Source organism: Sulfitobacter sp. SK011, from assembly GCF_003352065.1.
GTDB lineage: Bacteria > Pseudomonadota > Alphaproteobacteria > Rhodobacterales > Rhodobacteraceae > Sulfitobacter.
This window is the reverse complement of record NZ_CP025803.1, coordinates 3191930-3645000: the sequence shown is the minus strand read 5'-3', so window position 1 is coordinate 3645000 and position 453071 is coordinate 3191930. Positions and strand designations below refer to the sequence as shown.

Sequence of the window (453071 nt, the reverse complement as noted above, 5' to 3'; positions counted from 1 at the left end):
AGAATAAGCTTTGATCCATGAATTTCTGAATGGGGCAACCCACCTGATACTTTGTTATTATTACCCTTCGGGGTAGCTAATAATGAGGTAAAACAGGTATTTTTAGGCTGAATATATAGGCTTAAAAAGGCAAACCCGGGGAACTGAAACATCTAAGTACCCGGAGGAAAGGAAATCAATTGATACTCCCCTAGTAGCGGCGAGCGAACGGGGACCAGCCGAGCCTCAATTGTGGTTAGAATGCGTTGGAATGCGCAACCAAAGTGGGTGATAGTCCCGTATAAGAAGCATGAGAGGACGTATTAAGTAGGGCGGAACACGTGAAATTCTGTCTGAAGATCGGAGGACCACCTTCGAAGGCTAAGTACTCCTTACTGACCGATAGTGAACCAGTACCGTGAGGGAAAGGTGAAAAGCACCCCGACGAGGGGAGTGAAACAGTACCTGAAACCGAACGCCTACAATCAGTTGGAGGGGCTTTACGCCCTGACAGCGTACCTTTTGTATAATGGGTCATCGACTTGGTCTCACGAGCAAGCTTAAGCCGTTAGGTGTAGGCGCAGCGAAAGCGAGTCTTAATAGGGCGTTGAGTTCGTGGGATCAGACCCGAAACCGAGTGATCTAGGCATGGCCAGGTTGAAGGTAAGGTAACACTTACTGGAGGACCGAACCCACATCCGTTGAAAAGGATCGGGATGAGCTGTGCCTAGGGGTGAAAGGCCAATCAAACTCGGAGATAGCTGGTTCTCTGCGAAATCTATTTAGGTAGAGCGTCATCCGAATACCCTCGGGGGTAGAGCACTGGATGGGTAATGGGGTCCCACAGACTTACTGATCCTAACCAAACTCCGAATACCGAGGAGTACTAGATGGCAGACACACGGCGAATGCTAACGTCCGTCGTGAAGAGGGAAACAACCCTAACCTCCAGCTAAGGCCCCTAATTCATGGCTAAGTGGGAAAGCAGGTGAGACGACCAAAACAACCAGGAGGTTGGCTTAGAAGCAGCCATCCTTTAAAGATAGCGTAACAGCTCACTGGTCTAAATAAGTTGTCTTGCGGCGAAGATGTAACGGGGCTCAAGCCATGAGCCGAAGCTGAGGATGCATTTATTGCATGGTAGCAGAGCGTAGTGTGACATAATTCCATGTCTCTTTTGCGGGTTTCGACCCGTATTGGAGACGCGGAGTTTTCTGTGAAGCTGGCGCGTGAGCGATCCGGTGGAGAGATCACTAGTGAGAATGATGACATGAGTAGCGACAAAGAGTGTGAGAGACACTCTCGCCGAAAGTCCAAGGGTTCCTGCTTAAAGCTAATCTGAGCAGGGTAAGCCGACCCCTAAGGCGAGGCCGAAAGGCGTAGTCGATGGGAACCAGGTTAATATTCCTGGGCCAGATGGAAGTGACGGATCTCGAGGGTAGTTCATCCTTATCGGATTGAATGGGCTGCTTAGAGGTTCCTGGAAATAGCTCCATCGCTAGATCGTACCCTAAACCGACACAGGTGGACTGGTAGAGAATACCAAGGCGCTTGAGAGAACTATGTTGAAGGAACTCGGCAAAATACCTCCGTAAGTTCGCGAGAAGGAGGCCCGGTTTCTAGGCAACTAGAGGCTGGGGGCACAAACCAGGGGGTGGCGACTGTTTATTAAAAACACAGGGCTCTGCGAAGTCGCAAGACGACGTATAGGGTCTGACGCCTGCCCGGTGCCTGAAGGTTAAAAGGAGGGGTGAGAGCTCTGAATTGAAGCCCAGGTAAACGGCGGCCGTAACTATAACGGTCCTAAGGTAGCGAAATTCCTTGTCGGGTAAGTTCCGACCTGCACGAATGGCGTAACGACTTCCCCGCTGTCTCCAACATAGACTCAGCGAAATTGAATTACCTGTCAAGATGCAGGTTTCCCGCGGTTAGACGGAAAGACCCCGTGCACCTTTACTACAACTTCACACTGGCATTAGGCCGAACATGTGCAGGATAGGTGGTGGGCTTTGAAGCGTGAACGCCAGTTTGCGTGGAGCCTCCCTTGAGATACCACCCTTGTTCTGCTTGATGTCTAACCGCGGTCCGTTATCCGGATCCGGGACCCTGTGTGGTGGGTAGTTTGACTGGGGCGGTCGCCTCCTAAATCGTAACGGAGGCGCGCGAAGGTTGGCTCAGAGCGGTCGGAAATCGCTCGTTGAGTGCAATGGCAGAAGCCAGCCTGACTGCGAGACTGACAAGTCGAGCAGAGTCGAAAGACGGCCATAGTGATCCGGTGGTCCCAAGTGGGAGGGCCATCGCTCAACGGATAAAAGGTACGCCGGGGATAACAGGCTGATACTGCCCAAGAGTCCATATCGACGGCAGTGTTTGGCACCTCGATGTCGGCTCATCTCATCCTGGGGCTGGAGCAGGTCCCAAGGGTACGGCTGTTCGCCGTTTAAAGAGGTACGTGAGCTGGGTTTAGAACGTCGTGAGACAGTTCGGTCCCTATCTTCCGTGGGTGTAGGATACTTGAGAGGAGTTGCCCCTAGTACGAGAGGACCGGGGTGAACGATCCACTGGTGGACCAGTTGTTATGCCAATAGCAGTGCTGGGTAGCTATGATCGGACAGGATAACCGCTGAAGGCATCTAAGCGGGAAGCCCCCCTCAAAACAAGGTATCCCTGAGAGCCGAGGTAGACCACCTCGTCGATAGGCCAGAGATGTAAGTGCAGTAATGCATTCAGTTGACTGGTACTAATTGCTCGATAGGCTTGATTTGATCCAGTAGAAGCAAGATTAACTCTTATTCTTCGGATAAATCAGAAGCATACACATACATTAGTCGTACTGACTTGGACATTCAGAGGTTTTTCATGGTTTGGTGGTCATAGCGCGAGCAAAACACCCGATCCCATCCCGAACTCGGCAGTTAAGTGCCGTCGCGCCGATGGTACTGCGTCTTAAGACGTGGGAGAGTAGGTCACCGCCAAACCTAGTAAAACCTCTGATCTTGTATCTCTCTTCGATGCTTTATATCTATCTTGTCGCGGGATGGAGCAGCCCGGTAGCTCGTCAGGCTCATAACCTGAAGGTCGTAGGTTCAAATCCTACTCCCGCAACCAAAGAAAACCACATACTATCAATATGTTACCAGCCACCTTCGGGTGGCTTTTTGCCTTGGGAAAACTGCCGTGGAAGCACGCGGGGGAGATTCGCAAGTGTGGCAAGTGGGCAACTATGGCAAATCTCTGGAACATGTCGCTCACGGCCCTAAGGAGACATTGGCCGGCCACCAAGCATGCTGCGGTGCGGCCCGTCGGACCAGACGTCCGCTTTGAATGCGTGACGAGCACACCGCATGCTAATTCAAACAAGATCTTCGACTAGCGAGACCTTTCTTAACGGCCAACTTCGCAATTTCCAAATAACGCTGTGAATAGCCCCTAGATATGTAGGCGCTTTCTTCCCTAACTTTGAGGCAAGGAGGCCGTTATGGGGAAGCCAGATTTCAGTGAAGATTTCAAGCGCGATGCAGTCCATCAGATAACAGCGCGGGGGTATGCCGTTCGCGAGGTTTCGGAGCGGTTGGGCGTCAGTACATATTCGCTCTACAAATGGATGAAGCTCTACGCAAAAGCTGCGTCACAGGCATCATCTGTTGACCATGAAGCTGAGAACCGCAGGCTCAAGCGTGAGCTGGCGCGGATGACGGAGGAGCGCGATATCCTAAAAAAGGCAGCCGCGTACTTCGCCAAGGATGCAAGATGAAGTACGCGTTCGTGGCCGAGCATCGCCCTCAGTATTCGGTGCGCAGGATGTGTCGCTGCCTCAACATCCATCCCAGCGGGTTCTATGCATGGATTAAGAATCCATTAAGCCACCGTGCGCATGAGGATGCCCGCCAAACCAAGCTGCTCAAAGATGCGTGGAAGGACAGTGGCAAGGTTTATGGGTATCGCAAGCTTCATGATGATCTCGTTGAACAAGGCGAGACCAGTTGCCCAAATCGTATTGCCAGACTGGCCCGTTTGGCAGGTGTCCAAGCTCAGATCGGCTACAAGCGCAGGCCTGGGACGTATGGCGGCAAACCATCTGTCGTCGTCGATAATACGCTAGACCGGCAGTTTGATGTGGCAGCACCAGATACCGCATGGGTGTCAGATATTACCTACATTAAGACCTGCGAAGGGTTCTTGTATCTAGCCGTCGTCATCGACTTATACTCACGACGTGTCATCGGTTGGGCGACACAATCACGGCAGCCCACAGACCTCGTGTTGCAAGCCCTGCTCATGGCCGTTTGGCGACGCAAGCCCAAGCAACCGATCCTGATCCACACAGACCAAGGTTCGCAATACACCAGCCGAGATTGGGCGGCGTTTCTAAGGGCCCACAACATTGAGCATTCCATGAGCAGGCGCGGCAATTGCCATGACAACGCTGTCGCCGAAAGCTTCTTCAACCTACTCAAACGTGAGCGCGTTCGCCGTCGGACCTACAAAACTCGTGAGGATGCTAGACGCGACATCTTCGACTACATCGAAATGTTCTATAACCCGAAACGCAAACATACCAGAAACGGGATGCTGTCGCCCGTCGACTTCGAAAACAGACAGCAAAATGTGAACCAAGAAGGTGTCTAGGGAACTAGGGGCTATTCATGTTGAAGATCAGCAGACAATAAATTGCAGCTTACGTCAGTGTCCGAATTTCGGGGGGTAGCTCACTGAGACTTGGGGTTTTCGTCATCCTCAATTGTCGCAACTTTTTCGGCGGCGAACAAAGCACGCCGCCGTACTTCTTCACCATCGATTTTCCCGCTTTGAAACGAGGCAAGGTAAAAGTTCACCATGGGAAGATAAGGCGCGGATCGAAACGGAAGCAACATCACCCAGAGTTTAAGGCCAAGGTGGCGTGGGAAGCGCTGAAAGGCGAAGAGACGGTCAGCGAGTTGGCCAGTCGGTTCGGGGTGCACCCGACGATGATCCATCAGTGGAAGCGGGCTCTGCTTGAGGGCGCGTCTGGTGTATTTGAGCGCGGCGGCCGGAAAGCACCGGAAGTTGATGAAGAGCAGGTCAAAGACCTGCACTCGAAGATCGGGGAGCTGGCCGTTGCCAACGATTTTTTTGCCAGAAAGCTCAAACACTGGACCGGCAAGTGAGGCGCGAGATGATTGAACCGAACCTGCCTGGCCTGTCGGTTGGCAAGCAATGTGCGTTGCTGTCGATCTCGCGGTCGTCGTTTTATTATGAAGCGAAGGGCGAGAGCGAAATGAACCTCGATCCGATGCGCCTGATCGATAAGCAGTTTCTGGAGGCCCCGTTTTACGGTGTGCGTCAGATGACATGGCATCTGCGTAATGATGATCACGTGGTCAATGAGAAGCGGATCAGACGTCTGATGCGGTTGATGGGCCTTATGCCGGTTTACCAGAAGCCCAACACCAGCAAAGCCGCAAAGGGGCACAAGATTTACCCCTACCTGTTACGCGGCCTTCGCGTTGATCGGCCCAATCAGGTTTGGTGCGCCGACATCACATATCTGCCAATGCGGCGCGGGTTCTTGTATCTTGTGGCAATCATGGACTGGCACACCCGCAAGGTACTGGCTTGGCGCATCTCAAACACGCTGGAGGCAGGGTTTTGCGTCGATACGTTGAACGAAGCGATCCACAAGTTCGGCCCGCCTGAGATCATGAACACGGACCAAGGCAGCCAGTTCACGTCGTTTGCCTGGACGGACAGATTGCGGCGCTCAAACGTGCGTATCTCAATGGATGGCAAAGGCCGGTTCCTCGACAACATCTTTGTCGAACGCCTGTGTCGATCATTGAAATACGAATGCGTGTACCTGCATGCCTGGGAAACAGGATCAGAGGCGAAGGCAGGCGTCAGAAAGTGGATCGACTTCTACAACCACAAGCATCTACATTCCGCCCTTGGCGGCAAGCCACCAGCCGTGGTCTATTGGCAGAGAAATGAAACAACCAACCCCCCTTACGGTGATGTAAACATCAGCTGCCGGGCAACGGATCAGCAGGTGCAAAGAGTAGCTTAACTTACGCCAGAACCTGTCCAATAAATGGGGAGTAGCTCAGTCAGAGATTTTGCACTAGAACCGCGTCAGTTGTTCTCTTGTGTGGCACATGACATCTGTCGTTCATCAACCTGGACTACAAAACGTTTTGGCAGTTGGAAGCAGGCCGATTTCGAAGATGATGATCTGGCCGACCAAGCTATCTTGGACAGTAGGTTTGTCTTGATGGGCCGTGCAATTGCAGCCTAAGATTTAGATCATGTATGATCGTGCCCATTTGACGTGGATTTTTTTGCCAATTTTGCCATTTGCACTGGGCTTTACTGTGCTCGAATTGCTCAGTGACGGGACGACTGATTTGCTGACCCGCATGTTAGAAACTGATAGCTTTTTTCCGGGCAATCTGGACTTACGGTTTTATAACGGGTTAATCATCTACTCTGCTGTGGGGTTGTTTCATATATCGAGTTGTTTCGCTGTAATTTGTCTTATGATATCAAAGATTTGGGAGCTGTCTCCTAAGGCCAGAAGCCAAAGCCTTCTTGTGTTGGGCGTATCAGTGCTCATGCTTGTCTTGGTCAATGCTTTGGCCCGCCACGAGGATTTCTTGGGCGCGTTGAATCTGACTTACCGATCAACCTGCGCGGTTTTGGTTAAGGCGGGTGTGGCCCCTCACGTCTTGCCAGAAGGGTGCAGTGATCCAGGTTTGAGCATTTTGGCCTGGTTCGCTGTTTTGCCGTATCTCTTTGGACTATTGGCAGCGGCTTCGGCATCTGCAGTTGTAAGCACGGGCCAGAGCATCAAGAATTTGGAAGCACATCTGGGGTTGGTCGATCTGACTTTTCAGACGACAGCCTTCGTTTTGGTAACGAGCACAATTACGCTGATGCTATTCTATCACCTGCCTCTGGCGGTTGTGGCAGACGGCACAGCACGGGAATTGATCCGCGGTTTTGCACAAGGGATGGCGCTGTTCTGGGGGATCGTGTTCACCCTGACCCTTTTGTTCATTTTTGGACCCAGCAATTTTATGCTCCGCAGAGCACTGGAAGACGAGCCAGTCATAAAAGAAGATCTGCGTGGAAGGATCGAAAGGCGCAGTACGAGATATCAAGTCACTAGGATTCTTACTATCTTGGCACCACTTCTTGTCGGCTCCTCGGCATCAATTTTGGAAATGATTACGCAGGCCTTGTGAATCGAGGTTGGGATTTGGTCTGGCGGGCGAGGCCGTCTCGCATCCGAGATCAGTTCTGTTGATGTTTAAAAAGACTTCATCTGCCGCAAAGGTATGTTCAGGCCAAATGAAGTATTGATACCGCCTAGGACGCCAAGCTGTTATCAAAACATTCAAGTCGCTATCCAGCAATTCAGCCACTAACATTTCGGCCGGCGCTGACGTTTTCAATAATTCTGCCAGATATTACAGTTTGTTGGGACAAGTTCCATCAGGTCTCCGTGCGACCGGTGGGATTTTTCCTGCCATCCAGTCGGCGTGCCAACGATAATGATATCGTCCGCTTATCGCGTAATCAGGCCAATGACACGGGGTCTCTATTCCCGGTGGAAGAACCGTTGTGGCGTCCCCAAAGGTCTTGTCAAAATCCTCTTGGTTCATGTTGGTTGAACTCAAATTACTGAGGTCTGTCGACACAAGAAAATTCATTTCGATGGTGTGCACATCTAGGCGAGTAGAAGTCATAATTGCGCTTGAAAGATCGACCCCGATCAATCGCGACTTCCAAAAATGGGCGTTTTGCAGTTCCGAATAGCTGAGATCTGTTTCTAATAACTGTGCAAAGGAAAAGTCAGCGCCCTGCAAGTCAGAACCGGCAAGAGACGTTCCCTCTAACCCCGCTCCGGTAAAGTTCGCATCCCGCAGATTGGCTCCTCCGAATTTAACGCCTTCAAGTTCAGTTGAAGAAAAATCAGCTTCAGGTAGCTGCAGAAATTGACGTACGGGTACCCCATCGTCTGACAGAGCTGCATCGTTTTCATCCTCTTCTTCCACATCGTACGTAAGATCGGCCCATTGCATTTGTGCACCAACAAATCGAACGCCTTTCAGGAATGCACGCGATAGGTTTGCACCTTGCAATGAGGCACCACTTAGGTTCACATTTTGCATATGTGCGGACTTGAAAACCGCGCCAGACGCATCAGCACCTTTTAGGTTCGCCCCCGTCAAGTCCGCTTTTTCAAGATCAATGCCGGCCATAAAGGCAAAAGACAGATCGGCACCGCGCAGGTCCCTATTCTCAAGGTTCTGATGGTCAAGAGAATGCGTAAGCGACTGCCACAGACGGCGGGCTTCTTTGTCAAAGTTGATTTTCTGTTCAGCCGTCCAGGCGGCATAGGGTACGTCAATGCCTTCTCTGCGCGCAAATTCGGACGTGATCTCTTTTCGCCAATCCTCCCAAACAAGCCAATCTCTGGGCCTTACACTCAGGTGTGCTTCACGAAGATTGGCGCGCGAAAGAGGAATGAGCTTTGTCAGACGCTCGGAGGCAATAGGGTAGGCTGCCAGCAACGTGTCAAAGCCTTTGGTACGCCCATAGGACGTTAAGATTAGGGCAGCGCATACCGCAATGCTGCTTACGATCCGAATTGGCCGCATTGCCGTTGGCGAAGGTGCCTTTTTTCCCAATTGGGCGCGTGCGGCACTGATCGCATACAGTCCGACGTCCAGCGTGACCCAGAGGCAAACCGCTGCAACAATCGTTATAAGCGGTTCATGGGCAGGCATGGAGCGCCACCAGACAAATGCAAGAACAACCCAGCAGAAAGCCCAACCTAAAAGTACTGCGATGATCACGGTCCAAATCCCAAGGATGCGGGCAGGCATTGATCCATCGTGCCTGACATGATTGCGATACCAAAGCGCAGCAATTGTAAAAATTGTTGGGACGATCAATTCAGCAAGTGGGGTCATCTCGTCTGTTTCGGGATCGGGTGGTATCTGATCAATCTTTCCGAGTGCATCCCACAGTCCGAAAAGGAAAATATTCATGTAGCAATAAAATGCCGTCACCAGGAGAGGAGCTGCGAGAAAGAACGCATCTGTCGGCACTTCCACACCAATTATGGGCAGAGTTGTCGAAGCGCCATGTGCGAAAAAGTCACTGTCTTTGTGAGCCATGATGGTAATGCCGACGAAAATCAGCAAACCAAGAAGGCCCAGCCACGTAGTGCGCGCGGTTTGAGCAAGGTTGGAGATATGGCTAAGTCGGATTTCGGTATTCATCGCGATAGCGCTCCAGACCGGTAGACATCGAAGTGAACAACAGTTCCAAAAAATTGGCAACGATCAATGATTGCGCCAGATTTTGAAATCGAGCTAAGGTCTTAGCGCGCGGAGGGCAGATCTGTCCGCTGAGTGTGAATTGCCCGGCTATAAGACTTCGCATTTGCAGCGAAAGTCGGCAATGACGGGCCGCGTCGCAGCATCTCGTCGGACGGATCAACGGCAGCAATGGGCCGTCTTAGGCAATACGAGAAGGGTAGATTCGGTCTGACGCCGCGAAGCGGGAATGGCAGATGTGGGCCCATGGTGTTGGTTTCTGCACGTTGCATGAATGGGTGCAAAGCTGCCATTACTCTTCTAATTCACGGTCCTAAGCCTCATATGCATGAGGATTGAAGGGGAGCGGGTTTCAGGACGCCAATGCCACCGGTGCATCGATTTATGGTATGCGTAAAGCCTTCGCCTTGCGTCACGCTCAGTCGATCGAACAGCGCCAGAATGGCCAGCGTCGACATACCTTGGGTCGGCAACCCCGTATTGTAGAGAGTCACAAGCGATATTGTGACTGTAAGAGGGGTTTGCGGTTCGGCACTGTAGCTTTCGAAATCCACTTGCGGCAGCGGGCTTCTCTGCGCTTCGAGAAAGCGGGCATGGGTGTTGGCGATAACGCCGCGATAGTAGCTGTCAGTGCCGATTTTCGTGGCAACGCAGTGCGGTCGGAAAAGACACCTGGCAGGCCAAGAGCAGTTTCACTCATCTCACTTTTTATTCATTTCGCGCGCCGAGACGCGCCTGACCTTGGCGCAGCAGTTTCGTGCAAGAGTGGCCTTATCACAGTGATTTGCATACGAACGTCCGTCGCAGGGCAGCGCGCAAACTATATTGAACAAGACCTGCGCCAGCTAGAGGCGTGCCGGGCGTCCGGTTCAATTCAGGGTTTGCCGGCCAGCATTGCCTCGACCAGCTTTTGCACACGCAGCGCCTCTTTGGCAGTGGCCAGTCGGTTCGTTTTGCCGTCGAGACATAGCCTCAGATCGTCAAGCTGTGCTTTCAGGCTGGTTGCTCTGGGGTCCTCCGGCCGTTCCCGGATCTCGGTGAACGCGCCGCCATCCGAAACGGCATCGACATAGAAATCGGTGATGCGTCGGCTGGCTCTGCTTCCCTTGATTGTCAACTCCTGACGGTCCGGTTGTGCACCGCCGACACTGGCCATGATTGTTACAGGTCGACCATCCGAGGTTTCAAGACGGGCCAGCATATGGGTTTCGCACAGCGCAGGATCGTCCGGAAAGGACGGGCGTGCCCAGACAACCGTCAGTGGCCCAAGGATACGTTCCGAAAAAAACAGGAAATGCGAGATTACTTCCCGCGTCATGCCGCCTTCGTCGCGAAACCTAAGCCAATCGGCCGCCTTCTGCCAAGCGCGCGGCCAAGCCCCATAGGTTACGACGATATCGGCCCCGAGGACATCGCCCAGCACGCCACTGCGCGCAGCTTTGCTCACGTCCGTGAGGGCCGACCCTGCCGCCTGGGTAAAGTTGACAGCGACGGGAACACCGAAAGATGCCAGCCGGTCCACGAGGTCTTCGCTCTCGGCGACATCCACGCCCAGCGGTTTTTCAAGAAACAGTGCCTTGCCTGCAGCGGCGGCAGTTAACGCATAGGCCTTGCGCGGTGCCGGTGGGCAGGACAGATAGATCAGGTCAGCGGCATCCATTGCGGCCTCCGCGCTGGTCGCGATGGCCGCATCCGGGGCCAATCGCACCGCTTGCGCGCAGGCCTCTGGATCCGGGTCCCAAAGTGCGATCGGTTCATATCCATTGTGCCGGACCATGTGTTCGAGCATTCGCCGCCCCATGATCCCCAGACCGATGAGTGCTGTCTTAACGGCCATGTTGCCTTCCTTCATTGGGTTTTCCCGTCCAGCAATGCAGTCTGCATCATCATGTGAATGCCTTTGTTGCCATTCACGGTTTGCGTCACCCGCAAATCGCCTGCAAGCGAACACAGCATGTAGGCGTCTTCGCGGCTGAGCCCGGTGCGATCGGTGATCCAGACAATCATGTCCCTCAGCGCCATTTCAACACAGCGGTCCAAATCCTCGTGCATGCCCATGGTAATTAGGTGCGTCGGGGTCTTGGCGCGCGGAAAGTAGATCGGCATATCGTCGCGAACGGTGAGCCGGAACGTGCCTTCCAGAGCCGTTTCAATCGCCGTTACGCAGACCTCGCCATCGCCCTGTACGCCATGACCGTCTCCGCACGAGAACATCGCGCCTTCGGTGAAAATCGGCAGGTAAAGTGTTGTGCCGGCCACCAGCTCCTTGTTGTCTATATTTCCGCCGTGCGCCCGCGGCTGGATTGTCGAAACCCGACCCCAGTTCGTCGGTGGTGCCACTCCCATCACGCCGAAGAACGGCTTCAGCGGCAGCGCGAGCCCCCATTGCAGCTCTGCCGTCATTGTGTCCTGGTCCAGCGGGATCGTGACTATGCGACCGGTTTGAAAGTCATCGGGCAATGTTCCTGCCAATGGCCGTATCATGTTCCAACCCCAGTCCTGGCGCAGTTGGATATCGAGGATCTGAACCTCCAGAACATGCCCGGGTTTCGCCCCGGCCACGGCCACCGGCCCGGTCAGGATGTGCCCCGGCACCTGACGATGCGAACGCGCATGGATGTCCAAAAGCTCAGGTGGGATGTGAAACCCGGCATCCGTTGGCGGAATTTGATCGGGCCCGCCCGATACCGTCTCTATGACAATCGTTTCACCGCTTTGAATTTCCAGAGCAGGGGCAACAGTGGCGTCGAAATATCCCCATGCACAGGTTTCGGGACTGGCTTTAAGTCGGTGGATCATGATGTCGACCTTGCGCTATTATCTGAACAGATCAAAACCCGACCGCTGCGCCGTCTTTGCGCGGGTCAGAGCCTCCTGCATACCCGCCGCCCGCAAGACGATGGATCAACTGGGCACCGCCAAAGCCAAATGCTGTATCCGGCTCTTCCATTGCCAGCGAATGTCCGAGCCCTGCGAGCGTTTCAAGAGTGCGTGAAGGCAGCGTCGTCTCGCAGGCTACACCAAGTCCTTCGGTCACCCGCCAGCGTGGGGCATCAGCGGCCATTTGCGGATCCTGCCCCCAAAGCTGGGTGCGCAGCACCATTTGCAGGTGCCCCTGCGCCTGCATCGGGCCACCCATAACGCCAAAACTCATGATAGGTTGCGTTTTTCCCATCAGGAAACCGGGGATGATCGTGTGAAACGGCCGCTTCCCAGGGCCCACAACATTTGGGCTATTGGGATCAAGGGAGAAGCCCCAACCGCGGTTTTGTAGGTGGATACCCGTTTTGGGCACTGCCACGCCTGATCCAAACCCGGCATAGTTCGACTGAATGAAAGACACCATCATGCCCGACGCGTCGGCGGTTGTCAGATAGACAGTGCCCCCGCTTTTGGGCGCACCCGCGCCAAAATCCTGGGCCCGCAACGGATCAATCAGCTTTGCCCGCTCGGCCAGATAGCCATCGTCCAGCATGTCTGCGGCGGAAACCTGTGCCATGTGGGCAATGTCGCCTACAAATTTCTCAGTGTCGGCAAGAGCGAGCTTCATTGCTTCAATCTGAAGATGCATGGCGCGCGGGTCATCAGCGTCAAGATCGCGAATGTCGGTGTGTTCCAGAATGCCCAGCCCCATCAGCGCCGCGATACCCTGTCCATTCGGGGGGATTTCGTGCAACGCCGCGTCTCCAAATCCTTTCGAGATCGTGCCGCACCAATCAGCGCGATGCGCGGCAAGGTCATCAAGGGTCATCACGCCGGCATTGGCCTCCGAGAAGGCGATCATGGCTTCGGCAAGTTCGCCCTGGTAGAAGGCCGCGCCTTTTGTTTCGGCAATCAGGCGCAGGCTGCGGGCAAGGGCACGATTGGCATACCGCTCTCCAGCGCGGGGGGCCTTCCCGTCCGGCAGAAAGTTTTCGGCAAACCCCGGCTGGTCGTGCAGTTTCTCACCGCCGCGTTCCCATAACTGCGCGATTTTTGGCGAGACAGGAAATCCGCGCTCGGCATAGCCGATGGCAGGCTCAAACAGGGTTTCAAATGGGAGTGAGCCGAATTTCTGTGATAATTCGACCCAGGCGGACACCGCACCGGGCACTGTCACGCTATCCCAGCCATGCATGGGCATTTCATCGCGTCCGGAAAATTTGTCGAGCGACCAGGCAGCCGGGGCACGACCCGATGCGTTTAGCCCATGCAGCTGCTTGCCATCCCAAAGAATAGCGAACGCGTCTGATCCCACGCCGTTGCCCGTCGGCTCCACTACAGTGAGCGTGATCGCAGTGGCCACTGCCGCATCTGCGGCATTGCCGCCGTGCGCCAGCATTGAAAGACCAGCCTGCGCTGCCAGCGGTTGAGAGGTCGAAACGATGTTGTCTGCCAAGACGGCCGAGCGGCGTGACGGATAAATGTGCGAAGAACGCAATTGCATCAAATTGACCTTTCCAAATGTTGTCCTGCGGCTGCATTCGACGGCCTCAGGGCGAGTGTCTCACCGGGAATCCATTGCGGATTTTAGGGGTGGCGACCAGAGGCTGATCGTTAGGTTGATGTGGTCGCGCAACGCTGCAGCGGCATCATCTGCGTTCCGGCCTTGTAGGGCGTCAAGGATTGGCTGATGTGCCTCAGTTGGCGTGACAGCCCGTTTCGCGGGTTTTGAGTGACCAAAAGTTCGCAAATGCATGTGCAACATGCAGCGTGTCAGGATCGGTTCGAGTGCGTTCATGCTAGAGTGTCGAAACAATGTTAGATGGAATTTGCGATCAAGCTCGCTGAGCGCATAGGAATCGCCTTGTTTGGCGGCGGCGTCCATACGCGACAAGCAGTCCTGAAGCTCTGCGAAATCATCTTCGGTTAACCCATCGGTGGCATGGCGGACGCCCTCCATCTCTAGTTTGATGCGGATCTCTGCCATTTGCACGCCTTCGATCAGCGAGCTGCGTGTCACGGTCGTGCCATGATAGCCGCGCCTCTGCACAAGGCCTTCTTCCTGCAAACGCATCAACGCCTCGCGCACTGTACCCTGCGAAAAGTTAAATTTGCTTCCGATTTGTGGCTCAGAAAGCGTCTCGCCTGCCTGAATTTCGCGCAAGAGGATCGCGCGGCGGATTTCGTGAAACAAAGCGTCACCCTTGGTTTTCCAGGGTACTAAGCTTTGTCCAAGCGAAGAATTTTTCGTCAGGTCCACGTGAACTCGCCCATTGTTGTATCAAACTGAATCTATAGATATCGATATCGATAATTAGTTTACAGGATAGGAAAACGTGGCTACGGTCAACCGTATTGAAGACAAAAAAACGGTGATTTGCCAAAATACTACGGACGGCGCTCACCGATACCCGGCGTTTCCAATAGCGAGGCCTAAACTTGAAAGACTTGCTTGTAATCAAGGATCTGGTAGTTGAATTTCGCACGCCTGAAGGCGTGGTTCAGGCCGTCAACGGCATTTCCTATTCGGTTGCACCCGGTGAAATCGTTGCGATCGTAGGCGAGTCGGGAAGTGGTAAGTCGGTGGGTGCCCGCGCGATCCTTGGGTTGATTCCAAGTCCGCCGGGTAAGATCGTTTCCGGGTCGATTGCCTTTGACGACATTGACCTGCTGGGCTTGGACGACAAATCGATCCGGGACGTGCGCGGCAAAGAAATTGCGATGGTGTTTCAGGAACCAATGACCTCGTTGAATCCGGTCATCTCGATTGGGCGTCAGCTGACCGAGGCGATGAAGCTGCACCTGAATATGTCACAAAAAGAGGCGAATGCGCGCGGCGTTGAACTATTAGAGAAAGTCGGCATATCAGACCCTGAAGGACGTCTGAGCCAATACCCGCATCAACTGAGCGGAGGCATGCGCCAACGTGTGATGATCGCGATGGCCCTGTCTTGTTATCCAAAACTGATACTGGCGGACGAGCCGACAACGGCTTTGGACGTGACGGTTCAGGCGCAGGTGCTGTCTCTGATGAAGGACCTCTGTCGGGAGATGGGTGTTGCGCTGGTTATCATCACGCATAATCTTGGGATCGTTGCGCGCTATGCGCACCGCGTAAATGTCATGTACGCCGGAAAAATCGTCGAAACCGGGATCGCCGCTGCGCTTTATGCGAACCCCAGCCATCCCTATACACTCGGACTTCTCAATTCCGTTCCCCGGTTGGATCAGGTGCGCGGCACGCAGATCGAGCCGATCCCGGGCAGCCCGCCGGACCTCGCAGATCTGGGTCCCGGCTGTGCCTTCGAGCCGCGGTGCCGTTTTGCGACGGCCCGATGTCGCGCCGAAACACCACCGATGATCGATATCAGCGATGCCCACAGCTCGGCTTGCTGGGAAGTCGATGCCCTCCATCAGGAGACTGCGGCATGACCAATAGCGCCGTAGCCATCGCCCCGTCCCAAGGGGCCCAGGACAAGTTGATTGAGGTCGAAAACCTCAAGGTGCATTTTCCGGTGCGCAAGGGCACGATCTTCGAAAAAACCGTGGGGCATGTGAAGGCCGTTGATGGTGCCAGTTTTGACATCCACCGTGGCGAAACCCTTGGGCTGGTTGGTGAATCCGGGTGCGGCAAGACCACCATTGGACGGTGTTTGTTGCGCCTGGAAACGCCGACCGAAGGCCAGATCAAGTTCGACGGACACCAGATTGCCGGTATGGCCGGCAGTGCGGCATTGCATTACCGGCGTCAGGTGCAGGCAGTGTTTCAGGACCCGTTCAGTTCACTCAACCCGCGCATGTCTGTGGGCGATATCATCGCGGAACCGATACGCATCCACGACCGGGGCATGAACTTTGTGGGTCGGGCGCGGCGCGTCAAGGAATTGCTCGCGCTTTGCGGTCTGCCCGCCAACCTTGCAGATCGCTATCCGCACGAAATGTCCGGTGGACAACGTCAGCGCGTCGGGATCGCCCGGGCGCTTGCCCTGCGCCCAGAATTTATCGTCTGTGATGAGGCGGTTTCCGCGCTCGATGTGTCAATCCAGGCGCAGATCATCCGCCTGCTGGAAGACCTGCGCGAAGAGTTTGGGCTGACCTATCTTTTCATCGGACACGATCTGAGCGTGGTGCGCCATATCTGTCACCGGGTCGCCGTCATGTATCTGGGCAAGATTGTTGAAATCGGCGATTGTGACGCGATCTTTTCCGATCCCCGGCATCCCTATACGCGGGCCCTGCTGGACGCGGTGCCGGTACCGGACCCCGAGATCGAGCAAAAACGCCCGCACAGCTTTGTCTCTGGCGAGGTGCCCAGCCCGATGAATCCGCCGTCTGGCTGTGTGTTCCACCCGCGCTGCCCAAAAGCCCGTGACAGCTGTCGGGTGGATGTTCCCAAGACCATTTTCACTGACGACGGTCGCAAGGTGGCCTGCCCCTTTGCATGAGCGTTCAAAACCAAAATACCATAACCAAAAGGGAGATCTAAAATGGATGACAATACATATAAAAACCTGACCCAGACGCAGAGGGCAAAATTCGACACAGAGCTATCTGACGCCTATGATTTTGACCGTCGTGATCCGATGTTCGGGCTGTCCCGGGACGACATGTCGGGTCCCAAATTGAAACGTCGTGCGGTGCTGCGCCTGATGGCGGCGGCGGGCACGCTGACCGCTGCAAACATGCTGCCGGCCGGTGGCCTGATCCGCGGTGCCCAAGCCGCGGGTACCCCGGGCGGCACTCTGACCTGCGGGTGGTCCGGTGTGGGCCAGATTGTCACGCTTGACCCCGCCCAGATCAATCAGGTGGTACAATTCCAGATCATGTCAAATGTGCTGAGCGGTCTGATGCACATCAATCGGGATCTGGTTGCCGAAGGCGATCTTGCCGAGGGCTGGGAGGTCTCCGCCGACGGCACGCAGTACGTCTTCAAACTGCGCGAGGGCGTGACTTTCCACAACGGAGATGCCTTTACGGCTGACGACGTTCTTTACACCTACAACCGGTCGAAAGATCCCGAAAAATCGATCCATTCTCGGGTCTTGAGTAATGTGACCGGGCTTGAGAAGCTCAACGATCTTGAGGTCAAGTTCACGCTGGCCAAGCCTCAGGCCTCGTTCCTGACCAAGACGTTGGAACGCTCCAGCGGTCGGGCCATGACCATCGTCAGCGGCCGTGCGCTCGAGGAGATGGGCAATTCGGACTACGGGATGGCACCGGTAGGCACAGGTCCGTTCAAGGTGGTCGAGCACCAGCTCGGTCAGGGCGTCGTGCTTGAGAAATTCGAGAACTACTATGACCCTGAGCGCCCGAAGCTGGACAAGGTCATCATCAAACCGATCAGCGATGCCGAACCGCTGGCCGCAGCATTGGAATCCGGCGACATCCAGCTGATCGGCGGCAATCCGGTTCCCAGCGAACTGGTGGACCGGTTTGTGGCCAATCCCGATCTGGTGGTGGACGAAACACCCGGTCCGGGCTTCCAGTCAATCTGGATCAACCCATGGCACGAGAATATGACGGTGTCGGATTTCAACAAGCCCCTGTCCGAACTGATGAAGGAAAAAGGCTTCATGGTGCGTCTGGCAATCGCCAAGGCGTTTGATCGGGATCGCTTTCTCAAGATCGCCCATTTCGGACGCGGAACGCCGGCCTTTGGCACGATCAATCCGGCCATGGGCTTTTACTACGACGAGGCGATTTCCGAAACCAGTAACCAGCGGTTTGACCCCGAAGGCGCACGGCAGTTGATGGCGGATGCGGGCTATCCCGGCGGGGAGGGGTTTCCGACCCTGAGGTTGACCTGCACGCCGACGGGACGCCGCGAGGCGCAGGTCGCCGCCTCCATCCTGAAGGAGAACTTGGGCATCACGGTTGAGCTGGATACCAAGGAATGGACCGTCAATGTTGAAGAGTTCGATGCGATGACATGGGACCTGCGGACATCGGGCAGTGGTGGTGACTTTGACCCCGATGATGGTCTGGTGGACTGGATGCAGACCGCATCCAAATTCAACGGGCGTAAACGCGACAAGGACAAAATGCCCTTCGGTTACTTCTCGGACAGTGAAGTCGACAGTCTCGTCGACCAGCAAAGTGTGGAGGCCGATCCGGAGAAGCGCAAGGCACTGGTCCAGCAGGCCAACAAGATCACCTCTGACAAGGTGGCCTCGGTGTTCAGCTATCACCCTTCGGACATCCTGGTTCACAGCGCCAACCTGGACTTCCCTGAGCAGAGCCGGATCCCCGGACTGGTCGACCTTGACCGGGTGTCGTTCAAGTCGTGATCCGCTGACACGCGGCGCTATCCCGCATCCGGTTCGGGCGAGACGATCTTGCCCGGACCAAACACTCAACAACGGAGGCGGCCTTGACCGGATACCTACTGAAACGCACGCTTGGGGCCCTCCTGGTGATGTTCGTGGTCGCGACGCTTGTGTTCTTCATGCTGCGGCTTGTGCCGGGTGATCCGATTGCGGCCATGCTGGCCGATGTCGGCGACCCTGATGCAGTGGACGAGATCCGCCGCAAGCTCGGTCTCGACCAGCCGATGTATGTTCAATACGGAAAATGGCTCTGGAATGCGGTGCAGGGGGATCTGGGCAATTCGATCTACGGCAGTCGCGTACCAGTCGGGCAGTTGATCGCGGAATCCCTGCCGCGCACTCTTTCACTGGCCCTTTTATCGTTCTTCGTGGCGATCGTCATCGCCGTACCCGCCGGTCTGATTGCTGCGACCCGCAAGAATACGGGGCTGGATTATGCGGTGACTTTCGTGGCGTTTCTGGGGTTGAGCATGCCGGATTTCTGGCTGGCGATCCTTCTGATCATCGTCTTTGCCGCTAACCTGCACTGGCTGCCAGCCATCGGCTATGTGCCGCTGTCAGAGGGCTTCTGGCCATGGTTTTCCCATCTGATCCTGCCATCGATCGCTGTCGGCACTGCGTTTTCGGCCATCGTTGCGCGGATGATCCGCTCGTCGATGCTGGAAGTGCTCAATGCCGAATACATGCAGGTCGCGCGCGCAAAGGGGCTGAGTGAGTACACTTTGATCATGCGACACGCTTTCCCCAACGCCCTGATCCCGGTGATCACGGTGATCGGCATCGCCTTTGCCTTGCTGATGTCGGGCGCTGTCGTGGTCGAGAATGTCTTCGCGATCAAAGGTCTGGGGCGACTTTTGATCCAAAGCATCCTGAACCGCGATTACCCGGTCGTTCAGGGTGCTATCCTGATCGTTTCCGCCATCTTCGTTTTTTCCAACCTGCTGGTTGACGTTCTCTACACGCTCGTTGATCCGCGCATCAGGTATCAATCGTGAGCAAATACGCAAAAGCCTTCGGTGCCGATACGGTCAGTACCCAAGAACCTGTCCTCCGTCGCGGTCCCGGTTTCCTGCGCGAGATCGCGTACGACAAGAAGGCCGTCTTCGGCCTGATCGTGCTGGGCATCTTTGCCGTCTTTGCGTTCCTAGGGCCGTGGCTGGCACCACATGATCCGAATGCGATGCTGTTCGACATGCTGATGCCGCCATCGCTGGAATTCCCATTGGGTACGGATGATTTGGGCCGCGACCTGTTGAGCAGAGTGATCTACGGTACGCAGATATCCCTGTTTGTCGGGGTGTCGACAGTCGCCATCGCGCTGGTATTCGGCGTGGCACTGGGCCTGATCGCCGGGTATTTCGGTGGATGGCTCGACTACGTGATCATGCGCTATATCGACCTGCAGTGGGCGTTTCCGAATTTCATCATCGCGGTCTATCTGGTGGCCGTTTTCGGGGCCGGGCTGTTGAATGTCATCATCGCCATATCCTTGGCCTTCCTCGATGATTTTGCCCGCGTCGCGCGGAGCATGGTTCTGACCCTGAAAGAGGAACAATACGTCGATGCCGCGCGTGTGTCGGGGGCCTCGAACTTTCGCATTCTGACCCAGCACATCCTGCCCAACGCGGCGGCACCGATCATCGTACAGGCAACAGTCAGCGTCTCTTATGCCATTCTGGGCGAGGCCAGCCTGTCGTTTCTGGGTCTCGGTGTCGAGGCCGACACGCCGACCTGGGGACTGATCCTGGCCGATGGTCGCAGCTTTATCTCGCGGGCCTGGTGGCTGGGCCTGTTCCCGGGTGCCGCGATCATGCTGACGGTCCTCAGCATCAATTTCCTCGGCGACGGGCTGCGCGATTATCTGGATGTGCGCGAAGTGAAGGATGTCTGAGCATGGCCATGATTGATCTTGAGCAGGAATTGATCGGGGGCCTCGGCGCGAAAATGGCATTGGGCGACACTGACGCTTTGTCGCTGAAACAGTGGTGCCTGAACCAGATCGGCAAAACAGGAGAGCATCAATGACAGATACTGCCATCACCGTAGAAGACATCGAAGCCGCCGAGCGGCTGTTGGGTCTTTCCTACACTGTGCGGGAACGCCAACAGATGGTTGGCAATCTGGCCGGGCAGATTGAATCTGCCGTGGCGCGCCGCAAGGTGCCATTGTCCAACAACGTGCCGATGGCGTCGCGATTTGATCCGCGGCTGCCGGGATTTGAAATGCCCCAAGTGGCGGACAGCCAATTGTTGGCGATCCACTCCGCCCCGCTTCCCGACAGCGACGAGGATATCGCCTTTGCCCCCCTGACGCATCTGGCCACCTGGATCGCCAGCGGGCAGATCACCAGCCGCAGGCTGACCGAAATCTATCTCGCGCGAATTGCGGCGCTGAACCCAAAGCTGGAGTGTTATGCGAAGGTGATGTCGGAAACCGCATTGTCTGAGGCGGATGCGGCAGACAAATTGCTGGCGCAAGGCACCAATCTGGGTCCGCTGCACGGCATTCCCTATGGGATGAAAGACTTGTTTGACACGGCCGGTGTCACCACCGGTTGGGGTGCCGAGCCCTATCAGGAACGTGTGCCTGACTGCGATGCGCATATCGTCACATTGCTGCGTGATGCTGGCGCGGTGCTGTTGGGCAAAACCACGCTGGGGGCGCTGGCATATGGTGATATCTGGTCTGGTGGTTGGACACGCAATCCATGGAACCTGAATGAAGGCTCTAGCGGGTCAAGCGCTGGATCAGCGTCGGCCACCGCCGCCGGACTGTGCGGGTTTTCCATCGGGACCGAAACCTTGGGATCGATTACATCGCCCAGCCAGCGCTGCGGCACCACTGGGCTGCGGCCCACTTTCGGACGGGTGTCTCGCGCAGGCGGAATGGCACTTTGCTGGTCGCTCGACAAGGTCGGGCCGATCTGCCGCGGCGTCGAGGATACCGCGATGGTGCTGGCCGCAATCAATGGCGTGGACATTGGCGACCGCTGCACAATCGCGGCACCGTTCAACTTTGATGCAAACCAAGGTATAGAGGGCATGCGTTTGGGTTATTTACCAGAAGCCTTCGGCGAGGGTGCAACCGAGGTTGACCATGCCGCTCTGGCCGCTGCGAAGGATCTTGGAATTGAGGTCGTCGAGGTCGAGCTGCAGGATTTACCCTATGGGGCCTTGATGAATGTGGTCTACGCCGAAGCCGCCGCGGCGTTCGAGCATCTGACCTTAGAAGATACTGACGATACGCTAAAATGGCAGGACGATGGGGCCTGGCCCAATACCTTCCGCAAGGCGCGGTTCCTGTCGGCCGTCGATCACGTACAGCTGGACCGTTTGCGTTATCTGGTCATGCAGTCATTGGACACGCTGTTCAGTAACGTCGATGCGCTGATTGGCCCATTCATGACCGGCCCGATGCTGGTAGCCAGCAATTTCACCGGCCATCCCTGCCTGCACTTACGTGCCGGGTTCCTTGAAGCTGGGACCCGCAGTGCCGCATCACTGGGGGCTGGCAAACTGACCACTGGAAACGCCACCGGTGCGGGCCCAACTTTCACTGTGCCACAGGGAATATCCCTGTGGGGTCGGCTGTTTCAGGAAGGCCCGCTGCTGAACCTTGGTATGGCGCTGGAACGTAAACTGGCCGTGGCGGACAGACGCCCCGGCTTTGCGATTTGAGCAGACCTGACACTGACGCGACCGGCATCCAGTCGTAGCGCAGCATCTGAAAAACCAGAAGCCCATCGCAGTTGGGCCGGAATCCTACTTTTCAACCGGGCTTTCCCGTCCTTCGGGACATTGAGGCCCATCCACGAGGAGAGACAAATGAAACGCAGAGATTTTCTTAAATCCACATCCGCGGTTGTTGGCGGCACAATCCTTTACAGTGCCGTGCCAGCGCTTGCGCAATCGACACCGGTCAGCGGCGGAACCCTGATCTGGGGCCATTCCGAGACGACACAGAACCTTGATATGCACCAGACCGGCACTGCCTCAACCGGGCGGGTGCTGCAGAACGTGCACAGCTCGATCGTGACGGTGGACAAGGATCTGAACGTCATTCCGAACCTTGCTGAAAGCTTCGATCTGTCCGAGGACGGCCTTGTCTACACCTTCAAGCTGCGCTCTGGCGTCAAATTCCACGACGGGTCTGACATGACCTCTGCCGACGTGAAATATTCGTTCGAGCGGTGCAAGGACCCGGCGACGGGGGCGGTCAACTTTGAGGTTTTCAACGCGGTTGAGTCCATCGAAACACCTGATGACCTGACCGTCATCGTTACGTTGAACAGCATCAATGCGCCTTTCCTCAGCCGTCTGGCGGAAAACGGTGCCGGTGTGATCATGCCCGAAGGCTCGGGCGAGGTGCAGGGCACCACGCCGATTGGCGCCGGTCCATTCAAGTTCGTGCGCCGGGAATTTGGCAACGAGGTCGAACTGGCGCGGTTTGACGAGTACTGGGAAGGCCCCGCCTATCTGGAAAAGATCATGATCCGCGAGATCACAGAGCCTACGGTGCGTCTGACTGGCCTGCGGACAGGCGAACTGCACATGATCAACGATATCCCTGCCGACCGGATGGCCGAGATCAAAGAAGACCCGGCGTATCAGGTTGTCACGTGGTTCCCGCTGAACTGGGACTTTTTGAACATGAACCACGACTTCGAGCCATTCAAGGATGCCCGCGTGCGCAAGGCCTTTGATCTGATGATCGACAAAGAGGCGCTGCTGGAAGGTGCCTTATGGGGCGAAGGCGCGGTCACGGCGTCGCCCAGCTATCCGACCTCGGCATCCTACAACCACGATCTGGTGCAGCGGCCACAGGATTTCGAACAGGCTCGCGCGTTGCTTTCCGAGGCGGGCTATGGCCCGGGAGAGTTGAAGGTGGTGTTCAAGGTCACGACCAATTACCCCTACCACGTCGAGGCCGCCCAGATCATGCTGGAGTGGTTCCGCGAGGGCGGGGTGGATATGAGCATCGAGCAGCTGACCTGGTCTGATTGGCTAAGCCAGGTCTGGGTCGACAAGGATTTCCAGATCTCGATGATGAACTTCTTCACGCTGTGGGAACCGGACTTCCTGTACTACAGTCTGTGGAACACGACCGGTGCGTTCAACTACCGCAAGATCAGCGATCCGGTGATTGATGAACTGACGGAAAAGGCGCGCATCACTGTCGACCCTGACGCGCGGGCCGATATTTACAAGGCCGTGCAGCAGCGGGTCTTTGACGAAACCCACGATGTCTATTTGTGGTTCCGTAACGGATCAATCGGGGCACAACTCTCGGTCGGTGGGCTGGATACGGTCGTGCATCCGAATGGATCGAACCTGAATTTCCACAAGGTTTGGCTGAACGCATGATACTACGGCGCGGGCCTTTTCGTGGCCCGCGCCGCGCTTTTATTGGAACGAATTGAATGACCTATGTCTTGAACCGCCTCCTGTCACTGGCGATCACCTTGCTGCTGATCTCGGTGATCACATTCGTCGTGACCAACATCCTGCCGGGCGACGTGGCGATGATGATCATGGGCACGCAAAGCAACCCCGAAGCGCTGGCGGGCCTGCGTGAATCGCTTGGGCTGAACGATCCGTTGATTGTGCAATATGGCCGCTGGATCGGTGGTATGCTGACCGGGGACTGGGGCACCTCGCTGGTGTTCAAGGAACCCATCGGTCCGTTGTTGCTGCAAAAGATGACCGCCAGTTCCCTGATCGTGGTGATGTCGATGACCATTGCGCTGACCGCCGCCGTGCCGCTTGGCATCTGGGCGGCAGTTCACCGAGACCGCTGGCAGGACACCGCCAGTAGCACTACTGCGCTATTGGGCGTCAGCCTGCCGGACTTCTTCTGGGGGATCATGCTGATACTTTTGTTCGCCAGGACCCTAGGGTGGCTGCCCTCAAGCGGGTTTGTTGATCCGTCTGAGAACTTCGTGCTGGCACTGAAACATGCCTTTCTGCCATCCCTTGCGCTGGGCCTGGGGTTGATGGCGCATCTGACCCGCATGACCCGAGCGACCATGACAGGCATTCTGGGCCAGGAATTTATCCGCGTCGCCCGCGCCAAAGGCCTGTCGGAACGCACCGTCGTCTGGCGCTATGGGTTGTCCAACGCGGTTGGTCCGGTGATGACCGTAGCGGGCCTGCAGATCGGGTATCTGTTTGGTTCGATCATCGTGATCGAGAGTCTGTTCAACTACACTGGCATGGGGTGGCTGACCTATCAGGCGCTGTTGAACCGCGACATTCCACTGATCCAATCCAGCGTCTTTGTGATCGCCGCAGTGGTCATGCTGGCCAATCTAATCGTCGATCTGTTGTACGTGCTGGTCGATCCGCGAATTCGGCTGGGATGACGAGATGAAATCCTTTTTTACATCAAAAGGCATCATTGGAATCGTTCTGGTCACTGGCGTTGTGTTGGTCGCAATCTTCGCTCCGCTTGTCATTCCCGCCGAGTTTGCCACCAAGATGAACATGCGCGCGCGGCTTGATCCGCCAAGCATGGATTATCTGTTTGGCACCGATCAACTGGGCCGGGATCTTTTCTATCGGGTCATGTTGGGTGCGCGTACTTCAGTCATGATCGCGGTATCCGCCGTGGTCATGAGCGTCGTGATCGGCCTGCCGCTGGGCATTATCTCTGGTTATTATGGGGGTGTCACCGACAACTTGCTGATGCGACTGGTGGATACTCTGCTGAGTTTTCCGGTGCTGTTGCTGGCGCTGACGATCAGCGCCGTGTTGGGGCCAAACCTGCAAAATACGATCATTGCCATCGGCATCGCGTTTACGCCCTTTCTGGCCCGCATTATCCGGGGTGAGGCATTGCGGATCGCGCAGATGCCTTATGTCGAGGCGGCACGAGCAGCAGGCACCACCGACCTGATGATGATCCTGCGCCACATTCTACCCAACATCATGCCGCCCGTCATAGTTCAGGCGACGATCAGCTTGGCCTTCGCAATCCTGGCCGAGGCAGGGCTATCGTTTCTGGGCCTCGGAACCCAGCCGCCGCGCGCTTCGTGGGGGCTGATGATTCAGGCTTCGCGCGATTATCTGGACGTGGCACCCTGGACCGCGCTGGTGCCGGGGGCCGCTGTCGCGTTGACGGTACTCGGCCTGAATATGTTCGGGGATGTGCTGCGCGACGCGCTGGATCCACGCTCGCGGTCGGGAGGCTGAACATGCTTGAAGAACCCAGACAAACCCCGATCGTCGAAATCGACGGTTTGAGGGTGGAATTTGACACCGACGATGGCATCGTTGTCGGGGTCGAAGATGTCAGCTTTTCCATCAATCCCGGCGAAACCGTCTGTGTTGTCGGCGAATCCGGTTCGGGCAAATCCGTCACCTCGCTGTCGCTGATGCGGCTGGTCGAATTCGGCGGTGGGCGGATCACCGGCGGACAGCTTCACTTTACCCGCCCCGGCGGTGAGGTGCTGGATGTTGCAGGTGCCGACACTGATACGATGCGCGATATCCGTGGCAACGAGATCGGGATGATCTTTCAGGAACCGATGACCTCGCTCAACCCGGTGTTTACAATCGAACGGCAGCTGACTGACGGGCTGCGCGTGCATCGGAACCTCAGCCAGGAGGCCGCCCGCGCCCGGGCGCTGGAATTGCTGCGCGAAGTCCGCATCCCGGAACCGGAACAACGCCTGCGACAATACCCGCACGAATTGTCGGGCGGCATGCGCCAGCGGGTGGTGATCGCGATGGCAATGGTATGCGAGCCGCGCCTGCTGATCGCTGATGAACCCACGACGGCGCTGGATGTGACCATTCAGGCCGAAATACTGGCGCTGATCGACCGGTTGAAGCGTGAAAACAACATGGCGGTGCTTTTCATCACTCACGACATGGCGGTGGTCGCCCAGATGGCTGATCGCGTGGTGGTAATGTATCGTGGCAATCTGGTTGAGAGCGGACCGGTCAGGCAGATTTTTGAGGCACCGACCCAAGACTACACCCGCGCACTTTTGGCCGCCGTGCCGCGACTGGGCGAGATGACGGGTACGCCCGCGCCCGAACCCATGCGCGTCGTCGGGGCAGAGGCCACGGCGGTGTCGCAGACACTGGAACCAGCCGAATATCCTGAACCACTGCTCGAGGTGCGAAACCTGACCACCCGATTTGCGGTCAAGGGGGGGGTGTTGCGTAGAACCACGGCCTATGTCCACGCGGTCGAGGATGTCAGCTTTACCGTCAACAAAGGCGAGACCCTGGCACTGGTGGGTGAATCCGGCTGTGGCAAGTCCAGTTGCGGTCGCTCAATTCTGCGGCTGGTCGAACCAACTTCGGGCGAGGTTGTGATCGACGGCACCGACATTATTGCGCTAAATGCCGCCAACCTGCGCCGGGCACGACGCAACATGCAGATGGTGTTTCAGGACCCCTTTGCCTCGCTCAACCCATATCGGCGGCTACGCGATCAGGTGGCAGAGCCGTTGCTGAACTTCGGCATCGCCTCTGGATCCGAGTTGGAGGATCGGGTGTCGACGCTGTTTGACCGCGTTGAGTTGCCGCGCAGCTTTTTGCGCAGATTTCCACACGAACTGTCGGGTGGTCAGCGCCAGCGCGTTGCCATCGCCCGCGCCCTTGCCACCAATCCCAAGCTGATCATTGCGGACGAGGCTGTCTCGGCACTGGATGTATCGGTGCAGGCGCAGGTATTGAACCTGATGATGGAACTTCAGGCCGACCTTGGCGTGTCGTTTCTGTTCATCAGCCACGACATGGCCGTGGTTGAACGGGTCGCCCACCGGGTCGGCGTGATGTATCTGGGCCGGATCGTCGAGATCGGTTCACGCGCGCAAGTATTTGAAAATCCGCAACACAGCTATACCAAATCGCTGATAGCGGCCGTGCCAATTGCCGACCCAACCCGCCGGACGGTCCATGATAACTTGAAATTTAAACCGATCCCATCGCCAGTGTTCCCTGTCGGTCACCAGCCCCAACCCTCTGTCTATTACGAAGCGGCCCCTGGCCACTTCGCGCTGAACGACTGATCCAAGAAAAGGCGAGAGGAATCCATCGTCATCAAGAACTGCCTTGCCGAAATGCACCCCGAAAACAGCGCATAGCGCCGCGACCTGTACGAAAATCCGGAACCGATGTATGACACCCGCCGAACATCTGAGCTTGTTGCTGACATGTTGCGCGAGGTTGGCTCTGTCGCCGTGATTTTCCAGCCCGCTGAAGAGAGCGGCACCGTTGGAGAGGCGATGATCAAAGACCGCATGATTGAGCGTTTTGGGATCAAGGAAGTCTAGTGCATGCACAATCCGCCGGGTCCACCTGTCGGCGAGTTCGCCTTCCGACCAGGGCTACTTTATGCAGCAGCTGACCAATTCGAAATCGACGTCATCGACAAGGGCCACACCGTCGAGGTGCATCATCCGGAATACGACTTCTACGACAAGGCAATCCTAGTGGGCTGTCCCTTTTTGGGCTGAACTCGTAGAAACCCGGACGCCCACCTAAGCGGGCCCAAGGACTAAACTTTAGAACATTTGAGGCGTACTTTGTGTTCGCAGGTATTCAGACTTCAAATATTCCCCGCGACAAGATGGCCTTGCCCGATGTCTATTAGGTTCATCATTTTGGGGCGTTGCCCGATTTTGTAGACCGGGCTTGGAACGTCTCCTGTCAGACGCGTGTCGCTGGTCCGGATGTGGGCCGGATCGGGCACTGGCACGGCTTCGATCAAGCGTTGAGTATAGGGGTGCTGTGGGTTTCCGAAAACCTGCCGGCAACTGCCCATTTCCACGATTTGGCCCAAGTACATGACAGCAACACGGTCAGCGATATTTTCGACCACGGCCATGTCATGGGAGATAAACAAATACGCGAGCCCCATTTCCTGTTTCAATTCACCCAATAATTCGAGCACCTGCGCCTGAACAGATACGTCCAATGCCGAAACAGATTCGTCAGCAATAATCAGATCAGGATGCAACGCCAACGCGCGGGCGATGCAAATGCGTTGCCGCTGACCACCGGAAAACTGGTGCGGATGCCGGTCAGCCGCGTCGGCAGGAAGCCCAACCCGTTTGAGCAGGTCCAGCACAGTTGCTTTCCGATCCGCGGTGGTTCCGATGCCGTGGATGGTCAGGGGTTCGGCAATCAGATGTCCGACCTTCATGCGCGGATCAAGGGCCGCCATCGGATCTTGAAACACCATCTGAACATTGCGGCACAGCGCCTTGCGCCCGGCCGAGTCCAAGCCTTCAAGATGGCGACCTTTGACCTCAATCCGGCCGGTATGAGATGCCAGACCGACAACCGCCCTGGCGATGGTGGATTTGCCACAGCCGCTTTCCCCAACCAGTGCGAATGTTTCGGCCCGGGCAATGTCAAAGCTGACATTTTCAACCGCGTGCACCCGGTGCGTGACCCGGCCCATAATGCCGCCACGAACATCAAAATGGACCGCCAGATTGTCCAACCTCAGAACCGGCTGATCCTTTGCAGGCAGCTTTGGCGGTTTGCTGGTGCCATCGCCCATGCGCGGCACGGCCTCCAAAAGCTGTTGGGTATAGAGTCTGCTGGGGGCCGCGAACAGGGTCTTGACGTCGTTGACCTCTTCGATAGCGCCGTCTTTCATCACGATAACCCGGTCGGCCATTTCGGCAACGACGCCCATGTCATGGGTAATCAGCAAGATCGCGGTGTCATGTTCGGCTTGAAGATCGCGCAAGAGGTCGAGAACTTCGCGTTGCACGGTGACATCCAACGCGGTGGTGGGTTCATCCGCGATCAGCACTTCGGGCTCCAACGCCAGCGCCATTGCGATCATCACGCGCTGGCGCATGCCGCCCGAAAACTCATGAGGGTATTGGTCAAGCCGCTGCTCAGGCTGGCTGATCCGGACCGACCGAAGGGCGTCCAGCGCGCGGACGCGGGCCTCGCGGCGGCTGATCAGTGTGTGCGCACGGATTGCTTCGGAAATCTGTGTGCCAATGGTCAGAACCGGGTTGAGCGACGTCATCGGTTCTTGAAAAATCATCGCTATACGATTGCCGCGGATGTCGCGCATCTGGGCTTCGCCAAACTGGGTTAGATCGCTTCCGTTCAACCGGATGGCACCGCCTGTAACCTGCACTGCGGGGGGCGGCAAAAGCCCCATGATGGCCAAGGAGGTGATCGATTTCCCGGAACCGCTTTCCCCTGCGATGGCCAGAATCTCCCCTTTTTCGAGAGTGAAGCTGATGTCACGGATCAGCGGCTTTTGGCCTTGTTCACTGCGCACCGATACCGTCAGTCCGTCAACTTTGAGGACAGGCTGTTCCAAGACGGCCTCAAGGGCCGCCTCAGTTTTCTTGTATGCTTCTGGCATCATTCAAAAACACATCGCGGGAAGTAAAAGCTGACGACCCAATTGGGCATATCAACAATCTCCGAGATCCTAAGATCACCACAGGTCGACACCAGCATATAGGCATCTACCGCTGACATGCCGCGCTGTTTGCACAACAAGTCAACCATTGCCGACACCGCATCACGCGCCGCCTGCATCAGGTCAGGGCCCATGCCGGTTGTGGCTTCGTAGCCTTTGGCATCAAGATGATTGGTGACGGGACCCGGCGTGGTAAAGCGTGGGGTTTTCAGATTCTCACCCTTGACCAGATCCAGCGTCAAAACCACGTCCATTGGACTTTCAATTGCCGTGCCACATACCTCTCCATCACCCTGTGCCGCATGGGTGTCGCCAACACTGAACAGCGCGCCGGCCACTTCAACAGGAAGATAAAGCGTCGTGCCCGCCGCCAGATCACGGATATCCAAATTGCCCCCGACCCGCCGGGGCGGGACAATTGAATGCAAACCCGCTTCTGCCAAGGCGTTCCCGATGGTGCCGCAAAACGGCTTTAGCGGTACCTTGCCCTGATCGCCCCAAAGCGCGGGCGCAAGCGAGCTGGGATCGTACTTCCATAAGGTCAACGCAGCATCCGTGAACTGATCCGCCAACAGGCCGAAGCCGGGAATATTGGCGGTCCAGCCCCAGCCAGAGGGCGCGAAGCTTTCGATGGAGACTTTTACGCTGTCGCCGGGTTCGGCCCCTTCGATGTAGATCGGACCCGAAACCGGGTTGATCTTGCCGAAATCCAGATCGACCACATCCTGCACCGTGGACGACGGGCCAAGCTGGCCCGCCGAACTGTCGTGGCAGTGAAACAGGATTGTCGAACCGGGCGTGACCCGTTCGGCCGGGGCAATGGAATTGTCCCAGCCGAAATGGTGCTGCGCGTGGTGGATCGTGTAATTACAAGCCTGACACATGCGCTTACTCGGTCACGTAGACGTAGTCATAGTTGACCGGGATCGATACCGGATCAACGTAAAGCGCGTCGGCCCCGCCCATGCGCGGCGATTTCATCGTGTAGCGCTGTTCGTTGAACACCGGCACCCAGGGCGCATCTTTCATCACACCCATATAGACGTCCGACCACATGTTCATGCGATCATCCACCATGCCTGGATCGGTGATGCTGTCCGCCTTGGTCGCCATCGTGTCCAGCTCTTCGTTGCAATACCACGACCAGTTCCAGCCGCCTTCGACTGCCCCGTCGCACCCAAGAATCGGGCCGTAAAAGTTGGATGGATCGGGGAAATCTGCGATCCATGCCATACCGCCAGACCAAATCATCGGAGCAGTGCCATTGCCGCCGGCCTCAATCACGTTGGCTTGGGCCAGTGATTTGATCGCTGCCTTGACGCCGATGGCATCGAGATCACGCTGGATTGCCTGGGCGATGCGCGGGTTGGGGTCGGTGTTCATCACGTAAAGCTCGGTTTCGAACCCTTCGGGATGTCCTGCCTCGGCCAGCAGTGCCTTGGCACCGTCGACGTCAAAGGCATAGCCCGGATAATCCGGGGTATATCCGGGCATCGAAGGTGGCAGGGGTTGCGTGGCCGGAACCGCGCGCCCGTTGATGATCTGCACGATCCGGGCTTTGTTGATGGCCATGTTGATCGCCTGTCGCACCCGCACATCGTCCATTGGCGGCGTGTTGACGTTGAGGGTGATGTAGCCGGTGTGAAGCTGTCCGCCCTCAACTACACGTTCAGCTTGAGCCGGGTCTGACATCACCTCCTGAAACTTTGCCGGGGGGATGCCATCGCCGGGAACGTCCACCTCTCCATTCTGAAGCCGCAGCAGGGCAACGACCGGTTCCTGCCCCACTTCGAAGGTCACCGAATCCAGATAGGGGATGCCCGCGCGCCAGTAATCGGGGTTCTTGTTAAAAACCAGCCGCTGCCCAAGCGTCCATTCGCCAAGGCTGAAGGCACCGGTGCCGACGGGTTGTTTGCCAAAGTCATCTCCTGCCGCATCGACCGCTTCTTTTGGGACGATCGACGCAAAGTTCAGCGCCATGACATGCAGAAAGGTTGCGTCGGGTCGTGACAGAGTGATTTCGACGGTGCTGGCGTCCAGAACCTTTACCCCGTCAAGATGGTCGGCGGCACCGGATGAGACCTCGTCAAAGCCTTTGATTGAGCCAAAGAAGCCCGCGCCGGGAGATTGCGTCGTTGGGTTGGTCACCCGGTCGAGCGAATATTTGACGTCGTCGGCGGTCATCACCCGCCCGTTGTGAAACTTGACGCCAGCGCGCAATTTGAAGGTAAAGACCATGCCATCATCGGACACGGCATAGCTTTCGGCCAGGCCGGGGCGTAGGTCGGTGGTGCCGGGGTCGTAATCCATCAGACCGTCAAAGATTGATTTGATCATCGACCAGTTTTGCCAGTCATAGCCGATGGCAGGGTCCAGCGTCGCCACGTCATCCTTGTAGGTGATCACGATATTTCCGCCCGGTTTGGCATTCGGGTCGGGTTGATAGCCTTCGGCGAGCGCGGGCAGCGCAAACCCAAGAACCAGTGCGGATGTACAGAGTAGCTTTTTCATTTGGTATTCCTCCTTGTTGAATTTGAATGACCCTCAACGCAGTTTGATGCGCGGGTCGATCAGCGGTGTGATGATGTCCGCCAACAGATTTCCCAGAACGATTGCAAAGGCAGTGACCAGCGTGACGCCCATAATGATCGGGATGTCGACGCGCTGAATTGCCTGCCAGGCAAGCTGGCCGATACCGGGCCAGCCAAAGACACTTTCAACGACGACAAGCCCGCCCATGAAAATGCCAATATCAATCCCGATCATGGCAATCACTGGTAGGATGGCATTTGGGATCGCATGGCGCAGGATAATGCGCCTTCGGGTCAGGCCCTTGGCGCGGGCGGTGCGGATGAAATCCTGCTGAAGGACCTCGATCATCGACGACCGCATCATGCGACTGTACCAACCCGATCCCATGATCCCCAACGCCACAGCGGGCAAGACAAGATGTGCCGCTGTGCCATAACCACCGATCGGGAACCATCCCAGTTGCACGGCAAAGACATAAAGCAACAGCAGCGAGACCACGAATTGCGGGGCCGATACGGCAATGAATGATGTGATCATCAGCGTCTGATCCAAGGGCTGTTCGCGCCGGATCGCGGCGATAACCCCCATAGACAAACCGATAATCAACTCGCAAATGATACCCGCGCCCATCAGCAAAAGCGTCGGGGGGAGGCGCGCAGCAATCAGCTCACTAACTTGGGTTTTCTGCAGATAACTGCGCCCCATGTCACCTTGGAGCAGGCCGGAAAGATATCGGTAATATTGAACGACAAAGGGTTGATCCAGTCCCAGTTGCTCTCGGATATTCTGGACTGTTTGCGCGGTGGCGGAACGTCCGGCGATCTGGCGAACCGGGTCGGCGGGCAGCACGTACAAAAGCAAAAAAGTGATGAACGAGATGCCCAGCATGATCAAAGCCGATTGCACCAGCCGGCGGACAAGGTAGGCAAGCATCAGCTGCGCCCCCGCTGTGTGGGATCCAAAACGTCACGCAGGGCGTCGCCGACCAGATTGAAGGCCAACGCCAGGATCAGAATGGCGAAACCGGGAAGAAAAACCAGCCACGGAGCCGACTGAAAATAGGTTTGGTTTTCGAAAATGATGTTGCCCCAGGATGGCGTTGGAGGCTGCACGCCGACACCCAGAAAGCTGAGCGTCGCCTCAAGCAGAACTGTGGTGGAAATTCCCAAAGTTCCCCAAACAATCAGGATCGGAACCAGATGCGGCAGGATATGGTGGAACAGGATGCGGCCGGTGCCAGCCCCCAGTGTCTTTTCGGCTGCGATGAAATCACGTTCCGCCAAAGATGTGGTTTCGGTATAGATCACCCGCGCGGTCTGAACCCAGTTCACCAGCGCAATCACCATTGCAACGATCCACAACGAGGGCTGAAAGATCGCGGCAAGGCAGATCGCCAGCAAAAGCGCGGGGAAAGCCATCATCAGGTCGGTGAATCGCATCAGGATCGTTCCGATCCAGCCACGCAAATAGCCAGCCGTGACACCAATCAGGGTGCCAATGATCAATGCCAATCCGTTTGCAACCACACCGATGATCAGTGACGTTCTTGCGCCATATAATATGCGCGAAAACAGATCGCGCCCAAGCAGGTCAGTGCCCAACGGGAAATCGCCGCCCGGCGGCAGCGGCGCGCCCTGCAGGGTCAGCCCCTCGAAATGCTGCTCATTTGGCGAGTATGGCGCGATCAGCGGCGCGAAGAGAGCCCCGATCACGATCACGGCAATCAACACCAGACCAAACACAGCCAGTTTTCGGCGGACAAGGCGACGCCAAGGCCCAGCTTCGGCGACCTCGGCCTCAACCCCGATGACCATGTCGGTCATGCAAATCCCCCTTTTCAAGATGTTGGGCAACAACCCTTCGCGCCGCGTCCTCGAAGTTGATCCGCCAATCCATGGCCATGCGGCGCAGCCGATCATATGCGGCGTCTTCATCGACACCGGACACCATCAAAAAGTTGACGGCCCGCACGACGGTCTGACGCTCGTTCAGACGCCGGCGAAGGCTGTCCACATCATCCAAAAGTGCTTTTCGGGCATTGTGGGCCGCGCGCGCAATCAAAAGCGCGCTATAGACCCCGCCATCCCCAATTGGCTTAAGGAGTTGGGCATCGGCACCGGCAGACAACGCCCAGTCAATCCGTCCTGGTGCCTCGCTGCCAATCAGAGCGATCAATGGCATCGGCGACTGGCCAGGGGGCCACGGGAATTGCTCATCATGCCCCATGTCTGCATCAAAAAACACGAAATCCGCCCCCAAGGCACCAGCATCAAGCACGGGCCAACTGGTCGAAATCTGCAACCCAATTGCAGTGAGTTGGCGCGACAAATTCCGGACCGTTACGTGTTCACGGTGCAATATGATGGCATGGGCCCCGCCGAGCTCTTGAATGGAAACACGCCGTGTCATGACACCACCCGCAACTTTGGCGCAATGCCTTCAAGCCCACTCCGCCCCCGCGACAGGTATGGGTCGCCCATGATCGGTGCAAATTGCCTTCTCACGGCGAATTCGCCGCCTTCGACCTGACCGATCAGCACCGGCAGCCGGGTGTGATGGGTCTGGGGGTCAACAATGCCTTCTGCCGCGCCATCCATACGAAGCAGTTCAGACAAGCTGAGGGTTTCGGCATCTGGACACAAGTTTAAAAGCCGCGCCAGCTCGCGGACCGCCGTAAAGGTCGCGGCCTCGTGCGACGAATTGAAATTATGCCCCTCCGGCCAGGCGGTCGAGCCGCGGAAATATGGCCCTACGGCCACCAGACCTTCTGCGGCATCGCCAAGTGCTGGCAGCTCACATTCGGTCAGGTTACACGACATTATTGGACAGTTTTCGGGCAAAAAATGGGGGTTGGTTTTGGCCAGCTCGCGATAGGCCGCAATGAATTGATACTGGGATCGACCGATCATTGAATTGAGAATGAAATCAGGACGCGCCGAGGCAATTTCGCGGATCATCAGATCAACGTCCGGCGACCCAACCGGCAAATACCGTTCACCCAAAATTTCACCACCTTGCGCAGTGATCTCTTGGCGCGCGATGCGGTTCATCTCCCAACCCCAGATATAGTTGGATCCGGTCAGATAGGCCCGTTTTCCATAGGTTGGCATCGCCCAGTCGAGCAGCGGCAACAGGTGCTGGTTGGGGCAGGCATGGGTATAGACCACATGGTCAGATGCCTCAAACCCCTCGTAGGGCACCGTATACCACAAGGTTGCCCCAGCACGTTCCAGCGTCGGGATCACCTCTTTGCGGCTCGAAGAGGTTACACATCCGACCACATGGCGTGCATTGGTGTTGTCCAGAATGTCGCGACACAATGGTTCATATCGATCGATATTACCCTCGGGATCACGCTCGACTGCATGCAAGGTAAAAGCCAGGTTCGGGTCCGCATTGATTTGGGCAATGGCGGACATAGCCCCTACACGGCAGGCTTCAGAGATCAGCGAATAGGTGCCTGACCGCGACAGAAGCAGGCCAATTTGGATTTGACGTTTTCCCAAACTTCCCCCCAAACAAAAAAAACCCGCGCCGACCTCTTGCTAGAGATCAAACTGCGGGGCGCGAATGCCAAATAGGTGTTTTTCCGAGTGTTGCCTCAAGGGTGACGCCAGAGCTGCATTCTGTCAATAACTTAATCGGCCCATGATTTACGTGTTGAAATACTTGCCTTCAGTGCATGTGCCCATGACACTGACGTCCGGATCAAATTCACAGAATGAATCTGCTCGACCTATTTCACCAACCCGCAGATCATCTTCTCTTGTTTTCAAGTCACCTTTGATGAGTGTCATGCACGCGCAAAGCACTAACGTCTCTTCTTTCTTTGTAATGCTCTTTTTGTTTGATGGTGTGACGACGGACTCAATTTCCGCGCTGAAGGCACGTAAACCACTGGGAAGAGTCCTTTAGGCATTCGAGTTTCATCCTGGGTGAAGATTTTACCTTTTACGATGGGCCGACATACGCATTGGGCGCTATGTGTCGATTGCCGCCACTTGCGCGCGCACAGCGAGCGGCGATTTGGTCCTGAACTCTGTGAGTCGGCCATCCCCCGAATTTGCACCCGCGGCGAATGGCGGGTCTGACGGGCCTCACTGCAGGATGACAAGCACCGGGCGAACGACGGCTATGGGCCTTCCTTGTGTGTGATGGTTTGCCCGTGATGGAAACATGCTGCGCCCGATCTAATGGCTGCTTTGAGGCCAAAGTGACGGATTCAGCAACGCGTATTAACGTGTGCTTTCAAGAGAGGTGCATCTTCGAAGTTCGCTTTGAAGGTTCAGATTTTGTATTTGTCCCTGCAAGGCAACATAGCCCCGCTAGAGAAGTTAGTGCTAGTCAATCTGTCAATGTGTCTGCCCGCTGTCCGGCCCGATTGTGGTGAATTGGAAGCGTTTTTCCATAGAGTTGCTGAGTGCGCTCAACGCTGCCCACCATGTCCGGCTCTTCCACATATGAAAAAATGGCAACATAGCGGGGAGTTTGGCCTTCGAGAGGTGCTACCCGATGCAGCGAGTAGCGACCTTTGAACAATTGCAAATCGCCGGGTTCAATCTCCAGCGCATTCACTTTCTCGGACGTGCCGTCAAGAACCCTGGAAACCTCTGCAAAGTTCTCGTCCGCGCTGCTGCGTATCATCGGGGCGTATTCGAAAGCACCGCCGCGTTCTGCATTCTGCAGCGCCAGCGTTACTGTGAAATTGTTGGTGTCAAAGTGCCACGGAAACCCATTCCCTTCCACAGCGGCATTCACGATGACGTCTGCCAATGGGTCAGCGTAGCGAAAGAACCGGTCTTCCGGCTGCTCAAGGCACTCGCGAATGAATGTGTCGAAACCATCACTGTCAAAAATGGTGCGTAGCGCACCGTCAGAATGGAAGTTGTCGGCCGGAACGAACGCGTTCGACCTATCAAAAAATCTCCGCCTCGGATCAGACTGTGGCAAACTTAAGTCTTCCGACGTGAAATAGGCGTTGGTGCGCGAATAGCTGCGGTGGCCTTCGCCTGCTACACCTTCTGCTTCTGCAACTGAGGCGGCGATCCCCTCTGGTTTCAGAAAGCCCTTGAGAACAGCACAGCCTTGCATTTTCAACGCACTGCGTACCCGATCCAAGATAGCATCACGCGAGGTTCCAGGGGTCGAAATCGGGTAGCGTTCGAAATCGATAAGATCTTTTGCCTTAAGTCGCATTGGCTTGCCTAAGAATGAGTTGCACCGATCGAAGTGTGGAGTTGCAACTGACCTCGCGCTAACGGCAACACGACGATCCGAGGTCGTTTTTTGCGCATGATGAGGTCACGGTCATTCGCAAAGAGCACCAACAACGGCGACTTCGTCCGCGTAGAGGTTACTTGGGTGTGACGGGAATTTAGTCAAAAGACCGCTGGGTTTGCGCGGGCATGATGTTGGGTCCGCAAGAATGGTCGCCGGCTGATTTCACCAGCTAGAGGCCATCAGCAAACTATTCCTTGATATGGCCCATGTCACCCAACCATGCCGACGATTTCGTAGGTTTTCTTCAAGATCGGTGCCGTAATCTCGCGTGCTTGCCCGGCCCCTTTGGCAAGGATGCGGTCAATCTCTGCCGGGTCGGCCATCAGGCGGGCCATTTCGTCTGAAATGGGGGCGAGTTTTGCGACTGCCAATTCGGCCAGCAGCGGTTTAAAGGTGCCAAATTGCTGGCCTCCCACATCTGCGAGTACCTGATCGACGGTTTGGTCATTGAGGGCCGCATAGATGTTGACCAGATTGCGCGCTTCGGGGCGGTTCTCCAGCCCTTTGGCTTCGGAGGGCAGGGCGTCGGGGTCGGTTTTGGCTTTGCGGATCTTTTTGGCGATTGCATCGGCATCATCCGTCATATTGATGCGGCTGGCATCCGACGGGTCGGACTTCGACATCTTTTTGGACCCGTCGCGCAGGGACATGACGCGGGTTGCGGCCCCTTCGATGACGGGTTCAGTGATGGGGAAGAAGTCAACGCCGTAGTCGTGGTTAAATTTGGCAGCGATATCGCGGGTGAGCTCAAGGTGCTGTTTCTGGTCTTCACCCACAGGCACATGGGTCGCGTGGTAAATCAGGATGTCGGCCGCCATGAGGGCCGGATAGCCAAAGAGACCCAGACTTGCGGCCTCGGCGTTCTTGCCCGCCTTGTCCTTGAATTGGGTCATGCGGCCCATCCAGCCCATGCGGGCGACGCAGTTGAATATCCAGCCCAGTTGCGCGTGCTCAGGCACCTGGCTTTGATTGATCAGGATGGATTTGTCGGGGCTGATGCCGGACGCGATGAACCCTGCCGCCAGTTCGCGGGTGTTGTGTTTGAGTTTCTCGGGCTCCTGCCAGACAGTGATCGCGTGGAGATCGACCATGCAATAGATGGTCTCGAACGCCTCGTCCTGCATCGACACAAACCGTTTGATCGCACCCAGATAGTTGCCCAAAGTCAGCCCGCCGGACGGCTGAATGCCTGAAAACACACGGGGGGTGAATTTGGTTTCCGTCATGGGTCGCTCCTTAAGGGCTGGAAATGCGCTTGTGTCCCGCTTACTCATGGGGCCAGCCAGCGTCAAGGAGGCCCCATGCACGACCCTGAAATCCAGCCCCCCGTGAACCCGTTGCCGCCTGTGGTGGTCCTGTTGTTTCTGGCGATTGCCGGGATTGAGGCGGGGCTATCGCTGGGAGAAGCAGGGGTGATCGGCGGGCCCGGTGCGATTGGCTGGCGGCTGGGGCTGGTCCGTGTTTATGGCTTTTCCGGCGACATCTTTGACTGGATGTTGGCCAATGGTCAGTGGCCGCTGAGCGAAGTGATGCGGGTTATTACCTATCCGTTTATCCACCTTGGTTTTACCCACGCGCTCTTTGCGATGGTGCTGTTATTGGCGTTGGGCAAGATGGTGGCGGAGGTGATGGGGCAGGTGGCGTTGCTGATGATTTTTGTCATGTCCGGGATCGGTGGTGCTGTGTTTTATGCGCTGGTGCTGAATGATCCGGTCTGGCTGGCGGGTGCCTATCCGAATGTGTACGGGCTGATTGGCGGCTATTCATTTGTGATGTGGCGCAAGCTGGCGGGGCAGGGCGCGCAGCAATTGCGAGCCTTTGCGCTGATTGCGGTGTTGATGGGGTTACAGCTGATCTGGGGTATTCTGTTTGAGACAGGGACGCTGTGGGTGGCGGAATTGGCCGGGTTTTTCTGTGGTTTTGGGCTGAGCTTTTTGTTTGCGCCGGGGGAATGGGCGCGGCTGCGCGCGAAATTGCAACGCCGGTGAACTGGCAAGAGCGCGGGATTGAGTATTTTTGGCGAAAAGAAGCGGGGGACGAGGCTATCCCCGGCGCATCGCGCCCCTGAATTCTGACAGGCGGAAGGCACCGATCATCTGGCCGATGCCAAAATAGCTGATGATGCCGACACCGATCAGGATCAGCAGAGCGATGCCGCGCCACCACGGCTGGCCCAACATTGGTTGCAGGGCGGCATTGGCGGTCCAGAGTGTGAACCCCATGGCAACGGATGCAGCAAGGATGCGCCAGATGCGTTTGTGAAACCGGGCGTCGAATTTTGCCGCAAGGCCGTAACCCCGCGCGCCCACGGCCAGCAGGGCGAACATCGCCCAACCGGCAAGGGAAGCGGCAATGGCGGGGGCTATCCAGCCAACAAAGGGCATCAACCCCACGGCCAGACCGACATTCACGACCATGGCAACGACGGCAAAATGAAAGGGGCGGCGGGTGTCTTCACGCGCAAAATAGAGCGGTTGCAGGATTTTTTGCAGGACAAAGGCGGGCAGGCCAAGTCCGTAGATTGATGCGGCAATGGCGATGGCCGCGGCATCGTCGATGCCCGTTGCCCCGCGTTGGAACAACACGGAGACAAGCGTGAAGGGGATCACCATCAGCGCCACAGCTGATGGGATCGTCAGCGCCAGCGCGACCTCAGCCGCGCGGCTGATGGTGCTGTGTGATCCGTCCTCGTCGCCGGCCTTGAGGCGGCGCGACAGGTCCGGCAACAGCACCACACCGATGGCAATGCCGACGACGCCCAAGGGCAATTGATACAGGCGATCCGCGTAGTTGAGCCATGCCACCGCACCATCATAAAAGCTGGCCACCTGGCGGCCGACCAGCAAGTTGATCTGGACCACGCCCCCCGCCAATGCAGCGGGTGCTGCAATAATCGCAAGGCGTTTGAGGTCCGGCGTCAGGCGCGGGCGGCGGTTTATGCGCAAGGTAAAGCCCGCGCGCCGGGCCGCCCACCACACCAGCGCCAACTGCGCCAGGCCTGCAAGCGGTACCGACAGTGCCAGCGTGTCCCCGACCCGCATGCCCAGAGCCTGATCAATGCCATCCCCAAGGGCGTCAGAACTGGGCCGCGCCAGTGCGGCACCGATCAAAACGGCAGAGATAAACACGACGTTCAGGACCACAGGTGCTGCGGCAGCGGCCATGAAGCGGCCATTGGCGTTCAGGACACCGGAAACCAAGGCGGCGAGCGAGATGAACAGGATATAGGGGAACGCCAGCCGCCCATATTCAACCGCCAGGTCAAAGCGTTCGTCACCTGCAAATCCCGACGCCATCAAAAGCACCAGTCCCGGCATCGCGATCACCCCGATGATCGTGAATAGGGTCAGCACAAACGCCATGCCGACAAAGGCGTCCTGGGCAAAACCTTCGGGGTCGTCGCCAGCCTCCAGCCTTTTGGAGAACATCGGCACAAAGGCCATGTTGAACGCCCCTTCGGCAAAGAAGCGGCGGAACATGTTGGGCAGGGAAAACGCAACGAGGAAGGCTTCGGCCACCGGACCTGCACCCAGATATCCTGCGATCATCACGTCGCGGGCAAAGCCCATGACGCGGCTGAGCAGGGTCCAGATACCCACGGTGAAAAAGCCGGACATGAGACGGATGGGTTTCATCGCGGTGCGTGCCTTAGGGTTGCGTCGGAATGTGCCTAGCGTGGTGGGGGGGGCAGTGCAATGGGGTGGCGATAGGGCCGTCGCATCGGGCGGGTGGTGCGGGTGCAGCGGATGGGGGGCGGGAGCCCTTACTTGACGATTTGTCGCGCAATGGCGAATGTCTCGTTAGGGCAAGCTAAACCATCACCTCAAGGGAAGGACCATGACGGTAAAACAGTTGCTATCCACAAAGAAGACCGTCGTGTCCAATTGGAACGGTAGTAAAAATTATATGATGGCCGAGGATGAATTCACTGGAATTGTCGTCGGCAAGGAATCGACAGCTTCCGAGTACGTCATCAGTAATGGCGTGATTGCTCCTGGCGCATTTATTTCCAGATCATTATCACAAGTGGGAAGGCCAGACTTTCCACATCATTGAAGGGCAGTTGGAGGCGAAAATTGCCGATACCGTCCATTTGCTTGGCCCTGGTGATACAGCTCAATGTCCACGCGGTGTTTCACATTTCATGAGGAACGTAGGTCAGACTCCAGCCAAACTCATTAGCTATATATTTCCCGGTGATTGGGCCGAGGAATTCATGGCCGAAACCTCTCGTCAAAACCAAACCAATCAACGCGACTTTGACTTGACTGAAAAACGTTTCGGAGTGGTTTACTTGTGAGCGGAGTAACCAGAAATTCGCTTCCTTAAGGCGAATGACGGCTTCGTCCGCACCGCGGACACTGCCTGTCACACCTCTCGCCCTTACCGCTGATACCGCGCCGCCGTCAGTCCCTCCATCGAAATTTCGGGTGTTTTACCCAGCACAACATCTGCAACTGCACGGCCTGAGCCGCAGGCCATTGTCCAGCCGAGCGTGCCGTGCCCGGTGTTTACAAAGAGGTTTTCAAACTGTGTGGGGCCCAGAACCGGCGTGCCGTCGGGGGTCATGGGTCGCAGGCCGGTCCAGCCTTCGGCGCGGGAAATGTCGCCGCCTTTGGGGAACAGATCGCTGATCACGTGTTTGACGGTGTCGGTGGCATGCGGGCCAAGGCGGTTGGAATATCCGGCAATTTCTGCGGTGCCTGCGACGCGGATGCGGTCGCCAAGGCGGGTAATGGCGACTTTGTGCGTTTCGTCCATGATGGTGGATTGCGGGGCAAAGGCATCGTCGGTGACGGGCAGGGTCACGGAATAGCCTTTGACCGGGTAGACGGGCAGTTTCACCCCGATGGGATTCAGCACGTTCACCGCATAGCTGCCCATGGCGCAGACATAGGCGTCACCGGTGATGCGTCCGGCAATTTCAGTGTTGATGCCGGCGATTTTGCCATCCTCAATGGCGAGGGATTTGATCGACTGGCCGTATTGAAATTCAACGCCCATTTCCCCGCATTTTTCGGCCAATGCCATGGTGAACAACCGGCAATCGCCAGTGCGATCTGCGGTCAGGCGCAGGCCGCCAACGAATTTGTTGCGCACCTCGGCGAGTGCCGGTTCAACGCCGATGCAGGCGTCGCGGCCCAGCACCTCGTAAGGGCTGTCGTATTCCGCCAATATCTCCTGATCGGCTTTTGAGCCTTTCATCTGTTTGGCGGTGCGGAAGAGTTGCAGCGTGCCCTGTTCGCGGCCGTCATATTCAATGCCGGTTTCCGCAATCAGATCCGGCATCACGTCACGTGAGTAGTTCGACACCCGCACCATACGACCCTTGTTGATGCGATAGCTTTCGTCGTTGCAGTTCTGGATCATCTGCACGCACCATTTCCACATGGTCGGGCTGATCAGCGGCCAGATGAACAGCGGGCGGCGTTTCATGAACAACCATTTGACCGCTTTGACGGGAATGCCGGGGGCCGCCCAGGGCGAGGTCATGCCATAGCTCAGTTCGCCGGCATTGGCATAGCTGGTTTCCAGCCCCGGACCGGCCTGCCGGTCAATGACGGTGACATCGGCCCCACCTTTTGCAAGGTAATATGCGGTTGTGACGCCAATGACGCCCGCGCCCATAACGACTACTTTCATGATGGTCTGCCTTTCGGGGTATTTTATGCACGATGCGATGGTCGTTGGGTTGTTGCAAGAGGTGTGATGGATTGGGGGCCACGACGATACCGGACTTCACCGCCTTTCGCCGCTTCAGCGACAATAGCATGAAATCGTTTTTTGCACGCCCTGATCCGCCTTGCAGCATTTGGAATTAGGGGCGTAACGCGCCGTGCACATGAAAAAACGGGGCCGCATCAGCGACCCCGTTTCAGCAAATCCCACATGTGCGGTTTGCTTAGCTTTCTTCACCGTCTGGAGGGCCCATCTCGGTTGTGGGCACTTCATCCACGGCTGTCTCGTCTTCGTCTTCATCAGCGCTTTTCAGGGCAGATGGGGCAGAGATCTGTGCGATCACAAAATCGCGGTCGATGACGGGCTTAGACCCGGCAGGCAGTTTGACATCCGAGATTGTCGCGCTGTCGCCGATTTCCAACTCGGAAACATCAATGGTGATGCTTTCAGGAATATCAGCCGCGGTCACGACAAGTTCGACTTCTGGACGGACCAGCGTCATGGTACCACCCTTTTTCAGACCGGGTGATACGTCTTCGCCGATGACGTCAACGTGGATGAACAGGTTGACTTTCGTAGTCCGCTTGAGACGCATGAAATCCACGTGTGTGGGCAGGTCTTTGACAACATGGCGCTGGACGTCGCGGCAGATGACACGCACGTCATCGTGGCCTTCGACTTTCATGTTGAACAAGGTCGCCTTAAAGCGGCCTGCGCGCAGCATGGTCAGCAGTTTGTTGAACGGGATGTTAATCGGCAGTGGGTCTGCGTCGCCACCAAAAACAATCCCCGGTACCATGCCATCACGGCGTGCCTGACGAGCGGCGCCCTTGCCTGTCCCCGTCCGTACCTGGGCTTCAAGATCTGGAATCTCTCCGGCCATTTTAATCTCCAATATATATAGGGCGGGGCCCCTCCAAGGCTGTAGTCCCCGCGTGAAGTCGCGCGTATAGAACGGTTTGGCAGGGTTGAAAAGAACAAATCCACCCTGTCCGTTCAATGCTGTGTTGGCATTTGACCAAACCCGTGGCAATGGCGGTGGCATGAGCATCAAACATGATCTTTACCTGACCCGTAAACCATTGGCGGGATTCATCGCCATTGGGGGTGCCTGGGCGGCGTATTTTGCGCATATGCCAGTGATCAAGGCCAATGTTGGCGCGTCTGACGGGGCTTACGGCATCGCGGTCCTTTTCGCAGCCCTTGGCGCTGTTGGGGCCATGTGGCTTGCACCGCTTGCGCAACGGTTGGCGGGCGGCAAGGCCTTGCCTGTGGCGATTCTGGTGGTTGCCGCGGGAATGTTCGCCGCCAGTTTTTCGTCGTTGCTGGTGATCCTGGCGCTGGCGATGTTGGTCGCGTCCATCGGGTCGGGGGTGACGGATGTGTTGATCAACGCGCGCGTGTCCGAGATTGAGGCCCGATCTGGCCGCACCTTGATGAACCTGAACCATGCGCTTTATTCGTTCGCCTATGCGGGGGCGGCATTGCTGGCGGGTGTGCTGCGCGAGGCGCAGGTTGATCTGCGGGTGATCTTTGCGCTTTTGGTGGTCGTTCTGACGGGGCTTGCCTATGCCGCACGCGATGTCAGCCCGAATATTGAAGACGACACAGATGGGACACCCGCCGACATGCCACACCGTCTGGTGATCATGGCAGGGCTGGTCGTTCTGGTGGCATTCTTGGCCGAGGCCTCCTCTGAGGGGTGGTCAGCTTTGCATCTGGAGCGGACCCTTGGCGGGACACCGGGTGAAGGGGCGATGGGCCCCGCACTGTTGGGTCTGACCATGGGGATTGGCCGGTTGTCCGGGCATGGATTGGCGCGGTTCATGCGCGATACAACGTTGATGTTGGCGGCCACGCTGGTGTCCACCAGTGGTTTGTTGCTTGCGGGATTGGCCACGAATGTTCCGATGGCGCTGGCGGGGTTTGCGCTGGGTGGTTTGGGGATTTCGGTCGTAGCCCCTTTGGCGCTGGCTTTTGTGGGGCGCAGCGTTCCGGATGCGTCGCGACTGGCCGCGATCAGCCGTGCGTCGGTACTGGGCTATGGGGCGTTCTTTTTTGGGCCGCCGATGATGGGGGTGATCGCCCAAGGATTTGGTCTGCGCACGGCATTTGTTGTGATCGCTCTACTGCTGGCGGTGACCGCAATCGTGTTGATCCCGGCGCTCGCACGCCGGGCAAAGGTCGCGCTCTAGTCCTGCCAGTCGCCGCCAAAGTTCTTTGGCACCAGCAGGTTGTGCCGGCCCAGGTTTTCGACGGATGTTTCCCCGCAGAGCGCCATTGTGATGTCCAGTTCGCGGTGGATCACCTCAAGCGCCTTTGTCACCCCAGCCTGACCCATCGCGCCCAATCCATAGACAAACGCGCGTCCGATGTAGGTGCCCTTAGCCCCCATCGCCATCGCCTTGAGAACGTCCTGGCCAGAGCGGATACCGCTGTCCAAATGCACCTCTATCTTGTCTCCCACAGCATCCAGAATTGAAGGTAGGGCGCTGATCGAACTTACCGCACCGTCCAATTGCCGCCCGCCGTGATTTGAAACGATGATCGCGTCAGCGCCAACCTTCAACGCCATTTTTGCGTCCTCAGCGTCCAGAATACCTTTGATGATCACCTTGCCGCCCCACATCTTGCGGAATTCGGCAATGCGGTCCCAATTCAACGATGGATCAAAAGCTTCGGCGGTCCAGGAGGAAAGCGACGAAGGGTCTTTCACGCCTTTGGCATGGCCGACGATATTTCCAAAAAATCGCCGTTTGGTGCCAAGCATTTCCAGCCCCCAAGGCACTTTGGTCGCCAGATTGGCCATTGATTTGACTGTAAATTTTGGTGGCGCGGAGAGGCCGTTTTTCAAATCCTTGTGGCGTTGGCCCATGATCTGCAGATCAACCGTGATCACGATAGCAGAACAATTTGCGGCCTTGGCCCGGTCAAACAAGCGTTGCATGAAATCACTGTCGCGCAGGGTATAGACCTGAAACCAGAACGGCTTGGTGGTCACACTTGCAACGTCTTCGATCGAACAGATCGACATTGTGGACAGGGTGAACGGCACGCCAAAGGCTTCGGCCGCTTTGGCCGCTTTCATTTCACCATCGGCGTTTTGCATGCCGGTGAAGCCAACAGGGGCGAGGGCGACAGGCATAGATACGTCTTCACCTATCATCTTGGTTGCGGTGCTGCGCCCGGTCATGTCCACGGCCACCCGCTGGCGCAGCCTGATCTGGTCAAAATCCGAGGTATTTTCGCGGAATGTCTGCTCCGTCCAACTGCCCGATTCCGCATAGTCGAAGAACATGCGTGGCACCCGGCGTTCATAGATGCGTTTCAGATCGGCAATGTTGGTGATGACGGGCATATTCAGACTCACTTTTAGATTGGTAATTTTTCCTTACCAATTCCACCAATAAAGAGCAATTGAAGAAATGGCTTGATTGGTTCGATATCGCACTATATAGGTTAGTACCATATCGCACCAAAACAAGGACTCTCTGGCATGAAACTTTCCCGCCGCAAAACTCTTGCTTTGATCGGGGGTGGCATGGTTGTGGCCGCCGCAACTTCAGCTACCGGCTTTCTGGTCACACGGACGCCCGAAAACGCACTTCGGCCATGGTCGTTGGCAGGCAGTTATAATGACGCGCGCCTTAACGCGCTCAGCTTTGCCCTGCTCGCGCCAAACCCCCACAACTTGCAGCCCTGGCAGATTGAAATGATTGGCGATGATCGTCTGCGTGTCTTTCATGATGAAACCCGCCGCTTGCCGGAAACAGACCCATTTGATCGCCAGATCACCATTGGGCTGGGGTGTTTTTTGGAACAGATGGTTTTGGCGGCCGGGGCAGATGGATATTCAGTTGACCTTGCTCTTTTTCCGGATGGACCAAAGGGGCCCATCGCCGAGGCCAAATTCAATAAAGGTGGCAAACCAGACGCTTTGGCCGTCCACATCCTTGATCGCCGCTCGTGCAAGGAGCCGTACGAAGCACGTGCAGTACCCCCTGAGCTTGCTGATGAACTGAGGTTGATCGCAGATATTTATACCGACCCAACGAAGGTTTCGTCCCTTCGAAAACTGACATGGGACGCGTGGATGGTCGAGGCGATGACACCGCGCACGATGCAGGAAAGCGTTGATCTGATGCGCTTTGGCAAGGCCGAGATCAACGCCACGCCGGATGGTATTGATCTGGGTGGCCCGTTCTTGGAAAGCCTGATGTTGGCTGGGGTCCTGACCCGCGAGGATCAGGCGGACCCCGGCAGCACCGGATTCAAGGAGGGCATCAAGATATATAGTGAGATGTTGCAAGCGACCCCGGCCTATGCGGTGATCACCACGCCCACAAATACCCGGCAGGATCATATTGACGCTGGACGGCGCTGGTTGCGGTTGAATCTTGCGACCACAGGTAGTGGGCTGGCGTTGCATCCGGTCAGTCAGGCGTTGCAGGAATATCCCGAGATGGCACCCCACTATGACGCTGCACATGCGATGTTGGCACCGGGCGGCGGCACGGTTCAAATGTTAGGGCGGCTGGGCTATGGTCCAACAGTACCGCGCACACCGCGTTGGCCATTGAAGGCGAAATTGATTGACGGATAAACATGATCCGGTCCTGATGTTCGAGATTTTCAAGGAAATCGGGATCATAGAACAACTCAGTCGCACGATTTTAGAGACGCGGCTGCCGAAAGGATTGATCGCGCCGCACTTTGCGGTGCTCAATCACTTGATCAATCGGGGTGATGGTGCGGTGCCCATCGACATGGCCCGCGTATTCCAGGTGCCCAAGACATCAATGACCCATACCTTGAAAGGGTTGGTGTCGCATGGGCTGATCGATCTGCGCGCCAATCCCGATGATGGCCGGTCCAAACGGGTGTGGCTGACCCCTGCGGGGCGCAAGATGCGCGATGACACCATTCAGGCGCTGGCACCGGAGTTTAGCGCACTGGTGGCGGGTTTTGATGTGGCCAAGTTAACCCAGATCAAACCAGCACTGACGTCGCTCAGAGAATACCTTGATGACGCGCGAAACGGCTAGGCAGGGCAGGGCGCTTGCATGCCAGATGTCAGGCGGAATGCGCCCCATCTGACAGCGATTTCACGAAGGCCAGCACATCCGCGACGCTGTCGCCTTTGGCGATGCGCGACACAATGGCGGAACCAACCACAACGCCATCTGCGACTTCGGCAATTGCGCGGGATTTCTCGGGCGTGTTCACCCCAAATCCGACAATCACCGGCAGATTACTGGCCTTTTGAATGCGCGCGACTTCGGGGGCAACATCGCCTGCATCCGCTTCGGCGGACCCGGTGATCCCTGTGATAGAGACATAATATACAAAACCCGACGTGTTCTGAGCCACCCGAGGCAGGCGTTTATCGTCCGTGGTCGGCGTGGCCAGTCGGATGAAATTAAGCCCCGCCTCTTGGGCTGGCAGGCACAGTTCACTGTCTTCTTCGGGGGGCAGATCGACCACAATCAATCCGTCGATCCCAGCCGCAATTGCTTCTTTCAGGAACGTTTCAACGCCCATGGAATAGATCGGGTTATAATAGCCCATCAGCACAATCGGGGTCGTGTCGTCACCCTTGCGAAAGGCAATTGCCAGATCCAGCGTGCGGCGCAGGGTCATGCCCGCCGCCAAGGCACGTTGCCCGGCCAGTTGGATCGTCGGGCCATCGGCCATCGGATCGGTAAAAGGCAAACCCAGCTCAATAACGTCAACACCCGCATCGGGCAGGCCCCGCACAATTTCCAGCGAGGTGTCAAAATCGGGGTCCCCGGCCATGACATAGGACACAAACGCCTTTTTCCCTTTGGCCTTGAGGTCTGCGAATTTGGCGTCAATACGAGTCATGATGGCGGCTTTCCTTTGGTGTTGAAGCTGCAATGCCGAAAAGCGTGGGAAAAATCAATGTGCCTTCGCTTTGAGGTGACCGACAAATATTGGGCCGTATCCCGCAAAGAAATTGAAAATAGAAATTCAGGTCCTATTTCATTGGAATGAATTACATTCTCGCCATCTTGCTTCCGCCGCTCTCGATCCTGCTCACGGGCCGACCGATCCTGAGTGTGATCGTCTTTATCATCTGGATTCCAGCGCTGATCTTTTCCGGCGGCCTGACCCATCCGATGTTTATTCTGCTGGCGTGGCTCTTGATTTTTCAGGCCCGCGAGGACCGACGCGCGCGCTGAGACTTGCGCCCCGCCGCCTGACACCCTAGGACAACGCGAGCTTTGATAAAGGACGCGGCACATGGGTTTCAAAATGGGTATTGTGGGTTTGCCAAATGTCGGCAAATCGACTCTTTTCAACGCACTGACCCGCACCGCCGCGGCACAGGCCGCGAACTTTCCGTTTTGCACGATTGAACCGAACGTCGGCGAGGTTGCCGTGCCTGACGCGCGGCTGGAAAAACTCGCCGCCATTGCAGGATCGAAACAGATCATTCCAACGCGCATGACATTCGTGGACATCGCGGGTCTGGTCAAAGGGGCCTCCAAAGGCGAGGGGCTGGGCAATCAGTTTCTGGCCAACATCCGTGAGGTCGACGCCATTGCCCATGTGCTGCGCTGTTTTGAGGACGGCGATGTGACCCATGTTGAAGGCCGTGTGGACCCGGTGGCGGACGCCGAAACCATCGACACCGAATTAATGCTGGCCGATCTGGAAAGCATCGAAAAACGCCGCGCGGGCCTTGTGCGCAAGATCAAGGGCAACGACAAAGACGCGGTGCAGCAGGACCGCCTGCTGGCCATGGCCCAAGACGCTATCGAAGCAGGCAACCCCGCCCGCGTGGTTTCCGTCGACGACGACGACCGCAAGGCATGGCGCATGTTGCAACTGTTGACCACCAAACCGGTGCTCTATGTCTGCAACGTGGGCGAGGGCGACGCGGCGACAGGCAATGCATTCTCCGCTAAAGTGGCCGATATGGCCGCGGCCCAAGGCAACGCCCATGTGATCATCTCTGCCCAAATCGAAGAAGAAATTAGCCAGCTTGAGATCGAAGAGGCGCAGATGTTCCTCGACGAAATGGGTCTGGCCGAAGCGGGCCTCGACCGCCTGATCCGCGCCGGGTACGAATTGCTGCACTTGGAAACCTATTTCACCGTCGGCCCGAAAGAGGCCCGCGCCTGGACCATCAAACACGGCACGTCCGCCCCCAAAGCCGCGGGCGTGATCCACGGCGATTTCGAAAAAGGCTTCATCCGCGCCGAAACCATTGCCTATGATGATTTTGTATCTCTAGGCGGCGAGGGACCTGCGAAAGAAGCGGGCAAGATGCGGGCCGAGGGCAAGGCCTATACCGTCAAGGACGGAGATGTGCTGCATTTCTTATTTAATACCTAAAGGGTGTCGCGGCGGGCAGTAATACTGTCCAATTGCCTTTGTGCCATGGCTTGATACTGTGTGGCCCCGGCGGCGATAAACACCGCCTGCGCAACCTCACCATAGGCCTGCGCCCGGTCCAGATGTGCCGGATCATTTATCTTGTCATAGAACGCCAGTTCCAAACTGCATAAATTGCCTTGCGTCGTGGCCCAGTCCAGCGGCACGAGCTCCTGCGTGCGTTCTTGCAACGCGGCCTCATAGGCGGTGACCGCCTGTTCCAACCGCGCCGTGCCGTTTTCGCGCGCCCCGAGGGTTCGCAGCGACACCCCCAGGTCGTTGTGGACTGTCCCACGCTGATCGGCGGTTGTGGCGCGGGTCAGGATGATCTGCGCCAGATCAATGGAAACCTCCAGATCCAGTGCAATGCCTTTGTCCCGTCCCTTTTCATAGGACTGGTCTTGCATCTGGCGCAGGTCCTCAAACGACGCCTGACCGCCGCCTGCGTCCAGATCTGTTTTTGCCACCAACTGCTTTGCCGCAAGGGCGCTGTCGCCTGCCAGCAGCGCGATGTCGATGCCTTTGGCCAACAGCCGCAATTTACGCGCGGCACTGGCGGCGTCTTCCTCCGCCAGTGCCTCGGTAATTGCAGCGCTGGCGCTGGCATAGTCGCCCTGCGCGGATAACTCTGCCACATGCCGCATCACCTCATCGACAAAATCGCCGTGGTTTGACGGCGCGTGCCCGTCCTTCTGCACCCGCTCCGCGATTTCCATAGCGTTTTCCAGTTCCGCCCATGCGCTTTCCAAATCCTGGGTATCCGTCCCGATGCGCTGGGCCAAGGTGATCAGGGCGTTTTCAGTGATGCCCATATCGCGCAGCCGCTGTGCCTCGCCCGATATTTCACTGCGCCGCAGCAACTCCTGCTGCATCGCCTGTTCAGGTGTTGTGGGGGTCAGCAGTGGGGTCAGAATGGCGATCAGCAGCGCTTTGTAATCGGCCCGCGCTTGGTCAGATCGCTGTTCGCTGTCTTGTGCTGTCGCTTTGATCTGGTCACAGATGGTTGCGGCAACAATGGCCGCGTCCATATTGCCCTGCGCCATGTCTACATAGGTGATCTCGTGCAGCGCCATCATCTGGATCACGATCTTGCGCCGATCGCCCCTCAGATGTGATTTCTGCAGATGCGCCTGCGCGGCGTCGGCCATCACCTTGGCCAGTGCCTTGTCGTCCGGCCCTGCTTTCTTGAAAATCTCGATGCCTGCCAGCGCCGAGGTGATCACGGCACCTGCGCCGCCTGTCAGCGTCACGTCCGCCGCCTGCGCAACCGTGGCAAAGGCAATCGCGATGTTGCCGGCGTGTAAATACTTTGTAACCAAACGCGTTCCCCTCGGCGCTGGTTTACGGTGTGCACGTAGCGGCGCAAGCTGTGGCGGGCATGGTTTTGCGGATGCACCAAGGGACCGACGCAATAAAGACGTAATACCGACGTTGCATTTTGCCCTGATTTGCCCTTGCCCCTCGCAGATGCCGCCGCTAAACGGGTCGACGGAGACGTGGCCGAGTGGTCGAAGGCGCTCCCCTGCTAAGGGAGTAACGTGCAAGCGTTCGAGGGTTCGAATCCCTTCGTCTCCGCCAGACCGCCATTTTGTAGAGTTTGATTGGGTCGCCTTGGGCGGCCTTTTTCTTTTGTTTTTATGGTTGAAGTGGGGTTTCACGATTGCCTTGAGTTTCTTTCGATGATGCCTATATTCGTTCCTTGAGTGGTATTGAATGTGGTATTTCTGAAATGGCCCTATCTGGAAAACTGACTAAGAAGCTGGTCGAGAACTTAGGCGCTGGACGTCATGGCGATGGCGGGGGGCTGTATCTTGTCGTTGATCCATCTGGCGCGCGCCGTTGGATCGTGCGGGTGGTGGTCAAAGGCCAAAAGAACAAGAAAGGTGGGCCGCTGCGCACCGACTATGGCTTGGGTGGCGCTGATGTTGTGACGCTGAACCAAGCGCGGGACAGGGCGCTGGAATATCGCCGCATGGCCAAGCAAGGGTTGAACCCGCGTTTCAACGTCCGCCAAGAAATCCCGACGTTTGAAGAGGTGGCACAACAGGTCCACATTGACCGGATGCCGACGTGGAAAAACGCCAAGCATGGCCAGCAATGGATCAACACTTTGCGCGACTATGCCTTTCCCAAGATTGGCCGGATGCCGATTGATAGCATTGATCAACCTGAGGTGATGATGTGCCTTGCGCCCATTTGGACGGAAAAGCACGAAACGGCGAGGCGTTTGGCGCAACGTATCAAAACGGTGCTGGATGTGGCGCGTTCAAAAGGGTTCCGGTCTGGCGAAAACCCGGTCACGGCGATCAAAGACGCGAACGCATTGCCCAAGGTCAAAGCCAAGCCCAAGCACCACAAAGCAATGCACTGGAAAGATGTGCCAGCCTTTTATGCTGATCTTAAGACCCGCAATGCGATGGCGGCAAAGGCACTGATGTTCACCTGTTTGACGGGTTCAAGGACGGGTGAGGTGCTGGGGCTGCGCTGGGAAGAGGTCGACCTTGAGGCACGACTCTGGACCTGTCCGGCCATTCGGATGAAAACGGGCAATGATCACCGCGTCCCGCTGACGGATGAAATGCTGGAGATCATTGAACCTTTGAAAGCGTTGAAGTCGGATTATGTCTTTGAAGGCCAGAAACGCCACAAGCCGTTGTCAAACATGGCGATGCTGATGCTCTTACGCCGGATGAATGTTGAGGGCGTCACGGTACATGGGTTCCGGTCTACCTTCCGCGATTGGGCATCCGAGGTTGCCAATGCGCCGCGCGAGGTTGCCGAATTGAGCATATCGCATCGAATCGGGTCTGATGTTGAACGGGCTTATGCGCGGTCTGATTTGTTGGATAAGCGGCGGGTGTTGATGGAGAAGTGGTCGAATTTCGTATCTGGATCAAGTGCCGACGTCATTAAACTGCGAACATCGACAAAAAGTTGAATACACTAAGGTCGATGTCCCCTGATCTTTTTTCGCGGCGAACAAAATCAGAACAGATCCAGAAAAAACTTGCAGAGCATTAAGGTCTGGGTGAAGCTGCCTTAATGCAGCAGAAAAGTTCCCAAGACTCTGTCCCAGATGTTTCCGAGCGACTACATGTTGCCGTGGACAAGATGCTTGCACCCTTCGGTAAAGAGGGAATGCGCGGTAGAACAACCCTACTATCGCCTGATCCTTTCGACATAAGCAAACCCAATCAGCACGATACCAAGTCGGAATTTCAGCGGGAGTTGGATGCGATATCTGGAAGTCTCGCGCATATTGATGCCGTCTTGGACCATCTCGGTTCCAAGGAAGGTGATCCAGAACATCTTGCGATGTTGATGCGGTTAATTCCGATCATGAATCAAAAATTGTACAAAGGCGCTCCACGTGAAAATCTCGAGGAAAGCACCGAGATGATCCGGAAATATGTGGCGGAGGTTGGTGGCTACACCGCTTCATTTCTTGTGATGTTGGATTTTTCTATTGCATTAACAGAGCGTTACCAAGAGTTGAAAGATCAAGAAGAGAAGTTCTGGAATATCAGCCACAGAGCCCCCGACTATTATGCGCGCGCGATTGCACTGCGTCTGGCAAAACTATTTGCGCGGGAAACCGGACAACGTCCGACATATGGCACCGCCGCAAGCGGGGATCACCCTTCGACCTCCTATGGGCGGGCGCTTGACGAAGTTTTTGAGATACTTGAGATAAATCAGAATGTTCGTACGCATGCCAAGTGGTCGGTCAAGCAGATTACCGACGAAGACTTGATACCACCGCCAGTCAATTCGCTTTCCGCAATGTTGAGTGGGCAACATCGACCGGTTCCGACGGATAACATCAAGAAAATTACGGAAGCGCTAATGGGCAAAAGGTCTCAGCCTTAACCCCTTTTTGTAGCGCTATTAGTGCCTTTTTTCAAAGTTAGGCCAATCGGTTCCACTGCAATCTCACGTAACCAACGGAGATTGACAGCATGGCAAACCTGTTCGAGCAAAACCGAAACTACGTTCTTGGCGATGATGAACTGAACATCATTGGCGACCGGGACAAGCTGGCGCAATGGCGTCACAAAGGCATGGGGCCAGCGTTTTACAAGCTGGGCCGTAAAATCATTTATCGTGGGGCTGATCTGAACGCGTGGGCTGAAGCCAGCAGGGTCGATCCGCCAAACGGCGGATCAGGGGTCTTGCGATGAGCAATCTCATTGACCCCGCACGCCTGAGCGCAGAACTTGGAGGCAAGTGGTATCGCAGTTATGGTGTGGCCCCTTGTCCGGTTTGCCAGACAGCCCGCCGCAAGGATCAAAACGCCCTGACGATCAACGCCGAAAGCGGCAAGCTGCTGCTGCATTGCAAAAAGAATGGCTGCGATTTTCGGGACATTCTCACAGGCGCGGGGATCACACCCGGCACAATCGAGATTGACCGCATGGCTGTTGAAAACGCAGAGCGTGAACGCGCTGCACAGGCCGCAAAGATCAAAGCCCGCGCCCGGTCCCTTTGGGAATTCGGCGAAGCCATTGGCGGCACCAAGGGCGAGGCATATCTGCGGGGCCGTGGGATCACATACCCGTTGCCTGACACGCTGCGCTGGTTGCCAGATACCTATCACGGACCAAGCCGCCAATACTGTGCCGCGATGATTGCCGACATTGCCTCAACGGGCGGCGTTCACCGCACATTCTTTACAAAGACAGGGCAGCGCCTGGATAAGTCTGCAAAAATGATGTTGGGGCCGTGTCAGGGCGGCGCGGTGCGCCTGTCTGATGCATTGGGGCCTCTTGTGGTGTGCGAGGGCATAGAAACGGGCCTGAGCCTGCTTAGTGGCCTTCTCAACGGCCCTCATACCGTCTGGGCCACACTCTCCACATCTGGAATGCGCGGGCTGTCCCTGCCGACAAAAACGGGTGCGCTAATCATTGCGACTGACGGTGACGACGTGGGCCGCGAAGCTGGCAATGCGCTGGCGCACCGCGCGAACGGTTTGGGTTGGGATGTATCCCTGATGCCCGCGCCAGATGGGCAAGATTGGAATGACGTTTTGCAAAGCGGGGTGGCGGCATGACAGTGCTTCAACCGAAACCTTTTGTAGATGAAGGCCCGCAGCCGCTTGTGCGTGAAATCCCTCGTGGTGCGGATTACCCAGTAGAAGCCTTGGGGCCACTCAAGGACACTGTGAAGGCGGTTCAGTTGGCAACGCAGGCACCTGTGGCAATCGCTGCACAATCTGCTCTGTCCGTCGCCTCTTTGGCGGTGCAGTCCCATGCAGACGTCGAGACTTTGGCGGGATATGCGCCTGTGTCCTTGTTCTGTCTGACTGTTGCCCAGTCTGGCGAGCGCAAGAGTGGCTGTGACAAACTGGTCATGGCGGGCTTGCGCGCGTTTGAACGCGACCGTGCCGTCGAATACCGCGAAGAGATGGCCGATTGGTCCGTTGCGCATAAACTCTGGACCGCAAAGCGCGACCGGATGCTCAAAGAGGCGGCTGGCAGCAATGCGCAAAAGGCCAATGCGGCGCAGGCCGACTTGGAAGCGCATGGCGCGGAACCAAAGCAGCCTCTTTCCCCAAAGCTGACAACATCGGAACCAACGCTTGAGGGATTGGTGAAGCTTTATCTGACCGGACAACCCAGCCTTGGCTTGTTCTCAGATGAAGGTGGTGGCTTTCTTGGTGGTCATGCCATGAACTCTGACAACCGCCTTAAAACCGTGGCCGGGTTGTCGGGTCTTTGGGGTGGCGATGCGCTGGACCGTGTTCGCGCCGGTGACGGAGCCACAACACTCTATGGAAGACGCTTGGCTGCGCACCTCATGGTGCAACCTGTTGCGGCGCGTCCTTTGCTGGCAGACCCGGTGGCAAGTGGTCAGGGCTTCTTGGCGCGGTTCTTAATCACCGAGCCACCAAGTGCTATTGGCACCAGATTGCGTCAGTCATGCGCAAAAGAAGCGGAAGTAGCAAAAGAAGCAGCCTCTGCGCGCATATCTGAGATTTTGGCGCACCCCAAGCCGCTGTCTGAGGACAATCCGCAAGAACTGCTGCCGCGTGCATTACCCTTGTCCAGTGCGGCAATGGAGTTGCTCTACCAATATTACAAGGCCACGGAGATAGCGCAGGTATCAGGCGGGGAACTGGAGCATGTAAAATCGTTTGCTTCAAAGTCGCCAGAACAGGCCGCACGTATCGCAGGTACATTGACCCTTTGGCGTAATCTGAATGAACCGGATGTTACTGCCGCCACCATGGCAGACGCGATAACACTCGCCCAATTCTATCTCTTTGAAGCAAAGAGGCTGGCAGAGGCGGCGACGATATCCGAAGAAATCAGCCGCGCTGAAAACCTTCGCGATTGGATCGTTGGAAGCTGGCCCGCCATAGCTGCGTCTAACGGTCGGGACGCTGCAACGATTGTTCCCAAAGACATTGTTCAATTTGGCCCCAATTCCATCCGGGAAACAGCAGCCGTCAAAAAGCTACTGACCGTTTTGTCTGCACACGGCTGGTTGATACAGCTTGAAAGCGGGACCGTGATCGGTGGTCAGGCCCGTCAGGTTGCGTATCGTATTGTGGGGGGTGTCTGATGTTATTCGACCCACGTTTAGCCCTTGCGGAAATTGAAAAACAGGCCGTCACCCCTGCTACTTCCGCTACTTCTGCTACTCAGGAGCGGGAAACTGCACTCAAAGTAGCGAAAGTAGCGGAAGTAGCAGCCCTGCCGCGTCAAATCCGAAAAACGAACGACAAAGCCCCCGACGATCATAGGCACGGCTTTGCCCTTGGCGGTCGTCCCAAAATTTGGACCGGCAAAGTCGTCTCACTTGATGAATGGCGGCGGCTTTCCGAGTGGGAAAAACATGGGCCAAACGGGCGGCATTGGAATGGGATAACTCGGCAGTGGGAATTGCCAGAATGAACTCCTTAGTCTCAGGATTCATTAAATCCAAACATTTGCTCCGCAGGACTTTGCGTCCCATCGTTGGACTCGCTTCAATCGTCGTGAACGGCCCAAACCGGACTTTCATTCAAGCCTGCGCGAAGGTCCGATCAGAGCCCACAACGACCAATGCTGCGGGCGGCATGAAGGCCCGCTTTCGGAAAATAGAGATTTGATATTCATCGAATTTTATCCGTGTGCCAGCAACATCAACAATAAGCCAACATCCAGCGGTTCTCCTTTTGGCTTAGAGGCCCAAATCAGATAGACTTGGGTGGCCGTCTGGTCGGCGACCAAGCGGCCAATGGAACAGGCGATCTTGTTCACGGATGGGCAGATCATTGATGCTCGCATGGCGGTTCTGCATCAGACCATCTGCGGAAAACTCCCAGTTTTCGTTGCCATAAGAGCGGAACCAATTGCGGCTGTTGTCACGCCATTCATATGCGTAGCGCACGGCGATACGGTTCTCATTAAACGCCCATAGCTCTTTGATCAGGCGGTATTCGATTTCGCGAACCCATTTGCCGGACAAGAAAGCTTCGACCTCGTCACGCGTGCTGACAAAACGTGCGCGGTTGCGCCATTTGGTATCAAGCGTGTAGGCCGTTGCGACCTTTGAAGAATCGCGGCTGTTCCAGGCATCTTCGGCAAGGCGCACCTTTTGAATAGCTGTTTCACGGTTAAACGGTGGCAATGGTGGTCGAGACATGATCGTGGCCCTTCTTTGGTTGATTATAGGTCTAGGACGAGTTCTTCGGTATCTTTGGCGGGGACGGCACTGCAAATCAGCACGTCGTCCTCGCCATGTTCGGCGGTCACCGGCGTGCGATAGACAACATTGCCAGACAGTTTTTTGGTGATGCAGCTCCCGCAAGATCCGCTACGACAAGAAAATGGCGGTGTGACCCCATGTGCTTCGGCTGTTTCGAGCAACGTGGCGTCATCTTTTTTCCAGTGCTGCTCGTGTCCGGATTGCGCAAATTTTACGACTGCAGTTTCGGCTTCTGGTTCGGGTTCAAATGCTGTGGCACCCACATCAGCGTGGCGCTTGAGCGCTGCGGGGCCAAATGCCTCCGCGAAAATGCGCACATCGCGTGCACCGAGATCACGCAATGCGTCGTACACGGCCTGCATAAACGAAGGCGGGCCGCAGAGAAAAAAGTCAAAGTCATTAAAGGACAACTCAGATCGGATCAGATCGGGGGTGATGTAACCCGTCGCGTCATAATCCGTGCCTTGCACCTCGCCGTCTTCGGGGTGGCCAACGATCGACACGTATTTGATTCTGCCGTCACTCTGGGTTTCTGCTGCGCGGAACTCTTCCAAAAATGCGCGCTGATCGGTTGTTTGGGCGGCATGAAAAACCGTCAACGGCCTCGTGTAGCGTTTGCGCACGCTCTCGTTCAGTACGTGACGCGTCATCGACATCATGGGCGTGACACCAACACCACCGGCGAACAAAACAGCAGGGCGTTTTTCCAAGGCGTCTATGAAAAACCCGCCTTTTGGGGCTTTCGCGTCGATAACGTCGCCAACTTTCAGAGTATCGTGAAGGTGGTTGGACACTGCACCACCCGGTTCCCGCTTGACCGAAATACGGTAACCCTGATCACCCGGTGCAGAGGAGACGGTGTAAGTCCGCGTTTGTGGCTCGGCACCTTCGGGCGTCACACGGATTGTCAGGAATTGCCCAGCTTCGAAAGACAGTAAAGGTTGGTCGTCCACCGCATCGAACGTGAATGAGCGGATAACACTGCTTTCGTCTTTGATGGCAGTCACCTTCAGGGGACGCCAAGCAGCGCGTTCGGCCTCCAGCTTTTGACGGGCTTCGGCTTGGGTCCAGTTGTCAGCCATCAGGCTGTTCGGCGACCATTCGGTGAACTCAGCCCGGAACGGCAAGGCGTCATGGATGCGGATGCCGTGATCCAAAGTGAACCTCCAACCTCGCTCTGCTCCTTTGAAGCAAGCGATCTCTGGTGCGTCTGCTTCAAACACTTCTGTTGTGCCTGTGAGCATCAAGATATCACCCGTTGTGTAATCGGGAAAAAGCAATCCTGCTTTGGGGCTCACCAAGAAGTTTCCAAGTGTGTTAAAGAAGTTGTTGCCGGAGAAATCGGGAACGATGATAGAGTTGCCTTCAACTTTGACAAAGCCTGCCTGTCCGCCGCGGTGAGACACGTCCGCGCCCCGCGTTGTCGGGTTCTCGCCTGTGCCCGAGGAGCTGGCAACATAGAAAGAATTGGCCTGTGCAATGAAGCTTTGCGCTGCCGCGTCAAACTGCGTGAACCGCTGCGTCGGTGTCCGGTCAATCTGCGCTTTTGGACTGCGTAGGAAACTAACGTCGTGCGTTTGAATATATTGGGGGCAGTTGCCAAAGGACTGCACAACTTCAAGCGATATACCCCCATCTCTGACCGCACGCACAGTCGCGTTCATCCGGTTGCGACGACGGGTCGAGAGTTCGATCCCGACAAGTCCGACGGGCGCACCTTGTTTGAGGTTCGCGGCCAACGGGTCATCGGCCAACGGCGTCGCATCAAGATCGAGACGCTTGTTATCGGGCGACTTGATAAAATTTGCGCCCCCTACGAGCATCGACGCCCAAGGCCAACCATAGCGATCAAGGCTTCCCACAAGAATGAACGGGATTTGCTCGTAAAACGCACGGTGCTGGTCAGGCATGAAAGGACGAATGGCAATCTTGCCAATGGCCTCTATTGCTTCGCTTTTACCGGCCCGCTTCTGCATTTCGCGCTCACCTGCATGGAATTGCGTTGTGGCTATTGTTGGCTGAACATTCATGACGAGCCTCAAAATTTGAACGATGGATAGGAGGCCCAACCAGGGGGAGTAGCCGGTTGGGCCAGCGTTGGGTTAGGCCGCTTTCGTAGCTTTCAGGCCCACAGGTGTTGACACCATGGGGACAAAGCCATCGAGGGCTTCGATGTTGGACAGCAAACGACGCACGTTTGGATATGGATCGAGCGAAACGTCGCCTTCTGGGGCGTGTGCCGTGTAGCTGTAGATGGCCACATCCGCGATTGTTGGTGCATCACCAACCAACCACTCGCGCCCTTCAAGGTGCGCCTCCAGCTTGCCAAGAACTTTGGCGGCTGTTGCATGTGTAAAGTCTTTGTCGAGAGGGGCTTTGAAGACATTAATCAAGCGCGCCGCTGCTGGACCAAAAGCAAGCTCGCCTGCTGCCAAGGTCAGGAACTTTTGCACTTCTGCTTCGCCAACTGGGTCATTGGGGATGTAGGAGGGGGCGTATTTGCGAGAGAGGTAAACCAGAATGGCGTTACTATCGCTGACAACTGTGTCGCCGTCTTCGATCATTGGAACTTGACCCGCAGGGTTTTTGGCAAGGTAGTTTTTGGACTTGTGAGCACCACCACCAAGATCGACATTGATGACCGTATGATTGATGCCAGCAAGACCGGCAAAGAGCACCACGCGATGGGCGTGGCCAGAGAGAGGGAAGCTGTGAATACGAACTGCGTTGGACATTTGATTTCCTTTGTCATGAGCCAGAGGACGTCTCCGGCGATGAAAAAGAGATATCTTGAAGCGCATCCAGCGATAATATACCCAGCCAGGGAATGTTTATGAACGAGATGTAGATAATGGATACTATCGTTGGGATGAAGACGTTTGCGGCTGTTGCTGTCCATAAATCCTTTACGGAGGGTGCACGGCAGGTTGGAATCAGCACTAAGCTCGCCAGCAAATACATCGGTCAGCTCGAAGAACGGCTGCATGCGCAACTGTTCAACCGCACAACGCGCAGCGTTACACTGACCGATACAGGGCGCTCTTACTATGATCGATGCCTGCCGCTGATTGAACAGTTTGATGAGTTGGAAGGGCTTGTGCAACAGCGTCAGACTGAGCTTGCGGGGCGCATCCGTATCACTGCACCTACAGGATATGGATCTTCGCAACTGGTTCACCTGCTGCAACCGTTTCAAGACGCGCATCCGAAGGTGTCTATCGAATTGCATCTCTCCGATCACCATGTGTCGCTGGTGGAAGAAGGTCATGACCTCGCGCTCCGGTTCGGGGCTTTGAAAGATTCCAGCCTTGTGGCGCGCAAACTAATGGACATGAGGATCATTTGCTGTGCATCGCCTGACTATCTTAAGAAGAATGGCCTGCCGAAAGAGCCCTCAGCGCTTTCAACTCATAATTGCCTTTTGCAATCATCGACATCTCCGGCCGACAATTGGGAGTTCAACGGGGCGAAAGGTGTCTACACTGTCCCTGTATCGGGCAACTTTCGCGCCAACTCCCCACTCGCGGTTGCAAATATGGCGGCGGAAGGCTTGGGCGTTGGGCGGGTGCCACTTTATACCGCACTGCCATTTCTTAAAGAGGGGCGTCTTCAGATTATCTTCGAAGCCGAAGAAGCTAAAGTGGTAGGGCTTTATGCAGTATACCCACCAAGTCGTCACTTAACAGGCCTCATACGCACTGTGATTGACCACCTTGCCGCGCAATTTTGACCCCCAAGAAGAACTGACGTCACATCGCCGGAACCCAAAGAGAACGGTTCGCCAAGCCGGACATCGACATACATGGCACCAAAGTTCGCGTCGTCCCGCGATGCCGTCCTTCGCGATCTCAATATGCTGCGTCATGCATGAAGGTCCGCTTCAGGGAAATTGGATCGTCGGAATTTTCAACGGTCGAATGTCTGGTATGGGCCGTGAGTGACGCCGCGTGGAATGCAATGCTCGACTCATTCCAAAGCTAAGTATGAACCGTTGAATCATGGCTTGGCCGCATTGGTAAAAAGGGCTTCGAACAGTTCTTCTGAAAGGCGCAGGCCGTCGTTTGTAAGCACCACTGACTTCGCCTTGCCGACCGGATCCAGGATGAGCCCTTTCTTGTGCAGCCGATCGAGCACATCCCAGTCGTGACTTTTCCAGGCCCGGTCCCCGTCATGCAGCGTCAGCCAGAGCAGCGCCAAAACCGCGTCGTCAACGTTGTCCTCATTGATCTCCATAGTAGCAGGAAACGCCAGCAATAAGGGTTTCGTCAAGCTGCAATCCAAGTGCATAGCTAAGTCACTAAGGGTTGCTTTGGGCCGTTTGTACTAGGGCAGGGCGGTCCGCTACTCAAATGCTTTGATATCTTAAGCGGTCGTTCGTGCCGTGCGCGGCTAAGGTCGGTAGAGAGCCCACATTGGCTGATGCTGCGTGACGCACGAATGTCAGCTACCGGCTTCTAAAGCCAATCGTTTGACCAACACTAAGGTCATTACCACTGCAATGAAAAGAAACAACGCCCCGACAATCCATGCGGTTGGTGTGGAATAAATTTCAGCGACGGCTCCGGCAAACACCAGACCCAATGCGGCCCCCAACTGTTGTATCAACGATCTCAGAGACAGCATGGTCGACCGCTGATGGTCGCCCACGCAGCGATGCAGAATGCTGCTGGCTGGCGTTTCGCTGACACCAAGAATTACAGAATACAGAATGAAAACTGCCACAAAGCCGATGATACTACCTTGCAATGCCAATGCGATCTGAACGCCCGCCAAGCAAGCAAACGTCGCCGCCAACGTCAGGGCGTGCCGCCGCCTGAAGATTCGGCTGATGTGCGGGGACAGAGATGCGCCGAAAGCGATCGAGAAGAAATAAGTCGCTGTCACGATACCAATGACGGTGTTTGCGTAATCGGCATCCAACATGGGCTTTGCATGGGTCGGCCAGAGCACTTCGACCGGGTTGGTCGCCATCAGAAAGAATGCCAGCGATGCCAGTAGGATTGAAAGTGTAGGATGTTTCAGAGCGAGAAGGCCCGCGTCTTTGATCACCTTTGGAACGTTTGCGAACCCCTGTCTGAGTGCGACGAAATTCATCGGACGCGGATTTTCTACAATGGCCAAAATTGTGAAGACAAATACGCCCAGCATTACACCAAAACTTGCCAGATAGGACACATCATAGATGCTGAACCCGAGGCGTTTCGCGACTGAGCCTAATATGTCGGGTAACAGACCTCCCAGAACCGCGCCGACGGCCAACCCCACGGCATTGGCCGATTGCGCTTTGGCCAGTGCGGGCTGGACATCCACATTTGGCGCGGCGGCCTTGAAAGTTTCGACAAACCACGCATCAAGCGTGCCCGATCGCAGCGCCCGTCCAAAACCGATGAATGCAAATGAGAGTGCAAGAACGTAGAAATCGCTGGTTGAAAGAAAGAGCGCGAGCGAAATCAAGCTGGCGACGACTGCCGTCAGAAAGACCGGCTTGCGTCCGATACTGTCGGCCAAGCCACCGAAAGGCAGTTCCATCGCCATGGTTGTGAGCGAGTAGATCCCGAAAAGCAGCGAGATTTGAAAAAGGTCCATACCTCGGTCGGTTAACGCCAGAGCAACAACAGCAACTGTGAGGCCCATCGCGAACCGATCAAGAAACTGGTGCATCTGGAAGACACGAATGTGCCGTCGAACTGACCCATTCAGCGCTGCAAAAGAGAACTCTATTTCGGTTGCCATGTGAGCAACATCGACGTTGCTGCCGCCGTGCACAATACCTTAGGTGAGCCAGAACCTATTCCGCGCAATAAAGCAGCCGTTCGAACAAGCGCGGCGAATGCTTGCTAAGTCCCGCACAGCGAAAGTCAGCGCCCCCTTTGTCACACCACATGCCGGGCGCGTGCGCCGCGTTCAATCGCTGCTGCATGAAGCCGATCGATGTTCAGTTCATAGCGGATTTCTTCAAGCAGGCGCAGTTCGGCTTCTTCCAATGTGCCGTCTGCGGCGGCCACGTCGCAGGCCAGTGCATAGGCTGTTTCATTCAACCGTTCCGGCAGCGCCTCGCGGATCAGGCCAAAGAGGGCATCAAGGCCGTCTTCCTGTTCAAAGAGATCAAAAACTGTTTTGCTAATCGTGGCGAGGCGGTCGTTATCGTAGCCCGCGAAGACCGGTAGTATGTTCACAGAGGACTGTATCTTGATCAATTCAGCGGTTCGAATGTCCTCGTCTGAGGCGGACACGGCGATCATCAGGGCGACAAGGCAATCTTGCGCGCTGAGTGAGAGAGAAGTGCTGTCGTTCATTGCAGGTGTCCTTTGAGGTCATGTTGCGGTGCAGAATATTGACCCTGCGCTGGTGACGCAATAGGAACAGGGCCAGCCGTGCGCATTGGGCGCAATTGGCCCTTTCGGGAAGTTTGATATGTCTGAGATGCGGGATGCAGGACTGCAGAGCAAAGCGTGGCCCTTTGAGGAAGCGCGCAAGGTGCTGAAACGCTATGCATCCAAGGCACCTGAAAAGGGTCATGTGCTGTTTGAAACCGGGTATGGACCCAGCGGTTTGCCGCACATCGGGACGTTCGGAGAGGTGGCGCGCACGACGATGGTGCGCCGTGCGTTTGAGGCGATCAGCGATATTCCCACGCGTTTGATCTGTTTTTCCGACGATCTGGACGGCATGCGCAAGGTGCCGGGCAATGTGCCGGACCCCGAAAAGCTGGCCGAGCATTTGCAGCGTCCGCTGACCAGCGTCCCTGACCCGTTTGGTACGCACGAGAGCTTTGGCCACCATAACAATGCGATGTTGCGGCGGTTTTTGGACACCTTTGGTTTTGAGTATGAATTTATCTCAGCCACCGAGTTCTATGCGTCGGGGCAGTTTGATGAGATTTTGTTGCGGGCGGCTGAGAAGTACGATGAAATTATGGCGGTGATGTTGAAGTCACTGCGTGAAGAGCGGCGTCAGACCTATTCGATATTCCTGCCGATCCACCCGACGACGGGCCGGGTAATGTATGTGCCGATCAAGCAGGTGAATGCGCGGGACGGAACGATCACTTTTGATGATGAGGATGGCACCGAGATGACGCTGCCGTTGACCGGGGGCAATGTGAAGTTGCAGTGGAAGCCGGATTTTGGTGCGCGTTGGGCGGCGCTGGGTGTTGATTTTGAGATGTACGGCAAGGATCATTCCACGAACACGCCGATTTACGACAGCATTTGCCGAATTTTGGGGGCCAAGGCACCTGAGCATTTCACCTATGAGCTGTTTCTGGACCAGGACGGCCACAAGATATCCAAATCATCGGGCAACGGTCTGACGATTGACGAATGGCTGACCTATGCCAGTGCCGAAAGCCTGTCGTATTTCATGTATCTCAAGCCCAAGACCGCCAAACGGATGTATTTCGATGTGATCCCCAAGGCGGTCGATGAGTATCACCAACAGCTGCGCGCCTATGAGGGGCAGGATCTGAAGGCGCAGTTGAACAATCCGGTGTGGCATATTCACGGGGGCGATGTGCCCAAATCGGATATGGTGGTGCCCTATTCGATGTTGCTGAATCTGGCGTCCGTGTCCTCGGCTGAGGAAAAGTCGCAATTGTGGGGATTTATCCAGCGCTATGCGCCGGATGCAACGCCGGAGGCCAATCCGGGGATGGACGCGGCGGCAGAGCATGCGGTGCGGTATTACAATGATTTTGTGAAGCCTGAAAAAGTGTTCCGTGCGCCCAGCGATCTGGAGCGGGAGGCGTTGGAAGACCTGTTGGCGCAGTTGAAGGTGTGGGATGGCGGTCTGGATGCGGAAGCCTTGCAAACTATGGTGTTTGCAGTAGGCAAAGAACGGTTTGATCCGCTGCGTGATTGGTTCACGGCACTTTATGAAGTGTTGCTGGGCGCGTCACAGGGGCCACGGTTTGGCGGATTTATCGCGCTTTATGGTGTCGATGAAACGGTAGCATTGATCGAGGATGCGCTGGCCGGGAAATTGATCACATCGTGAACCTCTTGCCCTTCGGTGCGCGTGACTTACCATAAGTCATGCAACCATGGGGGAGATGTGCGATGCGGACGGGATTGATTTCGGGGGTTTTGGGGGCGGTCTTGACCGTCTTTCTGGCCTTTAGTGCGACGGCACAGCAAGCGCAGATTGAAGGCACAATCAACAGCCAGATTGAGGCATTCAAGGCGGATGATTTCGCGGGCGCGTTTACCTATGCGACGCCGACGTTGCAGATGTTGTTTCAATCACCGGAAAATTTCAAACGCATGGTGACGACGGGCTATCCGATGGTCTGGCGGCCCGCCGAGGTGCGGTATCTGGAACTTCGGGACCGCGGCGGGGCGCTGTGGCAGAAGGTGCAGATTACCGACGGCAAGGGGGCGGTGCACCTGTTGGATTACAAGATGGAAGAGACCGACAAAGGCTGGCGGATTGCAGGGGTGGTGATTTTGGAGGCACCGGGGGTGGCGGCGTGAGGGGGATGAATGTCTGCTTTGAGCCCTTATTACCGGATGCTGCGGTTTACACCGATGACCAAAATACTAGACAAAGCCGCCATTCGAAAAGCCGACGGACGATGTCGAGTGATGGATGGAGACGATTTGGTTACGATTTCAGAAGCCTGTGTGATGTCCTATGCGGCGCATGTTCATGTTACGATCGCGTGATTTCGCACTGCGTCGCTGGAATTTCCGTGCGATAGCAGAGTTTGGTTTCTTCGGGGCCTCATGGTGTTCGCCGGGGATGAATAATCGATGATGGCTAGTTCGCAGTAGCTACATGACCGGATGAAATCAGCCCTTCGAAGTGGGCGCTATGCGTCTCCGTTTTTTGGACAAACCAAACACTCGATACTGCGGTGCAAGGCGCGCAAGCGAACCATGATCGGCGGAACGGGAAAACTCATCTCAAAGGCTGGATAAGTCGCTGTCGTTACACTACACTCCGAGGGATGAGGAGATTTACAAACATTGCTTGAACCAAATTTAGTTGATCTGAGACCTAGCGACGACCCGCAAGCGGGAAAGCTGGCGGAAAGCCTGCATTGGGTCAACTTCTCAAACAAGCGGTCTGGCAGGCTTCGGGTCACTAGCATGCCGGTTGGCTGTGTTACGATCGGCGATGTCGTGACCGATGGGTACGATGCCGAGACAACCAGCGAGCGGGTCACTGTATCGTTCCCACATACCGGAAAGATCCATTTCCGATATGGAAACACGGAAGAAGAAGCTGCGGGATCAGGAGCATTGCTCTTGCAACCGGGCGCGCCGAGAAAGAGTTCCATCCGCGCCGGAAAGGGCGCGAAGGCACGCACCGTGCATGTTCGCGTTCCGAGAACGCAACGACTTAAAAAACTGGGACTTATGGTGCCACCCGTGATGGCGGTGGGTGGTGCGCGCGAGGCGCATAGTTTGCGCGGTCTGCTTCTTTATATCCTTCCGGAGCTGCAGCGCGCAGACAGCCCGCTGCGCCGCCCCAGCGCGCTTGGCGCAATGGAAGCGTTGATCATCGACCTGGTTGATGCGTTGTGCCATGCGCACACGGCAATCTCTGCTGCTGAAACAGGCGCGGTCAGCCGGGTAAAAGCAGCGCTTGATTTCATGCATGCAAATGCTGACGAGGCGCTAACCGTTGAGAGTATCGCACGTGCCGTAGGGGTTGGACCAAGACAGTTGCAAGCTACGTTCCGGTCGGAACTCTGTAAGAGCCCGCGCGAAATGCTCTCGGAGATACGGCTCGAAAATGCACATGCCTTGCTGCTGGTACCGGACGCTGGAACAACTGTCACGGACGTGGCTTTCGACAGCGGTTTTGCCCATCTTGGGCGTTTTGCCGCAGCTTATCGACAGCGCTACGGAGAAACCCCATTCCAAACACTGCTGCGTGCGCGTCGATAGCTTTGAATCATGTCACATGATGAAGCCAAGAGCCATCATGTTTGTTGAAGTAGGAATAGGGCTAGCTATGACACATGCGAAGTTATGGCATAGCGAAGCGCCCTCTAAAATCGAATACCGTTCCGCGCAGATGGACTGAAATTGGACATCCCCCGGGCAGTTGTCTGAGACTGACACCCCTTTTATGCAGTTCGAACTGCGGTTTTCGGACAGTGCTTCGTTAAGCGGATTGCAGGGCATTGTCCCGTTGCTATCATAGTTCCGACTACAGCCCCGGACTTTCGATTTCGTTTTACCTTGGAAACGGGCGCATGCTGAAACTAAAATAATGGAGAAAAAAGTGCGCGCCATAAATCTCATAACGCTTCTTGCTGTTCTTGCGCCAGGTGCCGGATCTGCCGAAATGGCCTTCACAGACATGTACGTTGGCGGTTTCGGCGGTGCGGTTATTGGTGTTGACGCTAAAGGCGCAAACGCTTCGCTACTTTCAAGTATACCCGCCATTGCAAAACAGGATTTCGATCCGAACGGAGAATTTGCGCTAGGTCTGGTGCTTGGTGCGCGTGTCGCTCCGAACGTCCGTGCAGAGGTTGAACTTTCCTATTCGAACTCAGACGTGGATGGAACAGAACTAACACTTCTCGCTCCGTTTTCTACAGATGCAAGCGGCGATTTGTCAGCCACCTCCCTGTTGGTCAACGCTTGGTACGATTTTGAAACGAACAGCTCGTGGCGACCTTATGTGGGGGGCGGGATCGGGTACACCAGTGTCGACGCATATGTAGTTTCCAGCCAAGGTCCAGCCAATTTTAATGACTCAGATGGTGGTTTTTCATATCAAATTGGCTTTGGCGTGACTTTTCCTGTCGGTCAATCCGGGACGATTGATATCGGCTATCGCTATCGCGAAACGCCAAACCTGAAACTGACGTCTGGCGCGATGGGCGGAACTGCCGTCTTTGACGACATTGATTTCAAAGCGCAGACAATCCAGATCGGCTATAATTATCGTTTTTGAAGCGATGGAGAATTGAAAATAAACGTTTTTTGGGAGGAACGGAATGAAATTTATCTTCAAAACAGCGGTTCTGGTTGTGTCTGTCTGCGTTGGTCAAAGCGCCTTTGCTGCCAGCGAAGCTGAGATGATGAGCACCTGCAACTCATACGCCGCGCATCACTTGCATGTGTCGACCAGTGACATTGCCGCGCTGAAATACGAGGGCCAGAGGGTCGACGGTACGCATGCGGTCAATGGCAGCACCACATATGGCGAGACTTTCCAGTGCTCGTTTAACAGATCCGGAAGCCACGTTGTAAACTGGTACCATTCCGGCGGAAGCCGCGGCAATGCTCAGGCGAGCGAAGCGGAAATGATGTCCGCCTGCAATACATACGCAGCGCACCATCTTCACGTTTCTGCGAGTGCCATAGCCTCTTTGTCCTATGAGGGACAAAGAATGGACGGCACACATGCAGTCAACGGAAACACGACATCTGGCCAGACATTCCAGTGCTCTTTCGACAGGGCGGGCGCACGGGTGGTAAACTGGTATCACTCGGCACCGACCAACTGTCCTGCAGATGTGTCTGAGGCCAATCGCTATCTCTATCCAGCGTGCAACTGATCCAAACACAGAGCCTGGCAAGGAATTAATGACGATGAAAAAGACGCAACTCATTCCTTTTCTGATGTTGGCTGCCACTCCCACAGTCGCTCAGGACAACGCAGCGAGGGCCGTGGGGGCTGGCGTCGGTCTTCTGATCGGCTTGGCGATTATGATCCTGGTAGGAGCTGTCGTCGGTTGGCTTGCTGGTCTGATCGTCAAGGGAAGCGGATACGGCTTTTGGGGCGATGTCCTGATTGGAATTGGAGGGTCGATTTTGGCGGGTTTTATCTTTCCGTTGGTCGGCTTCGAAGTTGGGACAAGTATCCTTGCTTCGATCATTCCCGCAGTGATCGGCGCTGCCATTCTACTTCTGATAATCCGCACGATCCGACGCAAATCCGGCTGAAGGGTTGATGATCCGTGCAGTCGCCAACATCCCTCGATCCCAGATCGAGGGGAAAAACGTCAACCGCCACATGAAAGGAAAAGTCATGGTCTGGAAACTGAAAACTACACTTGCAGCAATTGCAATTCTGCCGCTCGCGGCCTGCGTCGAGGACACGGGCTCCTCGGGAACTCCGGCCGTCGGAAGCTCTTCGGATCTTTCGTCTTTCCAAGGCGCGCGCGCCGGGCAAGCCGAGATGGGTATCCAGAACCTTGGCTACGAATTGATCCGCACGCAGGGCCTAACACAGTACTGGTTTAACCGGTCCACAGGGGCGTGCGCAGAAATGACTGTTGGTGACGGTCGCTACCAGTCTGTGCGGATGCTTCCCGCGGAAGACTGCTAAGCTTCCGGCCCCCTTCGTTGAAGGGGGCCACACTGCTTTTTTCCTGACACTCATCTCAACACTTAGGATGTCACATATCGTGAAGTGTTTCCCCATAAATGGCTCGCATCTGACGCGCGCTGCCTCCGTGCCTCTGATGCTGTTCGCAACATCGGCCTATGCTGTCGACATCACGACCTGTCCGACAGATGCGGCGGTTCCCATGAGCGTTGCCGAGGCTTTGGATGGCGTTCTGACCGCCGCCGTTGATACAGAAGGCCCGCTCAGCGCGGCTTTTGGCGCGGCACCCGGTGCTGTTTTGTCCCTGCAAGCGCCCGATTGGACCTATGCGCGGGCCGCTGGCGTGGCCGATCCGGAGGCCGGTCAACCGATTTCTTGCGACATGGCGTTTCAGATCGGCAGCAACACCAAGATGATGACGGCGGCCGTTATTCTGCAATTGCAGGAAGAAGGCGCGCTTTCACTTGACGATCTCCTTTCTGTTCACCTGCCGGAGGTAGCCAATGCCTTGCCGAACGGGGACGTCATCACGCTGCGGCAATTGGCAAACCACACGTCTGGTGTCTTCAGCTATACGGACAATGCACCAGATGGGTCGCCCGGCATCATGGAAGGCGACATTGCCGATCCCGCCGCGTTGAAGCGTGGCTACACGATGACAGAGCTGGTAGAGTTCGCGATCGACCACGGCGCACCATCATTCTCACCCGGCGCGGACGGTCAGTGGTCCTACAGCAACACGGGGTTCATCCTGCTTGGGTTGATTATCAAACGCATCGAAGGCCAGAACCTGGCCGATGTGTTCAAGACGCGGATTTTCGATCCGCTTGAGATGGATGACACCTTCTTCGGCAGTGACGTGCCGACCCCGGAAATGGGTCTGCCGCGGGCTTTCCTGGCCATGCCGTTTGATGTTGAAACGACCGACTGGAACATGTCGCAGGGGGCTGCAGCGGGTGCCGTTGTTTCTACCGCCGCAGACATGCATGTGTTCATCCAAGCGCTGATGAGCGATGCGCTGTTCAGGGTGCCCGACACGTTTGATGTCATGCAGGATACGGTTCCTACAGGAAGCCCCGGCATCCCGGCATATGGCATTGGACTGGCAGAAAAGGCTCCGGGCGTTTGGGGACACGGTGGGCAAACGCTTGGGTTTCAGTCCGAAGTTGTCGAGTTCAGCGAACAAGGGATCTCTTTGGTTGGCTGGGCGACAAGCTCTCAGAACATCATGGGCTTGGGCGCTCAGGTCGTTTCGCAAGCCCTTGTTGATGGGGGTGTCCTGCCAGATCCCCTAATAGCCGCCGCCGCTGCGCTTCGGGAAAGTCTTGTTGATACGGAATGGAGATTGATCTCTGTGGCGGATCCTGAAACGGGCGAGCAGGCGATGCAGCCGGATCGCTACTCGATCACGTTTGTCGAACCGGGGGATTTCGCCGCGCAAGCGGATTGCAACCGACTGCTTGGCGGTTGGAACCTTGATAAAATGACACTCACGATCACGCCGGGCCCGATGACAAAAGCGGCCTGCCCACCGGATTCTAGGTCGGACGCGTATGTCGGTTGGTTGGGTACGACAACCTCGGCACAAATTGATGATGCGGGGCACTTGATCCTGACGTCCAATGACGACGGGACGTTCACGCTTCTTCAATTCGAGTCCGCTCAATGACGCAAACTGCCAAGCATCGTCTTGATTTCTTCCTCTTCACCCGATGCTGTCGGCCTGACGAAATCGCGATGCCCTTCATGCATTCCTCTATTCGTATCCGCAGCTAACCCCTCTTCACCAAAAGGACCCCTGCACATGAAAAAATCACTTGTTGCACTCACCTTCGCCATGACGCTGGCGTTGCCTGCCGTCGCCACCGCACAAAGCGATATGCGGACAGAGCAAGTCCGTTTCGCCGCCGGAACATCCGGCACCGCTATAAACGACTCGATCACCGGCGAAGAAAGCGTGCTGTATACCATCGGTGCCGAAGCAGGTCAGCGGCTGAAAATTCGAATGGACCCATCGAACTTGGCCACATACTTTAACGTCTACGCCCCAGGCACCGGCCCCGGAGACGAGGCCCTGGCCAATAGCCAATTCACTGGTGCGATGGTGCCTGATATCAACTATTTCGACGGGGAACTGCCGGTTTCAGGGGAATACTCCGTCTCTGTCTACATGATGCGCAGTGCTGCGCGCCGCGACGAGGTGTCGAACTACGAGATCGTCATCAGTGTTGAGGGGTCCGCCAGTGATACTGGTGGTTCGGACTTCGCTGACGGATTGGCAGGAGGACCTGACTTCTACCGGGTCTCGACATCAGGCGGTGGCGGGCTGAACCTGCGCGCCTCACCGTCATCGAGTGCGGGGGTGGTCACACGCCTCAACAATGGCCAAAATGTCCGCAACCTTGGTTGTCGGATGGCAGAAGGTCGCCGTTGGTGTCGCGTTGCCACGTTGGCTGATCCCGGTTCCGAAGGGTGGGCGGCAGGTGACTTCCTTGTTGAGGGGAGCAACGATCCCTCGGCCGGAATGAACAATTCGTCCTCCTCCTCTGCCGGAAGTTCCGGTGACAGCACGTCCACCGTGACCGTTCGCTTCCCGTCTGGGAGCACAGGCACGGAAATGACCGGATCGCTCGCAGCGGGTGAATCGCGCCGCTATGTGCTTGGTGCTGCCAACGGTCAAAACCTCTACGTGCGGGTCGCCGCACAAGGCCCGGATATATCCTACCAGATCTTAAACCCCGACAATAGTTTCCTGCTCGACCAAACGCCATCGGCGGACGAATACCGCGGGCAGCTTTGGCAAACAGGCGATCACGTGATCGAAGTGATCAACCGGGGTGGATCAACCACGTCATACAACGTGATTTTCGGGATCGAATAATCGCAACGCCTAAAGAAAACTCAGAAAGAGGAAGCCACTACAATGGACAGCAAATTCAAGATCATGATCGGTGGCGCGGTGCTTGCTGCGCTGGCTGGCTGCGTCGAAACCACCGGCGGAGGACCATCTGTGAATGATGGGCTGAGCGGAAGCGATGCGCAATTCGACGCCATGACAGCGCCATGCATCAATCAAGCTGCGCGCATGACGGGCTTTCCCGCAAAGGACATCAATATCGCAGAGCGCATTCGTACCGGTGGCGGGGCGCTTCTTGTACTGGATGTCGGCGGCCAGAATCTGAGCTGCCGGAGCGAAAGCGATGGAAGCGTCACGGTGTTCAGCGAATTCGCCAACTGAACTTAAGGCATGGCATTTCTTTGCAAATGGACCATTCGGACCGTTGGAGCTTGTTACCTCGTGGCTCTCGCGTTGCTCCTGATCGGGACCTTCGGGCTTTTCGGTCAGGAGCGTGATCCGCTGTCCGGGGTCTTCTTGATCCCGCTGGGTCTGCCATGGGTTTCCTTGCTGGACGGTGTATCGGACGGCCTCAAGCCATGGTTGGCGGCCCTTGCACCGGCAATCAACCTTTTTATTCTCATGGCACTGTGCCGCGCTTTTTCACGCAAAAAGGCCTGATCGAAGGAAGAAGCCATGCAATTCGATATCCCACACATCATCGTGACGGCTATCATCCTTTATTCCGTAATTTGGGGCATGCAGCATATCGCGCCCTTTTCCGAGATGTCTAAAGGCAAACGGAACGGCATCCAGTTTATCATCCTGTTTGTGCTGCTTTTTATTCTCAACATCATCTGGCCATACGGCTCGGGTGCTTAAGTAAGTAAAAATAATGGGAAAGTTATTGATCGGCATTGGTGGCCTCGTCGTCGGAGCCATCGCCGGTGCCCTGATCGGCAGTGCGGTGATCGGTGGAACGGCCGCCGGTGTGGGCATCGCCACTGGCTTGTCAGCGGGCATCTGCTCAACAGTGACGGCCGCACAAGAGGAAGGTCTGTTGACGGCAGAGCAAGTCGACCAAGTGCTCAACCGCGCTGCGGCGGACGTCGCAGCTGCGGCGGGATCGGTTAGCCCCGAAGCTATGGTTGGAAGCGCTGACGAATGCGTCACGTTCATGGATAGTTTGGCGGCTGCGGAGTGATGGCGAAGTGGTAGCAAAGCGATTGATTTTGGCCCAGAAAGCTTAGGAGCGGTCTTTCTGTGACATGTCTTCCGGATCACAACACACATGTTTCGTCCGAGGGGGCCGACAGGTTGCTGTGGCTCGATGCCAGCCGCACAGTGGCCTTGTTGGCAATGGTCGTGTTCCATTTTGCCCGCGATCTCGAGATCTTTGGTATCTTGCCAAGTGGGTTCACAATGACAGGCGGGTGGGCTGTGTTTGCGCGCGTCATCGCCGGCTCTTTCCTGTTTTTGTCGGGCGTCAGTCTGATTGTCGCGCATGGGCCCGGCTTGCGGTTCCATGCGTGGGCCAAACGGCTGGGGATGCTTGTGCTCGCGGCACTTTTGGTCAGCATGGGAAGCTATATCGCCTTCCCAGAGAGCTACATCTATTTCGGCATTTTGCACGTCATTGCCGCCTGTAGCATAATTGGCGTCCTCGTGATCGCAGCGCCTGGATGGGCGTTGATCGGATCAACCTGTCTTGTCTTGGTCGCGGACGCGTATCTGGGCCGACAGGTCTTCGCGTCCCCTTGGCTGGCTTGGACAGGACTTGGCACCACAGTGCGCCCCTCTCTGGATTTCCTGCCTTTAGTGCCTTGGCTCGCGCCGTTTCTGATGGGAATGGCATTTGCCAAGCTAGTGCCGATGCGCGGCATCTTCGGGCACGTGCAGACCACGTGGCTCGCAAACGCGATGACCTGGCCGGGGCGGAACAGCTTGGCGGTTTACCTGTGTCACCAACCAGTTTTGCTTGCGACCATTTGGATCGGCACGAGGATTATTTAACTTTGGAAAGTAGTGTTGGCTAACAAAGGGAACACATCACAATGTCAAAACTGGTTTTGAGCCTCGCACTCACCCTCGCGCCCAAAGTTCGCAAACCATCAGAGAGCAGCCATTCGTATTAAGTTGGCAAACGGCCGTTTTGTCCGCGCAGCCGACCTTGGAGCCTACCGCAGTGAAAGTCTGCATCCTGTGTCTTCGTGACATCAGACATACCTTGCCCTAGCCTGGCGCAATGTCGAGCCAAGCGTGGACAGATGCAGAGAATGACCTGATCGTCGCGGACTATTTCGCGATGTTGGCTGACGATGTGACAGGCCGTCCCTACAACAAAGCGGAGCATCGGCGGCAGCTTCTGCCGCTCCTCAACAACCGTTCGGAAGGGTCGGTTGAGTTCAAACATCAGAACATCAGCGCTGTGCTCAAGGGGCTCGGTGAAGTATGGATCACCGGGTACAAACCGGCGTTCAACTTCCAGGGCAGTTTGATCGACGCCGTCGCACGCTGGTTGGCGATGAACCCAGACTGGGCGCATCGTTCCCTTTCTTCCCGGCCGATGGAAGGCTTGGCCGAGGCGGCGCAACTCTGGGTCGGGCCTGCACCGACCTTGACCAACCAACCGCCGCCGGACGAGCTTGAGCAGATGCTCCACATCGCCCGAAAGTTCGACGTGGCCGCGCGGGATGAACGCAACCGCGCCCTTGGCAAGGCCGGGGAAGAGCGCGTCTTGAAGTACGAGCGTGACGCTCTGACGGCAGTGGGGCGAGAGGATCTTGCGCAGCAAATCCGCTGGGTTTCGGAAGAAGACGGGGATGGCGCAGGCTACGATATTGCCAGTTTCGATGCAGACGGGCGGCAGCGCCTGATCGAGGTCAAAACCACAAATGGGTGGGAACGCACGCCGTTCCATATCTCGCGCAATGAGCTTGCAGTGGCAGATGAACGGCGCGAGGAATGGTGCCTGTTTCGCCTCTGGAACTTCGCACGAACGCCCAAGGCCTTCGAGTTGCGCCCGCCGCTTGATGCGCATGTATCGCTCACGGCGACCAGCTTTCAAGCAAGCTTTCACTGAATTGTGTCGACAAGACCCGGCCACGGAGACAGCGCATCAATGGAGCGCGAGATAAAAGGGTTGCTGCATTTGGCAGGCAACTGGTTGTTGTGACTGGCTTTATTCAGCCGCACCCCGTTACGTAATGCGGCAACAATACGGTTAACACCCTGACTTCGAGGGAATAATTCAGCGGCACATTCCCAATGGGTGTTTTTTGGCGGCGTCAAATTCAACGCCAAATCAGATATTTAGGTGCCTTTGAGCGGCAAGGGTTGGAGGGTTGCCATGCAATTTCTTCATCAACATCAGACACCTAGGCACGTGTTGCCGCACCTCTTTTATCTTGCGCTCCCATTGTTGGGCGTAAGATACCAACTCTCGATGCTCGGACTTGTCGCCTCGTCTAAGGAGTAGCTGCCAAGAGTGGGTTTCCGCAGTGTGCATACCAGAGGTCTGAAAACACTGCGCAATTGCAGGAAACCTGCACACGACCGATTTGCATGCACGCGAAAACGCTTGTCATGTCAGTGACTTGCGGCATTCGTGGCAGGCGCTTTTATCTTGCCCTTCTTCCTGTTGTCTTCCGCAGCCCTCCGAAACCAGCTCATGGCGCGCGTTCAAGGTCCCAAACACGCAGTCTCAGGCAACGCTCCCAGACGCATGAGTCGGGGGCCGGGCGCGACCGCCAAGATGCCCACTTCGGTGCTTCGATTTGAGCCACGCGTTCGGGAGGCTCCCCATCCGATTTGCACGCTGTGACAGGCCGCTTTGCGCAGCGCGTTTGCTTGCCCTGCACAAGACGCACGCGCCGCCTCATGCTGCTCGACATGGCACCGTCACGCCCATCAGCAACTCGCACCGAACCGGCCCAGCCGGTCGATGCCGCGCGGATTGAAGCGGCCCTGATGAAGGTCGCGTTGCTGGTCGCGGAAGACCCAGCCTTCGCGCCGGTCTTCGAGCGGTTGGAGGCAGAGCTGTCCGCGGCCGTGAAGAAAGAGAAGCGGCTATCGGAGGCGCAACGCCGGGCGCGGGCGCTGCTGGCTCAGAAGGCGATGCGCTTGACGAGTTCGGCGACGTGTTCCAGCGACGCGCCCTTGCCATACCGTTCCCGGTCGAGCCGATGACCGAAGAGGTCACGCCTGATCCGGTCGTCGATCCCGGCGGCAAGCATGCGGTCTTCGAAGGAATGGCGCAGCGAGTAGAACGAGTGGTGCGGGGTCTCGAGCAGCCCGTTGGCGCGGAGGAACTTGTTCACGACCGCGCTGAGAGTCGCCCGATTGCGGTAGCGGGGGAAGCCTTCGGGGTACTGCTTGAAGGCTTCCAGAGAGACACCGGTCAGCGGGATCACGCGGCGCGCGTAGTGCGACTTGAGCTGCCGCCCCTCGGGCTCGATGGAAATATGCGGCACGTCGCAATCGAGCCGGATCGTGTCCGCCGTCAGCGCCGCACCCTCGGACAGCCGGTAGCCCGTGTTGATCATCCCGAGCAGCAGCGCGCGGGCCTGGCCGTTCAATCCGTCCAGCGCTCCCGTCGCGAGGAGCCGTGTCCTGATCCAATCATCGCTGAATGGCGGGCGCGTCTGCTTCTCGCCCTCCTTGAAGGACAACTCGCCCAGCGGCAGCGAAAGGCCAAGGCGCTTCATTGTGTTCACAGTCTTCAACACGTCGCCAAGGTGGATCAGATCCTTGTTGGCCGAGTTCGCCGTGACCTCTCCCGCCTCGATCCGGTCGAGCCAGTGCTGGCGGAAGTCCAGCATGTCGTCGCGGGTGATGTTGGCGATCTCCTTGTCGCCAACCACCGCGACGAAGTTCTTCACCGCCTTCTTGCGTGGTGCTTCCCAGCGGCGAAGTTGGTCCTCGCTCTTGCCAAGGGTCTTCTCCTTGGCAAGCGTCCAATAAAGCTCCAGCGCCTTGGTAGCCGTGATCCGGGGTTCGGAGACGGTGCCGAGAAGGGCGGCGGCCTCGATGGCATCGGGCTGGTTCGCCGGGGCCGGGATGGCCTCGACGCGTGCGACAACGTCCTCGACCGGCAGCTTGACCACGGCCCCCGCATCCAGATACCGAAAGCCCCGCGCCCGGGCCAGGTCGCGGGCGGCCTCGTAGCGCGCTTCCGCGTCCGCGCTGTTCCCGGCCAGCCGTGCCTCCCAGGCTTCGATCATCTGGGACCACGCGCGATCCGCCTTGCTCTGCGCGATGGTCTCCGAGTCGGTATGCAGGCTGATCCAGACGGTTTCACGCGGCTCGATGCCCCGATACCGGCGCGGGACGCGGCGGCGGAGGTGGTAGAGACGGCCTCGTTTCGCGATGCTCATGGCGGAAATCCTCCGCGTTTGTGCAGCAAATTGTGTAGCAAAATGTGCAGCAAATCAAGCGGACCGAGAACCGCCATCAGCGCGAAAACGCCGAATTCCACCCTACTATCATGAGGTTATGAGATAGTGATCTTGAAGAAAATGGCGGATACGAAGTCCGCCATGTTAATTGGATAGACAATTGAATATGATCAATTAAAATATCGATGGAATTTTTTGTACCACATAAAATACCTCACTGCACCCTAGGCTCTGGACTCATAACCAAAACAATACCGTTGCCGCGAGGGCGATGGCAGACATGAAGATTACAGGGCATCTGTCGTAACGGGTCGCGACCCTGCGCCAGTCTTTCAACCGTCCAAACATGTTCTCAATCTTGTGACGGCTTCGATAAATCCTGGTGTCGTGTGGGATGATGTCTTTGCGGTTCCGGCGCGATGGAATGCAGGGTTCGATGCTTCTTTCTTTCAAGCCTTCACGGAACCAATCGGCGTCATAGCCGCGATCCGCCAGCATCCAATCCGCAGCAGGTAGTGAGGGTAAAAGTGCTCGTGCGCCGATGTAGTCGCTGACGTTCCCCGCTGTCAGGAATAATTGGATTGGTCGCCCCACCGCATCGATTACGGCATGGAGTTTCGAGTTCAGGCCACCCTTGGTGCGGCCAATCAGGCGGCCACGCCCCTTTTTTTGAGCCCCATGCTGGAGGCTGTTCGATGGGCCTTCAGATGAGTCGCATCAATCATCAGTGTGTCTGTTGCATCGCCTTGAGCGGCCAGTTCGGTCAGGATGCGTGCAAAGACGCCCATGTGAGACCAACGGGCCCACCGGTTGTATAGCGTCTTATGCGGCCCATAATCGGACGGAGCGTCTCGCCAGCGCAAGCCATTACGAATGACATGGATGATGCCGCTGAGAACGCGGCGGTCACCAACGACCGCTCCAAGAGATGCAGCCCTCATGCTACACAAATCCCCAGCTTACTTCTAGCAGCCCGTATGGGCGAATTCCAAGATCAGATCCGCCGAAATAACCACAGAAAATAGCAACGCTTGGCACCAAAGAAGCGTGGTCACCGTGCTGCTGTATCAACCCAACTGACGCAAGGCTCATTGGATACACCTATGATCCGGTCCCAATAAGGGTCGCTCCCTTCTTCACAGCCAATTACACTAAATAAAGGCTACCATGAGGACCGGTAAACCCAGCATTCCAATACAGATAATAGCAATTGAAATTCCTAATCCTTTGAACATCTTACTTCCCCGGCTCTAAACATTAACATTAAGGAGCATTTGGGAGCGGCGTGCCTGTTATCAATGCGGCGTCCTGCCGCACTCTCCTGAGCGCAGAACAGCTCTCGGACATCGATATGACCAACGCTGATCTCATCGCGTCGCATGGGCATCCAACCAAACTAAGGATTTCTCACGTGCGTCGTCAGGTAGGCGGCTTTTCGTCCGTCACCCAAGGATTGAAAACGGCCACGCATCGGGACTAATCCATTACCCGCAACGCCCCATTTAGTCTCTGTCACTTTGAATTCAAATAATGCAGGCCAATATGGCGGGCACATCATCTGAGTCTAATTCTCAACAGCCAGTTTGCCAGCCTATTCCATACAGAGTTCGAGGTGAATGGTGCTGGCGAGAAATACGGTCTGCCGCCTGCTGTGACGTCGTGTTTTAGGAACGGAGCACTGTTCTGAATATCAGACCCGTTTTGCCAATGACGGCGTAAGGAGACAGTGATTGAACGTTTTTGGCTTCGAAATCGCATAGAAAGCTGCTTTCACTCGTAACATTATATCTGCAAGCGAATATGCCAAACGAATATGGCGCGAGTTTGACTCCGTTCAGCGGTTGATGGGTTGGACCGTTTTTCTGCTCACCGACTGAAATTCGGCTAGACCTAGCAGAATGTCGCCTTTTGGCCATCTACACAAATTCGTAAGTCGAAATGCGCCTCAGAAGGCAAGCCAGTATATCGCAATTGACCCCATAATGACCAACGACCAGAGCAAACGAAAAAAGCCCCGCTTTGCGTTCATTTGCGCCATATGATGAGGATCAAGTTCTGTGCCATCCAAAAGGTCGTTTTTGTTAATATTAGTATACACTTAAGATATCCACTTGTGCTGCCCAGCGACTGTATAATTAGCGATCTGATAGGGCAGTAACTTGCGTTAAGTCTGGCGAAAATATGACTCGAGAAAAACAGACTGTTTCCGCCAGCGCCGCCGGGCTCCTGGGATGGTCGACTTAGGTCCCTTAGCGGACCTAGGCGTAGTTGCAGCGAAATGGCGCTTTGTCCGCATTGCAGACCCTGAAACCTACCCTAGCCAATGGCTGCTTTAAATCCGTTTATAGGTTCAGACCCTAAAAGATACTACGATTGCGCCGATCCCGTGCCGACCTTTTGCGACAACCCTCGCTGCAAAACCGTGTATCAGCACGCTTGTCCAGAGACAGATCATCACCGCAACGAATGCAGGACCACGTGCCCTGCATCATACGGCCGCCAATAGCTTTCACGCGGGCTAGGCGGTTAGCCGTGTTGCCCGTCCATAAGTACGCCTCAAACTGCGCGAAATAACCGCCTGTTTCGTTCGGTTCTATCCAAATTGTGCCTGAGTCTGGTCCCGGCATATCCTGCCCTTTCTTGATCTAAATCGCCACCCATAGGCGGGTTATATATTTGATATGGTTGGCGATAAGCATTTAACTCCCCTGAGCGGCTCTGTAAGCCGCCCAGCGCGCCTTTTGGGCATCTGCAATACGTGCCTTGCCCTCTGGCGTCTTTGGCCCCGTAGAGCGGCCCCCGTGAAATTTGCACCGCCTGCGTCCCGGCTCTGACATATTGCGGCACGGGTTACCCTTGCGAGTATTTGAACCGCAAAGCTGTCGATATCGGGCTGCGGCAATGGCTGCCTTTTCATTTAATCGGGCCACTTCCCGATCAAGCGCGGACTGCTCTGCGTCCGTCCATTCTAATACCCCATCCCCCCGCGTGCGCGTACTGGTCAACCTGTTCGGCAATAATACCCCATCCCCCCGCGCGTGTGGTGCGTGGAAATACGGCAAAACCGTAAACCCAAGCACTTCGCCCATGCGCTTAGGCACCCCATAGCGTAGGCGGCGGGTGCTGATTGTTCCCTGGCATTCCCAATAGGACACGGCATGGCGGCTGCACTCGATCATCTGGCCCATTTGGGTCTGACTGTATCCCGACTTGCGCCGTATGGCCTTCAATTCGGCCCCGGCCATGCTCTGCACGATGACAGGTTTAGACAGGTCTTCTAGCATGCTATTTGCACCTCTACCTTATTAGCACCGTATTTACGGATGGTGTCTGCTTCAGAAGTCATCGGTTCTTGCTCCGTCGGGGCGCGCTGTTTTTTCTGATATTATGGTATCATAATACCCCATAAACGGCAAATAAGTTTGGGGTGAGAGAAGGCCGCTTTCCTCCACGCTGTGACCATTGATCGAAGGCGCTCGCCCACACCGCCGTTAGTGACCAATGCTGCAACAAGCACATTTCGGCATGAAGGGCGGAAACCGGACTTTCGCTACAAACGCGACTAACTTCCGCTAAGCGGGACGAAGCAGACTTTGACCTCCAAATGTAGTATAGCTTAAATCAAACATGCTACGACGGCCTTGTATTTTGCGATCTGTCGCCGCCTACACAAAGGTCTGCCCGAAGTCATTATCTGTAGAAACTGGTGATACGAGTAGCGCGATGTCCAGGCACAAGAATACTTGTAGGGTATTTGTGTCAAAGCTAGTGGGCGCGAAGGTTCCGAAATGCCCAACGAATAGAAAGGATATAAAGATGGGATTTTTAGCGGTTGGTAAGATTTCTTTATCTTTAATTCTTGTCCTGTTCCTAACGGTTGCATCGGGGGTCATGCGACCTGCATTAGCGCAGGACCTCAACGGTGAAGCGCTCAAGAAACTGGCGCTCGCAGGGACATGGCAGGCTGAACACGCTGAATATGGCTTCTGGAATTGGGACAACAGCGGATCAGTTTGCTTGAGATTGGGCAGCGCAGAGGGCGATTGCTTTGATAGAGGGACCTGGGAAATTACCCAAAACGTGCTTTGCTATGAAATGACTACATGGGGCGAATCGGTGGGAGAACGCGTCAATTGTTTCACGGTGAGCGCTCTGGACGGCAATCGCTACGAGACACTTTTCCATGGCGGCGCGATGGTCTCAAGGATGTTTGCTTTCAGTGTGTTAGAGTAACTGACCCCAAGAACTGCCGGGTTACGCCCAGCTATCAGACCTGCATCAACCAACGGGACAAGTCTCTGCGCAGAACAAGAACCTAACCCTGCATAGCAACATGAATTGTCCGTCTTCATATAAAATGGAACATCAGAGCGGCTTGAGCATTGGAGGCTCTGGCTCGTTTGTGTGATTGATTATGCTGCTTGTTTTTGATGTTGCAAGCGACGTTGTTGGATTGTCTGTTTCTTGATCTTCTTCCTTTCCCTGAGAATGGCTTTGTCGCGACCGAAGTAGACGTCTGCGGGTGTGACGTTGTTCAGGCTCTCGTGGTAACGCTGGTTGTTGTAGTATTCGACGAAGGCCCCGATTTGGCGTTCGAGATCACCGGGTAGGTAGTAGTTCTCCAGCAGAACCCTGTTCTTCATGGTCTGGTGCCAGCGTTCGATCTTGCCTTGGGTCTGCGGGTGGAATGGCGCGCCGCGGACATGCGTCATTTTTTGATCCTCCAACCACTTGGTCAGATCGCCTGAGATGTAGCATGAGCCGTTGTCGCTAAGCAGACGTGGCTTGTGCCGCACAACAGCCTGGTCGCAGCCTGATGCTGTCAGAGCCAGTTCAATCGTGTCTGTCACATCTTCGGCCCGCATATTTGTGCAGAGCTTCCAGGCGATGATGTAGCGGCTGTAATCGTCCAGGATCGTGCTGAGATAATACCAACCCCAGCCAATGATCTTGAAGTAGGTGAAGTCGGTCTGCCACATCTCGTTGATGGCCGTTGTCTTATCTTTGAACTCATCGGCCGCTTTGATCACCACGTAATCCGGTGCGGTGATGAGATCAGCAGCTTTGAGAATGCGATAAGCTGACGATTCAGATATAAAATACCGCTTCTCATCCGTGTATTTGACGGCCAGTTCCCGGGTGGTCAGCTCTTCATGTTCCAGCGCAAACTCAATCAGGTCGCCACGGCGGGCATCCGGGATGCGGTTCCAGACCGATCTTGGGCGTGGAGATCTGTCAGCCAGTCCATCCAGGCCGCCGTCGACATAGAGATCGTACCATCGATAGAATGTCGTGCGTGGGATGCCCAGCATGTCGAGGGTCTGCTTGACTGGCAGATGCGATCCCTCAACGGTGCGGATGATCTCCAGTTTCTCAGACGCAGGGTATCTCATTCCTCGAACTCCCCAGCCCCTGTCATGCTTTTTTTGAGCAGACGGTTCTCAAGGGTCAGATCGGCAACGCATTCTTTCAGGGCCAAGGACTCAGAACGCAAATCCTTTACCTCAGGCGATGTGGCCTGCCGTGCCGTGTCGCCAGATAACCGGCGCTTGCCAGCTTCGAGAAATTCCTTCGACCAGCTGTAATAAAGGCTCTCAGCGATACCTTCGCGGCGACACAGCACCGAGATGCTTTCCTCGCCGCGCAAGCCTGCCAATACAATGCGGATCTTCTCTTCAGCTGAATATGTCTGCCGGGTCTTACGGCGGATGTTCTTAACTACCTTGTCGGCAGCGTCTTTGGACGTCTGGGCTTTCTTCGTCATCTCGATCTCCTAATCGATAAGATGAACCAGAAATCCTCCCTTATTCAAACCCTCAAATCTGTCCCGCGGGTGCTGACGTCAGACAGTCGCGCTACTCATTGCATCGCCCGTTATCGTGACGCAAATGATGGCCCGCCGTTCCAAGCTGAAACCCGCGTAAAACGGATGAAAGAAACTGTCACCATTCTGGGCGCGGGCATTGTTGGCATCTGCTGCGCACTATCGTTGCAAGAACGCGGCGTAAACGTTCGCTTGATTGACCGTGGAGAGCCGGGGCAAGAGACATCCTTTGGCAACGCGGGTATTATTTCGCCCTGGTCCGTTGTGCCGCAGGCCTTACCGGGCATTTGGAAGTCCATTCCCGGCATGTTGCTAAACGCAGCCGGTCCCTTGACGATCCGTCCGTCATTTTGGCCAAAAATGATTCCATGGGGTTTGAGGTTTCTCTCCAACTCAAACGAAGCAACAGTTCACGATATATCCGACGCAATGGAAGTATTGTGTCAGCCCTCTGTCACGTTGTTTCGCCGCCACCTCGAAGGCACCGGTCACGAAAACCTTGTCGTTGACAGCTGGTATGTTCACGCCTTTCGCAATGCGCGGCGGGCCAGCTTGGGAGATCTTGGGAATACCATTCGCAAGGAAAAGGGTGCGGAACTGGAGCTCATTGGTCAACAAGAACTGCAACGGCTGGAACCGGCTCTCTCTCGGAATTTCAAAGCGGCTGTGTTGATCAAAGGCCAAGCACGTGCAAGTGCGCCGGGACGCTTAGGTCAGGTTTTGGCCGAAAAAGCGGCGGCACAGGGCGCGGAAATCATTCGAGCCGAGGTCACCAGTTTGACCAAAGATGCGGACGGCTGGACGCTTGCGACGCACGGTAGCACACTTAAGGCGCAAAAGATCATTCTCGCGGCAGGAGTTTGGAGTGCCGCGATCTTAAAGCCTTTGGGACTTAATATCCCGTTGGTCGCGGAACGTGGTTACCATGTGGAATTCCCGAATTCCCAGTTACAACTGAACAACTCCATTATGGATGTGGACGCTAAAATCGTTGCAAGTTCAATGGAAATTGGTCTGCGGGTTGCCGGTAGTTCGGAGTTTGCAGCCATCGACGACGCTGCGGATCCGCGTAAGAAAACCCTGCTTGCCAAACAAGCGCTCGCCATGTTTCCGGATTTGAATGACAGTGACATGAAATTCTGGCTGGGCCGACGTCCTTCATTTCCCGACAGCCTGCCGGCGCTTGGCCCTATCGCAGGGCAACCGGGGCTTTTTGCTGCGTTCGGTCATTCTCATTATGGGTTAATGATGGCACCCAAGACCGGTGAGCTGTTGGCCGATCTTGTTGCAGGTGTGCCGCCAAATATTGATCTTGCGCCATATAGTATTCAGCGTTTTTAAACATTAGTGGAGAGTTTCAAAATGGTAACCCATGCGGGCGGTCAGAATATATGTGGTGCCTCCATAGGCGTACTTTGCCTTGAAAGTTATTTTCCAAAGCCACCCGGCCATATCAAAAACCCCTCAAGCCTTTCGTTTCCCGTCCTCTATGAGATGATCGAGGGTGTCACTGTTCCTGACTTACTGAACAACCCTTCGCGAGAGCTGTTGGAGCCCTTCTTGGTCGGTGCCAGAAAGCTCGAACGTGAAGGCGTGCGCGCCATTACCGGAAGCTGTGGATTCCTTGCGCTGTTTCAACGCGAGTTGGCCGCTGCCGTAAATATTCCTGTTTTTTCCTCTAGCCTCATTCAGGTGCCACTGGCATTTCACATGACTGGTGGTAGCGCACCAGTTGGAATCCTGACCGCAGATAAAGCAGCATTGAGCAATGCTCATCTCAAAGCGGTCGGTGCTGGGGATGTTCCGGTTGTCATTCAAGGCTTGGAGAACACCTCAGAATTTGCACAGGTAATTCTGAGAAACGAACGAACGTCTATGGACTTGGATTTGATAGAATCCGAAGTATTTGACGCAGCACTGACGCTAAAACGGAACTCTCCTGAAATCCGGTCAATGGTACTGGAATGCACCGATCTCCCGCCCTATGCGGCGCGGCTGCAAAGGGAACTACGGCTCCCGATATTCGATCTCACAACCTTAGCAACCATGGCGCACGATGTTGTCGCACGAAAAGAGTTTCATGGGATTATGCCTTGGTAGGATTGCTGGCTCTTGGCCAAGAGTGGCTATCGCTGAAATTGAGCCCCAAGTTAAGTGCCGATGCGGGCAGTATATCGGTTTCGCGAAACGCACCAACGTCGGTTTTCCGTGGTGTGCTGCCGTTTGTTTATTCCGCAGCACTGGTCACTCTGGGCTCAAACCAGACCTGCGGCGGTGCGTCACGCCGGTTTGCATCGAGCGGCGGGTGTGCGGACGAAACGGCCATGCGACTTGGTCATACCAATGGCTGGTTCCGGGTTGGTGAGGCAAATTGGCCGTCTGTGAATATTGAGACCCAGGGACTTCGCGGATGCAAGTTTGCCTAATTTGAGCGGACGACATTTTCTAGGGCGGCGGCCCAGTCCTCGAGATGGCTATCGTAGTATGGCCCCTGTTCCGATTTGAACGTCACGATGCCGTCACCGTCCAGCACATAAAGCCGTTCTGGTTCTCCAGCATAATCCGCGTTTATTCGATTGTCTGGCCAATCAAGCACAACCGGATTCTCGAATTCGTATGCGCTTCGCCAGTCATTGGCTACTTTGGCACGGTCCTCCAAATTGATGGTCTGGGCATACATTACTCCGGTCGCTCTGTTTGAATCAGTGTTCCATCCATCTGTTGGATGCGCCTCCAACACATAGACAAAAACGAACTGAACCCGTCCACCGTAGTGCTCAATCAGTTGCTTCATCCTATCTGATTGGCGACGGAAAACCGGGCATGTGTAGCACCCAAATATCAGCGAGACAGGAGCGCCACGAAGATCGGAAAGGTCCAGAAGTCCGGAAGAGATACTTCCTTCGGCGTTCAGAGTGTGAGCGGCAAAATTGGGTGCAGGTTCGCCCTCTTGCGCAAGGCACTTATCCTCTTGGTCTGCAGCCGATCTTAGGTAGTCGCGGAATTCAGATTTACTCAAGCCCATGGTGTCTTCGAAATCGGCTTCCGACATGTCATCCATCTGGTCCCGCATTTCGAATGCAATTCTACTCATAGAAACATCCCTCCTGACCCACACAATAGCAGGAACAGACGCATACCTGAAAGGTATGTCACCAAAGGCGACATCTGAGTATGACGCAGCATTCAGTAGGTTGGGCTCTTCGATAACATTCGCTGCGTGTTTCACGAGTGACGGGTTCCAGGGTTTGCCGGCTTTCGCTACAATCCGCCTGAACTGGTCAGATGCGGACGATGCGGACTTACAGGCCTCTCCTATCAGTGCGCAATTTTGCCGGAAGCCCAAAACGCAATCAGATCAGTTGAAAACGCGCAATTCCCGCCGCAGCGAGTTCATCGTCGAGATCGTGATCGGTTAGGATGTCAATCACTGTTGCCGCGGCTGTTGGTGATGCGGCGGTCCGAAATACCGACATGTCTATATGTGTCCCAAGGTGTTCCGGGAACACGGCTGCGGGAACGACTCCGGGCGTGGCAATCACTGTTGTGAGAGGGGCAATTGCAAGCTCGTATTCGCCAGTCGCGACCGTCACCGCGGGCACGCCCCCAGCCACCGCATAACTTTGCGGCAAGACGGAGTCAGTCAGTCCCATGCGCTCCATCACATCCAGATAGGTGCGTCCGCTCGTCCCAGCGCCTGTATAGGCTATGCTTTTTGCGCTGCGGAGAAGCGCTTCGATACCATGTGAGTCCGCTATTATTTGGCCATTCGCCACGCCCTTGCGCGCAACCGCAAGTGAGACACGCCCGAATGCACGGTGGCTGTCGCCGTCTGCAAATCCGTCAACGATCAAGGCCTTCGCATAAGGTGGATTGGTCAGGCCAATGTCATAAGGCTCACCAGCTCTGATCCGTTTCGGTATCAGTGGGTTAAGCTCAACCTCTTGTATGAGCCGCACGCCTGTCTCGGCTTCTAAGCGCGGCGTGAGGCGGTCCATGACAGCCCGGATCGCCGCAGGAACGAACATGCGCAATGTAGTCGGCATAATGAAGATCTCCCTTGGACCCCGCCCGCGCTGTGGCCCCACTATTAAACGTAATCGTTTAATGCCCGGCAAGCCCGTTTGCTGTGATGTCTATTTGGGCTCTGCGGGAACCTTCGCTTCGTTTAGCACGATTAACTGGTTCCGGGGGTTTGCCGACTTCCGCTGCCCGGCACATGAACTCGTCAGATGCGGACTCTAGAGACATTCGCTGCAACTGCGCCAACGTCCGCTTCGCGAAGACCTCAACGTTATCCCACGGCAATTGGCTTGGCGATCTGCGAAATGCGTTGAAACTTCTTTCGGTAGGCTGCCGGTGACAGACCGACGCTTCGTTTGAAGGTCCGACGAAACGAGGCAGGGTCTACGTAACCAACTGAACCGCCAACTTCATCCACAGAATGCACATCAGTTTCAAGCATCTGCTTGGCTTCTTCTATTCTAAGTGCCTGCACGTATTCGATGGGCGCAAAGCCAGTTGCAGAGCGAAACCGGCGTGAAAAGGTACGAGGGTTCAGGCCGGATCGCGCGACCATTTGTTTGACCGGCTTAGTGAGGGCGTAGTTGTCGGCAATCCAGACTTGGCAGTCAGAGATTTGCGCATCCGAGGTTTCCATTGGGCGGGTCATGACGGAGTATGGTGACTGGCCTTCAGAGTGGCCGCTGATAAGAAAAACTTTCGCGGTTTCAATCGCATGTTTGTATCCGCAGAACCTGGCGATCAGGTAGACAGCCAAATCATGCCACGCGCTGACCCCGCCTGCCGTAACAATGCGATCTGCTTGGGCTGCCAAACACAAGATCGATTCATTGCGAAAGGCGACTTTTGGATAATGACGTTGAAACATATCTCGGTACGCCCAATGCGCTGTCGCCTCTTGCCCGTCCAGAAACCCGGCTTCTGCAAGAAGGAGCGATCCTGAACAGACCGACGTAAGCATAGCCCCATCCGTGTGCATCTTTCGCAACCAGGAAATTTCCCGCGGGTATCGGCCTTTCGGGACATCGTAGATCGACGTGTACATGTCGCAAATGACAACGGCATCAGGCGTCGCTTGATTGTCAGCCGACATGTGCGGTTCAACCGGAATATTGCCAATACAATGAAACGGTTTTCCGTCGGCCGACGCAATCTTGATGTCCAACAGTTCGTCACCTGGCGATCCTGAGACCATGTCAGAATAGACAGCGCCCACGGAGAGCAAGACATCGTATAATCCATAGAGAACGGATGCCGATGTTTCTGGTGCGGCGAGTAACACGATCAGGGGCTTTTTGGTTTCGGTCATGATTGATCCTTGTCCAATTAGGCACGATCCTGGCGGATTTGCCATGCTCACATGTCCAGTATGCCTTGTGCTTGGCCATAATGCCACTCTGCCAAGCCGATGTGTTCGCATAGCATGAGAGCAAGTTTTGAAAGGGAAGCACAGGATGGATGACTTTAGAAACACTTTAGAAACGCTGTCACTCGATTTTGGTGGCGAGATGATTGACCCCGAAGACCCGCGATTTGATGGTACGCGGGGTGTTTGGAACGCCATGATAGATCGCCGCCCGGCGCTGATCGCTCAATGCATGTCTGCTGGCGACGTGCAGACCGCCGTCAAGCTCGCGGTTGCCCGTGACCTGCCCATTGCTATTCGTGGCGGCGGACACAATGTTGCGGGGCATGCGGTCTGTGACGGCGGCGTGATGATCGACCTGTCGCTTATGCGCGGAGTGACGGTCGATGTCTCTGCGCGGGCTGCAAAGGTGGAAGGCGGCGCGTTGTGGCGTGATGTCGATGCCGCGACGCAGGCTCATGGTCTGGCCACGCCCGGTGGTCTGATTTCCGACACTGGCGTCGCGGGCCTGACGCTTTCGGGTGGCATTGGTTGGTTGCGCGCGCTGCATGGATTGTCGATCGACAATCTGGTTGCCGCGGACGTGGTCACCGCCGACGGTTCGTTGATCCACACAAGTGCTGACGAAAACCCCGAATTGCTTTGGGCCTTGCAAGGTGGGGGCGGCAACTTCGGTGTCGTGGTCCAGTTCGAATTCGCGCTGCATCCCATTGGTCCGGAAGTTATGTTCGCAGCCCCAATCTACCTCGTCGAAGACGGCCCCGAACCCATTCGCGCATGGCGCGACTTTCTCGCCAAACATGGCGATAGAGTTGGATCGCTTTGCGAATTTTCCACTGCAGGGGGCGAGGATTTCCCCGAGGAACATTGGGGCAAGCGGGTCTTTACGCTGGCTTGCGTGTACAACGGTGACGCCGCGATAGGTGAAACGCTTCTTCAGCCCCTTCGCGAGCTTGGCGACATGTCGACCGATTTTTCCGGGCGATTGAATTATTGCGATGTGCAACAACTCTTCGACACTCTCATGCCTGCCGGAGATTTTCGCTGCTACTGGAAAGCGCGCTATCTGACAGAACTGACAGATGAGATGATTGACATTGCCATGGCCAACGCAATGGCCGCGCCTTCGGACAACTCACTCTCATCGCTTTGGAACTTTGGTGGAGCGACTGCGAAAGTAGCAGCAGACGCCACCGCGTTTGGCGACCGATCGATGGGATGGATGTATTCACTGGATGGCGTCTGGGCCGACCCCAACGACGACGAGGCAAACATTGCCTGGTCTCGCGAAGGCTGGTCCAATTCCGAACGCTTCGGTCATCATGGGCGCGCTTATCTTAATTTCACGGGACATGGTGAGGATAACGCGGCCCTGACACGGACAAGCTTTGGCCCCAATTATGATCGGCTTGTTGAAGTGAAGACCAAATACGATCCGCAAAACCGGTTTTGCTTCAATCAGAATATCGCCCCGGCGACATAGGACCGGCGCATCACTTCCTAGAGACCCACGCAAATAATCCGACAGGAGCACGATATGTCACGACCACGCCCCCAACTGCCGCACCAGACCGACAAGATTTTCCTGACCGACGGCGGAACCGAAACCTGGCTTATGTACAAGCGCGGTTTCGAGCTTCCGGAATTCAGCGCCTTTCACCTGCTAAATGACGAACGCGCGGTCGGGGCATTGCGGGAGTATTACACCGCCTTCGCCAATATAGCCGCGCAGCTTGGAACGCCCTTCATTTTTGACAGCCTGACATACCGTGCCAGCCGGGACTGGGGGGCGTTGCTTGGGTATTCCACGCAGGGTCTTTCGGACATGAACCACAAATGCTTTGATCTCTACCGTGAATGCGCCGCTGAAGCCGGGCTGATGGCCGAGGATACCGTGCTTAGCGGGTGCATCGGGCCCAAGGGCGACGCCTACAAGACGAACCACGACCTGACCGCCGAGGGTGCCGAGACCTACCACACGGAGCAGATCGCGACGTTCAAGGACGCAGGCGTCGATATCGTGACCGCGCTGACCCTGAACACAACGAACGAGGCCATCGGCATCGCAAGGGCATCGGCCAAGGCCGGGTTGCCGTCGGTGATCGCCTTCACGATCGAGAAAGGCCGCAAACTTCGCAGTGGTGAGACGTTGAAACAAGCGATTGAAACGGTCGACGCCGCAACCTCGAACGCACCGGCCTATTACATGATCAACTGCTCGCACCCGGTCGATTTTGGCCCCGCACTTACCAGCGAGCCCTGGACAGACCGCATCCGCGGGCTGCGGGCCAACGCGTCATCGCTGGATCACGGCACCCTGTGCCAGTTGGGCCACCTCGAAGAGGGCAACCCGGATGAACTGGCGTCCCAGTACGCCGGTATCCGGGCAGCCCATCCAAAAATGAATGTCTTTGGCGGGTGTTGCGGCACGGACTGTGTGCATGTCGAGAAAATCGGACGGGCCCTGTTGGCTGCTGCGTGAGCGGCTGACAAAACGTTTTGAGACCGCTAGCGGCCATTCGTGCATCGCGCAGCATTTGGCAAAGTGGGCTCAGAGCCGACGTTTGCTGCGATACGGTTAAATGGCTGGTTTGGCCCACATTGAAGGTGATCGGTCCATTACCAGACAATGTTTCTCTGGCTTGAATGTTACAAGATCACGATCTTTACTACTTTTTGCTGCACATTTTGCTGCACTAAATGCAACACTTCAGAAATATATTTCTCGCAATATCAAGGTCTTAAATTATTGAAATAAAACAACTTTCGGACTTCGTCTCCGCCACTATTCTTAGATAAATTATGAAAATTTTTAGTATTCTGACGTTTATTCAACAATGTTCCCGAAAACGTTGTGAATGCTGGGCTTGCTTGAAAACGGTTCACCTTCACAAGCATTACGATCTGAATCGCCTGTAACTGGAGCGCGCTGGCGTTTACGGTTTAACTGTCCAAAGCCTTGAAACGCCGTCAGAACATCGCTATGGCCAAGCAATATCGCGATCAAAGTTATCCCTCGGCCCGTTCAACGCCTTCCACTATCGCCTGTCGCAATCGTTTCTCAAGCGTGTTTTGCTTGCTCTGAGAATAATACTTCAACCCAAACATGTCCTTCACATAAAACGTATCTACCACCTGTTCGCCGTAGGTCGCGATCACGGCGTTGGCGATATAGACGTTCGAGGCAGCCATGGCGCGGGTCAAATCATAAAGCAGGCCAGGGCGGTCGCGGGTGTCGACCTCGATGATGGTGTAGATCTCGGATCCTTCATTGTCGAAGGTGATATGGGTCGGTACCTTGAACGCCTTTTCTCGCTTCTTGACCTTGTCGCGGGATTTGAGCGCGTCGCGCGCGACAACTTCACCGCGCAGGGTCTTGGCGATCATCTGGCGCAGGCGGGGCAGGCGGGCGGATTCGTAGGCGTTGCCGTCGGCATCCTGTATCCAGAAGGCGTCCGTCACAAAGCCGTCCTTGGTGGTATAACTGCGCGCGTCCACCACATTGGCCCCCACCAGTGCCAAGGCACCCGCAAGTCGTGAGAAGATGCCGGGGTGATCGGCCATCACAAAACAGGCGCGGGTGGCATCGCGGTCTTCGTCCGGGTGCAGGTCGATGCGCACATCGTCATGTCCGATGTCACGCAGCAGTTCGGCAAAGGCGACATGGGCCGTGACATGCAGGCCCTGCCAATAGGGATTGTAATGCCGCGCCGTTTCGATTTGCAGCGCCTTGCGGGGCCAATCCTTTAATGCAGTACGCAGTGCCTTCTTGGCCTCATTGCCCCGGTTTTCGCGATTAAGATCCTCAAGGCCCTTCTCAAGGGCGCGTTCGGTTTGACGATAGAGTGCGCGGATCAGAACGGCCTTCCAGTTGTTCCACGTGTTCGGACCCACACCGCGAATGTCACAGACCGTCAGCACACAAAGCAGGTCCAGCCGTTTCACCGTCTGTACGGCTTTTGCAAAATCACGCACGGTGCGCGGGTCGGCAATGTCGCGTTTCTGGGCCATGTCGGACATCAACAAATGATAGCGCACCAACCATTCTGCGGTATCCACTTCATCCTGTTTCAATCCCAATCGCGGGGCAATTTTGCGAACCATTTTGGCCCCCAGAATCGAATGGTCCTCTGGCCGGCCCTTGCCGATGTCATGCAAAAGCAAAGCGATATAAAGAACCTTGCGGTTTACGCCTTTTTTCAAGATCGAAGAGGCAACGGGCAGCTCTTCCTCAAGTTCGCTTTTCTCAATCCGGGCAAGGTTGGCAATGCACTGGATGGTGTGCTCGTCGACCGTATAGCTATGGTACATATTGAACTGCATCATCGCCACGATGGGCTCAAATTCAGGGATGAACGCGGAAAGCACACCCAATTCGTTCATCCGGCGCAAGGCGCGTTCCGGGTTGCCATGTTTTAGAAGCAAATCCTGAAAAATGCGCTGGGCCTCAGGTTCCGTGCGCATGGTGTCGTCGATCAGATGCAGGTTGCCTTTGATGAGGCGCATCGCGTCCGGGTGGATCAACATGCCGGTCCGCAATGCTTCTTCAAAGATGCGGAGCAGGTTCAGCTTATCAGATAGAAAGGCCGTTTTGTCCGAAATGGCAATCCGGTTGTGAACGACTTCAAACCCCGCACGGATTTTGGGACGGCGCCGAAATATGCGCTCCAGCAGCGGCTCAGCCTTGACATGCATGGCCTCAAGGCTGGTCAGAAATATGCGGGTCAGATCGCCGACAGCTGTGGCATGGCGAAAATAGCTTTGCATGAAAACCTCGACGCCGCGCCGCCCTTGCGTGTCTTCGAACCCCATGGCCGCCGCAACCTGAACCTGCATATCAAAGGTCAGCTGTTCGGTGGCGCGACCCGTCAGCAGGTGTAGATGCCCGCGCACAGCCCAAAGGAAGTCTTCTGCCGCCTTAAAGGTTTCAAACTCATCGGCCCGGAAAACCCCCTTGGCCACAAGATCGGCAATCTTATCCACTTTATGAATGAACTTGGAAATCCAGAAAAGCGAATGCAAATCACGCAGGCCGCCTTTGCCTTCTTTCACATTCGGTTCAACCACATACCGTTCGCCTTGTTTTATGTGCCGGCGATCACGTTCTTCCAGTTTGGCCTCGATAAAGTCACTTCCCGATCCGGAAAAAAGGTCCTTCTTCAGTGCTTTTTTCAGGTTCGTGGCCAGAGCTTTGTCACCGGTGATGAACCGATGTTCCAAAAGGGCGGTCTGGATGGTGAAATCTTCGGATCCAAGGCGGATGCAATCGCGACTGGTTCGGGTGGCGTGGCCCACCTTTAGCTTTAGATCCCATAAGATATAAAGCATGCTTTCGATGACGCTTTCGGACCATGCTGTTGCTTTGTAGGGGATCAGAAACAGCAGATCGACATCCGAAAACGGTGCCATTTCGCCGCGTCCATATCCACCTACTGCGATCACCGACAAACGCTCGCTTTCTGTCGGGTTCGGCTTGGGATGCAGCAGTTCAGCAGCTACAAAAAGCGCCGACTTTACCAGGTTATCTGTCAGGTAGGTGTAGGCACGGGTCATGGGGCGTGCGTCAAACGGGGATGCGGCAAAGCCCTCTGCGATCCTGGCCCGGCCTTCCTTTTGCGCGGCGCTCAAAATGCTTACGGCGCAGGCGCGCAGCGCTGTGGGATCGCGATCGGTGCAGGCTTCCTTTAATGCGGTCGTAATCGCGCTTGTGTCAAAAATCATCTCTGGCGCGCAAATCAGGCGCGGCTGATCAACCGCGCCTGAGGATGTTTCTAACGTTTTATGAGTGCTCAATTCAGAACCCAGCGCCGCCAAAGCCCTGCGGTGCACCTTCAAGAACGACAACGCCATTGTTGCGGATCGTTGCAACTGCAAGCCCCCGTTCATTGGTGCCGTTGTTGCGCAGGCGGAAAATACCGCTGGCCCCGCGGAAACCTGCACCCTGGGTCAGCGATGCGCCGGTAAGTGCAGAGGATTTGCCAGATTTCACCAGCGCCCCCACTGCAGCAATGCCGTCAAATGCAAGCCCGGCCAGCGGATGTGGAGCGCCGCCATAGGCAGCCGAGTATTTTTGTGCAAACGCTCCTGTCGCACCGGGGTCAGGCAGGGCAAACCATCCGCCCTGCACACCGGGCAGGGCGAGGGTTTGTGGCGGGATATCCCACCGCGTCAGGCCGATGTATTGCGTCGTGGCGACCGGCAAACCCGCTTCTGGCAGAAGCTGTGCAAAAAGCGGCAGCGCGCTGGCAGATGAGGTTGTCAGGAAAACCGCGTTTGCACCTGAACTGCTCACGGCAGCCTTGACGCGCGGGACCGCGGCAATCACCGATTCCTGACTGAGCGAATAGTCAACGCTTCCTGCCAAAGTCGCACCATTGGCCGAGATTGCCTGTTGGATGGCATTGCGACCCAATTGTCCGGCGACGTCCTGCGCATGCAAAATCACGATGCGGTCTTTGCCATTGCGTTTGGCGAAACCTACCAAACGATTGGCAGTGTTTTCAAAAGTTGGCCCAAGGACATAGACATTTCCGCCAGCGATTGTCGGGTTGTTCGAGAACGACAAAACGTTAACGCCTTGCGATGCGACGGCAAGACCAGCGGCATTGGCAGCCTCACCATAGACTGGCCCGATGATAATCTTTGCACCTTCGTTCACGGCTTGTGCCGCAGCACTTGCGGCGGTGCTTGCCTGGCCTGCAGTTGCATAAACCCGCAGATCAATCTGGACGCCGTCAAGGTCGCGCATCGCCAGACGTGCTGCATTTTCAAGGTTTTGCGCAAGCAGGTTATCGCTACCCGATCCGCCGCGCGGGACAAGAAGGGCCACAGGCACCGGTGCCGCGGTGTCAATCTTTGGGCCGCCAATATTGGTCACCCCGTCAAGGGCAATCGGATCACAGGCAGCAAGGATCATGGCAAACAGCGGTAACATCAAAAGCCGCAGCTTCTTGCGGCGGGCTTGGAAAAAGGCAATCATCGTGAACTCACTCCCCTAGTGATAGGATGGCAATTGCTTGCCACTTAACATTGGCGTGATCATAGAGAGTGCGAAAGGGGGGTCCAGCGTGAATTATCAAAAGAGCGTACTCGCGCCGGGTTTGTATTTTGTTGGCGTTCCGATTGGCTCTGCACGCGATATCACGCTGCGCGCGCTTGATGTGCTCGCGTCGGCCGAGGTGTTGGCGGCTGAGGACACACGCAGCCTGCGTCGGTTGATGGACATTCACGGTGTGCCTTTGGCGGATCGGCGCATCATTGCGCTGCATGATCACAGCAGCACCGCAACCCAGGACCGTTTGCTCAGCGCCATTCGGAGCGGTAAATCGGTCGCCTATGCGTCAGAGGCGGGGATGCCCTTGATCGCGGACCCGGGGTTTGAACTGGCCCGTGCGGTGGCGCAGGCCGGGTTGATGATGACCTGCGCGCCGGGACCTTCGGCTGTTCTGACGGCGCTGGCCTTGGGCGGGTTGCCCACGGACGCGTTTTTCTTTGCCGGGTTTTTACCTAATGCCAAGGCGGCGCGCTGTGCCGAACTTGAAAAGTTGCGCGACATTCCCGGCACGCTGGTCTTTTACGAATCGCCAAAGCGCCTGGGGGCGATGTTGCGGGATGCAGCGGCGGTGCTGGGTCCGGAGCGGAAAGCCGCAATGTGCCGCGAATTGACCAAGAAATTCGAAGAAGTGCAACGCGACACACTTGAGAATTTGGCCGAGAACTTTGCGAAACACGCACCCAAAGGCGAAGTGGTTGTCTTGATTGATCGGGGCCATTCGGAAAGTGTTAAGGAAGATGACCTATTGTCTGATCTAACGCGCGCATTGAATGATATGTCGATGCGGGATGCGGTTGACCTTGTGGCGCAAGCCCATGGTCTGCCGCGCAGACAGGTCTATCAGGCGGCTTTGGCCTTAAGTAAGGATTAGGAAACATGGCCACCGGCGAAAAGCATCACCGGGGCAAGGCGGCTTTTCACGCAGGTTTGGCGGCAGAAAACCGAATTGCGCAGGATTATGAACGCCGGGGATTTGCCGTGGCCCGGCGCCGTTGGCGCGGTAAATCGGGGGAAATCGATCTGGTCATTCGCGATGGGTCCGGCCTGATTTTTGTCGAGGTGAAACAAAGCCGCAACTTCAGTCACGCCGCTGAAAGCCTTGGGGCGCGACAGATGCAGCGGATCTATCGCTCTGCCGAAGAATATCTGGCACAGGAACCAAACGGGAGCCTGACAAACGTGCGTTTTGATGTGGCCCTGGTTGACGGAACCGGCGCGACGCATATCATCGAAAACGCGTTTGGCCACGGCTGACCCATTGCGTCCTTGCCTTTGCTGGGCCATCTAAAGGGGCAAGCAGCACGGAGCACCCCATGAAAATCGCCTTTCAGATGGACCCCATTGGGGACGTTAATATCAACGCCGACAGCAGTTTTCGCCTCGCAGAAGAAGCACAGGCGCGCGGTCATGAACTGTTCTTTTACACGCCGGATCATCTGGCCTATCAAGAGGGGCGGATCACCGCACGCGGGCATGATTTCACCGTGCAGCGGGTGCAGGGCAATCACGCGCAACTTGGGCCAGAACGCGAAGTGGATCTGGGGACTTTTGATGTGGTGTGGCTGCGTCAGGACCCGCCCTTTGACATGCACTACATTACTTCAACGCACCTGTTGGATCGGCTCAAAAAGACAACGCTGGTCGTCAACGACCCGTTCTGGGTGCGCAATTATCCTGAAAAACTCATGGTGCTGGACTTTCCCGACCTGACGCCGCCGACAACCATCGCCCGCGATCTGATCACCATCAAGGCGTTCAAGGCCAAACATGGCGATGTTATCCTGAAGCCGCTTTATGGCAACGGGGGTGCAGGGGTTTTCCGGTTGGATGCCAATGATCGCAATCTGTCATCGCTGCATGAGCTTTTTACGGGGTTTTCGCGCGAGCCGTTGATCGTGCAGAAGTTTTTGCCTGCTGTCTCAAAAGGCGATAAACGCGTCATCCTTGTCGACGGTGTCGCGGTGGGCGCGATCAACCGCGTCCCTGCGGAGGGCGAGACGCGTTCGAATATGCATGTCGGTGGGCGGCCAGAAAAAGTCGGCCTGACGGATCGCGATCTGGAGATTTGCACAGCAATCGGACCGTTGCTCAAGGAAAAGGGGCAGGTGTTTGTCGGGATTGATGTGATTGGCGACTACCTTACCGAGATCAACGTGACATCACCGACCGGCATTCAGGAACTTGAAAGGTTCAACGGTGAAAATATTGCCGGCAAGATTTGGGAGGCGATCGAGAGCAAACTTGCATGAGCCTCCAGCGGTACCTTCTGAATGGGTGGCTGCGCCGGGTTGAAAAACCCCGCATGGTACGCGCGCAAACACCTGAACCGTTGCGCAGGGCCTTGGAATTTCAGGCCAAGCTTTTGTTTCATGCGCCACGCGGAACCACGCAGCGGTGGACGAAATTGGCTCATCTGCCAGCGCTTGAGATTGTGCCAAAGTACGTTGCCGCCGAACCCCTGACAATTTTGTATTTCCATGGCGGTGGATTTACTTTTGGCAGCCCGCGCACCCATGCGGCAATGGTGGCGCAACTGGCGTATCGTTTGGGTGCCCGTGCGATTTTGCCCCAATACCGTCTTGCCCCAGAAGCCCCGTTTCCCGCCGCCCCCGACGACGCATTGACCGCCTGGAACGCTTTGGTCGCAGCTGGCACAGCGCCGCGGGACATCGTGATAGGCGGGGACAGTGCAGGTGGGGCGCTGGCGTTTGGATTGCTGGCTGATTTATGTGCAAAAGGTGCGGCACTGCCCGGGGTGGTCTTTGGGTTTTCGCCGCTCACAGACATGACACACAGCGGCGAAAGTTTCCAAAAAAATGCGGATTGTGACGTGGTGCTGCCCGCGAAGAGAGCGGACCGCATGGGACAGATGTTCTTGATGCAGCACCCGCCAGAAGATCCAAGGGTCAGCCCTGTTTTTGGGAAGTTTGAGGGCGCGCCGCCGATCTGGATCACTGTTGGTGACACTGAAATACTGCATGACGACGCCCTTAGCCTGGCTCAGGTTTGCCAGCGGGACGGCGTCGAGGTGACCTTGGTCGAACAGCATGATCTGCCGCATGTCTGGCCGATCTTTCACAATATTCTGCCGGAAGCGAAAGAGAGTTTGGACAGTCTGGCGGCGTGGATCAGGCAACAACGGGACCGGCCAGGCGAAAGCTGACCGCCTCGGCGATATGAGGTCGGCGCACCGTTTCTGCGCCTTCAAGATCGGCGATGGTCCGGGCCACACGGATCACCCGGTGATAGCCACGTGCGGAGAGATGAAAGCGGTCGGCCACTTTGGTCAGCAACGCGCGCGCCTCGCTGTCGGGGGATGCGATTTCTTCCAACATATCGCCTTCGGCGTCCGCATTTACCGTCATGCCAGTGTGCCCCTCAAATCGGGCTTGCTGAACGTCACGGGCTTGCGCAACGCGCGCCGCAACCTGCGCTGATGTGTCGCCGTTTGGCGGTAGATCCAGATCGGTAAACGCCACAGGTGGCACATCGACCCGCAGGTCAAATCGGTCCATCAGCGGCCCGGAAATGCGGCCCATGTAATCCTCGCCGCATTGGGGAACGCGGGCGCAGGCGCGGGCCGGGTCAGAAAGATATCCGCATTTGCACGGGTTGGCCGCAGCCACCAGCATGAATTTGCAGGGGTATTTCACATGCGCATTGGCGCGGGCGATCATCACTTCGCCGGTTTCGATGGGCTGGCGCAGAGTCTCCAGAACGGCGCGGGGGAATTCAGGAAATTCATCCATGAACAGGACGCCGTTATGGGCCAGCGACACCTCGCCCGGTTTGGCTTGCCGGCCGCCTCCGATGATTGCGGCCATTGACGCGGTGTGGTGGGGTTCCCGGAACGGGCGGGCGCGCGAAATGCCCCCCTCGTCCAAAAGCCCAGCCAGCGAATGGATCATGGAGGTGCTTAACGCCTCAGATGCGGTAAGGGGGGGCAGGATGGAAGGCAGGCGCGCGGCCAACATGCTTTTTCCTGACCCTGGCGTGCCGACAAACATCAGATGGTGCCGCCCGGCGGCGGCTATTTCCAGCGCGCGCTTGGCGCGTTCCTGACCTTTGACATCGCGCAAATCACGGGCGTGCGGCGGGTTGGACACTTCGCCCGGCTCAGCGGGGCTTAGAGGGACCTGGCCTGTATAATGACGCACCACATCGCCAAGGCTGGCAGCGGCGATCACCTGCGCGCTGCCAACCCATGCGGCCTCAGCACCCGAAGCGGCAGGACAAAGCAGGCTGCGGTTATGTTCGGCAGCAGCCATCGCGGCGGGCAGGGCACCGACCACCGGAATCAGCGAGCCATCAAGAGAAAGCTCGCCCAGGGCCACAACATTTTGAGTGACATCGTCTGGCAAGATGTCGAGAGCCGCCAACAGCGCGAGCGCGATTGGCAGGTCAAAGTGGCTGCCTTCTTTGGGCAGGTCGGCAGGGCTTAGGTTGATTGTGATGCGTTTGGAGGGCAGCGCAATCGCCATCGAGGTTAACGCGGTGCGCACGCGGTCGCGCGCTTCTGACACTGCTTTGTCGGGTAAACCGACAATCGAAAATGCGGGCAAGCCTGCGGTCACGGCGCATTGCACCTCGACCATGCGCGCCTCAACCCCCTGAAACGCGACTGTATAGGCGCGTGAAACCATGTCTGACCCTTCACCGTTTATGGTTAATGGGTAGGCAGGGGGTGTTTAGGAATGATTAACGTGGGCGGTAACAGTTAGATTTTTATCTGCCAGATCGTTGCGGCAGGGATCATGCCACCGGCCAAGGGCGTGTTTCGGTTCCGATGTTGTAAGGGAAAGGATCATATTTCACCTTCAGCCCCTCAGCGCGCCACGCTTTGAACGCAGCATCATTGATCGTGGTCTCACAATAGCGCCGCGCTTTTTCCGGCACAGGCAGGTCATAGCCGACGATCCGTGCGGCAACAGGGGCATAAAACACATCGGCAAGAGAGTAGCGGCCAAAGAGCCATGGGCCATCGGTTCGGGCCTCAGCCCTGGCGTGTGTCCAAAGGGTTTCAATGCGAGCGAGATCAGCCAATACAGCCCCATCGGCAGCAAAACCAACGTTCACATGTTGCAATTGCATCGGGCATGCACCCCGCAATGCGCCAAACCCGGATGCCATGGCGGCACAAAGCCAACGGGCGGTAGCACGCGCGCTGGCGTCTTGTGGCCAGAGGCCCGCGTCGGGGTGACGTTCGGCAAGCGTTTCAGCCATTGCGAGCGTTTCGCCAACAACCGTGCCTTCCGGCGTGCGCAGCACCGGCACGAGGGAGGCAGGTGCGAGCGGTGCCAAATCATCTGCCATGGTGCCACTGTAAAGGCCAACCAGATGGGTTCGGTGGGGCAGATTGAATTTCTCCAACATCAGCCAGCCACGTAAGGACCAGCTTGAGAAGGTGCGATCGCCGATAAAGAGGTCATATGTCATGGATGCAGATTAGCGGCAGCACGACCGGGACTTCAAATTCGCAAATGTGCTGCGGACCATCACGGACAGTGATTGATGTGCACTGCTGACCATTGCCCGGCGTCATGAAGCAGTTGGGTGACGGACAAGTTGTCGATTGTGTGCGATAACGTCTGATGGGCTGTCACCCCAAGCGCGCGCTGCACTTGGGTGAGGATGACACCAATATGCGCCACGGCGATGATGTGGGCCTCTGGCTGTGTGTTGTTCAGACGATCGACCACCGCATTGACCCGCGCGGCAGCCTGGTTCCAGCTTTCACCATCAGGCGGGGCAACATCACCGGGAGTTTCCCAATAGGCGCGGGACAGGTCGGGATCACGGGCCGCCACATCGGAAAAACGCATGCCGTCCCAGACACCAAAGTGCAATTCGCGCAGGTCAGGCTCAGAGGGCAAACGCCGGCGATCAGGATGGGCGATGGCATCAGCCGTCGCATGTGCGCGGATCAGATCCGATGAAATGAGCAGCGCGGTTTTTGGCAGATGGTCATGCAGGCGCGCTATCTGGGCTGTGTCAGACAGATCTGCAGGCACATCGCGCCATCCGACAAAGGTTTTCTCGTGGGTGGGGCCGTGGCGGACCCAGTGCCATACCGTCACGTTAGCTGCCCTTTCAAGACCTGAGGCAATCCGGCGATCACCTGCACGGCCAAATCAGCCTCGGCAGCGAGTAGGATGTTCAGACGCCCCTGCGCCTCGCGAAAATGGCGGGCCAGTGCGTTTTCGGGCACGATGCCATGCCCGACCTCATTTGACACCATAACCCAAGGCGCGGAGCATGTGCGCAGGGCGTCGATCAAAGCGGTTTGCGCAGTGCCCAAGTCAGACCCATCCAGCACATGATTGCTCAACCACATCGTTGCGCAATCAATCAACACCGCAGAACTCGCATCAATTCCTGCCAATACAGGTCCAAGATCAAGCGGTGCCTCGATGGTGGTCCAGCGATTGTCGCGCCGGGCACGGTGGATGTCGACACGGGCGCGAACCTCTTCATCAAACACGCGGCCTGTTGCGATGTAAGTCATTGGCAAGGCTGATGTTTCCAAAAGTGCTTCGGCCCAGGCTGATTTGCCCGAGGCCGCCCCGCCTAGAACGAAAGTGCGCCGTGGCAACATTTTTTCACCCATTAATTGAACCATTTGCCTGTCTGATGCGTATCTATCTCAACAGAACATCGCAAGATGTGCTACTGGATCAGGGGAAAATTTCGATGACTTTGCAAACAGCACAGGACTTTTCACTGACACGTACGGCGATGAAAGCAGAGATGCTTGATGCGGATACGGAGCTGGAGCTGGCTTATGCGTGGCGTGATCAACGCGACGAGGCATCGTTACACCGCCTGATCAACGCCTACATGCGTTTGGCCGTTTCGATGGCGTCGAAATTCAAGCGGTATGGTGCGCCGATGAATGACCTGATCCAGGAGGCCGGATTGGGATTGATGAAAGCGGCGGACAAATTTGACCCGGACCGTGGCGTGCGGTTTTCGACCTATGCCGTGTGGTGGATCAAGGCGAGCATTCAGGATCATGTCATGCGCAACTGGTCGATGGTACGGACGGGATCCACATCATCACAGAAATCGCTGTTTTTCAACATGCGCCGGGTTCAGGCAAGGTTGGAACGAGAGGCCGCATCAACCGGCGAGACGCTTGACCGCCATCAGCTTCGTCAGATGATCTCAACCGAAATTGGCGTGCCCCTGCACGATGTTGAGATGATGGAAGGCCGGCTGTCAGGGTCTGATTATTCACTGAACGCCACGCAATCGGCCGAGGACGAGGGCCGCGAATGGATTGACGCGTTGGTTGACGAGAGCGATCAGGCCGCTGAGAAGGTTGAAGCGAGCCACGACACTGCACAATTGCGCGCCTGGCTGCTGACAGCAATGAAGGCGCTGAATGAACGTGAGCAATTCATCGTGCGCGAGCGAAAATTGCTCGACAAGCCCCGCACATTGGAAAGCCTTGGAGAAGAGTTGAGCCTTTCCAAGGAACGCGTGCGTCAGTTGGAGGCGGCAGCATTTGCCAAAATGCGCAAGTCGCTTGAAGGGCAATCGCAAGAGGTATTCCATTTCCTGATGTGACCAGGGCAGGAGGCGCGCGGGGGCTGGCAGAATTGTACCGCCCGCATTATGGTCTCGCAATACGCGGACCATGAAAGGGCCTATCATGCTGGCGGGAAAACATATTCTGCTGATCATCGGTGGCGGGATTGCGGCTTTCAAATCCCTAGATTTGATCCGACGGTTGCGTGAACGCGGTGCTGTTGTAACCCCGGTCCTGACGCGGGCGGGAGAAGAATTTGTAACACCCCTTTCGGTCTCCGCTTTGGCCGGGTGTAAGGTCTTCCGTGATCTGTTTGATCTGGGTGACGAGGCCGAGATGGGCCATATCCAGCTGAGCCGGGTTGCAGATCTGGTTGTTGTGGCCCCGGCTACAGCGGATCTGATGGCCAAAATGGCGCAGGGGCTGGCCAATGATCTGGCGTCTACCTTGCTGCTGGCGACCGACACGCCGGTCCTGATGGCGCCGGCGATGAATGTTCGGATGTGGGAACACGCCGCAACCCAGCGCAATTTGGAAACCCTGAGGTCGGATGGAATTTCTGTTGTAGGTCCCAACAATGGCGATATGGCTTGCGGTGAATACGGCCCCGGACGGATGTCTGAACCGCTTGAGATTGTTGCGGCGATTGAGGGGCGTCTTGCCGACGGACCGCTTAAAGGAAGAAAGGTTCTGGTGACCTCTGGCCCCACGCATGAACCCATTGATCCGGTGCGCTATATCGCGAACCGTTCCTCTGGTGCGCAAGGTACAGCAATTGGTCGTGCCCTGTCCGCTTTAGGGGCTGATGTTGTTTTTGTGACTGGTCCGGCTGACGTGGCACCTCCTGATGGGGTTCAGGTGATCAAAGTGAAAACAGCGCACGAGATGCTTGAGGCCGTGAAGGGTGCATTGCCAGTGGATGCAGCCGTCTTTGCCGCTGCAGTTGCGGATTGGCGGATCAGCAGCGCCAGTGACCGCAAGCTGAAGAAATCCAAAGATGGGCTGCCCGTTCTTACGTTTGCCGAAAATCCCGACATCCTGAAAACGGTTAGTCAGATGAAAAAAGGCAGACCCGGTCTGGTTGTTGGATTTGCTGCGGAAACCAATGACGTGATCGACAATGCGACCGCCAAGCGTGAACGCAAGGGATGTGATTGGATCGTTGCCAATGATGTGTCGCCCGGAACGGGCATCATGGGCGGAAGCGAGAACGCGGTGACCCTGATCTCGGCGGATGGATCTGAGGATTGGCCACGCATGGGCAAAGACTCGGTCGCAGCAAGGTTGGCGGCGCGTATTGCTGAGGCATTGGGATAGGTGATCTCAAGGCTCTGCCGGAGATTACGAAGCATTTGGAAGGGATAGAGTGACCACCATCAAGCTGACTTGGGCACAGAACGCTGACCGTTCTCTGGGCCTTCCCCGGTACGAGACACCCGGTGCTGCCGGTGCTGATCTTTGCGCGAACCTGCCACATGGATCTGTGGTTATCGCGTCGGGTGCGCGGGCTCTGATCTCAACCGGTCTGCATATGGCGATCCCGGATGGGTTCGAAGTGCAGATCCGGCCGCGTTCCGGTCTTGCGCTCAAACATGGCGTCAGTTTGCTGAATAGTCCCGGCACCATCGACAGTGATTATCGTGGGGTGGTTGGCGTGATTGTCCAGAATGCCGGGTCCGACCCGTTTGAAGTGACCCATGGAATGCGGATTGCTCAGATGGTGATGGCTCCGGTTCTTCAGGCTGCGTTTGCCTTGGTGGAACAACTCGACGATACGGCGCGGGGCGTGGGCGGTTTTGGGTCAACCGGCGCATGATGCTCGTCATTATTCTTGCTGCGTTGATCTGGTTTGGCGGCCGGTTTCTGGGTGCACCGCGCGGTGTACGCGCCGGGATGCTGGCACTTTTGTTTTTGGCCGTGCTTGGCGTGCAGTTTACCTTTCCTGCGGCGCATCCCTTGCGGGTCGCAACCGGCGGCAGTGCGGCACTTTGGTTATTGCTCGCAGGGTTTGCCGGGCTTTTTCTGGGCTATCGACAGATATTAAGCGCGCTGAGACGCAAGGCCGAGGCACCAGATCCAGAGCCCGCTCAGAAAGCCACGTTTTCTGACACAGAGCTGAACAGATACGCCCGACACATCGTGCTGCGCGAGGTCGGAGGTGCCGGTCAAAAAGCGCTGAAAGAGGCACGTGTTCTGGTGATTGGTGCCGGCGGCTTGGGCGCGCCCGCCCTGCAATATCTCGCGGCAGCGGGGGTGGGGACGATTGGCATCATCGACGATGATGTGGTCGAAAATGCGAACTTGCAACGGCAGGTCATTCACAAGGACCGCGCCATCGGCACGCCCAAGGTATTTTCAGCGCAGGCCGAGATGCAGGCGCAGAACCCCTTTATCACCGTGCATCCCTATCATCGGCGGTTGACGCCCGAGATCGCAGATGACTTGATCGCTGATTTTGATCTCGTACTTGATGGCACCGATAATTTTGACACGCGCTATCTGGTCAACCGGACTTGCGTTGCGATGGGCAAACCATTGATATCCGGCGCACTGAGCCAGTGGGAGGGGCAGTTGAGTGTGTTTGATCCGCGCCATGATGCCCCCTGTTACGCATGTATTTTTCCCACGGCCCCTGCGCCCCATCTGGCCCCGTCCTGTGCTGAAGCGGGTGTGATTGGCCCGCTGCCGGGTGTCATCGGTGCCATGATGGCGATGGAGGCGGTGAAACTGATCATCGGTGCTGGCACGCCCCTGCGCGGGCAGATGGTCATTTATGATGCGCTTTATGGTGAGAGCCGGACGATTGCAGTTGCACCGCGCAAGGATTGCCCGGTTTGCGCCGAAGTCCACATGTGAGCGAATTTGATATTGAGCAATTGCGGTTGATCTTGGCCAAGGCTGCAAATTGGTCCGGCCTGAATGCGAGCACAGATGCGGACACGATTAGGCAGTCTGGACTGGTGGATGCCTGCAAGCAAACTGGATTAGGTTTGCCGTGGATTTGTGTGTTATATTCGGAGCTTTAAATGAGCGAGGTATTTCAGATGGCTTATGTGAATGGCATGGTGGCGGCGGTGCCCACGGCGAACAAGGACGCCTATTTCAAGATGTGCAAGATGATGGCCCCCATTTTCAAACGACACGGCGCGATCGAAGCGGTGGATTGCTGGGGTGCGGATGTCCCGGACGGCGAAGTCACGTCCTTTCCGATGGCGGTCAAGTGCAAGGCAGATGAAACCGTGGCTTTTGCTTGGATTACATGGCCTGACAAGGCCACAGCGGACGCAGGCATGCAAGCGGCGATGAGCGACCCTGAAATGGCGCAGGCTGGCGAAATGCCATTCGATGGCAAGCGCTTGATATTCGGCGGATTTGAAAAAATTACCTGAGGCATTTTCGCTGCTTCCAATTGCAACCCTTTGGTCTGGCCCTTAGCTTGAGGCCAAAGGAGATCTGCATGACAAACCCGTTGCTGCAAGATTGGGAAACGCCGTTTGGTGTGGCCCCTTTCAACGCCATTTCTGACGAAGATTTCGCGCCCGCGCTTGACGCTGCATTGGGTGCCCACACTGGTGAGATCGCCGCGATCTCTGACAACCCTGACGCGCCAACCTTTGCTAATACCATCGAAGCGTTAGAGGCCGCGGGGACGGATCTTGACAAGGTCTTGGGCGTGTTTTTCACGGTGGCTGGGGCCGATAGCAATCCGGTGCGCGAGGATTTGCAGCGCGCGTTTTCACCAAAGCTGGCTGCGCATTTTTCTGATATTTCTAGCAACAAGGCCCTTTTTGCGCGGGTGTCGGCCGTCTGGGAGGCGCGTGAAACGCTTGATCTGACAGAAGAACAGGCGCGGGTTCTTATGCTGACGCATCGCGGCTTTGTTCGGGCGGGCGCGGCCCTGACGGGTGCCGATGAGGCGCGGATGAAAGAGATCAAAGGGCGGCTCGCGGTTCTGGGTACACAATTTACGCAGAACCTATTGGCGGATGAGAGGGCCTGGTCCATGTCACTGGCCGAGGATGATTTGATCGGGTTGCCGGATTTTGTTGTGGATGCGGCCCGTGCGGCGGGCGCTGAATTGGAATTGGGCGGTCCGGTGGTGACCTTGTCGCGGTCCTTGATTGTCCCGTTCCTGCAATTCTCGCCGCGCCGCGACCTGCGCGAAAAAGCATTCCGCGCATGGGAGGCGCGGGGTGCCAATGGGGGCGAAACCGACAATCGCGCTATCGCCAAAGAGACGCTAAAACTGCGTCAAGAGCGTGCCAGGCTTCTGGGTTATGCAAGTTTTGCGGACTACAAGCTGGAAACGGAAATGGCCAAGACGCCTGATGCGGTTCGTAATTTGCTGATGTCGGTATGGGAGCCTGCCAAAACGCAGGCCAATGCGGACGCCGCAGTGCTGACAAAGATGATGCAGGACGATGGGGTTAACGTCGATCTGGCCCCGTGGGACTGGCGCTATTACGCCCAAAAACGGCGGACGATTGAACATGATCTCGATGAGGCCGCGTTGAAACCTTATTTTCAGCTCGACCGGATGATTGATGCCGCATTCACCTGTGCCACGCGCCTTTTTGGCTTGCAATTTGCGCCCCTCGATGTGCCGCTTTACCACAAGGATTGCCGCGCATGGGATGTCACGCGGGATGGCAAACATGTGGCTGTTTTTATCGGTGACTTCTTTGCACGCGGGTCAAAGCGGTCTGGCGCTTGGTGCTCGGCGATGCGGGCGCAGGCGAAATTTCCCAATGTTCAGACACCGGTGGTGATCAATGTCTGCAACTTTGCCAAATCGGATCCGGCATTGTTGTCCTATGACGATGCTCGCACGCTGTTTCATGAATTCGGTCATGCCCTGCATCAGATGCTGTCGAACGTGACCTACGAAAGTGTCAGTGGCACGTCAGTCGCGCGTGATTTTGTCGAACTGCCCAGCCAGCTTTTTGAACACTGGCTTGAGGTGCCCGAGGTATTGAGCGAATTCGCCACCCACGCGGGGACCGGCGAGGCAATGCCGCGCGCCATGCTGGACAAGGTGTTGGGGGCCGCGAATTTCGATATGGGATTTCAGACCGTTGAATATGTTGCTTCTGCCCTTGTTGATCTGGCCTTCCATGACGGGGCCGCGCCTGACGATCCAATGGCAAGGCAGACGGCGGTTCTGGATGGATTGGGGATGCCGGATGCGATCCGTATGCGACACGCCACCCCACAGTTCGCGCATGTATTTGCGGGGGACGGATATTCCAGCGGATATTACAGCTATATGTGGTCAGAGGTCATGGACGCAGATGCATTCGAGGCCTTCGAAGAGGCGGGTGGCGCGTTCGATCCCGAACGCGCGGATGCGTTGGAAAAGCACATTCTGTCAACGGGCGGCAGCCGCGATGCAGCAGAACTTTATGTCGCGTTCAGGGGCCGCTTGCCGGGGGTTGAGGCGCTGTTGAAGGGGCGTGGACTGGCCGCATAGCTGTGGATCAGCGCATGCTTCAATACCCGAGTGTGCGATCTACCAGATGCAGGAACTTTTGCCCAATTTCGCCACGGCGTATGTTTTCGGCAATGACCTGAGATGCGGTGCTGGCACGGGTTTCCGCGGCAATATGCGGCGTGACAGTGACATTAGGGTGCGCCCAGTAAGGATGGTCTGATGGCAGCGGTTCAACCCGAAAAACGTCCAGCGTTGCATGGCCAATGTGCCCCTTGTCCAACGCGGCCAGCAGGGCGTCATCGTCGATCAGGGGCCCGCGACCGGGGTTGATGATGCGCGCGCCTTTGGGCATCAGGGCCAGTGTTTCGGCGTTCAGCGTGTTTTCGGTGGCAGGTGTGTCGGGCAGCAACAACACTGCGATTTCGGCCCGGCCAAGGGCCGCGCGCAGCCCGTCGGTACCATGCAGGCATCTGACACCCTGAATGTCCTTTGTACTGCGCGACCATCCCGTGACATCAAAGCCCAAATTCACAAGAGATTGCGTTACCGCATGACCCAACGCCCCAAGACCCAGCACGACAACAGACCGTTCTTGCGCCAGTGGCGGCGTGCGCGGTTCCCATAGGGTGTCTTTGCGCAAGATATCGATGTCTATCCCAAGATGGTAGCGCAGCACATGCCCCGTCACCCATTCGACCATGCCTTTGGTCAGGCCCGGGTCCACCATCCGGGCAAGCGGGATGTTCAGCGTTTGATTGCCGACCACGTTTTCCACACCGGCCCAAAGATTGAGCACTGCCTTTGCGCGGGTGAATGGCGCGAAATCCTGCACGTCACTGTTAGGCGCATAGACGATATAATCGACCTTGTCGGCGGGGATATCCATTGACAGATGTGCATCCAATCCGGCCTGACCAATTGCCGATTTCAAAGGGTGTTCGTAAGTATCCCAGCGGTCGGGTCTTGCCGCGAAAAGCACATTGATGGGCATCTGCTACCTCGGTCTATGGACATGGGCGGATTGCACCAGCCCAAAGGCCAGCAGCAATACCAGCATCGCAGATCCTCCATAGCTCACCAGCGGCAGTGGCACACCAACGACGGGTGCCAGACCCATGACCATCGACATGTTGACGGCGAAAAACAAGAAGAAGTTCAAGGCAATCCCCAAGGTCAGCAGGGATGAGAACCGGTCTTTGTTCATCACCGCCGTTGCGACGCAGAACATGATGATCAGCGCATAAATCCCAAGCAAGGAAAACCCGCCAATGAAGCCGAACTCTTCGGCCAATGTGGTGAAAATAAAATCGGTGTGTTTTTCGGGTAAGAAATTGAGCCGTGATTGGGTGCCCTGCATGAACCCGCGCCCGGTCCAGCCGCCTGATCCCAGTGCAATCTTGGATTGGGTAATATGATATCCCGCCCCCAACGGGTCAGCGGCGGGATCCAGAAACGTATCAATCCGCTTGTACTGATAGTTATTCAGCAACTGCCAGGCTGTATCACGGGATTGGAAAACGGCGGTCAGCAGCCCGATTGCAGCGGTCGCAACGACAGCAAAATAGGCCCAATGAACCCCAGCCAGGAACATCAGCCCGCCACCTGCACACAAAAGCAAGATGGATGTACCCAAGTCTGGTTGTTTCAAGACCAAAGCGGTCGGCACCAGCACAAATAAGACCGGCAGCAAAACCCAAAAGGGGCGAGACACCTTTTTGGCGGGCAGCCAGTCGTAATAAGCGGCAAGAAACATCACCAGCGTGATTTTCATCAGTTCAGACGGCTGCAAATCTATGAACCCCAGATCAATCCAGCGCTGCGATCCTTTGCGTTCCTCACCGATGAAAGCGACCGCGATAAGCAAGACAAGCGATGTGCCATAGGCAAGGCCAGACAGGTTGCGCCACATCCAAATCGGGATCAGCGCAACGATGATCATCAGGACCATACCCAGGGCAAACCGCTTTATCTGCGGTTCGGCCCATGGCGTGAACGATCCACCTGCGACCGAATAGAGCATCAGAAAGCCGATGCCGCACACCGATGCCAACAGCAGAGCCAAAGGCCAGTTTATGAACAGAAATTTGCGAAACCCTGCGGGAACGGATTTGACGGTATATTCAAGATAACTCATGCCTGATCATTCCCATCAATCGCTGCCTGCGGCTGTATCTCGCGCAGCTTTTCTTGTTGGATCTTGATCCGGTCACGGTCGCCCGTTGGATAAGCCTCAAGCGGCGGGTCGCCGCCGGACATTGCCTGCAGCAGGACATCGCGTGCAATTGGTGCTGCGGCAGTTGAGCCACCGCCGCCATGTTCGACCAGCACCGAAACGGCATATCGGGGATTTTCGTAAGGCGCAAAACTGACAAACAGCGCGTGATCGCGGCGTTCCCACGGCAGGTCCGAGTTTTTTGATACCCCGCGCGCCCGTTCGGCGGCAGTGATGTTGCGCACCTGGCTGGTGCCGGTCTTGCCAGCCATCCGCATGTCGTCGGCAATAATCCGGGACCGGTACGCAGTGCCGCGGCGATTGTTGACCACTTCGTACATCGCGCGGCGCATCTTGCGCAGGTTGTTTTCATTCATCGCAAGCTGTTCGCCATCGCCGCTGGGCTGTTCGACCCCATCAATCGACTTCACCAGCCGAGGCGTGGTCTGACGCCCCGTTGCGATCCGCGCGCACATCACCGCGAGTTGCAGGGGCGACGCCAGCATGAACCCCTGACCGATTGACGCATTCACCGTGTCGCCAATCACCCAGTCAGCATTGCGGGCTTTTTTCTTCCAGTCTTTGGTGGGGGTCAGCCCGGCCGCAACCGAGGAAAGAGCAAGTTCGTGTTTGATGCCAAGGCCAAACCGGTTGGCCATCTCGGTTATTTTTTCAATGCCAACCTTTAGCGCGAGATCATAATAATACACATCGCAGGATTGCTTGAGCGAGTTTTCCAGATCAACCCATCCATGCCCTGCGCGTTTCCAACAGTGAAATCTGCGGCCCGCGACCTCCAGATGGCCGGGACAATAGGCGGTATCATCCGGTCCGATCAGGCCCTCTTCCAGCGCGGCCATTGCGGTCATCATCTTAAACGTTGATCCGGGCGGATAGGTGCCCTGGACGGTTTTGTTGACAAGGGGGCGATACTTGGAATTCAAGAGCGGGTTATAATCCGCCGACGAAATCCCACCAATAAACAGGTTCGGGTCATAGCTGGGCGCAGAGGCGATTGCAGTGAGATCGCCATTTTCGCAATCAATGAGCACCACCGCAGCACTTTCGCCGCTGAGCCGCGCCTGAACGTAGCCCTGCAACTTGGCATCGACAGTCAATTGCAGGTCGGCGCCGGATTGCCCTTCGCGCCGGGCAAGTTCACGCATCACCCGGCCTGTTGCGTTGACCTCGACCTGTTTGGTGCCTGCGGTGCCGCGCAATAGCGATTCTTCACGCGCCTCAACGTTGATTTTACCAATCTGAAATCGCGGGATGCGCAGCACCTGATCAGGGTCCTCCAGCGCGTCCAGATCCTTTTGGCTGACGCGTCCCACACGACCGACCACATGGGCAAAATCCGATCCGCGCGGATACACGCGGGTCAGGCCAACCTCGGGTGTGATGCCGGGCAGGGCAGGGGCATTGACGCTGACCTTGCTGACTGCATCCCAACTGACATCATCAATGATTGTCACCGGTAGAAAGGGCGCGGATCTTTTGATCTCGGCCATCGCACTTGCGCGGGTTTCGGGATCAATATCAATGACGCTTGCAAGGCGGTCCATGACCAGATCAACATCGCCTGCATCCTCGCGCACCAAAACGATGCGATACGAGGGGACGTTTTGGGCCAGCCGCAGTCCATTGCGGTCAAAAATTTCACCGCGCGCTGGCGGGATCAGGCGGATGTTGATGCGGTTCTCTTCGGCCAAAAGGCGAAACTGATCGGCCTGATCGACCTGCAGGTATCGCATACGTGCCGCCAATCCGCCCATGAACAGCAATTGCGCGCCGCCCAGCAGGGCCGCACGCCGGGTTAGCTTGGCGTGACTTGCGTCATTTTCGGCGCGATTGCGTCTCATCTCAGTGGCCCCCAATCAGACCCGTTGACCCAAGGCATCCAAATCCCCGGGTGCGGCTTTGCGCACGCGCATAAGGCTATGCGTGATCAAAACGGTCAGCGGATAGAATAGCAGAGTCATGCCCAGTTCCGAAAGGCTTAGCGCCAGTTTGGGTGTTTCGACCAGCGCCAGCGCCATCACAATATGGTTTAACAGTGTAATCGCGATCATAATCGCCCCCACTGTCAGCCATTCAGCGACAAAGTTTGCATCCCGCAATGACCGGGCCCGCGATTTCAGATTTTCACACCCAATCAAAACCAACATCGCCCAAAGCCCCGGCGGGCGTTGCAACAAGAGATCAGCAAACAGGAATACAAAGGCCAACGCCAATGCTGGCACATATTCAGGTCGGCGAAACGACCATGCGCAGGCAAAACAAAAGATCAGGTCAGGCGCAATCCAGCGCCTTGGGCCTTCGTTGCGCAGCAACTCTTCCAATCGGGCCTCAGCGGGGGCGGTGTTTTCCAACGGCAGCAGGCGTGGCGTGAAAAGATCTATGGGCTGGGTATCAAGCGGCAACAGGTGAAAAAACAGGATCACAAAGGCGAGCAGCACAAAGGCCAGCCGCATGGCCCAGAGCAGCGCGGCTGACTGATCGTTCATGGCAGCGTTCCTTCAGCCACAGGGGGCGCGGGCGTGATGACCTGAGCCGTATCTGACACTGTCTCGTGGCCATGATGGCGCAGCACCCGCAGGAATTTGAGCCGTTCATAATCTGCCGCCAATCGCACCCGCAAACGACCGCCGGGGTCCGCGGCGACCTGGCCAATCAACAATCCAGCCGGAAAGACACCGCCATCACCTGAACTGATCACACGGTCGCCGGGCCGCACCAGATCGGGGTTTTCTAGAAAATCAACAGGAGGGGCCGCCGAGTTATCGCCGGCCACAATCGCGCGTTGGCCAGAGGGTTGGATGGTGGCCGGAATGCGGCTGTTGGCATCGGTCAGCAGGATCACCCGAGCGGTGTTTTGTGCAACGCCAGAGATCCGGCCAACCAAACCGATCCCATCCATTGTGGCCCAGCCATCCACCAGACCATCACGCGCGCCGACGTTCAGCAAAACGGATTGGCGAAATGGCGATCCGGAATCAGCGAGCACGACGCCTGTGATGAAAGTCAGGCGCGGATCAAGCCGCACATTGTTCAGATCAAGCAGGCGGGCGTTTTCCTGTTCCAGTTGCAGGGCCGCCTCTTTCCACGCCTGCATTTGCCGCAGCTCGCTGCGCAGTTCCTGATTTTGCTCGGCAAGCCTTTGATAACTCTGAAAATCGCGCATCAGGTTCACCGTGCCGGTGACAGGGGCCATTGCCCAATCAAGGTTGGGCACCAGACGGTCAGTGATCTGTGCGCGAAAGCGTTCCACACGGGGGCTGTCGATGCGCCACAAAAGGAATATGGCACCCAGCGCCAGCATCAAAACAACCAACAGCAACCGGCGCAGGGGGCCGGTGTAGTCGCTGCTGCTGTTTGAACGGTCTTTGGCCATGGTTTCATGCGCTCCTGCCCCGGATCGGACAAGGGGTCAGCCCGACCTGAGGATTGGCTATTCTAGCCGCGATTAACTGTCATAGTCGATGGCATGGCGCAGTTGTTTTTCAAATTCCAACGCCTTGCCGGTGCCAAGGGCCACACAGTTCAGCGGCTCATCTGCGACCGAAATGGCGAGGCCCGTCTGTTCGCGCAATGCCAGATCAAGATCACCCAACAACGCACCACCACCGGTCAGCATCACACCACGGTCGACAATATCTGCGGCCAAATCCGGCGGCGTGGTTTCCAGCGCGGTCATCACCGCCTCGCAAATCTGCTGCACCGGTTCGGCCAAAGCTTCAGCAATCTGTGCCTGTGTCACTTCGATTTCCTTGGGCACACCATTGAGCAGGTCACGCCCGCGGATTTGCATCGATGTGCCGCGACCATCATCCGGCATGCGCGCCGTCCCGATGGAGGTTTTGATGCGTTCTGCCGTGGTTTCACCAACCAACAGGTTTTGCTGGCGGCGCAGATAGCTGATGATCGCCTCGTCCATGCGGTCACCACCGACGCGCACCGAACGGGCATAGACGATGTCACCAAGGCTCAGCACAGCAACTTCGGTTGTCCCCCCACCGATATCGACGACCATATTGCCGGTGGGATCGGTTATTGGCATGCCTGCACCAATGGCCGCCGCAATCGGTTCGGCAATCAGTCCGGCACGGCGCGCACCGGCAGAAAGCACAGACTGACGGATCGCACGTTTTTCAACAGGAGTGGCACCATGGGGCACGCAGACGATAATCTTCGGCTTGGAAAAGGTAGAGCGTTTGTGGACCTTGCGGATGAAATGCTTGATCATCTCTTCGGCGGTGTCAAAATCCGCAATCACCCCTTCGCGCATCGGTCGGATGGCTTCAATGCTGCCCGGCGTACGGCCCAGCATCAGCTTGGCGTCTTCGCCCACTGCCAGCACGCGCTTGACGCCATCCTTTACATGGTAGGCCACGACCGATGGTTCCGACAGCACGATGCCCTTGCCTTTGACGTAAACCAACGTGTTGGCAGTTCCGAGGTCAATCGCCATGTCCGATGAGAACAGACCGCGTAGGTTTCCAAAAATCGACATGACGAACAGCACCTTGCAAAAATTCTTATTGGCCCGACGACTCTGATCGAGGCGGGCTGCAGCGTCTTATAGGCCGGGTGTGGGCGGGGTGAAAGGGGGGATTGCCACGAGGGTGGCGCGATCTTGCCATTATAGTAGAATAGGGCATCACGGAGGGTATCATGAAGAAAATTCAGGTTTTGGGGGTTCATCACATCACCCTGACGGGGGCTGACAGACAGACCAGCATTGATTTCTGGGAAGGGGTGTTGGGCATGCCGTTTATCTTCGACCAACCCAATCTGGACAACCCGGACGAAGGGCATCTGTATTTTGACCCCGGCGACGGGCGTTTGATCACGATTTTCACGAATGAGGACCGTAAACCGGTACATAACCGCACGCCAACTGACCCCGGTTGTGTCCACCACATCGCCTTTGAGGTGGATCGCGCCATGTTTGATCAGGTCGAGGCGCGGTTGACAGCGCGCGGGATCGGGCATTCGGGTGTCAAGGATCGTGGGTTCATGCATTCGATCTATTTCAAAGACCCGCTGGGTTTGTTGATCGAATTGGCGTGTTACACCTTCATCCCCCCACGCGACAGCAGCCACGCCGAGGTGATGCTTGAGGCGCACAAACTTCGGGTTGCCGCGGGGGCCAAGGCAATTGGGCGCGAACATCTTGCTGATGCCGTGATTTTAATCGTGGAACGCCGGCAAGGGACGTTAAGCAGGGATCAGGCTGAAAAGGACGGATAGATGGGCCTATCGAATGTCAGGCGCATGCAACTGCTTGATTGCAAGTAGCCCCGAAATAGACAGACTCAAGCGATAACCAGGGAGGATTCGATATGAAAAGATTGGTACTTGCGATGGCACTGACCATCGTGCCGGTGTTGGGCTGGGCAGAGGGCCTGACCCATAAGGTCGCGATCCATGTGGACCAGAATGATCCGCAGGTGATGAACATGGCGCTCAATAACGTTGCGAATGTGATCAGCTATTACGAATCCGTCGGGGATACGGTCGAAGTGGAGGTTGTCGCATATGGGCCCGGTCTGAATATGTTTGTGGAAGGCAAAAGCCCGGTTGAGGACCGCATCAGCACCATGTCACTTGAATTGGACAACCTGTCCTTTGCGGCATGCGGAAACACACACCGTGCCATGAGTGCAAAAGCTGGTAAGGACGTGCCGCTTATGTCAGAGGCGACAGTTGTCCCATCCGGCGTGGTGCGCCTGATTGAGTTGCAGGAAAACGGATACGCATACGTGCGTCCCTGAACGCGTGAACGGGGCAGTTTTTTGAACTGCCCCGGTATTTTTAACCCACGTCCTTATAGCTGACTTCGCGTTGGTCCGTTCCGCCTTTTTCCCGGCGGACCAGCAGGCGATTAAGCGCGTGGATATAGGCGCGCACCGATGCGACAACGGTGTCGGTATCGGCTGATTGCCCCGTCACAATGCGCCCGTCTTCTTCCATCCGGACCGACACGGTTGCTTGTGCGTCGGTGCCTTCGGTCACTGCGTGCACCTGATAAAGCTGCAGGCGTGCGTTGTGCGGCACCAGTTCCTTGATACAGTTGAACGACGCATCCACGGGGCCATCGCCGGTCTGGCTGGTCTGGTGTTCCGTCCCGTCCACATCCAGCACCATGTCGGCCTGCTGCGGACCTTCGGTGCCACAGACAACGCGCATGGATTTCAGTTTGATCCGGTCCTCCTGGGGGTCGGTGCTGGTCCGCATCAGGGCGATCAGGTCGTCCTCGTAGATTTCCTTTTTGCGGTCGGCCAGTTCTTTGAACCGCACGAACACGTCCTTAAGCTGGTTGTCCCCCAGCTCGTAGCCGAGTTCTTCCAACTTGGAACGCAACGCGGCACGGCCCGAGTGTTTACCCATGACGATATTGGTCTCGGAGAGGCCCACATCCTCGGGGCGCATGATCTCAAAGGTTTCGGCATTTTTCAGCATGCCGTCCTGATGAATGCCGCTTTCGTGCGCAAAGGCGTTCTTGCCGACGATGGCCTTGTTAAATTGCACCGCAAATCCCGACACGGTCGCGACCCGTCGCGAGATGTTCATGATCTTTGTCGAATCCACACCGGTCTGGAACGGCATGATGTCATTGCGGACTTTCAGCGCCATCACAACCTCTTCCAACGCTGTGTTGCCCGCGCGTTCCCCAAGGCCGTTGATTGTGCATTCGATTTGACGGGCACCTGCCTCTACGGCGGCCAAACTGTTTGCAGTCGCCATGCCAAGGTCGTTGTGGCAATGGGTGGCAAAGATGATCTCATCCGCGCCGGGTACTTTTTCCAGCAGCATCTGGATCAGCGCCGCAGATTCGCGTGGTGCGGTATAGCCGACGGTATCGGGAATGTTGATCGTGGTGGCACCGGCCTTGATTGCAATCTCAACAGTGCGGCAGAGATAGTCTTCTTCTGTCCGGGTCGCATCCATAGGCGACCATTGCACGTTGTCACACAAGTTGCGGGCGTGGGTCACGGTTTCATGAATGCGCTCGGCCATTTGATCCTGGGTGAGGTTGGGAATGGCGCGGTGCAGGGGCGAGGTGCCGATAAATGTGTGAATGCGCGGTTGGCGCGCGTGTTTCACTGCCTCCCAACAACGATCAATGTCGCCCATTTGCGCGCGGGCAAGGCCACAGATCACGGCGTTTTGGCTTTGACGCGCAATCTCGCTTACGGCGGCAAAGTCGCCCTCTGAGGCGATGGGAAACCCGGCCTCAATGATATCGACACCCATTTCGTCCAGCAGGTTCGCAATCTCAAGCTTTTCTGCGTGGGTCATCGTGGCACCGGGCGATTGTTCGCCGTCACGCAGTGTGGTGTCAAAAATCAAGACGCGGTCTTGTTTGGTCGTCGTGTTCATTTGAAATCTCTCTTGTCTGCTTTGAAAATCCGTGGCGCGCTATTTTTCCGAAGAATGAGCCCTCTGAGCGGGCGCACCGGATGGCACGCTCAGAGGCGGATTAGAAGCAGTAGGTTTGCACACAGCGCGGCCACGCAAGGGCGCGGCAGGGTCGGCATATGGGCGGCGTGTGTCATGCCGACGTTTATAGCCGTGGTTTTGCAAATGGGAAGAGGGCGCGCAGACTTTATTGCCGACGCGGATTATATGGTCCTCAAATGTTGATGTGGGGGGAATGACCGCTAAGTTTGGCGGATGAAACGTATATTGATCATAGGCGCATCTGGTGGCATTGGCACCGCTCTGACGCGGGCGGCAAGAGGCCAAAATGTTGAGATAGTCACGTTGGCGCGGTCGCGGGACGGTTTTGACATCACCGATGAAGCATCGGTTCAATCACATCTGGGGGCCTTGGACGGCACGTTTGATACGATCATCGTGGCGTCGGGTGCCTTGGAGATTGACGGTGCGCAGCCCGAAAAATCAATTCGTTCGCTCACTCAAAAGGCAATGATGGATCAATTTGCGTTAAACGCGGTTGGCCCGGCGCTGGTGCTGGCCCATGCCGCTGATTTGTTGCCCAAGGACAGGCGTGCGGTCTTTGCGGTATTGTCTGCGCGGGTGGGCTCAATCGGGGACAACCGTTTAGGGGGCTGGATCAGCTATCGCAGTGCGAAAGCAGCGGTAAACCAGATCGTGCATACGGCGGCGATTGAATTGGCCCGTAGCCATCCCGACAGCATCTGTGTGGCTTTGCATCCCGGGACCGTAGCAACCCCTTTTACGGAAAAGTATCTGGGCCGACATCCGGCGGTGGCCCCCGGTGAGGCGGCGGAAAACCTGTTGCGCGTGATTGACGGTCTGGACGCAAAAGATACGGGCGGGTTCTTTGACTGGGCTGGAAAAGCCGTGCCGTGGTAGCAGCTTATGAGTGCACTTTCTGGCTGTCGTCTGGTGCCTCATCACGATCAAACATGCCGTAATCCCGGATCACATGGGCAATGCGCAGGTGGTAATCGTTGAATATGCCAGCACGGCCCTTGGCCTGCGCGCCGCGATGTGCGGTCAGGTTTCGCCAGGCGATGACCGCCGCTTCGTCCCTGAAGAACGAAAGCGACAGCACCTTGTCCGGGTTGCTCAGGCTTTGAAATCGCTCGACAGAAATGAATCCGTCGACCTGATCCAGCAAAGGCCGCATCCGGGCTGCGATATCCAGATAGTCTTGTTTACGCGCAGGGTCTGGCAGGACTTCGAAAATCACGGCAATCATATGGTGTCTCCATGCGGTGCTGAGGCCAGCTTGAGGAACGTTCTGTCCTCGCGCAGGATGAATCGCTCTGATTGGGCCAAGTCATAGTTGTCGCGCCCCAATGGATCGTCGCGCAACCGCGCGCGATAGGCCTCATAAGCCGCAAGGTTGGGGATGTTGTAGATCCCATAGGCAAGCGTCGATGACCCTTCGTGCGGGGCATAATATCCGATCAGATCGGCACCGCAGCGTGGGATCGCCTGACCCCAGTTGCGGGAATATTGGGCAAACTGCGCGTGTTTGGTCGGGTCAATGTGATAGCGGATGATACAAGTCAGCATGGGATGTCCTTTCGTTGCTCTGCTTGTCTTAGCGGATTGATTTCAGCGAATGCTTCGGCTATGGTCGAAGTATGAAAGAAGGCCCTGACATTTCCCGCATTGCGGCGCTGATCGGCGACCCGGCGCGCGCCAATATCCTGACCGCGCTGATGAGCGGCAAGGCATTGACTGCGACCGAACTGGCCGGTGAGGCGGGCGTGACGCTGCAAACCGCAAGCGCGCATTTGAGTAAATTGGAAAGTGCGGGCATGATTGTCTGTCGCAAATCAGGGCGGCACAAGTATTTCACCCTTGGCGGGGATGATGTGGGCCATGCGCTTGAGGCGCTGATGGGATTGGCGGCAGGTGCGGGTCATCTGCGCACGCGAACCGGACCCAAGGATGCGGCCCTGCGTGAGGCGCGGGTGTGCTACAATCACTTGGCAGGGGAGAAGGGCATTGCCCTTTTTCAGGGGCTGCTGACGCGTGGGTTTGTGAAAGAAGAAGAAGACGCGCATGTGACCCTGACACCCAAAGGCATTGGATTCCTGACTGATTTCGGGGTGGATATCGACGCGCTCATGCGCAGTAAAACACCGCTTTGTCGCCCCTGTCTGGATTGGAGCGCGCGGCGCACGCATTTGGCAGGCAGCGTCGGGCGCGCCTTGTTGGCACAGATGCAGGCGCGGGGTTGGGCCGCACGCGCCGAAGGGACCCGGGTGGTGAAATTCACGCCCAGCGGTGCCGCGGCATTTGAGCAAACATTCGGGACCTAAATCTGGCCCGCTGCGCGCAAGCGTTTGATGCCATAACGCAAATATTCTGTGCGAAACGAATGTCCGCCAGAAAACAGGCAGAATTCAAGGATTTTGCCGTTGGCATTGCGGCGGTTCTGACAGGTAAGGCCGCCGGGTTTTGACGGCTTTGAAGGGTTGAAACCGCCAAATTCGGTATATTTAGCCAGTGCATCAATCACTTTGCCCTGTTTCGTCTCTCCGATGGCGCGGCCGGTCAACGGCACCGTGGGGTCCGCATCGCCATGGATGTGCACTATGCTTGAAATTGGCCCCGTACAGCTTTGTGGTGGTTTCAGCCAGAAGGTCCCAGACATTGGGATAAACCCCGCGAATTTTGCAGGGTGCGAACAGGCCAGATTCCAGACCATCATGCCGCCCGCACTGAAACCTGATGCGACGATGCGGTTGCGGTCGATGGGAAAACGTTTCTCGGCATCCTCCAAAACCGAATCAAAATAGGCAAACTCTGCTGCGCCGGTGCTGTCGAAGGTGCGTGGCCCATAAGGCAGGTTCCACGATCCATTCACCCCTTGTGCCGCAATCAGTGCAAGCCCGGCGTCCGATACCATCCGCCGCAAGTTGCCATTGCGCATCACGGCCGTGGCTGTTCCGCGATATCCATGGGCCCAGACCAAAGCGCCCACGGGGGTGGTGCCGTCATGACCTTCCGGCATTGCGATGCGGTAGAAGCGGTCGCCAATGGGGCAGTTTTTTTCTGGACCGCAGGCCAGAGCAACAGATGAAGACAGCTGCAAGAATAAAGCGATCGCAAACAGACGGAGCAGGGGCATTTGGCAACTTTCGGATGCTTGGTGTCAGTTCACAAATTGGCGAGTTTGCTGCCGAATGCAAATCAAGTCGTTGTTAGATCACAATTGCGTCGCAGATTTCAGACGGCGCGCCTCATCAACCAGTTTTTCCGCCTGACCGGGTTCAAAAATGAGATGCGGGACGATGACATGATGGCCATGGTCCCGTCCGTTCGACCAATATGTGAAGCGTCGCCAAGGGGTTTGTTTGTCCCGAAACCCAACTGGATCCATCAGAGAAAAACCGACTGAAGTTTTACCCTTGCTGTCGGTCACAGCATTTATTTCATCAATTTCGTGCCAAGTTGCAGGGTCCGCATAATATCCCGAGATGCCATTCTTATCCACGCGCAGAGCGATAGGTTGTTTGATCGCGATGCCCAAAAGGAAAAAGCCGGGCAAACCAAAAAAAGCCAAACCCGTGAAGGCGGTCCAGAACGCTGTGCCAAAATCACTGCTGACCGATAAGATTATGGCCGCAAAGGTGAGGCAGAAGATTGCACAAAAAGCCAGAATACCGCCAGCAACAAAGAACCTCGCAGAACGAACCCTGATTTTGATCTCGCCTGAACCAGTCAATTTTGTGTCGATCAAGACGGATCGCGCCAACGGTTCACAATCGGATACCGCCGGTCCAGCCAGAACGCGCCTTTGGTCAGGCGGGGACCCGGGGCAGATTGAAAGCGCTTGTATTCGGAGATGTAGATCAGATGTTCGACCTTTTTGGCGGTGTCGCGGTCAAACCCTGCTTCCACGCAATCGGCAATTGATCCGTCCTGATCAACCAGAATGTCCAAAATGGCGTCCAGCTCGGGATAGTCCGGCAAGCTGTCGCTGTCTTTTTGGTCCTCGCGCAGCTCAGCAGTCGGTGGTTTGGTGATGATGGTCTCTGGGATCATTTCGCCCGCAGGTCCCAACATCCAATCGCGGTGATGCGCGTTGCGCCAACGGCATGTCTCAAAGACGCGGGTTTTATACATGTCTTTGATCGGGTTATAGCCCCCCGCCATATCGCCGTAGATCGTGGCATATCCCACTGCGACTTCGGATTTATTACCGGTGGTCAGCAGCATTTCACCAAATTTGTTGGAAAGGGCCATCAGCAGCAGACCGCGCAGGCGCGATTGAATGTTCTCTTCGGTCAGTCCCGGTTCGGTGCCCTCAAACAGATCCGCAAGTGTATTTGTGATCGCGCCCCGGGCCTCTTTGATCGGCACATAATCGTATCTGCAGCCCAGCGCTTTTGCCACCGCCTCTGCGTCATCCAGTGAGGATTGGGAGGTGTATTCAGAGGGCAGCATCACGCAGCGCACATTTTCAGCCCCCAGTGCATCGACAGCAATCGTCGCGACAATTGCCGAATCGATGCCACCCGACAGTCCCAGAAGCACCTTCTTGAAACCGGTCTTACGCATGTAATCGCGCAGGCCGATCACCATGACGCGGTAATCTTGTTCCCAAGCATCAGGCAACGGGGTCAATTCCTGTGGCAGCACGCGCCAGCCATCGGCACCGCGTTCCAGATCAACATGTGTGACGCAGGCCTCAAACGCGGGCAGTTGCACCGCCAATGCACCGCCGGGGTTCAGCGCAAACGATGCGCCGTCAAAGACCTGATCATCCTGCCCCCCAATCATGTTGAGATAAATCAGCGGCAAACCGGTTTCCACCACCCGTGCGACCATGATGTTCTGCCGGACTTCCATCTTGTCGCGGTAATAGGGCGACCCGTTCGGAACGAGCAGGAATTCCGCCCCGGTTTCGGCGAGCGTTTCGGCCACATCAGGGTGCCATGCGTCCTCGCAGATGGGGGAGCCGACGCGGGTATTGCCAACCGAGTAGGGGCCTCCCAAAGGGCCAGCATCAAATATTCGTACCTCATCAAACACGGTTTCATTGGGCAGGTTATGTTTAAGGGAGCGGCTGGCGATCTTGCCATTCTTAAGGATCAGATAGGCATTATAAAGTTCGGTCCCTTCGACCCACGGTGCGCCGATGGCCAGCGCCGGGCCGTCGGCACATTTAACCGCCAATGCGTCAACATGTGTCATTACATCCAATTGAAACGCGCGTTTCATTACCAGATCCTGGGCGTTATATCCGGTGATAAACATTTCAGGCAAAGCTACCAGATCTGCGCCTGCTGCCTTGCCTTTTTCCCATGCGTCCTGGGCAAGGGCGGCATTGCCAGCCAAATCGCCTACGGTTGGGTTCAGCTGGCCCAAAGTGATGCGGAAACGCTCTGCCATGATGCGACCTCGTGAATGTGTTGCGCCCCGATGTAGCAGATCACGCGGCAAGGGAAAGCCCATGTGCGGGTCGGTCACACCAAAAACGATTGCCCCCATTGCCTCCTTTGCTTAGGTTAATAACGAAATGCTGCGGGGGCGTGGCAGTTCTTGAGCACCGCGATTCTCGCACAACCAGAGCAGGGCCGTTCATGTCACTTCGTCTGTTGATCCTTTGCATTTCACTTCTACCACTGCCCGTCCTGGCCCAGGACGGAGCGGTATTGTCCAAGGAATACGACGATGGCGGGATCTATGAGGGGACGTTCCGGGGAGGTCTGCAACATGGGCAGGGAACCTACAAGCTGCCCAACGGATATGAGTATTCCGGCAATTGGGAAGAGGGCGAGATCAAGGGCGAAGGCATAGCAAGGTTCCCCAATGGATCCGTCTATGAAGGTAACTTTGCCAAAGGGAAACCAGATGGTTTTGGCAAGATCACCTTTGCCGATGGTGGCACTTATGAAGGCGACTGGCAGAGCGGTGCGATCCTGGGCAATGGTGTCGCGCTTTATGCCAATGGCGTGCGCTATGAGGGTGCGTTTCGCAATGCCAAACACCATGGCAAAGGCGTGATGCAAAGCCCCGGAGGCTATGAATACAAAGGCGACTGGGTTGATGGCGTCAAACAGGGGATCGGCACGATCACCTATCCTGACGGTGCCGTTTATGAAGGTGAGATTGTCGCGGGCAAACGCAGCGGCACCGGCACGCTGACCATGCCCGATGGGTTGGTTTATGTTGGTTTGTGGAAAGATGGCCAGATTGATGGTTCTGGTACGCTGACCCAACCAAATGGTGATGTCTATCAAGGTGATCTGGTCGGGGGACGGCGGTCAGGCACGGGCAAGGTGACCTATGCCAACGGTGACATTTACCAAGGCGAATTCAAGGATGACCGCCGCGATGGGCAGGGCACTTTCACCGGGGTCGATGGGTATGTCTATGTCGGGTCATGGGTGGCGGGCCAGATCGAGGGCGCAGGCACCGTGACCTATCCTGACGGGTCCGTTTATGTCGGTTCGTTCCGTGATGATCTGGCGGATGGTATGGGCAAAATCACCTATGTCGATGGCTCCACCTATGAAGGCGAATGGGCCTCTGGTGTCATTGATGGCAAGGGGATTGCGACCTATGCCAATGGTGTCATCTATGACGGCGAGTTTAAGAATGCCCGCAACGACGGCACCGGTGTGATGACCTATGCGGACGGGTATCGCTATGAAGGTGGCTGGAAAGACGGTCAGCGTCATGGGGCGGGCAAAGTGACCTATCCTGATGGCACGGTGTATGAAGGCGCGTTCGAGAACGGTCAGCGGCAGGGTCAGGGCAAGCTGAACATGGCCAGCGGGTTCGTCTACGAAGGCGAATGGACGCGCGGCGAGATCGAGGGCCAGGGCAAAGCGACCTATGCCAATGGCGATGTCTATGAGGGCACATTCAAGGCTGGCAAACGTCAAGGGGCGGGGACAATGCGCTATGCCACGGGCGAAGAAGCCACAGGTACGTGGGAAAACGGCGCGTTGAACGAAGGCGGATGAGGGCCTGAGGTTCGGCCCTGAACTGCGAAAACATGATCAAAACAGACTACGACGAAATTGTTGCGATGCTTGCGCTGGGTCAACTTGACGCTCTGGAAACAGCCGCTGTTATCGTTGATGACTTTCCTCAGGGCAAAGATGCGTTCGTGCAACGACATTGGATCACCAATGCGATTGACCTTGGGTGTTTCGCTGCCGTGGAATGGATGATTGGCAAGGGCGTCACATTGATTTTTAGGGATGCCGAAGGCTACACCCCATTGCATTCTTGCATCGAGCGCGAAAAGAGCGATCGCTATGATATGATGGCGGTCCTGATCAAAGCGGGCGCAGATTGCAATGCACATGGGATAAATGACTGGACGCCGCTGCATATGGCCGCGGTGCGGGATGATCGTCCCGCGATGAAGATGTTGATTGATGCGGGTGCAGATGTTTCGCGCCGGACCCGGATCGACGACTATGCGACACCGGCGGAAGAAGCCCGTGCGCTTGGCCATCACGCGTCGGCCGATTTTATCGACAAATACGCGGCTGGCCGCTATCCTTTCAACGACTGATCTTGCGGCGCTAAGACGATGATGCCGCATCGTTGTTGATTGGGCGAAAACCGTGCCGGGGGTATTAACATGTCGGATGTAAAAGATTTTCTGGCCAATGTTGAACCGATCCGCAGACACCGCGAGGCTGCGCAGCTTGATGCGATGTTTCGCGAAATTACAGGCTGGGCTCCGGTTCTCTACAAGGGCGGTATGCTGGGCTATGGCCGCTATGATTACACCTACACGTCCGGCCGCACGGGGTCCTGGCTTGCCACCGGGTTTGCGCCGCGCAAAGCGAAACTGTCGATCTACATCATGCCGGGATATGCAGATTTTGACGCAATATTGGCGCGGCTTGGCAAGCATACCAAGGGCAAGTCATGCCTCTATCTGAACAAACTGGAATATGCGGATATGGACGTGCTCGCCGAACTGATCCGCGCAGGGCTGAGGGATCTGGCCAGCCGTTGGCCTGTTCACGCGACCTAGACAATTGTGCGCCCCTGTGACAAGCCATCGGCCAACAGGAGAACCGCAAATGTCTAACCCTACGATCACCCGTTTTGCCCCGTCCCCCACCGGGTATATCCACGTTGGCAACCTGCGCACGGCGCTGATGAATTACATGATCGCGCGCAAGGCCGGCGGTACATTCATTCTGCGCATTGACGACACCGACCCCGAGCGATCCAAAGAAGAATACGTTGATGGGATCAAGGAAGACCTGTCATGGCTGGGCCTGCATTGGGACCGGGTTGAGCGCCAGTCAGAGCGGTTGGATCAATACCATGCCGCGGCAGAAGAGCTGCGTGAAAAGGGGCGCTTTTATGAGGCGTTCGAAACACCGGTCGAGCTTGATCTGAAGCGCAAGAAACAGCTCAATATGGGTAAGCCGCCGGTGTATGATCGCGCGGCCCTTGCGCTGTCTGATGCGGAAAAGGACAAGCTACGCGCTGAGCGGGGTGCGGGTGTCTGGCGGTTCAAGCTCGACCAGCAGCGCATTGAATGGGAAGATGGTATCCTTGGCGACATTTCTATTGACGCGTCATCGGTATCCGACCCTGTGTTGATCCGGGGCGACGGTCAGATTCTGTACACGCTGGCCTCCGTTGTCGACGATACCGAAATGGGTGTGACCCATGTCGTGCGCGGGTCGGATCACGTGACCAATACTGCCACACAAATTCAGATCATGCAGGCGCTGGGCGCAGGCGCTGTGCCAAAATTCGCGCATCATTCGCTGCTGACCGGGCCGAAGGGCGAGGCGCTGTCAAAGCGTCTGGGCACATTGGCGCTGCGCGATCTGCGGGCGCAGGGAATACAGCCATTTGCCCTGCTCAGCCTGATGGCGCGACTGGGGTCCAGTGACCCGGTTGAGCTGCGCACAGATATGGCAGAATTGATAGAAGGGTTTGATATCAACCACTTCGGCTCTGCGCCGACCAAATTTGATGTGCAGGACCTCTTTCCATTGACCGGTCGGTATTTGCAGGCGTTGCCATTGGATGCAGTTGCAGACACGATTGCCGATCTGGGCGTACCTGCTGACAAAGCGGCGCAATTCTGGGCGGTCACGCACGAAAATATCGAAACCTTGAATGATCTGAAGGTCTGGTGGGCAATGTTCCGGGACGGTGCCGATCCAGTGATCGAGGACGGCGATGAAGAGTTCATTTCTGACGCAATGAAGATGCTGCCTGACATGCCATTTGACGGGGGCACCTGGGGGGCGTGGACGACAGCCGTCAAAGAAGCAACAGGGCGCAAGGGCCGCGGCTTGTTCCGGCCCTTGCGTCTGGCGCTGACAGGTCAGGAGCATGGCCCGGAAATGGCTGCGGTGATGCCCTTGCTGCAAACCATAAGAGCGCGCAGGTAAACGCGGTGCTGGGGCACCTGCGACCGATCCTGAGGTATACGCCGGAGCGTCATGGCTGAGGGGAGCGCCAAGTTTCTGACGGGCAACCTGTTCAGGCACGTGGCCGTGATGTCGCTGACCGCGTCCATCGGATTGATGGCAGTTTTCATCGTCGATTTTGTCGACCTGATTTTCATCTCGATGCTGGGCAAAGCGGAATTGGCGGCGGCGGTTGGATATGCGGGCGCAATCCTGTTTTTTACCACCTCATTTGGAATTGGCCTGAGCATCGCGGCGGGGGCGCTGGTTGCGCGCGCTTTGGGTGCCGGAGACGAGGCCCTTGCCCGCGAACGGACCACCCATGCGCTGACCTATGGCCTCGTTTTTGGCAGTGCATTTTCATTGGCGGTCTGGATCTTTATCGTGCCACTGGTCGCTCTTTTAGGGGCGGTTGGCGAGACGGCCATGCTCAGTGTGCATTTTCTGCGCATTGTTGTCCCGTCTGTGCCTTTCCTGATCCTTGGTATGATGGGGGCTGCTGTCCTTCGGGCATATGGCGACGCGCGGCGTGCGATGATGGCAACGATTGTGGGCGGTATCGTGAACGCGGTGCTGGATCCGATCCTGATCTTTGGTCTTGATCTGGAACTCACCGGGGCCGCGATGGCGTCTTTTGCCGCGCGTGTGGCGATTGCCATTATGGCCATGCTGCCAATCATCCGCATCTATGGCGGTATTGCGCGCCCAAGGTTGGCCGGCATGGTGCGGGATCTGTCGCCGATCATGGCAATCGCGTTTCCAGCAATTCTGGCCCAGATCGCCACGCCTGTCGGTCAGGCCTATGTCACTCGTGTGATGGCCGATTACGGTGAGGAAGCGGTGGCTGGCATGGCAATTGTCGGGCGCATGACGCCGGTGGCTTTTGGTGTCGTATTTGCGCTTTCGGGGGCCGTCGGGCCCATCATCGGCCAGAATTATGGGGCGGGAAACATGGACCGCGTGCGGCGCGGCTTCAACGCATCGGTTCTGTTTGTGGCCTTGGTCATCGGCACCGTTTCAGCGTTGCTCTTTGTTTTTCGTGGGCCCCTGGCGGACCTGTTTGAGGCCAGCGGAGTGACCCGGGATTTGATATATCTGTTCTGCGGACCGTTGTCTTTGATGTTCTTTTTTCCGGGTGTTTTGTTCGTTGCCAATGCGGCGTTCAACAATATGGGCCAGCCGTTCCTGTCGACCCTCACCAATTGGGGTCGCAATGCATTGGCGCTCATCCCATTGGTTTGGCTGGGCTCGGTGTTGTTTGACGCTCAGGGTGTGCTGATCGGCCAATCTTTGGCAGGGGTTCTATTTGGTATAATCGCCTGGATACTGGCAGTGCGCTGTATCACACGGGGCGGTGCGGCAGAGCGTAAAGGTTCAGATATTTTTGGCCGCGAGGGTCGTTTGATGGCGCTCTTCCACGCGCGCCGATAGCCGGTTGAGATGATGATCGACCAAGTTTGTTTCGCCCTTGGTCAAGCTGCGATGCCGGCTGTAGACGGGTGCCGCCCTGTCATCCAGCACTGGCGTATTCCAGCCATCGGTGGTGTCAAAAAACCGCTCGACGCCGGAAGTTCCGTACAGGTGCAAAAAGCCCTGAACAACCACATCAAGATAACTGAGCAGGATGATGTGATTGCCCGCCGCACCCATCGCACTGGGGGGAATGGCGTAATGTGCGATGTCGGGGGCCGGGTTCAGATCGTGCGCGACTGCGCCGCTGGAACTGTGTCGCGCATACCCATATTCGCGGGCATCCAATGCCACCCAATCGCCGTCCGGCACGGCGGCGATCACCCCATCAATGGTTGATGAAGGGTCTGGAACAGCGGTCAGGAACACCACGTCGCGCGCCGCAGTGCGCACCCATGCGCGTCGCCAGCCGCCGAGCGTCGCAGGTTGCGCATCTGGATAATCATGCGTCTGGATGTTCACCAGACTGCCATAGCCAAAAAAGTAAGGGGTCATTGCGCGTGCCAATTCGATTGTCGTCACTCAAAGGAAATCATTGTTGCGGCCTGTGCACAAGCACGCTTGACGCAGATGTATGCCGCGGCATACGTATGGTCATCTACCACGGGAGAATCAGCGACGCTGATGCCGAAGGAGCAACCGCCCCGGAAACTCTCAGGCTGCAAGGACCGTGATGGACAAGGACACTCTGGAGAGTGGTGCCGAGAGGCATCCGCCGAAGGGATAACGATCTCAGGCGAAAGGACAGAGGGGGCATCGGGTGCTGCATTTCGCGGCGCTGTGATGCCGGTTTGGTCATTTGAGGCTTCCGGTTCAGATAAGGACGAGGACGCGAGATGACTCAGATGAAACGCACGCCGCTTTATGATCTTCATGTCGAATTGGGTGCCAAGATGGTCCCGTTTGCGGGCTATGATATGCCCGTTCAATATCCCATGGGCGTGATGAAAGAACACCAGCAGACCCGCGAGGCGGCGGGATTGTTTGATGTCAGCCATATGGGGCAGGTGATCTTGTCCGGCGAAAGCTGGGAACATGTCGCACGCAGATTTGAAAGTCTTGTGCCGATGGATGTGCTGGGACTTGAGGATGGTCGCCAGCGCTATGGGTTGTTCACCAACGATGCGGGCGGGATCGAGGATGATCTGATGTTCGCGCGGCGCGGTGATGATCTGTTTGTGGTGGTGAATGCCGCGTGCAAAGACGCTGATATCGCCCGTATGAAAGCGGCGCTGGAGCCTGAGATACTGGTGACACCCCTTACTGAACGCGCCTTGATTGCGGTGCAGGGGCCGGGGGCAGAGGCGGCGGTGGCCAGTATGGATGCGGCGGCGGCGGATATGACCTTTATGGATGTGCGGGATTTAACGCTGAACGGCAGTGATGTCTGGGCCTCGCGGTCCGGATACACAGGCGAGGATGGTTATGAGATTTCTGTGCCTGGGGACGAGGCAGTGGCATTGACGCGGGCGTTGCTTGCCCTTGATGGGGTTGAAGCGATTGGCCTTGGTGCGCGTGATTCCCTGCGGCTTGAGGCGGGGCTATGTCTTTATGGGCATGATATTGATGCGGGGACAAATCCCGTTGAAGGGGGTCTGAGTTGGGCCATTCAAAAAGTACGCCGGGCGGGCGGCGATCGTGCCGGCGGATTTCCTGGCGCGGATGCAGTGCTGGCCGCATTTGAGAATGGCGTGAGCCGCAAGCGCGTGGGTCTGCAACCCGAAGGCCGTGCACCGATGCGTGAAGGCGTCGAGATTTTTGATGCCGCCGAAGGTGGGCAGGCCGTGGGCACTGTAACCTCTGGCGGCTTTGGCCCCACCACGGGCGGGCCGGTCGCCATGGGCTATGTCGCGACGGAGCAAAGCAAGATTGGCACCGCCCTTTGGGGCGAGGTTCGGGGCAAACGCATGCCATTGACCGTTGCCAAGCTGCCGTTTGTTGCTGCAAACTTTAAAAGATAATCAACCACAGGGAAGACCGAGATGAAATTTACCGAAGAACATGAATGGCTGCGCGTTGAAGGTGACGAAGTCGTTGTGGGCATTACGATCCATGCGGCCGAACAACTGGGCGATGTCGTATTTGTGGAACTGCCCGATGTTGGCACCACCATCAGCAAGGATGATGAAGTTGTGGTGATTGAATCCGTAAAGGCGGCGTCAGATATTCTCGCACCCATTGATGGTGAAATCACGGAAGTGAACGGCGCTCTGACCGACACGCCGAGCATGGTGAATGACGACGCGCAGGGCGAGGCCTGGTTCTTTAAGATGAAGCCAAGCGATGCGTCACAGATGGACGAATTCATGGATGAAGCGGGTTACCAGAAATTCATCGGGTGACGTGTGCGGCCTAGGCCGGAATTGTGTATTTTTGGAACAATGAAGCAGGGGTGTCGCTATGACCTTCAAGCCTACAGACTATTTGCCGTATGATTTTGCCAATCGCCGTCATATCGGGCCGTCCCCTGCGGAAATGTCCGACATGCTCAAGACGGTCGGGGCGAAATCGCTGGCGGCATTGATTGATGACACCTTGCCAGCGGCGATCCGGACGAAAGAGCCGCTTGATTTTGGCAAGGCGATGTCAGAGCGCGAAGTGCTTGAGCATATGCGCATCACGGCGGGTAAGAATAAGGTGCTGACCAGCCTGATCGGGCAGGGCTATCATGGCACTGTGACACCGCCGGCGATCCAGCGGAATATTCTTGAGAACCCGGCGTGGTATACGGCCTATACCCCTTATCAGCCGGAGATTTCGCAGGGCAGGCTTGAGGCATTGCTAAACTTTCAAACCATGGTCAGCGATCTGACCGGGCTTGAGATTGCCAATGCGTCCCTGCTTGATGAGGCCACGGCCTGTGCTGAGGCGATGACGATGGCGCAGCGTGTGGCAAAGTCAAAAGCGACAGCTTTCTTTATCGACCGGGATTGCCATCCACAAAACATTGCGGTCATGAAAACACGGGCCGCCCCTTTGGGGATAGACGTGATTGTGGGTGATCCGGACAAGATGGATGCGAGTGCCGTATTTGGCGCAGTCTTTCAGTATCCCGGCACCTATGGTCATGTGCGCGACTTTACCAAGCACATCGCGGCGCTGCATGAGGCCAATGCAATTGGTATCATTTCTGCCGACCCCCTTTCGCTGACCTTGTTGAAAGAACCGGGCGAGATGGGAGCGGATATTGCGGTTGGCTCTACGCAGCGGTTTGGCGTACCCGAAGGGTATGGTGGGCCACATGCGGCCTATATGGCCTGCAAGGATACCATGAAACGCGCCATGCCAGGGCGGATTGTCGGTGTGTCAATCGATGCCCACGGAAACCGCGCCTACAGGCTGTCGCTGCAAACCCGCGAGCAGCATATTCGGCGTGAAAAGGCCACATCGAACGTTTGTACTGCACAGGCATTGCTGGCGGTGATGGCGTCGATGTATGCGGTGTTTCACGGGCCCGAGGGCCTGAAAGCTATTGCGCAGCGTATTCATCGCAAGACTGTGCGTCTGGCCAAGGGATTGGAGGCGGCTGGCTTCAAAGTGGACCCGCAGGCGTTCTTTGACACCATCACTGTGGACGTTGGTCCGTTACAGGCCGCGGTCATGAAATCAGCGGTCGACGAGGGCATCAACTTGCGCCGCGTGGGCGAAACCCGTGTGGGCATCACCATGGATGAACGGTCGCGTCCTGCGACCATCGAAGCGGTCTGGCGCGCCTTCGGGATCAGACAGGCTGACGATGATTTTACCCCCGATTACCGGGTGCCGGACGACATGTTGCGGACGTCCGAGTATCTGACCCATCCAATCTTTCACATGAACCGGGCCGAGACGGAAATGATGCGTTACATGCGCCGTCTGGCGGACCGCGATCTTGCGTTGGACCGTGCGATGATTCCGCTTGGATCTTGCACGATGAAGCTGAATTCGGCCGCAGAAATGATGCCAGTCAGTTGGCGTGAGTTTTCGCAGATGCACCCGTTTGTTCCGGCGGATCAGGCGCTTGGTTATAAGGAACTGATCGACGATCTGTCCTCAAAGCTGTGTGATATAACCGGTTATGATGCGATATCCATGCAACCGAATTCGGGTGCGCAGGGCGAATATGCCGGGCTGCTCACAATAGCAGGCTATCACCGGGCAGAGGGACAGGGGCATCGCGATGTTTGCCTGATCCCGGTGTCTGCGCATGGGACCAACCCGGCCAGCGCACAGATGGTCGGATGGAAGGTCGTTGTGATCAAATCCGCCGCAAACGGTGATATTGATCTCGATGATTTCCGGGCAAAGGCCGAACAGCACTCCGATAATCTTGCGGGGTGCATGATCACCTATCCATCGACCCATGGTGTGTTTGAGGAAACCGTGACCGAAGTCACCAAGATAACCCATCAGCACGGGGGCCAGGTCTATATCGACGGGGCGAACATGAACGCGATGGTGGGGCTGAGCCGGCCTGGCGATCTGGGTGGTGATGTCAGTCACCTGAACCTGCACAAGACGTTTTGCATCCCGCATGGCGGCGGTGGACCAGGTATGGGACCCATCGGTGTCAAATCGCATCTGATCGCGCATCTGCCCGGCCACCCGAATGAAGGTGGTGCGGCGGTGTCGGCAGCACCGTTTGGCTCACCTTCCTTGCTGCCTATTTCCTGGGCCTATTGTCTGATGATGGGTGGCGAGGGCCTGACGCAGGCCACGCGCGTTGCCATTCTGAATGCCAACTATATCGCCAAGCGGTTAGAGGGTGCCTTTGATGTTCTTTACAAGGGGCCAACGGGCCGGGTTGCGCATGAATGTATTCTGGATGTGCGCCCGTTTGAAGACAGTGCGGGCGTGACAGTAGACGACATTGCAAAGCGTCTGATTGATGCCGGTTTTCATGCGCCAACAATGTCCTGGCCGGTGGCAGGGACGTTGATGGTAGAGCCCACGGAATCGGAGAACAAAGCCGAGCTGGATCGTTTCTGTGATGCAATGCTGGCGATCCGGGACGAAATCACAGCAATTGAGAAAGGCGATATGCCGCGCGAAAACAACCCACTGAAAAACGCGCCTCATACCGTTGAGGATCTGGTGCTGGAATGGGGGGATCGGCCCTATACGCGCGAACAAGGGTGTTTCCCTCCCGGTGCATTCCGCGTCGACAAATATTGGCCTCCGGTCAACCGTGTCGACAACGTGCACGGGGATCGGAACCTGATCTGCACCTGTCCTCCGCTAGAGGATTATGCAGAAGCGGCAGAGTAACGCGGGAAAAATCGGGCGCGCGGGGCTTATTCCCGCGCGCGCAACACTTGCGCGGGCCTTGCATTCAGGGATCGGATGGCAAAGCCAAGGCCTGCCAATACGGTCGCCAGTATGCCGCCCGCAATGATCAGCAGTGCGCTTGGCCAAATGACGGTGAAGTCCGTCTCCATGATGAATCGGCTGACGGCCCAGCCCCCCAAAATACCTGAGCCCAAGGCGACAACCCCGGCAAAAAGTCCAAGTAATGCGGCGCGCAACACAAAGCTGCCTGCGATCTTGCGCCGCGTGGCCCCCAAGGTCTTGAGCAACGCTGCCTCATAGGTGCGCGCCTCTGCCCCGGCGGCAGCGGCACCGATCAACACCAGAAACCCGGTGAGCAGTGTCGCAAGCGCGCCGTATGAGACTGCCGCTGCCAAACCTGCCAGCACCGACGACACCCGGTCAATCGCATCACGCACCCGGATCGCGGTGATGTTGGGATAAGCCGCTGCCAGATCGCGCAGGATTGCGGTTTCGGCCTCAGATTCCGCGTAGACGGTTGAGATAAAGGTATGCGGTGCGCCGCTCAGCGCGCTGGGGTTCATGGTCAGAACAAATCCAATCCCGGCGGTGGAAAAATCAACTTCCTGAAAGCTGGCGATGGTGCCGGTGATGTCGCGGCCCAGTATGTTGATGGTCAGTGTGTCGCCCAGTTTCAGGCCAATCTCTTCGGCCTCTTCGGTGGCAAAGCTGATGAGTGGCGGGCCGTCGTAGTCTGCATCCCACCATTCGCCTGCTGTCAATGTCGCATCTGGATCAGGTGCTGCGGCATAGGTCACGCCGCGGTCGCCGCGCACAACCCAATGGTTGCCGGCGACCTCACGCGCGGGTGTGTCGTTGATCTGGGTTATCACACCGCGCAGCATTGGGGCGCTGTCAATACGGCTGACGGCAGGATCGTTTTCGAGGCGTTCAGTATATCCCGGCATCTGGTCTTTTTGAATGTCGACAAAGAAATACGATGGCGCGACATCTGGCAGATTTCCAGAGATGGCATTGCGCAGGTTGCCGTCGATCTGCCCCACTGCGGCCAGCACGGACAGGCCCAGACCCAGTGACAGAACAACGGCACCCGCCCCTTCGCCCGGACCACTGATTGCGGCCAAGGCCCACCGCAGGCGGGGCCGTCCACGCGCAAGTTTGCTGGCATGACGCGCGATCCACCGGATCAGCCCAGCCGCCAGGGCCAGCAGCAACAGGGCCGCTGCAATCCCGCCCAAAGTCCAGAGTGTCAGCCACCAAGAACCGTTAAACCAACCCGCCAGCCCGACCAGCAGCGCCACAAGGGCGGCGATCACGATCAGGTACTTTGGGGCAGGCAAGGTTCGCGCGCCTTGCCAGGCATCCCGAAACAATGTCGCGGCGCGCACGTCTTCGCTGCGCGCGAGTGGCCACAGGGTGAAGGCGAGTGCCGTGAGCAGACCATAAATCGCTGCTTCAGCGAGCGGGGCGGGATACAGGGCAAAGGCCGCAGGAATAGGCAGACGTGCCTCAATCAGCGGTGCCAAAACCAAGGGCGCTGCCGCTCCAAGGGTCACACCTATGGCAACGCCGAGCAAAGAAAGCAGTCCAATCTGCAAAAAATAGGTTTGAAAAATTGTCGCCCGATCAGCCCCCAAAGCACGCAAAGTCGCGATCACTTCGGTCTTGCCGGTCAGATAGGCGCGTACCGCCGCAGATACGCCCACGCCACCGACCGCAAGCCCGGACAGTCCAACCAGCACCAAGAAAGCGCTTAAACGTTCAACAAACCGTGCGACGCCCGGCGCACCGTTGCGCGCATCGGTCCAGCGCATCCCGCTGTTCTGAAACTGGTCCTGTGCGGCTTTCTTAACTGTTTCGAGATCGGTATCCGGCGGCAGATCAAGCCGGTATTTGCTGTTGTAGAGGGTGCCGGGCCCCAATAGCCCGGACCCTTCAAGTGCATCGCGGCGCAGCAGGGTGCGCGGGCCCAGGGCAAAGCCGCTGGCGGCACTGTCGGGTTCACGCACAATCAGCGCGCTGAGGCGATAGGCTTTGGTGCCAAGTCGGAATTCATCACCGACACTTAAACCCAACCGGTCCACCAGCGCTCGTTCCATGACCGCACCCGAAACACCAGCCTTTTCAGAAAGCGCTTGATCCAAAGGCATATCCGGGTCCAGAACCATCTCACCAACAAGCGGATAGGCCGCGTCGACACCCTTGATCTGGGTCAGCGCGCGCTCGTCTTCGCCATTTTGAGTGACCACCGCCATGGATCGAAACTCAACGATTTCGGACACAGCCGTGGCCCGGTCGGCCATCCATGCCTGTTCATTTTCGGTCGCGAACCGATAAGTGAAATCCAGTTCTGCAGCGCCGCCAAGCAGTGCTGATCCTTCGCGTTGCAACCCGCCCTCAATCGCCGCTCTGACGGAGCCCACAGCGGCAATCGCCGCCACACCCAATGCGAGGCAGGCCAGAAACAAACGAAAGCCCCGCAATCCTCCGCGCATCTCGCGGCGGGCAAAACGGGCGGCCAGTTGTAGGCTCATACAATGCGCCCGTCGGCCAGAGACACCGCGCGGTCACAACGTTTTGCCAAGGCCGGGTCATGGGTGACCAGCACAAGTGTTGCCCCGTATCTGTCACGCAGATCAAAGAGCAGATTTATGATCGCCTCGCCGTTCACACTGTCGAGGTTGCCCGTTGGTTCGTCGGCCAGCAGAATTGCAGGGCGCGGTGCACAGGCACGGGCCAGCGCCACGCGCTGTTGTTCGCCACCCGACATCTGGGCGGGGTAATGATTGATGCGGTGTCCCAATCCGACGGCCTTTAGCGCCTCTTCGGCCTGCTCAAACGCATCTGAAATGCCCGCCAGTTCGAGCGGTGTTGCGACATTTTCAAGGGCGGTCATGGTCGGGATCAAATGAAAAGACTGAAACACGATGCCCATGCGACCCTGACGAAAACGGGCCAACGCGTCTTCGTTCATAGTACTCAGATCATGATCCAGCGCGCGGATGCTGCCGCTGGTTGCCTGTTCCAATCCACCCATCACCATCAAGAGTGATGACTTGCCAGATCCCGATGGGCCGGTCAGCGCCACGGTTTCGCCATGGGCAATATTCAGCGTGATCCCGCGCAGGATTTCAACAAGGCCAGCATTGCCGTTTAGCGAAAGCATCACATCTTGTAACTGGAACACAGGGTCTGTCATGCTGTCTAACACTGGGGGGCGGCCTTTCATGAGGGTCCTGTTGGATATGGAGTAATAAGACCGATGCGCAAGGCACTGATTGGGATTGTTCTGAGTTTTGCGGGTGCCGCACATGCCGAAGAAGTGGTGATTGCTGCCTTGGGTGACAGCCTGACCCAAGGCTACGGGTTGCCGGTCGAGGATGGTTTTGTGCCGCAATTGCAGCGCTGGCTGACGGCGGCGGGGGCCGATGTGCGGCTGATCAATGCGGGCGTGTCTGGGGACACAACGGCCGGTGGTTTGGCGCGGGTCGATTGGACGCTAACGCCGGATGTGGACGGGATGATCGTGGCGCTTGGCGGCAATGACCTGCTGCGCGGTCTGGATCCGGGTCAGGCGCGTGGCAACATTGAAGGGATATTGCAGGCTGCAAATTCCGCGAATGTCGAGGTGCTGTTGGTCGGGATGGAAGCACCCGGCAATTTTGGCCCTGATTACAAATCCCAGTTTGATCGGCTTTATCCTGAGCTTGCCAAGGAATATGACAGCCTTCTGCTTGAAAGCTTTTTTGATGGACTGGTCGAAGGGGACGCGCCGCTTGATCCGGTTGCCTTGCGCGCCTTTTTTCAGCCTGATGGCATTCATCCCAACGCGGATGGTGTTGCCAAGATTGTCGCGCGGGTGGGGCCAGAAGTTCTGACGTTGCTTGAGCAGATCAAAGGTTAGGAGTTATGCCCGGCAGATTGTTTTTGACCTCTGATATGGCAGCGCTTGCTGTGGATCTGGGGACAAAGGCGTTGGACGATGAGCCACCAAGAAACAACATCGCGCCGGGACAGCCGATTGTCACATTCACGACGACGGGCCTGGCCCGCATGCGGTGGGGGATCATCCCCGTGGGCCGGGTGAACGCGCGTGGGCGGCCGGTGATGGAAACGCTGATCAATGCCCGATCTGAAACTGTGTTCCAAAAATCCGCATATGACGGGACCGGACGGGCGGTGGTTCCGGTCAATGGATGGTATGAGTGGACGGGCGAGAAGAGGCGCAAAACGGCTTGGCGGATCCGCCCCAATGACGCTGAATTTCTGTATTTTGCAGCCATCACAGGTGTTTGGAACGGGCCGGGGGGTGTCAACGTCGGTCAGGTCGCGACGGTCACCTGCCCACCAAATGCCGATGTTTCCCCGATCCACCACCGCATGGCGGTTGTCCTAGAGAAGGCTGATATTGCTGCCTGGCTGGAAGCGGACCCACCCAATGTGATCCCCCTGATGCGCCCATGGCCGGAGGGACGATTGTCAATTGAGAAGGCAGATGATGTCGATTGGAATGGCCCCTGAGGCAGGCGTTTGGCAAGCAATGGCATGGCTTGTCCAAGTTCAGCCTTAAGGGATCCTGAGACCTTGGGATCAAAAACCAAGCGGTTTTGCGGAATTTCGAGCAACTGCCGTTTGTCTTAGTAATATTTCATGCCTCTGAATAATTTTACCAGTTGATAAAATTTTAAATCCGTGTGAGCCTTTCGAATGTCCAGCGAAGGTGAGGATAAGCCAGATGACATCAGACGTATTTGAGCCGGGGATCAAGGCGGGGCGTCTCGCGCCCGAAACCTATGAGGCACAGTTTTCCGACCTGCATCCGCCCTTGGCCGATCATGAGGCATTGGTCGCGGCGGACCGTTGCTATTTCTGTCATGACGCGCCGTGCATTACGGCCTGTCCCACCGATATCGACATACCGCTTTTCATTCGCCAGATCGCAACAGGAACGCCGGACGCGGCGGCCAAAACCATACTCAGCCAGAACATTCTGGGCGGGATGTGCGCGCGGGTCTGCCCGACAGAGACATTGTGCGAAGAAGCCTGCGTGCGCGAGTTGGCCGAAGGCAAACCAGTTCTGATCGGGCAATTGCAGCGCTATGCGACGGACACCTTGCAGGGCAAAGGCGTCCATCCGTTCACGCGGGCCGCTTCCACTGGCAAAAAGGTAGCAGTGGTGGGCGCGGGCCCTGCTGGGCTGTCTTGTGCGCACCGATTGGCAATGCTGGGGCATGATGTTGTGATCTATGATGCGCGGCCCAAACCGGGTGGCCTGAACGAATACGGGATTGCGGCCTATAAGACGCCAAATGAATTTGCCCAGGGTGAGGTCGATTGGCTGATGCAGATCGGTGGAATAATCTTTGAAAATGAGATCGCTTTGGGTCAGGGCGTGACGCTGGACAGCTTGCAGGAAGGCTTTGATGCGGTATTCCTTGGGGTTGGCCTTGGCGGGGTGAACGCATTGGGTGTGGACGGCGAGGATAAGAATGGTGTCACCGATGCTGTTGATTTCATCGCTGATCTGCGACAGGCAGGCGACATGGGCAGCGTGCCGATTGGACGTGATGTGGTGGTGATCGGTGGCGGCATGACGGCTGTGGACGCGGCCGTTCAGGCCAAGCTGTTGGGCGCGCTTAATGTTACGCTGGTCTATCGCAGGGGCCGCGACCGGATGAATGCCAGTGCGTTTGAACAGGATTTGGCCGCCTCCAAGGGGGTGCGGATCGTCACCCACGCGGTGCCTGTGGCTGTGCATGGCAACGGATCAGTGCGCGAGATTGAATTTGAATATGTTGATGAGGCGATGAAAGGCACAGGGCAAATGCTGCGTCTCACTGCCGATCAGGTTTTTAAGGCGATCGGTCAGACGCTTGAGGGTGACGGGTTGCCCGCGCTTGAGGGCCGCAAGATCAAAGTCGACGCGGTTGGTCGCACTTCTGTCAAAGGCATTTGGGCCGGGGGCGATTGTGCGTCTGGCGGTGATGACCTGACCGTCACAGCGGTCGCCGAAGGGCGCGATGCAGCACTGGATATTCACAAGACTTTGGTGGGTTAATCCCACCCTACGGGGAGACGGCACATGGCTGATCTGACAAGCACTTTCATCGGGATCAAATCCCCCAATCCTTTCTGGCTGGCTTCGGCACCGCCGACGGACAAAGAATATAATGTCCGCCGTGCGTTTGACGCAGGCTGGGGTGGCGTGGTGTGGAAAACACTGGGGCTCGACCCACATGTTGTGAACGTGAATGGCCCGCGATATGGGGCGATTTATGGGGCTGATCGTCGGTTGTTGGGGCTTAACAACATCGAACTCATCACCGACCGCCCGCTGCAAACAAACTTGGATGAGATTAAGCTGGTCAAACGCGATTATCCGGCGCAGGCGATGATCGTATCCCTGATGGTGCCTTGTGAAGAAGAACCGTGGAAGATGATCCTGCCGCTGGTCGAAGAGACCGGTGCAGATGGGGTTGAACTGAACTTTGGTTGTCCGCATGGGATGAGCGAGCGCGGCATGGGGTCTGCCGTGGGGCAGGTGCCGGAATACATCGAAATGGTGACCCGTTGGGTCAAGGCAAACACGCGCATGCCCGTGATTGTAAAACTGACGCCCAACATCACGGATATTCGCAAACCGGCAGAGGCGGCGAAGAATGGCGGTGCGGATGCGGTCAGCCTGATCAATACAATCAATTCGATCACCTCCGTTGATCTGGATCTTTTTGCACCGGAACCGACAATTGACGGCAAAGGCGCGCATGGTGGCTATTGCGGACCAGCGGTCAAACCCATTGCGCTGAACATGGTGGCGGAAATTGCGCGTGATCCTGATCTGGCCGGGCTGCCAATCAGCGGCATTGGTGGCGTGACCACGTGGCGCGATGCGGCCGAGTTTCTGGCGCTGGGCGCGGGCAATGTGCAGGTCTGTACGGCGGCGATGACCTATGGCTTCAAGATCGTTCAGGAAATGATCAGTGGGCTGTCGGACTATATGGACAGCAAAGGGTATGCATCGGTGGATGACATTGTGGGGCGTGCGGTGCCCAATGTGACCAACTGGAACCAGTTGAACCTCAATTACATCGCCAAGGCCAAGATCAATCAGGATCTGTGTATTTCCTGTGGTCGCTGTTTTGCGGCCTGCGAGGATACCTCGCACCAGGCGATTGCCATGTCAGAGGACCGCACGTTCACAGTCATCGACGAGGAATGCGTGGCCTGCAATCTTTGCGTCAATGTCTGCCCGGTTGAGGCGTGCATCACGATGGAAGCGATGGCCGCGGGTGAAACCGATCCGCGCACCGGAAAGGTTGTCCAGAAGGACTATGCAAACTGGACTACACATCCAAACAATCCGGGCGCAAAAGCAGCGGAATAGCTGCGATCAATCTTTTTCAGATAGTCGCAAAAGAAAAGGCGAGGTTGGCAGGGGATCGGGCATTTCAACTTTTGGCAGGTTAGCGCCAAATGGCATGATGTCGTTCTCATCCTGGGTCTGCGCGTTTACCACTGAGGTGCTTGTTGCGTTCGAGGGGGGCGTCATTGCGACCCTCGCACGGGCGCGGATCACTGCCGCCGCCGTCTGTTGATCATCGCTGCTGCCCGTTCCTGATCCTGAGAACGAGGTAGGATTGCCGTTGTTATTGCCAGCCGAGGCATTTTGCGGGGGTGCGACGCCGAGTGCCGGTGCCGCTGGCTGCGCGCCGCTTGGCGGCGGTGCAAGATTCAAGAACGGATTGCTTAGTAAGATAGAACTCATGAGATGCTCCAAGCATGATAGAAAGGAGCCCGCCACCCAGAGAAAGATTGAGGTGCAGACCTCAACAAAGTCTTAACGCGTCCATGTAATTTAAGGGATGGTTAACGGTTTACGATCGCGTAAGCATGCTGCGGAACATTACCGCCAGATGCTTGGATGCGCCGTCATAACCATCTGTTTCGGGTGCAAGTAGAATCCGCACCTGAGACTCGAAATCAGCATAATGCTGGGTTGTGGCCCAGATCGAAAAGATCAGATGTTGCGGATCAAGCGGTGGCAAAACCCCGTTACTGATCCAGCGCGAAATCAACGCGCATTTCTCATCAAAAAGCGGCTTAAGGCTGGCATGAAGCTCTGGTTCGATGCGCGGTGCTCCTTGCAGGATTTCACCAGCAAACAGACGGCTTTCGCGCGGCAAATCACGCGCCATATCAAGCTTGCGCTGTACATAGGCCAGAATTTCTTCGACGGGGTCACCGTCGGGGTTCATCTCAACCAAAGGGTCCAGCCAGGTTTCCATCAGCTGGCTCAGAAGCGTGACATGAATGTCTTCTTTGCCGCCGAAATAATAAAGGATGTTGGGTTTGCTCAACCCGGCCTCTGCGGCAATAAGGTCCAGCGTTGCGCCGCGATAACCATGCCGCGAAAACACTTCCAATGCTGCATCCAGAATAACGCGGCGGTTGCGCTTCTGGATACGGCTTGGTTTCTTGGGGGTGCCATCGGGCAAATGCATTCTCCGTTTAATGTGCTTTGATTTCAGGCATCCTCGCCAAAGCAGTTCTTGACAGTGCGCAGCCTAACCGCAATCGTGGATTTACCAAATGGTAAAATTTCTGCAAGATACCCGCCAAAGGAGCCAGCCATGTCCGCGCCCGGAGAGAACCTGAAAATCAATCCAGATCGGTTGTGGGATAGCCTGATGGAAATGGCCAAGATCGGACCGGGTGTTGCAGGCGGCAACAACCGCCAGACATTGACAGATGAAGACGGTGAGGGGCGCGCCCTGTTCCGGAAATGGTGCGAGGATGCCGGGTGTTCGATGGGTCTGGACCAGATGGGCAATATGTTTGCGCGGCGCGAGGGCACGGACCCGGATGCGCTGCCGGTTTATGTCGGATCGCATTTGGATACGCAGCCTACAGGGGGCAAATATGACGGAGTCTTGGGTGTCTTGGGCGGGCTGGAAATTATCCGTACCCTGAATGATCTGGGGATCAAGACGAAGCACCCGATTGTTGTCACAAACTTCACCAACGAAGAAGGCACGCGCTACGCGCCCGCGATGCTGTCATCCGGGGTGTTCGCGGGCATTCATACACAGGATTGGGCGTATGATCGGACAGACGCTGAGGGCAAGAAATTTGGCGATGAATTGAGCCGCATTGGCTGGCGCGGTGAAGAAGAAGTCGGTGCCCGCAAGATGCATGCGTTCTTTGAATTGCACATTGAACAAGGCCCAATACTGGAAGCCGAAGGCAAGGACATTGGTGTGGTCACGCACGGGCAGGGGCTGTCCTGGACCCAAGTGACAGTAACCGGCAAAGACAGCCACACCGGGTCAACGCCGATGCCGATGCGCCATGACGCGGGCCTCGGGATGGCGCGGATATTGGACAAGGTGAACGAGATCGCGCTGAGCCACGCGCCACACGCTGTGGGGGCGGCAGGGCACATCGATGTCTATCCCAATTCGCGCAATGTGATCCCCGGCAAGGTGGTTTTTACCGTTGATTTTAGGTCGCCTGAGTTGAGCGTGATCGAAGACATGGAGGCGCGGTTACGTGTCGACGCGCAAAGGATCGCGGATGACATGGGGCTGGGCATCGAATTTGAAAAGGTCGGTGGCTTTGATCCGGTGGCTTTTGATGAAGGCTGTGTGAGTGCGGTGCGCGCGGCGGCGGAGCGGTTGGGATATTCTCATATGAACCTGATCTCCGGTGCCGGGCATGATGCCTGCTGGATCAACCGTGTGGCTCCCACGGCGATGGTGATGTGTCCTTGTGTCGATGGGTTATCGCACAATGAGGCCGAAGAGATTTCCAAAGATTGGGCCATGGCGGGGACAGATGTGTTGATGCACGCAGTGGTCGAGACGGCGGAGGTTGTAGGGTGACGGCAGATGCTAAGAAGGACCTCAGATGAGTAGGTTATCCGAGAAATTTTCGGTCAATTTCACCGCTGGGGTGTTTGCATTGAGCGCCTATACGTTTTGGGCGGCCTCCGAGAATATGCTTAATGCCTTTGTGTTCAGAACCTTTGATACGATGACCGAGCATTGGTTCTTAGCATTTGCTGTTTTGGGTGCCCTGCTGTTGCATCTGCTCAAATCATTTACCGTTTTTCTGATCATCTCCGTCGCTTACATACTATTTTTAGCATGGCCGGACATTGCAGTTGAGCAGATGCTGGGGCGTATATCGAACGATTTGGGCGAAATTACCGTGGGAAGTACCCTGCAATCGCCTGACGCTTTTCGCGTTTACGCAATGCTTGTCGCCATCACCTTTTGTGATGTTCTAAACGTGGCCCATGCATGGACCAAAGAAGGAGAAACCACATGACCAAAGTCATCAAAGGCGGGATGGTCTGCACTGCGGATCGCACTTGGAAAGCGGACGTTCTGATCGAGGGTGAGACGATCAAACAGATCGGCGAAGACCTGAAAGGCGACGAATATATCGACGCGGAAGGGGCCTATGTGATCCCCGGCGGGATCGATCCGCATACCCATCTGGAAATGCCCTTTATGGGGACGACGGCGGCAGAGACATTCGAAAGTGGCACTTGGGCAGCGGCGGCCGGGGGCACCACAATGGTGGTGGATTTCTGTCTGCCGGGGGCTGATGGATCCATCAAAAACGCGATCAACGAATGGCACCGCAAATCGGCACCGCAGATCTGTTCGGATGTCGGTTACCACATGGCAATCACCGGTTGGAACGAAAACGTTTTTGACGAGATGAAAGATGCCGTTGAAATGGGCGTCAATTCGTTCAAGCATTTCATGGCTTACAAGGGTGCTTTGATGATTGAGGACGACGAAATGTTCGCGTCTTTCAAACGCTGCGCCGAACTGGGTGCGCTGCCGATGGTGCATGCTGAAAACGGCGACCTGGTTGCGGAGCTGCAGCAGAAATATTTTGATCAGGGGATCACCGGGCCAGAGGGGCATGCCTATTCCCGGCCGCCTGAGTTAGAAGGCGAGGCAGCAAACCGGGCGATCACCATTGCAGACACGGCGGGGGTGCCGCTTTATATCGTGCATGTGTCCTGCGAACAGACGCACGAGGCGATCCGGCGGGCGCGGCAAAAGGGGATGCGGGTTTACGGCGAGCCGTTGATCCAGTTTCTGACGCTGGATGAGTCCGAGTACTTTAACAAGGATTGGGACCATGCCGCGCGTCGCGTGATGTCGCCGCCGTTCCGGTCAAAAGACCACCAGGACAGCCTGTGGGCGGGCTTGCAGGCGGGATCATTGCAAGTTGTGGCAACCGACCACGCCGCGTTCAATACCGAGCAGAAACGCGCGGGCCGGGATGATTTTCGGATCATTCCCAATGGGTCCAACGGGTTGGAAGAACGACTTGCCGTGCTTTGGACAGAAGGGGTCGAAACGGGCCGTCTGACGCCAAATGAGTTCGTCGCGGCAACCTCTACCAATGTCGCCAAGATCCTCAATATCTATCCGCGCAAAGGCGCGATCGTTGAAGGTGCAGATGCGGACATCGTGGTGTGGGACCCAAAGATCAGCAAAACGATCAGCCCCACAAACCACCATTCTGTGTTAGATTACAATGTGTTTGAGGGCTTCAAGGTCAACGCCCAAAGCCGCTATACCCTGAGCCGGGGGGAAGTGATCTGGGCCTGGGGCCAGAATTCGCAACCCAATCCTGGGCGAGGTAAGTTCATCCCACGCCCGGCGTTCCCGTCCGCAAATGTTGCGTTGAGCAAATGGAAGACACTCACCAGCCCGAAGATGATTCAGCGTGACCCGCTCAATATTCCGGCGGGGATTTAACGCTGTATGACGTCGGTACCACGTCGGTGCATGGCCCGGCCAAGGAGAATTTTGTGAACGACGACAAGAGCGTGATCAGCGCCAAAAACCTGGACCTTACCTTTGAGACAAACGATGGCCCGATCCATGCGCTCAAAGATGTGAATCTGGACATTGCATCGGGCGATTTTGTCAGCTTTATCGGTCCGTCGGGGTGCGGCAAGACGACTTTTCTTCGGGTGATGGCGGACCTTGAACAACCCACGGGAGGCAGCGTGCGTGTGAACGGCGTCAGCCCGGAAGAGGCGCGCATGGCCCGCGCCTATGGCTATGTATTCCAGGCCGCAGGTCTTTACCCATGGCGGACGATTGCTGGCAACATTCGGCTGCCGCTTGAGATCATGGGCATCCCCCGCGCGGAACAGGCAGAGCGTGTTGCCCGGGTCTTGGAATTGGTTGAGCTGGGAGGATTTGAAAAGAAATTTCCATGGCAATTGTCAGGCGGCATGCAACAGCGCGCCAGCATCGCGCGGGCGCTGAGTTTTGACGCTGATATTCTGTTGATGGATGAACCGTTCGGCGCACTTGATGAAATTGTCCGCGACCATCTGAATGAGCAACTGCTGAAACTCTGGGACCGGACCGGCAAGACGATTGCGTTTGTGACCCATTCAATTCCCGAAGCAGTTTATCTGAGCACCAAGATTGTGGTGATGAGCCCGCGACCGGGAAGGATCACGGACATTATTGACAGCCCCTTACCCCGTGAGCGCCCCTTGGACATTCGCGAAACACCAGAGTTCCTGGACGTGGCGCACCGGGTACGTGAAGGATTGCGCGCGGGACATGGCGATGTGTAGGAAAGCTAAAGCGGCCCAGATGGTCATGGATGCCCACTCTCACCCGGGTCCGCTCCGCCGTTTGTGTCGGGAGGCGAGGTCCCGCTTCATCGTTCACGGCCATCGGCTCACCAGCCTGTACCGCAGAGGCATTAGACCACTCAATTCTTTCATTTTTCTTAAAATACACAAAGAACATCACCTGAGGCGGGTGCAGGTATTTGTGTATTTGTGGAACAATGAAGCAGAGGCCATCGCATGATCCGCATTGTTTTGCCTGTCTTGACTGTTGTCGGATTTTTGCTGGCCTTTTGGTATGCTGCGGCGATTTGGCTCAATGCGCCCTGGGCCTATGACAAGACGACGCGGTCTGGCGAGGTCCTGACGACGCGGACGCTGATTGCCGATACATGGTCGCAGGAAAAACCCAAGCTGCCGGCCCCGCATCAGGTGGCGGGGGAAATTTGGGACACCACGGTTGAGAAAAAGATCACGTCGAAACGGTCGTTGATCTATCATTCCTGGGTCACGCTCAGCGCGACGTTGCTTGGCTTCGCCCTTGGCACCGGCTTGGGCATATTGCTGGCTGTGGGTATTGTCTTTAACCGCACCATGGACATGAGTGTGATGCCTTGGGTCATTGCCAGCCAGACAATTCCGATCCTTGCGATTGCACCGATGATCATTGTGGTTCTCAATGCTGTGGGCATCTCCGGTTTGCTTCCCAAGGCGATGATCAGCATGTATCTGTCGTTCTTCCCGGTGGTGGTTGGCATGGTCAAAGGGCTGCGATCACCGGATGCGATGCAGTTGGATCAGATGCGCACCTGGCACGCCAGCAAGGCGCAAACCTTTTGGAAATTGCGCCTGCCTGCCTCGATGCCATATTTCTTTACATCGCTCAAAATTGGCATGGCGGCATCATTGGTCGGTGCAATCGTAGGTGAGTTGCCAACGGGTGCGGTCGCGGGGCTCGGGGCACGCCTGCTGGCAGGCAGCTATTATGGTCAGACCATCCAGATCTGGAGTGCGCTGATCATGGCGGCGGCATTGGCGGCGGCACTGGTGGGGATCATCGGGATTGTGCAACGGATCACGCTCAAGCGGATGGGGATGGCATGATGGGTTGGCTGCTGTTTGCCATTCTGGCGTGGCTTGGCGGAATGGCCGTCAACATCTGGCTTGCGCGCAGAAAACCGACCCGCTGGTCGGGTCTGGCTGCGCCTTTTGTGTTTGGCCTGACCCTGTTGGCGGTTTGGGAGGGCGTGGTGCGCGGTTTTGCGATCAACCAGGTTTTGCTGCCCGCGCCATCCATCATCGCGGTGCGCTTTGCCAACTCAGTGGATATCCTCTGGGTCGATTTTGTGCAGACGGTTCTCAAGGGGGCAATGTCGGGCTATGCCATCGGCTGTGGTGCTGCGTTTCTCATCGCAGTGATGATCGACCGGTTTCCGTTTTTGCAGCGTGGGCTGTTGCCTGTAGGCAATTTCGTGGCTGCCTTGCCGGTGATCGGCATGGCCCCGATCCTTGTCATGTGGTTCGGGTTTGATTGGCAGTCAAAGGCGGCAGTAGTTGTGGTCATGGTGTTCTTTCCCATGTTGGTGAACACTGTGCAGGGGTTGCAGGCGTCGGATGCGATGCAGCGTGATCTGATGCGGACCTATGCGGCGGGCTATTGGCGCACGTTGTTAAAGCTGCGTTTGCCAGCAGCAATGCCCTTCATCTTTAACGGGCTCAAGATTGGCACAACGCTTGCCTTGATCGGGGCGATTGTTGCGGAATTTTTCGGCTCTCCGATCAAAGGTATGGGGTTTCGCATCTCAACCTCTGTGGGACAGCTTGCGCTTGATCTCGTCTGGGCCGAGATTGTGGTTGCAGCAATTGCGGGGTCTGCATTTTACGGTGCGATGACGCTGATCGAAAAGACTGTCACATTCTGGCACCCAAGCCAGAGAAGTTAGCTATACTGAAACGACCAACCTGAGGGAGATAAAAAATGAAGAACATCACCAAAATCGCGGCTGGGGCCGCACTGGGTCTGTGGGGGACGTTGGCGCATGCTGCGGATGACGTCACGCTGCAGCTCAAATGGGTTACGCAAGCACAGTTTGGCGGATATTACGTCGCACTCGACAAGGGGTTTTACGAAGAAGAAGGCCTGAACGTCACGATCAAACCTGGCGGGCCGGACATCGCGCCGACCCAGGTTCTGGCGGGCGGCGGTGCTGATGTGACTGTTGAATGGATGCCTGCCGCCTTGGCTGCGCGGGAAAAAGGTCTGCCGATGGTGAACATTGCGCAGCCGTTCAAATCGTCGGGGATGATGCTGACCTGCCGCAAGGATGCAGGTGTTGCCACGACGGATGATTTCAAAGGTAAAACACTTGGCGTCTGGTTCTTTGGCAACGAATTCCCTTTCCTGAGCTGGATGAGCAAGCTGGGCATTCCGACCGATGGCAGTGATGGCGGCGTGACCGTTCTCAAGCAAGGTTTCAATGTGGATCCGCTGTTGCAAAAGCAGGCCGCTTGCGTGTCAACGATGACCTATAACGAATATTGGCAGGTGATTGATGCGGGCCTTTCGCCTGATGATCTGCAGGTCTTTAAGTATGAGGATCAAGGTGTCGCAACACTGGAAGATGGGCTTTATGTCCTGGAGGACAAGCTGGCTGATCCGGCGTTCGAAGACAAAATGGTCCGCTTTGTGCGTGCGTCCATGAAGGGCTGGAAATACGCCGAGGAAAACCCGGACGAAGCGGCGGATATCGTTCTGGAAAACGATGCGTCCGGGGCGCAGACCGAAAAACACCAGCGCCGCATGATGGGCGAAGTGGCCAAACTCACAGCGGGCAGCAATGGCGCGCTGGTTGAGGCGGATTATGAACGCACGGTGGAGTCACTTCTGTCTGGCGGATCTGATCCGGTAATCTCAAAGGCACCCACGGGCGCGTGGACACATGCGATCACGGACAAAGCGCTGAACTAAAGCCGCGTTTGCGCAATTAAAAAGGGCCGGTGAAAACACCGGCCCTTTTTGTTTGTCTGACGATCATATCAGAGAACGGTGACAACCGTCCCAACCGGCACGCGGTTATAAAGATCAATTACATGTTCATTCAGCATGCGGATACAGCCATTGGAGACTGAACGGCCAATTGTGTTTGGTTGGGTGGTTCCATGGATGCGGAAAAATGTATCCCTGCCATTTTGGAACAAATAAAGAGCGCGCGCACCCAGAGGGTTACCGGGCCCGCCGGGTTGCGCATCGGTATTGCCGATGAAGCGCTTGTAGGCGGCCGGATCACGTTCGATCATCTCGTCCGTTGGGCGCCAGGTGGGCCATTCTTTCTTGACCTGAATGTTGGCGGTACCAGTGAATTCCAGACCGGCTTTGCCGACGCCGACGCCATAACGAATGGCTTTGCCGGGGGCGGTGACGTAATAAAGGTAATGGCTGCGGGGCAGGATCAGCAATTGGCCCGGCTGGTACTGACGTTTGATCGAAACCTCACGCGGGGTCGGATCATAAGCGGCAGATTGAGCGGAGACGAGTTGGGGAAGGGCAGCGGCGGCCAGGGTGGAGGCCAAAAATGTACGGCGGCGCATATAATGCTCCATAATGATTGATTGCAGATGCCGTTATTTTCACTTGTGTTATTTACAGATCAACCCGTCGGCGAAAAAAAACCGACCACTGTTGCACAGTGGTCGGTAAACTTCTCGTGTAGACCGGACGCAAGGCCCGGTCAGAAGGCGCTTAGGCCAGTGCGATGTTTGTCGCAGATTCGCGACCATCACGGCCAGCTTCGATGTCAAACGTCACTTTCTGGTTGTCGGCCAGACCTGTCAGGCCAGCGCGCTCAACAGCTGAGATGTGTACAAACACGTCTTTGCTGCCGCCATCGGGTGCGATAAAGCCGAAGCCTTTTGTTGTGTTAAACCATTTTACGGTGCCAGTAGCCATATCCGTAGTCTCCATTCTAATGCCATCCGCGTAGGTGCGATGGCTCGGCGTTTTCGGTCGTAGTTCGAAGTCGTGACGCCGTATTAGGGAGACAGTGGGTCGAAATAGTGTACCGTTGCAGGGTTTGATATGGCACTTCAGTGGGATTCGTTCAAGTGCTGCGGGCAGTTGGGCGATTTTCGGCTGATTTTTGCGGATCAGGCGACGTGGCCCTTCGGCTCTTGTGCGCGGTCTGGGATCATCGCGATGATGATGACCAGTGCTGCTGTGGCGCAGCCTGACACCATGTAGACCGCGCAGGCAGAGGCGAAGCTGGCGTCGAAGGCCAACAGGGAAATCAGGAAGCTTGTGAAGCCAATGATTCCGCCAAGAAGTACGCCGATGATTGCCATGTTTCAGATCCTCTCCCCAAGGTTCATCCATTAAGAGTGGAGGAATAGGGCGGATTTATGGCGTCGGTGCGGCTTTAGACTGTCAGGGGTGATTTGTTCAATTGCACAAGGATACTGCGGTTCTGACCCGTGGCTGTAGATCCCGCAGGACATGCTGTCTTTTTGAGCGAAAAAGGGTTAAGATAGAGCATGTTGACAAGGACTGGAGGATACCATGCGCTATGTCACAATCACCACCTGGGAAATCGCGGATGGCACGGATTATAATGTGTCATTGCACGCGATTGAGAAAAAGCGTTTGCCCGCGCTCAAGGCGATGGGGGCGAGCCGCGTAACCGTGGTGCGCACCAGCGACCGGACATCAGCGGCGATCACCGAATGGCCGGACAAGGCAACGCGGGATGCGGCCGAATTGAAGATCGACGAGGTGCGCAAATCGGTTCACCGCGAGGATTTGACCCGGATGACCGGCGAGATGAAAGGCGAGATTGTCGCCGACGTTTGAGGGGCTGTGTTGCGTCGATACCCGCCATGCGCAGGGGTCGACCTTTGTTTTTGCCGGATCAGCGAGGATCACAGGACACCTTTGACGGAGTCCCTGATGACCAAAGCCGTGACCAAAACTTAACGCATCGCCAAAGTGCGGCTGACCGGGCATTGCGGGCGCGGTCAAAAGAGATGAACGCACGGGATGCGGAGCGGGGGCACAGGTGAGAGTGGCGGGGGAAGGCGTGGCATTGAATGCGCCTATGCATCCCAGAGTGGCGTGATGATGACGCAAAAGAAATTGATATGAGTGTGATCGGCGCAATCGGTGTTGCGGCGGGTGTTGCGCTGATTGCGGCGTTTGCCTGTCGCAGCCAGATCAAGATGCGCCTGCTGGCGCTGACCTCTAACGTATTGTTCATTGGCTATGCTGCGATGCTCGACCTCGCGCCGTTTCTGATTTTGAACATTGTGTTGTTGCCGGTCAATCTGTGGCGGCTGAAAGACCTGTTCAACACCCGCCGCCCGACGCAGAAGTCATGGAAGATGGATGCGGATGTGCACGAAAAGGTCCGCGATATTCAGGCGTATTCGCGGTATGATTCTGCGGGGATTGAGTTTTGACGGGGGCGTTTGCGTTAGCGGTATGTTGTATCGCACGTGCGAGAAGCCCCGAACTAGTACCGGACCTTTATTGCGAAGCACCCTGCTGAAAGGCCCCGCGTTTCACGCCCTGGGGCTTGCAGCCCTCTACGGCCTGAAAAGGTCCAGTGGAGCTTTGCAAAATGGCCTTCGAGTTGTGTTCTTAGTTTTGGTGTTAATGAGCACCTGCCTCTAGAAGTTTTAGTTGTAGAAATTCGTTATGGATAAAAATCATCCCTCTGCGATGCTGAGACGTTAATAACATCAAACTGTCCGACAAGGTTTGCTTTTCGTGAGTTCGGTTCTCCTGGAATTCCAGATGCAAATCGAGAGAGCAACTCCTCTCTAATTTCTGGAAGAAGTTTACTTACCCAACTTGGCCGAAAAAAAGTATTTTCGGCGTGCTCAATAGCGAGATGAAGAGACAAACCTCCAACCCGATTCATTGGAACGGACACTAAGCTTTTGAAGAATTTAGAGATATCGTGTTCATCGTTGTCGTGTAGTCCGACGAACCCCATGATGTTCCTTTCCTTAATTGCTCCACAAAATACACCTACGCTGTTCCAATTTCCATATTGTTCTGGCAATAATAGCTCCCCATCAATCGTGTATTCTGGAGCGAAGGAAGAACTAAAAGCGAGCGGTATTTCCGCAGCTAGAGTGAAAACGGTACCGTACAGACGCGAAAGGTCCTTTGTGTGAATCGCGTTTTCGAAAGCTTGTTTCTGTCTAGTGAGATCTCTGATGGCGAGCCTAGTGCCTTCCAGATGCGCTTCCGCACTTCTTTTTGCGGCTAGATCGACCGAGGCAATTGCGGAAAGAAACTGTCTATTTGAGTATACTCTCTCAGCTCGTTCTTTCTTGAAGGTCTCATGGCAGATGCTTCTGTAACCTAGAAGGGCCATTTCGTATGAGGACAGTGTTCCTTGTCCCGTTTCGGACGAACTGAAGAGTATTGTATCGTGGTAATTGCAGAATCCGGGAAACACAGATGCACGATTTACTCCGACTTTTTGGAATGTCCTTTCCTTCGAAGGAGACTGCTTTTTGGGGATGCCGATTTCGAAGACATGCCCATCTTCAGCTATAGATGCCAAAACGCGTCCTCTTTGAACAGTATGAGATTTTATTGCTGATGTTTTGCAACGCTCTCCATCAGCATCAACATACTGACACTGATTATTTAATTTCTTGTTCCAAAGGGTTTGAAACAGCGCGTGCACGCGAGTTTGCGATTTCATCTTAGCAATTCACCTCACAAACCCCTTATACTTCAACCTCTTTAGCTTTCATCGTCAGTTCCCTAACACTACTGAGTGCGAACGCGCCCGCAAGAGCGGACGCTGCCTCGCACCCGTTCGAAAATCGCTTTGCGATTTATCGAACGAACTTCTTATGCTTCAACCGCTTTGGTTCAAGTGCATCCGCCCCCAGCCTACGCTTCTTATCTTCCTCATAATCCTCAAAGTTGCCCTCGAACCATTCCACATGGGCTTCGCCTTCGAACGCAAGGATATGCGTACAAATCCGGTCGAGGAAGAAGCGGTCGTGGGAGATGACAACGGCGCAGCCGGCGAAATCTACCAGCGCGTCTTCCAATGCGCGCAGGGTTTCGACGTCGAGGTCGTTGGTCGGTTCATCGAGGAGCAGGACGTTGCCGCCGTCTTTCAAAAGCCGCGCCATGTGGACACGGTTGCGTTCGCCGCCTGAAAGCTGGCCTACCTTTTTCTGCTGGTCGCCGCCTTTGAAGTTGAAGGACGAGCAATAGGCGCGGGAGTTTACTTCGGCGTCGCCCAGTTGGATGATTTCCGCACCACCGGTGATCGCCTGCCAGACGGTGTCGTCGGGTTTGAGGTCATCGCGGGATTGGTCGACGTACGACAAATCTACGGTTTCGCCATATTCGATGGTGCCTGCGTCGGGCTTTTCCTGACCTGTCAGCATTTTGAACAGGGTTGATTTACCCGCACCGTTGGGGCCGATGACCCCGACGATGGCGCCGGGGGGCAGATCAAAGCTGAGGTCTTCGATCAGTTGTTTGTCGCCCATGTGTTTCTTGAGGCCCGCAACCTCAATCACCTTGTTGCCAAGGCGCGGACCGTTGGGGATGACGATCTGGGCGCGGCTGAGTTTTTCGCGCTCGGAGACTTCGGCCATCTCGTTATAGGATTTGATCCTTGCTTTTGATTTGGCCTGACGGGCTTTGGCCCCCTGACGCATCCATTCGAGTTCGCGTTCCAGCGTCTTCTGTTTGGATTTGTCCTCGCGGGCTTCCTGGCTGAGGCGTTTGGCCTTTTGTTCCAGCCAGTCGGAATAATTGCCTTCGTAGGGGACGCCCTTGCCGCGGTCCAGTTCGAGGATCCAGCTGGTGATGTCATCGAGGAAATAGCGGTCGTGGGTGACGATCAGGATGGTGCCTTTGTAGTCCATCAGGTGCTGTTGCAGCCAGGCGATGGTTTCGGCGTCAAGGTGGTTGGTCGGTTCATCGAGCAGCAGCATATCAGGCGCTTCGAGCAGGAGTTTGCACAGCGCGACGCGGCGCGCCTCACCCCCTGACAGATCGGCAATTTTGGCGTCATCGGGGGGGCAGCGCAGCGCCTCCATGCTGACGTCGATCTGGCTGTCGAGGTCCCAAAGGTCGTCGGCGTCGATCTGGTCTTGCAGTTTGGCCATCTCATCGGCGGTTTCGTCGGAGTAGTTCATCGCCAGTTCGTTGTAGCGGTCAAGGATCGCCTTTTTGGGGGCCACACCGAGCATGACGTTTTCACGCACTGTCAGGCTTTCATCAAGCTTGGGTTCCTGGGGCAGATAGCCGACCTTGGCCCCTTCGGCGGCCCAAGCCTCGCCCTGAAAATCCTTGTCCATTCCTGCCATGATTTTCAGCAGTGTGGATTTACCGGCACCGTTGACGCCGACCACACCGATTTTCACGCCGGGCAGAAAGTTCAGGTGGATGTTTTCAAACAGCTTCTTGCCGCCGGGGTAGGTCTTGGACACACCGGACATGTGGTAAACGTATTGATAAGCGGCCATGGGTTCGTTCCGATCTGGTCAAATGGGGTTTTGCCCTGCAATATCGCGCCAATGGGACAAGATCAACGCAGAGCTTTGGGGCGAATTTTCATTGGCGCGTTAATAACGCTGTGGGTTGCGGCGTGCAGCTTGGCGGTGCAGTTGGCCAAGCCGCCAAATTTGTATCTGGATGGCAAGAATTATCCCGACACTCTGGTGCGGCTTGAGTTGCAGGTGGTGTCACCCCCGATCTTTTATATCACAGATCGTGAACCTGAACGCGAGGATGGCCGGATCACCGGATATGGCACGGACCGTAATTCTTGCCGCACCTGATCTGGATGTCGGGGTCGTGCGTCAGCGGTTGTTGTCTGAGCGGTTCTCGGAGGCCTTTGAACAGGTGAATATCTATGTAAACCCGGATGACATAGCTTTGCGGTTGTCATCCTATTTGACCAAATATCCGCGCATTGGCGCGGCAGAAGACGAAGATTTCAAGCCCGGCGAAGTTCAGAGCCTGCGCAAACAGGGGTTGATTCATATCATTCGGGTTGAAGAAACAGCGAGTGGTGACAGCCATTCCTATTTCAGGGGCAATCCTGCGGTATTGTCAGATATCGTATTGGCTTTGCGGACCCGCGCGTTTCCGGGTGGGACGCTGCGACCGCTGGAGGAAGACCCTGATTTCATCTGGCGGCTGCATCCGAATTATCCATTGGAACGCCTGCCGGAGATTGAGATTGAATCGCTGCGATGAGTGAACTTCATGCCCTCATCGAAAGGTATGCGCAGCCCGGTCGTGTCGAAGCGATATTACTGCGGCCTGAACGGTTGGCGGTCCCTGTTTCAGTCACCCGCGCGGACATTACTGCGGATGGGATAGTCGGAGATCATGGGCGTCCGGGCAAGCACGCGGTGACGTTGATCCAGGCTGAACATCTGCCTGTCATCGGAGCCATGTTGGATCAGCCGGCAATTGATGCATCGGTTCAGCGGCGCGAGCTGGTGATCAGCAGGCTAAATCTGAATGCCCTAAAGGGACGCCAGTTACAGATTGGGCAGGCAGTTTTGGAGATAACCACCATCTGCGCACCGTGCAGTCGTATGGAAGCGGCACTGGGGCCGGGTGGGTATTCAGCGATGCGGGGACATGGAGGTTGGTGCGCCAATGTGGTCAAGCCCGGAGAGATAAAGCAGTGCGACACTGTGACGCCTTTGGCAGTTAAGCCGAATCTCAATAGCGATGCGTGAATTATCGAAATCACTAGGTATTTGCCCAAAAAAGGTCGAATAACCTTTCAGGAGGTCAAAAAACAGTCGATTTCTTGTTCACCTTCTTGTTACGCTCATCACAACCTGTGATGAGTCTGATCACATCAGTTCATTGTAGGGAGGGACGCTGAATTGCGTTTGCACAATTTCAGGTGCGCGCGGTATCGGTGAAAAAACAGGAAAAAAATATGTCAAAAACCACAATTGTTGTGGGTCTGGACGGGTCAGATGCAGGCGCGCGCGCGCTGGATTTTGCCAAAGCTCAGGCCAAACAAATCGGCGATTGCACAATTGCCATTTGTTATGTGATCGAATGGTCGCCGTTTTCATTTCAGACACCGGAAGAAAACGAAATGCGGCATAAACGGCGCGAAGAAGAGCTGACCATGGCCCGTGAACGCGTGCTGGACCCCGCTGTAAAAGAAACGACAGCGGCAGGGTACAAAGTCGAAGGGATCATCAAACACGGTGATGTGGCAGACATCCTTGATGATGTCGCCAAAACACATGGTGCGTCGCAGATCGTTGTGGGCCGGGTGGGCGCACGGGGTTTGAAGGAGCGCTTGTTTGGTGGCGTTACCGGACGGTTGGTGGCTGCATCAAGCGTTCCCGTCACGATCATCCCTTGAAATTGAGGTAAGCAAACATGAAACGATTTATTCAAACGGGGATGGCCGCCGCTGCGCTGTCTGTCCCCACATTCGCTGCTGCCCAAGAAGCCGTCAGCATGGACCAAAAGATCAATGATCTTTTTGCGGGATCGACTGGATGGTTCGTGAACCTGATCTTTGCACCGCTACCGGGTACTGCGTTCCCTTGGATCGTGCTGTGGCTTGTTGTGGCCGCATCAATCTTTACCATCTATTTTGGCTTTATTCAGCTCAGAGCCTTTGGGCATGCGATCAGCCTTGTCAAAGGTGACTATTCTGATCCCGATGATGCGGGCGAGGTTAGCCATTTCCAAGCGCTGACAACGGCGCTTTCGGGTACTGTTGGTTTGGGTAATATCGCCGGTGTGGCGGTTGCCGTTGGTATTGGTGGTCCGGGTGCCACGTTCTGGATGATCCTTGCGGGTCTTTTGGGGATGGCGTCCAAATTCACTGAATGTACGCTGGGTGTGAAATACCGAAATGAATACCCGGACGGGGCGGTTTCCGGTGGCCCGATGTATTATATGTCAAAGGGTTTTGCGGAGCGCGGATTGCCGGGTGGCAAGTTTCTGGCGATCATGTTCTCAATCTTTTGTATCCTGGGTGCATTGGGCGGGGGCAACATGTTCCAAGCCAACCAAGCACATGCGCAAATCTCGGGTATTTTTGGCGATTTCCCAGGCTGGATCACAGGCATCATCTTTGCCGGTGTCGTATTCGCAGTGATCGTCGGCGGGATCAAATCCATCGCACAAGTGACTGAAAAGGTCGTGCCATTCATGGGCATTCTTTATGTCGCGGCGGCGTTGGTGATCCTGATCGTCAACTACCAGCACATTGGCGATGCGTTTGGCCAGATCTTTGCCGGGGCCTTTACCGGGCTTGGTGTTGCAGGTGGTTTTGTCGGTGCATTGATCCAAGGCTTTAAGCGGGCGGCGTTTTCGAACGAAGCGGGCGTTGGTTCTGCGGCAATTGCGCACTCTGCGGTGAGAACCAAAGAGCCTGTGACCGAAGGCGTCGTATCCTTGTTGGAGCCGTTCATCGACACGGTTGTGATCTGTACGATGACTGCCCTCGTGATCACCATTTCAGGTACGTTGATCGTTGATCCGGCAACTGGTCTGTTCCAGTTGAATGAAGCCGGAACGGCCATCGCAACTGTTGATGGTGTATCGGGCGTGGCACTGACATCGGCGGCCTTTGCCACCGGGTTCAGCTGGTTCCCCTATGTGCTGGCCGTTGCAGTCGTTCTGTTCGCGTTCTCGACCATGATCAGCTGGTCCTACTATGGCCTGAAGGCATGGACTTATATCTTTGGCGAAGGCAAAACGACCGAGCTTGTGTTCAAGATCATCTTCTGCATCTTTATCGTGATTGGTGCGGCGGCCAGCCTTGGTCCGGTCATCGACTTCTCTGATGCGGCGATCTTTGCCATGTCGGTTGTAAACATCACGGCATTGTATTTCTTGATGCCAATCGTAAAGCGCGAAATGAACAGCTATTTTGGCCGCCTGAAATCAGGCGAGATCAAGAAGCACGTTTGATCGGTAGCACTTTCGAAAAACCTGCATCACTTAACGCTGCCTGAAATCGAAGATTTCAACGCGTTAAGTGATATTCTATTCGCCAGGTATTTCGAGAAGTACTTTGATCAAGATTGACAAAGGGCCGAGATGCCCGTTTGAACGGCCCCTAAGGTAACTTGGGGGCCGTTTCTTTTGCGCCATCACTTTCCATATGCAGCACCGGGGCAGGTTATCGGCCTGTTGGGAGGGTCGTTTGACCCTGCGCATGCCGGGCATGCGCATATCACCCGCGAGGCCCTCAAACGGTTCGGGCTGGATCGGGTGTGGTGGCTGGTGACGCCGGGCAATCCTTTGAAAAGACACGGGCCAGCGCCATTGGCCAAACGGCTGGCCCATGCGCGTGACGTGATGCAGCACCCCCGCGTTGAGGTCACGGACATAGAAAACCGGATCGGGACGCGGTACACGGCGCAAACCCTGGCAAAGTTGCGCGGGCTTTACCCGCAGGTGCGGTTTGTCTGGTTGATGGGGGCGGACAATCTGGCGCAATTTCATCACTGGCAGGACTGGCGGCAGATTATGGAAACGGTGCCGGTGGGCGTGCTTGCCCGGCCGGGACAGCGAATTTCGGCGCGGATGAGCCGGGCGGCAGCACTTTATGCGCCTTACCGCATTGCGGGTCGGCATGCGCAATTGCTGGCACATTCAAAGGCACCTGCGTGGTGTTTTGTGAATGTGCCGATGGTGGATGTGTCGTCCAGTGCCATTCGTGCGGCGGGCGCGTGGTCCGCGTAGCCGGGCAGGGGCGCGGGTGTGACCACGCCGCAAAAGCATAGTGCCGGAACCATGGTGGTCCGGCGCTAAAATGTGATTTGCGGGAGCTTGTGGACGGGGCCGAGGTGCGGTTTAAGTTGTCCTCATGAGCAATGGTTTGTCACGTCGCATATCGCGGCGATATTTCCTGGGGTCGGTGGGTGCCAGCACCGTGATGGGATCGCAGGTTTTTGCGGGACCACCAACGGCGTCCTTGCGCCCGGTGTTGCGCGGTGAAGACTTTTATAAGCGCGCGGTGCGCAGCGCCGAAGAGATCATTCGATCAGAAAAGCTGTCCGGGCAGGTGGCCTTTGCGGTGGCGGATGTGCGCACCGGGCGGTGGCTGGAGTGTGAAAACGAACGCGAAGGCACGCCCCCGGCGAGTGTGACCAAGGCGATCACAGCGCTTTATGCATTGGATGCATTGGGTGCGGATCATCGGTTTACGACCCGGCTTTGTGCGACAGGGGGCATCGTGAATGGGGAGGTTCAGGGGGATCTCATCTTGATCGGCGGTGGTGATCCAACGCTTGATACAGACGGTCTGGCGGATATGGCGGCCGAGTTGAAGGTCAAGGGCGTGCGCAGTGTGAAGGGCGATTTCAAAGTATATGAGGCGTCCTTGCCGGTGCTGCGCCAAATTGACCCTGAACAGCCCGATCATGTGGGCTATAACCCCGGCGTGTCTGGCATCGCGCTTAACTACAACCGGGTGCATTTTGAATGGAAACGGGCGGGTGGTGATTACACCGTCACCATGCAGGGCCGCACAGAGAAATACCGCCCATCTGTCATGATGGCTGCTATGCAGGTCAAGGACCGCAAGGTACCGATCTATACCTACGAGGATCTTGCGGGCCGGGACAACTGGACCGTTGCCAAGGGCGCGCTGGGCAATGGGGGCGCGCGGTGGCTGCCGGTGCGCAAGCCGGGTCTTTATGTTGGCGACGTTTTTGCCACGCTGGCGGGGTCACAAGGCATCAGGTTGGGGCGGCCCCAGATGATCACAGAGCTGCCAACCGGGACGCTTGTTGTGACACGCAAAAGCGGCGACCTGCGCGGCATTCTGCGAGATATGCTGAAATTTTCGACCAACCTGACGGCAGAGATGGTGGGGCTTGCTGCGACCCAAAAACGCATCGGTGCGGTTGGGAGCTTGCGGGCATCGGCCGCCGAGATGAACCGATGGGCGATCGCATCGCTGGACATGGTCGCGCCGAAGCTGGTGGACCATTCGGGACTGGGCGATGACAGCATGGTCTCGGCCTTGGATATGGCGAGGGCGCTGCTGAAAATGCGCGACACCGGGTTGCGGCCGATCCTCAAGCAATTCGTGATGCGGGATGAAAAGGGGCGTCCGAATGACAATCACCCGATCATCGTGAATGCCAAGACCGGAACGCTGAATTTCGTCTCTGGTCTTGCCGGGTATGTGACGGCCAAGGACGGAACAGAGTTGGTTTTTGCCATCTTTGCCGCGGATGAGGCAAAGCGCATCAAGATCAGCCGTGCAGACCGGGAACGCCCGCCCGGTGCCCGGTCGTGGAATGGGCGGGCCAAACGCGTTCAACAGGCGCTGATTGAGCGCTGGGGTGTGATGTACGGGGGGTGATGGGGTTGGGGCAATGTCGGCTTTGAGCCCAAAGCAGACGCATTGTAAGCGGAATTCAGTGATCCAGTGTTGGGGGTATGATCCATGTCAATTACCGTGTGTTGATCGTTGCTATAGTCGGTTGGGATTTCAACAGAGGGGTTTCATAACTATGAATCTTGGCCGACGCGCGGCAGCAATTTTCGTTATGGCGTTTTTTTTCGGTGCCCCTGCAGCCAGCGGAACCGAGGAAGAGTTTGGCGATTTACTCGAAGTAGGTCGGACACACGATGCTCTGGCGCTCGCCGAGACATGGGTTCGAGTTGAAGATTCTCAAAAAGCCAAGTTTGCGCTTGGAACTGCTCAATTCCTATACGCAATCGAGCGATTGGGAAACGGGCTCCACGCGTTTGGTCTCGGTAATGCCGTGTCAACCGGGATGTGGATGGACCTTGCGGATCTTCCATTCTTGAGGGTCCCAGTGCCTCCAAACCCAGACCCACAGCCAGTCACATATGAAGGGCTACGCGATGTCCTACAAAGATTTGGTGACGATCTTTCCTTGGCTGACATGACTCTCGCGGGCATTGGCACTGAAGAGTTCGACTATGCATTGGACATTGGCGCTTTGTCGCTTGACTTGGATGGTGATGGTCAGGTTGGGCCGGAAGAAAACCTCGTCAATCTGTTCTCGGCGGTTTCTCAAATGAGACCCCCAGCCAGGGGTCTAAAGTTTGATTTTGACCAAAGCGATGCCCCCTGGCTTCGTGGTTATACTCATCTCTTGCGAGCAATGACCGAGTTTCTGCTGGCGCACGATTGGCGCCAAACCTTTGACGAAACTTTCCATTTCCTGTTTCCCGACTCAAAACTGAAATCCTCTGAAATTCGCAGCTCCGCCGCAGACGCCATGATTTTCTTGGAACAGCATGCGCCCCCAATCGGCTATTGGGAAGCCACCAGATCCTACGACTGGAATGACCCAAACAAGCCCAGTCGCGAGTCGTGGGCAAGCACACCCAAAGGTCGCGAATGGGCGAAATGGAACCGAGAATACGGATCGGAATATCGCCGGGCGGAGAATTTCCTGGAGTATGGAGGCATTGCCGACATCATTGCATTCATTCACCGTTTCGATTGGCCAATTGTCGACGAAGGTCGGATGGCAAATTCTAGAATTCACCTGTTGACGATGATTGATCTGAGCAGGGAGAACTGGCGTCGCATACTCCAAGAAAGCGACGACAAGTACGAGTGGCTGCCTTCCCCCAAGCAAACCCCAAGGTTCCCGAGAATGCGAGTCAATCAGCAGGTTGTTGAAGGTTGGCACGGGTTTCTTGATACAGCCGAAGATGTACTTGAGGGTCGCAAGTTGATTGCCCATTGGCGTTTCTTAGATAAAGGCGTCAACGTTCGACGTATGTTCGAAGACCCGGGAACGTTCGATCCGGTGATGATCGCACAAGGGGCGACGGTAATTCCATATCTTGAGGAGGGCGAGATGGTCTCAGCTCAAACCGCTGAGACTATGATCGACATCTTCGAGAGGGGATTTTTCGCCTACTTCGTTTGGTTCAATTAAGGGTTAAATTGTTTGTCCAATCGAGAAGTCCCGACGGCGGCTAAGTCCCGCAAAACAGACCTTACCAAATTACCACCCGTTGCGCCCCCCACCGCACGCACCTCGCATCCTCCATTAACCCGACATTGATACTTCCCTGACCTCGCACCGGCAGTCGTCGGGCTTTGACAGCAATCAACGGGTTGCCGCGTTTTTGCAGGCACCGGGGAAAGGGATTTTTCGATGAACAAGGCGATTACCGACGGCGTATTGTTGATGCCACCTGCGTTTGCGGATGGGTTGGATGTGTATTCAAGCGGCGACGGCACGCCGGGGTCGGATACCTATGCCAATGCCACGAATGCGGCCTTTGTGCCGGCGGATCAGGATTTTGGCGGCACGTTGGAGATGCTCAAGACACAGTCCACCCAGACCCTGCGCTATATGGGGCAGACACCGTTGTTACCGGGGTGCTACCTGCGGGTGAGTGCAAAAGTGAAGGCGATCAGTGGCAATCTGCCATCGGTGCGCATCGCAGGCTATCCGGCATTGGGTGACGGGAGCAAAGTCACAGGTGTTCCCGAATTTGGCCCGGCCAAACCGCTCACGGCCTACGGTGAGGTGGTCGAGGTCAGTGCAATTATTGGCGCGGGGTCACGCGGCGGTGTTGATATGGTTTGGGGACCGGATGCGGTTTACGGCCATCTGGGGCTGGACCTTATTGGTCAAATTGGCGGCGTCGAGCGCATTGACGACATTCAGATTGAAGATGTCACATCTGTTTTCCTGCGCGACCTCGTATCGTTGATTGACGTGACGGATTATGGCGCAGTCGGTGACGGGGTGACCGATTGCACGACCGCGTTTGAGGCGGCAAATGCCGCGGCCAATGGGCGCACTGTCTTTGTCCCTACAGGTACTTTCTTGCTGAATGGCGACGTGACGTTTGACACGCCGGTCAAGTTTGAGGGCAAAGTGACAATGCCGGCCACAGCGCAATTGCTGCTGCGCCGGAACTTTGACTTGCCCAATTACATTGAGGCATTCGAGGATGAAGAGGTTGCATTCCTGAAGGCGTTTCAGGCTCTGCTAAACAGCTCTGATCATGAATCTTTGGATTTGGGGGGGCGAAAGGTCTATGTCCTGAAACCCCTGGACATGCAGGCGGCAGTCCCGGATCGGTCCAGTTTTGCCACACGGCGGGTGATCCGAAACGGGCAGCTGGAAGCGGGGCCAAGCACCGCATGGGACACGGTCGAAGTCACGTCGCAGGCGAGCTATTCACCGTCTAACGCTAACCTTTTGACAGGCGTGACGAACGTCGCAAACGTGCCTGTTGGCGCATTGGTCGAAGGGACGGGCGTCGGTCGTGAGGTATATGTTCTGTCCAAAAATGAGGTGACACAAGAGGTTACACTAAACGCGCCGCTCTATGATGCGGCGGGCACGCAGAATTTCACCTTTCGCAAATTCCAGTATCTGATTGATTTCAGCGGCTTTAGCCAGCTCAGCAAGTTCGTGATGGCTGATATTGAGTTTCAGTGTAACAACCGATGCAGCGGTGTGATGCTAGCCCCGTCAGGGTCCACTTTTCACATGCGCGATTGCTTTATCAGCCGCCCGATGGACCGAGGTCTGACGTCAACTGGCACGGGCTGCCAGGGGATGTTTGTGGACCGCTGTCAGTTCCTGTCGTCGGAAGAGGGCGAGCTGGTGTCAAATCGCAAGACGATCGCGTTGAATACCAATGCCAATGACGTCAAGCTGCGCGACAACCGTGCCACTCAGGTTAGGCATTTCGCGTTGGTTGCCGGGCAAAATTCGATCATCAGCGGCAACCACTTTTTTCAAGGGGATTCCGTTTCAAACGGCATCCGCTCGGCTGGGCTTGTCCTGACATCTCCACATTCTAGTTCGATTGTTACCGGCAATTATGTGGACAATTGTTTCATCGAATGGAGCAACGAACAGGACTCCGCACCAGAGTTCAATACGGAGTATTCGTTCAGTTCACTCAGCATCACGGATAATATTTTCCTGTCCGGCGATGTGGCCCCCTGGTTCAGCTATATTGTGATCAAGCCGCACGGCGCGGGCCATTTTCTGAGCGGGGTCAGCATCACCGGTAACAGGTTCCGCAGCATCATCGGGGCGATTGACCAGGTGGAGCGGGTGGACACAACCTTTGCCGATCTGAACATTTCGCGATGCAGAAACGTGGTGATGAAAGGCAATTCGTTTCATGCCGTCACCGCGCAGGTCCAGAACGCGGCAGAGATTGAGTTTACGCAAAACACCCTTTCTGACAGTTGGGACATTGATACATCCGGATATCTGCCCTTTGGGGGGCAGGCGCTGAATGTGGATTCCGTTGTGGCCCAAGGTGCCATCAAGGATGCATCGGACGTGACGCAGTACGCCATGCCTTATGTTCAACAGATTCAGGGACCGAACCGGGATCGCATTCGCGTCGTCTGGCCGACACCGGTCAAGGGTAAGGTGCTGGTTGTCGTGCGAATGGACAACCGCTGAACCAAATCAATGCCTGTATCTGGCCCTGCTTGATTGATCAGGCGGGGCCAATTTTTTGCGCCTCAGAATTCGCGCCAGAGACCAATTTTGATGGCGGTGTATTCCGGGTTTCCAAGCTGGCTGTCTGCGCCGATCTGCAATCGGTATTTGGCGTTGCGCGGCTTGATCACAATTGAAGGGGCGATGCTGGCATAAGTCTCTCTGTCCAGATGGGCCAGATAGAGTTGCAGCATGCCAGCGGTGACGTCGGTGAAATTAAGCCCAACTGTCGTATCAATCTTTGTGAGGTGATGGCTTGTGGTTAATTCCCATGACACTGATGCGTCAACGGAGGCCCATCCATGCGTATCCCTAAGGGTGAACCCACGCCCCCAGGATACGCCGGTCTTGAGATAGGGAAGGACGATGAAATCCACCCAAGCTGCCCCCACGCCAAGCTCATAGGCCCATTTGTTGGGGCCGTTGTTCTTGCCAAGCGGGCGGCGGATAAAGATCGTACCGTAGCCTGATTGGGTGCCTTGACGGCTGGTTGCATAGCCGATGTCGGCCCCGATGGTCAGATCATCACGCCAGCCGTATTCCAGATAAGAGGTGTTGGTCGTGTCGCGAAACCAAGTTGAGGTGAACGATACCGATGTGAAACTGGTGCCTTTCTCGCGCATCCACGCACCGGCATCGGCGCTGGTTGCCCAAACGATCCAGATTAGAAAAACAATTAATGAACCAGACCGCATCGGAAACTCCCGTTAACGATCATAGTTAATTATAGTTAACAAAGAGTTATCAGGTGTGGGGCGGCGACAGAACGGGAAAAGGCCCAAAGCGAACGCTTTGGGCCTGACAGTTGTGTGGTAGAAACTTAGCTCCGTGCGGACTTAGGCCCGAACAGACGCGCCCCGTGGACCCGCGATGAGCCACACGATAAAGCCGACCACCGGGAAGACCAGAACACCAACAATCCAAAGCAGTTTCGCCAGAGTTGAAGCGCTGGATGTGAAGATCTGGTAGATCGCGTAGATGTCAGCGATCAATACCAATAGGCCGAGTATTCCATATTCCATTTTGTCTCTCCTGAGTGTGTGAGTGCATGTCCTTAACTGCTCACCCAACACTCAGAATTATTCAAAGGTTCCATAAAAAATTTTTGGAACTTTCTGCGCGACAGGGATGTTGCTTCAGAGGAAGGCCCGATGGGTCAAGGAATTGAATAAGGAATATAATGTGAAAACCTCTGTTGTTGTTATTGGCGCTGTTGCCGCCGCTGTTGTGATCGCCGCGGGTGTGTACATGATTGATATCGATCAGACCCAGGAAGCGCGTTTGCCGGATGTAGATGTTTCAATTGAGCCCGGCGCGTTGCCTGAATTCGAGGCCGAGGTTGGATCAATTGCGCTGACCAGTGAAGAGGTGACAGTCGATGTGCCAGAGGTCGAAGTGACCATGGAAGAGAAGACGATCACGGTGCCGGGCCTTGAAATCACTGCGCCCGAAGATGCCGAGGCGACTGCTTCAGACTAAAAAGTTTGGCCAACGAGTGGCTATCACAGAGCGCCTTCCAAGAGATTGGAGGGCGTTTTTCTATGCAGATCGCTCTTTCAATGACCAAGGCACGATGCCCCAACACCAAGCGTTATCGCTTGCCGCCATACCGCGATTTTCCGCCGCGCATGCCGCCGCGTCCACCGGTGCTGCGCCCTGATGCTTTTTGGGCGTCGCCCACGGCTTTTTCCACCGCGTATTGCCGCGCCATCGGATCGTCGGCAATCACCAGATCAACCGCCTCAAGGCGTTTGACCTCATCGCGCAACCGGGCCGCTTCTTCAAACTCAAGGTTCTCGGCAGCCTTACGCATATCGGTTCGCAGTCCGTCGAGCACGGTTTGCAGATTGCCACCTGCCAGCGGATTGTCGATCTTGGCGGTAACGCGGTTCATGTCCACGTCGCCTTTGTAGAGGCCCGCCAGAATATCATCGACGTTCTTTTTTACCGTCTGCGGCGTGATCCCGTGTTCTTCGTTATAGGCCAGTTGTTTGGCGCGGCGGCGGTCTGTTTCGCCAATCGCGCGTTCCATCGACCCGGTGATGCGGTCGGCGTACATGATCACACGACCATCGGCGTTGCGCGCGGCGCGGCCCACGGTTTGGATGAGCGAGGTTTCAGAGCGCAGAAACCCTTCCTTGTCGGCATCGAGAATTGCAACCAATCCGCATTCCGGGATGTCCAGGCCTTCGCGCAGCAGGTTGATGCCGATCAGCACATCGAACGCCCCCAGCCGCAGATCGCGCAGAATTTCGATCCGTTCGATGGTGTCGATATCGCTGTGCATATAACGCACGCGTATGCCCTGTTCGTGCATGTATTCGGTCAGATCTTCGGCCATGCGTTTGGTCAGCGTGGTGCATAGGGTGCGATAGCCGTCGGCAGCGACCTTGCGGACTTCATCAAGCAGGTCATCCACCTGCATTTCAACGGGGCGGATTTCAATCTGAGGATCGATCAGCCCGGTGGGTCGGATCACCTGTTCGGTGAAAACACCGCCAGTTTGCTCAATCTCCCATTTGGCAGGGGTGGCCGACACAAACACCGACTGCGGGCGCATCGCGTCCCATTCTTCAAACTTTAGCGGGCGGTTGTCCATGCACGAGGGCAGGCGGAAGCCATGTTCGGCCAGTGTGAATTTGCGCCGATAGTCGCCTTTGTACATGCCGCCAATCTGCGGCACCGACACGTGGGATTCATCTGCAAAAACAATCGCATGATCTGGAATGAATTCGAACAGCGTCGGGGGCGGTTCGCCCGGTGCGCGGCCCGTCAGATAACGGGAATAGTTCTCGATGCCGTTGCAGACGCCTGTCGCCTCCAGCATCTCAAGATCGAAATTGGTGCGCTGTTCCAGCCGCTGTGCCTCAAGCAGTTTGCCGTCTGCGACAAGCTGATCCAGCCGGGTGCGCAGTTCTTTCTTGATGCCGATGATCGCCTGCGACATCGTTGGTTTCGGCGTCACGTAGTGGCTGTTGGCATAGACACGGATCTGGTCAAATGTATCGGTCTTTTCACCTGTCAGCGGGTCAAATTCCGTGATGCTTTCCAGTTCCTCGCCAAAAAATGACAGCCGCCATGCCCGATCATCCAGGTGAGCGGGGAAGATTTCGAGTGAATCGCCGCGCACCCGGAACGATCCGCGCTGAAACGCGGCATCGTTGCGTTTGTACTGCTGGGCAACCAGATCGGCGATGACCTGACGCTGGTCGTAATTCGACCCGGTTTTCAAATCCTGCGTCATCGCGCCATAGGTTTCGACCGACCCGATGCCGTAAATGCACGACACAGAGGCCACGATGATCACATCGTCCCGTTCCAGCAGCGCGCGGGTGGCCGAGTGGCGCATGCGGTCGATCTGTTCGTTGATCTGGCTTTCTTTTTCGATGTAGGTATCGGACCGCGCCACATAGGCTTCGGGCTGGTAATAGTCATAATAGCTGACGAAATATTCCACGGCGTTGTCGGGAAAGAACCCTTTGAATTCGCCATAAAGCTGGGCGGCCAGCGTCTTGTTCGGGGCCAGAATAATCGCCGGGCGCTGCGTTTCCTCAATCACCTTGGCCATGGTGAAGGTTTTGCCGGTGCCGGTGGCACCCAGCAGCACCTGATCGCGTTCGCCGCCCAAGACACCGTCGGCCAATTCGCGGATTGCGGTGGGCTGATCGCCTGCCGGTTCAAATTCGGTGTGCAGCTTGAACGTCCTGCCGCCTTCCAGCTTGGGCCGGCTGCGCACATCCGGGGCGGGATTTGCCAAAATCGGCATCCCGGCAGAAGAATCGGTTTGGGCATAGGGCATGGCGGCGTCCTTGGGTGGCGAACTCCATAGGTGTCATGTTTGGCATCAGGTTCAAGGGGGCGGACCCTCCTTGTTGTCAAAAACTGTCAGCAGCCGGGATTGCGGCGCAACAGCGGTCGCAATGACCTGTCAGGTCACTTCATCAACCGTTTCCGGTTGGCGCGGACTTTTCTGCTTAAAGGGGCCATCGCGGCGCTGATGATCTTGTCGGGTGTATTGCCCGCCATCGCGGCCTTTGAAGCGGCAGCATAAGCCTTGGCCATTGCAGGTGCCTTTTCAGCAACCATGCGGTTGTTTTCGCCGCGCCGAGCCGGGATCGCGCCGCTCATTCCCATCAGACGCAGCGTCATCACGGCATGGGTATCCATCACCAGCGATGTCATCTGTGCCTGTAGGTTCAAAAGAGCGAAAGGATTCATCAACGGCTCCAATATCATATCCATCTACATATATGCTGCATCGCAGCATTGATAGTGCAAATGTGCAATCTGGCGCATTCTCTTGCCCATGGTGTCGGAATATCGGATAAGTCTCTACCGACTTGATCAATGAGGCAGACATGCGCGCACGTATCTATCAACCCGCCCGGACCGCGATGTCATCGGGCACGGCAAAAACCAAATCCTGGGTGTTGGAGTTTGCCCCCTCCGAATCCCGTGAGGTTGACCCATTGATGGGCTGGACGTCTTCTTCTGATACCCAGTCACAGATCCGCCTACAATTTGCCACGCGCGAAGAAGCGGTTGATTATGCACGCGAAAACAAGATCGATGCACAGGTGCAGGACCCCCAGAAACGCAAACCCAACATCCGCGCTGGCGGGTACGGCGAAAATTTTGCCACGGGCCGTCGCGGTGCCTGGACCCATTGATCTGCGCTGGGGGCGCTGGCGTTGATGGGTCGCATACGCCACCGACATGACGATTTAACTGCCCCTTGCTGTGCGGCACCAAAGACCGGACTTTGGCGTGCCGGATGGCTCTGATCCCTTCATCCCTTCACGATTTTTGAAAGAACTGCCATGAATATGCTCAAGATCGTTGCGGTGCCCATGCACAAGGAAGGCCGCAAATTCGTGGCGATCTTTGCTGTCATCGCCATCATTCTGGGCTTTATCTGGGATCCTTTGTTCTGGATCGGATGTGGCGCGACGGTCTGGTGTTATTACTTTTTTCGCGACCCTGTGCGCATCGTCCCGCAGCGCGAGGGGCTGGTCATCTCACCTGCGGATGGGGTTGTATCGCTCATTTCCGATGTGGTCCCGCCCGTTGAACTGGAACTCGGCGATGCCCCGCTAACCCGGATATCGGTCTTTATGAATGTCTTTAACTGCCATGTGAACCGCGCGCCGATCGCGGGCAAAGTGACCCAGATCGCCTATCACAAGGGCAAATTTGTGAACGCGTCGCTTGATAAAGCCAGCGAACACAACGAACGCAATGGTCTGACCATCGAGAGTGCGTCAGGTGCGCGCATCGGCGTTGTTCAGATTGCCGGACTGGTCGCGCGGCGCATTGTCTGTTTTGTGCAACCGGGAGAGGCTGTCGGGCTTGGCCACCGGTTCGGCCTGATCCGCTTTGGCAGCCGCCTTGATGTGTATCTTCCAAAAGGGGTCAAACCATCGGTCTGCCTTGGTCAGACGTCGGTGGCCGGGGAAACCATACTTGCGGACCTGACAGAACCCGATACGGCCTGCCACGGTATCGCAGTATGAACGGCTCCCATCGCATAAAGCTGCGCCATATTGTCCCAAGTGTGGTCACCGTTTTTGCGATTTGCGCGGGGCTGACCTCGGTCCGGATGAGCCTTGAGGGCCGCATTGAGACGGCGTTGTACTTTATCCTGCTGGCTGTATTTCTGGATGCCGCTGATGGCAAGCTGGCCCGGTTTCTGGATACCGCAAGCCCGTTTGGCGCGGAACTGGATACGTTGGCGGATTTCTTCAACTTTGGCATCGCACCGGGCCTGTTGCTGTATCAAACGCTTTATTTTGGGACCGAACATGCGAATATGGGCTGGCTTGCGACCCTGGTGCTTGCGGTCTGCTGTGCCTTGCGGCTTGCGCGGTTCAACCTGTCAATCGGGGCCTCCACCGTCAAACTGAAAAAGGATGACTTTTTTGTCGGGGTGCCGGCCCCTGCGCTTGCCTGCCTCGCGCTGATGCCCGTTTTCATGCAGCTTTATGGCTGGCCTGTCGCGGATTATCCTTTCATGCGCACCATCTACATCATCGGCGTTGGCCTGCTCGCGATCAGCACCATTCCGACGTTTTCGATCAAACATGCGTCGATCAAGCAAAGGCACCTCGCCGTCGCCATCGTTGTTGCGGTTGTATTGGTGGTCTGCCTGATGGTCTATCCCTGGCCCACATTGATCACGGCCAACCTGATGTACATGGCATCATTGCCGTTCTCATATTTGTCGTACAAAAAACATGTCACGTTGGCGACGCCCTGACCGGTCAGAACAATGCCGCCCGCGCGCGATCAAGGCTTGCCAAATTCAGACCGATGATGGACAACCGCGCGCAGCGGTCCCGTAGCTCAACTGGATAGAGCACCTGACTTCTAATCAGGATGTTGGGGGTTCGAGTCCTCCCGGGATCGCCAGAACCAAAACGTAGAACGTCAGATAAATCTGACCTTCACGTCATCAACTGACCCAATACGGTTAATCGGACCTTCGTGGGCTTAGCGGCCAATGCCGGGTCAGAGCCCATTTTGCCAGGTTTCTGTCGTGCAGCTAAAGTCCGCTTTCGGGATGCCAAAAGATCACTCGCAGAAAACACTGCTCGAACCGGACATTACCTATAACTCTCAAATGCAACGGCGCTGCTCGCCGAAGCGGCCATTCGTGGTTGGGGCAGCATTTCGGAGCCACAAACGTCGGTCAGCAGACAACGCTGCAGGTCAGCCTAGCGTTTTTCGAATCTGCTTTCGACCAATTTCTGAAATTCCTCAACATTGCACCCGCTCGTGAATATCAGGTTTAATGCTGTTGGAACGACTAATACCGTCATATGCACCAACGCCTTTGACGCCCGCCACGAATGCTATCCCTTCGAAATAGGCGAGCCGATATCTTGGCGAAATTCACGATTCACCAAACGAGTTGTCGCATCTAACGAAACGACAACTCGAGTAGGTTAATCCGCTAAAGACCTTCAATCAGCGTGATCCCCGGGAAAGCAAGTAGCAACGCTAGGGCAAGGATTTGCAACCCGATGAACGGCAAGAGCGATTGGAAGATCTCTCCCAGTGAAATATCAGGCGGCGCTACGCTTTTGAGGTAGAACGCAGCCGGACCGAAGGGAGGCGACAAGAAGCTGACCTGCATGTTCATCGCAAAGACAACACCGAACCACACCGGATCATATCCCAGTGACACGACGATAGGTACGAAGATCGGCATCGTCAAAAGCGCGATACCGACCCAGTCTAAAAACATGCCCAATACAAACAAGATCAACATCATAAACAGGATGATTACGATCGGCTCTTCGGAAATTCCGGTGATCAGTTCGGACACGAAATTAATTCCGCCCATCAGGTTGAAAACGCCCACAAGGGCCGTCGCGCCGATCCCGATCCAGACGATCATACCGACGGTTGCCAGCGTCTGACGGGCTGCCCCGAACAGCAAAGCCATCGAGAATTCACCGCGCACAACGGTGGACAAGGTCACACCAAGTACGCCCACGGCAGAAGCCTCGGTGACACTGGCGATGCCACCATAAATCGACCCCAGCACGAAGAACACGACCAAACCGGGCAAAAACAAACCTTTGAGCAGCCGGAGCTTTTCTGCGGGTGGGATTTCACCTTCTTCAGGGATCGGAGCCATCGCAGGGTTAAAATGGACGCGTACCAGAATATAGACCACGTAAAGCCCAGCCAGCATAAGGCCCGGTACAAAAGATGCGGTAAACAGATCACCGATCGAGACGTTGGCGGTCAGCCCGTAGACGATGAGAACGATAGAAGGCGGGATCATGGTGCCCAACGCGCCGCCCGCGCAGCAAACCCCGATGGCCAACTTGCGGTCATATCCAAGGCGCAGCATTTGCGGCAGAGCAAGCAGGCCCAGCAAGACGACTTCGCCGCCGATGATACCTGACATCGCGGCCAAGACGACAGCAACCAGCAAGGTTTGGATGGCCACACCACCGCGCAACCGTCCGCCAACAAGACGCATGGCGTCGAACAGATCGCGGGCGATGCCTGACCTGTCCAGGATTGCGGCCATCAACACGAACATCGGGACCGACACAAAGACGAAGGAATTCACAAAACTGAAAATGCGGCTGGTGATCAGCGGAACGGCCATCGGGCCAAACCAGCCCAAAGCAAAGATCAACGCGACCAGTAGGGTCACAAACGCGAGCGGCATCCCGGTCAGAAGCAGCAGCAGCAATGAAGCGAACATTGCAAATGTCGCCCATTCGATGCCCATCGACTTGAAGTCGATCAGTAATGAAAGCCACTCCATATTAGTGGTCCTTTTTCTTGAAATAGGCAGCCGTCAAAATAAGAAACTGCACCGCCATGACGATGAGGATCAAAAACAAAAAGACCTTCAAAAAACCGGGTGTGGGCGGGTTCCATGCAGAACCTGATGTCTCAAGCCGGAAATCTCCGGCAGGGGTCCAGATGGCGCGTTCAACGCCTTTCCAAGCCGCCCAAGCGAAAATGACAGAGGCCAGAAAACAGGTGATCGATATTGCGATATCAAAGTATCGGCGCACCGGTTTGGGAAGGTAGTCGTAGATCAGTACGACCCGGATATGCGTGTTCCGCGCAACCACATATAGTCCGCCATAGACGAAAGCGATTGCCGTCAGGAATATGACCGTTTCATGGGCCCAGATCGTTGGGGCGTTCAGAACGTAGCGCAGGAAAATCTCGATCACGAGGATCCCTGCTGAAATGAGAATGCCAATCGCAAAGACAATGCCAATTGCATTGATAATGCGGCCAAGCGGGCCAGAATCTGGATCAGCGCCAGGGTCTTCATGCAAGCGTTCAATAATTTCTTCGGTCATGGAAGCCCCCTTAAAATTGTTGCCCCGCCCGCGCATTGCGGGCAGGGCATTTGTTTTCGCGATCTACTGAGAGATCATGCCTTGCGAGACAAGATAGCCTGTCAAAACGTCGTAGACGCGCTGTGCATTCGGGGACTGGCTTGCGACCTTGCTCCATTCGCCTTGGGCAATTGTGCGGAACTTAGCGCGTTCTGCTGCTGACCAGTTATGAACAGTGATGTTTGGGTCTGCGTTGGCTTCAGCCACTGCAAGCGTGTCGTTGGCAGCCAGCTTTGCGACCATGTTGTGCGCGAAATCACGCACTGACATTTCCAGGATCGCTTGAATGTCTGCTGGCATGCTGTCCCAAGTCCCTTCGTTGATGGACACTTCGACAAGCGGCATAGAGTGGAAGCCGGGATAGACCGGATGGGTTGCGACGTCATGCATACCTTGGGCATGGTTGGTCGAGAACACGGTGTAGTCAGCCGCGTCGATCACGCCTTTATCAAGCGAGGTGAAAACCTCTGAACCGGGCAGGTTCACAGGCGCTGCACCGGCGGCCGCGAACACTTGCTGCACCAGACCTTCTGGCGCGCGCATCTTCAGACCAGCCAGATCAGCAACGCCGTCCAGAGGCACCTTGGAAATGAACGCTTCGAGACCCGGTGTGGTAGCACCAATAAAGTGCAGGCCATAAGGTTCAAGGATTTCGCGCATCAGTTCATTGCCGCCGCCATATTCAAGAAAGGCGAACATCTCATACGGGGATGACCATGCGCCAACGGGGTTGGCGATCAGGCCAAAGGCCGCGTCTTTGCCGGTGAAATAAGACGTGTCAGTGATGTGGCCGTCGATGATACCGGCAGCAACTGCGTCTTGCGTCTCGGTGTGCTGGACGATGGAATTCACCGGCAGCATTTCGATCTCGACCCGACCATTGGTCAAGGCTTTGACGCTGTTGGCCCATTCGACCTTGAGTTCATAGTTCGGGTTGCCTGCAGGGTCCGATGACTGGAAGCGCAATGAATAGTCTTGCGCGACTGCAGCGGTTGCGAGGCCAAGTGCCATGGCGACGCTTGCCGTGAGTGTTTTGAAGTTTAGCGACATTGAGATACTCCTCATTTTCAATGTTTCGGGTTCAAGTAGTCTGGTGAAAAAACGAATGGCTGCGGACTGTCTGTTCGACGGTGTCGTCCACAACAGATTTTGAAGGCGCGATATCGACAGACAGCACATGCTCGTCCGGTGTCGGCAGTTCTAGAATGGCGATCTGACTATCCAAAAGAGACAGGGGCATGAAGTGATCCGACCTTTTGGAAATACGCTCCGCGATGAGATCGCGGTTGCCGTTCAGAAAGACGAACTGCGGATTCTTGATTCCATCACGCAATAAATCGCGATAACTGCGCTTGAGCGCAGAGCAAGCCATGACGACGGTTTCTGTCTGACGGGCCGTCTCGGCCGCGACTGACAAACGCTCAAGCCATGGCAACCGCATTTCATCCGACAGGGGAATGCCTTGCGCCATCGCATTTCGGTTCTCGTCTGAATGGTAATCATCAGCCTCGATAAACCGCGCACCCAGGCGCGCAGCAAGCGTGCGCCCGACAGAGGTTTTACCAACGCCACAGACGCCCATAATGATGATCGCGTAATGCTGGCTTTCAGTGGCCATGTCTAATCCCCCCGTTAATTAATTTCTAAATGTTTGCGCAATCATTTGTCAATTATCTTTTGTATGGTGCTATTTTTAGGTTATAAACATAGCGATGACAGGAAAAACACAGTGAAAAAGCCGACACTTATTGACGTCGGAAAAGAATCAGGAGTTAGCGCAATCACGGTATCACGTGCCTTGCGTGATCCAGATCGCGTGTCCAAAGCCTTGCGCGACCGTGTTTTTGCCGCCGTTGAAAAACTAGGCTATGTGCCAGACGCCGCCGCATCAACGCTCGCGTCAAAACGGTCTTCAGTGATTGGCGTGCTGGTACCTTCGTTTTCGAACTACGTCTTTTCAGATGTCCTTGCGGGCGCAAGCAGCGTGATCGAAGGCACGAAGTATTCGGTCCAAATCGGCAATACCGGCTATAGCGCACTCACCGAAGAAGCGATGATCCCAAGATTCTTGACCCTCAAGCCCGCAGGAATCATCATCGCGGGCGTGGACCAGACCGAGAAATCCCGCCAGATGCTGACGGCCGCCGATTGCCCGATTGTGCAGGTTATGGATACCTCCGAGAACCCGATTGATGTCATTGTCGGCTTCTCCAATTTTCGCGCAGCCTCCGAGGCCGTCGCACATATGATCGCACAAGGCTTTCGGCGGATCGCATTTGTCGGCACCCGCATGGACCCGCGGACGCAGCAACGGATGGCGGGGTATCGCCATATTATGGAACAGCATGGGCTGTTTGATGAGGCTTTGCTAATTACAACACCCCAAAAATCGAGTGTCGAGATTGGCCGCCACCTCTTGGGATCACTGCTTGAAGTTGTCCCAGATTGTGATGGTGTCTTTTGTAACAACGATGACGTTGCTGTCGGCATCGCGCTTGAATGTCATCGGCGCAATATCCGCATCCCGCAGGATATGGGGATTTGCGGCTTTAACGATTTAGGCACGACCTCGCAGATGCAGCCAGCGATCACTTCGGTGAATACACCGCGGGCCGAGATCGGCGCGCGCGCTGCGCAATATATTCTGGACCGGAATGCAGGCGCACCAACGCCCGAGAACCGCAATATCGACCTTGGATTTGACCTCAAAATTCGCGCATCGACTCTAAGGAAGGGCTAGGCGATTGTGATCCGGCGTGTCGTTTCAAAAACGCGGTCCAAATCAGGGTTTAACTCCAGTCCAAGACCGGGACCGGGCGGAACGGTGATCAGCCCGTCTTTGACCTCTGGCAAAGCTGTGACGATATCGCGGTACCAAGTCTTGTAGAACGCCCGCACGCTTTCCTGCACCAGCGCGTTGGTCGCGTTCAGCGAAAGATGGGTCGAGGCCGCAAGAACCACAGGCCCCGTGCAGTCATGTGGGGCAACGGGCAGATGCCAAGCTTCGGCCATCGACGCGATTTTGCGGGCCTCAGAAAGGCCGCCGCACCAACTGATGTCGAGCATGATAATTCCGCCTGCCCCAGTTTCCAAAAGGTCGCGGAACCCCCAGCGCGTGGCCAGAGTCTCAGAGGCCGAAATCGGCGATTTGGACGCGTCGGCATAGCGTTTCAGGCTTGAAAGACTGTCCATGCGGATTGGGTCCTCGTGCCAGAATGTGTCGTAGGGTTCGAGCGCGCGCGCGATTTGGATGGCGGGCAAAAGTTGCCACATGCCATGAAATTCCATCATGATATCCATCTTGTCCCCGACCGCTTTGCGTATCTTTTCGACAGGCGCAATGGCAGCTTTCATATCTTCGCTTGAAATATACTGCCCTCGGCTTTTCTCTGCCGCCTGATCGAAGGGCCAAATCTTCATGGCCGTGATACCTTCATCCAGCAGCGACAAGGCAAGCTCATCGGCGCGGTGCAAAAATCCGTTCAGGTCGTCATAACCGCCATTGTCCTGCCCGAGGGCATAGTTTGCGGTAATCTGCCCCGAGGTTTTCTTGACATAATCTGTGCCAGCACAAGTGTTGTAGGTCCGGATAGAGGACCGCGTGAAACCACCTAATAGCTGCGCAATGGGTTGGCCGGTCGCTTTGCCGAAAATATCCCAAAGGGCGATATCAAAAGCAGAGTTTCCGCGCATCTCTGCTCCGGCCGAGCGAAAACCGACATAGGTCACAAGGTCGGCGGCCAACCGGTCTATTTGTAGCGGATCCTGCCCGATGACCTTTGGCGCAATCCAGTCATGGATATGGGCCTCTACAGAGCCAGCCCCGAAAAACGTCTCTCCCAACCCGGTGATGCCCGCATCTGTCTGGACGAGAACCCAGATTAGATTTGGTCGCTCTGCGATGCGCACAGTTTCAAGGGCAGTGATTTTCATCTGATTACACTCCGGGTAAGAGGGGCGGAAACTGCCAGCATTTGGTATCATATGTTGGCAAACCACAAGTCTGCCTGACTGACTTCGGTTGGAGCAAAGCTGGCTCCGCGGGGAGCTATGCTGTCGGTCATATTCTTCGCAGTAATCGATACATTAGGTTCAGAACAGACCTGTGGCACTACAGAAAAACCTTGCATTTGGTTTTCTCAATGTCTGAATTTAATGTCCCGACGCGACTGGTTTGAACCCGCAGCGAATATCCAGTTCCCGCCGATTTCGTTGAAAAAGTCGTTAATTTCGGTGCGTCTGTTTGCGGTATCGGTTTGATTTCGTTCAGATGTCTGAAGTGTAGCCGCAGGTTCAACCAGCGGCTGGTTCCATCGGCTTGAGCTTTGCGAGTTTTCGGAGGTTTTGGGCGGTGGCTGCGAGGGTAAATTCGTCTTGAACGCCGCATGGCCCTCGCAAGCGGAGCCGTCCCAGGCCGAGGATGCGTTTGAGGTGGGCAAAGAGCATCTCGACCTTTTTGCGTCGCGCCTGGGCCTTGGGGTTGAAGTCTGATGCAGTGCATTGGCGAGCGAAGTCTCTGACGATCTCATATTTATCGCGATGGACCGAACGCGTTTCGGCGTTGGGGCAGCACTTTGCTTTTAACTCGCACCCTGAGCAGTCTGATTTCAGCGCCCGATAGTTTCGGGACCTCCAAACTGGCGCATTCCGTTTCGGATCAGAATAGATCCTCCATGTATGCCGCATCTCTTTGCCGCCCGGGCAAATGTACCGGTCGTTCTCGTCGTCCCATGTGAAGTCGGATCGTGAGAAGGTTCCGTCGGTCCGTTCGCCTTTGTTCCCTCTCGGCAGATTGCTATGCAATCGCCTGCCGGGCAATGGAAGACCGGGATGAAGGGGAGGATTTGGTGCTTTAATGCCAGCCAGACCAGAGTGTCGGAAGACCCGTAGGCCGTATCTGCCGCGATCCAATCGGGCTTCACGCCAAAGCGCTCTTCGGTCCGGTCCAGCATCTTCCTCATCGCGCCGACCTCAGCGGTCTTGTTCGACCGGCTGGCATCCACATCAACGATGATCCCATGGTCCGTGTCGATGAGGTAATTGTCGGAATACGCAAAGAACGCAGGGCCTTTGCGCGCTGCTGTCCATTGGTTGGCAGGGTGAGCATGGGCTGTGAACTTGGGCTTTGCGGAGGTCGCCGCACCGAAAGCTTCGTCGTCCAGCGTATCGAGGTACTCGCAGACGGCACACGGTGCATCATCGGGATCAATCTCGCGTGCTGCCCAATCCTCTGGGTTGCTCGAGTTCTGCTTCTGCACATCCGCGCTGATCAGGCTGGCATCGACTGCAAAGCCCTGGCCACCAACCAAGCCTTCTTGCATGCAGCGTGCCACGGTTGTCTCGAAGACATGACGCAGCAGATCGCTCTCACGGAAGCGACCATGACGATTCTTGGAAAAGCTCGAATGGTCCGGGATACGATCCGTCAGATCGAGGCGGCAAAACCAGCGATAGGCCAAGTTCAGATGCACCTCCTCGCAAAGCCGTCGCTCGGACCGGTTGCCAAAACAATAGCCAACCAACAGCATCCGGATCAGCAGCTCTGGGTCGATGGAGGGCCGACCAGTGTGGCTATAGAAATCCGCCAGATGCGCGCGGAGGCTGGTCAGATCAACAAACAGATCAATCAACCGTACAAGGTGGTCTTGCGGAACATGATCCTCCACCGAAAACTCGTAGAACAAGGCCGCTTGAGCCTCTTGCCTCGGTCCCATCATCCCCAATCCTCCCGTTCTTTGGGAGAATTGAATCAGCCGCTTCACCGCTCATCAAGCAGGAGTTTTTCAACAAAATCAGCCCAAAATGAACATTACAGTGTCGCCGGGAAAAATGGGTGATAGCGCAAAAAAAGCTTTCTTGCTGAGAGTCGTTGGCTTAACCTTAGGGCTGCAGAAACGACAGATGTCGCGATTTTCTCGGTAGGAGAGGATACGGTTTTGCTGACAAGATTTTACCAATGCGCCCTTTTCGTGATTGTATTATTTGCATTTGTGTATCCCGCGACGACAGTCGCGCAGAACAATTCGTTTTGGGAGCCACCAAGTAGTGTTCGAACATGTGGTGGAAGCTTTTCTGGTGTGAACCCTTTTAAGTTATCGCAGTCCATCGTGCGCAGGCCATTCCCAAATGATGATGGCGTTAACTTCACGCATTACTACGGCATTGGAATATCGCGCACGATGGCAGGGAAAGATGTACAAGCATTCAAAAACTACATACTGAAAGTGGCTGCGGCCAAGACATACACACAGGCCAGCTATAAGTCTGGAAACTCGCCGTTCTACATTCAAGCTACAATTCTTAAACTCACTGCGATTTATGTCACTTACATGGACTCGAAAGGATTACTGACATCTGACGAGCGGGATACTCTCATTGCTTGGGGCAAGCCAATGGTTAAAAATCAAATGCAGCGTAAGGGCAATAGTGCGCCTGACAGCCGCGCCGCATCAGGGGTTGCCCTCATAAGTTGGGGCTCGGTTACAAATGACAAACGGCTGAAAAAGGCTGGGCAGAAGAACTGGCAGCAAGCGCTGCCATTTGTCATTGGCAACATCGGCCAACTTAAGAGGCATAGTGACCACAAAAATGTTGCCTTGAGTGCATTGAGCTTGGAGGACGAATACAACGAAACCCTCGCTCCGGTCATTGAAGGAGCTGCTATGTTGGAAAATCTCGGCGTCGATGCCTTCAATGCCAAGTACAAGGGCCGCACCGTTCATGATGCAGTCAACTGGTGGACAGATGTGATTGCGAGCAAGCCATCGGGATTTAATGGATACAGGCGCAAAAACCACACATGGTCTTTGGGTTGGATACCAGTTTACCTCAGCAAAAATCCCAACCGCCCATCAGCATCAAAATTGCGCAAAATGGCAACGGAAGTTTCACGGGGGAGGAAGCCAATGTTCGAAGCAATTAGTTTGGGCACTGCTACGGATTGTATTTGGGGCTACCGCTGAAAGTACCGCCACGGTGTTAACACGACTAAGTTTGTTTAAGTTGCCGCTATGACAGCGGACTGACGGTTTGGACAAGTTCTGGTTTGTCCCGCAGAGCAGACCTCTTCGCACGCCGTAGCGAAGAACAGCTTTGCCCTGCTGCAAATGAAGCAAGTCTTGTTTAACGACCGGCGAAGTAGGGCGGTTCCAGATACCATGCAGAACTCCCGTTAAAGGTATCCTGCCGCGCGCCGGCAGATGGATTGTGGTTCCCCAAAATGTCGGCGCATGACGTCGCGTGTCGTTTTATTGTCATGATTACAATGGCTTGCTGCATCAGATAGAATGCCTCTGAAGAGACATCTTTTCAGGAGCGGGGGGTCATGGCGGCCAGAACAGCGACCAGAACATCGACGGAGTCTGCAGTGACCGGGGCCACGGATATCCGCCAATGCCCCGTTTCGGACCTGATCCCCTACGCCCGCAATGCCCGCACCCACAGCGAGGCGCAGGTCGTGCTCATCGCAGGGTCGATCCGGGAGTTTGGCTTCAACAACCCGGTGCCGGTGGACGGGGCGAACGGCATCATCGCCGGGCACGGTCGGGTCATGGCGGCGCGCAAACTCGGTATTGCATCGGTACCGGTGATCGAGCTTGACCACCTGAGCGAAGCCCAGAAGCGGGCCTTCGTTCTGGCCGATAACAAGCTTGCAGAACAGGCAGGCTGGGACAGGGAACTGCTGCGACTGGAACTGGGTGATCTCGGGGAGTTGGGGGTCGATCTTGGCGACCTGGGCTTTGGCAGTCTCGAGCTGGACGAGTTGCTGGGCCTTGGCCAGTCTGACCCCAAGGAGGAGGCGACGCCCGATCCCCCTGAGGTGCCTGTCTCGCGTCTCGGCGATCTGTGGTGTCTGGGCGCGCACCGGCTTCTCTGCGGCGATGCCACCGACAGGACCTGCGTGGAGCGCCTGCTGAACGGGGTCAAACCGCATCTGATGGCAACAGACCCGCCATTCGGCGTGAATTACGATCCTGACTGGCGCAACCGGGCAGGGGCCTCTGAGACAAAGCGGACCGGCAAGGTGCTGAATGACGACCGGGCCGACTGGCGCGAGGCCTGGGCGCTATTCCCAAGGGACGTGGCCTATGTCTGGCATGGGGCGTTGCACGCAACCACAGTCGCCGAGAGCCTTATCGCTACCGGGTTCGATATTCGCTCCCAGATCATCTGGGCCAAGGAACGCCACGTGCTCTCCCGGGGTCACTACCACTGGCAACACGAGCCTGCCTGGTATGCAGTGCGCGGAAAAGGGCACTGGTCCGGCGACCGCAAGTAATCGACACTCTGGTCGATCCCCAGCCGCGACCAGGACGCGACCACGATCCACGGCACCCAAAAGCCGGTGGAGTGCATGCGTCGCCCGATGCTGAACAACTCCAACCGGGGGCAGGCGATCTACGAGCCGTTCTCGGGATCAGGCACCTCGATCATCGCTGCCGAGACCTCTGGCCGGGTCTGTTACGCAATGGAGCTGGACCCGGCCTATGTCGATGTGGCGGTGCTGCGGTGGCAGGCGCTCACTGGCAAGGATGCGGTGCTGGAGGGGGATGGCCGCAACTTCTCGCAGATTGCAGTGGAGCGTGGCACGGAGGTCCCGGCATGAGGCAATCGCGGATCATGTCAGGGGTGGAGGCGGCGACGAACGTGGTTCTGGGCTATGTTCTGGCGATCCTGGGCCAGTTGCTGGTGTTTCCCGCTGTTGGCCTCAATGCAAGTTTGAGACAGTCGCTGCAGATCGGCCTGGCCTTCACCGCGCTGTCGCAGGGTCGCAGCTATCTGCTGCGGCGCTTGTTCAACCGGTTGCGAGGTTAAGACATGGCGCGCCCGGAAATTACGCTCAGCGATCTTCAGGTTCAAGAAGTTGAGACCTTGGCGGCCTTGCTGAATCAGGATCAGATTGCGGATTTTTTGGGTATTTCCCGTACCACCTTCCGCGCCATCTGTGCCCGGGATGACGAGGTTTCTGTGCGCTATAAAAGGGGCAAGGCGAAAGCCATCGCACATGTGGCCAGCGGCCTTTTGCAAAAGGCACGAACGGGGGATACCACATCGATGATCTTCTACCTCAAGACACAAGCTTACTGGCGCGAGACTGATTGGTCGCAGGACATTGAGCCAGATGTGGCAAAGGGCGATGGTCGCGACACGCTTACGCAATTTCTTGACCAGATTGCCGAGAAGAACAGGCGGATCGGGGTGGATTATCAGAAACTGCCGGTCAGTCCAGTCGAGAGGACATCGGATCATGCGCGGTAGAAAACCGGCAGCCAAGCGGAAGAGTGAAATTCCAGTCACGAGTGATGCCTTGCCACGCTGCCCGTCACATCTCACGTCGGTCGCACGTAAAGAGTGGCGGCGCTTGGCAAAGCCCCTTCATGACATGGGCATCTTGTTCACAACGGACCGAGCAGCGCTGGCGGCGTATTGTCAGGCCTGGGCGCGGTGGGTGGAAGCCGAGGGGCATCTTCAGAAAGGACCATCCTTGATCAAGATGCCATCCGGCTATGTTCAGCAATCGCCTTGGATGTCGATCGCAAACAAGCAGTTGGACGTGATGGGCCGGTTTATGGCGGAGCTGGGTCTTTCTCCTTCTGCACGCTCAAGGCTGTCTCTGCCGGGGGCTGCAGGCGGCGACAACGTGACGACGATTGAGTTTGTGACGGTCTATACCGATAAGGACGGCGAAACGGTGCGCGAACCGATGCGCAAACCCAACGAGACAAACCTCACCAAGGATCAGCCCAAAACGATCACCTATGAGCTCAATGGGAACGTATGAGCAGAAAGAGCTACGACATTCCAGCTGGCTGAGCGATGTACACACCTGTGCAACCAACGTTAGGCAGGTGTGTACATGGTCAGCGAGACTGCCCCATCAATCCGCTTCATCTCCTACGAGCGGGTCTCCACGGCGCGACAGGGGCGCTCGGGGCTTGGTCTGGAGGCGCAGCGCAAGGCCATCGATGACTTCGCCGCGGGCAGGGATGCCGAGGTTCTGGCCCGCTTTACCGAAGTAGAGAGCGGCGGCCGCAACGACCGCCCCGAACTGGACAAGGCCGTCCAACTGGCGCGGCTCACAGGTGCGACCCTCGTCATTGCCAAGCTCGACCGTCTTTCCCGCAATGCCGCCTTCCTGCTCACGCTGCAGGCCAGCAGCGTCCGTTTCCTGGCCTGCGATATGCCAGAGGCGAATGATCTGACGGTGGGCATCATGGCCCTCGTCGCCCAGCAGGAGCGTGAAGCGATCTCGCGGCGCACGAAGAAGGCGCTGATGTCCGCAAAAGCCCGAGGCGTGAAGTTGGGCAATCCGAACGGGGCGGCGGCACTCAGACGGGCAGGGCAGGGCGGTGCATCGCTCAGGCAAGCCATAACGACGAACGCTGATGCCTTCGCCAGAAGTTTGGCCCCCTTGCTCGAAACCATCCGCAAGGACGGACACGGCACGCTGCGGTCGGTCGCGGCAGAACTCAATGCACGCGGCATTCAGACCCGACGGGGAGGGGCCTGGCATGTCTCCAACGTCCGGAACCTTGTAAGACGGGTTAAGCAGTGGGAATAACGGCTCCGATGTGAAGGATTGAACATTACGATACGGCTGTTTGTATAAGCGACACCCCGAAATGCAGCACCGTGCCTATACAACTTTGGCAAGCTTCATTAGTGCCAGTGTGCCAACACCTTGAACTTCAGTTGCGCAAGGGTCAGGCCAACATAGCTCATTCAATCTGTAAATGTCGCTATAGGGGCGAAATGATTTGGCTAGTATGACTGGCTTGCTATAAGCGTTAACAAATAGGGTGAACCGGTATTGCGTGTAAATTTCTTGCTCCAATATGACGGCCGGACGCTTTTTCAGATGTCATTGAATTCCATGAGGTGAACATAATGCGCACCCTAACAGAACCCGCGGCAAACTGTGGCATGAGGCCCTTCCTTGCAGGAAATTCGCTTGCGACACTAACGTTCGCCTTGTTGTTGGTGACCAGCCAACCAGCCGCGTCTCAGGAAGACTGTACAACGTCTGGCCTTTCGAACCCGGACCGGCAGCTCATTGTGTGCGGCACAGCGTTGTCGCTGGAGCGTGAAGTCGGCACGGATATTAAGATATTTGAGCGTCAGGGTAGTGCTCCACCAGAAGTAATAATGCTGGAAAATGGGGCGATCTATATCGAAGTTCTGCCCGGTAGCCAGCCCACGCAAATCAGAACACCCCATGCCATCGCAGCAGTGCGTGGGACCATCTATGTGGTCGATGCGGGGGCGACCAGCACTTCCGTTTTTGTCGTCAAAGGGGCTGTCGCCGTCACCAAACCAAATAATGCGTCCACCGTTACCCTTGGTCCGGGAGAGGGCGTTGACGTCGATTCCACGACCTCCCTGAAAGTTAATAGATGGGAGGCCGGTCGGGTTTCTAAGCTGCTCGCGCGCTTTGGGAGATGACAGGGAAACCGGCCCAAGGCCGGGGTCTGATCCTAGCTGGGCTTGCCTGCGCTGCGCTATGGGCTGCACTCGTGATATTGCCCCATATCAGCGGGCGCGCAGGTGTCATCGACGGCCTCGAAAACAGGCTTGTTGACCTGCGCTATGCGCTCACTGGGCCTCGCTCTGCCAGCCCAGACGTGGTTATCGTCGCCATTGACGACGACACCCTCGCCGCCGACACTACAGGGGCAATGAACGGACGAGATATGTTGGCTCTTCTGATCCGCAACATTGCACAAAGCGGTGCGTGTGCTCTCGCTGTTGATATTCTTCTGGCCGAACCCGGTGATGTGGACGAAGACACCGCACTTGCAGATGCGCTGGCCAGCCTCCCCTCCGCCATTGCTGCTGCCGCGGTGTTCGGCGCGGACGGCGACAATTCTACCGGCTTGATTTCGCCACAACCCATATTTCACAATGCGGCGCAAGTTGGACTGGTCAACCTTTCGACCGATGCAGGCGGCACCCCGCGCTATGCGCCGCTGCTTATAAACATAGACGGCGAATTGCGCCCATCGCTCACACTTCTCACGGCAGTGGCCTTCACGGGCGAAAAAGCGGTCTTTGGCGAAACCCGCCTGACCTTGAACAAAAAACATGTTCCGCTGGATCTGGGTTTTAACATGCCGCTGCGGTTTTCCGGGCCCACAGGTTCCGTGCGCACGATCAGTGCGAGGGAACTATTGGATGCGCTGATACCTGATGCGCTCTCTGGCAAGGTTGTGGTGCTAGGCTATTCTGCGTCGGCTATGGGTGATCGGTTCCCGACCCCATTTGACGACAGCACACCGGGTGTCGAGATCATCGCGACGGCCATCTCGCAATTAATAGGTGGCCCAACGTTGCGACGCGATGCGCAGGTCAGAATTTGGGACGCGGGCCATGCGGTCGGTCTTACCATTCTGTGCGTTTTTGCCATACTGGCTTGGCCCCTGTCGCGCGCACTCCCTGCGGCAGTTGCCATGATGAGTATTTCGATGATCCTTCTGACGGTGATATTTTCCGCTGGGATTTGGATGAGCGCGGCCCTCCCTCTGGCGGCTGCTATCCCGCCCGCGTTGGTCATGGGCGCAATGCGCTATACTCAGGAGCGACAACAGGCCAACCGATCAGAACGGACTGTGGCCTCTCTACGGCGCTTTCAGGCCCCCGCACTCGCAACAAAGATTGAGGCCGATCCTGAATATCTTGCGACACCGATTGAGCAGCAGTTGATCATCTTTTTCGTGGACCTCACGGGCTTTACTGGTCTGTCACAAAAACTTGGGCAGGGCGGAACGCGCAACCTGCTGCGCGCCTTTCACACGCTCGCTTCGGACACGATTGAGACACGCGGCGGCAGCGTGCTTAACTACATGGGCGACGGTGCGCTGGCAGTTTTCGGATTGGACGCGGATGCCTCTCAGCAAGCGGCAGACAGTGCTCTGGCGGCGGCTTTTGATTTGGCCCGTACGGTTTCAGAGCACAGACTTGAGGAATTGCCAGACGAACATCTGGGTTGCCGTATCGGACTGCATGCAGGATCTGCGACCCTGTCCCGGATGGGGGTAGAGAGCCATCAGCAGGTCACGGTGACCGGCGACAGTGTTAATCTGGCAAGTCGCCTGATGGAAGTTGCAAAAACAGAGAAGGCCGTGATTGTCGCCAGTGGTGACTTTTTTCAGGCGTTGACACGCCCGGTGCATAAAGACACGGCCCGGCAAACCGAAGTGCCAATCCGCGGCCGTGTTGGTCGCGTGCGCGTGTTGGTATGGACGCAGGACGTGATCGCCTGAATTTGTTCTTGGACCAGAGTGCTAAATTTGTTTGCGATCCATAGCGGGCAGTTCTTCGCCATTCGTGGAGAGCGCAGGATCCGACATTTAGGGTGGAGACTAAGGTCAGCTTCGCCGATAAAAAAGTTGCCGGGTCGGGTCAGCCCTCCCGCAGCGCGGAAGGCAGGTCCGAGCCTCTTAGTAAAGAATGCTGCGCTGTGAACAAACGGCGGCTTTGAAGCCCGAAGAAGCACCGATTGAGACTACCAGGTCGGCAGCGGCAGCTTATCGGGCGCGTTTTGTCGCAAGTGGGCTTCGCATGCAGCCCTAAGCCGAGCAACGCCGTCAATCTCGTCAATCATGACACGCAATTCAGACGCCCGATTCCGCAACTTGTCACCAATTTTTTTTCCGTCGCCGAGTTTGGTTTCCGGATCATACTCAGGGTGGCAAATCACGTCACGCATCAGCATGACTTCTTCGATAATTCTCGAAAGATCGGTAAGATTGAGAGCGTTGGCGACCTCGAACCATGAGGCCACCTCCTTTTCACTCCATTCGCCCATTTCGAACTGGTAGATGAGACCATGATCATCAGAACTGAACAGCATTTCTACCGGAACCACGCAGTCAACAATTTTGTTTTCCAACGGTTTTCTGCGAACAGTGCCCGTTTCGGTCATCTCAATCGCGTCGGCAAAGGTGAACTCACCTTCCAATTGCCCATGCGCACGCAGGGTCTTTACTTTCTTTCGGGTGCGAACTCCTGAAAAGCCGCCACGTATCCGGAACTTCTTGTACGAGACATAGAACCATACGCCCAACAACATCGCACCACCGATAAGCAGCATCGCCAATAGCGCGCTAACCGTAGGACCAAGGGCACCACTTGCCTCAAGATATTCCCATACTGTTTCTAAGGAGTGATATTTGGCTTTCATCCCTACTTTTTCTAGACCGAATGAGTCAATTTTATGACAACTTCTCACGCTCCTGCACTGCGTTTAAGCTTGGATTGACCTATTGCAGCCCCGTGTGCTTACCAAAACCCTGAAGCCGGATTCAACGAACGCTCGGTTCAAAAGAAATTCAGTTCTGAACGTGGTGGCGAATAGCAGCCATTGGGTTAGTTGAAACAAATGGCCGTTTAGTCAGCATAGCCGACATCGACGCTGTTGACGACGTATCCTGGTTTAGCCAACTGCATTTCCGGATAGGTTGCGCGTGTAAAAACGTGCGTATACCACCGTTTGTGACGCACAGTGGATTAACCAACCACAACCTAGAGGCGACAAAAGCAAGATCGTTAAATGTCTGAAGTGAGCCCGTAGCCAATGATTTTCTGCTGTGTGGCGAACGGCGGCTTCCGAAGATCCAGCTAAACCATTGGCGTTTGAAGGCGCGGGTTTGATTCTTGCTCCTTTCTGCAGTGGCTGTATGCAATAACCTTTACCAACACTGCGTTTCAGCAAGTTCAGCACGGAGATAAGCCCAATGGCCGTATCTAAAGTTACTCAAATCCGAAATCTGCTCAAGAGTATTGAGACGGGCAACCCTGATGCAGTCGCCGTGGTGAATGAAGCTAAATACATCCAGCACAATCCTCAAACACATGAGGGGAGCGAAGGTTTGGCTTTGCTGTTCAAGCGGCTCTCAAAAACTGAACCGCAGGTTAACATGGTGAGAGGATTTGAGGACGGCGATTTTGTATTCGCCCATATGGAATACGACTTTGCCAGCAGGAAGGTCTGTTTTGAAGTCTTCAGGTTCTAGGACGGCCAAGCCGTTGAGCACTGGGATAATATCCAAGAAAGAAAAGGGCCCAATACATCAGGCCATAGCATGGTGGATGGACCGACGGAAGCGTCTGACCATGAGATGACTGAACCGAACCGGTCTCTTGTTCGAGCGTTTGTTGAGACGGTTCTGATCTCAGGGCAACTCGATCGCCTCGCAGACTTCGTCAACGCTGAGAGCTATGTTGAACATAACCCAGATTTTGGGGATTGGCCGATATCGCTTCAATCTGCACTGACGGGCGAGAACAGTGGGCAACGAAACATTGATTACCAACATCTTCACCGTGTTCTTGCAGAGGGCAATTTTGTTCTTTGCGCAAGTGAAGGTAATATAAAAGGCGTTCACACAGCCTTTTATGATTTGTTTCGCGTTGAAAATGGAAAGATTGTTGAGCATTGGGACACGACTGAGACAATCGCACCGCGCGAGGAATGGAAGAATGATAACGGCAAATTCTAAGGCACATCGCTTTAGTGCCGTCATTCATGTACGTCCGTTGATGGCCCGGAAAGTCCGCAGACTCCCAGTTCGTTGTCGGTCTGACTTTGCATCCGCAGCGAATGACCGCAAAGCGGGCTGCGACCGCTGCATCATGAGTGCCCGCTAGATGTCTCCTTTGGGCCGGTCGCCACGTCGACTTACACCACCGGGCACAAAGGCAAGTGCCGCACCGCCTCAAGTCCGCTCTGAGCCTAATCTGCACTATGCTTCACGACGCACGGGTGACCGCTAACTGCTCATACCGGTTATTGGATTGTCTAAAATTCGCCAAAATGAGACATCCACCGTTGCGCCCGTCTCCACAGCGCAGCTTCTTCAGAGCGGCCATTCATCTACGGTGCCGCATGATTATGAGCAAGGTCAGAAGCACGTGACAAGCCGAACCTCGACCCTGATCGGGGCGGCAGGAGCTATCAGCCTAATTCATGGTCCGCTTAGGCGTTCTGTTCAACTCATGCAACAGCTCAACCTGGCCAGACATGCCGGTTTTTGAAAAAACGGAACTCAGGTGGGAGCGTACGGTTGCAGGTCTGACTGAGAGTGATTCAGATATCACGCTGACCGTCATCCCCTCTTTCAGCAATGAACATACCCGAAATTCAGATCTGCTAAGCCGTGCTGGGTTATCACAATCAAGGATAGTGCATCGGCTGTCATCCGTAACTCTGCTAATAGAAGCCCTCTGGCTTTGCGAGAGTTTCTTTGCCACCAAGGCAGGTGTCCGCCTGCCCCAAGCAACAGCAAGCGTGCCCAACAGCATGATGAGCAGATTTAGATTATGCTCAGCAGGGCGATGCTTGAAATGAAATTCGATGAGATCAATATGCCCGCGCACCGATTCTAGCGGGCTTGCGATGACCTCGGCAATCCCAGCAGGAATGTCCACGGCGTCAGCGGAAGTTCCCGCAAATTCGAACGGATTGGACTCTGTCAGTTTCCAGATCGATCCAACTTTGGCAGTGTTGATAAACGCGCCAATAACCAAACCAGCGAATGTTCGGGGCGTGGGCGGCCAAATTTTTCCGGTTTGCATTCCAAAATGCCCAACGATCCGTGATCTTTGTTCAACGTTGGAAATGCGAACAATCATCACCGCCTCTGCATGAACCAACATTGCGATGCGGCCGAGAACATCTGTAATTTCGCCATTTTCATTCAAGGCATACGCCCAGTCTGCGATAATCGAAAAACTCTTGGAATCAATCTGATTCCTTAACAACCTGGTACTCATAACAAACTCTTTCACAACTCTGGCTCTCAAATAATAGCCAAAGGTACAGCCCCCGCCGTGACAGTAACTGTCTGTGGACAAATCTGAGTTTGCAACTTTTTTTTCCGAATTGTGGCAGTTCCGGAGAATAGAAGTTTGCGCTGCTGCGCGAATTTCTATCCCAAGTGGTAACTATTTTGCGCGTTTATTGAGGTTTCGAACTCATTAAGTGATTTCGGAATGAAGAATTCAACTATTTGGCAGAACCTCAATTTTATCTCAGTAACGACACAAATAAGACAAAATTCATCTGATAAAGTGATTCGTTTTATAGACCATTTCTATTTTAATTTCTCAATTTATTCCCGAATTACTAATAAATATTGCTCCGGAATCAATCTAAAGGTGAAAGTTCGCTACATCTGACGGATGTGTGAGTGCGGTGCAGTGCCTTAACCTCATTTGTGAGCTCAGACGTAGGATCGTCAGACTCAAGCTGCGGAACCGATCCAACGCAAAATATGTAAACAAATCCTTAAGGGAGTAAAATTATGACAAATTTCTTGAAAATGTTCGCGAAGGACGAAAGCGGTGCGGCCATTGTTGAATACGGCCTCGCACTGCTGGTTGTTGCGTCGATCGCGGTGGGTGCGTTCACCTACCTTGGCACAACGACAAACTCCAACGTAACTAGCGCCTGCACTGCTTTGGGTAGCGCAACCTGCTAATGCAGTTGGCTTTGGCCTTTTCGAACTAATCCTGCGCCGCGATCCATACACACGGCGCAGGAAATCCCGCCCCGCATTTTTGCCGCCGATAAGGTGCCAACGGGGCACTCATATTTGAACAACGACCATTGGAGACTGAGATGCGCGTTAAGCCGATCATTACAACGGTTTTCGGAATTGCGATTGCTGCTGGTTCCGTGTTCTTCATAAAAGAATATCTTCTGGACGCACCAAATTCTGCCGCCCAAGGGGCAAAAACGGACCTTGTGGATATCTATCTCGCGCATACCGAAATTGCATTTGGTCAGATAATCGAGCCCCATCACGTCACCAAGCACGCTTGGCCACGCGATGCGCTTCCGCCTGGCGCGTTCACCACCATCGCCCAACTTGTGCCGGCGCAAGAAGTGGATCGCCGCAGGGCCAAAGGACGCTTTTTTCCGGGTGAGGTTATGATTGCGTCAAAAGTTTCTCAATTCGGTGAGAAAGTTACTCTGGTGCAAAGATTGGGTGAGAACACCCGCGCCATGTCGATCAAAGTTGATGCGGTCACTGCTGTTGGTGGCTTCGTCACGCCGGGTGACTACGTTGATATTGTGCTCACTCAGGGTGCATCTCTCGATTTGCGCGCGGTCACTATCTTGCAGAACATTCGTGTCATTGGCGTCGATCAGCAATCTGAAGAACTGACAGACGAGCCCGAAGTCGCCCGCACAATTACAGTTGAAATCTCTGCTGATCAAGGTCAGCGTCTGGCGCTTGCCCAAAGAGCCGGAATCCTGAGCCTAACCCTAAGAACGCTTGAAGGGGTTGAAGACAAGCCGATGGAAATGGTGCGCCTGCGCGATTTGCTGCAGGAGGAGGGGCCAGTTGAAAAAGTTTCGGTTCAGCCCACGATAACAGTTCGCCGTGGAACGGCCTCCGAAGTGGTCAGCATAAGACGGACAGTTCCAGATATTGACCCAGTGCTTTTGCCAGAAACATTGGCCGACGATCAACCGCTTGCAAACCCAGATCGCTCGGCTTGGCCAGCACTGACAGAACAAATCAAACCCGCCGCGGAAGGGATCACACGCCAAGTGGAGATCAATCTCAAGCCGCTTGCCCGGCCACGGCCTGTGCCTTCGATCCGGCCGATCACCGTCACTCAAACCATCGAACAATAAGGGCAGATATGCGCATCAGGTCCTACATAACGCAATTCTGCAAAGAAGAGGCTGGCACCGTTGCCATCCTCTGGGGCTCGTCAATGGCTGTTCTTTTGGGTTTTCTTGCCATTACGTTGGATGTTGGGCGACTAAGCTCCACCCAGTCCGAACTTCAGGCATTCGCTGACAACGTCGCACTGGCCGCGGCAGGGGAGCTTGACGGAAAGAATGACGCAATCATCCGTGCGACCAATGCGGCCGCTAGTATGATCAGCGACAGCCAGACATTCGCCAATGGTTCAAGCACGCTTTCGGGATCGACGGACTATTCGCTCATATTTCACTCAGCGCTTCCTGCCTCCGATCTGGCAGCCCTTGGCGCTGATGTGACCACCGTGAGCAACAGAGCCAGGTTTGTTCAGGTTGTTCTTACACCGAAGTCACTGAACATGAGCCTCGCATCAGCGTTCAATAAGATGTTGGGCGGCAATGGGTTCGGCACCACCGATGTGCGCGCCGAGGCCACAGCCGGGTATACTCAGGCGGCCTGCGATATTTCTCCACTTATGTTTTGCCTGCCGCCAAATTGGGAAAACACGCTGGGCGTCGGCGATCAGATTCTGCTACGTAGTGGTGGCGGTGGTTCGTCTGCATGGGGTCCCGGGAACTTTGGGTTCATCGATCTTGCGACGTTTCAAGATACGTCCGGTGTCTGCGCGGACGAAGGCGGTAACAAGCTCGCTTGTCTGATCGCCGCGCAAAGCAATATCACCCAATGCGTCCTGACCAACGGATTAACCACAGAGCCGGGCCAAAAGGTAGGTATTACCGATGCTGCGTTCAACGTGCGGTTCGACATATTCCGCGCCGTTCTGAATGGCGAGAAGAATAACCCAGATTTTGCTCCGGCCCCCAATGTGATCAAAGGGATCAAACCTAACGGAGGCAGTGCCTGCATTCAGGGCAGCGAAGAACCGACCGTTGCCACAATGGCACTTGGCCGTGATCTTTGCATCGACGCTGGCACCTGCGGCGGGAGCAATCGGTTTGGCAATGGCGTCTGGGACCGGCCCGGGTACCTCGATACAAATCATGATCTGGCCGACGGTATCGCGGATGGCATCGGCACTGACGCGCATCTTCCCGCATTGACTGGATCAAATGTTCTATATGCGGGCACACGATATGGCATGTACCTGCGTGAGATTGCTTACGGCAACACCAGCCCATTTTCCCCACCAAACTCTGACGCAATTCTGGATCCGTCACTGCCTGAAACAGGGCGGCCGATGTGCTCCTCCCAGATGTCGACCAATCCTGCGCGTCGTGTGATCAATGCTGCGGGTGTTGATTGCTCAACCACCACAATCAAGGGATCCACCAGCAATGTCCCTGTGACGCAGTTCGTTTCGGTCTTCTTGACGGAGCCGGTCGGGTCAGACACATCTTCACCTCCCAGCTTCGACATTTACGGCGAAGTTGTGGGGTTTCCTGACGTTGCGGGCGGCGGTGCGGGCGGCTTTGGCGGCATCTTCCGTGATGTCGTTCAGTTGTACCGATGACGAAGGGCAAACTCATGCAGCTTTTTTCGTTCAAGTCAGCCAGACGCTTTGCCGATGACCAGGATGGCGCGATCATTGTCGAGTTTGGCATTGTCCTGCCAATCATGCTGCTGCTTTTGGCGCTTACCGTCGAAGCCTCGCGTTTGATGTGGTCTTATCAGTCTGTGATTGCTGGGGTCCGCGACGCCGGACGGTACATGGCGCGCGTCACCCCTTCGTCAATTTGTAGCAGCGGAGCGAGCGTCGCGCACCTTGGCACAAAGCTGCGCAAAATCGTGGTAGAAGACATCGGCGGGAACGCTTTGTTCCCTTCAAGCGTGACTGTCAACAGTGTCACCCCAAGCTATTCTTGCGTCTCTGGCACCTACCGGGTGAGCCCGGCAGCGGTGGCAAATGTCACTGCCAATGTCACCATTCAACTGCCATTGGGCGGTGTGATGGCCTTGTTCGGCAATGGCCTTTCGTCGGTGACGACGGATGTTGCTGACAATTCGCGGATATTCGGCCAGTGACGGCGGTGCAGCATCATATGCGCACCCCTGTGGGGATCTTTCGTAGGTTTCTGTACGACGAAACAGGCGGAGTCCTGGTGGAATTTGCGATTGTTGTGTCCCTGTTCATGTTCCTGTTTGCCGCACTCTTGGACTTCGGTCGGTTGTCTTACAGCGGCGTGATGGCGCAAAGCGCCGCTCAGTTGGCGGCACGGACCGCCATCGTGCGGCCACCGGCTTGCACTGGCGTTCCCCAGACCCATCAGAGGGGGGGCAATACGCTACCTAGTTTTGGCACATCTTGCAGCGCAGTGGCAGGTACCTGTGCCAGTGTCGCCACGGTGTCGTGTTCTGGTGTCGCATCAAACGCCACAGCGTCAGAAATCTGGGGCCGCGTCAACCCGCTTTTGCCGCCAAACGCGACCATCGACATGCTGCAGTTTTCCTACAGCTTTGATTCAAATCTCGGGTTTCTCGGTGGACCCTATACGCCCATGGTCACTATTGAGTTGACCTTGAATGATTTTCAGTTCGCCTCGCCGCTGGCTGCCCTTGCCAACGCCGCTGGCGCAACAAACAGCACACTACCCTCAACTGCCAGCTATTCCAACTTCAGCGTCTCGCTTCCGGCAGAAGACCTTGCAGCAGGAGACTCAGGATAATGAACAGCCATCACATCACCCAGCACTCCCGATCAATCATGATCGTGTCGGATCGGGACTCCTTTTCGCAAGTAATCAGCGATGTATTCGCGCCAGATGACTACAACACGGTCACCCGCGAAAATGAGACGTTCACATCCATGAACGGCCGTGCAAGCAGCCTTGTGTTTGATCATGACGTGGTCATTTTCGAGACTGATCCGGATGACGTAAACGAAGTGCACGCGCTGGAAGAATTGCTGAAGAAGGGCAAGGGAGACACGATCTTTCTGGCGTTGACTGGCAATGACGTCTCAATCGGAAAAGCCCGGCAGCTTCAGCAAATCGGAATTGACGAAGTCCTGCCGCTTTCAATTGATGGCGAAAGCATCAAATTGGTTGTCGACGAAAAAATTATTGCCAGACGTACACCTGAGAAAATCTTGCATGATGGTCCGGCGGCGCTGGGAAAAGTGATCTCGGTCACGCAGGCCCGCGGCGGGGCGGGTGCGACAACCATAGCTGCAAACCTCGCCAGCACTCTTGCCGGCGGACAAAAGACGATGTTTCGCAAAGCCACCAATAGCCGTGTTGTCCTCCTGGACTTCGATCTTCAGTTTGGCGACGTAAACGTGTTTCTTGATCTCGAGGACAACGGCGGTTTTTTGCAGCTTATTGAAGCAGTTGAACAGCCAGACGATCGATTTGTTGCATCAGCATTGCAAAGCCACTCGTTGGGTTTTGATGTCCTTTGCGCACCTGCGCCGGTGCTTCCTTTGCAATCTGTTCGTCCTGATTTGGTTGAGAACATGCTCAACATTTTACAGCGGCAGTACGATTATATCATCGTCGATTTGCCCCGGGCGGTTGTTGACTGGATCGAACCAGTTATCAAACGCGCCTCTCACCTTGTTTTGGCGACCGATACCAGTGTGCCTTGCGTGCGGCAGGCACGCCGCCTGATCGACCTTTACCAAGAGGGAAACATGGGCCTGCCGGTCGAAATCGTGATCAATCGCGAGCGCAAGCCCCTACTCAAGTCGGAACATATTCGCGAGGCGGAAAAAATTCTCAAAACCAAATTTGCACATTGGTTGCCTGACAATCCAAAATTGGCCCGCAATGCCGTGGATTTGGGGCAGCCAATTGTACGGGCCAAGCCAAAGTCGGATTTGGGTAAATCTCTATCGAAATTGGCATCAGCACTGTCGGTTGCAGACCAACTATCCCAAAGAAAAGAAATCCAGGGGGATCGCCATGTTTAACGAATACAAATCGCGCCAATCGAAAAAACATTCGAATGTTCTCAAGCTGGAGCGGCATTCCCAGGTGGAACCGCCAAAAGTTGCCGGGGCGCAGACAGACCCGATTGATGTCGATCTGCAGGGGCACCTAGAACTCAAAAGTCGCCTCCACGGAGCACTTCTGGATCGACTTAATCTCTCTGTTATTGACAAGGTGGAGCGCTCAGAACTCAAACGCCAGATTGCCGCTCTCGCATCGAACCTGATTGAGGTCGAAGGCGTCCATATGAGATCCGATGCCTTTTCCACTCTGGTTGAGGAATTGATGCATGAAGTTATGGGATTGGGACCATTGGAACCCCTTCTGGCGGACCCCTCCATCAACGATATTCTTGTCAATTCCTACGATCAGGTATTTGTCGAACGATTTGGACTGCTAGAACGCACCAAGGCGCGCTTTCGCGATGAGCGGCATCTGCTACGCATTATCGATAAGATCGTAACTAAAGTTGGTCGGCGCATTGATGAATCCCAACCATGGGTGGACGCGCGGCTCGAAGATGGCAGCCGTGTGAATGCAATCATTCGGCCATGTTCGGTCGACGGGCCTGCCCTGTCGATCCGGAAATTTTCCCGCAACCCTTTGACAATGAAGCGGCTTGTCGATCAAAACGCGCTGGATGACCAAGCGGCCTCACTTTTAAAGGCGCTTGTCGAAGCACGGCTGAACATCTTGATTTCTGGCGGCACGGGTTCTGGCAAAACCACGATGCTTAACGCCGTGTCCTCCTTTATCGACGAAAGTCAGCGCATCGTAACAATTGAGGATGCCGCAGAATTGCAGCTTCAGCAGGAACATGTTGTCCGGCTGGAAACCAGACCCCCTAACGCTGAAGGCCAAGGCGTCATTTCGCAACGTGACCTCGTACGCAATGCGTTGCGGATGCGGCCTGACCGCATCATCGTGGGTGAAGTCAGGGGAGCAGAGTGTTTCGACATGTTGCAGGCCATGAACACAGGCCATGATGGATCGATGACAACCGTGCACGCCAATACGGCACGCGATGCGCTGAGTCGGGTTGAACAGATGGTGACGATGCTTGGTGTCGATCTGCCAATCAAAACAATTCGGTCTCAGATTTCATCTGCCATTCATATTGTCATTCAGCTGAGCCGCCTCAGCGATGGCTCGCGCCGCGTGATCAGTGTCTCAGAAATCACGGGAATGGAAGACGACACAATTACGCTTCAGGACATCTTTGTCTACAAGCGCCGCGGCAAATCTTCCGACGGCACTATTCTCGGAGACTTTCTGCCAACGGGTATTCGTCCGAAATGCTTTGATCAATTGGTCGTGGCTGGCATCGATATTGATCCGAAGATGTTCATGCGCAAGGAGGTCAGACCATGAGTGAAATGCAAGCGATTGACCCTACTCTGGGTCTATATGTTGTCATCTTCATTGGCGTCCTCGTGGCCTACGAGGGGCTGGTGCAACTTCTGTTTCGTCGTGAGACACAAGGCGAGGCGCGAAATAGGCGCATGAAAATGATACAAAATGGTGCCTCGACGGATGATGTGCTGAAACTTCTGCGTGATCCGGTCATGGTGGGGGGCGAAGGTAGAGTGGGACCCATCACTTGGGTTCGGCGCCTTTTGGTCCAGGCGGGGCTGACATTTAATCCGGCTTGGATGTTGGTTGCTGTTTTTGTTTTGGCCGCTCTGGTATTTGTCGTCGCACAGCAGTTTGTTCATCAAGACCTGGCCCTGTCGGGCGGTGTGGTCGTTGGATTGATAACTCCGTTGGTGGTTCTCCTTGCCATGAAAGAGGCACGGCTGAAAAAACTCACCAGTCAGTTGCCGGATTCCCTTGATCTGATGGCACGTGGCCTCAAAGTTGGTCATCCGATTGCAGTGACTGTCGGCAACGTGGCAGCAGACATGCCAGACCCGATCGGGACAGAATTTGGCATTATTCAGGACCAGATCAACTACGGTGAGGACGTCGCCACAGCATTTCACGATTTTGCCAAACGGGTAAAAACCGAAGACGCGAATTACCTAGCCGTCAGCATCGGCATTCAACATGGCACCGGTGGCAATCTATCCCGGATCCTGACTGTTCTTTCAAAGGTGATACGAGACCGCCGTACAATGCGCAAAAAGATCAAAGCCATTTCTGCAGAAGGTCGCCTGAGTGCGATGATCCTGACGGCGCTGCCCTTGTTTATCTACGTGACGATTGAGCTTTCTTCACCCTCCTTCTACGGCGATGTGCGAACTGACCCCAGGTTTGTGTACTTTGCCTCCGCCGTATTTGGACTGATTCTAGTACAAGGGCTCATTCTTTATAAATTAGTCAGTTTCAAATTCTAATTGGAGAGCGGTGAAATGGACAATATTGCTGACAAACTGAACATTCTACTCGCCAATCCCGAATATATTACTCTGTCTGCTGTCGCGATCAGCGTCTATTTCATTGTTCAGGGCCTTTCGGGTATGTTGGCTGGGGAAGCACCGGCAACCCGCCGCATGCATGCCGGCTCCATCAAACCAGCGCATGGGACTGATTTTGATCTTCTTCAGGGCGACGACAGCGATCCCCACGGGCTATTGAAGGCCTTTGTCCCATCCTCCCGAAAAGAGCGTTCCAAAATAGGCAGGCAATTGCGTCGCGCCGGGATCCGGCGCAAGCACTCTGTGCGTACCTTCTATGCGTTTCGCACAATTATGGGCGTTATCCTGCCCGCGCTCTTCCTGATTGTCATGGCCCTCCCTTCAGAACTTCAGTACAAGCTGAAGGTCGCTGATTTGCTGCAGGAGGTGACCTGGCTCAATGCAGTGCAAATCGTGACGGCCTTGATGGTTGTGGGCTTCTATGCTCCAGCAATATGGTTGCGCTCGCGGATCAAGAAACGACGCCAAGAAATCGAATTCAGCCTGCCAAACGCACTTGATCTGTTGCAGGTCGCCATTGAGGCGGGGTTAGGATTTGATGCCGCCATGACGCGGGTATCCCACGAATTGGCGCATGCTGCCCCTGAAATTTCACAGGAATTTATGATCCTTCAACTCGAAGTCCAGGCCGGCAAAGAACGCCAGGCCGCCTTGTTGGACATGGCTGAACATGTCGATGTTGAAGAACTCACTTCTTTTGCCAATGTGATATTGCAGTCCAATCAATTTGGCACCAGCGTTTCAACCGCGTTGAACCAATTTTCAGCTGACATGCGCCTTGATCGCGAACTGCGCGCTCAGGAAAAAGCAAACCGTCTGCCAGTCCAAATGTCCGCTGTCATGGCACTTTGCATGATGCCCGTGTTGTTATTGATCTGCCTATCCCCAATGGTTATCCGCTGGATAAACATGTTCGGATAGGGGCCGGTAGTTTCTCAGTCCGATGTCCGCCCTTCAATCTGTCAATGAATTCTATATCCCAGTAGCGGATGCATCAAATCCTTCCGGCTTGTTTTTCGTCGCGGTCGCGAACTGCAATGAGCGATCGTTGATGCTGCATAGAAAAAACTCAGCTTGGTCCCGCAACTCAGATCTCTAGCCCCAAGTTTTTGCTGCGCTCCGACTTGAACGACCACTTTGCCCGCTGCATCCCGGTATATTCAGCTAGTCCGGTTACCAACGACGAAATGCACATGACAATGATCAACGTCGCGATGCGCCAACACCGGCCATTGGTGCCAAAGGAGCGAATGTCTCAAAAGTCCGCGCAGCTGATATTGCTACATCTTGCGGAATAGTCCGGTCTGGGTCAGAAGTGCTTGACGTTTCGGTAAATAGTGAAAGACGCAACTCGTTGATACGTTTCAGAATATCCGCTGCATCGAGTCTAAGACGCGCGACAGGTTGCCCTGAACAATGCTGATGAAGCGACTTATTCGCATTGGTCCATTGATGGGCGAAACGCATCTTACAAGGACACGACAAACCGGCTAGATTTGCCGGAACCATCACCTCCGGAGTGCGTTAGCCAAAATGAAAGATAAAATTATTCCGACCCGTTTCGCTGTTTTCCTCACGGCAACTGCCTTGTGCGCAACGCCGCTTCTTGCCGAGGTTGTGGGGAATGTCGATGTGGACTGGCTGGGCAATGACATTGTGATCGAAGCAATCCCTGATCCGAAGGTCAAAGGGGTGACGTGCCACGTCGCTTATTTTGACCGTGGTCTGATTGACCGGTTGCAAAAGGGCAATTGGTTTGAAGATCCGTCAAATTCGTCGATCTCGTGTCGCCAGACCGGGCCGATTGAAATGGGCGATATCGAGCGTGATGATGAGGGTGAGGATGTGTTCAGCGAGCGCCGTTCGATCATTTTCAAAAGTCTCAGAATCAAACGCATTTTCGACGCAGAAAACAACACGCTGATCTACATCAGCCATGCGCGCGATGTTCAGGACGGTTCGGCGAAGATGTCGATGTCGACCGTCCCGCTTTATGCGCCCGGCGACTGACGCAAGCGAGTGATTGCCAAGCCAGTGAAACGTCGCTTTGCGCGGCGATTTCGATCGCGTATGTTGCCAGAAAACAAACGAGGGCAGGCATCATGAACACTTCACGCAGAATTTTCGTATTTGGATTGGGCGCAATTGGCCTCTTTGCCTGCACAACAGGGGGTGGCGGCACGCTGGGCCCCCGGATCAGCAGTACGCCCTCAGATCTGCAACCGGTGCCCAATGCAGGCTATGATGCCTGGGTCGCAGCGTTCAAGGCACGGGCCGCCGGGCAGGGGATTTCCTCCGGTACATTAAGTGCTGCGTTTCGCGGCGCGGGGTATCTGCCCGGTGTCGTAAAGCGCGACCGCAACCAGACCGAATTCAGCCGCACGCTTGAGGATTACCTTGCCATCGCCGCCTCAGATGAACGGGTCAGCAAAGGCCGCGCCGCATTCGCGCGCCATCGCAACACCCTATCCGCGATTGAGGCGAAATATGGCGTTTCCGCCGAAATCGTTGCCGCCGTCTGGGGCCTGGAAAGCTTTTATGGCGAACGGCGCGGCGATGTGCCGGTAATCTCCTCGACCTCAACGCTCGCCTTTGACGGGCGGCGCGGGGTTTTCTTTGAAAAACAGCTGATCGCGGCGCTCAAGATTTTGCAAAATGGTGATGTATCAGCGGCGAACATGACCGGATCATGGGCCGGTGCCATGGGCCACACGCAATTTATTCCGACGTCTTATCAAGCCTTTGCCGTGGATTTTACCGGCGATGGCCGGCGCGATATCTGGTCTGCGGACCCTTCTGATGCTCTGGCCTCTACGGCGGCGTACCTGTCGCGCAACGGCTGGACGCGGGGCTTGAAATGGGGGGGCGAGGTTGGCAATGGCGCACCTGCCGGGACCGCGATCCAACCTCAGCCCGGCGGACCCACATTCAACGTGACCAGCAACTTTCGCGCCATCAAGCGCTACAACAATTCCGACAACTATGCGATTGGCGTCGGCCATCTTGCCGACCGTATCGGCGGTGCAGGCCCGATCCGGGGCAGTTTCCCGCCCGATGCCGACGGATTAACCAAAGCCGACCGGGTGTCCCTGCAAACCAAGCTGACGGCCAGAGGTTTCGACACGGACGGCACTGACGGCGTGATCGGCCCCAACAGCCGCAAGGCCATTTCCGCCTATCAAAGCAGTGTCGGCCTGCCGGCAACGGGCGATCCGTCTTTGGACCTGCTGCGCCGGTTGGGTTGAGGGCAGTGTTTCGGCCTTGCTGGCGGGGATCACTTCGTGTTGGTCAAATGCCATCTGCTCTGCAACCGTCCGGACCTCGGTAAAAGTTATTTACCTACCTTTGCGTCGATCTCGCGAAACCTCTGGGGCAGGGCCCGACGAAAAAGATCAAGCGGTATCGGCGCATCAGAATGTAAATGGGCAACCGGATTGATCACCGGGTCGGCGTGGTCCTCAGGAAAGTCTGACTGGAATGGCGGCACCGTTTCAGCCGGAGCTTCCGCAACCTCACCGCGCGTATGATTATGCGGAAACCGCGAAAAGACCTTTGGCTCATGGGATCGGCAAAACACCTTTTCCTGAGGCTTTGATTTTCCGAACAGTAAGGTGAACATCAGCGATTTGTTCCAGTTCCACGGTACATGTGTTCAACACTAGATGTTGCGTCACGCTGCATCAAGACTGCAATTTGGAGTATCCGCATCTATCGGCGATTCAACCTGACGTTCCTGGGGTTGCGATCAGTGTCACGCATGGGGGAATGCTGGCTTGTCCGAAACGATCCTGTCCTTCAACTGGGCGGGGAGGGGGAATCGATGATCCGAACCGTTCGCTTTGCCGAGGCGGGCCAGTTATTCATAGTTTGCTGCCTTGGGCGCGCGCGCTATTCAATTGATCGTCAGGTCGAAACTGCCCGCTGACGAGCATCTCTAATAGCATACAATGAAAAGATTGCGGGATGGCTTTGAAATGGCGTTTTTCGTTAAGCGACTGAAGCAAAGGCACTTAATCGGTATGTATGGTGCTGTGAGAGAGGATCGAACTCTCGACCTCACCCTTACCAAGGGTGTGCTCTACCACTGAGCTACCACAGCATCGTGAGCGGGTGATTAGCGGCAAACCTTTTATGGTGCAACCCTAATCTGGACGCTGCTGCACCCCTGCGCTAGACAAGCGGCATGGCAAAAGATACGGCCCCTCAAAAGCCCCGAACCCAGGCTGAAATCCGTGAGGATCGGCTGAAAGCGGCATTAAAAGCCAACATGGCGCGGCGCAAGGCACAAAGCCGTGCGCGTAAAGGCGACAAGGGGCAGGGGAACACAGGCAATGGGCCGGATGGGTCCGAACAGGAAAGCTAAAGTTAATGGATTCTATTCTGGTCAAAGGTGGCGGCGAACTGCGCGGTCAAATCCCAATTGCAGGGGCGAAAAACGCCTGCCTGACCCTGATGCCCGCAACATTGCTCAGTGAAGAACCGCTGACACTGACCAATGCGCCGCGCCTTAGTGACATCCGCACGATGACCGAATTGCTCAGATCCCTGGGTGCAGAGGTCACGTCGCTGCAAGGGGGTCAGGTGATCGCCCTGTCCAGCCATGGTGCGGTCAATACCCATGCGGATTATGATATCGTGCGTAAGATGCGCGCCTCCAATCTGGTGCTGGGTCCGCTTTTGGCTCGCGAAGGCCATGCCGAGGTGTCGCTGCCCGGTGGGTGTGCGATTGGGGCACGCCCGATGGACATTCACACCGATGGCCTTGCGAAAATGGGTGCAGAGATTGAACTGCGGGATGGCTATCTGCATGCCAAGGCCAAGGGCGGCAAGCTGCAGGGGGCGGTTGTCGACTTTCCCTTTGCGAGTGTCGGTGCGACCGAGAATATCATGATGGCCGCGACCCTTGCCAAGGGCACGACAGTGATCAACAACGCAGCCCGCGAACCTGAGATTGTCGATCTGGCAACCTGTCTGCGCGCCATGGGCGCACAGATCGACGGCGATGGGACCCAGAGCATCACCATTCAGGGCGTGGACAGTTTGCACGGTGCCACCCACCGTGTTGTCACGGACCGGATCGAACTGGGCACCTATATGCTAGCCCCGGCGATCTGCGGCGGCGAAGTGGAGCTGCTGGGTGGCAAACTAAGCCTTGTTGAGGCGTTCTGTGAAAAACTCGATGCGGCGGGTATTTCTGTGACAGAGACCAAAAGCGGTCTGAGCGTCGCGCGCAAGAATGGCCGCATTCGGGCGGTTGATGTCACCACCGAACCGTTCCCGGGTTTTCCGACTGATTTGCAGGCCCAGATGATGGCGCTGCTGTGCACGGCTGAGGGCACGTCGGTGCTGGAAGAAAAGATTTTCGAGAACCGCTTTATGCACGCCCCCGAACTGGAACGCATGGGGGCTGATATTGAGGTCCACGGCGGTACGGCAACGGTCAAAGGCGTCAAAAAACTCAAAGGTGCGCCGGTGATGGCGACCGACCTGCGCGCCTCTGTGTCTCTGATCCTTGCGGGTCTGGCGGCAGAGGGCGAAACCAAAGTGGCGCGCGTCTATCACCTTGATCGGGGCTATGAGCATGTCGTGGCCAAGTTGCGCGGCGTGGGTGCCAATATTGAACGGATATCCGAAAAATGACCGATGATGCACGTTTCGAAGATGGCCGCGAGGCACCGCTTAACCTGGGTGCGCTGGATAGCGATGATCTTGCGGTGATTTCCTCGCTCTCCCAGGATGCGGTTTTTCCGGCCTCCGAGATGCGCTGGCACCGAAAGGGCGCGCGGTTTGCGCTGCTGCTCAACCGGGTCCGCTGGGAGGATGATGGCAAAACCCGTCATGGCCCGGAACGTGTGCAATCGGTGCTGATGTTCAACAATGTGCGCGCCGTCGCCAGTCAGGGCGTGCCAAAGGGCGATGCCGACACCATTCTGTCCCTGCTCAGCATCACCTTTGAGCAGACCGATGCACCGTCCGGCCATCTTATCCTGACACTGGCAGGGGACGGTGCGATCCGGCTGGAGGTTGAGGCGGTTGAGGTGACGTTAAAGGATGTCACCAAACCCTATGTCGCCCCCTCGAAAAAGCTGCCGCATCACCCCGAATGATCCTGTCCTGACCTTTGTCTCTTTTTCTGGAGCATCCCGCCCCATGCCCGTAACTCTCGACGCCACAGCGACGGATTTTGAAGCCGCCTTTACCACCCTGCTGAACGCCAAACGCGAGGATAGCCCCGATGTGGATGCCGTCGTGGCAGATATCATTGCAGATGTCCGGGCGCGCGGTGATGCGGCTGTTATTGATCTGACCGCCAGGTTTGACCGGATCACCTTGACCTCAGACACCCTGCGCATCACGGGTAAAGAAATCGCCGACGCCATCAATGTAGTCACGTCCGACGACCGAACCGCCCTTGAATTGGCTGCCGCCCGCATCCGCTCATACCATGCCCGACAACTGCCTGAAGATGCGGAATGGACCGATGACGCCGGGGCCACGCTTGGTTGGCGCTGGACCCCGGTGTCGGCTGCGGGGCTTTATGTGCCGGGTGGCTTGGCAAGTTATCCTTCGTCCGTGCTGATGAACGCGATTCCGGCCAAGGTCGCGGGCGTGCCGCGTTTGGCGATGGTGGTGCCGACGCCGGATGGGGTGCTGAACCCGCTCGTCCTGATGGCCGCACATATTTCCGGTGTGGACGAGATTTATCGCATCGGCGGCGCACAGGCCGTCGCGGCACTTGCCTATGGCACCGACACGATTGCGCCCGTGGACAAGATCACCGGCCCCGGAAACGCCTTTGTCGCCGCCGCCAAGCGCCGTGTCTTTGGCAAGGTCGGCATCGACATGATTGCTGGGCCGTCCGAAATTCTGGTGATCGCGGATGCGGACAATGATCCCGATTGGATCGCCCTTGATCTGCTCTCTCAGGCCGAACACGACGAAAGCGCGCAATCCATTCTGATCACCACCGATGCGGGCTTTGGCCAAAAGGTCGCCCATGCGGTTGAAGAGCGGCTGAAAACCCTTGAACGCCGCGCGATTGCCGGGGTCAGCTGGCGCGACAATGGGGCGATCATCACCGTGCCTGACCTCGCCACTGCCGCCGCTCTGTCAAATCGGATCGCCCCCGAACACCTTGAACTGTGTGTGGCGGATCCAGAGGCGCTGAGCGGCCAAATCACCCATGCGGGCGCGATATTCCTTGGTCAATGGACGCCCGAGGCCATTGGCGATTATATCGGCGGCCCGAACCACGTGTTGCCAACCGCGCGCTCGGCCCGGTTCTCGTCTGGCCTGTCGGTGCTGGACTTTATGAAACGCACGACACTGGCCCGGATGACACCTGATGCGCTGCGGGCCATTGGCCCTGCTGCTGCGCGACTGGCCACATCTGAAAGCCTTGAGGCGCATGGGCTAAGCGTCACTGCCCGCCTTGATAAGCTCAATTGACGGCGTCATGCCCGTGGCGCATCCACATGTGCAGCCTGAATGAGACAATGACGGCCTGACTTTGCTCAGGGCAGTACCGCGATTGATCAAAGAGAGCGGCTAGGCTAGACAACCCGGAACTACAACCAACTGCCTCACGTGTTCAAGAGTGTCGCCCTATGTCCCGCATCACCCATATCGCCCTAGATGACGCGAACCTTCCGCCGCCCACGCCCGAGATCGAGCAGGAGCGCAAGGTGGCCATGTTTGACCTGCTGGAAGACAATACATTTGTCCTGCCCTCACGTGACGACCGCGCGCCGCTGCAAGGCCCATATCACCTTGGCCTGTCGATCCGCGACAAACGTCTGGTGTTTGATGTGAACACCGAAGACGCGGAAAAGGCGGCGGAATTCCATCTGTCGCTCGGGCCCTTCCGGCAGGTTGTGAAAGACTATTTTCAGATCTGCGAAAGCTATTTCGACGCGGTCAAGAAACTGCCACCCAGCCAGATTGAAACCATCGACATGGCCCGGCGCGGCATCCACAACGAAGGCAGCCGGGTCCTGCAGGAACGCCTTGAAGGCAAGGCCGAAATTGACGCAGACACCGCACGCCGCCTGTTCACCCTGATCTGCGTTCTACACTTCGGGGGCTAAGCGTGACGCAAGAATTACCTCAATCGGTACTTTTTTGTTGCGATTACAACGCTGTCCGGTCCCCCATGGCCGAAGGGATCATGAAGAAATTCTATGGCACCGATACCTATGTGCAATCGGTCGGGGTCAAGAATGATCTGGAGATTGATGGGTTTTCCATCGCTGTCTGCGCCGAAATGAATGTCGAACTCAGCCGTCACCGATCGCGCAGTTTTGACGAGATGGAGCAATGGGGCGACGACCTGTCATCCTTTGATCTGGTGATTGCGCTCAGCCCTGCCAGCCAGCGCCGGGCGTTGGAACTGACCCGGTTTTTTCACCTGACCGTCGAGTATTGGCCGATCCTCGACCCCACTGGCCTTGGTGACAACCGCGAGGCCAAACTGGTCCAGTTCAGGGCCGCGCGTGATCAGATCGCCGGCCGGTTGATCGAACGGTTCGGCCCGCCGCTTGAGACGGGCTGACAGGGACTGCGCTTAATACTCAGACGTTGCCGCAGGATGCCGCCGCATTTTGTCCAAATTCTTTCCACGCCAGCCAAAAGCGTTCATTGCTGGCATTTTTGGATTGCCGAATTTCCTGCGCCTTATGCGGGTCTTTGAATAACTGGACACCGCGCCGCTGATCCCCGGCATCCAGGGACTGGTCTGCCACGGCCTGCACACAGCCGCAGCGCGCGGGCGTCGCCGCCTTTCGATTGGCGGACACACAGGCCCGGTGAATGGGCCCTGTCGCAAACAGCACCGGTTGCGGGTAATAGCCGCGATTTGCGTTGCCGCTGGAATAGCGCGATCCGCCCCCACAGGACGCCAGACTGACCAGCGCCACAGATGCCACAATAATTCGTATCATTTTACTGCCTCGTGTCACGTGGACCTATGGGGTTTGCCCCTTGGTGGTCCGGTTCTGCTTGTGCGGGAGTATGCCGGATTTGCGGGCAGGGGGCAATTCACGTTTGCATTCGGGGGCACGTCTCGCGCACCCCCGGATGGCAGGGATCAGAATTTCCAGCGTGCCCCGACAAAGGCAACGTCGATATCTTCGATCTGTGGCCCTGCGTTTTCAAATTCAAAGCGGCGATAACTGGCATAAAGTTCCACCCCATAGGCATCCAGCTTTTGTACCGCTGCAATGCCATAAGAGGTCGATTCCGAACCCGAGGTCTGGAAATCATCGCCTTGATAATAGTCCAAGGATACGGCGGTTTCTCCGAAGGCGAACCAATCGCGCTTTAGGCCACCTTTGACATAGACGTAATTGTCGTCGCCCTGTTGTTGACGTCCGCCCGCAACCGCCAGATTGAGGCCCGTTGGCTCATGCAGGATCGCCACCGACCCCAGCAGCAATTCCTCTGCGCTGTCACGAATTGAATAGCCGAGCCTGCCAGCAACTTTATACGCGCCATAGTCTTTGTCGTACTTCAGTCCGAGGTCGTAAAATTCGCCATCATTGCCGCGTGCAAGGACTTCCTCACCTGCGGAAACGGCCAATCCAAAACCATTGTAGGTTGGGGTGTCATAGCGAACGCGGAAACGCCGTGATCCATCAAATGCACTAAACGCATTGCCAACTGTTGTGCCCGCATTGGCACCAGTGGACAGGCGAAACTGCTGTGACCCTGCCTGATCTTGCAACGAAGAATAGGCGATCACACTGGTACCTGAAAAATCGGCTTCTGCTGAACCGTCCGTGGCGATGCTGCCCTGACCGATTGAAAATGTCCCGATATTGGGCGTCTGATAGATGAGTTCGAATTTGCGAAGGTCGGTGCGGCGAAAGTTCTCTTTGAAATCGTCGTTTCCGCGGCTGATGCTGCTGGATCCGGTCAATCCCAGTGCGGATTCAAAGTGCAGCCTGAATTCGCCACCGTTGGAGAGACCTTGTTTGTAGATCACTCCGACGCGGCTGTTTGAATTGTCGTTGTCCGTGAAGGCGCTTTCTGAGCCAAAGCCGTCATCGACACTGATGATGCCCAGGTTCAACTGACCGTAAAAATCGATGCTCACGCCCGTTTCCTGGGATTGTACTGCGAAGGGCAGGCTCGCTGCGATGACGGTGCCTGCAACTGCGGGGAATATAGTGGTTCGGGCCAAGGTCATATCCTCTCAATGATCCCGCACCCCGTCGGTGCAGGCTATGTAAGCAAGATAGGAACCAATTGGTTCACTTTGAATTGCACATTCGCTTGAGGTCCGTGCATCTGCGCACAGTGCGTATTCCAAACCGGCCCCACGAAAGCGTGAGCTTTTCAAGACGCGTCTTATGAAACCGGTCCCGATTGCAGGTCTTGCACCACTGGCCATCAACCACCTTGACCAACCCCCCAAACCGCATCATATCCCCTTCATGACACCACTTTCACACATCCGCAATTTCTCCATCGTCGCCCATATCGACCACGGGAAATCCACGCTTGCTGACCGCTTGATCCAGTCGACCAATACCGTGGCCGACCGCGACATGAAGGAGCAGATGCTCGATTCCATGGACATCGAACGCGAGCGCGGCATCACCATCAAAGCCCAGACCGTGCGGATCAATTATACCGCCGACAATGGCGAGGATTATGTCCTCAACCTGATCGACACCCCCGGTCACGTCGATTTCGCCTATGAAGTCAGCCGGTCGATGCGCGCCGTCGAAGGGTCACTGCTGGTTGTTGACAGCACCCAGGGCGTCGAGGCGCAGACATTGGCCAATGTCTATCACGCGCTGGATGCGGATCACGAGATCGTGCCGGTGCTGAACAAGATCGACCTGCCCGCGTCCGAGTGTGACCGCGTGGCCGAACAGATCGAAGATGTGATCGGCATTGACGCATCCGAGGCTATCCGCGTGTCGGCGAAAACCGGTGTGGGCATCCACGAAACGCTTGAGGCTGTGGTGCACCGTTTGCCCGCGCCCAAGGGCACGCTTGATGCGCCTCTGAAGGCGATGCTGGTGGATTCGTGGTACGACAGCTATCTCGGCGTGATCGTTCTGGTCCGCATCATCGACGGTCAGCTGAAAAAAGGCGACAAGGTGCGGATGATGCAGAACGGATCGGTCCACCATGTCGACCGCATCGGTGTGTTCCGCCCGGCAATGACCGAAATTGACGTGCTTGGCCCCGGCGAAATGGGCTTCCTCACCGCCTCGATCAAACAGGTCCGCGACACCCGCGTCGGCGACACCATCACCCATGAGAAACGCGGCTGCGACAAGGCATTGCCCGGCTTCAAGCCTGCGCAACCCGTGGTGTTCTGTGGCCTCTTTCCCGTGGACGCCGCCGAATTCGAAGACCTGCGCGACAGCATCGAAAAGCTGGCGCTCAACGACGCCTCGTTCAGCTTTGAAATGGAAACCTCCGCCGCCCTTGGCTTTGGCTTTCGCTGCGGTTTCCTTGGCCTGCTGCACCTTGAGGTGATCCGCGACCGGATTGAGCGGGAATATGACATCAACCTGATCACCACGGCCCCGTCTGTTATCTATGACATCCACATGAAGGACGGCACGGTTGAGCAATTGCACAACCCCGCCGACATGCCCGACCTGACGTTCGTTGAGCACATCGAAGAGCCGCGCATCAAGGCGACGATTTTGGTGCCTGATGACTATCTTGGTGTCGTGCTGAAACTTTGCCAAGACCGTCGCGGTATCCAAATGGACCTGACCTATGCCGGGTCGCGCGCGATGGTGGTGTATGATCTTCCTTTGAATGAAGTTGTGTTCGATTTCTACGATAGGCTGAAAAGTGTTACCAAAGGGTATGCGTCATTCGATTATCAGATGATTGGTTACCGTCAGGACCATCTGGTGAAAATGTCGATTCTGGTGAACGATGAACCCGTCGATGCGCTGTCCACCATGGTGCACCGCGACCGGGCTGAGGCGCGGGGCCGTGCGATGGTTGAAAAGCTAAAAGACCTGATCCCACGTCACATGTTCAAAATCCCGATCCAAGCGGCAATTGGCGGCAAGGTGATCGCGCGCGAAACATTGTCCGCGATGCGCAAAGACGTGACTGCGAAGTGCTACGGTGGCGACGCCACACGTAAGAAGAAGCTGCTGGAAAAGCAGAAAGCCGGTAAGAAGAAAATGCGCCAGTTTGGTAAGGTGGATATTCCGCAGGAAGCTTTCATATCAGCCCTCAAAATGGACAGCTAAAAGCTGTTCAATTCGGGCTGAGATGAAAGACGGCGGGAGGCAGCGTATTGCAAAGCAATGCGCGTTCCCGCACGGGGAGGCGGGACGAAAGTTTTTCGTTGAATAGCGAGCGTAGGGTGGGTGAAACCCACGCGCACTCACAACCTTAACCGCCGCGCCACGTGGGTTTCACCCACCCTACGCCTCAAACCGTCCCAGCTTCACCTCTCGATGCACCGTCGAATATGGCCAATCAATTGCGCGCGCGACGAACCCATGTTTCACTGGGTTCCAATGGCAATATTGAACATGTGCCGCGAAATCCGCCTCGTCGCGAATGCAATGCTCCCAAAACCGCCGTTGCCAAATACCGCGTTCGCCTTTGCGGGCTTTGCTCTGGCTTACGTCGTCAACCTGCGGGCAATGACGCGAAAACGTCGCCTTGATCTTCTTCCATCGCACTGAGAAATCCGCATCACCTTCAGGTAAAGTCCATACCGCATGAAGGTGATCGGGCAATACGACCATCGCGTGACACGTCAAAGGATGTTCTGCGACTACGGACGCATAGGCGGATCGGAGCAAATCAATCTCGCGGGTCAACAAATCTGTGCCGCGGGCGGCCAGATTCACTGTGAAGAAATAGGTGCCTCCGGGCACGTACATGCGGCGATATCGGCTCATACATCGAAATTGCGGGAATATGGTTAATTAATTGTATCGTGGATTTCACCCACCCACCCCACTTGACCCAAATCAAAGTCCACCCCCCACACCGCCTGCTATCCGTCCTTTCAAACCCTCCACCGCCGAAAGGACCGAAGCCATGTTCCGCCTTGCCTCCATGCTCTATTCCATCATCGCCACCTCGCTTGCCGGGGCGGGGGTGATTGCCGTGTTGACCATGGGACACGTCAGTCTGATCCCGATCCTTGGGGCCGCAGCCGTTGGGGCGGTCGTCGCGCTGCCTGTGGCGTTCTTGGTGGCCAAGCGCATTCTGCGCTAAGGGTGGGTCGAGGCAACGGGGACATCTCACCGGTTCCGCTGCCTGCACCTGCCGCAAGGGTGCCGCCCTTGCGTGATCTGATGCAAAAAGGTGGCCACCGCAGTCTGCCCCAACCCGCGCAAATTCTTCCCCCCATAACCCGCCCCACCTAAACGCATTTTCCCTTTTATCCACCAGTTACCCACAGGGGAAACCCCAGTAAATTCAACACCTTATCCACAAGAAATTTCGCTTACCTGCGATTTTTCTGTTGCGCGACTCACCTGCCGTGCGCAATCTGATCTCACCGTTCCAGCGTTCTTAGAACAAAGGAGTGGACGCAAAGGCCCCTAAGGGTGGTGGCGTTTCGGGATAGGCTCTTCGGGGTCAGGCTCGGTTCGCAAACTCTCTCAGGATGCAGGTCGGATCGTGTGGGTCTGAAAGGATCATGGCGAAAGGGCGGTATCAACAGGGTTGGCGTGGGGGACAGTTGGTTTTCGGATCAGCAGTCTCGGAGACGGGTGGCAACGCCCCGATCAAGCTGGGCCGAAATATCGCCCTCTGGGGGGATGATAGGTTCAAGAAGGCGTCAGGTTGGAGAGGATTTCGGTCCAAACCCCTGGCGCCTTTTCCCGTTTCAGAGCGGCATTTCCTTATGCATGGGGGCAGGCCGCTTTTGGTGTGCCGCCTGCGCGACAAAGCAATTGCAGATCGCCGGTACCCGCCCTACACCGATCCCATGACATGCCCCCTCTGCGCCACACCCGACACACCGCTGATCACCACTGCCGTGCCCGGTGGTCCTGCGGATGCCTCCGCCGACATCTGCGGCATCTGCGCCGATCTACTCGGCAATCCAAATCCTGACCATTTCCGCGCCCTTGCCAGCACCATGTGGTCCGAAGACCCGGCCATTCAGGTGCTTGCCGCGCGCACGCTGGCCCAGATTGCTGAGCCCTGGGCCAATGACCTTGCCGATCAGCTGTACCTTGATGATGACACCCGCACGTGGGCCGAAAATGTCCCGGATCAGACCGAGCACAAAGACAGTAACGGCCAGCCGCTGGTCAGTGGCGATACTGTGGTGTTGATCAAGGACCTGCCCGTGAAAGGCGCAGGCTTTACCGCCAAGCGCGGCACCGCGGTGCACAAGATCAGCCTTGTTCAGGACAACCCCGCCCATATCGAGGGGCGCGTCGAGGGCCAGCGGATTGTGATCCTGACCGAATTCGTGAAAAAGCGGTAGCCCCATCGACAGCCGGGGTGCTGATGTGGGACACTTGCCGCACATCCCCATTGGTCCCGCAAACTGACGGGATACCGACAAGATACCGACGGAGTACCGATATGCCAAACCCTTGTATTCTTTGCGTCGCCATCACCGGTTCCGTGCCGACCAAAGCCGCCAATCCGGCGGTGCCGATCAGCATCGCGGAACAGATTGAATCGACCCATGAGGCGTTTGAAGCAGGTGCCTCCATCTGCCACGCCCATGTGCGCAACGCTGATGAAACGCCGTCGTCGGACCCCGAAAAATTTGCAGCCTTGCAAGAGGGGGTCAGCAAACATTGTCCGGGTATGATCATCCAATTCTCCACCGGGGGCAGGTCTGGTGCCGGGCAGGAACGGGGTGGTATGTTGTCCTTGCGGCCAGACATGGCGTCGCTCTCTGTCGGCTCCAACAACTTTCCCACGCGGGTTTATGAGAACCCGCCACAGCTGGTGGATTGGCTGGCGTCCGAGATGCGTCAGTATGAGGTAAAGCCCGAGATTGAGGCGTTTGATCTGTCCCACATCCACAAAGCGGCCGAAATGAACCGCGATGGACGCATTCCGGGGCAATTGTATATTCAGTTTGTGATGGGCGTGAAAAATGCCATGCCCGCCGACCGCGAAACCTTTGATTTCTATATCAAAACGGTCAATCGTCTGGCACCTGATGCGCAATGGTGTGCTGCTGGTGTTGGTCCCAATCAGATCGTGCTGAACGACTGGGCAATTGCCGCAGGGGGGCATGCGCGTGCGGGTCTGGAAGACAACGTGCGGATAAACAAAGACACCCTTGCGCCGTCAAATGCGGCCCTGATCAAACGGGCGGCGGACCTTTGCGAGGTCTACGAACGCCCCGTTGCGACGCCCGCACAGGCGCGTGAAATTCTGGGGCTGCGGCCTGGCTAAGGCAGTGCAGCGCGCAGATCGCATGGCAAAGCACCACCTTCCAGCAAGATCGACAAACATGCGCGGGTGAACTCCCATATCGCGGCATCATGCACCAGATGATGGGTGAGAAACCCAAGCGGTTCGGTGGCGTCGGCCCGCCCCTCGCGGCGGTCGGTCAGCACTTGAACGAGGGCCGCTATCTGCAGCTCAGGTGACACCAGCCCCCCGCCAGCGCGCCAATGGACCGGGTCCATATGCGTGTTGATCTGGACCAATCCGGGCGCTGCAAGCCGAGTGACGCGCGGTGTATAGGTGGACAGGGCGACATAGCCTTGCAGAGGCAACTGCGCGACAATGCCCGCATCAATCCGGTTCCAGGGTGGCACAAACATTGGCAATAGGGCGTTGCCAAAAAGCCCGCGCAAACGGGTCAGGCCCGCGGCAGTCTCCGTTTGCGCTTGCGCCCGCGGGTGACCAAACTCGGCTTTCTTTTGTCCGTCCGGGGCGTGATTTTGATGTGCCCATCCGTGGACCACCGGAATGGCCCAGGGCGTGGCGGCACAGGCATCAGCCAATGTTTGTTTTGCTGGTTTCGGGATCACCGCAACATGCACCGGCAGTGTCAAATCTTGCGCGATGTTCAGCAAGGTTTGCAACGCGGGTGTGTTTTCAACCGCATCATCATCGCGCCACCATAAAGGCAAGCTGCGGCCTTCATCGCGCCAACGCGCCAGTTCGGACGTCAGGGGGGACCAGTCTGTGTTCATTCCATCGCCTCACGGTGACGCGCGGTGAGCTTGACCGTCTCCCGTGCCCCGTTAAACCCGGTTTGTCGCGGGGCACGGCGGACGGCTTGCGTCACCTCCAATAGCGCCTGTGTCAAACGATCGGGCGACAAATCCGCGCTGCGCAGCACTGCGATGCCCGGCAATTTTGCCAAGGCGTCGGCCCGCAGACCCTGTTCAACCTCGCTGCCTGCATCAAAGGGGATGAACACCGCCGGACATCCGGTTTGCAATATGTCGAGCGCGGTGTTGTAGCCACACATCGAAACGGATGCGGCGGCGTGGTGCAGCATCTGCCGAAAGTCAGGGCGCGCAGGTTCAACGGTTACATTGGGAGGGGCAGCCCGCGCCAGAACCACACCGCGTTCGGCAGCATCAGCACCGCCGACCAGAATACGCCAATGGCGGTCGGGGTCCTGGCGCGCGGCTCCGACTGCAGCTGCGAAAATATGTGCGCCGACATCTCCTCCGCCGGCGCTGACGACCACCTCATTTGTGCCGCTGCCCCGGGGGTGCGGCGACGGTGCCGGGGGGGCCACAAAGCCGGTGTAATGCAGTTTCGGCGCAAGGGTTTCTGACACGGGCCAGCTTAGTTCGAGCGGTGTCACATCGCGGTCGGAATGGACCAAGACCATGTCATAGAAGGTGTCGATCAATTGATCTGCCAGAACCGCCTTTTTGGGTTTCGATGGCGGTGCCAGAATATCGCGGATGGACGCACAGATCAGCGGGCGGCGGGGCAGGTTGTGGGCGGCCTGTAACAGCGCCTCAAATTCAGCGCGTAATATTCGGCGGCCAAAGGGAAAAAGTTCGGTGATAAGAACATCGGGAGCCTGACTGGTAAGCTGACCCAACAGAGCGGCGATGCGGTCACCCATCATCGCGTCCGAGGCTGGCGCGCCCTGATCATCAAGCAGAACGGTGAAGTTGACCCCGTCAGAGCGCAGAGGCGGCAGTTGCAGAATTTGGACATCGCCGCGATCAAGCTGCGGTGCAGGCATGCCGCCCGATGCAATGGTCACGTTATGTCCAGACGTTTTGTAGGCGCGTGCCAGCGTCAGCGCACGGGCCAGATGCCCGGTGCCCAAAAGATGCGTGACCACGATCATGACGTTCATGGCAGTACCCTCATGGTGTGGTCTTTATCAAACGCACGGGTTCTGGATCGGCAGACCATCCATCCGCGCCAATATGCAAGATGAACAGCCGATTGCGCTTGATCTGAAATGGCGCGGGCCCGGCGAAATCCCACCCCATCGCCTGCGCCATCAGCACCCGCATAACACCAATATGGCAGACGGCGACCGCATCCTTTGTCAATTCTTCGGCCCAGGGGATCAACCGGTGCCGCAAGGCGGCAGGGCTTTCCCCGTTCGGCGGGGTATAATCCCACCCCCACTCCTCGATATCGCGAAACCCCGATGCAGGGTCGGCGCGCAGGATGGTACCCTGTTCCCCCTCCCAATCACCCCAGTTCATCTCGATCAGGGCGGGATCGGTTTTTGGGGCGCGGCCACTGACCAGTTTCGCCGTTTCAGCGGCGCGCAACAGCGGGCTGGACCACAGATCGGCCTGATCCCATGGGGAAGGCAATCGAAATTCAGACAATTCTGCGCGCGCATCGGTGTCCAGATCAACATCAGTGCGACCCTGAATGCGGCCCGCCCTGTTCCAGGGGGTATGGCCATGGCGCAAGAGGGCAAGGTGGATCATCGGGCAACTCCAGTCAGGGCCAACCCCTGTCGCAGGGTTTCGGCGGCGGCGTTCAAAAGATGATGTGCCGCGACGTGATTACGGGCGCGTTGACCTGCGGCCTTGCTTTCCTCTGGCGCATCAATGAACGCCATCAGCCGTTTTGCAAGGGCAGGGGCACCCGCATCTGGCGGGGGATAATCCCCCGGTGCCAACACCTCGCGCACGCCGGGGCGGTCTTGGGCGACCACCGGCACACCGGCTGCCTGTGCCTCAAGATAGGTCAGGCCAAAGGCTTCGTTCACGCCAGGCCAGAACAACAGGGACGCCGATTGAAAGGCGTGTTGCATTGCATCGGCATCGAGTGCGCCCAAAAATGTGATGGCCTGCCCAAAGGGAGCCATGAGCGCTTCCACTTGCGCACGCATTGCCCCGTCCCCGGCGATTTGCAGCCGCCATCTGTCCTTTGGTATCAGGGCCAAAGTCTCTGCAATGATCTGGTACGAGGCCAGCTTGTCACCGGGACGCATCATCGCGGCAACCAATATGGGACCTTGCAGTGTTGATCTCGGCGGCAGGTCATCGCGGTCCAGAAACGGGTGCAAATGGATCAGCCGCTGGCCCTCTGGTGCATCCCGGCGCAGCGTTTCGGCGTCTCGTTCCGTGAGGTAGAAAATCACATCTGCTGCATTTGCCGCCGCCTCTGCCGCTTTGGCAAACGTGGCCCACGGGCCTTGCAGACGCTTGCGCGCGCGGCTGGTCTCAACTTGCAAATAGGGAATGTTCAGGCCCCGCGCGACCGCTGGCCCGATCAGGTCCGGGGCCTTGTAGTAGTTGTGATAGCTGACCCAGGCGTGCCACCCCGCCGCGCGTCCCTGTGCAATCAGCCGCGTAATTTCGAGCGACGCCTTTTGCATCAGCCCGTGCTGCACCTGCGCATCGCCTGTCCCATCACGGGTCCGCAACGTGCTGGCCAGCGTCACCTCGGCACCAATGTGTTCAAGCGCATGGATCAATGCGCGGCCCATGGCGCGGTCGCCCGACGGCGTATCATGAACGGGTGGTTTGAGCGGCGCGTAAAAGGCAAGCCGCATCAGCCTGCCCCGTTGAGCATTTGCGTAAGCCGACGAGAGAGGCGTGCGATCCCCGGTGCCATGGTGAATTCGGACGAGAGCCGTGCATAAGCCTTGTCCGCCATCGCGGGACCAAGGGCAGGGTCATCTGCAAATTGCATCATCGCCATGGCCAAAGCATCAGGGGCATCGTCGCTGAGCATCCCGTTCGTGCCGCTCTTTATAAATTCCGGAATTGCGGAAACCGGCGTGCTCAGGATCGGGAGCTTTTGGCTGGCGGATTCCATCAACACATTGGGCAACCCGTCGCGGTCACCATCTTGCGCCACCCGAGAGGGCAGCACGAAAAGATCACTGTCGCGCATTTGTGCGATCACCTCGGGCTGATCACAGGCCCCGCGCCAGGTGATGCGGGCATTTACCCCGGCGGCATCCGCGCGGGCGCGCATCTGCGCATCCAACGTGCCGCCGCCGATATGTGTCCAGTGCCAGTCGAGGGTTTCGGGCAAGAGCGCCAGTGCGTCGATCAGGTTATCAAACCCCTTCTTTTCGACCAGCCGTCCGACTGACATCATCCTGAACGGGCTGTCTTTGGCACGCAATTCTCGTGAAGGCGGTGCTGGAAACCGGTCCAGATCTAGCCCGTGATAAACCAGATCAACGCGGGCCGGATCATCCGCAAGTTTCTTTAGATGTGCAGCGCCAAATCCGGTGCAGGTGACCCCGAACGCCGCACCATGGCTGGCCGCAGACAGCTTTTCGCGCAGCTCCCATTCGGGTGACGTCCAGATGTCTTTGGCGTGCGCCGAAAAGGACCAGGGCAGACCGCGCAGGATCGAGGCATATCGCGCGACAGAGGAAGGCGTGTGCAGAAAATGCGCATAGATCCCCGCCACATCAGCGGGCAGTTCTGCGGCCATTACACAGGCCTGCCCCCAACGCCGCCGCCGGTTGGGGGTATCGTCGCGTGCCACATCGGCCCTATAGGCCGCCGCAGCCGCATCAAACCCCGGCAGATCAACGGCCATGCCCATCGCCTGCGCCACCCGTCGCGGTTCATCGCGCAGATATTCTGGCAGGTAACGCACCTTTGCTGTCAGGCGGTCATGCAGGGGATGTGTCTTGGTGTCGGTCGGGTGACGCAGGGACCAGATGTCAAAGTTCAGACCGGCTTGCTGGAGGGCGACGAGTTCCTGCGCGATGAATGTCTCAGAAAGACGCGGCCAGCCTTTGACGACCACGGCAAGCGTCCCTGCGGTCATTGACCCTCGGCCCCGTTCATCAACATCTCTGCCCGCTTTTTCACAACCTCCAATCCATCAAGCAGGCCGTTTGCCCCTGCTTGGGATGGTTTGCTCTGGTTGGGCAAATTGCGGATCGCGTCAATCATCGCGTCGGTGGTCAGGCCATCGCGGGTTTCATCCAGCATCCGCACCAACCCCAATTGTTCGGCACGGCTGGCCCTGATCCACTGTTCCAACCGCGGCACGATGCGCGGCACGATCACCGCGCGCTTGTCAAACGACAGAACCTCGCAAAACGTGTTGTAGCCGCCCATCGACACGACACCTTCGGCCCCGGCAAAAAGCGATTCAATGCGACTGTCAAACCCCACGGCGGTGACCCTGCCGTTCAACTTGGCCACCCGGGCGTCAAACGCATCGCGCACGTCACCGGACAGGAACGGCCCATAGACCAACAAGGCGTTCGGCGATAAATCCGGATCCTGTTCATAAGCTGACAGAACCAGCGAAACCATCGTTGCACCATCGCCGCCGCCGCCCGGCGTGATCAGCACATAAGGATCAGTTGGTGCATCGGCCTCATCCGTGACCTCGCGGCGCAAATACCCTGTCCAGTGGATGCGGTTGCGCAGTTCATCCGACATTGGCAAACCCTCGGTCGGGTCATAGATATCGCGCACGCCATAGACCCATATTTCGTCATAGAGGTTCTCGGCCGCTTGCAGGGCCCCTTTGCGTTCCCATTCGGCGGTCAGTACTTCGGGTTCATCCAGCACATCACGCAGGCCCAGAACGGTGCGGGTGCGCCCACGCAGACGCAGCCACTCAAGGGTTGGCAACAGCTCGCCCCGAAATCCGGTGGGTTCCTTGTCGACGATCAAAAGGTCGGGTTCGTATTGTTCGATGGCGGTCTGGATCAGCCCGGCCCGCAGCGACGTGGTGTCGTCGATATCAAGGCCAAGCGTCTGGCTTACATAGCTGCCGTCGGGCAGTTTGGTGACACCGGGCAGACGAATGTGATCGACCCGTTCGGGAAAGGTAAACCGCCCCGCAACTGGTGAGCCTGTAAGAATGATCGCTGAGGTGTCGTCGTTGTCTTCCGTCAATGCCGTTGCCAGGGCGCGCGAACGGCGCAAATGGCCCAGCCCAAACGTGTCGTGGCTATAGAACATGATCCGGCGCGATGCTGATCCTGCCCTGTATTTCCGTGTCCCGGTCTGCCGCATAAATTTCACCTATTCCCGGGTCGGCCTAGAGCCTCAGGTCGCTGCCTGATTTCCCAAATAATCCTTTAATATCGTATAGCACCGCACCGGGTTTTCCCAAGGCACGGATCGCATCATTGCCCATCTCGACATATTGGCGATGCCCGACGGCAACGATCCCGGCACCGTAGCTGCCGTTTTGCGGTGGACCGACAGCGTTGACACCGTGTTCGTTGGTCAGGCGGGCCGGGCCAACCCATGGATCATGCGCATCGACTGAGATCGATTGGTCGGCATCACCGGGATTTACCCGTTCGGGGCCACTGATAAAACGCGCCGCGCTTGTTGCAACGGAGGTGTCGGACACCTCAAAACCAGTGCGGTCCGCGGCAAGCTCCAGTGGCAGACCGACATAGCCCCGACCCAGCATGGCGATGCGCTGTTTTGGCTGAGAATTCAGGGCGTGCTTGGCCAATATCGGATCCTTGGTTTGCGATGTCTAAGGCGGCCCAAATGGGGTGCTTTTCGCTATGGCACAGATCGTTGCGGCTTGCAAAACACTGCACGCAATGGTGATCGTTTGGTACCTTGTGGTCGTTTCGCGGCAATTGCAAAGCTTCTGGGGCTGACATACCGTGTTGCGAGGTCTATCGGGCCGCTTTTGGGAATATACATGCGCGCGCTTATTTTTTGTTTCTTTGCCTTGTTGATGTCGTTGTCACATCTGCCGACCAGCGTTGCAGCGCAAAGCATGGGGGCCATTTTTCCGGGCGGATCGACGGTCGAAACGGCGAATACCCCGGCGCAGACCATCGAAGAAATCATGCGTCAGGCCAAGGAAAGCGGCATTGGTGTTGTCGTGATCGACAGCGACGGCAATCTGCGGTCCCAGGCACCCTTGGTTGAAGATATCGCAGTTGTTGAGAGCGAGCCGGAGCATTCCGCGCTGATGAAAATGCAAGACAGCGCGATCAGGTTCCGGGGCGCGCTGGTGGAGCGTTTGCTGCAATTGCCGGACGCATTTCGGGAAGTCTTGTATATTCTGCGCGCAGCAAGCCCGGACGGGACCTTGTGGGCTTTTGGCAAGGCGTTGTTCTACAGCCTGCTGATGTTTGCCGCAGGTATTCTTGTGGAACGCGAGATCTACGGGAAACGTCTTGTAAAGCCGTTTGTGACGGCGCGCATCATGGATGATCCGCAGGGCTATTCCGAGAAAATGCCGTTTCTGATTTACCGATTTGTCCTGGGGGTCGTCGGGATATTGGTATCGATGGCCGTTGCTTACGTCTTGGGGTTTGCCATCTTTGGATCGCTCAACGATACCGCGATGCAGTTCACTGTTACCCTGATCAATATCGGCTATTTTGCCTGCCGTTTTGTTGCGGGTTTGTGGCGGATGATCCTGTCGCCTTATCTGCCGCAATACCGCATTCCGGCATTGAACGATCACGATGCAAAGCGGTTGCACCGATGGTTATGGGCTTTGGCATCTCTTGATATTTGCGCCATTCTGTTTGGCCTTTGGATTGCAGAGCTGGGGCTGAATTATGATGTCTATGCCTTTCTGGCGTCCTTCATGTCGGCCTTTGTCGTCTTGATGAACATCCTGTTGGTTTTGGTGAACCGCAAGGCCATCGACACGGCACTGCGCCACGGCAAACCGTTGAATGAATGCAGTCTGGTGATCCGCATTTTGTGCTATATCTGGGCACCGGCTGTTGTTCTTTATGTGCTCTTTGCATGGTTCGCACTGACCTATGATCTGGTGCTGGCGAACCCAAGTTCGATCCCGCTGATTGCCGGGGCCTATGGCATCCTGATTTCCATTATCGTGGTTTACGGCGTCATCAACTATGTGATTGAGCGTGGGTTTTCGCGCGCCCGCGCGATCCGTCGTCTCAACGCCATCCGCGCCGAAGAACAGGCACAGGCCGCTGTGATGGCTGACGCAGATGCAGCGGCACCGGACCAGCCGGGCGACACGGAGCAAGACCTTGCCGCCGAAAGGGAGCACGCCCGTCTTGTCGCCGCGGAAGAAGAGGCGCGCGCCGCCATCGCACCGCGTCGCACCTTGAATTCCTTTGAAGCATTGGCGCGCCGGGTGGCCGGTATTCTGGCGTTTGTCGCGGGCATAAACGCGTTTTTCTACATCTGGGACAGCGACGGGGCCGAAATGGTCGAAAGCTATGCTGACCGGCTTTTGGACATCATGGTGATCATCTTTATCGGCTATGTGATCTATCACGCATTTCGCATCTGGATCGACACCAAGATCGAGGAAGAGGTCGGGGAAGAAGAAGAGGTCGAATTGGGTGCCGAGGGCGGCGGATCCTCTGCCACCAGACTTGCAACTCTGCTGCCGCTGTTTCGGAATTTCACACTGATTTTGGTCATCGTTTCGGTGTTGCTGATCATCCTGATGGAGGTTGGCGTCAACGTCGGGCCGCTTTTTGCGGGTGCGGGGATCGTGGGTATCGCCATTGGTTTCGGGTCACAGGCGCTGGTGCGCGATGTGTTTGCCGGGGCTTTCTTCTTGTTCGACGATGCGTTTCGCAAGGGCGAATATCTGGACGTTGGCGGGGTCAAGGGAACGGTTGAAAAGATATCGGTGCGGTCGTTCCAATTGCGCCATCACCTTGGCTATCTGCACACCATTCCGTTTGGTGAATTGCAGGTCATGACCAATTATTCACGTGACTGGGTGATCATGAAACTGCCCCTGCGCGTGACCTATGACACCGATGTCGAACGGGTTCGCAAGCTGATCAAGAACCTTGGTATCGAACTTCTGGATGATCCGGTGATCGGTGAGAATTTTATCCAGCCGCTCAAATCCCAGGGTGTGATTGAAATGCAGGACAGTGCGATGATCATCCGGGTCAAGTTCATGACCAAACCCGGCGATCAATGGCTGGTGCGCAAACGCGTGTTCGAAGAAATCCGGTCGCTTTTTGAACGCGAGAATATTCGCTTTGCACACCGCGAAGTGACTGTGCGTCTGGCCGATGCAAAGGTGGCCGACCTCAATGCGGATGAAAAACAGGCGGTTGCCGCGGCCGCACAAGCATCGATGGAGCAAGAATTGGCCGATGAGGATCAAGACACCGGTGATGACCGGTAGCGCATTGAATTGTTGGTCCTCAACGCTAGGTTTCTGTGTACCTTAACACAGGAGCATCACATGACCCAGACACGCCGCCATTTCCTTGCCACCTCTGCCGCCGCAGCCGGGGCAATCACCATTCTGCCCTATGCCGCGCGCGCCGCGGCCCATGCCAGCGATATGTTTGAAACAGCCGCAGGACCGATCAAGGTGCATCCTGTGGCTCATGCTTCGTTTGTGATGGAAACGCCAGTTGGCACCATCTATGCCGATCCGGTGGGTGAGGCGGCGCAATACGCTGATTTTCCAGACGCCGATCTGATCCTGATCACCCACGAACACGGGGACCACTATAACGCTGATACGTTGGCAGCTCTTGTGAAAGAGAACACGCAGATCATCACCAACCCCGCGGTGTTTGACATGCTCGCAGAGGGCGTCAAAGCAAATGCAAACGCAGTGGCCAACGGCGCATCGGCAAGTTTCAAAGAACTGAAGGTCGACGCGATCCCGGCGTATAACATCACCGAAGAGCGCAAGAATTTTCACCCGCAGGGCCGCGACAATGGCTATGTGCTGAACTTTGACGGGTTCCGTGTCTATATCTCGGGCGATACCGAAGACGTGCCGGAAATGCGTGCCTTGACGGATATTGACCTGGCGTTTGTCTGTATGAACCTGCCGTTCACCATGGACGCCAACGCCGCCGCCTCAGCCGTGTCTGAATTTGCACCGACATATGTCTATCCCTATCACTACCGCGGGCGGGATGGCGGGACGCAGGATCCGGCAGATTTTGCCAAGATGCTAAGCGGCGATACCGAAGTGCGCATGGGCGACTGGTACAGCTGATCCATGTGATCTCATGGGGGGCGTGACCCCCCATGAAACACCCTGGATACTCTGGGTCGCAAAAAGGCGTGACGCTGTTAATTCTTGTAAGGGTCAAGCGAGGCGCGCAAACCGTCCCCAAGGAAATTGAACGCCAGCACGACAACGATGATCGGCAGCATCGGGATGGCGGTCCACCAATAAATCTCGATGCTCGCAAGGTTTTGCGCGTCGTTCAGCATCACACCCCAGGACACCGCCGGCGCACGCAGACCCAGACCCAGGAACGACAGCGCCGTTTCTCCCAATATCATTGCCGGTATTGACAGCGTCGCGCTGGCAATAAGGTGCGACATGAAGTTGGGCAACAGGTGCTTGCGGATGACACGCGCTGGTTTTGCCCCCATCATCTCGGCGGCTTTGACGTATTCCTCTTCGCGCAGTGACAGGAATTTAGAGCGCACGGCGCGGGCAAGTCCGGGCCAGTCGAGAATGCCCAGAATAATCGAGATGATAAAGAACACCGCCACAGGCCCCCAGTTTGACGGCACCGCCGCTGACAGCGCAAGCCAGAGCGGCAATTCAGGGAGGGAGCGTAAAATCTCAATCGCGCGGTTGATGATCCAATCGGTCTTGCCCCCGAAATATCCCGCCATTGCGCCAAAGGTGATGCCCAGCAAGAATGATACCGTAATCCCGATGATCCCGACGGTCAGCGACAGTTGGGCACCATACAGAATCCGGCTGAATACATCGCGGCCCAGACGGTCAGACCCCCAAAGAAATATCGTCGCCCCCTTGGGTGCACAGACAAAGTGGATGTCAGACGGGATTATCCCAAAAAGATTGTAAGATTGCCCTTCGCAGAAAAACTCAAGCGGGGCAGGGCGGGTTTCATCGGTTGTATAGGTCCAGCGATATTGTTCCAGATCGGCCTTGGCGGTGATCGGATAGACATAGGGACCAACCCATTTGCCATCGTGCCACAGGTTGATGCTTTGTGGTGGCGCATAAAGGTAATCGGCGCTGCGCTCATTCGGGGTGTAGGGGGCGACAAACCCGGCGATCGGCAAGATCAGGTAGCAGATCAGCAGAAAAATGCCCGATACCAACGCCAGTTTGTGCCGCCGAAATTTGCGCCAGGTCAACAGCCATCCGGGCGCGTCCATTTCAGACCGTTCCGGTGCACTGATGTCTGTTTCATCCGTCCACGGTTCAGTATCGACAAAGCGGTTGGTTGGTTGTGTGCTCATGCGCCGCGGCCGCCGTATCTGATGCGCGGATCCAGCAGGACCAGCAACATGTCCGAGATCATCGTGCCGATCAGTGTCAGCAGCGCCACAAACATCAACACGAAGGCCGCCAGAAACTGATCCTGAGATTTGAGAGCGGCGAGCAAATATGGCCCAATGGTCTGCAGACCCAGGACCACCGACACCAGAACCGAGCCGGACACCATCGCGGGCAACAAGTTGCCAATGTCGGCGACAAACGGGTTAAACGCCATGCGCAGCGGGTATTTGGCCAACATCCGCGACGGCTTCATCCCTTTGGCGATGGCGGTTTCGACATAGGGTTTGCTCAGCTCATCAAGCATATTCGCGCGCAGGCGTTGCATCATTGCGGCGGCCCCTGAGGTGCCGATTACAAAGGTGGGCACGATCATGTGCAGCAAGATGGATTTCACCTTGGGCCAGGACATCGGCTCGCCCTCAAAAGCGGGGGCCATCAAGCCCCCGATGGGTAGGTTGAAATATTTATTGCCGTAGTAGAACAGGATCAGTGCCAGCAAAAAGTTGGGTGTCGCCAGACCAAGATACCCGACAAAGCCAGCGGTATAATCCACCCATGTTTCCGATCTGGCCGCGGCCAGAACCCCCAGGGGCAGCGCGATCAGATAGACAAACAGAACCGCCGCCAGATTGACCAGAACCGTCAGCCAAAGCGCATCGCCCACGATGTCACCGACGGGGCGGTCAAATTCAAAGGACCAGCCAAAGTCGCCCTGCAACAGTCCCGAAAAACCGTTGGGTCCAGGGGACATGCCAACCCAGATCAGGTATTGTTCCCACAAGGGTCGGTCCAGCGCATATTCCGTGCGCAGAAATTCCGCCTTGGCGACCCCTTCGGCCTGACCCGTGGCGCGCAGTTCTGCGATCTGGTTGCTGAGGTAATCACCGGGTGGCAGGTTGATGATGATAAAGACCAGGATCGACACCACCCACAGCGTCAGCAGCATCGTGAAAAAGCGGTAGACCGCATATTTGATGAACATCATTGGGTCACCTGCTGATGTGGTTCATCATAGTAAAACTCGTCGATGCGGTGGATGCCAAAATGCGCACCCGGATCAAAGGCCCATGTGCCTTGTTCAGGGACATTGCGCAGGTCTTTTGAAACGACAACCGGCTGCGGTGCCTGAGATAGAATGCCGATGCCATATTGCTGCTGGGCGTGAATGTGCAGCATTTCGCGCCAAAAGATATTGCGGGTCTTGTCATCATGTGCATGGTTCCAGCCGTCTAACATCGCCATCAGACGGATCGCTGCATTGTCGTCAGGTGCTTCGCCCAACTCGCCTGCCGTCTGGTAGTATTGTCCCCATTTCGGCCAGGCAAAAAATTCCTGATTTGTAGGTGCCAGATATTGCGGGGAGGTATCTGAGGTGGGCAATCCATTGTCCCAACCATACCAGATTGCGGCCATGCTGACCCCGGCATAGACGCGGTTGCGCAGGATGTTGCGGTCAAGCGGGCGCATAACAAGTTTGACGCCGATCTCGCGCCAGGTATCGGCGACAATGGCCAGCGCATTTTCGACCTCCTGCCGCTCGCCTGCGGTCTCGATGACAAATTCCATCGGACGGCCATCGGGCAACAGGCGGATACCTGTGGGGTCGCGTCCTGTCAGCCCCATTTCGTCCAGCAACGCATTGGCTTTGGCGGGGTAGTAGACCGACCACGCATAAAGATTGGTCAGATCATAAAACGGGCTGGTTTCCAGCGCGGTCATGCCCCCTTCTTTGGCCAGGCCAAAGTACAGGGCACGGTTGATCATTCGTCGGTCAATGCTCAGGCTCAGCGCGCGGCGGAACCGCACGTCGCGCATCACTTCGCGCCAGACGGGATCGGCGAAATTGAGGTTTGGATAGATCGCAATCTGGCTGGCGGCCCCATTGGCCCAAAGCAATGTGCGGTAATTGCCTCCGTCAGCCTCTCCCTTTTTCAGGATCGAAATGTCGGGAAAATCAAGGCCGCGCGCCTGCAGGTCTACTTCGCCTGCGTTTGCCTTGGCGGCGATCAGGCCGCCGCCGACAATCGTCATTTCCACCACGTCGATATAGGGCAATTGCAAGCCCTGCGCATCCACGCGGTGGTAGTAGGGATTGCGGACAAACAATTGCCGCGATGACCCGGTTGCGCTGGCGTTGATCCACGGTTGCAAGGTTGGCTCAGCCGGATTGTCATATTTGTACATGTTGTCGCGTTTGTTGTGCAGCGCTGCCCATGTCCGGACCCGGGCCTCACGCATCGCAGCCTTGAGCGCTTCGGGGTCCGCAAAATCAACATGGAATTGCTTGAGGTAATGCGCGGGCCGGTAAATGAATGGCGGGCTGGCCTGCGCCAGAAGTGCCACGAAATTCGGGTTTGGGTAGGGCCATTCAAACACGACCGTATGGGCATCGGGAAACGTCACCTCGCCGAGGCTGCCATCCACGAACATGAAGTCGGGCGGACCGGAGGGGGTCACCTCGTCGTTGTTGACGACGCTTTTCCACCAGTATTCAAAATCTGCCGATGTAAAGAGGGCCCCATCTGACCACCTGTGACCCGGACGCAGGTGCATGGTAAACTTGCGGCCCTCCTCGATCTCGATATCCCGCAGAATATCGGGATAGAGCGTATAATCAGGCGCGTACCCCACCAGCCGGGCATACCCGTAGACAACCATCTGCCGTACGTCTTTTGACCGCGACACAAGGGTGCGCAGGGTGCCGCCCTGTTTGCCCAATGTTCGGCCCTTTGCGGCCAGATCGACAACCAGTGGCATGTCGGGCAGGCGTTCGGCAATCGGGGGCAAGTCGCCGCGCTGAACCTCGCTCGCCCAGAACGTGGTTTCCTGATACGCGGGTTGTGCGACAGCGCAGGTTGACCAAAGCATGAGGAATATCAGCAGCTTACGCATGGCATCGCACCCTGTGGCCGGGATCAAGTTCGCGCAGGGCCGGGGCGGATGTCCCGTCAAACTGGAACATCTCAGGCCACTCGCCGGGCGCGCCGGCACCTTTTGCCACCAGATCAAGGTCGATTGGGCGCGACACATCCGGTTCCGGTTGTGCCGCGATCAGGGCTTTGGTGTAGGGATGCTGTGGATTGTAAAACAGCGTATCGGGGGGGGCCTGTTCAACGATCAGCCCACCGCGCATCACCGCGACCTCATCGGCGATGCGCGCGACCACGGCCAGATCGTGACTGATAAAAAGATAGCTCAATGACGCACGGTCGCGGATGTCCTCAAGCAGCGTCAAAATCTGGTCCTGCACAGAGACGTCCAGCGCCGAGGTCGGCTCATCACAGATCAGCAACTTTGGGTCCAGTGTCAGCGCCCGCGCAATCGACAATCGTTGCCGTTGCCCGCCGGAAAACGCATGTGGATAGCGGCGCATCATGTCAGGGTCCAGACCGACCCATCTCAGCATTTCGGCGGCCTTTTCGCGACGGTCCGATGTGCTGCCTATTGCGTGAATGTCCATTGGCTCTGTCAGGGCGTCGCGCACCCGCATGCGCGGACTGAGCGAAGAATAGGGGTCTTGAAAGACCATTTGCGCCTCGCGCTGAAATGTGCGGCGCTGGTCAGGTGACATTGCATGAACGGGAATGCCCTTGGCCCCTTTGGACGGGCAGAATATCACCTCGCCGCCCGGATCAGGGCGTTCTGCCCCCAAGGCCACCCGCGCGCAGGTCGACTTGCCCGATCCGCTTTCACCGACGATGGCCAGGGTCTTGCCGCGTTCAACCTGCACACTCACTTCGCGACAGGCCGTTATGATCTGGGGTTTGCGCCATCCGCCCGCCCGCATGGTATAGGTCTTGGTGACGTTTTTGAGGTCCAGAATAACATCATCATGGGCCATCGGACGTGCAGGCGTGGCCACCTCGGGGATTTTCGGTGCCGCGGCAAACAGTTTTTTGGTATAGCCATGTTCGGGGGCGCCCAGCACCTCCTCTGCGCTGCCGCTTTCCATCACCCGGCCCTTGTTCATCACAACAACATGCTCGGCCATATTGGCCACCACACCCAGATCATGAGTGACCAGAATAACGGCCATTCCTGTATCCGCCTGCAGGGTGTTGATCAGCCCCAAAACCTGCGCCTGAGTGGTCACATCCAGCGCTGTTGTCGGTTCGTCAGCGATCAGCAGATCGGGTTTCGCCACCATCGCCATTGCGATCATTGCGCGCTGGCGCATGCCACCCGACATCTCGAACGGGTAGCTGCGCCACGTCCGTTCCGGGTCGGGGAACCCCACATGATCAAATTCCTGCAACACACGTTGCTTTGCCTCGGACCGGCCCATGTCGCGGTGCAGGCGCAACACCTCTGCGACCTGATTGCCAAGCCGGTGCAGCGGCGACAGTGACCGCATCGGTTCCTGAAAAATCATCGAAATACGGTCGCCGCGGATCTGGCGCAGGACCTTTTCGGGTGCCTTCAACAGATCGACCGATCCTGATTGGCCCGCAAAAGAGATGCTGCCGCCGCGCACCTGCGCCACGCCCGGCAAGATGCGCAGCACACTGCGGCAGGTCAGCGTTTTGCCGGACCCGCTTTCGCCGACCAGGGCCAGCGTTTGCCCGGCAGAAACCGAAAAGCTGACGTTGCTGACGACAGGCGGCGCATTGCCAAAGCCAATCGTCAACGCATCTACATCCAGCAAAGGGCTCATCTTTGTCCTGTCGATCAGGGTACTTTTCTTGTTCACTCTCAGTGAAGCCGATTTATGTCGCAGCGTCTAGGCCACTGCTCTATTAATCCCGCGTCATCACCCCCATGTAGGGCGTAACCCGCAAAAGACAGGAACATTGTCATGAGCCGACTGGATATCTTCATCAACCGAATGGTGTCACAACGCGCCTGCCTGAACCACGCTGCCGCTTTGACCGCGCAGATGGACGGCCCGATCTTTGAGTTGGGGTTGGGCAATGGGCGCACCTATCATCACATGGTCGAGATCATGCCGGATCGTGACATTTACGTCTTTGAACGTGCAGTTGCCTCGAACCCCGACAGCACCCCGCCGGATGATCGGCTTATGTTGGGCGATGTATACGAAACGCTGCCTGCTGCGTTGCGCCGTTTTGGCCCGACAGCATCGCTGATCCACGCGGATCTTGGCGGTCATGACCTTGCTAAAAACGATGCGTTCGCGCGCGCGATTTCGCCGCTGGTCGAACCGCTGCTCGCCAAAGGTGGGTTGATGGTCTCAAGCGACAAGATGTATTTTGACACGTTGCGCGACGTTGCCCTGCCCGATGATGCGGTGCCGGGGCGTTGTTTTATCTATGGCCATTAAGGCGGCGTGAATATGACCCTGCGGCACACAATAAATTTCCCGTAAAACGGTGCGGGCAGGGTTTTAACTCCGTACCGGATCGCACATGCTGTCGCCGAATGACGTGCAGGTATCCGGGGGACAAAAATGGCCAGTCAGACGCAGGACAAGATCGCCTATCACCGGCAGGGCGACATTGCGGTTCTGAGAATTCAGAACCCGCCGGTAAACGCTTTGTCACACGCCGTGCGGCAAGGTCTGATGGCCCAGATGGACCGCGCCGAAGCAGACGATGGCGTGCGCGCCGTGCTGATCGTGGGCGAGGGGCGTGCGTTTATTGCAGGCGCTGACATCACCGAATTTGGCAAGACCCCGCTTGAACCGTGGTTGCCCGATGTGTGCAACAGGATCGAGGCATCACCGCTTTTGGTCGTCGCCTCCATGCATGGCGTATCGCTGGGTGGCGGGTTGGAAGTTGCCCTGTCCGCGCATTACCGCATCGCCCAGCCAACTGCGCGGGTGGGCCTGCCCGAAGTCCATCTTGGCCTCTTGCCCGGTGCTGGCGGCACGCAACGTTTACCGCGGCTGATCGGGGTTGACCGGGCATTGGATGCGATCACGACGGGGCGTCACATTCAGGCACCAGAGGCGCTTGAGATGGGCATCATCGACAAGATCGAAGAAGGTGATCCCGAAACCGTCGGGCTGGCTTATGTGCAATCACTTTTGGCAGATGCGGCACCGCGCCGCCCGATCAGCGAAATGCCCGGCCCGGCCCCGATCGACTGGGATGCGACCTATGCTGCAACGCTCAAGAAAGGGCGCGGTCAGATCAGCCCGGCCCAGGCTGTGCGCGCCGTTCAGGCCAGCGCCGAACTGCCGTTTGACCAAGGCATGAAAGCTGAGCGGCAAATGTTCATGGACCTGATGAAGACCGATCAACGTCAAGGCATGATCCATGCATTTTTCTCGGAACGGGCGGTCAGCAATCTGCCCGAACTTAAGGGCATCGCGCCGCGTGATCTGAAAGCCATCGGGGTGATTGGCGGCGGGACCATGGGCGCGGGCATCGCCACGGCGGCGCTCTTGGCGGGTTTCGACGTTGTGCTGATCGAGATGACCGATGACGCAGCGGTCGCCGCCAAAGACCGCATTGCGGGCAATCTGCAGGGTGCCTTGAGGCGCGGCAAGATCGACCAGGGCAAATTTGATGCCTTGACCACGAACGCGCTGCGGGTGTCCACGGCCTACGACGACCTTGCGCAGGCTGATCTGGTGGTCGAGGCAGTGTTCGAGGATATGGACGTCAAAAAGCAGGTGTTCGGTAAACTCGATGCAGTGTGCAAACCCGGTGCGATTTTGGCGAGCAACACCTCGTACCTTGATGTGAACGAAATTGCGGCCAGCACATCCCGGCCTGCCGATGTGATCGGGCTGCACTTTTTCTCGCCCGCGCATGTGATGAAGCTGCTTGAAGTGGTCGTTGCGGATCAGACCGCGCCCGACGTGGTGGCCACCGGCTTTGCGCTGGGCAAAGCGTTGGGCAAGGTCAGCGTGCGTGCGGGCGTCTGCGATGGTTTCATCGGCAACCGTATCTTGGCGCGTTACCGGACGGCGGCGGATCACATGGTTCTTGATGGCGCATCGCCCTATCAGATTGACGCGGCCCTGACGGATTTTGGGTTTGCGATGGGGCCTTTTGCGGTGGCTGATCTTGCCGGGCTCGACATCGGCTGGGCCACTCGCAAACGCAAAGCGCCGGACCGCCACCCGGATGAACGGGTGCCGACCTATATCGACCGCCTGTGCGAGCAGGGGCATTTTGGCCAAAAGACCGGTCGGGGGTACTACATCTATGAAAAAGGCAAGCGTGGCGGGGTGCCGAACCCTGAAATTGCAACGCTGATTGCCGATGAACAAGCGGCCCTTGGCATCACACCGCGCACCTTCAGCGATGCAGAGATCGTACGCCGGTACATGGCCGCGATGGTTAACGAGGCGGCAAAAGTTGTGGGCGAGGGCATTGCGCGCCGTCCACTGGACGTCGATATGACCTTGCTCTTTGGCTATGGCTTTCCGCGCTTTTGGGGCGGGCCGCTGAAATGGGCCGACCTGCAAGGCCTGCCCGCGCTGCTTGCCGATATTGAGGCCTATGCCAAAGACGACGCGTGGTTCTGGCAACCCGCACCTTTGCTGAAAGAACTGGTGGCCACGGGCCGCACCTTTGATGATCTGAACAAGGAAGCTGCATCATGAAACAAGCTGTCATCGTCTCTGCGGCCCGCACGGGTCTTGCAAAATCATTTCGCGGTTCATTCAACATGACCCATGGCGCGACCATGGGCGGTCATGTGGTTGAACATGCGGTGAAACGTGCGGGCATTGATCCGGGCCTTGTCGAGGATGTGATGATCGGCTGCGGTTTCCCTGAACATGCAACCGGCCAAAACATCGCGCGTCAGATTGCACTGCGTGCGGGCCTGCCGGTGACGGCATCGGGTTTGACGGTCAATCGTTTCTGTTCAAGTGGTCTGCAAACCGTGGCGATGGCCGCCAACGCAATCTGTCAGGAAGGCGCAGGGCCGATGGTAGCAGGCGGGGTCGAGAGTATTTCGATGGTTCAGCCACATGCGAAGACGGTCAAGGAAGCATGGTTGGGCCAGCATAATCCAGACGTCTACATGAGCATGATTGAAACGGCGGATGTGGTTGCAGAACGCTATGGCGTGGACCGCGCGTATCAGGATGAATACGCGCTGCGCAGTCAGCAATTGATCGCCGCAGCCCAGGCAGCCGGAAAATTTGATGATGAGATTGTGGCCATGCAGACCACCATGGGTGTGCAGGACAAAGAGACCAAGGAAGTCACGCTGCGCAGCGTCACGGTGGATCGCGACGAGTGCAACCGCCCGCAGACCACGCTTGAGGGGTTGGCAGGTCTGAACCCTGTCCGCGAGGATGGATCGGTTACCGCAGGCAATGCCAGCCAGCTGAGCGATGGCGCGGCGGCGGTGGTACTGATGGACAGTGTCGCGGCGGAAAAGGCGGGGCTTGAGCCGATGGGGGCCTTCAAAGGGTTTGCAGTGGCCGGATGCGAGCCTGATGAAATGGGCATCGGGCCGATTTTTGCGGTGCCACGATTGCTCGAACGGCATGGTTTGAAAATCGATGACATTGATCTGTGGGAATTGAACGAAGCGTTTGCATCCCAGTGCCTTTACGCCCGCGACAAGCTGGGCATTGATCCCGAAAAATACAACGTCAACGGCGGTTCCATCGCCATTGGGCATCCGTTCGGCATGACCGGTGCGCGGATGACCGGACATCTGCTGCGCGAAGGCAAGCGGCGCGGGGCCAAACTGGGGGTGGTGACGATGTGTGTGGGCGGCGGCATGGGGGCTGCGGGTCTGTTTGAAATCTACTAGGAGGCTGCGATGGACCTGAGGTATTCTGACGCTGAAAACGCATTCCGAGACGAGGTTCGCGCATTTCTGGCCGAACAACTGCCCGGTGATCTGCGCGACAAGGTCAGAAACGGTCAGGCGCTGGGCAAGGAAGGGCATGAACGCTGGCATGCGATCCTGAACGCGAAAGGATGGCTGGCCCCCAATTGGCCGCGCGCCTTTGGCGGTGCGCAATGGGATGCGGTGCAAAAGCACATCTTTGAAGAAGAAGCAGCGGTGGCCTATGCCCCGCGCATCGTGCCTTTTGGGTTGTCGATGCTGGCCCCGGTGTTGCAGAAGTTTGGGTCAAAGGCACAGCAGGACCATTGGTTGCCGCGGATCTTGTCCGGTGCGGATTGGTGGTGTCAGGGATATTCCGAACCCGGCGCGGGGTCTGATCTGGCGTCGCTCAAGACCCGCGCGGTGCGGGACGGGGATCATTATATCGTGAACGGTCAAAAGACGTGGACAACCCTTGGCCAGCACGCCAACATGATCTTTTGCCTCGTGCGCACAGACAAAGATGTAAAGCAGCAGCAAGGCATCTCATTTCTGTTGATCGACATGGATACCCCCGGCATCGAAGTGCGCCCGATTGTGTTGCTCGATGGCGGAGCCGAGGTGAACGAGGTCTGGTTCACGGATGTGAAAGTGCCGGTGGAAAATCTGGTGGGTGAGGAAAACAAGGGTTGGACCTATGCCAAATATCTGCTGACCCATGAACGCACGAACATTGCGGGCGTCGGGTTTTCGCAGGCTGGGCTGGGGGCCGTGAAACGCATCGCGCGCGCTGAAATGGCGGGGGGTAAGCCGTTGATCGAAAACCCCCATTTCGCAGCACGTGTCGCACAGGTCGAGATTGATCTGATGGCCATGTCCACCACAAATCTGCGGATCGTATCGCGCGCCGCAGCGGGGCAGGCCCCGGGCGTGGAAAGCTCAATGCTCAAGGTCAAAGGCACGATCATCCGTCAGGAAATCAACGATCTGGCGCGGCGTGCGGCGGGTGTTTACGCAATGCCCTTTGCATCCGAGGCGGTCGAGGGGTCAAACGCCGCCTTGCCTGATCCGCTGGCCGCCGGGCCGGTGGCGGCGCAGTATTTCAACAACCGTAAACTGTCGATCTATGGTGGCTCAAACGAGATTCAGCGCAGCATCATCGCCAAGACCGTTCTGGGGGGCGGCGCATGAATTTTGAGCTGACCGATGAGCGGCAAATGCTGCAAGACAGCTTGCGACGGTTCTTGCGCGACAAATACGGTACCGCCACCCGCAATGCGATTTTGGCAAGCGACACGGGCTTTTCCGACGAAATCTGGACCGGGCTGGCAGAGCTGGGCGTTATCGGAGCGCTTTTTGGTGAGGATCAGGGCGGCTTTGGCGGCGCGGGCTTTGACATCGCGGTGGTGTTTGAGGAACTGGGCCGCGCCGGCGTGGTCGAACCTTTGCTTGATACCGGCATTCTGGCCGGGGGTCTGGTTGCCGATCTGGGCCAAGGCGATCAGCTGGAACTGGTTGAACAGGTGATCGCGGGGACACTGCAGATGGCATTCGCCCATGGCGAACCGACAAGCCGGTATGACCTGAGCCGCGTTAAGACAACGGCAAGCAAAGACGGTGCCAGTATCGTCCTCAATGGTGCCAAGGCTGCCGTGGTCAACGGTGAGGCTGCCAATCTGCTTGTGGTTTCGGCCCGGGAGAGTGGTTCGGTGGACTCTGAAAAAGGCATCTCGCTTTTTCTTGTTCCAGCAGATGCAAAGGGGGTCACAATCCAAGGTTACGCTCTGCTTGCCGGAGGCCGTGCCGCTGAGGTCATGTTTGATAACGTGATAATCCCCGACATCGCGCGCCTCGGCAAGCCGGGCGGTGCTTTCGCTGCCATCGAGGCGCGCATCGCAGCTGCGAGTGTTGCCCAATGCGCCGAAACGCTGGGCGCGATGGAAACCGCCTGTGCGCTGACCCGCGATTATCTTGGCACCCGCACGCAGTTTGGCCGCCCGATCGGGACATTTCAGGCACTGGCACACCGCATAGCGGACCTGATGATCGAGATGGAGCAGGCCCGCTCAGCGGTGATCAACGCGGCGGGTCATCTTGAGGCCGCGCGTGAGACCCGCGAACGATATGTATCTGCGGCCAAAAACCTGATCGGTCGGGCGGGGCGTCTGGTGGCCGAGGATGCCATTCAGATGCACGGCGGTATTGCGATGACGCAGGACTATGAACTTGCCCATATCGCCAAGCGCATCGTCATGGCCGACCACCGGTTTGGCGACACCGATCATCATCTGGAGCGTTTCATTGCCATTACCACCCGCTGACGCATTGCCCTTGCCTGAGCACAAAGCCACCGGATCGGGGGCGCAGGATTTGGTGGGATACCGCATTGATCTGAGCGATCCTGCTGGCGGGGCGGTGGTGCGTTTGACTGTCGAGGCAAAGCATCTCAATCGCAACGGCACGCTTCAGGGCGGTATTCACGCGATGCTGCTGGATGCTGCTGCCGGGTTTGCCGCCTCGCGGCATCTGGCCGGGCAGGGGGACATTGTGCCCGTGGTGACGCTGTCACTGAATGCGCAATACCTTGCCCCGGCGGCCCTTGGTGAGGTTATTGCGACCGGTCAAGTCATGGGAGGTGGGTACAAGATCGTCCATGCCGAGGCTGAAATACGCAGCGCGGATGGCACGGTTTTGTCACGTGGCAGCGGTGTGTTCAAACGCGCCGGATAGGGCAGCGCGACATGCCACACGTGGCCAGAGTCACGGCGGTTGTTCATTTTGCAAAGTTGGATCGTTTTGGCCCGGTGAAAAGTGGCGGCGCCGCCAGATCGGATGTTAGAGACAGGATTTTACCCTGCATGTCTGAACTGTTCAGAAATGACCCGATTTTAAGGGGCCCCTTCGTTTACGGTGTTTGCCAAAAGGTGTTAACCTTTCAGCAGATGTCGCGACAAAGTGAGTTCTAGGTGCAGGACGTTAAGACCGGGTGAGTGATGCGTGCGTTGCGGCTGGGTCAGACGTAGGTGCCTTGCGCCGCTGCCCGAATGGCGCGGATGTTTTCGCCGTAAGGCGCAGGGTCGCTGACGGAGCCGCCTTTGAACACCGCAGACCCCGCAACCAACACATCTGCCCCGGCTTTTGCGACCAGCGGTGCCGTTTTGGCATCCACGCCACCATCGATTTCAATATGCACGGGCCTGTCGCCAATCATTGCGCGCAGTGATTTGATTTTGTCGGTCATGTCGATGAATTTCTGCCCCCCGAATCCGGGGTTCACGGTCATCACACAGATCAGGTCGGTGAGGTCGAGAAGATGCGCCACGGCATCCGCAGGGGTGCCGGGGTTGAGCGCGACGCCTGCCTTGGCCCCAGCGCCGCGGATGGCCTGCAATGTCCGGTGAATATGTGGCCCTGCCTCGACATGCGCGGTAATGATGTCGGCCCCGGCCGAGGCGAAAGCGTCGATATAGGGGTCAACGGGGGCAATCATCAGATGCACGTCCATCACCCCTTTGATGTGGGGACGGATCGCAGCGCAGGTGGTGGGACCAAAGCTGATGTTGGGGACAAAATGACCGTCCATCACATCGACATGCACCCAATCGGCACCCTGCGCCTCAATCGCCTCACATTCTGCACCGAAATTCGCAAAATCGGCGGCAAGGATTGAGGGGGCGATCTTGATCGAGCGGTTGAAAGTCATTTTGGGTCTCATTTTATGGCGGATGTGCTGCCTCATAGCGGCTTTGGCTTTGCGCGGAAAGGGCGGGATATCGGTATTTGAAAAAGGGTGAAGGGTAAGGTCAGGTTTTGTAATAGTCCCGGTACCAGTCCACAAAGTTTTGCAGGCCGGTGGCAATGGGGGTGGCGGGGCGTTTGACTGTGAGTGTCTGCAGGAGCGTCGAATCGGCCCAGGTGGCAGGCACATCGCCGGGCTGCATGTCGTGGTAGTTTTTGGTTGCAGTGCGCCCGCAGGCGGCCTCGATCGCGGTGATATACTCCATCAGTTTTATCGGTGTGCCATTGCCGATATTGAGCACGCGAAACGGTGCAACGGCAGAGAGGCTGTCATGTGCAACCGGGACACCCGTTTCGGGCACAACGTCGATCAGCGCCACAAGTGAGGCGACCAGATCGTCGATGTACGTAAAGTCCCTTAGCATATCACCATGGTTATAAATATCGATGGGATCGCCGTTCAGGATCGCGCGGGTGAATTTGAAATGCGCCATATCGGGGCGGCCCCAAGGGCCATAGACCGTGAAAAAACGGAACATGGTGATTGGCAGGCCGTAAAGGTGCGCATAGCTGTGCGCCATCGTTTCGGTTGCCTTCTTGGTGGCCCCATAGAATGACATTTGCGTTTCGACTTTGTCCGTTTCGGCAAAGGGCATATCGGTGTTGGCCCCGTAAACAGATGAGGAAGAGGCCAGCAACATATGCGCTGGCGGATAAGCCCTAGCGGCTTCCAGCAGTTCAAACGTGCCGACAAGGTTTGATTGCAGATACGATCGCGGTGCGTCAATGGAGTGGCGCACCCCCGCCTGGGCTGCCAGATGAATGACCGTATCTGGGCGGTATTTCTTGAAGAGCGCCATCAGGGTGCCGGGCGTTTCAAGCCGGTCATTGATCACGCTGAAATTGGCATGCGTGTTCAGCATGGATTGGCGGCGTTCCTTGAGGGCAACGTCATAATAATTTGACAGGCAATCAAGGCCCACCACACGCCATCCGGCACCCAGCAGCGCCAGAGATGTGAAGTAGCCGATAAACCCCGAAGAGCCGGTGACAAGTGCGGTTTTCATAGGTCAATCTCCACTATGCCGCCGGGTTCTGTGGCACGCGACTGGCACAGGATCATGGCGGTTTGCCGTTGTTTGGCGGAAAGCACAAAGTCGCGGTGTTCCACAGCGCCGCTCCGCACGCCGCATTTGCACACGCCACATATCCCATCGCTGCACTTGATGTCTACGGAAATTCCTGCGGCGATCAGCGCGTCGGTGGCCGACTGATCCGCAGCCACGGCAATATCGCGTCCTGATGCAAGCCGCAGGGTAAAGGGATGGTTTACATAAGCGGGCACATCGGGGGTCGAGAAATATTCAAGGTGGCAGGCGTCCTCTGCAACGCCGGCCTGCTTTGCCGCTGTCATGACAGATTGCATGTAAGCATCAGGACCGCAGGTATAGACGTGGCCGCCCTTGGGCAGTCCGGCCATGATCACGGGCAGATCGGCGCGGGTGTCTTCGGCTGAGATATGCAGGTGAACTTGTGCTGCCCATGGCATGGTTGGCAGGATGTTTGCAAAGGCCGCCGCAGCGCGCCGGGGCGCGGAATAGTGCAGGGCAAAGGGTTTGCCGATGGCGTGCAGCCGATGCGCAAATGCGATCATCGGGGTCACGCCAATGCCACCGCCCATCAGCAGGGAAAACGGTGCATCCTCGACCAATTCAAAGTGATTCACGGGTTTTGACACAAACACCCTCCGCCCTTTGGAAAAGACCCGGTGCAGCAGTGCGGACCCACCCCGGCCCTCGTCCTCGCGCAGCACCGCAATGCGGTACCTGCTGCGGTCGGCAGGATCACCAAGCAGCGAATAGGGGCGCAGGAACTCAGGCGCGACCACCAGATCCAGATGCGCGCCAGCGGTCCATTGTGGTAAATCATGGCCTTCGGGGTGCGCAAAATCATAAAGGGTCACGCCGTCGCTGAGGTGTTCTGCCGCCGTGATGCGCAGGTCAAGGACCGGGGCATCACTGCCCACAGCATAAAGATGCAGGTGATCGGTATCGCCGCGCGCATTCTTTGCGCGGTGTTCATCGGCAGTCAACAGATCCGCATGTGCCTTGATCCCGGCCTCGCGGTTCATCGGGTCCGGGTAGGGCCATGGATGCGGGGCAAGGGGCGCGGGGTAGACGGCCAATGTCTGATCCTCAAATTTGAGGTCCAGATCGGTTTGCAGATCACGCGCGTTGACAGGCGCGCGCGGCACATCAAAGCCGCCATCGGGGCGCACTTCGATATCCCACCACCATTTCTTGATCGGGTTCAGTCGACCTTTGCCGACTCTATCATCCAGCTTGGCCAGCATCGGCGCTGCCTTCGGGATGTTCATGGCAGCCCAGCGAAAAGGCCGTTCTGCAAACAGTCCTTCCAAATTCCACGGGCAGGTTTTCATACACCGCCCACACATCGCGCCGCCCTGGTTGGTGATGCGATACGTGGCGCATTTCTGACTGTCGGATTTCCAGATTTCATAGCCGTTGAACATTTTTTTCGGCCCGGCGGTGATTGCACCGGAGGGACATTCACGCGCGCATTTGTTGCAGGCTTCGCAGAATTTTTGCAGACCAAAATCAATGGGTCTGTCGTGCGCCATCGGCAGGGTTGTTGTGACCACGCCGGATTTCAGACGCGGTCCAAGGAATGGGTTCAGGATCACCTCGCCGATGCGGCTGACCTCACCCAAACCGGCCAACAACAGCAGCGGCGGTTGCAGCACATCGCCATCCATCACCGTATGTGCTTTGGCTGGATAGCCCAGATTGCGCAGGTGCTGTGCGATCACACCACCCAGCATTGAAAACCGCAGATAGGCGCGCATGGATTGCGATACTGCGATCCAATCATCGCCTGATGATCCTTCCATGGTGTCGAACCCCTGATCGATGATCATGCTCAGCGCCTGATCATGGGGCGGCGTGATGGGGGTGCCGGTGGCGTCATGGCTGTACCATGTCCAGTCGGGACAGGCAGACAGACCTGCCGCATCTGTCCCCAGAAAATAGCTGGCGGCCTTGAGGTTGGCGGCATTGCGGGCGGGGTCAAGCTGTGCCGGGTCAGGGGCGACGGTGCCGTCCTGTAACAGAATGAGCGCGCCCAGCAGGCGGCGTTGCGCGGCGGAGGGCGCGGATTTGACCACGTGATGCCCGCCTTTCATCGCATCCTGAACCTTTGGCCCCATGTCACCAAACTGTCCGCGCGCAAACATGTCGGTGCGCTTGGGGATACGCGGCACGTTGGGCGCGTCGATGTAGGTGGTGGGATTGTCGACCCGCTTGAGGTTCTCAAAGGGGTGCGGTCCGGCGGCAAAATCACGGCTGGCATAGGGATCGTGGCTGCGCGCGTGCACGCCGCCGTGGGTGCCAAGTTGCCAATGCGGTCCTTTGAGCGCGGACCACGGCTGATCCTTCATCGGGGCCAGCGGCAGGTCGGGGGCCAAAGTCATGTCCGTGCTTACCACGGCAATCCCGAACCGTGTGCCGATCCAGGGCGCGCTGATTGCAGCGTTTTCGCACACGGCCAATCCCGCCGCCACCGCCAGTTTGCCCAGATGCACGTCGGATGTGGTGGCCGAATGCACCCGCGCATCAAAGCCCAACTGGCGGATGTATTCGCCAAGCACTGTGGCGTTTTCAGTGGCACGCAGGCAGGCGCGCTGGGCTTGGGCGTCGATGATCCAGTCGCTGCCCGGCTCGCCTTTGCGTGGATCACGGGGGAACGCGGTCAGGATCACCAGCGCATGGGTATGCGCACCAAGCGGCGGTACGGGTGTGGTGGCCGCATCGCGCAAATTGGCCATGATCACATCAACACCAGCGGCCAGCGTCTTGGTCTGGCGGGTTTTCAGGTCGTGGGCCAACTGGTCCGTTTCGCGATTGCGGCGCGGGGTGGCAAGTCGGGCGGCCTCCGGCAAAGCGCAGATCCCCATCATTGAGGCGTCGTTGTAATAGCCAAATGCCTTGAGGTGATTGGCGCGCGTCACCGGGTCATCGGGAATATTGGCCCGCGCCGGGTTCACCTTGCCGCTGCGCAGTACATCCATCATGGCCTGAAACGGGCCCATGGCATTGACGATGCTTTCGGGGCGATCAGGGCGGGCAAAGCTTATGGTGGGGAACGGCATTTCGGGCAGGCGCATGTGCGCCCGATCAAGCCTGTGCAACCGTTCCAAGGGGTAGCTGCCCATATGAACCGGGCGCGATCTGGATGAGAAAATCTTCATCCAGCAGACGTGCCATAGGCCGCTGAAAAATGCCAGACAGCGTGCCGGGAATTAATCACATCGGGAACCGGAGCGTTTGGCCGTGCGTTGCAAAACATGATCAGGCAAATTGGGGGGGAACTGCGATGGCTGACTTTGGCAAAGGTGACAAGGTCGAATGGGACTGGGGCAACGGTACCGCCGTGGGCACTGTTGAGAAAACCTATGACCGCAAAGTCACCCGGACATTGCAGGGTACTGAGGTGACGCGCAACGGGTCAGACGATGATCCTGCCCTTTATATCGAACAGGAAGATGGCTCTGGCGTGCTCAAACTGTCCTCCGAAGTCCGCAAAGGATAGGGGCGTGGTGCCAAGTGAGCTGATCTACGTGAGCGATGATCAACCGGGGATCACCCGGCGCAAACGCGGGCGCGGGTTCAGTTATACGGCACCGGACGGCACCACGATTGCGCAAGGCGCTGAACGGAGGCGGCTTGAGGCTTTGGCGGTGCCACCCGCCTATAAAGACGTCTGGATGTGCGCGTTGCCCAATGGTCATCTGCAGGCCACCGGGCGCGATGAGCGTCGGCGCAAGCAGTACCGCTATCACATGGAGTGGACCGCCGCACAGGCGGAAACCAAGTTTGCGGGTCTGGTGAATTTCGGTCATGCCTTGCCGCGCATCCGGCGCCGGGTGATGCGCGATCTCAAGGGTGATGCGGGCGAGCAGAGTTTCGCATTGGCCAGCGCGGTGGCGCTGATTGATCGTACGGCGATGCGGGTGGGCAACCCGGATTACACCCGCGAAAACGGCAGCTATGGGGCGCTGACCTTGCGGAGCAAACATGTCAATTTGGATGGCAACACCATTTCCCTGCGGTTCACTGCCAAGGGTGGCAAGAAAGTCCGCAAGCAGATGAACGACCGCACGTTGGCGCGGATCCTGGGCAAGGTGAACGATCTGCCCGGTGCCGAAGTGCTCAGTTGGCTGGATGATGATGGCACACCTCAGAGGCTCAGTTCCGCCGGGTTGAACAGCTATCTCGCAGATGCCTCCGGGCAGGATGGCATTACCGCCAAGACCTTTCGCACATGGACCGGTACGTTGGCCGCGTATGAGGTAGCAGAGAAAGGCGCGGCCACGATCAAAGCGATGGCAGAGGCCGCAGCCGAGCGGTTGCACAACACGCCAACCGTTGCGCGCAACAGCTATATACATCCGGCAGTTATTGATCTGGCCGGGGACGAGGTTTTGACGCCGAAGGTGCGCAGCGTGTCTGACCTTTATGCCTCAGAAGAGCGGATGCTGACCTTTTTGATGGATCAATAACAGCGCGCAGGATCAACCGGCTACGGGGCGTCTTTCAGATGACCGAGCAGCTTTGAAAACAGCGCGGTGCCGTCCGTCAGGGACAGGCAGGCATCGCGGATCGCGCCTGCACGTTGCGCTCCCAGGACCGGCACAGCAAAGGACATGTATTTTGCGATGATGTCGCCTGCGTCAAACGGGCGTTCCGGCCCGCCGCGCGCATGCACATCGCCCGAGGTCAGGACGTGCCCATCCTTTAGCGTCATTGTCACATCGGCCCAGCGGCCCGCTGGGAAACGCGCTTCGTGATGCGCGGCCTCGTGCATCTGCGTGCGGGCAACAAGGTTTGCGACAACCGGATCAGACAGGCCATTGTCCGAGATATGCTGCAATCCAATCGTCCCATGGGCGACCATCGTCGCCACGGCAAAGGGCAGGGAATATTGCGCCTTGGAAGTCGTGTCGGGCATCGTCGCAAAAAGCTGTACAGCGTTGTGAAAGCTATGAATTTCGATCTTGTCCACCTGATCGGCGGTGACGTTGCCTGCCAGACAGATTTCGCGCGCGGCATCAATGGCCGCATGTGCCCAACGACAGATTGGATAGGGTTTGATGTATTGGTGCGCGACCTGCCAGAATGTCCCAAGATCGGCCCAGTGGTCCGCGACCTCGGGCGCTTCGACGGTGATTGCCGGTGCGCCGGTGAACCCGATTTCAGCCATGATCAGCGCGGACGCCCCCACCAGCGCGCCCATGCCAGAGCCATCATGCAACATGGTTGGATTGGCGATCTCGCGCATCATCTGGCTGCGCGGTCCGTGGTATTCGGCAATGCCTAGCGCCTCGCGCAATTGAGCGGCAGAGGTGCCGCGCAACCGCGCGCCAAGCGCTGCAACGCCAAGCGCGTTCCACGCGCCGGATGTGTGATAATCGGGCGTAGTGGCGTGCAGGGCAATGCCCGCGCGTCCGGCGATTTCATAGCTGACCACAAGAGCCGCCAGCGCGTCCATGCCGCTCAGATTGGGGATGTGTTGGGCGAATGACACAAGCGCGGGAACCACGGCCACACCGATATGGCCCTTGGTCGGGTTGTAACCATCGTGCCCATCAAGATTGTCGATCTGGCTTGCCGTGGCAAAGGCAGCGCCGGCAAGGCTGGCCGTGCGCCCGTCAAACATCATCCATGCCATATCACGGGGGTCTGCCGCCCCATAAAGCCGCCGCGCGGTATCGCGGGCCAGCACGCCTGCCTCCATCGGGGTGGCGGCAATGGCGATGCCAAGCGTATCAAGCAAAAGCAGCGCGGCCTGTTTCATGACAGAGGCCGGGATGCCGTTGCTGTCAGTGGTTCGAATAAAGGCATCAATCGCGGGCGGCAGCGTGGATGAAGTGGCCATGACAGATCCTTAAGGCTGGCGGGTCTGGGTTTGATGATAGAAACTGGAACTGGCAGCCCACCCGGAAAAAACGACATTTCAGCGCGATGCCTGTCGCGGACTGGTTCTGACGGCCGGTCCGTTGCCCGTTAGGGTGGGCCAACAAATGATCATTTTGATTTGCCCTTGGTTCAGGCATCAATGCGGGTAAAATCCAAAGCGGCCCCAGCACAAAATCAGAAAGCAACGTATGACTGACCACAAAACCACCCACGACGCGGATGCAGATATCCGCAACCGCGACATCAAGATTTATGTGAATGGGGACATTGTGCACCGCGATGCGGCCAAAGTGTCGGTCTATGACGCGGGCTTTATGCTGGGTGACGGGATATGGGAAGGGATGCGGCTTTATCACGGGTCATGGGCGTTTTTCGACGAACACATGGACCGGTTTTTCAACTCGTGCAAAGCGATTGCGCTGGATGTTGGTATGGATAAGGCGGGCATCATGGATGCGCTGACCCGCACGGCTGCGGCGAACGACATGACCCATGATGTGCATTGCCGCCTGATGCTGACCCGCGGCATCAAGGACAAGCCGTTTCAGCATCCTGCGCTCAGCACCTCGGGCCCGACGCTGGTGATTATCATGGAGCATTCAAAGCCCGTGGATAGGTTGCAAACCGCCGGTATCCGGCTGGCATCGGTGCCGCAGGTGCGCGGGCTGCCGCATGCGCAAGACCCCAAGCTGAACAGTCATTCCAAGCTCAACTGCATCATTGCCTGCCTTCAGGCCGACGCGGCGGGCGCGGATGAGGCATTGATGCTGGACCCGCATGGGTTTGTGAACACCACCAACGCCTGCAACTTTTTCATCGTGCGGCGGGGCGCGGTTTGGACCTCGACGGGGGATTATTGCATGAACGGTGTGACGCGCCAGAAGGTGATAGATTTGTGCCGCGGCAATGACATACCGGTCTATGAAAAGAACTTCTCGCTTTATGAGGCCTATGGCGCGGATGAGGCGTTTTTGACCGGGACGTTTGGGGCGCAAACACCGGTGGCTCAAATTGATGGCAAGCCCATCGGTGATGGGGACCGGCCTGTGACCAGGATCATTCAGGGTCTCTATAAAGACCTGATCGCGCAACATGTGGGCGGTGATGTGTGATCTGCAAAACGACAGGACAGTGAGATGAGCACAGACGGGGTGATCACAGCCAAACCACAGTCATATCTTACGCCGCTGGTCGTGCGCGGGCGAATTGAGAGGCCGCAGCCCAAAGGGTTGCCGACCGTCAATCTGGGCTACAATGAACTGCCTTACGGGCCGACGCCCTTGGTTGCCGCTGCGTTGGACAAGGCCGCACATCATGTGAATGCCTATGGCGGTGCGACCTGTGACGCGCTGCGTGCGGCTTTGGCCGGGGTCAATGGTCTGGACGCGGATGACATCATCTGTGGCAACGGGTCCGAGGAATTGCTTGACGTGATCGCCCGTAATTTCGCCCGCGCGGGCGACGAGGTTCTGATCTCGGCCTATGGATATATCCAGTTTGAAATGACCACCCGGCGGCAAGGGGCGGCGTTGGTCAAAGCACCCGAGACCAATTTCACCACCGACGTTGATGCGATTTTGTCGGCGATCACGGCGCGGACAAAACTGATCTTCGTGGCCAACCCGAACAATCCAACAGGAACGGTTCTGCCGTTTTCAGAATTGGCCAGACTGGCGCAGAACACCCCGCCACATGTCGTGCTGGTGCTTGATCTGGCCTATTGTGAATTTAACGGATTTGACAGCGCTGCGGCTGTTCACGGGCTGGCCAAGGCATACGACAATGTCATCGTCACCCGCACCTTTTCCAAAGCCTATGGGTTGGCGGGCGCGCGCGTTGGGTGGGCGCATGCGCCACGTCAGATGTTGCCGGGGTTTTATGCTGCGCGGGGCATGGCGAGTGTAAACGCACTGGCGCAGGCCGCAGCCTTGGCGTCGCTGGCCGACATCGACGTGGTGCGCGACCGGGTCGCTGCATTGGTCCTGGAACGTGAACGGGTCGCGGTGGCCTTGGCGGCCTTGGGTATCAGTGCCCTACCCAGTGGCACCAACTTTCTGCTGGTGTCCATCGACGGCGCGGACGCAGAGGTGATCGAGGCGCTGGTTGTGCATTTCTTTGATGATGCGGGGCTGATCGTGGGGCGTACCCGCGAGGCAGGACTGGAGGCATTCCTGCGCTTTTCGCTTGGCAGGCCCGCACAAAACGACCTGCTTTTGCAAAGCGCCGCGCGGTTCATGGCGGCGCTTTGAGCAACGTTATTTCTTGTTGATGCGCTTGCCATCGGCATCAAAATGGAACGTATGTGCGGCATCAAAGCCCAGCGTCACCGCATCCCCGACATTTGCCATATGTTGCCCAAACAGGCGCACGGTCAGCGTTTCATCCTCGGCCGTGGTGACAAGCAGGTTGGTGTCGCCGCCCAAGCGCTCCACATGGGTGATGCGCCCTTTGATCTGGCCATCATCAGCCAACGCCAGATGTTCGGGCCGCACGCCAAGGGTCGTGCCCTGTGGCAGGCCAGCCACTGAACGGGTCAGGAAATTCATTGAGGGCGATCCAAGGAAACCCGCAACGAATTGATTGGCAGGATTGTTGTAAAGTTCCATCGGGCTGCCGGTCTGTTCGACACGTCCGTCGCGCAGCACGACGATCTTGTCCGCCAATGTCATGGCTTCGGTCTGATCGTGGGTTACATAGATCATCGACGCGCTGAGCTTGCGGTGCAGATCGGCAATCTCGATCCGGGTGTTCATCCGCAGGGCGGCATCCAGGTTGGACAGGGGTTCGTCAAAGAGAAACAGTTTGGGTTCGCGCACAATCGCCCGGCCAATGGCAACCCGCTGGCGTTGCCCCCCCGACAGGTCCGATGGCCTGCGATCGACATACGCGGTCAGATCGAGCATTTGAACGGCCTTGTTCACCCGTTCGTCAATAACGTTCTTTGGCTGCTTTTCCTGCTTGAGGCCAAGCGTCATGTTATCGCGCACAGTCAGGTGCGGATAAAGCGCGTAAGACTGAAACACCATCGCGATGCCACGCTTGGAGGGGGCAGTGTTGTTCACCACATCACCGCCGATGGCCACGGTGCCAGAGGTTGCATCCTCAAGCCCCGCAATAACCCGCAAAAGGGTGGATTTGCCACAGCCCGACGGGCCGACAAAGACGACAAATTCACCGTCTTCTACAACCAGATCAATGTCTTTGAGGACTTTAACAGAGCCAAAGGATTTACAGATTTTCTCAAGTTTCAGAGCGGTCATTTGCGTTCTCCCAGAGTAACGGGTTGGCCGGTGCGGATGCTTTCGTCAGCGGCAAGACAGATCGCCAGCGATTGCACGGCGTCATTCATGTGGCGGGTCAGGTCAGTGTCATCGGCGATGGCGTTCACCATATAGGCCTGTTCGGTATCACAGAGTTCCTGGTGCCCCGGTTCATCAGGCATTTCGATCTCGCGGTCGCCCGCTTGGGTGTGGACAAGCAGGGTGCCGACGCGGGTGTGGCCATCAACATCATCGGATGCGCCTTTGTCGGCATCGCGGATCGACACGGACCCCCTGGGCGACACCACGTCTTTCACAAAGAAGGCGGTTTCGGACATCATCGGTCCCCAGCCAGCCTCGTACCAGCCGACAGATCCGTCCTCGAACACCACCTGAAGCTGGCCGTAGTTGTACATGTCGGGGGCAATTTCATCCGAGAGGCGCAGGCCCATACCGTTGACACGCACCGGTTTGGCATCGGTGATCTGGCACATCACGTCGACGTAATGCACGCCGCAATCGACCAGCGGCGATGTGGTTTGCATCAGCGCTTTGTGGGTTTCCCATGTGGGGCCATCGGATTGCTGGTTCAGGTTCATGCGGAACACGAAAGGACCACCCAGATTGCGGGCCTCGGCAATCAGGCGCTGCCACGCGGGGTGATGGCGCAGGATATAGCCGACCACAAGCTTGCGGTTCGTTTGTGCAGCCTTGTCCACCACAGCCTGTGCATCGGCCACGGTGGTTGCCAGCGGTTTTTCCACAAACACATGCGCGTCCGCGTCCATCGCGGCGATGGCATATTCTGCGTGGCTGTCGGAATAGGTGGCGATGCACACGAGGTCGGGTTTGGTTTCGGCCAAAGCAGCATGGTAATCGGTATAAACCGGATACCCTTGCAAGTCGGGATGATCGACTGTGCCGGATCGGTTCACCAGCCCGACAATCTCTGCGTCGGGGTGGTTGTGGTGGGCCAGCGCATGGCTGAGCCCCATGTTGCCCAGACCGGCAATGAGAACCCTCATTTCACCGCCCCTGATGTGATGCCGCGGATCAACTGACGCGAGAAGATCACGTAGAGCGCCATGACCGGCAGGATGGCAAGCGACAGGGCGGACAGAACCGCGTTCCAGTCGGTGACAAACTGCCCGATAAAGACCTGCGAGCCGAGCGTCAGTGTTTTCACTTCTTCGGCAGGCGCAAGGATCAGCGGGAACCACAGGTCGTTCCAGATCGGGATCATGTTGAACACCGCGACCGTCGCCATGGCCGGGCGCACCAGCGGCAGGACAAGGCGGAAAAAGATGCGGTATTCTGACAGGCCATCAATGCGGCCCGCGTTTTTCAGATCGTCACTGACCTGGCGCATGAATTCGGACAGGATGAAAACAGCCAGCGGCAAACCCTGAGCGGTATAAACCAGGATCAGCGCCCAAAGCGTGTTCACCAGCCCGGTCTGCACCATCATTTCAAGGATTGCGACTGTGCCGATGCGGATCGGGATCATGATGCCAAGTGCAAGGTAAAGCCCCATCACCATGTTGCCCTTGAACCGATACTCGGCCAGCGCAAAGGCGGCCATTGCGCCGAAGAGCAGGATCAGGGTGAGCGAGCCCACCGTCACAATCATCGAGTTCTGAAAGTAGAGGAAAAAATCGCCCTGTTTCAGCACTGTCTGATAGCCGATGAGTGAAAAGCTGTCTGCGTCGGGCAGGGAAAGGGGTTCGCGAAAGATTGCTTTGCGGGTCTTGAAGCTGTTGATCACAATCACAAAGACCGGGAAGAGCGCGATCAGCGTATAGAGGATCAATGCGCCGTGGGCGGCAAAGGTGTTGAGGCGGTTCTGACGTGCGGTGTTCATTTGCTTTCTCCTCAGAACTGGTAGCGGCGCATGCGCGACTGGATGCCAAAGAGGTAAAGACATACCCCCACCAGAATGATTGCAAACATGGCTGACGCGATGGTGGATCCCATGTGCGGATCACCCAATTGCAGCTGAAAGCCAAAGAAGGTGCGGTACATGAAGGTGCCCAGAATATCGGTGCTAAAGTTCGGTCCGGCCAGCGCGCCCTGGGCGGCATAGATCAGATCGAAAGCGTTGAAGTTGGCCACAAACGTCAGGATCGAAATGATGCCGATGCTGGGCAGGATCAGTGGCAGCTTGATCTTCCAGAAGGCGGCCAGCCCGGTGATGCCTTCGACCTCGGCGGCCTCCAGAATCTCATCGGGGATCGACAGCAGCGCGGCATAGATCAACATCATAGGGATGCCGACAAACTGCCAGACCGAAACCAGCGAAAGGGCGGTGAGCGCGTATTCTTCTTTGCCCAACCACGGCGCATAAAGGAACTTGAGGCCAATCGAGTCCAGCATGTCCGGCGCAATGCCCCAGATCGGCGAGAGGATCAGCTTCCATGCAAATCCGACAATCACAAAGGACAGGATCGTGGGAATAAAGATGGCAGAGCGGTAAAATGCAGCAAAGCGCAGGCGCGGATGGCTGAGGATCGCGGCAAGGGCCACGCCGATGGGGTTCTGCACCAGCATGTGGACGATGAAGAACCAGAAGTTATTGCCAAGCGCGTTCCAGAATTGGGTGGACCAGACGGTATCTCCGAACAATGTGCGGAAATTCTGAAGGCCGACGAACACACGGCTCTGGTCAACTTCGGTGAAAAGCGACAGGCGCAATGTGTTAAAAAGCGGATAAATCATCACTGCCGTATAAATCAACACGGCTGGGGCCAGAAAAACGGCGATGTGCCAACGGGTCCGGCGCTTGGGTAGCTCATGTGACATGGGGGAATCCTACGGTTGATGACTGCGTGGGGGTGAGTTTGTTCCGCGCCGGCCAACGCGCCGTCGTGAAACCACTGATCAAAGCGGTGGCTGCCCCAAAGATGTTCAACCTTTGGGGCAGGTCGTCTTATTTTTGTGGGTCGTACCAGCTGGCAAGGCCATCCTGCAGACGCTTGCCCGCGTCTTCAGGGGTTTCTTCGCCCTTGATCACCTGGACTGAGGCATTCCATGTCTCGTTTTCGAGGTTCGGCGTGCCGCGTGACAGGACCTGATAGGTGGACCGGATCGAGCTTTCACATTCGCCGCGCCATGAGATGAACTCTTGCGCGAGCGGATCTTCGAGCGCGACTTCGCCATTTGACAGCGGAAAGAAGCCGGGCAGCGCGTTTGCATAAAGTGTCGCAAACTCAGTCGAGCCAACCCAGTTCAGGAAGGTTTTGGCCGCCTCAGGATGCGCCGTTTTTGCGTTCATGCCGATGCCAATGTCGGTGTGATCCGAAATGTAGCATGTGTCGCCCGCGGCCTGGACAGGCGGATAGAACGCGCCCATTTCAAAATCAACAAGGCTGTTGAACCCAGACACTTCCCATGATCCCGCTGGATAAATCGCAGCGCGGCCAAGGGTGAAAATGTTCTGGCTGTCAGGATAGGTCTGCGCCTCGTAACCGTCACCCAGATACGGACCCCACTTTGCCAACTGGCGGTAAGGGGCAACCCATGCCTCGTCGGTCAGTTTCTGGTCGCCTGCCAGCAATGCAAGGCGGCCTTCTTCACCTTTCCAATAGTTTGGACCGATGTTGTTATAGCCCATTGTGGCGGCTTCCCACTGGTCGTTGGTGCCCATCGACATTGGAATATAGGTGCCGTCTTCCTTGATCGTTTCGAGCGCTGCAAAGAACTCGTCTTCGGTCTTTGGGACTTCAAGACCCAGCTCTGCAAAGGCGTCCTTGTTGTAGATGAAGCCGTGGATCACCGAAGCCATCGGCACACAGAATTGCGTGGCGGCATCATCGGTGCTCCAGCCGGACTTGGCGACGTCGGAAAAGTTTTTCATGCCTTCCAGGTCTGTCACATCGGCCAGATGTCCGGCCTCAAACAGCGCCAAAGACGCGTCAAACGGACGGCAGGTGATGATGTCACCAGCGGAGCCTGCATCGAGCTTGGAGTTCAGCACAGCGTTGTATTCTGCAGGTGCGGAAGGGGTGAATTTGACTTTGATGCCAGGGTTTTCAGCCTCAAATGCAGGAATGATTTTGTCCTGCCAGATGGCAAGGTCATCATTGCGCCAGCTTTCGATGGTCAGCGTGACATCTTCGGCAAAGGCCGCGCCCGTCAACATGGTTGTGGCCAGCAGAGTGGCGGTGAAAGTATGTTTGTTCATTTGGTTTCTCCCTTTGGGTGGTCTTCGTTGATCTTAGTCGTTTCGTGCCAGGCAGGGGCCAAGGTGCCCCTTGTGGACTTTCAATGCCTGTTGGGCCTGGACAGGGTCCAGACCCGAGGCAATCAGGATGGCAACCTTTACATTGCCGTTGGCCGTTTCGAGCGCGGTTTGCGCCTTTTGGTCCGTTACACCTGCGATGGTGCGCACGATGCCTGCGGCGCGTTCGCGCAGTTTCGCATTGTCGGCGATCAGATTGACCATGCGGCCCTGATACACATGACCAAGGTGCAGACCCATGAGCGTCGACATCATATTCAGGGCGACTTTTTGTGCCGTCCCCGCGCCCAACCGGGTGGACCCGGCAAGCACCTCTGGCGGGGTGTGAATGCAGACCGCAATGTCCGCGATGTTAAGCAGGGGCGTGTCAGGGTTATTGGCAATGCCGATCACAGATGCCCCGCGCGCGGCGGCTTTTTCGGCGATGGCAACCGGGAAAGGCGTTGATCCGCTGGCGCTGAGTGCGATGAGGCAATCGTTTTGCGTGATATCAGCGGCAATTGCATCAGCTTGGTCAGTGTCATCCTCGGTCTGGCCGGGCATGTGTCCGTCCGCAGGGACACCGCCGGCCATATGCAGGCGCAACTGATCGGTGGGGATGCCAAAGGTGCCGGGCAATTCACAAACATCGGCCAAAGCCATCAAGCCTGAACTGCCTGCGGCGGCATAAATCAGCGTGCCACCAGACGTGATGGTGTCCGCCATAACCTGTGCGGCGCGGGTGATGGCGTCGCTTGCCCCTGCGATGGCCCCAACGGCCGCAACCTGAGCGTCGAGCATCATCTTTGCGGCCACGTCAGGACCAACTGCATCAATGGCAGGGTGATCTGGCAGGTTTTCTGTCTGGCGCAGCAGCATGCGATTCTATCCTCTTTGGAAATACCATACCTTTATAATACCATTTGTCCAGAATTTAGTTTCATGGTCGCAAATAACGATGTTTTCCTGACAATTGGCCTTCCTTTCTTGGAAAAGGTATTATAAAGGTATCGTATGTTCGATTCCATTGAAGCCATGCTCGCCGCCGGAGTTTCCATTTTTGTGGGGTGCCTGACGTGTCTGAAAGGGGTGCGCGTATGAATGTTCCAGAATTTCTGGACCCGGCACTTTGGTTGCGACCCGATGCGGGTCCGCGCTATGTTCAACTGCGTCAGCGGCTGACCGACGGCATTGACCAGCGTATCCTGAAGCCCGGTGCGTCATTGCCGCCTGAACGGATCATCGCGACGATCACTGATCTGTCGCGGGTGACGGTGCGCAAAGCAATCAAATCGCTGGCTGAAGATGGAATCGTTGTTCAGAAACAAGGGTTCGGGTCCTTTGTGGCGACAGATACACCGCAGATCGAGCAATCTTTGTCGCGGCTCACATCCTTTACCGAGGATATGACCAGACGCGGCATGGCCTCGACCAGTGTTTGGCTGGAACGGGGGGTTTTCATGCCCTCGCCCGACGAAGTGGTGGCGCTTGGGATGTCGCAGGATGCATCCGTGTCGCGGGTCGCGCGTTTGCGCACGGCAGATGGTAAGCCGATGGCAATTGAACGGGCGTCGTTGCCCACAACGATTTTGCCAAATCCGCTGGAGGTGACCACCTCGCTTTACGAAGTTCTTGAGGCAACTGGCCTGCGCCCGGTGCGCGCACTTCAGAAAATTTCAGCGATCAATCTGGGGCCTGCGGATGCAGAGCTTCTGGCGGTAAACGAAGGCGAGGCGGGCCTGCGGATCGAGCGGACCTCGTATCTGGCAGATGGCCGTATCGTCGAATTCACCCAATCCATTTATCGCGGCGATGCCTATAATTTCGTGGCAGAGCTGCGCCTTGCAAAGGAACCAGAGACATGAGTGCCACCCAAACCCAGATGCGCCAGGAGGTGCTGGAAATCCCACAAGCTGCGGCGCGGCTTCTGGACACTCAAGGCGATGCCGTGCGGGCCGCAGCCGATGCGCTTCGCGCGCGCAACCCGGGATTTCTGGTCAGCGTGGCCCGTGGTTCATCCGACCATGTGGCGACCTATCTGAAATATGCATCCGAACTGTTAAGCGGGACGCCGATCGCATCGGTGGGGCCGTCAATCGCGTCGGTCTATCACCGCAAGCTGAACCTTGCGGGCAGCGCATGCCTGTCGGTGTCTCAGTCCGGTCAAAGCCCGGATATCGTTGAAATGGCGCGGATGGCGCGCGCAGGTGGTGCGTTGTCGATTGCACTCACCAATGATCCTGCGTCGCCTCTGGCACAGGTCAGCGATCATACCTTGTACCTTGAGGCGGGACCGGAACTGAGCGTGGCGGCGACAAAGACCTTTGTGAACTCTGCAGTTGTCGGCATTTGGCTCTTGGCTGAATGCGCGCAGGATGCGGCGCTTTTGGCAGCGATCCATGGCTTGCCTGACCATCTGGAAAAGGCCGTGCGCCAAGACTGGAGCCAGGTTATCGACGCGCTGGGCAGCCGCAATTCGCTCTTTTGTCTGGGCCGCGGCCCGGCTTCTGCGATCTCGAATGAGGCGGCTTTGAAATTCAAGGAAACCTGTCAGTTGCACGCGGAATCCTATTCTTCGGCTGAGGTCCTGCACGGGCCGGTGTCGATTGTGGACGCGGGATTTCCAGTGCTGGCGCTTTGCGCAGCGGATGAGGCGGAACTGGCTTTGGCGGGTGTCGCGGACCAGATTGCAGACAAGGGTGCGGCGGTTTTTGCCACCACAGATCAGGTCAAGAAGGCGACAGCGTTGCCGACCGTTCGGTCCGGGCATGGCCTGACCGATCCGATTGCACTGATTGCGAGTTTTTATGCGATGGTTGAACAGGTCGCAACATCGCGCGGCATCAACCCGGATGCACCACGGCACCTAAAGAAGGTAACAGAAACCGTATGACAGCGCGCGAAACGGCCCTCATTGGGGCAGACATTCATGATGGTCTGACGTTGCACAAGGGTGCCGCACTTATGGCGCGTGCGGATGGGTCGGTTGCGGTTGTTTCATCGGACGATGTGCCAATGGGATGTGCCACACAGCACCTTGACGGTGGTATCATTGCGCCGGGATTTGTGGATTTGCAGGTGAACGGCGGCGGCGGCGTGATGTTCAATGACGCCCAGACCGTCGAAACATTGCAGGTCATGGCCAAGGCCCATGCAACGACGGGAACGGCGGCGTTGTTGCCCACGTTGATCACCGATACGCCCGATCGCACCCGGGCGGCAATCGATGCGGTGGCGCGTGCCATTGACGAAAAATTGCCAGGGATCATCGGGATCCATTTGGAAGGTCCACATCTGTCAGTGGCCCGCAAGGGGGCGCATGACCCCAGCTTGATCCGTCCGATGACGGACGCGGATATCGCTGTGTTGCTGGACGCCGCCAACCGATTAGCCAATGTGATGCTGACGGTTGCACCGGAAAATGTGCGGGACGATCAAATCTCAGCCCTTGCCGCCGCCGGGGTGATTGTGTCGCTGGGTCATACCGACGCCAGTTTTGACCGCTGCATGTCGGCATTCGACGCCGGTGCATCCTGTGCCACCCATTTGTTCAACGCGATGAGCCAGCTTGGCAACAGGGAGCCGGGGTTGGTCGGTGCTGTCCTAACACATCCCGCGGTGAGTGCGGGGCTGATTGCCGATGCGGTTCATGTTCACCCAGCCACGATGCGCGCGGCACTGTCGGCAAAATCCGTGGTGGCCAAAGATGGACCGGGTCAGATTTTTCTGGTGACGGACGCGATGGCCACGGGGGGCTGCGACATACAGGAATTCACGCTGAACGGGCGTATTGTGCGGCGCGAAAACGGCCGATTGACGCTCGGTGACGGCACGTTGGCCGGGGCGGACGTCGATTTTGGGCGCGCGATTTCAGTGGTGATGGATCAGGTGGGTGTTGGCCTGCAGGATGTCGTTGCGATGGCAACGACGCTGCCTGCGCAATTATTGCGTGATGACATGGGGTTCGGACGGATTGACGGGCTGGAAAACGGCCTTGTGCATCTGGATAAGACCACCAATCAGCCCCGACACATTGCATCGCTTTTGGGCTGAGCACGCCTGTCTTAAATCCGAAGGCGGTTGAAAAACACTCTGGTTTCACGCATTCATGGCCGCCAAGGCGCACGTGCCGGGATACCTTCGGACTGGATCGCATGAAGTTAAAACCCAAAGTTGACGGATCAACGGATGACCTCGCCGCGCGGGCGGGGTGGATGTATTATCTTGCCGGAATGACACAGGGCCAGATCGCCGAAGAACTGGACCTGTCGCGGCAACGCGTACAGCGGTTGGTGGCCCGCGCGATTGCGGATGGTTTGGTGCATGTGCGGCTTGATCACCCCATTGCGGCCTGCCTGAATATGGAACGCGATCTGAAGCGGAAATTCGACCTTCAGTTCGCGCGCGTTGCGCCATCATTGCCGGATCGGGCAGATTCGTTTCGCTCGGTTGCCGCCGTTGGGGCGGGCGAGGTCGAACGTGTCTTGCTGCGACAGCCGGACCTTACCGTCGCGGTTGGCACCGGGCGGACCTTGCGGGCCGTGGCGACTGAGATGACCGAAATGGAATGTCCGGGTCACAAACTTGTGTCGCTGATCGGCAATTCCAATTTTGACGGATCGGCATCGCTTTATGAGGTGCTTCAGCGGTTTGCAGAAAAGATCGGCGCGCGGTATTTTCCCATGCCTTTGCCCGTGATCGCGACAAACCGCGAGGAGCGCGATTTTCTTCACAGCCTGCCGCATGTTGCCCGGATCAGGGCGCTTGCCCACAATTGTGATGTGACCTTGGTCGGGTTGGGTGAACTTGGAGCAAAGGCACCGATGGTCATGGATGGATTCATGTCCGCCGAGGCGATGGCCGAGCTGGAGGCCGCCGGTGCTGTGGGAGAGATCGCCGGCTGGGCCTTTGATTCGAATGGGACCTATATGATGGATCAGTCCGACGTATGCACCAGTGGTGTGCGTGTTGAGCCATCCGACAAGCCAAACATCGGCATCGCCGTGGGGGAAGCCAAATATCCCGGCCTGCTTGCAGCGCTAAAAGGTAAATTGATCAACTGTTTGGTGACAGATGAAGCCTGCGCGGAATATCTGCTGAAACACTGAAAATCCCTTAAGAGTTGTGCTTTTCGATAATTTTGTTGACAAAATGCTGTCCATTTGTGAGTAATTGCCTAGGTAGTGGGCAAAAGCCCATATCTTAACGGGAGGATACCATGAAGAATTCACTACGCGCCCTGTTGGGTGCGACAGCTATGTGTGCAGTTGCCGGAACGGCATTTGCAGATGGGCATTCAAAAACAATCACCATCGCTACCGTGAACAACGGCGATATGGTGCGCATGCAGGGTTACACTGATATTTTCACCGAAGAGACCGGCATTGCCGTCGAATGGGTGACACTGGAAGAAAATACACTGCGCCAGCGTGTGACAACGGACATCACCACCAAAGGTGGCCAGTTCGACATCATGACAATCGGCATGTACGAGACCCCTATCTGGGGTGCCAACGGCTGGTTGGTCCCGCTTGATGATCTGTCTGCTGAATACGACGTGGATGACATTCTGCCCGCCATGCGCGATGGCCTGTCCCATGACGGCACACTTTATGCGGCACCGTTTTACGGCGAAAGTTCAATGGTGATGTACCGCACCGACCTGATGGAGCAAGCAGGTCTTGAAATGCCTGATGCCCCGACATGGGAATTTATCCGCGAAGCAGCTGCTGGAATGGATGATCCTGAGAAAGACATCAACGGTGTCTGTCTGCGGGGCAAGGCCGGCTGGGGTGAAGGCGGTGCATTCATCACGGTGACTGGCAACTCTTTCGGTGCACGCTGGTTTGATGAGGACTGGAACGCACAGTTTGATCAGCCAGAATGGGCTGAAGCGCTGAATTTCTATGTCAGCTTGATGAACGATTACGGCCCCGAAGGTTATGCGACCAACGGTTTCAACGAAAACCTGTCGCTGTTCAACCAGGGCAAGTGCGGCATGTGGATTGACGCGACTGTTGCGGCATCTTTCGTGACCGGTGCCGATTCCACAGTTGCTGATTCAGTTGGTTTCGCTTTGGCACCAAACCACGAAGGTGTTGAAAAGCGCGCGAACTGGCTTTGGGCTTGGGCCTTGGCGGTTCCCGCAGGGACGCAAAAGGAAGCTGAAGCCAAGCAGTTCATCGAATGGGCAACCGGCAAAGCGTATATCGAGCTTGTTGCTGGCAAGGAAGGCTGGGCCAATGTGCCTCCGGGTGCGCGGACATCTCTGTATGAGACACCTGAGTATCTGGAAGTTCCGTTTGCTCAAATGACCCTGGATTCTATCAACGCGGCTGATCCGACCAACCCAACAGTTGATCCGGTGCCGTATGTTGGTATCCAGTTCGTCGCGATCCCCGAGTTTGCCGGTATGGCAACGGAAGTGAGCCAGGAATTCTCTGCCGCGTATGCGGGTCAGCAGACCGTGGAAGAAGCGCTGGCAAAAGCCCAGGCGATCACCAACGAAACCATGGAAGCAGCCGGCTACAAGTAAGCCACTGCCACCCAGAGCAGAGGGCGGTTCGCCCGCCCTCTGCTTTTCACTGCACTACTGTTTCCGCTTTCCAATACGACGTAAGGATGGGGCTCTGATCTTGCCGCCCATCAACGGAGGAGATGCATCCAATGGCCACCAAAGCTTCCCGATCCGCCGCCAGACTGATGATGGCACCCGCAGTGATCTTGCTCCTTGGCTGGATGTTGGTGCCTCTGATCATGACATTGTGGTTCTCGTTCCGCACTTATTTGCCGCTGCGTGGTGGCGACCAAGGGTGGACAGGATTTGATAATTATGTCCGATTTGTAACATCAAGCGCCTTCTGGCCGGCTATTTACACGACGCTCATCATTCTGGGCGGAGTCCTGGCTATTACGATCGCTTTGGGCGTTCTTTTGGCGATCTTGCTTGATCAGCCGATGTGGGGTCAGGGCCCGGTTCGTATTCTGGTCATTGCGCCGTTTTTCGTCATGCCAACCGTTTCCGCATTGGTGTGGAAGAACATCTTTATGGATCCGACAAACGGATTGTTTGCGCATCTGTGGAGGTTCTTTGGCGCGGACCCGGTCAGTTGGCTTTCAGACGCGGCGGTACCGTCGCTCATTTTGATTGTGTCCTGGCAGTGGCTGCCGTTTGCAACGCTCATCTTGCTTACCGCCATTCAGTCATTGGATAGTGAGCAGCTTGAAGCGGCTGAAATGGACGGTGCGTCACCGCTGTCACGCTTTTTCTACATCACCCTGCCGCACCTTAGCCGTGCAATCACCATTGTGGTCCTGATTCAGACAATCTTCCTTTTGGCAGTCTTTGCCGAGATTTTTGTGACAACAGGCGGCGCATTCGGCACCCGGACATTGTCCTATCTGATCTTCCAACGGGTGCTGGAAAGCCAGAACATCGGGCTTGGCTCTGCGGGCGGTGTTTACGCGATCATCCTTGCCAATATCGTTGCCATCTTCTTGATGCGCATCGTCGGCAAGAACCTAGATAACTGAGGGAGGACGGCACATGGCACGTTCAGTTACCAACCAACGCAAGGCGTTCAACACGACACTTGCCTGGATCATCGGTCTGCTGATCTTCTTCCCGATCCTGTGGACCATCCTGACCAGTTTCAAAACCGAAGCGCAGGCGATCTCCGATCCGCCGATCTTCCTGTTCTTTGACTGGACGACGGAAAACTATTCAACAGTGATGGAACGGTCGAACTACGGGCGTTTCCTGTGGAATTCGATCTTCATCGCGGGGGGGTCAACCATCCTTGGGATTATGATTGCGGTGCCTGCCGCATGGTCGATGGCCTTTGTTCCATCCAAGCGGACCAAGGATATCCTGCTCTGGATGCTCTCAACCAAGATGCTGCCGGCGGTTGGTGTTCTTTACCCAATCTATCTGCTGTTCATCAAGCTGGGTCTGCTGGACAATGTCTATGGTCTGACGTTTGTGCTGATGTTGATCAACCTGCCGATCATTGTCTGGATGCTGTACACCTATTTCCGTGAAATCCCTGGTGAAATCCTGGAAGCGGCGCGGATGGACGGGGCGACCCTGAAATCAGAAATCCTTTATGTGCTGACGCCGATGGCGATTCCCGGTATCGCGTCGACCTTATTGTTGAACTTCATTCTGGCATGGAACGAGGCCTTCTGGACCCTCAACCTGACAGCGGCAAAAGCGGCGCCACTGACCGCGTTTATCGCAAGCTATTCAAGCCCTGAAGGCCTGTTTTACGCAAAGCTCAGCGCGGCATCCACGATGGCTATCATGCCGATCCTCATCCTTGGCTGGTTCAGCCAGAAACAACTTGTCCGCGGCCTGACGTTCGGCGCGGTGAAATAGGGAACCTGACACATGGGACAAATTACGCTCAACCAAGTCACGAAAAGCTTTGGCGATGTGCAGGTTATTCCGCCACTGGATCTTGAAATCAACGAAGGTGAGTTTGTTGTTTTCGTCGGGCCATCGGGTTGTGGTAAATCCACGCTTTTGCGTCTGATTGCCGGTCTCGAAGACACGACGTCCGGAACGATCAGCATCGACGGCAAAGACGCGACGGATCTGCCGCCAGCCAAGCGCAGACTGGCGATGGTGTTTCAATCCTACGCGCTTTATCCGCATATGTCGGTCCGCAAGAACATCGCTTTCCCGTTGAAAATGGCAGGCATGCCGCAGGATCAGATTGCGGCCAAAGTCGACCACGCGGCAACAATCCTGAACCTTGCTGATTACATCGACCGTCGTCCCGGCCAATTGTCTGGCGGTCAACGGCAGCGTGTGGCCATTGGCCGGGCAATCGTGCGCGAACCTGCGGCGTTCCTGTTTGATGAACCCCTGTCGAACCTTGACGCATCCTTGCGCGTCAACATGCGCCTTGAGATCAGCGAATTGCACAATGAACTTGAGACAACGATGATCTATGTGACCCACGATCAGGTTGAAGCCATGACTATGGCTGACAAGATCGTTGTGTTGCAGGCGGGCAATATCGAACAGGTTGGCAGCCCGCTTGAGCTTTATCACCGTCCGCAGAATACCTTTGTGGCAGGCTTTATCGGGTCGCCGAATATGAACCTCTTTACCGGAGACGAGGCACAAAAACACGGCGCGACCACCATCGGTGTGCGCCCGGAACATATGCAGGTGTCCAAAACCGAAGGTCAGTGGAAAGGCCGCGTGGGCGTCGCGGAGCATCTGGGGTCGGACACTTTTGTGCATGTGCATGACACCGGGCTTGCCGAAATGGTCACGGTGCGGATCAGCGGTGATCTGGACGTGCGCCACAACGACACCATCTATCTGTCACCTGATATGGACAAGCTGCACCGCTTTGACGCGCAGGGGCTGCGGATAGAATGAAGCGACTGGACGGGCAGTCGGCGCTGATCAGCGGGGCGGCCCGCGGGATCGGGCAAGGGTTTTCAGAACGCTTTCTGGCAGAGGGGGCCACAGTTGGCATCGCGGATATCAACCTTGATGCGGCCGAAGAAACTGCCCGTGCGCTTGGTGACGGGGCCTATGCGGTGCAGATGGATGTCAGCCGTCAGGACAGCATTGACGCGGCCATCGCAGCGGTTGTCGCACAGGCCGGAAAGCTGGATATCGTGATCAACAACGCAGCACTTTTTGATGTGGCTGAAACCGTCGATATCACCCGCGCCAGCTATGACAGGCTTTACGCCGTGAACGTCGCTGGTACGCTTTTCACGATGCAGGCGGCGGCGAAACAAATGATTGCCCAAGGTCATGGCGGCAAGATCATCAACATGGCAAGCCAGGCGGGCAGACGCGGCGAAAGCCTTGTGCTGGTCTATTGCTCGACCAAGGCTGCGGTGATCTCAATGACCCAGTCGGCGGGGCTGAACCTGATCAAGCACGGCATCAACGTCAACGCCATCGCGCCCGGTGTCGTGGACGGCGCACATTGGGACCATGTCGATGCGATGTTTGCCAAACTTGAGGGCAAAAAACCGGGTCAGAAGAAAGCCGAGGTTGCCGCATCCGTCCCTGCCGGACGCTTTGCCGTGCCTGAGGACCTGACCGGCATGGCGGTGTTTCTCGCCTCATCAGATGCCGACTATATCGTGTCGCAGACGTATAACGTCGACGGCGGACAGTGGATGAGCTGACATGACATTTCTGCTACGCCAATCTTCTCTGGACGATTTGCCCGCTTGCGTGGGTCGACCGACCTATGCACGTGATCGGTTGAGCGCGGGTATCCTGCATATTGGCATTGGCAACTTTCATCGGTCTCATCAGGGTGTCTACCTCAATGATCTGCTGAACGCCGGGGGTGATCCGGCCTGGGCCATTCGCGGCGCGGGGGTGCGTCAGCCGGATGCGCAGATGCGGCAGATGTTGTCAGAACAAGACTGGCTTTATTCCGTCGTCGAGGTGGACCATGAAACCTACAAGGCCGATGTTGTCGGCGCGATGATCGACTTTGTTGACGTCGCGCCAAAAGGCAACGCGCCCCTGATTGCGGCGATGACCGACCCGGTGACCAGAGTCGTGTCGCTGACAGTGACCGAAGGCGGCTATTTCGTGGATGCCTCAACCGGCAGCTTTGATGTCTCACACTCTGACATTTCCGCAGATATCGCGAACCCTGCTGCGCCCAACACCGTCTTTGGGGCGATCCTTGCCAGTCTCGCGGCGCGGCGTGCGGATCGTGTACCGGCGTTCACCGTGATGTCATGCGACAACCTGCCCAGTAATGGCGACGTGGCGCGTGCGGCGATCATGGAAATGGCCCATGCGCTTGATCCTGATCTGGCAAATTGGATCGCAGATAACGTCAGTTTTCCCAATGGGATGGTCGACCGGATTACACCAGCCACGGGGGCGCGGGAACGCGACCTGTTGCGCGCCAAGTTTGGCATCAAAGACAACTTTCCAGTGTTTTGCGAACCTTTCCGGCAATGGGTGCTTGAGGATAAATTCGTCAATGGCCGCCCCGAGTTTGAGCGTGTCGGCGTCACCCTGACGGACGACATTCACGCCTTTGAACGGATGAAAATCCGTCTGTTGAACGGGGGCCACGCGATTTTGGCCTATCCGTCCGCCTTGATGGGCATCGAATTTGTGCATGATGCGATGGGAAATGACCTGATCCGCGGATACCTGCGCAAAGTGTTGAGCCATGACGTTTTGCAACACGTAGACCCGGTGCCGGGGTTCACGCCCGCGCAATATCTGGACTCGATCTGTGAGCGGTTTGAAAACCCCGGTGTGGCCGATACAACCACGCGGCTTTGTCATGATGGATCGAACCGTCAACCGAAGTTTGTCATTCCCTCCATCCGTGATGGTTTGGCGGCGGGATATGTGCCAGAGGGGCTGGCGCTTGGTTCGGCGTTGTGGTGTCAGTATTGCAAAGGGCAGACGGATGCGGGCCACCCCATTCCGGCCAATGATCCTGACTGGGACAACCTGCAGACCGCCGCGCGCCGCGCCGAGGTCGATCCTGCGGCGTGGTTGTCGCAAGAAGATATCTATGGGGCTCTTGGGCGTCATGAGGGGTTTGTTGCGGCGTTTGCATCGGCTCTGAATTCGGTGCAAACCAAGGGTACTGAAGACACATTGAAAACCTATTTGGCCTGAGCCTATGCCTTTCGGGACAGGACAGGCCTATGCGGCAAAAGGGGCGGGCTATGATCATCTGTTGCGGTGAAGCGTTGATTGATATGATCCCGTCCGTGGACGCGGCAGGCAAAGACGCGTTTACGCCGCATGCGGGTGGCGCGGTTTTTAACACTGCGGTTGCGCTTGGGCGTTTGGGCGCGCCTGTCGGTTTTGTGTCGGGGATTTCAACCGATCTGTTTGGTGACATGCTGCGGCAGGGTCTGACCGACAGCAACGTCGATACCGCAAATGTGGTGATGTCTGATCGCCGATCCACGCTGGCGTTTGTGACACTCAAGAACGGGCAGGCGAGCTATCTGTTTTTTGATGAAAACAGTGCCGGGCGGATGTTGGATGCGAAAGATCTCCCTACTATTCCTGACGCAACCACGGCGCTTTACCTGGGCGGTATCAGTCTGATCAATTTGCCTGCTGCGGATTTCTATGTGGCCCTTGCAATGCGCGAGGCGGGCAGAAGGGTGATCATGGCGGACCCCAACATTCGGATGAATTTTGTCACTGACGAAACGGCATACCGCGCCCGTCTGGAACGTCTGATTGCCCATACCAACATCCTGAAAGTGTCGGACGAGGATCTGGATTGGATCGTCCCCGGCCCGCTGTCGATGCTGGAAAAAGCGGACATGCTGTTGAACAGGGGGCCGCAGTTGGTGATTGTCACCCGTGGCAGCCAAGGGGCAACCGGGCTTTTTGGGACGGACGGTGTTGTTGAGGTGCCCGCACAAAGCACCACGGTGGCTGATACAGTTGGCGCAGGCGATACCTTTAACGCAGGTGTTCTGGCGCGGCTATCTGAGCAGGGTTTGCTGAGCACGGACGCCTTGCAAAACATCACGGGCGAACAGGTTGCCTCGGCTTTGGCGATGGGTGCGAAGGTTGCAGGCATCACCGTCAGCAGGCACGGTGCAAATCCACCCTGGGCGCATGAGTTGGATGGCGCGTAAGGCGTGTCGCCTGAAAAACCTGCGCCAGCGATTTCAGAGCCTGATCTAATGTTGCCCATCAAGGCCGACCCTGCGCCGCAGGGTGTCGGCGATCATGCGACTTAGAGATATCGGTTCACTAGATTTTCAAGCCGTTCCTGACGTCCGGACTTTGGCTCAGGGTTGATGCCCTTTGCGACCACGTGGTCATGGATTTTTGCAAGGTCGCTGGTCATCAGCGATTTGCCCGCATCGGTATCCCAGCCTGCGTAACGCGCAGTGCGCGCGGCTTCGAGCTTGCCGTCTGTCAGCATCGCTGCAGCGGCCTTGAGCCCGGCCGCACAGGCATCCATGCCGCCAACATGCGCAAGGATCAGGTCCTCGGGGTCGAGGGATTGGCGGCGTAGTTTCGCGTCGAAATTCGTGCCCCCGGTGGTAAATCCGCCCGCCCGCAGGACCTCGTAAAAAGCCAATGCCATCTCTGGTACATTGTTGGGAAACTGGTCGGTGTCCCAGCCGGATTGATAGTCATTGCGGTTCATGTCGATGGACCCGAAGATCCCCAATTCACGCGCCAGTGCCAGTTCATGTTCAAACGTGTGACCTGCCAGAATGGCATGGCCCTGTTCGATATTGACCCGCACTTCGTTCTCAAGGCCAAAGTCCTTGAGAAATCCGTAAACGGTCGCCACATCGTAATCGTATTGGTGTTTGGTTGGCTCTTGCGGTTTGGGTTCGATCAGGATGGCACCTTTGAACCCGGTCTTATGTTTGTAGTCGACAACCATCTGCAACATGCGGCCCGCCTGTTGGCGTTCGCGGCCCATGTCGGTGTTGAGCAGGGTTTCATAACCTTCGCGTCCGCCCCAAAGGACATAGTTTTCGCCCCCCAGTTTGATCGTGGCATCCATGCAGGTTTTTATCGTCGCCGCCGAAAAGGCAAAGACATCCGGGTCAGGATTTGTGGCAGCCCCAGCCATAAAGCGGCGGTGTGAAAACAGGTTCGCAGTGCCCCAAAGCAGTTTGAGCCCGGTGTCGTCCATCTTTTGGCCAAAGTAATCGACAATTTCTTGGAGGTTTCTGGTGTTCTCGGCAAAATCCGCACCTTCGGGGCGTACGTCGGCATCGTGGAAACAGAAATAGGGAACACCCAAAATCTGAAACATCTCAAACGCCACATCCGCTTTCAGTTTGGCCGCTGCCATGGTGTCGTCGAACCACGGGCGCTGAAAGGTCTGGCCGCCGAAGGGATCGCCACCGGGCCAGGCAAAGGAATGCCAATACGCACAGGCAAAGCGCAGATGGTCCTTCATTGGTTTGCCCATCACCACTTCGTCAGGATTGTAGTGACGAAACGCAAAATCGCTGTCGCTCTCCATGCCCTGATAGGTGATCCTGGGGATACCTTTGAAAAAGTCAGTCATGGCACAGGTCCTTTCGTAGTTTGATCGGGACAAGAACGACGAAACCAATTTGAGAAGGGTTTCGGATTACGCCGCGGCTTTTGGGTTCTTGCCCAGAATGATCATCGACAGAATATCATCTTCGGTCACATCTTCTACCCGTTCAGTGCCAACCAGCTGGCCGTTTTTCATCACCGATACCCGGTCACAGAGTTCCATCATTTCGCGGGTGTCGTGGCTGATCAGGAAAATCCCCAGACCTTGTTTTTTCAGCTCGCCGATCAATTCCGCCACCATCGCGGTTTCATGCACCCCAAGGGCCGCGGTAGGTTCATCCATGATCAGGATCTTGGCGTTGAAATAAACGGCGCGCGCAATCGCAACTGATTGCCGCTGGCCCCCTGACAGGGCCGATACCGGCTCTTTCAGCTTTTTGAAGTTTGGATTGAGACGCGCCATGATCTTGCGGGTTTCTGCCTCCATCCGGCTGTCATCAACAAAGCCGAACGGTGTCGTCAACTCGCGGCCCAGAAACAGATTGGACGCGGCATCAAGATTGTCGGCAAGGGCGAGCGTTTGATAGATCGTCTCAATATTGTAATTGCGGCTGTCGCGCGGTGAATTGATCGTGGCGCGTTTGCCTTCGATCCAGATTTCGCCAGAATCCATCTTGTAAGCACCCGACAGCATCTTGATTAGGGTCGATTTGCCCGCGCCATTGTGGCCCAACAGGCCCACAACTTCGCCTTCGTGCAGTTCGATGCTCACGTGATCGACCGCTTTGACACCGCCAAATGCAATCGAGACGTTCTTCATTTCAACCAATGGCGTTGTCATTATTTCGCTCCCACTCGCTTGCGGTATTGAATGTCGATCCAGACGGCCAGCACCAAAACAGCGCCCACGACGATGTTCTGATAGGGCGCGTCTACCCCGACCATGGCCATGCCCGATTGCAGCGATTGCATGATCAGGGCACCGATGATGGCCCCGTAAATGGTGCCAAGTCCGCCGGAAAGTGCGGTCCCGCCAATCACGGCTGCGGCAATCACCCGAAGTTCGTCCAGCGTACCGATGTCGTTTGTATGATACCCCAGACGCGCCGATGCCACGACGCCCGCAAGCGCAGAGAGAACCCCGACCATCGCAAAGATTTTGACCGTCAGCAGGCGTGTGTTGATGCCCGAAAGTTCTGCCGCATCCGGGTTGCCGCCGGTTGCAAAGATGTAGCGCCCCAGGCGGGTGCGCAGTGCGATCACGGTCATCACAATCGCAACAGCGATGAGAACGAGGACGGAATAGGGCAGGCCGTATGCGGCAACACAGCCTTCTGCGACCTCACATCCAAAGGCCGCGGGATCACGTGCAATAACGCGTTCCGGCACAGTGTAGGCGTTCAGGACCGCCACGAAGCCAAGGATCGCTGCGGCGATAAAGCCCATGACCAACATCTCTGCCCACGCGGGTTTGACCGGAAAGCCATGTGATTTTTTTGTGCTGCGTCCCGACCACAGGGCATAAAGCGCTACGACGGTTGCAAGCAGGCCCACGACCCAGCTCCAAAATGACCCAAGCGTGCCGTTGATGCCGCCAAACAGCAGGAAGGTTTGATCAAGGGGGCCGATTGTGGCGCCGTCCGTCATCCACCACCCGACGTTGCGCCAGATCAGCAATCCGCCCAGCGTCACGATAAAGGCGGGGATCGCCTGATAACCGATCAGCCAACCCTGGGCACCGCCGATGACGGCGCCGGTCAGCAGTCCGATCGCGATGGTGATCCAAGGGATCATCGGATGGCCCAGTTCCAGTCCCAGAATTTGCGGCAGCCATTCAGTCTGGGTCATGCCCATCACGGCCGTACAGGTGGCCAAAAGCGCGCCGACCGACAAGTCGATGTGGCGGGTCACAATCACAAAGACCATCCCGGTGGCCATGATCGCCACTGAAACTGTTTGGATGGTCAGGTTAAAAACGTTGCGCGGGGTCAGGAAACGACCCTCCGTCAGCACGTTGAACACGAGACAGACCAGTACAAATGCACCGATCATCCCCAATAGCCGGGTGTCGACTTCCAATGATTGCAGGAAGCTGCGTTTTGACTGTGTTTGGGGGGCGTTTTGGTCAGACATGGGATGTCTCCATCGATATTCAGCGGCGATCAGCCGGAATGCTCAGGCTGACAAATGTCCGTGATGCGAAATGGGCGAAGGGGGTGGACCCCGCCCGCAAGCGGGGTCCCGTGCTGGTCGGTCAAGCCGACCAAACGCTTCGTCAGTGGGTTTAGTTACAGGGGGCCGGGCCGCCTGATACGCCTTGGCAAAGTGCCTCGACCGTGATCCAGCCCGCATCCGTTACGACCTGCAGGTTGGCAGCTGTGATCGGCACCGGTGCCAGGAACATCGAATTCATTTCGGTGCCACCTGGTGAGGTCCATTTGCTTGACCCGTCAACGGTTGCCGCGCCATCGGCTGCCAAAGCGGCGGCAATCTCGCCTGCGGCTTTGCCCAGTTCACGCGCGTCTTTCCAAACCGAGACGGTTTGGGTGCCAAGTGCCACACGGTTCAGTGCTGCGTGGTCGCCATCCTGGCCGGACACTGGAATGCCTTCCATGCCTTGGGCTGTCAAAGCGGCGACTGCACCACCGGCGGTGCCGTCGTTGGATGCCACAACCGCGTCAACCTTGTTGTCGTTGGCGGTCAGGATCTGTTCCATGTTGCGCTGTGCGTTCGCTGGCAACCAACCATCGGTATACGCCTCATCCACGATGGTGATCGCGCCGCTGTCGATCGCAGCTTGCAGCACTTCTTGCTGACCGCCGCGCAGGAAGTCGGCGTTTGGATCGGTGGGCGAGCCCTTGATCATGACGTAGTTGCCTTCGGGCTGTGCTTCGAGCACGGCGCGCGCCTGCATCCGGCCAACTTCGACGTTATCGAAGGTCAGATAGAATGCGCGGCTGTCTTCGATCAGGCGGTCATAGGCGACCACTGGAATGCCTTCTGCATCTGCTGCGTCAACGGCTGGGCCAATGGCGGCTGCATCTTGCGCCAGAATGATCAACGCATCAGCGCCCTGCGCAATCAGGCTTTCAACGTCTGAAAGTTGCTTGGCGGATGATGATTGTGCATCGGCTGAGACATAGGTTGCGCCAGCCGCTTCAAGAGCTGCCTTGATCGCCGCTTCATCGGTTTTCCAACGTTCTTCCTGAAAGTTTGACCAGCTGACGCCGACGGTTACGCCGTGGCCATCCGCAAAAGCTGCGCTGCCGAAACCAGACACTGCGACCGCAGCCGCGATTACATATTTGTTCATTGTTATTCCTCCCATAGGTGTGTCCTCTGTATAAAACAGACAACGAGCCTTGCGACTCACTGGCCAGATTGCACATATTTAATTCAGTTTGCAAAGTAAAAATTGACCGTAACAGGCGAAAATATACGAAAAGACTTTCCAAACGTGGTTTTTACCGCCAATATCCCCTGAATTGCGCTGCGCAGGCTTGGATTAAATTCAAATGGTGAAATATATAGACGACACAGGGGCCAAGACCTCGAAACTGGCCGGGTGTGGCCCGTTGTTACAACGCAGCAAGGCCAGCGATGCACCGCTCAGACAGCAGGTATTTCAGCATGTAAGGGCCAGCGGGCGTGCCGCACGTGCCGACATTACGCGGGCATTGGACATAAGTGCAGGCAGCGCAACAACGCTTACCGCTGACCTGATTGCTGCGGGCATTTTGCGCGAAGTGGAGGAGCAGGCGCGCGAACAGGCCCGCGGGCGCCCGCCCGTCGCATTGGAGGTCGTGCCGGATGCGGCGTTTGTCATCGGGATCAAATTGTCGTCGAAACGGCATTCGGCTGTTTTGGCCGATTTCGCCGGCAATGTTGTAACCACAGCAACGGCCAAGTCATCTGGGAAAAGGCGCAGCGCGGCACAATTGCTTGATGAAATCGCCGCTTTAATTGAGCTTGTGCTGAAAAATGGCGGAAAACGGGCCGCTGATATTGATGCGGTTGGTATCGGTGTGCCGGGCATCGTTGATCATGCCAGTGGGCTGATTAACTGGTGCTCTCTTTTGCAGGACACCAATCAAGACATCACTGTGGGGTTTGCCAAACGGTTCAACATGCCGCTTTTCCTCGACAACGACACCAACATGCTGACCCTTGCCGAATTGTGGTACGGCGATGGGCGTGACATGACCGATTTTGCCGTCGTGACAATCGAAAATGGCGTTGGCATGGGGCTGGTGGTCAACAATCAGCTTTACCGTGGGACACATGGCGTGGGGCTTGAGCTTGGCCATACCAAAGTACAGCTTGATGGCGCACTTTGTCGTTGTGGTCAGCGCGGGTGCCTGGAGGCCTATCTGGGAGATTATGCCCTGACCCGAGAGGCCGCAACCGCGTTGGGCCCCGATGTTGTCGAAGGCAAAGACCCCGAGGCGTTGCTGGCGGTATTGTTTCAACATGCAAAGGCCGGGAATTCAGCGGCTGAGACGATATTCAACCGTGCGGGTCGTTATCTGGCTGTTGGGCTGTCGAATGTGGCGCAGCTTTTTGATCCGCCGTTCATCATCCTGTCGGGGGATCGGATGCAGTATGATTACTTCTATGCGGATGAGGTCTTTGCAGAAATGCAAAAGCTGACGCTTTCTGATGTGCGCCAGCCCTGCAAGATTGTGGTCCATGAATGGGACGATCTGGTGTGGGCACGTGGCGCGACAGCACCGGCTTTGGCCGCACTGACCAACACGATGGCCGGTGGTCTTGAGATGCCCGGCGCATGAAATACGCTGCATATCTCATGTGCCTAATGGCGTGGCCAGCCGTTGCTGATCCAAGGTTTGAAAACAGATCGGATCAATTGCCGACCCATGTTTATGATGGTGGATGGGAACATTTTGTCGGCGGTGGGCTGGCTGTTTTTGACTGTGATGATGACGGGTTGGCGGATATTTTTGCGGCAGGCGGTGAAAGCCCGGCGAAAATGATACGCAATGAGGGCGACTTCAGGTTCTCAGAGGTTGCCATTCCCAAGGTGCTGGGGGTGACTGGTGCCTATCCGATAGATCTGGACGCAGACGGTTTGATGGATCTTTTTGTGCTGCGCGTTGGTGCCAATCGCGTTCTGAAGGGGCAGGGCGGATGTCGGTTCACCGATGCGACAGAGGCGATGGGCATTCCGCCGGCAGACACATGGAGCACCGCGTTCACCGCATGGTGGGAAGACGGCGCGGACCGCCCCACCTTGGCGATTGGAAATTATGTTGATCGGACCGACCCTGACGGGCCATTTGAGGCTTGCGATGACAATGTGATCCTGCGCCCCAAACCGCAAGGATATGCCGAAAATGTTCTCACGCCCGGGTTTTGCCCATTGTCGATGCTGGCAGCGCGTGATGCGCGGGGCCGGCCAACCCTGCGTCTGTCCAATGACCGGCACTATTACGTCAAGGGTGGTCACGAGCAGATGTGGGACATCGCAGAACAGCGATATCTTGGCTCTGAGGACGGTTGGAAAAATGTCGCCCTTTGGGGCATGGGGATTGCCAGTCGTGATTTGAATGCGGATGGCCGCGACGAAGTCATGTTGACCTCAATGGGGGATCAACTGTTGCAATTTGCCTTGCCGGACGGCCGCTATGCAGCCGCAGATTATGCCATCGGAACCTATGCCCAACGCCCGCATGTGGGTGACGATGGGCGGCCTTCAACCGGGTGGCATGCCGAATTTGGCGATATTGACAATGACGGGCGCGCTGACCTTTTCATTGCAAAAGGCAACGTCGACCAGATGCCGGGCATGGCGACGCGCGACCCGAATAACCTGTTGATGCAGTCGGATGATGGTTTTTTTCACGAGGTGGCCGTGAGCGCAGGTGTCGCAACAACCGATCGGTCGCGGGGGGCTGCTTTGGTTGATTTTGATCTGGATGGGCGTCTGGATCTGATCGTGTCGAACCGCCGCGCCGCGCTTGAGCTTTATCGAAATGTGACGGCAGATACTGGCAACTGGATCACCGTGTCACTGCACCAGTTAGGCGGAAACCGCGATGCGGTGGGCGCGGTCATGACGGTGCGGTCGGCAACATTAACCCAAACGCTGCAACAGGTGATTGGTGGTGGTCACGGGGGCGGGCAAATGTTGCCGCGCCACTTTGGTTTGGGCGCGGACGTGGATGTGCAGATTGAGGTTGAATGGCCGGACGGCACCAGATCAACCCATCAGGCAATGGCGGGTGACCGGGTTCGTTTGACCAAACCCTAATCGACCCTTGGTACGGCCAACCCGCTGGGAACAGTTTTCGGGATACCCAAACGGCCGGTGATGGCCACCGGGTCCGTCAGGGTGTCAAGGAAGGCCACCAGCGCGGCAATATCGCCGGGGGTCAGTTCCACGGGTTCGGCCTGAACTGCGGCGGCGATTTGCTGAACCTGGGCGGGGTCATCAAGCACCGCGAAATCCTCGGACTTGAAATTTGGCAAAACAGCCTGGGTGCGGTCATAGCGGGCCAAGCTTTCTGCCGGATTTGCATGATCTGCAATAAACCGCGACAGATCTGCGTGCGCGCCCGCGTGTCCGTAAGGGGCGGTCAGAGCGATGTTACGCAAAGAGGGAGTGCGAAATGCAAAGCGATCTGTGGCGCGCCCGGTCACCCGAAAACGGCCCTCGTCGCGCTGATGATCCTCAAATGTTGCGGCCTTGCCCGGCCCTATCTGTGGCGCGGCCATCGCGTGAAACTGGTGGTCGGTCAAAAATGGGCCGCCGTGGCAGGTGGCACAGCCCGCCGGTCCATAGAAAAGATCAAGACCGTCCTGTTGCTGGCCCTTTAGCGCACTGGTGCCACGCAATACCTCATCAAAAGGCGCGGTATCGGAACGCCATTCAAAGGCAATAAACGCCGCAATTGCATTAGCGATGTCCGTGAACGCAATGTCATCTGATTGAGCGATATGAGGATACACTGAGGCAAAATCATCGGCGTATGCGGGGAGTTCCGCGACGCGACGTGCCAGCAGATCCCAAGCGCCGTCCGGTCCGGTGATCCGCCCCTGCCGGACAAGGCGGGCAATGTCATTTTCGGCGTAGGAGCCCGCCATTTCATCACGGCTGAGCACCGGAAACATGGTTTGCGCCGCCAGGACAGATGCAAATCCGCTTTCCATATCGGCGTCCATCGGGGTGCGAATGCCACCGGGGCGGGTGGGGTCCGCCTCAAGCCGACCGTCGTGAAACAGCACGGTAAATTCGGTCGCTCCAAGATTAAAAAGGCCGGGGGAATTTCGGGGAATGCGGTCTTCTGGCCGGTTTTTGGGGTCTGCATGCCGATTTGGGCCAAGCCCGATCCCGCCATCGCCCAACGACAATGACACCCCATCAGACGTGCCAAAATCGGGATGATGGCAGGTCGCACATGCCGTTTCCCGATTGCCGGACAGGATCGGATCGTAAAACAGAAGCTGCCCCAGCTTTGCCTCTTGCAGATCAACGGGCATGAATGCGGCATCATCAACTGGTGGCGGCAGGGTCTGCGCGCCGGCGAATGATACAATCGACAGAAAAAACGCTGCGGCCAGTGGAAAGTGCATGGATGAGACCCTGTTGGGTAGGAGTGAGTGCGCGCTGATGCGTGCCCGAACAGGGTCTTACAGTTGCGGGTATGTTGCCGAATATCAAGCTGTCAATTCGTGGAGAATGCGCAACACAGAGGGTATATCTTTTTCGGCGTGGATATCCTGAGCAACCGCTGTAGTCTGATCACGTTGGCATGCGCATATGGCGTCAGCCCAATCTAGGGAGCACTTGCGATGAATAACCGGGCGCAAAAAGCCGTCGAAATCGCGACGGATGCAGGCGATTATGCGCTTGATTTTTTCCAACGTGTCGGGTCGTTAAAAATCGAAGACAAGGGCCATCAGGACTTTGTGTCAGAGGCCGACAAGGCGGTTGAGCTTTTGGTGCGCAAGGGCATTGAAGCGGCGTTTCCTGAGGATGGGATCGTTGGTGAGGAACATGCGCCAAAGCCGTCGGTTTCGGGATACACCTGGGTCATCGACCCGATTGATGGCACCACAAATTTCATCAACAACATTCCTGCCTGGACGGTGGTGATCGCGATTGTGAAAGATGACAATACGATTGTCGGCGTGACCCGAGACCCCATTCACAACGAGACCTATCTTGCGGAACGCGGCAAGGGGGCATCCCTGAACGGCACCCCGTTGGTCTGCCCGCCCGACGCTGACCTCACACGCGGGACGGTTGGGACCGGATTTTCCAATCGGACCAGCCCGGACGGGGTGCGGCGGCTGATCAACGAGGTGCTGAATGCAGAAGGTGTATTTCACCGCAATGCCTCTGGCGCGCTTTCGCTTGCCTATGTCGCGGCGGGGCGGCTGCTTGGCTATGTCGAAGAACATATGAACGCGTGGGATTGTCTGGCAGGTCAGCTGTTGATTGCAGAAGCAGGGGGGCAGATTGAGCTGCAAAGCGCAGATGAGATGATCGTCAAAGGTGGGCGTGTCGTTGCAGGAAGTAAGGGCGTATTTGATGAATTGGTGCGGATCGCAGACGCCGCTTACACACCCTGATCCTTGGGCAAGAGAACCGGGCCGATCGCGTCGAGCCCGACGTTGATGGTGCTGCCAACGGCAAGCGGTTCATCGACGTTTTCACTCACCGCAAAGATTTCTCCGAAGCCTGCTCTCAACGTATATTCCATACGGCTGCCGACATAGGTTGCTTTCTCAACCTGCATCTCAATGCCATTGGCGGCCCCAAGTTTCAGCCGTGTCGGGCGCACGGCAAGTTGCGCGGGACCCGCCGACAGGCCGCGCGAGGGTAGGCTGTGTTTGAAGCCTGCGATGTCGATTTCCGCGGTCTCGTTTTTTACCGAGATAACCTCGCAGGGGATGATGTTGGCCTCGCCAATAAAGTCGGCCACAAAACGATCTGCGGGGGCATCGTAGAGCTGTCGTGGTGTTCCGATCTGCGCAATCCCGGCGTTGCGCATGACCACGATTTCATCTGATACCGCCAATGCTTCTTCCTGGTCGTGGGTCACATAAACCACGGTCAATCCAAGGTTCTGCTGAATTTCGCGAATCTCCTCGCGGACCTGACGCCGCAGCTTGGCATCAAGGTTCGACAGGGGTTCATCAAAAAGCAGAACTTGCGGTTCCAAGACCAGCGCGCGTGCGACCGCGACCCGTTGCTGTTGTCCGCCAGACAACTCAGACGGCAACCGGTCGCCGTAGCCTTTGAGGCCGACAAGGTCCAATCCCTGCGCCGCGCGGTCCTTTGTCTCGGATTTGTCAAAACCCGAAAAGCCCAAGCCGTAGGACACGTTTTCCATCACGGTCATATGGGGAAACAGGGCATAAGACTGGAACACCATCGACACATCGCGGTCGGTCGCGGGAAGCAATGTCACATCCCGGTCTCCGATCAGGATCGCGCCTTTGGTGGCCATTTCCAGCCCTGCAATCATCCGCAGTGTCGTCGTCTTGCCGCAGCCCGACGGCCCCAACAAGGTGACCAGCTTGCCCGCTTCGATCTCAAGATTGATGTTGTCCACGGCAACCACGTCTTTGCCATAGATCTTAGTGACATTGCGAAAGCTGACCGGCGACGCTTTGGAATTAATGCTCATTTCAGGTCCTCAAACATTGGTATGCGACTGGGTCATGCGCCGCCCGATTTTTATGCGGCCAACCACCAATTGCATTAAAGTAACCACGCCCAGCATCACAAAAATCAGCGTGGTGGAATAAGCAATCGCAAGCCCGTAGTCGTTGTTCTCGACCCGCCCGATGATATAGCTGGTGGCCATGTCGTATTCGGCTGACACCAGGAAAATCACCGCAGAAATGGCCGTCATCGCGCGCACGAAGCTGTAGACGAGGGCGGCCAGAATTGCCGGGCGCAGTAGCGGCAGAATGACCCGGCGGAATGTCTGCCATGAATTGGCACCCAGCGTCAGGGATGATTCATCAAGCGATTTATCAAGCTGCGACATCGACGCGATCCCGGCCCGCACACCCACCGGCATGTTGCGGAAAATAAAGCTGACCACCAGAATGATGCCGGTCCCGGTGATTTCAATCGGGGGCACGTTGAAGGCCAGAATATAACTTACCCCGATGACCGTGCCGGGTATGGCAAAGGACAACATCGTGCCAAATTCAAAGGCGTTCTTGCCTGCAAATGTTTGTCGGGTCAGCAGGTAGGCGGTGATCAACCCGACAATCGCGGTGAGCGGAGCGGCAATCGCTGCAATCTTTAGCGTTGTCCAAAAGCTGTCCCATGCAGCCCCGGACCAACGAATGCCTGCATCCTCAAAGCGGAAAGAAAATGCGGTGACGTAGTGTTTGAATGTCAGCGTGTTGTTGACGCCCCACAGTTCGACCACTGAGCCGTAAAAAATCATCGCATAGATCACGACTGTGAAAGCGGCCCAGATCATCGCAAGGACAAGAACCGGGACCGACAATGCGCGCGGCATATGTGGATGCACGCCGCTGTCGCCCTTGCCCGATACGGTGGTGTAGCTCTTTTTCCCAAGCCAGAACCGCTGTGCGTAGAATGCGCCAAGTGTAAAGCAAAGCAGTACCATGGCCAGCACCGCCGCTTTGCCCTGATCATATTGTGCGCCGACGATGGCAAAAAATATTTCGGTCGAGAGCACGTCGTAATTGCCCCCCAAGACCAGCGGGTTGCCGAAATCGGCCATGCTTTCAATAAAACCCAGCAGGAATGCATTTGCCAAACCGGGCCGCATCAACGGCAGGGATACCGTTTTGAACACCTGCCATTTTGATGCCCGCAGCGTTTGTGCTGCCTCCTCCATTGAGGGTGATACGCCTTCGACGACGCCGATCAGGACCAGAAAGGCGATCGGGGTAAAGGCCAGAACCTGTGCGATCAGAACACCCGGGAGCCCGTAAAGCCACCGTGTTGGTTGGGTGCCAAACAATTCCGAAAAGTACACATTCACTGACCCGGAGAGGCCAAACAACAAGATCAGCGCAAGACCAATCACAAAGGGTGGCGTGATGATCGGCAGGACGGTCAATGCCCGCAGCGCGCGTTTGTACCGGAACCCTGACCGGGTCACGACAAGCGCGAAAACCAACCCCAATGCTGTCGTGAGAAATCCAACCATGACGGCCAAAAACAATGAATTCCACGCGACACCGCACTTTGCCCCCCATAGGCAACCAAGGCCCCAGAGCCTGTCATCAAAGAATTTCGAGGCAAAGACCGCGATGGAATAGCCACCGTCTTCAGTGATGAACGCCGCTGTCAGCATCTTCGCGATGGGGAAGAAAACAAACACGGTGACGATCACCACCACGCCGCCAATCGAGCTGACAACGAACACATCGCCGTTGATTGCACCGCGCGCGGCGATGCCTTGGGTGAAGAGGAACAGGAAGGCTGAGGCGACGATCAGTGCGCCATAGCCCATGCCGAATTGCCGGTCGCCAAGGTCGCCATATAGGGCTGACGCCCATTCGAAATTCCACCCGCGAATGCCAATTGCAAAACCCTGCAAGATCAACCAGCCAAAGCCAATAGCCCCGGCAAGGATCAGGATTTTCGCGTAAACGGGATCTGTCTTGCGTTTTTTCAACACTGCAAACGGGGCCAGCAGAGGCACGATCAATGGGGCCAGCCACAGCTTTTCGCCTTGGGCAATCAGGAACGCGCCGGGGGCGTAATCCGCGTCAAACGGATAGCCGTCCGTGAGCCATTCAAACGTGAAAAAATCCTCCACCCCGTACCAGGGGAGGAGGAAAAAGCCGACCAACCCGGCAATGATCCAGAAGACCAGAACCGAGTTGGACGTTTGCTCAGATGTAATGGTGCGCACTTTTACTGCGGCAGCACAGACACCTCATCGTCCCACTTTTTCAACAAACGCTTGCGTTCATCGGATGAACCATAGGTCTTGAAGTCATAGTCAATCAATTTGATCGAACTCATGTCAGGTGCGCTTGGCGATGTTTCCGCACCGACATTTGAGGGCACCTGAAACGCCTTCACCTGAAGGGCAAGATTTTGCGCTTCAGCGCTGAGCGCCCAGTCGTAGAACTTTTTGGCCTCTTCCATGTTCCGCGCGCCTTCGATGATCGACATGGAGCCGATTTCATAACCGGTGCCTTCGGCAGGTGCGACCACCTTGACCGGGAAACCGGACACCGCCTGGGCCACGGCGTCGTGCATGAATACGATGCCGATTGTGGTCTCACCGCGCCCTGCGGCCTTGATCGGGGCAGAGCCGGATTTGGTATATTGGTTGATGTTCGCGTGCAGGCCTTTCATGTAGTCAAAGCCGCCGTCTTCGCCAAACAACTGCACCATCGTCGCTAGGGTCGTATAGGCTGTGCCGGATGAATTTGGGTTCGCCATCTGAACGTGGCCCTTGTATTCAGGTTTAGTCAGATCGGCCCAGGACGCCGGTTCAGGCAGGTTGTTCGCGGCCAGCAGGTCGGTGTTGTAGCCATACCCCAAAGCGCCAGAGTAAATTCCAATGGTTCTGTTGCCAGCGCTTTCAGCCTGAGAGATTGCCCAAGGGTGCAATTGGTCACGCATGGGCGAAATATATTCTGCGGTCAGCCCTTCTTCGGCTGCCTGCAAATGCGGATCGCCTGTGCCGCCCCACCAGACGTCGCCCTTGGGGTTTGACGCCTCGGCCTTGATCTGTGCAAAGGTTTCGCCGGATGATTTGCGGGTCATCGCAACGTCGATCCCTGTTGCATCCTGAAAGCTGTTGGCCATCAGCTGGCACCATTCTTCTTGCGCGCTGCAATAGAATGTCAGCTTTTCTGCCTGCGCGCTTCCTGCGGCTGCAAACGCGAGCGCGGACGCGCCCAGCATCAATTTCAGTGTGTTCATCGTAATTCCTCCCAGAGCTTTTTTCTTTTTTGTGACCTTAGGTTAAGAACCGGCATGCGATCTGGCAACAGATTTGTGAAGGCGGCCGTTGGCGGTTCAAGGGGCCTGTAACGCCAAGGCTTCGATTGTGCGCCAGCCGGAAATGGGTGTTTGATTGGCGTAGGAGAGTTCGAAAAATGACCCACCGCCCGGTGGCTGGTCGTGGATACGGCTGATCAGCAGGTTCGCCAGATGACAATAGAGCAGGGTGCCAACCGCCCCGTGACCAACAAAAAGAATGTCACCGTCGGTCGCAGAGCGCAGGCTGTCAAAAAACGCGGCCACGATCCGCGACTGTGCCGCCCTCGCTGTTTCCCAGCCATGATAGCTGATCGTTGGGTGTGCAAAGAATTCGTCAGCGGCGGTTTCAAATGCATGGCTGGGCAAATATCCCGTCGCGCTGCGGTCGTTTTCATGCATGTCTTCGCGCAGGATGATGTCGCATCCCAAAGCCTCGGCCAAAGGCGCGGCTGTTTCGCGCGCTTTGGTTTCTGCGCTGCTGATGATGGTCGTTGTGCCGGTCAATGCACCCGAAGCGGCAAGCAATGCCATGCGGGAACGGCCAAGATCACTGAGCAACCATTTGCGTACATCCAGTTCAGGATCAATCAGGACCTGTGGATGGGTGATATAGCGTATCTTTTCAAGCATGATCATCACTTGCTGAAAGATGTATGGCAGTACGGACTGTGACCTGCGCGCCTCTCACTTTTCGAACCAATCTGCCAGTTCAACAGCTTTACCTGTCTGCGCACTTTGCTGGGCTGCAAATCCCATCAACACGGCCTTTTTGCCATCATCGAGACTGACGCCGGGCGCATCAAGCTCACCGCGCACCAACTTCAGAAACAACTGGTGTTGATAAAAGGTCGATCCGTTGTGATCGCCCGCGTCCAGCAAAGCGGGATCAACAGGGATCGGGGTGGTGCGCGGGCCGCGCGGGTCACGGGGGCTTTCGATCAGCAAAGGCGTCGGTGGCGCACCCAGATGTTCCGGCCAGAACCGCCCCGGACCCGGTACCCTGGCTTCGAGCTTGCCCAGTGGACCAACGGCCGAAATCTCTTCCTGAAACTCCGCACCTTCTGCGAACATACACAACTCCAACATCGCGCGCGCACCGTTCTCAAAATCAACGATGACAAAGCCATTGTCGATGATATCTGAGTGCACGCCATCGTAGGTCTCATCCAGATGGTTCACGTCCTGCCCAGCCGAGGCCATGATCCGCACAGGTTCTGCCCCGATCAGCAGCCGCATCAGGTCAAAGAAGTGACAGCATTTTTCAACAAATGTGCCGCCGGTCTTGGCATTGAACCGGTTCCAATCGCCGACTTTGGTGAGGAAGGGGAAGCGGTGTTCACGGATCGTCAGCATCTTGATCCCGCCTGTGGCCTGCACCACCTGATGGGCAAATGCAGCGATGGGCGGCATGAAGCGATATTCCATCGCGACCCAGACGGGGGCAGGGTAATCTCGCTCGAACTCTTCTAACGCGGCCAAATCAGCAATGTTGGTGAACAAGGGTTTTTCCACAAGAATGGGCAATGTGCGGGTGGCGGCGATTTCGCAAAGCTGTTCCATATGGCAAAAGTTTGGACTGGTGATGACCAGACAATCCACATCTTCTTGGGCCAAGAGGTCGACCAGAGAGTTGACAGGCCGTGCGCCAGGGGCCGTTTCTAGGGCAGAGGCAGCCATCTGCGGGTCTGGTTCAAAGATCACTGTGACCCTTGCATTGTCCAGCAAAGCGATGTTGCGCAGGTGTTCGTGGCCCATCATGCCGCAGCCGATCATGCCGTATCTGATTGTGGTACCCATGGATTTCTCATTTCAATCGTTGGACGTATTGTGCCTGTTTGGTGTCAAACCACGTGCGGGAGTATTCGACCGGCATCGGTGCATCTGCCCAGCTGAGCCGTTCGATAAATCCGGTCGTTGTGGCAGGGCGCACTGGAAAAAGGGTGGGGGCCCAGTTGGGTACTGTGTCGATGCTGACGTAATCTTCGGCGCGCGAAATCCACAGATCCAGCTTGGTGCGGTAATGGTGATAAAGAGACTCTGACAACCCACCGGCAGTTACGATTCCCGCGCTTTCATCCAGCCAGATTTCCTCGATTGCGACAATTGTATCATTCAGGTAGCGCAATCGGCGGATGCGGGTTGCCTGAGTTGATGTGCCAAATGCGGGCAGGTCTTTCGGTTTGGTCAGCAAGGCCACATCCAAGACATCCGCCCGGGGCAAGCCGCCACCCTTGCGCAATTCGAGCCGGAACATGGCATAGACACTGTCGACCGCATCGCCCTGTCTGATGTAATTGCCAGACCCTTGTATCCGTTCCAGCAGCCCCTTTTTTTCAAGCTCATTGAGCGATTTTCGCAAGGTTCCGACCGAGACATTGAAGCCCGCTGCCATCTCTCGCTCTGGTGCCAGACGTTCCCCGTTGATCAATCGCCCTGATGCAATTTCGCGCATCAGGAACTCGCTGATCTGCACGAACCGGGGCAAGGCGTGCGGTGGGTGGTCGGTATAGGCCATCGAAGGTCTGCCTTTCAGACAGGGCTCGGTTTTCGAAATTGATACACTATTGATCTACATCAATTCGGGTGCTACGCAATACTTAAGTGAGAACCAATGCGCGGAGAACCCTGATGTCTGTCGTCCCCATCACCTCGGCTGATCTGACCGCAACGGAGGTGTCCTGGTTTTCTGCATTATGCTCTGATGATTATCAGTTTCTGGGTGTCCCTGATGGTGCCTTGCGGTCCAGTTGGGAGCATTGTTCGAACATCGTAAAGACCGCCGAGGCGCAGGGTTTTCGAAATATCCTGTGCCCGTCATCCTATCAGGTGGGGCAGGATACGCTGTCGTTTGTCGCGGGCTGTGCGCCGATCACCGAAACCATCAATCTGCTTGCTGCTGTGCGCTGCGGCGAGATGCAGCCGATCATGCTGGCCCGGACATTGGCAACCCTTGATCACATGCTCAAAGGTCGGCTGACGGTGAACATCATCAGCTCAGATTTCCCCGGTCAGAAAGAAGACAGCGCTTATCGCTATCAACGCTCTCGTGAGGTGGTTGAGATTCTCAAACAGGCCTGGACCCAGGACGAGATCAACCATCACGGTGAAATATACAATTTTGAAGGACTGACCACCGATCCGGTCAAACCCTATCAAACGGGCGGTCCGCTTCTTTATTTCGGAGGGTATTCGCCACAGGCTTTGGAACTCTGCGGACAGCATTGCGATGTCTACCTGATGTGGCCCGAAAAGATCGAAGAGTTGAAAGGTCGGATGCAGGCGGTCAACGCGGTTGCGCAAAGCCATGGTCGCACGCTGGACTATGGGTTGCGGGTGCACATGATCGTGCGCGACACCGAAGCGGAAGCCAAGGAATACGCCGATCATATCGTGTCCAAACTGGACGATGAATACGGCCGCATGATCCGTGACCGCGCGCTTGATTCCACCTCGCTTGGTGTGTCGCATCAGGCCAAGAACCGCGAGTTGGCGGATAAATTCGGCTATATTGAACCAAACCTGTGGACGGGTGTGGGCCGGGCACGTTCGGGATGTGGTGCAGCACTGGTCGGGTCAACGGATCAGGTTTTGTCCAAGATCGAAGAGTATAAAAAGATGGGCATCCGCGCCTTCATCTTTTCGGGCTATCCGCATCTGGATGAAGCAGTGCATTTTGGCAGTCGCGTTTTGCCCCAGTTGGAAACCTGTTCTTTGCCTCAGGTCTATGGCCGGGTTCCCGCAAACACACCCATGACACCCCTTGGCGCTGGAGATCGTACATAATGGAACGCGTAGCCCTGAAAAAAGATTTGAGCTTTAGCCGCATCATCTATGGCATGTGGCGCGTTGCGGACGACGCAGACACATCACCGAGCCATGTCGAGGCCAAAATTCAGGCAGCCCTGGATCAGGGCATCACGACCTTTGATCAGGCCGATATCTACGGCGGCTATACGGCTGAGGCGATTATGGGGGGCGCGCTGAAAGCCAATCCAGCGCTGCGCGCCCGGATGGAGATTGTCAGCAAATGCGACATCGTGGTGGATGCAGGGCGTCATGCGGGCGCGACGGTCAAGCACTATGACACCTCAAAGGCGCATATCAACGCCAGCGTGGATGCATCGCTGGCTGATATGGGCACAGAGCATATTGATCTTTTGCTGATCCACCGTCCCGATCCGTTTATGGATCATCATGAAACCGGCGCTGCACTGGATGCTGTTGTGGCATCGGGCAAAGTGGGTGCCATTGGGGTGTCGAATTTCAAACCATGGGATTGGGAGCTGCTGCAATCAGCGATGACCAATACACTCGTCACCAATCAGATTGAGATCAGCCTGGCTGAAATCTCTCCCTTCACAAATGGCGATCTGGCGTTTCACCAGCGGCTTGGCACGCATTTGATGGCATGGTCGCCACTGGGGGGCGGATCATTGATGACCGGTCAAGGTGCTGTGGCAAAAGCGATGGACAAGGTCGCCGCCGATCAAGGCGTTGACCGTGCCGCCGTTGCCGTTGCGTTCTTGTTGGCGCATCCGGCGAAAATCCTGCCAGTGATGGGCACCAACAACATCGACCGCATCAAAGGCATTTCAGATGCGTTGAAGGTCAAGATGGATCGTCAAACATGGTTCAAATTGTACGAGGCGGCTTTGGGTCGCGAGGTTGCGTAAATGGCGGATGGAGGTTCAGAAATGATGATGCAGGCGTTCAAACCGGACCCCACGAACACCCGCGCTTTGCGTGACGCCTTTGGGCGGTTTGCCTCGGGCATCACCATTGTCACCGCAGCGTCAGACGATGGTCCGGTCGGGATCACCGCCAACAGTTTTTCTTCGCTGTCGCTGGACCCGCCTTTGGTGTTGTGGTCGCCTGATGCGAAATCGCGGCGGTTTCCGTATTTTGCCGCCGCAAAACATTACGCCATCCATGTGCTGGCGGTGGAGCAAGAAGCACTGTGCCACGGGTTTTCCAAATCTGCCTTTGCATTTGACGGGCTGGACATGGACCTAAGCGCCAACGGCGTGCCGTTGATCAAGAATTGCCTTGCAAGATTCGAGTGCGAGCAGCGTATAGTATACCCCGGAGGCGATCATAAGATTGTTGTGGGGGAAGTTATGGCCGCAGAAATGCGCGATGGTGACGCACTCACTTTCTTCGCGGGTCAAATCAGATCGTTAGAAGGGTAATGCTCAGCATCGTCACATATCTTGCTCATTTCAATCGGTTTGTGCTGCGCATCGGGCGCGGCATCGGTGCGTTTGCAATGGCGGTGATGGTGCTGGCGATCCTGATACAGGTCGTCTTTCGCTATGGGTTCAACAACGCGTTGCCCTGGCCGGACGAGGCCGCGCGGTTCTGCATGCTGTGGATGACCGGACTGATGGCACCGACTGCGTTTCGCCGTGGTGGATTTGTAGCGATCGATATGTTCGGTCGCGCGCTGCCATCCTCAATCGGGCAAGTGCTGAACCTCGTGCTGCTGCTGATCTGCCTGCTTGTGCTGATTGTTGCGGTTCAGATCGGTTGGAGCGAGGTCACAGGCTTTGGCGGCCGGTTCAAGACGGCGGCGCTTTATCTGCCTACGTCCCTGGGGTTTGACACATGGTTTCGGATCCCGCGTTCATGGATGATGGCATCGCTTCTGGTGGGGGTTGTCCTGCTGACGCTTGTGAACATCGAACTGATCTTGCGTGCTTTTTTCACGCTCATTGGCAAGGGAGGCACGCTGCCGCCGGTTGCCTTTAGTGCCAAGACAGGAGCCGAGTAAATGCTGGTCTGGTTCCTGCCTGTTTTTCTGGTCTTTCTGCTGGTTGGTCTGCCGGTCTTTTTTGGCCTTTTGGCGGCTCCGGGTTTGCTGCTTTGGTTGAACGGTCAGGAAAAAGACATCACCCTTCTTTATCGTAATGTTTACAATGGTATGGACAGCTTTCCCTTGATGGCGATTCCGTTCTTCATGCTGGCTGGTGAGCTGATGAATAAGGGTGGCATCACCATGCGTTTGGTCGAATTTTCCCAAGCGCTGATGGGTCATCTGCGCGGCGGTCTGGCCCATGTGAACGTGCTGTCCTCGATGCTGTTTGCCGGGCTGTCTGGATCTGCGGTGGCTGATACATCGGCACTGGGGTCGATGCTGATCCCCGCGATGGAAAAACAGGGCTATACCACCCGGTTTGCGGCGGCGATTACGGCGGCCAGTTCTGTTATCGGGCCGATCATTCCGCCTTCTGGCATCATGATCATCTATGCCTATGTCATGGGCGAAAGCGTGGCCGCGCTGTTTCTTGCGGGCATCGTTCCCGGTGCCATGGTCGGGATAGGACTGATGGTCATGGTCAAATTCATGGCCGACAGGTACGATTTTCCGGTTGCCAGCCGCAGGTATTCCTGGGGCGAACGGGGCCAGGCCAGCCTCAAGGCATTCTTTCCGCTGTTAACGCCAGTGATCATTCTGGGCGGGATTCTGGCTGGTGTTTTCACACCGACTGAAGCTGCTGCCGTCGCGGTCGCCTATTCCCTGATCATCGGGTTTTTCGTGTTGCGCACGCTGACCATAAAGGAAATCCCGGACATTCTGATCCGTGCTGGTCTGACGTCTGCTGTCGTCATGTTGCTGGTGGGGGCGGCGATGGCGTTCAAAACGGTGGTCAGCCTGAGCCATACCCCCGAACATCTGGCGGAATTTGTGCTGACGCTTTCCAAGGATCCGCTGGTCTTGTTGTTCCTGATCAACCTTCTGCTTTTTGTGGTTGGCATGTTCTTGGATGCCGGTCCTGCGATCATCATTCTGGGTCCGATCTTGGGGCCAATCTTTGTGAGCCTTGGTGTCGATCCGATCCATTTTGCCATCATCATGAGCGTGAACCTGACCGTGGGACTTGCGACACCGCCGATGGGACTGGTGTTGTTTGTGGCCTCTGCAGTGTCAGGTGAACGGGTCGAGACCATCTCAAAGGCGATCCTGCCGTTTTTGGCGGTTGAGGTCATAGTGATCTTTCTGATCACCTACATTCCGGCACTATCGATGACGATCCCGCGGTTGACGGGTTTCGCGAATTAACAAAAATAACTGAGTATCTAGGGAGGAAATCATGCTCAAGAATACGATCAAATCACTCACCCTCGCGGCAATGCTTTCGGGCGCTGCCGTGTCGGCGATGGCGGCGGATTACAAAATCCGGGCGACCGCAAACTCCAATGAAAACGACGAAGATTATGATGGTCTGGTGGTGTTCAAGAACTACGTCGAAGCGGCATCGAATGGCGCGATCGAAGTGGAGCTTTTCATCGGGACCCAGCTTTGCTCAAATGGCGCGGAATGCCTGCAGGGTGTCGCCGATGGCACAGTCGATGTGTACATCTCCACGTCTGGCGGCGCGTCGGGGATTTTCCCTTATGTGCAGGTTCTTGATCTGCCGTATCTGATGGCAGATGACCGGATTGCCGAAAGCGTGTTGTCGGGCGATTTTACCCGTAAGATGCGGGCCATGGCCCTTGAAGATTCAGACAATTCCATCCGTCTGATGACCATTGGCAACACCGGTGGCTGGCGCAACTTTGCCAATACAAAGCGCCGGGTGGCTGAACCAGCGGACATGGCGGGTCTGAAAATCCGCACTGTGGTTGCCGACTTGCCGCAAGAGTTGGTCAAAGCGCTTGGTGCGTCGCCAACGCCGATCCCTTGGCCCGAACTTTTTACGTCTTTCCAGACCGGGGTGGTTGAAGGCTCCAAAAACGGCATTACCGACATCATGGGCATGAAGTTCCCTGATGCGGGTCTGCAATATGTCACGCTGGACGGTCACGCCTACATGGGTGCGCTGTGGTGGATGAACAACGAGAAGTTCATGGGCATGCCAGAGGATATGCGTCAGGTTGTGAATGATGGATTCTATGCCTTGCAGCAGGCAACCTTTGCGTCACCAAAACGTAAATCCATTGCGGCATACGAAGAATTTGTTGCAGGTGGTGGTGATCTCTATGTCCCGACACCTGAACAGAAAGCAGCCTTCAAAGAAGCCGCTTCGCCTGTCTATGACTGGTTCAAAAGCAATGTTGGTCGCGGCGAAGAGGTCTTTACCGCCCTCACAGAAGCTGTTGCCGCGGCTGAGGCTGATGTCAGTGCAGCACGGTCCGCTGACCTGAACTGATCTTGCACAATGGAATATGAAAATGGGCGGCAACGCCCATTTTCAGTGACCGGTGGTTGGGCACCCATCACCGAAACGGATACATCCAGACCTTGTAGTCAGCGATCAGGACATGCGCTTTTTCGATCTCTTCGGGGGTCATCTTTTTGACCACCTCTTCCAGACTGATGGCGGCATCGGGATCGCCGCCAATCGCCGACAGCGTGTACCACATATAAGCCCGGACCAGATCGGGCGCGGGCATGCCGCGGCCAACCTCGTAGTACCAGCCGATTCCCGATTGCGCGCCGGGATGCCCCTTGAGGGACGCGCGCAGATACCATTCAAAGGCGCGCTGATCGTCGCGCGGCACGCCAAGGCCCATCGCGTACATCACGCCGATCAACTCTTCGGCGTCCGCATTACCGGACCGCGCCGCTGGCCACAGCGCCTCTTTGGCCTGGGCAAATTTACCCGCCTCCATCAGATCGCGCGCCGCTTCGATGTCAGCAAAGGCAGGTGCCGCCATCAGCAGAAAGCCCATCAGTATCTTGCGCATCTGCTCACTCTTTTCTGTCTCATGGCGGTCCCGGTCAGTGCACAGACCGAACAGCAGATTGGGCCAGATGATTTCATCCCGTTTGACAGCAAACAGGCTGCTCTGGGTCAGCTTCTCTTTTACGACAGAATCCTGTCGGGCAACAGGAATATTGCGTGTTCGACCTGCCACCATCCTGATCTTGGCACAGGCGATGGTCTGTCGCTTGGCATTGGTGAGGGGGGTGAGGGTCTGGGGGCGGGGCGGACCGCCGGGACAGGTGCCAGCCTCATCAAAAAGCGCATCCCCCGCAATGCGCCCGGACTTTGGAACCTTGGGGCCAAAGGGCTGACGGTGATGTTTCATGATGGTCGGCTGAGTGTTTCGGATGCCTATCCCAGCGGTTTTGATTCACCGGCTGAGGAATGGCTGCCCACAGGTTTCAACTCTTTGCTTGCTGCGCAAGCGGTGTTTCCCCTTGTTGCGCAATTTGAGATGGCCGGTAACCCGCGCGAAAATGAAATCGCAGGTGCGGTGCATGACCGGATTGATGCGGCATGGCCGATTTTGGCAAAACGCGTGCGGGTCACAGGCGATTATGGTGCACGGTTTGTCGATGCTTTCGCGCATATCGACAAGGCCGAGGACGTCACGATTGTCGACATAGCCAATGCCCTTGCTGCGTTCATTGGCACGGAATGGCAAAGCATCGATAGCCCCTATGACCGGTTTCTGGCGGGTGATGGGGCGGCGCTTTCGGATGCGGCGCGACGGGGCAAGGACATGTTCTTTGGCAAAGGCGGATGTGCAAAATGTCATGCGGGCCCGCTGTTTTCCGATCAGTCATTTCATGCGCTGCGCCTGCCGCCGTTTGGGCCGGGTCGTACACGACGGTTTGATCCGATGATCCGCGATGTTGGCCGGATGGGTGAAAGTGATGTGTTGGAAGACGCGTACCGGTTTCGCACGCCAATGTTACGCAATGTGGCGTTGACAGCACCTTATGGGCACAACGGCGCGTATCCGACGCTTGCAGGTATCATCCGCCATCACGTCGATCCCGCGGGATCATTCGCACGCTGGACGCCTGCCATGGCCGCACTGCCCGATGCGCCTGCGATCAGCGCCATCGACTTTGTTGTCTGGAATGATCGGTTGGAAATGGCACGTCAGGCGGCGGCAAATGATCTTATGCCAGTGGCGATATCCGAAGAAGATATTGCAGACATCGAGGCCTTTTTGCACAGCCTGACGGGTGCTGCCGCGACCACGGGACGGCTTGGCATTCCCGTGTCGGTCCCCAGTGGTTTGCCGGTCGATCATGGGTCACTTGCAGAAGGCGACTGACAGGCAAACGTGGTGTGGTCACGCGGCCTCGGCTGGTGCTTCCTTTGCACCGGTCATAAACGCAACGGCATCGGACATTGTATAGTCCTTTGGATTGATCACACACAAACGTTTGCCGAGCCGGTGAATGTGGATGCGGTCCGCGACCTCAAACACATGGGGCATGTTGTGGCTGATCAGAATGATTGGAATGCCGCGCGATTTTACGTCCTGGATCAGTTCCAGAACTTTGCGGGATTCCTTTACCCCCAGAGCAGCAGTTGGTTCATCGAGGATGATCACCTTTGACCCAAATGCGGCGGCGCGGGCCACCGCAACACCCTGACGCTGGCCCCCGGACAGGGTTTCGACCGCCTGATTGATGTTCTGAATTGTCATCAGCCCAAGTTCGGTCAATTTTTCACGGGCCAACCGCTCCATTTTCGGGCGATCAAGCTTGCGGAACCATTTGCCCATGATCCCGGGATGGCGCAGTTCGCGACCCATGAACATATTGTCCGCGATCGACAGGGCAGGGGACATCGCAAGTGTTTGATAGACCGTTTCAATCCCAGCCTCGCGGGCCTGAATGGGGGATTTGAACTGGATCTCCTTGCCTTCAAGAAACACCTGGCCCCCATCCGGGATAACGGCACCTGACACGGCTTTGATCAAGGATGATTTGCCCGCACCGTTATCGCCGATAACAGCCAGAATTTCGCCGGGCATCAGATCAAAATCACAATGATCAAGTGCGGTTACTTTGCCGTAGCGCTTCACAAGGCCGCGGCCTTTTAGAATAGGTTCCATTATGCTGCCACCTTTCTGATCCATTGATCCACGGCCACCGCCGCGATGATAAGAACGCCGATCAGCAGATAGGTCCATTGTGCATCAGCACCCATCAGACGCAGGCCCAGCGTGAAGACACCAACGATCAACGCCCCAAAGAATGTTCCCAAGATGGAGCCGCGACCGCCAAAAAGCGATATGCCCCCGATCACCACCGCGGTGATACTTTCGATGTTCAAAAGCTGTCCTGATGTCGGCGAGACAGAGCCGATGCGGCCAATCAAGGCCCATCCGGCAAATGCACAGATCAAGCCGGCGACCGCGTAGACAGAGATGATCGTGCCTTTGACGTTTACGCCAGACAGTTCTGCTGCCTCAGGGTCGTCGCCCACCGCATATACATGACGCCCCCAGGCGGTGTGTTTTAGCACATAGGCCAGCAGGATCACCAACACGACCAGGAACACGACACCGACGGTAAACACCGCAGCACCTACGTTGAATTTTGCCCCCAGGAACTGGAGAAGTGCGGCGTTGGCTGCGATATCCTGACTGCGGATCGTTTCGTTGGCGGAATACAGAAAATTGGCGGCCAGCACGATTTGCCACATGCCAAGCGTTACGATGAACGGCGGCAATTTCATGACCGCAACAAGCCAGCCGTTTGCATAGCCGATGGCCGTCCCAGCCAGCAGACCGCACACGACCGCGATTTCAACGGGAATGCCATATCGGAAGGTAAATTGCCCCATCACAACGGATGAGATGACCGCAATCGCCCCGACGCTCAGGTCGATGCCTGCGGTCAGGATCACCAGCGACTGTGCCGCCGCTACGATGCCCACGATCTGCACCTGTTGCAGGATCAAGGTTAAGGCAAAGGGTGAGAAAAACTTGGATCCCAGAAGAAAGCCAAACACAATGATAGAGGCCAGCAAAACGATCAATGGCACCAGTGCCGGGTTGGTATGCAGCCAGTGCTGGAGCGTGCCGACGATCCCCCGGTGGGGATCATCAAATTTTGCGATCCCGTCCATTTTTGTGTCTGCATTCGACATTGGGTCCCTCCCGTTAACCTGAAAAGGGGCGGGCCAAGCCGCCCCTTTCATTCACGTTGGTCACTGATGCTTGGTCGATTTTAGCCCCAGCAGAGGTTCGTACCCTCTTCGGTGTCGATGCTTTCAACGCCGTCCACGGGTTCATCCGTGACCAGTGAAACACCAGTATCGAAGAAGTCTTTTCCCGGTGTCAATGCAGGCTTGGTGCCGTCTTTGGCCCATGCTGCGATGGCCTCAACACCTTTGGATGCCATCAGCATCGGATACTGCTGTGAGGTGGCACCGATGACGCCGTCCTTGATGTTTGCGATGCCGGGGCAGCCGCCATCAACAGACACGATCAGCACGTCATTTTCACGGCCGATGGATTTCAGCGCCTCATAGGCACCCGCCGCGGCAGGTTCGTTGATGGTGTAGACCACGTTGATTTCGGGATCTTTGACAAGCAGGTTCTCCATGGCTTTGCGGCCGCCCTCTTCGTTACCGGCGGTGACATCGTTGCCAACAATGCGGGGGTCGGTTTCATCGCCATTCACGTTGGGGTCGGCCAGGTCGATCCCGAACCCCTGCAAGAAGCCCTGATCGCGCAGAACGCCAACAGTTGGCTGCGACACGGCCAGATCCAGCATCGCGATTTTCGCATTTGCGGCGTCATCACCCAATTTGGCAGCGGCCCATTTGCCGATCAATTCACCGGCAAGGAAGTTGTCAGTGGCGAATGTCGCATCAGCTGCATCAATGGGTGACAGCGGTGTGTCGAGCGCAATAACAACAAGCCCTGCATCACGCGCCTGCTGTACCGATGCAACGATAGAGGATGTGTCGGATGCGGTCAGCAAGATGCCTTTTGCACCATCCGCAATGCATGTTTCGATGGCTGCAACCTGGGTCTCGTGGTCACCATCAATTTTGCCTGCAAATGATTTGAGCGTCATACCAAGCTCTGCGGCTTTTGCTTCTGCGCCCTCTTTCATCTTGACGAAGAACGGGTTGGTATCAGTTTTGGTGATCAGGCAAGCGGTGACAGCGTGACCATCAGCGAAAGCAGCACCAGTCAGTGCAGTCATGGTAACGGCGGTGGTGGCGAGTAGTTTCTTCATGATGTCCTCCCAGACGTTGATCCGAATATCGGAGCGGCTATCCGCAGTATTCGCGGAACTCTTCTAAAAAGAACTGATTCTTGTCGCTGCGTCAATAAATAAATAAACTTGATTTATTAATTCGATGTGTCATCTTTAACAGGTCGGACTTTGCATGTAAGGCCTCAGGAATGGATGGGTCGAAAATCAGAGCTCTTAGTGGTGGCGTCAACCAAAGTGGTTTGCGCGATCATAACGAACGCCTGCTACTTTCGATGCTTCAGCGTAACGGTCCGATGCCGGGCAGCGATCTGGCGCGGGTTGCCGGACTGTCGCCACAGACGGTTTCCGTGATCATGAGAAAACTGGAGAAGGACGGGTTGCTGGCGCGCGGTACGCCAGTTCGCGGGAAGGTCGGAAAGCCTTCGGTCCCGATGAGGCTTGCGCCGGATGGGGTGTTTTCACTTGGCGCTAACATTGGGCGGCGCAGTGCAAAGATCGTCTTGATGGATTTTACCGGCGTTGTCCGCGCTGAACGATCGGCCTCGTTCCCGTATCCGCTGCCGGCTGAGATATTTTCATTCTTAAAGGAAGCATGTGCTGATCTGACGAATGTGTTGCCAGAGAATTTGCAGGATCGCATTTGCGGGATTGGCATTGCCGCCCCCTTTGAGCTTTGGAACTGGCATGAAATGGTTGGTGCCAGCGCTGAGGAATTCGCGCTTTGGAAGGGTGTGAGTTTTCAGGAGGAAGTCGCCGCATTTTCCGATTTGCCGGTCCATGTTGTAAACGATGCAACGGCGGCCTGCCGGGCAGAGCATGTCTATGGGCGCGGCAAGGAATTCCGTGATTACGCTTATTTCTTTGTTGCCGCCTTTGTCGGAGGCGGGGTCGTGTTGAACCATTCTGTGTTTGAAGGGCATCAGGGAAATGCCGGCGCACTTGGATCATTGCGCAGTGTCGGGCCGAATGGTGAAAGCCGCCAGTTGATCGATATTGCTTCCATACATCTTCTTGAGGCGCGTCTGGTCGAAGTTGGTCTGGACCCTCGCGGTCTTTGGAGCAGCGATGACTGGAGCCCCTATGAACGCTATGTCGAACCCTGGATCAGGCAGACAGCGCAGGAACTGGCAAAGGCGGCGCTGTCCACCTGCGCGGTGATCGATTTTGAGGCCATTCTGATCGACGGGGGATTGCCGCCAGACGTCAAACGCACCCTTGTTGAGCGCACCCGACGCTACATCTCGAACCAAGACACGCGCGGGTTGATCCCCCCTCAGATCGAAGCAGGTGAGATGGGGCGCAAGGCGCGTGAAGTCGGGGCCGCTTGCGGGCCGATCTGGTCGCAATTTCTTCTGAAATCAAATGCTGGTCTGACATGAAACGCTTGGAACTGCCTAATATTTAGGCAAAAAACCAAGCTGGCCACTCATTCTGGCGTGATCATTGCCAACCCAAATCAAACCTCTAAGGTTGGGTCATGGTCAAACCCACCTCTTTTTTCAGCGAAATGCACAGCAATTGTGCCGCCCGCCCGCCCTATGGGGAATACAACACCTGGTTTTCCGGTCAGAACAATGAGCGTCTGGCGAAGAAATCACACGAGGCCGAAGCCTTTTTCCGCCGCACCGGGATTACCTTTAACGTCTATGGGCAAAGTGATGCCGAAGAGCGGCTGATCCCCTTTGATCTGGTGCCGCGGATATTGTCGGGACGCGAATGGACGAAATTGTCCAGAGGGATCGAACAGCGGGTCGTTGCGATCAACGCATTTCTGCATGACATTTATAACCGTCAGGAGATCTTGCGCGCGGGCATCATCCCAACCGAATTGATAGCGCAGAACGATGCCTTCTTGCCCCAGATGATCGATTTCACTCCGCCGGGTGGCGTCTATACGCATATTGTCGGGACCGACATTGTGCGCACAGGCGAAGACGATTTTTTCGTGCTGGAGGATAATGCACGCACGCCGTCTGGCGTCAGTTATATGTTGGAAAACCGCGAAACGATGCTGCAGATGTTTCCGGAACTTTTCAGCAGCATCAAGGTGCAACCGGTCAGTGACTATCCCAAGAACCTGCGCCGCTCGCTTGAGGCTTGTGCGCCAACATCTTGTTCGGGTCGCCCACGAGTTGTTGTGCTGACGCCGGGAATTCACAACTCGGCATATTACGAGCACAGCTTTCTCGCCGATCAAATGGGTGTCGAACTGGTCGAAGGGCATGATCTGCGGGTCGTTGATGGTCATATCGCCATGCGGACGACCCGTGGGTACAAAACCATCGACGTAATTTATCGCAGGGTGGATGACGAATATCTTGACCCGCTGACCTTTAACCCCGCGTCCATGCTGGGCGTGCCGGGGATCATGGATGTCTACCGCGCGGGAAATATCGCAATTGCAAATGCGCCCGGTACGGGCGTTGCCGATGACAAAGCGGTCTACAGCTATATCCCTGAAATTGTTAAATTCTACACTGGCGAACCGGCGATCCTGAAGAACGTTGAAACGCACCGGTGTTCTGAACCTGATCGGCTTCAATACGTGCTCGATAATCTCGCTGATCTGGTCGTCAAAGAGGTCCATGGTTCGGGCGGCTACGGCATGCTTGTGGGGCCTGCGGCGAGCAAGAAAGAACTGGCAGATTTTGCTGACAAGCTGCGCGCACGACCTGCCAACTATATCGCCCAACCGACGCTGGCGCTGTCCACTGTGCCGATCTTCAGCGAAAGCGGTCTGGCCCCGCGCCATGTCGATTTGCGGCCCTTTGCGCTGGTCTCGCCCAAGGGGGTGAACATCACGCCTGGTGGTCTGACGCGGGTTGCACTGAAAGAAGGCTCTTTGGTTGTAAATTCCAGCCAGGGCGGCGGCACCAAAGACACTTGGGTATTGGAAGACTGACATGCTGGGAAAAACTGCAGGGGGTCTTTATTGGATGTTTCGTTCGCTGGAGCGGGCGGAAAACACTGCGCGCCTGATTGAGGCGGGGTTTCGGATTGCATTGACCCGGTCCACCAATGCGGAAGCGGAGTGGCGGTCGGTGATTGTGACGTCTGCAGCGCAGGCAAGCTATGAGGCGGGGCATGATGTCTACGACAGCGCGCAGGTGGTCGATTTCCTCCTGCGGGACCTGTCCAACCCCAGTTCAGTCGTCTCGGTCATAAAGGCGGCACGCGACAATGCGCGGCTGGTCCGTACTGCGCTGACAACCGAAGTCTGGTCGGCAGTGAACGAGACCTGGATGTTGTTCACCGATCTGCTGAAAGAGCCGATCCCGCAAACTGAATTACCCGCTGTCCTCGCCACCATTCGGCAACAATCAGCGCTGGTGCGCGGTGCGCTTTATGGCACCATGCTGCGCAATGATATCTATGACTTCTGCCGTCTTGGCACGTATATTGAACGCATGGATAACACCGCGCGCATCATCGACGTGAAGTATTATTCGCTGTTGCCGTCGCCGTCTTTCGTTGGCAGCAGACTGGACAATGTCCAATGGGAGACGATTTTGCGCTCCGTTTCCGCGCACCGTTCTTTTCGCTGGGCCGTTGAGGATGACTTTACAGCGCCCGCCATCGCTGAGTTCCTGATCCTTGATCGCCGCATGCCGCGATCATTGTCGCATTGCGCGAGCCAGATAGTCGGATGCCTGTCGCATCTTGCCGAGGAATACGGCGGTCGCGAGGCATCGCATGAGCTTGCGGATGCGTTGAACACCCGCCTCAGGAACAGAGATATTAATTCGATTTTTGAAGAAGGCCTGCACGAGTTCGTTGGAAGCGTGCTGGAAAAAACGGCGGATATCGCCGGACAGATTGAACGTGATTACAGGTTTATTGGTTAGATGGAACTTCAGATCAGTCATACAACCGAATATGCCTATGATGCCCCGGTTGATTACGCGTTGCAAAAAGTGCGGCTGCGGCCCTTACCGTCAAGCATGCAGAATGTGCCCAACTGGGCGGTCGAAATCGCGGGTGGCAAGATCGAGACCAGCTATACCGATCATTACGGCAATCATGTTGATCTGGTCAGTATCGAACGTGGCGCGCAAAAGCTGACCATTCGCGCAAGTGGAATGGTCGAGACCCTCAACAGCACTGGCATTCTGGGGCAGGTTTTCGGGCGCGCGCCTTTGTGGCATTTTCTTCAGCCAACGGTGCTGACAACAGCGGGCGACGCGATCAAGGCGTTGCCGCGCATCACGGGCGACACGGGGGCGCAGTTGAGCGGTCTGCACGGCCTGTCCGCCGCCATCCTCAAGGCACTTCCCTATGAGTTTGGCCGGACCGATGTGAACACCCCTGCCGAAGTTGCATTGCAGGGCAGCCGCGGTGTGTGTCAGGACCATGCACAGGTTTTTCTGACTGCGGTGCGGCTTTCTGGTATCCCGGCGCGCTATGTCAGTGGCTATCTGATGATCAACGACCGGGTCGAACAGGACGCAACCCATGCCTGGGCAGAGGCCTATGTGAATGACCTGGGTTGGGTCGGGTTTGACATTTCAAACGGGGTTTCGCCGGACGAAAGGTATACGCGTATCGCCATTGGACGCGATGCCCGGGATGCCGCACCGATCGAAGGTTTGCGCATGGGTTCGGCGGATGAGACATTGATGGTATCTGTGCAAGTTCAGCAGTAAAGAGATCACGTCGAATCCTTTTAGGTAGAAAAAGATGACTTACTGCATTGGCATGCGGCTGGATCGCGGTCTGGTTTTCATGTCTGACACACGCACCAGCGCCGGCGTGGACAACTTTGCTGTGAGCAAGAAGATGTTTTCCTGGCAGGTCCCGGATGAACGGGCCATCACCATCATGACCGCCGGCAATCTGGCGACAACGCAGTCACTGATCAGCCTGCTTGAAGAACGTTCCATTTCCGAACAAGACCGCGATCCAAACATCCTGCGTCTGCCAACGATGTTTCAGGTGGCGCGGCTGGTTGGATCGACCTTGAAAGAGGTGATCACAAGCTCATCTCCAACGGGTCAGACCTCGGATGATCAGTTTGGGGCGTCGATCATCGTGGGCGGGCAGATCAAGGGCGGCAAGCCAACTGTCTTTATGGTCTATCCCGAAGGCAATTTTATCGAGATAACTGACGACACACCGTTTTTTCAGATCGGCGAAACCAAATATGGCAAGCCCATTCTGGTGCGGGCCTATGATCGTGCAATGGACTTTGCGGATGCAATAAAGCTGTTGATTGTGTCTTTTGATTCCACCGTAAAATCGAACCTGTCCGTCGGTCTGCCCTTTGATCTTCAGGTGTACGAAAACGACACCTTCACCTGTGATCGCACGACGCGGATCAAAAGCGACGATGCCATTTATCAGGAAATCGCATCGGGCTGGGGCGATGCCCTGCGAGACGCGTTTCAGCTTTTGCCGAGTTACAAATTGTAAGTTGGCGAAGCCCGTTCGGTTGCACTGCAAGGGACTGGTAAGCCGCAGATCAGATCTGTTGCGCTGCAAATATCAGGACCGGCAGGTTTGTTCTGTGCCGCCGCTTGCGGTTTCGGACATCGCATCGTCCGCCAATCATTTTTGAATTCAAAAAAGAACCGCTCCTATTTGATCTCGAACAAAGCCAGCGTGGGCTGACCCCCTTATTGTCTATGCAGAGTTGGTGCCTGATGCGCCGCAAATATAGACAAGGAGAGACCAAATGCCGGTACTCATTCTGTTTGCCTCCATCGAAGGACAGACCCGCAAGATAGCCCAGTTTATTGAGGAAACAGTCCGCAGCGCAGGGCATGATCCCACGATCGTAGATGTCTCGGACAAGATGGCCGACGTGACATTTGACGGGTTTGACACCGTCATTCTGGCCGCCCCTGTCCATGAACGCAGGCATCCACCCAACTTTGAGGTCTTACTGACCGCAAGCCGGGCTGATCTGGAGGCGCGGCGCACGCTGATGATCTCGGTCAGTCTGGGTGCCGCTTTCCCTAAGCTAATGGGGGAGGCACAAGAGTACATGGATGAAATGAAAATGCGCACCGGGCTCAAGCCAAATGCAGAGGCGCTGGTCGCCGGGGCGGTTCGGCCCAGCAGCTATGGCTATTATGAAACCGAGGTTCTGCGCCACGCGATCTTGCGTCACCAAACCATTGATCCGCGCACGCAAGAGTGTGAGTTTACGGATTGGGACGCGCTTGGCAGGGTTGTGACGCGTTTTCTTTCTGCCGACAAGTAAGTGAGACCGTCAGGTCAGTACGAGGGCCATCAACCTGCGCGCTTTGGATAAGCTGCGGGGAAAGTCATGACGGCACCCCATTACACTGAACCGGTCCGTCTCACCGACATTGTCACGTGGAGACCCGTGGTGTGATCGACCTGACAGTGATGTGCCACTGGTCATACCCAAGAACTCAACAATGAAACCTCAGGTAGAATTTTATTCGGCGATCCCGGTTTATTTGCTGTGGCGGCCCCCATTCCGATGCGCATTGTGTGTCGGAACATAGACGCAGTGCTGTTCATGCATTACCGTTTAGATGTAACAATGAATTTTTTTGCTGCTCAGATTTATCTTAACCCAAATGTGGATCACTCAAAGCCGATGCTGAACATATGTGATTTCGCCGTCATTGCGAAACAGAGCCATTGTGACGATCCCGTTTCCTGCATTGCCGCTTCGACACTGTCCCCTGATATGAACGCATGACCGACTGATGCAAAAATCCCTCATTGCTTTTATCTGGCACCATTCCCGGCGCGACCAATTCATCCTTGTATTTGTGACGCTCCTGCTGTTTCCGCTGCTCTATCTGACGTTGGAATTGCCAAAGCGGATCATCAATGACGCCATCGGGGCTCAGTCAGATGCGGTCCTGTTCTATGGGTTTGAGATTTCACAAACGGCGCTCTTGCTGACATTGTGTTTTGCGTTTCTGGGCTCTGTGATCGCGCACGGGCTGTTGAAGATGCGGGTCAACACCATGAAGGGTGTCTTGGCCGAACGGTTGCTCAGGCGGTTTCGATATACGCTGGTGGGGCGTATTCTGCGCTTTCCACGAAGCTATCAGGCGCGCGTGTCCGAAGGCGAGCTTGTGGCGATGGTCACGGCAGAGGCCGAGCCGCTTGGCGGGATCATGGGGGATGCATTTGCAAATCCGCTGCTGCAGGCGGGACAAATGATCACGATTCTGCTGTTTCTCTTTGTTCAAAACGTCTGGTTCGGCTTAGCCGCAGTGGCGCTTATTCCGGTGCAGGCATGGCTGATCCCGCGGATGCAGGCAAAAATCAACGTGCTGAACCGCAGTCGGATTTTGCAGATGCGCAGCCTGTCTTCAGAAATCGGAGAGATTTCTGAAGGGGCACCAGTTTTGCGGCAGCATGGCGGCTGGCGGTACCGCCAGGCAGCGATGAGCGCGCGGCTCGGAAAACTCTTTGAGACCCGGTTCGAAATCTATCACCGCAAGTACTTCATGAAATTCACCAATAACTTCCTTACTCAGCTGACACCGTTTTTCTACTTTCTCGTCGGGGGTCTTTTGGTCATCAACGGCCAGCTCACGATTGGGGCGCTGGTCGCCGCAATCGCCGCGTTCAAGGATCTGTCGAGCCCCTGGAAGGAACTGCTGACCTATTACACCGCCGTGCAGGAGGTGTCGCAACGCTACATCATGATCGTGCGCCGATTTGCGCCCGCTGATTTGCTGAAGTCCCTGCCGACAGAAGCTGAGCCGATTGCCACAAATGCTGGGGCACCAACGATCAAGCTGGACCGGGTGGAATTGGAAGATGGTGATGGCAGGCATGTCTTGTCAGGAGCTGAGCTGACCTTGGAACCGGGAAGCTGGACCTGCGTGACAGCAGAGGATGACGGCGATTGCACGACATTGGCGCTTTTGCTGATGAGAGAGCTTTCCGCGCATTCCGGCAAGGTCCTTTGGGATGATGTGAATTTGGCTGACATGTCGCAGCAGGCCATTGTTGGGCGCATCGCGCATGTGACGTCATCATCGCATATTTTTGAGGGAACGCTGGGTGAGAATGTCATGCTGCCCTTGCGGCAAATGCCCAGCGAGGCGCTGCAGGGGAATTTGCGAGACGAGGCAGAGCGCAGCGGAAACAGCATCGATAGCGCGTTGACGGCATGGCATCCTGCGCAGGTGTCGGCGGATGTCATCAAGCGCGCAGAAGACGGCTGGCGCGAGCTGATCGAGATGACAGGTGGCCAGCGGATGCTTCTGGCCCGTGTTCTGGATCATCCGCTGAACGCGGCCCAGAACGCTGCCTTTTTCGAAGCGTTGGTTGCCGCGCGGGCCCATGTGGCGGTGCAACTTGAGCGTCTGGATTTAATGACCGCTGTCCAGAGATTTGGCTCGGATACTTATGTGGACGCGCTGACCTTGCCGGAAAACCTGCTGGGCGGAACCGCAATCCAAAAGCGCTGGCTTGACCCCAAGGCCGCAGCGGCGTTTGAGGTGCTGCTGGCTGACCTGGGACTACGCGATGCGGTGTTGGCGCAGGGCAAGGTGATTGCCGAGACCCTGCTTGAGGTTTTCGATACCGTAGAAACACAAAATGTACCGTTTCAGCGTCTTGGCCTGCCCGATGGGACCATGAAGGAACTTGAACTGGCACTGCAAAGGGCTGAATTGTCGCCCCAGCCCAAGCCGCGCCAACGGCGTGCGGACGAAGCGCTTTTTCTGTCGTTGTCAGTCAATATTGCTGCCGCACAGCTTGATGGGGTATTTTCAGACGACCTGAAGGCATCCGTTGTGGCTGCGCGAAAAGCAGCGGCCGATGCGTCTTCATCTCTCAGCGCTGACTTTGTTGCCTTTGATTTGGCGGCTTGGCATCCTGGGATAAGCGCCCTTGAAAACCTGATATTCGGAAAAATCGCGCCAACCTCGCGGGCACGCCGCGAGAAAATCAAAGGGGTGGTTGTCGATGTGCTGAACGGGCAGGTTGATCACGCAACCTTGATGGATTTGATCGATAAACTGCCAACCGCACGGCGCGGTAAGAACTTGCCGCAGCAGGTGCTTGAACAGGTCAGCATTGCTCAGGCGGTGGTAAAGGGACCGGATTTGGTGATTTTGGACAGGGCATTGGCAAGCCATGACCCTGCCGCACGGACCCGCACAATGGCGACATTTCGAAGCTTGCTGCCGGACGCGACCATCTTGCAGCTTGAAACGGAGACGCCGAAAGATGGCCTGCATGACCGTGACATCGAATTGCGTCAGGGACAGTTCAGGGCGGTTGGTCAAGAGGGCGAGGACGCTGTTCAGACGCCGGAAACAAGCGATCTGCAACGTAAATTACAGGCGTTGCGCCGCGCCCCGCTGTTTCGCGAACTCAGCCGTCAACAACTCAGGCTCTTGGCGTTTAGTGCGCGTTGGGTCACCTTCAAATCGGGATCGTATGTGTTTCGCAAGAATGACCTGCCCGATGGCGCTTTCCTGATTTACGAAGGCAATGTCGCATTGATTGAGCGTACTGAAACGGGAGAAGAGGCGTTTGCCATCTATCCCACCGAAGGCACGCTTGTAGGAGAGTTGGGGTTGATCCGGAACGATCCCCGGCGTCTGGACATGCGTGCAGACAGTGACATCACCCTGCTGCGTATCGAGGCTGATGATTTCCTGTCTATTCTTGAAACGGATGCACGGACGGGTTTCAAACTGATCCAGAGCCTGATCGGGTATCTTGACCGGCCGGATCGCCGCTGATCGTGCGTAGTGAAGGTTTCGCCTAAAGACCCAGGATCAAAAATGCTGGCGCATTCAGATTGATCAAAAAGTCGGATGGCAGGTTGGATGACAGCGATCTGGATCAAGGGGCCAGTCAGGTTATTTTGGCAGAATGCCAAACATGCTTGACGGTCATATAATTGTCTAACCCTTCGGCACCACCCTCACGACCATAGCCACTGGATTTAACGCCCCCGAACGGGGTTTCAGGCATTGAGGCTTCAAGTGTGTTGATCGACAGATTGCCGACCTCTACTTCATCGATCATGCGATCAATGTAATCCGCGCGGTTGGTAAAGGCGTATCCGGCCAAGCCGTAAGGGACTGCGTTTGCCTTTGCGATTGCGTCATCCAGCGATGAAACCGGGTTGATGACAGCAATGGGGCCGAATGGTTCTTCCTGCATGATCCTGGCATCATCAGGCACGTTCATCAGCACTGTTGGTTCAAAGAAATAGCCGGTCTCACCAAAACGCGCGCCGCCGGTTGCGACATCTGCCCCTTTGGCGCGGGCGTCTTCGACCAGGTCGGTCAGCACCGGCACACGGCGTTCATTGGCCAATGGTCCCATCTCTACGCCGTCATCCATGCCGTTGCCCACGACCGTCGCTGCGGCCCGTTCAACAAAGGTCGCGGCGAAGTCATCAAAGATGCGTTCATGGACAAAAAACCGTGTTGGCGAGGTGCAGACCTGACCCGCATTGCGCATTTTTCGCACGGCCCCCGAAACCGCGGCCATGTCGACGTCGGTATCTTCGCAGACAATCACGGGTGCATGGCCGCCAAGTTCCATCAAAACCGACGTCATATTTTCAGAGGCTAAAGTTGTCAGGTGACGGCCAATGGCCGTGGAGCCGGTAAAGGCCACCAGCCGGACCGGTTCTTGTGGGATCAGATAACCGGAAATTTCAGACGGTTCGCCAAATAACAGGTTCAGAACGCCGGGCGGCAGCCCTGCATCTTCAAAAGCGCGCGCAATATGGATCGCGCCTGCCGGCGTTTCCTCGGCTGCTTTGAGGATGATGGAACAGCCTGACGCCAACGCCCCGGCAATCTTGCGCGCGGGCTGGCTCATCGGAAAGTTCCAGGGCGAGAAGGCTGCAACAACCCCAATAGGTTGATGGTGAACCGAGAACTTATGCCCGTGGGCTGCGGGAATGACTCGGCCATAGGTGCGCATGGCTTCGCCAGCGTCCCATTCGAAAAATTCAGCGCCGCGAATGACCTCAAGCCGTGCCTGTGGCAGCGGTTTGCCGTGTTCGAGGGTTATGGAGTGTGCAATTTCTTCCTGACGCGCACGCATCAATGCAGCGGCACGCAGGATGACGTCAGACCGCTTGCGCGGCGATGTGCGGCTCCAGATGCGAAAGCCCTTTTCCGCCGCCTCCAGCGCATCATCCAGATCGCTCTTTGCGGCACGTGGGAGACGCCCAATTTCCTGTTCTGTCGCGGGGTTCACCACCGGCATGTCACTGGCAGTTGTGCGCCATTCACCTGCAATAAAAAGCTTGAGCTCGGGATACATAGATCATGTGCCTCCTACAGGTGATGCGTTCAGATCATTCAAAGCTGCACATCACTTCAAGTGAATTGGGTGAATACTGATATCAATTTGGCGAATACCAAGGGTTATCTTTCCCGGGCGGCGCGGTGCAGTGCTTGCATAAAAGCCTGTCCTGCCGGTGATAGGCTGGTGTCTGAGCGATAAGAGATGCCAATGGGGCCCTGACCAAAGGGGACGATCCAGTCGAGTTTCGACAGATGACCATTTTCGATATCCTGGGCGATGACCTCGGCGGGCATGAGGGAGATCAAATCGCGTGATTGTAAAAGCGCGCGGTTGGCAAGGTAGGATACGGATTCGATTGCCATAGGGGGTTGGTATTGCTGCTGGCCTACGAAAAAATGGTCAATCTGCCGGCGCAATGTTGTTTCCAGCGGTGGCAAAATCCACCCGTAGGGTTTGATCTGCTCAAACGACACCGACCGTTTACCTGCCAGCGGATGTTGGTTGCCCACAACGGCCAACACCCGATCTTCGAACAGTTTTTCCTGTTTGATTTTGTCGCGGTGACGATGCGAAGGAAGACGTCCGAGCACCATGTCAATTTCACCTGACAATAGCGCGGGCATTAAAACCTCGTTGGTGCCTTCGCTGATCTTTATCGCAACCTTGGGGCGTTCGGTTAGCACGATATCAATCGCAGCCGGAAGCAGCCCTGTGGACGCCGCAAGCAGGGTGCCGACGACGACCCGGCCTGAATTGCCTTCGTTAAGGTCGTCCAGTTCCTGTGCCGCGTTTGAAACCTGCGCAAAAATAAGTTTGCCGTGACGGATCAGCGTATCACCAAAGACGGTCGGGACAACGCCCCGATTGGTGCGGTCGAACAGCTTGACCTCAAAGTCGAGTTCCAGATCCTGGATCATTTTGGTGGCTGCAGGTTGGGAAACACCCAGTTCACGCGCGGCACTTTGGATGTTGCCGTGGCTGCCGACGGCTACCAGCAGGCGCAGTTGGCGCAGTTTCAGCCGGGTCAAAGCGCGGTCAACGATGCGGGAATGCCGGGCAATCATAGGCTTATCGGCTGGATGATTTGATCCAGCTTGCTCACCACGCTCATCGCGGCAAGGGCCGAACTGCGCGGGTTATCAGGCAGAGACTTTCCGCTGATCCGAAAGTGGAAATTTCCAAATTCACCCGAGGCGTCGATTTCGTGGATATTTTCGATGACATTAGCATCCGCGATCAACTGAACCTGCGTGGCATCAAAACCGATCCCGGCCAAGGCCACCGCAGCTGCAACATTTGCGTTTTTTGGATAGGTCAATGCGGCGTCACGGGCGGTGCCCTGAAAATGGGTCACGGCACCGCTTGTCAGCGCATGAAGGTCCAGCTTTTGTTCCGCCGGCGACCCTGCCCACCCTTTTGGCGGTTTGCGCCCGACATAGGTGACACTGTTCAACTGCCCAATACGGGCGGCTTGCAGGCAATCAAGCGCGCCAATGGCACCGCTGGCGAGGTGCAGTTTCGACCGCCCTTGTTTGGCTGCGGTTTCGAGGTCAGCAAAGACGTGATGATCTGCCAAGGCACCCAATGAGACGGTGATAAGGTCTGTTCCGCGCGACAAGATTGCAGGCCCATGTTCGGTCAGCGCCGCGTGTCCTGCGCAGTCGATCATCAGGTCAAGATCGGTGGGCAAATCCTGAACCGAACCAACATAGTGATCAGGGTTTTCGGCCACGCGTACGGGCCGAAGCAGGGTGACAGCAATCGAGTGGCCCCGCTTTTCCAGGGCCGCGCTTACGTAGTTCGCAATAGCACCCTTACCTATAAGACCTATTTTCATGACCATACCTTTTGCCTGAAAAGCATCTAACCTGAATTAAGAGGCGCTTGATATATTTATTTTTGATAGCCAATTTGGTCATTTCTCGTTGGCTGTTGCGGTGAATTACGTCCTGTTGGGTCATGAAAAAACCAATCTGTCCAGCTAAGGTCGCGTTCATGAAATACAGTAAATTCGACGCAAAAGAATATGCGCGTGAGAACATGAAAGGCATATGGGCCGCTGCGCTGAACCCGTTCAACGATGATCTGTCGCTGAACGAGGCCGGATTGCGGTCAAACATTCGCCATTGGATTGATGGACTAAAAATTCAGGGATTGTTTGTGGCCGGAAAGCAGGGCGAATTTTTTTCGATGAGCGTGCCAGAGCGTAAGCGCAATTTCGAGATTGCCGTTGATGCATGTGCGGGCAAAGCGGGGGTGATTGTGTCAGTCTCGGACCAGAATATGGAGGTGGCATTGGACTTGGCGCATCACGCACAGAATTGTGGTGCTGATTATATCGTTCTTCACGCGCCCGTCCTGAGCTTTGTGCATGATCGTGGCGAGGTTCTATATCAGTATTACAAGCGGTTTTGCGATGAACTTGATATCGGGATCGCCATGTGGAGCCATCCTGACAGCGGGTATCTGATGCAACCCGAAGAATGCGCGCGCATTGCTGAACTGCCGAACATTGTCGCGATCAAATACTCGGTTCCACGCGAGATGTACGTCAGGCTGCATCATATGATCGGTGATAAAATTCAGGTTTCGACATCTGCCGAGGACGAATGGCTCGATAATATCGAAGAACTTGGATGGCAGCTTTATCTGTGTTCATCGCCGCCATATCAGTTGCAAACAGCCCATGATTTGCGGATGCACGACTATACGCAATTGGCCTTTTCAGGCAGGTTTGATGAGGCGCGCAAGGTGCGAGACAGCCTCAATCCTGTCCGAGAGGCGATGAAGGCAACGCGGCCACCGGGCAAACCGACGGCGTTCGGCAAGTATTGGCAAGAGTTGTTGGGGCAGGTTGGCGGGCGGGTTCGCGCGCCGATGCTGGAACTGACAGATGCCGAGAAAGACCTCATTCGCAAAGGTTTCGCAGAGTGTGGTCTGAGGCTGTGATATAACTATTTCTGATACCTGAATAGGGAATGATTCTTTGCGGTTTAGAGCAAAGTCGCGGAAGTTTTTCAAAACAGGGGGAGCGATATGTCCAGACTGAAAGCCTTTAATTTTCAAGCGTGGATTGACGAGCATCGCCACCTCCTCAAGCCGCCCGTTGGCAACCAGCAGATTTGGGAAGACGCCGATTTGATGGTCACCGTTGTCGGCGGGCCGAACAAACGCACTGATTATCATGATGATCCGGTTGAGGAATTCTTTTACCAACTCGAAGGCAATATGGTGCTCAAAATTTATGACGGAGAGGAATTTTACGATGTTCCGATCCGTGAAGGGGAGATTTTTCTGCTGCCTCCGCACGTCCGCCATTCACCACAGCGTCCCGAAGTGGGATCCATTGGCCTGGTGATCGAACCCAAGCGGCAGAAAGGTGAGTTGGATGCGATCGAATGGTACTGCTTTGAGTGCGGATCGCTTGTGCATCGCGCCGAGATGCAGCTGCAATCCATCGTAAAGGATCTGCCGCCGGTCTATCAGAAATTCTACGCTTCCAAAGAAGACAGAACCTGCCCACAATGCAAATCTGTCCACCCCGGAAAAGAACCGCCTGAAGGGTGGGTAAAAATATGATCCGTCGTCAAAAATAAGAAACAGGGAAGAAAAATGAAACATTTCACTAGAATACTTGCCACAGCCACACTGGTTGCGGCATCTGCATTCGCGGTACACGCCGACGAATTCCGGCTGGGTCTGATCACACCGCCGCCGCATATCTGGACAAAAGCGGCCGAGGCCTTTGGTGCCGAACTGTCGGAAAAAAGTGGCGGAGCACATAGCGTAGGGGTTTTTCCATCCAGACAGCTGGGCAACGAAGCCGAAATGCTGCAGCAACTTCAGACCGGCGCATTGGACATGGCCTTTATGACAGTGGCCGAAGTATCAAACCGGGCGACGGATCTGGGGTCTTTCTATGCACCGTATCTGGCGAATGACATCGCGCATGCGGGCCGTATTCTGCGCTCCGATACTGCGGCTGCTTTGCTGGAACCATTGCCCGCGCAGGTCGGTGTGGTTGGATTGGGCTATGGCATGGCGGGTCTGCGCCAGATCGTCAGCCGTGGTGACGTGAGCAGTTCTGCTGACCTTGCAGGTAAAAAGCTGCGGATTACACCGTTTACGCCAATCCTTGATTTCTACAACGCTTTGGGCGCCGCCCCAACGCCCATGCCGCTGCCTGCTGTTTACGATGCGCTGGCCAACGGTCAGGTGGACGCGATTGATATGGATGCCGAGCTGATCTGGGTACTGAAATACTACGAACACGCGGATACGATCATTCAATCTGACCACATGATGTTCCCGATGGTCGGGCTGGTTTCAGCCAAGGTATGGGCGGGACTTTCTGATGATGACCGTGCGATGATCGGTGAGTTGATGGCCAAACATGTCGACAGCACAATTGACAGCTATATCGAAAAGGAAGCTGGCTGGCTGGAGCAGATCGAAGGCACCGGCAAGACCTATACCAAGGTCGATGCCTCGTTCTTTGGCGATGCGATTGATCAATGGAACACCATCTGGTCTGAAAAAGCTGCATCGCTGGAAAAATTGCGCGCTGTTGCTGCCGAAACCGAGTAACGCTAACACATGACGTATAGGGGCGCGGGGCAAACCAGCGCCCCTTTTCACATGAGGGAACGTTAATGCTCTATCGTCTATCTGCCGCCTGGGCGCGCGTCGAATTATGGTGTGCAGCCTTACTGGCCGTCTGCGTGACATTGCTTGTCCTGCTCAATGTGGTGACGCGCACCGCTGGCAACGCGCTGTTTTGGGTGGATGAACTGGCTATCTATGCCATGGCGTGGATGACCTTTCTTGGCGCTTCCGCCGCATTGCACCATCGAAGTTCCGTGGCGATTACGCTGTTGCCCGATGCCGTTTCGCACCAGCTGAAAGCCGTGATCACCAAGACCGTTGATGCCGTGATCTTTGTATTTGCTCTTTCGATGCTTTGGTTCTGCTGGCGTTGGTTCATGCCACTGGATTTGGCCCGGGCGGGCTTTGATACGACTGCGTTTCAGGGCCAGACGTTCAACTTTATCTATGCCGAACCCACCTCAACGCTCGGCGTGCCGAAATATCTGTTCTGGAGCGTGATGTGGCTCTTTGCGCTTGGCGCGACGCTGCATTCGGCAATGCATTTGATCAGCCCGCCAGAGACCAAAACATGAGCCCGGTCGTCTTTCTTGCCGCATTGTTCCTGTCTGTTCCTGTGGCGATCGTGTTGGTGATTACGGCCATCTGGTACATCTGGGAAAGCGGCAACACAGTTCTTTACGACAGTTTTGCGCAAAAGATGTTTGCCGGGCTTGAAAATTACGGCTTGCTGGCTGTGCCCCTGTTCATGCTGACCGGCGAGCTGATGAACGAAGGTGGGATGACCAAGCGTCTAATCAACATGGCGCGGGTGTTTGTCGGCGGGTTTCGGGGCGGTCTGGCCTATATCAATCTGCTGGCCAATATGTTCATGGCGGCCATCATCGGCTCCGCCACTGCTCAAATTGCGGTGATGTCCCGGGCCATGGTGCCTGCGATGGAAGAAGAAGGTTATGACAAGGGATTTTCCGCTGCCACAACCGCTGCCGGTGGCCTGTTGGCACCGGTTATTCCGCCTTCGATGATGTTTGTCATCTATGGGGTTCTGGCTCAGGTACCGATTGGCGATATGTTTATTGCGGGTATTATTCCCGGACTTTTATTGTCGCTGGCCTTTGTCATGGTGATTACCATCGTCGGGTGGAGCCAGCAGTTTCCAAAGGGCGTTTGGATGTCGCGCGGGGAAGCCGGCCGCGCATTAGTTCAAGCGTTGCCCGCGCTGTTGATCCCCCTGGCGATCATCGGCGGCATCTTGTTTGGCGTGGCAACACCGACTGAATCAGCGGCCATCGCATCGCTGATCGCGTTTCTGGTGGGCTGGCTGGTTTATGGAGAACTGAAGCCCGGACATCTGGGCGAAATGTTCAAGCGCACCGCAGTCAATGCGTCGATGATCATCTTTATGATCTCGGCGGCCAGCGTCTTTGGCTGGGTGATCATATATGAGGAGGTGCCACAGAAGCTGGCTGGGCTCATCACTTCGGTGACCTCCGATCCGTTCATGTTCTTTTTGATTGTGAATTGCGCGCTGTTGTTGGTTGGTATGGTAATAGATGGCATCGCCGCGATCATTCTGATCACACCAATTCTGCTGCCGATCGCGACGGGTTCTTATGACATCAGCCCCTATCAGTTCGGTGTTGTGATCTGCCTGAATCTGGTTCTGGGTCTGTTGACACCGCCCGTTGGCATCGGCCTCTATATCGCATCATCGATGAGCAACACACCGCCCGGTGCGATCCTCAAGGCGCTTTGGCCGTTTCTTCTTGCTGTTGCCTTGGTTCTGGTCCTGCTGAGTTATTTTGCCAGCTTGTCGACGATCCTGATTTAATCCCTCAAAGGGTGTATGGGCATTGGGGCCGCCTTTTTCGGACGGCCCCAATGCGTCGATTTACAAAAGTGCCAACAACTTGTGCGCGGCTTCTTCGGATGATGCTGGGTTCTGACCGGTGACAAGCTTGCCATCGGTCACCACGAAAGAGGCCCAGTCGTCGCCTTTCTGATAGTCGCCGCCGTTTTCTTTCAGCATGTCTTCGACCAGAAATGGCACGACGTCGGTGAGGCCGACACCTTCTTCTTCGGTATTGGTAAAGCCGGTCACGGTCTTGCCCGAGACAAGCGGCTTGCCGTCCGAGCCTTTGGGGTGCTTAAACACTGCCGGGGCATGGCAGACGGCACCGATGGGCCGCTCACTGGCAGCGAAGGTTTCAAGCAGTTTCTTGCTATCGCTGTCTTCGGCTAAATCCCAAAGCGGACCATGGCCACCGGGATAGAAAATCGCGTCGAACCCTTCGGCAGAAATGGTGGACAAAACTTCGGTCTTGGCCAAATGCTTTTGCGCGGCGTCGTCCGCTTTGAACCGCTTGGTGGCATCCGTTTGGGCGTCATCTGTATTGCTTGAGGGGTCGAGTGGCGGCTGACCACCCTTGGGCGATGCCAAAGTAATGTCCGCACCCGCGTCTTTGAACACATAGTAAGGTGCCGCAAATTCTTCGAGCCAAAAGCCGGTCTTTTTGCCTGTATCGCCCAACTCATCGTGGGAGGTGAGAACCATGAGAATTTTCATCGGAATGCGTCCTTTTGTTTTTCTGTCAGTTGCGTTGGTTTACGAAGCATTTGCCAAATGCCTTGCCATTTACAGATAAACGAACGCGGTCGGGCCTTGTTCCAAACCGGTGGCCATTTCTTTGTGAAAACTGATTTTACCTTGCGTCAGCCAGCACGTTTGCATGAGAAAACTGGCCTTGGAAAAACAGCGCCAGCGGGACTGAAAGCGACTAAAGAAAAGCCCGCCAACAGGTGTCAGACGTCAGTGGCGCAAGTGCCGATGCCAGCCCTTTTGAGGCTGGCATCTGACTTGATGGCTGACAAGATATCACTCGCCAAGTTGCAGTGTCTTTTGCATCTTTGGTTTGCGCAATTTCCAGATCTTGCTGTCGATCATGTAGTGATGAAAATTAACGATCTGGTAGAGGACAATCGTTGCAGAAAGTCCCGCAAAGAACAGCCAGTCTATGGTGCGTAGAACACCCCAATAAACGACCCCGGTGATCGCAACACAGGTCAGTAGGTAAAGCCACAGACGACCTGACTGCGAGATGTAGGACAAGAACTTTGCGTCAGGGTCGACGCCGCCGCTGAACCGCTTGTTGTTGTACATCCATACGAACAAAATGTATTGCGCATTGTGCCAGATGTTGATCATCAGCCAGCCCAAGGTGATGTCGCTGGTTGCGATATAGGCGAGATAGAAGATTGCGAAATGGGTGAGCATGTACATCGTGTGTACAACCGCCAGACGCCCTTCGGACGCCGCTTTGACGCGCGCGAGCACCCAGAAAGCCAACAGGCCAATAGCAACCAATCCGCACGCTTCAGACACCAATGGCGGGACAGGGAAAGACCACAATTCCATCCCGATGAACGTCGGATGCTGCTCTGCGGATCTGGCGATAATGCCAAAAACAGGGATCGAATAAAAGATTGCCTGATCCAGCCAGCCATCTTCATAGGCCGCCTGCCGATCCTTGCCGCGATAGGCGCGTGAAATACCCCAGCTCTGACGGGTGTAGTGATACCATTGCCAGTAAAAATAGATGGTCACGATCACCCAGAGGCCCGCGATCCACACAACGCCCAGGGTGACGGCGATCACAATCGGAAGCAATCCGACCATCAGAAAACGGTGTTCCTGAAAGCTTTCCTTGTCAAAACAGATCCGGGTGAATGTTGATATCACATGATGATATCCCAAGAACCACAGATCAATCACCAGGATTGGATAGAAAAGGGTCGGCTCCATTAAGATGACCAGGCCAGTCACGCAAGAAAGTGCGAGAAGCCCAAATATGAAACCCGTATCAAAGCGGGCATTCCGGATCCACGGAAGATCCGCGAAAGATTGGCTAGGGGTGGCTGTATCCGTCACTGCTGCTGTCCTCAATTTTTTCTTTCTCTAACAAAGGTTTCGCATTCCTATCGCAGTATGATGGCAAATTTCGGGCAAGAAAGCGTCGATTGTTGCATTTTCGTCAACAGTATCTGGCTCTGACAGCAAGACCGCGTTTGGTATGTTGTCCAGCAGGTTGATGTTTCGCTTAGCGAACGATTGCCTGCATTTGGGTTACAGGCGGTTCTTCGTTAGAAAAATGATCCAACGTTCTTGAAGTTTCTGTAAATTGGAGCGGGCTTTAAGGGGCCACAGATTTCGTCCCCGCCCATTCTGCCCGTGCCTTATCAAGAAGCTTATTGTCGCCGAGCGCCAGAACCGAGGGGCATTTTTTGACGATTGGAAACGCGCTAAAGGCAAGCCGTTTTCCTGCTTCGCTGTCAGAGGGGAAATGTACGCCCAGCACTTCGCGGTTTCTGGCAATGCGACTTGCCATGTCGTGCAGCGCATTGCGGACCGGTTGGCCTGCGGTGACTGTCTCCATGATCTTATCGTTTGCACCATTTCCATCGCGCATAACCTCGTCCAGACAATATGCGATGAGCCAAGCCTCGGTGGCATGCGCACTTGGATAGGAGGCGTGTTGCGGGACATCAATCGGCGGCATCAAAGCGGGGTGTAATTGCGAGGGTCGCGGGCGGTTGAATTTCTTTTTGAAATGGTATGCCAGAAATTGCGCAACAACCAATGCGTTGTGGCATAATTTGAAGGTGTAGGGATGTGACAGATAGGTGAACGGCACGATCCCTTGAAAATATCCGATCAGCGTATCACGCTGCTGCAAAGCTTCACTCATGACCCCGGCGCGATACTCAATCAGGCCGACCAACTCGGTAAGCTCATCCTCAAGATCCCACTTGGGCTGACCAGCACCAAAGTCGGTCACGCCCGTTTGATTGTTCGTGGTGCGCGCAGGGTCTGGCAGTACGATGTCTATCCAGTCCGGCTTGTCCTGCGCGTTGGAGGACAGGGCCGCGAATTCTGACAGAAAAGCGATGGCGTCATTGCCCGGTGACCAGTTTTTGAATTCAGCCGTGTTGTAGGATTTGTAAATCTTGTGCAGCCGTTTTGGGTCGCCCGTGCCATCCAATACTTCCGGCGACGTCTGAGGCCATTGAAGGCCTGCCCACCAATAATCCTCAACTGCGGGCGCTGCCGGGTTTTCGGGCACAGTATGTGGCGATATTCCGACACCAATATAACCGGGGCTGCCGCCATATTGTGCCTCCCCTCTTGCGTCCCTCGCATCGCGTGCGTCGCGCGCATCTCGTGCGTCTCTGGCATCGCGTGCATCAAAAGTTCCAATCGGTCCGCCTGGTCCTGACATGGCTATCTCCTAACTAAATGCCGCTCCGATTACTGTGGAGCACCAGCCTGACGCAGACGGTCGCGAAAAAGGTCCGCCTGCGCAGGGTTGCTGTAAAGTCTTCGGGTACGCCCGTACGCCGAAAGATTAAAATTTGGTTCCAGTTCCAAAAGTTGGGCGATTGCTTCGTTCGCCTTTTCACCATTTCCCAAAGCGATCTGTGTCACCGCCAATGTGCGCAGCGCGCTGGTGTACCGGGGATTTTCAGCGAGGCCGCGGGAAAGCCAGATCAATGCTCTTTCGTAATTTCCGGCATCGTAATTCGCAATTCCCAGAAATGCGTAGTGAATGAACAACCACTGATCAAATGGCGACAGCCGCAGTGACCGTTCGGCGGCTGCGATGGCTTCTTCATGCCGGCCGAGACTGGATAGCGTGACACTGGACAAGAGCCATGCGGTTGAACTGTTGGGATTGATTTCGGTCGCGTGTTCCATGTGGGTGATCGCGGTTTCGAAATCGCCGAACAAATACGATCTTACGTGTCCGTAGGTTGCCTGCGCCAGCGCGTTGTTTTCGTCGATACGAATAGCGCGCATGGCAAGTTCGGCTGCTTTGGCTGAATCGTCTTGAGGATCTTTGGACCAACCCTGTCCAACGTTCAGACTGTACCACCGTGCCGCCCAGGCCAAGGGCAAAGAAAACCCCGGATCGGCTTTGATGGCTTGATTGAGATGGCTTAGGGCGCTCTCGAACTGTATTCGTTGCAGACTGCCGATCAGATCGAGGGCTTTGAGGTAGTTGTCGTAGCCAGACAGGGACGAGGGCCATTTTCGAAAGACCCTGCGTCGTTCGGCCGAATGCACTCCCGGCAATAAATGGGTCAGCGTTGTTTCGACAATCTCGTCCTGAACAGCAAAGATATCTTTTACTTCAAAGTCCCGCCGCAGGCTGGTGAGCTGCTGTCCGGCACCCGCGTCAAGCAACTGGGCGGAAATACGGATGCGGTCGTTTGACCGACGAATTGTGCCAGTGATCAGGTAACGGACATCCAGAACTTCGCCAACGGCCTTTGGATCTATCGGCTGTCGTGCAAATGCCAGCGTTGAAGATCGCGAAATGACGGTCAGGTCTTCGTGGCTCGAAAGGGATACGACAATGTCCTCGACGATGCCGGCACCGAGATAGTCGTCCTTTTCCTGCCCGCCCAAGTTCACAAACGGCATCACCGCTATTGAGGGTAATTTGGTGATGCCGGGTGCCGGTTCGCTGTGGTGGCGCCCGTCAGTCATCAGTTCAAAGGCCATCACATCGCCGTCAATGTTACGCAGGGTGACGGGACCAAACGGGCGCGTTTCAAATTCGGCGTGATCTTTGATTTCTTCCTGCACGGACTGGGTCAGAACCACGCCGCCCGTCGGTGTGAGTTCCTGCAATCGGGCGGCGACATTTATGCCATCACCCAGCAGATCCTTGCCATCGCGCAAGACCGTGCAGTAATTCAGGGAAACCCGCATCGAAAGCCCCTGACGGCGTTGTCTTGCCTTGGACTGAAGCTCGCGACTCCATTGCACGCCGTCTACAGGGTTTGTGAATGTCGCGAAGATGCCATCGCCTGTGGTGTTGACCAAAACACCGCCATGAGATGCCAATAGCGGCAATATCAATTCTTCGCGCAGCCCCGTCCAGCGATGAAACGTCCCTTCTTCGTCGGCACGCATCATGGCAGAGAAACCGACCACGTCGACGATTGCGAGGCAAAGCAGTTGCCGTGCCGCAGACGTTTGCGTTCTGCGGTCAGGCTCGGGTGGCGAGGTCAACGCCACAGGTGTGTCGTCGGTGCCCGTTGTTGGGCTGCTATTTGCTGAGACCAAAACCGCGTAATCATCACCATTTCCTTTGCCTGGCAAAGAAGGTGCTGGAATGAAATTCTTGGCAGAACAAGATTGCGGCGACATCAATTTACCACCTTTCACGTGCATTATTGGTCAATTTGGGGTAAAAGTTAACCCTATGATGCAATTGGACCGCCAAGATTGCATGAATATTTTTTGATGCACTGGTCCATGCGACGCTATGCGTGGCGTGATTTGAGCCTGAATTTTTGGCATCCGAAGCCCTGCGCCTCTGTCCGAAGAGGGAACACCGATGGCCGTGAAACTTTATATTTTCGACGAGAGCAAATTTATGCTGGCGACGAACCTGGATGCGGTTGGGTATAGTCTTTCAGATTTTAATCCGCCGGCAGGGCTGATCCCGGACGGGCCGAGCAACAATCCTTGGAAAGCACTCGGTCCGGACGACGAACCAATCAACCAGCCACAGGCCGCCGGCTTGGGGTATGGCTGGTCATTCGAGGTCGGCTCGGCGGCAGAAGCCCGCACTTTGATTGACGATTTCAGGAACAGAGCGCGTTCCATCGGGAGAGCGGACATATCCCGCGTTCTGGGGATAGATGTGACGCCAAGTTCAATGGGTCTTGCAGAGCGGGGCCAGCACTGGTGTTCAAACAGTGGGCATGGATATCACTTTGGCACACGACGTCTTGGTCGTGGGCTTATCGCGGCGGGTGCGCTGGGCGACAAAAAGCTCACTGGAAAAGGGGTCAAAGTGTTTCTGGTCGATCAGGGGGTCAGCCAAACCTATATCGAGGGCCTTGGCGGCACATACGGTGGCGGAATGTCCTGGGAGGTTGATGGTGAGGTCAAGTTTCCGGGCCAAGGGTCATCTAATAATGTCAGGCTGCCCCACCAGCATGGGTCGATGTTGATGCGATCCTTGATCGAGCTTGCCCCAGACGCCCATTTTTATGATCTGCCGATGATCCCCGGCAGAATTACGGATGTCGAAAGCTTTACCATCAAGGCACTCTTTGGACTCTTTTTCCTGAGGTACGTTTATTTGTCACAAACCGGTCCATGGGTGATCCTTAATGCATGGGGAATTGTCGACCGCTTTGCCGAAAGTCTGAGGGGGTACTATACAAATGATCCCGATCATTACCTGAACCATCTCGTCAAACTGATTGCTCAGAAACATGATGTTGTATTTGCCGCTGGAAACAGCGGTCAATTTTGTTCGGACCCGCGATCAACCGTCTATGACAGAGGACCCTCGCGCAGCATATGGGGCGCAAACGGCTTGTCCGACGTCACCTCGGTCGGGGCGGTGCGCACCGATGGGGCCTGGATCGGTGCATCCTCACAGGGGCCGGGACCAGAAGGGTTCGTAACGGAAACGGACACTCCCAAGAAACCTGACCTCTGCGCACCAAGTTGGTTTGTGGAAGATGGCAACGCCCATTTGCGCAGCGGTGGCACCTCGTCAGCATCGGCTGTTGTGGCGGGCGCAATCGCAGCACTTCGAGAGGGGTGGGACGTATCCACAGTTGCGCCCGCAGAAATGCGCAGAGCGTTGCAGGATGGTGCACGCCGGGTGACATCGCCGGGTTGGAACGATCGGACAGGTTTTGGAATTCTGAACCTCAAAGACACAATGACGCAATTGTCGGCTTAGCTGGCTTGCGGCGTTGTCATGCAACACCGGTGCGGGCGGGCAGGGTGCTGATATTACGGCACATTATGCGAAACATGTTGTCGCTTTGTTTCATGACGTTGAATTGTAAACGTTAAAGCGAAGGACCAAAGGTCCACGAAGTGCATGACCTGGGGACCGACGCCGTATCAGTATTGTTCTGGACCTTCGTGCACTTCACCCATTACCGTTAGGTCCATTGTCTTAAAGATGTTAGAAGAGATTATTTTAGATAAAAGGAGTGTTTCTGATGACCAAATTTTGGCCAATTCTCCTCGTTTCCTTTTCTTTGCTTATTGCAGCAAAACCAGATCCGATTGCAGCCCAGCAAAGCCTTGCCGCGCTGGCGGATGAAGGGCAGCGGCTTGCCTCGCTCTTGCGGGTCGGGCGCGGGGTTATTTCCAACAATCAAGACCTCATAAACGATCCCACCATCGGTGACAAAGGCCTGAGCAGCGCGGCATTTATGAAAGCCGTTGAAGCGAACTACATCGAATTGCACGGCACCGCGCCGCTTGAAGGGGGGCTGAGCCCGGAACAGATACGCCTGACCGAGGCCCAGTTGGCATCCATGTCTGAGGTGATGGACGAGCATCAGGATTTGATCAATTCGGAAGGTATGGCTTTTAAGGGTTTCATCCCGGCGATATTTGCGCGGCTGGTGAACGAACGCTTTGTCAGCAAGTTGGGTGACGACGCCAAGGTTAAGGTCACGGCACCCCTTCACCTCGTGCGCAACCGAAAGGCCCGCCCGGATGAATGGGAAAACGCGGTTCTGACGGACAAATTCAACAGCGCGGACTGGCCAAAGGGTGATGCCTTTTACGAAGAGATATCGGTTGATGGATCGATGACCTTCCGAATGCTGATACCCGAATATTACGGTGAGTCCTGCCTGTCGTGTCATGGCGGACCAAAGGGTGAAGTGGATGTCACGGGCTTTCCCAAGGAGGGCGGTGCCGCAGGCGATCTTGCGGGTGCGATCAGCATCACACTTAAGAAATGAATTCAGGGCCACGACAGACCCTGCGCGCGCGTGTCGCGCGCAACAGCATCGCCTTTAAGATAGGGTCGCTGTCGGCCGTACTTTTGGCGGCTCTGTTTGTGAGCACTGCCATCATGGCGTGGGAGTTGCGGCAAAATCAAAAGTTGGTCGAACAATCGACCGAACGGTTTCACTATCTTGAACTTGCAGCAGAGGCGGACCGTGATTTTGGCGAGATGCGCTATTGGCTGACTGACCTTTCGGTCAGTTTGCTTACGCTCTCTGAACGCCGGGCTCAGGCCGCGCGCGAACGGCTTAATGAGAAACTTGCAGAAGTTGAGAAATTTGCCCCGGACGCCGTGACGCAGATCAGGCGCGGCGTGGAAGATTACGCGAATGCGGCGCTGGAGGCAGCGGACGCCTATACCGAAGAGAGGCGGGTGATCGGCAACACATTATCCGCTCAGGCGCGGCAGGGCAGCGACGCTGTGGATGGCGCGCTCAAGACCCTGATCAGCGACCTTGCAAGCCAGGCTGCGAACAGCGAACAACTGGCCGCGAGTGCAGCGCGGCGGTCCATGATCAGATCCGTCGTGGCCTGCATAGTGATCCTGATTTCAGGGTCATATCTGACGTGGCGGGTGCTTGGGTCGATACTGTCCCCCCTGAGCAGGATCAACCGGGCAATTTCCGATCTGAACGCGGGCGTCGAGGACGTGGAATTGCCCACCGAAGGCCCTGACGAGCTTGGCCGCATGTCGAGCGCCGTGCGTGCCCTTCACGAAAGTCAGGGCTACCGCAGGAAACTTGAGGCTGAAGCCGAAAACCAGCGGATGACGATATTGACGGCGATAGAAACCATTCCGGACGGCTTTGCCCTTTTTGATGCGGACGATAATCTTGTTCTGACAAATGAACGGTACCGGAATATGTTTTCCAACATTGCGCATCTCCTGCACCCCGGCACGCCGTTTCGGGATATTCTTGCTGCGAATGCGGCCAGCGATCCTGAGGCCACTGGCGGCATGGCCCCTGAGCAATGGATCGAAGAGAGGTTGAGAGATCATAGAGAGCCAAGTGCGGTCCGCCGCGAAGTGCGGATCAACGGCGCTTGGGTCCATGTCTCAAGAAGCAAAACCCCGGACGGCGGTACCGTTGCCGTCTACAGCGATATTTCCGACCTGATCCAAAAGCAGGCCGAGCTTGAGGAAGCGCGAGAAGGCGCTGAAACCGCCAACGAAGCGAAGAGCCGGTTTCTGGCCTCAATGAGTCATGAGCTGCGCACGCCGCTCAACGCGATTATCGGGTACAGTGAAATGCTGATCGATGACGCGCAGGATTCCGGCGATGACACGTCTGTCGATGATCTGGAAAAGATCATGAATTCTGGTCAGCACCTGCTGGCTTTGATCAATGACATCCTCGATTTGTCCAAGATTGAAGCGGGGAAAATGGAAGTCCATATTGAGCGCTTTGCGATTGCACCGCTTGTCGAGGATGTGGCCGCCACGATCCGGCCCATCATCGAAAAAAACAACAATACGCTGGTCACTGAGATCAAGGCCCGCAGCGCAGACATCAATACAGACAAGACCAAATTGCGTCAGAACCTTTTCAACTTGCTGTCGAATGCCGCGAAATTCACCAAATCCGGTAGGATCGAGCTGATCGTTGATGACAGTGATGGCGCAATCGACTTTACGATCCGCGACAATGGGATCGGCATGACCGAAGAGCAAAAGGGACGTCTTTTTCAGGCCTTCATGCAAGCCGACAGTTCGACCACGCGCAACTATGGCGGCACAGGTCTGGGTCTGGCCATCGTCAAGCAATTCACGGAAATGGTCGGCGGTATTGTGAAGGTTGAGACGGAACCGGGCAAAGGGTCAGCTTTTACGCTCAGCTATCCCAATCAGATGCCATCAGATCAATTGCACATGGGCGCGCATCCCGATCAGGGAAAGGCGGGTTCAGTACTGGTCATTGATGACGATCCCAAGGCGCTTGAAGCGATGACCCATTTGCTGAATGCCGAAGGATTTAAGCCGATCACGGCTTCCAACGCGAACGCCGGGCTGGAACTGGCGGCCAAGCACCGTCCCGACGCCATCGTGCTCGACATCATCATGCCCGAGCGCGATGGCTGGTCCGTGCTGCGCGCACTCAAGGACGATCCGGATCTTTGCGAGATACCCGTCATCCTTGCAACAGTGCTGGGAGATCGCGAAATGGGGCTGGCGTTTGGTGCCGTGGATCATCTGACCAAGCCGATCAATTCACAACGGCTTATTGATACGTTGAATGCGTTTTCCGGCGGTGCCGACCGGGAAGCGCTTGTTGTTGACGATGATGCCGCCAGCAGGGCCCTTTTCAGGCGTATTCTTGTGCGCGAAGGTTGGGCTGTTCGCGAAGCTTCAGACGGCGTCAGGGCTTTGGCGCAATTGGAAATCAAGCTTCCCACGCTCATGGTGCTGGATCTGATGATGCCGAACCTCGATGGTTTTGAAACGCTTCGTGCGCTGCGCGAACGGCGCGAATTTGACGCGCTTCCGGTTATCATTGCAACCTCGAAGGATCTGACACGGGAAGAAATGGATTGGCTGCAATCACATGCCCTTGATGTTGTGATCAAAGGGCAAAGTGGCCGTGCCGACCTGATGGCTGCGATCCGGCGAAACCTTGTCACCTCTGACAGGAAAGGAGATATTGTCCCATGACCAAGATTCTAATCGTTGAGGACAATGACATGAACCTAGACATGTTGTCGCGGCGATTGATCCGAAAAGGTTTTGAGATCATCACAGCCCGTGACGGTCAGGAGGGTGTGGACCAGGCAGGCAAGGAATCCCCTGATCTTATCTTGATGGACATGAGCCTGCCGGTTCTGGATGGCTGGCAGGCGACGCGGGCGATAAAAGGTGATCCCGCGACATCGGAAATTCCAGTGATCGCCCTTACCGCACACGCGATGGAGGCCGATCGTGAGAACGCAAAACTGGCGGGCTGCGACGAGTTTCACACCAAGCCGATAGACTTTGCTGTCCTGCTTGATCAGATCAACCAGCTTACGCCGCAATAACTGACATGGAAGAGGCCGATAGAATTAACCGTCAGGCGCTTTCGACCAGAATTGCGCAGCGGCTGTCCGGACCTGCTGAAACCATCCTCGGCTTTCAGACCCTCATCGTCGCAAGCCTCAAGCGCGAGGGCCTGACAGACAGCATCGACGACGCTTTGATGGTCCTTGAGGCGGCGCAAACCCTTGAGAAAATGATTACAAAATTATTGTCGTCTGACGGGTTCACAACCTTGTCGCAGCTTGACGATGCGACTTTGCGTCATGACCTTCGCACGCCCGTGAATGCTATTATGGGCTATTCTGAGTTGATCCTCGAAGAAACGGCGGGATCGCTGGGATCAGCGATTGAGAATGACATTCGTACTGTCCTGAAAGAATGTGGACGGTTGCTGGAACAGGTGGATGGCCTTGTTGGGTTTTCTGGCAGCGATATTGATACGATGGACGTTGAAAAGGTTGACGCCGACATTGCCAAGGCGCTGGCGCAGTCGCTTGCGGGTGCTTCCGTTTCATCCGAAAACACCGCGGGCCGTATTTTGGTGATCGACGATATTGAGGCGAACCGTGAATTGTTGCGGCGAAACCTGATAAATCGAGGTCACAACGTCACGACAGTAGCTTCTGCCAGTGCCGCGCTTGAATTGCTGGAAACCACCGATTTTGAGCTGGCTCTGGTCGATATTCTGATGCCTGATATGAATGGCATCGACCTTTTGGGTCACCTCAAGAGCAACCCGCGTTGGCGCAACATGGCAGTGGTCATGGTCACGGGCCTCAAGGACATCCATGTTGTTGTGAAATGCATCATGGCTGGCGCAGATGATTATCTTCAGAAACCGGTTGAGTCCGTGCTGTTGTTTGCCCGCGTCGAAAGCTGTCTGGAGCAGGTGCGCTGGCGTGCGCGCGAACGTGAATTTTTGGCGCAGATCGAGCTGGAAAAATCGCGTGCCGACGGTCTTTTGTTGTCGATGCTGCCTGAAATGGTGATCAAACGACTGGCAGCGGGGGAAAAGGTTATCGCTGACCGGTTTGACAATGCCACGATCATTTTCGCAGATATTGTCGACTTTACCCCGATGGTTGCACGCACAAATCCGTCGGAACTCATCAGCCTGTTGCACGATCTGTTTTCCGCTTTTGATGTGCTGGCCGATCAGCATGGTATCGAAAAGATAAAGACTGTCGGGGATGCTTACATGGCGGTCGCCGGGGTGCCGCATCCGCAGGATGATCATGCGGACCGCGCGCTTGAATTTGCCCGGGGGCTGATCAAGGTCATGGCGGACGGATTTGGGACAGATGCGCCGCTCAAGCTGCGGGTTGGCCTGAATTCGGGCCCTGTTATTGGTGGCCTCATCGGGCAAAAGCGGTTTGTCTATGACGTGTGGGGCGAAGCTGTGAACCTTGCCAGCCGCCTTGAAAGTTCTGGCGTTTCAGGCCGCATCCAAATCTCGCAGGCCACGCTGGATGCACTTGCAATACCACCTGTGGACCTGCGTTCCAGAAGCAGCCAGATCAAGGGCGTCGGCAAAATACAGACCTTCATCCTGGATTAAAGGGGGCCGGGTGCCAGATAGGCGCGTCGCCGATCGTTATCGCAGCGCTTCAAAGCGGTTTCATTGCGACCCCACCCACATGCATTGGACAATAACAGGTCCAATGCGCGATTTTGGCATGATTTCGCCATGTTATTGCCACAACAGCCGCACAGGCTCGACGGGGCCTTTACCTGCGCTATTGTAAGGACATGAGAAACAATAACGCCATAGATGCACTTTTGATGGAGGATCGCACATAATGTTCATACTTGGATTCCTCACCGCCGCATATCTTTTGATCGCACTTTTTGCGCTTTTGATGACGTATGACGAACAGCAGCAGACCGGTAAACGCGGCATCATGCTGACAACGCTGAGCGTTCTTGCCTGTCTTTTCTGGCCCCTTACGTTCCTGACCGTTGCTGTGGCTGCACAACACAGCGCAACGCAAACCTAAAGCCTGACGCATTAGGGACGAAAACAGCACAAGAGTTTACAGTTTGGTTTCTGTCTTTGATGGATATCCCGCAGCCCCGGCTTTGATCGGGGGTGTTTTTGGGAGCTGCACGAAATCGCTTGCGGTCAAAGATTTCGTGCAGGCAGGATCTGTTGAAGTTATCTGTCATCTGCACTGATTGGATTCGACCGCGATCTTGCATGCGGCACAGGCGCATGCCGGGTCGGGCCGCGCGCTATCTTGCGCCGCTGAACGTCATCGGAAAGGCAATTGGATGAAACATCAACACCCGCCGGGACCATCAAAGGTGCCGGGTTTCTGGCTAGACGATGGTGAGCACCGGAACTGGCTCAAGGCCGAGGCCATTCGGCAGTTGACGTTTTTCGCGGCCAGCGAGCGGGATGGCCCGGGGTTTTTCACTCTGGACCCGGCGGGCAGGCCGCTGCCGGATGACACACAAGAACTGCACACCACCACCAGGCTTGTGCATTCCTTTGCGCTTGGCAACAGTTGGAGACATCCAGCGGCGGACCGGATCGTTGATCACGGCATGGCCTATCTCGCAAGCCATCACCGCGATGCAGACCACAGTGGCTATCTCTGGGCGCTGAACGGGGATGCAATCGTTGATGGCCGCAAATTGGCGTATGGGCATGTCTTTGTCTTGTTGGCCGCAGCAAGTGCAAAAATGGCCGGACACCCGGATGCGGATGCGTTGATCGCTGATGTGAGCGGCATTCTCGACAAACACTTTTGGCAGGATGACGTCGGCCTTTTCAAGGATGAATGGAACAGGGACTGGACGCCATTTTCCACGTACCGGGGCATGAACGCGAACATGCACGCGGTCGAAGCGCTGCTGACTGCGTATGAGGCGACCGGACAAGAGGTATATTTGAACCGCGCAGGGCGCATCCTCGACTTTTTCACTGCCCGCATCGCACCTGCCGAAGCGTGGCGTTTGCCTGAACATTATACTCAGGACTGGGAAATTGACCGTGCATACGCTGGCAACCCCATGTTTCGTCCTGCCGGAACGACACCGGGTCATTCGTTCGAACTTGGCCGGCTATTGCTTCAGCATTGGGATTTGTCAGGCCGTTCAGGACAAGAAGCACCTGTGCGGGCGCGACACCTGATTGAACAAGCCCTAAGTGATGCGTGGCGGATGGATGGTGGCTTTGCCTATACGCTGGATTTTGAGGGGAACATCGCAATTGCCTCTCGGTTCTGGTGGCCCGTGACCGAAGCAATTGGCGCGGTCGCCGCTCTGATCAAGCTGGAGCGACAGACGAATGATGAGCAGTGGTATCGACGGCTCTGGACCTTTGCCAGCACGCATTTCATCGATTATGAACACGGTGGATGGTTTCCGGAAATAGATGACGCCGGTCAGGTCACCAGCACGATCTTCAAGGGGAAACCCGACATATACCATTCTGTTCAGGCCTGCCTTTTTCCGTTGGCTCACGGGCTGTCGAGGCATGTAAGTGACCTGAAAGATCTTGCGCGAAGGTCATAGAAAACGGGCGTGTCATGCGGGCATTCGGTGATTCTGGTTGCTCTGCATGGTTCTTCAGAACCTGCGCAGTTGCCATGTTTTCTACGTCCGCGGGGCAGCGTCAAAGCGGGCTTGAAATACCTCTCATTGATTCTGTGTGGCCGCAGCTAGGTCGGTTTTCCCTAACCACAATACATAAAAACCGTACATTTTGCAGGCACTGCGGAGTGACCTTGCACAATGAATACCAATTCACATAATAGTTTCCCGCTAAGAGGGTAAACCAATCATCCTGTATTGGTGAATTTTCGTTTTCAAAGAAATTAAAATCAATCAGTTCCAGAACCGACTCCCGGTACGATAGAAAGAGTAACGACATTTTAGCCAGACTGATTTTAGGCTGCGTCCTGACACGATCGGATCAGGTAGCTCAAAAGTGTTTTAACGAGTACCGGTCGTGCGGGACCCTCCTGCACGGCCTTTTTTTAAATCCAGGCTGGTATCTGGGTGCAGCAAATGGAAGACTGTATGACCAAGGCACAGACATCTGGCGCTGCACATCACAGGCACCCGTCTAATGCTCACATTCTGAAAGAGCCGTCCGAAGAATTGCTTGCTGACCGGCTGGACCGAAAGCACGCTTTGTTCACCGCGGCTTTCATTGTCATATGTGCTTCGCTGATCGCGTTCCAGTTTGTTCGGTGATGTCTTGTCAGTTCCCCTATTCTCACAATATGGCGGCTATTGCGGTGCCTGAACAAGCGGGGCAATGTTTCTAGCCCACGCTTGGCCTGTCGGTGTTGGAGGGCACCGGCGGGCCTCTAACCATTCGGGACACGCATGTTTCAGCGTTAAGGCTCGTCCGCCTCGCCTTTGAAAATGCAGCCAAATCAAACTTTGGTGCAGGCATTTAAGACCTGAGGCGACGTGGACGAATAAGGTCAAGCGGCGGCCTGAAAGTTGAAGACCGAACAATCTAGCTGCGCTTTTTCAAAAGTTTCGACAATATAACAGCACCGATAATGCAGGCAGCCGCGAGAAGTGTGATCGCGTGCCAGCTCAGTGTTTTCATTTGCGCGCCCAGATAGGCCGAAAGTATGGTTAATGGCAGGATCCCCAATCCTGTCGTCCAGACAAATGTCCAGATACGCACCCTTGTTAAACCGGCCGCATAATTGATGAGGTTGAACGCAATGACCGGAATAAAACGGCAAATGAGCAATGCAAGTGCGCCGCGATCGTCAGACCAGCTGTCCAAAGCGTCAGCCTGCTCCTCCGATATCCAGTTTCGGATAGCCTCCTGACCCAACCATCGGGATAGAAAAAATGCTGCAAGCGCGCCAAACATCGCGCCGACCCAAATGAGGGCACTGCCCAGCACGGTTCCGAATACGGCACCGGCGCACAGGGCCAGCAGCTCTGCCGGGAAGGGAACAAAACTATGCACGATCATCAAGCCAATCACTGCAACGGGTGCCCAGAAACCCAAAGAACGAAGCTGAGCGGCCATTTCTTCTGGGTCGGGCATGTCGATGCCGCCCAGGTACAAGAAGACTGTTCCCAGAAGAATCACGCCCCCAAACGCTACGAAAACCGCCTTTTGCATTGATGTCACACCTGATTTGGCCCCGAAAGAGGGACACATGATTGGCGACCGAACATAGCACGGCCTGTCGGGCCATTGATTGCAAAACAGCATGACGCTTTTTCTTTTAGGAAGGCAATGGCCGGGCAATGGGTGTTCAGGCACCTGTCTAGTCATTTAACGGTATGGAAAATTGACTAGTCTACAAGGCACCGCTACGATACATATGCAAATACATATAAAGCGGAGCCGGACCATCAGGCCCCGGACTTCACACTTACCGGGAGGGCCATCATGAAAATCAAGACCTTGCTCAGCGCCGCCATACTGGCGACCGCCACATTCAATTCCGCAGCTTTGGCACAGGAAGTCACGCTGCGCGGCGTGTCCGCCTTTAATCTGGGGACAACCTTCAGCCGCGAATTCAATGCATTTGTGGAATGGATCAATGAAAACGGCAAAGGCGTCGTGCAGATCCAGCTTGTTGGTGGGCCAGAGGCGGTGCCGCCTTTTGAGTTGGGCAATGCCGTCCAGTCGGGTGTGGTGGACATTGCCAATAACACCTCGGCCTTTTATCCCAACCTTGTACCGACAGGCGACGCGATACATCTTGCCGAAAACACCATTCAGGAACAGCGCGCCAATGGCTGCTATGACGTCATTGATCGCGTGCACCAGGAACAGATGAACGTGAAATACCTTGGCCATGCGGGCGACGGTATGGGCTTTCATCTGTATCTGACCAAACCGATCACTGGACCAGACCTGACCGGTCTGACGATACGCACAACGCCCGTTTATCAGGCGATGTTTTCGGCACTTGGGGCCAATCTGGTGCGCACAGCGCCCGGCGAAGTTTACAGTGCGCTGGAGCGCGGGGCGATTGACGGGTATGGCTGGCCCTCGCAAGGGGTGCTTGATCTGGGCTGGGACGAACAGACGAAATACCGCGTCGATCCGAGTTTTTACAACGTGGATGTTAATCTGCTGGTCAACCTCGACGTCTGGAACAGCCTGACCGATGCGCAGCGTGCCAAGCTTGAGGAAGGCGCGGCGTGGATGGAGACGCTGAACGCGAACAACGCCGAAATCAACATTGCCGAATACGCAAAACAAGCTGATGCGGGCATTGAGACAATAACGCTCGACGGTGCGGACGCGGAAAAATGGCTGACCACTGCACGTGATGCTGGCTGGGCGGCTGTCGAGGCTGTTGATCCGCCGCTGGCGCAAGAACTTCGGGCCTGTCTGACCAAGTAACCGGGCATGATCGGACAGCTTTTTGATCGGTTGCTTTGGATGCTCGCGGCAATGTCCGCGGGCATTCTGGGGGCAATTGCGGTTGTGATTGCGATCAATGTGGCGCTGCGCAATTTTGGCTTGCCGGTGATCTACGGAGCACTTGATGCGATCCAATATGCGCTGATGATTGCCACCTTCATGGGAGCACCTTGGGTGCTTTTGCGAAATGGGCACGTCAAGGTTGACCTGCTGTCCGCGTCTTTTTCGCCGCGCAGCGAAGCCACCCTTGGCCGCGCAACCAATCTTATCGGGGCAATTACTGCCGCAATTCTTGCGTGGTACGGATTGCAGGCGGTGCTTGCTTCCGCTGCACGCGGGTCGATGATCCGCACTTCCTTTGTGATCCCTGAGTGGTGGATGTTGGCTTTTGTGCCTCTATCGCTGACGCTTTGTGTTATCGTTTTTGTACGCAAAGTGCTGCGCCCCGACCCCCCTGATCACGCGCTGAGCGGTCTTTAACGGGATGGATTGGGGTCTCTTTCTGACGTTGATGCTGGGTGGTTTGGCAGTGCTTCTGCTGATGGGCATGCCGGTGGCTTTCGCATTTATCGCGGTGACCACCGTCGGCGCATATCACGTGCTTGGTGGCGAGCGCGGCATCCTGCAACTGGCACGTAATTCCGCGCAATCGGTGGCCAATTTCCAACTGGCACCGATCCCGCTGTTCATCCTGATGGGCGAGATCCTGTTCCAGACCGGCGTTGCGCACCGCGCCATTGACGCAATTGAACGGGTCGTGACGCGCATTCCGGGGCGGATGTCAGTCGTCACAATCTTTGGCGGCACCATCTTTGCAGCACTTTCCGGGTCGACGATTGCCAATACCGCAATGCTGGGCAGCACGCTGCTGCCGGGCATGTTGAAACGGGGCTATCATCCCTCCATGGCAATGGGGCCAATCATGGCATCGGGTGCGATCGCGATGCTGATCCCGCCTTCAGCGCTGGCCGTTCTGGTGGGCTCGTTGGCAGGGATTTCCATTGCGGGGCTGTTGATTGCGGGGGTTATCCCCGCTTTGCTACTGGCGGTGTTGTTTGTCGTATATGTTGTCGGGCGCAGCATTCTGGACCCTTCTGTGGCACCGCCCGACACGCTTGAACAGATGAGCATGAAGGAACGATGGACCCCCTTTGCGATCTATGTTCTGCCCCTCACAATCCTCTTTTTCGTTGTGATCGGATCGTTGCTGATGGGGATCGCCACGCCCACTGAAAGCGCCGCACTCGGCAGTCTTACCGCGCTTGCCATCGGCGCGGCCTATCGGTCACTGAGTTGGGCCAAGCTGGGCCGAGCGTTGATGGAAACGCTCAAGCTTTCGGTGATGATCCTGTTCATCATCGCGGCAAGTCAGACCTTTGCGCAGGTGCTGTCGTTTTCAGGGGCCACCAGTGGGTTGATCAATGCGATAAACAGCTTTGATCCGACCCCGTTGATGGTGCTGCTGGGCATGATCGGCATCTTGCTTTTTCTGGGTTGTTTCATTGATCAGGTGTCGATGCTGATGGTCACCGTGCCTGTGTTCGTGCCGTTGGCGCAGGCGATGGGGATCAACGAACTTGTGCTCGGCGTGGTTTATCTTCTCACAATGGAGATCGGGCTACTGACACCCCCCTTTGGCCTGCTGCTTTTTGTGATGCGCGGCGTCGCCCCACCAGAAATTCGCATGCGCGACATCTATTTTGCGGTGACGCCATTCGTGCTGATCAAGCTTTTTGTACTCGGCCTGATCGTATGGCTGCCTGCGCTTGGTACCTGGCTGCCCGAGTTGATGGGACGCTGAGCGTTTCGTCGCGGTCAAACGCAACCCCTCTTTGCCAGATTGGTGTTCATATGTCCAATGGGGTGAGCAATGAGGCGCAGGTGGGTCAGCAACAATATCTTAACGATGCCCAGGACCCCGTTTGGCGGGGTGCAGGCGGCCTAGATGTCGCGGTCCGCAAGCAAGTCCGCCAGCACCGGGTTTGGAAATCGGCGTGTGATTGTCACCGCGAAAAAGGTTTCTCCGATACCGGGCAGGCGATCCACTTCGATCAGCCTGCCGGAGTTCAACTCGTCCTGCACAACAATCGGCGGCAGAACGGCTAGCCCCACGCCTTCGCGTGCAAGCAGGCGCATCATCGCCATGTCGTCGACCTCTGCCGCAATTAACGGTCGGATGCCAAGCCGTTCGATCCATGCGTCAAATCCGATCCGAATACCTGTGTCGGCGGTCGGCAGTATAATGGGCTGGGTGGTCAGAAGGTCGATCAGGTCAAGCTTGCCCTTGAGGCGGCCTGGCGTGCCGACAAGGCTGACAGGTTGCTCGGTCAGACGGTGCGAGACAAAGGGCGACACCGCATCCTGAAACGGGGGGCGATTGCTGAGGACGACATCTAGGTTGAGTGTTTCAAGCGCTTGCAGCAGGGCCGTGTTGGTCCCGGACCGCAAGATGATTTCCACATCAGGTCGGTTCAATATCGGACGCAAAAATTCCATCTGGAAATTGCGCGACAGCGTTGCAAGCGCGCCGACCCGGATGGCTTGGCGGATGCGACCCTTTTCCTGCAACGTCCCGACCAGTTCGCGCCCCGCTGAAAAGATCGTGTCGGCATGATCAAGCGCAATGCGCCCGGCTTCGGTCAACACAAGCTGCCGGCCGCGCCGTTCAAACAGAGTATGACCCAGATGGGCCTCAAGCTGTTTGATCTGAACGGAAACAGCGGATTGCGACAGGTTCAGCCGGTCTGCTGTGCGGGTCAGGTTCCCGTCGTGGGCAACAGCCCAGAAATACCGCAGATGGTGATAATTGAATTCGGCCATATACATTCATAAAACAGAACGGTTTTGAATAAACAATGAATTTTTATTAATAGTTGGAGGCTGCTATCCGTCCGGTGCGCCAAATTCCGGCCGATAGGAGACCTGCCTTGTTCATCGCCACACTTCCGCTCTTCGCGCCAATCGCCCTGATCGTTGCTGCGGTCATTTCTTTTCGCAGCCCGCAATTTCGCCCGGCCCGAATGCTGCGCCACGTTGAAATTGCGGCGCTGGCCGCAATTGCGGTTGCTGTTCTGTCGGGCCTGACCCTTGTTCTTGGAGGGGCATCGACCAGCCCGCTGATCGGGATTGCCGGTCTGGGCCTTGCCATGCGCCTTGATGCGGTCAGCGTCGTGATATTGTTGCTGGTGACTTTCGTGGGCTGGATCGTCGTGCGCTATGCGGCGATCTACATGGACGGCGAGGCACGGCAGGGGGCGTTTACAGGATGGCTTTGTGCGACGCTGGCGGCTGTGATGCTGCTGGTGATTGCCGGAAACATCCTACAGTTGCTGCTGGCTTGGGTCGCGACCAGTCTGTCTTTGCACAAGCTTCTGCTTCATTATCCTGACCGGATCGCGGCGCAACGTGCGGCGCGCAAGAAATGGGTGTCAGCGCGGTTGGGGGATGCGGCACTGTTGCTTGCGGTGATCCTGATCTATGGCACCTATGAGACAGGAGACATTGCCGCGATCATGACGGCGGCCCAGGTCGGAGGGGCCAATGACGGCAGCATTTGGATCGCTGCCGCGCTTGCCTTTGCTGCGATCGTCAAATCCGCGCAATTCCCGCTGCATGGCTGGCTGACCGAAGTGATGGAAACGCCAACACCTGTTTCTGCGCTGCTGCATGCGGGGGTCATCAACGCGGGTGGCTTTCTATTGATCCGCTGCGCCGATCTGATGCTCTTGGCACCCGGCGTGCTGGCAATACTGGTGATGGTTGGCGGGTTTACGGCGCTTTTTGGCGGGCTGGTCATGCTGACGCAATCCGCAGTCAAAACATCACTGGCGTGGTCCACGGTAGCGCAGATGGGGTTCATGATGTTTCAGTGCGGGCTGGCGCTTTTCCCGCTGGCGCTGCTGCATATCGTGGCACATTCGCTGTATAAGGCGCATGCCTTTCTGGCCTCAGGCACAGCGGTTGAGAATGTCACGGCGATCCGGCGCCCGGGGCCAGTGGCGATCCCGAGCGGGGCCGCAGTTGGCCGGGCCTTTCTCATTGCCCTTGCGATATATGCCATCATTGCTTTCGTCTTTGGGGTGGCCGGAAAATCACCGCAGGCCATCGCTCTTGGTGCGATCCTGATCTTTGGTGTGGCTTATCTGGTGGCACAGGGTCTGGCTGATGCTGCGCCCTGGGCGCTGACGCAGCGCACGGCTGCCTATTCGGTTGCTGCTGTAATCGGCTACTTCGCGCTTCAGACCGGGGCAGAGTGGCTGATGCTGGGCACCTTGCCACAGACCCCGCCGCCCGGCCCGCTGGAATGGGCGCTGATTGTGTTGGCACTGCTCAGCTTTGGACTGGTGGCCATTGCGCAGGCGCTTTTCCCGCTCTGGGCCTATCATCCCGCCGCCGCAGGGCTGCGCGTGCATCTGGCCAACGGTCTTTATGCCAATGCCGTTTTTGACAAACTGCTGGGTGGTTGGTCGACCACGCGCGCCTTTTGATCTTCGTGAAAGGACACAAAGAGATGAACATGCATTCAGACATTCCAACCGCCACGATCACGTCGGCGGGCGATGCCGCCGCACGGGCCATACCGCCACTTTGGCCGCTGGCTTCTTCCGTTGCTGTGAACCCATTTCTGGGTCAGTCCGGTGAAACACTGGCGCAGGTGGGTGCGCGGCTGGGCCGTGTCGGTGGGGTGCCTGTCACCATGCCGCGGGACTGGTATCAGACCCGCATCGCGGACGGCACGATCACCGATACCGATCTGGGTGACGCGCTCGCCGCATACGGTGGCGCAGACATGCCCAGTCTCACAGACCTTAAACGTCTTGCTAGCACTGCCGCGACCCCGCCCATGCCGCAACCAACGGTGGCGGATCTTGCGGCTGAGGTGTCTGGGATTGATTGGTCCGGCATTCTATCAAATCGGTTTGGCGCATGGGCGGCAGGGTATTTTGATCAGGGGCAGGCGCTTTGGGCGGCACCGCGCAGGCGCGGGGCCTATGATGCCTGGCGGCAAAACGCGACCCATGACCTGACGCCTGAGATCGTGGGGCTGAAAGGCTTTGCACAATTTGCCAGCGATACGCCCGATACCGCAGAGGCGGCGACGGCGCGGGCGATCAAGCGGCTTGGGCTGAGCGCAGCGGCGCTGGAAACCTATCTGCATCAGCTGCTCTTTGGCCTTGGCGGCTGGGCGCAGGTCGGGCGGCATCACCTGTGGCAGGCAGAACTTGCAGGTGGGCAGGACCATACCCTGACCGATATCCTGACCATCAGGTTGTTGTGGGAAGAGGCGCTTTATGTCCAATACGAGGATCAGATTGCGGCCAAATGGGATGCGGTAAAGGCTGCACATGCCGCGCCCCTGGTCCCGGACGCGGATGTGCTGGCCAATGTCATCCTGCAGGAGGCTTGGGAGCGCGCGGCTCAGCGTGCACTTGCGCAAACCCTCAGCACTCCAATGCAACAAATCAGCACGGCACGCCCGGCGCTTCAGGCGGCGTTTTGCATCGACGTCCGTTCAGAGGTGTTTCGCCGGGCGTTGGAGGCGGTAAATCCCGGTATCCAGACCCTTGGTTTCGCGGGTTTCTTTGGATTGTCTGCAGCGCACAGGAGTTTCGCCTCAGATGTGGAAGAGCTGCGTCTGCCAGTGTTGCTCAACCCCGGTGTGACGTCGACCTCTCGGGGCAATAATGTGGGCGCGGATCAGACTGCCCGTTTCAGGGCCCGTGCCAGCCGCGCATGGGGCCGGTTCAAGCTAGCTGCCGTGTCGTCCTTTGCCTTTGTTGAAGCGACGGGGCCGATCTATGTTGGCAAGCTGCTGCGCGATGCACTGAACCTTGCGCCAAATACCGTACCCGGCGGACCAGCGCCACGGATTGACCCGGCCCTTGATCTTGACGGACAGGTGAATGCCGCAGAGACCATCTTGCGGGCAATGTCGTTTACCGAGAACTTCGCGCGGTTGGTCGTGCTGGCGGGGCATGGGGCGAATGTGGTCAACAATCCCTTTGCCAGCGGGCTGCAATGCGGGGCCTGCGGCGGCTATTCCGGTGAGGTGAATGCGCGGCTGCTCGCCGGCCTTTTGAACGCGACGGAAGTGCGTCAAGGCCTTGCCGCGCGGGGCATTGAGATACCCGTCGATACGCTGTTTGTCGGCGCATTGCACGACACCACCACGGACAAGGTGACGCTTTATCACGCAGACCATCCTTTGGTGTCGCATATGGCCGACCTGAGCCAGGCCAAGGATTGGTTTGCCGCGGCAGGGGCCGTCACACGGGGCGAACGGGCGCTGTCATTGCCCCGTGCATCAGGTCAGGGCGACATCGTGACCCGCAGCAGGGATTGGGCCGAGACACGGCCAGAATGGGCTCTTGCAGGTTGCAAGGCTTTTGTGGCGGCCCCCCGATACCGGACTGCCGGCAAGAGCCTTGAGGGGCGCGCATTTTTGCATGACTACAACTGGGAGCAGGACAAGGAATTCGGGGTGCTGGAACTGATCATGACCGCCCCTGTGGTTGTCGCCAGCTGGATCAGCCTGCAATATTATGGGTCGACAGTGGCACCGGAGGTGTTCGGATCAGGCAATAAGCTTTTGCACAATGTGACCGGGGGCATCGGCGTGGTCGAAGGAAATGGTGGTGTCTTGCGCGCCGGATTGCCCTGGCAGTCTGTGCATGATGGGCAAAGCCATGCGCACGAACCATTGCGCCTTTCAGTCTGTATCGAAGCCCCACGCGACGCGATGAGCGACATTCTGGGACGGCATGAGGGGGTGCGCGCCCTGTTTGACAACGGTTGGCTGCATCTTTTTGCGCTGGGCGAGGACGGTCAGATGACCCATCGGTATGAAGGGAACCTGACATGGTCAGAGATCGAACCATCTGTGCAGAAGCGCCCAGAATTGAAAGTCGTCTGACAGCCGTTCGGGGGCGTGTCGAGCGCGGTGGCTCAAATTGACATAGCGTTGCGTGGTTCAGGCCAGTGCGGGCGGCGGGTGCAGGCAGCAAATCCTTCTCGAAAGCATCTGTTGCTGGTCGTTTCCTGTTGTTTTCTTCCAGTTCCCGTTGTCGGGACAGATATACCGGTTTAGGGATGGCGCATGCGATATTCTTTGCCCACCCCCGCCCAACCTTTCAAGATCGGCACACGTGGCTCGCCGCTTGCGCTGGCGCAGGCCCATGAGACCCGCGCGCGGCTTGCGGCAGCCTTTGATCTGCCGCATGAAGCGTTTCAGATTGAGGTGATTTCTGTCACCGGCGACCGGGTTCAGGACCGCCCGCTGAAAGAGATCGGCGGCAAGGGCCTGTTCACCCGCGAGATCGAGGAAGCGATGCTGGATGGCACCGTTGACATTGCGGTCCATTCGATGAAGGACATGCCGGTTCTGCAACCCGAAGGACTGTTGCTCGACACCTATTTGCCCCGCGAAGATGTCCGCGATGCGTTCATTGCCCTGAATGGAAAACCGCTGGGTGATCTTGCTGCTGGACGAGTTGTGGGAACATCCAGTTTGCGACGACAGGCACAGTTGAAACTGCGCAGGCCTGACCTTGAGGTGGTGGAGTTCCGCGGCAATGTGCAGTCCCGGTTAAAGAAACTGTCAGACGGTGTGGCCGACGCCACGTTTCTCGCGATGGCAGGGTTGAACCGGCTGAAAATGGACGACGTGCCAAAGGTTGCGATTGACGTCTGTGACATGCTGCCCGCGATCGCCCAAGGGGCCATTGGGATCGAACGCCGCACTGATGACCACCGCGCCGCTGACATGCTGGCCGCGATCCATGATGGCCCTACCAGTCAGCGGCTGGCGGCCGAACGGGCGTTCTTGGCAGAGCTTGACGGATCCTGTGAAACGCCAATTGCGGGACTGGCGGAGTTGGATGGTACGACCTTGCGGTTGCGCGGCGAAGTGCTCCGCCCGGATGGCTCCGAGGCCATAGGGGACGATATGACCGTGCCTGTTGAAGACGGTGCCGAGGCAGGTCGCCAGATGGCGCGCAAACTGTTGGCGCAGGCCGGGGATGACTTCTTTGACTGGCGGTCAGCCTGAGGTTTAGGCCGCTGATCGCCGAAATCTGAGCTAGTTTCTGGCGCGGTAGGGGCTGCGGGGCAGGGGCTTTATTCGCTTTCCTAGATTATCGAACAGAACCCCAAGAACATGCAGCCCACGGCCACCCCTGCAAGCCTGCGGAAAAAAACGCGGGATGATACATTCGCGGATCCAATCAGAACCGGACATCTCAAGGGCCAAACTGGTGCACATGTGGCTTCTCAAAAATGGCAGCGCTTCACATTGACCGAGAATTGCTGGCTGCTGGGATCGTTGAAGCAGACAGCGCATCTGGCAAAAAGAAGCCGAATAAGAACCATGTGGGCAGGCCAAAGATAGGCCTTCACATCGTGAATAATGGTAGACATCATTGCGTCGGGCTAACTTTCCCATGTGTCAATTTGTGGGGTGGTTGGAAGGCAAATCATGACTATGCGCCAACTTTCCGCAGGTACCCCGAAACGTGATACCCGCATGAGGCCGCAGTCTTGTTGGGCGAGGTTTTGTCTGCAACGGCGACATTAATGCTGTAGGATTTGTAGCAGAAACTTTTGTGTTCTTTCGTTTTGGGGGCTACCAAAGAAAGCTTCCGGGGCGGCGCTTTCGATAATTTTACCTTGATCCATAAAGACCACGCGGTCTGCCACCTTGCGCGCAAAGCCCATCTCGTGGGTGACGCAGATCATCGTCATGCCGTCGCTTGCCAATTCCTCCATTGTTTCAAGAACCTCGTTGATCATTTCGGGATCAAGCGCCGAGGTTGGTTCATCAAAGAGCATGATCCGCGGCTGCATGCACAACGCCCGCGCAATCGCGACACGCTGTTGTTGTCCGCCCGAAAGCTGGCTTGGGTATTTGTCCGCCTGATCCGGGATCTTGACCTTTTCCAGATAATGCCGCGCCAGATCCTGCGCCTCTTTGCGCGAGGTGTTTCGCACCGACATCGGGGCCAGCACACAGTTCTCCATCACCGTCAGATGTGGGAAGAGATTGAACTGTTGAAAGCACATGCCCACCTCTGAACGGATTTTGTCGATATTCTTGACGTCTTCTGTCAGTGGGATGCCATCGACAATGATGTCGCCGTCACGGTGTTCCTCCAGCCGGTTGATGCAGCGGATCAAGGTGGATTTCCCCGATCCCGAGGGGCCGCAGATCACGATCCGCTCGCCCGCGCGCACGGTCAGATTGATCTCCGTCAGCACCTGAAAATCGCCGTAGAACTTGTTCATGTTCCGAATTTCGACCATGACTTTTGATGCAGGGGATGCGGGCTCCGATTTGGCTGTCTGTACGATTTCCATTGGTTTGGTGTCCTTTTGACGGGTTGCGCCCTAGCGGATGGCCACTGAGTTGCTCAGACCATCGGTATCAACATGAGACTGCAACATGCTGGTCAGCTTCAAAAATACCGTGCAGATGATCCAATAGATCACGGCGATGGTGGCAAAGGTTTCCACAGGGGTGAAAGTACGCCCGTTGATGTCATGGGCGGCATAAGTCAGCTCTGCCACCGTGATCATCGACAGAAGCGAGGATTCCTTGATCATCGTCAGGGCAATGTTGGTGCCGGGCGGAAACACGTAAGTTTAAAGCTGCGGGAAAATGACCCGCCGCATGTAGAACCCGTATTTCAGGCCCAGCGCTTTGGCAGCATCAAACTGACCCTTGGAAACAGCTTCGACCCCGCCGCGAAACACTTCGGCAAAATAGGCCCCGCCATAGATCGACAGACAGATAAAGCCGGTGGTCAGTCCCGACAGGCGGATGCCATAAAACGGCAGCGCATAGAACATCATGAAGATCAGGATCAGCAGCGGGATGTTCCGCATCAGTTCAATATAGGCGATGGCAGGCCAGCGCAGCAGCCGCCGTTTGGCAATGCGCATAAGGCAAGTCACCACACCGATGAATATCCCGATCGGAATCGCAATGAACGAGATCAGCAGCGTATTGAAAACACCATCAATCAGAATGTCCCGATTGTCCCAGATGGCTGCATAGTCGAATGTCATAAGACGCTCCTACACGCGATATTTCTGCGATCGCCGCTGGAGGTATTCTCCGTATTGGCTGATCGAAAAGCAGATGACGAAATAGATGAAGGCCGCCAGCAGCAGGACTTCGACAGGGCGGAAGGTTTCGTTATAGAGCATCTGCGAGGCGCGGGTCAGTTCCACCAGGGTGATGGTGGACAAAAGCGGCGTGATCTTGATGACCATGGTAAATTCGTTGACCAAAAGCGGGATAACCGAATGAAACACCTGCGGCAGGATGATCTTGAACCAGACCTTGAGTTTGGGAAGACCCAACGCCTCGGCAGCTTCCCATTGGCCCTTTGGTATTCTACTTAACCCGCCGCGCAGAATTTCCGCGACATAGGCACCGCTGTTGAACCCCACGGCCATGATCCCGGCAGTAAACGGCCCGATGTTGATGCCGGTCAGCGGGGCCAAGGCGTAGTAGAACACCAAGATTTGGACCAATGCCGGTGTGCCCCGGATAAAGCTGCCATAGATGCGCACAAAAATGCGTAGCACCCAGAACCGGCTGTTGCGCATCAGCAAAAGGCCGGTCCCCACGAAAATCCCAACGCTACACGCAATCAGCCCAACAAATATTGTATAAAGCGCCCCCCACAACAGGGGCCCGGATTTTGGTATGATTTCGATGAACTGCAGGTCCATGAGCGAGATATTCTCTTTCAAAAAAGCCGCGCCGGACTGGTCTTTTGACTTAAGGACAAACCAATCCGGGTCGGTAGTAGACGCTCAGAGAGCGCCCTCGGGGAGGTAATCTTCGGGCAGGTCCATCTCAAATCCGAACCACTTCATCTGCAGCTCTTTGAGCGTTCCGTTCTGCTCAAGTTTCGCAAGTGATTCATTGATACGGTCGCGCAGATCCGCCCCATTTGGGTGCGCGACCCAGGCAAACAAGGTGCCGCTGCCGATGTTGGCAAGTTGCGCAAAGGTATCGGGGCGCTGTTCCTGCATTGTCGCCAGCGAGAACGACGGGATCGTGCCGATGTCGATCTGCCCGCCAGCCAGTGCGAGCCGCATATCGTCTGTGGATTTGAAACCGCTGATGCTGGCGAAACCCGATCCGCCAGTGGCTTTCAGCTCAGCGTCGAGGGCTTCGACTTCCTGTGCCTGCGAGGATCCGATTTCGACGCCAATGATCTTGCCGTTCACATCGCCCAGACCGGCCAGTCCGTTATCGCCATGCCGCTTGACCAACATGGTCTCGGCCACGGCGAGCGGGCGGGTAAAGGCGTATTTGTCCACGCGGTCTTCCTTGATCGCCACGGAGGTGGCGACAAGATCGTATTTGCCCGCCAGAACGCCGGCCAAAATGCCGTCCCATGGGAGTTGCAACTGCTCAAGCTCAACCCCCATATCCGCCACGATCAGGTCCAGGATATCCTTGCCATAGCCGACGACCTTGCCGTCTTTCAGGAATTCCATCGGCGGATAGGCGACCTCTGTCGCGACGGTGATCTTACCGTTGGCCGTCACCGCCTCCAGAACGGACCCTGCGGCGACCGGGCCGCACAAGGCCAAAGCGGTCGCACAGGCCAACAGACCTTTGGTCATTTTACGTCTTTGCATGTGTTTCATTTTTGTCTCCCTAGGGGTTGCTTTACTTTGGTTGTTACTTCGATCGTGCATCACAGGCGGGTGCCAGAACGCACAGAAGTTCAAACATGATGGAGACCCCGACCCAGGCCGTGCCGCCTGAGGGGTCAAAGGGCGGGGATACTTCGACCAGATCCGCGCCGATCAGGTTAAGCCCGGCCAGCGCGCGCACCATTTGCTGCGCCTGAAACGTCGTGAAGCCGCCAATTTCCGGGGTTCCGGTGCCGGGCGCAAACGACGGGTCGATCCCGTCGATGTCAAAGCTCACATAGGTCTCGCTGTCGCCGACAATATCGCGCGCCTCCTGCATGACAGATGCGACACCGCGCTCGAACAGTTCTTCGATTTCAATGATCCGCACACCTTGATCCAGCGCCCAGTCAAAATCCGTTGTTTCGTATTTTACACCGCGGATACCGATCTGGATTGTGCGTTTGGGATCAAGGAAACCCTGCTCAATTGCACGCCTAAAAGGGGTGCCGTGGGTATATTTGCTGTCGCCAAAATAAGCGTCATTCATATCCGTATGGGCATCGAAATGAATCATCCCAACCGCTTTGTCACGGCCAAGCGCACGCAGGATCGGAAAAGACACCAGATGGTCCCCACCGGCTGAAAGGGGTGTGATCCCCTTGTCTGTCAGTTGATTGTAAAAACCGGTGATCAGATCAAGGCTTTGCATGATGTCCATGGGATTGACTGGCGCGTCGCCCAGATCTGCGCAGTTCACCAACCGAAACGGGTTCACACCACTGCGAGAATGCGTTGTGCGGATCATGGTCGAGAGGTCCCGCAACTGACGCGGCCCATGGCGCGGCCCGGGTCGGTTTGAGGTGCCGCCGTCAAACGGAACCCCGACAATCGCGATGTCGGTCTTGTCCGCCTGCGGGTCTTCGATTTCGATATGTGGCAGACGCATAAAGGTCGGCATCCCCGCAAAGCGCGCCGTCTTTAGCCCCGGAATAGGTTGGAATGCCGGATTTTTTGGCTGCATGCGTCATCTCCCTGACTGGTGTTGTGGCAGAGGTTTACACAGGTCATTTATTTGATAAACGTGGACTTATAGAAAATCAGTTCGATAGAAGGCGACGTAATGCCAAGCCGATCCATCGCCGATGTTGACGTCAAATTGCTACGTGTGTTCTGCACCATCGTGGAATGCGACGGGTTCTCTCAGGCGCAGTCAGAACTCAACCTCTCGCGCTCCACGATCAGTACCCACATGGCAAATCTGGAAACGCGGGTTGGGTTCAAACTGTGTAGCCGGGGGCGCGCCGGGTTTGCGCTGACCGCACGTGGTGGCGCGGTCTATGAAGCCTCTCGTGCCATGCTGTCTTCGATTGATGCCTATCACGGCCAGATCGTACAGTTGAAAGAAGGCATAGTGGGTGAAGTTGCAATTGGCGTTGTTGACAATCTGATCACCAACACAGAATGCCGCCTGCGCGATGCCATTCGCGATGCGCTGGCAGCCCACAAGGGTCTTCGCATTGTGTTACGGATCGGACCGCCAGACCAGGTTGAAGAGCAACTTGTCAGAGGGCAGACCCAAATGGCCATTTCGCCAAAGTTTCCGACCCGAAGAAACGTATCCCAAAGCACGCTATTCATTGAAAAGCAGCGGTTGATCTGTGGCAAAGGCCATCCTTTGTTCACCGTTCCGGATGATGAAATGACACGCGAGCTGATCGCAGAGCAGGATTTTGTACGGCGCGGCTTTGTCTCCGTGCTCACCCCATATTCCACGTTTTTCAATCGACCTGCTCTGGCGGTTTCCCATCAGATGGAGGGGCTTGCACATTTCATACTAAGCGGCAATTGCGTGGGTTTCCTGCCCGAGGTTTACGCCAACTATTGGGTTGACCGGCAAGAGATGCGTATCATCAGGGCAGATCAATTTGGCTTTGATGTGCCGATCTGCCTGTCACGCCACGAAGGTGCGCAACATAGTTTGGCAGAGTCCCATGTCTACGAAACCATATTGAAAGTTCACGGTGCAACGGTCTGATCAAGAAACGCCCAAGCACTGCGCACTCAATAGAATGATCCGTCGTTCTGAATCCTCGAAATCTGCTTCCCGCCCCTTAGCAGTCAGGCAAGGCTGGTATTGAAGTATACGACCCAAAGCTGCGGTTTATCCGCGACGCACTTGCTGCTTTTGATTGCAACGAAAGGATGGTTTCAGTCTTGGCTAGAGCCACGTGTGTGACTGGCAGGTCCGGTGAAACCCTCTGCACTGCAAAATGGGAGATGCTGCTTCTGCGATGGTATTTTGCGTTAGCGGTGGCGGGGTCAACGAAAACCACCATTGGATGACGGTTTCGAGCCATACTCCATTGTGCTGAGCGATGAACGAATGACCGCCAGGTCATCTTCTTGAACAATTTGTGCATGTTTCAATATCGGCGCAGTTAGGCTTTTGGAACAATCAAATCGGTGCCCAATGGCTCTTCAAAAAATGCAGCGCAATTATCAACGAACATTTGCACCAGTCTTCGTTTTGGCCCCGGTGCAAACCCGAGCGAAAGGGTGACGCCGCTTGTGCTATCGGCGATTGGCACGCAGCTTATGTTGCTTCCTGCGTAGCTCGGGACGTCACGCGGCTTCATGTTCAAAAGGGAAATCCCAATCCTGGAGGCGACAAGCGAACGAACCATTTCGGTCGAATTGGCGGTTGCGACGATACAAAGGTCTTTGCCCCCTTGATCGAGGACTTCCAGATAATACCCGCGCGCGGCGGGCCGGTCCAAAAGGATAAGCGGCTCGTTTACGATTTGGGAAACTGTCACAGTGTCAAACTGCGCAAGGGCATGATCTGCCGGACACAGACAATAGGTGGGTGCAAAGATAAGCGGTTGCGCTTCAATTTGCGGATTTGGCAATTCTTCGACAAACAGGATCACATCGAATTTTCCGTCCAGCAATCCCTTCTGGACGGAGACGTTGTCGCCTTCCGCAAATGTAAAAGTCAGATCGGGATGGGCCGCAAACATCTGTGCGGTAAGCACTGGCAGAAAAGCCGGGGCGATCGGTGCATTGTAGCCGATCGCCAGGTTGCCAGAGAGGCTTGATTGCAGGTCAGAGACGCCTGTCAGTAACGTATCATACCTTTCCAAAAAATCGTCGATGCGCCGCCCGACATCGCGACCTGCCAGCGTGGGGAATATTCCTTTAGCCCGCGCGCGGGTAACAAGCGTCATGCCGAAAGCGGCTTCGGCTTGATCGAGAGCTGCGGCAATGGCGGACGGCGTCACATGCATGGCATCCGCAGCGCCCGTGATACTGCCAAGTCGCAAGGCCGCCTGAACATAACGCATGGCGCGAAGAGAGAGAGTCATGCGATAACCTCACATTTTCCGAGATACTATCTAAGAAAAAAACATTATTCAAAGGTTTGTATTTTTGTGAAGGTCGAAATCGCCGTCCATGATCACTGAACCATGAACTATGCTTTGACGTATTCATCCACAGCGATGTCCGAGCCGGAGATCGTTTTCGATTTATTCACCATCGCTCCAAGGGCCACAAAACGGGAACCTGTCATGAAATCCAGAACCAAAGTTGTCGTCATCGGCGGCGGCATCGCAGGCTGCTCGACCCTCTATCATCTCACGCAAGAAGGATGGTCTGATGTTGCTTTGGTCGAGCGGGACGAGCTGACCTCAGGCACCACCTGGCACTCGGCCGCGCAAGTCACGAACTTTGGCATGACCCAGACGATGGTGGGCCTCAAATCTCATTCCATCGCGCTTTACAAGAAATTGCGTGACGATCCCGAATATCCGGTTGGGTATCATCACGGCGATGGCGGCATCCGGTTGGCCAACACCGAAGCGCAAATGCAGGGCTATCGGCATTTCGCCTCGATGGCGCGCGGTATGGGCGTGGAATACGAGGTTATCGACGCGGAAGAATGCGCCCGTCGCCATCCGTTGATCTCGACCGACAACCTGCTTGGCGGGCTGTGGGATGGTGAGGACGGTGATATCGATCCTGCCCAACTCTGTCAGGCACTGGCTTTTCACGCACGCAAAGCGGGCGCTGAGGTCTATCGCAATACCCCGGTGACCGGCCTGACCCAGCACAAGGACGATACGTGGACTGTTCACACGGAACATGGCGATATCGACTGTGACATAGTCGTGAATGCCGGCGGCTATCGCGTCAACGAGGTGGGCGCTATGATGGGCGTGCAACACCCAGTCGCCTCGATGGAACATCAGTATTTCATCACGGAAGACATCCCCGCTATTGCAGCGGCCGGGCATCGCATGCCTTTGCTGCGCTGTCCGATCTCGGATTATTATTCCCGTCAGGAAAAGGGTGGTCTGCTGGTTGGGTTCTATGAACAAGGCTGCAAAACCTGGGGAATGGATGGGATCAGCCCAAGCTTTTCCAACGATCTGTGTCCCGATGATCTGGATCGCGTTATGGACGTTCTCGAAGGCGCGTTCGAGCGGATGCCCGCACTCGCAGAGGTCGGCATCAAGCGCGTCGTGAACGGCCCCATTACCTATACAATCGATGGCGCTCCTTTGGTCGGGCCTATTCCGGGCAAGCGCAATGCATATTGCATCATCGGTTTGCGCGCGGGCTTGGGTGAAGGCGGCGGCCATGGCTGGCTTCTGGCGCAGCAGATTGTTCATGGCGAGGCTTGCTACGACACTTGGGTGATCGACCCACGCCGGTTTACCGGACACGCAACCGTGGAACTGACTGCGCGCAAGGCGGTTGAGGATTATCAGAACGAATTCAGGTTCCATTTCCCGCATGAGCACCGTCCAGCGGGGCGTCCCGCCAAGACGACGCCACTCACCCCTGTTCTGGTCGCAGAAGGGGCCGAATTCACTGTCGTGAACGGATGGGAGCGTGTCGATTACATCAAGCCGTCACCGGATTTCCACCCATCCCTGAGCTTCAATTTCGACGAGGCTTTCGATGTGGTCGCGGCAGAAGTGAACAACGTCGCCACAAACGTGGGCTTATCAGAGGTCAACGGCTTCAACCGGATCGAGATTACCGGCAAGGGCCGACACGCATTCCTTGACCGAATGATCTGCGGGACCGTCCCAAAGCGCGAGGGGCGCGTTGGATTGGGCTATCTGCTGAACGATCATGGGTGCATCAAAGGTGAGGCGACGATTGCCAATTTGCCCGCCTCGGATCGTGGTCCTGAACGGGTCTGGTATGGCTCAGCCGCTGCATCAGAATATCATGACATGGACTGGCTCACCGCACATCTCATGCCGGACGACGACGTGCAACTGCGCAGCCTGACCAACGATCAAACGATCCTTGTTTTGGCTGGCCCAAAAGCGCGCCTCGTGCTTTCCGCCTGCGCACGCGGCGATTGGTCAGCCACTGCGTTTCCATGGTTGTCCGTGCGCGAGTGTTGTATCGGTTTTGCACCGGCCACGGTTATGGGCGTCAGTTTCTCGGGCGAATTGGCCTATGAAATCCATGTGCCCAACGCCTCACTTTACGCCGCCTATCTGGCTTTGCGCGAGGCCGGTGACGCATACGGGCTCAAACTCTTCGGGGCCCGCGCGATCGACTCCATGCGCATGGAAAAAGGGTTCCTCCACTGGAAAGCAGACCTGATCACAGAGTTTGATCCCTTCGAGACAGGTCTTTCTCGGTTTGTGAAAATGGATAAAGGTGACTTCATTGGCAAAGCGGCACTGCTCGAACGACAGGCAGCGGGGCCAAAAAGCCAGTTGGTAACGCTGGAAATCGATGCGGCACACGCCCCTGCACATCCGGGCGCATCTTTGATGAGTGGCGATAAAGTGGTCGGCACAATCACATCCGCAGATTATGGACATCGCGTGGGTTTGAACCTCGCCTACGCCTTCGTTACCCCTCATCTGGCAAAACCAGGGGTTGCGATGGAACTGGATCTATGCGGGCAACGGGTTGGTGCGCATGTCATCAATCAAGCTCCTTACGATCCAAATTTCGAACGGATGCGGAGCTAATCGATGCAAATCAAACGGATCGATAATTTCGAGATCAACTGAAGCGTCTGAAATCTACGCACAGATCACGGCTTCGGGCTTAGGTTAAATCCCCCGTACCATAGTGTAAGATCACCGGAACGACGATTTCTTCCTCGTCGATCAGGTGCCGATCCAACATTCTTGCGAGATCCTTGAGATTTTTGTGGAATTGTCCAATTGCCGCATCGCCAGCACTTTGCGCCTGAAGCGCGCCGTTCGCGTGTTCGACAAAGCTATTAATGTGCCCGTCCAGCGCATGGTGGTCTTGATCCAAAAGGTCAAATGCACGTGCAATACGGGCGTCTTTGCCGCTTAGAACCGGAAAATAATGTGCATCTTCAATGCTGTGGTGTCCATGCAGTTCCTGCACGAAGGCAGATCCAAGCCGCCCGGTCTGCTGATGAAAAAGGGCAACGTCCATGCGCCGATCAAGGGTCTCTTCGGTTTGCGTCAGCAATCGTTCCAAGATCCGGCGGAACATCATATGCCGATCCAGCCAAAAACGGATGAGGCCATCATACCCTGCGTGCGCTTCCCAACCGGCGCGGGGATAGTCCATTAGCAGGACCTTCAGCGCATCCGGCAATCCGGTTCGCAGATCAAGCTGAAGCGCGTCACCTGATGTTGGGTTGACCATGTCTGTGTCCTCGTTTGCGCGAGACGTTCAACTCGGCGCACTCCGTGTTATGCGGAATGTCCCGGAGAACCCCAGCCGATAGGTCCAACAAGATTGTCCCAAACAACCGGCCGGATACCCCTGTGATACCCGGCCCGTCGTTCTGCGCATTCAGGTTAATCGGCATTTGCCGCAATAAAGTCTGTGGCGCTTTGCACCAATGCGGCACCGTCCAGACCTTTGGCGTCCATTTCTGCGATCCAATCCGCAGTCACCTGAGCCCCCACTTCCATCCAGCGGTCCTTTTCACCGTCGAGCTCCGTAATGGCGTTGCCCGCATCCGTGGCGACCTTGCGCCCGATCACATCCGCGGCATCCATCGCTGCACCGAACAAAGCTGACACCTCTGGACCCGAATTCGCGTCGATCACCGCCTTTAAATCGTCAGGCAGGGCTGCATAGCTGTCTTTGTTCATCGTCATCACAAAAGTCGCCGTATAAAGCCCGGGTTTTGAGACGAAACCTGAGTGAAATTTGGCCAGTTCACTCATCTTCAGTGGCAGGGTCACTTCCCATGGGATGATCGCGCCGTCGATCACACCCTTGGACATGGCTTCGGGCACGGCTGGCACCGGCATGCCAACGGGCGTTGCGCCCAGCTTATCAAGCAGCTGTGCGGTGACGCGGGTTGGGCCGCGTAGTTTCTGACCCGCAACATCCTCAAGTGTTGCGACATTTTTGGTGCTGTGTATCCATCCCGGACCATGGGTGTGGAAGACAATGGGATGGGTGTCGCTAAATTCATCCATGCCGTTGGCAAGCACGTATTCATGAAATGCCTTGGACGAACCTGTGCTGCCACCTACCATAAAGGGCAGCTCAAACGCTTCGGTTTTGGGGAACCGGCCCGGTGTATAGCCAATGACGGTCCAGATGATATCAGCCACGCCATCTGCTGCCTGATCGTAAAGTTCGGGAGGCGTGCCGCCCAATTGCATTGAGGGGAAATGTTCGATTTTGATCCTGCCACCAGATTCCGTCTGAACCTTTTCGATCCAAGGCTGAATGGCATTGGCAGGGATCGTTGCCTGTATCGGCAACAACTGATGCAGGTTCAGTGTGACATCCTGCGCCCAGACACCTGATCCTGGCAGTGCCAAAAGCACTGTCGCTATTGCCGTTTTCTTTAGTAATCCGATCATTTCAATCCTCCCCGATTGAGTTGGTTCTACTTGAGTATAACTGGAAAATTCACCGCTCCGCGAAATCCGAACCCGCGAAAACGCACGATCGACGGGTCAGGCAGTGACATTTTCGGAAAGCGGTCAAAAAGCCGTGGCAACAGAATGTCCGCCAGCATCCGACGAGCGATATGTTTGCCCAGACAAAAATGCGGTCCGTTGCCGAATGACTGATGGGAATGTTTGTCACGTGTTGCATCATAAAGATGACCGTCGGGCCAGATATCTTCATCATGATTGGCAGACGCCTGAACGGTCATTACCGTCTCTCCCTTGGCGATCATGATGCCCCTGATTTCAGTATCTCTGGTGACCAAACGCGAGCTGACCTGAATAGGTGCGACCCAGCGTACCCCTTCGTCAAAAGCAGCACCCCATGCGCCATCTTTCACAACATGATCGCGCTGGTCTGGATTGGTCAGCAATCCATAAAGTATGGTAAGCAACGCGTCGCGAGGTTCATTCAGACCGCCACCAATCGCAATTTTTATGTTCGCGCGGATCTGGCTCAGCGCGATTGGATCATCGGCGGTTACCATGGCGCACAGCGCACTTGGATTTGGGGTCGCCTTATGCTGTGGGATGAACCGATCCATACAGGCATCCATTTCGGCGTTGGCGCGGTCGCAATCCTCAAAAAGTGCTGGATCCCAGCCAAAATTTCCCGCCCCGTCGATCAAGGTCTGCGACCATCTTTGCATATCGTCGTCACTGGCATCCGGCAGGCCGAGCAGCTGCGCAAGACAGCGTGCGGCAAAAGGGCCTGCCAGGGCAGGGAACAGATCAACTGTCTCTCCGGTGGGCAGCCCGGCAATAAGGTCATCAGCAATTTTTTCGTAGATCGGCATCCAATGGTTGGTGATGTTCTTGGAGCTGTAGGCCGGTGCCATCGCCATACGTTCGCGCATATGCTCAGCACCATCTTTGCGCATGAGGGTGTGGGCCAGAAATGCGCGCCGCATCGGCGTATTGGGATCATCAGAACTAAAGACGTCTGGATTGTCTTTGACCCATTTGGTGTCTTCTGCCTTGGTCAGCATGATGCGCCCGACAGATTTAACCTTGATCACCGGATGCGATGCGCGCAACCGTTTGTAAATTGGATAGGGGTCACGCACCAGATCTGCGAGAGCCATCTGTGTATCGACAGGCAGCGCCGTCATATCACGAACCCGGCCCTGGTTCTGACGCAACCAATGCCAGACCCGGCACCCTGGTTGAGAGTTTAGCTCGGGCTTTGTTCAGGTGGTCAAAGTTGATCAGTGCAAGGCGCGCATGTTCGCGGGTCAGCGCCTCGGCACGTGCGCCTTCTCCGCATATGATCGCATCCAGAATGGCGCGGTGCTGGCGTTGCGCATACCGCAGTGAATCATGAAAATCAGGGATTACTTCCTGATCACTAAGAAACGCCGACGGCGATGCCAGCGGCAACAGGCTTATGCGGTCAATCTCTTTTTGAATGATGGGGCTGTTGGGAAACAACGCCAAAAGTGCATGAAACCGCGCGTTCTGTGTGACGTAGCGATCAAAGTCGAGCCCCCCCGCGCAGGTAAGTGCGCTGTCGATCTGGTCCAAAGCATCGCCCGACTGCGCCAGCAACTCTGCATCCACGCCCCGCTCAGCGGCCAAGCGCGCGGCGGTGCCTTCGATCACGCCGCGTATCTCAATGGCATCAGCGATGTCTTCTTTACTAAATGTCGCGACACAGCATCCACCGGTCTCGATCCGTTCCAGCAAACCTTCTGCAACCAACCTGTCCATGGCCTGCCGCAGCGGCGTCCGCGAGATGCCCAGTTGTTTGGCCATCGCCACTTCCGGTAATCGCTGCCCTCCAGCAAAATCGCCGCTCAGAACAAGAGAACGGAGACCCAAAAGGGCGCGGTCCAGTTGGCTAAGGTTTCGGATGGACATGGCAGGTTCCAGCGATCGCTTCACATGCGCGATCATGCGTTGTTCTTCAGGAATTGTATACACCTTAGTGAATTTCAAAAGCGATTCGGTCGATTCGGAGGGCCAAAAGCTCAAAATCTTTTAAAACTGTATACATTGATCATGCCAAGCTTCGGTGGAAGAAAATTGTTTGGGGCCTCAAATCCGCTCTAATAACTTAAACAACACCGGTGCGTTGACTCCGGCCCACCGAAAAAACAGCCTGAGAAGATGCGCAATATCATGATAGATTACAGACGCTTAGGCACAGCATGGCATTGGCGGTCCAGCTCTGTGCAACGACAGTCCGCCCCGTCAATTTCCGCAGTCTGGGCTGACATATGTGACGGCGCTGTGATTGCCTTTGATGAAGAAGTCCTTGTCTGAAACCGACTTGCCCCTAAAAGTAACGTCAGGCGAAGGGCTGTGCCTCATCAAAGCGTCAGGAAAATGCCGCGCTTTGATCGGAACCAGTTGGATACCTGAGCCCCAAAAAAGTAATGCGCGGACCGGAGCAAAGATACGGTACCTGCGTCAATTTCCTTGGGAGGAACTATGAAAGATTCTATCAACCGAAGAAAATTCCTGCGTGGTTCGGCCGTTGCTGGTGCCGCAGCATTGGCGACACCTGCACTTGCAGATGGCCACGGCGTAACGCTCAAGATGCAAGCGGCCTGGGGTGGCGGCATTTTCCTTGAGAACGCACAGTCCTTTGCGGCGCGCGTCAATGAAATGTCCGGCGGATCGCTGACCATCGAAGTGCTTTCAGTCGATTCCGTTGTCAAAACCAGCCAGATGCAGGACGCGGTGCATCGTGGTGTTCTGGATGCAGCTCATATGGTGACTGCATACTGGTACGGCAAATCCAAGACGGCATCGCTGTTTGGCACCGGTCCCTGCTTTGGCTGGTCGAGCCAGGAAGTTTTGGGCTGGATCTATGCTGGCGGCGGACAGGAGCTTTTTGACGAGCTGATGGCAGAGCTGCAGCTCAACGTCGTCTCATTCTTCAACTCGCCGATGCCAGCGCAACCGCTGGGCTGGTTCAATCAGCAGATCACTGATGCGTCGCAAATGAATGGTCTGAAATACCGGACCGTTGGTCTGGCGGCGGACGTGATGCTTGAAATGGGCATGTCGGTTGTTCAGCTGCCGGGTGGTGAAATTCAGCCTGCGATGAAGTCCGGCCTGATCGACGCGGCCGAATTCAACAACCCGACCTCTGACCGTGATTTCGGTATGCAGGACGTCTCCAAGAACTACATGCTGGCGTCCTATCACCAGTCTCAGGAATTCTTTGAGATCACCTTCAACAAGGACAAGTTCAACGCATTGTCACCTGAGCATCAGGCGATCATCAAGAACGCGTCAATGGCGGAAAACTCAGGCTTTTACTGGGGCAACACCAAACGCTATTCCGATGACCTGCTCAAACTTCAGGAGAGTGACGGCGTTGCCGTTCACCGCACACCTGACAGTGTGTTGGAAGAACAGCTCAAAGCCTGGGACGTGGTGGCAAACCGCATCGCCGGCGAAGACCCGTTCTTTGCCAAGGTGATGGAATCGCAGAAGGCTTACGCCAAGGATGTGATGAACTATCTCAACCTGAACCAGCCTGACTACAAATTGGCTTACAATCACTACTTCAGCTGATTGTAAGATCATTTCGATAAGATGTCCGGGTTCCTTTTGGAGCCCGGACATCGTACGCTTGGGATTGCGCAATATTTTGCGGCCGATCTGTTAGGGGAGCAACAGACACATGAAATTTGTACATTCCATAGAGGGACTGAGCCTTTGGGTCGGACGCGCCTTTGGATGGTGTATTCTGATCCTGACGCTGTCAGTTTCATATGAGGTTTTTGTCCGTTACGTCTTGAATTCGCCAACCGTCTGGGCCTTTGACATGATGATCCAGATGTACGGTGCGCTGTTCTTGATGTGTGGTGCCTACGCCTTGGCGCAGGATACGCATGTGCGCGCCGATGTGATTTACCGGCTGTTCCCTGTCAAAGTGCAGGCAAGTTTGGACTTTGTACTCTATTTTCTGTTCTTTTTTCCCGGCATTCTGGCCCTCGCCTGGTACGGCTGGGAAATCGCCTCGGACAGTTGGCGCTACAAAGAGGTTAGCTTTAACAGCCCCGCCAGCATCCAGATCTATTTTTTCAAGACGCTGATCCCGCTTTCGGGCGTTTTGCTTGCCATCCAGGGCATTGCTGAACTGGTACGCTGCGTGATCGCCATGCGTACCGGCTCGTGGCCCGAACGGCTGGCAGATGTGAAAGAAACCGAAGACCTGCTGACCGAGGCCGATCTGGAGGCAATCCGCGCCTTCGCTCCGGACAAGAAATAAGCCGCTTAGCGCTTCAAGAAAGATTAAATGATGTCAAATCCCGAAGTCGCCCTGATGATGCTTGGGCTGTTTATTGTCCTTGTTCTCCTTGGTTTTCCGATTGCTTTCACTCTGCTCGCGATGGGGGTTGCTTTTGGCTATTACGCCTATCACCAAGGTCACCCGATTGAGCAGTTTAGCGATATTTTCGACAATAATATCTTCTATCTGCTGAACCAGAACACTTATTCGGTGATGGAAAACCCGACCCTTGTCGCGATCCCGCTGTTCTTGTTCATGGGCTATGTGGTGGAGCGCGCCAACATCGTCGATAAGCTATTCTTCTCGCTTTATATGGCGGCGCGCAATTTGCCCGGAAGCCTTGCCATTGCGGCGCTGCTGACCTGTGCGGTGTTCTCTACGGCCTCGGGCATCGTAGGCGCGGTTGTCACGCTGATGGGGCTGCTGGCCTTTCCGGCCATGGCCAATGCGAATTACAACAAGAGCTTTGCTTCCGGGGTGATCTGCGCGGGGGGGACACTGGGCATCCTGATCCCGCCTTCCATCATGCTGATTGTCTATGCCGCGATCGCCGATCTGTCGCCCTTGCGCCTTTATGCAGCCGCAGTCTTTCCAGGTCTGCTGCTGGCGGGGCTTTATATCGTCTACGTGATCTTACGGGTCTGGTCGAACCCGTCACTGGCACCAAAGCCAACAATGGAAGACGTCCCGCCACCCAAAGAAATCTACAAGGATCTGCTGTTCAGCTTCGTACCGCTCACAGTCCTGATCGCCCTTGTCCTCGGCTCCATCCTTGGTGGTCTCGCAACACCCGCGGAAGCGGCGGCAATGGGGGCCTTGGGGGGCATGGTTCTGGCGGTACTTTACCGCTCAATGACATGGACCAAGCTTAAGGAAAGCGTATTCCTGACGGCGAAATCCACAGCAATGGTGTGTTGGCTCTTTGTCGGGTCATGGACTTTTGCTTCTGTGTTTTCCTATCTCGGAGGCCACGACATAATCGCGGACTGGGTCGGCGGCATGGACCTTGAACCATGGGAATTCCTCGTGCTGGCGCAGATCATCATCTTCTTGCTGGGCTGGCCGCTGGAGTGGTCCGAAATCCTGATCATCTTCGTGCCAATCTTCCTGCCGTTGCTCGAGGTTTTTGGGGTCAACCCGTATTTCTTTGCGATGCTGATTGCGTTGAACCTGCAAACGTCCTTTTTGACCCCGCCGATGGCGATGTCGGCGTATTATCTAAAAGGGGTGCTCAAGAATCAGATCGAACTGATGGAAATCTTCCGTGGCATCATGCCCTATCTGGGCATCGTCATCCTTACGATGGTGTTGATGTACATGTTCCCAGGCATCGCACTCTGGTTCCCGGACTTCCTGTTTGGTGAATACATCCCGTGATCAAGGACAGCTACAAACTAAGTGCAACCGAGGCGCTGTCCGCCAGCGCCTCGGGACGTCTGTCATCGGTCGAACTGGTGACATCCTGTCTTGCGCGGATCCAGCAAACCGATGGCGACATCAAGGCTTGGGCGTTTCTGGACCCCGATGCAGCCCTTGCGCAGGCGGCTGAATGTGATCGCATTCGCAAGGCTGGCATGGCAACCGGCCCGTTACATGGCATCCCCGTTGGACTGAAAGACATCATCGACACTGCCAAAATGCCGACGCAGCGCGGCACGCCGATCTTTGCGGGCCGCCAGACGGATCATGTCGCACGGCTGGTCGAGCATTTGCGCGAAGCGGGCGCTGTCATCATGGGAAAAACCGTTACAACAGAGCTTGCCTTTGTTCACGCAAACGAGACGCGCAACCCACACAACAACGCTCACAGCCCCGGCGGCTCTTCCAGCGGCTCTGCCGCTGCGGTGGCCGCCCAGCATGTGCCTTTGGCGATCGGTACGCAAACCAACGGCTCCGTCATTCGGCCAGCATCTTTTTGTGGCACGTTTGGGTTCAAACCCACACGCGGTGTGATCTCGCGCACAGGTCTGTTGCAAACCTCGGTTTCGCTTGATCAGGTCGGCTGCTTTGGTCGGACCTTGGCCGATGTCGCATTGCTGACCGATGCCATCGGCAGCTATGATCAGCATGACCCCACCAGCTTTGCCCGCCCGCGTCCCAATATGTCAGCGGGGGCCGCAGCAGACGTGCCTGTCACGCCTGATCTTGCGTGGTTCAATCTGCCCTTTAACGATCGGCTGTCAGATGATGCGCGCGAAGGGTTGGAGGCTGTCCTTGATATCCTCGGACCTCAGGTTACCCGGATGGACCCAGCAGATACCTTGTCCAATCTGGTCGCCGTACAGGCCCGCATCCATGAATACGAGATTGCCCAGCATCAGGCTGAGGTCTTTGATCAGCACTGGGATCTGATCAGCGAAACGCTGAAACCAATCATCAGCCGCGCGCGCCAGATCACCAAAGCAGAATATGAAGACGCACTTGAGGTGAAAGCCTCGGCAGAGGCGTTTTTTGCTGATTTCTTTGTTGAATTTGATGCCATCGTCGCGCCGTCTGCGGCGGGTGAAGCGCCCAGGTTCGGCGAGGGCACAGGCGATCCGATTTTTTGCACGCTTTGGACACTGGCCGGACTGCCCTGCGTGAGCCTGCCGCTATTGGTCGGCGAGACAGGCCTGCCAATCGGTGTGCAACTCATCGGCCCCATTGAAAAAGACGACCGCCTGCTGCGCACTGCGCGCTGGCTGCAGTCCCAACTTGCGCAAGCGGCGGAATAAGGAGAGGATCAACTTATGTCTTACGGAGTGAAACTGATTGTCGGCCTGATCGGAACAGCGATCTTTTGCATCTTCATCGGGGGCTTGTCGAAAAGCATCTCAAGCGGCTTTGCGGGCTTCTTTGGTGGCTTGCCCTTCATGATCATCGCCATCGTCGTCTGCGGCATGGCAGTTTATGATTTCTGGGACGAATGTGTTCGCAAGAAATGAGCCGGAAACGCGTCTGGATCACCCGCCGTTTGTCTGACGCGACGCTGGAGCGCGCCGCGCGCGACTATGACGTTGTGATCAACCACGAAGACACGCCCGGCACGGCGCAAGACCTCATTGCAGCCAGCGCTGAGTTTGACGCAGTCATTCCGTGCCATTCAGAGCACTTCAGCGCTGATGTTGTCGCGCAGTTCGCGGACCGCCTCAAAATCGTGGCGAACCATTCCGTGGGCGTAGACCATTGTGATCTGCCTGCCCTCAAGAAACGCGGCATCGTTGTGACCAACACGCCTGACGTGCTGTCAGATGCGACCGCTGAACTTGCCATGCTGTTGATGTTGGGTGCGGCGCGCAACGCCGTCGCGGGCGACCGCATCGTGCGCACTGGTGCCTGGGACAGCTGGTCGCCAGCATTTATGGTTGGCAAACAAGTGACAGGTGCGCGGCTGGGGATCATTGGTATGGGCCGGGTGGGCCGTGCTTTTGCGGCCAAGGCGCGTGGTTTTGACATGGAGATCCACTATTACAACCGTTCTGAATTGCCCGCCAGCCAGGCACAGGGCGCTCGATATCACCGCTCAATAGAAAGCTTGCTGGGGGTCGCGGATTTCTTGTCATTGCATTGCCCCGCCACGGCAGAGACCGCGAATCTGATGGATGCCGACCGCTTCTCGCTGCTGCCTCAAGGCGCGGTTATTGTGAATGCCGCACGCGGCGCGCTGATAGACGAAGACGCACTGCTGCATGCGCTGATTCAGGGACGCATATCTGGAGCAGGGCTGGATTGTTTTCAGAAAGAGCCGGGCGGAAACCCCGCATTCGCCGCCCATGACAATATTTTCATGCTGCCCCACATCGGCAGCGCGACGCGTGAAACCCGTGACGCAATGGGTTTTCGTGCGCTTGATAACCTCGACGCATTCTTTGCCGGGCAACCGCCAGGTGATCTGCTCTAATCTTAGCAATTCCCTCGCGGCGGCAAAGTTCGGTGATGTTTTCCTCCCCGCGCAGGTCCGCCAATTCAATGCGGATATTCTCTTCAGATGAATATTTCTTACGGGTCTTACGGCAGATTTTCCTGACCACCTTCTCGGAAGCGTCTTTCGACGTCAGTGGCTTCTTCGTCATCTCGATCCCTTAATCGATAAGGTGAACCACAAATCCTCCCTTATTCAAATCTTCAAATCTGCCGCATGAGTGCTGACGTTAGACACGAGCGTCACTTGCGATCAGAGCAGATCGCGACACGCCCGAAAGGCTCAAAGGTATCGAAAACGTTCCAGCGCCATTGCGCGTGCGATTTGTGGAGCGCGATGAGGTCTGGATTGTTCTTCAGGGCTTGCAGGATCTGCCCGTAACAGGCGTATGCTTCTTGAAGGCAATGTTTTCGACATTGAATGTTGGGTGGGCCTCTCCCATCTTCGTCTGCACCTGCCGAGTTGGGAAAAACGTGTACGTCGTCAGGTGTTTAGAGGTCTTCTTAGGGACCGCGGATTGATCTTGGTCAATGCCGCTATCAGCCAGCATGTTAGGCGATTCTGAAATATTTGGGAAATTCAGGTCATATCGGAGCATTCATGCAGGTTAGTAAGTATTCAGTTACGTTAATTTATTCGGCTCTGGTTAATGTGGCACTGGCACCATCTCTGGCTGCACAGACCAGCTCTGCCACTGCTTCACAAAACGCCGAAAGCTCCGTTTTTGAGGTTGAGGCCGGTATTACCCTGTCACAAGAGTTTACCGATAACGTGTTTTTGACAGCCAATGGCAAGCGCAGCGATTTTGTGACCGTTGTGGCACCATGGATTGATCTGTCGATGCAATCGGACGATCTCCGGCTTCGTTTCGGGGTGCTGGCCGAAATCGGTCGATTTGCCGATAATTCTAGCGAAAACTATGATGATTATACGATCGACGCAGAGCTGCGATACCGACTGGGGGACGGTTTGTTTGCTTTCGGCGGTTTGGAATACAAGTGGGATCACGAAAACCGAAATTCGCCGGATGATGTGAACGGGGTTGCACCAACTGAGTTTCGCGACGCGAGTGGCTATTTTGGTGTTGGCGGTACTTTAAACGGAAATGCGTTTCGGTTTGGTGCAAATGTGCGCAAACTCGACTTTGACGATACGGCTGTCGCGGGCGGTGCCTCAATCAACAACGACGACCGTGACCGAACCGAGACAGAAATTGGCGGCCGGATTGGAATTGCGAAGACAGCAAATGGTGAGGTCTTCGTTCAGGGCATTTATGACCGGCGCAAATATGATGCCGCCACCGACGATTTTGGTTTCGCACGAAGCTCTGACGGAATTCAGGCATCTATTGGTTACACGGGCAAGATCGGAAATCTGACAGGCGAATTGACCTTTGGTGCTTTGTCTCAAGGATATGATGACGCACGATTTGACCGCGTCACAGCTCTTGATGTTGGAGCAAACTTGATTTGGCGGCCGGGTCCAGACACCAGAGTTACCGGTGTCATTGACCGGACGCTTGAAGAAACGACAACGTCCGGCGCGTCAGGCTATCTTGCCACCAGTGCCGGTGTGCGGGTCCGCCATCGCATCGCGCAAGATCTGTCACTGGCAGGCTACTTCTTTCTGACAGAAAATGACTATCAAGGGATCAACCGCACCGACGTTTTGGCAGAAACCGGCATCGGGCTGCGGTATCACTTCAATCCCAAAATCTATATGGATACCAACTATGCCTTTGAAAAAAGGTTGTCGGACGTTGCCGGTGCGGACTACGACGAACACCGCATCGAATTCATGCTTGGCTACGATTTCCAGCCTGCATTCACGGCCGAGCCAGCCGCAAGGGCCAAGTTTTCACCTGGTGACTTCTATGTCGGTACACAGCTTGGTCACGGTTTTTTACAGACCAAAGTCGACGGCCCGCGCGGTGCAGGAGGAAACCTGACTGCCGATTTTGGCGATCACGGCTCGGTGGCAGGGATATTTGGCGGGTATCGGACCAGTTTTGGGAACCTCGTCCTTGGTGCAGAAGCAAATATCGACTTCGCAAACATGGACTGGAGCCATGACGCGGACCGCGACTTTTCTGTTAAAACTGGAAACTCCCTTGGCCTTAGCGCCATCGTCGGTGTCAGGACCGCTGCGCGCAATCTGGTTTATGGACGATTTGGTGCTGTCGCTACGGAATTCGACAGCAGATACGCGCGTGGCGGCACCGTTGTCACCACAGAAGATTATAAGACGGGGTTTTTGCTAGGGCTGGGCGCAGAGGTGCCGCTGGCCCGTGGTCTTTCGGGGCGGATAGAATATCAGATCAGATCGTATTCGGATTATCAACTTGGTGCGCCGCTCGGCGGTCCCAATGACGACAATTTTGCCAACCTTCAGGGGGCAGCGCTTTTTGGGCTTATCTATCAAATCGGCGCGCGTGATGAAGTTGTTGAACCTGTCAAGCCCACCGTCTTTTCCGGGTTTTATGCCGGGGGAATGTTGGGTCACAGTGCGCTTCAAAGCGATAACACCGGCCCAAGACCTACGGCAGCTGCGCCCGTATTTACGCTTGACGCCACGCGTGCCGGTCAGGGGTTCAGCGGTGCTGTATTTGCCGGTTACGGTCAGCAATTTGGTGACTGGTATCTGGGTGCAGAGGCTGAATTGGAGCTTTCATCGGCGGGCTGGAACATCGAACGCAATCCTACCGGTCGGATATACTCAGTTGGGAAACAACATGCCCTGAATGCAATGCTCCGGGTTGGGTATGTGGTTAATGACTCAGTCCTGCTTTACGGACGCGCGGGGTATTCCGTGGGGCGGTTCGAAACAGATTACACTTATGCCGGAACCACCGTTCGTCAGAGCGATACTCTGAGCGGGTTGCGGATCGGTGCGGGTGTCGAATTTGCCCTGAGCGAAAAGGTTAACTTACGAATGGATTATACCTACACCGACTATGGCTCTCATCAGGTGAATTATGGGTCAGGTATCGACAGCTTCGATACATCCGAGAACCATTTTCAGGTTGGTCTGGCCTACCGGTTCTAGGAATTACCTGCCCCAGTTGCGATGCATGAAGGAAAGGCATCGCAACTGGCCAAAACCTCATCGTCACGTTGATATATATCAATTCATGAATGTTTGGGTGGTGCATAATCCCCTTAAGGAAAGCTACCGAAGGAAACTGTTATCGCTTCCGAAATCAGAAATTTTAACTCTGGGGTAATGATATGATATCGAACAAATTTATGCCGATCTCTCTGAAGGCTATGCTGGTCGCGGGCTGCGCGACGGTGGCGTTGGTTGCAAGCCCGATGGTTACTGATGTGGCTTATGCGCAGCAAGGTTCCGGCAAGCAAATGAAGGGCGGAAGCTCTGCAGGTGGCGCGCGCGGTGGCGGACAGCGCTCCGATTCTGGCAGTGGACGCGGCCAAGGTCTGGGTGGAATTTTCCGCGACATCACGGGTATGGACGACGACGCGCAAGGCGGTGCCACTGCCAAGGGCGGCGCTTCTGCAATGGGTGGTGTGTCCGCAAAAGGTGGCACGGCCGGGAAGGGTGGCAGCAGCAAAGTCACCACCTCGGATAGCGCGGATTCTTCGGATAGTGAGGATTCTGATCGTCCAGAATGGGCGGGACAGCCCGGTGGCAAGGATGGCGTTGGCGGTGGTCAGCCCCCAACATCCGGTTCGAAAAAAGGCGATCTGTTTGGGGATCTTTGGATCATCGCGCGCGACGACAACGGCGTGCCCATTCTGACGCCTGAAGGCTACGTGCAGCCGCTCGACGTTGATGGCAACCTGATTGCCCTCGACGAAGAAGGTCACCCGGTTGACGAGACATTGACACAGGAGGTCGAACTTGGCCGTCTGAATGTGGGTCGGGCTCCGGTAAGTGTTCTGGACCGTCGTGCGGATGAGGTCATAACCTTGCTGAATGAAGCAACCGATCTCAAGCTCGATGCCTCTGGACGGCTTGTGCTGACGCTTGATGGCATCGACAAGACGATCGACTCTCCGCTGGAGAACTTGGCCATCTATGTCGCGCTGATGACAGACGGTACGATCCCGGGTGTGGATGATCTGCCCGGCACGGCCTATGATTTCATGGTTGATGGCACTTACACTTCCGAAGACCTTGCGGCATCTGTTGCGTTTCTGGCAGCGGCCACCGACAAAACGGGTGTCTTCACCTCGGACGAGATCGCTTATATCAACGCGTTTCTTGGAATAAATACCACGACCGACGGTAACGTGACCTATTCAGTTGTCGACTATTCTGCTTTCTCCTATGACCGCGAGGACACGTTTGGCGACAAAACCGTTGTTGTTCTGCTGGAGCAGACAGATGGAAGCTTCGTTCCGACCGAAATCAATGTGTATGAGACCATCTTTGGTTCCGTACCGGCAAGCGACGCGGGTAGCCTTGATGCCTTTACTCTTGCCGCAGATGACTCGCGCACTGTTTTGAATTTTGTGCACGAGTATGAGGTGCCGGTGCTCAACGCATCGCAATGATCGATCAGACATGAGCCGGGAGCCTGCTTCCGGCTCATGTACGCAAAGGAGGACCATCATGAAAAATCCAATTGAACGTCGCGTTCTCTTGCTGAGCGCATTTTGCACTTTGACACTTGGCCTTGTGATCCCGGATTTCGCAGATGCCCAATCGCGGGGTTCAGGACGCGGCGGCGGCCAAGGCGGAAGCCGTGGCGGCGGGTCGTCTGGCGATGATCACGGTGGCGGTGACGACCACGCAAGCGGTGACGATCACGGCGGTGGTGATGACCACGATGGCGGTAGCGATCATGCTAGCGGCGATGATCACGACGATGGATCAGGTCACACAGGTGGCGGCAAAGGCCCAAAATACCGCGGCGGGCGTGAAAACGCGCATTCAGGCGGACGCCGCGGCCATTCTCTTGAAGACCGGGTGCTCAAGATGCCATTGCCGGATCAGGCTCTTTAAAAAATGATAACAAAGCCGTCTCGCAACCTTTCAACGAGATTGCGGACACGCCTGCACCGGTGCCAAGATGACAGTCGCGCTCCTCCACCGTCTCACGCATCACTGCGAGATCGTCGAAACCGGGTCTGAATACGGCGTTTCAAAAACCGCACCTGATCCTTGTTGTTAACCACGCTGGCACGTCGCCGCTGCGTTAGATGGAGACGACGCAGCACTGTGCCAGCTTAGCAAAAAACAGGGCCAATTTTTCTGGCGTATAAAGGGTCAACATCTGTTGCCGACTGACATTTCCACAGCCCCTGTCCGCATGATTTGAATTCAGCCATAGCAATTCTTGAGATTGCAGCGAAAGTCCGGTGTGGATGGCTCCTGCATAGCAAGACATATTTGTTCTGATTTGTGCATTTGTCAGAAGCTGAGCTACCCCCCGAAATTGGGACACTGACGTAAGCTGCAATTTGTTGTCTGCTGATCTTCAACACGAAGGAGATCGGACATGTCGAAACGGAAGCAACATCACCCAGAGTTTAAGGCCAAGGTGGCGTGGGAAGCGCTGAAAGGCGAAGAGACGGTCAGCGAGTTGGCCAGTCGGTTCGGGGTGCACCCGACGATGATCCATCAGTGGAAGCGGGCTCTGCTTGAGGGCGCGTCTGGTGTATTTGAGCGCGGCGGCCGGAAAGCACCGGAAGTTGATGAAGAGCAGGTCAAAGACCTGCACGCGAAGATCGGGGAGCTGGCCGTCGCCAACGATTTTTTGGCCAGAAGCCCAACACCAGCAAAGCCGCAAAGGGGCACAAGATTTACCCCTATCTGCTACGCGGCCTTCGCGTTGATCGGCCCAATCAGGTTTGGTGCGCCGACATCACATATCTGCCAATGCGGCAGGGGTTCCTATATCTGGTCGCGATCATGGACTGGCACACCCGCAAGGTACTGGCTTGGCGGATATCAAATACGTTGGAGGCTGGCTTCTGCGTCGATACGTTGAACGAAGCGTTGCACAAGTTCGGCCCGCCTGAGATCATGAACACGGACCAGGGCAGCCAGTTCACGTCGTTTGCCTGGACGGACAGATTGCGGCGCTCAAACGTGCGTATCTCAATGGATGGCAAAGGCCGGTTCCTCGACAACATCTTTGTCGAACGCCTGTGTCGATCATTGAAATACGAATGCGTGTACCTGCATGCCTGGGAAACAGGATCAGAGGCGAAGGCAGGCGTCAGAAAGTGGATCGACTTCTACAACCACAAGCATCTACATTCCGCCCTTGGCGGCAAGCCACCAGCCGTGGTCTATTGGCAGAGAAATGAAACAACCAACCCCCCTTACGGTGATGTAAACATCAGCTGCCGGGCAACGGATCAGCAGGTGCAAAGAGTAGCTTAACTTACGCCAGAACCTGTCCAATAAATGGGGAGTAGCTCATTAGAAGAAACATAACATCGTAAGTTCTATCAATAACTACGAAATCTCAACTACCATCTTGGAATAAATGCAACGGAAAACTGTTACGAACTAATGTAACGAGCCGGAGCTCGCCGCTATTCTAACCTATTGATATTGTGATATTATATATAAGTGGCTGTGCAGCCAGTTCAAAGCTATCGAGTCTGGGCAGAAATACCCTGCTAACAGGGAAATTTACAGGGAATTGCAACGTTTTTGGGCCTGATTGGGTAAATTCTTCTCGGGTAAGATCATATGATTCAATGGGTTAGGGGTCAAATTCCCTAGAGGGCGGAACAGGGAATTGGTTTTGGATAACAGGGAATTGGATTTCCCTGTTACGGACCGGATCAGGGAGCAATAATTGCCTGCTGCCTGGTGCCGCAGATAACCCACTAGCCCCACTATATCTGGTGGTGATATCGCCGTAGGCCACACCATGGGTTTACTTTGTTCCCGTTTTGGGCTAGTCAGCGTGTGGACGATAAAGGCGATCGACCAAACTCAGGCGGTCGCAGGAACGATGATGCGATAAAGACTGGCGGTGTCTCAAATACCGCCACCGGATATGCAGGCCGGGGCTTTCGAGCCGAAACGATGATGATCAGAAGATGCGCGCGCCGGCGGTAAGGCGACTTCACAGCTCATTTGGGCCGCGATCGCGATCGTCAACACCCTTCTTCAAGTGAACATGACGTGATCAGCGGCTCCTTCATAGGAGGCCAACATGGCTCACAAAAATCCAAGTATGCGCATCGACGCACTGATCCCCTGGGCGCAAAATGCCCGCACCCATTCCCCGAAACAAATCCGACAATTGGCCCGAAGCATCCAGACGTTCGGGTTCACCAACCCGGTCCTGGTTGACGAGCGAGGAACGATACTGGCAGGTCATGGTCGTGTGGAGGCTGCGCGGTCGCTGGGCTTGACTGAGGTGCCGTACCGACGGCTGGATCATATGACGGAGGACCAGAAGCGTGCCTATGTTCTAGCGGACAACAAACTGGCTGAGAATGCGGGTTGGGATAACGCGCTGCTGGCTATCGAACTGGGCGCACTTCTCTCGGCTGATCTAGACTTTGACCTCGGCGTGATCGGCTTCGATCCAGGCGACATAGATGTGATCATCGAGGGCGAGGTACCAGCGGAAACGACGCCACCGGAAGACGAGGTGTTGCCAGCTTGCGAGAAGGCTGTAGTCACGCGGGTAGGGGATCTTTGGCAGCTTGGCGATCACCGGTTGATTTGCGGTGACGCGAGGCAGGGGAGTGTGCTTGAGGCTTTGATGCCGGACGAGCTAGCGCAGATGGTGTTTTGCGATCCGCCCTACAACGTGCCGGTTCACGGTCATATCTGCGGCACGGGAGCGACACGACATCGCGAGTTTGCTATGGCGTCGGGAGAGATGTCGCGCGACCAGTTCACATCGTTCCTGAACGAGGCGTTCGACCAGTTGCGCAAGAAGTCGTTGGAAGGGTCCATCCACTTCATCTGCATGGATTGGCGTCATATAGGCGAAATCCTACAGGCTGGTGAGGCGGCCTACTCTGAACTCAAGAACCTCATTGTCTGGGCCAAAGACAACGGTGGCATGGGCAGCTTTTACCGCTCCCGGCATGAGCTCATCTTTGTCTACAAGGCAGGGACGGCACCGCATATCAACACGTTTGGTTTGGGGCAGGGCGGTCGCTACCGCACCAATGTTTGGGAATACCGTGGTGCCAACTCCGGTGGTGCAGCACGGCTGGAAGAGCTTGCAATGCATCCGACGGTCAAGCCGGTTGCGATGATTGCGGATGCGATGCGGGATTGTTCGCACCGCGGCGGCATCGTGCTTGACGCCTTTGGTGGCTCGGGATCGACGTTGATTGCGGCGCAGCGGACGGGGCGTCGCGCACGTCTGGTCGAGATTGATCCAGTTTATGTCGACCGCACGATCCGTCGCTGGCAGGCCCTTGCACATGATGATGCCGTATTGGTCGCGACCGGAGAAACCTTTGAGGCGCGGAACCTGCGGCTTACTGAACAGGATCACGAATGGGCAGAACCTGTCGCCGCCTCAGATAGTGCGGTGACGTCATGATGGATGAAGATAAGGACTACGAAGTTGGCTACGGCAAGCCACCGCGCGCAACACGGTTCCGCAAAGGGCATTCGGGCAACCCAAAAGGGCGACCGAGGCAGGCGCGGGGTGTTCGCACATTGCTGGAAACGGCTCTGTCTAAGAAAATCACCATCAATGAAGCAGGGCGCAAGTCGCAGGTGAGCAAAAGCGAGGCGCTGATCCTGTCGTTGATCACCAAAGCCATCAAAGGCGACATCCGCGCGGCGGCACAGGTCCTGCGGTTGATGGAAGAGCAAGAAATCGTGCACCAACAGGATGAGGGGATAACGATTAATGTCATCGATCGATTTGACCATCCCGAATAACTGGCAGCCTCGGCAACACCAGAAAGACCTCTATAGGCAGTTTGGCCACGGTAGACAGTTCCGCCGGGGTTGCGCGGTCTGGCACCGCCGGGCGGGCAAGGACAGCGTGGCGCTCAATCTGACCGCCCGCGACATGTTCAAGCGCGTCGGCACCTATTGGCACCTGTTCCCCGAACAGGCACAGGCACGCCGCGCGATATGGAACGGCATTGATGCGCAGGGCAGGCGGATCATTGATCAGTTTTTGCCGCCTGCCGTCAGACGACGCACCAGTTCACAGGACATGCTAATTGAGACAGTAAACGGCTCGGTCTGGCAGATGGCGGGATCAGATAACTATGACAGTCTGGTGGGGTCGAACCCTGTTGGTGTCGTGTTCTCAGAATGGTCGCTGGCCAACCCAGAGGCTTGGGATTACATCAGGCCCATTCTCGTGGAAAACGATGGATGGGCGCTGTTAATCTTCACGCCGCGAGGGCGCAACCACGCCTACGGCACCTACCGCACAGCGCTGGATTCTGGCAATTGGTATTGTGAACGCCTGACCGTCTCGGACACTGGGCTCATTCTGCCTGAGCAGATTGAAGAGGAACGCGAGGCTGGCATGTCGGATGGAAAAATCCGCCAGGAGTTCGGCTGTAGCTTTGAAGCCGACAGTGATGACCAGTTGATCTCTTATGACCTTGTTGCTGCGGCAATGGCCCGCCCCTCACCGGCACTGAACCAAGCTGAGAAGATCCTGGGGGTAGATGTAGCACGGTTCGGCAACGACAAATCGGTTCTTTACTTCCGCCAAGGTCGTGATGGTGCACCGCTTCCGTACGAGCGGCACGCGGGTTGGGACACGATGAAGTTGGCGTCACGCATTGCGGAATGGATCAACAGATGGCAGCCAGATGCGGTCTTCATTGACGATGGCGGTGTTGGCGGCGGCGTTGTAGACCGCCTGCATCAGCTTGGGTTCCGCATCGTCCGAGGCGTGAACTTCGGCATGCGCTCAGATCGAAGCAGCACCGGAGAAACCGTCGCCAACAAACGCACAGAGATGTGGTGTTCCGCGCGCGACTGGATTGCGCGCGGGCACCTGCCAAAAGATGACCGCTTGGCAGAGGAGCTCACGGCTCCGATGTACGGCTACAACGCACACAGCGCCCTGATGCTGGAAGGCAAGGACAGCATGCGCAAACGCGGCGTACCGTCTCCCGATATCGCTGACGCCTTCGCACTGACATTTGCATATCCCGTTTGGCCGCAAGAAGACGATCAACAGGACGGAATCTGCCTGTTCCATGGGCAATCGGAAGTGACTGGGTATTGAACAGGCGGGGCAATGGAAGAGTCCGGCCCGGAAGCATCGCGTTACAGCAAACGAACCTCTGCCAGGTTGGTTGACAGAGATCATAGCTTGGCAAAACGGGCAAGGACTGGGGTGCCCCTGTTCATTCAAAACAGCCGTTCAATAATGCCGCAGCTAAGGTCTGGAGAGAGCCCACACCGGATTTGGTAGTTTCTCGCTGCGCGCGCTCGCAGCAGGAAAATTGCTGCGGATGCATCGATTTCAACGCTGCCCAGCAGCGGTCAGACCGGTCGTTCATGTGGGCTGCAGCAGGACTTGGACTCGAACTCACGGATCGCTGGGCAGAGATGCCTATCGGAGGCGCTTATTTGCTCCCGGAAAGAATGTAGCGGTTGAGCGAAAAGAAGACGTCACCGTTGCGCTCTAACTGTTCCTGATCTTCCAGCCACCTGGCTTGCTCGTCTTTGCTGAACTCGGGAGCGCCTTCCATTATGGATGTCGCGAATCCTATGGTTTGGCGCGCATATGTTTCGTCTCCCAGACCTCTGTTCAGAACCACGAAGCTCTCGACCTCGACATTCGAAAACCCTGCCCGCGACAATCGGTGCGGGAGCGTTCTTGGTAAATGGGCGTCCGCATAGACCGCCTTGTAGGCGTCCATCACTCTTGCCATCAACTCGGGGTGCCGGTTACGCCAAACCAGAGTATCCCAATCCGTGTCTAGGATGACGACCCGCCCGCCGGGTTTGAGAACGCGATAGGTTTCGGCAAGTGCCCGGTCAATATCCGTCAGGAAACAAAACACCTGTGCGCCCGCCACGGCATCGAAACTTCCGTCCTCGAACGGCAAATCCTGCGCGTCACCCTGAACAAACACTCCTTGGGGACAAAAATGGCGGGCCATTTCAAGGATGGCTTCCGAAGAATCCAGTCCAACTACCTCGCCCCCCGACCCAACGTGCTCGGCTAGTTCGCGTGCGAATATCCCGTTGCCGGAGCCAAGCTCCAGAATTTTTTCACCTGACTTTGGCGAAAGAACACGCATGTGTTCCGAGCGTTGACGTATCATGTCCTCGGTTCGCGCCATTCTTTCCTGCTGGGCGGCCATCTCCGGATTATAAAAATCATTCATCGAATTCTCCTCCGTGATCTCTAAATCGCGATTTTTTCCTTCGTCAGAGTTCGGGCCCGATGCCAGTGGACTTTCTATGAAAATGCCATCACTCCTACGGGCACCTTACACTGGTCCAATACATATGTTTGCTGAATCGTCCCGTCACGCCATCGCGATCCCGTCGGTGTCCGAATAGACATTGTGCGGCAGCCACTTTGTGAAGTTCCTAACCAAACGTGTATCACCGCTCAGGAATATGTTGCCCTCATCTATTTCGCGCGACAGGCTGCGGCGACCCAGGTAGATACCAGTCAGCACACCGACCCTACATTCCACGTACAAGTCCGGTTCCAGCTTGGGGTCGTGTACACAGAGGTCGGCCTCGGCACCGCGTTTGGCAACGATCCAGTACGTGTTGTGCTTGCTGGTGGCGTCGGGAAAGCGGAAACGTACAACATTTCGGCCCTCAATCATTTCCTCGGGATTGATCCGTCGACGCAGCTTCCACATCAGCATTCCGGCATCTTGATCCGAAAGCGCGATTTCCGCATTCACATGGCGTTGGGCCCAGCGGGCCAATTCGTCAAAAATCGGTTCAAGCTCAATCGCTTTTTGCGTGCGAAAATAATCAACCGTGCCCTGAGCACGGTTTTCCACACGTTCGATCATTCCATTGGCTTCGAGTTCCTTGAGGCGCTTTGACAACAGCCCGGGTGACAGCGCTGGAAGCGCGCGCCGGATTTCGTTGAACCGCGTGTTGCTGTCCCAGAGCTCGCAGAGAATTGGAATCGTCCAGCGGGGTTCCAGCACCTCGCAGGCCTTCGAAGTCGGGCAGTAGATTCCATATGTTTTGGTTGCCATGTTCAAATCCCCCTGCTTTCGAGAATACGTTTTGCCGTCGGACCTATCTAGTTCAGAAAATGTACCGGGACCGCTTCAGTTCCTGCACTATCTGCCGGGCAAGGCCACCTGTCAGAGTGAGGATATATCGAAAAGGAGGCACACAATGACCCGCAAAACTCATACAACCCCGCTCACCGAGTTCGACTTGATGGTGATCCGTGCAGGCGGCAGAACGCAGGCAGAACTCGAAGCAATGGCCCAAGGTGGCTTTGGTTTTGGAGTTCGCTGCATGGTTTGTGCATTCCTCGCAGACACGCTTTACCGAGTTGTCGTGAAACTCGAAACTGGCGCAAACCGTGCCACGGAAGCATCCCACCACCGGCTGACCGCAAACCCGGCTGCTTGACCGAAGCATAGGACTCGAAGCGAACGAAGGGGGGCATGACACCGCCCCTTCGATGTTTGGAGCACCAGCCAATCGCGGATTTCTCGCCGATATGGTGCCGTTCGGGCTCGTTGCTTTTGGTCCCTCATGGAAGAGTTCAAAGACCGCTTCGGCGAAATGGGCTGCGTCGCAGCGAGAAGCGAGATGCAATCGCGAGTGGTTTCTGCGCTCGCATTCGCTGCATTGGCAAAAGACGGGTCTGTCCCGCAATGCGGTCTTCGGTGCATTGCGCAGCAAAAGACCGCTTTCCAAACAGTGTGTGTGAAGGTTGGCGCTCCCGGCCCTAACCAGCCGTTCATCGCGAGATACGTTGCCGCATTGCAGCTTCCCCAAAGCGGACGTTGATCGATTGCGCAGCATTTCCAACATTAACGTACACTCATCGGACAAAACGAACTCGTGCAAGCGCAGCTTCAATTACTGCCACGCGACCTCACTTGCTCCGGGTTCGGCGCATTTACACCTGTCAATCGCCACCACCTCGGCGCTTCGCAACGTCTGACAGACCCCGTGCCAGCAGGTCGAATACCATCCGGATACGGCGGCTGGTCTGTAACTCCCGATGGGTGACCAGCCAGATTGGAAACTCAAGCGAAGGGAAATCCGGCAAGACCTTCTCTATGCTAGGTTCAGCCTCGCCCAACGTTTCGGGCTGCATCGAGACGCCGTAGCCCGCTTTCACCAATTCCCATGCGACGACACCGCTCTCGCTCGACATCACGAAGCTCTCTGCGCGAACGGGCACGCCCATGTTGTGCAGTGGGGCCATTAGCCGCTCGGGGTCGGCGTTGCCGACGAAATCGAGTGCGGCCACATCGCGCGGTGTCCGTGGGCGGCCCGCACGATCGAGATAGTCGGTCGCGGCATAGAGAGTGGCGCGAAAATCGCCCAAGTGCCGTGCGATCAGGTCCGGCTGATCCGGGCGGACGTGGCGTATCGCGATGTCCGCCTCGCGCTGCGTCAAATTCTGCATCTCACTCGACGCAAGAATGCGGACGCGGATGCCCGGTGCCATCTGTCTCAACGGCTTGAGCACGCCCGGCAGGATCGCCGCTGACAAGAGGTCCGTTCCCGTTACCGTGACCTCTCCGGTGACATCCTGAGATTTACCGTCGGCCACCATCGAGATGAGCGTCGCAGCCTCGCCCATCGTGCGCATGTGATCAATCAAGTCGCGCCCTGCTTCCGTCAAGGTAAGACCACGGACGCTGCGTTCTACCAGCGTGACGCCAAGTGCCTCCTCCAACGCACCGATCTGCCGTCCTATCGTCGGCTGCGTTGTCTTTAGCACGCGCGCCGCGCCGCTGAACGAGCCCTCCTCAGCTGTCGCGAGGAAGGCGCGCACTTGGTTCCAATCGAAGGAGACGGCCTGCCAGTTCATTCATGAGCGTATAGCAGGTGGACGAATTTAAGCAATCGACCTTTCATGAGCGCATGGATGATACCGGCTGCGAAAAGAGACCAGCCTGGTCTCGGCAATCGAAAGCGACACAATGTATTCCGCAGTTTCTTACGACTGGCGCATCCGCGCTGCTTCAAACCTGAAGTGCAACACGCAAAGGAATCCGACATGACTGCCCACGCCTACTGGGACCGGCATGCGCCCAAATACGCAAAAAAGCCCATCGCCGATGTCACCGCCTACGAAGAAAAGCTGGAATGCGTCACTGCGCTTCTTCGATCGACCGATCGCGTTCTTGAAATCGGCTGCGGGACAGGCGGCACGGCGAGTAAGATCGCGCCTGTCGCCGCTCATGTGACCGCAACCGACCTTTCTGCCGAGATGATCCGGATCGCCCGGTCACGATCAGTCGGAGATGCCGCGGGAACACCAGAATTTCTTCAGGCGGAGGCGGCGCAACACATTCCTGGCCAACCGTTCGAGGTCATTTGTGCGTTCAGCCTGCTTCACCTGGTGGATGACATACCCACCGTGCTGGATGCAGCATTCCACCAAATGAAACCCGGCGGTCACTTCATATCAAAGACGGTTTGTCTGAAGGACGCGCCGCGCTGGATGCGAGCCATGGTTCGCGTGCTCATGGCCGTGCGGATCGCGCCTAATGTGATCATCTTGAGTCGCGCTGAATTGACCCGGCACCTGATCCGGGCCGGGTTCGAAATCGAGCAGACGCGGTACTTCGGAAAGAACCGACTGAGCCCCTTTATCGTCGCGCGCAAGCCCGCCTGAGGCAGACCGACACCTTATTCTGAGAGACCGAAGCATGCACTTTATCAGCCGTCGCGAATGGGCGTTCCTTGCCCTCGTGTTCCTCTACTCTTTCATTCCGGCAGTCGTCGGGCTGGTCCGGCTCCCGGAACTTCTCGGCGCTCCGGCGATCATCCCGCCGAACCCGCGTGCGGTGATCGATCCCCTCCCGATCACATTGCATATCCTCGGCAGTTCAGTTTTCTGCCTTGTCGGGGCTGTGCAGTTCCTAGCGAGCCTGAGGCGCTACCGCCCCGCCCTGCACAGGACCCTCGGGCGGATCGTGGCGGCAGCGGGATGCGTCAGCGCACTCACCGGTCTCTGGATGACCGTGGCCTATGCATTTCCCGACGCCCTGCAGGGACCACTGCTTTACGTGGCAAGGGTCACGCTTAGCCTCTCGATGGTCGCTCTCATCGCATGGGCTGTTGTCGCGATCCGGTCGCGAGACGTCGCCGCGCACCGCGCCGCGATGCTGCGCGCCTATGCCCTCGGCCAAGGGGCCTCAACGCAGACCGCGCTCTTTCTGGTCACGATGGGCCTCTTTGACACCGAGCCGCTGGGCTTTTCCCGTGACGTCCTGATGGTCGGGGCGTGGGCCATCAACCTTGCGATTGCGGAATTCCTGATCCGGCGCGCCTTCGCGACGCGCACATCCAGGGCCGTGATCTCTAGCCGGTTGTGACCCCCAGCCTGATACCAGCAAACTCCAGAAACAAAGAAAGAAGACACCGAAATGAGACGGCTCGATCCCCATATTCTTTTGTCGGCCTTGTGGCTGTTCATCCTGCTCAACATCATCTTTCGCGACATTCATCAGTTCGTTCTCGCGTCCCACCTCGAGATGCTGCTGACCGGCTATTACAACGGCATCGAGATCACCGAAGGGCTGATGCTGCTAGGCGGTTTCCTCGTCCAGGTCCCGATTGCGATGGTGCTGTTTTCACTCCTGCTGACCTGCAGGATCGGTCGCCCTCTCACCATCCTTGCCGCGATCATTACAGCGGGTACACTCCTTTCCTCGGCCCCCACCGACATGGATGACACCTTCCACCTCGTCCTCGAGCTCGCAGCTCTTGTGGCAATTCTCTGGACCGCATGGACGTGGCCCGAGCACGAGCATGCTGCAACAAAAGCCGACGCTAACCCATTGTAAGTTAACGTGTTCGCATCGCGGACACTTGAAAAAAGAACCAGGAACAAGAAGATGCTGTCACAGGCGCCCCTACGCGACGCAGTTGATCAATACGAAAAACTGGCCCCGCGCTATGACAAACTTCATCATCGCTGGCTGCGTCATGCAGGCGGTGAGGCGCAGGCCGCCTTGGAAGGTCTGGTGCGGGCGCTTGCTACGCCGACTTCGAAGTTTTTGGATGCTGGCTGCGGCACTGGCAACCTGGCACGCGGTTTGATTGCCGAGGGCATGTCACCAAATATGATGACCCTTCTCGACCCTTCTGCGGCCATGCTTGCGCGTTGCGCCGACATTCGCGTTCCAAAGATACAAGGACGATTGGAGTCCTTGCCGTTTGAGGACGGGGCATTCGATCTTGTGACGTGTGCTTGGGCATTGGAAACCGTTCCGAATCCCCATTTGGCTTTGGTTGAGCTTTGCAGGGTCGTTCGAGTCGGCGGCGCGCTTTGCCTCGCGTTTTGCGCCGATGAACCTGCCCGTGGTTTGGCCGACGGTCTGATGCGCCAGGCGCTTTTGTATCGCGGAACCGGTCGGTTTCTGTCCCGCTCTCAATTGATGCAAACAATAGAGACCTTCGAAGATTTCGAAGTGCGTGCAATCCCGAGCCATGGTCCAGCTTCGACCTTGCTTGCAAAACGGTCGGGCGCAATAACCTAGGCGGTTTGGTGGCCGAGCGTAGAGGCGAAGATGACACCCACTGAAACATGGAGAGCAAGCATGATCGGATATGTTACCCTCGGAACCAACAACTTCGACGCCGCGCTAAAATTCTACGACGCCTTGTTTTCGAGTGTTGGCGTAGAACGCCTTTGGAAACACGGCGATCTGGCGGCATGGGGCCGCTCGAGAGCGGAGCCTGCGTTGTGCCTTGCACGTCCATTTGATGGGGAACCGGCAAGCGTTGGAAACGGGGTGATGGTCGCTTTGAAAATGACCACTAGAAAAGCCGTCGATACGCTTCACGCCAAGTGCCTCGAACTTGGCGGAACATATAAGGCCCCCCCCCGGCCCTCGCGGAGATCATGGTTTCTACGGAGGGTATATCCGGGATCTGGATGGCAACAAACTGAATGCGTATGTCCCAGCGTGACAGCAGGCAAAGAGTTGGCTGATGAAATATCGCGTCCAGCGGACAATGAGCGACGAGCACATCGAAAGACGCCGCAATGAGATCTGAAATAAAATTCGTCCGATTGTCGGAAATCGACCCAGCCGAAATCTTGGCGCACATGTCCGACCCTCGTGTGGCCGAGCATATGCCGCTTCTGAAATTTACTTGGAATGCCGAGACAGTGGCGCGGTTTGTCGCCAAAAAGGAAGAGTGTTGGTGCCGTGACGGACTTGGACATTGGGCATTTTTGTCCGATGACCGATATGTCGGCTGGGGTGGATTTCAAAAAGAAGGAGCCGAGTGGGATTTCGGACTGGTCCTGCGGCACGACGCGTTTGGCCTCGGGCCGCGCATCTCGCGAAAGGCGATCGACTTTGCGATTTCGGATGTACGCATCCCGTATTTGACCTTCCTTTTACCACCCTCTCGAACGCACCTGCGGGCACTCCACAGACTTGGAGCGTGGCAGGTTGGCGAAGTCGATTATGACGGGGAAACCTTCCTCAAATTTCAACTTGCGACAGAGTGACAGAGTGACAGCATTGTCCGATTTCTGGCACATCGCCAGCTTCAGAGTGTGTCGTAACTCGCGGCCCATATCGGACTTTGATTAAATGCCTCGACGCCGCCTCACAGATTCTCCAAAGCAGACCTTGGTCAGTCCTGCAAAATTCAGGTGAATGGCCTGTCAACGACTGGCGACAGGCGCGATACGATCTGTGAGGTCAGGTGATCATGATCGACAGAGGAATGATCAGGCGGTAAGTCTAACGAAATCTGGCTGATCTGGAAGCAAACTTGACAGAAACAATATATTATGGAGTTCTGATTGGCTTAGGCGCAACCTTGGCGATGGACGCTTGGGTGTTCATTCAGAATCGTCTTTGGAGTTTACCCCTGCCCAATTGGGCCATGCCGGGGCGCTGGTTTGCTCATCTGTTCAGGGGAAAGATGTTTCACAAAGACATCGGACAGGCCGATGAAGCTTCCGGTGAACTGGTCTTGGGGTGGCTGTTTCACTATGGCGTTGGTGTCGTATACGGAATTGTTTTCTTATTTATGGTGGGACCGACGTGGCTGAAAGAACCCGACTTTCTATCCGCTTGGATATTTGCGATCGCAACGATTGCAGCCGGGTGGTTTATCCTGCAACCGGGCATGGGCCTTGGCTGGGCAGCTAGCAACACACCTACGCCTTGGAAGTCACGCGGCCTTGGATTGATTGCCCACACTGCGTTCGGCCTAGGGTTGTGGGCCAGCGGAATATTGATCGGCTAAACATTTTAGGTCCGGTATCGCACATCCCAGCGGCATGAACAGAGGCACGGACGGCCCAGAGCCGACCTCCAACCGGGAGAGGCGATGCTGCGGTCGCAGCCCACATAGCCGCCATTCGCTGCAGTCGCGAAATCTTGAGGTCCACGAATGGGAAATTCGCGGACACTGCCGCCATTGGCAGACTTGCGGTTTGTGCATAGGGTCAATGCATTCGGCACGCCCTTACCTGGAGTACAAGCAATGAGTGAAGTTTCTATCCTCGGACTTGGGCTGATGGGAATGGCTATAGCCAAAGCCTACCAAAAAGGAGGCGTTCCTATAACGGTTTGGAACCGCACAATCAAAAAGGCAGAGGCGTTGGAACCGAAGAATGTCGTCGTCGCTCAAACGATTTCAGAGGCAATCGCTGCGAGTCCGGTTTCAATAATCTGTGTAGAGGATCCCAATTCGGTTCTTACGCTTTTTGGGCACAGTCAGGTCGAGCCGATACTCGATGGTCGAACAATAATTCAACTCAGCACCAGCCTGCCAAAGCAGGTAAGAGAAGACCAAGAATGGTTGGCTGAAAGAAACGCTGACTTTCTGTACGGAGCCATTCACTGTGGCCCCCAGGATTTGGGAACGAAGGACGGTAATATCCTGATCTCGGGCCCCTCTACTATCTACAACCCGGTTGAAGGCCTCCTAGGCCATCAAGGCGGGAAGATAGAGTATCTCGACGACGACATCGCAGCGGTATCCGTGCTTGACTTGGCGTGGTTGTCGACCCGTTTCGGTGAATTCATGGGAATGCTGCACGCTTCCAACATTTGCGAGGCAGAGGGGGTTGAACTGCAGAAGTTCATTTCGATGTTTCCTGATAGTGCACGCATTCAGCATCATGTCGGAACAATCCGAGATGGAACTTACGATCAAAGAACGGCCACGTTGTCCATTTGGCAGGCATCTCTGGAACTGTTGAAGCAGCAAGCCATTGACGCTGGCATGGATGCTGGGTTTCCAAGCCACGTTGGAGGTCTTTTTGAGAAAGCAGTCAAAGCCGGCTACGGCGATGAACATGTTATGGCCTTGTTCAAAGTTCTGAGAGGCGATGGGCGGGCTGCCGATTGAAAATTTGGCTCACAAAGGTCAGCTGAAGGTACCGCCATGTTTTGTGGCTGCTAAGGCGGATCAACATCCGCAGGTTGGGATAGAGCTGCCGCCAACTTGATTTGCCAGCTTCTTTCTGAAAAGATGGCACCCTGTTCACAAGTCGGGAGTGGAGTTTTGTGCGTTTTCTTTGTGCCGTTCTGATTCTGAACTTGGCGACTGGTTTTTCTGCCGCAGCTCAGGAAGCAGTTTATCTGATCCGACATGGTGAAAAAGAGCTGTCTGGAACTGACCCTGTCCTCACCCCGGAGGGCAGACAGCGCGCAGCAGATTGGGCTGAGATGCTTAGGAATGTTGGCCTTGATGCCATCATCACGTCGGATGCGCTGCGAACTCAAGAAACCGGCGGCATAATTGCCAACGCCCTTGGCCTTGAAATCAATGCCTTGCCAAAAGGCGATGTCGCAGGGTTGGTCGATTCATTGGAATTCGACCATGAAGAAGAGACAGTTCTAATTGTCGCCCATGCTGAAACCATTCCACAAATTCTGGAATACATGGGCGTGCTTGAAGACGTCACGATCGACCAAAGCGAATTCGGCAATCTTTATGTTGTTCTTAGATCCTCTTCGGATAGTCCAACCTACATTCATTTGTTGATGCCTTGACGCATTCTGACAGGTCCGCTTCGGGCTCGAACCGGACTTCGGAAGCAGCGCGGCATCCTGTGATATGTTGACCCGTCAATGTCTGGTTGTCGTTGTGGGATGGATTGGCGGATCGGAGGATCAGTCATGGAGACACCAAACTTACCTGCCATTCACGCACTTCGCGCTGCTTGGAACAAAGGTCGTATCGTCGGTCAAAAACGCCCACTGAAGCCAAAGCATGTTTGGACGATCAGGGTCCGCCTGACCGCGTTGCGGACTAAGCCGCCATCGGCAACAATCCACAGGTCATTTTGTTCATATGAAAAAGTAGTTCAGCCTCGTAACGTTTAAGAACCATTCTCGCGGTGTGGTGGTGTTGAACTTCCGGCGCGCTAGAATCTGCATCAAAGATCCAGCAGTCAGGATTGTCCAAAGCCAGTATGCCAAGATCACCCAAGTACAGGCTTTCTACCCAAGATCCTTCGGCACAGATAATTTGATGTTGAGCAAAAAGAAGGTGATAATATATGGGGCCCGTGTTCTTTGAGGAAACATGGACGCCATTGCACCCTAGGCAGCTGCGAGCTGATGTTAGTACTTCGTTCTGGCCGAAAAGCAGTTCCGTAAAAACTCCTCCAACCAGAACCCTATGCGATCCCGAAAGAAACAGGTCGCGGTCATTGCCAATACTTCCTTTGGGAAAGGCAATTGGTAGCAATGATGGGCGCTGCCTTATCTCCAAGACGGATGGGCTGAATTTACCCACACCGCCCAGACGAACATAGCCGGCGTCTTTAGAGAGGATGCTAGCTCCTGCCTCCAGGTTCTCAATCAATACGGGACCGTCTTCGGTGAGGATTGCGGTTCCTTGCAAGAAGCAAGGTACACCCGGAGATCCAGGCGTTGGTGACGCTTCGACCAGATCGCCGTTCGAATCTCGGGCAAATGCTGTGCCATTTGGTGCGTTACTGTCGATCGTTTCGCCAGCGCCGATCTGGTTTGTTCCAGGAAATCCCGATGGCAATGTGGGAGCACGTGGCGGGTTACCGTATGACAGAACAATATAATCACCGGTGGATGTATCTACGAGAAAGAGCGAATCAAATTTTTGACCTTCGCCATCAGGGATCCAATTTGTACCTTCTGAGACGCCGCCATCAAAGTACCCCGCCGGAGGTGTGCCAGTGTAATTTCCGACAATTGTCGCGGTTCCATGCGCTGCGATGGTGTCAGTCGCGCCAAAGCTGTAAAGTAGGCTATTCTTCTGGGACCAAACTTCATAACCGTCAAGTGAAAGCACGGAACCAGACGTATTTTGGAGTTCAATGAATTCATCGGACTTATTGGTATTGCCATCGCCGTCAGTATCAATGGCTGCTCCACCTGCATTATCTGCAAGTACTTCACTGATAATAAGGTCATTCAGCCTATCGGCCATTGCACGCTCCAGAAATTCAAGAGGACATTGCATGATCCTCACGACTATATTGGGGCGGAAAATGGAGCGAATTGTGACTGCAACCCCATTTTGGTTTCACGCAAAAAGGGACAATAAAGGCGGGCGAACATGACCAAGTCTGCAAAAAAACCAGTCGTTGGTTCAAATCGCAGCATTCGGTAAAAAGGGCTCAGAGCGGTCATGCGGTGGTGCAGCAGACTGACTGGGGAGAGCTAGCTGGGCATCGGCGCTTCCGGCCCAAAGCTGCCGCTCATCCTACCATGCCACCGCTGCGCTGCGGCCCGTAATTCCGGACTTTCGCTGCAGGTGCTAAATCGAGCCTACATCGAACTGGTGGTGTGCGGGACTTTTTTGCCGTTCGTCCTGAAAAACCCAATGACTGCTTCATTCGTAAACCCCATCATCGAGGCGTAGTGGAAAAGTTGAATGACAGTTCTGCGACCTGATCCTCCGCCTACTTGGTGATCACCTGTTTGATCCCTAAAATCAGCCTACAGTGAACTGGGTTCAGTGATGCAAATCAAACCACTGTTCAGTTGTTTCTGGTCCAATTTTGTGGCGGCCTGCAGCTGTGCAATCTCCTTCCAGCAGCTACAAGCGCGAAGGTTTCCTACGTACGATCATCGCGGAAGCAGTCGGACACTCCCCAAAAAGCGGCAAGTCAACTGGGGTCGGGCCCTTCGGAGGCATCGAAGTCGCTGGCGTGTTCATAGATACCAGCCTTTAATCGAAGGCTATCCTCCAAAATGGATGCCAAGGCCGCGACGCTGACAAGGAACCCTGAGATTGGGACAATGCTGATGGCATAGCTCTTTGGCATGTAATTCGGCTTGTATACAAAGCTGCCATCTTCCCAAGCGAAGTACCACATTTCCCAATATTTGCCGCCCATCGTGGAAACAGCTTCAACCCCGTAGATGATCATCACGATACCCAGCCCGAAGATCACCACAGACCAAAATTGTTGAATGACGAAGGCGACTTTGATCGGTAGCCAAGAATATATCAGGTCTAGGGCGATATGGTCCCTGTCGCGAACTGTCAGCGCAAGGGCGATGAAAACCAGCCAGATATTGCTAAGAACCGTCAAAAGGTCCCCCCAGACAGGCGGATTTTCAAATACATAACGCATGACGACGGTGTAGACCGTGAAAGCAACCATCAGCAGCAGCAGAACAGCGCAGAAAGCAGTGAGGGTTTTCTTGACAGCGCGGTCGATGAACTTGAAGGCGGTTAGCATCGGGAAGCCCCCAAGATCATAGCTGTGATGGCGATAAGGGTGGGCATATAGACGTGATTAAGTGTCATTTCACGAACCCCAAAGCTTTCGGCAGGAACATCGTAATGTCGGGTACAACAATCAACACGAATAGCAGCGCGAAGAGCGCAACGAGGTAAGGCAGCATCGCAACTGCGACCTTCTCAAGTCTGACGTTCGCGATTGCTCCGGCCGTGAAGAACGCCACTCCGACAGGAGGCGTCACCGAGCCGATCAAGAAACCGACAACCACGACCAGTGCCGCCTGCACATCCGGATAACCTGCCTTCACCATGACATCTACAAGCACCGGCCCTACGACGATGATATTAGCCGCTGAGTCCATTACCATGCCCAAAAGACAGATAAATAGAACCAGGACGAACGCGAACAATAGTGGGTTGTGAGTATAACTCAGAAGCCATTGCTCGAGATCGTTGATCGCCCCCATTGAGGTCAGCAACCAGCTGAATGGACCAGAGGCCGCGATGATGATAAACACCATTGCCGAATTGCGAAAGGCTCGGACAAAGGCGCTCTTGCAATTTGTCCAGGTAATAGTGCGATAGACGAAAAGCCCAACAGCCAGCGCAATGGTAGCCGTCAGTGCACCTGCTTCGACCACCCCTGCAATACCAAACACGACAGATCCGACCAGAACAACCGGAATAAGCAGCGCAAAAGAGGACTTGTAGCCCACGACCATCACCGCTTTGAGGCTGAATGGCTCCTCGCTCCGCTCAAAGTTATTGCGGCGCGCGATGATGTAGTTGATAACCATCAGCAGCGCGCCGATCAGGAGGCCCGGAATGATTCCAGCCGCAAAAAGGGCACCTACGGAAATGCCACCCGCATTCGCGAGCACGATCATCATGATCGAGGGCGGGATAATTCCACCGATGGTGGAACTGACCGCCGTGATCGCCGCGGCAAACGCTGGAGGGTAGCCTGCCTTTTTCATCGCGGGCACCAGCAGGGACCCGACGGTAGCTGTGTCAGCGACGACCGATCCGTTCATGCCCGCAAAAAACATGCTGACTAGAACATTGACTTGCGCCAAGCTACCCCGCGCACGCCCGATCAGGCGACGGCTTAGCTCGACCAACCTGTCCGTGATCGTAGCACTGGTCATTAATTCACCAGTCAACATGAAAAACGGAATGGCTGTAAGTGGAACCGAGTCGATAGCGCTGAACATCTGACTGGGGATCAGGATCATCGGCGCTGCGTCGGTGAGCAGGATGTAGACCACCGGGATCATGATCAGTGTGAATCCAACAGGTGCGCCGAGCAATATCAGCATCACCAGAACGATCATGAGCACTATGCTTTCCATCGTGGCCTTGTTCCTGTTCAGTTTGGCGAATTGAAATGGGGTGAGCGAATTTCGCGGCGCAGAACTAGAGTTCCACGCCGCGTTTAGTGTTGAAGGCCCTAGAGTGCCCCGGCTTCTTTCAATTGAGCGATGAAATCATTCATCCCCTGCTCTTCGAGAACGCGAGTGGCCGTTTCAGGATCGAATGTGCCTTTGGCATTGATCCAGGCATCGACTGCACCTGCGCGCCACAACGCGATTTCTTCCTCGGTTGGAACATACCACTCCGTAACTGCTGCCTTGATTATGGCCTCGCCGTCGGCAACCCACTTGCGGTCAAGTTCCTGCTGGCTTTGACCAAATGCATCAGCGGCGGTGTGGAGCCATTCGCGCTCTTGATCGGTCAGCGCGTCATACTGGCGTTTGTCCATCGACAACTGGTTGCCAGACCACGAACCATTGATTTCGGTAAAGAACTTGGCAACTTCGTGTAGCTTCGCGATTTCCTGCCAAGGAGTCGCCACATACTGACCCGAGACAACACCGGTCTGAAGGCCTTGATAAAGCTGGGTCCAGTCATATGGGACCGGCACGGCACCCCAATTGCTGATCAGAGTGTATTCAATCGGGCTTTTGGTGACGCGCCATTTGATGCCCTCCATGTCCGAGGGCACATGCACGGGACGCAGGGCATTTCCGAGCTGACGAAATCCACCGCTTGAATAGACAGTCAGGCAGACGTGGCCAGACTCTTCAGCGGCGATTTCACATTGCTTCTTTGCCAACCATTCGGAAGAAATTCTGTCCGCGTCTGCTGCGGACTTAAAAATGTAGGGCAAATCAAAGATCGACAGCGAAGTACCAAAGCTTTGAAAGTTGGCGGTCGAGCTGGTCCAGAGTTGTATCAGCCCTTGATTGGCCTGCTCGCCACAAGTCTGCTCACCGCACAGCGAACTGCGATAGTGTGGCTCAATCCGCATCTGACCGCCGGACACTTCTTCCAGTGTCGGCATCAGCGCCTGTTCGATCCCATCGCCGATGGGCATGCCCAACTGACCAACGGTGCCCAGCTTCAACACCATTTCTGCGCTAGCACCCTGCGCCGATACAGCCATGGCAGTTGCAATTGCAAAAAGTTTTCCTACGGTTTTCGTTTTCATGTTTTCACCTTCCTTTGACAGAGATTTCTTGGGTGCACTGTTTACCGCCGTGGTCTTCTTTGAAAGTGACAGATGAAGTGAATGAAGAGGACAGAGCGGCATAAACTTGAGCGGAAGCCAGAAAGCCGGGTAAGGTGCAAAGCCATGGTAAGCCACTTTGGCAGGGAGTCGCCTCGTTGAGTTTAACCGCCCCAAAATTTCTAAGGCTACCGAAGAGTTCGACGCTGAGCCTGCGCGATCAGATATGCGAGGTAGTGAGCGCCGCGATTACCGCTGAGTCGTTGGCACCGGGGCGCCCACTTCCCTCTTGCCGCGAACTCGCAGAGCAGTTTGGAGTTTCACGAAACACGGTTTTCGCGGCTTACAACCGTTTGATCGACTTGGAACTTCTGATTTCCCGCGACCGCTCTGGCTATTTTGTGAATCCGCAAATGGTCTCTTTGAAAAAGGCAAGCGAGATCAAAGCAGACAACAACACTATCGCTCCCTGCCCAGTTGTTTTTCAGCCCAATAATCTGATGCCCGTGGTCAATCCTCTGGACTGGAACAGCTATCCGTACCCATTTATCTATAACCAGATCGACCCTGAACTGTTCCCCGTCGATAGCTGGCGCGAGTGCACAAGACAGGCTTTGGGGCGCAAACAGATGCCTACTTGGGCCAACGATTCTGTCGAAAGTGACAGCCCCCAACTTATCCAGCAACTGCGGCAAAGGTTGCTGAACACACGCGGCATCTATGCCGAAGAGGACGAGATCCTGATAACGCTTGGCTCGCAAAATGCACTCTTCATACTTGGCACCATATTCGCGCCGAACAGGAAGCCCGTGGCGCTCGAAGATCCCGGCTTCTTTGGCGCGCGCAACGCCTTCCGTTTGTCTGGCAACGAATTAATTGGCGTTCCTGTCGACAAGGATGGGCTGATCCCATCGGCCATCCCCAAGGGATGTCAACTGGTCTTTACCACACCCAGCCACCAGTTCCCGACAATGGTGACGATGAGTTCGGCGCGGCGCGAAGAACTGATAAAAACGGCATCTGCGAAGGACTTCATGATCATCGAGGATGATTACGAAGCAGAGATGAATTATGTCACCAAATCTTCACCGTCCTTGCGTTCGATGGATCAATCCGGCCGTGTTATCTACGTCGGTAGCCTGTCAAAAACTGTATCTCCTGGTCTCAGGCTTGGTTTTATAGTCGCCCATCGGGACATTATTCGCGAGGCACGCGTTGCACGCGGTGTAATGATGCGGCACCCGCCGACCATCGTTCAGGAAATCCTGGCTCTGTTCTTCCGATTGGGCCACTATGATGCCCATCTGCGCAATATCGAGCGGCGTTATGAAAAACGCTGGCACGCAATGACCACAGCCCTGAGCAATCATCTCGGCATGTTGCAGCGAACCGCGTCCAAGGGTGGGACATCGTTCTGGCTGACGGGTCCTGAGGGGTTTGATGCAGCGGAATTGGCTCTGCGCCTGCGCGCACGCGGTGTCTTGGTTGACAGGGGGCGGGACTACTTCCTCAACTATGACAATAACAGAAGCTTCCGCTTGGGATTTGCCTATGTCCCGGTGTCCAAACTTGAAGCGGGCGTCCGAATTATCGCTGAAGAAGTTCTGGCTGCACTGTAGCTTCCTTTTTAGGTGAAATCCAACTGTCCCTTCGAAAGGCCGCACCTGTCTCTCGTGGCAAGTCCTCGTTTCCAGTTAACTGGGTTTCTATATGCAAGGGCAAAAAGGCCTTTGATCTAATTAGCTCGGTTTTAGGAGGCTGCCTTTTGTTGGATCGAATAAAGACCAATCCCAAGTTGACACCGTTCACCTTCCACGTCCCAGATGAAGCTCTTGAGAGCATCCTTACGCGGGTCGCTAATTATCCATGGCACTACATGCCGGATGATGGCGGTTGGAACTACGGTACCAACATGAACTATCTCAAAGAGCTTTGCGCATATTGGGTCGATGGCTTCGACTGGCGCGCACAGGAGGCGCGCATCAACAGCTTTTCGCATTTCAAGACACCGGTCGACGACATCGACATGCATTTCATCTATGAGCCGGGCAGCGGGCCTAACCCGATGCCCCTGATGATCAGCCATGGCTGGCCCGGGTCAGTGGCCGAGTTCTTTCATTTAATAGAACCGCTGGCCCATCCTGAACGGTTTGGTGGCGATGTCAGCGATGCCTTCACCGTCATCGCGCCATCCTTGCCCGGCTTTGGTTTTTCCGAACGCCCCCCGCGCCCCTATGGCCCGCGAAAAATGGCGAGCGTCATCAATTCCTTGATGACCGACACTTTGGGCATCGACGGCTATCTCGCACAGGGCGGTGATTGGGGCGGCGCGATCTGTTCCTGGCTGGGATATGACCATGCACCAGCCTGCTCGGCTATCCACATCAACGTCCTGACCATGCGCCATCCCGACGGGACGCAAACGCCCGAGGAGGTGGCATGGGAAGAACAGTTCGACCGTGATCAGATCATGCAAAACGGTTATCGCACCCAGCAGGCGACCCGTCCGCAAACGCTCAGCTATGCGATGATGGACAGCCCAGTGGGCATTGCGGCTTGGCTGGTGGAAAAGTTCCATGACTGGTCGGATGTGCCGGTAGGTGGCATTGAAAACGCGCATTCCAAGGATGAGCTGCTGACCAATATCATGATCTATATCACCACGCGCACATTCAATTCCGCATCCTGGATCTATTATGGTCGGCGCGAAGAAGGCGGGCGCATTCTCTCGCCAGAGGGGGCCCGCGTCGAAGTGCCGACCGGCTGTGCAGTCTTCCCGAAGGAAATGCTGCGTTGGCCGCCAAGGTCTTATGCTGAGCGCATCTATGACATCCAACATTGGACAGAAATGCCCCGCGGCGGCCATTTCGCAGCGATGGAAGAGCCCGAAATGCTGCTCAACGACATTCGTACATTCGCGCGCAGCTTGCGCAAATAATACAACGGAGCCACCCGATGACACTAACACATTCCGAATTCCAAGCCATCGCTGCCAAACTCACCCCGAGTGGGCAGGCCTATATCGACGGCAAATTTTGCGATGCGGCCGATGGCGACAAGTTTAACACGATAAACCCGGCTACAGGCCAGGTTCTGGCCGAGGTCGCACACTGCAAATCGGCCGATGTCGACCGAGCCGTCGCCGCCGCTCGCCGGGTGTTCAACGATGGCACATGGTCGCGTGCCGAGCCTGAACACCGTAAGGAGGTGCTGCTGAAAGTAGCCGCCCTTGTACGTAAACACACCAATGAGCTGGCGGTTCTCGAAAGCCTCGATACCGGCAAGACTATCACCGACTGCCTGCATGAGATCGGCACAGACGTGCCAAAGTTTTTCCAGTGGTATGCGGAACTCGCCGACAAGACCTTTGGCAAGATCGCACCCACCGGCCCCGGTGCAATGGGCCTCATAACTCACGAACCTGCTGGGATTGCAGGCGCGGTCCTACCTTGGAATTTCCCTCTGGTCATGGCGGCATGGAAGATCGCGCCTGCGCTTACGGTCGGGTGTTCTGCAGTTATCAAACCGGCTGAGCAGACTCCCCTGACAACCATCCGTCTGGCTCAGCTCATGGAAGAGGCCGGAGTTCCCCCGGGCGTCATCAACATCATTCCGGGCTATGGCCATACCGCAGGCAAGGCAATCGGCCTGCACAATGACATCGACACCCTGTCCTTCACTGGCTCGACAGAGGTGGGCCGGATGTTCATGCGCTATTCCGGCGACAGCAACCTCAAAGGCGTTGGTCTTGAGATGGGCGGCAAGAGCCCTTTTATCGTGCTTGACGACGCGCCGATCACCGATGATCTGATCGAACACGCCGCCATGTCGGCGTTCTGGAACGGTGGGCAGAACTGCTCGGCTAACATGCGCCAACTTATCGCGGCACCTCTGGTCGAAGAATTTACCGCCCGCGTCTGTGAAAGGGTCAAAGCCTTCCGTCTTGGCGATCCGCTGGACCCGTCAACCGATATCGGCTCGATGATCACCAAGGATCACAAGACCATGGTGATGGATTATATCCAGAGCGGTATGGACCAGGGTGCGCGCAAAATCATGGGTGGCAACAGCGACCTGCCCGGCTTTTTCATTGAACCGACCGTGTTTGAAGCTGTTACACCCGACATGAAAATCGCTCGCGAGGAAATCTTTGGCCCGGTGCTTGGGATCATGTCGGTCAGATCGGATGCCGAAGCGCTCGCGATTGCGAGCGACACCGAATACGGCCTGCACGCGACTGTCTTTACGCGCGATATCGACCGAGCGCTCCACATGGCCCGTTCACTGCCTTGCGGCACAGTGTCGGTCAACGGCTTTTCCGAAGGCGATATCAAAACACCGTTTGGCGGCTACAAAATGTCAGGTTCGCTAGCCCGCGACAACGGCACCGAAGCATTGGCGCAATATATGCAGACCAAGACGATCTGGATCACTACTTAATCGGAACCTGCTTCCAAGATTGTTTTTTCCAACTATTGGGCTGCCTCGCAGATCGGGGTGGCCTAGTTTCTCATTCTAAACCATTTGCCTTCAGCCTTGGGAAAACGCACACTAGACAAAGGTTTTACCAATGCAGCCCGTTGTTCCTGCCCTTAAAATTCTTCAGCGATTTAGCGCCTTTACGCGTGAGAATGGCCAAGGGTTTCTTGTGTCCTTTGTCGTCGCCGCGGCCGCCCAATTTCTGTCAGAGCATTACGGTGCGCCCGCCATGCTCATGGCGTTGTTGCTGGGGATAGCGTTCAACTTCCTGGGCGAAGATGGGGCCTGCAAAGCCGGGGTCGCATTCACCTCCCGCACAGTGCTGCGCCTTGGCGTAGCGTTGATGGGCGCTCGGATCAGTCTCGACCTTATGGTCGGGCTCGGATTTGATCTGATTGCGCTCGTTGTCGTAGGGGTAATCGTGACCATTTTCTTCGGGCTCCTCGGCGCGCGGCTTCTGAATCGCGGTTGGCGCTTTGGCCTGCTGACAGGTGGGTCAGTGGCAATTTGCGGAGCCTCCGCCGCGATGGCAATCTCGGCAGTTCTACCCAAAAACGAGCAGTCCGAACGCAACCTGATCTTTACCGTTCTGTCAGTTACGGTTCTGTCAACCATCGCAATGATCGTCTATCCGATCCTGTGCGAGCTTTTTGCGTTCAGCCCCGAGGTCGCGGGCGTGTTCCTTGGCGGAACCATTCATGACGTGGCACAAGTGGTTGGCGCTGGTTTTTCTGTTTCGGATCAGACTGGCGAAGTAGCCACTCTGGTCAAGCTGATCCGCGTGGCCACGCTGGCGCCAGTTGTGCTTGTCATTTCCGTTCTGGTGCGCCGCAGTGCTACTGCACAGGAGAGTGACGAGACACGCCCGCCCATCCTGCCCCTGTTCGTCATCGGGTTTCTGATCTTCGCGGCAATGAATTCGGTGGGTCTGATCGCGGCATCTATCGTGAACGCCATGTCCAGCTTGTCCCGCTGGGCTCTTTTGGTTTCGATTGCTGCAGTGAGCATAAAAACCTCGCTCAAGCGAATCTTTGATGTTGGCAGCCAAGCCATTATTTTGATTATCGCCGAGACGATTTTCATAGGTGCATTCGTGCTGCTTGGAGTATTATTGCTCTGACCATTATTTATTATGTAGTTGTGATCGAACCAGAGTAGTCCGGCGTCGCTCGTTTTGGTTGGTTTTTGCGGTGCTCCACTCTTTGGACCGCCGGATTGTGGAATTTTCCGGATTAGTTATGGCGGCGGGCTGGTTCCGCCGCCAAGATATTACTGGGCAATCGTGATGTTGTATCTGATCGCGCTATGGGAGCACTCCAGCACACTTAGCGCTCGCTCACAGAGTGTCCGGGGTTACTGCGCATTGCTGCCGTTCGATCTTGGCGCAGCATTCGTCGGTTAGGGCTCTTTGCTGACCTCGGAGCCACCGCAGCATCGAGCTAAGCCATGGGGTCCCTTAACGCCGCGGACGGCCCATTGCCGACCTTCACAATGACTTCTCGATGCTGCGGTGCGGCCCGTCATTTCGGTCATTCGTGCTGAGCGCAGCATTTTATGATTCAAGATGTCGGTCTGCATACAAAGCAAGGTTTCGTTTTGCGGTCAGCAATGTCGGCCAAAAAAGAGAAATACTTTATTGCTGAAGTGGCGCGCCAATTGCGGCTGCCATCCGTGCGACGGCGGACATTTGTGGGGCCGTTCGACTCAAATAGTCCGGCCCCGAATAGCCCCACCAATCCCAGCACCCGTTCGGATTTCCGGAAAACCAGTTGTACCAAGGTGCCGGTATCCTTAGAGCCTGTGGATAAAGCACAACGATCCTGTTTGCCTCGGCCCATTGGTTGTAGCCCGTCAGCCGTGCGTAATTCTCTCCGATAACCTGTCGCCCTTGCTGGCAGCCATGCAGTGCTATGTGCAGGCGGCAGCTTTCGCCCGCAGTGCAGTCAGCCGGGACATAGACAAAGGCAAGATCGTCCATGCCGGGGGCACCTTCGGTATACACAGCCTGGTCGAAAATCACGAACCCCTGGTCTCTTACATGAACCGGAGGCGAGAGGTCTCCGTAAAGCTGGTTCAGAATATCGCCTGCCTGATCAAAATCACAATCAATGAGGAAATCTGGGCGGGTCGTATCGCAGGCCACGGGTCCCTGCTCGGTGACAAATCCGTGCCCGACATCGACATCTGTCACATAGATCATGTTTGCTGCAGTCACGCCGAGCAACTCATAAGTCTGCCTCAAGGCGTCCATGGTCGATCGGGCAACGGTGTCGTCGGCTTTGCCATGAAACAGATACAGCCTGTCGGGCAAGATATCCTGCAGCGGGTCTATGCGGTTCTCTGCCGCTAGGGCTTTTATCGCTTCAAAGGAACTGTCCGGGTCGGCATCGACAAAAAACGGATCCATGCACACAAAGAGCGCGCGCCATAGCGATTGATCCGCGCAGTCATATGGCCCACCCGCGACAATACCCGCGCCCGAGATGGCGCTCGAAAAAGCGACTTGCAGTTGCACAGCCATGAATGCTCCGCTGGACGATCCGGACACGGTTGTTGCTTCGGGTTCGAGATTCAATATGGGTAACGGTTCAGCGGTCGCGAAGTTTGAGACAAATGCAAAGGCCAATGCAAGCCGGAGCGAACTTACCATCGCCAAGTACTCCTGAAGGTGAAAAATGCCGCCCTTATCACGGGTGACAGGCTTTCACGCGCGATGATACCGGAAAATTTCACTCTACGCCATTTCTCCCGCCGCATAAGGACGAAGCAGCAGATCGAAGCACAGTCAAAACGAGCGCTGTGCGCAAAAGAGCGGGCAGTCAATTGATACCTTCTCTTGAGGCGCGCGTGCTGGGCTGGGGCCACGGACAGCAGGACGAACAAGGCGGATGCCGCGTAGGGTGCAGGCCCGGGCCTTCTGTTCTCTGCCCTGCGGCAACACTGCTACCATACCAATAATCTATTGTGGCTCACGGCCCAAAGTTGCCTTTCATCATGCCCCAGATCGCCGCGTTGCAGCTTCCGCAAAGCGGACACTCATCGATGTTGCAGCATTTGGGTTACACCTAGGACCGCAATGCGGGACTTTGCAAACCTTCGTGTGGTGAAGTCCAACTGGTGCATCCGGCCCATTGCCGACATTAGCCACCACCTCAATATGCCGCTGTGCGTCCCGTCATTGCAGCCATTTCTGCAATGGATAGCATTTTGTCGACTATAACGTCGGTCAGCGGGATAAGACCGAAGTTTGCGGTAGGGCGAAAAGAAACAAAATGCGTTGCCAATTTTGAAGATTCTTAACGTGTGTTTTGGTGGAAAGATTTTAGTAATTTTAATGCAATGTGGGGATTGTCTGAATAGGTGCGAGAAGAAAAAAGTTCTCCGCTAAGTTGCGAAAATGCTGGTTCATTCTTTAGATCTAAGGTTTTTACTGACCTGAAACCCATAGACCATCCATCAAAATTACGGCCATCCATTTCCCTTTCCCGCAACAAGAAAATGTCTTTGTGGCGGGTATCTTTCTGGATCCGAGAAAAGGTGGATAAGACCTTTTGTTTTTCTCCTTCAAGAACTTGCATGAAGCTACCGTCTTTGTAGAGCAACATGCCCGTTAACTCGTCATTAGAGTTCCGGATGCGGGAATGCGCAAGCAAGTCTGTTAGCTTCAAATCGCTCATCAAGGGGCTTGCCGTACTGGTGTAGATAAGGAAATGCATACGAAAGTGCTCCTACGAGTGTTCGACTGTGCCGCTTGGAGCGGTCGTTGGTGACCGCCGGTTTGTTGCTAGCTTACCTCTTTCAGCCGTTGTCGCCCCAGACTACTGTATCTGGGGCGTTTAGCGTGCAGTTAGACTTACCCTGTTGCGGGTTTATAGCTGGCGGCGGCTTTTCTGGCTGCAGCCATCGCCCCCATTGCCTCGCTGCTGGTCATAAGCTTGGTCGTGGCTCCACCTGAAAAGGCACCAGAGGCACCGACAGCCAAAGCCCCAGCAGCCATGGCCTCATCGCTAGGCGCTTCAATCAGAGCGACGACGTCATCCGCACCGAAACAGAAGAATAGGTGGTGCAATTTGCCTCCAACTGCTTCGATCAATGGGCGAGCAGCCGCCTCTCGGTCCTGTGGTTTGTCGACCATCGCTTTGATTGCATCCGCCGTATAACGAGCCTGAAACATGTAGAATGGCATGGTTTCCTCCCTTTCTTAAGAGGACCACTCAATATCACAATTTGGCCGTTTTATCGACAACAGAAGATCGAATGCTGGCTGCTTCGGGCTCAAACCGGCCTTCCGCGCTGCGGCATGAAACTGAAAACTACGCAGTCTGGGACCGACACGACCGGCCCATTGCCGCCGCTGGCCGATGTGTCGGATGCCGCAGTGCAGCTTCACCACACTTGCCATTCGCTCAACGTGCAGCAATTTCGGGAAGCGAGTGACGGCAGTGCGGGACTTTCTTGCCCTTCGCCGCACCTGAATTATCGCGCATTTCAAAAACGCGACATTTGCTGCGGACAGCGTGATTCGGAACTCTGCTCCATGAGTAAATGAAAAATCAAAATCGACAAAGCTGAGGTTCTGACTGTCAATTGGTTGGCCACCTCCGCCAAAATGAGGAGCCACTGAAATTCGTCGAGAGGACAGTTAATTAGCCAATGCAGCGAGTAATTTGCGGGCCGTCATCTGATCTGCGGGGCAATCATCGTCAGCGATGCTGGTGTTGACGGGGATTAGTAGAGCATTGGCCTCATCAATTCGACCCTGTTCCTGCATAAGGCGGGCGAGGTCGATGGCCGCGCGCAGTTCCCAAAGTTTCGACCCCTGCTGTCGGGCGACATCGAGGGCGGCAACAAGGTGTTTTTCTGCGGCTTCTTGATTGCAGTCCACGTTTGCCAACGCAGCCCATAAACGGTGCAAATCGGGCAAGGAGAACCTTTCACCAGTCCTGTCAATCACCTCTTCGGCCATGGTCGCCAACTCCTTGGCCTGGCTGTCTAGACCCAACGCCAGGGCGCGTTTTCCTGCTTCGATCCTAAGGGTTGGCAACCAAACACCATTCTTGCCTGCAACCATCTCAGCATCGAGATCGAAGAATCCATCGATACCCGCCGGATCACCCCGACCAGCGCGCAGTAGGTCAGCAGCTATCCGCGCAATGATCAACCAGATATGCAGGTTGTGTTCCTCAACAATCGGTTTCAACGCATTCAGATGATAAGCCAGTGCGGGTTCGTCATTGGCTATAATGGCGCATATGATTAAGTGGCCATGCATGTAGCAAATCGTGATGGTATGGCCGGACGCCAAGGCCCGGTTCTCGGCTTCTTGTGCGTGCCGTGCAGCGCGGCCTGTGTCACCCAAGAGAACGGCATTGAAGGAGTGGTAGATATGAGTGGTGACACCTATTTCCTGTCCAAAACGAGATGCGATGCCATCGTGCCTGGCCGGATCATAGGCCGCGAGAGACTTGTCCAGAAAGGTCTCTGCCTCGGCCAGACTGCCAGACATCACTGAATATACGGCACGACTGCGATTTGCCAAAACGATCTCAATCGAGTCTCCGGACGCCTCGGCCACATCCAGAAGAACCTTCGACCATGACAAGGCTTCGGCATGTTCGGCTCGGACATATCGTCCGGTCCATAGGGCGAAAACGACATCGAACCGAAGCGGTGTGTCCCCGATCATATCCGCCAGAACCAGCGCTCGTTCCATTGCTGTCTTCGTCTCGTCGGCGGCATAGCCGAGACCCTGCAGGCAGGCGAAGCCGAGCTGAACCTGCAAGGCGAGGGCCCGTTCAATGAGCGGTCGATTACCACCTTCGACATTTGGATTGATCAAGTCTACCGCGTGCCGAAGGTTGGAGATGCCTTCTTTGAACGCCGGTCTTGCGATGGCGGCTTTGCCTGCAGCTTCCCAAAGATCGATAGCGCGGTCGGTGAGGTTGGCGGCTTCAGCGTGGGTGGCGAGGACTTCGGGGGCGATGTCCGGGTCCGCCTCAAGCGAGCTCAGGATGCGTGCATGGATGGCGCGGCGCGTATCCTTCAGCTGGCTTTCATAGGCGGCGTCGCGGACCAGCGCGTGCTTGAAGAGATAGGTCGCCTCTGGCGGCAGGCCACGGCGATAGATCAGCTCGGCTGCGATCAGACCGCCTAGCGCCTCGGTTAATTCGGCTTCAGGCAAAAGAGAGATCTGCGCCAAGAGGCCGTGACTGAACTCTCGCCCGATACAGGCAGCGGTCTGCGCTACCTCCTTGATTGGTTGCAGCCGGTCCAGACGGGCCATCAGGCTGTCATGCAGCGTGGTCGGAATGGCGATGGTGCTGAGCGGTCCGTCCAGAACAAGGCGGTCGCCGTCCTCTTTCAAGGCACCGGATTCCAGTATCGTCTTGGTCAGTTCCTCGACAAACAATGGTACACCGTCGGTGCGCTGCGCGATGATCGCCATGATCTCGTCTGGTAGTGCCTTGCCGCCAGTCAACTTGGCGACGATGTCTCCGATCTGATCCTTTCCCAGCCGGTTCAGCGCGAACCGCGTCACGATGGGATGACCCCCAAAGCCATACTCAAAGCTGGGACGCGCCGTGGCGAGAATCATGATCTTTTGATCCGCAACAGTATCCAAAAGCAGGTCCAGCAACTCCAGCGAAGTCGGGTCAATCCAGTGCAGGTCTTCGTAGACCAAGAGCACCGGCCTGTCCTGGCTTTGCTGAACCAGCAGCTTGGCCAGTGTCTTCATGGTATGCGCCCGTTGTTGGGTTGGCGTCAGGTCAAGCGCACCGTATCGCGCGGTGCCGTCGAGACCCATCATCGGCGTGATCAGCTTCAGCGTCTCGGGGTCCTGACCGAGCAGCGCCTCCAGCTTGTCCAGCCGGGTATCCAGCCCGTCCGCCGAAGTGAACCCGGCGGCAAACGAGAATTGCTGAATGACCGGATAGAACGCGGAATCCGCGTGATAGGGCGAGCACTGATAGGTGATGCGGGTGTGATCATTCTTTGCCACCTCGTCGATGACCGCTCTGGTGATACGCGACTTGCCAATGCCAGCCTCGCCGCTGACGATGACCATCTGGCCCTGTCCAGAGCGGGCCAAAGCCCAACGCTCCAGCATCAGCTCGATCTCGCGGTCGCGTCCAACGATAGGGGTCAGGGTACCAGATTGGCGCGCAGCAAAGCGGCTTTCTTGCACTGCCTCGCCCTCGACGACGAACGCTTCCACCGGCGTACCCACGCCCTTCAACTCCTGCGCGCCGATTGACGTCAGCTTGTACGTGCTGCCCAGCAAACGTCGAGTTTCGCTCGGAAGGACAAGCTGGTTCGGCCCTGCAACGCCTTGCAGCCGCGCAGCCAGATTGGGCGTTTCGCCGACAACGGCCGCTTCTTGGGTCGCACCGCTGCCGATCAGGTCTCCAACGATCACAACACCCGTAGCGACGCCGATCCGGGTTGCAAGGGCCGTGCCGTCAGGAGCCGTTGTCGTCCTGACGCTGTTGATGATTGCCAGCCCCGCCCGCACAGCGCGTTCCGCGTCGTCTTCACCTGCCCGTGGCCAGCCGAAGTAACACATCACGCCGTCGCCCATGAACTTGGCCACAAACCCCTCATAGCGGCTCACCACACCCGCAACCGTGTTCTGGTAGCCCGTGATGACATTGCGCATGTCTTCCGCGTCAAAGCGCGTCGCCATCTCGGTTGAGCCAACAAGATCGACAAACATCACCGTCAGGTGGCGGCGTTCGGCGTTGGAAGAAGTGTCGAGCTGTTCCTGATGTTGGGGTTCTTCAGTTGAATCATTTGCAATGCCAATAGCCGCTGGCATATCGTTTTCAGCCATCGCCCTTATTGCACTGCTTGCCCTGCGTCGCGGGCCTACTGGCAAGCCGACTTCCTTCAAGTCTTCTTCGGTCAGGTCAACCAGATCCGAGAACTGAATCTCAGCCTCGGCAAAAGCTGGTCCATATTTTTCCAAACCGAGTTCAGCGAGCCAGCTTTGAATATCCTGCAACTTGATCTCCTACAGGTACCGATATCAACTACCGACATCCCTCCAAACCTGACCTTAACCGCTTTTTGGGTAGTGTCATGCCTTTACTTTACGCTTCAATCAGACCGAATAACGGCTGATCCGTCTGTCGGCGGCAACTTGCTCCGGTAATGCTCAGTGACTTCGATAGTGTCATCGTCTACCCTCCCTTCTGGCATTCCAAAGATGGAGATTGCAGTGGAAAATTGGTACCCGATAAAATTTGAGCCAGACGTCGAACGTGCCTACGCCCTGCAACTGCTGCAAAGGTTTATGCCACTTGGCAGGTTGGCGTCAGCCATCGGCCTCGTTGCTTTTATCGGATATGGGTTTTGGGATCTGATGTTGGACCCCGATGCGTTGAGTAAAACTGGTCCGCTTCGCGCTGCGGCAGTACTCCACTTCGCGATATGTATCAGTGTTTCATTCCTGCCGATCATACGCATCAGTCCCAGGTTATGGACGTATTTCATGATGTACACGTTCCTTGGTGTGGCGATTTTGTTCCCTTTGATATTAGCGCAATTGCCTGGCGGGTTAGTCGCAGGCGTGGGCGGACTTTTGACTGGAATGATATTCGTTCCGGCGATTACCAACGGTGCGCGCCAGGCCTCAATCATTCTGGGCGCATATCTTTTTGCTGCTCTTGTCACGATTGCTCTGGCGGGCGGTACATCCTTTGAGGTTGTGAATGCGATGGCCTGGACCAGTGGCGGCGTGGGATTTGCGATTGGTTTTGCCTATTTGTTGGACGTCATCAATCGGCGGGCCTATCATCTGGAACGCTTGTTTGAGGAGGAAAAACGTCGTTCCGAGGCACTGCTGCTCAATATCCTGCCTGCCGAAATCGCGACCCGTTTGAAAGCACAAGAGGAACCCCTGGCCGACAGCCATGAAAGCGTGTCTGTCCTGTTTGCAGATCTCGCTGGTTTTACAGACATCTCGCGGAAAATGTCGGCAAATGAGCTTGTGAACCTGTTGAACAATCTGTTTTCCCGGTTTGACATCCTTGCGGCAGAACACGGTGCGGAAAAGATCAAAACAATTGGTGATGCCTATATGGTCGCGACGGGTCTGCAGGGCAGCGTCGCGGACCACGCCGAAAGAATTGCTGACCTTGCGTTGGGGATGCAGCAGGCCTTTGGCGAATTCCGCAAGGACAACAACGTCGATCTGAAACTGCGGATAGGCGTGCATTCCGGAGCAGTCATTGCGGGTGTAATCGGGAAGCAGAAGTTCTCCTACGATCTGTGGGGAAACACCGTCAACGTCGCCAGTCGGATGGAATCCGAAGGTATTCCCGATCAAATCCAGATTTCCGCCGAGACGTGGCAACTGTTGTCTGACCGCTATCAATCGACGCCACGCGGTGAAATCCAGATCAAAGGGCACCGACCCAGAGCAACCTATATGCTTGATGGTTTGAAGGAAAAGTTGGTTTAACTGTCCGCTGTGGGCGCGACGCGCCTTCCACCGCAAAAAGAACACTCAACCAGCGGCTATTTGAATGTCGGCTCTCGCTGTTGACGCAATCTCAACTTGCACTTGCAGCGAATGACGGCTCTCCGCCCTTTGTGTTGATTTTTCTGCTTAACTGACTGGACTTTTGCGGCTACCGGAGCAGTACTGTCTTTGCACCGCGACCCATTCGCCTGCGTCGCCCGCCAGACCGGGCTCTGCTCAGTAGCAGCGGAATATCTCCGCCGATTATCTGAGGAAATGGAAATGACGAAGTCAGCACCCAAACCAATCACCAAATTGAAATCTGCCACTGGCAGTCGAACCACCAAAAAAGACCAGCTGATCAAACTGCTGGGCAGCAAATCCGGCGCAGATATCAAATCACTGAGCGAAAAGCTGGGCTGGCAGCAGCATACGACGCGGGCGGCAATGAGTGGGCTGCGCAAAGCTGGCTATGAGGTGGCGGCTGAGAGAAGCCCGCCAAGGGCGGTATGTCAAAGTTCCGCATCTTGTCGGTACCAGCGGAGCAACGGGCCGCCACAGCAGCGGCTGCAACCGATGGGGCGTGATCCGAACCCGGAGCGGCCAGCGGTACTGCAGAAGTGGGAGGCGGTCTTTGGGTCGCCTCCGCCACCGTATCTGTCGGTGCCCTTCATGCAAAAGGCGATACTCTATGAGCAGCAGTGCAAGGCGCTGGGCGGGTTGTCAGCCGCCACGCGGCGGGCGTTGAAGCAGATTGCGAAAGGGTACGAGGTCACCGCCGCGGCCCCTGCAAAGCTGAGCACGGGGGCGCATCTGGTCCGCGAGTGGAATGGCCGAACCTATCAAGTGCATGTCACTGAGGGCGGCTTTGAGTTGGATGGCAAAAAATGGTCGTCGCTTTCTGCCATCGCCAAACACATCACCGGGGCCACGTGGTCCGGCCCACGGTTCTTTGGGCTGTCAACTAGGTCAGGGGCGCAAGTATGAAGAAGCTGCGCTGCGCCATATACACCCGCAAGTCCTCAGAGGACGGCCTCGAGCAAGAGTTCAACTCGCTGGATGCGCAGCGTGAAGCCTGTGCCGCCTACATCGCCAGTCAAAAGCACGAAGGTTGGATCCTGCTGCCTGAACACTATGACGATGGCGGGCTGTCAGGCGGATCGCTGGAACGGCCTGCGCTCAAACAGCTACTGCAAGACATTGCTGATGGACTGGTTGATCAGATCGTGGTCTATAAGATTGATCGGCTTACCCGATCTCTCGCTGACTTTTCTAAGATCGTCGACACCCTAGATGCGGCGGAGGCATCCTTTGTCTCGGTTACCCAATCGTTCAACACAGCCACCAGCATGGGTCGATTGACGTTGAACATGTTGCTGTCCTTTGCTCAATTTGAACGCGAAGTAACCGCGGAACGCATCCGCGATAAGATCGCCGCCTCAAAACGCAGAGGTCTTTGGATGGGCGGGCTCGTGCCGCTTGGTTATGACGCGGACGGCCGCACGCTCAAGATCAACGATGCGGAAGCAAAAACCATTGAGATGCTCTATGACCTTTATGAACAGCATGGCACGGTCCGAGCGGTCAAGGCCGCAGCGGATGACCTGGGATTGCGCAGTAGGCAACGGACATCTGCTGACGGGCAGCACTCAGGAGGCATCACCTTCTCACGCGGCCACATACATAACCTCCTGACCAACCCAATCTATTCGGGCCGCATCCGCCACAAGGCAAACGTGCATGATGGCCAGCACGATGCGATCATTGATCCGGACCGATGGGAGCGCATTCAACAAATGCTGCAGGATGGGGCGGTAAAGGGCAGGGCGCGCAAAACGGCGAAGCAACGGTCCCTGCTTTGCGGCAAGCTCTTTGATGAAACAGGCGATCGTCTGACCCCATCACATTCCAAGACCAGAGCAGGGGTGCGGCTGCGTTACTATGTGTCCCATCGCCTGATCAGGAACAGCGGCGAGGCCAACACAGATGGCTGGCGGTTGCCAGCAGAAGAGCTGGAGATAAAGGTAGCACTTGTCCTGCGTCAGCATCTCAACAAGTCATCCTTTATCAGTAAGGTCGTTCAGGATGCATCGGCATCAGCAATCGCTACCGCCAGGGCCAAGGTTCAAGTGATCAGCGTAAGGAAAGACATCAAACCATCACTGGATCTTATTGAGCGCATCGATCTGCGTCCCGGTGAAGTAAGCATCTTTGTCAAAGCAGAGAAACTCGGGGCACTGTTGGAACAGGATCTGGAAGACCTCCCGCAGGATCATCTTATCATCACTGCGCCGTTCCAGTTACGCAAACGCGGTGTTGAGACAAAACTGATCTTTGCGGATGCGCCGGGCGCGCGAGATGAGGCGCTGATCAAGAACATTGCCACCGCGCATCACTGGTTTGAGCAGATCAAGTCAGGCAAATCATTTGGTCAGATAGCCGCTGATGAAGGGACCTCGACACGACGGATTCATCAGATGATTGAGCTGGCGTTGCTTGCACCTGATCTCATCCGCAATGCCTTAGACGGCAAGCAACCTTTTGGATTTACTTCGGACTGGTGTTTGCGCCACAGCATCCCATCAGACTGGTCGGAACAACACGCGCTGCTCGCGACGCTCTGATCAAAACCACACACACTGGTATCGCGGAAATGGCCACCTCAGACTTATGCGGGTATTGGCGGCATTCGAGAGCTGTGTCAGCGTCTGCAGCTAGGGGATAACCACGTAACCCACGGAAAACACGAGCTTACTACGACAGAAAGTCGGATCGGGTCTGGAAGATGAATTACGTGGCTGGGGTGGAAGGATTCGAACCTTCGATCTCCTGTACCAAAAACAGTTGCCCTACCGCTAGGCCACACCCCAATACTGTGGCGCTAATTAGTGGGCTGCGGCGCGGGACGCAAGACCCGTTTTACTGAAAAATTCCTATTCCTCGTTCGCATGTGCGCTCAACAGATCGTCGCGCTGGGGATCGGCGCGCTCCTGATCGACGATTTTTGTCAATTCTTCGTCGGCTGTTGCACTTACAGCCTGAACAGGAGCCGGTGTCGCTGCGGGTTCATCTTTGGCTGGTTTCGTGGGTTTGCTGGGTTTAGCAGCAACGCCGTCAAAGTTTTCGATCCGATAGCTCGGTACCGGAGCGGACATATCTGCGCTGTCAAAGGCGGCCTGCGTCAGCCGTATTGCTTCACTGCGGGCCAGAACGATGTCGGTCTCATTCTGGTTAATCCAAGCGGCCATGTTCAATGTCACCCAAAAATCATCCACCGATTCAATCCATGCAGATGCTTCAGGTGATTTGAGCACAAAGGGCAACGCGATGAGCGTATCTGCGGCGAGACGTCGGGCCTCGTCCAGATCGGTGTCAGGGGCAACAGTCAGGGCAAAGGTGAACCGCCGTTCCGCGTTGCGTGAAAAATTAACGATCCTGCTTTTGAATACCGTCGCGTTCGGGATGCGAATATGGTTGCCATCAAAGCTGAGCAAAATCGTGGCGCGACTGGTCAGGCGGATCACCTTGCCGGTGTCGCCTTCGATTTCGACGGTGTCGTTGGGGCGAAAGGGCTGGCGGATCGACAGCATGATGGATGCGATGAAATTCTCGACCGTGTCGCGCACGGCAAAACCAATCGCGAGGCCGACAATCCCGGCCGCACCCAATATGCCCGACAGCAGCGCCGCAGCACCCACAATATCAAGTGCGATTACCAGCCCGCCAATGAGGAATAAGAGCCGGATGATCTGGCGGTAAATGTCGGCGATAAAGGCGTTCGGGGCCAGACGTTCCCAAGGCTGGCGCAGTCGCGCAATCACGAATCCCAGCAGGATGACGGCGACGAAAACGCCAAAAGCAATCAGAGCCAGCGGGAGAAAGGCAATCAACTGCGTCAGTCGGGCTTTGAACCGGGCGACAGCGGGGTTCAGTCGCTCAACGACATCTGTGGTTTCATGCACTTCATTTTCGATGGCGACGACACCTTCGACCCGGCCGACCAGTTCGGTGAGGCGGGTGGCAGAGCTTGTATCCAGCGTGGTGCCGCGCAAGGTGATGATCCCCGAGGATACCGTGACACTGATGTCTTCGTATCCCTCAAGCTCACCAAGAATGTCACGGATGCGGTTGGCAATGGCGGCGTCCGATGTGGCGCTGTCTTCAATGTTGATCGTGCCGCTGGGTTGCGTGGTTGTGGTTTGTGCAACCGCTGCAAAGGGCAGGGCGAGACAAACAAGGAAAGCGAGAATGCGCATCATGAAATCCAGCAGAGAAACATCAATGGGTTAGTCTAGGCACGGCCCACTGGCTTGGCAATTGACCTGTGGCGATTTGGCGGCTTGGTTTCCTGACGATTGCCGCAAGAACGTTTTCCGAGCCTTCTGCACCCTTCACGACTGGCAATTCACCAAGATTGCTCCGTCGCGTGCGCCTGCCTCAACCGCTTCATGGGCCGCAATGGTTTCAGCCAAATCAAACACGCGTTCAACCGGACAATCGAGTGCCCCATCTTGCAGGGCATGATGCAATCGGGTGATGGCCGCATCGCGTTGCGCACCGGGGAGCAAATAGATCAACATGATGTCGATGGTCACGGCTTTGAACAAAAGCGGATAGAACGGCAGTACGGGCTGCATCTCTTTGGCCGATCCATATGCGGCAATCCGGCCATTTGGTGCGATCACTTCTGTATCGGTATCAATGTTCGCGCCAAATTCTACTTCGACAATCGTCTCAATCAGTTTGCCCGCGTTGGCGGCCAATATTTTCGCAGGCAGATCTGGGTCATTGTAGCTCAGCACCACATCTGCACCTGCGGCAATGACCCGGTCACGGTCCTTTTCGCTGGTGGTGGTGATGACGCGCGCACCGCCCCATTTGGCAAGCTGCACGGCCAAGAGGCCCGCGGTACCCGCCCCCCCTTGGATCAGCACCGTTTCACCTGCCACGCCGCCGCCACCAAACACCGCATGACATGCTGTCAACCCCGGTATGCCAAGGCTGGCCCCGACTTCCAGGCTGACCTCTTTTGGCAGCGGCACAGCTTGATGCGCGGGCAAGGTGATGTGGCTTGCGGCGGTGCCATGGCTGCGCTGCCATTGGCCATTCCAGACCCAGACGCGTTGACCGATGCGCTCTGGGTCAACACCCGCACCCACGGCCTCAACCTCGCCGGTCCCATCGCTGTGTGGAATGATCAGGGGAAACGCTGGTTTTGTGACGCCCGGCCGCGATCCGGCGCGGGCTTTAACGTCAGAGGGGTTGACGCCGGAAAATGCGAGTTTGACCCGCACCTCACCGGCTTTCGGCTCAGGATTGGGGATATCTTTTAATTTCAGAACATCGCGGGCTGTGCCGAAGGTGTCATAGGTGATGGCGCGCATGGCAAGATCCCTTTTCTTGGCGAACAAGTCCCCACCTGCATAGCGTTGATGATAGCCCGCGCAAAGGCATCTGTTGGGAAATCGTTGATGGTTCTTGGCGGGTCGCGCAGGGCTGAGCGATAAAGCCTAGTCGCGCAGTTCGCCCGGTGCGACGCCCCAGATGCGGGCCTTGGGTGCCCACCCTTTGAAGCCGCCGGAACGCAATTGGCACCATTCCAGATCACAATCGCCCAACCGTGCAACAACACCCAATTCAAGGGCTGCGGTCACGGGCGCATTTGCATCGGGCCGCGCGTGCAGGGCCAGCATGTCCTGTTCGACAAGAACGGTGCGGGTCCCGGATAAAAGCGAATAGTGAACCCATCCGCCCATGCCATCGCGGTCTTCGACGCGGCGCCAGTGGCCGTGCTCTGCGGTGATGCGCAAAGGCATGTCGCGACGCTTGAAGACCCAGTCGATGCGGTGTGACAAAGACGGGCCGCGCCGCACGTTGCCCTCAGATGCTTTCATTGAGACGAAACGCGGCACCGGCAGATTGGTGACGGATCCCACACCTTCCGCCGCAGCGGGGGCCGCTGATTGAAGCGTGATCATCATAATCGACGCCATAAAGGCGCATAAAAGCGTTGTTGTTTTCATGGTGCTGCCTGCACTGCCGGATATATTATTTGTTTTGCTCTTTTACAACGTGAGGTTCTTGTGCCTCGTCGCGCGTTGAGACACCATGCCTGTCAAAGACGTGTGCGCCAAGTGCGGGGAGAGCAAAGATGACAAAGAAACGGTTGAGTGTTGTAGTCACGCGACGGTTGCCCGATGTGGTGGAAACCCGGCTGAGCGAGTTGTTCGACGTCAGGTTGCGCGAGGACGACACGCCGATGACCCGGACGGAGCTGGGCGAGGCGATGAAAACCGCAGACATTCTGGTACCGACCGTCACAGACGATATTGATGCCGCCTTGATCGGGCAGGCCGGTGACCGTTTGAAACTGATCGCGAATTATGGCGCAGGTGTTGATCATATTGACGTGGCCACCGCCCGGCAGCGCGGCGTTTTGGTCAGCAACACGCCGGGCGTGTTGACCGATGATACCGCAGATATGACCATGGCGCTGATCCTGGCCGTGACGCGGCGCATGGGCGAAGGCATGGCGGTGATGCAAAAAGGCGAATGGAAGGGGTGGGCCCCGACCGCATTGCTTGGTGGGCGCATCGGGGGCCGACGGTTGGGCATTCTGGGCATGGGTAGGATCGGCCAGGCGGTCGCACGGCGCGCACATGCCTTTGGGATGCAGGTGCATTACCACAACCGCAAACGACTGCATGAGCAAACCGAGGCTGCGTTGGAGGCGACTTATTGGGAGAGCCTTGATCAGATGGTTTCCCGGATGGATGTGATCAGCATCAATTGCCCGCATACCCCAAGCACCTTTCACTTGATGAACGCGCGACGGTTGAAGTTGATGAAGCCTGAAGCGGTGATCGTAAACACATCACGCGGTGAGGTGATCGACGAAAACGCGCTGACCCGGATGTTGCGCGCCGGTGAAATCAAAGGTGCAGGCTTGGATGTCTATGAGCATGGCACCCACATCAACCCGCGTTTGCGCGAGCTGAAGAACGTTGTGTTGTTGCCGCATATGGGGTCGGCGACACTGGAAGGGCGCATCGAGATGGGCGAAAAAGTGATCATCAACATCAAGACGTTTGATGATGGCCATCGCCCGCCGGATCAGGTGGTTCCATCGATGCTGTGAGACCCAAGATCACACTTAACCCAATAGAGGAGAAGACGACGATGCGTATTGTACTTTCTTTGATTGGAATTGCCTGTGCAGGGGCTGTTTTTGCCCAGCAGGCTGCAGATGCGGTGGCACCAGAAGCGGCGGGTGTCGGGGCATTTGAAGGGTTATCACCAGCGGCGATGGCAGCGCTTGATGAAAAGGCTGCGGGCCGCCCTGTGGTGGCGCAAAACTGGATGGTGGCGGCGGCGAACCCACTTGCGGTTCAGGCCGGTGCGGATGTGTTGGCGCGTGGCGGCACGGCGGCAGATGCTTTGGTGGCTGTTCAGACCGTATTGGGTTTGGTTGAACCGCAATCCTCCGGGCTTGGGGGTGGCGCGTTTCTGGTGTGGTATGATGCGGCATCCGGGGCGGTGACCACTCTGGATGGGCGCGAAACAGCACCTTTGGCTGCTACACCACGGTTGTTTCAGGATGCAGACGGCGCACCGCTCAAGTTCTTTGATGCCGTTGTTGGCGGGCTGTCGGTTGGCACGCCGGGAACGCCTGCGCTTTTGGCAGAGGTTCATGCGCGTTGGGGCACTGCGGATTGGGCCGATTTGCTGGCCCCTGCGATTGATTTGGCCGAGGCCGGATTTGCGGTCTCACCCCGGCTCGCGGGTTTGGTGGCTGACGATGCGGATAGGTTGTCGAGTTCCGAGACAACCGCCGCCTACTTTCTGCCTCAGGGTGTCGCGGTGCAGGCCGGGGATGTGTTGGTCAATCAGGCCTATGCAGACACATTGCGCGTGATGGCCAGTGGCGGCGCGGACGCCTTTTATACCGGTGATATGGCCAGCAACATCGTCGCGACCGTGCAGGGCGCGTCCAATCCGGGCGTTTTATCCGAGGTTGATCTGGCGATTTACAACGTCAAGGAACGCGCGGCGGTGTGCGCACCCTACCGCGCCCATGAGGTTTGCGGCATGGGGCCGCCGTCATCGGGGGCGGTGGCCGTGGGCCAGATATTGGGCCTGCTTGAGGGCTATGACCTCAGCGCCGGACCGCAGGATATTGAGGTGCGCCGCTTGATCGGCGATGCGTCACGCTTGGCGTTTGCGGATCGCGGTCGGTATCTGGCGGACAGCGACTATGTGCCGGTTCCTGTCACGGGATTGCTGGACCCTGCGTATCTGGCTGAGCGCGCAAAATTGCTGACGGGTGACGATGCATTGCCCGAGGTCGCACCGGGCAATCCGGCATTTGACCATGCGCTGAACTGGGCGGATGATATGGCAATTGAACTGCCCTCGACCTCGCATATTTCCATTGTGGATAGCCAGGGAAATGTGGCCAGCATGACGACAACCATCGAAAACGGATTTGGATCACGCCTGATGGTTGGTGGGTTCTTGCTGAACAACGAGCTGACTGATTTCTCGTTTCAGAGCCATGCTGAGGGCGTGCCGATTGCCAACCGGGTTGAGCCGGGCAAACGGCCACGCTCTTCTATGGCACCAACGATTGTGATGAAAGATGGCACGCCGGTTCTGGCCGTGGGCAGCCCGGGGGGCAGCCGGATCATCGGCTATGTTGCGGGTGCGATTGTGGCCCACTTGGATTGGGGCATGGACGTTCAATCCGCTGTCAGCACGCCGCATGCAGTCAACAGGTTTGGCACCTATGATCTGGAGGAAGGCACTTCGGCGGTCGACCTGTCCGACGGTCTTGCCGCGCTTGGCTTTGAGGTTGGTACACGCGCGCTGATCTCTGGGCTGCATATGATTGCGATCGGCGATGACTTGCGCGGTGGGGCCGACCCGCGCCGCGAAGGCATTGCACTGGGGGACTAGCGGGTGGTTCAGGCAACTGATTTGCCGCGCAATGAGGCGGGCATAGCAACGGCGCTGGGCGTGCTGAAACAGCAGTTTGGCGAGCGGTTTCAGACCTCGGATGCGATCCGCGAACAACACGGGCATACCACCACGTGGATCAAGAACCAGATGCCCGATGCTGTTGTTTTTGCGCGCACAACGCAAGAAGTGTCTGAGATTGTCCAAATCTGTGCGACCCATAAAGTGCCGATCATTGCCTTCGGCACCGGCACCTCATTGGAGGGGCAGATCAACGCGCCCGCGGGCGGGATTTCGGTGGACCTGACCCAGATGGACAAGGTTCTGGCAGTCAATGCAGGTGATCTTGATTGCCGGATCCAGCCCGGTGTTACACGCGAGGCCCTGAACACCCATTTGCGCGATCAGGGGTTGTTTTTCCCGATTGATCCGGGGGCCAACGCGTCACTGGGCGGGATGACCGCCACACGCGCATCGGGGACCAATGCGGTGCGCTATGGCACGATGAAAGACAATGTGCTGAGCTTGGAAGCGGTGATGGCCGATGGCAGTATCATCCGCACAGGATCGCGGGCGCGCAAATCATCGGCCGGCTATGACCTGACGCGGCTGATGGTCGGCTCTGAGGGGACATTGGGTCTGATCACTGAAATCACCCTGCGCCTGCAGGGCATCCCCGAGGCAATATCGGCGGCGCGTTGTTCCTTCTCAAGTGTGGATGCGGCCTGCCAAACAGTGATGGCGGTCATTCAATATGGATTGCCTGTGGCGCGGATTGAATTGCTGGACGCCTTGGTGGTCCGGGCGGTGAATGGGTATTCAAAGCTGTCCTTGCCTGAAACGCCGCTGTTGTTGCTGGAATTTCATGGCTCAGACGCGGGCGTGGCAGAACAGGCAGAGACCTTTGGGGCGCTGGCCGAAGAATTCGGCGGCACCGGATACACCGCCACATCCACCACCGAAGAACGCAACAAGCTCTGGCAGGCGCGCCATGACGCCTATTGGGCCATGCTGGCATTGCGACCGGGCTGCAAGGCGGTGGCAACCGATGTCTGTGTGCCCATCTCAAAACTCGCAGAGGCTGTGGGATTGGCAGAGGCAAAGGCGCTGGAACTGGACCTGATCGCACCCATTGTTGGCCATGCGGGCGACGGTAATTTCCATGCGTCCTTGTTGCTGGACATGGACGATGCAGACGAGGTCGCCCGCGCCGAGAGTTTCGTCAGCTGGCTGAACGACCTAGCCATTTCTATGGACGGGACCTGCACCGGCGAACACGGCATCGGGCAGGGCAAGCGGCCCTATCTGATCAAGGAATTGGGTGGTGCCGTGGATGTCATGGGCGCAATCAAGCGGGCGCTCGACCCCGATAACATCATGAATCCCGGCAAGATCTTACCAGGGTAGGCGGGTCAGGTTGGGGTGAATTCCCGCAAGGCGCGCCAAGGCAGCATCGGGCAAAGCCCGAAAACCCCGACAGGCCTGCGTGCCGATAGGTCGGTTTTCTGCGATGTTGGGTCGGCTGGTGCGTGCGAATGCGCGCGGGTGCGATTAAAACAGGATCAAATCTTGTCCAAGGGAATCGACATATGAAAACGCAGGTCAAAGCATTGGTTGTGGGCGGCGGTGCCGTGGGAACGTCGATTGCCTATCATTTGGCGCGCGCCGGGTGGGACGATGTGATGTTGCTGGAACGTGACGAATTGACCTCCGGCTCGACCTGGCACGCGGCCGGTTTGCTGCCGTATTTTAACATGTCCTTTGCCACGACCCACATCCACGACTATTCCATCAAGTTCTACAAAACGCTTGAGGAAGAAACCGGGTTGAACGCGGGCTTTGCCGTGGTGGGCAACTTGCGGATGGCACAGACAAAAGAGCGGATGGATGAGTATATGCTCTATGCCTCAACCGCTGAAACCTGCGGTGTGCCGTATGAATTTATGACACCCGATGAGATCAAGGCAAAGTGGCCGCTGATCCGCACTGAAGACCTTGAAGGCGCGCTTTATCATCAGACGGATGGCTATATTAACCCTGCGGATGTGACCATGGCGATGGCCAAGGGTGCACGCCAGCGGGGCGTTATGATTGAACGCAAATGGCAGGCGGATGCGTTCCATTGGAACGGCACCCATTGGGAAGTGACTGCAACCAAGATGGTTGAAAAAGGCGGCAACCTTGTGCCGTCAGACGAGCAGGTTGTGATCACGGCTGAACACGTGGTGACGGCATCGGGCAATCACGCACAGCGCACCGCCAAGATGCTGGGTATCAAAATGCCAGCGATCCCGGTTGAGCATCAGTTCATCGTGTTGGATCAAGACCCCGAATTGGTGAAATTCCGTGCTGCAGGCAATGTTGAACACCCCGTTGTGCGCGATGCTGATGCGCAATCGTATGTGCGCGAAGAACGCGGTGGCTGGATTCTGGGGGTCTATGAGAAAAATGCGCCTGCACGGTTTGAATACGGCGTGCCGGACAGTTTCCGCGCCGACCTCTTTCAACTCGACCTTGAGCGGATCGAGGACCAATATGCGGCGATGATCCACCGGGTGCCATCATGCGAGGATTGTGGGCTCAAAGACGATTTCAACGGTCCGATCTGCTACACACCCGATGGCAACCCGCTGGTGGGCCCGGCACCGGGATTGCGCAACATGTGGCTGGCCGAAGGTTTCTCTTTTGGGATCACTGCGGCGGGCGGCACCGGATATTACCTTGCCCAGCTTATGGTCGAAGGTGAGGCAGAGATCGACATGGCGTCGCTTGACCCCAAACGCTACGGCGACTGGATGACCACCGAATTTGCCGCGCGCAAAAACGAGGAATGCTACGACCACGTCTATGTCCTGCACCACCCGGATGAAGAACGGCCTGCCTGCCGTCCTCTGCGCACATCGCCAGCTTATGACCGTCAGGCTGCCCGTGGTGCGCAATTTGGATTTGTAAACGGCTGGGAACGCCCCAATTATTTTGCACCTGCTGGATTTGACGACCATGATGCACGGTCGTTCCGCCGCGGCGGTTGGTGGCAATATGCGGTGGAAGAAGCCAAAGCAATCCGCGAAGGCGTTGGCCTGATCGACGCCACAGCGTTCACCAAACATGTCGTCAAAGGCCCCGGTGCCACTGCATTCCTTGATTGGTTCACCTGTAACAAGCTGCCATCGGTGGGCCGCATCAACCTGACCTACGCCCTGACCGGGGCGGGCACGACGCGCACGGAATATACCATCGTGCGGATTGCCGAGAACGAATATTACCTTGTGTCCGCAGGGGCCTGGACAGCCTATGACAGCGATTACCTGCGCAAGGCGATCGAAGACAAAGCACCTGAATTTGGCTATATCGAATGCCACGACGTGACCACCCAGTGGGGCGTTTTCGCCATCGCCGGACCAAAGTCTCGTGCTGTGCTGAACGAGATCGTCAAAGATGGTGACCCCTCCACAGTATTGTCCAACAAGCGGTTTCCGTGGCTGACCATGCGCAACATCGAATTGGGCATGTGTCCGGTGCGTGCGATCCGTGTCGCCTATACCGGCGAATTGGGCTGGGAATTGCACCACCCGATTGAGATGCAGAACTATCTCTTCGACCAGCTTGAGAAAGCCGGCGAAAAGCATGGCATGAAACTGGTCGGTGCGCGTGCACAGAACTGGTTGCGGCAGGAGAAATCTTATCGTGCATTTGGTACGGAACTGGGCCGTGACGCGACACCGCTGGAGGCTGATTTGCCAAGGTTTGTGGATCTGAGCAAAGATTTCCACGGCAAGGCTGCAATGGAAGCGCATGGCATCAATGCCAAATGTGTGACGCTGCTCATTGACGGACCAGATGATGCGGACCCTTGGGGGCGTGAGGTGCTGTATCACGCGGATGGGCGCACCGGGCGTCTGACCTCTGGTGGCTATTCGGTGGCCTTTGGCAAGTCGATTGGCATGGGCTACGTCAAGACGGAGCATGCGGTTGTGGGTACCAAGCTTAAGGTCAAGATGTTTGATCAGCTTTGGGATGCCGAGATTGTCGAGGATTCTCCTTATGATCCGAAAAATACCACGATCCGGGTGGATGGCTGACACGGATGCAGGGATTGGGCAGGCAAGGCTGGCTTGATCCTGTTCAAACGGGGTCAACGATGCGCTAGTGTCTGAAAAACAGACCGCAACAGGGGGCCATACGTGGACAAACAGCCGTTAACGGGCATGGCACGGATGATCACGGCCTATCGCAACTCGATGGTGGGCCTGCGCGACATCTGGCGCGGTGAGGAAGCGTTTCGAATTGAGGCGGTCCTATGCGCGCTGTCGGTGCCTGTCGCGCTCTGGATCGGCGAGGATTTCTTTCAGGCCGCCATTCTTTTCGGGGCAGGTCTGTTGCTGATCATTGTCGAGGTGATCAACAGCGCAATTGAGGCCACAATTGACCGCATTGGTCCGGAACGTCACGAATTATCGCGCATGGCCAAGGACTTAGGTTCGTTGGCGGTTCTGCTGGCAACCGTGTTGCTGGGCATTTTGTGGCTTGCTGCGCTGATTGACAAGTTTGCCTGAAACTAGCGTGCCCGCGCTGCCACCCATTGCGACCACTCTGCGCGGCTGCCTGTGAAGGCATTCAGATCGACCTTGCCGACGATGCCGGGAATGATCCCTGTGGATGAGTATTGCCAAAAGGTCCAGCGTTCACCGGGGAAGGTCTCTGATGGCCGCTTCGCGGTGGAGCGGAGCCAGAATTCATAATCATCGAACTTGCCAAGCTCGTTCTCGCGGTAAAACCTGGGCGTGGTATAGATGATTGGTTTCTGGCCGTAATGCGCGGTCACGATGTTCAGCCAACGGCGCATTTGGTCGCGGACGTCCTGACCCGGTGGGCGCACGGTGGCGCAGGTGGGTGAAAATGGGTTCCATTCCATATCCAAGACCGGGGGCAGCATATTGCCACGCGGTACATTTCGGATGAACCAGGCCGCCTGCGCCTCGGGGGTCGTGCAGAAATAGTAAAAATGATAGGCACCGCGCGCAACGCCCGCCTGACCCGCGCCGCGCCAGTGGTTCTTGAATTCCGCATCCAGCAGATCACCGCCCTCGGTGGCTTTAATAAAGGCAAAGTTCACACCATTGCGGCGGGCGGTGTTCCAATCAACGCTACTTTGAAAGCGCGCGACATCAATGCCATGCACAGGGTATCGCGCGGGCCTGCGCCCAGGGAAGAATACCGGATGGCTGTCATCGAAATTGGGGGCAAACAGGGCACCGATTTCGGCAGGAGGCACGCTGGCACGGGGCGCGCCACAAGCGGCAAGCGCCAGCAGGGCAAGAAAGGCAAGGCGGCGCGTCAGGGTCATGGGCGGACCTTTCTGGCAACGAAAGCGAGGTTGTTGGCAGGCATTGCCACGATATTCTCAAGGGTGAGGCCAGCATCGCCGAGCAGGCGCAAGATGTCGAGGTCGTCCTTGTATCCGATGGCCGGGTCGGCGGATCTTAGGTCCGCATCGAACCGGGCGTCGCCCTCACTGGTCAGCACGCCAGTGCGCTTGAACGGACCATAAAGGATCACGGTGCCATTGGGGGCGAGCGCCGCTGAGGCTTCTGTGATCAGGGTGGTGGTTTGGGGGGGCGAAATCAGGTGCAGCAGGTTTATCAGCACAATGAGGTCTTGCGGGCCGTGCCTGATACCCCATCCGGGCGCGGTCGCGTCCAGTGCCGTGGCAGGCGCGACGTTGGTCAGTTCCGCTTCCTTTACATAGGCATCAATGCTGGCACGGCGGGCGCTGTCAATCTCGGTAGGGTACCACTGCAGGGTCGGCATGGTGGATGCGAATGCTGTGATATGTTGCCCGGTGCCGCTGGCGATCTCCAATGCGCTGCCCTGGCTCGGTGCGTGGGTCAGCAAAAGTTCTGACAAAGCATTGGCATTGCGCGCCGCGGCGGGCGCGTGCAATTTGGCACCCTCTTGCGCCGTTGCAACGCTGGCGCTGGAGGGAAGTTTTCGGATCACTTGCGCAGCCTGTCTGGGGTCAATTGGGCAACCACATCCGCAGGTAAAGCGGGGGCGCGACCGATCACCAGATCTGCCAGCAATTGGGATGCTGCGGGGGCTGTCTGGAACCCGTATCCGCCCTGAGCGGCGCACCAGACAAAGGCTGGATCGCCCGGCTCAGGGCCCAAGACCAAGGCCCTGTCGGGGGAAAAGCTGCGCAATCCGGCCCATGATGTCAGCAACCGCGTCACAGGTGTTGTGACCATGTTTTCATACCGCGCCAGACCTTCTGCCAATACCATGTCGTCGGCCCATGCATCGTGAGGTTCAGCCGCGTCTTCCTCAGCCGGGGACACCAGCAGTGCGCCGGCATCGGGTTTGGCGTACCATGTTTCGCCGACCCCAAAAAACATCGGCCAATGGGTGACGTCGTGACCACCGGGGGCGGGCAGGCGCGCCATCGAACGGCGATGCGGGATAATGCCCAAAGGCGCAATGCCCGCCAGCGTGGCAACCTCATCCGCCCAGGCCCCAGCCGCATTGACCAGCTGTGCGGCGGTATAGGTCACGTCCTTTGCCAGCACCTGCCATCCACCCGCCGTGCGGCTGATGGCCTCAACAGGGGCATCGGTGATGACCTGACCGCCATTGCTGCGAACGACGCGGGCGAAATCCTGCATCATGCGGTCGGTATCAAGGTCGAAGGCTGACGCGTGATAACCGGCAAAGGCCACTTTTTCAGGGTTCAGAATTGGCACCATGTTCAGCGCCTCGTCTGGCGTGATCCGGTCGACGCCCATCGTTGTCACATCGTTGACAAAAGCGTCCTCTTCATCCTGTTGCGCAACGATCAGCAATCCACGCGGGCTGAGGTATCCGCCGTTTGCCTCGCGGTGATAGCTTGCACTTGCCTTGTTCAGCGCAATGGTGCTGGGCAGGCCATAATTCTCTTCAAAAAGCGCGGCAGAACGACCAGAGGCGTGATAGCCAAGCGCGGTTTCACGCTCCAACACCGTGACCCTTGCGTCAGCAGAGAGCCGCGCAGCCGCGGAAAGTCCGGCGATGCCGCCGCCGATGACAATAATATCGGTCAAGATTGTTCTTCCAGTCGGTCAGTTGCGGGTGGTGGCGTGGGCGATAATGCGGTGATCTGGGCATAGACGTCTGGCGTCATCTCATAGGTGAGTGCGGCAAGTGAAGGACCCAGTTGTTCGGCAGAACGGGCGGAAATGATCGGGGTTGGTCCGGTCGGATGGGCCGCTGCCCATGCAACGGCAAGGGTCGCCGGATGAACGCCAAGGGTTGCAGCCAATGTGTTCAGCCCGTCAGCTGCTTTGTGCATCGCCTTTTGACCATAGCGTGCTGCATAACGGTCATCCTCGGTCAGCCGCCCTGCGCCACCGCTTGTGTATTTACCGGTCAGCAGCCCGCCGCCCAATGGCGAATAAGGTGCCACAAGGATGCCCAGGTCATCTGCCATCGGCAGAATTTCCACCTCGGCTTGTCGTTTGACGAGGTTATACATGGGCTGGATCACCGCGATGGACAGATCGAATTTGGCGGCAATACCCGCCGCCTTGACCACCTGCCATGCCGCAAAGTTTGACAAGCCGATGTGGCGGATGTGTCCTTGGGTCTTGAGGTCAGCAAACGCCTGAAAGCTTTCGTGCAGATCAGTGTCGGGATCAAAACGGTGCAGATAAAGTACGTCGAGTGTATCAACACCCAAACGCGCACGCGAAGTTTCAGCAGAGGTCAGGATGTTGTCGCGGCCCGCGCCGCCATCATAGGCCGCTTTGGTGGCGATGATCAGATCGTCCCGTTTGTCACCGAGGAACCCGCCCAGCAAGGTTTCTGATGCGCCATCGGTATAGACATGCGCCGTATCGAAATGGGTGATCCCAGCCTCGATGCAGGCGTCGAACATGGCCTGCGATTGCTGCGCATCCGCACGGCCACCAAATTGCATGGTGCCAAAGGCAAGGCGGCTGGCGGGTGCGCCGCTGGCGCTGGTGAGGGAATATTTCATGGGCAATTGGTGACATGGCGCGCGCGCCAGTGCAACGGGCAGATGGCAACAGGTTAAGTGATATATAGTAGATACAGGTATTCAGAGAAATTCTGTTGAAAATAGAAAACGGGGCCGGCGATTGGCCAGCCCCGTTTCGGTTACTTGCGTGGTTCGGGTTATTGAGGAATGTCGCCCTCAATACCTTCAACATAGAAGTTCATGCCAGCCAATGTGCCGTCATCGGCGGTCTCGCCGTCTGCCAACCAGTCAGAACCGTCCTGTTTTTTCAGCGGCCCGGTGAACGGGTGGTATTTACCGGCGGCGATGCTGTCCATCAGGATCAATGCCTCGGTTTTGACGTCAGCCGGAACCGCGTTAGAGATTTCACCGATCTGAACCATGCCGGGGCCAATGCCATCCCAGGTGTCCGTGCTTTCCCATGTCCCGTCCATGACAGCCTTGGTGCGCGCGATATAGTAGGGAGACCAGTTGTCGATGATCGACGACACGCGCGGCTTCGGCGCATATTGCGTCATGTCAGAGGCCTGACCAAAGGTGATCACATTGCCCGCTTCCTGGGCCGCCGCTTGCGGGGCTGTGGAATCGGTGTGTTGCAGGATCACGTCCGCACCCTGTTCGATGAGAACCTTGGCGGCATCAGCTTCTTTTGCAGGATCGAACCACGTATAGGCCCAGACGATTTTGAACTGCACGTCGGGGTTCACCTTACGGGCGTGGATAAACGCCGAGTTGATGCCCCGGATCACTTCGGGGATCGGATAGGACCCGATGTAGCCCACGATGTTGCTTTCGGTCATGGACCCGGCGATGTGGCCCTGAATGGCGCGCCCTTCATAGAAACGCGCGGAATAGGTCGAGACGTTGTCGGCGCGTTTATAGCCTGTTGCGTGCTCAAACTTCACATTCGGGAATTTCTTGGCGATGTTGATTGTCGGGTCCATGTAGCCAAAGGATGTGGTGAAGATCAGGTCAGCACCGTCAAGCGCCATCTGTGTCATCACACGTTCTGAATCGGGGCCCTCGGCCACAGATTCGACAAATACGGTTTCAACCGCGTCGCCAAACTCTTTTTCAACAGCAAGACGACCTTGATTGTGTTCATAGGTCCAGCCGCCGTCGCCGACAGGGCCAACAAAGACAAAACCGACCTTGGTCTTGTCTTGTGCAACCGCTGATGTTGCCAGACCAAGTGCCAGCGCGGCCCCAGTCAAGAGTGCAGAAAATTTCATAGTTCTTCCCCATTTTTTATCGCCCATTGTGGACGGTGTTTGATATTGGCCCCTAGCTTGAGGCGTGGAAATTACGACCAAGCGAGGCAGGTGCCGCCGACTTGTCCGCAGAGAGGATCACCAGCACGACGATGGTGATAACATAAGGCGACATTGCCAGATATTCGACTGGAATGGCAACGCCTGCCCCTTGCAGATTCAACTGCAATTGAGTGATGCCGCCAAAAAGATAGGCACCCAGCAACAACCGCCATGGTTTCCAGCTGGCAAAAACAACCAGAGCAAGAGCAATCCAGCCGACACCGGCAGTCATGCCTTCGGTCCATTGCGGCACCCGGATCAGCGAAATATAGGCCCCGCCGATGCCCGCGCAGGCCCCGCCAAACATGATCGCAAGCGTGCGGATGCGCACCACCTTATAGCCAAGCGCATGGGCAGCATCATGGCTTTCGCCCACCGCGCGCAGGATCAGCCCGGCGCGGGTGAACTTGAGCGTGGCCCAGACTGCAACAACCAGTGCGATGCCGAGGTAAAGGATGATGTCATGGGTAAAGAGGATCGGCCCGATCACCGGAATATCGGCCAAGGGGCCAAAGTTGATATCGCCCAGACGTGGCGGTTTGACACCAACATAAGATTGACCCAGCAGCGCTGATAGACCCAGACCAAACAGTGTGAGCGCAAGGCCAGAAGCGACCTGGTTGGCGAGGGTAATCTGGGTGAGAAAAGCGAAGAGGACCGACAGCAATGCACCGCCAGCCGCAGCGGCAACAAAGCCCAGCATCGGCGATCCGGTTTCCACCGCCACGGCAAAGCCGCAGATTGCCCCGGTGATCATCAGGCCTTCGACGCCAAGGTTCAGCACACCGGATTTTTCGACCACCAGTTCGCCGATGGCGGCAAAGATCAGTGGCGTTGCGGCGACAAGGAAGCCTGCAATGAACAGGACGGGATTGATGACAGACAGATCCATTACGCGACCTCCACCCGGCCAAAGCGCAGCCGGTAATTTGTGAACATGTCCAGGGCCAGCAGGAAAAACAGCAGCATGCCCTGGAACACCTGAATGGCGGCAGCAGGCAGACCCAGATTGCTCTGCGCGATATCGCCGCCAATATAGGTCAGCGCCATCAGCCCGCCGGCCAGCAAGATGCCCACAGGATGCAGCCGACCCAAAAACGCCACGATAATCGCGGTAAATCCGTAGCCCACGTTGAAATCAATTGTGACCTGACCTGCCGGGCCCGCGACCTCGAAAAGCCCGGCAAGACCGGCCAGCAGCCCGGACATCCCCATGCAGAACAGGATCAGCCGCGTTGGATTCACCCCTGAAAAACGCGCGGCTCGGGGCGCTTCGCCGGTCACCCGAATGGCAAACCCAAGCCGGTGTTTGGTCAGCAGAACATAGGCGAAGATCACCGCGACAAGGGCGGCAACCACGCCCCAGTGCATGCCCGATCCTTCGATAAGCTCTGCATTAAACGCGGAATCATATTGTTGCAAATTGCGCGACCCGGGAAAGCCAAACCCTTCTGGGTTTTTCAACAACCCCAGTGACATAGAGGCCAGAAACTGTTCGGCCACATACACCAGCATCAGCGATACCAGGATTTCGTTTGTACCAAAACGCACCTTGAGAAATGCCGGTATCATCGCCCAAAGCCAACCGCCGAACGCCCCTGCCAGCACCATCAACGGAAAGATGAACCAGCCTTCCATGGGATAAAACGCAAGCCCCATGCCAGCACCAAAAAGCGCGCCCATGATATACTGGCCCTCGGCCCCAATGTTCCAGATGCCCGCCTTGAATCCCAGCGACAGTCCAATGGCGATCAAAACCAAAGGCGCGCCTTTGATCAGCAATTGCGGGCGGTAATAGAACGCGAACTCGCCAAACAGCGGCTCCCAAAAAATGGTCAGGATTGACTGAATCGGTGGCTTGCCAAGCACCATGAACAACAGCCCGCCAAAAAACATGGTGGCCAGCACGGCCATCACGGGCGTCGCGAGAGATATTCTTTGGCTCGGTTCGGGGCGTTTTTCCAACCTGATCATGCCCAAACCCCTCGTTTCATTGTTCCAAAAATACACACATCCGACAGATCAAACATGCGCCACCTCCATCCCGTGGGCACCGCCCATCATCAGGCCGATCTCATCCACCGTCAGGCCCTGGGCGGGACGCGGTTCTGACAATCGCCCTTCGTTGAGCGCAGCAAAGCGGTCTGATATTTCCATCAACTCATCGAGATCCTGAGAAATCACGATAAGAGCCGTGCCGTTCTCGGCCAGATCCAGCAGCGCCTGCCGGATGGATGCCGCGGCGGATGCATCAACGCCCCAGGTCGGCTGGTTGACGACCAGCAGATCGGGTCGTTGCAACACCTCGCGGCCGATCACGAACTTCTGCAAATTGCCCCCCGACAGCGACCGCGCGGCGTTGCCGGGACCCGGCGTGCGAACGTCAAAATCCGCGATGATCTTTTCTGCAAACCGCCTTGCGGCGGGCCAGTTCAGCATCCCGCCGTTGTCCAACCCTTCACGCGCGGCCCCGGTCAGCATGGCGTTTTCGGTCAGCGACATATCTGGGGCTGCCGCATGGCCAAGCCGTTCTTCCGGGGCGGTCAGAATGCCCATCGCCCGTCGCGGGGTGGGGCCCAGAACACTGACATCCTTGCCTTGAAAATTGATCATGCCGGGCGCGGTCAGCATCTCACCGGACAGGGCGGCCAACAGTTCATCCTGACCGTTGCCCGCAACACCACCGATCCCCAACACTTCACCGCGCCGCACCTGCACCGAGATCTCTCGCAGTGGCATCCCAAAAGCGCTGGGGGATTTGGCGGACAGCGCTTTGAGGTCAAGCACCACGTCGCCCGGTGTTTTGCCCGCGCGGGTCGGGGTTTGCAAAACCGTACCCACCATCAGTTCCGCCATGTCGCGGGCCGAGGTCTCGGACGGGGTGCATTCCCCGACAACCTTACCCAATCGCAAAATCGTGGCACTGTCGCAAAGGGAACGTATTTCTTCCAGTTTATGCGAAATGTACAAAATCGCGGTGCCTTCGGCGCTCAACTTGCGCAGGGTTTTGAACAGGATTTCAACCTCTTGCGGGGTCAGAACGGACGTGGGTTCATCCATGATCAACAGTTTTGGTTCCTGCAAAAGGCAGCGAATAATCTCAACCCGCTGACGTTCCCCTGCGGACAGATCCCCCACCACACGGTCTGGTGACAGGGGCAGACCATATGTGTCAGACACATCGCGAATTTGTTGCGAAAGCGCGCTCATCTTGGGGGCGTTTTCCATGCCCAAGGCGATGTTTTCCGCCACGGTCAGCGCGTCAAAGAGCGAGAAGTGCTGAAACACCATACCGACGCCTGCTGCGCGTGCTGCACGTGGCTCTGAGGGGGCATAGTTAGCACCGTTCATCTGCATCTGGCCCGCATCCGGTTTCACCAGCCCATAGATCATCTTGACCAGCGTTGATTTTCCCGCGCCGTTTTCGCCCAACAGCGCATGCACTTCCCCGGGTGCAATGCTCAGCGACACGTCGCTGTTCGCAACAACGCCGGGATAGGCTTTGGTCAGGCCAGAGAGGGTCAGGAAAGGGGCATCGGTCATACGAGGGTTTCTTTCTGGGTCAGTTTGGACATCGCCGGGGTCAGCATGTGCGCGGCAACCCCCAGGGCAATGGCCTGCGGATGCTTCCCAAGCTTTGGGTCGCCAATGGGGCAGGTGATTTGGTCAATCCGGTCAGGCGCGTGACCAAGGGCGGCCAGCCGCTTGCGAAACCGCGCCCATTTGGTGGCGGAGCCAATCAGCCCGGCAAACCCAAAGTCACGGGTCAAAAGGTGGTGACACAATTCAAGGTCATAATCGTGTTCGGGTGTCATGATGAAATGCGCCGCATCCGGTTCTGCCGCTGCCATCATGTCGGTGGAAAGACCGGCATTGATGGCCACTGACGGCGGCAGGCCCGCCAGCAAATCGACGCGCGGATCGGACAGGTAAACGCGAAACTGTGGCAAGGGGGCCAGCACGGTGGCCAATGCATGGCCTACATGACCTGCGCCATAGATCACAACCTGCCTCTGAGTGCGCCAAACCGCCTCGGCCAACCAGCCATTTTGATAGGTCAGCGGAAAGGGCGTGCCGCTGTGTTCAGCGCGCGTCAGTTTCCGTTTTAAGGTGGCGGGCATTGGGCCTGCATCCATGCTCACCGGGCGTGCCCAGACACCTGCAAATTCAGGGTCCATGTCGTGAAACCGTGCCAGGTCAAATACTTCTGTCACAACGCTCACAGCACCGCCGCAGCATTGATTGAGCGCGGGACCAAGGGCCGCATGGCGCAGCCTTGTTGCACTGCCATCCGACAGCATCTCGCGCGCCTCTTTCATGCTTTGCCATTCCAACTGGCCGCCGCCGATTGTACCAAGACTGCCCGTTTGCCAAACCAGCATCGACGTGCCCGCCGCGCGGGGTGCTGAGCCCTTGACCTGCACCAAAATAATGCGCGCCACCTTGCCGTGCACCTTGATTGCTGCGCCAAGAGCGTCCCGGTCAAACATCAGCCGCGCGCCCGTTGACATGCGGCCAAAACCGCCTCGGCTGTGGCCGGGGTTTGCAGGTCGCCATACCGCGTGCCGCAGGCATTTACCGCATCAGACAGGGCCATGAAAGCGGAGATGCCCAGCATCAGGGGCGGCTCGCCCACGGCTTTGGATTTATAGATCGTGTCCACCCGGTTCGGGGCATCCCAAAGGGCAACGTTAAAGACATCAGGCCGGTCAGAGCAGGCGGGAATTTTGTAGGTCGAAGGCGCGTGGGTTTTCAGTGCGCCGTGATCATCCCAGACCAGTTCTTCGGTGGTCAACCACCCCGCGCCCTGCACATATCCGCCCTCAAGTTGGCCAATGTCGAGCGCCGGGTTCAACGATGCCCCCGCATCATGCAGGATATCGGTGCGCAGGATGCGGTTTTCGCCGGTCAGGGTGTCGACAACCACCTCTGTGACCGCCGCGCCATAGGCAAAATAATAGAATGGCCGGCCCCGGCCCTTGATGCGGTCCCATTCAATGTCAGGGGTTTTGTAAAACCCGGTGGCTGACAGCGAAATGCGATTTTCGTAAGCGGAAGCAGCAGCTTGGGCAAAGGTGATCGTCTCACTGCCGACCTCGACATCCCCATCTTTGAAGCGGACGTCAGCGGGTTTGACCTGATAGCGTTCAGCCAGATGGGCGGCCATTCTGTCACGGATGGTGTCGCAGGCAATCTTGGCGGCCATGCCGTTCAGGTCCGACCCCGAAGAGGCGGCAGTCGCGGAGGTATTTGGCACTTTGCCGGTATCTGTGGCAGTGATCTTGATCGCCTCGAGCGGCAGGCCAAAACGCGAGGCGGCAACTTGCGCAACCTTTTGGAACAACCCTTGCCCCATCTCTGTCCCACCGTGGTTCAGATGCACAGAACCGTCCTGATAGACATGCACCAACGCGCCCGCCTGATTCAGGTGGGTCAGGGTAAATGAAATGCCGAATTTGACGGGGGTCAGCGCGATGCCGCGCTTCAGGATGGGTTGCTCTGCATTCCATTTGGCGATGTTTGAACGGCGGGCCTCATAGTCTGAGGTGTCAGCCAATTGATCCGTCAAGGCGTTGATGATGCAATCGGTGATCGGCTGGTGGTAGGGGGTGGTTTGCAGGTCTGCCAGGTCTGTCTGTATCACGTCGGTATTGTGGCTGTCTTGCGTGGGTGCGGGCGGCGCGCCGCGCGAGGACAGATCGGCGTCCCCGACCGGCGGGGTGCGGTGGTCAATCGCTGTGCCGGTGTCCGCAACAACCGGGGTGTCAACATTGTCAGCGTAGTAATTGGCGCGGCGCACGGACAAGGGATCCATCCCCAGATGATGCGCAATATGGTCCATGACTTTTTCAATGCCGACGACACCTTGCGGTCCGCCAAACCCGCGAAAGGCGGTGGCAGATTGGGTGTTGGTCTTGAGCCGGTGCGAGGTGATGCGGACATGGTCGAGATTATAGGCGTTGTCGGCATGCAACATCGCGCGGTCCGCCACAGGCAGGCTGAGGTCCATGGCCCAACCGCACCGGGCGTATTGTGTGAAATCAACGGCAGTCACGCGCCCATCATCGTCGAACCCAACGGTATAATCGACGCGAAAATCGTGGCGTTTGCCCGTGACGATCATGTCGTCATCGCGGTCATAGCGCATCTTGCAGGGGCGTCCGGTGGTCATCGCCGCAACGGCGCAGGCCACGGCGAGGGCGTTGCCCTGGCTTTCCTTACCGCCAAATCCGCCGCCCATGCGCCGGGTTTCGACCCGCACCGCATGCATGGGCGCGCCGATGGCATGGGCCACCTTGTGCTGAATTTCGGTGGGATGCTGGGTCGATGAATGCACGGCCATATCGCCGTTGTCCTGAGGCAGGGCGAGGGCGGCCTGACCTTCGAGATAGAAATGTTCCTGTCCGCCGATATCAATGCTGCCGCTCAAGGTTCGGGTGGCGGATGACAGGGCGGTTGTGGCATCGCCTTTTTGATAGACGCGCGGGCCGTCCTCGAACCGGGAGTCAGCGGCAAGGGCGTCTTCGATGCTGAGGATCGGGGGTGTCCTTGTGATGTCGATGTCACCCTGTCGCGCCGCGTGTCTTGCGGCAAGATGGCTGGTGGCGATCACCAGGAACAGCGGTTGACCGACGTAATGCACGGTGCCGGTCGCCAGCAGCGGTTCGTCGTGATTTGACGGGGACACATCGCAGTCATGTTCAAGATCATCAGCGGTCAGAACAGCAACCACACCGGGCGCGCTTTTGACTTTTTCCAGATCCATCCCGGCTATGGTGCCAGCGGCCACGGTGCTGAGCCCGAAGGCCAGATGCAAGGTGCCGCGCGGGGTGGGGATATCATCTACATACCGGGCGGCACCCGTTACATGCAGGCGGGCTGCGTCATGGGGCAAGGGTTTGGCAACGCTCATGAGGAAATCTCCATCAGGTTTGTTGCGGTTCCCGTCGCCTCGTGCAGATAGCGCAGCAGCATGTTTTGGGCCGATTGCAGGCGGTAGCCAGCAGAGGCGCGCATGTCAGACAGCGGTTGGAAATCATCCGCCATTGCCGCCATCGCGGCGTGCATGGTGGTTTGGGTAAAAGATTGCCCGACCATCGCAGCCTCTGCGGCGCTGGCGCGTTTTGGGGTGGCGGCCATGCCGCCATAGGCAAGGCGGGCGGCCGTGATGGTGTCGCCATCGCGGGTGATGTTGAGGCAGCCACAAACCGCTGAAATGTCCTGATCAAAGCGTTTGCTCAGCTTGTAACAGCGCAGTGTATCAGGCTGTTTGGGGATGCTCACGGCTTCGACAAATTCGCCGGGGGTGCGGTCTTGTTTGCCATACGCGATGAAGAAATCTTCAAGCGGCAGGCTGCGCCGGGTATCGCCATGGCGCAGGTGCAGTGTTGCGCCCAGGGCAATCAACGCAGGCGGGCCATCGCCAATGGGCGAGCCATTCGCAATGTTGCCACCCAAGGTCGCGGCGTTGCGGACCTGCACCGAGCCGTAGCGCCGGATCATCGCGGCAAAGCTGGGAAAATGGGGCGCGATGCCGGTTTCGACGTCCGTCAGTGTGGTCATGGCACCGATGCGCATTTCATCGTCGGTTTCGGTGACACCGCGCAGGTCCGTGCATTGGTTGAGGAATGCAACCGCCCCGAGATCGCGGAAATGTTTGGTGACCCAGAGGCCGACATCGGTGGCCCCGGCAATCAGGGTCGCATCTGGGTTTGCGGCGTACCATTTTGCAAGGTCATCGGATGTTTTGGGCTGGGCTGACCGGGGGGCCAGCCCCCCGGACCCCCCGGCGGTATTTTTGGAACAATGAAGCGACAGGTTTTTCAGGTGCTCGGGCACAGGCGCATCCTTTGCCGCCTCGGCGGCGCGGATGATCGGGGCGTAGCCGGTGCAGCGGCACAGGTTACCCGCCAGTTGCACGTCATGGTCCGTGGCCCCGTTCAGGTGGGCGGTGGCCATTGAAACAACAAAGCCGGGGGTGCAAAACCCACATTGGCTGCCGTGGTGGTCGATCATGGTTTGTTGCACCGGGTGCAGGGTGCCGTCCGGTGCTGCGATGCCTTCAACCGTGGTCACGTGTTTGCCGTTGATCTGGGGCAGAAACAGAATACAGCCGTTGAGGGCGCGCGATCCGTTCTCATCTGTGATCATGACCGAACACGCGCCGCAGTCGCCCTCGTTGCAGCCTTCCTTTGTTCCGGTCAGGCCGCGGTCTTCACGGAGCCAGTCAAGCAGGGTTGTCGTGGGCAAGACGTTTGTCAGCGCTATGGTCTCTCCGTTGAGAAGAAACGTGATGTCCATGTGATTGACCTGCCGCGGTACTTAAGGGGCCTTTGAGCGCGCCGTTCGATGCGACGTAGAACGGTGCGCGGCCATTAATCTGATCAAAGCGTAGTCGGCGGCGGTTCATTCTGGCAACAGATTTTTTTGCGCAGGCTGCGCAATGGATCGGCTGCATGCCAAACATGGAGATGCGATCCCCTGTCGCGCGCATCGGCATGTTTGCCATGCTTTCAGAGAGTTAGATCAAAGAGCCTTGTTGGAGTTTACCACTGATTAATTGATTAACGGGGACGGACCTTCAAATTTTTGCGAAAGATGATGAGGCGGCCCTGGCTACAGTTTTGATGAAAGAACCGCCATTGCCTGCTGGCACCTGCGGCACCTGTGGCTTAGTCTGATTGCATGACCAATGACCCCCGATTCATTCACCTGCGCACCCATTCCGAGTATTCGTTGCTGGAAGGGGCGCTGCGGTTAAAAAAGCTGCCTGAGATGTGCCGCAAGGCGGGGATGCCAGCGATGGCATTGACCGATACCAACAACATGTTTGCCGCACTGGAGTTCTCGGTGGCGATGGCGGGGGCCGGGGTGCAGCCCATCATCGGCTGTCAGGTTGATCTGGCCTATGTTGAGACCCAGCCGGGCGAGCGACCCCGTGATCCGGCGGCGGTGGTGTTGCTGGCGCAATCAGAGGCTGGATATGAGAACCTGATGAAGCTGAACTCTTGTCTTTACATCGACAAGGGCGGCGCAATCCCACAGGTGACACTGGAAGAGCTAGAAAGCCATGCCGCTGGCGTCATCTGTTTGACCGGGGGGCCAAACGGGCCGGTGGGACAGTTTTTACAGAATGCGCAAAGGGCGGCCGCAGAGGCGCTGATGGTGCGGCTGCGGGGGGCGTTTGGCGAAAGGCTGTATATCGAGTTGCAGCGCCATCCGGGCGAAGATGGTCAGCCCGAGAACGAGCGCCTGACCGAACGCGGATTTGTTGAAATGGCATATGCGATGGGCATTCCGTTGGTGGCAACCAATGATGTCTATTTTCCGGATGCCAAGATGTACGAGGCCCATGATGCGTTGATCTGTATCGCGGAAGGTGCCTATGTCGATCAGCAAGAGCCACGCAGGCGGCTGACGGCTCAGCATTATTTCAAGACACAGACTGAAATGGTGACGCTGTTTGCGGACCTGCCCGAGGCGGTGGCCAACACCGTCGAGATTGCCAAACGCTGTGCCTTTATGGCGTATCGGCGCGATCCGATCCTGCCGAAGTTTGCGGACAATGAGATTGAGGAGCTGAAGGCACAGGCCCATGCCGGGCTGAAAGATCGTTTGGCGGTGATCCCGCATGCGACCAGCGTTGAAGACTATGAAAAGCGGCTCGATTTTGAACTGGGGATCATCGAGGGCATGGGCTTTCCCGGCTATTTCCTGATCGTTGCGGATTTCATCAAATGGGCCAAGGACAATCATATCCCGGTGGGACCGGGCCGTGGTTCGGGGGCGGGGTCATTGGTGGCCTATGCGTTGACGATCACCGATCTGGACCCGCTGCGCTATAACCTGCTGTTTGAGCGGTTTTTGAACCCGGAACGTGTGTCGATGCCCGACTTTGACATCGACTTTTGCATGGACCGCCGCGAGGAGGTGATCCAGTACGTTCAGCAGAAATACGGGCGCGACAAGGTCGGCCAGATCATCACCTTTGGGGCGCTTTTGTCCAAGGCGGCGGTGCGCGACATTGGCCGGGTGTTGCAGATGCCTTACGGGCAGGTGGATCGTCTGTCCAAGATGATTCCGGTCGAAGGGGTCAAACCCGTTTCCATCGAAAAGGCGCTGGCGGATGAACCGCGCCTGCGCGAGGAAGCACGCAACGAGGAGGTCGTGGCGCGGCTGCTCGAATATGGTCAGCAGGTTGAGGGGCTCTTGCGCAACGCATCGACCCACGCGGCGGGGGTGGTGATTGGGGACAGGCCGCTGGACGCGCTGGTGCCGCTTTATCAGGACCCGCGTTCGGATATGCCCGCCACCCAGTTCAATATGAAATGGGTGGAACAAGCCGGGCTGGTCAAGTTCGACTTTCTGGGCTTGAAAACCCTGACGGTGATCCAGAATGCTGTGGATCAAATCCGCGCTTCGGGGCGGCACCTGCACATCGCGCAGGATGGCACGGAATTGTTTGCGCCGGTTGAAGGGCTGATCGACGATATCGCAACGATCCCGTTGGATGATGAGGCGTCTTACAAGCTTTATGCATCGGCCAAGACCGTGGCGGTGTTTCAGGTGGAATCCAGCGGCATGATGGATGCGCTGAAACGGATGAAGCCAACCTGCATTGAGGACATCGTGGCGCTTGTGGCGCTGTATCGCCCCGGCCCGATGGAGAATATTCCGACCTATTGCGAGGTGAAGAACGGCAAGAGGGAGCTGGAATCAATCCACCCCTCGATTGACCATATTCTGGCTGAAACCCAAGGCATCATCGTTTATCAGGAACAGGTGATGCAGATCGCGCAGGTCATGGCGGGGTATTCGCTTGGTGGTGCTGATCTGTTGCGCCGGGCGATGGGTAAGAAGATCGCCGAAGAGATGGCCAAGGAACGCCCCAAGTTTGAAAAGGGCGCGATGGAAAACGGGGTGGACAAGAAAAAGGCCACCGAGGTTTTCGACCTTCTTGAGAAATTTGCCAACTATGGGTTCAACAAATCCCATGCGGCCGCCTATGCGGTGGTCAGCTATCAAACCGCATGGTTGAAGGCGAACCATCCGGTAGAGTTTATGGCCGGGGTGATGAACTGCGATATTCACCTGACCGACAAGCTGGCGGTGTATTTCGAGGAAGTCCGCAAGCGCATGGAATTGCCGTGGGTGCCGCCTTGTATGAACCGGTCTGATGCGACGTTCAAGGTCGTCGACAATGCCTTGGTCTATGCGCTGGGCGCGCTTAAAAACGTCGGCACCGAGGCGATGAAACTGATCACCGAAGGACGCAAGGTTGAGGGGGTAGATCGCCCCTTTGCCACGCTTTTTGATCTGGCGCGGCGGGTTGATCTGAAGCGGGTGGGCAAACGGCCGCTTGAAATGCTGGCGCGGTCCGGTGCCTTTGATCAGCTTGATCCGAACCGGGCCCGCGTGTTTCAGGCGCTTGATCCGCTGGTGAATTATTCCGCCGCGATCCATGAACAAAAAGCCAGCAATCAGGTGTCGCTTTTTGGCGAGGCGGGCGATGACCTGCCGGAGCCGCGCATGATGCCCCGCGATGATTGGGAAGCCGCCGAGCGGTTGACCGAGGAATTCAAGGCGGTCGGTTTTTATCTGTCCGGGCATCCGCTGGATGACTATATGACGCCGCTGAAACGCAAGTGGGGCAATGACCGGGGCGTGCCGTTTCTGACGCTTGACGAGTTGACCGAAAAGGTCGCCACGCGTGGTGCGATGAACGCGCGGCTGGTTGGCGTGGTGGCGGGGCGGCAGGAACGCAAATCGGCGCGCGGAAATCGGTTTGCCTTTGCCCAGATGTCTGACCCCACCGGGGCTTATGAGGTCACGCTGTTCTCGGACACGCTTGAGGCGGCGCGGGATCATCTTGAGACGGGATCAAAAGTGATCGTTACGGTTGAGGCCACGATGGAGGCTGATCAGCTGAAATTGCTGGGCCGCTCGGTGGGACCGGTTGATCTGGCCATTGGGGACGTCAGCGCCCTCGGATTGAAGGTATTTGTCAACGCTCCTGATGCAATTGCTGCTGTGCGGGACGTGTTGGAAGGCGCGCGCAATGCCGCCAAATCCGCAGGGCGCGGCCCGGTGCAACTGTGCCTGATGGACCCAAGCCTGCCCGGTGAGGTCGAGGTTGATCTGGGAATCGAATATCCTGTGACGCCACAGATCAAGGGGGCAATCCGGTCGCTGGAAGGCGTTTGGGAGGTTGAGGAACTCTGATCAGTAATGCGGCGGGCGTTCGTCGCCCATCACGGCCGCGCCGCCGGTTGACGCCTCACGTTCGCCTTCGCGCTGCATCAACATATGCACCCGGCGGTTCAGGGTCACAATCTCGGCCTCCTGGCGCGCCACGATATCGCTGAGGTCGTCGACCGTGCGGCTGAGATGGGCGATTTGTTCTTCGAGCTTTTCCATAGGCGCGGCATAGCATGGGTTCTTGTCCGAGATAAGGGGGTAAAGCGGTGGTTTGCTTGCCCTTGGCAAGGGCTTGGGCTAGACGCGGGGCGCGACATGACGCGTCAAGGATCATCAGACATGGCCAAGCCAAAAAAGACCCCGCGCCCCAAGGCAGAAACGCCCAAAGGTTTCCGCGACTATTTCGGCGCTGAGGTAACGCAGCGCGCTGAAATGCTTAGTAAAATCGCGGCGGTCTATCATCGCTATGGCTTTGACGCGCTGGAAAGTTCCGGGGTCGAGACGGTCGAGGCGCTGGGCAAGTTCCTGCCGGACGTGGACCGCCCCAATGAGGGTGTTTTTGCATGGCAAGAGGACGCCGATAGCGACAAGCCCGGCGATTGGCTGGCGCTGCGGTACGATCTGACGGCCCCCCTGGCGCGGGTTTATGCGCAGCATCAGAATGATTTGCCGAAACCTTACCGCCGCTATGCGATGGGCCCGGTATGGCGCAATGAAAAGCCCGGACCGGGGCGGTTTCGTCAGTTTTATCAATGCGATGCGGACACGGTTGGATCGGGCTCCGTTGCGGCGGATGCCGAGATTTGCGCGATGCTGGCGGATTGTCTGGAAGAGGTTGGGATTGAGCGCGGGGATTACATTGTTCGGGTGAACAACCGCAAGGTTTTGAATGGCATATTGGACAAAGTAGCTGATCGAGTCTTTAGAGTTGATCCAATTGATGGCGACTCCGAGGTTATTGAGAAATCTATAGGTGTTGGAAAAAGCGCTTTGCACTCAATTGCTGACGACATTATGCGAACTCTCGACAAGCTGGATAAAGTTGGAGTTGTAGGAGTTGTCGAATTGCTCACTGACGGTCGCCAAGACGCTTCTGGCGCATTTATACCCGGCTTAAAGATACCTCCCATCGCAGTCGAGGGCTTGGTTAAGTTTCTCAACGCGAAGGCGGCTTCAAATTCAGTGACTATCTCCAATTTGCGGGAAGTCGTGAAAGGGTCAAAGCAGGGAGAAGAAGGTGTCGACGAACTTGAGCAAATAGCAGACCTTTTAGACGCCCAAGGCTATGGCCCTGACCGCATCGTCATCGACCCTTCTGTCGTTCGAGGGCTCGGCTACTACACCGGCCCGGTCTTTGAGGCCGAACTCACTTTCGAAATCCAAGACGAGAAAGGCCGCACGCGTAATTTCGGTTCCGTTGCAGGCGGCGGGCGCTATGACGATTTGGTGAAACGCTTCACCGGGCAGGAAGTCCCGGCGACGGGGGTGTCGATTGGGGTCGACAGGCTTTTGGCTGCATTGGATGCCAAAGGGCGTTTGGACAAGACCGCAGACGGACCCGTGGTCGTCACCGTAATGGATAAGGCGCGCATGGCGGATTATCAGGGAATGGTAGCGGACCTGCGTCAAGCGGGCATTCGTGCGGAAGTCTATCTGGGCAACCCCAAGAACATTGGCAACCAGCTCAAATACGCCGATAAACGCGGCAGTGCGGTGGCGATCATCCAAGGGGCGGATGAGCATGAAAAAGGCGTGGTGCAGATCAAGGACCTGATCCTTGGGGCCAAAATCGCGGAAAACGCGACGCATGAAGAATGGAAAGATCTGACAAATCAATACGAAGTGCCGCTTGATCAGATGGTTGCCAAGGTGCTTGAAATTCTGGCCTTGTACCGCTGATGCCCACCCGGTCTGAAACACTGCTCAAAGCGGCGGCGTTGCGCGCGCTGTTTGAGGCGCAGGGGGCCGCCGTGGTCGAACCTCCGATTCTGCAATCGGCTGAAACCTTGCTGGATTTGTACGGCGAGGACATTCGCGCGCGCGCCTATGTGACGTCTGATGCGCTGCGCGGGGAACAGATGTTGCGGCCTGATTTCACCGTGCCTGTGGTGCAGATGCACATGGCGCATGGCGCGGACCCGGCGCGCTATACCTATGCGGGCGAAGTGTTTCGCCGTCAGGAACATGACCCCAGCCGCGCCAATGAGTACATTCAGGTTGGTTATGAGGTGTTTGACCGCACTGATCCGGCGGCGGCAGATGCAGAGGTTTTTGCGCTGATCAGTGATGCCTTGGCAGGGCTGCCCGTCCGTGCTGTGACCGGCGACATTGGCGTCTTGATGGCGGCGGTGGATGGTCTGGACACCACGGATCGGCGCAAACAAGCGCTGATGCGCCACATCTGGCGGCCCCGGCGGTTTCGGGCGTTGTTGGACAGATTTTCAGGCCGCGTACCGATGCCCGCAACCCGCGCGGCGCTGCTTGCCGGAGAGGTTTCCAGCGCCGCACCCCTGATTGGGCTGCGGTCAACTGCCGAGATTGAAGCGCGCATTGCAGCGCTGCAAGAGGACGCGGCGACCCCGGCGATATCGCTCAAGCAGGTGGAGTTGATCGAGGCGCTCTTGGACGTGCGCGCTTCAATGCCACATGCGCTCAGCCGCCTGCACGATCTGGCCGTGGACATGCCGCAGATTGGCCGCGCGGTTGCGCGGGTCGTGGCACGTGAAAAAGCGCTGCGCGCGCGTGGTGTCGATACGGCGGATCTGCTTTTTGAGGCCAGCTATGGCCGCGCGTCGATGGAATACTACGACGGTTTTGTGTTTGGATTTCGGGCCGTGGCGCGGGCCGATCTGCCGGCGATTGCCAGTGGTGGCCGCTATGATGCGCTGACGCGGCGGTTGGGGCAGGGCGATGCCATCCCGGCTGTAGGTGGGGTGATGCGGCCCGGTCTGATGCTGGAACTGGAGGCCGCACGATGACGCTCAAGCTTGGGGTGCCGTCCAAGGGGCGGCTGATGGAAAAGACCTTTGAATGGTTTGGCGCGCGCGGGATCAGCCTGCAACGCTCCGGTTCGGACCGCGAATATGCCGGGGCCGTTGCGGGCATCGATAACGTGTCCTTGATGTTGCTTTCCGCAGGGGAAATTCCGCGTGAACTGGCCGCCGGGCGGATCCATCTGGGCGTGACAGGGACCGACCTGATCCAGGAAAAGCTGGCGCTTTGGGACGATCTGGTTGAAACGGTTGAGCCGTTGAATTTTGGCCACGCCGATCTGATTATTGCTGTGCCGCAGGCTTGGCGTGATGTGGATACGCTGGATGATCTGGATGCTGCGGCAGCTGCTTTCAGGGCCGCACATGGATTTCGGTTGCGCATTGCCACAAAATACCATCGCCTGGTGCGCGACTTTCTGCGTCACGGCGGGGTTGCCGATTACGCGTTGGTCGACAGTCAGGGGGCGACTGAGGGCACCGTCAAGAATGAAACCGCAGAGGCGATCGCGGACATCACGTCAAGCGGCGAAACCCTGCGTGCCAACCATCTGAAAATCCTCAGCGATGGGTTGATTCTGCAAAGTCAGGCGACGCTCTGGCGAAGCCGTGTTGCGGTTCAGGATGATCAGGACCGCGCGACCATGGCGGAGTTGAACAAGCGGCTGCGCTAGTTAAAAATCACGCTGCTCTTCTGTTTCACCCTTTTTCAAATACCGATGCACGCCGGATCAAACAGGCATCCGTTCAGCAATTCAAAGCACACCGATTTCCGCAAGGGCCTGGTTCAGCGCGACGGGCAAGGCTTCCTCATTCTCGCGCCCTTCGGGAAGGTCACGCGGGGCGTCGGCAACCTGGAGGTATCGCCAGCCCTGAAAGGGTCTTTTCAGGCTTGATTGTGTCCGGATGATCTTGGGTTCCAACACAATTGCGCAGCGGCGAATACCATCGCTTCCAATGACTTCATCCAGACGCAGAACACGCTGGCGACACTGGACCGCACCTTTGATCACCCAATAGATTGACCCACCGTTCAGGATCTCAGCCTCGCGCTTTGGCCACATCCGGGTGACATGGCGCGGCAGCCCATCCGCCGTTTGCGCGCGTTTGGTGGCATGCCATTGGGCAAGGTCGTCGACATTTTCGGTGCCGACAGAGAGTTTTATGAGATGGGTTGTGGCCATGTCTTTGCATGCCAGAGTGTGTCGCGTTGCGCAAGAGAGACAATTTCAATTTTTGCATCATGTTGGGGTTGAGCGTACAAGTAGCACAACATATAGTGATTTAGCGCGGCGGATCTGATGTTTGCTGCGCATTCAGAAAACCGAACAGTTGCCCATTATTGTCGTTTAAGAATCTGCTGGCACGTTCTATGTTGTCAGCCTGCCCGTCATTCTCTGCTTAGGAAACCATGCCCATGTCCCGATTTTCCGCCCCGATTGCTGAACAAATCTGGGATATGAAGTACCGTTTCAAGGATGCAGACGGCACGGCCAAGGACGTGACTGTTGAAGACACCTGGCGGCGCATTGCCCGCGATCTTGCGCAGGTTGAGGATGACAAGGCGGGCTGGGAAGAAAAGTTCTATTCTGCCCTGGAAGATTTCAAATATCTGCCTGCGGGCCGGATCACGGCGGGTGCCGGCACGGCGCGGCGGGTGACTTTGTTCAATTGCTTTGTGATGGGCACTGTTCCAGACAGCATGGGCGGCATTTTCGACATGCTGAAAGAGGCCGCACTTACGATGCAGCAGGGCGGCGGCATCGGCTATGATTTCAGCACAATCCGCCCCAAAGGCGCGGATGTATTGGGGGTGTCGGCGGATGCCTCTGGTCCATTGTCGTTCATGGATGTCTGGGACGCGATGTGCCGGACGATCATGTCCGCAGGCAGCCGCCGGGGCGCGATGATGGCCACGATGCGCTGCGATCACCCGGATGTCGAAGATTTCATTGCCGCCAAATCAGACCCTGCACGCCTGCGGATGTTCAATATGTCGGTGTTGATCACCGATCCTTTCATGGACGCCGTCAAGGCCGATGGCCCATGGGACCTGATGTTCAATGGCAAGGTCTATCATACGGTGCAGGCGCGTGATCTGTGGAACAAGATCATGAAGGCGACCTATGATTTTGCCGAACCCGGTGTGATTTTTATCGACCGGATCAATGCCGCCAACAATCTGAACTATTGCGAAACCATTGCCGCGACCAACCCTTGCGGCGAACAGCCGTTGCCGCCCTATGGGGCATGTCTGCTGGGGTCGATCAACATGGCACGTCTGGTGTCGGATCCGTTTGAGGACGCCGCACACCTTGATCTGGACGCGCTCAATGATCTGGTCGCGACGGCAGTTCGGATGATGGACAATGTGGTCGATGTGTCCAAGTTCCCGCTGCCTGAGCAGGAACGCGAAGCGCAGCAAAAGCGGCGCATTGGCTTGGGTGTCACCGGGCTTGCCGATGCGTTGCTGATGGTCGGGCAACGTTATGGCAGTGATGAGGCTGCGGCGCAGACCGAACAATGGCTCAAGGCGATTGCGCGGGCGGCCTATTTGGCCAGTGTTGAATTGGCCAAGGAAAAGGGCGCGTTCCCCTTGTTTGACGCCGATGCGTTTCTGGAGTCAGGCACCATGAAGCAGATGGACGATGATGTGTGCAAGGCGATCCGCAAACACGGCATCCGCAATGCCTTGCTGACCTCTATCGCGCCGACCGGCACGATCAGCCTTTATGCAGGCAATGTATCCAGCGGGATCGAACCGGTCTTTGCCTATGCCTACACCCGCAAAGTGCTGCAAAAAGACGGCAGCCGCACGGAAGAAGAAGTCGTCGACTATGCTGTGAAGATGTGGCGTGACCTCAAAGGCGATACGCCTCTGCCGGATTATTTCGTCAATGCACAGACCCTCGCGCCACTTGACCACGTCAAGATGCAGGCGGCGGCGCAGAAATGGGTCGATTCCAGCATCTCCAAGACCATCAACTGCCCCGAGGACATCAGCTTTGACAGTTTCAAGGACGTCTATATGGCGGCTTGGGATCAGGGCTGTAAGGGCTGCACAACTTATCGGCCGAATGATGTGACCGGATCGGTGTTGAGTGTCTCGGAAGCCACGGACAAGGCCCCGTCAGACAGTCCCGATCAGGTGACAGAAGGCGGCGAGGTTGTCTATATGTCCGAACCGCTCGACCGGCCGAATGAGCTGGAAGGGGCGACCTACAAAATCAAATGGCCCGACAGTGAACATGCGCTTTATATCACCATCAATGATGTGGTGATCAGCGGGCATCGCCGCCCGTTTGAGGTCTTCATCAACTCCAAGAACATGGAGCATTTTGCCTGGACGGTGGCGCTGACCCGGATGATTTCGGCGGTGTTCCGGCGTGGCGGTGATGTTTCGTTTGTGGTGGAGGAGCTGAAGGCGGTGTTCGACCCGCGTGGTGGGGCGTGGATGCAGGGCAAATACATTCCCTCGATCCTTGCTGCGATTGGTGGCGTGATTGAACAGCACATGATCGCCACCGGGTTTATCGCGGGCGAGGGCATGGGGTTGAAGGTTGATCCGCAGGCCAAGGTCGTCGGGCTGGATGCGCCGCGTGGCAAGGCGTGTTCGTCCTGCGGTCAGTATGACTTGCGCATGATCGAGGGGTGCATGACCTGCGGGTCCTGTGGCCACTCAAAATGTGGCTGATCGACTAAGGCAATTTGGGATGGTTCGTGACAATCACCAGCGTTGCGGGATAAGGATGACATCATGAAACACATTCCCAAGAAAACCACCGATGACGCGCTTATACAGGAATTCCTGAACAAGGGTGGTAAGGTCAGCGTTGGCAAGACCAAACCGCTCAAAAGCGAGCTTGGCCTGAGCAACAATGTTTGGAACAACAAGCTGACAAAAGAAGAAAAGGCTGCCCGCGACAAGAAGTGATCTTGTCCGGCAGCGGGTTGGCCCCTGCGTCAGGGCTGTGCGTCTGAAAAGAGCCGCAGCCCCAGATGCGCGGGCGGCACGCCGACGGCGCAGCCACCGCGCGCCGGATCTCGTTCAAGAAATGACATTGCCGCGATATGCAGCCCTGCCACATAAAAGGCCGGGCAGCGATCTGACGGTGCAGGCTCGCCAGTGCCGGAATAACAATCCTGCGTCCATTCCCACACCGATCCGTCCAAATCCGCAACCCCGGTTGCGGTTGTTGAAAAGCTGCCCGAAGGTCTAAGTGCGCGGGGGACTTCGGCCTCAAGCAGATAGGCGGACGCCCAGCTGAGCGATGGGTCGGTAAAGATCGGGTCAGGTTCTTCGGGCAGGACGCTTTCGGCAACAGCGGTCCATTCATCAACGCTTGGCAGGCGAAAGGATTTGCCGGTTGTGCGGTTGATCCAATCGACATACTGGCGCGCGTCCGGATAGCTGATCCCGGTGGCGGGCGTTGTTGCGGGCTGTTGATCAGGGCGCACCAGCATCCACAATGCGCATCCGCCCGCATCATGGCAGGCATTCCATTCCGCCGCTGTCACTTCGTATTTCTGGACCCAGATGGATCGGTCTTCGGCCAGGTCGATCGGCCCCACCATGTCGGGCATTGCGGACAGGTCGGGGCCGCGTGACATCCACGCGGCCCCGGTCAAGGCCGCGCCAGCCAGCACCGCCAATCCCAACACCACAGGTGCAATCGGGAAGGATTTTTGGCGTGTCATGGCGCGGTCTCCTTTTCTGGGTGTCAGGTCTCTATTGTGCGCGGTGGCATGACCTGTTCCATCAGCGCGTTGTTCCATTCGCCATCGACAACGAAATGCGCGGTCGCGCCCAAGATCGCCGCTTCAATCAGGTTGTGATTGACATAGGCGTAGACCCCGGGCTGTTCGAAGGTGTACATCGCAGCCATCGCGCTGCCGCCGCGCACGAACCATGTTTCCATGCCGGTCAGTGGCGCGTCGCTGAAGGAGCCGGTTTCCCAGACGAAATTACCATGACCCCCAATCAGATGCGGACGGCTGTCCCGGTTCGCCTGATTGTGGACCATCAACACTGTCTTGCCGACCTCTGAGCGGAACGCGTTGGTCCCGGTCAGTGCGCCGACCGCGCCGTTGAACACCACATGTGTCGGCACCAGGCTGCGCATCGCTTCGAGAGATTCCGCATAGTCATCGCCCGCGTTTGCATAGGTCTTGAAGGTGCCATCTGCGTTCTTGGGCAGGTAATAGTCCTGTTCACCGATATAGGCGATCTCGTCATAGGTCAGCGCATTGCCATCCTTGTCTTTCAGGCCATCGCGCGGCAGAACCATGACTGCACCGTTCATGCCGTGGCAGACGTGATAGGGGATCATCGCGCCACCGGGCGCACAGTGATATGTAAAGCACCCCGGTTTGGTCGCCTTCCAGCGAAGCACGGTTTCTTCGCCTGGATAGATATGGGTCAGCGCACCGCCGCCCAATGCGCCCGTTGAGGAGTGAAAGTCGATGTTGTGCTCAAGTTGGTTGCGCCCAAGGCTGCGCAGTGTCAGTTCGACGTAATCACCTTCGTGCACGATGACCAGCGGGCCGGGAACCGAACCGTTATAGGTCATGGCCCAGATCGAGGCACCGGTGTCTTCGTCCACCACCATCAGGCGTTCGTCCACAACCATCTCAATCTCGACGATTTTTGGGTCACCTTGTGCCACCTGATCATGTTTTGGCGCAAAGGGTGGACGGACAAGTTTCTGTTTTACACGCTCCAAGCCAGACAGGTCGACGGGTTCGGCCGCATCGATCTGTTGCTGTTGGACGCGCAGCATATTTTGGTCCGGCATGTTCATCCGGGGTGCGACGCTGGGCGCGCGCACGCTGGCGCTGGCCGCGAATGCGCCGGTCATGGCTGCCGCGCCTGCAAGGGCTGTGCCCCGCAGTACGTTACGGCGGCTGGGTGATTGTGGTTTGTCATTGGGCAAGTGTGTCATGTCAAATTCCTCTGTTTGGTGAGTGGCGGGTGATGTGGTGCACGCGCCACTGATTTTGAAAGATGAGGTGGTCTATTCGCCGGCAAGCTGCGCCTCGAAACGCTTCTTGGCGTTTTTGGGCAGGCGGCCTTCAAGAAAATCGGCGGGTTGTTCTGCATCGCCAACGGCGATTGTCATCACCATACCCATAGCGAAATGGGGTGTGCATTTTACACCGTAGTAGCCGGGCACATCCAACGTCACTTCGATCTCTTCATTGATCTTGCCTTTGAAAGTTTCAGCCCCTTCAGGGATCATCTCTTTGATGCTTTCGGCGTTGTGGCTTTTGTCAGCGGCAATGAACTTGACGGTGTCACCGGGCGCGATCTTTACAAAGCCGGGTTCAAAAACCATGACCCCTGCTTCGCCTTTGTTCAGCATCTGAACCTCGACCGTTTCGGCCCAGGCTGCACCCGACATCAGAAGAGCCGCTGCAAGTGCTGCGCTTGTCTTGGTGAACATCTCATTTCCTTTCGATTAAAATTGGTCTTGAGTGCATCTAACGACGACCGCCGCGCGACACGTTGCGCAAGCGCAAACTTCGGACCGGTTTTGGTGCGGGATCGGGTGTGCGGTGTGAATGAGGGGTCGGCATTCTCGGCGTTAGGCAGTAACAATGGTTTGTTCTTCGGATTGGAAATGACTTGAGAAACCTCGACGAAAGCCTTTTGACACACCTTGTCCCGTTTTCGGGTCTGACAAAGAACGAGATCCGCGAGATACTTGATCAGGCGGCTTCACATCGGTTTGATACCGGGGACACGGTGTTTCACGAAGCTGGCGAGGCCACCCGTTTCTTTCTTTTGCTCGATGGCTATATCCGCGTCATACGCGTGACGCCCGAAGGGGAGCATGTGACGGTGCTGCATATTCCCGCCGGACAATTGTTTGGCATTGCGAATGCCTTGGGGCACACGCAATACCCGGCAAGTGCCATTGCCGCATCCGAAACCATTGTGTTGTCATGGCCAACATCGCTTTGGCCGGAATTTGTGTCCCGGTACGCGGGGTTTGCGACAGCCACGCAAAAGACCATCGGCAAGCGCATGAACGAGATGCACGACCGGATGATCGAAATGGCAACCCAGCAGGTCGAACAACGGGTGGCCAATGCATTGCTGCGGTTGATCAACCAGATGGGTCGAAAGACGGAAAATGGGATCGAGGTGGATTTTCCGATCACCCGGCAGGACCTTTCCGAAATGACCGGCACCACCCTGCACACGGTCAGTCGATTGCTGAGCGCATGGGAAAAAAGCGGAATTGTGGAAAGTCGGCGCAAACATATTGTTGTCAGCCAACCTCACCAGCTCGTTCTTATGGCGGGCAATCTTCACCAGCGGTGATGGACATTGCCAGATCGCGCTCAAAGGCGGTTATGTCGAGGTTATAGATGTCGCATGCCTCAGCGATGGTATGGAACGGCCCGATCGGGCATCCCACACACAGCATGCCATGCTCGATGAAAACGCCCACAGTCTGCGGCCACCTGACCATGATCTCTGAGACCATGAGATCGGTTGTGTCCATTTGATCTGTGGGCATATGCCGACCCTCCTGATCGTTGCATCCATCTTTCCACATCCAAACTTTTCAAACATTGCGTTTGCGCAAACTCCTTTTGTTGGCACCCGCATAGGGTGATCCGAACAGCAACCGAGAAAAGGGGGCCCCCGGATGGCCGAATTCCTGACCAAATCGCGGGCGCGCAACATATTTTATGGCGGGTCGATCTTTTTCGTGCTCGTCTTTGTTGCCCTGACCGTTCAAAGCCATCGCTACATCGTCAACACATCTACGGCTGGCATGCCGCTGAGTGATGCCGTCATTCACGGCAAGCACGTGTGGGAACGCAACTCTTGCATCAACTGTCACACGCTGCACGGCGAGGGGGCCTATTTCGCGCCTGAGTTGGGCAATGTCATGACCCGCTGGGACGTGCTTGATGACCCGGAAGCGGCATTTGAGATGATGGATGGCTGGATCGAAGCGCAGCCCAGCGGCATCGAAGGACGCCGCCAGATGCCGTATTTCGAACTGACCGAAGAAGACAAACGCGGCTTGGCGGAATTCTTGCGGTGGGCGGATCAGACCGACACCCAGGGATGGCCCCCCAATGAGGCAGGCTGAGGAGTAAATGACATGAAATACCAATCCCAAAAAGTGGCTTATGCCTATTTCATCTGTGCAATGGCGCTTTTCGCCGTGCAGGTTCTGGGCGGGCTGGTCATCGGCTGGATCTATGTTCAGCCCAATTTTCTGGCAGAGATTTTCCCGTTTCACATCATTCGGATGATCCATACCAACGCGCTGATTGTCTGGTTGTTGCTGGGCTTTTTCGGGGCGTCCTATTTTCTGATCCCCGAAGAATCAGAGCGTGAAATCTGGTCGGTCAAACTGGCTTACGTCCAGTTGGCGTTGCTGATGGTTGGCACGCTGGGGGCGGTGGGCAGTTATCTGATGGGCATTCACGGGGGGCGCGAATTTCTTGAGCAGCCGCTGTGGGTCAAATTCGGGATACTGGTCGCGGCGGTGATCTTTTTGATCAACATCTCAATGACTGTGCTGGCGGGCAAAAAGACCGCGATCACGGGTGTCTTACTGATGGGGCTGTGGCTGTTGTCGCTGCTGTGGATATTCGCCTTTATCAACCCCTCAAATCTGAGTCTGGACAAGATGTATTGGTGGTTCATCGTGCATCTGTGGGTCGAAGCCACGTGGGAATTGGTGATGGCCGCGATCCTTGCCTTTCTTCTGCTCAAGCTGACGGGTGTGGACCGCGAAGTGGTCGAGAAATGGCTGTATGTGATTGTCGCAACGGCGCTCTTTTCCGGCATCCTGGGCACAGGGCACCATTTCTATTGGATCGGCTTGCCGGGGTACTGGCAATGGGTCGGCTCGATTTTCTCGACCTTCGAGGTGATCCCGTTCTTCCTGATGATGTCGTTTGCCTTTGTCATGGTGTGGAAAGGGCGGCGCAACCACCCCAATAAAGCCGCACTGCTCTGGTCTTTGGGGTCTGCGACTGTTGCGTTCTTTGGGGCTGGCGTCTGGGGCTTTTTGCACACGCTGCACGGCGTCAATTTCTATAGCCACGGCACGCAGATCACAGCGGCACACGGGCACCTGTCGTTCTATGGGGCCTATGTCGCGATGAACCTTGCGATCATCACCTATGCGATGCCGCTGTTGCGGGGCCGCGCGCCCTATAATCAAGTGCTCAACATGGGCTCGTTCTGGCTGATGACGGGGGGGATGGCGTTCATGACTTTCACGCTGACCTTCGCGGGTGTGATTCAGACACATATGCAACGGGTCCTCGGCACATACTTTATGGAGGTGCAGGAAGAGCTCGCACTTTTCTATATCATGCGCTTTGGGGCAGGTGCGGCTGTGGTCGTGGGGGCATTGTTGTTCATCTATTCGATCATGGTGGTGCGCCGCCGCGAGGTGGTCGAACCGGGTGCGGCCAATGCGGCTCAAATGTCGTCTGATCCGATACCGGGAGAATGACGATGAACGCCCATGTCCAGACCCCAAGCAGCCCGTATTATGTCGCCAATGGCAATGAATGCGCGCTGTTTGATGCGGCCCAGGAAAACGGTCTGCCCCTTTTGCTGAAGGGGCCGACCGGCTGCGGCAAAACACGCTTTGTCGAACACATGGCCGCGCGGTTGGGGCGCAGGCTTTATACGGTGGCCTGTCATGATGATCTGTCCGCCGCTGATCTGATCGGTCGTTATCTGTTGCGCGGCGGTGCAACCGAATGGGTCGATGGACCGCTGACCCGTGCGGTGCGTGAAGGTGCGATCTGTTATCTTGATGAGGTTGTGGAGGCGCGCAAAGACGTCACCGTTGTGTTGCATCCGCTGACTGACAACCGCCGTACCCTGATGATTGACCGCACTGGCGAAGAATTGCACGCACCCCCCGGTTTCATGCTGGTTGCCAGTTACAACCCCGGCTATCAGAACGTGCTGAAACGGATGAAGCCCTCAACGCGCCAGCGGTTCCTGGCGATCACCTTTGGCTTTCCTGAACCCGAGACGGAGATTGCCATCATCGCAAGCGAAAGCGGGCTGGAGGCGGGGCGTGTTGCGCCCTTGGTTCGTCTGGGTGGCCATATCCGCAAGTTGTCCGGCATGGACCTTGAGGAGGGCGTGTCGACCCGGTTGCTGATCTATGCCGCCACCCTGATTGCAGGCGGGATGGGCGTGGAAAAAGCGCTTGAAGCCGCGGTGATCGAACCGCTTAGCGATGATGCCGATACGCAGATCGCCCTGCGTGATCTGGTCACGACGATTTACGGATAAGGGTATGGTTGTGCGTGCTCTTGATCTGATGGAGCCGGAAGAGACCGTCGGCAATCTGTGGCATGACTATGCCGTCGGGATTGGCGCGCAGACCTGCTATCCGCTTGAGGTGGCATCACTTGCGTCAGTCCGCCCCAGCCTCGCGATGATGTTTCGCGCGCTTGGTGGTTCGACGGGGGTGGAGTTTAGCGAAGCACCCTGCGTGGTGGCGCGGCACCGGCGACCGCCTTTGCGTAACCTGGCGACGGAACGGGACAAGGCATTCCTGCCCGCCTTTGATGGCGAAAAACTGCGGCTGCCCCCTTACATTGACGCCTTTCCCGACCGGGCCTTGAACCGCAGCGCCTATTTCTGGCTGACCGCTGTGGCAGCGCTTTGCCCGGCGGATGTGTTCGAAGGGCCGGCTCAGGTTGGCCCGGCACGTGACATTGCGATGATCCGCGCCAATGCGATCGCCGCCGCGCATGTCCATGCGCAGTGTCCCGGTCTGCGTGAAAGCCATGCCGCGATGGTCGCGTACATTTTGGGCGCTCGGCCAGATTTCAGGCGACCTGCGTCGGAGTCGGTGGTTGAGCAGGCCTTGCGCGATCATCTTGCAACCGGCGCTGTACCTGAGATGCCGGAACAGGCATCAAGCCGTTCTTACCTGAGCTTTGCCCCGGTGCCGATCTGGCTTGATTTCAATGTCGCGAAAAAAGGCAGCAGCCCGCAGGGCGTGCAGGACGCCCCCGCCGCTGTGCCCCCCGCGGCAAGCACGACAACCCGCAAACTGGGGCTGCGCAAAGACCGGGATGAAGCAAACCGCAAGGACAGCTTTATCCTGCACCGGTTTGAATCGATCCTGTCTTGGGTTGAATCCATGAACCTCAACCGGTCCATTCATGATGACGACGATGAAAACGCCCAGAAAGCGGCAGAGGATCAGGATAATATCACCCTGTCAAAAGTTGACCGCCGTGCTGCGACCCGGTTGCGCCTGCACCTTGATCTGTCGCCTGCGGATGCAGATCACGAGCGCCTTGCGGCCAAGCACACCTATCCGGAGTGGAATCACCGGGCGCGCGGCTATATGCCCGATCACTGCCGGGTGCTGGAAGTCGACGCGCATCCCAAGTCAGAAGATGTCTTTGTTCCCAACGCCAAGCGGATAGAGGAGGTGCGCCGCCAGTTCGAGGCCCTGCGCCCCCGGCGCATCATGCAATCACGCCAGATTGACGGACCCGAACTGGATCTGGATGCGCTCATTTCGGCGCAGGTCGACCTGATGGCGACGGGGCGGTGTGATGACCGGGTGTTTCAGGCATCGCGTCAGACCCAACGGGATCTGAGCGTTGCCTTTCTGATCGACACCTCCCGGTCGACTGAATCTGCTGTGGGTGACACCTGCGTCATTGACGTGGCGCGCGATGCGCTGGCGGCATTGGCGGGCGGCATCGACACCGTTGGTGATCGTTTGGGCATCTGGGGGTTTTCATCGTTGCGGCGTGACAGGGTGTTCGTGACCCGCTGCAAAGGGTTCGACCAGCCGATGAACGCGGCGACCATCAACAACATCTGTGCGCTTGAGCCGGGCCATTATACCCGGCTTGGTGCCGCCGTGCGCCATGTCAGCGCACAACTTGCCACCGAGACCGCGGCGCGAAAATTGCTGATTGTGCTGACCGATGGAAAGCCGAACGATCTGGATCACTACGAAGGCCAGCACGGCATTGAGGACAGTCACATGGCGGTGTCCGAAGCGCGCCGCCTTGGGCAGGTCGTGCACGGGATTGTCATTGACGAAGATGGGCAGGATTGGTTCGCCCGTATCTTTGGGCGGGGCGGTTTCCATTTGCTTGCGCGCCCTGAAAAGCTGACCCGCGTGCTGCCCGACATCTACCGAGCCCTTACACAGGAGACCTGATATGACCCGTTTTGCCCTGACCATCCTTGCGATTTTTCCGACCCTGACCCAAGCGGCAGGGTTTGAGCGACCCATCCCACAGGCCCAGTCGGCCACGGCTGAGTGGTGGTTTTTTGCAGCCTCGGTTGCATTGCTGACAGCGCTCTTGGCGGTGCATCTGCTGGTCCGCAGGCGATGACCAGACAGGGCTGGGGCGTGACAAAGATCGCGCTTGTGCTCTATCCCTTTGGTGTGGGCGCGGTTGCGGTCAATCTGTTCTTTGCGGGGCTCATCGCTTCGTGGTTGGGATTGCCCATTATCCCACCGGTTTGGTCGGTGATAGGCGGGGTCATCCTCGGCGTTCCAGTCACATGGATTTTTGCGCGACATATCAGAACATTGATGGATCGTGCTGATGACGGCGGTCATGACATCAGTTCATGATCAGGCGGGGTCGCGCCAAGGTGGGGGGTGACGAAGATACATGGCTTTGGCACGCCGCGATTGACTCATGGCCAATCGCGGCGCAGGGTCATTCCAGTGACTGCAAAAGGCCAGGGCTTGAACAGATGACGTTCGCGTTTGTAACATCTCAAGGACGCCGGGCAACGGGCTGCAACCTCGTTACCTAGATGGGTCGATCCCGCTGTTAAGCGGCAATTCATGGTGCCAAAACGCGCCTATCCCGTCCCCTTTTTACACTGATTTTACATGACACATATCCCTCAACTTCGGCTTGCCATTGATATTGGCGGGACATTTACGGACACGGTTTTGGTAGATGGCGCAGGCCAGGTTCTGGCATCAACCAAAACACTCACAACGCCTGCCGATCCAACTGACGGTGCGCTTGCCGGTGCGCGGCATGTGCTGGAGCAAGCGGGCAAAGACTGGACCGATATCGGTGGGTTCATTCATGGCACGACACTGGCCACCAACGCGCTGATTGAACGGCGCGGGGCCTGTGTGGCCAGCATCACCAACGCCGGTTTCCGCGACATTCTCGAAATCGCTTATGAACGGCGTTATGCGCAATATGACATCAACCTTGTCAAAGCGGATCTGATCGTGCCGCGCGCGCGCAGCTTTACCATTGGGGGCCGGATGGATGTTCAGGGACAGGAGTTAACCCCCCTGGACCGGAGTGCCATCACAACCTTGGTCGGCGAACTCAAGGCGTCGGGCGCGGATGCCGTGGCAGTCTGCCTGCTGCACAGTTATGCCAACTCGGCGCATGAGATTGCGCTGCGTGACCTTTTGGGGGCGGCGCTGCCGCATCTTCACATCTCGCTCTCGCACGAGGTCAGCCCGGAAGCGCGTGAATTTGATCGTTTGTGCACGACCATCGCCAATGCCTATGTGCAGCCGCTGATGGCCCGATATTTGGATGAATTCCAAACGTTTTTTGCGGGGCAGGGGCTGAACTGTCCAATCCTGATGATGACAGCCGGGGGCGGTATGACGACGCTGGAGACGGCTGCGCGCCTGCCGATCCGGTTGGTTGAATCCGGCCCTGCCGGAGGGGCCATTCTGGCCGCCCGGATTGCCGCGCAGACAGGCGAGCGTGCTGTTTTGTCATTCGACATGGGCGGCACCACAGCAAAGCTTTGTCTGATTGACGATTATCGTCCGCAGATGGCGCGGCAGTTTGAAATTGCACGTGCCGCGCGGTTTATCAAAGGCTCCGGTCTGCCGGTTCGGATCCCGGTGCTTGAGATGATTGAGATTGGCGCGGGCGGCGGGTCTATTGCCGGGGTGGATCGTTTGGGGCGTCTGACGGTGGGACCGCAAAGTGCTGGTGCCGAACCCGGACCCGCCGCTTTTGGCAAGGGTGGCACTGCCCCCACGGTCACAGACGCGGATGTGACGCTTGGGTATATTCAACCCGACCGTTTTGCCGAAGGGCGGTTGCAGATCGACCAGGACGCGGCAGCGCGGGTATTGTGCTGCGGCGTCGGGGATGCCTTGGCGCTGGATGCGACTTTGGCTGCGCGGGGGGTGAGCGAGATTGTCGATGAAAGCATGGCAAGTGCGGGCCGCATGCATGCCGTGGAATCGGGCAAGCAAATCGATACCCGACTGATGATCGCCTTTGGTGGCAATGGCCCGTTGCATGCGACCCGCGTGGCACGGCGTGCGGGTGTGTCGCGCATTTTGATCCCGCGCGATCCCGGTGTTGGCTCGGCTGTTGGGTTTCTCTTTGCGCCGGTGGGCTTTGAAATTGTGCGCTCCCGCTATGCGCTTCTTGATGGCATGGACGTGGCTGGCCTGAACAACTTTCTGACGACGATGACCGATGAGGCCACACAAGTGGTCCACCAAGGTGCGCCAATCGGTACGCTCAGCACGCGCAGACAAGCATTTATGCGCTATCACGGGCAGGGGCATGAGATTGAGATTGACCTGCCTGAACGTGATCTGACGACGGATGACATCGAGACCCTGCGCACAGCATTTGAACTGGAATACGGTCGTCAGTTCAGCCGCGCGGTGCCGGGGATGGACATTGAGGTGCTCAATTGGGCGGTGCATGTATCATCGGCGGCACCCGCTCTGACAAAGATAGCGAAGGGGGGTACGCACCACCCTGCAACGCCCACGGATACGCGTGAGATCATCTGTGATGTGACAGGCAGCCTCGTCCGCGCGGGCATCTTTGACCGCGCCAAGCTGGAGACTGGCAGCACCCTGAACGGACCCGCGTTGATTACCGAAGCACAAACGACAACCCTTGTCAGTGCGGACTTTTCTGCGCGCATTGATGGGGTGGGCAACATCTGGCTTTCCCGACTGACGGAGGTGGTGACATGAACCAGAACGACACCCGATTGCAGGTTATGTGGAATCGCCTTTTGGCTGTGGTTGAAGAACAGGGTCAGGCGCTGATCCGGGCCGCGTTTTCGCCAATTGTACGTGAATGCGGTGACATATCTGCGGGGATTTTTGACGCTCAGGGCCGGATGCTGGCACAGGCCGTGACCGGCACGCCGGGGCATATCAACACCATGGCCGAGGCCGTCAAAACCCTGCGCGCACGCTTTGCGATGGCTGATATGCAACCGGGTGACATCTATATGACCAACGACCCGTGGATCGCTTCGGGGCATCTGAATGATTTCTTGCTGATGATGCCGGTGTTTCATCGTGGCGCTGTGATCGGCTTTACCTCCTGCACCTCGCATCTGGTTGATCTTGGCGGCCTTGGCATGGGGCCGGAAGGGTCAGATATCTTTGACGAAGGGTTGCTGATCCCACCGTGCAAACTGGTTGATCAGGGCGCGGTTAATGGCTTGCTTCTGGATATTGTCAAAGCCAACTCGCGTGATCCGATTGCCAATGAGGGTGACATCTATGCGCTTATTGCGTGTTGCGAAGCGGGCGCGCGGCGCTTGTCTGGCATGATGGATGAATTTGGCATCGACGATCTTGATGCGTTGGCTGACCACATCATCGACACTTCGCGGCGCGGCACGCTTGCGGCAATTGCGGACCTGCCCAAGGGTATTTTTCAAAGCACGCTGGTGATTGACGGCTATGAAAGCCCCATCACCTTACAGGCTGCGCTGACCATCGCTGAGGATCATCTGTTGCTTGATTTTGCTGGCACCTCTGCCTGTTCGGCCAAGGGGATCAACGTGCCGCTTAACTATGCCACGGCCTATGCGGTCTTTGCCCTGCGGTGCATCATCGGATCCGATATCCCCAACAACGCGGGCTCGCTTGGCCTGTTTCGTGTGGTGGCACCAGAAGGGTGTATCCTGAACGCGGTGGCACCCAGCCCGGTGGCCATGCGCCATACGATTGGTCAGATGACGCCCGATCTGGTCTATGGCTGTCTGACCCAGGCCCTGCCCGGTCAGGTGCCTGCCGAAGGGGCGTCCTGCATGTACGACCTGCCACTGCGTCACGTGCCAGAGGCGGTTGGGCGCGGGGATACTGAATTTGCGCTGGAACTTGTGTTCAATGGGGGTACGGGCGCGCGGCCTGACTTTGACGGGCTGTCCGCAACTGCCTTTCCCAGCGGCGTCTGGGGTAGCCAGATTGAAACAACCGAGGCTGCTGCCCCGGTTTTGATCACCAAACGCGAGTTGCACCCTGACAGCGGGGGGGTGGGCAGAATGCGGGGCGGATTGGGCCAGAGTATCGCGTTGAAATCATCCAAGGACGAGGACATCATGCTGTTTTTATCAGTTGAGCGGATCAATACCCCGGCAGCGGGCCGTCATTGCGGCGGTGCTGGCGCGCCGGGACGTATCCGGCTTGGCGCGCAGGGTGCTGACCTGCCTGGAAAGGGGACAGTACGCATTCCTGCGGGTACCACATTGCTGTTTGAAACCCCCGGCGGTGGTGGGTTCGGAAACCCGACAGAGCGTACACCCGCGGCCGTGGCCCGCGACATTGCTGACGGTCTGATCTCACTCGAAGCAGCACAACAACTCTATGGAGCAAAGCCATGATCCATCCCTCACGCGGGCGCGCCCGATTTGGCTTTCTGGTGCCGTTCACGAACCGCAATCTGGAACCCGACATGGCCCTTTTACGCCCAACCGGTGTGTCGTTGCATTTTGCGCGGATGGGCGGTTATGACCGTGATGAGATACCGGATGCGGATCAGATGCACGGGCTTGGTACGGCGGATCTGGACGGGCCGCTGGAGATGCTGATGGGGGTCAGGCCGGATGTGATATTCTACGGCTGCACCTCAGCCACGCTGACACATGGGGCGGCGTTTGACCGTGATCTGGCGGCAAGGATCGCGGCGCAAAGCGGTGCAAAGACCGTTACAGCAGCGGGCGCATTGGTGCATGCACTGCGCGTGGTGGGGGCAAGGCGCATCGGTTTTGCCTCGCCATATGTCTCTGGCATCAACGACATGGCGATTGCGTTTTTGGCCAGTGAAGGGGTCAAGACCATCGCCCGTTCCGAAGTGACCGCGATATTGGATAATGACGGCCAAGGGGCGATGACCCCGGACCGGGTTCTGGCGCTGGGGCGCGCGGCGGACCATGCAAATGCGGATGCAATTGTGCTGTCGTGCACTGACATGCGGTCGGTCGAAACTTTGCAGCGGCTTGAGGATGCGCTTGGCAAGCCAGTGATCACCTCAAATCAAGCCATGCTGTTTCAGGCTCTGCAACTGGCAGGGATGGACGATGCATTGCAAGGTTTTGGGGCGGTGTTGGCCCGGAAATGGGGATGAATACCATGCCGCGTATTTTGTTGCACAACGATGATTGCCGGTCTTTGGCTGAATGGCTGCGCGCGGCCTATCCCGATGCGGATTTTGAAACCTGCGAAAGCTATGACGCCCTGCCGGGGACATTGGCGCGCTATCGTCCTGATGTCGTGTATTCGGTGCGGTTTGCAGGCACTCAAGGCTTTCCACGGGACGCACTGTTTGGGGAACATGCACCCCGCTGGATCGCCAACGGCGGGGCAGGGACCGACCATTTTGGCGCATGGGATCCTGCGCAAATTACCGTGACCAACGCCGCCGGGGTCGCCGCCGATATGATGGCGGAATACATCATGGGTGGCTTCTTGCATTTCAGCCTCGATGTCCCTCGATTTCAGCGCGACAAAGCGGCCAGGTTCTGGGACCCCGCGCGCATGGTGGTGCCGCTGCGGGGTAAGACATTGGTGATTGTTGGCTTGGGTCACACGGGCCGGGCCTTGGCGCTGAAGGCAAAGGCGTTTGGCATGATCGTGATCGGGACGCGTGCGCATCCCAAGGCCACCGCTCATGTGGACGAAGTTTATGGGGCGGATGATCTGCTTGCCGTGATGCCGCGCGCTGATTTTGTCGCTGTTTGCACGCCGCTGATTGGCAGCACCCAAAACCTGATTGGCGCAGGGCAAATCGCGGCGCTGAAGAAAGGTGTCGTGCTGGCCGATGTGTCGCGCGGTGGTGTGGTGGATCAGCTGGCGCTTGGGCGCGCGTTGGAAAGCCGTCACATCGCAGGCGCGGTTTTGGATGTGTTTGAAGTGGAGCCTTTACCCAAAGATAATCTGCTTTGGCAGGCAGATAATGTGATCATCTCGCCGCATTGTTCGTCAGTCTATGCGGAATGGGGCCGCGAGTCCTTTGATCTGTTTTTGGAAAACCTGGACTGTTGGATGCGCGACGCGCCGTTGCGCAATGTGGTTGATCCGAAGCTGGGGTATTGACTGAAATGCGCGCTTGACAAATCAACTGGACAGGTGTGTCTAATTAACCCAAAGCGCAGGGGGAGACAGGCCACATGAAATCGCATTACAGGGTTGTCGTTATTGGTGGCGGGGTCGTTGGGGCCTCGGTTCTGTATCATCTGGCCAAGCTGGGATGGAGCGATGTGGCGCTGGTTGAACGGTCGGTGTTGACGGCGGGGTCAAGCTGGCACGCGGCGGGCGGCATTCATGCGCTGAACGCGGACCCCAACATCGCCCAGTTGCAGGCCTATACCATCGACCTGTTGAGCGAGATTGAGAAAGAAAGCGGCCAGAATATCGGCTTGCACATGACCGGTGGTCTGACCATGGCTGGTACGCCGGACCGATGGGAATGGCTGCAATCGGCCTACCGTACCTTCCAATCCATCGGGATCGAAGATTGTCGTCTGGTCAGCGTCGAAGAAGCGGTCGAACTGAACCCGATCATGTCGGGCGAGGGCTTGCTTGGAGGAATGTGGGCGGACCGGGAGGGGTATATTGATACCACAGGCACGGTGCACGCCTATGCCACGGCGGCCAAGAAACGTGGGGCCACGGTGATCGAACATAACCGTGTGCTGGAGCTTAATCAGACTTTGCAGGGCTGGGATGTCGTAACCGAAAAAGGCACCATTTCATGTGAGCATGTTGTCAACGCCGCCGGTCTTTGGGCCAAGCAGGTCGGGCGCATGGCGGGGGTGGAATTGCCTGTGGCCCCTCTCAAGCATCACTACCTGATCTCGGACACGATCCCGCAATTGGAAGAGCTTGATTTCGAGGTTCCGATGACCGTCGATCTTGAGGGGTTCACCTATCTGCGTCAGGATCAAAAGGGTGTCCTGCTGGGCATCTACGAGGTCAACACCGAACACTGGGCGATGGACGGTGCCCCGTGGGATTATGGCATGGAACTGTTTCAGGAAGACACAGACCGCATCGAACATGAACTGACGCTTGGCTTTGAACGGTACCCTGCCTTGCAGGACGTGGGGGTGAAAACTTGGGTCAACGGCGCGTTTACCTTCAGCCCGGATGGCAATCCATTGGTCGGACCGGTGCGGGGCAAGCGCGGATATTGGTCGGCCTGTGCCGTCATGGCCGGGTTTTTGCAGGGCGGCGGGGTCGGCAAATCACTGGCCGAATGGATGATCCACGGCGAGCCTGAGGCGGACGTCTATGGCATGGATGTCGCGCGCTACGGCGTCTGGGCTGAGAACAAGCAGTACATCAAGCAAACCACAGGACAGTTTTATTCGCGCCGTTTCGTGATGACCTATCCCAACGAACAACTGCCTGCGGGACGGCCGCTTAAGATGACGGGATGTTATGGGGATATGGATGCCGTGGGGGCCAAATGGGGGCAAAGCTGGGACCTTGAAGTGCCGCTATATTTTGCCCCCCCCGGTTTTGAGGAAACGCCATCGCTGCGGCGGTCCAATGCCCATGACATCGTGGGGGCCGAATGCCGCGCGGTGCGGAGCCGTGTGGGGCTGCTGGATATCACCGCATTTTCGCGATTTGAGGTCACAGGGGAAAATGCGGAAAGCTGGTTGAACAACTTGATGGCCAGCAAGCTGCCTGCACCGGGCCGCGCTAAATTGGCCCCGATGCTGGGCCACGATGGGCGGCTCAAAGGGGATCTCACGATCTTTAACTGGGGTGATGGGACGTGGTGGATCACTGGGTCTTATTATCTGCGTGCCTGGCATATGCGGTGGTTTGACGATCACCTGAGCGATGGTGTGCGGGTCCGTGATCTGGGTGATGAAATGGCTGGGTTTTCGTTGGCCGGGCCGAATTCACGTGATGTGCTTAAAGCGGCGCTCAGCGATGGCGATGCGGATGCGCTCAGGTTCATGGGCTGTGGTGCGATGGATGTCGGGCTGGTGCGGTGCAAGGTTGGCCGTTTGTCGGTTGCGGGCGAGTTGGGATATGAACTGCACTGCCGTGCGGGTGACATGAAGGCGCTGCGCGATACGCTGCTGAAGGCGGGCGCGGAATACGGGATGATCGAATACGGCTTTAACGCGTTGTTGTCGTTGCGGTTGGAAAAGTCCTTTGGCATTTGGTCGGCGGAATTCACCCAAGGATATACACCGGGTCAGACCGGTATGGATCGTTGGATCGATTGGTCCAAGGATTTCGTGGGCAAAGATGCGGCGATGAAGGAACGTGATGCCGGCACGCCGGACAAGGTTCTTGTAACGTTAGAGATTGACGCGACAGATGCGGACGCGACAGGGTACGAACCCGCATGGTCTGGCGATAAGAAGATCGGTTTCATCACCTCGGGCGGATACGCGCATACGCTGGGCAAATCACTGGCCATGGCGCTGATTGACAAGGAATACGCAAGCGAGGGCAGCACATTATCCGTGCATGTGGTCGGCGTGGAACGCGCAGCAAAAGTAATCGCGCCCTCACCCTACGACCCTGCGGGCAAAGCGATGAGGGCATGACCGCGCCCGGCCAAACCCGCCGGGGCGGGCGGCGTGGTGCTGCGGCAGCAGCGGCCAAGGGCCCGAAGCGCCGTGTGGATTATCGCACCCTGCGCAATCCGTTCCCACCCGTGCCGCTGTTCAGTGAGGATCGTATCGCCGTCATGCACGAGACAGCGCTGCATGTACTCGAAGAGCTTGGCATTAAAGTCCTGCTGCCGCAGGCACGCGCTATCTTCAAGGCTGGCGGTGCCCGGGTGGATGAGGACAGCGAGATGGTCTTTATCGGGCGCGATATTGTGATGACGGCGGTGGGGTCCGCGCCCAAATCCTTTGTCCTCAAAGGGGGGGACGAAGGCCGCGACCTGACCATGGAGTTGGGCGCACTGACCATACAAGCGGGTGCTGGAGCGCCGCATGCAACAGACCTTGTGCGCGGCCGGCGGCCCGGCTCTTTGCGCGACTTTTCCGAATTTACACGGCTGGTGCAACATTTTGATGTGCTGCATCTGCAAGGCCCCGCCGTGGAGCCACAGGACATTCCCATCCATGAGCGCCACTATGCGACCGCCCACGCCGTCCTGAGCCAATCCGACAAGGTGCCGTTTGTATTCTCGCGCGGCACCCCGCAAGTCATGGAAGGGTTCGAAATGATCCGCGATTTTCGCGGGCTTTCAGATGCGGATTTTGCGGCGCAGTCGTGGTGCTATACAATCATCAACACCAATTCCCCACGTCAGATCGACATCCCCATGGGGCAAGGCATCATCGACTTTGCCCGCGCAGGTCAGGCGGCGGTGATCACGCCCTTTTGCCTGATGGGCGCAATGGCCCCTGTGACGGTCGTGGGTGCGGTTGTCCTTAGCCACGCCGAAGCATTGGCGGCCATCACGCTCAGCCAATTGTCGCGGCCCGGTGCGCCGGTGCTCTATGGGGCTTTTGCCTCCAATGTCGATATGAAGTCGGGCGCGCCGGCCTTTGGGACGCCTGAACAGGTCAAGGCGAGCCTTGCCTGTGGGCAACTGGCGCGCATGCTGGGCCTGCCGTGGCGCAATGCGGCGGGGTGTGCGGCCAACATCAACGATGCCCAGGCCGCGCATGAAACCCAAATGAGCGCCTGGGGCGCGATGTTGTCGGGCTGCACGATGCTGATCCACGGGGCGGGGTGGATCGAAGGGGGGCTGACCGTATCCTACGAAAAGCTGATCACCGATATCGACATGCTGCAATCGCTTGCTGAACTTTGCCTGCCCACACCTGCGGACGATGCGGCAATGGCGCTGGATGCGTTGAAAGAGGTGCAACCGGGGGGGCATTTCTTTGGGTGCGCGCATACGATGGAACGCTTTGAGACCGCGTTTTATGAACCCGTGTCCTATGATTGGTCCAACATCGGCACCTGGGCCGAGAACGGCAGTCTGGATGCAAATACCCGCGCGACCGCGATCTGGCAGGATATTCTGGAAGGGCCGCCCAACTTTACCCCCGACGCAGATAAGGTGGACGCCTTGCAAGCCTACGTCGCAAAACGCATCGAACAGGGCGGCGCACCGCCGGAAAGCTGAGCCATGACCGATCCTATCCCCCTTTATGGCAACACCAAAGTCACCCGCGAGGATTGGCTGAATGTCGCCCTGGACCTCTTGGTCAGCGAAGGCGTGGGCGAGGTCAAAGTGCTGTCCATCAGCGACCGCTTGGGGGTGTCACGGTCCAGTTTTTACTGGTATTTCAAAAGCCGCAAGGACCTGCTTGCGGCACTGCTGGAAAATTGGGAACAGGCCAACACCGCGCTGTTGATCCGGCATGCCGACATGCCAGCTGACACCATCACCGAAGCAGTGTGCAACCTGTCGCGTTGCTGGATTGATCCTGCACTTTTCAATCACAAGCTCGACTTTGCGATCCGGGAATGGGCGCGCCGGGATGGGGCGGTGCGCCGCCGGATTGATCAGACAGACGCGGCGCGGGTCGCGGCCTTTTCAGCGCTTTTTGAACGGTTCGACTATGCACCAGCCGAAGCCGAAGTCCGCGCACGGGTGATGTATTTCATGCAGGTCGGATATTATGCGCTTGAGCTGTCCGAGCCGATTGAGGAACGCCTGAAACGCGTCCATGACTATGTGTTGTGCTTTACCGGGCAAACCCCGCGCAAAACAGAGGTCGACGCACTTGTGGCCTATTCAATCAAAGCCAATCGGCAGGCCTAGGTGCGTTGCAATCTGGCGGAAACCTCAGCCTGGACCTTTTTGACAGCGGCATCCTTGACCGGGCCATAGCCCCTGATGTCCATCGGGGCGGCCAGCAGCG

407 protein-coding genes, 5 tRNA genes, 2 rRNA genes, 8 pseudogenes and 1 riboswitch (2 of these 423 running past the window's edge) are annotated in these 453071 nt (G+C 56.5%); of the genes and pseudogenes, 253 read left to right on the top strand and 169 right to left on the bottom strand.

All coding sequences use genetic code 11. The features are described from left to right. From C1J02_RS17850 to C1J02_RS17825, 6 genes and pseudogenes are all read left to right on the top strand, one after another. A 23S ribosomal RNA gene (locus C1J02_RS17850) occupies window positions 1–2744 on the top strand; it begins 89 nt to the left of the window's first position. Between the two features lie 98 nt (window positions 2745–2842). Then, window positions 2843–2957: ribosomal RNA gene (gene rrf, locus C1J02_RS17845) — 5S ribosomal RNA — on the top strand. 53 nt (window positions 2958–3010) lie between these two features. After that, window positions 3011–3087 (top strand) — tRNA-Met (locus C1J02_RS17840). A gap of 370 nt (window positions 3088–3457) precedes the next feature. Beyond that, window positions 3458–4608, top strand: a protein-coding gene (locus C1J02_RS17835; RefSeq protein WP_114878826.1) for an IS3 family transposase whose coding sequence is annotated in 2 segments (ribosomal slippage) — window positions 3458–3704 and window positions 3704–4608 — 1152 coding nt in all. Because the reading frame shifts where the segments join, the coding sequence is not laid out codon by codon here. A 215-nt stretch (window positions 4609–4823) separates the two neighbouring features. After that, a pseudogene (locus C1J02_RS17830) lies at window positions 4824–6022 on the top strand (IS3 family transposase). A 238-nt stretch (window positions 6023–6260) separates the two neighbouring features. Further along, the gene (locus tag C1J02_RS17825) at window positions 6261–7199 is read left to right on the top strand and encodes a hypothetical protein (protein ID WP_114879776.1); all 939 of its coding nucleotides are present in this window, start codon (window positions 6261–6263) and stop codon (window positions 7197–7199) included. Between the two features lie 225 nt (window positions 7200–7424). Here the strand turns inward: C1J02_RS17825 and C1J02_RS17820 are convergent, their stop codons facing one another. The 6 genes from C1J02_RS17820 to C1J02_RS17795 form a co-directional block, all read right to left on the bottom strand. After that, window positions 7425–9245: a pentapeptide repeat-containing protein gene (locus tag C1J02_RS17820; protein ID WP_114879775.1), complete on the bottom strand. Its 1821-nt coding sequence runs from the start codon at window positions 9243–9245 to the stop codon at window positions 7425–7427. Window positions 9246–9622: 377 nt separating this feature from the next. Continuing rightward, entirely contained in the window at window positions 9623–9940 is a 318-nt protein-coding gene (locus C1J02_RS21320) for a gamma-glutamyltransferase (protein WP_114879774.1), read from the bottom strand. Between the two features lie 236 nt (window positions 9941–10176). Then, window positions 10177–11139 carry a Gfo/Idh/MocA family protein gene (locus tag C1J02_RS17810; RefSeq protein WP_114880696.1) on the bottom strand — a complete coding sequence of 321 codons (963 nt, stop codon included), beginning with the start codon at window positions 11137–11139 and terminating at the stop codon, window positions 10177–10179. An 11-nt stretch (window positions 11140–11150) separates the two neighbouring features. Next, complete coding sequence (locus tag C1J02_RS17805; protein WP_114879773.1) at window positions 11151–12101, bottom strand: acetamidase/formamidase family protein; 951 nt, start codon at window positions 12099–12101, stop codon at window positions 11151–11153. A 31-nt stretch (window positions 12102–12132) separates the two neighbouring features. After that, window positions 12133–13728 (bottom strand): gamma-glutamyltransferase family protein, encoded by a 1596-nt coding sequence (locus C1J02_RS17800; RefSeq protein ID WP_114879772.1) that lies wholly within the window; start codon window positions 13726–13728, stop codon window positions 12133–12135. Between the two features lie 60 nt (window positions 13729–13788). Further along, a complete protein-coding gene (locus C1J02_RS17795) occupies window positions 13789–14418 on the bottom strand; it encodes a GntR family transcriptional regulator (RefSeq protein WP_162798374.1) in 630 nt (209 codons plus the stop codon). A 245-nt stretch (window positions 14419–14663) separates the two neighbouring features. On the opposite strand from C1J02_RS17795, the gene C1J02_RS17790 reads away from it, so the two are divergent. From C1J02_RS17790 to C1J02_RS17740, 13 genes are all read left to right on the top strand, one after another. Further along, window positions 14664–15656, top strand: a complete 993-nt coding sequence (locus C1J02_RS17790; RefSeq protein WP_114879770.1) for an ABC transporter ATP-binding protein — start codon at window positions 14664–14666, stop codon at window positions 15654–15656. Continuing rightward, window positions 15653–16669 carry an ABC transporter ATP-binding protein gene (locus C1J02_RS17785; RefSeq protein ID WP_114879769.1) on the top strand — a complete coding sequence of 339 codons (1017 nt, stop codon included), beginning with the start codon at window positions 15653–15655 and terminating at the stop codon, window positions 16667–16669. The genes C1J02_RS17790 and C1J02_RS17785 overlap by 4 nt, the downstream gene beginning before the upstream one ends. Before the next feature lie 42 nt (window positions 16670–16711). Then, window positions 16712–18511 (top strand): ABC transporter substrate-binding protein, encoded by a 1800-nt coding sequence (locus tag C1J02_RS17780; protein WP_114879768.1) that lies wholly within the window; start codon window positions 16712–16714, stop codon window positions 18509–18511. 83 nt (window positions 18512–18594) lie between these two features. Then, window positions 18595–19545 (top strand): ABC transporter permease, encoded by a 951-nt coding sequence (locus C1J02_RS17775; protein WP_114879767.1) that lies wholly within the window; start codon window positions 18595–18597, stop codon window positions 19543–19545. Next, complete coding sequence (locus C1J02_RS17770) at window positions 19542–20441, top strand: ABC transporter permease (protein WP_162798373.1); 900 nt, start codon at window positions 19542–19544, stop codon at window positions 20439–20441. The genes C1J02_RS17775 and C1J02_RS17770 overlap by 4 nt, the downstream gene beginning before the upstream one ends. Window positions 20442–20443: 2 nt before the next feature. After that, window positions 20444–20575, top strand: coding sequence for a hypothetical protein (locus C1J02_RS21265; RefSeq protein WP_302622757.1), 132 nt, complete (start codon window positions 20444–20446; stop codon window positions 20573–20575). Further along, window positions 20572–22227, top strand: coding sequence for an amidase (locus C1J02_RS17765; protein WP_114879766.1), 1656 nt, complete (start codon window positions 20572–20574; stop codon window positions 22225–22227). Before C1J02_RS21265 ends, C1J02_RS17765 begins: the two co-directional genes overlap by 4 nt. A gap of 147 nt (window positions 22228–22374) precedes the next feature. Next, entirely contained in the window at window positions 22375–23913 is a 1539-nt protein-coding gene (locus C1J02_RS17760) for an ABC transporter substrate-binding protein (protein ID WP_114879765.1), read from the top strand. Window positions 23914–23969: 56 nt separating this feature from the next. Next, window positions 23970–24911, top strand: coding sequence for an ABC transporter permease (locus C1J02_RS17755; RefSeq protein ID WP_114879764.1), 942 nt, complete (start codon window positions 23970–23972; stop codon window positions 24909–24911). A 4-nt stretch (window positions 24912–24915) separates the two neighbouring features. Next, complete coding sequence (locus C1J02_RS17750) at window positions 24916–25740, top strand: ABC transporter permease (RefSeq protein ID WP_114879763.1); 825 nt, start codon at window positions 24916–24918, stop codon at window positions 25738–25740. 2 nt (window positions 25741–25742) lie between these two features. Continuing rightward, entirely contained in the window at window positions 25743–27572 is a 1830-nt protein-coding gene (locus C1J02_RS17745) for an ABC transporter ATP-binding protein (RefSeq protein WP_114879762.1), read from the top strand. Between the two features lie 105 nt (window positions 27573–27677). Then, on the top strand, window positions 27678–27836 hold the full coding sequence (locus C1J02_RS20970; RefSeq protein ID WP_162798372.1) for an amidohydrolase: 159 nt from the start codon (window positions 27678–27680) through the stop codon (window positions 27834–27836). Window positions 27837–27839: 3 nt separating this feature from the next. Next, window positions 27840–28019: a hypothetical protein gene (locus C1J02_RS17740; RefSeq protein WP_114879761.1), complete on the top strand. Its 180-nt coding sequence runs from the start codon at window positions 27840–27842 to the stop codon at window positions 28017–28019. Between the two features lie 92 nt (window positions 28020–28111). On the opposite strand, the gene C1J02_RS17735 is transcribed toward C1J02_RS17740, so the two are convergent. The 9 genes from C1J02_RS17735 to trpS form a co-directional block, all read right to left on the bottom strand. Continuing rightward, window positions 28112–29905: an ABC transporter ATP-binding protein gene (locus tag C1J02_RS17735; RefSeq protein ID WP_114879760.1), complete on the bottom strand. Its 1794-nt coding sequence runs from the start codon at window positions 29903–29905 to the stop codon at window positions 28112–28114. Then, window positions 29902–30846 carry an acetamidase/formamidase family protein gene (locus C1J02_RS17730; protein ID WP_114879759.1) on the bottom strand — a complete coding sequence of 315 codons (945 nt, stop codon included), beginning with the start codon at window positions 30844–30846 and terminating at the stop codon, window positions 29902–29904. The genes C1J02_RS17735 and C1J02_RS17730 overlap by 4 nt, the downstream gene beginning before the upstream one ends. A gap of 4 nt (window positions 30847–30850) precedes the next feature. Beyond that, a complete protein-coding gene (locus C1J02_RS17725) occupies window positions 30851–32473 on the bottom strand; it encodes an ABC transporter substrate-binding protein (RefSeq protein ID WP_114879758.1) in 1623 nt (540 codons plus the stop codon). A gap of 33 nt (window positions 32474–32506) precedes the next feature. Next, complete coding sequence (locus C1J02_RS17720) at window positions 32507–33427, bottom strand: ABC transporter permease (RefSeq protein ID WP_114879757.1); 921 nt, start codon at window positions 33425–33427, stop codon at window positions 32507–32509. Further along, complete coding sequence (locus C1J02_RS17715; protein WP_114880694.1) at window positions 33427–34308, bottom strand: ABC transporter permease; 882 nt, start codon at window positions 34306–34308, stop codon at window positions 33427–33429. The genes C1J02_RS17720 and C1J02_RS17715 overlap by 1 nt, the downstream gene beginning before the upstream one ends. Beyond that, the gene (locus tag C1J02_RS17710) at window positions 34292–34903 is read right to left on the bottom strand and encodes an ANTAR domain-containing response regulator (RefSeq protein WP_114879756.1); all 612 of its coding nucleotides are present in this window, start codon (window positions 34901–34903) and stop codon (window positions 34292–34294) included. Before C1J02_RS17710 ends, C1J02_RS17715 begins: the two co-directional genes overlap by 17 nt. Next, window positions 34900–36000: a transporter substrate-binding protein gene (locus tag C1J02_RS17705; RefSeq protein ID WP_114879755.1), complete on the bottom strand. Its 1101-nt coding sequence runs from the start codon at window positions 35998–36000 to the stop codon at window positions 34900–34902. Before C1J02_RS17705 ends, C1J02_RS17710 begins: the two co-directional genes overlap by 4 nt. Before the next feature lie 838 nt (window positions 36001–36838). After that, window positions 36839–37612: a hypothetical protein gene (locus tag C1J02_RS17700; protein WP_254693154.1), complete on the bottom strand. Its 774-nt coding sequence runs from the start codon at window positions 37610–37612 to the stop codon at window positions 36839–36841. Window positions 37613–37983: 371 nt separating this feature from the next. Beyond that, window positions 37984–39000 carry a tryptophan--tRNA ligase gene (gene trpS / locus C1J02_RS17695; protein ID WP_114879753.1) on the bottom strand — a complete coding sequence of 339 codons (1017 nt, stop codon included), beginning with the start codon at window positions 38998–39000 and terminating at the stop codon, window positions 37984–37986. Between the two features lie 75 nt (window positions 39001–39075). Here trpS and C1J02_RS17690 point away from each other — a divergent pair, with 75 nt between their 5' ends. Further along, window positions 39076–39762, top strand: a complete 687-nt coding sequence (locus C1J02_RS17690) for a rhomboid family intramembrane serine protease (RefSeq protein WP_114879752.1) — start codon at window positions 39076–39078, stop codon at window positions 39760–39762. A 54-nt stretch (window positions 39763–39816) separates the two neighbouring features. On the opposite strand, the gene murJ is transcribed toward C1J02_RS17690, so the two are convergent. Beyond that, window positions 39817–41409: a murein biosynthesis integral membrane protein MurJ gene (gene murJ / locus C1J02_RS17685; RefSeq protein ID WP_114879751.1), complete on the bottom strand. Its 1593-nt coding sequence runs from the start codon at window positions 41407–41409 to the stop codon at window positions 39817–39819. A 202-nt stretch (window positions 41410–41611) separates the two neighbouring features. Between murJ and C1J02_RS20965 the strand changes: the two genes are divergently transcribed. Further along, the gene (locus tag C1J02_RS20965) at window positions 41612–41830 is read left to right on the top strand and encodes a hypothetical protein (protein ID WP_162798194.1); all 219 of its coding nucleotides are present in this window, start codon (window positions 41612–41614) and stop codon (window positions 41828–41830) included. Further along, window positions 41763–42074 (top strand): cupin domain-containing protein, encoded by a 312-nt coding sequence (locus tag C1J02_RS21315; protein WP_114879750.1) that lies wholly within the window; start codon window positions 41763–41765, stop codon window positions 42072–42074. Before C1J02_RS20965 ends, C1J02_RS21315 begins: the two co-directional genes overlap by 68 nt. A gap of 83 nt (window positions 42075–42157) precedes the next feature. Here the strand turns inward: C1J02_RS21315 and C1J02_RS17675 are convergent, their stop codons facing one another. Together C1J02_RS17675 and C1J02_RS17670 are read right to left on the bottom strand one after the other, a co-directional pair. Beyond that, entirely contained in the window at window positions 42158–43417 is a 1260-nt protein-coding gene (locus C1J02_RS17675) for a D-amino acid dehydrogenase (RefSeq protein ID WP_114879749.1), read from the bottom strand. 259 nt (window positions 43418–43676) lie between these two features. Then, complete coding sequence (locus C1J02_RS17670) at window positions 43677–44336, bottom strand: 50S ribosomal protein L25/general stress protein Ctc (protein ID WP_114880693.1); 660 nt, start codon at window positions 44334–44336, stop codon at window positions 43677–43679. Between the two features lie 160 nt (window positions 44337–44496). Here C1J02_RS17670 and C1J02_RS17665 point away from each other — a divergent pair, with 160 nt between their 5' ends. Continuing rightward, on the top strand, window positions 44497–45648 hold the full coding sequence (locus C1J02_RS17665; RefSeq protein WP_114879748.1) for an MFS transporter: 1152 nt from the start codon (window positions 44497–44499) through the stop codon (window positions 45646–45648). On the opposite strand, the gene C1J02_RS17660 is transcribed toward C1J02_RS17665, so the two are convergent. Next, window positions 45645–46811 (bottom strand): alpha-hydroxy acid oxidase, encoded by a 1167-nt coding sequence (locus tag C1J02_RS17660; protein WP_114879747.1) that lies wholly within the window; start codon window positions 46809–46811, stop codon window positions 45645–45647. The two genes, C1J02_RS17665 and C1J02_RS17660, sit on opposite strands and share 4 nt — an antisense overlap. Before the next feature lie 138 nt (window positions 46812–46949). On the opposite strand from C1J02_RS17660, the gene C1J02_RS17655 reads away from it, so the two are divergent. Both C1J02_RS17655 and C1J02_RS17650 read left to right on the top strand, forming a co-directional pair. Next, entirely contained in the window at window positions 46950–48056 is a 1107-nt protein-coding gene (locus tag C1J02_RS17655) for a twin-arginine translocation pathway signal protein (RefSeq protein WP_114879746.1), read from the top strand. Next, window positions 48046–48498 carry a MarR family winged helix-turn-helix transcriptional regulator gene (locus C1J02_RS17650; protein ID WP_217525267.1) on the top strand — a complete coding sequence of 151 codons (453 nt, stop codon included), beginning with the start codon at window positions 48046–48048 and terminating at the stop codon, window positions 48496–48498. Before C1J02_RS17655 ends, C1J02_RS17650 begins: the two co-directional genes overlap by 11 nt. A 28-nt stretch (window positions 48499–48526) precedes the next feature. On the opposite strand, the gene trpA is transcribed toward C1J02_RS17650, so the two are convergent. Beyond that, a complete protein-coding gene (gene trpA, locus C1J02_RS17645; protein WP_114879744.1) occupies window positions 48527–49318 on the bottom strand; it encodes a tryptophan synthase subunit alpha in 792 nt (263 codons plus the stop codon). Window positions 49319–49464: 146 nt separating this feature from the next. On the opposite strand from trpA, the gene C1J02_RS17640 reads away from it, so the two are divergent. Together C1J02_RS17640 and ychF are read left to right on the top strand one after the other, a co-directional pair. Next, window positions 49465–49656, top strand: a complete 192-nt coding sequence (locus C1J02_RS17640; protein WP_114879743.1) for a hypothetical protein — start codon at window positions 49465–49467, stop codon at window positions 49654–49656. A 61-nt stretch (window positions 49657–49717) separates the two neighbouring features. Beyond that, the gene (gene ychF / locus C1J02_RS17635; RefSeq protein ID WP_114879742.1) at window positions 49718–50815 is read left to right on the top strand and encodes a redox-regulated ATPase YchF; all 1098 of its coding nucleotides are present in this window, start codon (window positions 49718–49720) and stop codon (window positions 50813–50815) included. Here the strand turns inward: ychF and C1J02_RS17630 are convergent. Continuing rightward, the gene (locus C1J02_RS17630; RefSeq protein WP_114879741.1) at window positions 50812–52173 is read right to left on the bottom strand and encodes a hypothetical protein; all 1362 of its coding nucleotides are present in this window, start codon (window positions 52171–52173) and stop codon (window positions 50812–50814) included. The two genes, ychF and C1J02_RS17630, sit on opposite strands and share 4 nt — an antisense overlap. Window positions 52174–52344: 171 nt before the next feature. Here C1J02_RS17630 and C1J02_RS17625 point away from each other — a divergent pair. The 7 genes from C1J02_RS17625 to C1J02_RS17595 all read left to right on the top strand — a co-directional run bounded on the left by C1J02_RS17625 (window position 52345) and on the right by C1J02_RS17595 (window position 57750). Next, window positions 52345–52432: transfer RNA gene (locus tag C1J02_RS17625), tRNA-Ser, on the top strand. A 151-nt stretch (window positions 52433–52583) separates the two neighbouring features. After that, a complete protein-coding gene (locus tag C1J02_RS17620) occupies window positions 52584–53792 on the top strand; it encodes a site-specific integrase (protein ID WP_114879740.1) in 1209 nt (402 codons plus the stop codon). A gap of 104 nt (window positions 53793–53896) precedes the next feature. Continuing rightward, window positions 53897–54724 carry a hypothetical protein gene (locus C1J02_RS17615; protein ID WP_162798371.1) on the top strand — a complete coding sequence of 276 codons (828 nt, stop codon included), beginning with the start codon at window positions 53897–53899 and terminating at the stop codon, window positions 54722–54724. An 89-nt stretch (window positions 54725–54813) separates the two neighbouring features. Continuing rightward, window positions 54814–55035, top strand: a complete 222-nt coding sequence (locus C1J02_RS17610) for a MerR family transcriptional regulator (RefSeq protein WP_114879738.1) — start codon at window positions 54814–54816, stop codon at window positions 55033–55035. Next, a complete protein-coding gene (locus C1J02_RS17605; RefSeq protein ID WP_114879737.1) occupies window positions 55032–55904 on the top strand; it encodes a toprim domain-containing protein in 873 nt (290 codons plus the stop codon). The genes C1J02_RS17610 and C1J02_RS17605 overlap by 4 nt, the downstream gene beginning before the upstream one ends. Continuing rightward, a complete protein-coding gene (locus C1J02_RS17600; protein WP_114879736.1) occupies window positions 55901–57418 on the top strand; it encodes a YfjI family protein in 1518 nt (505 codons plus the stop codon). The genes C1J02_RS17605 and C1J02_RS17600 overlap by 4 nt, the downstream gene beginning before the upstream one ends. After that, entirely contained in the window at window positions 57418–57750 is a 333-nt protein-coding gene (locus tag C1J02_RS17595; protein WP_114879735.1) for a hypothetical protein, read from the top strand. Before C1J02_RS17600 ends, C1J02_RS17595 begins: the two co-directional genes overlap by 1 nt. 268 nt (window positions 57751–58018) lie before the next feature. Here C1J02_RS17595 and C1J02_RS17590 read toward each other — a convergent pair whose 3' ends face one another. The 3 genes from C1J02_RS17590 to C1J02_RS17580 form a co-directional block, all read right to left on the bottom strand. Continuing rightward, a complete protein-coding gene (locus C1J02_RS17590) occupies window positions 58019–58483 on the bottom strand; it encodes a DUF1348 family protein (RefSeq protein ID WP_114879734.1) in 465 nt (154 codons plus the stop codon). Window positions 58484–58506: 23 nt separating this feature from the next. Further along, a complete protein-coding gene (locus tag C1J02_RS17585; RefSeq protein ID WP_254693152.1) occupies window positions 58507–60522 on the bottom strand; it encodes a pyridoxamine 5'-phosphate oxidase family protein in 2016 nt (671 codons plus the stop codon). Window positions 60523–60648: 126 nt separating this feature from the next. Beyond that, window positions 60649–61347 carry a glutathione S-transferase gene (locus C1J02_RS17580; RefSeq protein WP_254693151.1) on the bottom strand — a complete coding sequence of 233 codons (699 nt, stop codon included), beginning with the start codon at window positions 61345–61347 and terminating at the stop codon, window positions 60649–60651. 50 nt (window positions 61348–61397) lie between these two features. Between C1J02_RS17580 and C1J02_RS17575 the strand changes: the two genes are divergently transcribed. Continuing rightward, window positions 61398–62276 carry a LysR family transcriptional regulator gene (locus tag C1J02_RS17575; RefSeq protein ID WP_114879731.1) on the top strand — a complete coding sequence of 293 codons (879 nt, stop codon included), beginning with the start codon at window positions 61398–61400 and terminating at the stop codon, window positions 62274–62276. 266 nt (window positions 62277–62542) lie between these two features. Here the strand turns inward: C1J02_RS17575 and C1J02_RS17570 are convergent, their stop codons facing one another. The 3 genes from C1J02_RS17570 to C1J02_RS17560 all read right to left on the bottom strand — a co-directional run bounded on the left by C1J02_RS17570 (window position 62543) and on the right by C1J02_RS17560 (window position 64842). Continuing rightward, entirely contained in the window at window positions 62543–62815 is a 273-nt protein-coding gene (locus C1J02_RS17570; protein ID WP_254693150.1) for a DUF6429 family protein, read from the bottom strand. Between the two features lie 171 nt (window positions 62816–62986). Beyond that, window positions 62987–64279, bottom strand: a complete 1293-nt coding sequence (locus tag C1J02_RS17565) for an MFS transporter (RefSeq protein WP_114879729.1) — start codon at window positions 64277–64279, stop codon at window positions 62987–62989. 140 nt (window positions 64280–64419) lie between these two features. Beyond that, the gene (locus C1J02_RS17560) at window positions 64420–64842 is read right to left on the bottom strand and encodes a tellurite resistance TerB family protein (RefSeq protein ID WP_114879728.1); all 423 of its coding nucleotides are present in this window, start codon (window positions 64840–64842) and stop codon (window positions 64420–64422) included. Window positions 64843–64960: 118 nt separating this feature from the next. Here C1J02_RS17560 and C1J02_RS17555 point away from each other — a divergent pair, with 118 nt between their 5' ends. From C1J02_RS17555 to C1J02_RS17485, 15 genes are all read left to right on the top strand, one after another. Beyond that, a complete protein-coding gene (locus C1J02_RS17555) occupies window positions 64961–66541 on the top strand; it encodes a lysine--tRNA ligase (RefSeq protein ID WP_114879727.1) in 1581 nt (526 codons plus the stop codon). A 62-nt stretch (window positions 66542–66603) separates the two neighbouring features. After that, complete coding sequence (locus C1J02_RS17550) at window positions 66604–67017, top strand: DUF4864 domain-containing protein (RefSeq protein ID WP_114879726.1); 414 nt, start codon at window positions 66604–66606, stop codon at window positions 67015–67017. A gap of 618 nt (window positions 67018–67635) precedes the next feature. Then, window positions 67636–68439, top strand: coding sequence for a helix-turn-helix transcriptional regulator (locus tag C1J02_RS17545; protein WP_114879725.1), 804 nt, complete (start codon window positions 67636–67638; stop codon window positions 68437–68439). Window positions 68440–68767: 328 nt separating this feature from the next. Beyond that, complete coding sequence (locus C1J02_RS17540) at window positions 68768–69457, top strand: outer membrane protein (protein WP_114879724.1); 690 nt, start codon at window positions 68768–68770, stop codon at window positions 69455–69457. A 43-nt stretch (window positions 69458–69500) separates the two neighbouring features. Continuing rightward, window positions 69501–70064 (top strand): hypothetical protein, encoded by a 564-nt coding sequence (locus tag C1J02_RS17535; RefSeq protein ID WP_114879723.1) that lies wholly within the window; start codon window positions 69501–69503, stop codon window positions 70062–70064. 34 nt (window positions 70065–70098) lie between these two features. Then, window positions 70099–70452, top strand: a complete 354-nt coding sequence (locus C1J02_RS17530) for a GlsB/YeaQ/YmgE family stress response membrane protein (protein WP_254693149.1) — start codon at window positions 70099–70101, stop codon at window positions 70450–70452. A gap of 7 nt (window positions 70453–70459) precedes the next feature. Continuing rightward, window positions 70460–70837 carry a hypothetical protein gene (locus tag C1J02_RS17525; protein WP_254693148.1) on the top strand — a complete coding sequence of 126 codons (378 nt, stop codon included), beginning with the start codon at window positions 70460–70462 and terminating at the stop codon, window positions 70835–70837. A 79-nt stretch (window positions 70838–70916) separates the two neighbouring features. After that, complete coding sequence (locus C1J02_RS17520; protein ID WP_162798370.1) at window positions 70917–72506, top strand: serine hydrolase; 1590 nt, start codon at window positions 70917–70919, stop codon at window positions 72504–72506. Window positions 72507–72641: 135 nt separating this feature from the next. After that, the gene (locus tag C1J02_RS17515; protein ID WP_114879721.1) at window positions 72642–73718 is read left to right on the top strand and encodes an SH3 domain-containing protein; all 1077 of its coding nucleotides are present in this window, start codon (window positions 72642–72644) and stop codon (window positions 73716–73718) included. A gap of 42 nt (window positions 73719–73760) precedes the next feature. Continuing rightward, on the top strand, window positions 73761–74075 hold the full coding sequence (locus C1J02_RS17510) for a hypothetical protein (RefSeq protein WP_114879720.1): 315 nt from the start codon (window positions 73761–73763) through the stop codon (window positions 74073–74075). 9 nt (window positions 74076–74084) lie between these two features. Next, on the top strand, window positions 74085–74354 hold the full coding sequence (locus C1J02_RS17505; RefSeq protein WP_114879719.1) for a hypothetical protein: 270 nt from the start codon (window positions 74085–74087) through the stop codon (window positions 74352–74354). A 15-nt stretch (window positions 74355–74369) separates the two neighbouring features. After that, window positions 74370–74555, top strand: coding sequence for a hypothetical protein (locus C1J02_RS17500; protein ID WP_114879718.1), 186 nt, complete (start codon window positions 74370–74372; stop codon window positions 74553–74555). Between the two features lie 13 nt (window positions 74556–74568). Beyond that, a complete protein-coding gene (locus C1J02_RS17495; protein ID WP_114879717.1) occupies window positions 74569–74877 on the top strand; it encodes a hypothetical protein in 309 nt (102 codons plus the stop codon). Window positions 74878–74936: 59 nt separating this feature from the next. Beyond that, window positions 74937–75686 (top strand): heparan-alpha-glucosaminide N-acetyltransferase, encoded by a 750-nt coding sequence (locus tag C1J02_RS17490; RefSeq protein ID WP_254693147.1) that lies wholly within the window; start codon window positions 74937–74939, stop codon window positions 75684–75686. Between the two features lie 232 nt (window positions 75687–75918). After that, on the top strand, window positions 75919–76755 hold the full coding sequence (locus C1J02_RS17485; RefSeq protein ID WP_114879716.1) for a DUF3883 domain-containing protein: 837 nt from the start codon (window positions 75919–75921) through the stop codon (window positions 76753–76755). A gap of 1024 nt (window positions 76756–77779) precedes the next feature. Here the strand turns inward: C1J02_RS17485 and C1J02_RS17475 are convergent. From C1J02_RS17475 to C1J02_RS17465, 3 genes and pseudogenes are all read right to left on the bottom strand, one after another. Then, entirely contained in the window at window positions 77780–79048 is a 1269-nt protein-coding gene (locus C1J02_RS17475; RefSeq protein ID WP_114879714.1) for a tyrosine-type recombinase/integrase, read from the bottom strand. Between the two features lie 258 nt (window positions 79049–79306). Next, window positions 79307–79983 (bottom strand): annotated as a pseudogene (locus C1J02_RS17470) (IS5 family transposase); the annotation flags it as partial. Window positions 79984–81768: 1785 nt separating this feature from the next. Continuing rightward, window positions 81769–82353: an HGGxSTG domain-containing protein gene (locus tag C1J02_RS17465; protein WP_162798369.1), complete on the bottom strand. Its 585-nt coding sequence runs from the start codon at window positions 82351–82353 to the stop codon at window positions 81769–81771. Window positions 82354–82885: 532 nt separating this feature from the next. Between C1J02_RS17465 and C1J02_RS17460 the strand changes: the two genes are divergently transcribed. Next, the gene (locus tag C1J02_RS17460; protein ID WP_162798368.1) at window positions 82886–83302 is read left to right on the top strand and encodes a hypothetical protein; all 417 of its coding nucleotides are present in this window, start codon (window positions 82886–82888) and stop codon (window positions 83300–83302) included. Between the two features lie 179 nt (window positions 83303–83481). Here C1J02_RS17460 and C1J02_RS17455 read toward each other — a convergent pair. Then, window positions 83482–84833, bottom strand: a protein-coding gene (locus C1J02_RS17455) for an IS3 family transposase (protein ID WP_114877554.1) whose coding sequence is annotated in 2 segments (ribosomal slippage) — window positions 83482–84497 and window positions 84497–84833 — 1353 coding nt in all. Because the reading frame shifts where the segments join, the coding sequence is not laid out codon by codon here. Window positions 84834–84998: 165 nt separating this feature from the next. Here C1J02_RS17455 and C1J02_RS17450 point away from each other — a divergent pair. The 3 genes from C1J02_RS17450 to C1J02_RS17440 are packed head-to-tail and all read left to right on the top strand — an operon-like array spanning window position 84999 to window position 87319. Next, complete coding sequence (locus tag C1J02_RS17450) at window positions 84999–86234, top strand: FAD-binding oxidoreductase (RefSeq protein WP_114880689.1); 1236 nt, start codon at window positions 84999–85001, stop codon at window positions 86232–86234. 21 nt (window positions 86235–86255) lie between these two features. Beyond that, window positions 86256–86993, top strand: a complete 738-nt coding sequence (locus tag C1J02_RS17445) for an aspartate/glutamate racemase family protein (protein ID WP_114879711.1) — start codon at window positions 86256–86258, stop codon at window positions 86991–86993. Then, complete coding sequence (locus C1J02_RS17440) at window positions 86987–87319, top strand: hypothetical protein (RefSeq protein WP_162798367.1); 333 nt, start codon at window positions 86987–86989, stop codon at window positions 87317–87319. Before C1J02_RS17445 ends, C1J02_RS17440 begins: the two co-directional genes overlap by 7 nt. Here the strand turns inward: C1J02_RS17440 and C1J02_RS17435 are convergent. The 3 genes from C1J02_RS17435 to C1J02_RS20960 form a co-directional block, all read right to left on the bottom strand. Then, on the bottom strand, window positions 87316–88011 hold the full coding sequence (locus tag C1J02_RS17435) for a deiodinase-like protein (RefSeq protein ID WP_302622764.1): 696 nt from the start codon (window positions 88009–88011) through the stop codon (window positions 87316–87318). The genes C1J02_RS17440 and C1J02_RS17435 overlap by 4 nt on opposite strands. A 235-nt stretch (window positions 88012–88246) precedes the next feature. Next, a complete protein-coding gene (locus C1J02_RS17430; RefSeq protein ID WP_114878152.1) occupies window positions 88247–88939 on the bottom strand; it encodes a substrate-binding domain-containing protein in 693 nt (230 codons plus the stop codon). Between the two features lie 248 nt (window positions 88940–89187). After that, on the bottom strand, window positions 89188–90225 hold the full coding sequence (locus C1J02_RS20960; RefSeq protein WP_162798366.1) for a GlxA family transcriptional regulator: 1038 nt from the start codon (window positions 90223–90225) through the stop codon (window positions 89188–89190). Window positions 90226–90370: 145 nt separating this feature from the next. Here C1J02_RS20960 and C1J02_RS17415 point away from each other — a divergent pair, with 145 nt between their 5' ends. Further along, window positions 90371–91765 (top strand): FAD-binding oxidoreductase, encoded by a 1395-nt coding sequence (locus tag C1J02_RS17415; RefSeq protein WP_114879709.1) that lies wholly within the window; start codon window positions 90371–90373, stop codon window positions 91763–91765. Window positions 91766–91819: 54 nt separating this feature from the next. Next, window positions 91820–92764 (top strand): homocysteine S-methyltransferase family protein, encoded by a 945-nt coding sequence (locus C1J02_RS17410; RefSeq protein ID WP_114879708.1) that lies wholly within the window; start codon window positions 91820–91822, stop codon window positions 92762–92764. 527 nt (window positions 92765–93291) lie between these two features. Here C1J02_RS17410 and C1J02_RS17405 read toward each other — a convergent pair. Continuing rightward, the gene (locus C1J02_RS17405; protein WP_205389929.1) at window positions 93292–96003 is read right to left on the bottom strand and encodes a [protein-PII] uridylyltransferase; all 2712 of its coding nucleotides are present in this window, start codon (window positions 96001–96003) and stop codon (window positions 93292–93294) included. Between the two features lie 73 nt (window positions 96004–96076). Next, window positions 96077–97261 carry a penicillin-binding protein activator gene (locus C1J02_RS17400; protein ID WP_114879706.1) on the bottom strand — a complete coding sequence of 395 codons (1185 nt, stop codon included), beginning with the start codon at window positions 97259–97261 and terminating at the stop codon, window positions 96077–96079. An 88-nt stretch (window positions 97262–97349) separates the two neighbouring features. Here C1J02_RS17400 and rsmI point away from each other — a divergent pair, with 88 nt between their 5' ends. From rsmI to C1J02_RS17380, 4 genes are read left to right on the top strand one after another with little or no spacing between them, the layout of a single operon-like run. Beyond that, window positions 97350–98207, top strand: a complete 858-nt coding sequence (rsmI, locus tag C1J02_RS17395) for a 16S rRNA (cytidine(1402)-2'-O)-methyltransferase (RefSeq protein WP_114879705.1) — start codon at window positions 97350–97352, stop codon at window positions 98205–98207. Between the two features lie 5 nt (window positions 98208–98212). After that, window positions 98213–98590 carry a YraN family protein gene (locus C1J02_RS17390; protein WP_114879704.1) on the top strand — a complete coding sequence of 126 codons (378 nt, stop codon included), beginning with the start codon at window positions 98213–98215 and terminating at the stop codon, window positions 98588–98590. Window positions 98591–98649: 59 nt separating this feature from the next. Further along, a complete protein-coding gene (gshB, locus tag C1J02_RS17385; RefSeq protein WP_114879703.1) occupies window positions 98650–99585 on the top strand; it encodes a glutathione synthase in 936 nt (311 codons plus the stop codon). Beyond that, window positions 99582–100499 carry an alpha/beta hydrolase fold domain-containing protein gene (locus C1J02_RS17380; protein ID WP_114879702.1) on the top strand — a complete coding sequence of 306 codons (918 nt, stop codon included), beginning with the start codon at window positions 99582–99584 and terminating at the stop codon, window positions 100497–100499. The genes gshB and C1J02_RS17380 overlap by 4 nt, the downstream gene beginning before the upstream one ends. Here C1J02_RS17380 and C1J02_RS17375 read toward each other — a convergent pair. From C1J02_RS17375 to cobU, 4 genes are all read right to left on the bottom strand, one after another. Beyond that, window positions 100465–101979 (bottom strand): YifB family Mg chelatase-like AAA ATPase, encoded by a 1515-nt coding sequence (locus C1J02_RS17375; protein ID WP_114879701.1) that lies wholly within the window; start codon window positions 101977–101979, stop codon window positions 100465–100467. The genes C1J02_RS17380 and C1J02_RS17375 overlap by 35 nt on opposite strands. Before the next feature lie 109 nt (window positions 101980–102088). Then, the gene (locus C1J02_RS17370) at window positions 102089–102772 is read right to left on the bottom strand and encodes a glutathione S-transferase (protein WP_114879700.1); all 684 of its coding nucleotides are present in this window, start codon (window positions 102770–102772) and stop codon (window positions 102089–102091) included. Window positions 102773–102831: 59 nt separating this feature from the next. Continuing rightward, window positions 102832–103413, bottom strand: coding sequence for a histidine phosphatase family protein (locus tag C1J02_RS17365; RefSeq protein WP_114879699.1), 582 nt, complete (start codon window positions 103411–103413; stop codon window positions 102832–102834). Further along, window positions 103410–103943, bottom strand: a complete 534-nt coding sequence (cobU, locus tag C1J02_RS17360; protein ID WP_254693146.1) for a bifunctional adenosylcobinamide kinase/adenosylcobinamide-phosphate guanylyltransferase — start codon at window positions 103941–103943, stop codon at window positions 103410–103412. The genes C1J02_RS17365 and cobU overlap by 4 nt, the downstream gene beginning before the upstream one ends. A gap of 83 nt (window positions 103944–104026) precedes the next feature. Between cobU and C1J02_RS17355 the strand changes: the two genes are divergently transcribed. The 6 genes from C1J02_RS17355 (at window position 104027) to C1J02_RS17330 (ending at window position 110337) form a co-directional block, all read left to right on the top strand. Then, on the top strand, window positions 104027–104905 hold the full coding sequence (locus tag C1J02_RS17355) for an RNA polymerase factor sigma-32 (RefSeq protein ID WP_114880686.1): 879 nt from the start codon (window positions 104027–104029) through the stop codon (window positions 104903–104905). Window positions 104906–104990: 85 nt separating this feature from the next. Next, window positions 104991–106184 (top strand): bifunctional phosphopantothenoylcysteine decarboxylase/phosphopantothenate--cysteine ligase CoaBC, encoded by a 1194-nt coding sequence (gene coaBC / locus C1J02_RS17350; RefSeq protein ID WP_114880685.1) that lies wholly within the window; start codon window positions 104991–104993, stop codon window positions 106182–106184. A gap of 49 nt (window positions 106185–106233) precedes the next feature. Beyond that, a complete protein-coding gene (gene dut, locus C1J02_RS17345) occupies window positions 106234–106683 on the top strand; it encodes a dUTP diphosphatase (protein ID WP_114879698.1) in 450 nt (149 codons plus the stop codon). Continuing rightward, a complete protein-coding gene (locus tag C1J02_RS17340) occupies window positions 106680–107723 on the top strand; it encodes a molybdopterin-synthase adenylyltransferase MoeB (RefSeq protein ID WP_114879697.1) in 1044 nt (347 codons plus the stop codon). Before dut ends, C1J02_RS17340 begins: the two co-directional genes overlap by 4 nt. Window positions 107724–107911: 188 nt before the next feature. After that, complete coding sequence (locus tag C1J02_RS17335; protein ID WP_114880684.1) at window positions 107912–108256, top strand: DUF1428 domain-containing protein; 345 nt, start codon at window positions 107912–107914, stop codon at window positions 108254–108256. Window positions 108257–108324: 68 nt separating this feature from the next. Beyond that, window positions 108325–110337, top strand: a complete 2013-nt coding sequence (locus C1J02_RS17330) for a M3 family metallopeptidase (protein ID WP_114879696.1) — start codon at window positions 108325–108327, stop codon at window positions 110335–110337. Between the two features lie 19 nt (window positions 110338–110356). Here the strand turns inward: C1J02_RS17330 and C1J02_RS17325 are convergent, their stop codons facing one another. The 6 genes from C1J02_RS17325 to C1J02_RS17300 all read right to left on the bottom strand — a co-directional run bounded on the left by C1J02_RS17325 (window position 110357) and on the right by C1J02_RS17300 (window position 117023). Continuing rightward, the gene (locus C1J02_RS17325) at window positions 110357–111289 is read right to left on the bottom strand and encodes a glyoxylate/hydroxypyruvate reductase A (RefSeq protein WP_114879695.1); all 933 of its coding nucleotides are present in this window, start codon (window positions 111287–111289) and stop codon (window positions 110357–110359) included. 3 nt (window positions 111290–111292) lie between these two features. Then, entirely contained in the window at window positions 111293–112432 is a 1140-nt protein-coding gene (gene rodA / locus C1J02_RS17320; RefSeq protein ID WP_114879694.1) for a rod shape-determining protein RodA, read from the bottom strand. Then, entirely contained in the window at window positions 112429–114372 is a 1944-nt protein-coding gene (gene mrdA, locus C1J02_RS17315) for a penicillin-binding protein 2 (protein WP_114879693.1), read from the bottom strand. The genes rodA and mrdA overlap by 4 nt, the downstream gene beginning before the upstream one ends. A gap of 15 nt (window positions 114373–114387) precedes the next feature. After that, on the bottom strand, window positions 114388–115017 hold the full coding sequence (locus C1J02_RS17310) for a rod shape-determining protein MreD (RefSeq protein WP_114879692.1): 630 nt from the start codon (window positions 115015–115017) through the stop codon (window positions 114388–114390). Further along, a complete protein-coding gene (gene mreC, locus C1J02_RS17305) occupies window positions 115014–115904 on the bottom strand; it encodes a rod shape-determining protein MreC (RefSeq protein ID WP_114879691.1) in 891 nt (296 codons plus the stop codon). Before mreC ends, C1J02_RS17310 begins: the two co-directional genes overlap by 4 nt. Window positions 115905–115976: 72 nt before the next feature. After that, window positions 115977–117023: a rod shape-determining protein gene (locus C1J02_RS17300; protein ID WP_114879690.1), complete on the bottom strand. Its 1047-nt coding sequence runs from the start codon at window positions 117021–117023 to the stop codon at window positions 115977–115979. 161 nt (window positions 117024–117184) lie between these two features. Here C1J02_RS17300 and C1J02_RS17295 point away from each other — a divergent pair, with 161 nt between their 5' ends. Then, on the top strand, window positions 117185–117763 hold the full coding sequence (locus C1J02_RS17295; protein ID WP_114879689.1) for a VOC family protein: 579 nt from the start codon (window positions 117185–117187) through the stop codon (window positions 117761–117763). A 92-nt stretch (window positions 117764–117855) separates the two neighbouring features. Continuing rightward, entirely contained in the window at window positions 117856–118287 is a 432-nt protein-coding gene (locus C1J02_RS17290; RefSeq protein ID WP_114879688.1) for a DsrE family protein, read from the top strand. 40 nt (window positions 118288–118327) lie between these two features. On the opposite strand, the gene C1J02_RS17285 is transcribed toward C1J02_RS17290, so the two are convergent. Further along, window positions 118328–119896 carry a 2-isopropylmalate synthase gene (locus tag C1J02_RS17285; protein WP_114879687.1) on the bottom strand — a complete coding sequence of 523 codons (1569 nt, stop codon included), beginning with the start codon at window positions 119894–119896 and terminating at the stop codon, window positions 118328–118330. 294 nt (window positions 119897–120190) lie between these two features. Between C1J02_RS17285 and C1J02_RS17275 the strand changes: the two genes are divergently transcribed. Then, window positions 120191–120856, top strand: a complete 666-nt coding sequence (locus C1J02_RS17275; protein ID WP_114879685.1) for an SDR family NAD(P)-dependent oxidoreductase — start codon at window positions 120191–120193, stop codon at window positions 120854–120856. Window positions 120857–120860: 4 nt separating this feature from the next. Here the strand turns inward: C1J02_RS17275 and C1J02_RS17270 are convergent, their stop codons facing one another. Then, complete coding sequence (locus tag C1J02_RS17270; protein ID WP_114879684.1) at window positions 120861–121205, bottom strand: antibiotic biosynthesis monooxygenase; 345 nt, start codon at window positions 121203–121205, stop codon at window positions 120861–120863. Then, the gene (locus tag C1J02_RS17265; RefSeq protein ID WP_114879683.1) at window positions 121202–121525 is read right to left on the bottom strand and encodes an NIPSNAP family protein; all 324 of its coding nucleotides are present in this window, start codon (window positions 121523–121525) and stop codon (window positions 121202–121204) included. Before C1J02_RS17265 ends, C1J02_RS17270 begins: the two co-directional genes overlap by 4 nt. Window positions 121526–121596: 71 nt before the next feature. Here C1J02_RS17265 and C1J02_RS17260 point away from each other — a divergent pair, with 71 nt between their 5' ends. Further along, complete coding sequence (locus C1J02_RS17260) at window positions 121597–122280, top strand: helix-turn-helix transcriptional regulator (protein WP_114879682.1); 684 nt, start codon at window positions 121597–121599, stop codon at window positions 122278–122280. On the opposite strand, the gene C1J02_RS17255 is transcribed toward C1J02_RS17260, so the two are convergent. From C1J02_RS17255 to C1J02_RS17245, 3 genes are all read right to left on the bottom strand, one after another. Beyond that, window positions 122277–123092, bottom strand: a complete 816-nt coding sequence (locus tag C1J02_RS17255) for a PHB depolymerase family esterase (RefSeq protein WP_114879681.1) — start codon at window positions 123090–123092, stop codon at window positions 122277–122279. The two genes, C1J02_RS17260 and C1J02_RS17255, sit on opposite strands and share 4 nt — an antisense overlap. Before the next feature lie 78 nt (window positions 123093–123170). Beyond that, complete coding sequence (locus C1J02_RS17250) at window positions 123171–123704, bottom strand: hypothetical protein (protein ID WP_114879680.1); 534 nt, start codon at window positions 123702–123704, stop codon at window positions 123171–123173. Further along, entirely contained in the window at window positions 123701–125359 is a 1659-nt protein-coding gene (locus tag C1J02_RS17245; RefSeq protein WP_114880683.1) for an NAD+ synthase, read from the bottom strand. The genes C1J02_RS17250 and C1J02_RS17245 overlap by 4 nt, the downstream gene beginning before the upstream one ends. A gap of 191 nt (window positions 125360–125550) precedes the next feature. Between C1J02_RS17245 and C1J02_RS17240 the strand changes: the two genes are divergently transcribed. From C1J02_RS17240 to C1J02_RS17220, 5 genes are all read left to right on the top strand, one after another. Continuing rightward, entirely contained in the window at window positions 125551–126939 is a 1389-nt protein-coding gene (locus tag C1J02_RS17240) for an MORN repeat-containing protein (RefSeq protein ID WP_114879679.1), read from the top strand. Window positions 126940–126971: 32 nt separating this feature from the next. After that, window positions 126972–127499, top strand: coding sequence for an ankyrin repeat domain-containing protein (locus C1J02_RS17235; RefSeq protein WP_114879678.1), 528 nt, complete (start codon window positions 126972–126974; stop codon window positions 127497–127499). Window positions 127500–127568: 69 nt separating this feature from the next. Next, window positions 127569–127970 carry a DUF1801 domain-containing protein gene (locus tag C1J02_RS17230; protein WP_114879677.1) on the top strand — a complete coding sequence of 134 codons (402 nt, stop codon included), beginning with the start codon at window positions 127569–127571 and terminating at the stop codon, window positions 127968–127970. A gap of 49 nt (window positions 127971–128019) precedes the next feature. Further along, window positions 128020–129357, top strand: a complete 1338-nt coding sequence (gene gltX / locus C1J02_RS17225; RefSeq protein WP_114879676.1) for a glutamate--tRNA ligase — start codon at window positions 128020–128022, stop codon at window positions 129355–129357. A 51-nt stretch (window positions 129358–129408) separates the two neighbouring features. Continuing rightward, a complete protein-coding gene (locus C1J02_RS17220) occupies window positions 129409–130806 on the top strand; it encodes an MATE family efflux transporter (RefSeq protein ID WP_114879675.1) in 1398 nt (465 codons plus the stop codon). Here the strand turns inward: C1J02_RS17220 and C1J02_RS17215 are convergent. Further along, a complete protein-coding gene (locus tag C1J02_RS17215) occupies window positions 130750–131340 on the bottom strand; it encodes a gamma-glutamylcyclotransferase family protein (RefSeq protein WP_114879674.1) in 591 nt (196 codons plus the stop codon). The genes C1J02_RS17220 and C1J02_RS17215 overlap by 57 nt on opposite strands. A 99-nt stretch (window positions 131341–131439) precedes the next feature. After that, window positions 131440–131526: riboswitch (glycine riboswitch) on the top strand. A gap of 155 nt (window positions 131527–131681) precedes the next feature. Between C1J02_RS17215 and gcvT the strand changes: the two genes are divergently transcribed. The 3 genes from gcvT to gcvP are packed head-to-tail and all read left to right on the top strand — an operon-like array spanning window position 131682 to window position 136092. Then, complete coding sequence (gcvT, locus tag C1J02_RS17210; protein WP_114879673.1) at window positions 131682–132806, top strand: glycine cleavage system aminomethyltransferase GcvT; 1125 nt, start codon at window positions 131682–131684, stop codon at window positions 132804–132806. Window positions 132807–132827: 21 nt separating this feature from the next. Next, a complete protein-coding gene (gcvH, locus tag C1J02_RS17205) occupies window positions 132828–133187 on the top strand; it encodes a glycine cleavage system protein GcvH (protein WP_114879672.1) in 360 nt (119 codons plus the stop codon). Window positions 133188–133245: 58 nt separating this feature from the next. Continuing rightward, window positions 133246–136092, top strand: a complete 2847-nt coding sequence (gene gcvP, locus C1J02_RS17200) for an aminomethyl-transferring glycine dehydrogenase (protein ID WP_114879671.1) — start codon at window positions 133246–133248, stop codon at window positions 136090–136092. A 26-nt stretch (window positions 136093–136118) separates the two neighbouring features. Here the strand turns inward: gcvP and C1J02_RS17195 are convergent, their stop codons facing one another. Both C1J02_RS17195 and C1J02_RS17190 read right to left on the bottom strand, forming a co-directional pair. Continuing rightward, window positions 136119–138647 (bottom strand): ABC transporter permease, encoded by a 2529-nt coding sequence (locus tag C1J02_RS17195; protein ID WP_114879670.1) that lies wholly within the window; start codon window positions 138645–138647, stop codon window positions 136119–136121. Then, window positions 138644–139312 carry an ABC transporter ATP-binding protein gene (locus C1J02_RS17190; protein ID WP_114880682.1) on the bottom strand — a complete coding sequence of 223 codons (669 nt, stop codon included), beginning with the start codon at window positions 139310–139312 and terminating at the stop codon, window positions 138644–138646. Before C1J02_RS17190 ends, C1J02_RS17195 begins: the two co-directional genes overlap by 4 nt. 63 nt (window positions 139313–139375) lie before the next feature. Here C1J02_RS17190 and C1J02_RS17185 point away from each other — a divergent pair, with 63 nt between their 5' ends. From C1J02_RS17185 to preA, 4 genes are all read left to right on the top strand, one after another. Beyond that, on the top strand, window positions 139376–140017 hold the full coding sequence (locus C1J02_RS17185; RefSeq protein ID WP_114879669.1) for an arylesterase: 642 nt from the start codon (window positions 139376–139378) through the stop codon (window positions 140015–140017). A gap of 5 nt (window positions 140018–140022) precedes the next feature. Continuing rightward, the gene (locus C1J02_RS17180; RefSeq protein ID WP_114879668.1) at window positions 140023–140634 is read left to right on the top strand and encodes an SOS response-associated peptidase; all 612 of its coding nucleotides are present in this window, start codon (window positions 140023–140025) and stop codon (window positions 140632–140634) included. A 214-nt stretch (window positions 140635–140848) separates the two neighbouring features. Beyond that, window positions 140849–142171: an NAD(P)-dependent oxidoreductase gene (locus C1J02_RS17175; RefSeq protein ID WP_114879667.1), complete on the top strand. Its 1323-nt coding sequence runs from the start codon at window positions 140849–140851 to the stop codon at window positions 142169–142171. 24 nt (window positions 142172–142195) lie between these two features. Continuing rightward, window positions 142196–143497 carry an NAD-dependent dihydropyrimidine dehydrogenase subunit PreA gene (gene preA, locus C1J02_RS17170; RefSeq protein ID WP_114879666.1) on the top strand — a complete coding sequence of 434 codons (1302 nt, stop codon included), beginning with the start codon at window positions 142196–142198 and terminating at the stop codon, window positions 143495–143497. Between the two features lie 6 nt (window positions 143498–143503). On the opposite strand, the gene C1J02_RS17165 is transcribed toward preA, so the two are convergent. Then, the gene (locus C1J02_RS17165; RefSeq protein ID WP_162798365.1) at window positions 143504–143878 is read right to left on the bottom strand and encodes a hypothetical protein; all 375 of its coding nucleotides are present in this window, start codon (window positions 143876–143878) and stop codon (window positions 143504–143506) included. A gap of 109 nt (window positions 143879–143987) precedes the next feature. Next, window positions 143988–144608, bottom strand: coding sequence for a TetR family transcriptional regulator C-terminal domain-containing protein (locus C1J02_RS17160; protein WP_114880681.1), 621 nt, complete (start codon window positions 144606–144608; stop codon window positions 143988–143990). A 135-nt stretch (window positions 144609–144743) separates the two neighbouring features. On the opposite strand from C1J02_RS17160, the gene C1J02_RS17155 reads away from it, so the two are divergent. From C1J02_RS17155 to C1J02_RS17120, 7 genes are all read left to right on the top strand, one after another. Beyond that, entirely contained in the window at window positions 144744–145994 is a 1251-nt protein-coding gene (locus tag C1J02_RS17155) for a Zn-dependent hydrolase (protein WP_114879664.1), read from the top strand. A gap of 79 nt (window positions 145995–146073) precedes the next feature. Further along, complete coding sequence (locus C1J02_RS17150; RefSeq protein WP_162798364.1) at window positions 146074–146442, top strand: hypothetical protein; 369 nt, start codon at window positions 146074–146076, stop codon at window positions 146440–146442. Continuing rightward, complete coding sequence (gene hydA / locus C1J02_RS17145; RefSeq protein ID WP_114879662.1) at window positions 146439–147899, top strand: dihydropyrimidinase; 1461 nt, start codon at window positions 146439–146441, stop codon at window positions 147897–147899. Before C1J02_RS17150 ends, hydA begins: the two co-directional genes overlap by 4 nt. 53 nt (window positions 147900–147952) lie before the next feature. Next, window positions 147953–148738 carry an ABC transporter ATP-binding protein gene (locus tag C1J02_RS17140; RefSeq protein WP_114880680.1) on the top strand — a complete coding sequence of 262 codons (786 nt, stop codon included), beginning with the start codon at window positions 147953–147955 and terminating at the stop codon, window positions 148736–148738. 237 nt (window positions 148739–148975) lie between these two features. Then, on the top strand, window positions 148976–149839 hold the full coding sequence (locus C1J02_RS17130) for an ABC transporter permease (RefSeq protein ID WP_114879660.1): 864 nt from the start codon (window positions 148976–148978) through the stop codon (window positions 149837–149839). Further along, the gene (locus C1J02_RS17125; RefSeq protein WP_114880679.1) at window positions 149839–150678 is read left to right on the top strand and encodes an ABC transporter permease; all 840 of its coding nucleotides are present in this window, start codon (window positions 149839–149841) and stop codon (window positions 150676–150678) included. Before C1J02_RS17130 ends, C1J02_RS17125 begins: the two co-directional genes overlap by 1 nt. 35 nt (window positions 150679–150713) lie before the next feature. Beyond that, window positions 150714–151703 (top strand): ABC transporter substrate-binding protein, encoded by a 990-nt coding sequence (locus tag C1J02_RS17120; RefSeq protein WP_114879659.1) that lies wholly within the window; start codon window positions 150714–150716, stop codon window positions 151701–151703. Window positions 151704–151771: 68 nt separating this feature from the next. Here the strand turns inward: C1J02_RS17120 and C1J02_RS17115 are convergent, their stop codons facing one another. The 3 genes from C1J02_RS17115 to C1J02_RS17105 all read right to left on the bottom strand — a co-directional run bounded on the left by C1J02_RS17115 (window position 151772) and on the right by C1J02_RS17105 (window position 153073). Then, window positions 151772–152323, bottom strand: coding sequence for a L,D-transpeptidase (locus tag C1J02_RS17115; RefSeq protein ID WP_114880678.1), 552 nt, complete (start codon window positions 152321–152323; stop codon window positions 151772–151774). A gap of 151 nt (window positions 152324–152474) precedes the next feature. Next, window positions 152475–152681 (bottom strand): cold-shock protein, encoded by a 207-nt coding sequence (locus C1J02_RS17110; RefSeq protein WP_007117950.1) that lies wholly within the window; start codon window positions 152679–152681, stop codon window positions 152475–152477. Between the two features lie 197 nt (window positions 152682–152878). Then, window positions 152879–153073, bottom strand: a complete 195-nt coding sequence (locus tag C1J02_RS17105; protein ID WP_114879658.1) for a hypothetical protein — start codon at window positions 153071–153073, stop codon at window positions 152879–152881. 214 nt (window positions 153074–153287) lie between these two features. Here C1J02_RS17105 and C1J02_RS17100 point away from each other — a divergent pair, with 214 nt between their 5' ends. Both C1J02_RS17100 and C1J02_RS17095 read left to right on the top strand, forming a co-directional pair. Continuing rightward, window positions 153288–153578 carry a hypothetical protein gene (locus C1J02_RS17100; RefSeq protein WP_114879657.1) on the top strand — a complete coding sequence of 97 codons (291 nt, stop codon included), beginning with the start codon at window positions 153288–153290 and terminating at the stop codon, window positions 153576–153578. A gap of 236 nt (window positions 153579–153814) precedes the next feature. Then, a complete protein-coding gene (locus tag C1J02_RS17095) occupies window positions 153815–154183 on the top strand; it encodes a hypothetical protein (protein WP_114879656.1) in 369 nt (122 codons plus the stop codon). Window positions 154184–154419: 236 nt separating this feature from the next. Here the strand turns inward: C1J02_RS17095 and C1J02_RS17090 are convergent, their stop codons facing one another. Further along, window positions 154420–155445: a hypothetical protein gene (locus C1J02_RS17090; protein WP_162798363.1), complete on the bottom strand. Its 1026-nt coding sequence runs from the start codon at window positions 155443–155445 to the stop codon at window positions 154420–154422. A 136-nt stretch (window positions 155446–155581) separates the two neighbouring features. Next, window positions 155582–157237: an energy-dependent translational throttle protein EttA gene (gene ettA, locus C1J02_RS17085; protein WP_114879654.1), complete on the bottom strand. Its 1656-nt coding sequence runs from the start codon at window positions 157235–157237 to the stop codon at window positions 155582–155584. A 141-nt stretch (window positions 157238–157378) separates the two neighbouring features. Between ettA and C1J02_RS21205 the strand changes: the two genes are divergently transcribed. From C1J02_RS21205 to C1J02_RS17045, 9 genes are all read left to right on the top strand, one after another. Next, window positions 157379–157552, top strand: a complete 174-nt coding sequence (locus C1J02_RS21205; RefSeq protein ID WP_254693144.1) for a hypothetical protein — start codon at window positions 157379–157381, stop codon at window positions 157550–157552. Next, complete coding sequence (locus tag C1J02_RS17080; protein WP_254693143.1) at window positions 157521–157973, top strand: alpha/beta hydrolase; 453 nt, start codon at window positions 157521–157523, stop codon at window positions 157971–157973. Before C1J02_RS21205 ends, C1J02_RS17080 begins: the two co-directional genes overlap by 32 nt. After that, window positions 157970–158467, top strand: coding sequence for an MOSC domain-containing protein (locus C1J02_RS17075; protein WP_114879652.1), 498 nt, complete (start codon window positions 157970–157972; stop codon window positions 158465–158467). Before C1J02_RS17080 ends, C1J02_RS17075 begins: the two co-directional genes overlap by 4 nt. A gap of 209 nt (window positions 158468–158676) precedes the next feature. After that, entirely contained in the window at window positions 158677–159117 is a 441-nt protein-coding gene (locus C1J02_RS17070) for a universal stress protein (RefSeq protein ID WP_114880677.1), read from the top strand. Between the two features lie 17 nt (window positions 159118–159134). Beyond that, window positions 159135–160682 carry a sodium:alanine symporter family protein gene (locus C1J02_RS17065; protein ID WP_114879651.1) on the top strand — a complete coding sequence of 516 codons (1548 nt, stop codon included), beginning with the start codon at window positions 159135–159137 and terminating at the stop codon, window positions 160680–160682. Window positions 160683–160856: 174 nt separating this feature from the next. After that, window positions 160857–161459, top strand: a complete 603-nt coding sequence (locus tag C1J02_RS17060) for a nicotinate-nucleotide adenylyltransferase (protein WP_114879650.1) — start codon at window positions 160857–160859, stop codon at window positions 161457–161459. 124 nt (window positions 161460–161583) lie between these two features. Continuing rightward, entirely contained in the window at window positions 161584–163089 is a 1506-nt protein-coding gene (gene dacB, locus C1J02_RS17055; RefSeq protein ID WP_254693142.1) for a D-alanyl-D-alanine carboxypeptidase/D-alanyl-D-alanine-endopeptidase, read from the top strand. A 151-nt stretch (window positions 163090–163240) separates the two neighbouring features. Further along, window positions 163241–164650, top strand: a complete 1410-nt coding sequence (locus C1J02_RS17050) for a hypothetical protein (protein ID WP_114879649.1) — start codon at window positions 163241–163243, stop codon at window positions 164648–164650. A gap of 222 nt (window positions 164651–164872) precedes the next feature. Next, on the top strand, window positions 164873–167161 hold the full coding sequence (locus tag C1J02_RS17045) for a glycosyl hydrolase family 28-related protein (RefSeq protein WP_114879648.1): 2289 nt from the start codon (window positions 164873–164875) through the stop codon (window positions 167159–167161). A 62-nt stretch (window positions 167162–167223) separates the two neighbouring features. Here C1J02_RS17045 and C1J02_RS17040 read toward each other — a convergent pair whose 3' ends face one another. Both C1J02_RS17040 and C1J02_RS17035 read right to left on the bottom strand, forming a co-directional pair. Next, window positions 167224–167895: a hypothetical protein gene (locus C1J02_RS17040; protein WP_114879647.1), complete on the bottom strand. Its 672-nt coding sequence runs from the start codon at window positions 167893–167895 to the stop codon at window positions 167224–167226. A gap of 141 nt (window positions 167896–168036) precedes the next feature. Then, window positions 168037–168222: a PLD nuclease N-terminal domain-containing protein gene (locus C1J02_RS17035; RefSeq protein WP_114879646.1), complete on the bottom strand. Its 186-nt coding sequence runs from the start codon at window positions 168220–168222 to the stop codon at window positions 168037–168039. A gap of 160 nt (window positions 168223–168382) precedes the next feature. On the opposite strand from C1J02_RS17035, the gene C1J02_RS17030 reads away from it, so the two are divergent. Next, window positions 168383–168679: a hypothetical protein gene (locus tag C1J02_RS17030; RefSeq protein WP_114880675.1), complete on the top strand. Its 297-nt coding sequence runs from the start codon at window positions 168383–168385 to the stop codon at window positions 168677–168679. 112 nt (window positions 168680–168791) lie between these two features. Here the strand turns inward: C1J02_RS17030 and uvrB are convergent, their stop codons facing one another. Next, window positions 168792–170999 (bottom strand): excinuclease ABC subunit UvrB, encoded by a 2208-nt coding sequence (gene uvrB / locus C1J02_RS17025; protein ID WP_114879645.1) that lies wholly within the window; start codon window positions 170997–170999, stop codon window positions 168792–168794. Window positions 171000–171133: 134 nt separating this feature from the next. Continuing rightward, the gene (locus C1J02_RS17020; protein WP_114880674.1) at window positions 171134–171418 is read right to left on the bottom strand and encodes an antifreeze protein; all 285 of its coding nucleotides are present in this window, start codon (window positions 171416–171418) and stop codon (window positions 171134–171136) included. A gap of 140 nt (window positions 171419–171558) precedes the next feature. Between C1J02_RS17020 and C1J02_RS17015 the strand changes: the two genes are divergently transcribed. The 4 genes from C1J02_RS17015 to C1J02_RS17000 all read left to right on the top strand — a co-directional run bounded on the left by C1J02_RS17015 (window position 171559) and on the right by C1J02_RS17000 (window position 173608). Next, window positions 171559–171870 carry an ETC complex I subunit gene (locus tag C1J02_RS17015; protein WP_114879644.1) on the top strand — a complete coding sequence of 104 codons (312 nt, stop codon included), beginning with the start codon at window positions 171559–171561 and terminating at the stop codon, window positions 171868–171870. Between the two features lie 150 nt (window positions 171871–172020). Further along, window positions 172021–172713 carry a phosphatidylserine decarboxylase gene (locus C1J02_RS17010; protein WP_114879643.1) on the top strand — a complete coding sequence of 231 codons (693 nt, stop codon included), beginning with the start codon at window positions 172021–172023 and terminating at the stop codon, window positions 172711–172713. Next, window positions 172710–173456 (top strand): phosphatidylcholine/phosphatidylserine synthase, encoded by a 747-nt coding sequence (locus tag C1J02_RS17005; RefSeq protein WP_114879642.1) that lies wholly within the window; start codon window positions 172710–172712, stop codon window positions 173454–173456. The genes C1J02_RS17010 and C1J02_RS17005 overlap by 4 nt, the downstream gene beginning before the upstream one ends. A gap of 75 nt (window positions 173457–173531) precedes the next feature. Continuing rightward, window positions 173532–173608, top strand: a tRNA-Arg gene (locus C1J02_RS17000). 544 nt (window positions 173609–174152) lie between these two features. Here the strand turns inward: C1J02_RS17000 and C1J02_RS16995 are convergent. From C1J02_RS16995 to C1J02_RS16980, 4 genes are all read right to left on the bottom strand, one after another. Then, window positions 174153–175487 carry a TRAP transporter large permease subunit gene (locus tag C1J02_RS16995; protein ID WP_114879641.1) on the bottom strand — a complete coding sequence of 445 codons (1335 nt, stop codon included), beginning with the start codon at window positions 175485–175487 and terminating at the stop codon, window positions 174153–174155. Between the two features lies 1 nt (window position 175488). Then, entirely contained in the window at window positions 175489–176040 is a 552-nt protein-coding gene (locus C1J02_RS16990) for a TRAP transporter small permease subunit (RefSeq protein WP_114880673.1), read from the bottom strand. Window positions 176041–176103: 63 nt separating this feature from the next. After that, window positions 176104–177129: a TRAP transporter substrate-binding protein gene (locus C1J02_RS16985; RefSeq protein WP_114879640.1), complete on the bottom strand. Its 1026-nt coding sequence runs from the start codon at window positions 177127–177129 to the stop codon at window positions 176104–176106. Window positions 177130–177160: 31 nt separating this feature from the next. Continuing rightward, window positions 177161–177697 carry a gluconokinase gene (locus C1J02_RS16980; RefSeq protein WP_114879639.1) on the bottom strand — a complete coding sequence of 179 codons (537 nt, stop codon included), beginning with the start codon at window positions 177695–177697 and terminating at the stop codon, window positions 177161–177163. Between the two features lie 111 nt (window positions 177698–177808). Between C1J02_RS16980 and C1J02_RS16975 the strand changes: the two genes are divergently transcribed. Further along, on the top strand, window positions 177809–178819 hold the full coding sequence (locus tag C1J02_RS16975; RefSeq protein WP_114880672.1) for a LacI family DNA-binding transcriptional regulator: 1011 nt from the start codon (window positions 177809–177811) through the stop codon (window positions 178817–178819). On the opposite strand, the gene C1J02_RS16970 is transcribed toward C1J02_RS16975, so the two are convergent. Further along, on the bottom strand, window positions 178816–180012 hold the full coding sequence (locus C1J02_RS16970) for a mandelate racemase/muconate lactonizing enzyme family protein (RefSeq protein ID WP_114879638.1): 1197 nt from the start codon (window positions 180010–180012) through the stop codon (window positions 178816–178818). The two genes, C1J02_RS16975 and C1J02_RS16970, sit on opposite strands and share 4 nt — an antisense overlap. A 360-nt stretch (window positions 180013–180372) precedes the next feature. Further along, window positions 180373–181796 (bottom strand): annotated as a pseudogene (locus tag C1J02_RS16965) (transposase). Window positions 181797–182015: 219 nt separating this feature from the next. Here C1J02_RS16965 and C1J02_RS16960 point away from each other — a divergent pair. From C1J02_RS16960 to C1J02_RS16925, 8 genes and pseudogenes are all read left to right on the top strand, one after another. Continuing rightward, window positions 182016–183041, top strand: coding sequence for a hypothetical protein (locus C1J02_RS16960; protein WP_162798361.1), 1026 nt, complete (start codon window positions 182016–182018; stop codon window positions 183039–183041). A 362-nt stretch (window positions 183042–183403) separates the two neighbouring features. Continuing rightward, window positions 183404–184684: pseudogene (locus C1J02_RS16955) on the top strand (site-specific DNA-methyltransferase). Further along, window positions 184681–184893 carry a hypothetical protein gene (locus C1J02_RS16950; RefSeq protein ID WP_114879636.1) on the top strand — a complete coding sequence of 71 codons (213 nt, stop codon included), beginning with the start codon at window positions 184681–184683 and terminating at the stop codon, window positions 184891–184893. Before C1J02_RS16955 ends, C1J02_RS16950 begins: the two are co-directional and overlap by 4 nt. 3 nt (window positions 184894–184896) lie before the next feature. Continuing rightward, window positions 184897–185337, top strand: a complete 441-nt coding sequence (locus C1J02_RS16945) for a hypothetical protein (protein WP_114879635.1) — start codon at window positions 184897–184899, stop codon at window positions 185335–185337. Further along, window positions 185327–185860, top strand: coding sequence for a phage terminase small subunit P27 family (locus tag C1J02_RS16940; protein WP_114879634.1), 534 nt, complete (start codon window positions 185327–185329; stop codon window positions 185858–185860). The genes C1J02_RS16945 and C1J02_RS16940 overlap by 11 nt, the downstream gene beginning before the upstream one ends. Window positions 185861–185935: 75 nt before the next feature. Continuing rightward, the gene (locus tag C1J02_RS16935; RefSeq protein WP_114879633.1) at window positions 185936–186640 is read left to right on the top strand and encodes a recombinase family protein; all 705 of its coding nucleotides are present in this window, start codon (window positions 185936–185938) and stop codon (window positions 186638–186640) included. Window positions 186641–186966: 326 nt separating this feature from the next. Continuing rightward, complete coding sequence (locus tag C1J02_RS16930) at window positions 186967–187521, top strand: FecR domain-containing protein (RefSeq protein WP_254693140.1); 555 nt, start codon at window positions 186967–186969, stop codon at window positions 187519–187521. Then, the gene (locus tag C1J02_RS16925; RefSeq protein ID WP_114879632.1) at window positions 187518–189338 is read left to right on the top strand and encodes a CHASE2 domain-containing protein; all 1821 of its coding nucleotides are present in this window, start codon (window positions 187518–187520) and stop codon (window positions 189336–189338) included. The genes C1J02_RS16930 and C1J02_RS16925 overlap by 4 nt, the downstream gene beginning before the upstream one ends. A gap of 242 nt (window positions 189339–189580) precedes the next feature. On the opposite strand, the gene C1J02_RS16920 is transcribed toward C1J02_RS16925, so the two are convergent. After that, window positions 189581–190258 (bottom strand): hypothetical protein, encoded by a 678-nt coding sequence (locus tag C1J02_RS16920; RefSeq protein ID WP_114879631.1) that lies wholly within the window; start codon window positions 190256–190258, stop codon window positions 189581–189583. Between the two features lie 553 nt (window positions 190259–190811). On the opposite strand from C1J02_RS16920, the gene C1J02_RS21200 reads away from it, so the two are divergent. Together C1J02_RS21200 and C1J02_RS21195 are read left to right on the top strand one after the other, a co-directional pair. After that, on the top strand, window positions 190812–191090 hold the full coding sequence (locus C1J02_RS21200; protein ID WP_254693139.1) for a hypothetical protein: 279 nt from the start codon (window positions 190812–190814) through the stop codon (window positions 191088–191090). A gap of 105 nt (window positions 191091–191195) precedes the next feature. Next, window positions 191196–191576, top strand: a complete 381-nt coding sequence (locus C1J02_RS21195; protein WP_254693138.1) for a nuclear transport factor 2 family protein — start codon at window positions 191196–191198, stop codon at window positions 191574–191576. A 460-nt stretch (window positions 191577–192036) separates the two neighbouring features. Here the strand turns inward: C1J02_RS21195 and C1J02_RS16910 are convergent, their stop codons facing one another. Beyond that, complete coding sequence (locus C1J02_RS16910) at window positions 192037–192849, bottom strand: helix-turn-helix transcriptional regulator (protein WP_114879630.1); 813 nt, start codon at window positions 192847–192849, stop codon at window positions 192037–192039. 530 nt (window positions 192850–193379) lie between these two features. On the opposite strand from C1J02_RS16910, the gene C1J02_RS16905 reads away from it, so the two are divergent. The 11 genes from C1J02_RS16905 (at window position 193380) to C1J02_RS16855 (ending at window position 204344) form a co-directional block, all read left to right on the top strand. Next, window positions 193380–193556: a Flp family type IVb pilin gene (locus C1J02_RS16905; protein WP_114879629.1), complete on the top strand. Its 177-nt coding sequence runs from the start codon at window positions 193380–193382 to the stop codon at window positions 193554–193556. Between the two features lie 140 nt (window positions 193557–193696). Then, window positions 193697–194722, top strand: a complete 1026-nt coding sequence (gene cpaB, locus C1J02_RS16900) for a Flp pilus assembly protein CpaB (protein WP_114879628.1) — start codon at window positions 193697–193699, stop codon at window positions 194720–194722. 8 nt (window positions 194723–194730) lie between these two features. Further along, complete coding sequence (locus tag C1J02_RS16895; protein WP_114879627.1) at window positions 194731–196266, top strand: pilus assembly protein TadG-related protein; 1536 nt, start codon at window positions 194731–194733, stop codon at window positions 196264–196266. Window positions 196267–196280: 14 nt separating this feature from the next. Then, window positions 196281–196778: a TadE/TadG family type IV pilus assembly protein gene (locus C1J02_RS16890; RefSeq protein WP_114880670.1), complete on the top strand. Its 498-nt coding sequence runs from the start codon at window positions 196281–196283 to the stop codon at window positions 196776–196778. A gap of 77 nt (window positions 196779–196855) precedes the next feature. Then, window positions 196856–197419 carry a TadE family protein gene (locus C1J02_RS16885; protein ID WP_254693136.1) on the top strand — a complete coding sequence of 188 codons (564 nt, stop codon included), beginning with the start codon at window positions 196856–196858 and terminating at the stop codon, window positions 197417–197419. Beyond that, the gene (locus C1J02_RS16880; RefSeq protein WP_114879626.1) at window positions 197419–198663 is read left to right on the top strand and encodes a P-loop NTPase; all 1245 of its coding nucleotides are present in this window, start codon (window positions 197419–197421) and stop codon (window positions 198661–198663) included. The genes C1J02_RS16885 and C1J02_RS16880 overlap by 1 nt, the downstream gene beginning before the upstream one ends. Next, window positions 198656–200053, top strand: coding sequence for a CpaF family protein (locus C1J02_RS16875; protein ID WP_114879625.1), 1398 nt, complete (start codon window positions 198656–198658; stop codon window positions 200051–200053). Before C1J02_RS16880 ends, C1J02_RS16875 begins: the two co-directional genes overlap by 8 nt. Window positions 200054–200058: 5 nt before the next feature. Beyond that, the gene (locus C1J02_RS16870; RefSeq protein WP_162798360.1) at window positions 200059–201018 is read left to right on the top strand and encodes a type II secretion system F family protein; all 960 of its coding nucleotides are present in this window, start codon (window positions 200059–200061) and stop codon (window positions 201016–201018) included. A gap of 15 nt (window positions 201019–201033) precedes the next feature. Further along, complete coding sequence (locus tag C1J02_RS16865) at window positions 201034–202020, top strand: type II secretion system F family protein (RefSeq protein ID WP_114879623.1); 987 nt, start codon at window positions 201034–201036, stop codon at window positions 202018–202020. A 612-nt stretch (window positions 202021–202632) separates the two neighbouring features. After that, window positions 202633–203109: a CreA family protein gene (locus tag C1J02_RS16860; RefSeq protein WP_114879622.1), complete on the top strand. Its 477-nt coding sequence runs from the start codon at window positions 202633–202635 to the stop codon at window positions 203107–203109. A gap of 92 nt (window positions 203110–203201) precedes the next feature. After that, window positions 203202–204344, top strand: a complete 1143-nt coding sequence (locus C1J02_RS16855; RefSeq protein WP_114879621.1) for a lytic murein transglycosylase — start codon at window positions 203202–203204, stop codon at window positions 204342–204344. Window positions 204345–204430: 86 nt separating this feature from the next. Here the strand turns inward: C1J02_RS16855 and C1J02_RS16850 are convergent, their stop codons facing one another. Both C1J02_RS16850 and C1J02_RS16840 read right to left on the bottom strand, forming a co-directional pair. Further along, window positions 204431–204718 carry a hypothetical protein gene (locus C1J02_RS16850; protein ID WP_114879620.1) on the bottom strand — a complete coding sequence of 96 codons (288 nt, stop codon included), beginning with the start codon at window positions 204716–204718 and terminating at the stop codon, window positions 204431–204433. 405 nt (window positions 204719–205123) lie between these two features. After that, window positions 205124–205198 (bottom strand) — tRNA-Thr (locus C1J02_RS16840). An 84-nt stretch (window positions 205199–205282) separates the two neighbouring features. Between C1J02_RS16840 and C1J02_RS16835 the strand changes: the two genes are divergently transcribed. From C1J02_RS16835 to C1J02_RS16810, 6 genes are all read left to right on the top strand, one after another. After that, the gene (locus C1J02_RS16835; RefSeq protein WP_114879618.1) at window positions 205283–205462 is read left to right on the top strand and encodes a hypothetical protein; all 180 of its coding nucleotides are present in this window, start codon (window positions 205283–205285) and stop codon (window positions 205460–205462) included. 5 nt (window positions 205463–205467) lie between these two features. Then, window positions 205468–206739, top strand: coding sequence for a UDP-N-acetylglucosamine 1-carboxyvinyltransferase (gene murA, locus C1J02_RS16830; RefSeq protein ID WP_114879617.1), 1272 nt, complete (start codon window positions 205468–205470; stop codon window positions 206737–206739). Then, window positions 206736–207206: a DUF2948 family protein gene (locus C1J02_RS16825; RefSeq protein ID WP_114879616.1), complete on the top strand. Its 471-nt coding sequence runs from the start codon at window positions 206736–206738 to the stop codon at window positions 207204–207206. Before murA ends, C1J02_RS16825 begins: the two co-directional genes overlap by 4 nt. A gap of 43 nt (window positions 207207–207249) precedes the next feature. After that, a complete protein-coding gene (hisD, locus tag C1J02_RS16820) occupies window positions 207250–208548 on the top strand; it encodes a histidinol dehydrogenase (protein WP_114879615.1) in 1299 nt (432 codons plus the stop codon). A gap of 158 nt (window positions 208549–208706) precedes the next feature. Beyond that, window positions 208707–209186 carry a UPF0262 family protein gene (locus C1J02_RS16815; protein WP_114879614.1) on the top strand — a complete coding sequence of 160 codons (480 nt, stop codon included), beginning with the start codon at window positions 208707–208709 and terminating at the stop codon, window positions 209184–209186. Between the two features lie 2 nt (window positions 209187–209188). Further along, complete coding sequence (locus C1J02_RS16810; protein WP_114879613.1) at window positions 209189–209650, top strand: low molecular weight phosphatase family protein; 462 nt, start codon at window positions 209189–209191, stop codon at window positions 209648–209650. A 19-nt stretch (window positions 209651–209669) separates the two neighbouring features. On the opposite strand, the gene C1J02_RS16805 is transcribed toward C1J02_RS16810, so the two are convergent. Together C1J02_RS16805 and C1J02_RS16800 are read right to left on the bottom strand one after the other, a co-directional pair. Beyond that, window positions 209670–210038: a hypothetical protein gene (locus tag C1J02_RS16805; RefSeq protein ID WP_114879612.1), complete on the bottom strand. Its 369-nt coding sequence runs from the start codon at window positions 210036–210038 to the stop codon at window positions 209670–209672. 146 nt (window positions 210039–210184) lie between these two features. After that, window positions 210185–211279: a porin gene (locus C1J02_RS16800; RefSeq protein ID WP_254693135.1), complete on the bottom strand. Its 1095-nt coding sequence runs from the start codon at window positions 211277–211279 to the stop codon at window positions 210185–210187. A gap of 253 nt (window positions 211280–211532) precedes the next feature. Here C1J02_RS16800 and lepA point away from each other — a divergent pair, with 253 nt between their 5' ends. After that, window positions 211533–213332: a translation elongation factor 4 gene (lepA, locus tag C1J02_RS16795; protein ID WP_114880668.1), complete on the top strand. Its 1800-nt coding sequence runs from the start codon at window positions 211533–211535 to the stop codon at window positions 213330–213332. A gap of 177 nt (window positions 213333–213509) precedes the next feature. Here the strand turns inward: lepA and C1J02_RS16790 are convergent, their stop codons facing one another. Then, a complete protein-coding gene (locus C1J02_RS16790) occupies window positions 213510–213995 on the bottom strand; it encodes a transposase (protein WP_114879610.1) in 486 nt (161 codons plus the stop codon). Between the two features lie 142 nt (window positions 213996–214137). Between C1J02_RS16790 and C1J02_RS16785 the strand changes: the two genes are divergently transcribed. The 3 genes from C1J02_RS16785 to C1J02_RS16775 all read left to right on the top strand — a co-directional run bounded on the left by C1J02_RS16785 (window position 214138) and on the right by C1J02_RS16775 (window position 216474). Next, a complete protein-coding gene (locus tag C1J02_RS16785) occupies window positions 214138–214317 on the top strand; it encodes a hypothetical protein (RefSeq protein WP_114879609.1) in 180 nt (59 codons plus the stop codon). Between the two features lie 718 nt (window positions 214318–215035). Then, window positions 215036–215542 carry an alkylphosphonate utilization protein gene (locus C1J02_RS16780; RefSeq protein WP_114880667.1) on the top strand — a complete coding sequence of 169 codons (507 nt, stop codon included), beginning with the start codon at window positions 215036–215038 and terminating at the stop codon, window positions 215540–215542. Between the two features lie 101 nt (window positions 215543–215643). Next, complete coding sequence (locus C1J02_RS16775) at window positions 215644–216474, top strand: 3-keto-5-aminohexanoate cleavage protein (RefSeq protein WP_114879608.1); 831 nt, start codon at window positions 215644–215646, stop codon at window positions 216472–216474. On the opposite strand, the gene C1J02_RS16770 is transcribed toward C1J02_RS16775, so the two are convergent. Genes C1J02_RS16770 through C1J02_RS16740 form a run of 7 tightly spaced genes read right to left on the bottom strand, consistent with a single transcriptional unit; the run spans window position 216471 to window position 222930 of the window. Beyond that, a complete protein-coding gene (locus tag C1J02_RS16770) occupies window positions 216471–217223 on the bottom strand; it encodes a polysaccharide deacetylase family protein (RefSeq protein WP_114879607.1) in 753 nt (250 codons plus the stop codon). The genes C1J02_RS16775 and C1J02_RS16770 overlap by 4 nt on opposite strands. Then, the gene (locus C1J02_RS16765; protein WP_114879606.1) at window positions 217220–218359 is read right to left on the bottom strand and encodes a glycosyltransferase family protein; all 1140 of its coding nucleotides are present in this window, start codon (window positions 218357–218359) and stop codon (window positions 217220–217222) included. Before C1J02_RS16765 ends, C1J02_RS16770 begins: the two co-directional genes overlap by 4 nt. Before the next feature lie 10 nt (window positions 218360–218369). After that, window positions 218370–218954 carry a histidine phosphatase family protein gene (locus C1J02_RS16760; protein ID WP_114879605.1) on the bottom strand — a complete coding sequence of 195 codons (585 nt, stop codon included), beginning with the start codon at window positions 218952–218954 and terminating at the stop codon, window positions 218370–218372. After that, window positions 218951–220027, bottom strand: coding sequence for a glycosyltransferase family 4 protein (locus tag C1J02_RS16755; RefSeq protein ID WP_254693134.1), 1077 nt, complete (start codon window positions 220025–220027; stop codon window positions 218951–218953). Before C1J02_RS16755 ends, C1J02_RS16760 begins: the two co-directional genes overlap by 4 nt. Further along, window positions 220027–221268, bottom strand: a complete 1242-nt coding sequence (locus tag C1J02_RS16750; protein ID WP_114879604.1) for a glycosyltransferase family 4 protein — start codon at window positions 221266–221268, stop codon at window positions 220027–220029. Before C1J02_RS16750 ends, C1J02_RS16755 begins: the two co-directional genes overlap by 1 nt. Further along, on the bottom strand, window positions 221265–222476 hold the full coding sequence (locus tag C1J02_RS16745; RefSeq protein ID WP_114879603.1) for a glycosyltransferase family protein: 1212 nt from the start codon (window positions 222474–222476) through the stop codon (window positions 221265–221267). Before C1J02_RS16745 ends, C1J02_RS16750 begins: the two co-directional genes overlap by 4 nt. A 25-nt stretch (window positions 222477–222501) precedes the next feature. Beyond that, complete coding sequence (locus C1J02_RS16740; RefSeq protein ID WP_114879602.1) at window positions 222502–222930, bottom strand: hypothetical protein; 429 nt, start codon at window positions 222928–222930, stop codon at window positions 222502–222504. 198 nt (window positions 222931–223128) lie between these two features. Here C1J02_RS16740 and C1J02_RS16735 point away from each other — a divergent pair, with 198 nt between their 5' ends. Further along, entirely contained in the window at window positions 223129–225576 is a 2448-nt protein-coding gene (locus C1J02_RS16735; RefSeq protein WP_114879601.1) for a mechanosensitive ion channel family protein, read from the top strand. Between the two features lie 60 nt (window positions 225577–225636). Beyond that, window positions 225637–226410, top strand: a complete 774-nt coding sequence (locus tag C1J02_RS16730; protein WP_114879600.1) for an MBL fold metallo-hydrolase — start codon at window positions 225637–225639, stop codon at window positions 226408–226410. Between the two features lie 77 nt (window positions 226411–226487). Here the strand turns inward: C1J02_RS16730 and C1J02_RS16725 are convergent, their stop codons facing one another. From C1J02_RS16725 to C1J02_RS16710, 4 genes are read right to left on the bottom strand one after another with little or no spacing between them, the layout of a single operon-like run. Beyond that, window positions 226488–227642: an ABC transporter permease gene (locus C1J02_RS16725; protein ID WP_114879599.1), complete on the bottom strand. Its 1155-nt coding sequence runs from the start codon at window positions 227640–227642 to the stop codon at window positions 226488–226490. Beyond that, window positions 227639–228667, bottom strand: coding sequence for an ABC transporter permease (locus C1J02_RS16720; RefSeq protein WP_114879598.1), 1029 nt, complete (start codon window positions 228665–228667; stop codon window positions 227639–227641). The genes C1J02_RS16725 and C1J02_RS16720 overlap by 4 nt, the downstream gene beginning before the upstream one ends. After that, window positions 228664–230574 carry an ABC transporter substrate-binding protein gene (locus C1J02_RS16715; RefSeq protein WP_114879597.1) on the bottom strand — a complete coding sequence of 637 codons (1911 nt, stop codon included), beginning with the start codon at window positions 230572–230574 and terminating at the stop codon, window positions 228664–228666. The genes C1J02_RS16720 and C1J02_RS16715 overlap by 4 nt, the downstream gene beginning before the upstream one ends. Then, window positions 230567–232336, bottom strand: coding sequence for an ABC transporter ATP-binding protein (locus C1J02_RS16710; protein ID WP_114880665.1), 1770 nt, complete (start codon window positions 232334–232336; stop codon window positions 230567–230569). The genes C1J02_RS16715 and C1J02_RS16710 overlap by 8 nt, the downstream gene beginning before the upstream one ends. 141 nt (window positions 232337–232477) lie before the next feature. Here C1J02_RS16710 and C1J02_RS16705 point away from each other — a divergent pair, with 141 nt between their 5' ends. The 6 genes from C1J02_RS16705 to C1J02_RS16680 all read left to right on the top strand — a co-directional run bounded on the left by C1J02_RS16705 (window position 232478) and on the right by C1J02_RS16680 (window position 239115). Further along, on the top strand, window positions 232478–232963 hold the full coding sequence (locus tag C1J02_RS16705; protein ID WP_114879596.1) for a class I SAM-dependent methyltransferase: 486 nt from the start codon (window positions 232478–232480) through the stop codon (window positions 232961–232963). Between the two features lie 126 nt (window positions 232964–233089). After that, window positions 233090–235198, top strand: a complete 2109-nt coding sequence (locus C1J02_RS16700; RefSeq protein ID WP_114879595.1) for a 3-hydroxyacyl-CoA dehydrogenase NAD-binding domain-containing protein — start codon at window positions 233090–233092, stop codon at window positions 235196–235198. Next, the gene (locus tag C1J02_RS16695; protein WP_114879594.1) at window positions 235195–236367 is read left to right on the top strand and encodes an acetyl-CoA C-acyltransferase; all 1173 of its coding nucleotides are present in this window, start codon (window positions 235195–235197) and stop codon (window positions 236365–236367) included. Before C1J02_RS16700 ends, C1J02_RS16695 begins: the two co-directional genes overlap by 4 nt. Before the next feature lie 9 nt (window positions 236368–236376). Next, on the top strand, window positions 236377–237576 hold the full coding sequence (locus C1J02_RS16690) for an acyl-CoA dehydrogenase family protein (protein ID WP_114879593.1): 1200 nt from the start codon (window positions 236377–236379) through the stop codon (window positions 237574–237576). After that, the gene (locus C1J02_RS16685) at window positions 237573–238706 is read left to right on the top strand and encodes an acyl-CoA dehydrogenase family protein (RefSeq protein WP_114879592.1); all 1134 of its coding nucleotides are present in this window, start codon (window positions 237573–237575) and stop codon (window positions 238704–238706) included. The genes C1J02_RS16690 and C1J02_RS16685 overlap by 4 nt, the downstream gene beginning before the upstream one ends. Beyond that, window positions 238687–239115, top strand: a complete 429-nt coding sequence (locus C1J02_RS16680; protein ID WP_162798359.1) for a PaaI family thioesterase — start codon at window positions 238687–238689, stop codon at window positions 239113–239115. The genes C1J02_RS16685 and C1J02_RS16680 overlap by 20 nt, the downstream gene beginning before the upstream one ends. 283 nt (window positions 239116–239398) lie before the next feature. Here the strand turns inward: C1J02_RS16680 and rpe are convergent, their stop codons facing one another. The 3 genes from rpe to C1J02_RS16665 form a co-directional block, all read right to left on the bottom strand. Further along, the gene (rpe, locus tag C1J02_RS16675) at window positions 239399–240088 is read right to left on the bottom strand and encodes a ribulose-phosphate 3-epimerase (RefSeq protein ID WP_114879590.1); all 690 of its coding nucleotides are present in this window, start codon (window positions 240086–240088) and stop codon (window positions 239399–239401) included. Between the two features lie 100 nt (window positions 240089–240188). After that, on the bottom strand, window positions 240189–241190 hold the full coding sequence (locus C1J02_RS16670; RefSeq protein WP_114879589.1) for an NAD-dependent epimerase/dehydratase family protein: 1002 nt from the start codon (window positions 241188–241190) through the stop codon (window positions 240189–240191). Next, on the bottom strand, window positions 241187–244354 hold the full coding sequence (locus tag C1J02_RS16665; RefSeq protein ID WP_254693133.1) for a 4Fe-4S double cluster binding domain-containing protein: 3168 nt from the start codon (window positions 244352–244354) through the stop codon (window positions 241187–241189). Before C1J02_RS16665 ends, C1J02_RS16670 begins: the two co-directional genes overlap by 4 nt. Window positions 244355–244515: 161 nt before the next feature. Here C1J02_RS16665 and C1J02_RS16660 point away from each other — a divergent pair, with 161 nt between their 5' ends. Both C1J02_RS16660 and C1J02_RS16655 read left to right on the top strand, forming a co-directional pair. Further along, window positions 244516–244731, top strand: coding sequence for a DUF2945 domain-containing protein (locus tag C1J02_RS16660; protein WP_114880664.1), 216 nt, complete (start codon window positions 244516–244518; stop codon window positions 244729–244731). A 4-nt stretch (window positions 244732–244735) separates the two neighbouring features. After that, window positions 244736–245701 (top strand): DNA topoisomerase IB, encoded by a 966-nt coding sequence (locus tag C1J02_RS16655; RefSeq protein ID WP_254693132.1) that lies wholly within the window; start codon window positions 244736–244738, stop codon window positions 245699–245701. A gap of 20 nt (window positions 245702–245721) precedes the next feature. Here C1J02_RS16655 and C1J02_RS16650 read toward each other — a convergent pair whose 3' ends face one another. After that, a complete protein-coding gene (locus tag C1J02_RS16650) occupies window positions 245722–247077 on the bottom strand; it encodes an MmgE/PrpD family protein (protein WP_114879586.1) in 1356 nt (451 codons plus the stop codon). Window positions 247078–247306: 229 nt separating this feature from the next. Between C1J02_RS16650 and C1J02_RS16645 the strand changes: the two genes are divergently transcribed. Continuing rightward, a complete protein-coding gene (locus tag C1J02_RS16645) occupies window positions 247307–248230 on the top strand; it encodes an aminotransferase class IV (RefSeq protein WP_114879585.1) in 924 nt (307 codons plus the stop codon). A 24-nt stretch (window positions 248231–248254) separates the two neighbouring features. Then, window positions 248255–249367 (top strand): histidinol-phosphate transaminase, encoded by a 1113-nt coding sequence (locus C1J02_RS16640; protein ID WP_114879584.1) that lies wholly within the window; start codon window positions 248255–248257, stop codon window positions 249365–249367. A gap of 6 nt (window positions 249368–249373) precedes the next feature. Here the strand turns inward: C1J02_RS16640 and C1J02_RS16635 are convergent, their stop codons facing one another. The 6 genes from C1J02_RS16635 to C1J02_RS16610 all read right to left on the bottom strand — a co-directional run bounded on the left by C1J02_RS16635 (window position 249374) and on the right by C1J02_RS16610 (window position 255473). Next, on the bottom strand, window positions 249374–250378 hold the full coding sequence (locus tag C1J02_RS16635) for an ABC transporter ATP-binding protein (protein ID WP_114879583.1): 1005 nt from the start codon (window positions 250376–250378) through the stop codon (window positions 249374–249376). Next, the gene (locus C1J02_RS16630; RefSeq protein ID WP_114879582.1) at window positions 250375–251403 is read right to left on the bottom strand and encodes a Gfo/Idh/MocA family protein; all 1029 of its coding nucleotides are present in this window, start codon (window positions 251401–251403) and stop codon (window positions 250375–250377) included. The genes C1J02_RS16635 and C1J02_RS16630 overlap by 4 nt, the downstream gene beginning before the upstream one ends. Next, window positions 251400–252239, bottom strand: a complete 840-nt coding sequence (locus tag C1J02_RS16625; RefSeq protein WP_114879581.1) for a carbohydrate ABC transporter permease — start codon at window positions 252237–252239, stop codon at window positions 251400–251402. The genes C1J02_RS16630 and C1J02_RS16625 overlap by 4 nt, the downstream gene beginning before the upstream one ends. 11 nt (window positions 252240–252250) lie before the next feature. Then, entirely contained in the window at window positions 252251–253177 is a 927-nt protein-coding gene (locus C1J02_RS16620) for a carbohydrate ABC transporter permease (RefSeq protein ID WP_114879580.1), read from the bottom strand. A gap of 127 nt (window positions 253178–253304) precedes the next feature. Next, window positions 253305–254558 (bottom strand): ABC transporter substrate-binding protein, encoded by a 1254-nt coding sequence (locus C1J02_RS16615; RefSeq protein ID WP_114879579.1) that lies wholly within the window; start codon window positions 254556–254558, stop codon window positions 253305–253307. Window positions 254559–254591: 33 nt separating this feature from the next. Beyond that, entirely contained in the window at window positions 254592–255473 is an 882-nt protein-coding gene (locus C1J02_RS16610) for an N-acetylmuramic acid 6-phosphate etherase (protein WP_114879578.1), read from the bottom strand. 218 nt (window positions 255474–255691) lie between these two features. Here C1J02_RS16610 and C1J02_RS16605 point away from each other — a divergent pair, with 218 nt between their 5' ends. From C1J02_RS16605 to C1J02_RS16555, 11 genes are all read left to right on the top strand, one after another. Continuing rightward, window positions 255692–256459 carry a GntR family transcriptional regulator gene (locus C1J02_RS16605; protein ID WP_114879577.1) on the top strand — a complete coding sequence of 256 codons (768 nt, stop codon included), beginning with the start codon at window positions 255692–255694 and terminating at the stop codon, window positions 256457–256459. Further along, window positions 256456–257487 carry an SIS domain-containing protein gene (locus tag C1J02_RS16600; protein WP_114879576.1) on the top strand — a complete coding sequence of 344 codons (1032 nt, stop codon included), beginning with the start codon at window positions 256456–256458 and terminating at the stop codon, window positions 257485–257487. Before C1J02_RS16605 ends, C1J02_RS16600 begins: the two co-directional genes overlap by 4 nt. Continuing rightward, window positions 257484–258647: an N-acetylglucosamine-6-phosphate deacetylase gene (gene nagA / locus C1J02_RS16595; protein WP_114879575.1), complete on the top strand. Its 1164-nt coding sequence runs from the start codon at window positions 257484–257486 to the stop codon at window positions 258645–258647. Before C1J02_RS16600 ends, nagA begins: the two co-directional genes overlap by 4 nt. A gap of 101 nt (window positions 258648–258748) precedes the next feature. Continuing rightward, a complete protein-coding gene (locus C1J02_RS16590) occupies window positions 258749–259702 on the top strand; it encodes a sugar-binding transcriptional regulator (protein WP_114879574.1) in 954 nt (317 codons plus the stop codon). Between the two features lie 110 nt (window positions 259703–259812). Beyond that, complete coding sequence (locus C1J02_RS16585; RefSeq protein WP_114879573.1) at window positions 259813–261129, top strand: sugar ABC transporter substrate-binding protein; 1317 nt, start codon at window positions 259813–259815, stop codon at window positions 261127–261129. Window positions 261130–261260: 131 nt separating this feature from the next. Continuing rightward, entirely contained in the window at window positions 261261–262127 is an 867-nt protein-coding gene (locus C1J02_RS16580) for a carbohydrate ABC transporter permease (protein ID WP_114879572.1), read from the top strand. Between the two features lie 13 nt (window positions 262128–262140). After that, window positions 262141–262971 carry a carbohydrate ABC transporter permease gene (locus C1J02_RS16575; RefSeq protein WP_114879571.1) on the top strand — a complete coding sequence of 277 codons (831 nt, stop codon included), beginning with the start codon at window positions 262141–262143 and terminating at the stop codon, window positions 262969–262971. A 12-nt stretch (window positions 262972–262983) separates the two neighbouring features. Beyond that, window positions 262984–263988, top strand: coding sequence for an ABC transporter ATP-binding protein (locus tag C1J02_RS16570; RefSeq protein ID WP_114879570.1), 1005 nt, complete (start codon window positions 262984–262986; stop codon window positions 263986–263988). Next, window positions 263985–264758, top strand: coding sequence for an L-iditol 2-dehydrogenase (locus C1J02_RS16565; protein ID WP_114879569.1), 774 nt, complete (start codon window positions 263985–263987; stop codon window positions 264756–264758). The genes C1J02_RS16570 and C1J02_RS16565 overlap by 4 nt, the downstream gene beginning before the upstream one ends. A gap of 37 nt (window positions 264759–264795) precedes the next feature. Next, window positions 264796–266235 carry a mannitol dehydrogenase family protein gene (locus C1J02_RS16560; protein ID WP_162798404.1) on the top strand — a complete coding sequence of 480 codons (1440 nt, stop codon included), beginning with the start codon at window positions 264796–264798 and terminating at the stop codon, window positions 266233–266235. 50 nt (window positions 266236–266285) lie between these two features. Next, entirely contained in the window at window positions 266286–267221 is a 936-nt protein-coding gene (locus tag C1J02_RS16555; RefSeq protein WP_114879567.1) for a carbohydrate kinase, read from the top strand. 101 nt (window positions 267222–267322) lie between these two features. Here the strand turns inward: C1J02_RS16555 and xylA are convergent, their stop codons facing one another. From xylA to xylF, 4 genes are all read right to left on the bottom strand, one after another. Then, the gene (gene xylA, locus C1J02_RS16550) at window positions 267323–268624 is read right to left on the bottom strand and encodes a xylose isomerase (protein WP_114879566.1); all 1302 of its coding nucleotides are present in this window, start codon (window positions 268622–268624) and stop codon (window positions 267323–267325) included. Window positions 268625–268690: 66 nt separating this feature from the next. After that, on the bottom strand, window positions 268691–269440 hold the full coding sequence (locus tag C1J02_RS16545; protein ID WP_114879565.1) for an ATP-binding cassette domain-containing protein: 750 nt from the start codon (window positions 269438–269440) through the stop codon (window positions 268691–268693). Continuing rightward, on the bottom strand, window positions 269440–270732 hold the full coding sequence (locus tag C1J02_RS16540; protein WP_114879564.1) for a sugar ABC transporter permease: 1293 nt from the start codon (window positions 270730–270732) through the stop codon (window positions 269440–269442). The genes C1J02_RS16545 and C1J02_RS16540 overlap by 1 nt, the downstream gene beginning before the upstream one ends. A 151-nt stretch (window positions 270733–270883) precedes the next feature. Further along, window positions 270884–271912 (bottom strand): D-xylose ABC transporter substrate-binding protein, encoded by a 1029-nt coding sequence (gene xylF, locus C1J02_RS16535; RefSeq protein WP_114879563.1) that lies wholly within the window; start codon window positions 271910–271912, stop codon window positions 270884–270886. Between the two features lie 202 nt (window positions 271913–272114). Here xylF and C1J02_RS16530 point away from each other — a divergent pair, with 202 nt between their 5' ends. Beyond that, on the top strand, window positions 272115–273389 hold the full coding sequence (locus C1J02_RS16530) for an ROK family protein (RefSeq protein WP_114879562.1): 1275 nt from the start codon (window positions 272115–272117) through the stop codon (window positions 273387–273389). Then, window positions 273386–274870: a CRTAC1 family protein gene (locus C1J02_RS16525; protein WP_114879561.1), complete on the top strand. Its 1485-nt coding sequence runs from the start codon at window positions 273386–273388 to the stop codon at window positions 274868–274870. Before C1J02_RS16530 ends, C1J02_RS16525 begins: the two co-directional genes overlap by 4 nt. Here C1J02_RS16525 and C1J02_RS16520 read toward each other — a convergent pair. Further along, window positions 274867–276192 carry a cytochrome-c peroxidase gene (locus C1J02_RS16520; protein WP_114879560.1) on the bottom strand — a complete coding sequence of 442 codons (1326 nt, stop codon included), beginning with the start codon at window positions 276190–276192 and terminating at the stop codon, window positions 274867–274869. The two genes, C1J02_RS16525 and C1J02_RS16520, sit on opposite strands and share 4 nt — an antisense overlap. Before the next feature lie 219 nt (window positions 276193–276411). Here C1J02_RS16520 and C1J02_RS16515 point away from each other — a divergent pair, with 219 nt between their 5' ends. After that, window positions 276412–277194 carry an inositol monophosphatase gene (locus tag C1J02_RS16515; RefSeq protein WP_114879559.1) on the top strand — a complete coding sequence of 261 codons (783 nt, stop codon included), beginning with the start codon at window positions 276412–276414 and terminating at the stop codon, window positions 277192–277194. On the opposite strand, the gene C1J02_RS16510 is transcribed toward C1J02_RS16515, so the two are convergent. The 6 genes from C1J02_RS16510 to C1J02_RS16485 all read right to left on the bottom strand — a co-directional run bounded on the left by C1J02_RS16510 (window position 277182) and on the right by C1J02_RS16485 (window position 284078). Beyond that, a complete protein-coding gene (locus tag C1J02_RS16510) occupies window positions 277182–278255 on the bottom strand; it encodes an ABC transporter ATP-binding protein (RefSeq protein WP_114879558.1) in 1074 nt (357 codons plus the stop codon). The two genes, C1J02_RS16515 and C1J02_RS16510, sit on opposite strands and share 13 nt — an antisense overlap. A gap of 9 nt (window positions 278256–278264) precedes the next feature. Further along, a complete protein-coding gene (locus tag C1J02_RS16505) occupies window positions 278265–280478 on the bottom strand; it encodes an iron ABC transporter permease (protein WP_114879557.1) in 2214 nt (737 codons plus the stop codon). 2 nt (window positions 280479–280480) lie between these two features. Further along, a complete protein-coding gene (locus tag C1J02_RS16500) occupies window positions 280481–281503 on the bottom strand; it encodes an ABC transporter substrate-binding protein (protein ID WP_114879556.1) in 1023 nt (340 codons plus the stop codon). 96 nt (window positions 281504–281599) lie between these two features. Then, window positions 281600–282193, bottom strand: coding sequence for a histidine phosphatase family protein (locus C1J02_RS16495; RefSeq protein ID WP_114880663.1), 594 nt, complete (start codon window positions 282191–282193; stop codon window positions 281600–281602). Window positions 282194–282247: 54 nt separating this feature from the next. Further along, complete coding sequence (locus C1J02_RS16490) at window positions 282248–283360, bottom strand: Gfo/Idh/MocA family protein (protein ID WP_114879555.1); 1113 nt, start codon at window positions 283358–283360, stop codon at window positions 282248–282250. A gap of 7 nt (window positions 283361–283367) precedes the next feature. Continuing rightward, window positions 283368–284078, bottom strand: coding sequence for a GntR family transcriptional regulator (locus tag C1J02_RS16485; protein ID WP_114879554.1), 711 nt, complete (start codon window positions 284076–284078; stop codon window positions 283368–283370). 113 nt (window positions 284079–284191) lie between these two features. Between C1J02_RS16485 and C1J02_RS16480 the strand changes: the two genes are divergently transcribed. Genes C1J02_RS16480 through dctP (C1J02_RS16455) form a run of 6 tightly spaced genes read left to right on the top strand, consistent with a single transcriptional unit; the run spans window position 284192 to window position 289713 of the window. After that, the gene (locus C1J02_RS16480) at window positions 284192–285346 is read left to right on the top strand and encodes an LLM class flavin-dependent oxidoreductase (protein WP_114879553.1); all 1155 of its coding nucleotides are present in this window, start codon (window positions 284192–284194) and stop codon (window positions 285344–285346) included. Next, complete coding sequence (locus C1J02_RS16475) at window positions 285346–286236, top strand: aldo/keto reductase family oxidoreductase (protein ID WP_114879552.1); 891 nt, start codon at window positions 285346–285348, stop codon at window positions 286234–286236. Before C1J02_RS16480 ends, C1J02_RS16475 begins: the two co-directional genes overlap by 1 nt. Beyond that, the gene (locus C1J02_RS16470; protein WP_254693131.1) at window positions 286237–286752 is read left to right on the top strand and encodes a flavin reductase family protein; all 516 of its coding nucleotides are present in this window, start codon (window positions 286237–286239) and stop codon (window positions 286750–286752) included. It begins immediately after the preceding gene. After that, window positions 286752–287333, top strand: a complete 582-nt coding sequence (locus C1J02_RS16465; protein ID WP_114879551.1) for a TRAP transporter small permease — start codon at window positions 286752–286754, stop codon at window positions 287331–287333. The genes C1J02_RS16470 and C1J02_RS16465 overlap by 1 nt, the downstream gene beginning before the upstream one ends. Further along, entirely contained in the window at window positions 287334–288623 is a 1290-nt protein-coding gene (locus tag C1J02_RS16460; RefSeq protein WP_114879550.1) for a TRAP transporter large permease, read from the top strand. A gap of 31 nt (window positions 288624–288654) precedes the next feature. Beyond that, the gene (gene dctP / locus C1J02_RS16455; RefSeq protein ID WP_114879549.1) at window positions 288655–289713 is read left to right on the top strand and encodes a TRAP transporter substrate-binding protein DctP; all 1059 of its coding nucleotides are present in this window, start codon (window positions 288655–288657) and stop codon (window positions 289711–289713) included. A 67-nt stretch (window positions 289714–289780) separates the two neighbouring features. Here the strand turns inward: dctP (C1J02_RS16455) and C1J02_RS16450 are convergent, their stop codons facing one another. Beyond that, window positions 289781–290251 (bottom strand): tetratricopeptide repeat protein, encoded by a 471-nt coding sequence (locus tag C1J02_RS16450; protein WP_114879548.1) that lies wholly within the window; start codon window positions 290249–290251, stop codon window positions 289781–289783. A 21-nt stretch (window positions 290252–290272) separates the two neighbouring features. Between C1J02_RS16450 and C1J02_RS16445 the strand changes: the two genes are divergently transcribed. Further along, window positions 290273–291577 carry a cytochrome-c peroxidase gene (locus C1J02_RS16445; RefSeq protein WP_114879547.1) on the top strand — a complete coding sequence of 435 codons (1305 nt, stop codon included), beginning with the start codon at window positions 290273–290275 and terminating at the stop codon, window positions 291575–291577. An 18-nt stretch (window positions 291578–291595) separates the two neighbouring features. Here the strand turns inward: C1J02_RS16445 and C1J02_RS16440 are convergent, their stop codons facing one another. The 3 genes from C1J02_RS16440 to C1J02_RS16430 all read right to left on the bottom strand — a co-directional run bounded on the left by C1J02_RS16440 (window position 291596) and on the right by C1J02_RS16430 (window position 294506). Further along, complete coding sequence (locus tag C1J02_RS16440; protein ID WP_205389825.1) at window positions 291596–292366, bottom strand: ATP-binding cassette domain-containing protein; 771 nt, start codon at window positions 292364–292366, stop codon at window positions 291596–291598. Then, entirely contained in the window at window positions 292366–293385 is a 1020-nt protein-coding gene (locus C1J02_RS16435) for an ABC transporter permease (protein WP_254693292.1), read from the bottom strand. Before C1J02_RS16435 ends, C1J02_RS16440 begins: the two co-directional genes overlap by 1 nt. A gap of 101 nt (window positions 293386–293486) precedes the next feature. After that, on the bottom strand, window positions 293487–294506 hold the full coding sequence (locus C1J02_RS16430; protein WP_114879544.1) for a sugar ABC transporter substrate-binding protein: 1020 nt from the start codon (window positions 294504–294506) through the stop codon (window positions 293487–293489). Between the two features lie 170 nt (window positions 294507–294676). On the opposite strand from C1J02_RS16430, the gene C1J02_RS16425 reads away from it, so the two are divergent. From C1J02_RS16425 to C1J02_RS16390, 7 genes are all read left to right on the top strand, one after another. Further along, on the top strand, window positions 294677–295867 hold the full coding sequence (locus tag C1J02_RS16425) for an ROK family transcriptional regulator (RefSeq protein WP_114879543.1): 1191 nt from the start codon (window positions 294677–294679) through the stop codon (window positions 295865–295867). Window positions 295868–295965: 98 nt separating this feature from the next. Continuing rightward, window positions 295966–297390, top strand: coding sequence for a circularly permuted type 2 ATP-grasp protein (locus C1J02_RS16420; protein ID WP_114879542.1), 1425 nt, complete (start codon window positions 295966–295968; stop codon window positions 297388–297390). Window position 297391: 1 nt separating this feature from the next. Continuing rightward, window positions 297392–298333, top strand: coding sequence for an alpha-E domain-containing protein (locus C1J02_RS16415; RefSeq protein WP_114879541.1), 942 nt, complete (start codon window positions 297392–297394; stop codon window positions 298331–298333). Beyond that, complete coding sequence (locus tag C1J02_RS16410) at window positions 298334–299131, top strand: transglutaminase family protein (protein ID WP_114879540.1); 798 nt, start codon at window positions 298334–298336, stop codon at window positions 299129–299131. Window positions 299132–299165: 34 nt separating this feature from the next. After that, window positions 299166–299897 (top strand): peptidase, encoded by a 732-nt coding sequence (locus C1J02_RS16405; RefSeq protein WP_114879539.1) that lies wholly within the window; start codon window positions 299166–299168, stop codon window positions 299895–299897. 262 nt (window positions 299898–300159) lie between these two features. Then, window positions 300160–300690, top strand: coding sequence for a flavodoxin domain-containing protein (locus C1J02_RS16400; protein WP_114879538.1), 531 nt, complete (start codon window positions 300160–300162; stop codon window positions 300688–300690). A 478-nt stretch (window positions 300691–301168) separates the two neighbouring features. Next, entirely contained in the window at window positions 301169–304180 is a 3012-nt protein-coding gene (locus C1J02_RS16390) for a cyclic nucleotide-binding domain-containing protein (RefSeq protein WP_114879536.1), read from the top strand. Window positions 304181–304295: 115 nt separating this feature from the next. Here the strand turns inward: C1J02_RS16390 and C1J02_RS16385 are convergent, their stop codons facing one another. The 3 genes from C1J02_RS16385 to C1J02_RS16375 all read right to left on the bottom strand — a co-directional run bounded on the left by C1J02_RS16385 (window position 304296) and on the right by C1J02_RS16375 (window position 307548). Next, a complete protein-coding gene (locus C1J02_RS16385) occupies window positions 304296–305726 on the bottom strand; it encodes an NAD-dependent succinate-semialdehyde dehydrogenase (RefSeq protein WP_114879535.1) in 1431 nt (476 codons plus the stop codon). Between the two features lie 104 nt (window positions 305727–305830). Then, window positions 305831–306775, bottom strand: coding sequence for a LysR substrate-binding domain-containing protein (locus C1J02_RS16380; RefSeq protein ID WP_114879534.1), 945 nt, complete (start codon window positions 306773–306775; stop codon window positions 305831–305833). Further along, window positions 306772–307548: an aspartate dehydrogenase gene (locus tag C1J02_RS16375; protein ID WP_114880661.1), complete on the bottom strand. Its 777-nt coding sequence runs from the start codon at window positions 307546–307548 to the stop codon at window positions 306772–306774. The genes C1J02_RS16380 and C1J02_RS16375 overlap by 4 nt, the downstream gene beginning before the upstream one ends. Before the next feature lie 158 nt (window positions 307549–307706). On the opposite strand from C1J02_RS16375, the gene C1J02_RS16370 reads away from it, so the two are divergent. The 5 genes from C1J02_RS16370 (at window position 307707) to C1J02_RS16350 (ending at window position 312147) form a co-directional block, all read left to right on the top strand. After that, window positions 307707–308660, top strand: coding sequence for a dihydrodipicolinate synthase family protein (locus C1J02_RS16370; protein ID WP_114879533.1), 954 nt, complete (start codon window positions 307707–307709; stop codon window positions 308658–308660). An 87-nt stretch (window positions 308661–308747) separates the two neighbouring features. Continuing rightward, window positions 308748–309290, top strand: a complete 543-nt coding sequence (locus tag C1J02_RS16365; RefSeq protein WP_114879532.1) for a 3-hydroxyanthranilate 3,4-dioxygenase — start codon at window positions 308748–308750, stop codon at window positions 309288–309290. A gap of 33 nt (window positions 309291–309323) precedes the next feature. Next, entirely contained in the window at window positions 309324–310298 is a 975-nt protein-coding gene (locus C1J02_RS16360; RefSeq protein WP_114879531.1) for a TRAP transporter substrate-binding protein, read from the top strand. A 65-nt stretch (window positions 310299–310363) separates the two neighbouring features. Then, a complete protein-coding gene (locus C1J02_RS16355; RefSeq protein ID WP_114879530.1) occupies window positions 310364–310891 on the top strand; it encodes a TRAP transporter small permease in 528 nt (175 codons plus the stop codon). Continuing rightward, entirely contained in the window at window positions 310888–312147 is a 1260-nt protein-coding gene (locus C1J02_RS16350; protein ID WP_114879529.1) for a TRAP transporter large permease, read from the top strand. Before C1J02_RS16355 ends, C1J02_RS16350 begins: the two co-directional genes overlap by 4 nt. A gap of 60 nt (window positions 312148–312207) precedes the next feature. Here the strand turns inward: C1J02_RS16350 and C1J02_RS16345 are convergent, their stop codons facing one another. From C1J02_RS16345 to C1J02_RS16330, 4 genes are all read right to left on the bottom strand, one after another. Beyond that, entirely contained in the window at window positions 312208–312882 is a 675-nt protein-coding gene (locus tag C1J02_RS16345; RefSeq protein WP_114879528.1) for a type 1 glutamine amidotransferase domain-containing protein, read from the bottom strand. A 309-nt stretch (window positions 312883–313191) separates the two neighbouring features. Further along, window positions 313192–314118: a hypothetical protein gene (locus C1J02_RS16340; RefSeq protein ID WP_114879527.1), complete on the bottom strand. Its 927-nt coding sequence runs from the start codon at window positions 314116–314118 to the stop codon at window positions 313192–313194. Window positions 314119–314506: 388 nt separating this feature from the next. Beyond that, the gene (locus tag C1J02_RS16335; protein WP_114879526.1) at window positions 314507–315592 is read right to left on the bottom strand and encodes a phosphatase PAP2 family protein; all 1086 of its coding nucleotides are present in this window, start codon (window positions 315590–315592) and stop codon (window positions 314507–314509) included. 29 nt (window positions 315593–315621) lie between these two features. Further along, window positions 315622–317529 carry an adenylate/guanylate cyclase domain-containing protein gene (locus C1J02_RS16330; RefSeq protein ID WP_162798358.1) on the bottom strand — a complete coding sequence of 636 codons (1908 nt, stop codon included), beginning with the start codon at window positions 317527–317529 and terminating at the stop codon, window positions 315622–315624. Between the two features lie 190 nt (window positions 317530–317719). On the opposite strand from C1J02_RS16330, the gene C1J02_RS16325 reads away from it, so the two are divergent. The 7 genes from C1J02_RS16325 to C1J02_RS16295 all read left to right on the top strand — a co-directional run bounded on the left by C1J02_RS16325 (window position 317720) and on the right by C1J02_RS16295 (window position 326686). Next, entirely contained in the window at window positions 317720–319087 is a 1368-nt protein-coding gene (locus C1J02_RS16325) for a S8 family serine peptidase (protein ID WP_114879524.1), read from the top strand. A 268-nt stretch (window positions 319088–319355) separates the two neighbouring features. Beyond that, window positions 319356–320111 carry a DUF3365 domain-containing protein gene (locus C1J02_RS16320; RefSeq protein WP_114879523.1) on the top strand — a complete coding sequence of 252 codons (756 nt, stop codon included), beginning with the start codon at window positions 319356–319358 and terminating at the stop codon, window positions 320109–320111. A gap of 98 nt (window positions 320112–320209) precedes the next feature. After that, complete coding sequence (locus C1J02_RS16315; RefSeq protein WP_162798357.1) at window positions 320210–322807, top strand: response regulator; 2598 nt, start codon at window positions 320210–320212, stop codon at window positions 322805–322807. Then, window positions 322804–323169 carry a response regulator gene (locus C1J02_RS16310; RefSeq protein ID WP_114879521.1) on the top strand — a complete coding sequence of 122 codons (366 nt, stop codon included), beginning with the start codon at window positions 322804–322806 and terminating at the stop codon, window positions 323167–323169. The genes C1J02_RS16315 and C1J02_RS16310 overlap by 4 nt, the downstream gene beginning before the upstream one ends. A gap of 5 nt (window positions 323170–323174) precedes the next feature. Continuing rightward, window positions 323175–324725: an adenylate/guanylate cyclase domain-containing protein gene (locus C1J02_RS16305; protein WP_114879520.1), complete on the top strand. Its 1551-nt coding sequence runs from the start codon at window positions 323175–323177 to the stop codon at window positions 324723–324725. Window positions 324726–324966: 241 nt separating this feature from the next. Further along, window positions 324967–325164: a hypothetical protein gene (locus C1J02_RS16300; RefSeq protein WP_114879519.1), complete on the top strand. Its 198-nt coding sequence runs from the start codon at window positions 324967–324969 to the stop codon at window positions 325162–325164. A gap of 274 nt (window positions 325165–325438) precedes the next feature. Further along, on the top strand, window positions 325439–326686 hold the full coding sequence (locus C1J02_RS16295; RefSeq protein WP_114880660.1) for an AGE family epimerase/isomerase: 1248 nt from the start codon (window positions 325439–325441) through the stop codon (window positions 326684–326686). 955 nt (window positions 326687–327641) lie between these two features. Here the strand turns inward: C1J02_RS16295 and C1J02_RS16285 are convergent. Beyond that, on the bottom strand, window positions 327642–328271 hold the full coding sequence (locus tag C1J02_RS16285) for a TVP38/TMEM64 family protein (RefSeq protein WP_162798356.1): 630 nt from the start codon (window positions 328269–328271) through the stop codon (window positions 327642–327644). 273 nt (window positions 328272–328544) lie between these two features. Between C1J02_RS16285 and dctP (C1J02_RS16280) the strand changes: the two genes are divergently transcribed. Genes dctP (C1J02_RS16280) through C1J02_RS16270 form a run of 3 tightly spaced genes read left to right on the top strand, consistent with a single transcriptional unit; the run spans window position 328545 to window position 331332 of the window. Next, entirely contained in the window at window positions 328545–329510 is a 966-nt protein-coding gene (gene dctP / locus C1J02_RS16280; RefSeq protein WP_114879516.1) for a TRAP transporter substrate-binding protein DctP, read from the top strand. 6 nt (window positions 329511–329516) lie between these two features. Beyond that, window positions 329517–330011, top strand: a complete 495-nt coding sequence (locus tag C1J02_RS16275; protein ID WP_114879515.1) for a TRAP transporter small permease — start codon at window positions 329517–329519, stop codon at window positions 330009–330011. Between the two features lie 4 nt (window positions 330012–330015). Further along, window positions 330016–331332: a TRAP transporter large permease gene (locus C1J02_RS16270; RefSeq protein WP_114879514.1), complete on the top strand. Its 1317-nt coding sequence runs from the start codon at window positions 330016–330018 to the stop codon at window positions 331330–331332. Between the two features lie 140 nt (window positions 331333–331472). On the opposite strand, the gene C1J02_RS16265 is transcribed toward C1J02_RS16270, so the two are convergent. Next, complete coding sequence (locus tag C1J02_RS16265) at window positions 331473–332351, bottom strand: LysR family transcriptional regulator (RefSeq protein ID WP_114880659.1); 879 nt, start codon at window positions 332349–332351, stop codon at window positions 331473–331475. 107 nt (window positions 332352–332458) lie between these two features. Between C1J02_RS16265 and C1J02_RS16260 the strand changes: the two genes are divergently transcribed. From C1J02_RS16260 to hemC, 3 genes are all read left to right on the top strand, one after another. Then, window positions 332459–334018, top strand: a complete 1560-nt coding sequence (locus C1J02_RS16260; RefSeq protein ID WP_114879513.1) for a proton-conducting transporter membrane subunit — start codon at window positions 332459–332461, stop codon at window positions 334016–334018. Window positions 334019–334041: 23 nt separating this feature from the next. After that, window positions 334042–336444 (top strand): YbcC family protein, encoded by a 2403-nt coding sequence (locus tag C1J02_RS16255; RefSeq protein ID WP_205389824.1) that lies wholly within the window; start codon window positions 334042–334044, stop codon window positions 336442–336444. A gap of 183 nt (window positions 336445–336627) precedes the next feature. Continuing rightward, window positions 336628–337578 carry a hydroxymethylbilane synthase gene (hemC, locus tag C1J02_RS16250; protein WP_114879512.1) on the top strand — a complete coding sequence of 317 codons (951 nt, stop codon included), beginning with the start codon at window positions 336628–336630 and terminating at the stop codon, window positions 337576–337578. A gap of 521 nt (window positions 337579–338099) precedes the next feature. Here the strand turns inward: hemC and C1J02_RS16245 are convergent. The 6 genes from C1J02_RS16245 to speB all read right to left on the bottom strand — a co-directional run bounded on the left by C1J02_RS16245 (window position 338100) and on the right by speB (window position 342207). Then, window positions 338100–338882 carry an amino acid ABC transporter ATP-binding protein gene (locus C1J02_RS16245; RefSeq protein WP_114879511.1) on the bottom strand — a complete coding sequence of 261 codons (783 nt, stop codon included), beginning with the start codon at window positions 338880–338882 and terminating at the stop codon, window positions 338100–338102. Window positions 338883–338912: 30 nt separating this feature from the next. Continuing rightward, window positions 338913–339161: a hypothetical protein gene (locus tag C1J02_RS16240; RefSeq protein WP_114879510.1), complete on the bottom strand. Its 249-nt coding sequence runs from the start codon at window positions 339159–339161 to the stop codon at window positions 338913–338915. A gap of 6 nt (window positions 339162–339167) precedes the next feature. Further along, window positions 339168–339593 (bottom strand): amino acid ABC transporter permease, encoded by a 426-nt coding sequence (locus tag C1J02_RS16235; RefSeq protein ID WP_114879509.1) that lies wholly within the window; start codon window positions 339591–339593, stop codon window positions 339168–339170. A 9-nt stretch (window positions 339594–339602) separates the two neighbouring features. Beyond that, window positions 339603–340265, bottom strand: coding sequence for an amino acid ABC transporter permease (locus C1J02_RS16230; RefSeq protein WP_114879508.1), 663 nt, complete (start codon window positions 340263–340265; stop codon window positions 339603–339605). An 84-nt stretch (window positions 340266–340349) separates the two neighbouring features. Beyond that, entirely contained in the window at window positions 340350–341195 is an 846-nt protein-coding gene (locus tag C1J02_RS16225; protein ID WP_162798354.1) for a transporter substrate-binding domain-containing protein, read from the bottom strand. Between the two features lie 34 nt (window positions 341196–341229). After that, a complete protein-coding gene (speB, locus tag C1J02_RS16220; protein ID WP_114879506.1) occupies window positions 341230–342207 on the bottom strand; it encodes an agmatinase in 978 nt (325 codons plus the stop codon). A gap of 99 nt (window positions 342208–342306) precedes the next feature. On the opposite strand from speB, the gene C1J02_RS16215 reads away from it, so the two are divergent. Then, complete coding sequence (locus tag C1J02_RS16215; RefSeq protein WP_114879505.1) at window positions 342307–343221, top strand: LysR family transcriptional regulator; 915 nt, start codon at window positions 342307–342309, stop codon at window positions 343219–343221. A 403-nt stretch (window positions 343222–343624) separates the two neighbouring features. On the opposite strand, the gene C1J02_RS16210 is transcribed toward C1J02_RS16215, so the two are convergent. Then, on the bottom strand, window positions 343625–344551 hold the full coding sequence (locus tag C1J02_RS16210; protein WP_114879504.1) for a LysR family transcriptional regulator: 927 nt from the start codon (window positions 344549–344551) through the stop codon (window positions 343625–343627). Between the two features lie 204 nt (window positions 344552–344755). Between C1J02_RS16210 and C1J02_RS16205 the strand changes: the two genes are divergently transcribed. Further along, window positions 344756–347191 carry an FAD-dependent oxidoreductase gene (locus C1J02_RS16205; protein WP_114880657.1) on the top strand — a complete coding sequence of 812 codons (2436 nt, stop codon included), beginning with the start codon at window positions 344756–344758 and terminating at the stop codon, window positions 347189–347191. Window positions 347192–347270: 79 nt separating this feature from the next. Here the strand turns inward: C1J02_RS16205 and C1J02_RS16200 are convergent, their stop codons facing one another. The 4 genes from C1J02_RS16200 to C1J02_RS16185 form a co-directional block, all read right to left on the bottom strand. Further along, window positions 347271–347849, bottom strand: a complete 579-nt coding sequence (locus tag C1J02_RS16200; RefSeq protein ID WP_114879503.1) for a hemerythrin domain-containing protein — start codon at window positions 347847–347849, stop codon at window positions 347271–347273. A gap of 155 nt (window positions 347850–348004) precedes the next feature. Next, on the bottom strand, window positions 348005–349030 hold the full coding sequence (locus tag C1J02_RS16195; RefSeq protein WP_114879502.1) for a TRAP transporter substrate-binding protein: 1026 nt from the start codon (window positions 349028–349030) through the stop codon (window positions 348005–348007). Between the two features lie 26 nt (window positions 349031–349056). After that, the gene (locus C1J02_RS16190) at window positions 349057–350232 is read right to left on the bottom strand and encodes a cytochrome P450 (protein WP_114879501.1); all 1176 of its coding nucleotides are present in this window, start codon (window positions 350230–350232) and stop codon (window positions 349057–349059) included. A gap of 1 nt (window position 350233) precedes the next feature. After that, a complete protein-coding gene (locus C1J02_RS16185; protein ID WP_114880656.1) occupies window positions 350234–351016 on the bottom strand; it encodes a GntR family transcriptional regulator in 783 nt (260 codons plus the stop codon). A gap of 537 nt (window positions 351017–351553) precedes the next feature. Here C1J02_RS16185 and C1J02_RS16180 point away from each other — a divergent pair. The 6 genes from C1J02_RS16180 to C1J02_RS16155 all read left to right on the top strand — a co-directional run bounded on the left by C1J02_RS16180 (window position 351554) and on the right by C1J02_RS16155 (window position 357249). Further along, a complete protein-coding gene (locus C1J02_RS16180) occupies window positions 351554–352648 on the top strand; it encodes a TRAP transporter substrate-binding protein (protein ID WP_114879500.1) in 1095 nt (364 codons plus the stop codon). A gap of 109 nt (window positions 352649–352757) precedes the next feature. Further along, window positions 352758–353348, top strand: coding sequence for a TRAP transporter small permease subunit (locus tag C1J02_RS16175; RefSeq protein WP_114879499.1), 591 nt, complete (start codon window positions 352758–352760; stop codon window positions 353346–353348). A gap of 30 nt (window positions 353349–353378) precedes the next feature. Continuing rightward, window positions 353379–354746: a TRAP transporter large permease subunit gene (locus tag C1J02_RS16170; RefSeq protein ID WP_114880655.1), complete on the top strand. Its 1368-nt coding sequence runs from the start codon at window positions 353379–353381 to the stop codon at window positions 354744–354746. Further along, window positions 354743–356083, top strand: a complete 1341-nt coding sequence (locus C1J02_RS16165) for an amidase (RefSeq protein ID WP_114879498.1) — start codon at window positions 354743–354745, stop codon at window positions 356081–356083. Before C1J02_RS16170 ends, C1J02_RS16165 begins: the two co-directional genes overlap by 4 nt. 15 nt (window positions 356084–356098) lie before the next feature. Beyond that, window positions 356099–356293, top strand: coding sequence for a hypothetical protein (locus C1J02_RS16160; protein WP_114879497.1), 195 nt, complete (start codon window positions 356099–356101; stop codon window positions 356291–356293). Then, window positions 356290–357249, top strand: coding sequence for a D-glycerate dehydrogenase (locus C1J02_RS16155; protein WP_114879496.1), 960 nt, complete (start codon window positions 356290–356292; stop codon window positions 357247–357249). The genes C1J02_RS16160 and C1J02_RS16155 overlap by 4 nt, the downstream gene beginning before the upstream one ends. Window positions 357250–357253: 4 nt before the next feature. Here C1J02_RS16155 and C1J02_RS21190 read toward each other — a convergent pair. Next, a pseudogene (locus C1J02_RS21190) lies at window positions 357254–357421 on the bottom strand (IS3 family transposase); the annotation flags it as partial. 449 nt (window positions 357422–357870) lie between these two features. On the opposite strand from C1J02_RS21190, the gene C1J02_RS16145 reads away from it, so the two are divergent. The 8 genes and pseudogenes from C1J02_RS16145 (at window position 357871) to C1J02_RS16110 (ending at window position 367429) form a co-directional block, all read left to right on the top strand. After that, window positions 357871–360315, top strand: a complete 2445-nt coding sequence (locus C1J02_RS16145; RefSeq protein ID WP_114879494.1) for an outer membrane beta-barrel protein — start codon at window positions 357871–357873, stop codon at window positions 360313–360315. 182 nt (window positions 360316–360497) lie between these two features. Beyond that, on the top strand, window positions 360498–361784 hold the full coding sequence (locus tag C1J02_RS16140; protein ID WP_114879493.1) for a hypothetical protein: 1287 nt from the start codon (window positions 360498–360500) through the stop codon (window positions 361782–361784). A gap of 58 nt (window positions 361785–361842) precedes the next feature. After that, complete coding sequence (locus tag C1J02_RS16135) at window positions 361843–362235, top strand: hypothetical protein (RefSeq protein ID WP_162798353.1); 393 nt, start codon at window positions 361843–361845, stop codon at window positions 362233–362235. 61 nt (window positions 362236–362296) lie between these two features. Next, a pseudogene (locus tag C1J02_RS20955) lies at window positions 362297–362391 on the top strand (ATP-binding protein); the annotation flags it as partial. 340 nt (window positions 362392–362731) lie between these two features. Beyond that, window positions 362732–363621 (top strand): annotated as a pseudogene (locus C1J02_RS16125) (IS3 family transposase). Window positions 363622–364408: 787 nt separating this feature from the next. Beyond that, window positions 364409–365764 carry a DNA methyltransferase gene (locus C1J02_RS16120; protein ID WP_114879490.1) on the top strand — a complete coding sequence of 452 codons (1356 nt, stop codon included), beginning with the start codon at window positions 364409–364411 and terminating at the stop codon, window positions 365762–365764. Continuing rightward, window positions 365761–366111: a DUF5681 domain-containing protein gene (locus tag C1J02_RS16115; RefSeq protein WP_162798352.1), complete on the top strand. Its 351-nt coding sequence runs from the start codon at window positions 365761–365763 to the stop codon at window positions 366109–366111. Before C1J02_RS16120 ends, C1J02_RS16115 begins: the two co-directional genes overlap by 4 nt. Continuing rightward, on the top strand, window positions 366080–367429 hold the full coding sequence (locus C1J02_RS16110; protein WP_162798351.1) for a hypothetical protein: 1350 nt from the start codon (window positions 366080–366082) through the stop codon (window positions 367427–367429). The genes C1J02_RS16115 and C1J02_RS16110 overlap by 32 nt, the downstream gene beginning before the upstream one ends. Before the next feature lie 343 nt (window positions 367430–367772). Here C1J02_RS16110 and C1J02_RS16105 read toward each other — a convergent pair whose 3' ends face one another. Continuing rightward, window positions 367773–368540 (bottom strand): methyltransferase domain-containing protein, encoded by a 768-nt coding sequence (locus tag C1J02_RS16105; protein ID WP_114879487.1) that lies wholly within the window; start codon window positions 368538–368540, stop codon window positions 367773–367775. Between the two features lie 144 nt (window positions 368541–368684). Continuing rightward, window positions 368685–369383, bottom strand: coding sequence for a helix-turn-helix domain-containing protein (locus C1J02_RS16100; RefSeq protein ID WP_114879486.1), 699 nt, complete (start codon window positions 369381–369383; stop codon window positions 368685–368687). A 145-nt stretch (window positions 369384–369528) separates the two neighbouring features. On the opposite strand from C1J02_RS16100, the gene C1J02_RS16095 reads away from it, so the two are divergent. Next, the gene (locus C1J02_RS16095) at window positions 369529–369771 is read left to right on the top strand and encodes a hypothetical protein (RefSeq protein WP_114879485.1); all 243 of its coding nucleotides are present in this window, start codon (window positions 369529–369531) and stop codon (window positions 369769–369771) included. 505 nt (window positions 369772–370276) lie between these two features. Here C1J02_RS16095 and C1J02_RS16085 read toward each other — a convergent pair. Beyond that, a complete protein-coding gene (locus C1J02_RS16085) occupies window positions 370277–371191 on the bottom strand; it encodes a LysR family transcriptional regulator (RefSeq protein WP_114879483.1) in 915 nt (304 codons plus the stop codon). A 189-nt stretch (window positions 371192–371380) separates the two neighbouring features. On the opposite strand from C1J02_RS16085, the gene C1J02_RS16080 reads away from it, so the two are divergent. The 9 genes and pseudogenes from C1J02_RS16080 to C1J02_RS21185 all read left to right on the top strand — a co-directional run. Beyond that, window positions 371381–372001, top strand: coding sequence for a class I SAM-dependent methyltransferase (locus C1J02_RS16080; RefSeq protein ID WP_114879482.1), 621 nt, complete (start codon window positions 371381–371383; stop codon window positions 371999–372001). Between the two features lie 76 nt (window positions 372002–372077). Next, window positions 372078–372704, top strand: a complete 627-nt coding sequence (locus tag C1J02_RS16075; protein ID WP_254693130.1) for a DUF2306 domain-containing protein — start codon at window positions 372078–372080, stop codon at window positions 372702–372704. A gap of 51 nt (window positions 372705–372755) precedes the next feature. Continuing rightward, a complete protein-coding gene (locus C1J02_RS16070) occupies window positions 372756–373175 on the top strand; it encodes a DUF6326 family protein (protein WP_114879480.1) in 420 nt (139 codons plus the stop codon). 51 nt (window positions 373176–373226) lie between these two features. Next, window positions 373227–373871, top strand: a complete 645-nt coding sequence (locus C1J02_RS16065; protein WP_114879479.1) for a class I SAM-dependent methyltransferase — start codon at window positions 373227–373229, stop codon at window positions 373869–373871. 509 nt (window positions 373872–374380) lie between these two features. Further along, window positions 374381–374854, top strand: coding sequence for a GNAT family N-acetyltransferase (locus C1J02_RS16055; protein WP_114879478.1), 474 nt, complete (start codon window positions 374381–374383; stop codon window positions 374852–374854). 269 nt (window positions 374855–375123) lie between these two features. Continuing rightward, window positions 375124–375603 (top strand): DUF2938 domain-containing protein, encoded by a 480-nt coding sequence (locus C1J02_RS16050; RefSeq protein WP_114879477.1) that lies wholly within the window; start codon window positions 375124–375126, stop codon window positions 375601–375603. 240 nt (window positions 375604–375843) lie between these two features. Next, entirely contained in the window at window positions 375844–376713 is an 870-nt protein-coding gene (locus C1J02_RS16045) for an NAD(P)-dependent oxidoreductase (protein ID WP_162798350.1), read from the top strand. Window positions 376714–376871: 158 nt separating this feature from the next. After that, window positions 376872–377360, top strand: a complete 489-nt coding sequence (locus C1J02_RS16040) for a phosphoglycerate mutase family protein (protein WP_162798349.1) — start codon at window positions 376872–376874, stop codon at window positions 377358–377360. Window positions 377361–377486: 126 nt separating this feature from the next. Beyond that, a pseudogene (locus C1J02_RS21185) lies at window positions 377487–377606 on the top strand (integrase); the annotation flags it as partial. A 13-nt stretch (window positions 377607–377619) separates the two neighbouring features. On the opposite strand, the gene C1J02_RS16030 reads toward C1J02_RS21185, so the two are convergent. The 4 genes from C1J02_RS16030 to C1J02_RS16015 form a co-directional block, all read right to left on the bottom strand. After that, the gene (locus C1J02_RS16030) at window positions 377620–378780 is read right to left on the bottom strand and encodes a Hint domain-containing protein (protein ID WP_162798348.1); all 1161 of its coding nucleotides are present in this window, start codon (window positions 378778–378780) and stop codon (window positions 377620–377622) included. A gap of 682 nt (window positions 378781–379462) precedes the next feature. Continuing rightward, window positions 379463–380041: a TRAP transporter small permease gene (locus C1J02_RS16025; RefSeq protein WP_114879473.1), complete on the bottom strand. Its 579-nt coding sequence runs from the start codon at window positions 380039–380041 to the stop codon at window positions 379463–379465. A 64-nt stretch (window positions 380042–380105) separates the two neighbouring features. Then, complete coding sequence (locus C1J02_RS16020; RefSeq protein ID WP_254693129.1) at window positions 380106–381377, bottom strand: TRAP transporter large permease; 1272 nt, start codon at window positions 381375–381377, stop codon at window positions 380106–380108. A gap of 116 nt (window positions 381378–381493) precedes the next feature. Beyond that, window positions 381494–382729 carry a TRAP transporter substrate-binding protein gene (locus C1J02_RS16015; RefSeq protein ID WP_254693128.1) on the bottom strand — a complete coding sequence of 412 codons (1236 nt, stop codon included), beginning with the start codon at window positions 382727–382729 and terminating at the stop codon, window positions 381494–381496. Between C1J02_RS16015 and C1J02_RS16010 the strand changes: the two genes are divergently transcribed. From C1J02_RS16010 to C1J02_RS15995, 4 genes are all read left to right on the top strand, one after another. Beyond that, the gene (locus C1J02_RS16010) at window positions 382711–384171 is read left to right on the top strand and encodes a PLP-dependent aminotransferase family protein (protein ID WP_114879471.1); all 1461 of its coding nucleotides are present in this window, start codon (window positions 382711–382713) and stop codon (window positions 384169–384171) included. The genes C1J02_RS16015 and C1J02_RS16010 overlap by 19 nt on opposite strands. Before the next feature lie 146 nt (window positions 384172–384317). Further along, on the top strand, window positions 384318–385490 hold the full coding sequence (locus C1J02_RS16005) for an epoxide hydrolase family protein (RefSeq protein WP_205389823.1): 1173 nt from the start codon (window positions 384318–384320) through the stop codon (window positions 385488–385490). A 17-nt stretch (window positions 385491–385507) separates the two neighbouring features. After that, window positions 385508–386992 carry an aldehyde dehydrogenase gene (locus tag C1J02_RS16000; RefSeq protein WP_114879470.1) on the top strand — a complete coding sequence of 495 codons (1485 nt, stop codon included), beginning with the start codon at window positions 385508–385510 and terminating at the stop codon, window positions 386990–386992. A 130-nt stretch (window positions 386993–387122) separates the two neighbouring features. Next, a complete protein-coding gene (locus tag C1J02_RS15995) occupies window positions 387123–388151 on the top strand; it encodes a YeiH family protein (protein WP_114879469.1) in 1029 nt (342 codons plus the stop codon). A 513-nt stretch (window positions 388152–388664) separates the two neighbouring features. On the opposite strand, the gene C1J02_RS15990 is transcribed toward C1J02_RS15995, so the two are convergent. From C1J02_RS15990 to C1J02_RS15975, 4 genes are all read right to left on the bottom strand, one after another. After that, on the bottom strand, window positions 388665–389681 hold the full coding sequence (locus tag C1J02_RS15990) for a hypothetical protein (protein ID WP_114879468.1): 1017 nt from the start codon (window positions 389679–389681) through the stop codon (window positions 388665–388667). Between the two features lie 646 nt (window positions 389682–390327). After that, window positions 390328–390747, bottom strand: a complete 420-nt coding sequence (locus tag C1J02_RS15985; RefSeq protein WP_114879467.1) for a BLUF domain-containing protein — start codon at window positions 390745–390747, stop codon at window positions 390328–390330. A 137-nt stretch (window positions 390748–390884) separates the two neighbouring features. Then, window positions 390885–391217, bottom strand: a complete 333-nt coding sequence (locus tag C1J02_RS15980) for a GYD domain-containing protein (RefSeq protein ID WP_114879466.1) — start codon at window positions 391215–391217, stop codon at window positions 390885–390887. Between the two features lie 456 nt (window positions 391218–391673). Then, complete coding sequence (locus C1J02_RS15975; RefSeq protein ID WP_114879465.1) at window positions 391674–395033, bottom strand: adenylate/guanylate cyclase domain-containing protein; 3360 nt, start codon at window positions 395031–395033, stop codon at window positions 391674–391676. Between the two features lie 216 nt (window positions 395034–395249). Here C1J02_RS15975 and C1J02_RS15970 point away from each other — a divergent pair, with 216 nt between their 5' ends. The 3 genes from C1J02_RS15970 (at window position 395250) to C1J02_RS15960 (ending at window position 399118) form a co-directional block, all read left to right on the top strand. Continuing rightward, entirely contained in the window at window positions 395250–396494 is a 1245-nt protein-coding gene (locus C1J02_RS15970) for an adenylate/guanylate cyclase domain-containing protein (RefSeq protein WP_162798347.1), read from the top strand. A 282-nt stretch (window positions 396495–396776) separates the two neighbouring features. Beyond that, window positions 396777–397481 (top strand): DUF2924 domain-containing protein, encoded by a 705-nt coding sequence (locus C1J02_RS15965; protein WP_162798346.1) that lies wholly within the window; start codon window positions 396777–396779, stop codon window positions 397479–397481. After that, complete coding sequence (locus C1J02_RS15960) at window positions 397478–399118, top strand: recombinase family protein (protein WP_114879462.1); 1641 nt, start codon at window positions 397478–397480, stop codon at window positions 399116–399118. The genes C1J02_RS15965 and C1J02_RS15960 overlap by 4 nt, the downstream gene beginning before the upstream one ends. A 171-nt stretch (window positions 399119–399289) precedes the next feature. Here C1J02_RS15960 and C1J02_RS15955 read toward each other — a convergent pair. The 4 genes from C1J02_RS15955 to C1J02_RS15940 all read right to left on the bottom strand — a co-directional run bounded on the left by C1J02_RS15955 (window position 399290) and on the right by C1J02_RS15940 (window position 402475). After that, a tRNA-Gln gene (locus C1J02_RS15955) sits at window positions 399290–399364 on the bottom strand. A 63-nt stretch (window positions 399365–399427) separates the two neighbouring features. Beyond that, window positions 399428–400753 carry a mechanosensitive ion channel domain-containing protein gene (locus tag C1J02_RS15950; RefSeq protein WP_114879461.1) on the bottom strand — a complete coding sequence of 442 codons (1326 nt, stop codon included), beginning with the start codon at window positions 400751–400753 and terminating at the stop codon, window positions 399428–399430. Window positions 400754–400885: 132 nt separating this feature from the next. Further along, complete coding sequence (locus tag C1J02_RS15945) at window positions 400886–401878, bottom strand: NADPH:quinone reductase (protein WP_114880652.1); 993 nt, start codon at window positions 401876–401878, stop codon at window positions 400886–400888. Between the two features lie 126 nt (window positions 401879–402004). Next, window positions 402005–402475 (bottom strand): SH3 domain-containing protein, encoded by a 471-nt coding sequence (locus tag C1J02_RS15940; protein ID WP_254693290.1) that lies wholly within the window; start codon window positions 402473–402475, stop codon window positions 402005–402007. 170 nt (window positions 402476–402645) lie between these two features. Here C1J02_RS15940 and C1J02_RS15935 point away from each other — a divergent pair, with 170 nt between their 5' ends. The 5 genes from C1J02_RS15935 (at window position 402646) to C1J02_RS15915 (ending at window position 410005) form a co-directional block, all read left to right on the top strand. Continuing rightward, window positions 402646–403632 carry a D-glycerate dehydrogenase gene (locus tag C1J02_RS15935; RefSeq protein WP_114879459.1) on the top strand — a complete coding sequence of 329 codons (987 nt, stop codon included), beginning with the start codon at window positions 402646–402648 and terminating at the stop codon, window positions 403630–403632. Between the two features lie 41 nt (window positions 403633–403673). Continuing rightward, window positions 403674–405449 (top strand): gamma-glutamyltransferase, encoded by a 1776-nt coding sequence (gene ggt, locus C1J02_RS15930; protein ID WP_114879458.1) that lies wholly within the window; start codon window positions 403674–403676, stop codon window positions 405447–405449. Window positions 405450–405452: 3 nt separating this feature from the next. Continuing rightward, window positions 405453–406856, top strand: a complete 1404-nt coding sequence (locus C1J02_RS15925; RefSeq protein WP_114879457.1) for an FAD-binding oxidoreductase — start codon at window positions 405453–405455, stop codon at window positions 406854–406856. Window positions 406857–407038: 182 nt separating this feature from the next. After that, the gene (locus C1J02_RS15920) at window positions 407039–409531 is read left to right on the top strand and encodes an FAD-dependent oxidoreductase (RefSeq protein ID WP_114880651.1); all 2493 of its coding nucleotides are present in this window, start codon (window positions 407039–407041) and stop codon (window positions 409529–409531) included. Between the two features lie 102 nt (window positions 409532–409633). Further along, window positions 409634–410005 (top strand): diacylglycerol kinase, encoded by a 372-nt coding sequence (locus C1J02_RS15915; protein WP_254693127.1) that lies wholly within the window; start codon window positions 409634–409636, stop codon window positions 410003–410005. Window positions 410006–410007: 2 nt separating this feature from the next. Here C1J02_RS15915 and C1J02_RS15910 read toward each other — a convergent pair whose 3' ends face one another. From C1J02_RS15910 to xdhA, 11 genes are all read right to left on the bottom strand, one after another. Continuing rightward, window positions 410008–410796: a GH25 family lysozyme gene (locus C1J02_RS15910; RefSeq protein WP_114879456.1), complete on the bottom strand. Its 789-nt coding sequence runs from the start codon at window positions 410794–410796 to the stop codon at window positions 410008–410010. After that, the gene (locus C1J02_RS15905) at window positions 410793–411449 is read right to left on the bottom strand and encodes a DUF938 domain-containing protein (RefSeq protein ID WP_114879455.1); all 657 of its coding nucleotides are present in this window, start codon (window positions 411447–411449) and stop codon (window positions 410793–410795) included. The genes C1J02_RS15910 and C1J02_RS15905 overlap by 4 nt, the downstream gene beginning before the upstream one ends. After that, window positions 411446–412525: an FAD-binding oxidoreductase gene (locus tag C1J02_RS15900; protein WP_114879454.1), complete on the bottom strand. Its 1080-nt coding sequence runs from the start codon at window positions 412523–412525 to the stop codon at window positions 411446–411448. Before C1J02_RS15900 ends, C1J02_RS15905 begins: the two co-directional genes overlap by 4 nt. Beyond that, the gene (locus C1J02_RS15895; RefSeq protein WP_114879453.1) at window positions 412522–413460 is read right to left on the bottom strand and encodes an aldo/keto reductase; all 939 of its coding nucleotides are present in this window, start codon (window positions 413458–413460) and stop codon (window positions 412522–412524) included. Before C1J02_RS15895 ends, C1J02_RS15900 begins: the two co-directional genes overlap by 4 nt. 158 nt (window positions 413461–413618) lie before the next feature. Then, on the bottom strand, window positions 413619–414692 hold the full coding sequence (locus C1J02_RS15890; protein WP_114879452.1) for a BMP family ABC transporter substrate-binding protein: 1074 nt from the start codon (window positions 414690–414692) through the stop codon (window positions 413619–413621). A gap of 52 nt (window positions 414693–414744) precedes the next feature. Next, window positions 414745–415665: an ABC transporter permease gene (locus tag C1J02_RS15885; protein WP_114879451.1), complete on the bottom strand. Its 921-nt coding sequence runs from the start codon at window positions 415663–415665 to the stop codon at window positions 414745–414747. Further along, a complete protein-coding gene (locus C1J02_RS15880) occupies window positions 415665–416747 on the bottom strand; it encodes an ABC transporter permease (RefSeq protein ID WP_114879450.1) in 1083 nt (360 codons plus the stop codon). Before C1J02_RS15880 ends, C1J02_RS15885 begins: the two co-directional genes overlap by 1 nt. A gap of 48 nt (window positions 416748–416795) precedes the next feature. After that, window positions 416796–418316, bottom strand: coding sequence for an ABC transporter ATP-binding protein (locus C1J02_RS15875; RefSeq protein ID WP_114879449.1), 1521 nt, complete (start codon window positions 418314–418316; stop codon window positions 416796–416798). Then, window positions 418313–419284 (bottom strand): xanthine dehydrogenase accessory protein XdhC, encoded by a 972-nt coding sequence (gene xdhC / locus C1J02_RS15870; protein WP_254693126.1) that lies wholly within the window; start codon window positions 419282–419284, stop codon window positions 418313–418315. The genes C1J02_RS15875 and xdhC overlap by 4 nt, the downstream gene beginning before the upstream one ends. After that, complete coding sequence (gene xdhB / locus C1J02_RS15865) at window positions 419263–421686, bottom strand: xanthine dehydrogenase molybdopterin binding subunit (RefSeq protein WP_114879448.1); 2424 nt, start codon at window positions 421684–421686, stop codon at window positions 419263–419265. The genes xdhC and xdhB overlap by 22 nt, the downstream gene beginning before the upstream one ends. Next, the gene (xdhA, locus tag C1J02_RS15860; protein WP_114879447.1) at window positions 421683–423074 is read right to left on the bottom strand and encodes a xanthine dehydrogenase small subunit; all 1392 of its coding nucleotides are present in this window, start codon (window positions 423072–423074) and stop codon (window positions 421683–421685) included. The genes xdhB and xdhA overlap by 4 nt, the downstream gene beginning before the upstream one ends. 384 nt (window positions 423075–423458) lie before the next feature. On the opposite strand from xdhA, the gene dnaE reads away from it, so the two are divergent. Further along, a complete protein-coding gene (dnaE, locus tag C1J02_RS15855; protein ID WP_114879446.1) occupies window positions 423459–426995 on the top strand; it encodes a DNA polymerase III subunit alpha in 3537 nt (1178 codons plus the stop codon). Here the strand turns inward: dnaE and C1J02_RS15850 are convergent, their stop codons facing one another. Beyond that, window positions 426996–427190, bottom strand: a complete 195-nt coding sequence (locus C1J02_RS15850) for a SlyX family protein (RefSeq protein WP_114879445.1) — start codon at window positions 427188–427190, stop codon at window positions 426996–426998. A gap of 120 nt (window positions 427191–427310) precedes the next feature. On the opposite strand from C1J02_RS15850, the gene hisS reads away from it, so the two are divergent. Genes hisS through hisG form a run of 3 tightly spaced genes read left to right on the top strand, consistent with a single transcriptional unit; the run spans window position 427311 to window position 430635 of the window. Then, window positions 427311–428870, top strand: coding sequence for a histidine--tRNA ligase (gene hisS, locus C1J02_RS15845; RefSeq protein WP_114880648.1), 1560 nt, complete (start codon window positions 427311–427313; stop codon window positions 428868–428870). Beyond that, a complete protein-coding gene (locus C1J02_RS15840) occupies window positions 428870–429949 on the top strand; it encodes an ATP phosphoribosyltransferase regulatory subunit (RefSeq protein WP_114879444.1) in 1080 nt (359 codons plus the stop codon). Before hisS ends, C1J02_RS15840 begins: the two co-directional genes overlap by 1 nt. After that, window positions 429946–430635: an ATP phosphoribosyltransferase gene (hisG, locus tag C1J02_RS15835; protein WP_114879443.1), complete on the top strand. Its 690-nt coding sequence runs from the start codon at window positions 429946–429948 to the stop codon at window positions 430633–430635. The genes C1J02_RS15840 and hisG overlap by 4 nt, the downstream gene beginning before the upstream one ends. Before the next feature lie 81 nt (window positions 430636–430716). Here the strand turns inward: hisG and C1J02_RS15830 are convergent, their stop codons facing one another. Then, window positions 430717–431145: a DUF1489 family protein gene (locus tag C1J02_RS15830; RefSeq protein WP_114879442.1), complete on the bottom strand. Its 429-nt coding sequence runs from the start codon at window positions 431143–431145 to the stop codon at window positions 430717–430719. Between the two features lie 233 nt (window positions 431146–431378). On the opposite strand from C1J02_RS15830, the gene C1J02_RS15825 reads away from it, so the two are divergent. Together C1J02_RS15825 and C1J02_RS21095 are read left to right on the top strand one after the other, a co-directional pair. Next, window positions 431379–433655: an adenosylcobalamin-dependent ribonucleoside-diphosphate reductase gene (locus C1J02_RS15825; RefSeq protein ID WP_114880647.1), complete on the top strand. Its 2277-nt coding sequence runs from the start codon at window positions 431379–431381 to the stop codon at window positions 433653–433655. A gap of 63 nt (window positions 433656–433718) precedes the next feature. Further along, a complete protein-coding gene (locus C1J02_RS21095; protein WP_205389821.1) occupies window positions 433719–433895 on the top strand; it encodes a hypothetical protein in 177 nt (58 codons plus the stop codon). A 29-nt stretch (window positions 433896–433924) separates the two neighbouring features. On the opposite strand, the gene C1J02_RS15815 is transcribed toward C1J02_RS21095, so the two are convergent. The 3 genes from C1J02_RS15815 to C1J02_RS15805 all read right to left on the bottom strand — a co-directional run bounded on the left by C1J02_RS15815 (window position 433925) and on the right by C1J02_RS15805 (window position 436404). Beyond that, window positions 433925–434659, bottom strand: a complete 735-nt coding sequence (locus tag C1J02_RS15815) for an SUMF1/EgtB/PvdO family nonheme iron enzyme (protein WP_254693125.1) — start codon at window positions 434657–434659, stop codon at window positions 433925–433927. A 23-nt stretch (window positions 434660–434682) separates the two neighbouring features. Next, entirely contained in the window at window positions 434683–435903 is a 1221-nt protein-coding gene (gene nirK / locus C1J02_RS15810) for a copper-containing nitrite reductase (protein WP_114879440.1), read from the bottom strand. A gap of 72 nt (window positions 435904–435975) precedes the next feature. Continuing rightward, complete coding sequence (locus C1J02_RS15805; protein ID WP_114879439.1) at window positions 435976–436404, bottom strand: pseudoazurin; 429 nt, start codon at window positions 436402–436404, stop codon at window positions 435976–435978. Window positions 436405–436586: 182 nt separating this feature from the next. On the opposite strand from C1J02_RS15805, the gene C1J02_RS15800 reads away from it, so the two are divergent. Continuing rightward, window positions 436587–437288, top strand: coding sequence for a Crp/Fnr family transcriptional regulator (locus C1J02_RS15800; RefSeq protein WP_114879438.1), 702 nt, complete (start codon window positions 436587–436589; stop codon window positions 437286–437288). On the opposite strand, the gene C1J02_RS15795 is transcribed toward C1J02_RS15800, so the two are convergent. Next, a complete protein-coding gene (locus tag C1J02_RS15795; protein WP_114880645.1) occupies window positions 437260–437487 on the bottom strand; it encodes a DUF1858 domain-containing protein in 228 nt (75 codons plus the stop codon). The genes C1J02_RS15800 and C1J02_RS15795 overlap by 29 nt on opposite strands. Before the next feature lie 132 nt (window positions 437488–437619). Between C1J02_RS15795 and C1J02_RS15790 the strand changes: the two genes are divergently transcribed. The 13 genes from C1J02_RS15790 (at window position 437620) to C1J02_RS15730 (ending at window position 452971) form a co-directional block, all read left to right on the top strand. Continuing rightward, entirely contained in the window at window positions 437620–438072 is a 453-nt protein-coding gene (locus tag C1J02_RS15790; RefSeq protein ID WP_114879437.1) for a cytochrome c, read from the top strand. A 12-nt stretch (window positions 438073–438084) separates the two neighbouring features. Next, window positions 438085–439455, top strand: a complete 1371-nt coding sequence (locus tag C1J02_RS15785; protein WP_114879436.1) for a cbb3-type cytochrome c oxidase subunit I — start codon at window positions 438085–438087, stop codon at window positions 439453–439455. A 2-nt stretch (window positions 439456–439457) separates the two neighbouring features. Further along, window positions 439458–440255, top strand: a complete 798-nt coding sequence (locus tag C1J02_RS15780; protein WP_162798345.1) for a CbbQ/NirQ/NorQ/GpvN family protein — start codon at window positions 439458–439460, stop codon at window positions 440253–440255. Between the two features lie 4 nt (window positions 440256–440259). After that, a complete protein-coding gene (locus tag C1J02_RS15775) occupies window positions 440260–442158 on the top strand; it encodes a nitric oxide reductase activation protein NorD (RefSeq protein WP_114879434.1) in 1899 nt (632 codons plus the stop codon). Between the two features lies 1 nt (window position 442159). Further along, entirely contained in the window at window positions 442160–442336 is a 177-nt protein-coding gene (locus C1J02_RS21090; protein WP_205389820.1) for a hypothetical protein, read from the top strand. Beyond that, window positions 442333–442581, top strand: coding sequence for an NnrT protein (locus tag C1J02_RS15770; RefSeq protein WP_114879433.1), 249 nt, complete (start codon window positions 442333–442335; stop codon window positions 442579–442581). The genes C1J02_RS21090 and C1J02_RS15770 overlap by 4 nt, the downstream gene beginning before the upstream one ends. A gap of 267 nt (window positions 442582–442848) precedes the next feature. Continuing rightward, window positions 442849–444948, top strand: a complete 2100-nt coding sequence (locus tag C1J02_RS15760; protein WP_114879431.1) for a hydantoinase/oxoprolinase family protein — start codon at window positions 442849–442851, stop codon at window positions 444946–444948. Continuing rightward, window positions 444945–446594, top strand: a complete 1650-nt coding sequence (locus C1J02_RS15755; RefSeq protein WP_114879430.1) for a hydantoinase B/oxoprolinase family protein — start codon at window positions 444945–444947, stop codon at window positions 446592–446594. Before C1J02_RS15760 ends, C1J02_RS15755 begins: the two co-directional genes overlap by 4 nt. Beyond that, the gene (locus tag C1J02_RS15750) at window positions 446591–447337 is read left to right on the top strand and encodes an Asp/Glu racemase (protein WP_254693124.1); all 747 of its coding nucleotides are present in this window, start codon (window positions 446591–446593) and stop codon (window positions 447335–447337) included. The genes C1J02_RS15755 and C1J02_RS15750 overlap by 4 nt, the downstream gene beginning before the upstream one ends. A gap of 5 nt (window positions 447338–447342) precedes the next feature. Next, the gene (locus C1J02_RS15745) at window positions 447343–448305 is read left to right on the top strand and encodes a D-2-hydroxyacid dehydrogenase (protein WP_254693123.1); all 963 of its coding nucleotides are present in this window, start codon (window positions 447343–447345) and stop codon (window positions 448303–448305) included. Window positions 448306–448379: 74 nt separating this feature from the next. Further along, window positions 448380–450785: an FAD-dependent oxidoreductase gene (locus C1J02_RS15740; RefSeq protein ID WP_114879429.1), complete on the top strand. Its 2406-nt coding sequence runs from the start codon at window positions 448380–448382 to the stop codon at window positions 450783–450785. Continuing rightward, entirely contained in the window at window positions 450782–452329 is a 1548-nt protein-coding gene (locus C1J02_RS15735; protein ID WP_114879428.1) for a trimethylamine methyltransferase family protein, read from the top strand. Before C1J02_RS15740 ends, C1J02_RS15735 begins: the two co-directional genes overlap by 4 nt. A 3-nt stretch (window positions 452330–452332) precedes the next feature. Beyond that, the gene (locus tag C1J02_RS15730) at window positions 452333–452971 is read left to right on the top strand and encodes a TetR/AcrR family transcriptional regulator (protein WP_114879427.1); all 639 of its coding nucleotides are present in this window, start codon (window positions 452333–452335) and stop codon (window positions 452969–452971) included. Here the strand turns inward: C1J02_RS15730 and C1J02_RS15725 are convergent. Then, window positions 452968–453071, bottom strand: the end of a protein-coding gene (locus C1J02_RS15725) for an indolepyruvate ferredoxin oxidoreductase family protein (RefSeq protein ID WP_114879426.1). It continues 3298 nt past the right edge of the window; 104 of the gene's 3402 nt are visible here — the last part of the coding sequence; its start codon lies off the right edge, out of view — the gene reads right to left on this strand; it ends in the stop codon at window positions 452968–452970. The genes C1J02_RS15730 and C1J02_RS15725 overlap by 4 nt on opposite strands.

What these genes read in the sequence shown, in the direction of transcription:
- C1J02_RS15920 (WP_114880651.1), top strand. Translation starts at nt 407,039, where the DNA reads ATGAAAACGCAGGTCAAAGCATTGGTTGTGGGCGGCGGTGCCGTGGGA.
- C1J02_RS16780 (WP_114880667.1), top strand. Translation starts at nt 215,036, where the DNA reads ATGACATGCCCCCTCTGCGCCACACCCGACACACCGCTGATCACCACT.
- C1J02_RS16390 (WP_114879536.1), top strand. Translation starts at nt 301,169, where the DNA reads ATGCAAAAATCCCTCATTGCTTTTATCTGGCACCATTCCCGGCGCGAC.
- murA (WP_114879617.1), top strand. Translation starts at nt 205,468, where the DNA reads ATGGATTCTATTCTGGTCAAAGGTGGCGGCGAACTGCGCGGTCAAATC.
- C1J02_RS17565 (WP_114879729.1), bottom strand. Translation starts at nt 64,279, where the DNA reads ATGGCAACCGAAATAGAGTTCTCTTTTGCAGCGCTGAATGGGTCAGTT.
- cobU (WP_254693146.1), bottom strand. Translation starts at nt 103,943, where the DNA reads ATGGGTGAAAAAATGTTGCCACGGCGCACTTTCGTTCTAGGCGGGGCG.
- rodA (WP_114879694.1), bottom strand. Translation starts at nt 112,432, where the DNA reads ATGAGTTATCTTGAATATACCGTCAAATCCGTTCCCGCAGGGTTTCGC.
- C1J02_RS16410 (WP_114879540.1), top strand. Translation starts at nt 298,334, where the DNA reads ATGGAACTTCAGATCAGTCATACAACCGAATATGCCTATGATGCCCCG.
- C1J02_RS17640 (WP_114879743.1), top strand. Translation starts at nt 49,465, where the DNA reads ATGAATTACATTCTCGCCATCTTGCTTCCGCCGCTCTCGATCCTGCTC.
- C1J02_RS16865 (WP_114879623.1), top strand. Translation starts at nt 201,034, where the DNA reads ATGGACAATATTGCTGACAAACTGAACATTCTACTCGCCAATCCCGAA.
- dacB (WP_254693142.1), top strand. Translation starts at nt 161,584, where the DNA reads ATGAGCAATGGTTTGTCACGTCGCATATCGCGGCGATATTTCCTGGGG.
- C1J02_RS17550 (WP_114879726.1), top strand. Translation starts at nt 66,604, where the DNA reads ATGCGGACGGGATTGATTTCGGGGGTTTTGGGGGCGGTCTTGACCGTC.
- C1J02_RS16325 (WP_114879524.1), top strand. Translation starts at nt 317,720, where the DNA reads ATGGCCGTGAAACTTTATATTTTCGACGAGAGCAAATTTATGCTGGCG.
- C1J02_RS16760 (WP_114879605.1), bottom strand. Translation starts at nt 218,954, where the DNA reads ATGATCCACCTTGCCCTCTTGCGCCATGGCCATACCCCCTGGAACAGG.
- C1J02_RS16510 (WP_114879558.1), bottom strand. Translation starts at nt 278,255, where the DNA reads ATGAGCATTAATTCCAAAGCGTCGCCGGTCAGCTTTCGCAATGTCACT.
- C1J02_RS15755 (WP_114879430.1), top strand. Translation starts at nt 444,945, where the DNA reads ATGAACCAGAACGACACCCGATTGCAGGTTATGTGGAATCGCCTTTTG.
- C1J02_RS17725 (WP_114879758.1), bottom strand. Translation starts at nt 32,473, where the DNA reads ATGAAAAAGCTACTCTGTACATCCGCACTGGTTCTTGGGTTTGCGCTG.
- C1J02_RS15795 (WP_114880645.1), bottom strand. Translation starts at nt 437,487, where the DNA reads ATGCCCACAGATCAAATGGACACAACCGATCTCATGGTCTCAGAGATC.
- hemC (WP_114879512.1), top strand. Translation starts at nt 336,628, where the DNA reads ATGCGATATTCTTTGCCCACCCCCGCCCAACCTTTCAAGATCGGCACA.
- C1J02_RS17015 (WP_114879644.1), top strand. Translation starts at nt 171,559, where the DNA reads ATGCGCGCACGTATCTATCAACCCGCCCGGACCGCGATGTCATCGGGC.
- C1J02_RS17410 (WP_114879708.1), top strand. Translation starts at nt 91,820, where the DNA reads ATGTCACGACCACGCCCCCAACTGCCGCACCAGACCGACAAGATTTTC.
- C1J02_RS16495 (WP_114880663.1), bottom strand. Translation starts at nt 282,193, where the DNA reads ATGCTTGAAAAGATACGCTATATCACCCATCCACAGGTCCTGATTGAT.
- C1J02_RS16575 (WP_114879571.1), top strand. Translation starts at nt 262,141, where the DNA reads ATGGCACGTTCAGTTACCAACCAACGCAAGGCGTTCAACACGACACTT.
- C1J02_RS17515 (WP_114879721.1), top strand. Translation starts at nt 72,642, where the DNA reads ATGAAAAAATCACTTGTTGCACTCACCTTCGCCATGACGCTGGCGTTG.
- C1J02_RS17095 (WP_114879656.1), top strand. Translation starts at nt 153,815, where the DNA reads ATGCGCCTATGCATCCCAGAGTGGCGTGATGATGACGCAAAAGAAATT.
- C1J02_RS17335 (WP_114880684.1), top strand. Translation starts at nt 107,912, where the DNA reads ATGGCTTATGTGAATGGCATGGTGGCGGCGGTGCCCACGGCGAACAAG.
- C1J02_RS16310 (WP_114879521.1), top strand. Translation starts at nt 322,804, where the DNA reads ATGACCAAGATTCTAATCGTTGAGGACAATGACATGAACCTAGACATG.
- C1J02_RS16385 (WP_114879535.1), bottom strand. Translation starts at nt 305,726, where the DNA reads ATGTATCCCGAGCTCAAGCTTTTTATTGCAGGTGAATGGCGCACAACT.
- C1J02_RS16110 (WP_162798351.1), top strand. Translation starts at nt 366,080, where the DNA reads ATGTCATCGATCGATTTGACCATCCCGAATAACTGGCAGCCTCGGCAA.
- C1J02_RS17415 (WP_114879709.1), top strand. Translation starts at nt 90,371, where the DNA reads ATGGATGACTTTAGAAACACTTTAGAAACGCTGTCACTCGATTTTGGT.
- C1J02_RS16025 (WP_114879473.1), bottom strand. Translation starts at nt 380,041, where the DNA reads ATGCTAACCGCCTTCAAGTTCATCGACCGCGCTGTCAAGAAAACCCTC.
- C1J02_RS16625 (WP_114879581.1), bottom strand. Translation starts at nt 252,239, where the DNA reads ATGAACACCGCACGTCAGAACCGCCTCAACACCTTTGCCGCCCACGGC.
- C1J02_RS17485 (WP_114879716.1), top strand. Translation starts at nt 75,919, where the DNA reads ATGTCGAGCCAAGCGTGGACAGATGCAGAGAATGACCTGATCGTCGCG.
- C1J02_RS15750 (WP_254693124.1), top strand. Translation starts at nt 446,591, where the DNA reads ATGATCCATCCCTCACGCGGGCGCGCCCGATTTGGCTTTCTGGTGCCG.
- C1J02_RS16690 (WP_114879593.1), top strand. Translation starts at nt 236,377, where the DNA reads ATGGACCTGAGGTATTCTGACGCTGAAAACGCATTCCGAGACGAGGTT.
- C1J02_RS16230 (WP_114879508.1), bottom strand. Translation starts at nt 340,265, where the DNA reads ATGGACCTGCAGTTCATCGAAATCATACCAAAATCCGGGCCCCTGTTG.
- C1J02_RS15775 (WP_114879434.1), top strand. Translation starts at nt 440,260, where the DNA reads ATGGTTGTGCGTGCTCTTGATCTGATGGAGCCGGAAGAGACCGTCGGC.
- C1J02_RS17595 (WP_114879735.1), top strand. Translation starts at nt 57,418, where the DNA reads ATGTTATTCGACCCACGTTTAGCCCTTGCGGAAATTGAAAAACAGGCC.
- C1J02_RS17675 (WP_114879749.1), bottom strand. Translation starts at nt 43,417, where the DNA reads ATGAAAGTAGTCGTTATGGGCGCGGGCGTCATTGGCGTCACAACCGCA.
- C1J02_RS17765 (WP_114879766.1), top strand. Translation starts at nt 20,572, where the DNA reads ATGACAGATACTGCCATCACCGTAGAAGACATCGAAGCCGCCGAGCGG.
- C1J02_RS16335 (WP_114879526.1), bottom strand. Translation starts at nt 315,592, where the DNA reads ATGTCAGGACCAGGCGGACCGATTGGAACTTTTGATGCACGCGATGCC.
- C1J02_RS17325 (WP_114879695.1), bottom strand. Translation starts at nt 111,289, where the DNA reads ATGCCCATCAATGTGCTTTTCGCGGCAAGACCCGACCGCTGGGATACT.
- C1J02_RS20960 (WP_162798366.1), bottom strand. Translation starts at nt 90,225, where the DNA reads ATGACCGAAACCAAAAAGCCCCTGATCGTGTTACTCGCCGCACCAGAA.
- C1J02_RS16305 (WP_114879520.1), top strand. Translation starts at nt 323,175, where the DNA reads ATGGAAGAGGCCGATAGAATTAACCGTCAGGCGCTTTCGACCAGAATT.
- C1J02_RS16895 (WP_114879627.1), top strand. Translation starts at nt 194,731, where the DNA reads ATGCGCATCAGGTCCTACATAACGCAATTCTGCAAAGAAGAGGCTGGC.
- C1J02_RS16515 (WP_114879559.1), top strand. Translation starts at nt 276,412, where the DNA reads ATGAATAACCGGGCGCAAAAAGCCGTCGAAATCGCGACGGATGCAGGC.
- C1J02_RS17185 (WP_114879669.1), top strand. Translation starts at nt 139,376, where the DNA reads ATGCGCAAGGCACTGATTGGGATTGTTCTGAGTTTTGCGGGTGCCGCA.
- C1J02_RS16935 (WP_114879633.1), top strand. Translation starts at nt 185,936, where the DNA reads ATGGTCAGCGAGACTGCCCCATCAATCCGCTTCATCTCCTACGAGCGG.
- C1J02_RS15890 (WP_114879452.1), bottom strand. Translation starts at nt 414,692, where the DNA reads ATGAAATTTTCTGCACTCTTGACTGGGGCCGCGCTGGCACTTGGTCTG.
- C1J02_RS15875 (WP_114879449.1), bottom strand. Translation starts at nt 418,316, where the DNA reads ATGACCGATGCCCCTTTCCTGACCCTCTCTGGCCTGACCAAAGCCTAT.
- xylF (WP_114879563.1), bottom strand. Translation starts at nt 271,912, where the DNA reads ATGAACAAATATGTAATCGCGGCTGCGGTCGCAGTGTCTGGTTTCGGC.
- C1J02_RS16045 (WP_162798350.1), top strand. Translation starts at nt 375,844, where the DNA reads ATGAGTGAAGTTTCTATCCTCGGACTTGGGCTGATGGGAATGGCTATA.
- C1J02_RS17220 (WP_114879675.1), top strand. Translation starts at nt 129,409, where the DNA reads ATGGCTGAGGGGAGCGCCAAGTTTCTGACGGGCAACCTGTTCAGGCAC.
- dnaE (WP_114879446.1), top strand. Translation starts at nt 423,459, where the DNA reads ATGACCAATGACCCCCGATTCATTCACCTGCGCACCCATTCCGAGTAT.
- murJ (WP_114879751.1), bottom strand. Translation starts at nt 41,409, where the DNA reads ATGAAACCCATCCGTCTCATGTCCGGCTTTTTCACCGTGGGTATCTGG.
- C1J02_RS17670 (WP_114880693.1), bottom strand. Translation starts at nt 44,336, where the DNA reads ATGGCCGGAGAGATTCCAGATCTTGAAGCCCAGGTACGGACGGGGACA.
- C1J02_RS16665 (WP_254693133.1), bottom strand. Translation starts at nt 244,354, where the DNA reads ATGGGCAGCTACCCCTTGGAACGGTTGCACAGGCTTGATCGGGCGCAC.
- C1J02_RS17820 (WP_114879775.1), bottom strand. Translation starts at nt 9,245, where the DNA reads ATGAATACCGAAATCCGACTTAGCCATATCTCCAACCTTGCTCAAACC.
- C1J02_RS16475 (WP_114879552.1), top strand. Translation starts at nt 285,346, where the DNA reads ATGGAACGCGTAGCCCTGAAAAAAGATTTGAGCTTTAGCCGCATCATC.
- C1J02_RS16650 (WP_114879586.1), bottom strand. Translation starts at nt 247,077, where the DNA reads ATGGCCACTTCATCCACGCTGCCGCCCGCGATTGATGCCTTTATTCGA.
- C1J02_RS16175 (WP_114879499.1), top strand. Translation starts at nt 352,758, where the DNA reads ATGAAATTTGTACATTCCATAGAGGGACTGAGCCTTTGGGTCGGACGC.
- C1J02_RS16145 (WP_114879494.1), top strand. Translation starts at nt 357,871, where the DNA reads ATGCAGGTTAGTAAGTATTCAGTTACGTTAATTTATTCGGCTCTGGTT.
- C1J02_RS16155 (WP_114879496.1), top strand. Translation starts at nt 356,290, where the DNA reads ATGAGCCGGAAACGCGTCTGGATCACCCGCCGTTTGTCTGACGCGACG.
- C1J02_RS15745 (WP_254693123.1), top strand. Translation starts at nt 447,343, where the DNA reads ATGCCGCGTATTTTGTTGCACAACGATGATTGCCGGTCTTTGGCTGAA.
- C1J02_RS16065 (WP_114879479.1), top strand. Translation starts at nt 373,227, where the DNA reads ATGCTGTCACAGGCGCCCCTACGCGACGCAGTTGATCAATACGAAAAA.
- C1J02_RS17715 (WP_114880694.1), bottom strand. Translation starts at nt 34,308, where the DNA reads ATGGTCATCGGGGTTGAGGCCGAGGTCGCCGAAGCTGGGCCTTGGCGT.
- C1J02_RS16235 (WP_114879509.1), bottom strand. Translation starts at nt 339,593, where the DNA reads ATGACATTCGACTATGCAGCCATCTGGGACAATCGGGACATTCTGATT.
- C1J02_RS17755 (WP_114879764.1), top strand. Translation starts at nt 23,970, where the DNA reads ATGACCTATGTCTTGAACCGCCTCCTGTCACTGGCGATCACCTTGCTG.
- C1J02_RS17530 (WP_254693149.1), top strand. Translation starts at nt 70,099, where the DNA reads ATGAAAAAGACGCAACTCATTCCTTTTCTGATGTTGGCTGCCACTCCC.
- C1J02_RS16640 (WP_114879584.1), top strand. Translation starts at nt 248,255, where the DNA reads ATGAGCACAGACGGGGTGATCACAGCCAAACCACAGTCATATCTTACG.
- xdhA (WP_114879447.1), bottom strand. Translation starts at nt 423,074, where the DNA reads ATGGACATCACGTTTCTTCTCAACGGAGAGACCATAGCGCTGACAAAC.
- C1J02_RS15785 (WP_114879436.1), top strand. Translation starts at nt 438,085, where the DNA reads ATGAAATACCAATCCCAAAAAGTGGCTTATGCCTATTTCATCTGTGCA.
- C1J02_RS16950 (WP_114879636.1), top strand. Translation starts at nt 184,681, where the DNA reads ATGAGGCAATCGCGGATCATGTCAGGGGTGGAGGCGGCGACGAACGTG.
- C1J02_RS17110 (WP_007117950.1), bottom strand. Translation starts at nt 152,681, where the DNA reads ATGGCTACTGGCACCGTAAAATGGTTTAACACAACAAAAGGCTTCGGC.
- C1J02_RS16360 (WP_114879531.1), top strand. Translation starts at nt 309,324, where the DNA reads ATGAAACATTTCACTAGAATACTTGCCACAGCCACACTGGTTGCGGCA.
- C1J02_RS16205 (WP_114880657.1), top strand. Translation starts at nt 344,756, where the DNA reads ATGAAATCCAGAACCAAAGTTGTCGTCATCGGCGGCGGCATCGCAGGC.
- C1J02_RS16210 (WP_114879504.1), bottom strand. Translation starts at nt 344,551, where the DNA reads ATGACTCTCTCTCTTCGCGCCATGCGTTATGTTCAGGCGGCCTTGCGA.
- C1J02_RS16860 (WP_114879622.1), top strand. Translation starts at nt 202,633, where the DNA reads ATGAAAGATAAAATTATTCCGACCCGTTTCGCTGTTTTCCTCACGGCA.
- C1J02_RS16635 (WP_114879583.1), bottom strand. Translation starts at nt 250,378, where the DNA reads ATGACCGCTCTGAAACTTGAGAAAATCTGTAAATCCTTTGGCTCTGTT.
- C1J02_RS15790 (WP_114879437.1), top strand. Translation starts at nt 437,620, where the DNA reads ATGGCCGAATTCCTGACCAAATCGCGGGCGCGCAACATATTTTATGGC.
- C1J02_RS17070 (WP_114880677.1), top strand. Translation starts at nt 158,677, where the DNA reads ATGTCAAAAACCACAATTGTTGTGGGTCTGGACGGGTCAGATGCAGGC.
- hisS (WP_114880648.1), top strand. Translation starts at nt 427,311, where the DNA reads ATGGCCAAGCCAAAAAAGACCCCGCGCCCCAAGGCAGAAACGCCCAAA.
- C1J02_RS16645 (WP_114879585.1), top strand. Translation starts at nt 247,307, where the DNA reads ATGACTGACCACAAAACCACCCACGACGCGGATGCAGATATCCGCAAC.
- C1J02_RS16530 (WP_114879562.1), top strand. Translation starts at nt 272,115, where the DNA reads ATGGTGAAATATATAGACGACACAGGGGCCAAGACCTCGAAACTGGCC.
- C1J02_RS16870 (WP_162798360.1), top strand. Translation starts at nt 200,059, where the DNA reads ATGCAAGCGATTGACCCTACTCTGGGTCTATATGTTGTCATCTTCATT.
- C1J02_RS15850 (WP_114879445.1), bottom strand. Translation starts at nt 427,190, where the DNA reads ATGGAAAAGCTCGAAGAACAAATCGCCCATCTCAGCCGCACGGTCGAC.
- C1J02_RS16190 (WP_114879501.1), bottom strand. Translation starts at nt 350,232, where the DNA reads ATGACGGCGCTGCCTGTCGATACACAGATGGCTCTCGCAGATCTGGTG.
- C1J02_RS17445 (WP_114879711.1), top strand. Translation starts at nt 86,256, where the DNA reads ATGGTAACCCATGCGGGCGGTCAGAATATATGTGGTGCCTCCATAGGC.
- C1J02_RS17240 (WP_114879679.1), top strand. Translation starts at nt 125,551, where the DNA reads ATGTCACTTCGTCTGTTGATCCTTTGCATTTCACTTCTACCACTGCCC.
- C1J02_RS17760 (WP_114879765.1), top strand. Translation starts at nt 22,375, where the DNA reads ATGAAACGCAGAGATTTTCTTAAATCCACATCCGCGGTTGTTGGCGGC.
- C1J02_RS16120 (WP_114879490.1), top strand. Translation starts at nt 364,409, where the DNA reads ATGGCTCACAAAAATCCAAGTATGCGCATCGACGCACTGATCCCCTGG.
- C1J02_RS17600 (WP_114879736.1), top strand. Translation starts at nt 55,901, where the DNA reads ATGACAGTGCTTCAACCGAAACCTTTTGTAGATGAAGGCCCGCAGCCG.
- C1J02_RS17555 (WP_114879727.1), top strand. Translation starts at nt 64,961, where the DNA reads ATGTCTGAGATGCGGGATGCAGGACTGCAGAGCAAAGCGTGGCCCTTT.
- rpe (WP_114879590.1), bottom strand. Translation starts at nt 240,088, where the DNA reads ATGACTTTCAACCGCTCGATCAAGATCGCCCCCTCAATCCTTGCCGCC.
- C1J02_RS17155 (WP_114879664.1), top strand. Translation starts at nt 144,744, where the DNA reads ATGTCCGCGCCCGGAGAGAACCTGAAAATCAATCCAGATCGGTTGTGG.
- C1J02_RS16755 (WP_254693134.1), bottom strand. Translation starts at nt 220,027, where the DNA reads ATGCGGCTTGCCTTTTACGCGCCGCTCAAACCACCCGTTCATGATACG.
- C1J02_RS16790 (WP_114879610.1), bottom strand. Translation starts at nt 213,995, where the DNA reads ATGAGCCGATATCGCCGCATGTACGTGCCCGGAGGCACCTATTTCTTC.
- C1J02_RS16545 (WP_114879565.1), bottom strand. Translation starts at nt 269,440, where the DNA reads ATGACAACGCCATTGGTTGAAATGAAGAACGTCTCGATTGCATTTGGC.
- C1J02_RS17690 (WP_114879752.1), top strand. Translation starts at nt 39,076, where the DNA reads ATGCACGACCCTGAAATCCAGCCCCCCGTGAACCCGTTGCCGCCTGTG.
- C1J02_RS16445 (WP_114879547.1), top strand. Translation starts at nt 290,273, where the DNA reads ATGGCGGTCCCGGTCAGTGCACAGACCGAACAGCAGATTGGGCCAGAT.
- C1J02_RS16330 (WP_162798358.1), bottom strand. Translation starts at nt 317,529, where the DNA reads ATGTCGCCGCAATCTTGTTCTGCCAAGAATTTCATTCCAGCACCTTCT.
- C1J02_RS17405 (WP_205389929.1), bottom strand. Translation starts at nt 96,003, where the DNA reads ATGATTTTTGACACAAGCGCGATTACGACCGCATTAAAGGAAGCCTGC.
- C1J02_RS17175 (WP_114879667.1), top strand. Translation starts at nt 140,849, where the DNA reads ATGACATCAGACGTATTTGAGCCGGGGATCAAGGCGGGGCGTCTCGCG.
- C1J02_RS16055 (WP_114879478.1), top strand. Translation starts at nt 374,381, where the DNA reads ATGAGATCTGAAATAAAATTCGTCCGATTGTCGGAAATCGACCCAGCC.
- C1J02_RS16420 (WP_114879542.1), top strand. Translation starts at nt 295,966, where the DNA reads ATGGTCAAACCCACCTCTTTTTTCAGCGAAATGCACAGCAATTGTGCC.
- C1J02_RS17540 (WP_114879724.1), top strand. Translation starts at nt 68,768, where the DNA reads ATGGAGAAAAAAGTGCGCGCCATAAATCTCATAACGCTTCTTGCTGTT.
- C1J02_RS17020 (WP_114880674.1), bottom strand. Translation starts at nt 171,418, where the DNA reads ATGAATCCTTTCGCTCTTTTGAACCTACAGGCACAGATGACATCGCTG.
- C1J02_RS15740 (WP_114879429.1), top strand. Translation starts at nt 448,380, where the DNA reads ATGAAATCGCATTACAGGGTTGTCGTTATTGGTGGCGGGGTCGTTGGG.
- C1J02_RS17720 (WP_114879757.1), bottom strand. Translation starts at nt 33,427, where the DNA reads ATGCTTGCCTACCTTGTCCGCCGGCTGGTGCAATCGGCTTTGATCATG.
- C1J02_RS17560 (WP_114879728.1), bottom strand. Translation starts at nt 64,842, where the DNA reads ATGAACGACAGCACTTCTCTCTCACTCAGCGCGCAAGATTGCCTTGTC.
- C1J02_RS16570 (WP_114879570.1), top strand. Translation starts at nt 262,984, where the DNA reads ATGGGACAAATTACGCTCAACCAAGTCACGAAAAGCTTTGGCGATGTG.
- ettA (WP_114879654.1), bottom strand. Translation starts at nt 157,237, where the DNA reads ATGGCCGCTTATCAATACGTTTACCACATGTCCGGTGTGTCCAAGACC.
- C1J02_RS16725 (WP_114879599.1), bottom strand. Translation starts at nt 227,642, where the DNA reads ATGAGCACACAACCAACCAACCGCTTTGTCGATACTGAACCGTGGACG.
- C1J02_RS17660 (WP_114879747.1), bottom strand. Translation starts at nt 46,811, where the DNA reads ATGCCCGTCATCACCAACATTGCCGATCTGAAACGCATCTATGAACGC.
- C1J02_RS17125 (WP_114880679.1), top strand. Translation starts at nt 149,839, where the DNA reads ATGGGTTGGCTGCTGTTTGCCATTCTGGCGTGGCTTGGCGGAATGGCC.
- C1J02_RS16500 (WP_114879556.1), bottom strand. Translation starts at nt 281,503, where the DNA reads ATGAACACACTGAAATTGATGCTGGGCGCGTCCGCGCTCGCGTTTGCA.
- C1J02_RS17115 (WP_114880678.1), bottom strand. Translation starts at nt 152,323, where the DNA reads ATGCGCCGCCGTACATTTTTGGCCTCCACCCTGGCCGCCGCTGCCCTT.
- C1J02_RS17450 (WP_114880689.1), top strand. Translation starts at nt 84,999, where the DNA reads ATGAAAGAAACTGTCACCATTCTGGGCGCGGGCATTGTTGGCATCTGC.
- C1J02_RS17535 (WP_114879723.1), top strand. Translation starts at nt 69,501, where the DNA reads ATGAAATTTATCTTCAAAACAGCGGTTCTGGTTGTGTCTGTCTGCGTT.
- C1J02_RS21265 (WP_302622757.1), top strand. Translation starts at nt 20,444, where the DNA reads ATGGCCATGATTGATCTTGAGCAGGAATTGATCGGGGGCCTCGGCGCG.
- C1J02_RS17090 (WP_162798363.1), bottom strand. Translation starts at nt 155,445, where the DNA reads ATGAAATCGCAAACTCGCGTGCACGCGCTGTTTCAAACCCTTTGGAAC.
- C1J02_RS16415 (WP_114879541.1), top strand. Translation starts at nt 297,392, where the DNA reads ATGCTGGGAAAAACTGCAGGGGGTCTTTATTGGATGTTTCGTTCGCTG.
- C1J02_RS17430 (WP_114878152.1), bottom strand. Translation starts at nt 88,939, where the DNA reads ATGCCGACTACATTGCGCATGTTCGTTCCTGCGGCGATCCGGGCTGTC.
- C1J02_RS17545 (WP_114879725.1), top strand. Translation starts at nt 67,636, where the DNA reads ATGCCGGTTGGCTGTGTTACGATCGGCGATGTCGTGACCGATGGGTAC.
- C1J02_RS17105 (WP_114879658.1), bottom strand. Translation starts at nt 153,073, where the DNA reads ATGGCAATCATCGGCGTACTTCTTGGCGGAATCATTGGCTTCACAAGC.
- C1J02_RS16985 (WP_114879640.1), bottom strand. Translation starts at nt 177,129, where the DNA reads ATGTCGCTAAACTTCAAAACACTCACGGCAAGCGTCGCCATGGCACTT.
- C1J02_RS16265 (WP_114880659.1), bottom strand. Translation starts at nt 332,351, where the DNA reads ATGGCCGAATTCAATTATCACCATCTGCGGTATTTCTGGGCTGTTGCC.
- C1J02_RS16750 (WP_114879604.1), bottom strand. Translation starts at nt 221,268, where the DNA reads ATGACCGCAGGGACGCTTGCCGTGGTCGTCAAAGGCTGGCCGCGTCTT.
- C1J02_RS16600 (WP_114879576.1), top strand. Translation starts at nt 256,456, where the DNA reads ATGAGTGCCACCCAAACCCAGATGCGCCAGGAGGTGCTGGAAATCCCA.
- C1J02_RS16375 (WP_114880661.1), bottom strand. Translation starts at nt 307,548, where the DNA reads ATGAAAATAGGTCTTATAGGTAAGGGTGCTATTGCGAACTACGTAAGC.
- C1J02_RS15885 (WP_114879451.1), bottom strand. Translation starts at nt 415,665, where the DNA reads ATGGATCTGTCTGTCATCAATCCCGTCCTGTTCATTGCAGGCTTCCTT.
- C1J02_RS16580 (WP_114879572.1), top strand. Translation starts at nt 261,261, where the DNA reads ATGGCCACCAAAGCTTCCCGATCCGCCGCCAGACTGATGATGGCACCC.
- C1J02_RS16685 (WP_114879592.1), top strand. Translation starts at nt 237,573, where the DNA reads ATGAATTTTGAGCTGACCGATGAGCGGCAAATGCTGCAAGACAGCTTG.
- C1J02_RS16000 (WP_114879470.1), top strand. Translation starts at nt 385,508, where the DNA reads ATGACACTAACACATTCCGAATTCCAAGCCATCGCTGCCAAACTCACC.
- C1J02_RS17255 (WP_114879681.1), bottom strand. Translation starts at nt 123,092, where the DNA reads ATGCCCCTGCTCCGTCTGTTTGCGATCGCTTTATTCTTGCAGCTGTCT.
- C1J02_RS17265 (WP_114879683.1), bottom strand. Translation starts at nt 121,525, where the DNA reads ATGCTGACTTGTATCATCCGCTATCACATTGACCCGACCAAACACGCG.
- C1J02_RS16170 (WP_114880655.1), top strand. Translation starts at nt 353,379, where the DNA reads ATGTCAAATCCCGAAGTCGCCCTGATGATGCTTGGGCTGTTTATTGTC.
- C1J02_RS17245 (WP_114880683.1), bottom strand. Translation starts at nt 125,359, where the DNA reads ATGGCAGAGCGTTTCCGCATCACTTTGGGCCAGCTGAACCCAACCGTA.
- C1J02_RS15840 (WP_114879444.1), top strand. Translation starts at nt 428,870, where the DNA reads ATGCCCACCCGGTCTGAAACACTGCTCAAAGCGGCGGCGTTGCGCGCG.
- cpaB (WP_114879628.1), top strand. Translation starts at nt 193,697, where the DNA reads ATGCGCGTTAAGCCGATCATTACAACGGTTTTCGGAATTGCGATTGCT.
- C1J02_RS16555 (WP_114879567.1), top strand. Translation starts at nt 266,286, where the DNA reads ATGATCATCTGTTGCGGTGAAGCGTTGATTGATATGATCCCGTCCGTG.
- C1J02_RS16135 (WP_162798353.1), top strand. Translation starts at nt 361,843, where the DNA reads ATGAAAAATCCAATTGAACGTCGCGTTCTCTTGCTGAGCGCATTTTGC.
- C1J02_RS17785 (WP_114879769.1), top strand. Translation starts at nt 15,653, where the DNA reads ATGACCAATAGCGCCGTAGCCATCGCCCCGTCCCAAGGGGCCCAGGAC.
- ychF (WP_114879742.1), top strand. Translation starts at nt 49,718, where the DNA reads ATGGGTTTCAAAATGGGTATTGTGGGTTTGCCAAATGTCGGCAAATCG.
- C1J02_RS16020 (WP_254693129.1), bottom strand. Translation starts at nt 381,377, where the DNA reads ATGATCGTTCTGGTGATGCTGATATTGCTCGGCGCACCTGTTGGATTC.
- C1J02_RS17655 (WP_114879746.1), top strand. Translation starts at nt 46,950, where the DNA reads ATGAAACTTTCCCGCCGCAAAACTCTTGCTTTGATCGGGGGTGGCATG.
- C1J02_RS16460 (WP_114879550.1), top strand. Translation starts at nt 287,334, where the DNA reads ATGCTGGTCTGGTTCCTGCCTGTTTTTCTGGTCTTTCTGCTGGTTGGT.
- C1J02_RS16890 (WP_114880670.1), top strand. Translation starts at nt 196,281, where the DNA reads ATGCAGCTTTTTTCGTTCAAGTCAGCCAGACGCTTTGCCGATGACCAG.
- C1J02_RS15990 (WP_114879468.1), bottom strand. Translation starts at nt 389,681, where the DNA reads ATGGTAAGTTCGCTCCGGCTTGCATTGGCCTTTGCATTTGTCTCAAAC.
- C1J02_RS17050 (WP_114879649.1), top strand. Translation starts at nt 163,241, where the DNA reads ATGAATCTTGGCCGACGCGCGGCAGCAATTTTCGTTATGGCGTTTTTT.
- coaBC (WP_114880685.1), top strand. Translation starts at nt 104,991, where the DNA reads ATGCTGGCGGGAAAACATATTCTGCTGATCATCGGTGGCGGGATTGCG.
- C1J02_RS16470 (WP_254693131.1), top strand. Translation starts at nt 286,237, where the DNA reads ATGGCGGATGGAGGTTCAGAAATGATGATGCAGGCGTTCAAACCGGAC.
- C1J02_RS17375 (WP_114879701.1), bottom strand. Translation starts at nt 101,979, where the DNA reads ATGGTTTCACGCGCCTATACAGTCGCGTTTCAGGGGGTTGAGGCGCGC.
- C1J02_RS16440 (WP_205389825.1), bottom strand. Translation starts at nt 292,366, where the DNA reads ATGGAACCTATTCTAAAAGGCCGCGGCCTTGTGAAGCGCTACGGCAAA.
- C1J02_RS16030 (WP_162798348.1), bottom strand. Translation starts at nt 378,780, where the DNA reads ATGGCCGATAGGCTGAATGACCTTATTATCAGTGAAGTACTTGCAGAT.
- mreC (WP_114879691.1), bottom strand. Translation starts at nt 115,904, where the DNA reads ATGGCCAAAGACCGTTCAAACAGCAGCAGCGACTACACCGGCCCCCTG.
- gcvT (WP_114879673.1), top strand. Translation starts at nt 131,682, where the DNA reads ATGACTCAGATGAAACGCACGCCGCTTTATGATCTTCATGTCGAATTG.
- C1J02_RS17390 (WP_114879704.1), top strand. Translation starts at nt 98,213, where the DNA reads ATGGCCACCGGCGAAAAGCATCACCGGGGCAAGGCGGCTTTTCACGCA.
- C1J02_RS16590 (WP_114879574.1), top strand. Translation starts at nt 258,749, where the DNA reads ATGAAGTTAAAACCCAAAGTTGACGGATCAACGGATGACCTCGCCGCG.
- C1J02_RS16405 (WP_114879539.1), top strand. Translation starts at nt 299,166, where the DNA reads ATGACTTACTGCATTGGCATGCGGCTGGATCGCGGTCTGGTTTTCATG.
- C1J02_RS16995 (WP_114879641.1), bottom strand. Translation starts at nt 175,487, where the DNA reads ATGGAGTGGCTTTCATTACTGATCGACTTCAAGTCGATGGGCATCGAA.
- C1J02_RS16925 (WP_114879632.1), top strand. Translation starts at nt 187,518, where the DNA reads ATGACAGGGAAACCGGCCCAAGGCCGGGGTCTGATCCTAGCTGGGCTT.
- C1J02_RS16435 (WP_254693292.1), bottom strand. Translation starts at nt 293,385, where the DNA reads ATGGACGGGATCGCAAAATTTGATGATCCCCACCGGGGGATCGTCGGC.
- C1J02_RS16355 (WP_114879530.1), top strand. Translation starts at nt 310,364, where the DNA reads ATGCTCTATCGTCTATCTGCCGCCTGGGCGCGCGTCGAATTATGGTGT.
- C1J02_RS17295 (WP_114879689.1), top strand. Translation starts at nt 117,185, where the DNA reads ATGAAGAAAATTCAGGTTTTGGGGGTTCATCACATCACCCTGACGGGG.
- C1J02_RS16735 (WP_114879601.1), top strand. Translation starts at nt 223,129, where the DNA reads ATGCGCGCGCTTATTTTTTGTTTCTTTGCCTTGTTGATGTCGTTGTCA.
- C1J02_RS17505 (WP_114879719.1), top strand. Translation starts at nt 74,085, where the DNA reads ATGGCATTTCTTTGCAAATGGACCATTCGGACCGTTGGAGCTTGTTAC.
- C1J02_RS16720 (WP_114879598.1), bottom strand. Translation starts at nt 228,667, where the DNA reads ATGATGTTCATCAAATATGCGGTCTACCGCTTTTTCACGATGCTGCTG.
- C1J02_RS16425 (WP_114879543.1), top strand. Translation starts at nt 294,677, where the DNA reads ATGGATGGGTCGAAAATCAGAGCTCTTAGTGGTGGCGTCAACCAAAGT.
- C1J02_RS16105 (WP_114879487.1), bottom strand. Translation starts at nt 368,540, where the DNA reads ATGAATGATTTTTATAATCCGGAGATGGCCGCCCAGCAGGAAAGAATG.
- C1J02_RS16200 (WP_114879503.1), bottom strand. Translation starts at nt 347,849, where the DNA reads ATGGTCAACCCAACATCAGGTGACGCGCTTCAGCTTGATCTGCGAACC.
- C1J02_RS17745 (WP_114879762.1), top strand. Translation starts at nt 25,743, where the DNA reads ATGCTTGAAGAACCCAGACAAACCCCGATCGTCGAAATCGACGGTTTG.
- C1J02_RS16285 (WP_162798356.1), bottom strand. Translation starts at nt 328,271, where the DNA reads ATGCAAAAGGCGGTTTTCGTAGCGTTTGGGGGCGTGATTCTTCTGGGA.
- dctP (WP_114879516.1), top strand. Translation starts at nt 328,545, where the DNA reads ATGAAAATCAAGACCTTGCTCAGCGCCGCCATACTGGCGACCGCCACA.
- C1J02_RS17100 (WP_114879657.1), top strand. Translation starts at nt 153,288, where the DNA reads ATGCGCTATGTCACAATCACCACCTGGGAAATCGCGGATGGCACGGAT.
- C1J02_RS15770 (WP_114879433.1), top strand. Translation starts at nt 442,333, where the DNA reads ATGACCAGACAGGGCTGGGGCGTGACAAAGATCGCGCTTGTGCTCTAT.
- C1J02_RS17235 (WP_114879678.1), top strand. Translation starts at nt 126,972, where the DNA reads ATGATCAAAACAGACTACGACGAAATTGTTGCGATGCTTGCGCTGGGT.
- C1J02_RS17400 (WP_114879706.1), bottom strand. Translation starts at nt 97,261, where the DNA reads ATGATTGCCTTTTTCCAAGCCCGCCGCAAGAAGCTGCGGCTTTTGATG.
- C1J02_RS17330 (WP_114879696.1), top strand. Translation starts at nt 108,325, where the DNA reads ATGACAAACCCGTTGCTGCAAGATTGGGAAACGCCGTTTGGTGTGGCC.
- C1J02_RS16670 (WP_114879589.1), bottom strand. Translation starts at nt 241,190, where the DNA reads ATGAAAACCGCACTTGTCACCGGCTCTTCGGGGTTTATCGGCTACTTC.
- C1J02_RS17180 (WP_114879668.1), top strand. Translation starts at nt 140,023, where the DNA reads ATGCCCGGCAGATTGTTTTTGACCTCTGATATGGCAGCGCTTGCTGTG.
- C1J02_RS16850 (WP_114879620.1), bottom strand. Translation starts at nt 204,718, where the DNA reads ATGTTCACCTTACTGTTCGGAAAATCAAAGCCTCAGGAAAAGGTGTTT.
- C1J02_RS17290 (WP_114879688.1), top strand. Translation starts at nt 117,856, where the DNA reads ATGAAAAGATTGGTACTTGCGATGGCACTGACCATCGTGCCGGTGTTG.
- C1J02_RS16430 (WP_114879544.1), bottom strand. Translation starts at nt 294,506, where the DNA reads ATGAAGAAACTACTCGCCACCACCGCCGTTACCATGACTGCACTGACT.
- C1J02_RS17475 (WP_114879714.1), bottom strand. Translation starts at nt 79,048, where the DNA reads ATGAGCATCGCGAAACGAGGCCGTCTCTACCACCTCCGCCGCCGCGTC.
- C1J02_RS17615 (WP_162798371.1), top strand. Translation starts at nt 53,897, where the DNA reads ATGCAGCAGAAAAGTTCCCAAGACTCTGTCCCAGATGTTTCCGAGCGA.
- C1J02_RS17590 (WP_114879734.1), bottom strand. Translation starts at nt 58,483, where the DNA reads ATGTCTCGACCACCATTGCCACCGTTTAACCGTGAAACAGCTATTCAA.
- C1J02_RS16700 (WP_114879595.1), top strand. Translation starts at nt 233,090, where the DNA reads ATGGCCAGTCAGACGCAGGACAAGATCGCCTATCACCGGCAGGGCGAC.
- C1J02_RS16345 (WP_114879528.1), bottom strand. Translation starts at nt 312,882, where the DNA reads ATGAAAATTCTCATGGTTCTCACCTCCCACGATGAGTTGGGCGATACA.
- C1J02_RS17275 (WP_114879685.1), top strand. Translation starts at nt 120,191, where the DNA reads ATGAAACGTATATTGATCATAGGCGCATCTGGTGGCATTGGCACCGCT.
- xdhC (WP_254693126.1), bottom strand. Translation starts at nt 419,284, where the DNA reads ATGTCAACGGGCGCGCGGCTGATGTTTGACCGGGACGCTCTTGGCGCA.
- C1J02_RS16815 (WP_114879614.1), top strand. Translation starts at nt 208,707, where the DNA reads ATGTCCCGCATCACCCATATCGCCCTAGATGACGCGAACCTTCCGCCG.
- C1J02_RS17750 (WP_114879763.1), top strand. Translation starts at nt 24,916, where the DNA reads ATGAAATCCTTTTTTACATCAAAAGGCATCATTGGAATCGTTCTGGTC.
- C1J02_RS17080 (WP_254693143.1), top strand. Translation starts at nt 157,521, where the DNA reads ATGGCACGGACCGTAATTCTTGCCGCACCTGATCTGGATGTCGGGGTC.
- C1J02_RS16775 (WP_114879608.1), top strand. Translation starts at nt 215,644, where the DNA reads ATGCCAAACCCTTGTATTCTTTGCGTCGCCATCACCGGTTCCGTGCCG.
- C1J02_RS15960 (WP_114879462.1), top strand. Translation starts at nt 397,478, where the DNA reads ATGAAGAAGCTGCGCTGCGCCATATACACCCGCAAGTCCTCAGAGGAC.
- C1J02_RS20965 (WP_162798194.1), top strand. Translation starts at nt 41,612, where the DNA reads ATGACGGTAAAACAGTTGCTATCCACAAAGAAGACCGTCGTGTCCAAT.
- C1J02_RS17730 (WP_114879759.1), bottom strand. Translation starts at nt 30,846, where the DNA reads ATGTGTCAGGCTTGTAATTACACGATCCACCACGCGCAGCACCATTTC.
- C1J02_RS17495 (WP_114879717.1), top strand. Translation starts at nt 74,569, where the DNA reads ATGGGAAAGTTATTGATCGGCATTGGTGGCCTCGTCGTCGGAGCCATC.
- C1J02_RS17525 (WP_254693148.1), top strand. Translation starts at nt 70,460, where the DNA reads ATGATCCGTGCAGTCGCCAACATCCCTCGATCCCAGATCGAGGGGAAA.
- C1J02_RS16565 (WP_114879569.1), top strand. Translation starts at nt 263,985, where the DNA reads ATGAAGCGACTGGACGGGCAGTCGGCGCTGATCAGCGGGGCGGCCCGC.
- hydA (WP_114879662.1), top strand. Translation starts at nt 146,439, where the DNA reads ATGACCAAAGTCATCAAAGGCGGGATGGTCTGCACTGCGGATCGCACT.
- C1J02_RS15910 (WP_114879456.1), bottom strand. Translation starts at nt 410,796, where the DNA reads ATGACCCTGACGCGCCGCCTTGCCTTTCTTGCCCTGCTGGCGCTTGCC.
- C1J02_RS15945 (WP_114880652.1), bottom strand. Translation starts at nt 401,878, where the DNA reads ATGCGCGCCATCACCTATGACACCTTCGGCACAGCCCGCGATGTTCTG.
- C1J02_RS17610 (WP_114879738.1), top strand. Translation starts at nt 54,814, where the DNA reads ATGGCAAACCTGTTCGAGCAAAACCGAAACTACGTTCTTGGCGATGAT.
- dctP (WP_114879549.1), top strand. Translation starts at nt 288,655, where the DNA reads ATGCTCAAGAATACGATCAAATCACTCACCCTCGCGGCAATGCTTTCG.
- C1J02_RS16080 (WP_114879482.1), top strand. Translation starts at nt 371,381, where the DNA reads ATGACTGCCCACGCCTACTGGGACCGGCATGCGCCCAAATACGCAAAA.
- C1J02_RS17620 (WP_114879740.1), top strand. Translation starts at nt 52,584, where the DNA reads ATGGCCCTATCTGGAAAACTGACTAAGAAGCTGGTCGAGAACTTAGGC.
- gltX (WP_114879676.1), top strand. Translation starts at nt 128,020, where the DNA reads ATGTCTAACCCTACGATCACCCGTTTTGCCCCGTCCCCCACCGGGTAT.
- C1J02_RS16990 (WP_114880673.1), bottom strand. Translation starts at nt 176,040, where the DNA reads ATGACCGAAGAAATTATTGAACGCTTGCATGAAGACCCTGGCGCTGAT.
- xylA (WP_114879566.1), bottom strand. Translation starts at nt 268,624, where the DNA reads ATGACTGACTTTTTCAAAGGTATCCCCAGGATCACCTATCAGGGCATG.
- C1J02_RS16185 (WP_114880656.1), bottom strand. Translation starts at nt 351,016, where the DNA reads ATGATCGCGCATGTGAAGCGATCGCTGGAACCTGCCATGTCCATCCGA.
- C1J02_RS16300 (WP_114879519.1), top strand. Translation starts at nt 324,967, where the DNA reads ATGTTCATACTTGGATTCCTCACCGCCGCATATCTTTTGATCGCACTT.
- C1J02_RS15825 (WP_114880647.1), top strand. Translation starts at nt 431,379, where the DNA reads ATGTCCCGATTTTCCGCCCCGATTGCTGAACAAATCTGGGATATGAAG.
- C1J02_RS16605 (WP_114879577.1), top strand. Translation starts at nt 255,692, where the DNA reads ATGAATGTTCCAGAATTTCTGGACCCGGCACTTTGGTTGCGACCCGAT.
- C1J02_RS16745 (WP_114879603.1), bottom strand. Translation starts at nt 222,476, where the DNA reads ATGCGGCAGACCGGGACACGGAAATACAGGGCAGGATCAGCATCGCGC.
- C1J02_RS17825 (WP_114879776.1), top strand. Translation starts at nt 6,261, where the DNA reads ATGTATGATCGTGCCCATTTGACGTGGATTTTTTTGCCAATTTTGCCA.
- C1J02_RS15880 (WP_114879450.1), bottom strand. Translation starts at nt 416,747, where the DNA reads ATGATCAGGTTGGAAAAACGCCCCGAACCGAGCCAAAGAATATCTCTC.
- C1J02_RS16620 (WP_114879580.1), bottom strand. Translation starts at nt 253,177, where the DNA reads ATGTCACATGAGCTACCCAAGCGCCGGACCCGTTGGCACATCGCCGTT.
- C1J02_RS17735 (WP_114879760.1), bottom strand. Translation starts at nt 29,905, where the DNA reads ATGATGCCAGAAGCATACAAGAAAACTGAGGCGGCCCTTGAGGCCGTC.
- C1J02_RS17665 (WP_114879748.1), top strand. Translation starts at nt 44,497, where the DNA reads ATGAGCATCAAACATGATCTTTACCTGACCCGTAAACCATTGGCGGGA.
- C1J02_RS17585 (WP_254693152.1), bottom strand. Translation starts at nt 60,522, where the DNA reads ATGCAGAAGCGGGCCGGTAAAAGCGAAGCAATAGAGGCCATTGGCAAG.
- C1J02_RS16905 (WP_114879629.1), top strand. Translation starts at nt 193,380, where the DNA reads ATGACAAATTTCTTGAAAATGTTCGCGAAGGACGAAAGCGGTGCGGCC.
- C1J02_RS16350 (WP_114879529.1), top strand. Translation starts at nt 310,888, where the DNA reads ATGAGCCCGGTCGTCTTTCTTGCCGCATTGTTCCTGTCTGTTCCTGTG.
- C1J02_RS16195 (WP_114879502.1), bottom strand. Translation starts at nt 349,030, where the DNA reads ATGATCGGATTACTAAAGAAAACGGCAATAGCGACAGTGCTTTTGGCA.
- C1J02_RS16245 (WP_114879511.1), bottom strand. Translation starts at nt 338,882, where the DNA reads ATGGAAATCGTACAGACAGCCAAATCGGAGCCCGCATCCCCTGCATCA.
- trpS (WP_114879753.1), bottom strand. Translation starts at nt 39,000, where the DNA reads ATGACGGAAACCAAATTCACCCCCCGTGTGTTTTCAGGCATTCAGCCG.
- C1J02_RS16880 (WP_114879626.1), top strand. Translation starts at nt 197,419, where the DNA reads ATGAACAGCCATCACATCACCCAGCACTCCCGATCAATCATGATCGTG.
- C1J02_RS17300 (WP_114879690.1), bottom strand. Translation starts at nt 117,023, where the DNA reads ATGTCGATTTTTGGAAACCTACGCGGTCTGTTCTCATCGGACATGGCG.
- C1J02_RS17230 (WP_114879677.1), top strand. Translation starts at nt 127,569, where the DNA reads ATGTCGGATGTAAAAGATTTTCTGGCCAATGTTGAACCGATCCGCAGA.
- C1J02_RS15980 (WP_114879466.1), bottom strand. Translation starts at nt 391,217, where the DNA reads ATGCCATTCTACATGTTTCAGGCTCGTTATACGGCGGATGCAATCAAA.
- C1J02_RS16380 (WP_114879534.1), bottom strand. Translation starts at nt 306,775, where the DNA reads ATGATTGCCCGGCATTCCCGCATCGTTGACCGCGCTTTGACCCGGCTG.
- C1J02_RS16615 (WP_114879579.1), bottom strand. Translation starts at nt 254,558, where the DNA reads ATGAACAAACATACTTTCACCGCCACTCTGCTGGCCACAACCATGTTG.
- C1J02_RS16340 (WP_114879527.1), bottom strand. Translation starts at nt 314,118, where the DNA reads ATGGAGCCGACCCTTTTCTATCCAATCCTGGTGATTGATCTGTGGTTC.
- C1J02_RS16320 (WP_114879523.1), top strand. Translation starts at nt 319,356, where the DNA reads ATGACCAAATTTTGGCCAATTCTCCTCGTTTCCTTTTCTTTGCTTATT.
- hisD (WP_114879615.1), top strand. Translation starts at nt 207,250, where the DNA reads ATGCCCGTAACTCTCGACGCCACAGCGACGGATTTTGAAGCCGCCTTT.
- gcvH (WP_114879672.1), top strand. Translation starts at nt 132,828, where the DNA reads ATGAAATTTACCGAAGAACATGAATGGCTGCGCGTTGAAGGTGACGAA.
- C1J02_RS16215 (WP_114879505.1), top strand. Translation starts at nt 342,307, where the DNA reads ATGCCAAGCCGATCCATCGCCGATGTTGACGTCAAATTGCTACGTGTG.
- C1J02_RS16115 (WP_162798352.1), top strand. Translation starts at nt 365,761, where the DNA reads ATGATGGATGAAGATAAGGACTACGAAGTTGGCTACGGCAAGCCACCG.
- C1J02_RS17805 (WP_114879773.1), bottom strand. Translation starts at nt 12,101, where the DNA reads ATGATCCACCGACTTAAAGCCAGTCCCGAAACCTGTGCATGGGGATAT.
- C1J02_RS16225 (WP_162798354.1), bottom strand. Translation starts at nt 341,195, where the DNA reads ATGAAACACATGCAAAGACGTAAAATGACCAAAGGTCTGTTGGCCTGT.
- C1J02_RS16370 (WP_114879533.1), top strand. Translation starts at nt 307,707, where the DNA reads ATGAAATACAGTAAATTCGACGCAAAAGAATATGCGCGTGAGAACATG.
- C1J02_RS17370 (WP_114879700.1), bottom strand. Translation starts at nt 102,772, where the DNA reads ATGACATATGACCTCTTTATCGGCGATCGCACCTTCTCAAGCTGGTCC.
- lepA (WP_114880668.1), top strand. Translation starts at nt 211,533, where the DNA reads ATGACACCACTTTCACACATCCGCAATTTCTCCATCGTCGCCCATATC.
- C1J02_RS16630 (WP_114879582.1), bottom strand. Translation starts at nt 251,403, where the DNA reads ATGAGGGTTCTCATTGCCGGTCTGGGCAACATGGGGCTCAGCCATGCG.
- C1J02_RS17500 (WP_114879718.1), top strand. Translation starts at nt 74,370, where the DNA reads ATGCAATTCGATATCCCACACATCATCGTGACGGCTATCATCCTTTAT.
- C1J02_RS16365 (WP_114879532.1), top strand. Translation starts at nt 308,748, where the DNA reads ATGTCCAGACTGAAAGCCTTTAATTTTCAAGCGTGGATTGACGAGCAT.
- C1J02_RS16770 (WP_114879607.1), bottom strand. Translation starts at nt 217,223, where the DNA reads ATGAACACAGACTGGTCCCCCCTGACGTCCGAACTGGCGCGTTGGCGC.
- C1J02_RS17010 (WP_114879643.1), top strand. Translation starts at nt 172,021, where the DNA reads ATGAATATGCTCAAGATCGTTGCGGTGCCCATGCACAAGGAAGGCCGC.
- C1J02_RS16785 (WP_114879609.1), top strand. Translation starts at nt 214,138, where the DNA reads ATGTTCCGCCTTGCCTCCATGCTCTATTCCATCATCGCCACCTCGCTT.
- C1J02_RS17740 (WP_114879761.1), top strand. Translation starts at nt 27,840, where the DNA reads ATGCACAATCCGCCGGGTCCACCTGTCGGCGAGTTCGCCTTCCGACCA.
- xdhB (WP_114879448.1), bottom strand. Translation starts at nt 421,686, where the DNA reads ATGAGCGTTGCCAAACCCTTGCCCCATGACGCAGCCCGCCTGCATGTA.
- C1J02_RS17285 (WP_114879687.1), bottom strand. Translation starts at nt 119,896, where the DNA reads ATGAACACGACGACCAAACAAGACCGCGTCTTGATTTTTGACACCACA.
- C1J02_RS15995 (WP_114879469.1), top strand. Translation starts at nt 387,123, where the DNA reads ATGCAGCCCGTTGTTCCTGCCCTTAAAATTCTTCAGCGATTTAGCGCC.
- C1J02_RS16160 (WP_114879497.1), top strand. Translation starts at nt 356,099, where the DNA reads ATGTCTTACGGAGTGAAACTGATTGTCGGCCTGATCGGAACAGCGATC.
- C1J02_RS15815 (WP_254693125.1), bottom strand. Translation starts at nt 434,659, where the DNA reads ATGACACGCCAAAAATCCTTCCCGATTGCACCTGTGGTGTTGGGATTG.
- C1J02_RS17810 (WP_114880696.1), bottom strand. Translation starts at nt 11,139, where the DNA reads ATGGCCGTTAAGACAGCACTCATCGGTCTGGGGATCATGGGGCGGCGA.
- C1J02_RS16660 (WP_114880664.1), top strand. Translation starts at nt 244,516, where the DNA reads ATGGCTGACTTTGGCAAAGGTGACAAGGTCGAATGGGACTGGGGCAAC.
- speB (WP_114879506.1), bottom strand. Translation starts at nt 342,207, where the DNA reads ATGCAGCCAAAAAATCCGGCATTCCAACCTATTCCGGGGCTAAAGACG.
- trpA (WP_114879744.1), bottom strand. Translation starts at nt 49,318, where the DNA reads ATGACTCGTATTGACGCCAAATTCGCAGACCTCAAGGCCAAAGGGAAA.
- C1J02_RS16400 (WP_114879538.1), top strand. Translation starts at nt 300,160, where the DNA reads ATGCCGGTACTCATTCTGTTTGCCTCCATCGAAGGACAGACCCGCAAG.
- C1J02_RS16920 (WP_114879631.1), bottom strand. Translation starts at nt 190,258, where the DNA reads ATGAAAGCCAAATATCACTCCTTAGAAACAGTATGGGAATATCTTGAG.
- C1J02_RS21200 (WP_254693139.1), top strand. Translation starts at nt 190,812, where the DNA reads ATGGCCGTATCTAAAGTTACTCAAATCCGAAATCTGCTCAAGAGTATT.
- C1J02_RS17575 (WP_114879731.1), top strand. Translation starts at nt 61,398, where the DNA reads ATGGATACTATCGTTGGGATGAAGACGTTTGCGGCTGTTGCTGTCCAT.
- C1J02_RS16140 (WP_114879493.1), top strand. Translation starts at nt 360,498, where the DNA reads ATGATATCGAACAAATTTATGCCGATCTCTCTGAAGGCTATGCTGGTC.
- C1J02_RS17045 (WP_114879648.1), top strand. Translation starts at nt 164,873, where the DNA reads ATGAACAAGGCGATTACCGACGGCGTATTGTTGATGCCACCTGCGTTT.
- C1J02_RS16695 (WP_114879594.1), top strand. Translation starts at nt 235,195, where the DNA reads ATGAAACAAGCTGTCATCGTCTCTGCGGCCCGCACGGGTCTTGCAAAA.
- C1J02_RS16875 (WP_114879625.1), top strand. Translation starts at nt 198,656, where the DNA reads ATGTTTAACGAATACAAATCGCGCCAATCGAAAAAACATTCGAATGTT.
- C1J02_RS17340 (WP_114879697.1), top strand. Translation starts at nt 106,680, where the DNA reads ATGATGCTCGTCATTATTCTTGCTGCGTTGATCTGGTTTGGCGGCCGG.
- C1J02_RS17035 (WP_114879646.1), bottom strand. Translation starts at nt 168,222, where the DNA reads ATGGAATATGGAATACTCGGCCTATTGGTATTGATCGCTGACATCTAC.
- C1J02_RS16520 (WP_114879560.1), bottom strand. Translation starts at nt 276,192, where the DNA reads ATGCACTTTCCACTGGCCGCAGCGTTTTTTCTGTCGATTGTATCATTC.
- C1J02_RS16450 (WP_114879548.1), bottom strand. Translation starts at nt 290,251, where the DNA reads ATGCGCAAGATACTGATGGGCTTTCTGCTGATGGCGGCACCTGCCTTT.
- gshB (WP_114879703.1), top strand. Translation starts at nt 98,650, where the DNA reads ATGAAAATCGCCTTTCAGATGGACCCCATTGGGGACGTTAATATCAAC.
- C1J02_RS16825 (WP_114879616.1), top strand. Translation starts at nt 206,736, where the DNA reads ATGACCGATGATGCACGTTTCGAAGATGGCCGCGAGGCACCGCTTAAC.
- mrdA (WP_114879693.1), bottom strand. Translation starts at nt 114,372, where the DNA reads ATGAGACGCAATCGCGCCGAAAATGACGCAAGTCACGCCAAGCTAACC.
- C1J02_RS16095 (WP_114879485.1), top strand. Translation starts at nt 369,529, where the DNA reads ATGACCCGCAAAACTCATACAACCCCGCTCACCGAGTTCGACTTGATG.
- C1J02_RS16100 (WP_114879486.1), bottom strand. Translation starts at nt 369,383, where the DNA reads ATGGCAACCAAAACATATGGAATCTACTGCCCGACTTCGAAGGCCTGC.
- C1J02_RS17190 (WP_114880682.1), bottom strand. Translation starts at nt 139,312, where the DNA reads ATGACAGACCCTGTGTTCCAGTTACAAGATGTGATGCTTTCGCTAAAC.
- C1J02_RS16485 (WP_114879554.1), bottom strand. Translation starts at nt 284,078, where the DNA reads ATGGCCTATACCGACCACCCACCGCACGCCTTGCCCCGGTTCGTGCAG.
- C1J02_RS16710 (WP_114880665.1), bottom strand. Translation starts at nt 232,336, where the DNA reads ATGAGCCCTTTGCTGGATGTAGATGCGTTGACGATTGGCTTTGGCAAT.
- C1J02_RS16295 (WP_114880660.1), top strand. Translation starts at nt 325,439, where the DNA reads ATGAAACATCAACACCCGCCGGGACCATCAAAGGTGCCGGGTTTCTGG.
- C1J02_RS17075 (WP_114879652.1), top strand. Translation starts at nt 157,970, where the DNA reads ATGAGTGAACTTCATGCCCTCATCGAAAGGTATGCGCAGCCCGGTCGT.
- ggt (WP_114879458.1), top strand. Translation starts at nt 403,674, where the DNA reads ATGCGTATTGTACTTTCTTTGATTGGAATTGCCTGTGCAGGGGCTGTT.
- C1J02_RS15940 (WP_254693290.1), bottom strand. Translation starts at nt 402,475, where the DNA reads ATGATGATCACGCTTCAATCAGCGGCCCCCGCTGCGGCGGAAGGTGTG.
- C1J02_RS16525 (WP_114879561.1), top strand. Translation starts at nt 273,386, where the DNA reads ATGAAATACGCTGCATATCTCATGTGCCTAATGGCGTGGCCAGCCGTT.
- C1J02_RS21195 (WP_254693138.1), top strand. Translation starts at nt 191,196, where the DNA reads ATGACTGAACCGAACCGGTCTCTTGTTCGAGCGTTTGTTGAGACGGTT.
- C1J02_RS17510 (WP_114879720.1), top strand. Translation starts at nt 73,761, where the DNA reads ATGGACAGCAAATTCAAGATCATGATCGGTGGCGCGGTGCTTGCTGCG.
- C1J02_RS17130 (WP_114879660.1), top strand. Translation starts at nt 148,976, where the DNA reads ATGATCCGCATTGTTTTGCCTGTCTTGACTGTTGTCGGATTTTTGCTG.
- uvrB (WP_114879645.1), bottom strand. Translation starts at nt 170,999, where the DNA reads ATGCCCTATGCCCAAACCGATTCTTCTGCCGGGATGCCGATTTTGGCA.
- C1J02_RS16490 (WP_114879555.1), bottom strand. Translation starts at nt 283,360, where the DNA reads ATGGGTACCACAATCAGATACGGCATGATCGGCTGCGGCATGATGGGC.
- C1J02_RS16610 (WP_114879578.1), bottom strand. Translation starts at nt 255,473, where the DNA reads ATGCTGCTGCGCCAGACAGAAAACCTGCCAGATCACCCTGCCATTGAT.
- C1J02_RS16480 (WP_114879553.1), top strand. Translation starts at nt 284,192, where the DNA reads ATGTCTGTCGTCCCCATCACCTCGGCTGATCTGACCGCAACGGAGGTG.
- C1J02_RS16085 (WP_114879483.1), bottom strand. Translation starts at nt 371,191, where the DNA reads ATGAACTGGCAGGCCGTCTCCTTCGATTGGAACCAAGTGCGCGCCTTC.
- preA (WP_114879666.1), top strand. Translation starts at nt 142,196, where the DNA reads ATGGCTGATCTGACAAGCACTTTCATCGGGATCAAATCCCCCAATCCT.
- C1J02_RS16805 (WP_114879612.1), bottom strand. Translation starts at nt 210,038, where the DNA reads ATGATACGAATTATTGTGGCATCTGTGGCGCTGGTCAGTCTGGCGTCC.
- C1J02_RS17260 (WP_114879682.1), top strand. Translation starts at nt 121,597, where the DNA reads ATGAAAGAAGGCCCTGACATTTCCCGCATTGCGGCGCTGATCGGCGAC.
- C1J02_RS20970 (WP_162798372.1), top strand. Translation starts at nt 27,678, where the DNA reads ATGTATGACACCCGCCGAACATCTGAGCTTGTTGCTGACATGTTGCGC.
- C1J02_RS17800 (WP_114879772.1), bottom strand. Translation starts at nt 13,728, where the DNA reads ATGCAATTGCGTTCTTCGCACATTTATCCGTCACGCCGCTCGGCCGTC.
- C1J02_RS16730 (WP_114879600.1), top strand. Translation starts at nt 225,637, where the DNA reads ATGACCCAGACACGCCGCCATTTCCTTGCCACCTCTGCCGCCGCAGCC.
- C1J02_RS17215 (WP_114879674.1), bottom strand. Translation starts at nt 131,340, where the DNA reads ATGACCCCTTACTTTTTTGGCTATGGCAGTCTGGTGAACATCCAGACG.
- C1J02_RS16070 (WP_114879480.1), top strand. Translation starts at nt 372,756, where the DNA reads ATGAGACGGCTCGATCCCCATATTCTTTTGTCGGCCTTGTGGCTGTTC.
- C1J02_RS16835 (WP_114879618.1), top strand. Translation starts at nt 205,283, where the DNA reads ATGGCAAAAGATACGGCCCCTCAAAAGCCCCGAACCCAGGCTGAAATC.
- C1J02_RS17580 (WP_254693151.1), bottom strand. Translation starts at nt 61,347, where the DNA reads ATGCGCTTCAAGATATCTCTTTTTCATCGCCGGAGACGTCCTCTGGCT.
- C1J02_RS15760 (WP_114879431.1), top strand. Translation starts at nt 442,849, where the DNA reads ATGACACATATCCCTCAACTTCGGCTTGCCATTGATATTGGCGGGACA.
- C1J02_RS17780 (WP_114879768.1), top strand. Translation starts at nt 16,712, where the DNA reads ATGGATGACAATACATATAAAAACCTGACCCAGACGCAGAGGGCAAAA.
- C1J02_RS16255 (WP_205389824.1), top strand. Translation starts at nt 334,042, where the DNA reads ATGAACATGCATTCAGACATTCCAACCGCCACGATCACGTCGGCGGGC.
- C1J02_RS16970 (WP_114879638.1), bottom strand. Translation starts at nt 180,012, where the DNA reads ATGAAAATCACTGCCCTTGAAACTGTGCGCATCGCAGAGCGACCAAAT.
- C1J02_RS17270 (WP_114879684.1), bottom strand. Translation starts at nt 121,205, where the DNA reads ATGATTGCCGTGATTTTCGAAGTCCTGCCAGACCCTGCGCGTAAACAA.
- C1J02_RS16910 (WP_114879630.1), bottom strand. Translation starts at nt 192,849, where the DNA reads ATGAGTACCAGGTTGTTAAGGAATCAGATTGATTCCAAGAGTTTTTCG.
- C1J02_RS15985 (WP_114879467.1), bottom strand. Translation starts at nt 390,747, where the DNA reads ATGCATTTCCTTATCTACACCAGTACGGCAAGCCCCTTGATGAGCGAT.
- C1J02_RS16705 (WP_114879596.1), top strand. Translation starts at nt 232,478, where the DNA reads ATGAGCCGACTGGATATCTTCATCAACCGAATGGTGTCACAACGCGCC.
- C1J02_RS17310 (WP_114879692.1), bottom strand. Translation starts at nt 115,017, where the DNA reads ATGAACGATCAGTCAGCCGCGCTGCTCTGGGCCATGCGGCTGGCCTTT.
- nirK (WP_114879440.1), bottom strand. Translation starts at nt 435,903, where the DNA reads ATGACACACTTGCCCAATGACAAACCACAATCACCCAGCCGCCGTAAC.
- C1J02_RS17460 (WP_162798368.1), top strand. Translation starts at nt 82,886, where the DNA reads ATGGGATTTTTAGCGGTTGGTAAGATTTCTTTATCTTTAATTCTTGTC.
- C1J02_RS15965 (WP_162798346.1), top strand. Translation starts at nt 396,777, where the DNA reads ATGACGAAGTCAGCACCCAAACCAATCACCAAATTGAAATCTGCCACT.
- C1J02_RS16930 (WP_254693140.1), top strand. Translation starts at nt 186,967, where the DNA reads ATGCGCACCCTAACAGAACCCGCGGCAAACTGTGGCATGAGGCCCTTC.
- C1J02_RS17195 (WP_114879670.1), bottom strand. Translation starts at nt 138,647, where the DNA reads ATGAGCCTACAACTGGCCGCCCGTTTTGCCCGCCGCGAGATGCGCGGA.
- C1J02_RS21090 (WP_205389820.1), top strand. Translation starts at nt 442,160, where the DNA reads ATGACCCGTTTTGCCCTGACCATCCTTGCGATTTTTCCGACCCTGACC.
- C1J02_RS16540 (WP_114879564.1), bottom strand. Translation starts at nt 270,732, where the DNA reads ATGTCTGACCAAAACGCCCCCCAAACACAGTCAAAACGCAGCTTCCTG.
- C1J02_RS17120 (WP_114879659.1), top strand. Translation starts at nt 150,714, where the DNA reads ATGAAGAACATCACCAAAATCGCGGCTGGGGCCGCACTGGGTCTGTGG.
- C1J02_RS17355 (WP_114880686.1), top strand. Translation starts at nt 104,027, where the DNA reads ATGACTTTGCAAACAGCACAGGACTTTTCACTGACACGTACGGCGATG.
- C1J02_RS17710 (WP_114879756.1), bottom strand. Translation starts at nt 34,903, where the DNA reads ATGACACGGCGTGTTTCCATTCAAGAGCTCGGCGGGGCCCATGCCATC.
- C1J02_RS16465 (WP_114879551.1), top strand. Translation starts at nt 286,752, where the DNA reads ATGCTCAGCATCGTCACATATCTTGCTCATTTCAATCGGTTTGTGCTG.
- C1J02_RS15830 (WP_114879442.1), bottom strand. Translation starts at nt 431,145, where the DNA reads ATGGCCACAACCCATCTCATAAAACTCTCTGTCGGCACCGAAAATGTC.
- C1J02_RS17465 (WP_162798369.1), bottom strand. Translation starts at nt 82,353, where the DNA reads ATGCTAGAAGACCTGTCTAAACCTGTCATCGTGCAGAGCATGGCCGGG.
- C1J02_RS17165 (WP_162798365.1), bottom strand. Translation starts at nt 143,878, where the DNA reads ATGAGTTCTATCTTACTAAGCAATCCGTTCTTGAATCTTGCACCGCCG.
- C1J02_RS17040 (WP_114879647.1), bottom strand. Translation starts at nt 167,895, where the DNA reads ATGCGGTCTGGTTCATTAATTGTTTTTCTAATCTGGATCGTTTGGGCA.
- C1J02_RS15805 (WP_114879439.1), bottom strand. Translation starts at nt 436,404, where the DNA reads ATGTTCACCAAGACAAGCGCAGCACTTGCAGCGGCTCTTCTGATGTCG.
- C1J02_RS15735 (WP_114879428.1), top strand. Translation starts at nt 450,782, where the DNA reads ATGACCGCGCCCGGCCAAACCCGCCGGGGCGGGCGGCGTGGTGCTGCG.
- C1J02_RS17605 (WP_114879737.1), top strand. Translation starts at nt 55,032, where the DNA reads ATGAGCAATCTCATTGACCCCGCACGCCTGAGCGCAGAACTTGGAGGC.
- C1J02_RS21095 (WP_205389821.1), top strand. Translation starts at nt 433,719, where the DNA reads ATGAAACACATTCCCAAGAAAACCACCGATGACGCGCTTATACAGGAA.
- C1J02_RS16940 (WP_114879634.1), top strand. Translation starts at nt 185,327, where the DNA reads ATGCGCGGTAGAAAACCGGCAGCCAAGCGGAAGAGTGAAATTCCAGTC.
- C1J02_RS16270 (WP_114879514.1), top strand. Translation starts at nt 330,016, where the DNA reads ATGGATTGGGGTCTCTTTCTGACGTTGATGCTGGGTGGTTTGGCAGTG.
- nagA (WP_114879575.1), top strand. Translation starts at nt 257,484, where the DNA reads ATGACAGCGCGCGAAACGGCCCTCATTGGGGCAGACATTCATGATGGT.
- C1J02_RS16945 (WP_114879635.1), top strand. Translation starts at nt 184,897, where the DNA reads ATGGCGCGCCCGGAAATTACGCTCAGCGATCTTCAGGTTCAAGAAGTT.
- C1J02_RS16980 (WP_114879639.1), bottom strand. Translation starts at nt 177,697, where the DNA reads ATGGCCACTGAAAGCCAGCATTACGCGATCATCATTATGGGCGTCTGT.
- C1J02_RS15780 (WP_162798345.1), top strand. Translation starts at nt 439,458, where the DNA reads ATGAACGCCCATGTCCAGACCCCAAGCAGCCCGTATTATGTCGCCAAT.
- C1J02_RS16715 (WP_114879597.1), bottom strand. Translation starts at nt 230,574, where the DNA reads ATGCGTAAGCTGCTGATATTCCTCATGCTTTGGTCAACCTGCGCTGTC.
- C1J02_RS15730 (WP_114879427.1), top strand. Translation starts at nt 452,333, where the DNA reads ATGACCGATCCTATCCCCCTTTATGGCAACACCAAAGTCACCCGCGAG.
- C1J02_RS15935 (WP_114879459.1), top strand. Translation starts at nt 402,646, where the DNA reads ATGACAAAGAAACGGTTGAGTGTTGTAGTCACGCGACGGTTGCCCGAT.
- C1J02_RS17005 (WP_114879642.1), top strand. Translation starts at nt 172,710, where the DNA reads ATGAACGGCTCCCATCGCATAAAGCTGCGCCATATTGTCCCAAGTGTG.
- C1J02_RS15950 (WP_114879461.1), bottom strand. Translation starts at nt 400,753, where the DNA reads ATGATGCGCATTCTCGCTTTCCTTGTTTGTCTCGCCCTGCCCTTTGCA.
- gcvP (WP_114879671.1), top strand. Translation starts at nt 133,246, where the DNA reads ATGACCTTCAAGCCTACAGACTATTTGCCGTATGATTTTGCCAATCGC.
- C1J02_RS16180 (WP_114879500.1), top strand. Translation starts at nt 351,554, where the DNA reads ATGAAAGATTCTATCAACCGAAGAAAATTCCTGCGTGGTTCGGCCGTT.
- C1J02_RS15895 (WP_114879453.1), bottom strand. Translation starts at nt 413,460, where the DNA reads ATGAAATATTCCCTCACCAGCGCCAGCGGCGCACCCGCCAGCCGCCTT.
- hisG (WP_114879443.1), top strand. Translation starts at nt 429,946, where the DNA reads ATGACGCTCAAGCTTGGGGTGCCGTCCAAGGGGCGGCTGATGGAAAAG.
- C1J02_RS16275 (WP_114879515.1), top strand. Translation starts at nt 329,517, where the DNA reads ATGATCGGACAGCTTTTTGATCGGTTGCTTTGGATGCTCGCGGCAATG.
- C1J02_RS16765 (WP_114879606.1), bottom strand. Translation starts at nt 218,359, where the DNA reads ATGAACGTCATGATCGTGGTCACGCATCTTTTGGGCACCGGGCATCTG.
- C1J02_RS17380 (WP_114879702.1), top strand. Translation starts at nt 99,582, where the DNA reads ATGAGCCTCCAGCGGTACCTTCTGAATGGGTGGCTGCGCCGGGTTGAA.
- C1J02_RS16585 (WP_114879573.1), top strand. Translation starts at nt 259,813, where the DNA reads ATGAAGAATTCACTACGCGCCCTGTTGGGTGCGACAGCTATGTGTGCA.
- C1J02_RS17065 (WP_114879651.1), top strand. Translation starts at nt 159,135, where the DNA reads ATGAAACGATTTATTCAAACGGGGATGGCCGCCGCTGCGCTGTCTGTC.
- C1J02_RS16855 (WP_114879621.1), top strand. Translation starts at nt 203,202, where the DNA reads ATGAACACTTCACGCAGAATTTTCGTATTTGGATTGGGCGCAATTGGC.